The organism is Pristimantibacillus sp. Z349TD_6 (assembly GCF_056173205.1).
Window position 1 is genome coordinate 2,999,116 of record NZ_CM149662.1, and the last position, 461,373, is coordinate 3,460,488.

At 43.8% G+C, this 461,373-nt stretch carries 420 protein-coding genes, 7 tRNA genes, 3 pseudogenes, 1 riboswitch and 1 other annotated feature (1 of these 432 only partly in view); of the genes and pseudogenes, 331 read left to right on the forward strand and 99 right to left on the reverse strand.

Annotation, left to right across the window (positions count from 1 at the left end):
• The first annotated feature begins 7 nt into the window (after window positions 1-7).
• The 14 genes from mle (at window position 8) to AC0VYE_RS12705 (ending at window position 9,942) form a co-directional block, all read left to right on the forward strand.
• Window positions 8-850, forward strand: coding sequence for an alpha/beta fold macrolide esterase (gene mle, locus AC0VYE_RS12640; protein ID WP_475448350.1), 843 nt, complete (start codon window positions 8-10; stop codon window positions 848-850).
• Between the two features lie 265 nt (window positions 851-1,115).
• Window positions 1,116-1,385 (forward strand): CD3324 family protein, encoded by a 270-nt coding sequence (locus tag AC0VYE_RS12645; protein ID WP_076270608.1) that lies wholly within the window; start codon window positions 1,116-1,118, stop codon window positions 1,383-1,385.
• Window positions 1,386-1,635: 250 nt separating this feature from the next.
• A complete protein-coding gene (locus tag AC0VYE_RS12650) occupies window positions 1,636-2,607 on the forward strand; it encodes an alpha/beta hydrolase fold domain-containing protein (RefSeq protein ID WP_475448353.1) in 972 nt (323 codons plus the stop codon).
• Window positions 2,608-3,158: 551 nt separating this feature from the next.
• Window positions 3,159-3,401, forward strand: a complete 243-nt coding sequence (locus AC0VYE_RS12655; protein ID WP_475448355.1) for a hypothetical protein — start codon at window positions 3,159-3,161, stop codon at window positions 3,399-3,401.
• Between the two features lie 201 nt (window positions 3,402-3,602).
• Window positions 3,603-3,989: a MerR family transcriptional regulator gene (locus tag AC0VYE_RS12660; protein WP_475448357.1), complete on the forward strand. Its 387-nt coding sequence runs from the start codon at window positions 3,603-3,605 to the stop codon at window positions 3,987-3,989.
• Between the two features lie 12 nt (window positions 3,990-4,001).
• A complete protein-coding gene (locus AC0VYE_RS12665; RefSeq protein ID WP_475448359.1) occupies window positions 4,002-4,358 on the forward strand; it encodes an SDR family oxidoreductase in 357 nt (118 codons plus the stop codon).
• 27 nt (window positions 4,359-4,385) lie between these two features.
• Entirely contained in the window at window positions 4,386-4,829 is a 444-nt protein-coding gene (locus AC0VYE_RS12670; protein ID WP_475448361.1) for a Rossmann-fold NAD(P)-binding domain-containing protein, read from the forward strand.
• Window positions 4,830-5,026: 197 nt separating this feature from the next.
• The gene (locus AC0VYE_RS12675; RefSeq protein ID WP_475448363.1) at window positions 5,027-5,248 is read left to right on the forward strand and encodes a DUF7660 family protein; all 222 of its coding nucleotides are present in this window, start codon (window positions 5,027-5,029) and stop codon (window positions 5,246-5,248) included.
• A 104-nt stretch (window positions 5,249-5,352) separates the two neighbouring features.
• Window positions 5,353-5,874, forward strand: a complete 522-nt coding sequence (locus AC0VYE_RS12680; RefSeq protein ID WP_475448365.1) for a hypothetical protein — start codon at window positions 5,353-5,355, stop codon at window positions 5,872-5,874.
• Between the two features lie 483 nt (window positions 5,875-6,357).
• Window positions 6,358-6,816 carry a hypothetical protein gene (locus AC0VYE_RS12685; RefSeq protein WP_475448367.1) on the forward strand — a complete coding sequence of 153 codons (459 nt, stop codon included), beginning with the start codon at window positions 6,358-6,360 and terminating at the stop codon, window positions 6,814-6,816.
• Between the two features lie 132 nt (window positions 6,817-6,948).
• A complete protein-coding gene (locus AC0VYE_RS12690; RefSeq protein WP_475448369.1) occupies window positions 6,949-7,746 on the forward strand; it encodes a GNAT family N-acetyltransferase in 798 nt (265 codons plus the stop codon).
• A gap of 192 nt (window positions 7,747-7,938) precedes the next feature.
• The gene (locus AC0VYE_RS12695) at window positions 7,939-8,238 is read left to right on the forward strand and encodes a hypothetical protein (protein WP_076270599.1); all 300 of its coding nucleotides are present in this window, start codon (window positions 7,939-7,941) and stop codon (window positions 8,236-8,238) included.
• A gap of 192 nt (window positions 8,239-8,430) precedes the next feature.
• Window positions 8,431-9,018: a GNAT family N-acetyltransferase gene (locus AC0VYE_RS12700; protein WP_076270598.1), complete on the forward strand. Its 588-nt coding sequence runs from the start codon at window positions 8,431-8,433 to the stop codon at window positions 9,016-9,018.
• A gap of 30 nt (window positions 9,019-9,048) precedes the next feature.
• Window positions 9,049-9,942, forward strand: coding sequence for an aminoglycoside phosphotransferase family protein (locus tag AC0VYE_RS12705; protein WP_076270597.1), 894 nt, complete (start codon window positions 9,049-9,051; stop codon window positions 9,940-9,942).
• Window positions 9,943-10,126: 184 nt separating this feature from the next.
• On the opposite strand, the gene AC0VYE_RS12710 is transcribed toward AC0VYE_RS12705, so the two are convergent.
• Window positions 10,127-11,335 (reverse strand): sugar efflux transporter, encoded by a 1,209-nt coding sequence (locus tag AC0VYE_RS12710; protein WP_076270596.1) that lies wholly within the window; start codon window positions 11,333-11,335, stop codon window positions 10,127-10,129.
• Window positions 11,336-11,368: 33 nt separating this feature from the next.
• A complete protein-coding gene (locus AC0VYE_RS12715) occupies window positions 11,369-12,220 on the reverse strand; it encodes an aldo/keto reductase (protein ID WP_076270595.1) in 852 nt (283 codons plus the stop codon).
• A 231-nt stretch (window positions 12,221-12,451) separates the two neighbouring features.
• On the opposite strand from AC0VYE_RS12715, the gene AC0VYE_RS12720 reads away from it, so the two are divergent.
• From AC0VYE_RS12720 to AC0VYE_RS12780, 13 genes are all read left to right on the forward strand, one after another.
• Window positions 12,452-13,345 carry an AraC family transcriptional regulator gene (locus tag AC0VYE_RS12720; protein ID WP_475448371.1) on the forward strand — a complete coding sequence of 298 codons (894 nt, stop codon included), beginning with the start codon at window positions 12,452-12,454 and terminating at the stop codon, window positions 13,343-13,345.
• 240 nt (window positions 13,346-13,585) lie between these two features.
• Window positions 13,586-14,191: a CatB-related O-acetyltransferase gene (locus AC0VYE_RS12725; protein ID WP_475449554.1), complete on the forward strand. Its 606-nt coding sequence runs from the start codon at window positions 13,586-13,588 to the stop codon at window positions 14,189-14,191.
• A gap of 178 nt (window positions 14,192-14,369) precedes the next feature.
• On the forward strand, window positions 14,370-15,500 hold the full coding sequence (locus AC0VYE_RS12730; protein WP_475448373.1) for a hypothetical protein: 1,131 nt from the start codon (window positions 14,370-14,372) through the stop codon (window positions 15,498-15,500).
• Window positions 15,501-15,528: 28 nt separating this feature from the next.
• The gene (locus tag AC0VYE_RS12735; RefSeq protein WP_475448375.1) at window positions 15,529-16,119 is read left to right on the forward strand and encodes a DUF3885 domain-containing protein; all 591 of its coding nucleotides are present in this window, start codon (window positions 15,529-15,531) and stop codon (window positions 16,117-16,119) included.
• Between the two features lie 21 nt (window positions 16,120-16,140).
• The gene (locus AC0VYE_RS12740; protein WP_475448377.1) at window positions 16,141-16,617 is read left to right on the forward strand and encodes a hypothetical protein; all 477 of its coding nucleotides are present in this window, start codon (window positions 16,141-16,143) and stop codon (window positions 16,615-16,617) included.
• 96 nt (window positions 16,618-16,713) lie between these two features.
• Window positions 16,714-17,289, forward strand: a complete 576-nt coding sequence (locus tag AC0VYE_RS12745) for a LysE family translocator (RefSeq protein ID WP_076270587.1) — start codon at window positions 16,714-16,716, stop codon at window positions 17,287-17,289.
• A 24-nt stretch (window positions 17,290-17,313) separates the two neighbouring features.
• The gene (locus tag AC0VYE_RS12750) at window positions 17,314-18,090 is read left to right on the forward strand and encodes an AraC family transcriptional regulator (protein ID WP_475448379.1); all 777 of its coding nucleotides are present in this window, start codon (window positions 17,314-17,316) and stop codon (window positions 18,088-18,090) included.
• Between the two features lie 661 nt (window positions 18,091-18,751).
• Entirely contained in the window at window positions 18,752-19,153 is a 402-nt protein-coding gene (locus AC0VYE_RS12755; protein WP_475448381.1) for a hypothetical protein, read from the forward strand.
• Window positions 19,154-19,257: 104 nt separating this feature from the next.
• Window positions 19,258-19,611: a hypothetical protein gene (locus AC0VYE_RS12760; RefSeq protein ID WP_430061956.1), complete on the forward strand. Its 354-nt coding sequence runs from the start codon at window positions 19,258-19,260 to the stop codon at window positions 19,609-19,611.
• Window positions 19,612-20,114: 503 nt separating this feature from the next.
• Window positions 20,115-20,708 carry a YdeI/OmpD-associated family protein gene (locus tag AC0VYE_RS12765; RefSeq protein WP_475448383.1) on the forward strand — a complete coding sequence of 198 codons (594 nt, stop codon included), beginning with the start codon at window positions 20,115-20,117 and terminating at the stop codon, window positions 20,706-20,708.
• A gap of 123 nt (window positions 20,709-20,831) precedes the next feature.
• Window positions 20,832-21,170: a hypothetical protein gene (locus AC0VYE_RS12770; protein WP_475448385.1), complete on the forward strand. Its 339-nt coding sequence runs from the start codon at window positions 20,832-20,834 to the stop codon at window positions 21,168-21,170.
• 209 nt (window positions 21,171-21,379) lie between these two features.
• Window positions 21,380-21,718 carry an ArsR/SmtB family transcription factor gene (locus AC0VYE_RS12775; protein WP_076270581.1) on the forward strand — a complete coding sequence of 113 codons (339 nt, stop codon included), beginning with the start codon at window positions 21,380-21,382 and terminating at the stop codon, window positions 21,716-21,718.
• Window positions 21,719-21,782: 64 nt separating this feature from the next.
• A complete protein-coding gene (locus AC0VYE_RS12780) occupies window positions 21,783-22,784 on the forward strand; it encodes an NADP-dependent oxidoreductase (protein ID WP_475448387.1) in 1,002 nt (333 codons plus the stop codon).
• A 104-nt stretch (window positions 22,785-22,888) separates the two neighbouring features.
• Here AC0VYE_RS12780 and AC0VYE_RS12785 read toward each other — a convergent pair whose 3' ends face one another.
• The 6 genes from AC0VYE_RS12785 to AC0VYE_RS12810 all read right to left on the reverse strand — a co-directional run bounded on the left by AC0VYE_RS12785 (window position 22,889) and on the right by AC0VYE_RS12810 (window position 30,554).
• Window positions 22,889-24,409: an ABC transporter substrate-binding protein gene (locus AC0VYE_RS12785; RefSeq protein ID WP_076270579.1), complete on the reverse strand. Its 1,521-nt coding sequence runs from the start codon at window positions 24,407-24,409 to the stop codon at window positions 22,889-22,891.
• A gap of 29 nt (window positions 24,410-24,438) precedes the next feature.
• Window positions 24,439-25,200, reverse strand: a complete 762-nt coding sequence (locus AC0VYE_RS12790) for a response regulator transcription factor (protein WP_076270578.1) — start codon at window positions 25,198-25,200, stop codon at window positions 24,439-24,441.
• Entirely contained in the window at window positions 25,175-26,938 is a 1,764-nt protein-coding gene (locus tag AC0VYE_RS12795) for a sensor histidine kinase (protein WP_475448390.1), read from the reverse strand. The genes AC0VYE_RS12790 and AC0VYE_RS12795 overlap by 26 nt, the downstream gene beginning before the upstream one ends.
• 136 nt (window positions 26,939-27,074) lie before the next feature.
• Window positions 27,075-28,568: an ABC transporter substrate-binding protein gene (locus tag AC0VYE_RS12800; RefSeq protein ID WP_475448392.1), complete on the reverse strand. Its 1,494-nt coding sequence runs from the start codon at window positions 28,566-28,568 to the stop codon at window positions 27,075-27,077.
• Between the two features lie 87 nt (window positions 28,569-28,655).
• On the reverse strand, window positions 28,656-29,585 hold the full coding sequence (locus AC0VYE_RS12805; protein ID WP_076270576.1) for a carbohydrate ABC transporter permease: 930 nt from the start codon (window positions 29,583-29,585) through the stop codon (window positions 28,656-28,658).
• Between the two features lie 12 nt (window positions 29,586-29,597).
• Window positions 29,598-30,554, reverse strand: a complete 957-nt coding sequence (locus tag AC0VYE_RS12810; protein WP_076270575.1) for an ABC transporter permease — start codon at window positions 30,552-30,554, stop codon at window positions 29,598-29,600.
• A 187-nt stretch (window positions 30,555-30,741) separates the two neighbouring features.
• Here AC0VYE_RS12810 and AC0VYE_RS12815 point away from each other — a divergent pair, with 187 nt between their 5' ends.
• Together AC0VYE_RS12815 and AC0VYE_RS12820 are read left to right on the forward strand one after the other, a co-directional pair.
• Complete coding sequence (locus AC0VYE_RS12815; protein WP_475448395.1) at window positions 30,742-30,990, forward strand: hypothetical protein; 249 nt, start codon at window positions 30,742-30,744, stop codon at window positions 30,988-30,990.
• A 37-nt stretch (window positions 30,991-31,027) separates the two neighbouring features.
• Window positions 31,028-31,267, forward strand: coding sequence for a hypothetical protein (locus tag AC0VYE_RS12820; protein ID WP_475448397.1), 240 nt, complete (start codon window positions 31,028-31,030; stop codon window positions 31,265-31,267).
• A gap of 5 nt (window positions 31,268-31,272) precedes the next feature.
• Here the strand turns inward: AC0VYE_RS12820 and AC0VYE_RS12825 are convergent, their stop codons facing one another.
• A complete protein-coding gene (locus AC0VYE_RS12825; protein WP_475448399.1) occupies window positions 31,273-32,148 on the reverse strand; it encodes an AraC family transcriptional regulator in 876 nt (291 codons plus the stop codon).
• Window positions 32,149-32,291: 143 nt separating this feature from the next.
• Here AC0VYE_RS12825 and AC0VYE_RS12830 point away from each other — a divergent pair, with 143 nt between their 5' ends.
• From AC0VYE_RS12830 to AC0VYE_RS12845, 4 genes are all read left to right on the forward strand, one after another.
• Entirely contained in the window at window positions 32,292-34,886 is a 2,595-nt protein-coding gene (locus AC0VYE_RS12830; protein ID WP_475448401.1) for a GH116 family glycosyl-hydrolase, read from the forward strand.
• A 473-nt stretch (window positions 34,887-35,359) separates the two neighbouring features.
• Entirely contained in the window at window positions 35,360-37,489 is a 2,130-nt protein-coding gene (locus AC0VYE_RS12835) for a GMC family oxidoreductase (protein WP_475448403.1), read from the forward strand.
• A gap of 121 nt (window positions 37,490-37,610) precedes the next feature.
• A complete protein-coding gene (locus AC0VYE_RS12840) occupies window positions 37,611-38,072 on the forward strand; it encodes a GNAT family N-acetyltransferase (protein ID WP_475448405.1) in 462 nt (153 codons plus the stop codon).
• Window positions 38,073-38,239: 167 nt separating this feature from the next.
• On the forward strand, window positions 38,240-39,385 hold the full coding sequence (locus tag AC0VYE_RS12845; RefSeq protein WP_475448407.1) for a low temperature requirement protein A: 1,146 nt from the start codon (window positions 38,240-38,242) through the stop codon (window positions 39,383-39,385).
• A gap of 52 nt (window positions 39,386-39,437) precedes the next feature.
• Here the strand turns inward: AC0VYE_RS12845 and AC0VYE_RS12850 are convergent, their stop codons facing one another.
• Both AC0VYE_RS12850 and pdxR read right to left on the reverse strand, forming a co-directional pair.
• Window positions 39,438-40,784, reverse strand: coding sequence for a vWA domain-containing protein (locus AC0VYE_RS12850; RefSeq protein WP_475448409.1), 1,347 nt, complete (start codon window positions 40,782-40,784; stop codon window positions 39,438-39,440).
• A 193-nt stretch (window positions 40,785-40,977) separates the two neighbouring features.
• On the reverse strand, window positions 40,978-42,483 hold the full coding sequence (gene pdxR, locus AC0VYE_RS12855) for a MocR-like pyridoxine biosynthesis transcription factor PdxR (RefSeq protein ID WP_475448411.1): 1,506 nt from the start codon (window positions 42,481-42,483) through the stop codon (window positions 40,978-40,980).
• 176 nt (window positions 42,484-42,659) lie between these two features.
• On the opposite strand from pdxR, the gene AC0VYE_RS12860 reads away from it, so the two are divergent.
• From AC0VYE_RS12860 to def, 6 genes are all read left to right on the forward strand, one after another.
• Entirely contained in the window at window positions 42,660-43,244 is a 585-nt protein-coding gene (locus AC0VYE_RS12860; RefSeq protein ID WP_475448413.1) for a GNAT family N-acetyltransferase, read from the forward strand.
• A gap of 127 nt (window positions 43,245-43,371) precedes the next feature.
• Window positions 43,372-43,734, forward strand: coding sequence for a hypothetical protein (locus AC0VYE_RS12865; RefSeq protein WP_083682507.1), 363 nt, complete (start codon window positions 43,372-43,374; stop codon window positions 43,732-43,734).
• A complete protein-coding gene (locus tag AC0VYE_RS12870; protein WP_076270564.1) occupies window positions 43,721-44,206 on the forward strand; it encodes a nitroreductase family protein in 486 nt (161 codons plus the stop codon). Before AC0VYE_RS12865 ends, AC0VYE_RS12870 begins: the two co-directional genes overlap by 14 nt.
• A gap of 172 nt (window positions 44,207-44,378) precedes the next feature.
• Window positions 44,379-45,035: a GNAT family N-acetyltransferase gene (locus AC0VYE_RS12875; RefSeq protein WP_475448415.1), complete on the forward strand. Its 657-nt coding sequence runs from the start codon at window positions 44,379-44,381 to the stop codon at window positions 45,033-45,035.
• A gap of 226 nt (window positions 45,036-45,261) precedes the next feature.
• Complete coding sequence (locus AC0VYE_RS12880; RefSeq protein ID WP_076270562.1) at window positions 45,262-45,504, forward strand: helix-turn-helix domain-containing protein; 243 nt, start codon at window positions 45,262-45,264, stop codon at window positions 45,502-45,504.
• Window positions 45,505-45,507: 3 nt separating this feature from the next.
• Entirely contained in the window at window positions 45,508-46,026 is a 519-nt protein-coding gene (def, locus tag AC0VYE_RS12885) for a peptide deformylase (RefSeq protein WP_475448417.1), read from the forward strand.
• A gap of 127 nt (window positions 46,027-46,153) precedes the next feature.
• Here def and AC0VYE_RS12890 read toward each other — a convergent pair whose 3' ends face one another.
• A complete protein-coding gene (locus AC0VYE_RS12890; protein WP_475448419.1) occupies window positions 46,154-46,633 on the reverse strand; it encodes a GAF domain-containing protein in 480 nt (159 codons plus the stop codon).
• Window positions 46,634-46,811: 178 nt separating this feature from the next.
• On the opposite strand from AC0VYE_RS12890, the gene AC0VYE_RS12895 reads away from it, so the two are divergent.
• Window positions 46,812-46,964, forward strand: coding sequence for a hypothetical protein (locus tag AC0VYE_RS12895; RefSeq protein ID WP_179089903.1), 153 nt, complete (start codon window positions 46,812-46,814; stop codon window positions 46,962-46,964).
• Window positions 46,965-47,106: 142 nt separating this feature from the next.
• The gene (locus tag AC0VYE_RS12900; RefSeq protein WP_475448421.1) at window positions 47,107-47,403 is read left to right on the forward strand and encodes a hypothetical protein; all 297 of its coding nucleotides are present in this window, start codon (window positions 47,107-47,109) and stop codon (window positions 47,401-47,403) included.
• A 1-nt stretch (window position 47,404) separates the two neighbouring features.
• Here AC0VYE_RS12900 and AC0VYE_RS12905 read toward each other — a convergent pair whose 3' ends face one another.
• Both AC0VYE_RS12905 and AC0VYE_RS12910 read right to left on the reverse strand, forming a co-directional pair.
• Window positions 47,405-47,824, reverse strand: a complete 420-nt coding sequence (locus AC0VYE_RS12905; protein WP_475448423.1) for a VOC family protein — start codon at window positions 47,822-47,824, stop codon at window positions 47,405-47,407.
• Window positions 47,825-47,917: 93 nt separating this feature from the next.
• Window positions 47,918-48,496 (reverse strand): SGNH/GDSL hydrolase family protein, encoded by a 579-nt coding sequence (locus tag AC0VYE_RS12910; RefSeq protein WP_475448425.1) that lies wholly within the window; start codon window positions 48,494-48,496, stop codon window positions 47,918-47,920.
• A gap of 273 nt (window positions 48,497-48,769) precedes the next feature.
• Here AC0VYE_RS12910 and AC0VYE_RS12915 point away from each other — a divergent pair, with 273 nt between their 5' ends.
• The 6 genes from AC0VYE_RS12915 (at window position 48,770) to AC0VYE_RS12940 (ending at window position 57,972) form a co-directional block, all read left to right on the forward strand.
• Complete coding sequence (locus tag AC0VYE_RS12915) at window positions 48,770-50,566, forward strand: sensor histidine kinase (RefSeq protein ID WP_475448427.1); 1,797 nt, start codon at window positions 48,770-48,772, stop codon at window positions 50,564-50,566.
• Window positions 50,559-52,175 (forward strand): response regulator transcription factor, encoded by a 1,617-nt coding sequence (locus tag AC0VYE_RS12920; protein ID WP_475448429.1) that lies wholly within the window; start codon window positions 50,559-50,561, stop codon window positions 52,173-52,175. The genes AC0VYE_RS12915 and AC0VYE_RS12920 overlap by 8 nt, the downstream gene beginning before the upstream one ends.
• A gap of 146 nt (window positions 52,176-52,321) precedes the next feature.
• Complete coding sequence (locus AC0VYE_RS12925) at window positions 52,322-54,046, forward strand: extracellular solute-binding protein (protein WP_475448431.1); 1,725 nt, start codon at window positions 52,322-52,324, stop codon at window positions 54,044-54,046.
• Between the two features lie 73 nt (window positions 54,047-54,119).
• Entirely contained in the window at window positions 54,120-55,040 is a 921-nt protein-coding gene (locus AC0VYE_RS12930) for an ABC transporter permease (RefSeq protein WP_139991467.1), read from the forward strand.
• A 17-nt stretch (window positions 55,041-55,057) separates the two neighbouring features.
• The gene (locus AC0VYE_RS12935; RefSeq protein WP_339208431.1) at window positions 55,058-55,954 is read left to right on the forward strand and encodes a carbohydrate ABC transporter permease; all 897 of its coding nucleotides are present in this window, start codon (window positions 55,058-55,060) and stop codon (window positions 55,952-55,954) included.
• 44 nt (window positions 55,955-55,998) lie between these two features.
• Entirely contained in the window at window positions 55,999-57,972 is a 1,974-nt protein-coding gene (locus AC0VYE_RS12940) for a glycosyl hydrolase family 28 protein (RefSeq protein WP_475449556.1), read from the forward strand.
• Window positions 57,973-58,036: 64 nt separating this feature from the next.
• Here the strand turns inward: AC0VYE_RS12940 and AC0VYE_RS12945 are convergent, their stop codons facing one another.
• The gene (locus AC0VYE_RS12945; protein WP_475448434.1) at window positions 58,037-58,927 is read right to left on the reverse strand and encodes an AraC family transcriptional regulator; all 891 of its coding nucleotides are present in this window, start codon (window positions 58,925-58,927) and stop codon (window positions 58,037-58,039) included.
• A 222-nt stretch (window positions 58,928-59,149) separates the two neighbouring features.
• On the opposite strand from AC0VYE_RS12945, the gene AC0VYE_RS12950 reads away from it, so the two are divergent.
• The 5 genes from AC0VYE_RS12950 to AC0VYE_RS12970 all read left to right on the forward strand — a co-directional run bounded on the left by AC0VYE_RS12950 (window position 59,150) and on the right by AC0VYE_RS12970 (window position 65,001).
• A complete protein-coding gene (locus tag AC0VYE_RS12950) occupies window positions 59,150-60,757 on the forward strand; it encodes an ADP-ribosylglycohydrolase family protein (RefSeq protein ID WP_475448436.1) in 1,608 nt (535 codons plus the stop codon).
• A gap of 44 nt (window positions 60,758-60,801) precedes the next feature.
• Window positions 60,802-61,620 (forward strand): alpha/beta hydrolase, encoded by an 819-nt coding sequence (locus AC0VYE_RS12955; RefSeq protein WP_475448438.1) that lies wholly within the window; start codon window positions 60,802-60,804, stop codon window positions 61,618-61,620.
• A 235-nt stretch (window positions 61,621-61,855) separates the two neighbouring features.
• Window positions 61,856-62,575, forward strand: a complete 720-nt coding sequence (locus AC0VYE_RS12960) for an SDR family NAD(P)-dependent oxidoreductase (RefSeq protein ID WP_475448440.1) — start codon at window positions 61,856-61,858, stop codon at window positions 62,573-62,575.
• A gap of 48 nt (window positions 62,576-62,623) precedes the next feature.
• Window positions 62,624-63,433, forward strand: coding sequence for a type II pantothenate kinase (gene coaW, locus AC0VYE_RS12965; protein WP_475448442.1), 810 nt, complete (start codon window positions 62,624-62,626; stop codon window positions 63,431-63,433).
• A 125-nt stretch (window positions 63,434-63,558) separates the two neighbouring features.
• Window positions 63,559-65,001: a serine hydrolase domain-containing protein gene (locus AC0VYE_RS12970; RefSeq protein WP_475448444.1), complete on the forward strand. Its 1,443-nt coding sequence runs from the start codon at window positions 63,559-63,561 to the stop codon at window positions 64,999-65,001.
• Window positions 65,002-65,087: 86 nt separating this feature from the next.
• Here the strand turns inward: AC0VYE_RS12970 and AC0VYE_RS12975 are convergent, their stop codons facing one another.
• Window positions 65,088-65,870: a phytanoyl-CoA dioxygenase family protein gene (locus AC0VYE_RS12975; protein WP_475448446.1), complete on the reverse strand. Its 783-nt coding sequence runs from the start codon at window positions 65,868-65,870 to the stop codon at window positions 65,088-65,090.
• A gap of 116 nt (window positions 65,871-65,986) precedes the next feature.
• Between AC0VYE_RS12975 and AC0VYE_RS12980 the strand changes: the two genes are divergently transcribed.
• A complete protein-coding gene (locus tag AC0VYE_RS12980) occupies window positions 65,987-66,865 on the forward strand; it encodes a helix-turn-helix domain-containing protein (protein WP_475448448.1) in 879 nt (292 codons plus the stop codon).
• A 106-nt stretch (window positions 66,866-66,971) separates the two neighbouring features.
• Window positions 66,972-67,280: a hypothetical protein gene (locus tag AC0VYE_RS12985; RefSeq protein WP_076270544.1), complete on the forward strand. Its 309-nt coding sequence runs from the start codon at window positions 66,972-66,974 to the stop codon at window positions 67,278-67,280.
• A gap of 84 nt (window positions 67,281-67,364) precedes the next feature.
• Here the strand turns inward: AC0VYE_RS12985 and AC0VYE_RS12990 are convergent, their stop codons facing one another.
• Entirely contained in the window at window positions 67,365-70,403 is a 3,039-nt protein-coding gene (locus AC0VYE_RS12990) for a family 43 glycosylhydrolase (RefSeq protein WP_475448450.1), read from the reverse strand.
• A 231-nt stretch (window positions 70,404-70,634) separates the two neighbouring features.
• Between AC0VYE_RS12990 and AC0VYE_RS12995 the strand changes: the two genes are divergently transcribed.
• Both AC0VYE_RS12995 and AC0VYE_RS13000 read left to right on the forward strand, forming a co-directional pair.
• Complete coding sequence (locus AC0VYE_RS12995; protein WP_475448452.1) at window positions 70,635-71,003, forward strand: DUF4180 domain-containing protein; 369 nt, start codon at window positions 70,635-70,637, stop codon at window positions 71,001-71,003.
• 420 nt (window positions 71,004-71,423) lie between these two features.
• A pseudogene (locus tag AC0VYE_RS13000) lies at window positions 71,424-71,596 on the forward strand (transposase); the annotation flags it as partial.
• Window positions 71,597-71,712: 116 nt separating this feature from the next.
• Here AC0VYE_RS13000 and AC0VYE_RS13005 read toward each other — a convergent pair.
• Window positions 71,713-72,591, reverse strand: coding sequence for a DMT family transporter (locus AC0VYE_RS13005; protein WP_475448454.1), 879 nt, complete (start codon window positions 72,589-72,591; stop codon window positions 71,713-71,715).
• A gap of 148 nt (window positions 72,592-72,739) precedes the next feature.
• Between AC0VYE_RS13005 and AC0VYE_RS13010 the strand changes: the two genes are divergently transcribed.
• The 4 genes from AC0VYE_RS13010 to AC0VYE_RS13025 all read left to right on the forward strand — a co-directional run bounded on the left by AC0VYE_RS13010 (window position 72,740) and on the right by AC0VYE_RS13025 (window position 75,417).
• On the forward strand, window positions 72,740-73,618 hold the full coding sequence (locus AC0VYE_RS13010) for a LysR family transcriptional regulator (protein WP_339208447.1): 879 nt from the start codon (window positions 72,740-72,742) through the stop codon (window positions 73,616-73,618).
• A 101-nt stretch (window positions 73,619-73,719) separates the two neighbouring features.
• Window positions 73,720-74,247, forward strand: a complete 528-nt coding sequence (locus AC0VYE_RS13015; protein WP_076270157.1) for a GNAT family N-acetyltransferase — start codon at window positions 73,720-73,722, stop codon at window positions 74,245-74,247.
• Between the two features lie 35 nt (window positions 74,248-74,282).
• Window positions 74,283-74,666, forward strand: a complete 384-nt coding sequence (locus AC0VYE_RS13020; RefSeq protein ID WP_076270156.1) for a nuclear transport factor 2 family protein — start codon at window positions 74,283-74,285, stop codon at window positions 74,664-74,666.
• 43 nt (window positions 74,667-74,709) lie between these two features.
• Window positions 74,710-75,417, forward strand: coding sequence for an aspartate/glutamate racemase family protein (locus AC0VYE_RS13025; RefSeq protein WP_475448458.1), 708 nt, complete (start codon window positions 74,710-74,712; stop codon window positions 75,415-75,417).
• 125 nt (window positions 75,418-75,542) lie between these two features.
• Here AC0VYE_RS13025 and AC0VYE_RS13030 read toward each other — a convergent pair whose 3' ends face one another.
• On the reverse strand, window positions 75,543-77,468 hold the full coding sequence (locus AC0VYE_RS13030; protein ID WP_475448460.1) for a glutaminase domain-containing protein: 1,926 nt from the start codon (window positions 77,466-77,468) through the stop codon (window positions 75,543-75,545).
• Window positions 77,469-77,609: 141 nt separating this feature from the next.
• Here AC0VYE_RS13030 and AC0VYE_RS13035 point away from each other — a divergent pair, with 141 nt between their 5' ends.
• From AC0VYE_RS13035 to AC0VYE_RS13045, 3 genes are read left to right on the forward strand one after another with little or no spacing between them, the layout of a single operon-like run.
• On the forward strand, window positions 77,610-78,446 hold the full coding sequence (locus AC0VYE_RS13035; protein ID WP_475448462.1) for an AraC family transcriptional regulator: 837 nt from the start codon (window positions 77,610-77,612) through the stop codon (window positions 78,444-78,446).
• Window positions 78,443-78,982 carry a histidine phosphatase family protein gene (locus tag AC0VYE_RS13040; RefSeq protein WP_475448464.1) on the forward strand — a complete coding sequence of 180 codons (540 nt, stop codon included), beginning with the start codon at window positions 78,443-78,445 and terminating at the stop codon, window positions 78,980-78,982. Before AC0VYE_RS13035 ends, AC0VYE_RS13040 begins: the two co-directional genes overlap by 4 nt.
• A 34-nt stretch (window positions 78,983-79,016) precedes the next feature.
• Entirely contained in the window at window positions 79,017-79,217 is a 201-nt protein-coding gene (locus AC0VYE_RS13045; RefSeq protein ID WP_475448466.1) for a DUF4177 domain-containing protein, read from the forward strand.
• Between the two features lie 50 nt (window positions 79,218-79,267).
• Here the strand turns inward: AC0VYE_RS13045 and msrA are convergent, their stop codons facing one another.
• The gene (gene msrA / locus AC0VYE_RS13050) at window positions 79,268-79,783 is read right to left on the reverse strand and encodes a peptide-methionine (S)-S-oxide reductase MsrA (protein ID WP_475449558.1); all 516 of its coding nucleotides are present in this window, start codon (window positions 79,781-79,783) and stop codon (window positions 79,268-79,270) included.
• A gap of 213 nt (window positions 79,784-79,996) precedes the next feature.
• Here msrA and AC0VYE_RS13055 point away from each other — a divergent pair, with 213 nt between their 5' ends.
• Window positions 79,997-80,770, forward strand: a complete 774-nt coding sequence (locus tag AC0VYE_RS13055; RefSeq protein ID WP_475448468.1) for an HAD-IIB family hydrolase — start codon at window positions 79,997-79,999, stop codon at window positions 80,768-80,770.
• A 60-nt stretch (window positions 80,771-80,830) separates the two neighbouring features.
• Complete coding sequence (locus AC0VYE_RS13060; protein ID WP_076270149.1) at window positions 80,831-81,376, forward strand: GrpB family protein; 546 nt, start codon at window positions 80,831-80,833, stop codon at window positions 81,374-81,376.
• An 81-nt stretch (window positions 81,377-81,457) separates the two neighbouring features.
• On the opposite strand, the gene AC0VYE_RS13065 is transcribed toward AC0VYE_RS13060, so the two are convergent.
• Window positions 81,458-82,660 (reverse strand): serine hydrolase domain-containing protein, encoded by a 1,203-nt coding sequence (locus AC0VYE_RS13065; RefSeq protein WP_475448472.1) that lies wholly within the window; start codon window positions 82,658-82,660, stop codon window positions 81,458-81,460.
• Between the two features lie 235 nt (window positions 82,661-82,895).
• On the opposite strand from AC0VYE_RS13065, the gene AC0VYE_RS13070 reads away from it, so the two are divergent.
• The 6 genes from AC0VYE_RS13070 to AC0VYE_RS13095 all read left to right on the forward strand — a co-directional run bounded on the left by AC0VYE_RS13070 (window position 82,896) and on the right by AC0VYE_RS13095 (window position 88,259).
• Window positions 82,896-83,237, forward strand: a complete 342-nt coding sequence (locus AC0VYE_RS13070; RefSeq protein ID WP_475448474.1) for a cupin domain-containing protein — start codon at window positions 82,896-82,898, stop codon at window positions 83,235-83,237.
• Between the two features lie 79 nt (window positions 83,238-83,316).
• Complete coding sequence (locus AC0VYE_RS13075) at window positions 83,317-83,904, forward strand: histidine phosphatase family protein (RefSeq protein ID WP_475448476.1); 588 nt, start codon at window positions 83,317-83,319, stop codon at window positions 83,902-83,904.
• Between the two features lie 259 nt (window positions 83,905-84,163).
• On the forward strand, window positions 84,164-85,261 hold the full coding sequence (locus AC0VYE_RS13080; RefSeq protein ID WP_076270145.1) for a GerAB/ArcD/ProY family transporter: 1,098 nt from the start codon (window positions 84,164-84,166) through the stop codon (window positions 85,259-85,261).
• Window positions 85,258-86,730: a spore germination protein gene (locus tag AC0VYE_RS13085; RefSeq protein WP_076270144.1), complete on the forward strand. Its 1,473-nt coding sequence runs from the start codon at window positions 85,258-85,260 to the stop codon at window positions 86,728-86,730. Before AC0VYE_RS13080 ends, AC0VYE_RS13085 begins: the two co-directional genes overlap by 4 nt.
• Window positions 86,731-86,732: 2 nt before the next feature.
• Window positions 86,733-87,878: a Ger(x)C family spore germination protein gene (locus AC0VYE_RS13090; protein WP_475448478.1), complete on the forward strand. Its 1,146-nt coding sequence runs from the start codon at window positions 86,733-86,735 to the stop codon at window positions 87,876-87,878.
• Between the two features lie 120 nt (window positions 87,879-87,998).
• Window positions 87,999-88,259, forward strand: a complete 261-nt coding sequence (locus AC0VYE_RS13095; RefSeq protein WP_475449560.1) for a hypothetical protein — start codon at window positions 87,999-88,001, stop codon at window positions 88,257-88,259.
• Between the two features lie 82 nt (window positions 88,260-88,341).
• Here AC0VYE_RS13095 and AC0VYE_RS13100 read toward each other — a convergent pair whose 3' ends face one another.
• Window positions 88,342-89,259 (reverse strand): aldo/keto reductase, encoded by a 918-nt coding sequence (locus tag AC0VYE_RS13100; RefSeq protein ID WP_475448480.1) that lies wholly within the window; start codon window positions 89,257-89,259, stop codon window positions 88,342-88,344.
• 320 nt (window positions 89,260-89,579) lie between these two features.
• Here AC0VYE_RS13100 and csaA point away from each other — a divergent pair, with 320 nt between their 5' ends.
• The gene (csaA, locus tag AC0VYE_RS13105) at window positions 89,580-89,909 is read left to right on the forward strand and encodes a chaperone CsaA (protein WP_475448482.1); all 330 of its coding nucleotides are present in this window, start codon (window positions 89,580-89,582) and stop codon (window positions 89,907-89,909) included.
• A gap of 48 nt (window positions 89,910-89,957) precedes the next feature.
• Here csaA and AC0VYE_RS13110 read toward each other — a convergent pair whose 3' ends face one another.
• Together AC0VYE_RS13110 and AC0VYE_RS13115 are read right to left on the reverse strand one after the other, a co-directional pair.
• A complete protein-coding gene (locus AC0VYE_RS13110) occupies window positions 89,958-90,752 on the reverse strand; it encodes a polysaccharide deacetylase family protein (protein ID WP_475448484.1) in 795 nt (264 codons plus the stop codon).
• Between the two features lie 367 nt (window positions 90,753-91,119).
• Window positions 91,120-91,368 (reverse strand): hypothetical protein, encoded by a 249-nt coding sequence (locus AC0VYE_RS13115; RefSeq protein ID WP_076270138.1) that lies wholly within the window; start codon window positions 91,366-91,368, stop codon window positions 91,120-91,122.
• A gap of 366 nt (window positions 91,369-91,734) precedes the next feature.
• On the opposite strand from AC0VYE_RS13115, the gene AC0VYE_RS13120 reads away from it, so the two are divergent.
• The 7 genes from AC0VYE_RS13120 (at window position 91,735) to AC0VYE_RS13150 (ending at window position 98,976) form a co-directional block, all read left to right on the forward strand.
• The gene (locus tag AC0VYE_RS13120) at window positions 91,735-92,640 is read left to right on the forward strand and encodes a cation diffusion facilitator family transporter (RefSeq protein WP_076270137.1); all 906 of its coding nucleotides are present in this window, start codon (window positions 91,735-91,737) and stop codon (window positions 92,638-92,640) included.
• A 537-nt stretch (window positions 92,641-93,177) separates the two neighbouring features.
• Window positions 93,178-93,633, forward strand: a complete 456-nt coding sequence (locus tag AC0VYE_RS13125) for a GNAT family N-acetyltransferase (protein WP_076270136.1) — start codon at window positions 93,178-93,180, stop codon at window positions 93,631-93,633.
• A gap of 198 nt (window positions 93,634-93,831) precedes the next feature.
• Window positions 93,832-94,530: an NAD-dependent epimerase/dehydratase family protein gene (locus AC0VYE_RS13130; protein WP_475448487.1), complete on the forward strand. Its 699-nt coding sequence runs from the start codon at window positions 93,832-93,834 to the stop codon at window positions 94,528-94,530.
• A 213-nt stretch (window positions 94,531-94,743) separates the two neighbouring features.
• On the forward strand, window positions 94,744-96,414 hold the full coding sequence (locus AC0VYE_RS13135; RefSeq protein WP_475448489.1) for a spore germination protein: 1,671 nt from the start codon (window positions 94,744-94,746) through the stop codon (window positions 96,412-96,414).
• 2 nt (window positions 96,415-96,416) lie between these two features.
• Window positions 96,417-97,505 carry a GerAB/ArcD/ProY family transporter gene (locus tag AC0VYE_RS13140; protein WP_475449562.1) on the forward strand — a complete coding sequence of 363 codons (1,089 nt, stop codon included), beginning with the start codon at window positions 96,417-96,419 and terminating at the stop codon, window positions 97,503-97,505.
• Window positions 97,502-98,794, forward strand: a complete 1,293-nt coding sequence (locus AC0VYE_RS13145; protein ID WP_475448491.1) for a Ger(x)C family spore germination protein — start codon at window positions 97,502-97,504, stop codon at window positions 98,792-98,794. Before AC0VYE_RS13140 ends, AC0VYE_RS13145 begins: the two co-directional genes overlap by 4 nt.
• Entirely contained in the window at window positions 98,791-98,976 is a 186-nt protein-coding gene (locus AC0VYE_RS13150) for a hypothetical protein (protein WP_076270132.1), read from the forward strand. The genes AC0VYE_RS13145 and AC0VYE_RS13150 overlap by 4 nt, the downstream gene beginning before the upstream one ends.
• Window positions 98,977-99,045: 69 nt before the next feature.
• On the opposite strand, the gene AC0VYE_RS13155 is transcribed toward AC0VYE_RS13150, so the two are convergent.
• Both AC0VYE_RS13155 and AC0VYE_RS13160 read right to left on the reverse strand, forming a co-directional pair.
• Window positions 99,046-99,234: a hypothetical protein gene (locus AC0VYE_RS13155; protein WP_076270131.1), complete on the reverse strand. Its 189-nt coding sequence runs from the start codon at window positions 99,232-99,234 to the stop codon at window positions 99,046-99,048.
• A 104-nt stretch (window positions 99,235-99,338) separates the two neighbouring features.
• Window positions 99,339-100,484 (reverse strand): MFS transporter, encoded by a 1,146-nt coding sequence (locus AC0VYE_RS13160; RefSeq protein WP_475448493.1) that lies wholly within the window; start codon window positions 100,482-100,484, stop codon window positions 99,339-99,341.
• Window positions 100,485-100,602: 118 nt separating this feature from the next.
• Here AC0VYE_RS13160 and AC0VYE_RS13165 point away from each other — a divergent pair, with 118 nt between their 5' ends.
• Window positions 100,603-101,472, forward strand: a complete 870-nt coding sequence (locus AC0VYE_RS13165) for a LysR substrate-binding domain-containing protein (protein WP_475448495.1) — start codon at window positions 100,603-100,605, stop codon at window positions 101,470-101,472.
• A gap of 81 nt (window positions 101,473-101,553) precedes the next feature.
• The gene (locus tag AC0VYE_RS13170) at window positions 101,554-102,072 is read left to right on the forward strand and encodes a GyrI-like domain-containing protein (protein WP_475448497.1); all 519 of its coding nucleotides are present in this window, start codon (window positions 101,554-101,556) and stop codon (window positions 102,070-102,072) included.
• Between the two features lie 11 nt (window positions 102,073-102,083).
• Here the strand turns inward: AC0VYE_RS13170 and AC0VYE_RS13175 are convergent, their stop codons facing one another.
• The 4 genes from AC0VYE_RS13175 to AC0VYE_RS13190 are packed head-to-tail and all read right to left on the reverse strand — an operon-like array spanning window position 102,084 to window position 105,814.
• Window positions 102,084-103,136, reverse strand: coding sequence for a Ger(x)C family spore germination protein (locus tag AC0VYE_RS13175; protein ID WP_475448499.1), 1,053 nt, complete (start codon window positions 103,134-103,136; stop codon window positions 102,084-102,086).
• The gene (locus tag AC0VYE_RS13180; protein WP_475448501.1) at window positions 103,133-104,203 is read right to left on the reverse strand and encodes a GerAB/ArcD/ProY family transporter; all 1,071 of its coding nucleotides are present in this window, start codon (window positions 104,201-104,203) and stop codon (window positions 103,133-103,135) included. The genes AC0VYE_RS13175 and AC0VYE_RS13180 overlap by 4 nt, the downstream gene beginning before the upstream one ends.
• Window positions 104,196-105,542: a spore germination protein gene (locus AC0VYE_RS13185; protein ID WP_475448503.1), complete on the reverse strand. Its 1,347-nt coding sequence runs from the start codon at window positions 105,540-105,542 to the stop codon at window positions 104,196-104,198. The genes AC0VYE_RS13180 and AC0VYE_RS13185 overlap by 8 nt, the downstream gene beginning before the upstream one ends.
• A 56-nt stretch (window positions 105,543-105,598) precedes the next feature.
• Window positions 105,599-105,814: an alpha/beta-type small acid-soluble spore protein gene (locus AC0VYE_RS13190; protein WP_076270125.1), complete on the reverse strand. Its 216-nt coding sequence runs from the start codon at window positions 105,812-105,814 to the stop codon at window positions 105,599-105,601.
• A 181-nt stretch (window positions 105,815-105,995) separates the two neighbouring features.
• Here AC0VYE_RS13190 and AC0VYE_RS13195 point away from each other — a divergent pair, with 181 nt between their 5' ends.
• The 12 genes and pseudogenes from AC0VYE_RS13195 to AC0VYE_RS13250 all read left to right on the forward strand — a co-directional run bounded on the left by AC0VYE_RS13195 (window position 105,996) and on the right by AC0VYE_RS13250 (window position 114,041).
• Window positions 105,996-106,544 (forward strand): GNAT family N-acetyltransferase, encoded by a 549-nt coding sequence (locus AC0VYE_RS13195; protein ID WP_475448505.1) that lies wholly within the window; start codon window positions 105,996-105,998, stop codon window positions 106,542-106,544.
• A gap of 156 nt (window positions 106,545-106,700) precedes the next feature.
• Window positions 106,701-107,420 (forward strand): MORN repeat-containing protein, encoded by a 720-nt coding sequence (locus AC0VYE_RS13200; RefSeq protein ID WP_076270123.1) that lies wholly within the window; start codon window positions 106,701-106,703, stop codon window positions 107,418-107,420.
• Between the two features lie 180 nt (window positions 107,421-107,600).
• On the forward strand, window positions 107,601-107,867 hold the full coding sequence (locus tag AC0VYE_RS13205) for a hypothetical protein (RefSeq protein ID WP_441882046.1): 267 nt from the start codon (window positions 107,601-107,603) through the stop codon (window positions 107,865-107,867).
• A 185-nt stretch (window positions 107,868-108,052) separates the two neighbouring features.
• Window positions 108,053-108,670: a cyclase family protein gene (locus AC0VYE_RS13210; RefSeq protein WP_475448507.1), complete on the forward strand. Its 618-nt coding sequence runs from the start codon at window positions 108,053-108,055 to the stop codon at window positions 108,668-108,670.
• A 63-nt stretch (window positions 108,671-108,733) separates the two neighbouring features.
• On the forward strand, window positions 108,734-109,423 hold the full coding sequence (locus AC0VYE_RS13215) for a metal-dependent hydrolase (RefSeq protein ID WP_475448509.1): 690 nt from the start codon (window positions 108,734-108,736) through the stop codon (window positions 109,421-109,423).
• Between the two features lie 44 nt (window positions 109,424-109,467).
• Window positions 109,468-109,674, forward strand: a complete 207-nt coding sequence (locus AC0VYE_RS13220; protein WP_475448511.1) for a hypothetical protein — start codon at window positions 109,468-109,470, stop codon at window positions 109,672-109,674.
• A 221-nt stretch (window positions 109,675-109,895) separates the two neighbouring features.
• Window positions 109,896-110,774 carry a TolB family protein gene (locus AC0VYE_RS13225; RefSeq protein ID WP_475448513.1) on the forward strand — a complete coding sequence of 293 codons (879 nt, stop codon included), beginning with the start codon at window positions 109,896-109,898 and terminating at the stop codon, window positions 110,772-110,774.
• 27 nt (window positions 110,775-110,801) lie between these two features.
• Window positions 110,802-111,554: an SDR family NAD(P)-dependent oxidoreductase gene (locus AC0VYE_RS13230; protein ID WP_475448515.1), complete on the forward strand. Its 753-nt coding sequence runs from the start codon at window positions 110,802-110,804 to the stop codon at window positions 111,552-111,554.
• Between the two features lie 173 nt (window positions 111,555-111,727).
• Window positions 111,728-111,988, forward strand: a complete 261-nt coding sequence (locus tag AC0VYE_RS13235; RefSeq protein ID WP_076270117.1) for a hypothetical protein — start codon at window positions 111,728-111,730, stop codon at window positions 111,986-111,988.
• Window positions 111,989-112,122: 134 nt separating this feature from the next.
• Window positions 112,123-112,323 carry a hypothetical protein gene (locus AC0VYE_RS13240; protein WP_475448517.1) on the forward strand — a complete coding sequence of 67 codons (201 nt, stop codon included), beginning with the start codon at window positions 112,123-112,125 and terminating at the stop codon, window positions 112,321-112,323.
• Window positions 112,324-112,758: 435 nt separating this feature from the next.
• Window positions 112,759-112,949, forward strand: a pseudogene (locus tag AC0VYE_RS13245) (transposase); the annotation flags it as partial.
• Window positions 112,950-113,621: 672 nt separating this feature from the next.
• Window positions 113,622-114,041: a GreA/GreB family elongation factor gene (locus AC0VYE_RS13250; protein ID WP_076270114.1), complete on the forward strand. Its 420-nt coding sequence runs from the start codon at window positions 113,622-113,624 to the stop codon at window positions 114,039-114,041.
• Window positions 114,042-114,115: 74 nt separating this feature from the next.
• Here AC0VYE_RS13250 and arfA read toward each other — a convergent pair whose 3' ends face one another.
• Window positions 114,116-115,627: an arabinosylfuranosidase ArfA gene (arfA, locus tag AC0VYE_RS13255; protein ID WP_475448518.1), complete on the reverse strand. Its 1,512-nt coding sequence runs from the start codon at window positions 115,625-115,627 to the stop codon at window positions 114,116-114,118.
• 159 nt (window positions 115,628-115,786) lie between these two features.
• Between arfA and AC0VYE_RS13260 the strand changes: the two genes are divergently transcribed.
• The 7 genes from AC0VYE_RS13260 to lacZ all read left to right on the forward strand — a co-directional run bounded on the left by AC0VYE_RS13260 (window position 115,787) and on the right by lacZ (window position 126,526).
• On the forward strand, window positions 115,787-116,689 hold the full coding sequence (locus AC0VYE_RS13260) for an ArsR/SmtB family transcription factor (protein WP_475448520.1): 903 nt from the start codon (window positions 115,787-115,789) through the stop codon (window positions 116,687-116,689).
• Between the two features lie 51 nt (window positions 116,690-116,740).
• On the forward strand, window positions 116,741-118,315 hold the full coding sequence (locus AC0VYE_RS13265) for a response regulator transcription factor (protein ID WP_475448523.1): 1,575 nt from the start codon (window positions 116,741-116,743) through the stop codon (window positions 118,313-118,315).
• 3 nt (window positions 118,316-118,318) lie between these two features.
• Window positions 118,319-120,094, forward strand: a complete 1,776-nt coding sequence (locus tag AC0VYE_RS13270; protein WP_475448525.1) for a sensor histidine kinase — start codon at window positions 118,319-118,321, stop codon at window positions 120,092-120,094.
• Between the two features lie 174 nt (window positions 120,095-120,268).
• Window positions 120,269-121,570 carry an ABC transporter substrate-binding protein gene (locus tag AC0VYE_RS13275; RefSeq protein WP_076270109.1) on the forward strand — a complete coding sequence of 434 codons (1,302 nt, stop codon included), beginning with the start codon at window positions 120,269-120,271 and terminating at the stop codon, window positions 121,568-121,570.
• Window positions 121,571-121,759: 189 nt separating this feature from the next.
• Entirely contained in the window at window positions 121,760-122,599 is an 840-nt protein-coding gene (locus AC0VYE_RS13280) for a carbohydrate ABC transporter permease (protein WP_372239025.1), read from the forward strand.
• Complete coding sequence (locus AC0VYE_RS13285; RefSeq protein ID WP_076270107.1) at window positions 122,592-123,416, forward strand: carbohydrate ABC transporter permease; 825 nt, start codon at window positions 122,592-122,594, stop codon at window positions 123,414-123,416. Before AC0VYE_RS13280 ends, AC0VYE_RS13285 begins: the two co-directional genes overlap by 8 nt.
• 77 nt (window positions 123,417-123,493) lie before the next feature.
• On the forward strand, window positions 123,494-126,526 hold the full coding sequence (gene lacZ, locus AC0VYE_RS13290; RefSeq protein WP_475448528.1) for a beta-galactosidase, LacZ type: 3,033 nt from the start codon (window positions 123,494-123,496) through the stop codon (window positions 126,524-126,526).
• 82 nt (window positions 126,527-126,608) lie between these two features.
• Here lacZ and AC0VYE_RS13295 read toward each other — a convergent pair whose 3' ends face one another.
• Entirely contained in the window at window positions 126,609-127,478 is an 870-nt protein-coding gene (locus AC0VYE_RS13295) for a helix-turn-helix transcriptional regulator (RefSeq protein WP_475448530.1), read from the reverse strand.
• A gap of 120 nt (window positions 127,479-127,598) precedes the next feature.
• Between AC0VYE_RS13295 and AC0VYE_RS13300 the strand changes: the two genes are divergently transcribed.
• The 8 genes from AC0VYE_RS13300 (at window position 127,599) to AC0VYE_RS13335 (ending at window position 134,833) form a co-directional block, all read left to right on the forward strand.
• A complete protein-coding gene (locus tag AC0VYE_RS13300) occupies window positions 127,599-128,702 on the forward strand; it encodes a glycoside hydrolase family 172 protein (RefSeq protein ID WP_475448532.1) in 1,104 nt (367 codons plus the stop codon).
• A 99-nt stretch (window positions 128,703-128,801) separates the two neighbouring features.
• Complete coding sequence (locus AC0VYE_RS13305; protein WP_083682390.1) at window positions 128,802-129,119, forward strand: Dabb family protein; 318 nt, start codon at window positions 128,802-128,804, stop codon at window positions 129,117-129,119.
• A gap of 31 nt (window positions 129,120-129,150) precedes the next feature.
• Window positions 129,151-129,600, forward strand: a complete 450-nt coding sequence (gene nikR, locus AC0VYE_RS13310) for a nickel-responsive transcriptional regulator NikR (RefSeq protein ID WP_475448534.1) — start codon at window positions 129,151-129,153, stop codon at window positions 129,598-129,600.
• 205 nt (window positions 129,601-129,805) lie between these two features.
• Window positions 129,806-131,395: an ABC transporter substrate-binding protein gene (locus AC0VYE_RS13315; RefSeq protein ID WP_475448536.1), complete on the forward strand. Its 1,590-nt coding sequence runs from the start codon at window positions 129,806-129,808 to the stop codon at window positions 131,393-131,395.
• A 21-nt stretch (window positions 131,396-131,416) separates the two neighbouring features.
• A complete protein-coding gene (locus AC0VYE_RS13320) occupies window positions 131,417-132,412 on the forward strand; it encodes an ABC transporter permease (protein WP_430061784.1) in 996 nt (331 codons plus the stop codon).
• On the forward strand, window positions 132,409-133,269 hold the full coding sequence (locus tag AC0VYE_RS13325; protein WP_475448538.1) for an ABC transporter permease: 861 nt from the start codon (window positions 132,409-132,411) through the stop codon (window positions 133,267-133,269). Before AC0VYE_RS13320 ends, AC0VYE_RS13325 begins: the two co-directional genes overlap by 4 nt.
• Before the next feature lie 45 nt (window positions 133,270-133,314).
• Window positions 133,315-134,238 carry an oligopeptide/dipeptide ABC transporter ATP-binding protein gene (locus tag AC0VYE_RS13330; protein WP_475448540.1) on the forward strand — a complete coding sequence of 308 codons (924 nt, stop codon included), beginning with the start codon at window positions 133,315-133,317 and terminating at the stop codon, window positions 134,236-134,238.
• Window positions 134,228-134,833, forward strand: a complete 606-nt coding sequence (locus tag AC0VYE_RS13335) for an ABC transporter ATP-binding protein (protein ID WP_475448542.1) — start codon at window positions 134,228-134,230, stop codon at window positions 134,831-134,833. Before AC0VYE_RS13330 ends, AC0VYE_RS13335 begins: the two co-directional genes overlap by 11 nt.
• Here the strand turns inward: AC0VYE_RS13335 and AC0VYE_RS13340 are convergent.
• Window positions 134,830-135,672, reverse strand: a complete 843-nt coding sequence (locus AC0VYE_RS13340) for a helix-turn-helix transcriptional regulator (RefSeq protein ID WP_076270174.1) — start codon at window positions 135,670-135,672, stop codon at window positions 134,830-134,832. The genes AC0VYE_RS13335 and AC0VYE_RS13340 overlap by 4 nt on opposite strands.
• A 127-nt stretch (window positions 135,673-135,799) precedes the next feature.
• Between AC0VYE_RS13340 and fabF the strand changes: the two genes are divergently transcribed.
• The 3 genes from fabF (at window position 135,800) to AC0VYE_RS13355 (ending at window position 139,276) form a co-directional block, all read left to right on the forward strand.
• Window positions 135,800-137,038, forward strand: a complete 1,239-nt coding sequence (fabF, locus tag AC0VYE_RS13345) for a beta-ketoacyl-ACP synthase II (RefSeq protein WP_475448543.1) — start codon at window positions 135,800-135,802, stop codon at window positions 137,036-137,038.
• A 231-nt stretch (window positions 137,039-137,269) separates the two neighbouring features.
• Entirely contained in the window at window positions 137,270-138,349 is a 1,080-nt protein-coding gene (locus tag AC0VYE_RS13350; RefSeq protein ID WP_076270096.1) for an AI-2E family transporter, read from the forward strand.
• Between the two features lie 96 nt (window positions 138,350-138,445).
• On the forward strand, window positions 138,446-139,276 hold the full coding sequence (locus tag AC0VYE_RS13355; protein ID WP_475448546.1) for a uroporphyrinogen-III synthase: 831 nt from the start codon (window positions 138,446-138,448) through the stop codon (window positions 139,274-139,276).
• A gap of 54 nt (window positions 139,277-139,330) precedes the next feature.
• On the opposite strand, the gene AC0VYE_RS13360 is transcribed toward AC0VYE_RS13355, so the two are convergent.
• Entirely contained in the window at window positions 139,331-140,221 is an 891-nt protein-coding gene (locus tag AC0VYE_RS13360; RefSeq protein ID WP_179089885.1) for a helix-turn-helix domain-containing protein, read from the reverse strand.
• A 162-nt stretch (window positions 140,222-140,383) separates the two neighbouring features.
• On the opposite strand from AC0VYE_RS13360, the gene AC0VYE_RS13365 reads away from it, so the two are divergent.
• Together AC0VYE_RS13365 and AC0VYE_RS13370 are read left to right on the forward strand one after the other, a co-directional pair.
• Window positions 140,384-141,415, forward strand: a complete 1,032-nt coding sequence (locus AC0VYE_RS13365; RefSeq protein ID WP_475448548.1) for an alcohol dehydrogenase catalytic domain-containing protein — start codon at window positions 140,384-140,386, stop codon at window positions 141,413-141,415.
• On the forward strand, window positions 141,412-142,395 hold the full coding sequence (locus tag AC0VYE_RS13370; protein ID WP_475448550.1) for a Gfo/Idh/MocA family protein: 984 nt from the start codon (window positions 141,412-141,414) through the stop codon (window positions 142,393-142,395). The genes AC0VYE_RS13365 and AC0VYE_RS13370 overlap by 4 nt, the downstream gene beginning before the upstream one ends.
• A 101-nt stretch (window positions 142,396-142,496) precedes the next feature.
• Here the strand turns inward: AC0VYE_RS13370 and AC0VYE_RS13375 are convergent, their stop codons facing one another.
• A complete protein-coding gene (locus tag AC0VYE_RS13375; RefSeq protein WP_430061766.1) occupies window positions 142,497-143,192 on the reverse strand; it encodes a GntR family transcriptional regulator in 696 nt (231 codons plus the stop codon).
• A 171-nt stretch (window positions 143,193-143,363) separates the two neighbouring features.
• Between AC0VYE_RS13375 and AC0VYE_RS13380 the strand changes: the two genes are divergently transcribed.
• Complete coding sequence (locus AC0VYE_RS13380; protein WP_475448552.1) at window positions 143,364-144,593, forward strand: MFS transporter; 1,230 nt, start codon at window positions 143,364-143,366, stop codon at window positions 144,591-144,593.
• A 268-nt stretch (window positions 144,594-144,861) separates the two neighbouring features.
• Here AC0VYE_RS13380 and AC0VYE_RS13385 read toward each other — a convergent pair whose 3' ends face one another.
• The gene (locus AC0VYE_RS13385) at window positions 144,862-145,743 is read right to left on the reverse strand and encodes a helix-turn-helix domain-containing protein (protein ID WP_475448554.1); all 882 of its coding nucleotides are present in this window, start codon (window positions 145,741-145,743) and stop codon (window positions 144,862-144,864) included.
• 158 nt (window positions 145,744-145,901) lie between these two features.
• On the opposite strand from AC0VYE_RS13385, the gene AC0VYE_RS13390 reads away from it, so the two are divergent.
• The 27 genes and pseudogenes from AC0VYE_RS13390 to AC0VYE_RS13520 all read left to right on the forward strand — a co-directional run bounded on the left by AC0VYE_RS13390 (window position 145,902) and on the right by AC0VYE_RS13520 (window position 176,689).
• Window positions 145,902-146,981, forward strand: coding sequence for a Gfo/Idh/MocA family protein (locus AC0VYE_RS13390; protein ID WP_475448556.1), 1,080 nt, complete (start codon window positions 145,902-145,904; stop codon window positions 146,979-146,981).
• Between the two features lie 33 nt (window positions 146,982-147,014).
• Window positions 147,015-147,851 (forward strand): sugar phosphate isomerase/epimerase family protein, encoded by an 837-nt coding sequence (locus tag AC0VYE_RS13395; RefSeq protein WP_076270088.1) that lies wholly within the window; start codon window positions 147,015-147,017, stop codon window positions 147,849-147,851.
• Between the two features lie 228 nt (window positions 147,852-148,079).
• Window positions 148,080-150,464, forward strand: a complete 2,385-nt coding sequence (locus AC0VYE_RS13400; protein ID WP_475448558.1) for a glycoside hydrolase family 95 protein — start codon at window positions 148,080-148,082, stop codon at window positions 150,462-150,464.
• 5 nt (window positions 150,465-150,469) lie between these two features.
• Window positions 150,470-153,298, forward strand: a complete 2,829-nt coding sequence (locus AC0VYE_RS13405) for a glycoside hydrolase family 3 C-terminal domain-containing protein (protein ID WP_475448560.1) — start codon at window positions 150,470-150,472, stop codon at window positions 153,296-153,298.
• 142 nt (window positions 153,299-153,440) lie between these two features.
• Window positions 153,441-153,794, forward strand: a complete 354-nt coding sequence (locus AC0VYE_RS13410) for a hypothetical protein (RefSeq protein WP_076270085.1) — start codon at window positions 153,441-153,443, stop codon at window positions 153,792-153,794.
• A gap of 207 nt (window positions 153,795-154,001) precedes the next feature.
• A complete protein-coding gene (locus AC0VYE_RS13415; protein WP_475448563.1) occupies window positions 154,002-155,804 on the forward strand; it encodes a cache domain-containing sensor histidine kinase in 1,803 nt (600 codons plus the stop codon).
• 1 nt (window position 155,805) lies between these two features.
• Window positions 155,806-157,353 (forward strand): response regulator, encoded by a 1,548-nt coding sequence (locus AC0VYE_RS13420; RefSeq protein WP_475449565.1) that lies wholly within the window; start codon window positions 155,806-155,808, stop codon window positions 157,351-157,353.
• 285 nt (window positions 157,354-157,638) lie between these two features.
• On the forward strand, window positions 157,639-158,598 hold the full coding sequence (locus AC0VYE_RS13425; protein WP_076270082.1) for an ABC transporter permease: 960 nt from the start codon (window positions 157,639-157,641) through the stop codon (window positions 158,596-158,598).
• 12 nt (window positions 158,599-158,610) lie between these two features.
• A complete protein-coding gene (locus AC0VYE_RS13430; protein WP_076270081.1) occupies window positions 158,611-159,504 on the forward strand; it encodes a carbohydrate ABC transporter permease in 894 nt (297 codons plus the stop codon).
• Window positions 159,505-159,793: 289 nt separating this feature from the next.
• Window positions 159,794-160,738, forward strand: a pseudogene (locus AC0VYE_RS13435) (extracellular solute-binding protein); the annotation flags it as partial.
• 653 nt (window positions 160,739-161,391) lie between these two features.
• The gene (locus AC0VYE_RS13440; protein ID WP_475448566.1) at window positions 161,392-163,416 is read left to right on the forward strand and encodes a beta-galactosidase; all 2,025 of its coding nucleotides are present in this window, start codon (window positions 161,392-161,394) and stop codon (window positions 163,414-163,416) included.
• A gap of 67 nt (window positions 163,417-163,483) precedes the next feature.
• Complete coding sequence (locus AC0VYE_RS13445; RefSeq protein WP_076270078.1) at window positions 163,484-163,831, forward strand: hypothetical protein; 348 nt, start codon at window positions 163,484-163,486, stop codon at window positions 163,829-163,831.
• Window positions 163,832-163,876: 45 nt separating this feature from the next.
• Window positions 163,877-164,362 (forward strand): stage V sporulation protein AC, encoded by a 486-nt coding sequence (spoVAC, locus tag AC0VYE_RS13450; RefSeq protein WP_076270077.1) that lies wholly within the window; start codon window positions 163,877-163,879, stop codon window positions 164,360-164,362.
• Window position 164,363: 1 nt separating this feature from the next.
• Window positions 164,364-165,386 (forward strand): stage V sporulation protein AD, encoded by a 1,023-nt coding sequence (gene spoVAD / locus AC0VYE_RS13455; RefSeq protein WP_076270076.1) that lies wholly within the window; start codon window positions 164,364-164,366, stop codon window positions 165,384-165,386.
• Window positions 165,383-165,733, forward strand: a complete 351-nt coding sequence (gene spoVAE, locus AC0VYE_RS13460) for a stage V sporulation protein AE (RefSeq protein ID WP_076270075.1) — start codon at window positions 165,383-165,385, stop codon at window positions 165,731-165,733. Before spoVAD ends, spoVAE begins: the two co-directional genes overlap by 4 nt.
• Window positions 165,734-165,873: 140 nt before the next feature.
• On the forward strand, window positions 165,874-166,830 hold the full coding sequence (locus tag AC0VYE_RS13465; protein WP_076270074.1) for an AAA family ATPase: 957 nt from the start codon (window positions 165,874-165,876) through the stop codon (window positions 166,828-166,830).
• Between the two features lie 4 nt (window positions 166,831-166,834).
• On the forward strand, window positions 166,835-168,082 hold the full coding sequence (locus AC0VYE_RS13470; RefSeq protein WP_076270073.1) for a DUF58 domain-containing protein: 1,248 nt from the start codon (window positions 166,835-166,837) through the stop codon (window positions 168,080-168,082).
• A complete protein-coding gene (locus AC0VYE_RS13475) occupies window positions 168,079-170,334 on the forward strand; it encodes a DUF4129 domain-containing transglutaminase family protein (protein WP_475448570.1) in 2,256 nt (751 codons plus the stop codon). Before AC0VYE_RS13470 ends, AC0VYE_RS13475 begins: the two co-directional genes overlap by 4 nt.
• A gap of 116 nt (window positions 170,335-170,450) precedes the next feature.
• A complete protein-coding gene (locus AC0VYE_RS13480) occupies window positions 170,451-170,975 on the forward strand; it encodes a YqeG family HAD IIIA-type phosphatase (RefSeq protein ID WP_076270071.1) in 525 nt (174 codons plus the stop codon).
• Window positions 170,975-172,099, forward strand: a complete 1,125-nt coding sequence (yqeH, locus tag AC0VYE_RS13485) for a ribosome biogenesis GTPase YqeH (RefSeq protein WP_076270070.1) — start codon at window positions 170,975-170,977, stop codon at window positions 172,097-172,099. Before AC0VYE_RS13480 ends, yqeH begins: the two co-directional genes overlap by 1 nt.
• A gap of 38 nt (window positions 172,100-172,137) precedes the next feature.
• Complete coding sequence (gene aroE, locus AC0VYE_RS13490; protein WP_475449568.1) at window positions 172,138-172,998, forward strand: shikimate dehydrogenase; 861 nt, start codon at window positions 172,138-172,140, stop codon at window positions 172,996-172,998.
• Window positions 172,999-173,058: 60 nt separating this feature from the next.
• The gene (yhbY, locus tag AC0VYE_RS13495; RefSeq protein WP_076270069.1) at window positions 173,059-173,364 is read left to right on the forward strand and encodes a ribosome assembly RNA-binding protein YhbY; all 306 of its coding nucleotides are present in this window, start codon (window positions 173,059-173,061) and stop codon (window positions 173,362-173,364) included.
• A gap of 110 nt (window positions 173,365-173,474) precedes the next feature.
• Window positions 173,475-174,065, forward strand: a complete 591-nt coding sequence (nadD, locus tag AC0VYE_RS13500) for a nicotinate-nucleotide adenylyltransferase (protein ID WP_475448573.1) — start codon at window positions 173,475-173,477, stop codon at window positions 174,063-174,065.
• On the forward strand, window positions 174,055-174,609 hold the full coding sequence (gene yqeK, locus AC0VYE_RS13505; protein ID WP_475448575.1) for a bis(5'-nucleosyl)-tetraphosphatase (symmetrical) YqeK: 555 nt from the start codon (window positions 174,055-174,057) through the stop codon (window positions 174,607-174,609). Before nadD ends, yqeK begins: the two co-directional genes overlap by 11 nt.
• Before the next feature lie 21 nt (window positions 174,610-174,630).
• Window positions 174,631-174,978, forward strand: a complete 348-nt coding sequence (rsfS, locus tag AC0VYE_RS13510) for a ribosome silencing factor (RefSeq protein WP_054027809.1) — start codon at window positions 174,631-174,633, stop codon at window positions 174,976-174,978.
• Entirely contained in the window at window positions 174,975-175,925 is a 951-nt protein-coding gene (locus AC0VYE_RS13515; protein ID WP_076270066.1) for a CvfB family protein, read from the forward strand. The genes rsfS and AC0VYE_RS13515 overlap by 4 nt, the downstream gene beginning before the upstream one ends.
• Entirely contained in the window at window positions 175,922-176,689 is a 768-nt protein-coding gene (locus tag AC0VYE_RS13520; protein WP_076270065.1) for a class I SAM-dependent DNA methyltransferase, read from the forward strand. The genes AC0VYE_RS13515 and AC0VYE_RS13520 overlap by 4 nt, the downstream gene beginning before the upstream one ends.
• Before the next feature lie 930 nt (window positions 176,690-177,619).
• On the opposite strand, the gene AC0VYE_RS13525 is transcribed toward AC0VYE_RS13520, so the two are convergent.
• The gene (locus AC0VYE_RS13525; RefSeq protein ID WP_475448578.1) at window positions 177,620-177,805 is read right to left on the reverse strand and encodes a hypothetical protein; all 186 of its coding nucleotides are present in this window, start codon (window positions 177,803-177,805) and stop codon (window positions 177,620-177,622) included.
• A gap of 313 nt (window positions 177,806-178,118) precedes the next feature.
• On the opposite strand from AC0VYE_RS13525, the gene nrdI reads away from it, so the two are divergent.
• The 11 genes from nrdI to AC0VYE_RS13580 all read left to right on the forward strand — a co-directional run bounded on the left by nrdI (window position 178,119) and on the right by AC0VYE_RS13580 (window position 187,568).
• Window positions 178,119-178,478 (forward strand): class Ib ribonucleoside-diphosphate reductase assembly flavoprotein NrdI, encoded by a 360-nt coding sequence (nrdI, locus tag AC0VYE_RS13530; RefSeq protein WP_076270063.1) that lies wholly within the window; start codon window positions 178,119-178,121, stop codon window positions 178,476-178,478.
• Window positions 178,465-180,549, forward strand: a complete 2,085-nt coding sequence (nrdE, locus tag AC0VYE_RS13535; RefSeq protein ID WP_076270062.1) for a class 1b ribonucleoside-diphosphate reductase subunit alpha — start codon at window positions 178,465-178,467, stop codon at window positions 180,547-180,549. Before nrdI ends, nrdE begins: the two co-directional genes overlap by 14 nt.
• Before the next feature lie 142 nt (window positions 180,550-180,691).
• Complete coding sequence (nrdF, locus tag AC0VYE_RS13540) at window positions 180,692-181,648, forward strand: class 1b ribonucleoside-diphosphate reductase subunit beta (protein WP_076270061.1); 957 nt, start codon at window positions 180,692-180,694, stop codon at window positions 181,646-181,648.
• A 156-nt stretch (window positions 181,649-181,804) separates the two neighbouring features.
• Window positions 181,805-182,782 carry an ABC transporter ATP-binding protein gene (locus tag AC0VYE_RS13545; RefSeq protein WP_475448581.1) on the forward strand — a complete coding sequence of 326 codons (978 nt, stop codon included), beginning with the start codon at window positions 181,805-181,807 and terminating at the stop codon, window positions 182,780-182,782.
• Entirely contained in the window at window positions 182,782-183,585 is an 804-nt protein-coding gene (locus AC0VYE_RS13550; RefSeq protein WP_076270059.1) for an ABC transporter permease, read from the forward strand. The genes AC0VYE_RS13545 and AC0VYE_RS13550 overlap by 1 nt, the downstream gene beginning before the upstream one ends.
• Before the next feature lie 5 nt (window positions 183,586-183,590).
• Window positions 183,591-184,373 carry an ABC transporter permease gene (locus tag AC0VYE_RS13555; protein WP_076270058.1) on the forward strand — a complete coding sequence of 261 codons (783 nt, stop codon included), beginning with the start codon at window positions 183,591-183,593 and terminating at the stop codon, window positions 184,371-184,373.
• A gap of 42 nt (window positions 184,374-184,415) precedes the next feature.
• Window positions 184,416-185,324: an HPr(Ser) kinase/phosphatase gene (gene hprK / locus AC0VYE_RS13560; protein ID WP_475448583.1), complete on the forward strand. Its 909-nt coding sequence runs from the start codon at window positions 184,416-184,418 to the stop codon at window positions 185,322-185,324.
• 134 nt (window positions 185,325-185,458) lie between these two features.
• Window positions 185,459-185,911, forward strand: coding sequence for a GyrI-like domain-containing protein (locus tag AC0VYE_RS13565; RefSeq protein WP_076270056.1), 453 nt, complete (start codon window positions 185,459-185,461; stop codon window positions 185,909-185,911).
• Window positions 185,912-186,038: 127 nt separating this feature from the next.
• On the forward strand, window positions 186,039-186,521 hold the full coding sequence (locus AC0VYE_RS13570; protein ID WP_475448585.1) for a hypothetical protein: 483 nt from the start codon (window positions 186,039-186,041) through the stop codon (window positions 186,519-186,521).
• The gene (locus tag AC0VYE_RS13575; protein ID WP_475448587.1) at window positions 186,518-187,309 is read left to right on the forward strand and encodes a PhzF family phenazine biosynthesis protein; all 792 of its coding nucleotides are present in this window, start codon (window positions 186,518-186,520) and stop codon (window positions 187,307-187,309) included. Before AC0VYE_RS13570 ends, AC0VYE_RS13575 begins: the two co-directional genes overlap by 4 nt.
• 4 nt (window positions 187,310-187,313) lie before the next feature.
• Window positions 187,314-187,568 carry a DUF2164 domain-containing protein gene (locus AC0VYE_RS13580; RefSeq protein WP_076270054.1) on the forward strand — a complete coding sequence of 85 codons (255 nt, stop codon included), beginning with the start codon at window positions 187,314-187,316 and terminating at the stop codon, window positions 187,566-187,568.
• A 164-nt stretch (window positions 187,569-187,732) separates the two neighbouring features.
• Here AC0VYE_RS13580 and AC0VYE_RS13585 read toward each other — a convergent pair whose 3' ends face one another.
• Window positions 187,733-188,905, reverse strand: a complete 1,173-nt coding sequence (locus AC0VYE_RS13585) for a GGDEF domain-containing protein (RefSeq protein ID WP_475448589.1) — start codon at window positions 188,903-188,905, stop codon at window positions 187,733-187,735.
• A gap of 123 nt (window positions 188,906-189,028) precedes the next feature.
• Between AC0VYE_RS13585 and AC0VYE_RS13590 the strand changes: the two genes are divergently transcribed.
• Genes AC0VYE_RS13590 through AC0VYE_RS13600 form a run of 3 tightly spaced genes read left to right on the forward strand, consistent with a single transcriptional unit; the run spans window position 189,029 to window position 194,851 of the window.
• Window positions 189,029-190,156 carry a glycosyltransferase family 4 protein gene (locus tag AC0VYE_RS13590; protein ID WP_475448591.1) on the forward strand — a complete coding sequence of 376 codons (1,128 nt, stop codon included), beginning with the start codon at window positions 189,029-189,031 and terminating at the stop codon, window positions 190,154-190,156.
• A gap of 32 nt (window positions 190,157-190,188) precedes the next feature.
• Window positions 190,189-191,475 carry a metallophosphoesterase family protein gene (locus tag AC0VYE_RS13595; RefSeq protein ID WP_475448593.1) on the forward strand — a complete coding sequence of 429 codons (1,287 nt, stop codon included), beginning with the start codon at window positions 190,189-190,191 and terminating at the stop codon, window positions 191,473-191,475.
• A gap of 55 nt (window positions 191,476-191,530) precedes the next feature.
• A complete protein-coding gene (locus AC0VYE_RS13600; RefSeq protein ID WP_475448595.1) occupies window positions 191,531-194,851 on the forward strand; it encodes an AAA family ATPase in 3,321 nt (1,106 codons plus the stop codon).
• 24 nt (window positions 194,852-194,875) lie between these two features.
• Here AC0VYE_RS13600 and AC0VYE_RS13605 read toward each other — a convergent pair whose 3' ends face one another.
• Together AC0VYE_RS13605 and AC0VYE_RS13610 are read right to left on the reverse strand one after the other, a co-directional pair.
• Window positions 194,876-195,916, reverse strand: coding sequence for a YkvI family membrane protein (locus AC0VYE_RS13605; protein WP_076270049.1), 1,041 nt, complete (start codon window positions 195,914-195,916; stop codon window positions 194,876-194,878).
• Window positions 195,917-196,127: 211 nt separating this feature from the next.
• On the reverse strand, window positions 196,128-196,841 hold the full coding sequence (locus tag AC0VYE_RS13610) for a hypothetical protein (RefSeq protein WP_475448597.1): 714 nt from the start codon (window positions 196,839-196,841) through the stop codon (window positions 196,128-196,130).
• Window positions 196,842-197,107: 266 nt separating this feature from the next.
• Here AC0VYE_RS13610 and AC0VYE_RS13615 point away from each other — a divergent pair, with 266 nt between their 5' ends.
• The 3 genes from AC0VYE_RS13615 to AC0VYE_RS13625 all read left to right on the forward strand — a co-directional run bounded on the left by AC0VYE_RS13615 (window position 197,108) and on the right by AC0VYE_RS13625 (window position 198,441).
• Window positions 197,108-197,677: a xanthine phosphoribosyltransferase gene (locus tag AC0VYE_RS13615; RefSeq protein ID WP_076270047.1), complete on the forward strand. Its 570-nt coding sequence runs from the start codon at window positions 197,108-197,110 to the stop codon at window positions 197,675-197,677.
• A gap of 82 nt (window positions 197,678-197,759) precedes the next feature.
• Entirely contained in the window at window positions 197,760-198,080 is a 321-nt protein-coding gene (locus tag AC0VYE_RS13620; RefSeq protein WP_076270046.1) for a hypothetical protein, read from the forward strand.
• A gap of 136 nt (window positions 198,081-198,216) precedes the next feature.
• Window positions 198,217-198,441 carry a hypothetical protein gene (locus AC0VYE_RS13625; protein ID WP_076270045.1) on the forward strand — a complete coding sequence of 75 codons (225 nt, stop codon included), beginning with the start codon at window positions 198,217-198,219 and terminating at the stop codon, window positions 198,439-198,441.
• On the opposite strand, the gene AC0VYE_RS13630 is transcribed toward AC0VYE_RS13625, so the two are convergent.
• A complete protein-coding gene (locus AC0VYE_RS13630) occupies window positions 198,416-201,025 on the reverse strand; it encodes a transglutaminase-like domain-containing protein (RefSeq protein ID WP_475448599.1) in 2,610 nt (869 codons plus the stop codon). The two genes, AC0VYE_RS13625 and AC0VYE_RS13630, sit on opposite strands and share 26 nt — an antisense overlap.
• Before the next feature lie 123 nt (window positions 201,026-201,148).
• Here AC0VYE_RS13630 and AC0VYE_RS13635 point away from each other — a divergent pair, with 123 nt between their 5' ends.
• From AC0VYE_RS13635 to AC0VYE_RS13685, 11 genes are all read left to right on the forward strand, one after another.
• Complete coding sequence (locus tag AC0VYE_RS13635) at window positions 201,149-202,291, forward strand: GntR family transcriptional regulator (protein ID WP_475448601.1); 1,143 nt, start codon at window positions 201,149-201,151, stop codon at window positions 202,289-202,291.
• A gap of 407 nt (window positions 202,292-202,698) precedes the next feature.
• Complete coding sequence (locus AC0VYE_RS13640) at window positions 202,699-204,105, forward strand: ABC transporter substrate-binding protein (protein ID WP_076270042.1); 1,407 nt, start codon at window positions 202,699-202,701, stop codon at window positions 204,103-204,105.
• 68 nt (window positions 204,106-204,173) lie between these two features.
• Complete coding sequence (locus AC0VYE_RS13645) at window positions 204,174-207,125, forward strand: extracellular solute-binding protein (protein ID WP_475448603.1); 2,952 nt, start codon at window positions 204,174-204,176, stop codon at window positions 207,123-207,125.
• A gap of 111 nt (window positions 207,126-207,236) precedes the next feature.
• Window positions 207,237-208,121, forward strand: coding sequence for a carbohydrate ABC transporter permease (locus AC0VYE_RS13650; protein ID WP_256711010.1), 885 nt, complete (start codon window positions 207,237-207,239; stop codon window positions 208,119-208,121).
• A gap of 4 nt (window positions 208,122-208,125) precedes the next feature.
• Complete coding sequence (locus tag AC0VYE_RS13655) at window positions 208,126-208,998, forward strand: carbohydrate ABC transporter permease (protein WP_076270040.1); 873 nt, start codon at window positions 208,126-208,128, stop codon at window positions 208,996-208,998.
• A 17-nt stretch (window positions 208,999-209,015) separates the two neighbouring features.
• Entirely contained in the window at window positions 209,016-211,073 is a 2,058-nt protein-coding gene (locus tag AC0VYE_RS13660; RefSeq protein WP_475448605.1) for a YIP1 family protein, read from the forward strand.
• 22 nt (window positions 211,074-211,095) lie between these two features.
• Window positions 211,096-213,687 (forward strand): DUF5696 domain-containing protein, encoded by a 2,592-nt coding sequence (locus tag AC0VYE_RS13665; RefSeq protein WP_475448607.1) that lies wholly within the window; start codon window positions 211,096-211,098, stop codon window positions 213,685-213,687.
• On the forward strand, window positions 213,677-214,561 hold the full coding sequence (locus AC0VYE_RS13670) for a carbohydrate ABC transporter permease (RefSeq protein WP_076270038.1): 885 nt from the start codon (window positions 213,677-213,679) through the stop codon (window positions 214,559-214,561). Before AC0VYE_RS13665 ends, AC0VYE_RS13670 begins: the two co-directional genes overlap by 11 nt.
• 15 nt (window positions 214,562-214,576) lie before the next feature.
• Entirely contained in the window at window positions 214,577-215,530 is a 954-nt protein-coding gene (locus AC0VYE_RS13675; protein WP_475448609.1) for a carbohydrate ABC transporter permease, read from the forward strand.
• A gap of 90 nt (window positions 215,531-215,620) precedes the next feature.
• Window positions 215,621-218,386, forward strand: coding sequence for an alpha-mannosidase (locus AC0VYE_RS13680; RefSeq protein ID WP_475448611.1), 2,766 nt, complete (start codon window positions 215,621-215,623; stop codon window positions 218,384-218,386).
• Between the two features lie 150 nt (window positions 218,387-218,536).
• Entirely contained in the window at window positions 218,537-219,085 is a 549-nt protein-coding gene (locus tag AC0VYE_RS13685; RefSeq protein WP_475448613.1) for an SGNH/GDSL hydrolase family protein, read from the forward strand.
• A gap of 63 nt (window positions 219,086-219,148) precedes the next feature.
• Here the strand turns inward: AC0VYE_RS13685 and AC0VYE_RS13690 are convergent, their stop codons facing one another.
• The 3 genes from AC0VYE_RS13690 to AC0VYE_RS13700 all read right to left on the reverse strand — a co-directional run bounded on the left by AC0VYE_RS13690 (window position 219,149) and on the right by AC0VYE_RS13700 (window position 224,450).
• Window positions 219,149-219,964, reverse strand: a complete 816-nt coding sequence (locus tag AC0VYE_RS13690) for a creatininase family protein (protein ID WP_475448615.1) — start codon at window positions 219,962-219,964, stop codon at window positions 219,149-219,151.
• Window positions 219,965-219,987: 23 nt separating this feature from the next.
• Complete coding sequence (locus tag AC0VYE_RS13695; protein WP_475448617.1) at window positions 219,988-222,690, reverse strand: glycoside hydrolase family 10-like protein; 2,703 nt, start codon at window positions 222,688-222,690, stop codon at window positions 219,988-219,990.
• Window positions 222,691-222,869: 179 nt separating this feature from the next.
• On the reverse strand, window positions 222,870-224,450 hold the full coding sequence (locus AC0VYE_RS13700; protein WP_475448619.1) for an FAD-dependent oxidoreductase: 1,581 nt from the start codon (window positions 224,448-224,450) through the stop codon (window positions 222,870-222,872).
• A gap of 187 nt (window positions 224,451-224,637) precedes the next feature.
• Between AC0VYE_RS13700 and AC0VYE_RS13705 the strand changes: the two genes are divergently transcribed.
• From AC0VYE_RS13705 to AC0VYE_RS13720, 4 genes are all read left to right on the forward strand, one after another.
• Window positions 224,638-225,672 carry a phosphotransferase gene (locus AC0VYE_RS13705; protein WP_475448621.1) on the forward strand — a complete coding sequence of 345 codons (1,035 nt, stop codon included), beginning with the start codon at window positions 224,638-224,640 and terminating at the stop codon, window positions 225,670-225,672.
• Window positions 225,653-226,393, forward strand: a complete 741-nt coding sequence (locus AC0VYE_RS13710) for a glycerophosphodiester phosphodiesterase (protein ID WP_475448622.1) — start codon at window positions 225,653-225,655, stop codon at window positions 226,391-226,393. The genes AC0VYE_RS13705 and AC0VYE_RS13710 overlap by 20 nt, the downstream gene beginning before the upstream one ends.
• 102 nt (window positions 226,394-226,495) lie before the next feature.
• Window positions 226,496-227,362 carry a MurR/RpiR family transcriptional regulator gene (locus AC0VYE_RS13715; protein ID WP_076270167.1) on the forward strand — a complete coding sequence of 289 codons (867 nt, stop codon included), beginning with the start codon at window positions 226,496-226,498 and terminating at the stop codon, window positions 227,360-227,362.
• Between the two features lie 152 nt (window positions 227,363-227,514).
• Entirely contained in the window at window positions 227,515-228,843 is a 1,329-nt protein-coding gene (locus AC0VYE_RS13720; RefSeq protein ID WP_475442581.1) for an IS3 family transposase, read from the forward strand.
• 87 nt (window positions 228,844-228,930) lie between these two features.
• Here the strand turns inward: AC0VYE_RS13720 and tlp are convergent, their stop codons facing one another.
• The gene (tlp, locus tag AC0VYE_RS13725; protein WP_076270030.1) at window positions 228,931-229,146 is read right to left on the reverse strand and encodes a small acid-soluble spore protein Tlp; all 216 of its coding nucleotides are present in this window, start codon (window positions 229,144-229,146) and stop codon (window positions 228,931-228,933) included.
• A gap of 552 nt (window positions 229,147-229,698) precedes the next feature.
• Between tlp and AC0VYE_RS13730 the strand changes: the two genes are divergently transcribed.
• The 11 genes from AC0VYE_RS13730 to AC0VYE_RS13780 all read left to right on the forward strand — a co-directional run bounded on the left by AC0VYE_RS13730 (window position 229,699) and on the right by AC0VYE_RS13780 (window position 245,407).
• Window positions 229,699-231,090 (forward strand): ABC transporter substrate-binding protein, encoded by a 1,392-nt coding sequence (locus AC0VYE_RS13730; protein WP_475448624.1) that lies wholly within the window; start codon window positions 229,699-229,701, stop codon window positions 231,088-231,090.
• A gap of 101 nt (window positions 231,091-231,191) precedes the next feature.
• Window positions 231,192-234,086 carry an extracellular solute-binding protein gene (locus AC0VYE_RS13735; RefSeq protein WP_475448626.1) on the forward strand — a complete coding sequence of 965 codons (2,895 nt, stop codon included), beginning with the start codon at window positions 231,192-231,194 and terminating at the stop codon, window positions 234,084-234,086.
• Between the two features lie 15 nt (window positions 234,087-234,101).
• Window positions 234,102-235,055 (forward strand): carbohydrate ABC transporter permease, encoded by a 954-nt coding sequence (locus AC0VYE_RS13740; RefSeq protein WP_144376841.1) that lies wholly within the window; start codon window positions 234,102-234,104, stop codon window positions 235,053-235,055.
• A 2-nt stretch (window positions 235,056-235,057) separates the two neighbouring features.
• Entirely contained in the window at window positions 235,058-235,930 is an 873-nt protein-coding gene (locus tag AC0VYE_RS13745; RefSeq protein ID WP_076270027.1) for a carbohydrate ABC transporter permease, read from the forward strand.
• Window positions 235,931-235,950: 20 nt separating this feature from the next.
• Complete coding sequence (locus AC0VYE_RS13750; RefSeq protein ID WP_475448629.1) at window positions 235,951-238,014, forward strand: YIP1 family protein; 2,064 nt, start codon at window positions 235,951-235,953, stop codon at window positions 238,012-238,014.
• 4 nt (window positions 238,015-238,018) lie between these two features.
• Window positions 238,019-240,574, forward strand: a complete 2,556-nt coding sequence (locus AC0VYE_RS13755; RefSeq protein ID WP_475448631.1) for a DUF5696 domain-containing protein — start codon at window positions 238,019-238,021, stop codon at window positions 240,572-240,574.
• A 2-nt stretch (window positions 240,575-240,576) separates the two neighbouring features.
• Entirely contained in the window at window positions 240,577-241,479 is a 903-nt protein-coding gene (locus tag AC0VYE_RS13760) for a carbohydrate ABC transporter permease (protein WP_076270024.1), read from the forward strand.
• A 15-nt stretch (window positions 241,480-241,494) separates the two neighbouring features.
• Window positions 241,495-242,490 carry a carbohydrate ABC transporter permease gene (locus tag AC0VYE_RS13765; protein ID WP_475448633.1) on the forward strand — a complete coding sequence of 332 codons (996 nt, stop codon included), beginning with the start codon at window positions 241,495-241,497 and terminating at the stop codon, window positions 242,488-242,490.
• A gap of 98 nt (window positions 242,491-242,588) precedes the next feature.
• Window positions 242,589-243,272, forward strand: a complete 684-nt coding sequence (locus AC0VYE_RS13770) for an N-acetylmannosamine-6-phosphate 2-epimerase (RefSeq protein WP_475448635.1) — start codon at window positions 242,589-242,591, stop codon at window positions 243,270-243,272.
• Window positions 243,273-243,290: 18 nt separating this feature from the next.
• Window positions 243,291-244,349, forward strand: coding sequence for a DUF4855 domain-containing protein (locus AC0VYE_RS13775; protein ID WP_475448637.1), 1,059 nt, complete (start codon window positions 243,291-243,293; stop codon window positions 244,347-244,349).
• The gene (locus AC0VYE_RS13780; RefSeq protein WP_076270021.1) at window positions 244,346-245,407 is read left to right on the forward strand and encodes a Gfo/Idh/MocA family protein; all 1,062 of its coding nucleotides are present in this window, start codon (window positions 244,346-244,348) and stop codon (window positions 245,405-245,407) included. Before AC0VYE_RS13775 ends, AC0VYE_RS13780 begins: the two co-directional genes overlap by 4 nt.
• Before the next feature lie 90 nt (window positions 245,408-245,497).
• Here the strand turns inward: AC0VYE_RS13780 and AC0VYE_RS13785 are convergent, their stop codons facing one another.
• Window positions 245,498-247,036 (reverse strand): DUF4127 family protein, encoded by a 1,539-nt coding sequence (locus AC0VYE_RS13785; protein ID WP_475448639.1) that lies wholly within the window; start codon window positions 247,034-247,036, stop codon window positions 245,498-245,500.
• A gap of 312 nt (window positions 247,037-247,348) precedes the next feature.
• Between AC0VYE_RS13785 and AC0VYE_RS13790 the strand changes: the two genes are divergently transcribed.
• The 7 genes from AC0VYE_RS13790 (at window position 247,349) to AC0VYE_RS13820 (ending at window position 254,252) form a co-directional block, all read left to right on the forward strand.
• Window positions 247,349-248,716 (forward strand): N-acyl-D-glucosamine 2-epimerase, encoded by a 1,368-nt coding sequence (locus tag AC0VYE_RS13790; RefSeq protein WP_475448641.1) that lies wholly within the window; start codon window positions 247,349-247,351, stop codon window positions 248,714-248,716.
• Between the two features lie 45 nt (window positions 248,717-248,761).
• Window positions 248,762-249,721, forward strand: a complete 960-nt coding sequence (locus AC0VYE_RS13795) for a Gfo/Idh/MocA family protein (protein WP_076270163.1) — start codon at window positions 248,762-248,764, stop codon at window positions 249,719-249,721.
• Between the two features lie 37 nt (window positions 249,722-249,758).
• Complete coding sequence (locus tag AC0VYE_RS13800) at window positions 249,759-250,601, forward strand: sugar phosphate isomerase/epimerase family protein (RefSeq protein WP_475448644.1); 843 nt, start codon at window positions 249,759-249,761, stop codon at window positions 250,599-250,601.
• A gap of 82 nt (window positions 250,602-250,683) precedes the next feature.
• A complete protein-coding gene (locus tag AC0VYE_RS13805) occupies window positions 250,684-251,496 on the forward strand; it encodes an MBL fold metallo-hydrolase (protein ID WP_475448646.1) in 813 nt (270 codons plus the stop codon).
• 30 nt (window positions 251,497-251,526) lie between these two features.
• Window positions 251,527-252,906 (forward strand): ADP-ribosylglycohydrolase family protein, encoded by a 1,380-nt coding sequence (locus tag AC0VYE_RS13810; RefSeq protein WP_475448648.1) that lies wholly within the window; start codon window positions 251,527-251,529, stop codon window positions 252,904-252,906.
• Window positions 252,907-253,039: 133 nt separating this feature from the next.
• Window positions 253,040-253,246, forward strand: a complete 207-nt coding sequence (locus AC0VYE_RS13815) for a hypothetical protein (protein WP_144376840.1) — start codon at window positions 253,040-253,042, stop codon at window positions 253,244-253,246.
• Window positions 253,247-253,367: 121 nt separating this feature from the next.
• Window positions 253,368-254,252, forward strand: a complete 885-nt coding sequence (locus AC0VYE_RS13820) for a GNAT family N-acetyltransferase (RefSeq protein ID WP_475448651.1) — start codon at window positions 253,368-253,370, stop codon at window positions 254,250-254,252.
• A gap of 39 nt (window positions 254,253-254,291) precedes the next feature.
• Here AC0VYE_RS13820 and AC0VYE_RS13825 read toward each other — a convergent pair whose 3' ends face one another.
• Entirely contained in the window at window positions 254,292-254,900 is a 609-nt protein-coding gene (locus tag AC0VYE_RS13825; protein WP_475448653.1) for a transglutaminase-like domain-containing protein, read from the reverse strand.
• Between the two features lie 263 nt (window positions 254,901-255,163).
• On the opposite strand from AC0VYE_RS13825, the gene AC0VYE_RS13830 reads away from it, so the two are divergent.
• Window positions 255,164-255,658: a DUF2199 domain-containing protein gene (locus tag AC0VYE_RS13830; RefSeq protein WP_076270013.1), complete on the forward strand. Its 495-nt coding sequence runs from the start codon at window positions 255,164-255,166 to the stop codon at window positions 255,656-255,658.
• Between the two features lie 411 nt (window positions 255,659-256,069).
• Here AC0VYE_RS13830 and AC0VYE_RS13835 read toward each other — a convergent pair whose 3' ends face one another.
• A complete protein-coding gene (locus AC0VYE_RS13835; RefSeq protein WP_475448655.1) occupies window positions 256,070-257,278 on the reverse strand; it encodes a tyrosine-type recombinase/integrase in 1,209 nt (402 codons plus the stop codon).
• Between the two features lie 86 nt (window positions 257,279-257,364).
• Window positions 257,365-258,465 carry a LexA family protein gene (locus AC0VYE_RS13840; protein ID WP_475448657.1) on the reverse strand — a complete coding sequence of 367 codons (1,101 nt, stop codon included), beginning with the start codon at window positions 258,463-258,465 and terminating at the stop codon, window positions 257,365-257,367.
• 185 nt (window positions 258,466-258,650) lie between these two features.
• Between AC0VYE_RS13840 and AC0VYE_RS13845 the strand changes: the two genes are divergently transcribed.
• The 13 genes from AC0VYE_RS13845 (at window position 258,651) to AC0VYE_RS13905 (ending at window position 267,110) form a co-directional block, all read left to right on the forward strand.
• Complete coding sequence (locus AC0VYE_RS13845) at window positions 258,651-258,917, forward strand: XRE family transcriptional regulator (RefSeq protein ID WP_475448659.1); 267 nt, start codon at window positions 258,651-258,653, stop codon at window positions 258,915-258,917.
• Between the two features lie 18 nt (window positions 258,918-258,935).
• A complete protein-coding gene (locus AC0VYE_RS13850; RefSeq protein WP_475448661.1) occupies window positions 258,936-259,277 on the forward strand; it encodes a helix-turn-helix domain-containing protein in 342 nt (113 codons plus the stop codon).
• Window positions 259,274-260,005, forward strand: a complete 732-nt coding sequence (locus AC0VYE_RS13855; RefSeq protein WP_475448663.1) for a phage antirepressor KilAC domain-containing protein — start codon at window positions 259,274-259,276, stop codon at window positions 260,003-260,005. Before AC0VYE_RS13850 ends, AC0VYE_RS13855 begins: the two co-directional genes overlap by 4 nt.
• Before the next feature lie 102 nt (window positions 260,006-260,107).
• On the forward strand, window positions 260,108-260,341 hold the full coding sequence (locus tag AC0VYE_RS13860; RefSeq protein ID WP_475448665.1) for a hypothetical protein: 234 nt from the start codon (window positions 260,108-260,110) through the stop codon (window positions 260,339-260,341).
• Between the two features lie 104 nt (window positions 260,342-260,445).
• Window positions 260,446-260,823 carry a hypothetical protein gene (locus AC0VYE_RS13865; protein WP_475448667.1) on the forward strand — a complete coding sequence of 126 codons (378 nt, stop codon included), beginning with the start codon at window positions 260,446-260,448 and terminating at the stop codon, window positions 260,821-260,823.
• A gap of 20 nt (window positions 260,824-260,843) precedes the next feature.
• A complete protein-coding gene (locus AC0VYE_RS13870) occupies window positions 260,844-261,686 on the forward strand; it encodes a conserved phage C-terminal domain-containing protein (RefSeq protein WP_475448669.1) in 843 nt (280 codons plus the stop codon).
• Window positions 261,676-262,068 (forward strand): hypothetical protein, encoded by a 393-nt coding sequence (locus tag AC0VYE_RS13875; RefSeq protein ID WP_475448671.1) that lies wholly within the window; start codon window positions 261,676-261,678, stop codon window positions 262,066-262,068. The genes AC0VYE_RS13870 and AC0VYE_RS13875 overlap by 11 nt, the downstream gene beginning before the upstream one ends.
• Entirely contained in the window at window positions 262,034-263,431 is a 1,398-nt protein-coding gene (gene dnaB, locus AC0VYE_RS13880; protein WP_475448673.1) for a replicative DNA helicase, read from the forward strand. The genes AC0VYE_RS13875 and dnaB overlap by 35 nt, the downstream gene beginning before the upstream one ends.
• Before the next feature lie 22 nt (window positions 263,432-263,453).
• Window positions 263,454-263,810 carry a hypothetical protein gene (locus AC0VYE_RS13885; protein WP_475448675.1) on the forward strand — a complete coding sequence of 119 codons (357 nt, stop codon included), beginning with the start codon at window positions 263,454-263,456 and terminating at the stop codon, window positions 263,808-263,810.
• A gap of 25 nt (window positions 263,811-263,835) precedes the next feature.
• Complete coding sequence (locus AC0VYE_RS13890; RefSeq protein WP_475448677.1) at window positions 263,836-264,195, forward strand: hypothetical protein; 360 nt, start codon at window positions 263,836-263,838, stop codon at window positions 264,193-264,195.
• A 78-nt stretch (window positions 264,196-264,273) separates the two neighbouring features.
• Entirely contained in the window at window positions 264,274-264,834 is a 561-nt protein-coding gene (locus tag AC0VYE_RS13895; protein ID WP_475448679.1) for a tyrosine-type recombinase/integrase, read from the forward strand.
• A 545-nt stretch (window positions 264,835-265,379) separates the two neighbouring features.
• A complete protein-coding gene (locus tag AC0VYE_RS13900) occupies window positions 265,380-265,736 on the forward strand; it encodes a hypothetical protein (protein WP_475448681.1) in 357 nt (118 codons plus the stop codon).
• 69 nt (window positions 265,737-265,805) lie between these two features.
• On the forward strand, window positions 265,806-267,110 hold the full coding sequence (locus AC0VYE_RS13905) for a phage major capsid protein (protein ID WP_475448683.1): 1,305 nt from the start codon (window positions 265,806-265,808) through the stop codon (window positions 267,108-267,110).
• A gap of 65 nt (window positions 267,111-267,175) precedes the next feature.
• Here AC0VYE_RS13905 and AC0VYE_RS13910 read toward each other — a convergent pair whose 3' ends face one another.
• Entirely contained in the window at window positions 267,176-267,817 is a 642-nt protein-coding gene (locus AC0VYE_RS13910; RefSeq protein WP_475448685.1) for a hypothetical protein, read from the reverse strand.
• Window positions 267,818-268,638: 821 nt separating this feature from the next.
• Window positions 268,639-268,722: transfer RNA gene (locus AC0VYE_RS13915), tRNA-Leu, on the reverse strand.
• An 82-nt stretch (window positions 268,723-268,804) separates the two neighbouring features.
• Between AC0VYE_RS13915 and AC0VYE_RS13920 the strand changes: the two genes are divergently transcribed.
• Window positions 268,805-269,395: a xanthine phosphoribosyltransferase gene (locus AC0VYE_RS13920; RefSeq protein WP_475448687.1), complete on the forward strand. Its 591-nt coding sequence runs from the start codon at window positions 268,805-268,807 to the stop codon at window positions 269,393-269,395.
• A 207-nt stretch (window positions 269,396-269,602) separates the two neighbouring features.
• A complete protein-coding gene (locus tag AC0VYE_RS13925; protein ID WP_475448689.1) occupies window positions 269,603-270,508 on the forward strand; it encodes a divergent polysaccharide deacetylase family protein in 906 nt (301 codons plus the stop codon).
• Here the strand turns inward: AC0VYE_RS13925 and AC0VYE_RS13930 are convergent.
• Entirely contained in the window at window positions 270,473-271,174 is a 702-nt protein-coding gene (locus tag AC0VYE_RS13930; RefSeq protein WP_076270011.1) for an N-acetylmuramoyl-L-alanine amidase family protein, read from the reverse strand. The genes AC0VYE_RS13925 and AC0VYE_RS13930 overlap by 36 nt on opposite strands.
• Before the next feature lie 136 nt (window positions 271,175-271,310).
• Here AC0VYE_RS13930 and AC0VYE_RS13935 point away from each other — a divergent pair, with 136 nt between their 5' ends.
• The gene (locus tag AC0VYE_RS13935; protein WP_076270010.1) at window positions 271,311-271,505 is read left to right on the forward strand and encodes a YqzE family protein; all 195 of its coding nucleotides are present in this window, start codon (window positions 271,311-271,313) and stop codon (window positions 271,503-271,505) included.
• Here AC0VYE_RS13935 and AC0VYE_RS13940 read toward each other — a convergent pair.
• From AC0VYE_RS13940 to AC0VYE_RS13950, 3 genes are all read right to left on the reverse strand, one after another.
• Complete coding sequence (locus AC0VYE_RS13940; protein WP_475448691.1) at window positions 271,496-272,389, reverse strand: hypothetical protein; 894 nt, start codon at window positions 272,387-272,389, stop codon at window positions 271,496-271,498. The genes AC0VYE_RS13935 and AC0VYE_RS13940 overlap by 10 nt on opposite strands.
• Window positions 272,390-272,513: 124 nt before the next feature.
• Entirely contained in the window at window positions 272,514-273,473 is a 960-nt protein-coding gene (locus AC0VYE_RS13945; protein ID WP_076270008.1) for a YqhG family protein, read from the reverse strand.
• Complete coding sequence (locus AC0VYE_RS13950; protein ID WP_076270007.1) at window positions 273,470-275,293, reverse strand: DEAD/DEAH box helicase; 1,824 nt, start codon at window positions 275,291-275,293, stop codon at window positions 273,470-273,472. Before AC0VYE_RS13950 ends, AC0VYE_RS13945 begins: the two co-directional genes overlap by 4 nt.
• Window positions 275,294-275,570: 277 nt before the next feature.
• On the opposite strand from AC0VYE_RS13950, the gene AC0VYE_RS13955 reads away from it, so the two are divergent.
• Window positions 275,571-278,120, forward strand: a complete 2,550-nt coding sequence (locus AC0VYE_RS13955; RefSeq protein ID WP_475448694.1) for an adenosylcobalamin-dependent ribonucleoside-diphosphate reductase — start codon at window positions 275,571-275,573, stop codon at window positions 278,118-278,120.
• 74 nt (window positions 278,121-278,194) lie between these two features.
• Here AC0VYE_RS13955 and AC0VYE_RS13960 read toward each other — a convergent pair whose 3' ends face one another.
• Window positions 278,195-278,755: a TetR/AcrR family transcriptional regulator gene (locus AC0VYE_RS13960; protein WP_475448696.1), complete on the reverse strand. Its 561-nt coding sequence runs from the start codon at window positions 278,753-278,755 to the stop codon at window positions 278,195-278,197.
• 203 nt (window positions 278,756-278,958) lie between these two features.
• Between AC0VYE_RS13960 and AC0VYE_RS13965 the strand changes: the two genes are divergently transcribed.
• Complete coding sequence (locus AC0VYE_RS13965; protein WP_475448698.1) at window positions 278,959-279,903, forward strand: ketopantoate reductase family protein; 945 nt, start codon at window positions 278,959-278,961, stop codon at window positions 279,901-279,903.
• Between the two features lie 66 nt (window positions 279,904-279,969).
• Here AC0VYE_RS13965 and uppS read toward each other — a convergent pair whose 3' ends face one another.
• Both uppS and AC0VYE_RS13975 read right to left on the reverse strand, forming a co-directional pair.
• Window positions 279,970-280,686 carry a polyprenyl diphosphate synthase gene (gene uppS, locus AC0VYE_RS13970; RefSeq protein ID WP_475448700.1) on the reverse strand — a complete coding sequence of 239 codons (717 nt, stop codon included), beginning with the start codon at window positions 280,684-280,686 and terminating at the stop codon, window positions 279,970-279,972.
• Between the two features lie 34 nt (window positions 280,687-280,720).
• Window positions 280,721-281,515, reverse strand: a complete 795-nt coding sequence (locus AC0VYE_RS13975; protein WP_076270002.1) for a lipid II flippase Amj family protein — start codon at window positions 281,513-281,515, stop codon at window positions 280,721-280,723.
• A 274-nt stretch (window positions 281,516-281,789) separates the two neighbouring features.
• Between AC0VYE_RS13975 and AC0VYE_RS13980 the strand changes: the two genes are divergently transcribed.
• The 5 genes from AC0VYE_RS13980 (at window position 281,790) to AC0VYE_RS14000 (ending at window position 286,884) form a co-directional block, all read left to right on the forward strand.
• Window positions 281,790-282,470: a FadR/GntR family transcriptional regulator gene (locus AC0VYE_RS13980; RefSeq protein ID WP_076270001.1), complete on the forward strand. Its 681-nt coding sequence runs from the start codon at window positions 281,790-281,792 to the stop codon at window positions 282,468-282,470.
• A 95-nt stretch (window positions 282,471-282,565) separates the two neighbouring features.
• A complete protein-coding gene (locus AC0VYE_RS13985; protein WP_475448703.1) occupies window positions 282,566-283,894 on the forward strand; it encodes an ABC transporter substrate-binding protein in 1,329 nt (442 codons plus the stop codon).
• Window positions 283,895-283,954: 60 nt separating this feature from the next.
• Window positions 283,955-284,845, forward strand: a complete 891-nt coding sequence (locus AC0VYE_RS13990; RefSeq protein ID WP_372239023.1) for a carbohydrate ABC transporter permease — start codon at window positions 283,955-283,957, stop codon at window positions 284,843-284,845.
• Between the two features lies 1 nt (window position 284,846).
• On the forward strand, window positions 284,847-285,674 hold the full coding sequence (locus AC0VYE_RS13995) for a carbohydrate ABC transporter permease (RefSeq protein WP_076269999.1): 828 nt from the start codon (window positions 284,847-284,849) through the stop codon (window positions 285,672-285,674).
• A gap of 7 nt (window positions 285,675-285,681) precedes the next feature.
• Window positions 285,682-286,884, forward strand: coding sequence for a trans-sulfuration enzyme family protein (locus AC0VYE_RS14000; protein WP_475448706.1), 1,203 nt, complete (start codon window positions 285,682-285,684; stop codon window positions 286,882-286,884).
• A gap of 1,690 nt (window positions 286,885-288,574) precedes the next feature.
• Here the strand turns inward: AC0VYE_RS14000 and AC0VYE_RS14005 are convergent.
• Entirely contained in the window at window positions 288,575-289,471 is an 897-nt protein-coding gene (locus AC0VYE_RS14005; protein ID WP_475448708.1) for a diacylglycerol/lipid kinase family protein, read from the reverse strand.
• A gap of 364 nt (window positions 289,472-289,835) precedes the next feature.
• Between AC0VYE_RS14005 and AC0VYE_RS14010 the strand changes: the two genes are divergently transcribed.
• From AC0VYE_RS14010 to AC0VYE_RS14045, 8 genes are all read left to right on the forward strand, one after another.
• Window positions 289,836-290,213 (forward strand): BlaI/MecI/CopY family transcriptional regulator, encoded by a 378-nt coding sequence (locus tag AC0VYE_RS14010; RefSeq protein WP_475448709.1) that lies wholly within the window; start codon window positions 289,836-289,838, stop codon window positions 290,211-290,213.
• A gap of 13 nt (window positions 290,214-290,226) precedes the next feature.
• Window positions 290,227-291,732, forward strand: a complete 1,506-nt coding sequence (locus AC0VYE_RS14015) for a M56 family metallopeptidase (RefSeq protein WP_475449571.1) — start codon at window positions 290,227-290,229, stop codon at window positions 291,730-291,732.
• 166 nt (window positions 291,733-291,898) lie between these two features.
• A complete protein-coding gene (locus AC0VYE_RS14020) occupies window positions 291,899-293,857 on the forward strand; it encodes a serine hydrolase domain-containing protein (protein WP_475448711.1) in 1,959 nt (652 codons plus the stop codon).
• A gap of 56 nt (window positions 293,858-293,913) precedes the next feature.
• Window positions 293,914-294,588 carry a response regulator transcription factor gene (locus AC0VYE_RS14025; RefSeq protein WP_441909758.1) on the forward strand — a complete coding sequence of 225 codons (675 nt, stop codon included), beginning with the start codon at window positions 293,914-293,916 and terminating at the stop codon, window positions 294,586-294,588.
• The gene (locus AC0VYE_RS14030) at window positions 294,585-295,937 is read left to right on the forward strand and encodes a HAMP domain-containing sensor histidine kinase (RefSeq protein ID WP_475448713.1); all 1,353 of its coding nucleotides are present in this window, start codon (window positions 294,585-294,587) and stop codon (window positions 295,935-295,937) included. Before AC0VYE_RS14025 ends, AC0VYE_RS14030 begins: the two co-directional genes overlap by 4 nt.
• Window positions 295,938-296,100: 163 nt before the next feature.
• A complete protein-coding gene (locus AC0VYE_RS14035) occupies window positions 296,101-296,586 on the forward strand; it encodes an RNA polymerase sigma factor (RefSeq protein WP_475448715.1) in 486 nt (161 codons plus the stop codon).
• Window position 296,587: 1 nt separating this feature from the next.
• Window positions 296,588-297,559 carry a hypothetical protein gene (locus AC0VYE_RS14040; protein WP_475448717.1) on the forward strand — a complete coding sequence of 324 codons (972 nt, stop codon included), beginning with the start codon at window positions 296,588-296,590 and terminating at the stop codon, window positions 297,557-297,559.
• A gap of 241 nt (window positions 297,560-297,800) precedes the next feature.
• Window positions 297,801-299,162, forward strand: coding sequence for a sodium-dependent transporter (locus tag AC0VYE_RS14045; protein ID WP_076268090.1), 1,362 nt, complete (start codon window positions 297,801-297,803; stop codon window positions 299,160-299,162).
• A 57-nt stretch (window positions 299,163-299,219) separates the two neighbouring features.
• Here the strand turns inward: AC0VYE_RS14045 and AC0VYE_RS14050 are convergent, their stop codons facing one another.
• Window positions 299,220-299,969 carry a class I SAM-dependent methyltransferase gene (locus tag AC0VYE_RS14050; RefSeq protein ID WP_475448719.1) on the reverse strand — a complete coding sequence of 250 codons (750 nt, stop codon included), beginning with the start codon at window positions 299,967-299,969 and terminating at the stop codon, window positions 299,220-299,222.
• 333 nt (window positions 299,970-300,302) lie between these two features.
• Between AC0VYE_RS14050 and AC0VYE_RS14055 the strand changes: the two genes are divergently transcribed.
• Together AC0VYE_RS14055 and AC0VYE_RS14060 are read left to right on the forward strand one after the other, a co-directional pair.
• Window positions 300,303-301,397: a glycosyltransferase family 2 protein gene (locus tag AC0VYE_RS14055; RefSeq protein WP_475448720.1), complete on the forward strand. Its 1,095-nt coding sequence runs from the start codon at window positions 300,303-300,305 to the stop codon at window positions 301,395-301,397.
• Window positions 301,394-302,008, forward strand: coding sequence for a glycerol-3-phosphate acyltransferase (locus AC0VYE_RS14060; protein WP_475448722.1), 615 nt, complete (start codon window positions 301,394-301,396; stop codon window positions 302,006-302,008). The genes AC0VYE_RS14055 and AC0VYE_RS14060 overlap by 4 nt, the downstream gene beginning before the upstream one ends.
• Before the next feature lie 97 nt (window positions 302,009-302,105).
• Here the strand turns inward: AC0VYE_RS14060 and AC0VYE_RS14065 are convergent, their stop codons facing one another.
• Window positions 302,106-302,567 carry a VOC family protein gene (locus AC0VYE_RS14065; protein ID WP_475448724.1) on the reverse strand — a complete coding sequence of 154 codons (462 nt, stop codon included), beginning with the start codon at window positions 302,565-302,567 and terminating at the stop codon, window positions 302,106-302,108.
• Window positions 302,568-302,772: 205 nt separating this feature from the next.
• On the opposite strand from AC0VYE_RS14065, the gene AC0VYE_RS14070 reads away from it, so the two are divergent.
• Window positions 302,773-303,621: a methyltransferase domain-containing protein gene (locus AC0VYE_RS14070; protein ID WP_076268095.1), complete on the forward strand. Its 849-nt coding sequence runs from the start codon at window positions 302,773-302,775 to the stop codon at window positions 303,619-303,621.
• A gap of 169 nt (window positions 303,622-303,790) precedes the next feature.
• Window positions 303,791-304,048 carry a hypothetical protein gene (locus tag AC0VYE_RS14075; RefSeq protein WP_475448726.1) on the forward strand — a complete coding sequence of 86 codons (258 nt, stop codon included), beginning with the start codon at window positions 303,791-303,793 and terminating at the stop codon, window positions 304,046-304,048.
• Between the two features lie 148 nt (window positions 304,049-304,196).
• Here the strand turns inward: AC0VYE_RS14075 and AC0VYE_RS14080 are convergent, their stop codons facing one another.
• Window positions 304,197-305,054, reverse strand: coding sequence for an SDR family oxidoreductase (locus AC0VYE_RS14080; protein ID WP_475448728.1), 858 nt, complete (start codon window positions 305,052-305,054; stop codon window positions 304,197-304,199).
• Window positions 305,055-305,148: 94 nt separating this feature from the next.
• Window positions 305,149-306,168, reverse strand: a complete 1,020-nt coding sequence (locus tag AC0VYE_RS14085; RefSeq protein WP_475448730.1) for an alpha/beta hydrolase — start codon at window positions 306,166-306,168, stop codon at window positions 305,149-305,151.
• A 305-nt stretch (window positions 306,169-306,473) separates the two neighbouring features.
• Between AC0VYE_RS14085 and AC0VYE_RS14090 the strand changes: the two genes are divergently transcribed.
• On the forward strand, window positions 306,474-307,925 hold the full coding sequence (locus AC0VYE_RS14090) for an amidase family protein (RefSeq protein ID WP_475448732.1): 1,452 nt from the start codon (window positions 306,474-306,476) through the stop codon (window positions 307,923-307,925).
• A 224-nt stretch (window positions 307,926-308,149) separates the two neighbouring features.
• On the opposite strand, the gene AC0VYE_RS14095 is transcribed toward AC0VYE_RS14090, so the two are convergent.
• The 5 genes from AC0VYE_RS14095 to AC0VYE_RS14115 all read right to left on the reverse strand — a co-directional run bounded on the left by AC0VYE_RS14095 (window position 308,150) and on the right by AC0VYE_RS14115 (window position 313,771).
• The gene (locus tag AC0VYE_RS14095; RefSeq protein WP_076268099.1) at window positions 308,150-308,359 is read right to left on the reverse strand and encodes a YrzA family protein; all 210 of its coding nucleotides are present in this window, start codon (window positions 308,357-308,359) and stop codon (window positions 308,150-308,152) included.
• A 52-nt stretch (window positions 308,360-308,411) separates the two neighbouring features.
• Complete coding sequence (locus AC0VYE_RS14100) at window positions 308,412-309,785, reverse strand: sugar porter family MFS transporter (RefSeq protein ID WP_475448734.1); 1,374 nt, start codon at window positions 309,783-309,785, stop codon at window positions 308,412-308,414.
• A 233-nt stretch (window positions 309,786-310,018) separates the two neighbouring features.
• Window positions 310,019-311,353 (reverse strand): AraC family transcriptional regulator, encoded by a 1,335-nt coding sequence (locus AC0VYE_RS14105; protein ID WP_475448735.1) that lies wholly within the window; start codon window positions 311,351-311,353, stop codon window positions 310,019-310,021.
• Complete coding sequence (locus AC0VYE_RS14110) at window positions 311,328-312,779, reverse strand: sensor histidine kinase (RefSeq protein WP_475448737.1); 1,452 nt, start codon at window positions 312,777-312,779, stop codon at window positions 311,328-311,330. Before AC0VYE_RS14110 ends, AC0VYE_RS14105 begins: the two co-directional genes overlap by 26 nt.
• Entirely contained in the window at window positions 312,776-313,771 is a 996-nt protein-coding gene (locus AC0VYE_RS14115; RefSeq protein WP_475448739.1) for a sugar-binding protein, read from the reverse strand. Before AC0VYE_RS14115 ends, AC0VYE_RS14110 begins: the two co-directional genes overlap by 4 nt.
• Window positions 313,772-313,929: 158 nt before the next feature.
• Between AC0VYE_RS14115 and AC0VYE_RS14120 the strand changes: the two genes are divergently transcribed.
• The 6 genes from AC0VYE_RS14120 (at window position 313,930) to AC0VYE_RS14145 (ending at window position 324,873) form a co-directional block, all read left to right on the forward strand.
• A complete protein-coding gene (locus AC0VYE_RS14120) occupies window positions 313,930-315,666 on the forward strand; it encodes a hypothetical protein (protein ID WP_475448741.1) in 1,737 nt (578 codons plus the stop codon).
• Window positions 315,667-315,921: 255 nt separating this feature from the next.
• On the forward strand, window positions 315,922-318,678 hold the full coding sequence (locus tag AC0VYE_RS14125) for a glycoside hydrolase family 2 protein (protein WP_475448743.1): 2,757 nt from the start codon (window positions 315,922-315,924) through the stop codon (window positions 318,676-318,678).
• Window positions 318,679-319,230: 552 nt separating this feature from the next.
• Entirely contained in the window at window positions 319,231-319,539 is a 309-nt protein-coding gene (locus AC0VYE_RS14130) for an ArsR/SmtB family transcription factor (protein WP_372238995.1), read from the forward strand.
• Window positions 319,536-319,952 (forward strand): SRPBCC family protein, encoded by a 417-nt coding sequence (locus AC0VYE_RS14135; RefSeq protein WP_475448745.1) that lies wholly within the window; start codon window positions 319,536-319,538, stop codon window positions 319,950-319,952. The genes AC0VYE_RS14130 and AC0VYE_RS14135 overlap by 4 nt, the downstream gene beginning before the upstream one ends.
• A gap of 234 nt (window positions 319,953-320,186) precedes the next feature.
• Complete coding sequence (locus tag AC0VYE_RS14140; RefSeq protein ID WP_475448747.1) at window positions 320,187-323,354, forward strand: ATP-binding cassette domain-containing protein; 3,168 nt, start codon at window positions 320,187-320,189, stop codon at window positions 323,352-323,354.
• A 133-nt stretch (window positions 323,355-323,487) separates the two neighbouring features.
• On the forward strand, window positions 323,488-324,873 hold the full coding sequence (locus AC0VYE_RS14145; RefSeq protein ID WP_475448749.1) for a M48 family metallopeptidase: 1,386 nt from the start codon (window positions 323,488-323,490) through the stop codon (window positions 324,871-324,873).
• Between the two features lie 65 nt (window positions 324,874-324,938).
• On the opposite strand, the gene AC0VYE_RS14150 is transcribed toward AC0VYE_RS14145, so the two are convergent.
• Both AC0VYE_RS14150 and AC0VYE_RS14155 read right to left on the reverse strand, forming a co-directional pair.
• A tRNA-Pro gene (locus AC0VYE_RS14150) sits at window positions 324,939-325,015 on the reverse strand.
• A gap of 8 nt (window positions 325,016-325,023) precedes the next feature.
• Window positions 325,024-325,099 (reverse strand) — tRNA-Thr (locus AC0VYE_RS14155).
• 94 nt (window positions 325,100-325,193) lie between these two features.
• Between AC0VYE_RS14155 and AC0VYE_RS14160 the strand changes: the two genes are divergently transcribed.
• Window positions 325,194-326,315 carry a glycerate kinase gene (locus tag AC0VYE_RS14160; RefSeq protein WP_475448751.1) on the forward strand — a complete coding sequence of 374 codons (1,122 nt, stop codon included), beginning with the start codon at window positions 325,194-325,196 and terminating at the stop codon, window positions 326,313-326,315.
• A 68-nt stretch (window positions 326,316-326,383) separates the two neighbouring features.
• Here AC0VYE_RS14160 and AC0VYE_RS14165 read toward each other — a convergent pair whose 3' ends face one another.
• Entirely contained in the window at window positions 326,384-327,703 is a 1,320-nt protein-coding gene (locus AC0VYE_RS14165; RefSeq protein WP_076268110.1) for a hemolysin family protein, read from the reverse strand.
• A 256-nt stretch (window positions 327,704-327,959) separates the two neighbouring features.
• Here AC0VYE_RS14165 and AC0VYE_RS14170 point away from each other — a divergent pair, with 256 nt between their 5' ends.
• From AC0VYE_RS14170 to thiI, 14 genes are all read left to right on the forward strand, one after another.
• On the forward strand, window positions 327,960-328,730 hold the full coding sequence (locus AC0VYE_RS14170) for a DUF1836 domain-containing protein (protein ID WP_076268111.1): 771 nt from the start codon (window positions 327,960-327,962) through the stop codon (window positions 328,728-328,730).
• Between the two features lie 72 nt (window positions 328,731-328,802).
• A riboswitch (cyclic di-GMP riboswitch) is annotated at window positions 328,803-328,887 on the forward strand.
• 85 nt (window positions 328,888-328,972) lie between these two features.
• Complete coding sequence (locus AC0VYE_RS14175) at window positions 328,973-330,730, forward strand: methyl-accepting chemotaxis protein (protein WP_475448754.1); 1,758 nt, start codon at window positions 328,973-328,975, stop codon at window positions 330,728-330,730.
• Between the two features lie 161 nt (window positions 330,731-330,891).
• Window positions 330,892-332,664 carry an HSP90 family protein gene (locus tag AC0VYE_RS14180; RefSeq protein ID WP_475448756.1) on the forward strand — a complete coding sequence of 591 codons (1,773 nt, stop codon included), beginning with the start codon at window positions 330,892-330,894 and terminating at the stop codon, window positions 332,662-332,664.
• Complete coding sequence (locus tag AC0VYE_RS14185; protein WP_475448758.1) at window positions 332,661-333,704, forward strand: hypothetical protein; 1,044 nt, start codon at window positions 332,661-332,663, stop codon at window positions 333,702-333,704. Before AC0VYE_RS14180 ends, AC0VYE_RS14185 begins: the two co-directional genes overlap by 4 nt.
• 73 nt (window positions 333,705-333,777) lie before the next feature.
• Window positions 333,778-334,689: a prenyltransferase gene (locus tag AC0VYE_RS14190; protein ID WP_076268115.1), complete on the forward strand. Its 912-nt coding sequence runs from the start codon at window positions 333,778-333,780 to the stop codon at window positions 334,687-334,689.
• Window positions 334,690-334,718: 29 nt separating this feature from the next.
• The gene (locus AC0VYE_RS14195) at window positions 334,719-335,447 is read left to right on the forward strand and encodes a DUF6081 family protein (protein ID WP_076268116.1); all 729 of its coding nucleotides are present in this window, start codon (window positions 334,719-334,721) and stop codon (window positions 335,445-335,447) included.
• A gap of 23 nt (window positions 335,448-335,470) precedes the next feature.
• Window positions 335,471-336,874 carry a sensor histidine kinase gene (locus tag AC0VYE_RS14200; RefSeq protein WP_475448759.1) on the forward strand — a complete coding sequence of 468 codons (1,404 nt, stop codon included), beginning with the start codon at window positions 335,471-335,473 and terminating at the stop codon, window positions 336,872-336,874.
• Complete coding sequence (locus AC0VYE_RS14205) at window positions 336,867-337,565, forward strand: LuxR C-terminal-related transcriptional regulator (RefSeq protein WP_475448761.1); 699 nt, start codon at window positions 336,867-336,869, stop codon at window positions 337,563-337,565. Before AC0VYE_RS14200 ends, AC0VYE_RS14205 begins: the two co-directional genes overlap by 8 nt.
• Window positions 337,566-337,648: 83 nt before the next feature.
• Complete coding sequence (locus tag AC0VYE_RS14210; protein WP_475448763.1) at window positions 337,649-338,356, forward strand: YwaF family protein; 708 nt, start codon at window positions 337,649-337,651, stop codon at window positions 338,354-338,356.
• 54 nt (window positions 338,357-338,410) lie between these two features.
• Complete coding sequence (locus tag AC0VYE_RS14215; protein ID WP_475449574.1) at window positions 338,411-340,015, forward strand: DUF2339 domain-containing protein; 1,605 nt, start codon at window positions 338,411-338,413, stop codon at window positions 340,013-340,015.
• 171 nt (window positions 340,016-340,186) lie between these two features.
• Window positions 340,187-340,789 (forward strand): nitroreductase family protein, encoded by a 603-nt coding sequence (locus AC0VYE_RS14220; protein ID WP_475448765.1) that lies wholly within the window; start codon window positions 340,187-340,189, stop codon window positions 340,787-340,789.
• Window positions 340,790-341,077: 288 nt separating this feature from the next.
• Window positions 341,078-341,755: a lytic transglycosylase domain-containing protein gene (locus AC0VYE_RS14225; RefSeq protein WP_475448767.1), complete on the forward strand. Its 678-nt coding sequence runs from the start codon at window positions 341,078-341,080 to the stop codon at window positions 341,753-341,755.
• A gap of 92 nt (window positions 341,756-341,847) precedes the next feature.
• Window positions 341,848-342,996 (forward strand): cysteine desulfurase family protein, encoded by a 1,149-nt coding sequence (locus AC0VYE_RS14230; protein WP_076268124.1) that lies wholly within the window; start codon window positions 341,848-341,850, stop codon window positions 342,994-342,996.
• 2 nt (window positions 342,997-342,998) lie between these two features.
• Window positions 342,999-344,219 (forward strand): tRNA uracil 4-sulfurtransferase ThiI, encoded by a 1,221-nt coding sequence (thiI, locus tag AC0VYE_RS14235; RefSeq protein ID WP_076268125.1) that lies wholly within the window; start codon window positions 342,999-343,001, stop codon window positions 344,217-344,219.
• Window positions 344,220-344,283: 64 nt separating this feature from the next.
• On the opposite strand, the gene AC0VYE_RS14240 is transcribed toward thiI, so the two are convergent.
• The 5 genes from AC0VYE_RS14240 to AC0VYE_RS14260 form a co-directional block, all read right to left on the reverse strand.
• Entirely contained in the window at window positions 344,284-345,843 is a 1,560-nt protein-coding gene (locus AC0VYE_RS14240; protein ID WP_475448769.1) for an ABC transporter substrate-binding protein, read from the reverse strand.
• Window positions 345,844-345,892: 49 nt separating this feature from the next.
• Window positions 345,893-346,783 carry a carbohydrate ABC transporter permease gene (locus tag AC0VYE_RS14245; protein WP_475448772.1) on the reverse strand — a complete coding sequence of 297 codons (891 nt, stop codon included), beginning with the start codon at window positions 346,781-346,783 and terminating at the stop codon, window positions 345,893-345,895.
• 17 nt (window positions 346,784-346,800) lie between these two features.
• Window positions 346,801-347,778: an ABC transporter permease gene (locus AC0VYE_RS14250; RefSeq protein WP_256710890.1), complete on the reverse strand. Its 978-nt coding sequence runs from the start codon at window positions 347,776-347,778 to the stop codon at window positions 346,801-346,803.
• Between the two features lie 211 nt (window positions 347,779-347,989).
• Window positions 347,990-350,326: a helix-turn-helix domain-containing protein gene (locus AC0VYE_RS14255; RefSeq protein ID WP_475448774.1), complete on the reverse strand. Its 2,337-nt coding sequence runs from the start codon at window positions 350,324-350,326 to the stop codon at window positions 347,990-347,992.
• 30 nt (window positions 350,327-350,356) lie between these two features.
• Window positions 350,357-352,429, reverse strand: a complete 2,073-nt coding sequence (locus AC0VYE_RS14260) for a right-handed parallel beta-helix repeat-containing protein (protein ID WP_475448776.1) — start codon at window positions 352,427-352,429, stop codon at window positions 350,357-350,359.
• Between the two features lie 203 nt (window positions 352,430-352,632).
• Between AC0VYE_RS14260 and galA the strand changes: the two genes are divergently transcribed.
• The 4 genes from galA (at window position 352,633) to AC0VYE_RS14280 (ending at window position 360,996) form a co-directional block, all read left to right on the forward strand.
• Entirely contained in the window at window positions 352,633-354,996 is a 2,364-nt protein-coding gene (gene galA / locus AC0VYE_RS14265; RefSeq protein ID WP_475448778.1) for a beta-galactosidase GalA, read from the forward strand.
• Window positions 354,997-355,049: 53 nt separating this feature from the next.
• Window positions 355,050-356,036: a hypothetical protein gene (locus tag AC0VYE_RS14270; RefSeq protein WP_475448780.1), complete on the forward strand. Its 987-nt coding sequence runs from the start codon at window positions 355,050-355,052 to the stop codon at window positions 356,034-356,036.
• Window positions 356,037-356,051: 15 nt separating this feature from the next.
• Window positions 356,052-357,311, forward strand: coding sequence for a glycoside hydrolase family protein (locus AC0VYE_RS14275; protein ID WP_475448782.1), 1,260 nt, complete (start codon window positions 356,052-356,054; stop codon window positions 357,309-357,311).
• 298 nt (window positions 357,312-357,609) lie between these two features.
• Complete coding sequence (locus tag AC0VYE_RS14280; protein WP_475448784.1) at window positions 357,610-360,996, forward strand: NPCBM/NEW2 domain-containing protein; 3,387 nt, start codon at window positions 357,610-357,612, stop codon at window positions 360,994-360,996.
• Window positions 360,997-361,065: 69 nt separating this feature from the next.
• Here the strand turns inward: AC0VYE_RS14280 and AC0VYE_RS14285 are convergent, their stop codons facing one another.
• On the reverse strand, window positions 361,066-361,773 hold the full coding sequence (locus AC0VYE_RS14285) for a TerC family protein (RefSeq protein ID WP_475448785.1): 708 nt from the start codon (window positions 361,771-361,773) through the stop codon (window positions 361,066-361,068).
• A 139-nt stretch (window positions 361,774-361,912) separates the two neighbouring features.
• Between AC0VYE_RS14285 and AC0VYE_RS14290 the strand changes: the two genes are divergently transcribed.
• The 7 genes from AC0VYE_RS14290 (at window position 361,913) to AC0VYE_RS14320 (ending at window position 367,258) form a co-directional block, all read left to right on the forward strand.
• A complete protein-coding gene (locus AC0VYE_RS14290; RefSeq protein ID WP_076268134.1) occupies window positions 361,913-362,575 on the forward strand; it encodes a TerC family protein in 663 nt (220 codons plus the stop codon).
• Window positions 362,576-362,743: 168 nt separating this feature from the next.
• Window positions 362,744-363,226 (forward strand): hypothetical protein, encoded by a 483-nt coding sequence (locus tag AC0VYE_RS14295; protein ID WP_054027942.1) that lies wholly within the window; start codon window positions 362,744-362,746, stop codon window positions 363,224-363,226.
• Between the two features lie 39 nt (window positions 363,227-363,265).
• The gene (typA, locus tag AC0VYE_RS14300) at window positions 363,266-365,107 is read left to right on the forward strand and encodes a translational GTPase TypA (protein ID WP_076268135.1); all 1,842 of its coding nucleotides are present in this window, start codon (window positions 363,266-363,268) and stop codon (window positions 365,105-365,107) included.
• Between the two features lie 179 nt (window positions 365,108-365,286).
• Window positions 365,287-365,598 carry a YlaH-like family protein gene (locus AC0VYE_RS14305; RefSeq protein ID WP_076268136.1) on the forward strand — a complete coding sequence of 104 codons (312 nt, stop codon included), beginning with the start codon at window positions 365,287-365,289 and terminating at the stop codon, window positions 365,596-365,598.
• Window positions 365,595-365,867 carry a hypothetical protein gene (locus tag AC0VYE_RS14310; RefSeq protein ID WP_339208701.1) on the forward strand — a complete coding sequence of 91 codons (273 nt, stop codon included), beginning with the start codon at window positions 365,595-365,597 and terminating at the stop codon, window positions 365,865-365,867. The genes AC0VYE_RS14305 and AC0VYE_RS14310 overlap by 4 nt, the downstream gene beginning before the upstream one ends.
• A gap of 17 nt (window positions 365,868-365,884) precedes the next feature.
• Complete coding sequence (locus AC0VYE_RS14315; protein ID WP_475448788.1) at window positions 365,885-366,934, forward strand: LCP family protein; 1,050 nt, start codon at window positions 365,885-365,887, stop codon at window positions 366,932-366,934.
• Between the two features lie 81 nt (window positions 366,935-367,015).
• Window positions 367,016-367,258, forward strand: coding sequence for a hypothetical protein (locus AC0VYE_RS14320; protein WP_475448790.1), 243 nt, complete (start codon window positions 367,016-367,018; stop codon window positions 367,256-367,258).
• A 39-nt stretch (window positions 367,259-367,297) separates the two neighbouring features.
• Here the strand turns inward: AC0VYE_RS14320 and AC0VYE_RS14325 are convergent, their stop codons facing one another.
• Window positions 367,298-367,834: a YhcN/YlaJ family sporulation lipoprotein gene (locus tag AC0VYE_RS14325; protein WP_076268140.1), complete on the reverse strand. Its 537-nt coding sequence runs from the start codon at window positions 367,832-367,834 to the stop codon at window positions 367,298-367,300.
• Between the two features lie 119 nt (window positions 367,835-367,953).
• Here AC0VYE_RS14325 and AC0VYE_RS14330 point away from each other — a divergent pair, with 119 nt between their 5' ends.
• Together AC0VYE_RS14330 and AC0VYE_RS14335 are read left to right on the forward strand one after the other, a co-directional pair.
• The gene (locus AC0VYE_RS14330) at window positions 367,954-369,285 is read left to right on the forward strand and encodes a PhoH family protein (protein ID WP_076268141.1); all 1,332 of its coding nucleotides are present in this window, start codon (window positions 367,954-367,956) and stop codon (window positions 369,283-369,285) included.
• A 122-nt stretch (window positions 369,286-369,407) separates the two neighbouring features.
• The gene (locus AC0VYE_RS14335) at window positions 369,408-370,697 is read left to right on the forward strand and encodes an extracellular solute-binding protein (RefSeq protein WP_475448792.1); all 1,290 of its coding nucleotides are present in this window, start codon (window positions 369,408-369,410) and stop codon (window positions 370,695-370,697) included.
• Between the two features lie 74 nt (window positions 370,698-370,771).
• Here AC0VYE_RS14335 and AC0VYE_RS14340 read toward each other — a convergent pair whose 3' ends face one another.
• Window positions 370,772-371,878 (reverse strand): coiled-coil domain-containing protein, encoded by a 1,107-nt coding sequence (locus AC0VYE_RS14340; RefSeq protein WP_475448794.1) that lies wholly within the window; start codon window positions 371,876-371,878, stop codon window positions 370,772-370,774.
• A 73-nt stretch (window positions 371,879-371,951) separates the two neighbouring features.
• Here AC0VYE_RS14340 and AC0VYE_RS14345 point away from each other — a divergent pair, with 73 nt between their 5' ends.
• Complete coding sequence (locus AC0VYE_RS14345) at window positions 371,952-373,106, forward strand: class I SAM-dependent methyltransferase (protein WP_475448796.1); 1,155 nt, start codon at window positions 371,952-371,954, stop codon at window positions 373,104-373,106.
• 185 nt (window positions 373,107-373,291) lie between these two features.
• Here AC0VYE_RS14345 and AC0VYE_RS14350 read toward each other — a convergent pair whose 3' ends face one another.
• Window positions 373,292-373,528: a DUF2626 domain-containing protein gene (locus AC0VYE_RS14350; RefSeq protein ID WP_053375484.1), complete on the reverse strand. Its 237-nt coding sequence runs from the start codon at window positions 373,526-373,528 to the stop codon at window positions 373,292-373,294.
• A gap of 276 nt (window positions 373,529-373,804) precedes the next feature.
• On the opposite strand from AC0VYE_RS14350, the gene AC0VYE_RS14355 reads away from it, so the two are divergent.
• The 21 genes from AC0VYE_RS14355 (at window position 373,805) to ftsZ (ending at window position 399,651) form a co-directional block, all read left to right on the forward strand.
• Window positions 373,805-374,455, forward strand: a complete 651-nt coding sequence (locus AC0VYE_RS14355; RefSeq protein ID WP_076268145.1) for an RsfA family transcriptional regulator — start codon at window positions 373,805-373,807, stop codon at window positions 374,453-374,455.
• Between the two features lie 179 nt (window positions 374,456-374,634).
• On the forward strand, window positions 374,635-375,636 hold the full coding sequence (locus AC0VYE_RS14360) for a ketopantoate reductase family protein (protein WP_076268146.1): 1,002 nt from the start codon (window positions 374,635-374,637) through the stop codon (window positions 375,634-375,636).
• Between the two features lie 6 nt (window positions 375,637-375,642).
• On the forward strand, window positions 375,643-376,038 hold the full coding sequence (locus AC0VYE_RS14365) for a DUF3397 domain-containing protein (RefSeq protein ID WP_339208710.1): 396 nt from the start codon (window positions 375,643-375,645) through the stop codon (window positions 376,036-376,038).
• Window positions 376,039-376,186: 148 nt separating this feature from the next.
• Complete coding sequence (bshC, locus tag AC0VYE_RS14370) at window positions 376,187-377,827, forward strand: bacillithiol biosynthesis cysteine-adding enzyme BshC (protein WP_475448799.1); 1,641 nt, start codon at window positions 376,187-376,189, stop codon at window positions 377,825-377,827.
• Window positions 377,828-377,847: 20 nt separating this feature from the next.
• Window positions 377,848-379,113 (forward strand): adenosylhomocysteinase, encoded by a 1,266-nt coding sequence (locus tag AC0VYE_RS14375; RefSeq protein WP_475448801.1) that lies wholly within the window; start codon window positions 377,848-377,850, stop codon window positions 379,111-379,113.
• A gap of 177 nt (window positions 379,114-379,290) precedes the next feature.
• Window positions 379,291-380,298 carry a DUF4349 domain-containing protein gene (locus tag AC0VYE_RS14380; protein ID WP_475448802.1) on the forward strand — a complete coding sequence of 336 codons (1,008 nt, stop codon included), beginning with the start codon at window positions 379,291-379,293 and terminating at the stop codon, window positions 380,296-380,298.
• Between the two features lie 145 nt (window positions 380,299-380,443).
• A complete protein-coding gene (gene mraZ, locus AC0VYE_RS14385; RefSeq protein WP_076268151.1) occupies window positions 380,444-380,881 on the forward strand; it encodes a division/cell wall cluster transcriptional repressor MraZ in 438 nt (145 codons plus the stop codon).
• Window positions 380,882-380,910: 29 nt separating this feature from the next.
• On the forward strand, window positions 380,911-381,861 hold the full coding sequence (gene rsmH, locus AC0VYE_RS14390; RefSeq protein ID WP_179089802.1) for a 16S rRNA (cytosine(1402)-N(4))-methyltransferase RsmH: 951 nt from the start codon (window positions 380,911-380,913) through the stop codon (window positions 381,859-381,861).
• A 23-nt stretch (window positions 381,862-381,884) separates the two neighbouring features.
• Entirely contained in the window at window positions 381,885-382,277 is a 393-nt protein-coding gene (gene ftsL / locus AC0VYE_RS14395; RefSeq protein ID WP_256710903.1) for a cell division protein FtsL, read from the forward strand.
• 56 nt (window positions 382,278-382,333) lie between these two features.
• Entirely contained in the window at window positions 382,334-384,625 is a 2,292-nt protein-coding gene (locus AC0VYE_RS14400; protein ID WP_475448805.1) for a penicillin-binding transpeptidase domain-containing protein, read from the forward strand.
• A gap of 136 nt (window positions 384,626-384,761) precedes the next feature.
• Window positions 384,762-386,702, forward strand: a complete 1,941-nt coding sequence (locus AC0VYE_RS14405) for a stage V sporulation protein D (RefSeq protein ID WP_076268155.1) — start codon at window positions 384,762-384,764, stop codon at window positions 386,700-386,702.
• Between the two features lie 75 nt (window positions 386,703-386,777).
• Window positions 386,778-388,265, forward strand: coding sequence for a UDP-N-acetylmuramoyl-L-alanyl-D-glutamate--2,6-diaminopimelate ligase (locus AC0VYE_RS14410; RefSeq protein WP_475448807.1), 1,488 nt, complete (start codon window positions 386,778-386,780; stop codon window positions 388,263-388,265).
• Entirely contained in the window at window positions 388,262-389,677 is a 1,416-nt protein-coding gene (locus AC0VYE_RS14415) for a UDP-N-acetylmuramoyl-tripeptide--D-alanyl-D-alanine ligase (RefSeq protein WP_475448809.1), read from the forward strand. The genes AC0VYE_RS14410 and AC0VYE_RS14415 overlap by 4 nt, the downstream gene beginning before the upstream one ends.
• A 4-nt stretch (window positions 389,678-389,681) precedes the next feature.
• Entirely contained in the window at window positions 389,682-390,641 is a 960-nt protein-coding gene (mraY, locus tag AC0VYE_RS14420; RefSeq protein WP_076268158.1) for a phospho-N-acetylmuramoyl-pentapeptide-transferase, read from the forward strand.
• A 75-nt stretch (window positions 390,642-390,716) separates the two neighbouring features.
• Window positions 390,717-392,156 (forward strand): UDP-N-acetylmuramoyl-L-alanine--D-glutamate ligase, encoded by a 1,440-nt coding sequence (gene murD / locus AC0VYE_RS14425; protein WP_475448811.1) that lies wholly within the window; start codon window positions 390,717-390,719, stop codon window positions 392,154-392,156.
• 46 nt (window positions 392,157-392,202) lie between these two features.
• The gene (gene spoVE / locus AC0VYE_RS14430) at window positions 392,203-393,300 is read left to right on the forward strand and encodes a stage V sporulation protein E (protein WP_076268160.1); all 1,098 of its coding nucleotides are present in this window, start codon (window positions 392,203-392,205) and stop codon (window positions 393,298-393,300) included.
• Window positions 393,301-393,884: 584 nt separating this feature from the next.
• Complete coding sequence (murB, locus tag AC0VYE_RS14435; RefSeq protein WP_475448813.1) at window positions 393,885-394,790, forward strand: UDP-N-acetylmuramate dehydrogenase; 906 nt, start codon at window positions 393,885-393,887, stop codon at window positions 394,788-394,790.
• A gap of 15 nt (window positions 394,791-394,805) precedes the next feature.
• Entirely contained in the window at window positions 394,806-396,074 is a 1,269-nt protein-coding gene (gene murA, locus AC0VYE_RS14440; protein ID WP_076268162.1) for a UDP-N-acetylglucosamine 1-carboxyvinyltransferase, read from the forward strand.
• Between the two features lie 111 nt (window positions 396,075-396,185).
• A complete protein-coding gene (locus AC0VYE_RS14445; protein ID WP_076268163.1) occupies window positions 396,186-396,938 on the forward strand; it encodes a cell division protein FtsQ/DivIB in 753 nt (250 codons plus the stop codon).
• Window positions 396,939-397,174: 236 nt separating this feature from the next.
• Window positions 397,175-398,416, forward strand: coding sequence for a cell division protein FtsA (ftsA, locus tag AC0VYE_RS14450; protein WP_076268164.1), 1,242 nt, complete (start codon window positions 397,175-397,177; stop codon window positions 398,414-398,416).
• 119 nt (window positions 398,417-398,535) lie between these two features.
• Entirely contained in the window at window positions 398,536-399,651 is a 1,116-nt protein-coding gene (ftsZ, locus tag AC0VYE_RS14455) for a cell division protein FtsZ (protein WP_076268165.1), read from the forward strand.
• Between the two features lie 680 nt (window positions 399,652-400,331).
• Here the strand turns inward: ftsZ and AC0VYE_RS14460 are convergent.
• Complete coding sequence (locus AC0VYE_RS14460) at window positions 400,332-401,015, reverse strand: DNA-binding response regulator (protein ID WP_475448816.1); 684 nt, start codon at window positions 401,013-401,015, stop codon at window positions 400,332-400,334.
• A 440-nt stretch (window positions 401,016-401,455) separates the two neighbouring features.
• Between AC0VYE_RS14460 and spoIIGA the strand changes: the two genes are divergently transcribed.
• The 3 genes from spoIIGA (at window position 401,456) to sigG (ending at window position 404,087) form a co-directional block, all read left to right on the forward strand.
• Window positions 401,456-402,439 carry a sigma-E processing peptidase SpoIIGA gene (spoIIGA, locus tag AC0VYE_RS14465; protein ID WP_475448818.1) on the forward strand — a complete coding sequence of 328 codons (984 nt, stop codon included), beginning with the start codon at window positions 401,456-401,458 and terminating at the stop codon, window positions 402,437-402,439.
• Between the two features lie 38 nt (window positions 402,440-402,477).
• Window positions 402,478-403,200 carry an RNA polymerase sporulation sigma factor SigE gene (sigE, locus tag AC0VYE_RS14470; protein WP_054027973.1) on the forward strand — a complete coding sequence of 241 codons (723 nt, stop codon included), beginning with the start codon at window positions 402,478-402,480 and terminating at the stop codon, window positions 403,198-403,200.
• Window positions 403,201-403,304: 104 nt separating this feature from the next.
• Window positions 403,305-404,087, forward strand: coding sequence for an RNA polymerase sporulation sigma factor SigG (gene sigG / locus AC0VYE_RS14475; RefSeq protein WP_054027974.1), 783 nt, complete (start codon window positions 403,305-403,307; stop codon window positions 404,085-404,087).
• Window positions 404,088-404,141: 54 nt separating this feature from the next.
• On the opposite strand, the gene AC0VYE_RS14480 is transcribed toward sigG, so the two are convergent.
• Together AC0VYE_RS14480 and AC0VYE_RS14485 are read right to left on the reverse strand one after the other, a co-directional pair.
• Window positions 404,142-404,570, reverse strand: coding sequence for a DUF3995 domain-containing protein (locus AC0VYE_RS14480; RefSeq protein ID WP_475448821.1), 429 nt, complete (start codon window positions 404,568-404,570; stop codon window positions 404,142-404,144).
• A gap of 16 nt (window positions 404,571-404,586) precedes the next feature.
• Window positions 404,587-405,153 carry a TetR/AcrR family transcriptional regulator gene (locus tag AC0VYE_RS14485; protein ID WP_475448823.1) on the reverse strand — a complete coding sequence of 189 codons (567 nt, stop codon included), beginning with the start codon at window positions 405,151-405,153 and terminating at the stop codon, window positions 404,587-404,589.
• Between the two features lie 178 nt (window positions 405,154-405,331).
• On the opposite strand from AC0VYE_RS14485, the gene AC0VYE_RS14490 reads away from it, so the two are divergent.
• The 9 genes from AC0VYE_RS14490 (at window position 405,332) to AC0VYE_RS14530 (ending at window position 413,500) form a co-directional block, all read left to right on the forward strand.
• Window positions 405,332-405,613 (forward strand): YlmC/YmxH family sporulation protein, encoded by a 282-nt coding sequence (locus tag AC0VYE_RS14490; protein WP_076268170.1) that lies wholly within the window; start codon window positions 405,332-405,334, stop codon window positions 405,611-405,613.
• 178 nt (window positions 405,614-405,791) lie between these two features.
• Window positions 405,792-406,643, forward strand: coding sequence for a peptidoglycan editing factor PgeF (gene pgeF / locus AC0VYE_RS14495; RefSeq protein ID WP_475448825.1), 852 nt, complete (start codon window positions 405,792-405,794; stop codon window positions 406,641-406,643).
• Window positions 406,644-406,646: 3 nt separating this feature from the next.
• Entirely contained in the window at window positions 406,647-407,366 is a 720-nt protein-coding gene (locus AC0VYE_RS14500) for a YggS family pyridoxal phosphate-dependent enzyme (protein ID WP_430060840.1), read from the forward strand.
• Window positions 407,367-407,368: 2 nt separating this feature from the next.
• Window positions 407,369-407,818 carry a cell division protein SepF gene (locus AC0VYE_RS14505; RefSeq protein WP_076268173.1) on the forward strand — a complete coding sequence of 150 codons (450 nt, stop codon included), beginning with the start codon at window positions 407,369-407,371 and terminating at the stop codon, window positions 407,816-407,818.
• 10 nt (window positions 407,819-407,828) lie between these two features.
• The gene (locus AC0VYE_RS14510; protein WP_054027981.1) at window positions 407,829-408,095 is read left to right on the forward strand and encodes a YggT family protein; all 267 of its coding nucleotides are present in this window, start codon (window positions 407,829-407,831) and stop codon (window positions 408,093-408,095) included.
• Between the two features lie 18 nt (window positions 408,096-408,113).
• Complete coding sequence (locus AC0VYE_RS14515; protein ID WP_076268174.1) at window positions 408,114-408,896, forward strand: YlmH family RNA-binding protein; 783 nt, start codon at window positions 408,114-408,116, stop codon at window positions 408,894-408,896.
• Window positions 408,897-408,992: 96 nt separating this feature from the next.
• Window positions 408,993-409,490, forward strand: coding sequence for a DivIVA domain-containing protein (locus AC0VYE_RS14520; protein WP_076268175.1), 498 nt, complete (start codon window positions 408,993-408,995; stop codon window positions 409,488-409,490).
• A 79-nt stretch (window positions 409,491-409,569) separates the two neighbouring features.
• Window positions 409,570-409,871, forward strand: a binding site (T-box leader).
• A 46-nt stretch (window positions 409,872-409,917) separates the two neighbouring features.
• Window positions 409,918-413,016, forward strand: a complete 3,099-nt coding sequence (gene ileS, locus AC0VYE_RS14525; RefSeq protein ID WP_475448829.1) for an isoleucine--tRNA ligase — start codon at window positions 409,918-409,920, stop codon at window positions 413,014-413,016.
• Between the two features lie 145 nt (window positions 413,017-413,161).
• On the forward strand, window positions 413,162-413,500 hold the full coding sequence (locus AC0VYE_RS14530) for a DUF5665 domain-containing protein (protein ID WP_256710892.1): 339 nt from the start codon (window positions 413,162-413,164) through the stop codon (window positions 413,498-413,500).
• Here the strand turns inward: AC0VYE_RS14530 and AC0VYE_RS14535 are convergent, their stop codons facing one another.
• Window positions 413,501-414,232, reverse strand: coding sequence for a TraR/DksA C4-type zinc finger protein (locus AC0VYE_RS14535; protein ID WP_076268178.1), 732 nt, complete (start codon window positions 414,230-414,232; stop codon window positions 413,501-413,503).
• Between the two features lie 228 nt (window positions 414,233-414,460).
• Between AC0VYE_RS14535 and lspA the strand changes: the two genes are divergently transcribed.
• The 16 genes from lspA to AC0VYE_RS14615 all read left to right on the forward strand — a co-directional run bounded on the left by lspA (window position 414,461) and on the right by AC0VYE_RS14615 (window position 435,512).
• Entirely contained in the window at window positions 414,461-414,982 is a 522-nt protein-coding gene (gene lspA / locus AC0VYE_RS14540) for a signal peptidase II (RefSeq protein ID WP_076268179.1), read from the forward strand.
• On the forward strand, window positions 414,963-415,901 hold the full coding sequence (locus AC0VYE_RS14545) for an RluA family pseudouridine synthase (RefSeq protein WP_083681965.1): 939 nt from the start codon (window positions 414,963-414,965) through the stop codon (window positions 415,899-415,901). The genes lspA and AC0VYE_RS14545 overlap by 20 nt, the downstream gene beginning before the upstream one ends.
• Before the next feature lie 112 nt (window positions 415,902-416,013).
• Window positions 416,014-417,249 (forward strand): LL-diaminopimelate aminotransferase, encoded by a 1,236-nt coding sequence (locus AC0VYE_RS14550; protein ID WP_475448832.1) that lies wholly within the window; start codon window positions 416,014-416,016, stop codon window positions 417,247-417,249.
• A gap of 339 nt (window positions 417,250-417,588) precedes the next feature.
• Window positions 417,589-418,164: a bifunctional pyr operon transcriptional regulator/uracil phosphoribosyltransferase PyrR gene (gene pyrR, locus AC0VYE_RS14555; RefSeq protein ID WP_076268182.1), complete on the forward strand. Its 576-nt coding sequence runs from the start codon at window positions 417,589-417,591 to the stop codon at window positions 418,162-418,164.
• A complete protein-coding gene (locus AC0VYE_RS14560; RefSeq protein ID WP_475448833.1) occupies window positions 418,161-419,060 on the forward strand; it encodes an aspartate carbamoyltransferase catalytic subunit in 900 nt (299 codons plus the stop codon). Before pyrR ends, AC0VYE_RS14560 begins: the two co-directional genes overlap by 4 nt.
• Window positions 419,061-419,100: 40 nt before the next feature.
• Window positions 419,101-420,387, forward strand: a complete 1,287-nt coding sequence (locus tag AC0VYE_RS14565; protein WP_475448835.1) for a dihydroorotase — start codon at window positions 419,101-419,103, stop codon at window positions 420,385-420,387.
• A gap of 60 nt (window positions 420,388-420,447) precedes the next feature.
• Window positions 420,448-421,593: a glutamine-hydrolyzing carbamoyl-phosphate synthase small subunit gene (gene carA / locus AC0VYE_RS14570; protein WP_339208742.1), complete on the forward strand. Its 1,146-nt coding sequence runs from the start codon at window positions 420,448-420,450 to the stop codon at window positions 421,591-421,593.
• A complete protein-coding gene (gene carB, locus AC0VYE_RS14575; RefSeq protein ID WP_475448837.1) occupies window positions 421,580-424,804 on the forward strand; it encodes a carbamoyl-phosphate synthase large subunit in 3,225 nt (1,074 codons plus the stop codon). The genes carA and carB overlap by 14 nt, the downstream gene beginning before the upstream one ends.
• Window positions 424,805-424,941: 137 nt before the next feature.
• Complete coding sequence (gene pyrF, locus AC0VYE_RS14580) at window positions 424,942-425,679, forward strand: orotidine-5'-phosphate decarboxylase (RefSeq protein ID WP_475448839.1); 738 nt, start codon at window positions 424,942-424,944, stop codon at window positions 425,677-425,679.
• A complete protein-coding gene (gene pyrE, locus AC0VYE_RS14585; RefSeq protein ID WP_076268188.1) occupies window positions 425,672-426,319 on the forward strand; it encodes an orotate phosphoribosyltransferase in 648 nt (215 codons plus the stop codon). The genes pyrF and pyrE overlap by 8 nt, the downstream gene beginning before the upstream one ends.
• Before the next feature lie 175 nt (window positions 426,320-426,494).
• Complete coding sequence (locus AC0VYE_RS14590; protein WP_475448841.1) at window positions 426,495-428,222, forward strand: methyl-accepting chemotaxis protein; 1,728 nt, start codon at window positions 426,495-426,497, stop codon at window positions 428,220-428,222.
• Between the two features lie 177 nt (window positions 428,223-428,399).
• Complete coding sequence (locus AC0VYE_RS14595; protein WP_076268190.1) at window positions 428,400-429,131, forward strand: ABC transporter ATP-binding protein; 732 nt, start codon at window positions 428,400-428,402, stop codon at window positions 429,129-429,131.
• Window positions 429,103-430,167: an efflux RND transporter periplasmic adaptor subunit gene (locus tag AC0VYE_RS14600; protein WP_339209586.1), complete on the forward strand. Its 1,065-nt coding sequence runs from the start codon at window positions 429,103-429,105 to the stop codon at window positions 430,165-430,167. Before AC0VYE_RS14595 ends, AC0VYE_RS14600 begins: the two co-directional genes overlap by 29 nt.
• 3 nt (window positions 430,168-430,170) lie before the next feature.
• Window positions 430,171-433,101 carry an ABC transporter permease gene (locus AC0VYE_RS14605; protein ID WP_076268192.1) on the forward strand — a complete coding sequence of 977 codons (2,931 nt, stop codon included), beginning with the start codon at window positions 430,171-430,173 and terminating at the stop codon, window positions 433,099-433,101.
• A gap of 8 nt (window positions 433,102-433,109) precedes the next feature.
• Window positions 433,110-434,000: an ABC transporter ATP-binding protein gene (locus AC0VYE_RS14610; protein ID WP_076268354.1), complete on the forward strand. Its 891-nt coding sequence runs from the start codon at window positions 433,110-433,112 to the stop codon at window positions 433,998-434,000.
• A 6-nt stretch (window positions 434,001-434,006) separates the two neighbouring features.
• Window positions 434,007-435,512 (forward strand): ABC transporter substrate-binding protein, encoded by a 1,506-nt coding sequence (locus AC0VYE_RS14615; protein WP_076268193.1) that lies wholly within the window; start codon window positions 434,007-434,009, stop codon window positions 435,510-435,512.
• A 67-nt stretch (window positions 435,513-435,579) separates the two neighbouring features.
• Here AC0VYE_RS14615 and AC0VYE_RS14620 read toward each other — a convergent pair whose 3' ends face one another.
• Complete coding sequence (locus tag AC0VYE_RS14620) at window positions 435,580-436,092, reverse strand: 2'-5' RNA ligase family protein (RefSeq protein WP_076268194.1); 513 nt, start codon at window positions 436,090-436,092, stop codon at window positions 435,580-435,582.
• 415 nt (window positions 436,093-436,507) lie between these two features.
• Here AC0VYE_RS14620 and AC0VYE_RS14625 point away from each other — a divergent pair.
• The 3 genes from AC0VYE_RS14625 to AC0VYE_RS14635 all read left to right on the forward strand — a co-directional run bounded on the left by AC0VYE_RS14625 (window position 436,508) and on the right by AC0VYE_RS14635 (window position 436,805).
• Window positions 436,508-436,584: transfer RNA gene (locus AC0VYE_RS14625), tRNA-Met, on the forward strand.
• Window positions 436,585-436,621: 37 nt separating this feature from the next.
• A tRNA-Ile gene (locus AC0VYE_RS14630) sits at window positions 436,622-436,698 on the forward strand.
• 21 nt (window positions 436,699-436,719) lie between these two features.
• Window positions 436,720-436,805, forward strand: a tRNA-Leu gene (locus tag AC0VYE_RS14635).
• A gap of 199 nt (window positions 436,806-437,004) precedes the next feature.
• On the opposite strand, the gene AC0VYE_RS14640 is transcribed toward AC0VYE_RS14635, so the two are convergent.
• Window positions 437,005-437,520: an RNase H family protein gene (locus tag AC0VYE_RS14640; protein ID WP_475448845.1), complete on the reverse strand. Its 516-nt coding sequence runs from the start codon at window positions 437,518-437,520 to the stop codon at window positions 437,005-437,007.
• A 220-nt stretch (window positions 437,521-437,740) separates the two neighbouring features.
• Between AC0VYE_RS14640 and AC0VYE_RS14645 the strand changes: the two genes are divergently transcribed.
• The 3 genes from AC0VYE_RS14645 (at window position 437,741) to AC0VYE_RS14655 (ending at window position 439,535) form a co-directional block, all read left to right on the forward strand.
• Entirely contained in the window at window positions 437,741-438,136 is a 396-nt protein-coding gene (locus tag AC0VYE_RS14645; protein WP_339208756.1) for an RDD family protein, read from the forward strand.
• A gap of 169 nt (window positions 438,137-438,305) precedes the next feature.
• A complete protein-coding gene (locus tag AC0VYE_RS14650; RefSeq protein WP_475448847.1) occupies window positions 438,306-438,791 on the forward strand; it encodes a hypothetical protein in 486 nt (161 codons plus the stop codon).
• A gap of 51 nt (window positions 438,792-438,842) precedes the next feature.
• Window positions 438,843-439,535 (forward strand): uracil-DNA glycosylase, encoded by a 693-nt coding sequence (locus AC0VYE_RS14655; protein ID WP_475448849.1) that lies wholly within the window; start codon window positions 438,843-438,845, stop codon window positions 439,533-439,535.
• Window positions 439,536-439,593: 58 nt separating this feature from the next.
• Here the strand turns inward: AC0VYE_RS14655 and AC0VYE_RS14660 are convergent, their stop codons facing one another.
• Window positions 439,594-440,556 carry an S-layer homology domain-containing protein gene (locus tag AC0VYE_RS14660; protein WP_475448851.1) on the reverse strand — a complete coding sequence of 321 codons (963 nt, stop codon included), beginning with the start codon at window positions 440,554-440,556 and terminating at the stop codon, window positions 439,594-439,596.
• A 200-nt stretch (window positions 440,557-440,756) separates the two neighbouring features.
• On the opposite strand from AC0VYE_RS14660, the gene AC0VYE_RS14665 reads away from it, so the two are divergent.
• The 3 genes from AC0VYE_RS14665 to AC0VYE_RS14675 all read left to right on the forward strand — a co-directional run bounded on the left by AC0VYE_RS14665 (window position 440,757) and on the right by AC0VYE_RS14675 (window position 442,067).
• Window positions 440,757-440,829, forward strand: a tRNA-Val gene (locus AC0VYE_RS14665).
• A 214-nt stretch (window positions 440,830-441,043) separates the two neighbouring features.
• Window positions 441,044-441,295 carry a hypothetical protein gene (locus AC0VYE_RS14670; protein ID WP_475448853.1) on the forward strand — a complete coding sequence of 84 codons (252 nt, stop codon included), beginning with the start codon at window positions 441,044-441,046 and terminating at the stop codon, window positions 441,293-441,295.
• Window positions 441,296-441,524: 229 nt separating this feature from the next.
• Window positions 441,525-442,067, forward strand: coding sequence for an NAD(P)H-dependent oxidoreductase (locus AC0VYE_RS14675; protein ID WP_475448855.1), 543 nt, complete (start codon window positions 441,525-441,527; stop codon window positions 442,065-442,067).
• Between the two features lie 62 nt (window positions 442,068-442,129).
• On the opposite strand, the gene AC0VYE_RS14680 is transcribed toward AC0VYE_RS14675, so the two are convergent.
• A complete protein-coding gene (locus AC0VYE_RS14680) occupies window positions 442,130-442,504 on the reverse strand; it encodes a winged helix-turn-helix transcriptional regulator (RefSeq protein ID WP_076268200.1) in 375 nt (124 codons plus the stop codon).
• A gap of 375 nt (window positions 442,505-442,879) precedes the next feature.
• Between AC0VYE_RS14680 and AC0VYE_RS14685 the strand changes: the two genes are divergently transcribed.
• Window positions 442,880-443,479, forward strand: a complete 600-nt coding sequence (locus AC0VYE_RS14685; protein WP_475448857.1) for a DUF4352 domain-containing protein — start codon at window positions 442,880-442,882, stop codon at window positions 443,477-443,479.
• 362 nt (window positions 443,480-443,841) lie between these two features.
• Here AC0VYE_RS14685 and AC0VYE_RS14690 read toward each other — a convergent pair whose 3' ends face one another.
• Both AC0VYE_RS14690 and AC0VYE_RS14695 read right to left on the reverse strand, forming a co-directional pair.
• Window positions 443,842-444,012 (reverse strand): aspartyl-phosphate phosphatase Spo0E family protein, encoded by a 171-nt coding sequence (locus AC0VYE_RS14690; protein ID WP_083681967.1) that lies wholly within the window; start codon window positions 444,010-444,012, stop codon window positions 443,842-443,844.
• A 213-nt stretch (window positions 444,013-444,225) separates the two neighbouring features.
• A complete protein-coding gene (locus tag AC0VYE_RS14695; protein ID WP_076268202.1) occupies window positions 444,226-444,399 on the reverse strand; it encodes a YjfB family protein in 174 nt (57 codons plus the stop codon).
• Between the two features lie 190 nt (window positions 444,400-444,589).
• Here AC0VYE_RS14695 and AC0VYE_RS14700 point away from each other — a divergent pair, with 190 nt between their 5' ends.
• Both AC0VYE_RS14700 and AC0VYE_RS14705 read left to right on the forward strand, forming a co-directional pair.
• Window positions 444,590-444,757: a hypothetical protein gene (locus tag AC0VYE_RS14700; protein ID WP_179089803.1), complete on the forward strand. Its 168-nt coding sequence runs from the start codon at window positions 444,590-444,592 to the stop codon at window positions 444,755-444,757.
• A gap of 137 nt (window positions 444,758-444,894) precedes the next feature.
• Window positions 444,895-445,146 carry a DUF3892 domain-containing protein gene (locus AC0VYE_RS14705; RefSeq protein WP_076268203.1) on the forward strand — a complete coding sequence of 84 codons (252 nt, stop codon included), beginning with the start codon at window positions 444,895-444,897 and terminating at the stop codon, window positions 445,144-445,146.
• A gap of 65 nt (window positions 445,147-445,211) precedes the next feature.
• On the opposite strand, the gene AC0VYE_RS14710 is transcribed toward AC0VYE_RS14705, so the two are convergent.
• On the reverse strand, window positions 445,212-445,940 hold the full coding sequence (locus tag AC0VYE_RS14710) for an MBL fold metallo-hydrolase (protein WP_475448860.1): 729 nt from the start codon (window positions 445,938-445,940) through the stop codon (window positions 445,212-445,214).
• Between the two features lie 132 nt (window positions 445,941-446,072).
• On the opposite strand from AC0VYE_RS14710, the gene AC0VYE_RS14715 reads away from it, so the two are divergent.
• From AC0VYE_RS14715 to AC0VYE_RS14725, 3 genes are all read left to right on the forward strand, one after another.
• Complete coding sequence (locus tag AC0VYE_RS14715) at window positions 446,073-446,276, forward strand: hypothetical protein (RefSeq protein ID WP_076268205.1); 204 nt, start codon at window positions 446,073-446,075, stop codon at window positions 446,274-446,276.
• Between the two features lie 169 nt (window positions 446,277-446,445).
• On the forward strand, window positions 446,446-447,009 hold the full coding sequence (locus tag AC0VYE_RS14720) for a stalk domain-containing protein (RefSeq protein WP_076268206.1): 564 nt from the start codon (window positions 446,446-446,448) through the stop codon (window positions 447,007-447,009).
• 120 nt (window positions 447,010-447,129) lie between these two features.
• On the forward strand, window positions 447,130-447,438 hold the full coding sequence (locus AC0VYE_RS14725; protein ID WP_076268207.1) for a DUF1292 domain-containing protein: 309 nt from the start codon (window positions 447,130-447,132) through the stop codon (window positions 447,436-447,438).
• A 77-nt stretch (window positions 447,439-447,515) separates the two neighbouring features.
• Here AC0VYE_RS14725 and AC0VYE_RS14730 read toward each other — a convergent pair whose 3' ends face one another.
• Together AC0VYE_RS14730 and AC0VYE_RS14735 are read right to left on the reverse strand one after the other, a co-directional pair.
• A complete protein-coding gene (locus AC0VYE_RS14730) occupies window positions 447,516-447,932 on the reverse strand; it encodes a DUF1885 family protein (protein WP_475448862.1) in 417 nt (138 codons plus the stop codon).
• Window positions 447,933-448,064: 132 nt separating this feature from the next.
• Entirely contained in the window at window positions 448,065-449,534 is a 1,470-nt protein-coding gene (locus AC0VYE_RS14735) for an aminotransferase class I/II-fold pyridoxal phosphate-dependent enzyme (RefSeq protein ID WP_076268209.1), read from the reverse strand.
• A gap of 175 nt (window positions 449,535-449,709) precedes the next feature.
• Here AC0VYE_RS14735 and AC0VYE_RS14740 point away from each other — a divergent pair, with 175 nt between their 5' ends.
• Complete coding sequence (locus AC0VYE_RS14740) at window positions 449,710-450,903, forward strand: MFS transporter (protein ID WP_475448864.1); 1,194 nt, start codon at window positions 449,710-449,712, stop codon at window positions 450,901-450,903.
• A gap of 60 nt (window positions 450,904-450,963) precedes the next feature.
• Here AC0VYE_RS14740 and AC0VYE_RS14745 read toward each other — a convergent pair whose 3' ends face one another.
• The 3 genes from AC0VYE_RS14745 to AC0VYE_RS14755 are packed head-to-tail and all read right to left on the reverse strand — an operon-like array spanning window position 450,964 to window position 453,463.
• Entirely contained in the window at window positions 450,964-451,626 is a 663-nt protein-coding gene (locus AC0VYE_RS14745) for a TetR/AcrR family transcriptional regulator (protein ID WP_475448866.1), read from the reverse strand.
• 56 nt (window positions 451,627-451,682) lie between these two features.
• Window positions 451,683-452,702: an ABC transporter permease gene (locus AC0VYE_RS14750; protein ID WP_475448868.1), complete on the reverse strand. Its 1,020-nt coding sequence runs from the start codon at window positions 452,700-452,702 to the stop codon at window positions 451,683-451,685.
• Complete coding sequence (locus tag AC0VYE_RS14755; protein ID WP_475448871.1) at window positions 452,699-453,463, reverse strand: ABC transporter ATP-binding protein; 765 nt, start codon at window positions 453,461-453,463, stop codon at window positions 452,699-452,701. The genes AC0VYE_RS14750 and AC0VYE_RS14755 overlap by 4 nt, the downstream gene beginning before the upstream one ends.
• Before the next feature lie 252 nt (window positions 453,464-453,715).
• Here AC0VYE_RS14755 and AC0VYE_RS14760 point away from each other — a divergent pair, with 252 nt between their 5' ends.
• The gene (locus AC0VYE_RS14760; protein ID WP_475448872.1) at window positions 453,716-456,745 is read left to right on the forward strand and encodes an efflux RND transporter permease subunit; all 3,030 of its coding nucleotides are present in this window, start codon (window positions 453,716-453,718) and stop codon (window positions 456,743-456,745) included.
• 80 nt (window positions 456,746-456,825) lie between these two features.
• Here AC0VYE_RS14760 and AC0VYE_RS14765 read toward each other — a convergent pair whose 3' ends face one another.
• From AC0VYE_RS14765 to AC0VYE_RS14775, 3 genes are read right to left on the reverse strand one after another with little or no spacing between them, the layout of a single operon-like run.
• Window positions 456,826-457,473 carry a DUF1054 domain-containing protein gene (locus tag AC0VYE_RS14765; protein WP_475448874.1) on the reverse strand — a complete coding sequence of 216 codons (648 nt, stop codon included), beginning with the start codon at window positions 457,471-457,473 and terminating at the stop codon, window positions 456,826-456,828.
• A 26-nt stretch (window positions 457,474-457,499) separates the two neighbouring features.
• Window positions 457,500-458,141, reverse strand: a complete 642-nt coding sequence (locus AC0VYE_RS14770) for a response regulator transcription factor (protein ID WP_475448876.1) — start codon at window positions 458,139-458,141, stop codon at window positions 457,500-457,502.
• A 41-nt stretch (window positions 458,142-458,182) separates the two neighbouring features.
• Window positions 458,183-459,313: a sensor histidine kinase gene (locus AC0VYE_RS14775; protein ID WP_475448878.1), complete on the reverse strand. Its 1,131-nt coding sequence runs from the start codon at window positions 459,311-459,313 to the stop codon at window positions 458,183-458,185.
• Between the two features lie 220 nt (window positions 459,314-459,533).
• Here AC0VYE_RS14775 and AC0VYE_RS14780 point away from each other — a divergent pair, with 220 nt between their 5' ends.
• Together AC0VYE_RS14780 and AC0VYE_RS14785 are read left to right on the forward strand one after the other, a co-directional pair.
• Entirely contained in the window at window positions 459,534-460,478 is a 945-nt protein-coding gene (locus AC0VYE_RS14780; protein WP_475448880.1) for an ABC transporter ATP-binding protein, read from the forward strand.
• A 12-nt stretch (window positions 460,479-460,490) separates the two neighbouring features.
• Window positions 460,491-461,373, forward strand: the 5' portion of a protein-coding gene (locus AC0VYE_RS14785) for an ABC transporter permease (protein WP_475448882.1). Its footprint extends 281 nt past the window's final position; only the first 883 of its 1,164 coding nucleotides appear in the window; its start codon is at window positions 460,491-460,493; its stop codon lies off the right edge, out of view.

Sequence of the window (461,373 nt, forward strand, 5' to 3'; positions counted from 1 at the left end):
GTTCCATATGAACGAACAACTAATAAAAGTAGATGGGATTAATATATGTGCAGACAGTTTCGGAAAGCCAGATCATCCGGCCATCTTGCTAATTATGGGTGCTCAATCCTCACTGATTTGGTGGGAAGAAGAATTTTGTCAGCGTTTGGCAGATGCAGGACGTTTTATCATGCGTTATGATAACCGAGATGTTGGACGTTCAACAACTTACGAGCCTGGTCAACCGGGTTATACTTTTGAAGATATGGCAGATGATGCAATAAGAGTGTTGGATGATTATAAGATTGAGCAAGCTCATATCTTAGGCATGTCCATGGGTGGTATGTTGACTCAAATGATTGCTCTGCGGCATCCGGAGAGGGTTAAAACCATTACCCTCGTTTCAACGTCCAATTTTGCTCCGCATCTTCCTCCGATGGAGGAAAGAATTATGGAGTTTTTCTCGAATATGGGGGCTGTAGATTGGACGAACAAACAGTCGGTAGTTGAATTTGCCATTAATAGATCAAAGATTCTGGTCGGTTCAAAGCATGTTTTTGATGAGAAGAGAATTGGCGCATTGGCGGAAAAAGAATTTGATAGAAGCAACAATATCGCAAGCATGGGGAATCACGCCTTACTGACAGGTGGGGAATCTTATCTGGTTAGGACGAATGAAATCATTGCTCCCACTCTGATTGTTCACGGTACTGAAGATCCCATTATTCCTTATAAACATGGAGAAAATCTTGCTAATGAAATTCCGGATGCTGTTTTACTGACATTGGAGGGTACTGGACATGAACTTCATTATGATGACTGGGATATAATAATTACTTCTATTTCCAAGCACACATCAAAATCAAATTAGTACATGCCGATTTAAAGGCTTAGTTCACGTTTTCTCTATGCGGGTCTTCTCCATTTGAAGTTATGTTATACTTGTTAGGAAAAGGGGGTGCTTACTGATGGAGAATCTCTTAAGATTATCTGGTACTTCTTCCACTCATGCAAAGCCTGTTATTGGAAAAGCGTTACTTTGCGTGGGGCGAAACATTTTATAGCGCTGAATAAGCTTTTCTAATATTTTGGCTTTGCACCTTATTTTTAATTGTCAAAATAAGGAGCGGGCGAAGTTGAAATATATTAATGCAACAAAGATATTGCCTGAAGAACTAATTATGGAAATTCAAAAGTATGTTCAAGGAGAGGCTCTTTACATTCCTAAGCAAGAAAAGGAATATAAAAACTGGGGAAGCTTGAGCGGTGGTAGACAGTTACTGGATCAGCGAAATGCCGCTATTAGAAACGCTTTTATGAGTAAGAGCAGTATCGAGCAGCTTTCCAAGGAATATTTCCTCTCCATTGATACGATTAAGAGAATTGTGTATTCACATAATGAATAAAGAATAAAGGGCACTGGTGAGAATTTCTCATTAGTGCCTTTTTTGTGTTAACAATGAATCTAAGCCATTGTTGACATATGAATAGCTGTCTACATTATTTAAAATAGGTTTAGCATGTGAGAGTGTACATGATAGTTGGAAATTAGCAGACGAAAGAAAGTTAGAAAGGGCTCGAATTACTGCATAAAACGAAGAGCAGCACATCATAATGAATGATGTGTATAGATAGAAAGCGAGGAAATTAAAAACCATGAGTGAGCAAAAAAACAGAAGTAGACATTTAGTTGATCAAGAAATTATTAGTGTAGTTGATTTATTTCCAACAACGGATCTTTCTGAATCAATGTTAATGGAATCACGTAACAATCAAGCAAAAATGCTGCCGCAAATAGATGTTACGCAGTTGTTCCCAGTTACTTTTGAAGAAAAAACAGTACCAAGTTATTTTGGAGGTCCAGATATTCGCATAGAGATCATTAAACCAATCCAGCCAAAGTACAAGAAGTTGCCTTTATTTTATTCTATTCACGGCGGCGGTATGGTTATGGGAAGTCCGGTTGGTGATCGTACAGCTAATGCTTCGCTTGCATCCCAGCACGGTTTTTGCTGTGTATCTGTGTATTATCGCTTGGCACCAGAGCATGCTCAGCCTAGTCAGCTACAGGATTGTTATTCGGGCCTAAAATGGTGTATTGAGCATGCAGAGGAATTAGCGATCGATTCTCAAAAAGTGGCCATATCCGGCAGCAGTGCCGGTGCAGGATTAGCAGCGGGTCTTGCCATTTACATTCGTGACCAAAAGGAATTTGATATCCATCATCTAAGGCTGCGTAATCCAATGCTTGATGACCGTACAAGTATTGCGCCAGAACATCCCTATGCGGGTGAGTTTGTTTGGACAAAAGGAAGTAACTATTTCGGCTGGAAATCTGTTTTAGGGCATGAACCCGGTCATGAAACGGTTAGTGAGTATTATGTGCCTGCGCGTGCAAAATCACTAGCTGGTTTGCCGCCCACTTATATAAGTATAGGCAGCATTGATTTATTCATCGATGAAGCCTTATTATTTGCAAAACAACTGGTCTTTGATGGTGTGTTAGTGGAATTACATGTATACCCTGGGTACCATCATTTGTCCCCGATGTTTCCAGATGCTCATTTTTCAATAGAAGGATTCAAATCCAGTGAATGGGCTTTGCTGAAGGCGCTGAATGTACTTTAAAGCGGAACGAATTTTTGGCGTAGCCAATAGGGAACCAAAAAAGTCAAAAGTCTGATCCATTCAAATTGAAAATAAACCTCTCTGCAGGATGCTGCGGGGAGGTTTATTTGCTCATTCTTGTTATTAGGCTAACGAGCAGGATAGTTCAGTATATCTAACGAATTTTAAAATTACTAGTTATTATCGAGATTTTTTAGATGGGAAGATGGCACTTCAACCCTCATATATAAGAACGTGAACGATTGTTTGAATATGCAATTGCAAATGGGTGGGAATATTTTTTAGATAAGAAGCCGCTGAAAATCGAACAAGGTCATGGCAAACAAGAACGCATTAGAATACAACAATAGGGCTGGCATAGTATAAATTAGAATAGGGATGTTTAATTAAATGATTTCTAGTATAAAACACATTGAATTTCCTCGTGCAATTAACAGGGTGCTTATCTCAAAATTAGTATTTATCCGCTGCGTAATGCCATTCTTATTCCGCCTAAGGGTGAAGTTTTCGTCGCCAAGTATGTTCCAGGTTTCGAACGTAATCTCCTCATCATGAGCGATAAGTCAGAATACGGGAAGAAATGGATAATTAATAAGGATTTGAAACCGATTATAAAAGCCGAAGCCAAGCTTGCAACAAACTCCACCAACTCAAAATTCTTTTCGCAATACCGTAAAGCGCTTCAGGCGTTCATCGAAAAGCACCGCGATGGGCCCGATCCAGCCCTAATTCGTCAGTATGAGCAAAAACTCGAAGTACTTGAGGCGATGGGACGTGAGCGACAATCTGAATAGTATTGAAGGGTTCTAATTATTTTTATAACGAGGCTGGCTAAGGGTATATTGGTTGTTGAGATAACGGGACACAATAGTTGAATTATAAAAAATGTGAGCAGACGCTATGGTGGGCTGCTCATTTTCTTAAAAAGGACTTGACTATAACACTAGTGTCATGCTTTATGATGAACTAAGAATACAAAGAAAGGAAGTTGAGCTATGAAAATGAAAATAAGCCAAATAGCGAAACAGACCGGCACTAGTATTCGGTCCTTAAGACACTATGAGAAAAAAGGGCTGATAACCGCTTCTCGTCTTGACAATAATTATCGCGAATTTGATGATTCTATTGTCGAAGTCATTCATACGATTCAACTCTATCTTAATTTAGGACTCACAACGGATCAGATAAAAGATATTATGTATTGCCAATATCCGGGTAACGACGAATTCGGCGAAAAAGACGAGTATTGTGATGAATTACTTCAAATCTATGAAACAAAACTGGATGAAGTTATTCGACAACAGAAAGCTTTAGCAGATGCGGAATTAAGCTTGAAAAAGCAAATCATTTTAATGAAAAACCACCAAGATAAAAGAAATTAAGGAGGCTGAGCCATGACGATTTTAGTAACAGGAGCAACCGGAAATGTGGGTCGATATATCGTTGAAGAACTCGTCCGAACAGGTCATAATGTGCGTGCGTTGACGCGTAACCCGGCAAAAGCAAATTTCCCCATAGAGGTTGAGGTTGTATATGGCGATCTTGCTTCTCCAGAGACTCTTTTACCCGCGTTGAAGGGCGTTACAAGCATGCACTTAATTACGTTTAACAGTGAAGGTTTTGGCCCGCTGCAGACTGGACCCGAAATTGTTGAACTGGCCAAGAAAGCTGGAGTAGAGCGAGTCACAGTATTGTGGAGCGGTGTGAACGGACCCGTGGAGCAGGCCGTGGAAGCGAGCAGCCTGGAGTGAACCTTTCTCCAGCCGCCTCCAGAGTTTATGTCCAATACACTTATCTGGGCAGAGTCCATTCGCTCGGAAGGCATTGTGAAGGAGCCATTTGCTGATTCTTTGGATGCGATGATTCACCCGGCCGACATCGGTAGTGTCGCTGCAACCGCACTGACCAACACCGGTCATGCAGGTAAAATCTATACGTTGACCGGACCTGAAGTGCTAACCATACCAGAGAAGGTTCGCACGATCAGTGCTGCAATCGGGAAGGATATCCAATTCGTCGAGCTCACCGAAGAGCAAGCACGCGAACGCATGCGGAATAAGGGAGCCCAAGAGGATGTTATTAATTTTGTAGTAGGCTGGCATGCAAACCCTCCTAAATCTGCATATACAGTGGTTCCTACCGTTGAACAGGTCACTGGCCGACCAGCACGCACCTTTGCCCAGTGGGTGTCAGAGCATGTGCAATATTTTAAAAATCAATGAATTGAGATATTACACAAAGCAGCAACTATAGCGGAATGAAAAGATATTTTATTAGAGAGAACTTCTCTGCAGGGTACTGCGGGGAAGTTTTTTTGCTTATTTGTTATTAAGCTAACGCCCAGGATAGTTCCAATATGTGTTAAAATTGAGTACGAAAACAGTTAAACTAAGAACTTTTTCTGAGGTGATTCAGTACAATGAGCTTAAACCCTTATGAGGCAAAAACAAAAGAGGATATGCTTCAATTTGTAGCTTCTTTAATGAGCGATTTGAATACAAATAAAAATGATTGGGAAAATCCGAAGTTGGAATCATTTTTAGATGGGATGAAGGCGTGGCTTGAAGATACAAGGACTAATCTTGAGCCAGATTGGCGTACCTTCGCAATTATTCTCTCTGCCGGAAAATCCTACGAGTGATTTTTTTTATTAGTCCAATTTTAATAGATTAATTTACTATGAGAATACCTTAGTAGAATGATCACAAACTTTTTAAATAAGACGTTATAATGGAAGGAAATTTAATGAAAACATCATATCTTAAACGGTATATTCGATTTCGCACGAATTTAGAGGGTCGATATTTTATATGGTCGATAATAATCGAGCTAATATCAAGATTTCCAATCAGTCTTAAAGAAGCGATTGATTTAATAAATCAAAATTGGAGACACATTGAATTAACTAATCATGATAATATGGCTTATCATGAGTCACCCGAGTTTTGGGCTAAAGACTTTTATTGGGGACATAATTCGATTTGGTGGAAAAAAGGGGGAAATCGTATTCAAATGGGGCTAGAACCACTTAAGCCTGAAAGAAAAAATAAATTTGAGAATTATTATGTTTGTACCATAAACACAGGTGAGATTATTAATAATTATAGTGTTTTATTATCCTACTCTAATGTGAAAGCTCTGAAATTAATAGGATTGATAGATAAAGACAAGGGACTTATATATTCGTTTAGTACTAAAAATTATAATGAAGCATTAATGAAACATTATAGAAAATCAGGCTGGGGTACGTACAGAGAAGAAGGTTAACGATATGTCACCTCATGAAAGCAATAACTGTACGTATCATTATACTCCCACATCGGCAGCTAGTTCCTTGATCCATATGATGTATCAGTCTGTTATGCATGAGTAAAAACATATATTGTAAAATAAGGTAAAGATATATTTGGAGGAAAACAATATGACTCTTGAATTGGTTATGATTATTGTTTTATTTCTTTTAAATATTCCAATATATAAATTTCTGTTTCGTATTTTCTTTGTGAATGAAAGTGATTATAACGAATCTATTAAGCATACATTTACTCCTAACATAATTTCGTTTTTTAGAGGGGAATATTGGAAGGATAGAATTAACACAGCAAGACTTCAGTTTTTTATACTTATTTGCATAGGAATAGTTGTGTTGGAATACATCGCTTTGAATAAGCTAATCGATGTTTTTCTTTAGCTTGATTGAACGATCAACAATTGTAAATTGTTCACTTTCCATATTTGGAGGCGATTACTGTGGCTATCGGAGATTATCAGTTTATTCTATTTCCATTTGGAAATGAACCAATCGTTACTGAAGATGGGATGGAGTTTATTGGGCAGAACAATTTCGACTTTGTCCAAACAGTAGAATTACTCAAAAACTCAACTTATATAAAAAATGAACCAACTTTGAAATCTTGGAATTCATTTAATGATGCGTGTTATTTTCTCTATGATGATGGAATATACAAAGTTGAGATCGAACTAAATACGGGCACCGAATCAGAAAAGGCTGAAGAGATATCTGTCAGAACTAATGTTTATAAAGAAGAGGGTAGTGTAACTGAAGCATTACGAATATGTAAGTTGTTATGCGTTTCCTTGAATTTAAATTGCTGGAGCATGAAACTTCGTAAGCTAGTTGATTTTAATAATGAAGATGATGTGAAATCTACAATAAATCATTTTAATAAGCTTAGAAATAAGGATTAATGCCCTAAAATTTGTTAACTCAGGCATTTCAATGGCCTGCTCATTTTATTAAGCTAATGGGTAGATCAGAATATTAATGATAACTGAATCTATGATCGAATAATAATGAAAGCATATTTAATGAGGTGGGTTATGTTCGAGTTGAGTAGGAACGAATTTACTAAAGTATTACCAATGTTTTCAAAAATCCAAAACAAAGCAGTCTTTGCCTTTTCTGTTATTGAGCATGTGCAAAATGGAAGGATATTTGTAAACAGTAGATTAGATCCGTCTGCTGCTTTTCTTACAAGTTGCGGTGGATTTTATTGTTTAGTTGGTAATGCCTCAGACTGCACATTTAATGACGAGGTAGCGAACTTTCTAAATCAGAAAGATAACCACATTGGGTTCTATGCACTGGCGATGTTCACAGACGAATGGGAAAGAGCTTTCCAGAAATATCAACTAGTACATGCAAATAAAATAAAACGTATTTATTTCCGATTTAATGAGCAAAAGTTTATTGAAAATAGTAAAGACATACATATAAACATTGATGAAGGACTGCAATATGAAGCGCTAAACGAAGATATCTCAAATAGATATCGCGAGGATTTCTATACATACTATAAGCTAGTGTGGGATTCCAACGAGTATTTTAATGAGTGCGGCATCGGACATTTTATTACAAAAGAGAATAAAATCATAAGCGTTTGTTCATCTCCTTACGTTGGTGGAGGTTTTGCTGAGATTGATATTATTACAATTGAGGAACATAAATGTAGAGGACTCGCGACAAAAGTTGGTATCGAGTTTATCAATGAATGCCGTAGTAAAAGACTACTACCAAACTGGAGTTGTCATTCAGATAATCAAGCATCGATATCTCTTGCAAATAAACTTGGATTTGATCTAATCGCAGAGCATCCGATGTATTGGTATAACATGTAGCGTGGCGAGGCCCATTGACGTAGGGAGCGCTTTGAAGGCGAGGACATCTCAGATATTTAAAGGTTGGCAGCTTGTTTAATATAGGGAAAAGAAATTGTAGAATATTTTGAGATTAGTCTCCATAATATAGAAGTGAAATTTTCTATTTTACAAATTGGCTTCGTTAAACTTGTTATTGGATGGTGATGAGATATGAAAAAAAGGTATTTATTAATAATGGTACTAATGACTTTTACTGTTCTTTCATTAACGGGCTGTGTACCTGGAGATGGAGTAAATAATGCTCAAAATCCTGCAGGCTTTTTCTGGGGAATATGGCATGGCTGGGTTGCTCCTATTTCCGTTATTATTGGCATTTTCAATCACGATATTAGAGTATATGAAATCTACAACTCTGGCTGGTGGTATGATATAGGTTTTTACATTGCAGTCATCAGTGGCTTTGGAGGGATATCACTCTCTCGACGAAAAAAAGTGAAACGAGAAGAATAGTTGTTTGTATAATTAGCACGTTAAACTAACAGATATGGTGATTAAATAGCATAAAAAAATGAGCAGGCGCTGCGGTGGCCTGCTTTTTTTATTAAGCTAACGGGCAAAATAGTTATAACCGAAAATTACTAACCACGCATTGAATTTACTAGTTATAATTATAACAATTATTCATTGAGTGGAGGTGTTTCTATGCAAGAAATAGACTACAGCACTTACTTTTGGCAAGACGAAGCTATACGATTGCGTGGAATTTCACTAGAAGATTGGGAAAGCTGTTTTGTAAGTGGATATGACACTCCTGCGCGTCGATTGTTAGAATGTACAATAGAATTGCCGCCTACAATTTCTGAAGCAAAAAGATTTGTTGAGGAAAATACGGACTTTTCATCAACGAACAGTAGAATTATGTTTACCATTGAAGACTTGGATGGTGTAAGTGTAGGCGGTATTAATTTAAATAGCATTGACGAGAGGAACGGAACATTTAGCATAGGCATCGTGATTGATAAACCCTACCGAGGTAAAGGATATGGAACCAGGGCAGTACACATGCTCCTAAGATATGCTTTCTTCGAGCGTAGACTAAATAAATTCAATGATTATGTTCTTGAAGGAAATGAGCCATCGGCTAGTATGCTTAGAAAAGTAGGGTGTGTTCAAGAAGGAATCAGGCGTCAAGTGTTCTACATAAACGGAAAATATCATGATTCCATCTTGTTTGGTTTAACGAAGGATGAGTATGTGAATTTTCTTCACAAGGACCATCATATTATTTAGACGCAATTTGGGTGATTGGAGAGGTAATTAATGAAAAATATAAATGTTGATGTTGTTGTAAGATTAATAAATGAACAATTCCCAGAATGGTCTGAGCTAGATATCAGACCTGTAAAATTTAGTGGGAATGATAATAGAACATTTCATTTAGGTGAACATATGAGTGTAAGATTGCCAAGTGCAGCATCCTACGCTCCTCAAGTGGAGAAAGAACAAAAATGGCTGCCAATGTTATCCGCAAAACTTTCTTTACCCATTTCCATGCCACTAGCTAAGGGGAATCCTAATGAAGAATATCCATGGCCATGGTCAATCAACAAATGGTTGGAAGGAGAGACATTGTCTCTGGAAAAATTAAATGATCTTAACCAATTTGCAATAGACTTGGGTTCTTTTTTAATTGAATTACAATCTATTGATGCTAGTGAAGGTCCTTTAGCCGGGGAGCATAATTTCTATAGAGGCGGATCTATAGCTGTATACGATGAAGAGTCAAGATATGCAATTGAGAATAATAAAGATGTTTTTAATGAACAGGTCTTAAAAGAAATTTGGGAATCAGCCCTTGATTCTAAATGGGAAATGGAGCCGGTTTGGGTCCATGGTGATATAGCACCAGGAAATATACTCATTCAAGACGGAAAACTCTATGCAGTCATTGATTTCGGTATTTTGGGAGTTGGTGATCCTGCTTGTGATGCTGCAATGGCATGGACGTTTTTTGATGAAGAGAGTAGAAAGATATTCAAAAGTGTATTAAATATGGATGAAGGAACTTGGAACAGAGCAAGAGGATGGGCGTTATGGAAGGCTTTAATAACCTACAATGGTAATAAGTATACTAACAAAGCAATTGCAGACGAATCATATAAAATTATTAATATAATCGTAGACGACTACGAATCAGAGAAAATTGAAAAATAACTTTAGCTTCCGTTTAACAGAGACTTTGGTTTTCGCAGTGGAGTTTATTTTATATGAGTAAGAATTAAAATGAGCAGGCGCTGCGGTGGCCCGCTCATTTTCTTAAGATAACGGACAAGCTAGTTCATTTGTTCAGCGTTATGAGTTATAAGGACAGACGTCAAAACAGTGCAAGCTGTAGGTCTCAAATGGATAACTGAACTTCTTCTCCTACTTCTGATTTTGTTCGCCATAACAAGACTAATGATAAAATCACAATAACCAGACATATCCAATATACCGATCGAAATCCTGTAAACTGGGCAATGATTCCACTTCCGAGCGTTCCTGCCAGCCTACCTATGGTGGAGGCGTTGGTATAGAGCGTTGTAGCTACCCCCGGTGAATCCGGCATCATATTCGTGAAATAGCTAAGTCCATTGCCCATCACGATTGCCACAAACGTTGCCTGCATAAGCTGCGCTATAATCAGTTGAATCGGATCGTTCGAAACACCTAAGGTGACGAAATAGAAAATAGCAATAATGCTGCCAATCATTAAAAGAGTATGATTTGATATCTTTCTACCATACGCACCTAAGATCAGCATAATGGGAATTTCAAGGCCGGCACAAATACCGACCACTAACCCGACATCCGTATGCGTGCCTTGAAGCACGTTCACAATAAAGAGCGGCGTGTTGATTAAATTCATCGCGTTAACCGTGAACAGAAGAATAAAAGCGATAAACGGCAGCCTGATCTGCCTGCTAATGAGCAAAGAGGTACCGACTGTGTTGCTCAACCCAGGTTTTTGTGGATTTGCTTTCCGGCTTGAAAGAAACAGGAATATAAGAGATGCTGTCGTAAGATAGATGGCGGATGTCACCAGAAAGAGACCGCTGTACCCAATCGCCGCCAAAAGAAGAGTCCCTGCCAATGGTCCGATTAGAAAACCTAGAGAGATCAGAGAACGTAATGCAGACATCGCTAACGTTTTGTCAACGAATTTGCTTTCATTGGCAGATTCCTGTGCATAAGCATAAATTTGAGGTATGGAGGCAGCCCCAAATCCACTCAATATACTGACCACAATCAGCAGCATAATGAAATTATCGAATGTCAAATACGCAGCATACACCAAAGCAGACGAAAGCATTGCTGCAATCAATATCCATTTCCGGTCTAGACCGCTATCCGAACGTTTGGCAATGAGCGTGTTCACCAAAATACCGCTTAACGAACTTACTGCCATGAACACGCCGAACGCCCCAGTGCTCATTCCTAAATCTTCTGTGAAATAGAGAGCTAGATAAGGCGTTGTAATCGATATTCCGATCCCGATCATCAGCATGCAGATGACGAATAAACGATACCCTTTAATTTCGAACAATTTTTTAAATCGTGCGAGCAAAATCTGATCCTCCTTCTTCCCTCCCGAAGATAGTTAGATATCGAGTTTCCGGGTACCGATCCATTTCACCATTTCCGGGTCCCGATGTGAGAAGAACTGGCTCTGTTTCGTATCTAATGCAGCAATTGACTCCATGTCCTTATGGTCTAATTCGAAATCAAAGATATTGAAGTTTTCGATAATTCTTTCTTTACGAGCCGACTTTGGAATGACAACGACTTCTCTTTGTGTTAGCCAACGCAAAACAACCTGGGCAACGGATTTATTATGCTTTTCGGCTATAGCTACCAATAATTCATTTTGAAACAAGTTATTTTTCCCTTCAGCAAATGGCGCCCAAGACTCGATCTGAACATTGTTCTCTTTCATGAAGGCTGCATTTTCGATTTGCTGGTTGAAAGGGTGTGTTTCCACTTGGTTTACGGCAGGAACAACTTCATTATGAATAATCAAATCTATTAGCCGATCCTCGTGAAAGTTACTTACGCCAATTGCACGGACCTTTCCTTCACGATATAGCTCCTCCATAGCGCGCCAAGAGCCATGCACATCGCCAAAGGGCTGATGAATTAAATATAAATCCAGATAATCAAGCTGCAATCTTGTTAGTGATCGTTCAAATGCCCTCTTTGTGCGCTCATAACCAGTATCCTGTACCCAAAGCTTTGTAGTGATAAATAACTCTTCTCTCGCTCTGCCACTCCGTTTTATTGCTCTGCCAACCGCTTCCTCATTTAAATAAGAGGCAGCTGTATCAATCAGGCGATAGCCTGCTTTAATAGCTTCATGAACGCTTTCTTCACATTCATTTGCATCTGGAATCTGAAAAACACCAAAACCGAGAGTAGGCATTTCAACACCATTGTTTAGAATTACTTTTTGCACGGTAAGACCTCCATTATTTTAGTGTGTAAGTGCAGGGAGCTAAAAATTAGTAAATTCCTTATCAAATGATTCATTGTATATTTACCGATTACAACCTTATTATGCACTGGATTAAATAGATACAGTTATCCCATTCGTATCAAATGTTTGCCTAATTCTCTCACTACCGCTTATGTAACAAATGCATATGGTCTATAATTGAGCTATAAAATAACGTCGTTGGAGGGGCCAATGTCTGAAATAATCATGAAACAGCAGAATGAACTCGCCGAAATTATTAAGCGTTATTCTGGAAAAGACGGTGTATACCCTACCGCTATTCCATCTTTATTTTTCATCCATATCTCAAATGTTAATGTACCCAGGCATGGAGTTTACAAACCTTCCTTATGTATAGTTGTCCAAGGTGCGAAGGAAGTATGGCTAGCGGATGAGCGCTATAGATACAGTCCTGCTGAGTATCTTGTTGCAACTGTTCACTTGCCGGTCACAGCCCAAGTTACTGAAGCGTCTCCCGACACGCCTTATCTGGGTTTTAAACTTGAATTTACACCAAGCCAAATCTTAGAGGTTCTACAAGAGTCTGAAAATCAAGTGAAATCGAAAATAGATCCGAATCGGGCAATGTTTGTCAGCCAGATGGAATCGACTTTGTTGGATGCGGTCCTCAGGTTAGCTCGTATGTTAGATAATCCCAAAGATATTCCGGTTCTTGCTCCATTAATTACGAAGGAGATTCTGTATAGGGTGCTGGAAGGTGAGAATGGAAGTGTTTTAAAACAAATTGTAATGGAGGGCAGCTCAATCCACCAAATTAGAGAGGTTATTGAGCAGATCGTGAATCATTATGATCGTACTTTCCGTATTGAAGAGCTTGCCGAAATAGCGAATATGAGTGTCTCCTCGTTTCATAGGCATTTTAAAGAAGTAACGGCTATGAGTCCAATTCAGTTCCAAAAACAGCTGAGACTGCAGGAAGCTCGTCGCCTGCTTTTAAACGAGTCAACAGATGCCACTGATGTCGCATTTCGAGTAGGCTATGAAAGCCCCTCGCAATTCAGCCGTGAGTATTCCCGAATGTTTGGCTTTCCTCCGAGACAGGATATAAAACGGCAGAAAGCATAAAAGGCTAAAAACAAATTCGAAACCAGATAGGTAGGGAAATACTTAGAAAGTAGACATAATCCTAACATTTTTCTTTTTTTGGGATTTTATTGATTAGTAAGCGCTGCGGTTATTAAACTAACTGAAGGAGTAATAAAAAATAAATGTTAATATAAAAGAGAATATTGTTGTTGAAGTTAAAAAAATATATTTTAGGAGTGTCGCTAATTGATAGGTCCAGATATAAAAAGTGTTTTCCCAATGAAGAATATCAGAAGCTTATGTTTTCTTAAAAATATAGTGGTTAATCCAAATATTGAAGTTGGAGATTACACCTATTATGACGATAATAATGATCCGTTAGGCTTTGAGAAAAACGTTCTTTATCATTTTGACTTTATCGGAGATAAGCTGAAAATCGGAAAATTTTGCGCTATAGCATCAAGCGTCAAGTTTATTATGAATGGTGGGAATCATAATACAAACTCGTTTACAACTTTTCCTTTTGGGGCATTTGGAGGAGAGTGGGAAGCCGGCTTAAAGAATCTAAGTGGTGGTTTCAAAGGGGATACAGTTATAGGAAACGATGTTTGGATAGGCTATAATGCTACAATTATGCCGGGGATTCAAATTGGTGATGGTGCGATAATCGCAACAAACGCAGTTGTAACTAAAGATGTTCCGTCTTATTCCATTGTTGGAGGTAACCCAGCAAAATTAATCCGTTATAGATTTGACGAGGAGACTATTGATATTCTCAATAATTTGAAGTGGTGGAACTGGGATGTTGAAAAAATAACTGAATATATTCCTATTTTGACAAGCAATAATACGGATGATTTAAAAGAACTGCTGAAGTCATTATAAAAACGGTATTACGCTAACAAGGTACGATAGTTGGACAAATAAGGAGCAGTTTGCTATAGCGACTGCTTCCTTTTTTCATTAAGTTAGCCGGATGTTAATGCAATTGTCAGGAAGGAATCGTGGACCGTTTCACGTATTTTAAATGTATATATTTTGAAGAAACAGAGGTCTATTCATAATGACAACCGCAAAAACGGAAAAAGATATTAAAATTGACCCTGATTACTTACAGTCACTATTACGGCGAGTTGTATATTCTCAAAATTTACAGTTATTATCGTGGAATTGTAGCCCTCTTGGAGAAAATAAGGAAGAAAGTTCGGTTTATAGGGTATCTTGTATAGCTCTGGACAGCGATAGAAAACAAAATTATACAATGATACTCAAGATATTAAAACCTGATCCTATGCGTAATCAAATCAATCACTACTACTACTGGAAACGCGAAGCTCTGGTTTATCGTTCAGGGATTCTAAATCAATTGCCACTTGGTATAAGGGCTCCCTTATGCTATACAGTAGAAGAGCATCCGGATGAAAATGTCTCGATCTGGCTCGAGGATATAGCTATTGAAAATGTCCAAAGTGAATGGTCATTCAAGCACATGTGTAAAATATCCTATTTACTTGGCAAATACAATGGCGCATACATAACAGGGACAACTCTCCCAACTGAATCTTTTTTATGCCATAATTGGATGCGTTCTTGGGTGGAGGTGTGTGCTGCTTATGCTAAACCTATTGAGGAGCAAAAAGTTATTTGGGATTCTTGCTTAATTGATTTTAATGGTAAGAGCTCAATGTGGGAGCTTTATCGTATCAATAGAGACCGAGTAAACAGCTTGCTGCAGACATTAGAATTACTGCCTCGTGTATTTGCCCATCAAGACGTACACTGGGATAACATTTTTATTGAGCAATTGAATGGAAATGATTCATTAATAGCGATTGATTGGCAGTTTGCAAGTATATCAGGTGTAGGGGAAGAGCTTGGTCGAATGTTTGGATATGCGTTATTAAAAAAGAAAGTTCCCGTTAACATGGTAGCAGAGTATAAGAAAGAGTTATTTCTAAATTATATGCAAGGACTCAGAGATGAGGGATGGGACGGGAATTTCAAGCTTGCCCGTTTCGGTTTTACTGCGAGCGCATCGCTTAGGTTTATCATGGTTATTGATAAGATGCTTAGTAATTTAGAAGTAGACGATAAAATAAACCAAAAAGAAAAATCAAGTCATCCGTTGTTAGTAGCTCAGATACTGCTTGATTTGGCAGAAGAGTCTTGGAACCTAAGAAGTCAAATACTATAGTACTTTTCGGGGAAAGGGTGGGAAATGAGTGTCAGCATCACTTGATCGTTTTCTCAATGACAAGTTTCTAGGACTCAAATTGGAATCCCCTCTATTTTATAACGCGGATGTAGGCATTCGATTTGAAATCGGTGACCCGAATCCTTTGGTTTCTGATGAAAAATACAGAGAACAAGTGCTCTTTCGTACTAATCAACTATTTAAAGAAACGCACAGTGAAAGCGATGAAATATTTATTGTTTTATTTCTTAGTTTTAGAAGGAAGAGTAAGCCTCACAAGATAAAATTTTTTAAAAAAGGCGTTAAAAGCAAGGAAACTTTAAAAAAACTCAACTGTAACAGCATTACGATATCTGATGAAGAGGATGATGAATGGGTATCGTTCCGTTATGTGCTGAGTTGCAAAACTTCAGATATTAAGCCTGCAATGTTTCTCTTCGCGTATCATAGAATATTTTTCGTGAATACAACTCGTAATACGATTTTTTATTTATATGACGACAGAGGTTTAGATATTGCTTCTAACACAACGGCACCTCTCCAGGAACTTTATATAAATTATAATCACTGGATATTAGATTACGATAGAGAGAGTATCGACTCCATCTTCAAATCGTAAGTCATGTTAGGAGGATAATAGATGTTTGAACCTATAACAGATTATGACTTTAGGATATATTCTGACGACAAAAAATCATACATTAATTTTACACTTGTGGAGTACATACATAACCGTCTTCCTAGTTTAGCTTGTACGATTGATGTGATTGATTACAAATTTTCAGGTTGTAATGCAGAAGTATGGTTTTCAATAGACGAGCTGATGCAATTTATTAATCAAGTTGAGAGTGGGAGAGTTTCAAAAAAATGCAGTTTACAATCAATGTCTCCGAATGAATTTAAAATGACAATTGAGCAAATCAATTACAAAGGAGACTTATTGGTTACATATTCATTTTCAACTTCAAGATACGATTCCAATGGGCATATAAATTCGACTCTAGCTGGAGAGTTTCATTTTAACCAAGAATTTATCGATTTAACTATTCAGGATCTAAAACGGTTTTCTTCAGTGACGAAGCTTCAAGCTGATACCGATTTCAGATTTGCCACATAGAACCATAGCGAAATAATCGTTAGTTCTGCAATAATATACTATAGGAATTTCATTTTAAGATGTAGGCTATGAGAAGAGCTTGAAAGGAGTATTCTCATGGATTTTACATCTTTTTTGATTTACTGTACGATTGCTACGTTTACACCTGGACCTACCAATATCGTCATATTATCCACGGTGCATAATTTCGGTGTAAAAAAGGCAATGAAATATTCGTTTGGAGCAACAATTGGTTTTGCCTCATTACTTGTAATTTCTGCTTTGCTGAACACGATTCTCATAACGATTATACCGAAAATAATCATTGTGATGCAGATCATTGGAAGTGGTTATATGTTTTATCTTGTTTATCAAATTTACAAAATGGATGCATCAAACGGAGCTTTAAGCCAAACGGCTACTTTCTTTTCAGGATTTCTTATGCAGTTTTTAAATCCAAAGGTAGTATTATTTACATTGACTGTGATTCCAACCTTCATTATGCCTAGCTATAGCACAAGTTCTGCAGTCACATTAAGTATTCTAGCTATCACGTTAATTGGTTTTTTGGCATTTATGACATGGGTTCTCTTTGGTTCGATCTTCAAAGCGTTTTTACAAAAGTATAATAAGACATTTAATGTAGTGATGGCGTTATCTCTCGCTTACGCTGCAATCATGATCTGGATGTAAGCAAGTGATGACGAGGTGAATGGAATGAACAAATTTATTTATCAAAAATCAGCGGGTATTACGGTGCTCTCAGCGAATATGACTGATTTTACGTATAAAAAGCACGCTCACCAAGAATATGCAATGGGTGTAACTATACGTGGAATCCAAAAATATAATTTGGATGGCACTTTACAATTATCCCACCAGAATGGTGTTATGTTTTTTAATCCGGAACAGGCTCATGATGGAATGGCGCAGGATAAGACAGGACTGGATTATGTTATGATCTATATTGATCCGCAATTGTTTTTGGAGGTTATTGAGAAAAAGGATATCGTACGTTTTCCTAAACCTGTTGTGTATGATGATCGACTAAAACAAGGGATATTAAACCTTTCCTATGCAATATTGAGCGGAAAAGACGAGGCCGTTTGCAGTGAATTATTCGTATCCCTCACCGATAGCCTCGTCCAAACGAAGTTCTCGACGGACAACAAGAAGGATACCGCACTAATTCACAAGGCAAAGGATATGCTTCATGCCAATCTGGAACAGGTATTGAAACTTGATGAGATTTGTAACGAACTTCATTTATCAAAGTTTAAGTTTATTCGATTTTTCAAGGAGAATACTGGAATTTCACCGTATCAATACTTTCTTAACTGCAAAATCGAACTTGCTAAACAGTTGATCGAAAAAAATAGAGATATATACTCTGCAGTTGCTGCATGCGGTTTTGTGGATTTGACTCATTTAAATAAACATTTCAAAAGTGTATATGGCACAACTGCTTTCGAATATATGTCATATTTGAATTAGAGGGGCGATAGGTGCCTATGACAGTAGGTGAGATAATCTATAACCACTGGGATTAGGCCTGTTATTCTCAATCAAATATAACTTAATAAACATTATACGAGGCTGCCGACTTAGATTGGCAGCCTCGTTGCGTTTACGAGCAGCTTAGTTGAGATGAAAATGTTTATTTTGGATGATATACCATAAATTAAAACATTTTTGGATATCTAACGTCTATACAGTTATGGTTTTCAAAATTAAAGAAAGGAGTTTTTATTAAATTATGGAGGTGTTTAATTGAAAACTCTATATCTAATACTAGGTGGAATCATTAATTCATTTTTAGCGCAGATGTTTCCATACATTATAAAAATCAGTGCATCATGTATATATGTAATAGGTTATTTTTTCGGATTACATAACGGTTCTGATATGAGAGGAGAAGAAGATGTAATAATCGTACTCCTACCCATAACTCTTTTATTATTAACTTCATTTCTAGCTATTTTAATATTTAGCAATCGAACAATTTTCAGAAAAATAAAGATAAGAAAATCACGGTTCGTTTTGTTCAGTTTTGTATTCTTTATACTTTTTTTTAGTTTAAGCATGATGATTTTTGACCCTCCTAATCTTACATAATGACTTGAGATAAAATCGATAACTTTGGAGGTTTAAACGTATGGATGAAATAGTAGGAGAATGGTCTGCAAATGCTTTATTTGATCCGGGACCTAGTGATGAGATCATTTATTTTCTAGAACACGGAGATGGGTGGATAGAATACCTAAATTGGTCACTCTCCGCAATCGAAACATTTAGATGGTGGCGTAATGAGGAAGGGAGAATTAATATTAAGGGAGAAGCCATCCATTCAAACTCTGAACCTCTGAGAAAATCAAACAAAGTACATTCAAATTTATTAATAAGTATTCAACAAGGAATTACCACATTAGATAAACCCATAACTATCCTTACAGTAGAAAACGATAAGCTATATGAAACAAATAAGTATGGTCTAGTGAATAAAACAATAGAAAAGGATTATTTGGCTAAAAGACTGCTACTTTTAAATAAAAGATAGTTTAATTGTGAACGACTGTTTGAGTTAATGGGTAAAATAGTTTTAAAAAAACAATGAGCCGTTTGTTGTGATACTGCTTACTTGTTGAGATGTCGGGGGAAAATATGAACGCTGTTGAATTGGAGAAGTTCGCTAAGCAATACAATTCTTTTGAAAAAGCACATGAGGGATTCTGGGTATATGTAAACTCTTGGCTTAGTGATGAACCTGAAGAATTTGTTGAGGCATTTAACAGTAATGATATCTCAACTTCGACAAAGCTTTCAAATGAGAGAATAGCCTTAGTTATAAATTATCGATGGGACGATCCAATATATTTTGTTCAAACCACATTAAATGTTGAGATAAATGAGAGAGAAATTGCTCAGTATCATTTATTACAGACCCTTGATGGCGAAGATATGGATGATGGCCTCAGTTTTTCTAACGTATGTTTCGTACCAAGAAATATAGATTGAATACATTCCTCAAGTTATACGAGTAGGGCAGGTTAAACGCTATAACTTCTAGAACTGATTGTTCTACGTTCCGGAGGCCTTTTATTCTGTTCGTTTAATGTGCCAAACTGTAAAAACCAACTGATTTCATAAACAATGAGTACCATAGTACAATAATCACAAGTATGAGGCGAACAGCAGGAAACAAAAGCCCTCATGAGTCAACTAGCATGGTAATATCTTGTGAGGGTATATCTATAAATTTGGTTGTATACAATGAATTTGATAAGATAAAAATGTAATTTGTAATAGAGTTTGTATGCAAACTGCACAATCCATAAAAATGCAGTACAATGGAACCTATGTGAAACTGATGAAAAAGTGATGACACGGTATTAGTCGGTGTCCATCAGCTTGGAGCGGGCACAAAAGGGACAAGCTTAGAAAGCAATCCTATAGATTTATTAATGATCTGCTTATTATTAAAAACATAATAGTAATTTGATGAAGAGGGGTATTCCTTGATGACAAATAGTGGACTAAATCTTAAGGTTGATGGATTTAAAGGCAAATCTAAAAAGTGGAAAGAAGAATATAAGAAGTTGAGAAATATCGTACTTGACTGTGAACTGACCGAAGAATATAAGTGGATGCATCCTTGTTACACATTTCAAAATAAAAACATAGTTTTAATCCACGGATTTAAAGAATATTGCGCGCTTCTGTTTCACAAAGGTGCCTTGTTAAAAGATCCTAATGGCATCCTAATCCAACAAACAGAAAATGTACAGGCGGCGCGCCAAATTCGGTTCACCAGCGTTCAAGAAATAGTTGAAATGGAAGCTATCTTGAAATCCTATATTAATGAAGCCATTGAAGTTGAAAAAGCCGGTTTGGAAGTGGTTTTTAAAAAGAATACAGAATACACAATTCCTGATGAATTTCAAAATAAATTAGATGAAATGCCTGCCTTGAAAACTGCATTTGAAGCATTGACGCCGGGACGGCAAAGAGCGTACATTTTTTATTTTTCTGAACCCAAACAATCCAAAACTCGCGAGTCAAGGGTTGAAAAATATAAGCAGCAAATTCTGGATGGAAAGGGTTTAAACGATTAGGATGTATATTTGTTTTCCTGTTCAAAAGAAATAGAAGAACCCAGTCGCTAAATACCATTTAGTTAATGGGACTTATAATGAAGTCTATTGGCTTTTTAAACTAAACGGTAAAAGAGTGGTTTTATGTTCATTGTTACTGTGGAGATGACTCAGGAGCGAAAAAATCAGCTGCTTAACTGGGTTGACTCACACCAGAAGGCTACATTGGAAAATGATAAGGGAATCCTGGCAGGGCTGCAATGGATGGTTGATAAGTTGGATTTAACTGATCATCTCTACTCAGAGATGGCTGTAACAACTCCTATTATTATTAACCAAACTATTATTGATGAATGTAAGAAGAAGTTTGAAGAAAATTGGATTCATGCGTTATGGAACAGCGGGTTTGCTTTGGCAGTTTTCGCGGTTATGGATCTATTTAACATTCAAATTGTGGAATTTCCAACTGCAAAAAGAAACTAAGAATCCTTGAAAGACATAGATAAGAATTGCGAATTGGAAAATGAATTAAGGATAGCGCTTAATATAATATAGCCAATTCTGATTTTGCGGATAAGAACGGAAACCAGTGCTGCTCCGCCAGCATAGGTATAGATTAAAATATTTGATCTTGTCAAAAAGTTGGTTATAATAGGTTTATATAATTAAACGAATGAACGGAAGTGGAGTGTATGAGCCAAAATACTGAACAGATCGTACAGCAATTTAAAGATTCCATACCCTTGCTGGATGTTCTTACAGATGAAAAACGTCAAGCCATAATTTTGCTGCTTGCACAGCATAAAGCTGGACTTAATGTTAATACTATAGCGGATCAAATTGACTTGTCCCGGCCTGCCGTCTCCCATCATTTGAAGGTGTTAAGACAGTCTGGTTATGTTAGTTACGAGAAAAAGAGTGTGGAAAATTACTATGTCCTGACTCTCCGCAAACCTTTAGAGCAAATTAAATCTTTAATTGAGGCTATAGAAGCTCAGTGTAATGGATCATTGCAATCTTCAACGGAATAAGCTGAATTTTTTCGCTATATACGTTTATATGTTTAAACGAATAATCATAATAGGGGTGATAATAATGAAGGCTATGACGATTGAGAAATATGGGAAAAATGTACCCTTAATCATGACGGAACGACCAATGCCTACAATGGGAGAACATGATGTATTAGTAGAGATTTATGCGGCGAGCTTAAATCCTATCGATTTCAAAATAAAAGAAGGAAAAGTAAAATTACTGCTAAAGTATGACTTTCCTTTGGTTCTCGGAAATGATTTTTCTGGGGTAGTAACGAAGGTTGGTAAACGCGTCAGCGCTTTTAAACCCGGTGATGAGGTTTATGGAAGACCACGCAAAGACAGGATCGGAACGTTAGCTGAATATATTGCCATTCATGAAGATGATATTTCTCTAAAACCACGAAACCTGAATTTTGAAGAAGCGGCATCGATCCCACTGGTCGGACTTACGACATACCAAGCCTTTTTCGATATTTTGAACCTTCAAAAAGGACAAAAGATTTTGATTCATGCAGGATCTGGAGGGGTAGGCACCTTCGCTATCCAACTGGCCAAATTGATGGGCGCTTATGTCGCTACAACAGCAAGTGATAAAGGCTATGATTTGGTCAACTCACTGGGCGCCGATCAAATCATTAATTATAAAACAGAGAATTTTGAAGAAATGCTTAAGGGATATGACGCGGTGTACGATACATTAGGGGGAACAGCTTTAGAAAAATCATTCCAGATACTGAAACCAAACGGAAAAATAGTATCGGTCTCCGGCCTGCCCAACTCGAGATTTGGCAAAGAAACAAAATTAGGCTGGTTGAAGACGGCCATTCTATCCGTTGTAAGCCGTAAAATTACAGCACTTGAGAAGAAAAGCGGTACAAGATATCATTTCCTCTTTATGAAACCAAGCGGAGCGCAATTAAAGATCATTAAGAAGTTTATAGAAGAGGGTCATATTATTCCGGTAATTGATAAAGTGTTTGATTTTAAAGATACAGGACAAGCCTTTCAATACCTTGAGAGCGGAAGGGCTAAAGGAAAGGTAGTCGTTAAAATTAAATAAGAGTTACCAAGTGAAAATAGTAGAATGACAAAAGGCAGCCGATATCGGCTGCCTTTTCGCTTAAGAACATATTCAATAATAGGCTGTGGGAGGCATTATAGCACTTACCTCTTTGAGCTTCGCTTCTCATCCAACTGCTTCTGTATTTCTTTCCGTACCTCATCGATACCTGCTAGTTTTAGCTCCTCGTTAAATTTTGGGAGGATTGTGTCAACATCGACCGTACCGGTCATAAGACTTGGATAGTATTTTTTCCAAATCATCTCGATGTTATCGGTTTGGGCGGTCAGCTTAGATAGATCGGGCGTGAAGCCAAGAATGGTGGACTTGATTGCTTCAGCGTTGTATTTGCGGAATTGATCCCACTTATCGAGCGGTTCCGGGTTATCGCCGCCTATAGTTTTCAAGATAAACCAGTTACCCTGTGTATATTGTACTCCTGCATAGCTCGCTGGTGCATCCGGGATCGGGTTGCCTTGGCTGTCTTTGCCGGGAATGGGGATCGCTTGCCCATGTTCACCTAGCGTGTAATGCAATCCTTCAATTCCATAGTTAAATAGGTTTCGTATTTCAGGGTCTGTATTAAGCAGGTTCAGAAACTTAATAGACTCAACAGGATGCTTGGTGTTGGCATTAATAGCCATGATTCCTCCACGGACGGATTCCGTAGTGACGACACTATGGGTTACGGGATTCGATACAACCTTGTAGCCGCGGTCCTTACTCCAATTCGTATCCGAGAGTGGGCCGCCGCCTGAGGATTTCCAGAATACTTGATCCCCACGCTTAAGACCGCCAGGCTCCCGCAGTGCAGCATCCTTATTAATGAAGCCCTCTTTATAATAACGCCGCAATGTGTCTAATATCTGCCGGGCTTCCTTTGTTTCAAAAATATTCACGACCTTAGAGTTAGGGTCCAGTGATTTCACCATTAACGGAACTTTATGATTCAAAATATACTCGTAGCCATAGAGAGCGAAAAAATTTTGTGAATCCCGATCTAATTCCATTGGTATATAGGTTGGTTCATTCTGCTGAATCATCCGGAGCAATGGTTCTAGCGATTCCAGCGTATTGTATTTGGTAATGTCAATATTGTACTTCTTTATGATCGAAGCAGGGTACATCCAATGATCACGTACAGCCAGCTCTTTATTGGTCGGTACACCATAAATGCCTCCATCATTCATTCGAACCCCTTGCCAGAAGGTGGGGTCAATCGTGTCGTACAAATCCTTTCCTAGACTCAAAAGATAGTCATCAAGCTTTAGCCATGCGCCGCGCATAGCGGTAGTTGCATAGTTGGGGGCAAAAGCAATGTCGAACGGGCTTCCTGCGGATATGAGCGTGTTCAGCCGATCCTCATACTCCTGCCAACCCACCTTAATATAGGTGATGGTCACGCCAATTTTACGCGCCATAATTTCATTAATTTTATCATTTACGAGCTTCAGATCTTTGTCAGGCTCTCCAATTGTGTAATAGATCAGATTTACCGTGTCTCCATGATATTTATCATTGTTGTTTTTGCTAGCTTGCCGGGAGCAACCGGTTGTATACGCTGTGAGCAGCAGTATAACACTGAATGTAATGAAGATATATCTGTATCTAGAGCGCTTTTGCATCGATATCCGCCTTTCTGCCGAGTTCGTTGTTAACCTTTTCCCCGCAGATCAGAGGGAGATTTTCCGAAAAAGCTTTGAAAATGTGTATAGAAATAATTGAGATTGTTGTAGCCGACAGAAAGCGCGATAGAAGAAATCTTCTCATCTGTCGATTGAATTCGTTCTTGCGCGAGCAGCATACGGTAAGCCATTAGATATTCTGAAAATTTCATTTCGGATTCTTTAAGAAATAATTGTCCAAGATAGGTACTGTTCATCTGGAAACGTTCTGCCACTGATTTTAAAGTAATATTCTGAGCATACTCCGTCTTGATCATGAGCAAAATGCGGTTGACCAGCTTGGATAAGCTGTCATAACTTACACCGAGTACCGGGTCCTTGTTCAGGCTCTCGCAGCTAGCATTACCTATCGTACCATGGAGATCTTCAACAATAATTTTCTCAATCACTTGCTGCAGCTTTGTACGATCTAATGGCTTGAGCAGATAGTCTTTAACACCACAGCGAATGGCTTCTTGGGCATACTTGAATTCACTATAGCCGCTCATAATCACATATTTGGTAGGGATTTGGAGCTCATTAAGTCTATGAATCGTTTCATAACCAAGATCCTTGCCAACACAGACATCAAAAATAGCGACATCAGGCAGCAGGTCTACAACCTTGGACATGGCGGCTTCCGTAGATTCGCACGTATCTATTCGACTGAAACCGTATTGTTTCCAGTCGAGGATTCGCTTCATCCCCTCCAAAATCTGTGGTTCGTCATCCATTATCAGCAGTTTGTACATGTTCAATCACCTCTTTTGGAATCCGTACAGAAATCTTAACTCCAGCTTCCTCATTATTTCCAATCTCTATATAAAAGCTTTTCCCGTAAAAGAAGTGCAGCCGTGTATAGACGTTGCGTAAACCGATACTCTCGGAAGAAGTATCATCCTGGTTGGACAGTGTGCTTCGCACTGCATTTAAACGCTCCGCCCCAATACCACGTCCATTATCCACAAATTCCAATACATAATAATCTTCAGCTTCCCAGCCATTAACGATATACAGGTTAAACTCATTGCTAGCGCTAAAGCCATGGATGAAAAAGTTTTCAGCCAAAGGCTGCATCCAGAATTTCACGGTAGGGATCGAGAGTAGCGCAGGATCTACATTGACTTGATAAAAAAAACGTTCTGGATATTTAAACTCCATAATTTCCAAGTACTTTTGCAGCAATTCCAGCTCACTTGCAATCGAAATAATATTTTCCTTCTTGACGATTTCGCGATAGAGCGCCCCTAAGGTAGCAATGGCATCAGCGGTATCTCTGTCCTGATTAACCAAAGCAGTGGAGCGGATGACCTCTAACGTATTATAAAGGAAATGAGGATTGATTTGATTTTGAAGCGCTTTCATCTCAGTTTCTTGCTGCTTTAGTTTAAGTAAATATTCATTGCGGATATGCTTATCTAACTTCTCAATCATATCATCTAGTTCCCTTGCAATCATGCCGTATTCATTTCGACGATAACGGGCAGGGCGATTAGGTGTAAAATTAGCTGATTTCACGCGCCCAATCGATTGAATAATGCGGTGCAGGAAGCGGAAATCATCCCGCATATTATACACAATAAGCAGTAGTACACTTATCATGGTCGTTAATACGATTAGAAAGATGGTAATCAGCATCCTAGCATGTTGTTTAATCAGCATGGATAAATCAACGATGCTAACGAACTTGAAATTGAACTTGGTGGATGGAAAGGTAATATAAAATATATGCTTGAACAAGCCCTGTGAAATAACGCCATGACTGCGTCCATTCGCCGCCGCGAGACGCGATAATTCTTCTAAGTTCTGATCCTGCCCGCTGCCGATAAGGTAGACCTCACCAGAGGTACTGACTGCAGCAGCTTTTCCCAAACGATAATTTTGTATCGATTTAAAGACTTGATCGCTGCTGACCAAGAAGCGCAGCTCCCCTAATTCCTTAGAGCCCAGTGATGTATCCGATAGTTTCTTGCGATATACGAAGCCTTTTTGAATCGTATCGTGAAAAGCTTCGTCTGTATTTGGAAGACCGAATATGAAGCTTGCAATTCCGTTTTCGTTAAAGCGTACAACATTGCTATACTGATTGGTATGCAGACTAACCTGCGTAATTTCACCCTGCGCCCAGCTGTACAGGTAGGTTTTAATATCCTCTGGGAAGGATACCAACGGCTGTGAGAATTGGCTGTTTTGCAGGCTATTGGTTAAATAGCCTTCAACGCTGCTGTTCAAAAAGCTGCGAGCATCTTCCATTAGACTATGATTGGAGTATATACGCTGCATGTAAGCCTCAATTCGGTCAGCATCGTACTGCAGCTCATTCTCTACACCTGCGAACGCATTTGCAGCCTCTAAACGAGCATCACCAACCCACTGATTCAGCAGCATGACACAGGTCAGAATGCCAAGGGCGAGTCCGATAGTTACGACAAAGACGACATAGGCAATAAACTTGTAACGATAAATTTTGATTTGTAAAAAAGAGCTCATATGGCACCTCAATTGCAGCAGCTCGCCTAAAAGCAAGTGGTTTCCATACCACTTTATCATGATTAAGCGAAGCTTCATAGATAGCAAGAAATAAGCATCCCATAAAGAGTGTCTCAATATGGGATGCTTATTCAACTTACTTGAAGTAGTTATTGATTTGCTCTTGAGCCGCTTTCATAATTGTGTCCATGCCAGCGGACTTTAATTCAGTAGTAATTTTCGGAATCATTTTCTCCGGATCGGATGCGCCTGTAATGAGTTCATATTTGTATTTGTCCCATACGGATTGGCAATTTGCCACTTCGGTCTGAAGATTGCTGATGTCCAATGCGAAACCTAGTACAGTGGAGGAGGTCGCTGCGTCATTCAGCTTTTTAACTTGATCCCATTGATCCTCAGGAGCACCTTTGGTAACTGCTAGATTAAAGAATGTACCTTGGGAGTAAGCAGCCAGCGGCCAAGTATCAGAAGTACGCTCGATAACCTTTTCGCCATCCACATTTTTGTAATCTACGTCTAGCTCGCCGAATGCAAGCATATTGCGTAGTTTTGGATCAGTGTTGACTAATTCGAGGTACTTTAGTGCTTCTTTCTTATATTTCGAATTCGCAGAAATCGCATTCAAGGAGCCTTGGATCGTGCTTGTTGTATAAATAGGGCCAAAGTGTTGAACCATATCATATTTTTCAACAGCATCATTGATTTGCCAGCTTACTTCTGCACCCGGAAATGCCTGAGCTGCAAAGAATGGTCTGCCTTTTTCATTCTCTGTTTTAGTCGGAGCATCTGGGTTGATGATGCCATCTTGGTACCATTTATGCAGGAGCTTCAGATCGGCCATAACATCAGGCTGCTCAAGAACAGAGACAACCGTACGTGATGCATCGTCAGCTTTTACACCAACTGGAGTGAAGCCTAGTGTTAAATCATCATAATTGTTAAAGAAACCATTCAAGCCTTCACCTTGCGTCATCGGCAATGGGTAGAAGCTTTTGCCTTCGCCGGACTTGATGTTGTGAAGCGGTTGATCAAGGTCCTGTAGGGTTTTGATGTTGTTGATATCAATATTGTACTTTTGCACGTATTTATCATCGTACACCCAATATTGCGTTAGTGCAGAATCCTTATAAGTAGGAACGGAATAATATTTGCCGCCAATTTTCGTGCCATCCCAAACCTTTTCAGGAATCAATTTGTATAAGTCAGGCGCATCACTTTGAACTAAATCAGTGATATCGGCAAAAGCTCCCATAGCCACTTGCTTGCTGTATTTACCGCTGTTTGTGAACATAATGTCGAAGGGTTCGCCAGTATTCACAATTGTGTTGATTTTGGTATCCCATTCACCCCAGCTGGCTACTTTGATGTCAATTTTTACACCAATTTTCTCCGCTGTATATTCATTCATAGCATCGATCGCTTTGCCGAAGTTATTAGGTACTTGGCCGCCGATCGTCCACCAGATGAGCGTCGGAATATCCTTGCTTGGTGTTTCGCCGTCCTTTGGCGCATCTGTCTTTGACGGAGCATTTGTTGCAGCAGGTGAGTTCGAGCCGGAGCAGGCTGCTAAGCCACTCACCAGTAGTGTGAGAATACAAAGCGTAGAGATGAACTTCCAAGATTTCTTCATTTCATTTCCCCCTTATTGAAGTTGTGTCACCGTAAGCGTTGTACAGTGATCTATCATAAACCAAGCAGGCTTGGTTTATTTCGTTGATTATCCTTTAACTGCGCCAATCGTTAACCCGGAAATGAAATATTTCTGGAAGAACGGATAGGCGAAGGCTACAGGCAGAACAATGATAATCGCTACAGCCATGCGGGCAGATTCCTTCGGCATCGTTGCGACGAGCACGGCATAGCTAACGCCCATACTTGCAGCGTTTTTGGCAAGCGCATCGACATTGCTCATCAAGCTGTTAAGCAGTGCCTGCAAAGAATATAGGTTCTGGTTGTTGATGTATAACATCGATTGAAACCAGTCATTCCAATAAGAGAAGCAGAGAAATAGTCCAATGGTTGCAATGACAGGCAAGGAAATCGGCAGAATGATGGAGAAAAAGATTCGCAGCTGGCTCGCACCATCAATTTCAGCAGATTCAATCAGCCCGTCAGGAATCGTGCTTTTAAAGAAGGTTTTACAAATGATAACGTTAAATGAAGAGACGGCAAGCGGCAGAATGAGTGCCCAGACGCTGTCTTTTAGTCCTAATAGGTTAGTATTAATGAAGTAGCTGGAAACCAGACCGCCATTAAATATCATAGGAATGAAAACGACCCAAGTTAGAAAGCCCTTCAGTTTGTAGTTTGGGCGAGAAAGAACATAACCCATGGAGGTGGTAAGAAATATACCGAGCACAGTACCAACCACCGTAACAAGAGCGGATACGCCGAGCGCTCGCAAAATCATCGTTCCTTGCTTGATCACATAAGCGTATGCTTCGCCTGATAATGCAACCGGCAATATATGATATCCTGTCTCACGTATGGAGTCCTCACTAGAAAGTGAAATGGATAGCACTACAATTACGGGTATGACGCAGATCAGCGCCAATACGATAAAGATCAGGTTGAAAAATAGGTTTACAACGTTGCTTGTACGGTTGAATTTCTCAAGGCCTGTTTCGTAAGTCCTTCTCGTTGACATGGTCTTACCTCCTTACATCATCGCGCTATCAGGATCGATTTTGCGAACAATCCAATTAGCGATTAGAATAGTTGCACAACCCAGAACGGACTGTACGAATGCGGCAGCAGCTGCCATCCCTAAGGTGGCGGATTTCAGTTGTTTATACACCATGACATCGATGGTGGTAGACACGTTAAACAATGAATTGGAATCTCGCGTGACCTGAAAGAACAAGCCAAAATCGGTGTAGAATATACGTCCAACTGATAGAATGAACAGCATGACGATAACGAGTTTGAGCATTGGCAATGTAATAAAACGTGTTTGCTGCCAAATGGAAGCGCCATCAATTACAGCTGCCTCATAGTAAGTGCTGTCAAGGCTTGTGATGGTTGCCAAATAAATGACCATGCCATAACCTAAGCCTTTCCATACATTTAAGAGAATTAGAATGTACGGCCAGTAAGCCGGCTCCATGTACCAGTTAACAGGATCGCCGCCCATGTTGACGAGCAATTGATTAAGAATCCCTTTATCAAAGCTTAGGAACGCCCAGCCTACAGCAGATACGACAACCCAAGATAGGAAATAAGGGAGGAACATCATCGTCTGATAGACTTTACTTGCTTTGCGGCTGTGGAGCAGTCCGATCATAATAGCGAAGAGTACGGGCAACACAATACCTAGAACGATAAAAATAATGTTGTATCCAATGGTGTTTCGAATAATGATCCAAGCGTCATTTGACTTGAATAAGAACTCAAAGTTTTTGAAGCCTACCCAAGGACTATTAAATACATTGCTCAAAAACCCGCCGCTAATTTTGAAGTTTTTGAAGGCAATTATGATCCCGAACATAGGTAAGAAGCAAAACAGGATGTACCATATCGTTGTAGGCAATGCCAAGAGGGTGAGTTCCGTATCCTGCTTGTGCCAACGAATTCGTAAGCGCTTTCTTTTATCTTGAAGTTCAACTGTCGATTTCATGCCTTTTACTCCTTTCGGTGTCTTCTCGGATGTGTTGCACTTGTTAAGCTCATTGTATAATAGGAGGATTTGATGCTTCTAGATAACAAACTTGATACTATAGTCAACAAACGTTAGATTCGATCATTCTGTTTTACAGAACTTTAAGAATGGACTCAAGGCTTAATTCCAATATGTGTTAAAATAAATGGATAATTACGTGAATGGGCTGCCTTCAAAATGGGCTGAGTTTTGTTCGCCCGGTGTGAACCCTGCCGAACTAAAGGCGATTTGGGAGAAAGAAAGGATCTTTGCTGAAGACGCGCTGGCGCTGGCGGCAGAGCTGCTGGATATTCCAGCTGAAGCGGCAATTCGGGGTTATGAGACGGATTCAGATTTTATCCAACATACGAAGGTACTTCATTTGCGCAACGCAAATGAAGGGATACCGCTATGAATATCCAGAAATATCCTTTCCTGATGGCTATATACAGATGATGAATCCAAAGACAGCTGCCAAGCTAGGCCTCATGCGTAAGTGGATGGACAGTTTTAATCAAAATGGCTATTCGTTTCAGCTTTCGTATACAGGAAAAAGGGTGGGCAAATCCGATCTATTCATTGCATTTTTTCCGAGAGAGATTGGGGAAGGCCAACTGGTTAAAAGCTTGCCAGTATTAATTGGTGTAAAACCGGATAAAGAATCGATTTTTATAAATAAGACGGGCGGCTAATGCAGTTAGTGATTTCGTTCCTGATCATAATTCCTTTTGAAATAACCGGGATTGACTCCAGTTATGGACTTGAAAGTTTTGGATAAATGATGAACGTCAGTGAAACCGCAATATTCACTTGTCTGCTGAAGGGACATGCCTTCCTTCAACAACTCCTGAGCATGCTGGATACGCAAATTCAGTAAGTATTGATAAGGTGTCATATTGAATTGTTTCTTGAATAGTACTGTGAATCGAGAGGGAGAAAGATCTGCTCTTTTGGCCATATCGCTAACATTGATAGGTTCTGAGATGCGAAACGCTAAATAGGACGTAATCCAGTTCAAGAAAGGACGACGAGATGACGAGGCAGCTTGTGGCTTCATATAACTTTTGAAAATCACGGTCAGAAATTCATAAGCCAGCTGATTGGCTTCCATGATGCCTAGATAGGTTTGTGACTGCCAGCATTCGATGATCTTGAAGACGAGGTCACGCAGCTTAACGGAGTGCGGAGTTTCAAGTTTAAATGGAATGAGTAAGGATTCGCATTCATGCAATCTAGGTTGTGAGTAAGTGGAGTAGGGGGACATGTCCAATTGTCCTGGTCGTGTGATAAAGCTCTTATCCTTCTCTGAATTATAAAAGAAATCCAGATGCACGTAAGGATTGATCGTATCGGTAATGCCTTTGATTGTATGTACGTCCCCGGGCTGAAGCAAACAGAGATCTCCTGTATTCAGGAGATGAACGTTACCGTTGACCTCGATTTCGAACGAACCCTCTTGCACGTAAAAAATGATATAATCCAGCAAATTGCGCTCGCCAAGGAAAAAGGGCGGACGGATCGCATAATCTGATTCGCGAACATAGGGAGCGATGACGTAGTCCTCTAATTTCATCGTAATCTGCCTCTTTCATTATAAAATAATCGTTTTATACATAAAAAATAGATCTTATATATACAGGAATATTGCTTATATTCCATTAAGATGAAGGTAGATTGTTGTTCAAGTATACCATGATCTTAAGGGAGGTAATAAGCATGAAAAAGGCGTATAAGGGTATTAAAATGAGGGAAATAAGTTTTCCGCTTGGAGGAATCGGCAGCGGAAGCATCGGTCTTGCAGGCAATGGCCGGTTGGTGGACTGGGAAATATTCAACCGTCCGAACAAGAAGAGTTTCAACGGTTTTAGCCACTTCGCAATAAAGGCGGAGCGGGAGGGTAAAGTGCTGGATGCGCGGGTGTTGAACGGCGATTTACAAGCGCCTTACGTCGGCGAGCATCTTCGCGGCGCTCCGCTGCATAGCGGATATGGATTCGGACCTGAAAGTCAGACGATGGCGGGTATGCCACATTTTCGGGAGGTGGAATTCAGGGGCGAATTCCCGTTGGCAGGCATGTCATTCGCAGAAATCGATTTCCCCGGGCGAGTCGAATTAGTGGCCTTTAATCCGTTCATACCGCTCCAAGAGGATGACTCTAGCCTTCCCGCGGCTTTTTTTGAGTGGGAAGTTGAAAATACAAATCATGAAACGATGGCGTACACGTTATGCCTCTCGGCTGGCAACCCCATTCCGACGGAAAAGGTAAATCACCGATACAGCATGATTGAAGGCAACGAAGGCGAATGCATACACATGATTAAGCTAAGCTCTGACCATCATGACGATACGCACGCTCAGTTCGGCGATATCACTCTGTCAACTGATTCACCAGATGTCAGCTACCAAGAATTCTGGTATCGCGGCGGCTGGTGCGACAATCTCGAGATGTTCTGGCATGATTTCACACAGCAAGGACGTTTGCAAAATCGGCAGTATCCCGTGACTGAGCCGCCTTTGGTACGCAAAGACACGGCGTCACTTGCCGCTCATATTGAACTGAAGCCCGGAGAGAAGAAAAAGATTCGATTCACGATCAGCTGGAACTTTCCAAACGTGGAGAACTATTGGAATCCCAATCCGCTAGGCTCTAACAGCTGGAAAAATTATTATGCGACGCTGTTTGAGGATTCCAGCGCATGCGCGAAGTATGCTTTTGACCATTGGGATCGTCTTTACAGCGAGACCGTTAAGTTTAAAGATGCATTGTTCTCATCGACGGTGCCAGATGTCGTCAAGGATGCGGTGTCCGCAAATTTATCCGTGGTCAAAACGGCAACATCACTACGTCTAACCGACGGTTCCTTCTATGGATTCGAAGGCAGCATCGAAGATACTGGCTGTTGCGAAGGTTCCTGTACGCATGTATGGAATTATGCTTATGCACTGCCCTTCCTGTTCCCACGATTAGAGCGCAGCATGCGGGATTTAGATTTTAAATACAACAAACGCGACGACGGCAGAATGTCATTCCGGTTAATGCTCCCGCTCGGACGCGAGCGTATGGATTCCCGTGCTTGCGCGGATGGCCAATTCGGCGGCGTTATTAAAGCTTATCGAGATTGGAAAATATCGGGCAATACAGAGTGGCTTACGTCCGTCTGGCCAGAAATTAAGCAAAGCATTACGTACGCTTGGGCCGATACTAACGAGGACAAATGGGACCCAGATAAAACGGGCGTATTGTCGGGCAGGCAGCATCACACTCTTGACATGGAGCTATACGGACCGAATTCTTGGCTGAACGGATTTTACTTAGCGGCTCTTAAAGCGGGAGCGGAGATGGCGGCATTCTTGGGTGAGAGTGAAACTGCGGACGAATTTGACAGCCTGTTTCGATCGGGAAAGCGATGGATCGATGAGCATCTGTTCAATGGCGAGTACTACGTGCAACAAATCGATTTATCGGATAAATCGCTGCTCGATAAATTCGACACAGAAACGGTCAGCACGTATTGGAACCATGAACGAGGGGAGATCAAATACCAGATTGGGGAAGGCTGCGTCCTTGACCAAGTCATTGCACAATGGCACGCTAATTTATGCGGTTTGGGCGAAATTTTCGATAAGGAGCAGATGCGTACAGCTTTGAAGTCATTGTATCGGTATAATTTCAAAACCAGCATGAGGCGGGAAGCGAATACTTGGCGCTTGTACTCTCTTAACGACGAGGGCGGACTCGTGATCTGCACTTGGCCAGAGGGCCGACATAAGCCGGCGATTCCGCTCACTTATAACTCGGAGACGATGACCGGCTTCGAATACCAAGCGGCTGCGCACATGATTCAAGAGGGTTTCATCGATGAGGGGGTTTCCATTGTTCAAGCGATCCGGGAGCGTTACGACGGCGAGAAACGCAATCCGTGGAACGAGATCGAATGCGGCAGCAACTACGCGAGATCTCTGGCAAGTTACTCCTTGCTGCAAGCCTTCAGCGGCTTCGAATACGACATGGTCGAAGGCATGATTGGATTCAAACCTGTTCAGTCGGATGTGGATAAGTTTCGTACGTTATGGTCGCTTGACATGGGCTGGGGCGTCTACGAGCAAAGCGAGACACAGACTCAGTTACAATTACTGGGCGGCAAACTGGTCTTAAAATCGATTGGACTACCCGAAGATAGAATCGAAACGATTAAACAAATCGAATTAGGCGATGCTAGTTTGGCTTATATCATCGTAGAAGATAGGATTCATTTTGAACAGCCGATTATCATTGATGAGGGAAACATGCTTGTGATAAAGCATGCTTAGAGGCAAGAGGTTAGCTTTTTCCAGTCTGACAGAACGTATCCTACCTCATTAAGTTAACAATTTCGGCCAAAGCGGCATTTGTACGTATGCTTCATGTGCGTTTTATCATCTAGAAAAGCTCAAATATAAGGGCATTTGCGAACTTAAGCCTAAAACCACTGTTTCCAAAACGGTGGTTTTTTGTTTGATATGAAATCTGATCATTAGGAATAATAGTTTACTATTTTGGAATGAACAAAGAATGAAAAACACTTGAACAACTCAGTGAAAAGTATAAGATGGAAATGAAGCTATATTTAAATAGATGTATTCGTGTGATTTTAAAAGGTTAAAAAGTAAGGTTAGTGGTGCATGAAGAACTTGGGGACTGCGTGAAGCAAGCTGTTAAGGTATCGTTGTGCAAATTAGGGAGGAGCGTGCATGAGGATGAGTCAAGACGCTGCTGTAAAAAGCCAATGGGAGGTGGAGGTTCGTTGAGGATTGACGATCAAGAGTATATTTCGAGCGAGCTTCTTTTGATTTTGGAAGCGGTTGCAGATCAACTGATTCCAGGAGATGCATGGCCGTCGGCGACCGATGGAGGAGTTATAGCATACCTGAAACGTATTGCTGCTCAGGATACCGCTGCCTGGACGGATCTAATAGAACCAGGACTTCGTGCATTGGAAGCAGAGGCATTAGCTCTCCATAACCAACCTTTTTCGGAACTGTTGCCTCATGAGAAGGATCGATTGTTGCGCGACGTCGAGCATGATTCTTTTGACGGCTGGCCTGTTTCATCCAAACGTTTCTTTGACACTTTATTGTGTCTGGTCGTTGAAGGATACTATGGAAGCCCGGAGCTTGGCGGGAATAGCGAAGGCAGATCATGGGAAATGATCGGGTTTCGTCCGGGGACTGTCCCCGAAAGCATTGACGCGGCCCCAGAAATAGATTTACCGCAAAAAAACCTCGACCAGCTTAGCGACCAATATGATGTGGTCATCATAGGTGCTGGAGCTGGCGGTTCTGTAGCAGCGGCTGTATTAGCTGAATCAGGGCTTCAAGTTCTCGTCATTGAGCGTGGAAGCTGGCTTCGATACAATCAGGTAGGCAGTGATCATTTGCGCAACCATCGCTTTAGCAAGTATGGACATAACACAGGACCAGAATTGGAAGGCAGCCCTCGTACGATTCTATTGGCGGGCGGAGATGAGCGAATTACATCGCCTATTGATGGGGATTATCACAATAATGCAATGACGTTGGGTGGAGGGACACGAGTTTACGGGGCGCAGGCATGGCGATTTCATCCAGATGACTTCCGCATGGCGAGTCGCTATGGAATACCAGATGGGAGCTCGCTGAGCGATTGGCCGATTAGCTATGAAGAACTTGAACCGTATTACATGCGGGCCGAGTGGGAAGTTGGCGTCTCTGGTGATGGGAATGCCCATTCTGGACGCGGGAAACGACGACAGGATTATCCAATGCCAGCGCTCTCACGTACGCTGGAGGCAGAACGACTTGCTAGAGCAGCAGAAAAGCTGGGATGGGAAGCAGGTCCGGTGCCGCTGCTCATCAACTCCGTTGATAGGGACGGTCGACCAGCTTGCGGCCGGTGCGGACAGTGTGTTGGATTTGCCTGCCCGACCAATAGCAAGAATGGCGGGCATAATACGATGTTAGTGAGGGCTCTCGCAACAGGTAACTGCGACCTGATCTGTGATACCACGGTGGAGCGCATTGACACCGAGGGTGGAAAACATGCTACTGGGGTTCGTCTCGTGCAGCAATTGGAGGGCTCAATCCAGCGACGGATCATACGTGCGGGGCATGTTGTAGTTGCCGCCGGAGCTATCGAAAGCGCACGCCTTCTTCTCAACTCGGCAACGGAATCAGAACCGGATGGAATCGGCAATCGGAGCGGACAAGTAGGAAGAAACCTTCAAGGCCATGTCTACTCTGGTGCATACGGCCTCTTTGATGAACCGATTCAAGACGGTCTTGGTCCGGGAGTGAGCATTGCCACTTTCCGCTTTGACCATAGTAACGAGGGCATTATCGGGGGAGGGCTGCTTGCCAACGAGTTCACTCGGTTGCCGCTTATTCACTGGTATCGAGCGCTGGCCCCGAATGCGGCGCGATGGGGGAGCGCAGGCAAGGAAACCATGCGGCAGAGCTTCTTGCGCACCAGCCAAATTCAGGGGCCGATCCAAGAGATACCGAGCGCGGAGTCCCGAGTTCGGCTATCGAATGCGGTAAAGGATCGCTTTGGCATACCTGTTGCTCAGCTCTCGGGAAGCGTCCATCCTGAGTCGCTGCGAGCATCAGCCATGCTGGGAGAGCAAGCAGAGAAGTGGCTCTGGGCTGCTGGGGCAAGTGAAGTTTGGCAAACTCGGGCAGGTGGCGGGCTTAGCGCCGGACAACATCAGGCAGGTACACTTCGCATGGGCAATGACCCTTCTACTTCCGTCACTGATCCCTTAGGTCGTGTACATGGATACGATAATCTCTGGGTGAGCGACGGATCTGTGCACGTGACCAATGGCGGTGTTAACCCGGTGTTGACGATCATGGCTTTAGCTTTCCGTACTGCAGAAAACCTCGTGAAACAAGGGTAGCGAAAAATTAGAGAAACATAGTAACAAAAAAATAAATCATAAAAGACTCGCTAAAACCTCGGATGGTCATCTTGCTATCAGAGAAGCGTAGTGGAGGAACTATGAAAAAAGGGAGGTAATCATGTCCATTATACGCCTTGCTACCCTGGAAGATATCGATGAGCTTGTTCGAATGCGCTGGGAGTTCTCGGAAGAGGAGAACAGCGATAGTACACTAAACTACGAGGAGTTCCATCAGACTTGTTATGAATTCTTAGTTAAAGCAATGAAAAGCGGAGACTGGTATATTTGGGTAGCAGAAGATTCAGGAAACATAGTGTCACATATGTATCTTCAACTTATTCATAAAGTGCCTAGACCTGGTAAATCCCCGGACCCTTATTATGGATACGTGACCAACGTATATACGCGACCAGCATTTAGAAATCAAGGAATCGGTAGCGACATTCAATTGGCCATGGAGCTTTGGTCAAAAGAAAATAAAGTCGAGTTCCTATTGGTTTGGCCGAGCAGCAATAGTGTGCAGTTTTACTCCAAAAATGGTTTCTTTCGCTGCGATGGAGCGATGGAAAAGCATTTTTAATTTTATAATAAGAGCAGGAGCTGCGATAGCCTGCTCTTCTTTTTTTGCTCTCTCAAAAAATAGTGAAATTTCTCTATTCGTATTCGTCCACATCCGCTAAGATGGGTTAGTACTCAAAAAGATGGATAGCGGGGGTTCAGCACCTCAATAGAAAAGGAGCACTAACCATGATTAAGCAAGTATTAGGATTACAACAGAAAGAAGGATCTGCTGAAAAGAAGGTTACCTGGCTGGAATTGTTTTATGATTTGCTTTTTGTAGCGGCAGTTTCAAAAGCAGCTCATGTGCTGCTGCATGTCGAGAATGGCTCCATTCCAGTAGAATACTTAGGGAAATTCGTTCTAATTTTTGTTCCGATCTGGTGGGCTTGGGTGGGGCAGTCGCTTTTTGTAAATCGCTTCGGACAAGATGTCTTATCTCACAGAATATTTCTGATTTTACAATTATTTTTTGTATTAATCATGACCGCCAGCTTATCGGTTGATTTTGATCAATATTATGTTTCATTTTTAATAGGCTATATTGGTTTAAGAGCTATGACGGCTATTCAATATTTAGCGGTACATAAGAAAGAAGAAGCACATAAAAAAATCACTGCTCAGTATTTAGGGAGTCGCTTTTGGATAGGTTTGGTCATATCTGCATCATCATTATTTTTTGACTCGTGGATACGTTATGCCGTTTTGTATGCAGGAATAGCTGTAGACATATTGCTGCCTTTAATCGGTCGAAAATATTTAGTGAAAAGCCCGGTAAATACTCATCATTTATTAGAACGCTTCTCTTTGTTTACCCTTATTCTGCTTGGCGAATCCGTAATCAGCATACTAGCCGTATTGCAGTCCAGCAACTGGACGTGGGAATCTATCTTATTTGCGTTAATTACTTTTGTGTTAATCATCGCTATGTGGTGGCAATATTTTGATAACGTCGAGAAGAAAGTAAACAAATCAATAGAGACTGCAGGACAAACGATCATTTATGGGCATTTATTCATTTATTTATCAATGTGTATGATCGCAGCTTCGATCCAGTTGTTATTTTTGAAACAATTAGATTATTTATTTATGTTAGGTTATATGTTTGGATCTGTATTGCTCTACTTTTTTTCAACCTCATTAGTTTTCCATAAGTATAGACATGAACATCAAAGATTGGGTATATCGCATTTAGCGCTTTTCTTAGGGCTGCTGATCGCTTTTTTTACATTGGATTTGTTTCTTGTACTTCCGAATTACATAATCATCGGAGAAGTGATGGTGTTTTTTGTTGTATATGCAAAATTAACAACGAAAAACGTGAAAAAGCCATGAACACGGATCATTGCTGAACGGTGCTCATGACTATCGACTTGTCTGCTGCTTGCTATGGGCTGATGATACCTTTGGCCCGTGCGTCTTTCAGCCACTGCGGGTATTCATTGAATAGTCGATCATACAGATCTTCGTCACTTACTTGATCCAAATCATCCAGCGCAAAAAAATCGGCGTTATCGAGTACTCGCCCTCTCAAATCATCGAGCTTGCGCAGCACGCCGAAGTCGGCATTACCGAGGCCGACAAATTGCCAAAATATATTTTGACCGGAGCTATCAATTAGCAACTTCGAAATTTTCTTCGTTTCATAGATGCCTCCATCACTGAAGAAGACTATATAGGTTGGCATTTTTGAAGGCTCTTCTTGCGTATACTTCTTGATTATATCGGCCATAACGAGAGGTTCATTATTACCAGCGCCGAGGCCACCAAATAGGCGAGGGGCTGGATATGTATTTTTAACGTAATTTTCGTATTCATTTTCGTTTACGCTCTTCATTCGTTGACTTTTCGAGGCAAAGAACCAGACATCCATCATGCCATCGTCATCCATACTGGCGGCAACTGCAAGTACCCGCTCAAATGCTCGCTGCACGACGCCTTTTTCGTAGAGAGCATACATGGAGCCGGAGGCGTCGAATATAACAGCTACGCGCGCTTTTTGCTGATCGATATTTTTTTTGCGAAGCGATATGGCCACTTTTTGTTTCAACAAATCAATTTTGTTCAAATTAATTTTAGATGGCGCAGTACTTGCCGAGGAACTCGCTGCGCCTGAGCGTGCAGCTTTGATTTCGGATACAGCTTTTGAGCGTGCCTGATCGGCTTGAATCGTCGGAGCTGCTGGGGATGGGGGACTGCTTGTATCTGCTTCCTCAGCAACGTTTACGCCATGAGCTTCCGCGAGCGGTTTCAAACCACCGTGGAAACCTTTTCCAACCGCGCGAAGCTTAAAGCCGCTTGAATGCAGGTACAGCTCGGCGAGCACTAGCGAGGTTTCAGCATTTCCTTCTGTTATTTCATATACAATTTTATTCACCGAGGTTTCGGCAGTGATTTGGCATCCCTTTACATCTGCGAACGTTCCCGGTCCATCAAGGGTGATCGCAAATACGCATTTTTGAACCTTCGATGATTGGAGGGCAGTAAGATTAATGATAAATTCACTATTCCATTTGTCTTGTGGAGTGAATTGCACGATGCGCCCGGGATCGGCAGGCTGGTTATAAAATACGAAATAATCATCGGATGAAACTTTACCGTCAGAGCCTACCATAAAGCAGCTGACATCGAGCTCTGCTGGCGAATGCTTGCAGGAAATGGCAACCTTCACCGAGGTCGCGTCGCCAAGTGGAGCATTGGCGCCTGTTATTAATTTAATCGTAGAAGTACTCATACGTTCACTCTCCTTGTCTCGTACTGAGAATGTGAGGGATAACCTGCATATTATGGAAACCTTACACTGTAATGGTTGAATTATATCATAGGATTGAATAGAGAACTATTTTAATAGATGGGTGTAATTTAATAAATTATCCTTGCTTTTGAATCAATCTGCTTAGCAGTGGAATGGGTTTGGCTGTTGGAATTTAAGATGTTGATTCTACGAGCTTCCAAGCTTTGCTCATTCTTTCTATCCCGACTGTCAAATCATCGTCTGTGAGATGCGAAAAGCCGAGGCTTATGCCAATCCGATTAAGGTTCGTTCGATCTTTCGCCCACTCGACGCCTGCTTCCCGGCAAGCCTTCTCAAAAGCATCATAATCCTCCTGCGCTCCTGTCCACCAACCGAAAATATGCAAACCTGCATCTCCCTCAACCCAGCGAATTGGAATGGTCAATCGTTTCAAAGCGTCGCGCAAAAGAGTGAATTTGTGGCTGTATATTCGCTTCATTCGTCTCAAATGCCGTTCATACAGCCCGCTGTTCATGAACGAGGCGAGCGCCCGCTGCTCAAGAATCGCGCTTGGATGCGGCTCATATAAAGCCTTTGCTCTAGCGAAGGGCACGACCAAAACTCTCGGCAGGACAACAAAACCAAGCCTTATATCCGTCATCATCGTTTTGGAAAATGTACCTGTGTATATGACGAGATCAGCTGAAGTATCCAAACTTTTGAGCGTCTCAATTGGTTTGCCTCGGTGGCGGAATTCACTGTCATATTCATCCTCAACGATAAATGCATTTTGATCAGCGGCCCATTGGAGTAGCTGCTGCCTTCGCTCCATGTTCAACACAGCCCCCGTTGGGTATTGGCGATTCGGTGTAACAAAAAGCAGCTGGGCATTCCAAGGTTGCGGAACTAGTCCCTGATCGTCAACTTCACCTTCAATTAACACTGCTCCTGAAGCAAGCACAGCTTTCCGAATCCCGTAATAACCTGGGCTTTCGGCTACAACGGCATCCCCAGAGCCTGCTAAAAGCTGTGTCAGCAAGGCAATTGCCTGCATTGATCCGTTTACGATCGCAATTTGCGCCGAATCAGCAACAATACCCCGATAGCGCTGAAGATGCTTAGCGATGGCTTCGCGCAAAGTTTCCACACCAAGCGGCTTGTGTGCATCGATATTAGCTTTTTCTGTCATTTTCCTTGTTTCATCATACAGGCACCGATTCCAGTCTTCCTTCGAAAACGAGCTCATGTCGGTTATTCCTAGTTGAAAGGATATTTTCTCGGAACATTTTGAATGCTCTGAACCATCATTTACTAATGTCTGATGGCTATCCGCCCCATGAATGTGGGTATCTGTTTCCCTGATAGGAACTGCCATGCCTGCAATCCGCTCACCCCATTCAGACAATTGTATTTCTCTCTTGGCAAAAGGGAGCAACGAAAGGTTCGTTGTCTGATAACTAACGTATGTTCCGCTGCCGGCCAAGGGAGCCACATACCCTTCAGCTGCGAGTGCCTCAAGTACATTCGAAACTGTACCGCGTGAAAATCCATACATCCTCGCTAGTTCTCGGCTAGAAGGAAGCTTATCCCCATGGACAAGCTTGCCTTCCATCAAAGCATCCCGCAGCGCATGGTACAACATCTCATATTTGGTGGTGTAACGTTCCTTATACGGCTCTAAAGCTAAATAAATAGTCATGTTTGCTTACCTGCCGTTTCTGAAGTGGTCTAATGAAATTGATCGAAAATGGATCTATTACTAATCCGATATGCATCATATAATGACAACAGTCTCACATTTCCAGTAAACAAGCAATACGGAATCCATACCTTAGCAGAGATACTATTCTTATATAAAATCGGAGGTCACGGGTAATGAATACAGAAAAAAACACATTGCAAGGAACGCGCGCAAAGCTGACCTTGTTGGAGGAGCATCATGCTGGCATGCTGCTGGAAGCGGCAAAGGACACACCGATTTGGGGAGTGACTTTGAAAGGGATTTCTTCGTTAGCTGACGCCGAGCAGTATATTGGGCAAGCCAAAAAAGAAGAGGCGGCAGGAACCTGCATTCCTTTTGTTATATGGGATCAGGTACAGAAAAAAATCGTTGGGAGTACCCGATTTTTCGATATTTCAGCAGAACATCGCGGTTTGGAAATCGGCTATACCTGGATGAACCCCAGTGTTTGGCGGACAAGGGTGAATACCGAATGCAAATATTTGCTGCTGCGCGAAGCATTCGAGAATCACAACATGATCAGAGTACAGCTTAAAGCGGATCTTCGTAATACGAGGTCACAGGCAGCGATTGAGCGCATCGGCGGTATTCGAGAAGGGGTGCTGCGCAACCATCGTGTGTTAAGTGACGGATATATTCGCGATACAGTAATGTACAGCATTACGAATCAGGAATGGCCGTCGGTTAAGGCAAGGCTGGAGTCTTATCTTTCTGAATAGGAATGGGGTTAGACCTTTTCATTCGTAGATAAACAAATAATTTCTTGACAGCTCACCTTGAGTCGGTATACATTTGTATACATAAATCACTTGTATACAATTGTATACACCTTGAGGGGGAGTAACGATGCGCGAGGGAAGACACGGACATATAGGGCAACACGGACACATAGGGCATCATGAGCACAGAGGACACAGAGATCGGGGACATGAACACGACGGTAGAAAACATGAGCGTTCTTCAAGCGCTCAAACCTTTCGCCGAGGAAGAGCGATTGCGTTCCTTGAGAGACTTCAAACGAAGCGCTCAACTTTACTGCATCAACTCAATCAGCCAGAATACGACGCCATCAAACTAGTTATAAGTGGTGAATTAAAAGCAACGGATGCGATTATTCAGGAGTTTATCCAGTCGTTTGAGCTTCGCGAAGCAGCTCCTGAAAGCGACAATAACAGGATTGGAGAAGATGAGAAAAATGACAGTAACTGAAGCAATAAGAACCCGTAGAAGTATTAAATCATTCAGTTCTCAGCCCATTTTCGAAAGTGATTTGATTTCTTGGCTAGAGACTGCCAGCTATGCGCCTAACCATCGCTTTAATGAACCTTGGGAGCTCCTGTTTATTGGACCAGAAACAAGAATCAAATTAAGTCATAAAACGGACTTTGGCAAAGCGCCTGTCGTTATTGGAGTATTGTCTAAACCAGGTTCGACTTCATTTGAACGCGACGAGAATGTTATGGCTGTCTCATGTTTTGTACAGAACTTCTTATTAGCTGCTCATGAAGCAGGTGTTGGTGTGTATTGGGCATCTCTGGGGGCTTTGGCTCATAACCGTACCATTCTGGATGTGCCGGAAGATTACGATGTTATTGGTGTATTTGGAATTGGTTATCCAGCAGAACTTCCAAATGCTAAGCCAAGAACATCAATTGCTTCCAAAATTACGTATCTCTCTTAAAAATGAACCTCTCTACAGATTGATTGGCTGTGGGGAGTTTTTTTGTCATTAGTGAATGATCTAAAGCAAGAATCATTCACTTTGACTAACCAATTCGTAACGTTATATTTAAAGCAATTCCTCAAATTGAATCTCAAACAACAAATAATTAATATATAAAGGTTGTGATTCCATGCTAACGCCAGTCACCCTTCGAGGGGATCTAGTCCATCTCGAACCAATGACGATGGACCACGTCGATGCTCTCTGCTCCGCCGCCTCGGAAGATCGGTCACTTTATACGTATACGAATGTGCCAATTGGGCGGGTGGATACCGAACGATACATAGAGGGGGCATTAATGTCCTACGAGAAAGGCCGTGCAGTGCCATTTGTGGTCCGTCATATTAAAACAGGGCGTATTGTTGGAACCACAAGATTTCTGGATTTAGAGGTTTTCTCATGGCCGCCTCCATGGCCTCCAGGGGTTGCGAGTGGACCATCGCCTTCGGATGAGAAACCGCCAACCGTGGCCGAAATCGGCAGCACTTGGTATGCAGCCTCAGTTATTCGTTCAGGAGTTAATACAGAGTCTAAGCTTCTTCTGCTTACCCATGCGTTTGAAACGTGGAAGGCGACTAGAGTTTCGCTCAAAACAGATGCTCGCAATTTACGTTCTCGTTCAGCGATATTACGGCTTGGTGCTGCTTTTGAAGGTATTCGAAGGGCACATGTTCCTGCAAGCGATGGGGGTATTAGAGATACAGCTTATTATTCGATACTTGCCGAGGAATGGCCAGCGGTGCGAGCCAATCTTCAAGAACGTCTTCAAAGAGGCACAAATCGTTAGGGGCCAGTTCCAATGATCTTCAATTGAAAAGTGATTTTTTAAAATATAACCTCTCTAGCGTGAAGATACACGGTGTAGAGGTTTTTTGTGTTTTATGTAGTCAAGAGCGTTGAACAAAAAGAGTGAGTTCATTTGTTGAGAAAATTTACATTTAATGATACTCTAAATTTAGGCAGTGCCTAATTATTTTAGTTGCTGCCTAATGTGGTGTCGAGGGGTGTTTAACTTGCTTGAATGGATGCTCAGAAAAATGATGGCTGATCGAGGAATATGGACAGGTGCAGCACTGGCTCGCCTGCTGGAGGATAAGGCTAACTATAACCTTTCTGCTCCTTCAATCAGTGCTCTAATATCAGGTAAACCGAAGCAAATGAAGGCTGAAACGTTAGATGCACTTTGTACGGCATTAGAATGTAAACCTAATGATCTATGGGTACATACCCCAACTTTACAAGTAAAGGAGGCTTAGTTTGTGGCTATAAAAGCAATTCTGCCCTTTGGTGATCCTGTTCTTCGAAAGAAAGCTAAGCCAATTGAAAGCATTACTCCGAAAATTATAAAGCTTTTGGATGATTTGGCTGAAACACTCTATAATTCGAATGATGGGGCTGGTCTAGCTGCTCCTCAAATAGGCATTCTAAGAAGATTGATTGTCATGGATTGTGGCGATGGGCTAATTGAACTGATTAACCCGGAGATCGTATATCAAAGCGGTGAACAAGTTGGCTCTGAAGGGTGTTTATCTCTTCCTGGATATTATGGCATAGTTAAAAGGTCACAACATGTGAAAGTGAAAACGTTAACTAGATCAGGTGAAGAGCTTGTTATTGAAGCAGAGGGTTTTCTGGCGAGATGCATACAACATGAGGTAGACCACTTAAATGGTACGCTTTATATTGATCTTATTCAAGAGAATTCTTTTTTTGTAGAAGGGACGAATGAACGGGCAGATCTTATCGAGGCATGCAAGTTATCCTATACAAATTTGTAATAGAGGATTGTTAAAATTCAATATTATCTTAACCTAAAACGAGCCACTAGAAGCGATTCTAGGGCTCGTTATTTTTTTGGATATGACCTTCAAGTTGCGAGTTATCGTTAAGACAGGCTATTTGGTATTACAAGTGCTGAATCAGTTGCTTAACGAGCTTTTCCAAGTAAAGCTGGTCAACCTCGTCAAAACGATCAAGCTCAGGGCTATCTATGTCGAGAACGCCGAACAACTCGTCGTTTATAATGATTGGAATAACAATTTCGGATTGGGATGCGGCATCACATGCGATATGTCCCGGGAACTCATGCACATTTCCAACTCTGACAGTTACTCTTTGGCTGGCAGCTTTCCCGCAAACGCCTCGATGCAGAGGAATGCGGACGCAAGCGGGTAATCCTTGAAAAGGTCCTAGGACTAGTTCTTCGCCCCGATACACGTAAAATCCAACCCAATTAATACGATCTAAAAATTGATTAAGCAAGGCCGATGCATTGGACAGGTTGGCAATTACATCAGATTCACCCTCCAGCAAAGCTTGAAGCTGCCGGATGGCCAAATCGTATTTTTGCTCCTTTGATCCTTCGTATTGTTCTGGATGAAACATCGTTCGACTCCTTTATCTTAAACGGGATTAGTTTATTATTTTTTGTTGTACATCACATTTTAGCATACTCCCTAATAAGATTTAAACATTTCGAGATAACCAGGATATGAAGCAGCGGAAATCAAATGGATTAATTTTCAATGGGAGAACGCATACTAACAAAAAAGGAGTGATGGTTATGGAAAATAATAAAGACAATTCGAAAAAAGACTACAAGCCAGACATTACGAATTACGATTATGTTTGGGGCAGTGACCAAGATGAATATGTGAAAAACGACCAACCAGCTGACGAAGCAACAAAGCAAGAAATTGAACTTTCGGAAAAATGATTTAATAGCACGTATATTTAAATCAGGAAGAAAAAAAGTCCCTATCTTTAGGGACTTTTTTTGCTATTTACACCGATGGTAATTAGCCGTAAAATAAGACGCGAAATGGGAAAGAAGTGATATTTTCTATGGGGGAATGATAATGGGTTCGTTCATTAATTGGTTGAATCGTAAACGAATTATTCCTTGTGATTTATGTGGAAAAGAGCTTAACATTTATGCATATCAATCAGACGACTCATTAATCTTACTATGTCCATTATGTAAGCAATACTATTTTAAATCGGATGCGACTTCACCAATTGTTAAATATGAGCTGCCTGAAGGTCTTAGAAAAATATTTGAAATGGACCCGGATAACAAATATTATATTGGAGGTCCAATTAGCGAAGCGTATGAACCACGTTGGATTAAGGTTTTACGCAAATTATTACATTAATTTAACTATCGTTCTGCGTTAGCGTTGAAACCAGTTCAACCTTTATTCTGTCGGGGTCTTCAAAAAATACTGCATAATTATGCTCCCCTCCAGCATACGGATGTTTGTCTTCGTACAATATCTTCATACCACGTGCTCGCAACTTTTTGGTGAAGTTATCGACTTGCTGACGGGATTCTGCTTGGAATGCCAAATGGTTCAGCCCTACACGACACCTATGATAAGTGGTATCTAGGTACTTTTCCTCTGTTTGAACGAATACGATATATGTTTCTTCATGCTTCCAACTTATCCCTTGACTCCATTTCTGAAACTCCTCATAACCAAGTTCACTTAGAAACCATCCCCAAAATTCTGAAGAATGCTCTAAATTTGAGACGTAGATTTCAATATGATGAATGAGACCTGCTTTTTTGCTCATAGAATTTCCTCCATTTAAACAATCATAAACAATTAAATCCTGTATATTTATTGTTCTCTCTTGCTCATAGCAAGAAATAGCCGTTTGTTTCATTCAAATTGAGCAACGATTAAATATAATTTCACTAATTTTTCTGTATCCTATGGAGTTGGGGTGAATCAAATCCTTAGACCAAAAGGTATTGTCTTCAGCTATTGGATGATTCCAGAAATCGATAGGCATTAATTTGTACACGCTGCTAAGTGAACGAACGACTTCATTTGCTTGCAGCAGCTGTTCTTTTATTACTCGTTTTTTTTCATCAGGCAAAGGCAATCTAGCTGTAAAGTCGGGAAGATTTCCGATTATAACAGCAGCACCTGACTTGCTTAACGCATCTACCATGAGCTCCATTTCCGACTTATACTCATTGAAGTTCCAGCGGCCTTTTAAAATATCATTTGCGCCTGCAATTAGGCTGACTAAGTCGGGCTCTAGTGCTAGAGCCTCTTCCAGCTGCTTTAAGCGAATTTCTTTGGTTATCAATCCACGTTTAGCCAAATTGGTGTATTTTAATGCGGGCTCATGCAGCTCGGCGAAGTGATGGACCCAGCTCTTTAATGGGGTCTCCTCAACTTCATCACCAATACCTTCCGTAAAGCTATCACCTATAGCTACAAAGTGTTTCCACATATCGGGCACCTCTTTCTATTTTATGTATACCTATAGTATAAGACACCTATGTAATAGAGTCGAAGACTAGATGAATCAAGCTATTGATTTATCTAGTCTTTTTTCTGTCCAAATGTTAAAAACGTCAATGTTGAAAGCACATGAAATCGCTTAACATTAAACTAGTGTTTGTATTGCTTTTGAGCACAATCTTTTAAATAATGAAAAAGTGTATACGGTGAAGCCGTATCATTTGCAAGTGGAAACAAAAAAACGAATCTAAGCTGCTGCGTCATGGCAATCTTAGCAAAAATGGAGGCGGTACTTATCCGTACAGGGTTTAGCAGAATAAAGAGCTCACTGTTGCTTCGCTTCGCGTTATTGCTGGCTTTGTTGCTGATACCGATTATCTTGATCGGGAACAACTTTTATTCTGGAGGCAGGGAGCTGCTGCGAAGAGAAATATCCAACTCGATGGAGTCGAGGGTTGATGCGAATATACGTGCGATGGAGAAGGAAGTCGAACGGATTCAACTGCTGCAGTATGAATTAATTAACGACGAATCGCTGAACAAGCTGGCTGTTATTCCAGACTACATGAATCAATATGACAAAAGCCAAGCCATATTAATGGTACAGGACAGGCTGTTTGCACTAAAAAACAGCAGCGTCTATATATCGGATGTGTCCGTACATATTCCCTCCCTTAACCGTACGATATCCGCTATGCAGGGAACGGGCGCGATGATGCATAAACAATTTAATGCTACTAGTGAGCTGGCTAGAAAGAGTCCGGGAAAAGCGATTTATTTCCTCAATCATATTCCATATATTGTACTTGTTCACGAGGTGCGTGGTTTGTACGAAGCGGAAAATGCGATGTATTCCATTATTGTGGAGCTCTCACCACATGAACTAAGCAAATCACTTTCCTCTTTAGAGAGCAGCGAGAATAGCGGCTCCGTTCTAAGCGATCCGAATGGCGATTTTATTATTCGCACTCATCATTATGAGAATCCCTATTTGGATCAGTACATCGATCAATATAAATCGGGCGCACCGAATGAATACGAGAATATTAGGAGTGTCGGCGAGGGAGATGATAGAGTGCTCGTATCCTCTCGGTTCTCTGAGCTTCTCGGGTTCTCGCTCATTCATTTTGTTCCTGAGAAACATTTGTTCAATAACTTACATCGATACCAGCAGCTGTTCTGGGTGTTAATTGCCGTATTCCTCTTCTTTATTATTGTTTTGTGTCTTTCCTTGTACCGTATGATCCATCGGCCGCTGCTGGCGCTTCTGCGTGCATTTAGGAAGATGGAGAAGGGCGAATTGGACGTAACGATTACCGAGAACAGCCGCAGCGAGTTCGGATATTTACTCCAAGGCTTTAATAAAATGTCCCGTTATATGCGGGATTTGATTGAACAAGTATATACGCACAAAATATTAGTTCAACGAGCTGAGCTAAAGCATCTACAATCACAAATTAATCCGCATTTTCTATATAACAGCTATTTCACGCTCTATAACATGATTGCGGTGGAAGATCATGACAGTGCCAAGCAGTTCGCTTCACAGATGGGCAGCTATTTACAGTACATTACCCGCAATTCCTCAGATGAAGTACCGCTTTTCGAGGAGGCCAAGCATGCTACAATTTATGCTGAAATTCAGGGCAGGCGCTTTCGTCTGCGGATGAAGGCCAAGTGCGGCGAAGTTCCAACCGCTTACCTTGAGGTTAAGGTACCGCGCCTTATTCTTCAGCCCTTAATCGAAAACGCTTTCGAGCATGTATTTGATCATGTGGAGGAAGGCGGACTTCTGTCAATCACTTTCGAAGAAGCAGAGGATTGTTTGTTGATTCGTGTGGAAGACAATGGCCTATTATTGGATCAGGAACGGCTGGAGACGCTAGAGAAGCTGCTGAGGACGGATGAAAGTACGATTGAAACGACTGGCCTGCTAAACATACACCGAAGGTTGCGGATGAAATACGGGGAGCGAGGCGGAATCGTTGTCGAGCGCAGCCGTCTTGGAGGATTAGAAGTTCGTTTGACCATATGGAAGGAGGACAAGGCGTATGCTTAGATTGTTAATTGTTGATGACGAGCCCGATATTGCGGACGGCCTCTATACACTTCTGCAGGAACGTTTTCCGATCGAGTTCGAACTGTATAAGGCTTATTCTGGAAAGAGCGCTCTCGAATGGTTAAGGAGGGGAAGATTTGACATCGTAATGACCGATATTCGGATGCCTGTTCTAAGCGGTCTGGAGCTTCACAAGCATATTCGCAGGTTATGGCCTAGATGCAAAGTTGTTTTTTTGACCGGGCATAGCGAATTCGATTATGTATACGAGGCTATCCATTATGACAATACCAGCTATCTTCTTAAGACAGAGGGCCATGAGAAAATTTTGGATACGATTGGCAAGCTGGCAGAGGATATCGCCGGAGAACAGCAGATTGAAGGTCTTATGGGCAAAGCGATGCAGCAGATGGAGCAAACGCTGCCGCTGCTTCAAAACGAGCTGTTAAGCGAACTGCTCTATGATGAATCATTTGATAGGCACAGCAAGTCCAATCAATTCAAGGAGCTGGGTATTCCTCACGATCCGAAGCGTCCAGTCCTCCTAATGATGGCTAAACTGATCGGATTGGATTCTGGATCGCGGCAGTCTGGAAAAGCGCGGCTGCACGCAGGGATGAAGGTAATCGAGGAGCAGTATGGTTATTCCCACCTGCATATGAAGTATATATTTGTGGACAAGGAAACAATGGCCTGGTTCATCCAACCGGCATCCAGTCATCTAAGCGAGCCGATTGAACAATCTGCTTTGTGGAGCGACACTCGTCTAGCGGTTCGGGAATATGCGGAGAATGCAGAGGCTGCCTTTCAGCTCTCTTTCCATATTTCACTATTTTTTCTGCTGGACAGGTCTCCTTGCGAGTGGGATGACATTGCCGACCGATGGGCGATGCTGGAGCATGAGTATCATCGTCAATCCGGTGATCGAAACGGTGTTGTTCAAGTTGAATTCGGCGAGACCGAGCTTTACCTTGCGAAGATGCTGCGCAAAACGGATTTGTTTGGCGAATATTTAGCAAGCGGCCAAGCCGAAGCATTCGATTCGGCCTGGGCTCGCTTCAAAGCTGAGCCTATGAGAATGGAATCGGTTTACTCTGCGCTATCGCTTGTTTTCCTGCGCCATATTCATCGATTTAATTTGCAGGAGCGCCTATCGGTACGCATTGATTTGTCGGTATTAATGCAGCCGGCAGCTGATCAAGTTAATCTGTCATCATATATGGATTATTATTATCGACTTGCCATGACGATTTTTGAGATGCAGCAGCAGGACCAGGCTGAACGCCGCGACCGGACCATTGATCTTGTGAAGAGCTATATTCACGATCACCTAGGAGAGGATCTCTCTTTGGTGCGTTTATCTGAGATTGTACAATGGAATCCGTCTTATTTATCCAGAGCATTCAAAAAGGTGACGGGTACAAACGTGCTCACTTATATCCATGAGGCTAAGCTGAAAGAAGCGATGCGGATGCTGCTTCAACCAGATCTGAAAATTCATGAAATAAGTGCCGCGCTTGGCTTTATTTCACCGCCCCATTTTACACGATTCTTCAAGAAAGCAAGCGGTTATACCCCACAGGATTATCGATCGCTTGAAGAACGATGATGGATGGGCTTGCTCGGCAAATTTTTGCACATAGGTAAAAAATAGATAAGCAGAAGTAAAGAAATGGCCTGTTACGTAAGTCGATGTAGCGGGCTTATACTTTATTCATGCAAGTGACAGCGTTTACAACAAAAGGGGGATTGAACATGCAACACAAAAGCTTTAAGCGATATTTAATTCTCGCTACAGCAGTCATGCTTCTCTTAACATCAGCATGCAGCACTACGAATAATGGAGCGAGTGGAAACAAGGGTAAGCAAGAAAACACTGCAAACACAGGCGACAGCAAGGGCGCAGCGAATTCGACAGACAAACCAGCCGATGGTGTTCCGCTGGGCAAATATGAGCCTGCAATTGAGGTGACAACCGTAAGATCGCTGCCGCCGTCGATCAAGTTCGAGAAGGGCGACAGCATAGACAACAATATTTGGTATCGCAGTTATGAAGAGGAGCTGGGTATTAAGCTGATCAATAAGTGGAGCGTTCCACAGACACAGTGGCAGCAAAAAATGAATGTGACCATCGCATCTGGTGATATTCCTGATATTTTGACGGTGTCAGCTAATGAGCTGAAGCGCCTTGTCGATGCCGATATGGTCGAGGACATGACGGAAGTATTCGAGAAATATGCTTCGGAGAAAACCAAGCAAGTCATAAGTAATGATGGAGGCAACGGAATGAAGGCCTCCACCTTCGAAGGCAAATTGCTTGCGCTGCCTGGTGTTACCTTCACAGGTACCGGTGCGCAGATGTTATGGATTAGACAAGATTGGCTGAAGAAGCTTAATTTGCCTGAGCCCAAATCGATGGAGGACGTATATCGCATCGCCGAGGCGTTTGCGAGTCAAGATCCTGATGGCAACAACCAGAAGGACACGATAGGGCTGGGTGGAATCAATAAGGATTTGAATTCCTTAATGGGCTTCTTCGAGAGCTTCCATGCCTATCCAGGCCGCTGGGTCAAAGATGATTCTGGACAGCTCGTCTACGGAGATATACAACCAGGGCTCAAGCCTGCGCTGCAGAAGCTGCAGGATCTGTTCAAAGCAGGTCTGATCGATCCAGAATTTGCGGTCAAGGATCAGGCTAAAGCATACGAATTAATTGCCGGTAACAAAACGGGCATGTTCTACTCAGGCGAGGGTGCCGTGTGGTGGCCTTTGACGGATCATTATAAGAAGGAAAAGTCGGATTGGAAGCCGTATCCACTCATTTCCTTTGACGACCAGCCAGCAAGTACCTCAGGCGGCATTCCGGTTGGGAATTATTATGTCGTTCGCAAAGGGTTCGAGCATCCGGAAGCGCTCGTAAAGCTGCTTAATTTTGCAGTAGAGAAGCAATATGGTCCGGAAGGACGTCTGGACGCCTATTGGTACGGGGGAGAAAACAAGGAAATTAATGTTGCGGCATTTGCAGCTGTTATCATAAGTGATCCACTGGAGCTGATAAATATTCACCGAGGTGTTCAGGAATCGGTTGATGCAGGGAAGTATGTAGATAATCCGATTGCCGATGTAAAGCATCATTATGACCTCTACCAGTTGTGGTTATCGGGGAAATTTATAGACAGCAACGAGGAAGGGCAGGCCTGGTCTTCCTATAAATGGGCTGGACCAGGAGGCGGTATGAATGTAGTCAGCGACTATGTGAAGGATAACAAGTATCTGGTTGATGAATATTCGGGACCAAGCACGCCAACGATGACAGCCAAGAAAAGCACACTGGATAAGATGAAGCTGGAAGTGTTCACGAAAATTATTATGGGGCAATCGGATGTAAGCGAGTTCGATAAGTTTGTAGCGGATTGGAAGAAATTTGGCGGAGATGCAATTACGGCTGAAGTAAACGAATGGTATAAGGCTAAACAATAACCTGAGAATGGAGAGGAAGCAGCTCGAATGGCTTGCTTCCTTTCTTACTCTATCAGCTTAGAAAGGAATGATCATGTTGCAAGCGGCGACCGTCAAAAGAAGACGATCTTGGAAGAAGCATCTACCTCTGCATCTTATGCTGGTGCCCGGAATTCTATTGTTAATCATGTTTCATTATATCCCTATGGCAGGAATCGTCATTGCCTTCCAGAATTTCATTCCTGCTAAAGGCTTCTTCGATTCCAAATGGGTGGGTTGGAACAATTTCGAGTTTATGCTCCAAATGCCTGGGATTGGCCAAGTGTTATGGAACACCATTTTTATTGCTTTTCTGAAAATCATCTTCGGTCAAATTGCCCCTATTGTGACGGCATTGCTGCTTAATGAAGTGCGGAAATCATCGATCAAGAGATCGGTGCAGACACTTATTTATTTGCCGCATTTCCTATCGTGGGTCATTCTTGGCGGTATTCTGATCGATATTCTCTCACCATCACAGGGACTACTGAATGAAGTGATTAGCTGGTTTGGAATGGAACCGCTATTTTTTCTTGGCAATGATAAGCTGTTTCCTTATGTGCTCGTTGTCACGGATGTATGGAAGGAATTTGGATTTGGCACGATTGTTTATCTCGCTGCGCTTACAAGCATTAATCCTACATTATACGAAGCCGCCATTATGGATGGGGCAGGCAGATGGAAACAAACGATTCATGTGACATTGCCAGGCATGCTTCCCATCATCGTGCTGCTCGCGACACTCGGGCTTGGGGGCGTACTGAATGCAGGCTTCGACCAAGTATTCAATTTGTATAACCCGCTTGTCTATCGTACGGGAGATATTCTAGACACTTTTGTTTATCGACTAGGTCTTATCGATGCTCAATATGCGGTTGCGACAGCTGTCGGCTTATTCAAATCTGTGGTCTCTTTGATTTTTGTAGGAGCATCGTACTGGCTGGCTTATCGTATAGCTGGTTACCGGATTTTTTAAGGAAAGGAGAGACCGTTATGGACATCAATGATTCACTGGGACGGAAAGTTTTTCTTATCTGCAATAATGTTTTCCTTATTACGTTAGCTGTTGTTTGTTTGCTTCCTCTAATTAATATATTAGCTCTGTCGTTTAGCTCAAGCTCGGCGGCTACGGCTGGGGCAGTCAAGCTGTGGCCAGTTGATTTTACGCTGAGCTCCTATAAGTACGCACTGTCCAAACCGGAATTTTTACAGTCGCTTTTTGTTTCGATTGTGCGGGTTGTTCTCGGTACGATTATCAGTTTATTGGTGGTTGTTATTTCCGCTTATCCGTTGTCGAAGGAACGGACGGACTTTCCGATGCGAACCTTCTATGTTTGGTTTTTCTTTGTAACCATTTTGTTTAGCGGGGGATTAATCCCAACCTACATGGTCATTCGAAATTACCATATGCTTGATACGATCTGGGCACTTGTACTTCCAGGCGCTGTGGCGGTGTTCAACATCGTGCTGCTGCTGAATTTCTTTCGCGGTACACCAAAAGAAATTCAGGAAGCTGCACTTGTTGATGGATGTACAGAGTGGCAACTGCTCTGGAAAATGATGGTTCCCATCTCGATTCCTGCACTGGCGACAATTTTGTTGTTTACATGCGTAGGCCAGTGGAATGCCTGGTTTGATGGACTGATCTATATGAACTCTCCTACGAATTATCCGTTGCAGACGTATCTGCAGACACTTGTTGTAAGCACGGAGTTGTTTACCGCAGGGGGAAACCTGACAGCGGAAGATATGAAGGCGTTAGCTGAGGTATCCGACCGTACAACCAAAGCTTCTCAAATTTTTCTAGCAGCACTGCCTGTGCTTGTTCTGTATCCGTTTTTGCAAAAGTATTTCATGAAGGGCATCGTGCTGGGCAGCGTGAAAGGATAGATTCAAGAATTATTATGACTTCATATCGGGAGGAATGGTTTGTGATGAAGATGAAGCTATTGCTTGTGCTCTTTTTGATGGCAACCTTTTTGAATGTTGGGGAGGCGCATGCTGTGAGTCAGGAAAATAAGCAGATCTCTTCCAAAATCGTTACTTGGGAAACGCCTGATTGGCAGCAAAAAAACAAGAGCTTTTCGGTTTGGATAAGAGAGAATGGCAAGAAAACGTGGAAGGAGCTTTATGTTTATAACGTAAAGAACGGTGAGCAGAAGGAGCAAGATGTACCTACGGATGCAGCTATGGTTAACGTAGACTTTACAGGTACAGTTGAGTTTAAGGTAACTTATAACACGGATAAAATCAAAGATTATGAAATACGCCCTTCGGCTTATGGAATAAATGCTAAAAAAACAGAAGGAAATACATTAATCTTTTCGCTCACGCAAAATAATAAAGCTCCATTAAAGCCCACCATTATGGTGAATGGCAGCTGGAGTGAGGGCAATTTGCACATCCTTTCAAACACGCCTGAGAATGATGCGCCTTCACAGAATGCCGCAAACGTTTATGTCATAAATCCTGGCGACCCGATCCCGCTTTATTTGCCAACGGGAAAAGATACGTATTATTTTAAGCCAGGCGAGCACGAGCTGCCCAAAGGGATGTGGGTTGAGCTTGATCTCGAGGAAACGGTTCAACTGGAAAAATTTGATTTGGTGCAGCAGCTAACCGACTCCCAGTGGTTTGCAAAAGGACCCCAACGATTTGTGATTGAGGCCAAGGAGAGAAAAGACGACCCGTATGTAAAAGTATACGATGGGTATGAGAATAATAAGGAAGGAACAGTCACCGATTTATTGAGCAGCGTGAACGCGAGATATGTAAAGCTTGTCCTACTAGGTAATACCGGATCAAGTCATTATGTAATGACATCATTGGCAAGCGAATTTAAGCTTTATAAAAAGGGAGACGATTCTACAAATATTGCAAAGGGCAAAGCGGTAAATGGGGCATTCCCCAGTTACTCCAACATGACTGACGGCAATGATTCTACTCATTATATGTCGTCTACCGGTTATGGCAATTGGCATGCTGGAGAAGCGTTTTATATCAGTCAGAGCGATACGACTGTTTATTTGGCACCAGGCTCGCTTGTCAAAGGGTCAATTTCTGCAGATGATCTGAGCAACATTACAATTAAAGGCCGAGGTATCATGTACGGTGGTGATCTTTTGCGGCCTAGAAATTACGCTGAGGGACGAAGCGGGGCGATATGGATTACGAGAAGCACTAATTCAAAGGTAGAAGGCATTACACTGATCGATTATCCGATGTGGTCAGTCGTTATGAACTTTACGGATCAAACGTCGATCAAAAACATAAATTTTTTCGGTTCGATGGTTAATGCTGATGGCATTCACCTCTCAGGCAGCAAAAATGCGCAGGTTTCAGGCGTCTTCATAAGAACGACGGACGATAATTTTGTCATTTATCATTATGGTGAGAGTTCAAATATAACGGTGAAAGATTCTATATTCTGGGCAGATAATGCTCGTCCTATTTTGCTAGGCTTGGGAGATACGCCAAATGCGACGATCGATAAGGTTAACTTTGAGAATATCTATATTTTGAATCAACGAGGCGTATGGGATCTGAATAAATATAATGGTGCGATTCAAATTTGGGCAACAGGAGGGAACAAGATAAGCAATATTGCCTTTAAAAATATTCATATCGATGAGTTCGAAGCTCCGGGGGACTCTATGCTTTTTCAAATCAAGACAGATGAGATGGCTGCTGGAATTGCGCCTGGTTCTGTGAGCAACGTCTCCTTTAACAACATTATCTACCGCGGCAAGCTTCCGCGAAAATCTCTTATAAGCGGCGTTGACGACAGCCATAATGTCAGCGGGATCGTATTTAACCGTTTTAAAATAAACAATACGTTATTGTCTTCTACTAACATGAAACAGTTTATCGAATTTAAGGGGAAGTATTCGGATATAAAATTTAAATAGCATCAAAAAACGGAAAATAAGCTGCTGACCTGCCTGTTATGGGCAGGTTTTTTTGTGTTTGCTATCAGGAAGGATGCATGCGTCCACGGAAAGCGGTAGGGCTGATTTTCTCATATTGTTTAAATAATTTACTGAAATAAAAGGTGTCTGAGATTCCGACATCTTGAGAGATTTCTTGTACCGATCGATTTGTACTTTTTAATAAAAACTTTGCTTTTTGAATTTTTAACATGTTCGTATATTTGATGATGTTTGTACCTGAATATTTCTTAAAGATTTGACACAAATATTCATACGTACGATCCATGCTGCGTTCTATTTCTTCTTTTGACAGGTTGTCGGTGTATGCTTCATCTAATAGACGAACCAATTTCCGATAAATAACAAATGATTCGGGAATGTAACGCTGATTTTTGGATTCGACTAAAATGGACAAAGCAATGGATTCCAAAATTTGCGCAAATTGCAGCGTTGAGCGAAAACGAAAGTATACTTCTGGTTTTGAGAAGGTCTCCAGCAGCTTTTCGAATTGGGAAAGAAGTTCATAAGGACGAGGGAATTGAAAATGCCTAGGCAGGATCAATTCATCGACATGCTCATATTCAAAGGTACGTAGATCCTGGTGCTCCAGCAGCGAATAATCGATGCCAGATGCCAAGTCTCCGACTTCCTTCAGAGAAGGCGTGCAGGAAAATTGAACCCAGAAGAAATTGGCTTTGGGGTTCGTTTTTTTCCAGCTGTAATGCCGCTCCCACGGTTTTAAAATGAAGATATCTCCGGAGTTCAGCTCCAGCTGTTCGGATTCCACTTGCAGATAAATGGGTCCTTCGGCAACGACCATCAGTTCAAAAAAAGGATTGGAATGCTCCATCATATAGAGGTTATCATTGCCCTGTTGTATGCCAGCCCATCTCACATCAAGGCTCGCGAGCCTCGACATCGTAAAAAAAGACATGAAATCCCTCCCGTACCTATTCAATATGATCAATTAATTATAGGAGATTATGGTACCTCTGACAACACTGCGAACATACGAATATGAACCGATAGAATCGATGAAATGGAACGGTTTTTTTTAACATTATTTATTTTTAAACCTTAACAATGTCGATGTTTCTCGTACTGTTTCGTTGATAAACTCATTGATGTAACCACTATGAGAATAAGAGGTGCAACGATGAAAATTTCATTAGACCAGTATAAGAACAAAGTGCGCGGATGTTGGATCGGGAAAAACGTCGGAGGGACGCTCGGAGCGCCATTTGAATGCAAACGCGGGGTGCTTGATGTTACTTATTACACCCATGATCTGACGCAAGGAGTCCTTCCTAACGATGATTTGGATTTGCAATTGGTGTGGTTAAATGCAGCAGAGAAACACGGGAAAATGATTAATTCACGAATATTGGGCGAATATTGGCTGTCTTATATCGTTCCTAACTGGGCCGAATACGGTGCAGGGAAAAACAATATGCGGATGGGAATCGTGCCGCCGTTATCCGGTTATGTAAACAATAAATTCCGTGACAGCAATGGGGCTTTTATTCGCTCGGAGATATGGGCATGTCTCGCACCCGGCCATCCGGATATCGCTGTGAAATATGCTTTTGAAGATGCGGTTGTCGATCACAGTCACGAGGGTGTCTATGCGGAAGTGTTCTTCGCAGCCATCCAAAGCGCCGCTTTCGTAGAGAGCGATACGTATAAGTTAATCGACATCGGACTTTCATACCTTCCAGATGATTGCGGATCTGCAAAAGCGGTTCGGACAGTTATAGAATGTTATCGTTCGGGTATGAGCTGGCAGGAAGCTCGAATTCGTGTGCTGACTGAGCTTCCTGGCAGCTTCGGTATTATCGGGATGACTCCGGAACTGTTGACGGATGAAGTTCCTGTCGGGGAAATGGGCTGGGATGCGCCAAGCAACGTTGGAATTACTATCATCGGCTGGCTTTACGGAGAAGGCGACTTTGGCAAAAGCATTTGTATCGCGAATAATTGCGGTGAAGATACCGATTGTACAGCGGCAACACTTGGCGCCATTCTGGGGATTATTGGCGAGCCTGAGCGTGTGCCGTCGGAATGGCTGGAGCCTATTGGGGACGAGATCAAAACCTTATGCATCAATCTGGGAGATCAAGGCTTAAAGATCCCGAAGACGGTGACGGAACTTACGGATCGCATCTTAAAGCTGACACCGATTTTTCTTGGAAGCGAGTATTGTGACTATGTAAATGCGGAACGCGGATATACAATCGAGACTAAAGAGGATAAGGATTTATACAATCATCCGAAAAGAGTAAACTGCTGGGTTTATCGTGAAACCTCCGATTTGTTCAAGCAAAGCCCATTTATGGTCCACTATGACTTTCAAATCTTTTCGGTCTATTTGGATTATCGGAATGAACCCTTTGTATCGGAGGCTCAGCCAAAACGGTTCCGCCTTGTCTTGGATAATCAGCTGTTTATACAGCAGTGGTTAAACGTCAAATGGCATTTGCCGGAGGGTTGGACCGTGTCTCCTGGACCGAATATTAGCGTACCGCTTGAGCAGTATCACTGCAATGTTGGCTATAATGAGCTTTTCTTCGAGTTGACGCCTCATGCATTAAAGGAGCCGCGGTATGATCTGATCGTCGAGATCACATCGGCTGGTCGGCCTACGAAGGGGCTAATTCCAATCGTTTTGTTGAATGTGCCCCAAACTGCCGAAGAAGAAACTGTATCTCTTGTGGAGGATCGTTCAAAGGCTCCTGCCGCCCACATGATCCGATCAGTTATTTAATCTAGCTGCTAAAACATAACCAAAACAGCTTGGAGGCTAAACAAATGACAACTCCGACAGTGATTTGGCCAAAAGGTGCACCTCATATTATTAGTGGAGAACCGCAAGGAGACCCAACATTAACTCCTTATTTGGTTGAAAGTGCTGTTCCTACAGCAGCTATTATTGTATGTCCAGGCGGTGCCTATGGCATGCTGGCAGATCATGAAGGTGAGCCGATCGCGCACTGGTTTAACAGTATAGGCATTTCTGCTTTCGTGCTGAAGTATCGGTTCGCGCCCTATAAATATCCTGTTCCAATGCTTGACGCTCAACGTGCCATTCGATATGTGCGTCATCATGCAAAAGACTGGAATATTGATGCGGAACGAGTAGGTGTGATAGGTTTTTCCGCAGGAGGTCATCTTGTGTCCACAGTTGGAACACATTACGACAGAGGGCGTATGGTGGATCTTGATCCAATTGAGAGGGAAAGCAGTCGCCCCGACTTGCTAATCTTATGTTATCCCGTTATCAGTTTTGGTGAGTTCCGTCATCATCATTCCATGGTCAATTTACTTGGGGAATTTTCTTCTGAGGAGCAAAGACGTGACTTATCCAATGAGCTGCAAGTCACCGCGGATACTCCGCCTGCCTTTTTGTGGCATACGGCAGACGATGAGGCCGTTTCGGTGGAGAACAGCCTTCTCTTCGCACAAGCATTAAACAGGCATCATGTTCCGTCTGAACTGCATATGTTCGAGAGTGGTCCGCATGGTATGGGATTAGCCGAGAACGATGCAAGTGTCGGAACGTGGACATTGCTGTGCAGGGAATGGTTGAAAAAACGAGGCTGGAGAGTCGTAGAGGGAAAAGCTCCATAAATAATATTTTTGCAACGTTAAAAACAAGCAACAGCTCCTATCGAATGATGATAAGGAGCTGTTGCTTGTTTTTAGTTGATTTCAAATAGAGGGTGGCCGAGCTTGAAAAGGATCATGGTGTTGTAGAACGCACCGCCCACTTTTTTAGACTTGATTTTCTCATTAATTAAACATTGTTATATATAAAGTATATGAATATAATAGTGATAATGAAATAAAACCATGGGAGGATCATATGAAAAACTTTATTATTTTTGGAGCGAGTAAAGGACTCGGTGAAGCATTCGTTAAAGGATTACCGGAAGCGGGAGATAACGTATGGATAGTTTCTAGAAGCTGTCCGAATCGTATGGAACTTAACGATGGTGTTCATCGCTATTGGATTGAAGCTGATCTGGCATTAGCAGAAGCAAGCGATAAAATTGCGAGTAGATTACGTGATGTCGTCATAGACGTATTCATATATAATGTTGGGATATGGGAAAGCAAAGGATTTATGGATGACTACGATTTTGAGAAGGATGATCCTAACGAAATTGTTAAAATTATAAATGTAAATGTGACCTCTGCAATCACTTGTGTCCAGAAGCTGCTGCCGAATTTAAAAAAATCAAACAACGCAAAAATTTTCTTCATCGGATCTACATCAGGTCTCGAAAATAATGACAGTACACAAATTTCATTTGTTGCCTCGAAATTCGGATTGCGTGGAATAAGCAATTCCTTGCGGGAGCATGTGAAGAAGTACGGAATAGGTGTTACGTGTATAAACCCAGGCGAAATTGCAACTCAGATCCCATATGAAGATGGAATAGAGAAGGTTTTATCGGCTTATAATGGGACACAGATCCCCCTTCAGGATATTGTATCTTTGGTCAAATGTGTGATGAATCTCTCAAGGGCTTCCTGTGTGAAAGAAATAAATATTCCAGCCATGCTCAGCACGAGTGTATGATTGTACGGACAAAGCATGGTAATGGGAGAAAAGAGATGACAAATCAAGATGAATATTGGAATTGATGCTGGCGGGACACTTATCAAAGTCGCCTATATGAAAAATGATCTGCTCGAATTTGAAAAGTTTCCTATTGCTGATTTGGAGCAAGTGGCTTCTTGGATAAACGGATTAGATAACATTAAAATCTGTACGACAGGCGGTAAAGCTACTTTTTTGAAATCGTTATTAAGTCAAAAAGCGGAACAAATCGTTGAATTTGAAGCAACATCGAGTGGTGTGCGATATCTTCTTGCAACGTGTGGAATAACGGAGGAGTCATACATATTAACGAATGTTGGTACCGGAACTTCAATTCACCATATAAACAAAAGCGAGCAGCAGCGCGTCGGCGGTACCGGGGTCGGCGGCGGCACCATGATGGGGCTATCACAGCTGCTTACAGGAATAACTGACTATGACAGCATTGTACCTTTAGCAGCTAAAGGTATACGAGAGCGTATAGATTTGAAGGTAAGTCAAATTTATAAGGGGACAGTGCCCCCTATACCAGGAGATTTAACAGCCAGCAACTTCGGGAATGTTGACCCCATGGTATCGAAAGCAGATTTGGAACAAGAAGAACTGCTAGCTTCTGTCATTGGAATGGTAGGGGAAACGGTGGCGACCGTTAGTGTTCTTGCGGCTGGACAATACGGCGTATCCTCTGTCGTATTCATCGGCTCGTCGTTTATTCGAAATGAATTTCTTAAAGAAGTGGTACAAAGCTATACGAGGCTTAGAGGGGCAAATCCTATATTTCTCGAAAATGGGGAGTATTCAGGTGCCATCGGCGCTTTGCTGAATGTGAGTAAATAAACTCAGCTAGCAAGTAGAGTATTCAAGGAAATGATAGTTCAACGAGACATCTATGATAGCGCTAACAAAAATGCTTGCCAGTCCTCTGAAGTTGCAGTAAGTTAGTAGTATAAAGGAGGAATGAAATGATGGAACGGACTACTCTTCATTTACCCAGAAGTCAGCCGGAAGCACAAGGAATACCCTCCGCTGCTGTAATTGCCTTTTTAAATACTGTAAAAGAAAAAAAGCTGGAACTGCATAGCCTTATGCTGCTTAGACATGGACAGGTAGTAGCAGAGGGATGGTGGAAGCCTTATGCATCTGATATTCCTCATATGCTGTTCTCGCTTAGCAAGAGCTTTACCTCAACTGCCATGGGTCTCGCTGCTGCAGAAGGGAAATTGTCGTTAAACGATGCGGTTGTATCGTTCTTTCCGGAGGATGTTCCAGCCGAGATAAATTCTAATTTAGCTGCGATGGAAATCCGTCATTTGCTGATGATGGGAACAGGCCATGATCAGGATACAACAAGTAAGCTGCAGCAGTGTGAAGATGGAAATTGGGTCAAGGCGTTTCTTGATGCTCCTGTTGAGCATGCACCGGGTACACATTTTGTCTATAACAGCGGAGCTACATATATGCTGGCAGCCATACTGCAGAAGGTGACTGGTCAAACGCTGCTTGCATATTTGCAGCCGCGGTTGTTTGAACCGCTTGGCATTGAAGCTGCGACATGGGAATCATGTCCTCGGGGAATTAATGTTGGCGGCTGGGGACTAAACATCACCACGGAGGATATCGCTAAGTTTGGCCAGCTATATTTGCAGAAAGGCGTGTGGAATGAACAGCGGCTGCTGCAGGAGGATTGGGTTGATGAAGCAACGTCAGCACAAATATCCAACGGAGACGGTGGAGTGAGCGACTGGGCGCAAGGTTATGGCTACCAGTTCTGGCGATGTCGGCACGGAGTGTACCGCGGTGACGGTGCATTCGGTCAATTTTGTATCGTAATGCCGGAGCAAAATGCGGTGCTGGCAATGACAAGCGGTACAAATGATTTGCAAGGTGTCCTGGATGCGGTATGGGATCACTTGCTCCCAGCAATGGAATCTTCGTCACTTCCTGCAAATCAGGATGCACATTCGAAGCTTGCGGATGAATTGCAGCAGCTAGCGCTACCACTGCCGCAGCTGCCGCCGGATTCACCGTTGGAAGCCATCATTGACGGAATTGAATATACGCTCGAACAAAACGAACCGCTTTGGAAAAGCATTTCTATATCCTTCGAGGCTAATACAGCCGTTGTCCTTCTGAGCAAGGAGGATATTGAATATACGATTAAGCTTGGTCGAGGTGCCTGGGTAGAGGGAACGACGCCTCTGTTTCAGGGAGAATATCAACGCTTCGTTGGCAGCTTTGCTTGGGAGCAGGAAAACAAGCTTCAGTTGACCTTGAGGTTAATCGAAACGCCTTTCTCTATTCATGTCCACATTTTATTTGATGGTGACAACGTTGTATTAAGTCAAAACTCAAATGTATTAGCTGAAAAGTCTGAAATTCGTGGACGGAAAACGGAAGTGAAATAGTTAAAAGCCGCATGGAATGCGGCTTTTTTTTTTGAGATAACTGTGATTAACGTAACATTATTGATAAGTTGTTTGAAATTTATCTTTTATGCTAGTTTCGGGAACAATCCGCCTTGTATGCGGTCCCCAGCTGCTAGACCCAAACCTTCCGTACAGCTGTGCGGCTTTCCGCTAAATATGGTGCCATCCGGCATGAAAATAATAGCAAGCGCGCGCCGCGGTTTATCGGTATGATTGGCATTCGCATAATGGAACGTCAACCCGTCATGAAAGGTACAGCTTCCGGCTTTCATACGCACGACCACCGCAGTGTTTCTATCCACGTCTTGAGCTCCTGCATCGGCAAATATATCACTTGGAGCAACTAAGTCGATGCTTTTTAAATTTTTTATTTTTTGCGATTTCGGAACAAACATCATACAGCCGTTATTCTCATCCACATCATCCAGCGCGATCCAAATAGAGAATGCTCCGCTTTCCTGCATCGGCCAATATGGCCAATCTTGATGCCAAGGCGTTGGCTTGGAATCATTCGGCATCTTCAAGAGGGCATGATCATGAAATAAACGGATTCCTTCGAATCCAGTAAGCTGCTTGCCCATATCTGCAAAACGATTGCCTAACACGAACCGGGCCATCCCGCCATGATCTCTCCATGTGTTTACACGCTGATTCAGCACTTTGAAGTAAGAGCCGCCAGCTTGGTCCGTCTGAATGGAACGCCCTGTAGTATCACGCATTGCTTCTTCCAAATACGTCCTCAGTTCTTGCAGCTCGTCCTCGGAAAGTACATTATCCACTTGAACAAAACCGTTTTCCCGATAAAAAATGATTTGCTTTTCAGTCAAAACCCTCTTATCATTCAACATAACCATTCTCCCTTTTATATAAAGTTCTTAGGTTTACTTTACGACAGGGAGCTGTTCGAATTCTTGGATGATCTACAAAAAAAGTAGGACGATCTGCTAAGGAGGATGGACTTGAAATGTCTATTCTAAATGGAAATGCTTTTTTCGAGGACAGAGAGTTTCCTTTTTTTATACAGCGCTATCAAATAAAAAAAGGTGAGGTCATTCCTGCGCATACACATGATTTTGTTGAGCTTGTGTATGTGGTTAAGGGCGGAGCGCTGCATGAAATGGCCGATCAACGATATCCGCTTGCAACCGGTGATGTATTCGTCATCGAGCCGCAAACCTATCATGGCTACTTTAACACCGATGGGGAAGAAACGATCGTATACAATCTCCTATTTGAGAAACAACTGCTTCAGAAGGAATTAGGCGTCCTGCTGCAAATACCCGCCTTCATTAATTTCTTCTATCTCGCTCCTTTTCTAAGGAAAAACGCCTCTTTTGTACCGTATATTTCATTGAACGAGCATCAGCGGGGGCAATTGGAATTTCTTCTCCAAAAAATTTACAAGGAGTTTTATGAAAAGCCGGTAGGTTATCAGCTCGTCATAAAAACAAATTGGATCGAGTGTTTGGTATTGTTAAGTCGTTATCAGGATAACAACGAGAACAATAATAATAGTCCGCTGCCGAAAGAGGAATGGATGAGTTCTATTTTGCATTTCGTAGAACAAAATTATCGACAGCCGTTATCGTTGAATCAGCTATCCCAAACCTGCGGCATGAGCGTATCATCCTTCACGGCAAAATTTAAGAAAGCGACAGGCATGAGCCTCATGGACTACAAGCATTCCCTTCAAATCAGGCATGCGTGCGAATTGTTGAAGGATCATCGCAACAAGGTTGTACATGTCGCATATAGTTCCGGATTTCAAGATGTCAGCTTCTTCAATCGGATTTTTCGCAAACACATGAGTATGACGCCAAGACAGTTCCGCAATGGATTGTAGCGTTATTTATGGCAGGATTGGTTGAATATCTGGAAGCAAGAGTGTAAGGTTAAGGATGCTGGACTAACTGGCTGATCAGCATAAGAACAATAGTGGAGGTAACTTTATGAGTCAACGCTATAGAATTACAAGGACAATGCAAGAGCAGAACCATTCGGAGCAAAACATATCTTTGGAAGAGTGCAAAAGTTATTTTGCTGCCAAACCTGATTTTTCGTATACATCCGTTTTCACTGTAAAAGGGGAAACCACGATGTCTATTGATGGTGATTTTTTTATGTGGAGCTATGGCGATATCACGATTCCATTCAGGCATTATCAGGGAGATATATATGTGTCCGGAACGAATGAAGCCGTGATCCCTAAGATGATTGAGGTTGCGAGCGAATTGGGTGCGGACGTGGTGGAAGGGTAAGAAGCAATATGAAAAAAAGCCTCCGATCAGTAAAGTAATTTTACTGGCAGGAGGCTTTTTGAATTGATGATTGATTTGATAACTTTATTGTACAATCGTTTTTGCAATAAAGGCTAGATCAACAATATCGATAATGCCATCATGGTTGATATCCGCTTTTTTGACCGCATTCCAATCAGGGCTAGATGAATTTTTGCCATAGCTGGCTGCTGCAATGCCGAGATCACCAACGGTCACTTTTCCATCTGAATTCGTGTCTCCTGATGTTGGGACATGGACTGCGTTTTTAAATGCTTGCAGTGCTTGATTCAAGGCGGTAACCGCTTGATCAATTTCCGCTTGGTTTACTGCTTTATCGGCTGCTGCTTTGGCTGCATTAATCGCTGCTTGCAAAGCGGCTTTGGAACCAACAGGGTATTGTCCTGGCGAACTGCCTTCCACGGCTGCTTGAACGGCTGCCTCTGATTGTGCAATTAAGGCGTTCAAAGCTTCTTTGTTCAGCTCATTCGTGCTCGTGATTTTAAGATTATGCGTGACAGGAGCAAGTGTCGTCTCCAAGCCTGCTGAATTGGCAAGCTTCGCTTGCGAGAGTGTAATACTCGTATTAGGTGACTCTTTAATCGCTTTCCAGTTTAATTTAAGCAATTCTCCATCGGCGATGACAGCATGGTCTGCACCTTGACTAGCAAGCAAAATCCGAATCTGTCCGGGGACGTCCGTTTTAGAATCAATAACGATAAGACCATTCTTTATGGACTCCGCCGAAACAAATGCGAGCTTGTCGGCATCATAATCAAATGTGAGATCCTGAGCATAAATGGCATCTTCCGATTTAGTTGAAACATACGTTAACCCGTAATTTACTTCGAAGCTTTTACCTAATGATATTTGAGAAGCACCTGCAAGTGTCCCTGTTAATTCGTCTTCAGCAGGGGGATTGAGGTTAGGAACATCGGCCTTATACATCGTCAAATAGTCCAAATTCACATTGCCAATCGAACCATTATCAATACGATAGCTGATCACATTTTTGCCAGCCTTTAAGCGTAAACGCTCAGAAGCGGTAAACCATTCATCCCAGCTGATCGCCGTTTTATCTGGGCCAATCGTTTTTACTTGTATGCCATTTACATATACATTGATGTTTGCTCTTGCCGGCAACTGTGTCGTAGGATTATTTGTGGATTCACCATCGACTTGCACACCATAAGCGTATCTAACACCCACGATGTAATCACCATCTTCAGCCGCATTCACTACAAAACTAGCTTCTGCACCAGCTTTTTTTGGCAGGTTAATATAACCCGTTCCTTGATAATTTGCATGGCTGTTGTCTTTCGTAATATCACCATAAAGAATAGCATCTTCTGCTTGATACATTTCTCCGAGTCCTAAATCACCAGAAGGCAAGTCCTGCCATTCATATGGCGATACAGGTATGCCGAAATGAGGTGTTCCATCTGCATTCCAATCAAATTTTTGAATATTGACCTGCCGCCACCAGTTGCGCCCAGTATCTTGATATACGCGCGAATGATAAATCATCCAATCTTCCTTGCCATCTGCCGATTTGACAAAACCTGCTCTGGCAGGGCCGGATACATCATCTGTAGCAACGAAAACATCATTTGTGCGCGTCCAAGAATCCGGGTTCAAAAAATCGCCATCGGTATTCATAAAATAAGATAAACGATAGCCATTTGATGCATAATCACCTTCGGACATAGTAATAAACACTTTCCCATCCTTTTGCAATACACGAGGGCCTTCACCTCCGCCGCCTGGCAGGAAGGAGCGGTCTGCAGTAATTGTATAGGGGTTATCCATTGGCGCAATTGCCGGGCCAATGGGTTCGCCGGAGCCTAAAGTGCCCCAAACTGCATACAGTTGTCCTTTGTAGTCGAAGACCGTGAAATCATTGGCTTGTTTATAAACGCCGTTTTCACCTGCATATATGGCGCCTTTATCTACGTACGCTCCTTGCGGGTCGTCAGTCACAGATTCCAAAACCGTTGCCATATGCTTGTAATCAAACTCTTTTAAGTCAGCGCAATAATAGATATACCATTTGCCATCAAAGAAGAAGAGCTCAGGTGCAAAAATCCGAGTTTGTGTTCCTTGGGAATCGAATACCATAATTTTTTCGCCTTGGTCTAACAGGGTACGAGACTTGGATACATAAACTTTATTGTTGGAGTCTAAATTGCTTGAAGAAACAAAGTAATAAAAACCATCTTTGTACGTTACAAAGGGGTCCTGTCCTTGATACAGCGGGTTGTTAAATTTATCAGATACGGAGGAGCTAGTAACTCCCATTTCTTTCATAAAGTCAGAACGGGCAATCGATACGCTCTTAATGGCATCATCGAGCAAACCAACCTTATCTAAATCACTAATTTCTTTGTCATCAATAGTGGCAAGAAGCTCTGTCGCAGTTATTTTAGCAGCGTTTAAGTTGTTTACTACGCTTTCTGCTACTTTGTCTGCAAAGTTTTCTGTTAAGTAATCTACCTTTTGAATTTCTGCGGTCAAATCAGCTTTCTTAGTCGTGAGTACACGATCTGTAGGCATATAAAGTGCTGATTCTGGCACGACCTCTCTGCTTTGGCTAGCGCTTTCCCATTCCATCTTAAGCCAAGTGCCTCCCCAGCCTTGCAAGTATTCAACTTTAATATCGTAATGCTTGCCTGCTTCCAATGAAATGGAGGTGCTAACTTGTGGTTTTTCCCATGCTTGCTGCCAGAAGTCAATGATCAATGCTCCATTAACCCATAGTCTGAAACCATCATCACCAACCATATGGAAGGTGTAGTCTTCTGAATATTTTGGAACGATTGTACCTGTAAAACGTGCTGTATTAAAATCGGGGGTTCCTGAGAGCTGATTGAAAATGCTTGCAAAAGAATCGCCGTTTAGATTGGAGACCGCTCTTTCTCCTCGAAAATCATTAAAATTAAAAATAGTAATATCTTCACGATTGTTAGGGTTCTTTTCACATTTAAAAAACTCGCCCAGCAATCCATGACCGTCCACTGCTGCATCAGCAGCACGAGCATTTGCGGGTATAACAATCGTGCCTGCAAAAACAAACATGGCCAAAAGTATTCCTAGTACTCTTTTCATCGTTAAGCCTCCTGATTTCTCATTCTTATCATGCAAAGTAGGGAAGTATTACTCCATAGCTGCTTCTCAAATTACCTCCTTTTCTCGTCCTATTGATTGCTTCAAACTTACCATTTTTTATCGATTATAGATTTGTAAAATACGGGCTTTTTTTGCGTTTTTCTGTCCTTTTATTTATCAGATGGAGGGTTTGTGTTAAAGTATGGAATATTAGCGAAAGGTGGAGTAATAATGGAAATAGAGATTGATCAGAAGGGAAATTCCAAAGTTGCGATTATAGAGAGCACAGAAATTGTAATAAGCGACGTGCAAGGGGCACTGGACTTGATGGCAACTGTGAATTATACAGATGGCTGCCATAAACTATTGATCCATAAAGCGAATATAACAGAGGAATTTTTTGATTTAAAAACAAAGCTTGCCGGGGAGATTTTGCAGAAGTACACGAATTATCAAGTCAAAATCGCAATCGTTGGAGATTTTGATGGTTATGAAAGCAAAAGCTTGAAGGATTTTATTTATGAATGCAATAAAGGCAAGCAGGTTTTCTTTCTAAAAGATAAACAAGCTGCACTCGACGCACTGCACAATGTCAATTAATGCTATAAAGAAAAAGGGGCTGTCTCAAAAGTCATTTTGCGATTTTTTGAGCACTACTTAGAAATTATTTTCATCGAGAAAAAGGACCTCAAGCTCCACTATACAGTGGAATTTGAAGTCCTTTCATTTGAAAACGGGGATGTTTCCCTGATGCAAAGATTTTTGCTGCAGCGCCTGCAGCATCTTCATCTAAGTGCCGAAATGCACTTATTTAACCAAATTTTCTTCAAATCTGATCAATTAGAGGTATTAGTACACCTATTTGCAACATTCCAATCTTGTTTGTTAAAAACAGGTGCACTTTTACACTTATTTACTCTCCACTATCGGTTCGCGCACATTACAATCATACGACGATCATCGCTGATGCTGGATATGGTCAGTCTGAGTTATTATGCGCTACAAACAGCAAGCAAGGGAAATAGCGAGGAAGGATATTCGCTGTCGGTAAGACGAATGATCGAACCCGAAAGTATTTTAGGGCAGATAAAGAATAACCAAGGATTCCGGCGTTTCCGCTTCGCAGCTTACCTAAGGTAAGTCTGGAGGTCGGGTGGCTTTCGCTTGCCCATAATCCTATGAAGCAAGCATAGACCAGAATAGAAAAATAGCAGTACAGGAATAGCTCTCCTGTACTGCTACCAATACTCCCTTTTCAAAGCGTGCTATTCCTCAGCGAGCTTGATGCTTATGGGACAGCCCCTTTTTCTCATGAAACAGCTAATTGCTTCTGTTTCTTATTGCTACCGTGCCATCCGGATACGAGAACACCGAGTAATACAAGCGCTGCGCCGATATAACCTTTGAATGGCAATATTTCATTGATGAACACAAACCCGAACAAAGCAGCAAACAGCGGTTCGAGCGAAAAAATAAGCCCGGTACGGATAGGAGTCGTATATTTCTGAGCTAAAGGCTGAACCACATAGCCAAATGCACTGCACACGATACTTAATACGAGTACGGCTATCCATCCTTCTGATGTATTAGGAAGTTTGGGCGTTTCGAATAGGAAAGAGAAGAACAAGCCATAAGCACCTGCGAATCCCAATTGTAAAATGCCTAAGTTCAACGTATTCGTTGTTTTCGCCGCAGAATCGGTAATTAGAATATGTATGGCATACAATAGGGCCCCCATAATACATAAGAAATCTCCCGGATATATTCGTAGCTCGCTGTTTAATGTAAGAAATCCAATACCTATAATAGCAAGGCAAACCCCAATGACGAGGCTAAGCTTAAGTTTTTTCTTGAACACGGTGACATAAATTAAAGGGACAAATATAACGGTTAAGCTAATTAAAAATCCGGCGTTAGAAGTTGTGGTCGTTTTTAGACCAAACATAATGCCTGTAAATACACCAAATAATAATAATCCAAGCAAAGCTGCATATTTTAACGTCTTCAGGTCGGTATGACGCAAGCTTTTGTGGAAGAGGGCGGCCGATAAAAGGAACGCAAACCCGCAGCGAAGAGCAATCAAATTAAATTCTTCAATCGAATTCAGTCCCAGCTTCATAAAAATGTAGGATGAACCCCAACATAACGTAATCATTAAAATAAGAAAATCGGCTTTCAGCGGCTTCAATCTGTACCATCCTTTGTTTAGCAAGTGTTAGTAATCGAACCGGGTGGATACCAAGTACTAACACAGTATACTAAGGAAGGATTAACAAGTATATTGAATGTTTGTTATGATATGCATTAGTAAATCTCATGTTAAAGGCGGGCTATCGATGAGTATAAATAAATACGAAGTTTTCATGAAAGTAGTTGAACAAGGGAGTCTGACAAAAGCTGCTGATCTGTTAGGATTCACGCAATCGGGCGTAAGCCATATGATCAAAAGCCTGGAAATAGAATTGGGTTTTGCCCTCCTGCTCCGAGGACGGTCAGGGATAAAATTAACGGCAAATGGAGAGCAGATGCTAAAGCCAATTCGTGAAATATTAAACTGGAACGAACAATTGAAGCAGGTCGTGTCATCGATCCATGGTTTGGAGGCAGGTACAATCCGTATAGGCACCTTCACCAGCGTATCGGTTCATTGGCTTCCTGGCATGATTAAGCAGTTTCAGAAAGAGTATCCGACTATTGAAATTAAGCTGATGGAGGGCGACTATCAGGAAATAGAAAGCTGGATTGAAGAAGGTCAAATTGACTGTGGCTTCATATCTATTCCAACTCGCGGCACATTTGAGGTTATTCCTCTAAAGAAGGACCGAATGCTGGCTATTTTACCGCTGGATCATCCTTTAAGTGAGCTGTCCTATTTGCCATTAGCCAAACTCGAAAATGAACCATTCATCATTTCGAGCGAAGGTTCTGATTATGATGTCAGACGGGTTCTAGATCACGCGTCGATTAAACCCAATATTAAGTTTTCGTTAGGGGATGATTTTGCGATTATAGCCATGGTGGAGAATGGGCTTGGCGTCAGTATCCTGCCTGAGCTTGTTCTTCAAGGGCGCGACCATAAGGTCTGCGTGATGGAACTCGAGGAGCGCAGCTACCGTTCACTCGGAATTGCCGTCCAATCCATGAAAAATGCATCGCCTTCCGCAAGGCGATTCGTGAATTATGTCCAGCAATGGTTGGAGAATTGGGAGCAATAAGAATCAGGCTGATCGAACGAAAGAATAGGAAGATAGTAGAGTTTAAAGGAATTTCATAGTAAAATATACTAAAAATTAAATAACCAAGGGGGTTGCTGATTGTGATCATTGAGACGGAACGGTTAATTTTAAGAGATTTTGTAACCAATGATTTCGAAGATATACATGTGTATGCATCGAATCCGGTCGTAGTGAAGTACATGTTATGGGGACCAAACTCGAAAGAGGATACACAAAATTATATGAATATGATAGCTGATATGCAAAAGCAACAGCCTCGACTTGGTTATGAACTCGCAGTGGTCATGAAAGAGAACAATCAGTTGATCGGTGGTTGTGGAATTCACATCATCAAACCTTCACAAGGAGAGCTTGGTTATTGCTTTAATCATAACTATTGGGGAAGCGGCTACGCATCAGAGGCTGCGGCTGCCTTGCTTGAATTTGGATTCCATGAGCTCAAACTTCATCGCATTTTTGCTACTTGTCGCCCAGATAATATTGGATCGGCTAAAGTGCTGCAAAAAATAGGGATGAAATATGAAGGACATATTAGGGAGCATATGCGCCATAACGAGAAATGGCATGATTCCTATCAATATTCCATTTTAGAAAATGAATATGTTTAGAAGAGTCACTTTCAAAAGGTGAGGTGACAGTGATTATGGTTCGTGAAGAGGATAAAGCAATCATTAATCATTATGTTGCTGCTTATAATTCGTTAGATGTAGCGGGAATGGTTAAGTTTTTGCATAACGATATTATATTCAGGAATGTTTCCAATGGCGAAATTAACACTGAAACTAGAGGTATACAAGAGTTTATACAATTGGCGGAAAAATCCTCAAAGATGTTCTCTAGCCGCTGTCAGACTATTATGAGCGTTCATGCTATAGAGGACAAAGTAGAAGTGCAGATTGATTATGAAGGAACACTTGCTGTTGATTTGCCTAACGGATTAAGCGCGGGAGACAAAATACAGTTAAAAGGGAAATCAATATTTGGGCTGGTAGACGGAAAAATTTTTATGATAGAAGATTATAGTTAACAATAACGGCTAACAGAATTACATTCTTTGGAGGTGCTTCACCGTGAAGACAATTGGTCTGATAGGCGGCATGAGCTGGGAGTCATCTGTGCTCTATTACCAAACCATTAATCAAAAGGTAAAAGAAAAGTTAGGGAAACTTCATTCTGCAAAAAGTATCATGTATTCAGTGGATTTCGAAGAAATCAAGACGCTCCAGGAACAGGGGAAGTGGGACGAAGCAACTGAGATCATGATTGATTGTGCACAAAAACTAGAATTAGCCGGAGCAGAGCTGATTATAATATGTACGAATACGATGCACAAAATGGCCAAAGAAGTAGAGGATGCTGTATCCATCCCACTGCTTCATATCGCAGATGCAACAGCAAATGAAATAATTAAAGATGGAATAAAAAAGGTTGCTTTGCTTGGTACGGCTTTTACAATGGAACAGCAATTTTATAAGGGAAGACTAAGTGAAAAGTTTGGGCTTGATGTCATTATTCCTAATGAGTCAGAGCGAAAGATTATACATGACATCGTCTATGATGAGCTTTGCCTTGGAATTATAAACGAACAATCCAGAGAATCTTATTTAAAGATCATAAATCGACTTAGTGAGCAGGGAGCAGAAGCTATTATTCTTGGGTGTACAGAAATAACACTGCTCGTATCGCAAGAAAATTGCACTGTCCCATTATATGATACAGCAAGAATTCATGCGGAGTGTGCAGTTGACTTTGCTTTAAGTGAGGAAATTTTTCGCTAACGTTCAGAGTTGATATCAACAACTTATGGCATTGGAATGGCTTATTCGCGACTATCTAGTGCATATGGAACATCATATAAAATTAATAAAAGGCGGCCGCTAACGGTCGCCTTTTATCATACGATTTACTTGATTTTACAAATCTCTTTATCCATAAGCATTTTAATAAATAATCCGCCTTGAACGGTACGGTTTTGGAAGCCTACCATCTTGGCAGTGCTTGTTGAATACCAATCGCTCATTGGAACGCGGCTCTCGGTTTTATCATATGCATGCCAGAGGCGGTCTACAATGGAATTGAAATCTTCCTTATTGTCGCAGAGCGTCGCACTCCAAACGATCCAATCCGATTTGGTGTAAGTGTCACGATTATCAAGCATGAGGCCAAACTCACCTGAATGTTTCTCCAAATAGGCTTTAGTCTCAGCTTTAAATGTATCTTTAGGGAACAATTCTAGACCGAATAATTGATCCCATACCGCATTGTATTTCATGCTGAAGGAATCAGGACGATCAAATGCTAAACGATAGGTTCCGTCTTCATTAGCAGCCATGATGAGCCAGTTATCTATCATTCCTTTTGCAACATTCATTAATTCCTCTGACTTATTCTCGTCTCCAGCCATACGGTTTAGAATCGCAAAGCTTGCGATACCCATAATAGCCTTAATCGATAAGTTACAGTTATGCGCGAGATGCCCTGCAAAATCATCCGTACACAGCTGGTTGTCAGGATCTACACCATTGTTAATTAAATAATTGCACCATTTCTCAAGATGGTCCCAGTTCTCTTTGGCAAAAGATACATCATTCTCCGTGACCGCAACAGCAGCTGTGCAAATCAGCATATTGCCGCATTCTTCAACGGGCATTTGCCAAGTAGGGCATGTGCCGTGACTATAGACTTGGCCGTTAACGAGTGGATAGGTTCCCGCATCGTGTGGTGCAAAATCATAATACCAAATATCAGTAGCAGCGTATTTAAAAATAGGGCGCAGCATCCCTTTAACGAGCTCTGGGTTGTAAATTAAAAATTGCGGTATGGATGGATACGTAACGTCTACCGTAGCTGCACAGCCATTGCTGAAATTTTCTTTGGATATAAAGAGAACGTTTCCATCCGTATCCGCACAAACCTTATGACCTGCAATAGCTTGTCTGTAGGCTAATGATACTAGTTCCGCGTACTTCTCGTTGCCTGATTCTGCAGCTTCTGCAAATAGAGTGGATGAGAATTGTTCACACTTTTTAAATAGGTTGTCGTACTCAGATAAAGCCTGCTTCAAGGCATCTTCGATGGTTTCACCGTCTTTTTTCCAATAAGCATTAAGCGGCTCATTGAAATATTCAATCGCTTTGATGTCATCATATGCAACAGCAAAAAGCGCATTTGCGTTTTCACCTGTATTTACAGGGATAGACAGCTCAATGTTATGGCTTACCGTACCGTATTCATGTGTATTGGCTACATCGATGACAGAAGCCTTTTCATGCTTAGAAGCGAGGTATAAATAACCCCAGTTAATTCTAAGATCATCACCAGCTTTATTTAAAACATTTTGAAATTTGCTTCCAATCTTGCCGCACGTGAAACCTGGCTCGCTAATATCTTTGTAATCGACGGGGAATTCATATTTAAAGTTCTGACATAACTCATCATCGACATTTATTTTTATAGTCACATCATGTGCTTCGCCATTGTTAGATTCGGCTTGTACATGAATATAAGACACGGGTCTAGACATAAGCTTTAAATCATCCATTAGAAGTGGGGTAGTAAACGTAACTACCAAATTGATTTCATCAGAAGTAAAACGATATTTGCTGGATAATGCATTAATATCTACACTTGTTTGTTTCATTTTTATACCATTATCGTTGCCGCCCATAAAACAATATTCTTTTCCGTTAACCTCAGCGGTACCGACTAATTTATGAGGTTGGCCCGTCCAATGTTTGGTGTCAGCTTCGTTCAGTTCGTTCGCCATAGACCAAACAGAAAAATAAGGATCTACAGTTATAAGTGGGACAGCTGGAGCTCGCATAATCATAGTAATTCCTCCTAAGTTAGATGAAAATGAATGAAATGCAAAACGATTGAATAATGTTATCTGTTGCTGTAATATACAATTTATCATACAAATTACGGTCTGATAATAGAGGTTATCACAATAGATGTGAGGAATATCACAATGAAAGAAACTGTTTATAGCTTTTGGCATCTGCTAGATCCTAAACTTCCATTGAATATCGTAATGGCAGGAATTTCTTATTGCGACAAGAATTATATCATCGAGAGAAAAGGTGAAAATTTATTTTCATTCGAATATATTATGGATGGAAGCGGTGTGCTCGAGATAGAATCCCAAACGCTGTATCCTCAAAAAAATGACGTATATCTCTTAACTAAAAATAGTTATCATAAGTATTATTCCAGCGAGGAAAATCCGTGGGTTAAAATATGGGTCGTTTTTAATGGGGATTTTGCAGAAAGTTTATTTAAGCATTACTTGCCAGCAGACACCTATATTGTGAAGGATTGCAACATTCTTTCTTATATGAATGAAATTATTAATATTGCATCTGCCAAGCAAAAAAACTACTCTGATATTACAGATGAGATTTCAGTTATTGTGTTAAAAATCATATTGCATTTAAAAAACCATTTGGAAAATAAAGTGCTCTCTATTCCTGAACGCATTAAACAATGTTTGGATTTAAACATCGAGAATGCTATCGATATTAACGATGTTTCATTGCAGCTTGGTTATTCGAAAAACTACATTATTAAATTATTCCGAGAATGTTATGGTATAACGCCTTATACTTATTTTCGCAATCGCAAAATAGAGCTCGCCAAGCAATATTTGCTTAACACGAATCTAAATATCAACGAGATATCAACAAAGCTGAATTTTGCCGACCAGCATTATTTCTCTTCATCATTTAAAGCGATTGCAGGCATTGCTCCTTCGGAATATAGAAAAAATAGAACTAACCAATTTATAGATGCGGAGGGGTACTCTTGAACATCTACGTAGTCAGACACTGCAAGGCAGAAGGGCAATCGCCAAGTGCTAATCTTACGGAAGAAGGTTATCTGCAAGCGGAGCGGGTAGCTGAATTTCTACATGGCAAACCTATCGAACATATCATTTCGAGTCCGTTCCTAAGGGCCATTCAATCTATTTCTCCATTAGCTGAAAAAATTCAGGTAAACTGTCATTTGGATGACCGCTTGTCAGAACGAGTTTTATGTGGCGAAAACAATGTTAACTGGCTTGAAATGCTTCGTCATACTTTTACAGATCTGGAGATATGTTATGAAGGCGGCGAATCCAGTACTTCTGCGATGAATCGTGCCTTAGCGGTAATAACCGATGTGAGAAATAGCGGGTTTAGCAATGTGGTTATCGTTACCCACGGAAACTTGATGTCCTTGCTGCTCAAGCATTATGATACTAAATTTGGTTTTGAGGAATGGGCATCCTTGTCTAATCCTGATGTCTATCATTTGCAGTTTGAAGGTGAAGTTCCAATTATACAGCGAATTTGGAATGGCTGAGCTAGATTATTAATAATACAAGGAGGCGATAGGTTTGTACGAATATATGTATGTTGAAACATCATTGGGCGGGTTTTTCTCAGAGGCAAAACATCGGGAAACGATCGATGAATATGCAAAAGAAGGATGGAGATTAGTACAGGTTTTACCGACACATTATAATGGTCACGGAAAACCAACGGCGTACGAAATTATTTTCGAACGTTTAATATCTAATAGGGACACAAACACGTAAAAGTGTTGCGTCCCTTTTTTAATCAGTCATTCATAAATCAATGCTATGTTTTACTTCCAGTATTTCTCGATAATAGCATCTCGGCCAGAATATACTCGTGATTCCTTATAAAACTTTGGATTTTTACGATGATAGTTCTGGTGATACTCTTCCGCTGGATAGAATACTTCCGCTTCTTGAATCTCTGTTGCAATCGGCTTGTCAAAACGGCCGCTCTTTCCAAGCTCTTCCTTGGATAGTTGAGCAAGCTGGCGCTGTTCTTCTGTATGATAAAAGATGGCAGCACGGTATTGGCTCTTGCGATCATTGCCTTGTCCTACAGCATCTGTAGGGTCAATTTGCGGCCAATAAAGCTCAAGCAGTTTTTCATATGGGAAGATGTCCGAATCATAAGTGATTTGTACGACTTCCAAATGACCGGTTTCACCAGTCAATACTTGCTCATAAGTAGGGTTCTCTAGCGTTCCGCCCATATAGCCGGACAGAATGCCATGTATGCCGGGCTGTTCTTCAAAAGGACTTACCATACACCAGAAGCAGCCCCCGGCAAACGTTGCTTTTTGTATCATTTGCTCTCCCCATTTCCTTAACTAATTAATAAAGCATTCGTATGAACACTTATTATAAGCTTGATCATTTCATCAGTCTATTGCTTTGGTGGCTTCATAAGAGACATTGTCTAGAAATTCCAAAGCTTTTGCAGTAAACTAATTGAATCTAATTATATCTACTTATAATCAATTAGTACATGACATTCATTTGGAAGTAGGGGATTACTTATGATTTTTGTTTTTGATTTAGATGGAACCATTTGCTTTAGAGGACAGCCTGTTTCAGAAAAGATTTTAAGTTGTTTGGAGGAATTAACTCAAGCAGGGCATGAAGTTATTTTTGCTTCCGCTCGTCCCATTCGAGATATGCTTCCTGTTATTCATCAACGTTTTCACAGCATTTCTCTTATAGGAGGAAATGGTTCTCTTATTTCTAAGGATGGCAGTATGATCGCTATAGAAACTTTTAATGAAGATTTGCGCCTTAACATGCTGAAGCTTATTGAAGAGCATCAAGCGACATATTTGATTGATAGCCATTGGGATTACGCCTACACCGGTTCTTTAGAGCATCCGATATTAAAAAATGTTGATGCCTCCAAGCTTGCTAAGCTTGTTGCAGTAGAGTCGCTGGAGACCATCGTCAAAATACTAATTCTTACCGCGAATGATATGGAAGTTTTGGAGCAAAAGCTCGCATGCCTAGAAGTTGTTATTCACAGGCATCGTAATGAAGGTGTCATTGATATTAGTCCAACTCATATTCATAAATGGAGTGCCCTGCAAAAATTAGGGGTGGAAGCCAAACAATTTATTGCATTTGGGAACGACGCCAACGACATTTCGATGTTTCAAAATGCGAAGCATGCAGTTATGATTGGCCATCACGATGAGCTCGCTCCTTACGCATCGGAAGTGATTCCGCTCGCGGGCAATTGCGAAGAACAAATCGTAGAAAAACTGAGGGAGCTTGCTGGCAAGCATATTCCATTGAATTCTTAAATGCTGCATGAAATTAAGTCATAAATTTTTAATAGAGAACAGCAACATAAGGAGCTCATTATGGAGGAACAATGGATAATTGCAAAATATGATCCAGAATGGAAAAATCGATTTTATGATATCGCTCTAAAAATAAGAAATGCTTTGGGGGACTTGGTCGTTCGTATTGACCATGTTGGCTCAACTTCGATTGTTGGTTTAGACGCGAAGCCCATCATTGATATTCAATTATCCGTTATTGATTTTGAAACGATCATAAACCATAAGAGTGAGATGGAGAAACTAGGCTTCGTATATCGAGAAGAAAACGCAGATAAAACGAAAAAGTATTTCCGAGAAATACCGGGCAGTCGAAGAACGCATATTCATGTACGGCAAGCAGGTAGTTTTTCAGAACAATTAACTTTATTGTTTAGAGATTATTTGCGCGCGCACCCTGGGGACTGTTTAAGATACGCTCGGGAGAAACATCGATTGTTTGAGCTTTATAAGGATGAACGCTCCAAGTATGTAGAAGGCAAAGGGCCTATCGTTTGGGATATCATTCAGAAAGCACATATTTGGTCGCAAGAAGCGGGTTGGAAACCAGCGGTTTCAGATATGTGAAGGAGTAACTTCTTATTAAGATGGAAGGAGCAGCATGCATAGGCAGCTGCTCCTCTTTTGCGTATATAGGATTTAAAGATGTTACATGCCCGATTCCTTAACCAGGCGTTTGACCATGGAATGAAGATTCAGCGATTTTAAACTTAAGCTCAGCTCTTGGTTAAAAAAGAGGATCAAACCAGACTTGTTATCTGGATTAAACACCGTAATCGTGAGTACTCCGGGATCTGATCCGTTGTGTCCGATCACCTTGCCCTTACTGACGCCCTTCAAGTAAAGACTATCCAGCGCTGAATAGCTCCATCCGAGTGCCTGGTTGCCATTATCCGACTGCGGTTTGAACATCTCATCAAGTGTGGCCTGGGACAGGATGGTTCCGTTCTCGGCCTGCCCGCCGTTCATGATGGCAAGATAGAACTTAGCAAATTCGGTAGTCGTCGTCTTTAGCGTACCGTCGGGATAGGTCGGGAAAGAATAGGGCACTAGCGGTTTATGTTTTGCATCATATTGTACGGCAAGTACGTCATTGCTTAATAAATCTTTATGCAGCCATTTGGTATGCTTCATGCCTACCGTGTCAAAGATATGCTGCTGCGTATATTCCGGAAAAGGTGTTTTGGTCATCTCTTCGACAAGATAGCCTAGTAAACCATATCCGACATTGCTGTAGCTGAACGCCGAACCAGGCTTATTTTTCGTAAAGTTTTTTTCTTCGTCGTACCATTTTCCTCCGGGAACGAGGAAATCCTTCATAAACTGCGCGAGTGTAACCGTTGAGTCGCCACCACCGCTGTTCGTAGTGTAGAGGCTGTCATACAGCTTCCAATTGTTATCAATTCCTGAAGTATGGTTTAACAGCATGCGGAATGTAATGGGAGTGTCTGGAAATTTAGGGTGAACAATACTTATCGGCAAAAACGTATTTATGTCATCATCCAGCTGAATGATTCCTTTCTCAACAAGCTGTATGACGGCCGTGGCAGTCACTGTTTTGGAAACGGAGGCAATCTGAAATACCGTGTCATTTGTGATCGGTATATCTTTTTCCCTGTCGGCGTCGCCGTAATTAATAATGCGATTGATTTGATTGTCTTTGATTATTGCGATGGATACGCCTGTCATGCCTGATTTCTTCATTTTGACCTGGACGAATTTCTCAAGATCCTTAGGGTTAGAGAAATCAACTTGAATGAAAGTAATCGTTGCGAAAGCAATTATGAGTGCTCCCAAAATAAGTCCAATGATTTTCCAAACCCGACCCTTCTTCCTTTTCTTCTCCATCATGACGCCACCTTCCGCCGTTTCTCAGGCCGACTATTTATAACATTTCTTAACTTTACCAGATATAGTAAAAATTCAATTCGCACCGCAGTCGAGTTTGTTGCCTCGACTTTAGACTAGATCGTGCTAGAGATTTGAATTATTATTCTTTTGTTTGTATAATAATTCAACCGGAAATGCTGGACACTTTTCATACCACATTTTTCAACAAAAACATTAGTGGTTAGGAGCAGTTGCTATGAAAATAAGTAAACAATCTGCTGAACATTATATTTGGGGAGACAACTGTGATGGTTGGCATTTAGTGAAGAATCAGGAATTAAGCGTCATTCATGAAAAAATGCCAGCAAATACCGCGGAAGTAAAGCATTATCATCAAGATGCTAAACAATTTTTCTTTGTCTTATCAGGGACAGCAGTTATGGAAATTGGTGATCAAGAGGTTATTTTAAATCAACATGAAGGAATCGAGGTTCCACCTCAGATCCCTCATCAAATGTTTAATAAATCCAACGAAGAAATTGAATTTTTGGTTATATCTCAACCGAATAGCAGAGGGGACAGGTACGTAATAGAATAATAGGATTAGCCAGTGGATAACATTGATGGGTTTGTTAGTTAGTTGTAAGATAATTAATAAACAATTCAAGGAGGATTATATGAAAACCATCGTCTATATGGTTAGGCATGCTGAATCCCCATACGATGAAGGAACTGAAAGAACAAGAGGACTCACCACAAAGGGTAAGGGCGATGTTGAAAAGGTAACAGAAATTCTTAAAGAAGAAGGAATAGATATTATTATATCTAGCCCATATAACCGAGCCATCTTGAGTATTGAGGGATTGGCACAAAACTTAGGATTGGATATCGAAACATTTGAAGATCTCAGGGAAAGGCATTTTGCTGAAGAAATTATTGAAAATTTAATGTCCGTTATTAGAGAGAAATTTTATGATTTTGATTATTTTTTACCGGGTGGGGAGTCTAATTCTGATTGCCAGAATAGATCGATATCAGTGATAAAAAAAATATTGAAAGAACACTCTGGGAAAAAAATAGCTATTGGAACACATGGTCTTGTAATGACTTTGATGATCAATTATTTTGATTCAAGTTATGGTTTGGATTTTTTAAATCAATTAAAGAAACCAGATATTTATAAATTAAGTTTTGAAAATTTAGAACTAAAAGAGGTAATAAGACTATGGAATGAGGATTTAGTAACGGATACGTTAGCTAAATAAACTAACTAACTATGTTTACTTAACCATGAGTTAGCTGTTATGAATTAACGAGAAAATGTTTTTCATTTCCTATCCTTACATATGAATGGCAGCCTATGACGTGTTTTTTCGTCCAAGGCTGCCATTTTTTTATTAGGCTGATCCAAGACATGATTTGAATTGAATCTGTGCAACTTGCTTCTTTTGGAATATTAAATTGAAATTAGTACCAAAATAGAGTGAGGATTTACGGATTGTATAGATATGGATGTGATTTCATTTGAGCGGTTCGGGTAATAAAATCAGCTTTGTGCAAATATTTATGATGTTTTCATTAATGAATGGCCTTGCCAGCCACGTTATCGTAAATCCGATGATTTTGTCTGCTTCCAAACGTGATTCGTGGATTACTGTACTGATGACAGGTGTATTTTTTCTTATTTGGATTTTGCTATTGGTCTGGATAATGAACCGATCAGGTCAGCAAGAGTGGAAAAAGTGGCTATCCCGTAGGAGTTCCCCTTTTGTTTCATGGCTCCTAATCCTTCCCGTTTGCATTCAGATGTATCTCATTGGCGGGATGACCGTCATCCATACGGCTACATGGCATGTAACAAATTATTTGCCCTCTACTCCTAAGATGCTGCTCGTTGTCTCATTGGTATTATTTTGTACAGCCATGTCTATGTGGGGATTAAAGGTCATTGCGATCGTTGCAGGCGTGTTGCTTCCGCTTGTTGCTTTGTTAGGCATTTTTGTCGGTTCATTCAATTCTCCAATGAAAGATTTTTCGTTATTAAAGCCTGTACTAGAGCATGGATGGAGTCCGGTTTGGAACGGAATGGTTTATTCCGGCGCAGGTTTTGTGGAGTTGATGGCGCTTATCGTGCTGCAGCATCATTTGAAGACGAAAGTTCGAGCTTGGCAGCTGCTTTTATATGGCGTATTTTCCATCGTCATTTCACTGGGACCTATCGTTGGTGCGATTACAGAGTTTGGTCCCATAGAAGCATCCCATCAAATGACTTCGCCTTACGAGCAGTGGAGGCTCGTGAAAATTGGGCAATTTGTTGAGCATCTAGACTTTTTATCCATCTTTCAATGGCTGTCTGGCGCGATTGTTCGCATAAGCTTATCTGTGTATTTATTCGTTGAATTGCTTTCTCTTCGTCAAGCACGCAGTCGACACTGGGCAATAGCTATCATTATGGTGAGTTATATCCTTCTGTCACTGTTTCGAGTAAACGAATATACCTTTTATTTATGGATGGATCGTTATTACATGCCAATCTCGCTGGCGGTATTGTTGTCCTTTTCATTCTTATGGATGATTGCCGCCCTGTTCTTAGGATCTGCCTCAAAGGAGGGAAAAACATGAATGGACAAGCGCAGTCAAAGTCAGAGATCTGGAATGAGGAAAGCTTAAGGGCTCTCTTTGAGGGTTCATCAGATGTCAAAATCCAAGCCTGCCACTTTGGAGAACAAGAGAGTGTTGAAGTCGTGATTGCTTTTGCAGAAGGACTGAGCCATTCAGCCGATATTGGTAAGTTTATTTTGCCAGAGCTTAATCGACTCTTTAAAGAACAGGGCTCATTCAAGGATCCGATTGTGCGGTTGTCCAATGTACTCTCGATTACGGAATTTACAGAAGTGACCGAGGACGCGCTATCGGAGGCTATATTTCAAGGGGATCTGCTGCTCATATTCACCGAAGAAAATAAAGTGGCTTTTGTAAGCATAGCCGATAAGCCAACAAGACAACCATACGAATCCAGTACAGAAATTTCGGTTAAGGGACCAAGGGATGGGTTCGTTGAAGATATTACTGTAAATATTGCCTTAATCCGTAAACGGCTTCGAAGCCCTTCTCTCCATGTAGATAATTTGACAATAGGACGAAGAACAAAGACGCGGATTGGGGTTCTTTACTTTTATGACATCATTAATCCCAAGATATTGGAGGACTTACATGCGCGATTGGAAAAAATTGATATTGACGGTTTAATCAGCATTAGTCAGCTTGAGGAATTGTTGTCTGATTTTAAATTTAAGCTATTGCCGATTATGGATTTTACCGGAAGACCTGATTATGCCGTCCAAAGCTTGCTTTCGGGCCGTGTAGTACTCGTTATCGATGGATTGCCGATGGTGTTAATTGCGCCAGCTGGCTTGTCCCTTATTTTAAAGTCTCCAGAGGATGCCCATTTCAACTATGCGTATGTTTCATTCTCAAGAATAATAAGAGGGATTAGCTTATTCCTGTCTATCTTTTTACCAGCCATATGGGTTGCGTTAGTGTCGTTTCATCAAGACCAAATTCCATTTCAAATGATGGCTACTATTTCCGTGACAAGACTGGGGCTGCCGCTTTCTTCGCATATGGAAATGTTTTTGCTGCTCATGCTGCTAGAAATATTTAGGGAAGCGGGAGTAAGGCTACCTAACGCAATTGGTCAGACACTGACGTCAATTGGGGGGTTGATCATTGGAGATGCAGCCATTCGAGCGGGTTTGGTTTCGCCGTCAGTTGTTGTAGTTGGTGCAATTACCGCCGTTTCGGGAGTAACTCTAGTGAATCAGACGTTAAGCACGCAGGTTAGTATTTTGAGGCTGTTCTTTTTTACACTATCCGCAATTCTCGGCATGTATGGCGTGATCTTAGGTATGGTACTGCTCATTGGTTACATGGGTACTATAAAATCATTTGGCGTAAGCTATTTGGCGCCTTTATCTCCGCTATCCGTTAGGGAGCTGCTTATTTCTTTCCTGAGATTGCCGTGGGATAAAATCAACAAGCGACCTACCGCGCTGCAAACGAAAGATCCCGATAAGAAGAAGGAGGATTAGACATGTATATTTTCCGGGCAATAAGCGTGCTTCTGTGCAGTATTATGCTTCTAAGCGGTTGCACGAGTATGCCGGAAATTCAAAACATGGCATATGCGACGGCTATTGGTGTCGACTTTAAGGACGGAAAATGGATTGCCTACACACAAATACTCAATTTTTCAAACATCTCGCATAGTGAACAAGTTAGTCTTGGTAAAGCTGTCCCCGTATGGGTAGGCAAAGGGGAAGGGAAAACGATGGCATTAGCATTAACTGATATTAGCAGAACATCCCAGCTGCAAGTGTTTTGGGGTCATGTTAAAGCTGTTGTTATGACAGAAGCGGTGCTCAAGAAGGGTGTCACCGATGTGTATAGCGCGATTAATCGTTACAGGGAAGTAAGATACAATATTCTGATCTATGGAACAAAGAGGAGCCTGCCAGAAATATTTATTCAGAAATCGATTCTGAATTTATCCCCACTGGAAACGATCATGTTTACGGCTAGTCAAATGCATTCAGTCGTTTCAGTAATTCTTCCAGTTACTGGAAATCGCGTTATTGCGGATTTAAATGAACCTGGAGAGCCGGCAATGATTCCATCACTTGACCTTGATTCTAAAGATTGGTCGGAAGACGAACAACCAAAGCCGATGTTCAGCCTATCAGGTGGTTATTTTTTCAAGAAAAACAAGATGATAGGATGGATGTCAGGACGGGATCTGCAAGGGATTAGATGGGCGGAAGAGGGACTGAAACGTATACCGCTTCAAGTTACTGCCCACGGCTCACCGGCTGCCGTTATTGAATTTTCATCTCCGAGAATGAAAATTAGACCCGTAACGGAAAAGGGAGAAACTCGCTTTAATCTTGAAGTTGAGGCAAAGGGCATCGTCATTGAGCTAATGCAAGACGTAACCATAAACCATTTGAAGGAATGTACCGCTGATGCCATCCGCAAGGAAATTACGAGCACCTATAGTAAAGCGTTAAAGGTCCAAATCGATCCGTTTCATCTCAGACAAACCCTTTATCAGTCATCACCCTCTGAGTTTCGGCGCTTGTCCAGCTCCGATGATTTTTTCTTGAAAAATGATTCTATCAAGAATATTCAAGTAAACGTAAATCTAATGAATACAGGGAAATATAAGGGGACCAAAAATTAATTGAAGCAGACATTGGGACTCAAAGCAAGATTCCTCGTAACTCTTGTAACAAGAGCACAATCATGAAGCCTCTACTAATCATAGATTAAAAGGAGCATGATAGTGGGAGGTGAGCTTTATATGGAGGAAATGTATCGTTTCGGCAGAAATAATATGAACTGTAGAGTCCGTGTTCGGACTCGGGATGGCCGTTGCCACGAAGGCGTTATCGTAAATGTTGATAGAAACAATCTATATTTACGGACATCGGATGGGGTAAGAACGTCAGCATATTATGGTAATGGATACGGTAATGGATATGGAAATGGGTATGGTTTTGGTTTTGGGGCAGGTTTACTGACTTTGTCATTGTTTTCGCTTCTTGCTATTGCTTTGATCTAAATAAAGAAACCTCAAGTCCACAGCGGCTTGAGGTTTCCTTGTTTTATAGCAGCAAGATGGAATATCTCACCTTATGTTTCGGTTAAGGAAGAATGTTTCCTGCAGCACGATAAATGGCATACCATTCTTCGCGTGTCAAATGAACTTCGCTCGCATTGCAGCAATCGTTCAGGCGGTCAAGATTCATTGTACCGATAACCGGTTGCATTTGCGCAGGGTGGCGCAAAAGCCATGCAATAGCAATTGTCGTATTGCTCACATTATATTTTTCAGCAATTTCATCGATTTGTTTATTCAATTCCGGGAACTTGTCGTTTCCAAGGAATACGCCTTCAAAAAATCCATATTGGAATGGAGACCAAGGCTGAATCGTAATATCGTTCAGTCTGCAATAATCGAGGATACTGCCATCACGGTGCACAGCAGCATCATTTTCCATATTTACGTTAAATCCGCTCGAAATCATAGTCGCGTTTGTAATGCTTAGTTGCAACTGGTTAGCGACTAGAGGCTGCTTCACCGATTTCTTCAAAAGTTGAATTTGCATTGGTGTTTGATTGGATACGCCGAAATGACGTACTTTGCCTGAGCTTTCAAGGCGATCAAAAGCTTCAGCTACTTCTTCCGGCTCGACCAATGTATCTGGACGGTGCAAAAGCAGAATGTCCAAGTAATCCGTTCTCAATCGCTTCAAAATCGCATCTACCGATTCTAAAATATGTTCTTTGGAGAAATCGAACATGCCAGGACGAATCCCGCATTTTGATTGTAAAATAATCTTCTCGCGAACTTCATCGTTCATATGAATAGCATCTGCGAATATTTCCTCACAAGTTCCACCGCCATAAATATCAGCATGGTCAAAGAAATTCGCACCTTTATCTAGCGCCGTCTGAACAAAACGTTCGGCACCGGCCTTGTCCAGCGAATTAATACGCATGCAACCGACTGCAATCACCGGCACCTCTAGTGTACTGCTTCCAAGCTTCATCGTCCTCATGATTTAAGTCCTCCTTCGAGATTGGTTAACTTTGTTTGATGGATTCATCGCAAATAGAAGAGTGTTCTATTTGTTGCTGCACAAACTATGTAAACGCCTTCCTAAAACAATTGTGCCTTATGATTGTCTCACAAAAGGCCGCCGTATTTCAATGTTTACAAAAAGGATAAAATGATATATGTGTCCGCTGGTCGTTGGCACGGCATCTCTATCCACGTGCTCTGGTATTTACATACAAACGTGAATTCGGTATTCTGGAAAAATAGTTTCAACTTGGAAGGCATTTAATTACGACTTTTTATTAAATGGAGGCAGCAAATATGGCGACAATTGAGGATTTCATGAAATTAGATATTCGTATTGGTACGGTTATTCATGCAGAACCTTTTCCAGAAGCACGAAAACCCGCAATAAAATTAGAAATCGACTTTGGTGATTTTGGTGTCAAACATTCCTCGGCACAGATCACAGAACGGTATGAACCAGAACAGCTTATTGGCCGTCAAGTTGCCGCAGTTATGAATTTTCCTGTTAGACGTATTGCGGGCTTTAAATCCGAGGTGCTTGTCATTGGTGGAGTCCCATCGGAAGGTGATGTAGTTCTTTTAAAGCCAGATCACCCCGTTCCGAATGGGACGTCAATTGCGTGAGGAAGTTTATCAAAAAAAAACAGGTTGCCGATATAATCGGCAACCTGTTTAGCTTTCCACGTTCACACGTCGACAGCGATCGTAGCAATTAAAGTTATAGGGCTCCATGTCAGCTTCGATTTTTTTTGGTACATAACCATCGTTTGTTAAGCTGGTAAGAAGTTTAGTTAAATGCTTTGCCGTTTCTGGTAGATCATGCATGAGCACGATAGGGGTCACATCATATTTCTCTAATTTTTGTATTTGAGAAATTGTCGTTTTAATATAATCTTTGCTTGAAATAGACCAGTCGCTGCTGTCCACGTTCCAATCCCACAATTTATACCCGTTGTCACTTAAAACCTTCCTGAATGAATCCGTTAAATAAGGTACACTGCCGTAAGGCGTACGAATGAGAACCGATGAGATGCCTGTAATTTTCTCAAGTGTTTTTTGAGCTTGATTCATTTCATCCAGCGCAGATTGTTCCGAACGGTAAAATCGATTTTTATTGTGTGTGACACCATGCAAGGCTACGGCATGTCCTTCTTCTACAATTCGTTTAACGATTTCTGGAGACTGTCGCATTTTTGGCTCCAACATAAAAAATGTAGCTTTTACATGAAACAGCTTCAACGTATCCAATATTTCATTGGTAGCTGAAGAGGGGCCATCATCAAAGGTTAAATATATCGTTTTATTATTTTTGTCATCATCGATTTCGGAAGGCTGCTTTACAGTAATTAAATTTGTTTCAAGTTGTTCATCTGTGTCATTTACAGTTGCTTGGATAGGATTTGGACTGCTGCATGCAGATAATTGAGTAACAATGATTAAAATAATACAAATGGCAAGTTTTCGCATGATCTAATTCCTCGTTTTGTGTAAGATGTTTTGATTACGACGGTTCTTTTGTCCTTTCTTTTTGTACTGTGGCATATATCTTTGGGATGTCTGTTTAGTCAGTATAAAAAACAAAAGTGTCAGCACTATGGCTAACTTGTTTCTATGTTGTAAAATCTCGCAAAAATCGACATCAGCTACTGATTATTGATTTGTTAATTGGAAACACTGTGTAAGAAGAATAATGGACAGGCTATGGCCATCAGAATGAAGCAGATGAATTTTTAAGGGGACAGCGGCAATCTGAGACTATTTAATATAAGTCTCATTATCCGTTGTCCCCTTTATTGATTGACCTGCTTTGATAACCAAATGGCTGTTATTAAATCTATTTACGTTTCTTTTTTAGAAATTTTCTAGTTAAATTAACTGATATTGATCTTAAATCAGAGGAATCGGTTGAATTTTGACCAGAATCGCTATTATCGCTGCCGCTGTCACTGTCGCTGCTACTAGAATCACTGCTGCTTCCTTTTCCGGCTATATTGGTTATGTTGATGTTTATTCTGCCAACATTCCCAAAAATAATCGTGCCTTCGTTTCTTTCAATGATGACACGTCCCAATTCGCATCCCATAATAGCTCAGCATCCCTTTCTTTCATCACTATTTAAAGCAGCTTGACTGTAGATGGTTCTTACTGACTATTCTATGAATGAACGAGTAGATAGGTATTGGCTATTTGTAGAGTTACAGGAGCCTTTTTTTAGTCTAAAATCTGTTTTTATTATGCGATGTGGTATAAAAGCTCTCATTCTATTGGATTTTTCTGGTTTTGCGCATGAGCAACAAAATTAGTTTATTCAAACTCTATTGGTGTCTGGGAAGATTTCTTACACGGGGCAAGACTGTTTCTCTAGACCCACATGAATTTCGTTTTGTATAATGACACGGTACCTTTAAGGCTATAGAAGATAGGAAGTGCTCAAGGATTGACTACTCAAATGGATGCAACAAACAAGCAATCAACTTTCGCGATTTGGACCAGCTTAATTAGCAACATTGTATTGACCGTCATGAAACTTACAGTTGGTTTGCTGTTTGGCAGCCAAGTGCTTATTGCAGATGGCGTTCATAACGCAGGAGATGTATTTGCAACTGCAGCAGCATTAGTCTCAATGATGATATCAAAGCGACCGCCGGACGAGGATCATCCTTATGGACACGGAAAAGCTGAGGTTATCGGAGCAGGAATTGTAGCTGTTGTACTTGTCCTTGCTGCGATCTACATGGGCTATCACTCCGTAATGGCAATGATGGAACCGCCACATAAAGCAACACTGCTTGTCCTCATTGCAGCAGCCATTTCACTCGTATGGAAACAATGGCTTTATGTTTACACGATGCGAATTGGCAAAAACACGAATAGCAGCGGCTTAATCGCCACTGCATATGACCATTTAGCAGATGTATACGCATCACTGGCAGCAGTAATTGGTATTGCTCTAGCCATGTTAGGTGAACATTATAATATTCATTTTCTAAAATATGGAGATCCCTTCGCTGGAATCATTGTTGCTTATTTTGTCCTAAAGCTGGCCATTCAAATGGGAAAAACCTCTGTTGACGTATTAATGGAGAAAAATATTGATGAAGTGAGCATGGAGCAAATTTCAGAGCTCGTTAAGTCGATACCTGAAGTTAAGCGAATTGACCGAATACGGGGGAGAGAGCACGGGCATTACATTATTGTAGATGTAAGGGTAGGCATTCCGGCTGAGTTAAGCGTACAAGAAGGCCATGATATTAGCAGAGAAATCAAACGAGTGATTCAAGCGCAAAATCCGATGGTGGAAGAGGTTCTTGTTCATTTAAATCCATGGTATATGGAGAACACTCAAAACGAGTAAAGGTAGTTAAGCCGATACGAATGCGGAAAAACGGGTGCTGAGGCATCCGTTTTTTGTTTGTTTTTCAACTGGGTAAGAATGAATGGTTCCACTAAACTGTATACCTAAACGCAACAAAGGCTTGCGATTAGTCGTCTATCTCGTAATTGGAATATTTAGTATACGGAGGGTATAGATGATGAAACAATTAAAAGGCAAAGCTGTCGTAATCGTTATATTAATTGCTTGTTGCATTCCCTTACTTTTATGTTGGGGGTTGTATATCATCCTAAGTTCTCCGGCGATGCACTGAATGATTCGAGATCTGTTATGATAAATAAATGATATTTATGAGTTCAGTAAACTTCAGTTATAGGCGTTCTTTATTACCCAAGCTGCGAATAAGTCGTTTATGATGTGTATTGTAGGCTATCATTATAAAAGGAGTGATGCGTTATGAGAAATGACCTGATTCAAATGATCGATTTGTTCGAGAGGTCTATCACTTAGGGAAATCCGATAGATGGTTTTTCCTGAAATACAGGGAGGAATCCAGGAATGATTACATTAAAGGCATTAGACATAAGTAATTGGGAACAATGTGCACAGCTTAAACCAAAACCAGAGCAAGAAAAATATATCGCTCCTAATATTTATTCGATCGCTGAAGTGCAATTTTTAAAAGGATTTGTAACGAGGGCGATTTACAATGATGAAGTTATGATTGGTTTTACGATGTTTGGGCTTGATCCAGACGATGGGAATTACTGGATATATCGATTTATGATTGATGGAGCATTTCAAGGACAAGGTCATGCTTCTAAAGCAATGCAGCTGGTTATTGATGAAATAGGAAATGCAAGTGACCGAACGGATTTTATTGTACTTGGATATAAACCGGAAAATGAGCGAGCGAGGAAGCTATACTCAAAAGCAGGCTTTAAAGAAGAAGGTTCTGCTCCATGGGGAGAAATACTTGCGAAGTATAGCTTCAAGCATGCTGTTCATAAATAACGAGAATAAAAATTCACATAGCAAAGGCTGCCGACCTAAACGAGAAGGCAGCCTTTGCTGAGTTCATATAAAAGAATGTTTAGGAATGATGATACCTAAATCATAATATCGATATGATTATTGCGGATGGATCGTTTAATATAAGCATAGGAGTGTCGAAGCTGTAACCAGCTCTCATTTTCAAGAGGAGGAATTGTGATGTCCATGCCGACTAGCGATACATTGGCGAGAAAGAAAGTTAGAGCCATTATTACGGGTTCTACTGGAATGGTGGGAGAGGGGGTGCTCCATGAATGCCTTAATCACTCTGAAGTGGAGCAGGTATTAGTCATAAATCGCAAGCCATGTGGCGTAACCCATCCAAAGCTAAATGAAATTATATTGCCGGACCTCTTTGATTTATCTAGTATTGAATCTAGGTTAAGCGGCTACAATGCCTGTTTCTTTTGTCTAGGCGTATCGTCTGTAGGTATGAAAGAGGCTGAATACAGCAGAATTACATATGATTTAACCTTATATATAGCTAATCTGCTCTCCAAATTAAACACGGATATGATCTTTTGTTATGTAACCGGGGAAGGAACAGACAACACGGAACAGGGCAAAAGCATGTGGGCACGAGTGAAAGGGAAAACGGAAAATGATCTGCTGAAGCTGCCCTTCAAGGGAGCTTATATGTTTCGACCAGGCTATATACACCCGATAAAGGGATTAAAAAACGTCCATCGCTTTTATGGGTTGTTAACTTGGCTATACCCTGTTTTGCGGCCTATTTTTCCGAAGCATGTTATTACGTTAAGAGAACTGGGCACAGCGATGATTAATATCGTTAACGAGGGGTACGTAACTTCCATATTAGAGAGTAAAGATATGGCGAAGGCGGCGAAATTGAAATAAAGCTTTATGGATATACAAACGAGAACGTAGCTGAATACATATTGGAAAACTTCCCTTCTGGCAGCATAGAGGGAAGTTTTTTTGAGTTTCTCTCCCAAGAGGAGCTGAGGTCAGAGCGGAATAACAACATCTGTAATTGTACATACTACGCTCATCTTAGACTGGGAAACTTAGGGTACCCGCCTAAAGTCTTCCGTAAGGGAGTGGAATGAAATGAAAGCCAAAGGGAAACTAGGGAAATTTATAATGGCTGATTTGTCTTCTGTCCAAAATGATTTTTCACTGGGAAACTGGGGTGGGAAAGCGGATCAAAACCCTGAGACCACGGAAGGCGCCACAATGCCTCAGATAAGTGACTATACTCAAGATTATGGACGTCTATCCCGAAGTCTCGCTGAAAATTTAGAATGGTTTAAGACTCATTTCACATATCCCCGCAATCGAGGTCTAATTGTTCGTGAAGTAACAGTAGGACAGCATGGGCGAAAGGGTGCAGTCCTATTCATGGATGGACAAGTGGACTGGAAGCATCTGGACCGCTGTGTCATGGTGCCTTTAATGAATATAGAGATGAAGCATGTTGAAGAGCCGGATATCGATTTGTTGATGGCGGATACGTTCAAAGATGGAAAAGTCACCTCAAAGGTGGAGCTTGGAAGAATTACAGATAGTATATTGGCAGGCTCCGCTGCCATTTTATTTGATGACGTAGCTGAAGCGATACTCGTTGTGGTAAAAGGGTGGGAAAAGAGAGCCATCGATACCCCTAGAACAGAGGTTGTCGTGCGCGGTGCAAATGAAGGGTTTACGGAGGAGCTAGAAACAAATTTATCGATGATTAGACGAAGACTTCGTACGCCAGACCTAATCGTGGAGACTGGTTTTGTAGGCACGCTCTCGCGGACAGAAATAGCCATTGTGTATATTAAAACGATTGCAAACGAAGAGCTTGTAGCCGAGGTTAGAAAACGTATCGCAAGCATTCGATATGATTACATCGGGGATAGCGGCACGATTGAACAATTAATTGAGGAGCATTCGAATTCGATTTACCCCAATATACTCAGCACAGAACGACCAGACTGGACCGCAGCACATCTAGCCAATGGTTATGTAAGTATTATGGTGAACAATTCACCATTCTCTCTTATCGTCCCAGCTCATTTTCCACTTTTCCTGCAAACGGTAGAGGATACTTATCTTCGCTGGCCCTATAGCAGCTTTATCCGTACGATTCGCGTAATCGGTTTTTTTGTTGCACTCTATTTGCCGAGTATCTATGTGGCAGTCGCTAATTTCCATCAAGAAATGATACCGACGACACTTATGCTTGCTATTGCCGGTTCACGCGAGGTTGTGCCGATTCCGCTGGCTGCAGAAATATTTATGCTGGAATTGATGTTTGAAATCATTCGTGAAGCAGGCGTCCGGATACCGAGCGTTATCGGTCCGACGATTGGTATCGTTGGGGCATTGATATTGGGGCAAGCCGCCGTACAAGCCAATATTGTAAGCCCGATCGTTGTCATTATTACGGCAACAACAGCGCTAGCTTCTTATACGATTCCGAACTATAACATGCAGTTCGCCACACGTATGCTTCGTTTCATTTATTTGCTTGCAGCGTCTTATCTCGGCTTGGTTGGCGTTGTTTTGCTGTCATTATTGCTTTGGACTACGCGAGCAGCGGAAAATTCGTTCGGCGTTCCTGTACTCGCTCCTTTGACTCCTCATAGACCCAGCAGCGATTCATTTTTGAGAAAAGCAATCGATAAGCAAATTTATCGTCCGTTTTCGATCCGTCCCAAAGATGCGAATAAAATTCCGAGCAGTATAGCGGTAGAAAGCGATGAGACGAACGAACAAGGGGATGCGCAGAAGTGAGAATGCATCACATTGGTTTACGAGAGGCGTCTGCAATCGGCATTATTTTTATCATCACAAAAATATTTTTGCCTTTCCAAAGGTCTTTGGCAGAAGAAGGGGGCACCGCAGCTTGGATTATTCTTGTTATTGCGATGCTGTTCTGTCCGCTTACTTGGTGGGCGATTAGAGGGGTGATAAACAACGGTCCAGAAAATAGTACATTAATTACGGCTACGGAAGACATATTAGGCCCGATTTTGGGAAGTGCAGTTAATCTAATGTACTGCACTTTTTTCTATATGATTACATTCATCGTGCTTCGTGAATTTTCAGAGATCATATCCTCTGAAATTTTGCCTAGAACACCTCTTATGGCTATTCTACTTGCGCTTTTATTACCGATTGCCTTTATCGCACATACAGGAATCGAAGCCATTGGCCGAATCAGCTCCATAACTGTATTCCTCATTGTAGGAAGCGTTTATCTATTGCTAATTGGTGGTTTAATGACTCATATGGAGCCTAAAGCTTTATCACCCTTATGGGGAACTGGTCGTTCTCATGTCCTTTTTTTGGGTGTAATTAAAAGCTCTTTATTCTCCGAGCTGCTTGTACTCGGATTTCTTCTGCCAAGAATGCGACATCAGAAGGACTGGGGAAAAGTAGCTTGGTGGTGTATTATCGTTTCGTCTGTCCTGCTGCTCAGCACAACGATCTGTTATTTATTTATCTTTCCCTATCCAACAGCTTCGAGAATTAACGTACCATTGATGGAAATTAGCAAGCTGATTGTATATGGACGATGGCTGCAGCGCTTGGAAAGTTTGTTCCTCATTGTTTGGTTAATTAGCACAGTCGTTAAATTAGCAGTGGGCTTATATTGTACAGCTTCAGCGTTGTCTCAAATTTTTCACTTGCCAAGACATCGGCCGCTCGTTTTTCCACTGACGATAACGATATTCAGCTTTGCGATGCTGCCAGACAGTGAGATGACGGCCATCGCTTGGGATCGGGACATTCTTCGAACCTATGGTTCAATCATTTCGATTGGTTTGCCTATGCTGACATGGCTGGTAGGCATCATCCGTAAAGGGAGGAGACCAGCGTGAGACGCTCATTTCGGATTGTAAACACCATTGTGGTTACAGTAACGAGCCTGATTTTTTTATCGGGCTGTTGGGATCGGCTGGACCCGGAAAATATGGCTTTTGTCATCGCAATCGGTGTGGATGAAGGCCCACAAAATGATTTCTTATTTAGTTTTGCTATTGCTGTACCAAAGCTCAGTGATATGGGGCAAAGCTCAGGCGGAGGGGGAAATAAAGTTGTCATTGTACATACCGTTGAAGGCTCCAATATGGCTTCTGCACTCGCTCTTAGCCAAAGCTTTATTGCTCGCAGATTAACGCTAATTCACTCTAAAGCGCTCATTATAGGCGAAGGGCTGGCCAGAAAGGGCGTCATGCCGCTATTAAGCGAAGCGGTACGTAATCGGGAATTTCGGCGTACCGTTAATATGATTACAGCAAAAGGAAAAGCAAAGGACTACCTGCAATTTGTTCAACCAACAACTGAACAGGACGTAAGCTTCTGGTTTGAACTTGAATTAGATCCAAAAAATCAAGGCGGCACTATACCGAAGCAAGCGCGTTTTCATGAATTTATTATGGATGTTGAAAGCAAAGGCACAGGTGCAATATCTATATTATCAGCACCTAGGCCTGATGTTAAAAAGGGCAAAGCAAACATTTCTTCTGATGAGAAAGATCTGAATCCAGATGCCAAACAGCCTATTGTGAGTGATCAATATGCCGGGAAAATAAAACGTACAGGTGATGTCCCTGTAGAATTTTTCGGCAGCGCCATATACAAAAGCAGCTCTTTGGTTGGTTATCTGAATGGATCAGAGACACGAATACTAAATATGCTTCGCGGGGAATTGGAAGAAACGGTTTGGGATTTCAATGACCCTTCTGATAAAAAGCTTAATTTAAGCATGACGATGAATGCTGATAGACAAGCAAAGCTGAAAATAAAAAGAAAAGGTGATCAAGTTACCGCAATTTTCGATGTTAAATTGGAAGGAGAACTGATCAGCGTGCAAACCAAAGTGAATTACATTCAGGCGAATAATCGAGAAAAGTTGGAGAAGTCCATTCAAAAGCAATTGCATGAGGACGCCCTTAAATTGTTGAACAAGACCATTCATCAATGGAATGTCGATTGTTATCGTATTAACAATCGAGTGGTATCCACTTTTTCATCGGTGCAAGAGTGGGATGCTTTTAATTGGAGCAGCCATTTGAAGGAAATGAAGTATGAAGTTAATATTACATTTGTCATGCGGCGATATGGTGGTCAAGTAGGGCCTGCGATCGAAGGTGATCAGGTTTCATGAGCAAGCATGCTGTGATGTTTACTATTTTAGGTTTATTCTCCATCTGGGGCTGCGTATATGTGGGTAGCCTTGCTCCTTCGCTTTGGAAGCAGAAAAATTTTAGAGGGGCCATTGGTGTAAGTATATTAGCGGGCATCACGTTAGTTGTTCCTGTTTTAGTCAGAATAATCGGAGAGGAATAAAAAATAAGGCCTTTGCTAAATGCAGAGGCCTTATTTATATGGTTGCTGCTATATAAGCAAGCGGTCTCTTTATCCAGTTACAGCATCTACTCGTGCTTGATCAGCATTTATGCAGCGTTTGCATACCGTGATCGAGGAGCCGTTTTTTGTCGCTCGCGGATATAACAATTTGATTCTAGTACGATTGCAAGTAGGGCAGGTCCCTCTGCCGCGTGAGGGAAGGTTCCAAAGCGTCCGTCCTCTTTTTGATTTTGCCATCGATTATTCCTCCTTTCTGTTCAATGACTTGTCAAACAATTTGTTTCAATAACTGTATTTTAATTCCTTTTCAGGTCGGTTTGAAAGATAATAAATAACTATAATTAAACTGTTTCTTTTTTGTCGCCTATTTTCAAACTAGCAGCGAGCAAAATGAAGATGATGATCATTAGCATGGCTAGCGCCGGAGCAAAGTTATCAAATAGATCGGATGTGAAACCGATAAATAGAGGGCCAATGGATCCTAATAAGTAACCGCCAAATTGCATGACAGCTGATAATGATGTGGCTTCTTCCGCATTTTTAGCCTCTTGAATCGGAATAAGGATTGCTAGTGGAAACAGACCGCCAGCACCAATACCTAGAAAAACAGCAGCAAACCATGGAGAAAAATGCAAAAGCAAAAAAACAATTCCGATCAGTTCCGAAAGACCGCATACGAGCAGCCAAGTTTTTCTACGGCCTGTTTTACTTACAAGTATTGGAATGAAGAAGCTAATAGGAATTTGAATAACAGTAAATAATGTAAGGACAAGACCGGATTGCGAATGGCTTAAACCTAACGATTGAGCAATAGGAGCGAGCCAAGCAGTTATCGAATAAAAAATAGCGGCCATACAACCAAAAAACAAGGTAAACAACTGTACACGTTTATTTTTGACGAACAAGGATGAGATCGGAATAACGGTACTATTTGTTCCATTTTTCTTTAAAAGCGGGAGAAGCAATAGAGAAGCGGGCAGTGCTAGAATGCTCCAGAAGCTTAAAGAGTTCTGCCACGATTCATTTAGTTTATGGAATAAAGGCACAGAGAAGCTGGACGCAATCGCAGCCCCAATGACCATAGCTACAGAATATACGCCTGTTATACCCGGCTTATTTGGAAAGTGTTTTTTTATAAAGCCTGAAATTAATGGTCCTGCAATTCCAATTCCAATACCCGTGAATAGCGATGTAGTAATTAAGAAAAGACTGCCATTTGCGAATACACGAAGGGAAGTGGCTGTCAGGATCAAGAGCATAGCCGCAAGCAATGACTTTTCTATTCCTAAATGGGAATTCAGTTTTATCGCCAAAACAGCAAATATCCCCATACAAAGAACGGGCAGTGTCGTCATCAAACTTACGGTGACCCCGCTCATTCCTAAATTGGATTGAATAATATCAAATAATGGACCGACCGAAGTAATCGATGGTCTTAAATTCAAGGATACAAGAAATATAACTAAAATCAGATACATATAACGCATAGGAAACATCCCCTTCTTGGTTGTTGCACTCATTATAGTTTTGTATTTATAATAGTTCAATACTATATATTCTATAGAAACGATAGCATTAAACTATCATCGAAGAAGGGTTGTTACTATGGAGATTAGACAATTACAATACTTTCTTATGTTGTGCAATGAATTGCATTTCTCTGAAGCGGCATACAAATTAGGGATTTCACAACCGACGTTAAGTCAACAAATACGGGTGATGGAAGATGAGTTAGGCGTTCCTTTATTCGATCGGATTGGTAAAAAAACAGTTAAAACCGAGGCGGGAGAGCTTCTTGAAAGCTATGCTTTGAACATTGTTCAACAATTAGAAAACGCCAAAAAGGCGGTATCCGATCTTACCAATCTGGATGCTGGTCAATTGCGAGTAGCCGTGCTGCCATCGGATCTCGATTATCGTTTAACTTCCTTGCTCGTTGATTTCCACAGGGAACTGCCAAATACAAAAGTTCAAGTTATACCATCGATTGATATTTCAAATAAAGTGCTGAACAATGAGGTTGATCTTGGTGTTGGTCTAGCGATTCAGTCAGATCCAAGGTTGACTCGCATTCCTTTCTATACCGAATCGTACAGCCTATACGTAAATAAAGAACATCATTTAGCAGCGCAGGATATTATTTTGCCAGAACAATTAATAGAGATCCCTTTTGTAATGTTCCCCAAAGGTTTTTATGGACGTGATTTAATTGACACATGGTGCAAAGAGCAAGAAATATCTATCCGAACCATTATGGAGACAGGGTCTGTTACTTCTTTGTTTCAGCTCGTAATAGAAGGAATTGGAGCTACCATACAACCAAGCCAACTGATTGAAAGCTTCCACTCGATGAACATTTGTGCGATTCCGATTAAACGTTCACCGACGCGAGAGTTGGAAATTTTTTATCGCAATGATCGATATTTGAGTCGAGCGGCTAAAGTTTTTATGAAGAGGTTGGAACTGTTTTTTTGAGGATGTAGTTGCAATACCGTTTACTTTTATGTAAAAATCTAGATGGAAATATTGATTGATAGGCTGAGGGGAGAGGATCATTTGAAAGAGGAAACTGTAATAGAGCTGGTCGAAGTAGCGCCATTTAAGGCGCTGGCAGTGCGGACTGGCATGACGCCAGACAAGAGTGGTACAAGGCTGGCTTGGAGCAAGCTGACTGAACATGTGCCGCTGGGCGATGAACGGCTGACTTCAGTACAATCAGCGTATGTATTCATTCCGCAGCAGCAATGGGACAAGGAAGTGGATACACTTTGGGTCGGTCTTAAGGTTAGCGAGTTCGGCATCGTGCCCGAAGGCGTTGAAACGCTAGAAGTTAGCGGCGGACTGTGTGCTAGCGCTCGCGTATATGGCGATGAGACGAGCATGTGGGGTGTATACGAGAAGATGTTCTCCTGGCTAGAGCAGTCACCGGACTACGAGCTTGATAAACGTGCTGGTGTGCTTGGTATGGAGACGGTTCCACTCAAGCCAATCAATGCTTTGACCATTCCTTATTCCGACATCAAGACCTTTGATTTCACGATGCTCTATCCGGTTCAGAAGAAGCTGATCAAGTAACAGCTATTGCTTTATTTGATATCACCGCTGTCTCTAATAATTACATTAACGGTAAACTCTTGTTTTAACTTCGGAAACCATACTGTTTTCCAGTTTTCGCTTTGTTTCTCAGTCATCTTATTACGGTAATATTGACCCAGCCCCAAAATATCTGATTTATGAGCTTGAAGTCTGCTGAGTAGATTAGAGTATCTCTTAAGCATTAAAGCTTCCAGCTCTTTTTCAACCTCTGCATTGGTAGGGTTTCCCCTCTCCTCTTCAATAACGCCTATTAGTTTCATATGGCTCTTGATGTTTGGGATGGAACCAGACCAACTCGCTTCATTGTGAACACGAGCGCTATCGATCATAACGGTTGCATTATTCATGAGTTCAACCGTTCCTCCTGAATATTGACCTTGGTAAAGGTTGTAAATAAGAGTCTCTTCAATTGACATTTTCCCGACCATACGATCCCGGTTCATTATGGCCGAACCAAGGGACATAAAGGGCGTAGTAGCCCCTTTCGCAATAAGAGGGATTGCAGTATCCTCTGTTTGTACATACATTCCGCGGTAGGCTTCCCAAATGTGAATAATGGAAATATTCGGTGTCCAACCTGACTCCTTGCCAAAAAAATCATAAGCGGATAAACCGATATTCACCTTTTTATTATCGTGCATTAGCTGTGAGAAATCTCCAGATACAATAGCGACTAATGCTTTCGGTGAAATTTCTCTTGAACGGATAACAAATTCGATGGCGTCTTTAATGCTTTTTCTCGCCGTGTTTTCGCTAATAAGTAGCAGCTTTAAGTGTAATAAATCAACACTTTCCTCTGCATGGGTTCGGAGCATGTCAACAGCCTTGTCGATCGATTTGGCTTCTGCTTGCAGCGTTCTTGTTGAGTTGTTTTGTTGGTTCGGGATACGTAAAAAAACTTGAACATTGCCTTCTTTGCCTTCCGTTATTCCCATAATGACAGGCAGCATACGTTTATTAATGTCTTTATTATTCCAGCAGCCTCCTAATATGGCGAAGCTGCAGCATAATAATATGAACGCAATAAGAGGTTTATATCTCATGCCAGCTTCCTCCTTTTTACCATACCCATAATGAAAATAGCTAAAGGTAGCGCGAAAATACAGTAAAAGCGGAACCACGTATCCATATTGATGAGAACTTGAACAGAATTCCAAGTGGGAAGAAACCCTGCAAGCGCAACGACTGAAATAGCAAGAATGATCACGATGACGGGTAGAGAGGAAATTAAATAAAGCTTTTGAATTAGTTGGATCATCATCCAAAGTAAAAGAGCAGCATAAACAAAAACTGAAATGAGCGTACAGGTAATAAAAAATAAAGTCAGTCTATCAAACATAATCCAACTGATATCAATGGAATCCATGGATATGATGGTTGGGAATTGAAAGCGAGACGAGGTTTCGCGGCCGAATATAAAAAGCGGAATATAAACGAGAGCAATATAAAAAAATAGCAAACTCACATAAGTTAAAAAAATGGATTTGCTTTTTTTTAATATTGGATATTTATAGAGAGGGATAAAACCTAAGAACAAAAAACCAGAATGTGCAATAAAACTCGAGTAGAAATCAGCGCTGGCCATGAATGAGAAGGTTTTATCTAACAGCGGATAACCATTCTTTAAATCAAAATTGCCAAATGAAGTGAAAAACGAAAAAAGTGTCACAGGCATACAAATGATAAAAAGAATGAGAGTTGCTCTTATAATAGTCTGAATTCCTTTCCAAGCCGCATATAGAGGCACGAGTACCAATAATGCAAGTGACCATAGCGGGTATTCTGGAAGGAAGGTCACGGTCAGCATTTCGGAGTGAACCCGGAGAATGACACAAACATCGATAAAGAAGAACAGGAGCAACGGGGCAAGAATGATGCGTGCAGCCCATTTTCCTGTTATTTCATTAAAAATATCGGCAAGATCCATTTTTGGAAAACCAGCAAGACCTTTTAGATACAGCCACATTAAGATCCATTCCAACATATATCCGATTAAAATAGGCTCCCAATGACCGCTTTTTGTAGACGCGATCGTTTTTTCAGGGAAAATTAAAAGAATGGTAGCAAGATGAACTAAAAAAAATGTAGTTAATGGTGCGAATTTACTCATTAGAACCTCCAGATTTTATACTCGAGTTCACATACGGGTAGTGGAAAGTAGTCATACTTGATAAGTAAAAACATATCCAGACGACCCCGACGAGCGTGCCTAGCAGGCCATAAACCGCGCTGATTAACAAAACAACGTATTTTAGGATTCGAATCATATACGCATTTTGGTAGCTGACTAACGTGAAATTGGCTATTGTTGTCGCAGCTAAAATAATGATTAACAAGTTACTGACCAATTTTGCCTGAACAACAGCTTGGCCAAGTATAATTCCCCCTACCATCGTAGTGGTGGGTCCTATACTCTTTGGAAGCCTTATGCTCGCTTCGATAACCATCTCCAAAATACCAAGCATGAACAAAGCTTCGATGAGTGCGGGATAAGGTACACCTTCTCTGCTTAGTGCCACAGATAAAGCCAGCTGAATACGAAGAACCTCTGGATTGACCGCGACCAAGGCAACATAAAGACCTGGTGCTAGAAGGCTTACGAACAATCCGAGAATCCGTACCATGCGTATGGTAATCATATAAACGAATGGATAGTTGCGATCCCCTTGCATACTCCAAAGATCGGTCACAAAACCAGGCATAGCCATTGCAAAGGGGTGATGATCCAAAAAAATGATGATGCGGCCTTCCATTAAATGCCGAACGGACTCTGAAGGAAGCTCAGTTGAAAGGAATGGAGGGACAAGGCTGTACTTTGGCAGTCCTAGTATTTTTGATAAATCTTGAATGCTTTCAATTTCAGTGTCTTTATGTTTCTCCAAAAGAGAGTTGATATGGTTTACAAATTTTTTTTGAGACCTGCTTTTTATGTAAAACATGCTGATTTGGCGAGGATTAAACGAGCCTACTGAATAAGAACTGACAATTAAATGATTAGCTGTTATCTTGGATCGCAGCATCCCGATATTCGTATTGATATCTTCCGTAAACGCATCGAATGATGATAATAGTACACTTTCAGTTTGGGGGGGGCTGATCGCTCGGGAGATTTGCGGATGTAATAAATTAAGCATTAAAATGGTGGAACCGTCTTCAGAAAAGAGGCCAATTCTCCCTCGTAATAATGATTGTGCGATCTCATCTAGAGATTTCACATAAGCCCCTCCAAAAGTAGAAAAAATCTGATCGAAAACATCGATCGATTCATTGGAATAGGGCTCGAGCAGAAGTAAAGAATTTCTAGACTCATTAATGTTTACTAGAGATTCAAAATAGCAAAGTTGAATTTTTTTGTTATGAATGAGAAATTCCTCTTTGACGAAGTCTGAGCTCTCTTCGAAATATTGGTTTACTTGATCATATAAGTTCATGGATAATGGTTGATTCATGGTTTACCACCCCGTAGTTAAGGCCCTCCACAAAGCGGAGGGCCTTTGGCTGTTGTTTAGAAGTTGCGTTGACCTAATTGTTGTTCAGCAATTTGGACGAGCTTCTTCGTAATATATCCACCGATTGAGCCTGCATCACGAGTCGATAAGTTACCGTTATAACCATCTTGCGAGAATTGTACACCTAATTGCTGTGCTGCCTCTGTTTTCAATTGTGAAATGGCTTGTCTTGCTTGCGGTACGACTAAAGTATTCGAACTTCTTCTGCTCATGTTTTATCACTCCTTCATGGGATGTAAGGTTATTATGGTTTGTAAATTGTAAATGTATGCAAGTTTAAAAACAGATTTTTCGAAAAAATTACAATGCTCACAAAGATGAGTATAATGAGTATTGCATTGATGCGGAAAATGGCATTTCATACGCAAATAAAAAGCTTAGGAGTGATGGTTTGTGAAAGGTGAGAAAATATATCTGTCTCCATTAGAAATAAAGGATACCGAAGAGCTGCTTGCAATTAGACGAAGGAATTTTCTTTTTTTTCAGCCATTTGAGCCTATAAGGCCAGAGCATTATTTTACGATCGAAGAACAGAAAAAAATGATTGAATCAAGCCTGCAAGCTGCGGCTAATGATCAAGGTTTTGTGTTTGGCGTGTTTCTTAACGAGTCGAATAGGCTTGTAGGGAGAATCGAATTATCAGGCATAGCGCGAGGCCCTTTTCAAAATGCGTATCTGGGTTACTTCCTTGATCAAGAGCATAACGGCAAAGGTTATGCGACTGAAGCCGTATCATTATGTGTCAAATTTGCGTTTGATCAGATCGGCTTGCATCGTATTCAAGCAGGAGTGATGCCAAGAAACTTGCCATCGGTCCGAGTGCTTACGAAAGCTGGCTTTAGATACGAAGGACTTTCCACCAAATATTTGAAAATTAATGGCGTTTGGGAAGACCATGCGATCTATGCGATTATTACTGAGGATAGGGAAGCTGCTCAGTAGAAATTGATGCAGAAATTCAATTAATTCCAGAATATAAAGATAAAATGATCCGCTAAGCTGAACCTCATTTTTGGGAAATGTTTCAAATTCGCATAGGGTGTGTATTAGCCTAATAGAATGAATTTAAACAAACAAAGAATGGGGTAGTGATGTTCAATGAAAAAAATGTGTTCACTTATGCTAAGTTTGTTTCTGGTAGTCGTTGTTTTTGCAGGAACAAGTGGAGGAACCACCGCAGAAGCCGCAGTCAAAAAAGAGTATCTTGAAATTTCAAAAAACGTCGTCTATTACGGACAATTGAAAAACGGCAAACCGCATGGAAAGGGAACAATGTCCTGGTACCAAACAAAAACGTATTCAGGTGATTGGGTGGACGGCAAACGAAGCGGGCTTGGTAAATTTGTGAGCAGATCTACAAGCGAAGGCACAGAAATTACATACGATGGCGCTTGGAAAAACGATATTAAATCAGGCAATGGTTCATTGAATACGAAGACTATCCGCTCGGATGGCAGTGTACAATCTCATAAGATTCAATTCGGTCAGTTTACGAATGACAAATTCACAGCAGGATATTCCGTATTGCATGTGAAAGATGAGCCAGCATATAGCTTTAACTACAAAGATGCAACGATGAATCTTCAAGTGATCGGTACGAATGTGAAGATGAAGGAAGCATGGAAAAATGGTACTTTCTCAACCATTCAGTTTATGAAGGGTAAAGTGATGAAGCATTATGCTGTCGCATTTAACGAAAACCCTTCTTTGGTAAAACAGAACAAAGCGACACTTAAATATTTACAAGGCATTCAATCGCAAGTAAACACGCATTTGATTAAGTTTGAAAGCTTAGCTAAGCGGGTGCCTTTGGCTTAATGCATAATAGATTTTAAGCGGATGGCTCCTTATGTGAAGGGGCCATCCTTTTTTTAATCTTCCTTCACGTTTGTCAAGTACTACAGAAACATGGTACTAGGTGGATGGTGAGGTGTTGTGTATAGTTAATTTATCCATACAACGCGTGGAATAGGTACTTCAGGAGGGTGAATAGTTGCTGTGAATACAACATTAATAAGAAATGGTGAGCTGCAGTGGAAAGCATCCATCCTGAAGCAGCATGAAACATATGCCTATCAAGCGGCTTATTATTTGCTTGAAGATGAGTTCCTTGCAGCCAAAGCAGCGATGGATACACTTGCAGCATTGATTCGTGATGAAGCTTTTTTTGTTAAGGAAGCCGTGCTCCAGCAGAAGCAATTGAAACAATTGGTTATGAAAATATCGCTGGGCATTAAAGCTTCACACCTGCAAACTTCAATTTAACAAAATAACAATAAACCTCAAACTTATGCTTCACTCTCCTCGTTGCTTGTCCTAAATCAATTTTACTCCTAGTCCAATTTGGATTTTTTCTCATCCTGCCGCAAAGCCCATTTTCGTAAACAACACTGATATGATATAGTTTTTTATGTAAGATAAAGACAATTCATGCAGGAGGATGTGGCAGTATGATCATAGACTTGACGCATATGATTCATGACGGAATGCCGGTATTTCCGGGGCACACAGAGACGACTCTGGTGCAAAGCAGTCATTTTCAAAGTGATGGGTACAATAACCACCAATTATCGATTAATATGCATGCAGGTACTCATATCGACGGCCCGATGCACTTATTGGACATTCAGAAATATATGACAGAAACCTCAGTTGAGCAATTTGTTGGAGATGGCGTACTGCTGGATGTAACTGGGGCTGCAGTAGTCGATTACGAAGAAGAGTACGAAACACGTATTCATGAGGGACAGATCGTTATTTTACATACTGGGCACGGCGATTTTTATGGGAAACCTTATTATTTCAGCGATTATCCGGTGTTGACCGCCGATTTTGTTGATTTGCTTATTCGAAAAAAGGTGAAAATGATCGGTTTAGATACCCCTTCGCCTGATCGCTATCCGTTTTCCATTCATAAAAGCTTGTTTGGCAGCAATATTTTTATTATAGAAAATTTAGCGAATGTAAAGCGGCTGATTGGAATTCAAGCCTTTGAAGTTATAGCGCTGCCGCTCCTTATTCAAGCAGACTCATCCATTGCACGAGTGATCGCACGCGTAAAAGAATAACGATATAATGAGTCGTATAGCCAGCCCATGCTTTCAACTAAAACGAAGGAGGATGATGTTTTTATGGATATTATTTATCATGGACACTCTTGTATTCAATTGATCGCGGGGGACAAATCGCTTATTATCGATCCCTTTCTGAGAGGCAATCCGCTTGCCACTACGAAAGCGGAGGAGATAAAGACGGATGCCGTACTCCTCACTCATGCTCATATGGACCATATTTTAGATGCGGATCAGATTGCATTAAGCAATGATGCTCCTGTTGTGGCGAACCCGGAGCTCGCGGCTTATATGTCATGGAAAGGTGTAAAAACGATCGGCATGAACATTGGCGGAACGTTAGATTTGGGATTTGCCAAAGCTAAAATGGTACAAGCGTTCCATTCCTCAGGGATCGTTGTCGAAGAGGATAAAATCATTTTGTACGGCGGCATGCCTGCCGGTTACATTGTAAATATGGAACAACTAAATGTTCTTCATGCAGGCGATACCGCATTATTTGGCGATATGAAAATGATTGGTGACCGTCATCCGATCGATATCGCTTTTATTCCGATTGGCGATCATTATACGATGGGGATAGATGATGCGCTGCAAGCGGCAATATGGTATAACGCGAAGCTGGTTGTGCCTGTTCATTACAATACTTTTCCTGCCATTCGCCAAGAGGCTGAAAGCTTCGTTCAGCAGCTGCAAGAAAGAGGGATTAAAGGAAAAGTACTCAAACCAGGCGAGAAAATAACGGTATGACTAGGCATGTAATTTACATTGTCACATGTGTTTTTATAATCGTAATGTCAGTGTGTTTACTTTGGTACGCGCTATGGGATGCGAGTCAGCCCAAAACTGGACCTGTTGGCAACGGCGTTCATATGCCTACTTTCCGAGACTTATGGCCGATATACAGTATGATGGCAATGGGTGTTTTGAATTTGCCTGTGGCCATTATGCGTTATCTGGAATATAAGAAGACACAAGTAAAAGATGATGTAATGAAATAAGGTGTTTGAGAGTAAAAAGGATTGACAGCGATTTCACGTTTTGTGTATGATGTACCTGTTAACGCGTGTTCATAATGATCAAAACAACATAGAAATAAGTCCTATTTAAGAAATAGGATTTATTTTTCAGCATACATAAACGCGCGTTCACAAAAGAGGTGCCGTGATACATGTGAATGCAGATTTTTGAATTTATACTTATATAAGGCGGTAGATATGAGATGGAAGCTGCACAAGAATCCAAAAATAATGAAAAGCGCACATTAGTCAGCATGCTTGAAAAGATCGATGTGAAAACTGGCGAACGCAAGGTTTTGGCTGAATTTAATCATTTAATTGAAGCGCCAAACTGGACCAAAGATGGCAACCATCTTATTTATAACAGCGGTGGTCTGCTCTACACCTTTGAGCTAGCAACTGGGGAAAGCAAGCTGATCGAGTCGGGGTATGCCAATCATTGCAACAATGATCATGTTTTGTCACCTGACAATACACAGTTAGCGGTAAGCCATCACACGCAGGAGGATGGAAAATCACGAATTTATATATTCTCATTATCTGAAGGTTTGCCTACCCTAATTACACCGTTAGCGCCAAGCTATTTGCACGGCTGGTCTCCTGACGGCGCCTCGCTCGCTTACTGTGCAGAAAGGAATGGTCAGTACAACATTTATACGATACCGGCACACGGCGGGATTGAAGCACAGCTGACCGCTACGCCAGGTCTGGATGATGGACCGGAATTTTCGCCGGACGGCCTACATATTTGGTTCAATTCGACTAGAACTGGCTTGATGCAAGTATGGCGCATGAACGTTGATGGAAGCGAGCAGACTCAAATGACATTTGATGAGTGCAATAATTGGTTTCCACATGTTTCTCCAGATGGAGAATCCGTTGCTTATATTACTTACCGTAAGGGTGATGTTGAGCCGAACGATCATCCTGCCAATAAAGATGTTGAAATTCGTCTAATGCCAAGCAAAGGCGGACCACATGCAGTCATTTCTGAATTATTTGGCGGTCAGGGCACAATCAATGTGAACTCTTGGTCGCCGGATAGCCGGGAGCTCGCTTTTGTTAGCTATAAATTTATATAATTATTTTTGTTTGAAGGAGAGTTATTCATGGTTAACGTAAATGGGAAATGGGCGCTAATTACTGGCGCGAGCAGAGGTGTAGGTTACCAGACGGCAATTTTTATGGCCAAACAAGGCTGTAATTTGATTTTGCATAGTCGAAATATTGAACATACAAAAGTGGTGGAACAAGAGGTAAAGGCACTTGGTGTAGAAGCGTATTGCGTCCAAGCGGAGCTGGCTAATCATGAAGAAGTAGTTGCTATGCTTAATGAAATCGAAGCTAAGGATACTCCTGTAGATATCGTTTTTAACAATGCTGCAGTTCAAATCGCCTACCGTACCAATTACTGGGAAACACCCATTGAAGATTTTGAGATGAGCTTCCGTATTAACTTCATTTCAATAGCAACGATCTGTCACCGCTTAATTCCCAAGATGATTGAACGTGGATTTGGACGTGTCATTAATACGACAAGCGGTATTAAAAATGAGCCGGAGCAGGCAGGTTATGCTGCAAGTAAAGCCGCTCTTGATAAATTTACGAAGGATTTGGCTTCCAGACTGGAAGGAACCAACGTCATGATTAATATAACAGATCCAGGCTGGTGCAGAACGGACCTGGGAGGCCCTCATGCACCTAGCTCAGTAGACACTGTTATTCCTGGTATTGCAGTTGGTGCCTTTGTAGATGATAAGAAAAGTGGTAGATTCTTTCATGCGCAAAATTTTGTAGGAATGACATTAGAAGATGCAGTTGCAAAAGCTGAACAAATGGCAGCGAAACCATACATCATTTAGAACGAATATATGCTAATAGTAGCATGACAATATTCCTGCTCTTCTCACTAACCGTGAAGGAGCGGGATTTTTGTTGTGAAATATTTTTTTTCGACTTCTTACTTCGACAACGTTTTATTATGCATGAAGCTATACTAAACAGGTGCTATTTTATTGACAGCGGAGGGTTGCTCATGACTAATTCGAATTTCAGAAAGCGGATAGTTTGGTTCATTAACAGTGAGAGCGAACGAGTGTTAAGTAATTTGAAGAGCGGGGCAGTTAATAAAGAGAATGCTTTAGGAAGCTTTAACACGCTGTATCAGATCGCTTCATCAACAAGAGATACGGATACGATGGTAAGCTTGTGCGAAATGATCGACAAGGTAAGAGAATCGAATCATCGATCTGGATTATTTCATTTTACTGAGATGCGCAAAGGATCTTTTTATTGACTCTATATCGTTTTCATAGGCGATTTCAAAGAAAAGAGACCGATTCCGGTCTTTTTTTGTTGATTCAATTATTTCCTGCGGGGTAAGTATTGTTTAAGAATAATCTTACAACGAAGCTGAAGGGAGCACTGAGCATGAATAAACCTACAAAAAAGCTTAATAAATTGCTTTTGATAACGATGATGAGTATCGTTGTTATTTTCACCGCTTCCGCTTGCAATAATGATAAGGATGTTAATAACAATGGCAACAGCAACGTGATTGAAGACGGCGCCAATAACACCCCTGATTCGACGGATGATGCCATAACAAACGATGATGTTACAACACCTTAAATGCGCCATTTCTATGTAAAAATGAACAAAGGGGCTGTCTCAAAAGTCATTTTGCGATTTTTTGAGCACTACTTAGAACTTATTTTCATCGAGAAAAAGGACCTCAAGATCCACTATACAGTGGAATTTGAAGTCCTTTCATTTGAAAACGGGAATGTTTTCCTGATGCAAAGACTTTTGCGGCAGCGCCTGCAGCATCTTCATCTAAGTGCAGAAATGCACTTATTTAACCAAATTTTCTTCAAATCTGATCAATTAGAGGTATTAGTACACCTAGTTGCAACATTCCAATCTTGTTTGTTAAAAACAGGTGCACTTTTACACTTATTTACTCTCCACTATCGGTTCGCGCACATTACAATCATATGACGATCATCGCTGATGCTGGATATGGTCAGTCTGAGTTATTATGCGCTACAATCAGCAAGCAAGGGAAATAGCGAGGAAGGAAATTCGCTGTCGGTAAGACGAATGATTGAAACCGAAAGTATTTTAGGGCAGATAAAGAATAACCAAGGATTCCAGCGTTTCTGCTTCGCAGCTTACCTAAGGTAAGTCTGGAGGTCGGGTGGCTTTCGCTTGCCCATAACCCTATGAAGCAAACATATACCAGAATAGAAAAATAGCAGTACAGGAATAGCTCTCCTGTACTGCTACCAATACCCCCGTTCAAAGCGAGCTATTCCTCAGCGAGCTTGATGCTTATGGGACAGCCCCTTTGCTTTTCAACTATTTTTTTGAATTTTTCTTTTTTGCTCTCGAAATATAGGATCTCTCGCTTTTATTGCGTTTATGCGAACGGTTTGATCTGTTTTCTTGTTCGCCACCTACTTGATTTTCATCAACATAGCAGTATTGATAAAGGTGTTTTTCACAAGGAACACAGTGATGACGTGTAACAACATTTACTTGATGAACTACCTCTACGATTTGTGGATGGAAAACATCTCTGGTAACCGTTACTGGAGGATCATATACCCGGACTGTCGGACAAAATGGTCTGCAAGACAATATTGTCAGCTCCTTTCCTAGTAGTCTTCTATACAATATGAAACTCCCTTATACAATGCTTGTGCTGCTGCCTTGCGAGACAAATGAGGATTGAGAAGCGCTAGGTTAATGCAATGGTTCAATCAATTATAACTAGAGATTGGACTTCTGATTGAAGTCTGATAATATGGGAGCAAGGCCTCTACTCTTAGAGGCCTATATTTTTATAAGGAGGAAGCAGCAAATGATGCGAATCATCGTCGAAACCTTGCCGCTGCGCAATACGTCTTTAGGGGGTGAAGTATACTATGAACCATAGTCTTCCCTTAGATACCCTTAGAGATCAGCTAAGGCTTCAGCTCGTAGTTTTGGGTGAAGAGAAACAAGCTTTTCTTGATGCACACGCGCCTAAACAGGAGTCAGAGCGAAAGCAAATCTATCAATTTATTACCGAATATGTACAGTTTGTTGAGAAAGAGCTGAAATCATCGGATGAGCGTTTGCCATCAACCGTATTTATAGGCTGCGAGGTTACCATTTCTTATTTGGATGATGCTACCTCAGATACGTTCAAAATTGTTTATCCGCATGATGCAGATCCGGAGCAGAACAACATTTCGTTCCTCTCTCCTGTCGGAAGACAGCTGCTGATGAGCCGCATAGAAGATATTATATCGGTTGAGACGCCAGCTGGAGCTATGCGAATGCGAATGCTTCATATTCAATAGAACCAGAAAAAAACCGCTGAAGCTATAGCTTCGGCGGTTTTTTAGTATGTTTTCTATCATTCTGAGAGGCAAAATTAACCTCTGTTAGTTTGAAGTCTGATCACGTTCCAAGATGCTTTGCCGAGCATCGCTTTAACGTTTCCATTATCAGCTCTGGCAGTGCCGCGGTTATGAGGTACGACGTTGCTTGGGTTCGTTTTCGTATTATTGGCTTTCAAATCATCATGCTCCAAAACGATATGCTCGATAATGCTCACATCGCCGAAGCTGCGCACATCTACATCAAGCTCAAGCCCTTCAGACAAATGACGATTGACGGCGAAAATAGTAATTTCGCCTAGCTCCTCATTAAAAACGCTGATTGCTTCTAAATAAGGAACGTCAGTGAAATCCTTGGAATCGTATTTCGGTGATGAAATAATCGGATGAAGCACGGTTCCTCTTCCATAAACGGAAGCGTGAAGATAAGGATAATAGGTCGTTTGCAGCCATAATGGCCCGCCGGTCTCTGTCATAATTGGGGCGATGACATTAATCAGTTGAGCGATACATGCCATTTTTACGCGGTCCGCATGTTTGAGCAGTGTGATTAGGAAGCATCCTACAGCCAGTGCATCCTCTAGTGTATACACATCCTCGAATTCAGGTGGAGCAACTTGCCAAAGCTCTTCTGCTCGGCTTGAGCCGATCGAGTTCCATACATTCCACTCATCAAGCGAGAGCATCAGCTTTTTCTTGCTCCGTTTCTTTGCCATCATATAGTCGCAAATGGCTGTTACGCTGTAAATGAACTGATCCATATCAAGCGATTTTGCCAAGAAGTTGGAGGAATCGTTTTCGTTATTGTTGTAATACGTATGAAGCGATAGGAAGTCCACTTGATCATAGGTAAGGTCAAGCACGGTTGCTTCCCACTCCGCGAAAGTGCTCATGCCGCTGGAAGAGCTGCCACAAGCAACAAGCTCGATAGATGGATCGACCCAGCGCATTGCTTTGGCCGTTTCATTCGCAAGTCTTCCATATTCCACAGCAGTTTTTGCTCCGATTTGCCAAGGTCCGTCCATCTCATTCCCTAAGCACCATGTTTTAAATTTATGAGGCTCTTTATAGCCATGCGAAATGCGAAGATCGCTGTAGTAAGACCCTGATGGATGGTTACAATATTCAACAAGGTTTCTAGCCGCATCAATGCCGCGTGTTCCAAGATTTACAGCCATCATCACTTCTGAGCCGACAAGCTTCGCCCAATCTGCAAATTCGTTTGTTCCTACTTCATTCGTTTCTGTTGTCCACCATGCAAGATCAAGAAGACGTTTGCGCTCGGATTTAGGCCCGACGCCATCCTCCCAATTATAGCCGGATACAAAATTTCCTCCTGGATAACGTATAATCGGCACATTTAAAGAGCGAATGGCCTCCAACGCGTCGCTGCGGAAGCCGTTTTCATCTGCGGTAGGGTGGCCGGGCTCGTAAATTCCGCCATATACCGCTCTGCCTAAGTGCTCAATGAATGATCCATAGAGCCGTGGGTCGACTGCGGAAAGTGTGAAGTTTTTATCAATATGCATGGTAGATTTCATAGACATAATTAATTTTCCTCCTAATTGAATTAATATATTAACTAATTCATATTTGTTGATTTAATATTTAATATTTATCATAATAAATAAATACATTCAATACGATTGTTGCGAAATGCTTTAGGATTAACTAAATTACTAATTGTAAAAGCGGGTGAGTTTCAGATGTATTTATCAACCGATGCAGCGTCGCTGCGAGTATACGAAGCGCTTGCGAGCGAAGTGCGCTTGCAAATTATTGATTTGCTGAACAACAAAGAGATGCATATAAAGGAGCTTGCTGCAGAGCTGTATTTGAGCAGCGCAATTGTAAGCACCCATGTCAACAAGCTGCAAAATGCCGGCCTCGTTAGTTATAGAATGCGCAGAATAAATGGAGGCACTTATAAATATTGCTCCTTGTCGACGGAGTATCTCCAAGTTAAACTGTCTAAATATGCAGAGAGTTCTAGAAAATATAAGGAAGTGTCCATGCCGGTTGGACATTATACAGATATTGAAGCTGCTCCGACCTGCGGCATAGTATCCAAGGAGAAGATGATTGGGCATTATGACATGCCCACTTATTTTATGGATCCTGAGCGTGTTCAAGCAGGGATTTTATGGTTCACTAGAGGTTTTGTTGAATACAAAATTCCTAATTATTTATTTAAGGATCAGGTCGTACAGGAAATTGAAATATCATTTGAAATTGGATCAGAGGCACCCTATGTCAATGAGAATTGGCCGTCAGATATTCAATTTGCTCTGAATGAGCAAAAGCTTGGCATGTGGACGAGTCCTGGCGACTTCGGCCGGATGAGAGGCCGTTATTCACCAGATTGGTGGCATTCTGACGTTAATCAGTATGGCCTATTAAAGGTGCTTCGAATAAATAAAAAAGGTTCCTTTATCGATGGTCAGCAAATTTCTGATATGACAATTGATGATGTATCATGGAATCGTTCACAGTGGACATTCCGCATAAGTGCGGATGATACATCGCAGGGCCGCGGCGGTCTCACCCTTTATGGAAAAGGATTCGGGAATTATGACCAAGATATTGTTATTCGCAGCTATTATGAATGATTGCCTTCTTATTTGACAGAAAAAAATGACGGGGATGGCGGAGGTTTACGAATGGAAATTTCATGTCGTGTTGTTATTGTAGATGACGAACTATTAGTCAGGCAGGGAATTAAGCATCTGTTGAATTGGGAGCAGGAGGGCTTCCAGATTGTAGGAGAGGCATCCAATGGAAAAGAGGCGCTTGAGCTGATCGAGCGTGTCGAGCCTCATATTGTGATCACTGATATCGTTATGCCTGTAATGGGCGGAGAAGAGTTAACTCGTGCAATAAAGGCAAGATATCCAGAGATTGAAGTCATCATATTGAGCAGTTATGGCGAGTTTGATTATGTGAGATCGACCTTTCAAAGCGGCGTAGTCGATTATATTTTAAAACCTAAGCTTGAAGCTATTCAGCTATTAGACACGGTGAAACGAACGGCGCAAAAAATTCCGTCTCTGAAGCTAGTGGAATCAACTAACGAGGCTTTATCCGTTAAACATATTGTAGAGAAGCTAATATCCGGTTACGAAATCGATGTGGATGACCACGTCCTTGCAGAAGCATTTCCGCATAACAGCTATCGGCTGATTGGGGCAGATTTGAAGTCTCTAAACAGCATGAGCAGGGAAAGATATGATGATTCCTATTGGCTCGACAAAATGAAAGCGGTGCTCAGCAGCGAATGTCCGCAGGCGGTTTATTTTGCACTGCCGGTAGAACCTAATTTGGCAGCACTACTCGTCAATATGGATCAAAGCGAGCAGCATAGCTTGGTAAGAGCAGGCAGAGAGCTTGCTGCTTGGACGGGAGAGCGGCTGAAAGAGATTGGTTGGACGATCGGTGAGACATTTGATGATTTGAGACAGCTTGGTTCGAACTACAAGAACAGTTTTCTGAAATTAAACTCTTACCGTTACTTTCTTCCGTCCACCAATCGTTTGATCGTACATGGCGAACTTCCAAAAACCTCGGATGAAATTGATGTTTTCAACATGAATCAATTTACTGAGCTTTTGAACAGACGGCAGTTCGATGAAGCGTTTGGCGAACTGCTCCATTATGTGAATAGCCGTTCAAGCCAATATAAAACCGATGTTTTCGAGTTTAAATCCTTCTTAGGAAATGTCATTTTTAATATAACGATTTTATTGGGCCGCCTTGACCCAGCGATGAAAAAACTAGATGAAACGAAGTACGCCTATTTCAAATCCATTGGTGAATCTTCTCATGTTAACGAGGCAGCTGCGCTCTTACAAGCATTTATTAACGAAGTGAATGACGTGGTTCAGGTGAGAGGCGCAGCAAGCAGCAATCCGAATATGACGCTGCTGCTGCAATTTATTCGGGAGAACTACACTGAGCCGCTTAGTCTGACGGAGATCGCCAAGCATTTTCATTTTAATCCATCGTATTTGTCTAGTTATTTCACAGCGCATAACAAAGAAGGTTTTAGTGAATATTTGAATAAAATCAGAGTGGAGAAAGCGGCTGAGCTGCTGCAGCAAGACGCAGCGTCCATTTCTGAGATTAGCGGCATGGTTGGTTATTCAGATCACAGTTATTTCACGAAAGTATTTAAGAAGCTGACGGGTCTGTCGCCTAGTCATTATAGAAAACAATACATGGGCAAGAAGAGGGATTAGGTTATGAGAGTTTTTTTGGACAAATTTAAATATCACGGCCTATTTATAAAAATGTTTACGGTTACGCTTGTCAGCATCATTGCCGTGTCGCTGCTTACCTCTACCGTCATGATACAAATGTCAGAGAAGCTGTTCATGAATACCTTCAGCATTACAAACTCCAAAATCATCAGTCAAATTAAAGCGAATTTTGAATCCTTCAACTATTCGATCGTCACCGCCTCCAATAATGTGCTGCAAAATGGTTCGATAAAAGGTTTCCTCACAAAGCCGGACAAAAACGCAATTTCGTCGGTTAGCAGTTATTATGAGGCCAGTATGCAAATGAAACGGATTCAGTCCAATGTCGCTGCGTACCCCGTTACCATTACGATCACAGGGATTAATGGCAAAAGCCATTCGACAGACAGCTATTATTGGCCAAGTTCCTTGGAGAAGCTTAGAAATAGCCGCTTAACCGAGAATACGCTAGTCGCGCCAAAGCGGTTAATCTATCAGTTGGATATTGAGAACATGGCTGATACGTCAGCAGAAGATCCGATCATTGTTGCATCAAGGGCACTTATGGAAAAAACGAGCGCAAAAAAATACGGCATTGTTTATTTTGCAATAAAGGAAAGTGAATTTAAACGGTTTTATTCAAGCTTCACAAGCAGAGGCAACGATGTTGTTATTTTGGATCGATCTGGTTTGGTCGTTTCAAGCAATCGTCATGAGCTTATAGGAAAACAAGAAGATGCTCTGCTCGGTTACGCCAAAGAAATTGACGAGCAAAAATTAGATTTTAAAGATGTAAGCGTGTTGGGGAAAAGCAACTTGGTGCTGTCTCAATATCTCCCTGTTTATGATTTTTACCTCGTTAATTTAATCGACAAGCAAGCAGTGCTCAGCGAGATGGTTGATTTTAAGACTGTCGCGCTTATTTGCATTGCCATTGTTTTCAGTGCACTTATTATCGTATTTCTTATTTCTAGAAGATTGACGAAATCGTTGACGATGCTGGCTAGACAAATGTCGGTTATTACTGCCAATCACTTCGATAATTATATTAACGTCACAGGCAGCTATGAGATTAAGCAGCTCGGAAATGCTTACAACTATATGTTGGATGAACTAAATGATTATATTAAGCAGCTGATTCAAACGCAGAAGGATCAGCGCAATGCAGAGCTTTCAGCGCTGCAAATGCAAATTAATCCTCATTTTCTTTATAACACGTTAGCATCCGTCAAAATATTAGTGCAGCAGGGCAACAAGGAAAAAGCAGCAGCCACGATCAATTCACTTATTTCATTATTGCAAAATACAGTAAGCAACATCAGCGAGACAATCAGCGTAGCGCAAGAGCTCGTTAATTTAAAACATTACGTTTTCATTAACCATGTTCGTTACGGCGAGCAAATTGTCGTTAATTATTTTGTTTCGAATGATTGTTATGGGTATCATTTGCCGAAGCTCATCATCCAGCCATTTATTGAAAATGCCTTTTTTCACGCCTTCCAAGAGCGAAATGACGGTCATATTTATGTGCTTTTCTCGCGCGAGGATAATGCATTAGTGATTGAAGTCGTCGACAATGGGGTTGGCATGAAGGATTATGACCATGAAAATCAGGACAACAGCTCGAGCAGCGGCAGCCATTTTTTCTCTGGAATTGGCATTCGAAACGTTCAAGATCGGATCGTATTGCTCTACGGAGAGGAATTTGGCGTTGAAATTGTGAGTGATATCGGTGAGGGAACACGAGTGAAAATTAGGCTTCCGCTAAAATCCTCCTAAAAAAAATACCAATAAACAAAATAAATCACAATTACATAATAACGATTGGAAAGGTAACAATAGAATGACAAAAGCACACAAATATATTGCTAACGGGTCAATTTATCGAGTTGATATAATTAAAATCGTTAGCCGGCAAACGCTTTCAAATAAGTATTCAAGGGGTTGAATGAATTGAAAAAACTACTTGCAATTATGTTGGCCAGCTTCGTACTGCTGACCGCATGTTCTAGTAAAGAAAACAATGTTCCTAACAATGGCGGTACACCTGCTGAGGGGACGAAGGAAATTACAGTATGGGCGTGGGATAAAGCTTTTAACATCGGTGCTATGGAGCGCGCAAGCGAAGCCTACAAAGCAAAAAATCCGGATTCCACTTTAAAAGTCAACATCGTTGAAAATGCGCAAGCGGATATTATTCAAAAATTGAATGCTGGTTTGAACGCAGGTACAACAAAAAGCTTGCCAACCATCGTGTTGATTGAAGATTATCGTGCACAAAGCTTCTTGCAAGCTTACCCAGAAGCATTTTTCGAATTAACAGATTTCATTAAGCCAGGCGACTTTGCCGATTACAAAATCGGGCCAACTAGCCTAGATGGCAAGCAATACGGCGTACCATTTGATACGGGCGCTGCAGGCTTGTACGTAAGAAAAGATTACTTAGAAGAAGCCGGCTATAAGCTAGCTGACCTTCAAGATATTGACTGGAAGAAGTTTATCGAGATCGGTAAAGCTGTGAAAGCCAAAACAGGCAAAGCACTTCTTACACAAGATCCGAATGACCTTGGACTCATTCGCATGATGATCCAATCTGCTGGCTCATGGTACTTGAAGGAAGACGGCACTACACCTAATTTAGCAGGCAACGAAGCGCTTAAAGAAGCTTTTGAAACATACAAAGAAATTATGAACGCTGACATTGTGAAGGTTATTTCTGACTGGAGCCAATTTGTTGGTGGATTCAATAGCGGTGATGTAGCAACGATCCCTACCGGCAACTGGATTACAGCTTCCGTTAAGGCTGAAGCATCACAGTCCGGCAAATGGGCAGTCGTGCCATTCCCTAAACTAACGAACAACCCGAATTCCGTAAATGCTTCTAACCTTGGCGGCAGCTCATGGTATGTCATGAACGTTGACGGCAAAGAAGCAGCGGCAGAATTCTTGAAACAAACTTTTGGTTCGGATGTAGATCTTTATCAGAAGCTTGTAACAGAGATTGGCGCAATCGGTACTCTTAAAGCAGCAGCTGCTGGCGATGCGTACAAGCAAGCGGATGAATTTTTCGGCGGACAAAAGGTCATTGAAGATTTCGCTAAATGGACAGAAAAAATTCCAAAAGTGAACTACGGCATGCACACGTACGCGATTGAAGACATTCTCGTTGTAGAAATGCAAAATTTCTTAGGCGGCAAAACAATCGATAAAGTACTAAGCGATGCTCAAGCACAAGCAGAAACGCAAGTTAAATAAATCAGAGCATACGGCAAGTGAATAAAACCTGGGGCTTCTCCTACTCCTGATTCGCATGTTCGGCTTCCGGCAGCAGGAGCTGGAGGAGTCTAAAGGTTTTATTTTTTCCGTAAAGAAAGGGGTTAGGCTAACGTGAAAGCAGCGAGGCCTGGCGTGAGTATTCGCACGAGAGCCAACTTAACTGGATGGATGTTCGTTATACTAGCCGTCATTATGATTGCGGCGTTCTATTTCTATCCGATGATTCAAGCGCTCATTTTATCGTTTAAATCCGGAAAAGGTATGAATCTATCATTTACAGGTTTTGATAACTACGTTCGGCTATTCAGCGATAAAACGTTTTTGACTGCCGTTAAAAACACATTTATTTATTTGATTATTCAAGTACCCGTTATGATTGTTTTGGCTATGTTTATTTCTGTATTGCTAAATGACAGCAAGCTGAAATTTAAAGGTTTTTTCCGTACGGCAATATTTTTACCGGCCGTTACCTCACTCGTTGCTTATTCCGTTATTTTTAAATACTTGTTTGCTACAGACGGATTGGTCAATAAAATGCTGACTAATCTCCATTTGGTCTCGACACCGATTCAATGGATCACGGACCCTTTCTGGGCGAAAATAACAGTTATCATTGCAATCACATGGCGCTGGACTGGCTACAATATGATTTTCTACTTGTCCGCGCTTCAAAATATTGATCACTCGATTTATGAGGCAGCAAAAATTGATGGCGCCTCCTCTACGAGACAGTTTTTTGGCATTACGGTGCCATTGCTTAAACCGATCATATTGTTTACATCCATTACTTCAACGATCGGAACCTTGCAGCTGTTTGATGAAGTTGTCAATATTACGAAGGGTGGACCAGGTAATGCGTCGATGTCCATTTCGCAATATATTTACAATTTGTCATTCAAGTATTCGTCCGATTTCGGCTATGCTGCAACCGTGTCGTATTCCATCGTCATCATGATCATCATATTGGCATTTGTACAGTTTAAAGCGGCAGGTGATAAAAATGGATAAATTAAAACGCATCTTTGTTTATATTTTTCTAAGTGTCGCTGCGTTCGTGTCCATCTTTCCATTTCTTTGGATGATTATCAGCGCTACGAATAAGTCGGCTGACGTAACGAAGGGAAGATTGCTTCCCGGCAGCCAGCTGTTTGAAAATTTAAGTCAGTTATTTGAGACGGTAGATATTGTTCCAGCATTGTTGAACTCGGCAAAAATATCGGTCACAACAACCATATTGGCCATGGTTATTGCCTCACTCGCTGGTTATGGCTTTGAGATTTATAAGAGCAAAGCAAAGGATGTTGTATTTAACATCCTGCTGTTATCCATGATGATTCCTTTTGCGGCTATCATGGTGCCGTTGTATCAAATGTTTGCAGGCATATCGCAAGCTGTACCCTTTCTCGGCATAGACACGTTGTCTGGTGTAGTTCTTCCGACCTTTACCACAGCGTTTCTTATTTTCTTCTTCCGTCAGAACACGAAGATGTTTCCGCGGGAGCTGCTGGAGGCGGGTCGAATTGATGGGCTTAACGAAATCAGTCTTTTCTTCCGTATCTTCATGCCTACAATGAAAACGACCTATGCAGCGGCAGGAATTATTACGTTCATGTCGAGCTGGAACAACTACTTATGGCCGCTCATTGTATTGCAATCGCCGGAGAAGAAAACAATTCCGATGCTTATATCCAATCTAGGATCGAGCTATTCACCGGATTACGGCATTATTATGACAGCGATCGTTATATCCACGATTCCAACTGCGCTAGTGTTTTTCCTAATGCAGAAGCATTTCGTAGCAGGGATGACGGGTTCAGTAAAATAAGCATAATCAGAGTCAGGCGGGCTGCTTGTTTCACCGCAGCCCGCCTGACTTTTAAATCCATTTAAGGGGAAAATAAAATGAATGAAATGAAACCGACGATAAATTGGCTTACCGATTTAAGCGTATTTGCTGTGAACCGGCTGCCAGCACATTCTGATCATCGCTATTACGAATCAATAGAGGAAGCAGCCGCTGATGACCAAATGGCACTTCGCTATGATCTAAACGGAAGCTGGAAATTCAGCTATGCCGTGAAACCGGAGGATCGTCCAGAGCGATTCTACCAATTGGATTATGTTTGCGATAGCTGGGGAGATATTAACGTGCCGGGACATATCCAAATGCAGGGTTACGGCAAACCGCAATATGTAAACACGATGTATCCTTGGGACGGTCATCATGATATTCGTCCGCCAGCTATTCCGGAGGATCATAACCCTGTCGGCAGCTACGTTAAATATTTTCAGGTACCAGCTAATATGCAGCAAAAACCAGTCTACATTTCGTTTCAAGGTGTGGAGTCAGCGTTTTATGTATGGTTGAATGGTAAATTTGTTGGATACAGCGAGGACAGCTTTACGCCAGCGGAGTTTGATTTATCGCCTTATTTGGTAGATGGCGAAAACAAGCTTGCGGTTGAAGTTTATCAGCGCAGTACAGGCAGCTGGCTGGAAGATCAGGACTTCTGGCGTTTCTCAGGCATTTTCCGTGATGTTTATTTGTATTCCGTTCCAAGTATCCACGTCCGTGACCTATTTGTACATGCAGATTTAAATGATGACTATACTACTGGCAGTATTCAAGCCGATATGAAACTCGAAGGGCAGCAGCCATCGAGAATAAGGATGGAACTAAAGGATGCAGACGGTTTATCTGTTGCGACGGTTTCCTCTGATTCGGTCGAAGGTTCATCCTTAACCCTTTCATTGGATGCAGGTGTAGTGATCCCTTGGAGTGCAGAAAAACCTTATTTGTATATGCTTTATATTACGGCTTATGATCAAGCAGGTCATCTCATTGAAGCGATTCCTCAAAGGGTTGGCTTCCGCAAATTTGAAATGATCAATAAAATCATGCATCTAAACGGCAAGCGTATCGTATTTAAGGGCGTTAACCGCCATGAATTCAATAGCCGCAAAGGAAGAGCGATTTCGAAGGATGATATGCTTTGGGATATTGCTACGCTTAAGCGCAACAATCTGAATGCGGTGAGAACCTCTCATTATCCGAATCAATCGTTATGGTATGAGCTATGTGATATTTATGGCGTATATGTCATCGATGAGATGAATTTGGAGACGCATGGCTCGTGGCAGAAAATGGGCGCAGTTGAGCCTTCGTGGAACATCCCGGAAAACAAGCCGGAATGGCAGCCAATCGTTATGGACCGTGCGATTTCCATGGTTGAACGCGATAAGAACCATCCGTCTATTCTCATTTGGTCAGTGGGCAATGAAGCTTATGCTGGTGAGGTGCTCTTGAACGTATCGAATTACTTCCGCGAGACGGACCCTAGCCGTTTAGTTCATTATGAAGGTGTATTCCATAACCGCAAATATAACGACACAAGCGACATGGAGAGCCGGATGTATGCTAAGCCCGCTGATATCGAAGAGTATTTGAACGATGACCCGCAAAAGCCATATATTAGCTGTGAATATATGCATGCTATGGGCAACTCAGTAGGCGGCATGCATAAATACACGGAGCTTGAACAAAAGTATCCGATGTATCAAGGCGGCTTCATTTGGGACTATATTGACCAGGTAATCGTGAAGAAGGACCGCTATGGTAAAGAGTTTCTTGCTTACGGCGGAGACTTCGATGATCGCGCGACGGATTATAACTTCTGTACGAATGGTATTGTTTATGCGGATCGTAAGGAATCGCCGAAGATGCAGGAAGTAAAATTTCTTTATCAGAACTTGAAGCTTATTCCTGATCGCCATGGCGTGACGATTAAGAATGAGAATCTGTTCGAGGGTACGGATGCATATGATTTAGTTGTTTGCCTCCATCTTGACGGGAAAGAAATATTCCGCAGTACATTATCCGTTGATGTGGCTGCACAAAGCGAATCATATGTGAAGCTTGAGCTTCCTGAGGCAGCGGAGCAAGGGGAATATGTACTGCATGCTGCGCTCACATTGAAAGAAGATCATTTATGGGCACAAGCTGGCTATGAGATTTCCTTCGGACAATTTGTGTTTTTAGTGGAAAATCGTGCGGAAGCCGTGCATCCGGAAGGTTCGCTTCGAGTTGTCGAAGGTGATGTTAACATTGGCATGCATGGCCGCGATTTCAGCATCATGTTCTCGAAGCAGGCAGGCACGCTCACATCGGTCAATTATGCGGGCAAAGAGATGATTGCTATCCCGCCGGCGCCATTATTCTGGCGTGCAACAACGGATAACGATAAAGGTTTCTCGCTCGGCTTCGATTCCGGCGTATGGTTTGCGGCAAGCCTGACACGCAAATGTACTCAAGTTGAACTTACCGAGCAGTCTGGAAGTGCAACTGTTACCTTCCAGTACAAGCTGAGCATTAGCTCGGAAGTGCTTGTCACCGTAGCGTATACCGTGTTCGCAGACGGCAGCTTGAACGTCAAATCCCGCTACAATGGAGCGGAAGGGCTGCCGAAGCTGCCAATATTCGCATTATCATTCAAGGTTCCCGCAGATTATAGCCATTTGGATTGGTACGCCATGGGGCCGGAAGAGAACTACATTGACCGGGCATTTGGCGCTAAGCTTTGTGAGTTCAGCAACAATGCCGCAGACAATGTATCCGGCTATGTCGTGCCGCAAGAATCAGGTAATCGCACGGGCGTTCGCCGTGTAAATATTACGAATGATTATGGTCGCGGCATTCGAATTTCAGCGCCTGCATCGCAGCCGGTAGAATGCAATATTTCGCCTTATACAGCATTTGAGCTTGAAAGTGCCAGCCATCACTACGAGCTGCCGAACGTGCATTATACGGTAGTTACCGTAGCCGGCAGACAAATGGGTGTTGGCGGTGACGACAGCTGGGGTGCGCCAGTCCATGACGAATATCTCATTCCAGCAAATCAAGAGATGGCGTTTGAATTCAATATTCACCGCGTATAAGTTATGTTTATGAACAAGATTATGTAAAATGAAGTGAGGCTGTCCCCAATGTAGATTGTTCTACTTCAGGGGCAGCCTCTATTTATTTTTCCTGCCGGTACTTGGAAGGACTGCAGCCTTCACTCCCTTTGAATGCGCGGCTGAAAGCATGAATGTTCGAATAGCCGAGCTGCTCAGCGATATCCTGCATCGGCAAATAAGTAAACTGAATCATCATTTTAGCTTTTTCTATACGGATCTGCTGATGATATTGAATCGGTGTTTTCTGAAACATGTTTTTGAACAAATGAATCAAATGGAATTTGCTTATATGGAATCGCTCAGACAGCTCATCCAGCTTGATGCAGCGGTGCACATTATGCTCAATGTATGAACGAATATCCGTAAGCAGACCCAGCTGTCCATCACTTTTTGTTTTGCTGCCCCAATATTGCTCTCTCATGATGAGGGACAAAATCGCCAGCAAACAGCCTTTGATACGGATCTCATAAAAGGGAGGTTTCGTTTCGAATTCGCGAATCAATTCGAAGAGCGATTGTTCCAAAGGAAAGGGATCTCCAAGGCGAAAATGAGCAGGCATAAGAAACGGTGATGCGGATAGCTCATTATTACGAAACCAGCCCTTCTCCTTCGTATTCATCTGATGGAGCGGTTTAAAGGAAACGCCAACATCTTGGCTGTCAGGCTGAACATACAGATCAAAATGAACATGGGGCTGGCGAACTCTCGTTCCGCCAATATTTTGAATAGCGTGTCTTTGCCCGGGCTTAAAGAAGAAGCAGTCTCCAGCCTTTCCGTGATAGACAACATCCTCCACGGTTACGAGCATTTGACCCTCCATGAGGTATAGCAGCTCATAATCCCAAATAACCCGCTCATCCATCTTCCACGTAGGCTCCAGCACACTGTCCATAGCCACCCGAATATAGGGGGACAGTTTATCGACCTGCATATCGATCACCTCAGCAATTTATGATAAACAACTTAACAATAAAAGGTAAGGGATAATCATATCTATCATTATATAATAGGCTCGATAATAAACAATAATTGATACATGAGGTGATGGACTATGCTGCAGCAGCACGGACTAGGATTTGGCTTATCCTCCGCTCCGCTCGTCACGAATGCGCGTACCCGATCCATTTCAGCAGAAAATGTGAATGGTGAGAAGGGGCAGGGCGGTAAAGAAGCGAGCAACTTGGGCATTGGAAGAAAAGGCAGGCCTGCCATAACACTAGGTCAAGGTGAAGAAGTGACGCTTGCCCATATTCAAGGGACGGGAGTAATTCAACATTTCTGGATTACTGTCGCGGACAAAACGGGCAGAGGGCATGCGGCACAATACGTGCTTCGTGATCTTATTCTGCGCATGTACTGGGATGATGAGACGAGCCCATCGGTGGACGTTCCGCTCGGTGATTTTTTCTGCAATGGCTTCGGTATGCGAGCAAGCGTTCATTCACTTCCGATTGCTGTCGTCCCGACGGGCGGCATGAACTGTTATATTCCAATGCCGTTCCGGAAATCGGCGAAAATCACGATTGTAAATCAGCATGCCGCTAACATTGATGGTTTTTTCTATACGTTTAATTATTCGCTCGTCGATGAGCTGCCAGAGAATGCAGCGTACTTTCACGCGCAGTGGCGCCGTGAGAAGGTCACAGAAATAGGCAAAGACTATACGATTCTGGATAATGTCAAAGGTGCAGGACAATATATCGGCACATACCTAGCTTGGGCAGCACTTGAGCGGAACTGGTGGGGAGAAGGCGAGATCAAATTTTATATGGATGGCGATCAAGATTGGCCAACGATTTGTGGAACGGGCACGGAGGACTATGTGGGAGGCGCATGGTGTTTCAGCAATACGCGGACAAACGAACCCGAATCGTATTCCACGGCGTATTTGGGCTATAAGTTTTACAAAGAAACGACGGAGGTCGACCCGTGGTATGGTCATAATGTACCCATGCACGGCATGTACCGTTGGCATCTGCCCGATCCGATTCGATTTGAAAACGATCTGCGTGTGACGATTCAGCAAATCGGTCACGACCATACGAAGCTGTTCGAACGCTCCGACGACATCTCATCCGTAGCCTATTGGTATCAGATGGAGCCGCATGCCCCATTTCCTCAGATGCCCCCGGCTAATGAGCGATGGCCGAGGTAAGCAAAAGGCAGTGAATACATTCGTGATAACAATAGAATAGAAGTCCATGATATGATAGGGAGAACGTCGTATTTTACAAAAGAAAGGAGTTATTCGAATATGTACGAGCATCTCGTATCATTTAAGTTTAAAGAGAAGCTTTCTAGCACCAAAGAACAGGAGCTGCTGAGCGCTCTTTATTCCTTGCAAACAGAAGTTCCAGGCATCATTGAATTGACTGCAGGCTGTAATGCAACGACAGAAACGGATAATATTCAAGGTTACACACTGGGCTTGCGAGTTACCTTTAAGGATCAGCAGTCTTTGCTCGACTACGGTCCGCATCCTGCACATCAGCATTTTGTAGGTTTGCTGGACGGGCTGCTTGATAACGTAATCGTTGTTGATTATCCAATCTTGAATAAACCGATCAACTAGATGTCGAATCTGAAGCAGGCAGGGTGAACATATGGCTGAAAAGGAAGAGCTGGTTCGGTTTGGCGTGTCCTTTCCGGCACCGCTGATTGATCAATTTGATCGATATACAGACGAACTTGGCTATCATAATCGATCGGAGGCCATTCGTGATTTGGTTAGGCGAGCCTTGCTTGAGCCAACCCGAATGAACGGTCAGGAGCATGTTGCAGGTACGATTGTTCTCGTATATGATCACCATGTCAGTGATTTACCCATTGTTCTGATGGAGGTGCAGCATCGCTTTCATCACGATATTATTTCCAACATGCATGTCCACTTAAACCATGATCAATGCTTGGAGGTCATCGTCGTGAGAGGACAGCTGTCGCGCCTGCGGTCGCTGCATCAGCAGATTCAAGCACAGAAGGGCGTCATTTATGCCGAGCTCTCCGTTACTTATGCGGACAAACATGATTCTGCCAAAGAGCATACTCATACTTGAGATCGGAAGCTGTTATATTTGAATTTTTCAATAGGATTGTACAATTAAGAGGATTTCTAACATATCGACGCTGTCGATGTTAGGTCCTCTTTTTTTCTGGCGTTTTTTGAGCGAATTTTGAAGAAAAAGAATGAAACTCTATCAAAGTCGTGTTACAATATCACATAATCGTGTTACTTAATGTAACGCAACAGGAGGGATTGGGTTGAAAACTATCGTTTCAGCTATCACTTATGCAATCATTGTTATATTCATCATCACAGGATGCAGCAGTGTGAAGCCGGCAGACACCGCTGCCAAAACAGATGAGCTAATTGTTGCAGTAGGATCAGAGCCGGACACCGGTTTTGATCCGATTAAGGGCTGGGGACGATACGGCTCTCCGCTATTCCAGAGTACACTGCTTAAACGAGATGATGATCTGAATATTGTGAAGGATTTGGCTGCTGACTATCACGTAAGCGAGGATGGCAAGTCGTGGACGGTCAAGCTGCGGGAGGATGTCGTATTCTCCGACGGAAAGCCGTTAACTTCTGAGGATGTGAAGTTTACATTCGATACAGCTGCCAGCAATGGAGCTGCGATTGATCTAACTAATTTAGCAAACGTAGAAGCAGGAAATAACGAAGTTGTGTTTCATTTAAAGAAACCGCAATCGACATTTGTTTATTATCTTATAACGACAGGTATTGTACCTAAACATGCTTATTCGAGCAGTTATGCGGAAAACCCGATCGGCTCAGGTCCGTTTATATTCGTACAATGGGATCGCGGACAGCAGCTAATCGTAAAGGCAAACGCGAACTATTACGGAGACAAGCCGTATTTTCAGAAGCTGACTTTCTTATTTTTAAATGAAGACGGCGCATTCGCGGCAGCAAAGGCTGGAAGCGTTGATCTTGCTTATATACCGTCCACGTTTAGCAAACAAAAGGTTGCTGGCATGCGGATTGAAGCAGTAAAAACAGTAGATAACCGCGGAATAGCATTCCCCTATGTCAAAGCTGGCGGCAAAACGGAAGAAGGTTATCCCATTGGAAATGATGTAACCGCTGATAAAACAATACGCCTGGCAATCAATACGGTAATCGATCGTCAGCAGCTGGTCGATGGCATTTTGGACGGACATGGCTCACCTGCCTTTACAGCGAATGATGGTCTTCCATGGTGGAATGACGAGACGAAGATCAAGGATAATGATGCTGCTGCAGCTGCAAAAATATTAGTGGATGGAGGCTGGGTGGACAGCGATGGTGATGGTATCGTCGAAAAAGGGGAGTTAAAAGCACAGTTTACACTTCTGTATCCTTCAGGTGACGTTACACGGCAATCGTTAGCGCTGGCTGCGGCGGAAATGGTGAAAGCTGCCGGCATTCACATTTTGGTTGAAGGTAAAAGCTGGGACGAGCTTGAGAAGTTGATGCATTCGAATGCTATGCTGCTAGGCTGGGGAAGTCATGACCCGCTCGAAATGTACAATCTATACAGCAGCACATTCAGTGGCGTTGACTATTACAATACGGGTTATTACAGCAACCAGACCGTGGATCAACTGTTTGAACAAGCGTTGGACGCACGCACGGAGGAAGAAGCACTGGCCTATTGGAAAAAAGCGCAATGGGATGGACAAACGGGACTGAGTGCAAAAGGCGATGCTCCATGGGCATGGCTCGTAAATATTGATCATTTGTTTCTCGTGAAGGACAAGCTTAATATCGGAAAGCAGCGTATTCAGCCGCATGGTCACGGATGGCCTGTAACGGACAATATTGAGAGCTGGCGCTGGGAAGAGTAACGGGCGGGAGAGGTTGTCGGCATGCTACAGGGAGTTGCAGTATTTGTAGGGAAAAAGTTTATCCGATTAATTGCGCTGCTTGCATCGGTCAGCATCATTACTTTTGCGCTCGTTGCTTTATCGCCAATTGATCCCGTGCAATCGTATATCGGAGCAGATGTCATGCGTGTCGGCGCAGAGCAAAGGGAGCAGATTGCTGCTTATTGGGGACTTGACCGACCATTCGCTGAACGATTTATAAAATGGGCGTCTGCTCTGCTGCAAGGTGATATGGGCACCTCAATGATATACAGAGAGGCTGTAACGAAGGTGATTGCGGATCGTTTCTTGCACTCGGTACTGCTCATGGCGTTCGCATGGACGCTGTCAGGCATTATTGGATTTGCCGCTGGCGTGGCCGCAGCGATAAAGAAGGATTCGTGGTTGGATCGGTTGATCAAAAGCTATTGTTATACACTGGCTTCGACGCCTGCCTTTTGGATCGGCCTGCTGCTTATGATGGTATTTGCCGTATGGCTCGGCTGGCTGCCAGTAGGGCTCGGTGTTCCTGCTGGGGTATTGGCAGGGAGCGTAACGGCTGCCGATTATATTCGTCATATGATTTTGCCAGGTATTACTCTGAGTGTCGTGGGCATCGCACCGATTGCACTCCATACACGCCAGAAGCTGATTGATGTGATGGAAAGCGATTATTATTTGTTTGCCAGAGCTCGAGGTGAATATGGTGTGAGTTTGTTTCTTAGACATGGTCTTCGCAACATTGCATTGCCTGCGATTACGCTGCAGTTTGCTTCATTTGGAGAATTATTCGGTGGAGCCGTTCTTGCAGAGCAGGTGTTTTCTTATCCGGGACTCGGTCAAGCGACGGTAGAAGCGGGTCTTCGCGGTGATGTGCCGCTGCTTATGGGGCTTGTCTTATGCAGTACAATTTTTGTATTCACAGGCAATGCAATAGCTGATTATTTTTACCGTATGGTTGATCCAAGGCTGAGGTACGGGAAGGAGGCGCAAGGATGAATCAGCTGACAATTCTTCAGAAACCAGCTGCTCGGAAGCGTTCAAACGAACGGCGACGAATGCTTATATCGGCAATAGGCGCAGCGCTTCTGCTTGCAAGCATCGGCATAGGCAGCTGGCTTCTTGATTCATCGGGACTTTCAGTTCAGCTGAATAATCGGAACTTGCCTCCGTCGCTAGCTCATTTGTTCGGAACCGATTGGCTGGGGAGGGATATGCTTTCCCGCACTGTGAAGGGACTGGCACTTAGCATTCAAGTTGGGCTGCTCGGTTCGATTTCCAGCGTACTTATTGCAGCGATGATGGGATTGATGGCGGCAACGCTTGGGAAGACGACTGATCGCATTATTTCCTGGCTTATTGATATTTTTCTAAGCGTACCTCATCTCGTGTTGCTTATATTGATTGCTTTTGTTTGCGGGGGCGGCCTTAAAGGGGTAGCCATCGGCATCATGCTGACGCATTGGCCAAGCCTTGCTCGAGTGATTCGTGCGGAGGCGATGCAGCTCATGTCAGCGGAATATGTGCTAGTTGCGAGGAAGCTCGGAAGATCACGTTTGTCCGTTGCTGCAAGGCACTTAGCACCGCATTTATTTCCGCAATTGTTGGTTGGTTTTCTGCTGTTGTTCCCACATGCTGTGCTGCATGAAGCGGCGATAACCTTCCTAGGCCTTGGCATGTCACCGCATCAGCCCGCAATAGGAATTATACTTTCTGAATCCATGCGTTACTTATCGACAGGAATGTGGTGGCTTGCGGTATTTCCGGGACTCGGATTGCTGCTGACTGTACGCGCGTTTGATAAGCTGGGCAACCATTTGCGGCTGCTCATTGACCCGCGAAATGCTCAGTTATGACGCTAATGGAAGGCGATATTGCTCAATATGAAGGGAGGTGCCCATATGCCACTGCTGGAGGTGAATAAACTATCCATTTCCTTTATGCACTATGTGAAAGGCAGCTCGCAGGAACAGGTTTCGATTATCGATGAGCTGGATTTCGCGATAAATGAAGGTGAAATCGTAGCCGTCGTTGGAGCGAGCGGATCGGGAAAAAGCTTGCTCGCTCATGCGATTATGGGCATTTTGCCTAAAAATGTTGTGATGTCCGGAAGCATCTCATACGGCGGAGAAGTGCTGAATGAAGCTAAGCTTAAGCGTTACCGCGGTAAGGAAATTGCCTTAGTACCGCAATCGGTAAGCTTCCTTAATCCGTTAATGCGAGTAGGCAATCAGCTGCGCACGCGCGAAGATGGCGCTGAGCAGCTTCAGGAACGGAGAGGGTTATTTGCGCGGCTTCAGCTTGGAGCACATGTGGAGAGGCTGTTTCCATTTCAGCTCTCAGGAGGCATGGCTCGTAAAGTGCTTGTCTCTACGGCAGCGCTGGAAAGAACAAGGCTGATCATCGCAGATGAGCCTACGCCAGGCATGCATCCGGATGATGTTGCAGAGGCGCTCGGTCACTTCAAGCAGCTCGCTGAAGGCGGCTGTGCCGTGTTGTTTATTACACATGACATTGAAGCAGCTCTACGAATTGCAGATAAGGTCGCTATATTTTATGCGGGAACCGCTGTTGAGGTCGCTTCGGCCAAAGATTTCCACGGAAATGGTGAGCAGCTTAGGCATCCATACAGCCGCGCCTTGTGGCGTGCGCTTCCTCAAAATGGTTTCGAACCGCTGGCCGGGACGCAGCCTGCAAGGAGTTCTACGATTTCAGGCTGTCTCTTTGCTGAACGCTGCAGCTTGGCTACAGAACGATGTGTTGACAGCAGGCCGGCGGCTCGCAGCCTTCGGAGTGGAATGGTGAGGTGTATTCATGCGACTTGATGGAAGGAATCTCGGCTGGCGTTATGCGGACGGTCCTTGGTTGTTTGAAGATTTTAACATTTCGATACAGTCAGGAGAGGTCGTCGGCCTTATTGGACCTAGCGGCAGCGGAAAAACGTCGTTAGGCCGGTTATTGGCTGGTTATTTGAACCCTATTGCAGGAGAGGTGTCGGTTGATGGACGGAGCAAAAGTAATATAGGCTCTGATCCTGTCCAAATGATTTTTCAGCATCCAGAGCGCGCGGTTAATCCAAGATGGCGGATGGCAAAAACAATGAATGAAGGTTGGTCCCCGGATGCTGCGCTGCTTGAAGCGTTAGGCATTAAGGAGCAGTGGCTGCGTCGTTATCCAAATGAGCTGTCAGGCGGAGAGCTCCAGCGCTGCTGTATTGCGAGAGCTCTCGGACCAGATACCAAATTTCTCATCGCAGATGAAATGACGACTATGCTAGATGCAATTACGCAGGCGCAAATATGGCATAAGATGCTTGAAATTGTCTGTGCTCGTCAAATGGGCTTGCTTATCATTAGTCATGATCATGCGCTTGTAAACAAAATTTGCAATCGAACCATTTCATTTCCAAGCGAATGCTAATCTTGTCCGCCCATTAGTCTGCGCAGTTTAGCTTCGGTTGATGTTTCAGGTGCGGGCGTATAGACGCTGCACCGAAGATCGGTATTTCCCTTTACTTGAAATGAGGTCAGATGATACAACATCTTTCCGACTCGTGCATGTCGAAATTCCAGCAATACATCTGGAGCAGAGCTGACCTGGCTTTGCTCCCAAAGATATTGAAACTCCGGATGGCTTCGCTTCATTTCATCAATAAACCGCTCATACCAATCATCCTGCACATATTGACCGTAATAGGCACGAAAGATAGCTAGAAATCCTCCTACAAAATGCTCCCAATTTCCCGCTAGCCTGCGGAATTCTTTCCTTGTGAACAATAACTCAATCATATTTCGCTGTTCAGCTGGAATTTGGTCAAAGTCCATAAACACATGCGAGGCGGCCTCGTTCCAACCGACGATTTGGCAGCGCCGATCCGATATAATAGTTGGACAGAAGCGCAGCTCCTTTAAAATTCTTTTTAAAGAGGGTGTAATTTCTGTCTGCTCCTCATTAATAGGCAGCGCGCTATAACCGGAACCGAGGGCGAGGGCGTACAAGTATTCCCGTTCATCGTCATTTAACTGCAGAGCCGCCGCAACACAATCCAGAACAGACGCCGATACTTGAATATCTCTGCCTTGTTCTAGCCAGGTATACCAAGTTGTGCTGACGCCAGCAAGCTGAGCGACCTCCTCACGTCGTAAACCAGGTGTTCTCCGCCGTGTTCCGATAGGGAAACCAACGTCCTCCGGCATGATTTTGGCACGCTTTGATTTTAGAAAGGATGATAATGCTTGTAATCTCGTCTCTCGATTAATCATGGTTTCCATCTCCGTACTCTCTTTATAGTAGTACTCATTATACTATAATAAACAACAACTTGTAATAGGATAAAGAGTATGACAAACTACTATCCATAAAGGATTTTGCGAAGGAGGAAATAAGATGGAACGTGTCGTCATTACGGGGATGGGTGTCATCTCGCCGCTAGGGAACAGCGTGGAGCGTTTTTGGGATGGATTGGTGCATGGGCAATCTGGTATTTCCACGATTGATACATTTGATGTAAGCAAACATAAATCGAAAATTGCAGGTGTCGTAAGAGATTTTGATGGAGAAGCTTTATTTGGGAAAAAAGAAGTTCGTCGAATGGATCGGTTTAGCCAGTTTGCGATAGCAGCTGCTGAACAAGCGCTGGAGGATGCAGCGCTTAAGGTTGAAGAGACAGATCGGGAACGTGTTGGCGTTTATGTAGGTTCTGGCATCGGCGGCATACAGACGCTGCTTGACCAAGCTGAAGTGCTGCATGATCGAGGGCCAGATCGTGTTAGTCCAACGCTTGTTCCGATGATGATTGCGAATATGGCAGCGGCGATGATCAGTATTCGGTTCGGCACGCAGGGGCCGTCGATGGCGCCAGTTACCGCATGCTCGATCGGGAATACGGCAATTGGTGAGGCTTGGCGGCTTATTCGATCAGGCAGCGCAGATGTCGTTATTGCAGGAGGAACGGAAGCGGCAGTTACGGATATTTCACTCGCGAGCTTCGGCAATGCAACATCGGTATCAACGCGGAACGAAGCGCCAGCTTCGGCAAGCAGACCCTTTGATGCAGGGCGCGACGGCTTTGTTATGGCCGAAGGAGCTGGCATTCTCATACTCGAATCACTGTCACATGCACAGCAAAGAGGAGCCCGCATTCATGCGGAGGTTATCGGCTATGGCGCCAGCTCGGATGCGTATCATATGGTCGCAACTCATCCCGAGGGAATCGGTGCATATCAGGCGATGAAGCATGCGCTGCGAGAAGCTGGCTTGGAGCCTAATCAAATTGATTTAATAAGCGCACATGCCACCAGTACGGAAATCGGCGACCGTTCCGAAACGGCAGCCATTAAGAAGCTGTTTGGTGACCTCGCGTATCAAATTCCGGTGACAGCTAACAAATCGATGACAGGTCATATGCTTGGTGCAGCTGGCGGAGTAGAGGCTATCGCACTCGTGAAGAGCATGCAGGAGGGGATAATCCCGCCAACGATCAATCAAGAACAACCAGATCCAATTTGTGATCTCGATTATGTGCCGAACATTGCGCGCGAAGCTGAGATTAATATAGCGATGTCCAATTCCTTTGGCTTCGGCGGTCATAATGCCGTAATTATTTTGAAGAAATTTCAGGCTTGAACATGATGTAATAACGTGAATTTTCTTATTTCCAAAAATAAAGCAAGAAGCTGGGTCGGCGGATTACTGCCGTTGACCCAGCTTTTTTTATTTTGTTATAAATCCGAGCATTATTGCGGGCAGAAGGGAGAAATGACCAGTACTCCAAACGATTCAATTCATGAGAGGAAGGGTAAAGGTTATGTAACCTATGGATGACAAGATCAGTTAAAAAGAGAAGAAGGTGCAGGTATGGCCAGACATAATCGATTTTTTAGATGGTGTTTCACGATTATTTTGATATTAATTATTATTTATTTGGGGTCGCGCGTTTCATTTATATTTAAACCTGTGCTTTCCTTATTCAGTATGATTATCGTTCCGCTTATGCTGGCAGGCTTTTTCTATTACTTGCTGCGCCCGCTCGTCAATGTGATGGAGCGGCATAAGGTTAATCGTACGCTCGCAATTTTGCTTATTTATTTGATTTTCGCCATTATGATGGTTGGCTTCAGCATCTTGGTATGGCCTTCCTTGCGTACGCAGCTCAATAATTTGGTCGAAAATGCCCCCGCTTTGTTTACTACTTTAAGCGAGCAAGTTGCAGAGCTTGAGCATAATGGGTTTTTATCGTCCTTTTTGCCGCAGGATTCGAATCTGTTATCTAAGCTTACGGAGTATTTGAACAAAGGCTTTACGGTATTTACAGAATATTTGACCGGGCTTTTTTCTTTTTTCTCAAATTTCGCGATTGTGCTCATAACGTTCCCGATTCTCCTGTTCTATATGCTGAAGGAAGGCGGGAAGTTTGGTGAACAAATTGTAAGCTTTATACCCAAAAGGTTCCGTATCCACGGTAAAGAGGTCATGGACGATATCGATCATATGCTCAGCAGCTTTATCGTTGGCAGAGTTATCGTTAATGTAGCACTAGGCGTTCTCATGTATGTAGGTTTTCTAATTATTGATTTGCCTTATGCGATGCTGCTGACCGTAGTGGCCGTCATCTTGAACTTTATTCCGTTTATCGGATCTTTTTTATCTTCTATCCCGATTGTCATCATTGGCTTCATTGAAGCGCCGTCAATCGCGATCTGGTCTATTGTCATTATTACAGTAGCGCAGCAAATTCAGGATAATCTTATTTCGCCTTATGTTTTTGGAAAGCAGCTTGATATTCATCCGATGACGACGATCATTTTGGTGCTCATGGGCGGAGATATTGCAGGAATTTTAGGCATACTACTTATTATTCCGGTGTATATGATTTTGAAAATTGTTTATAGCAAAGTTTATGAGCTGTTCTTCAAGCAGAAATGGGAAAATGCTTAACTGAGATTGTCACATAATGGGTGCGTATTATGGCATCATCTGTTATAATGACGTCGGCTAAGGCAAATTTACCGAAAGTACGGTGGCTTGATAACGATGGGGATAAACGCATTGCAAGGGAAACAAATCGTAATTGCTGGATCTCGGAAAACGGATGAGATGTGCATGGTTATTGAAAAACAGGGCGGCGTTCCAATTGTTCGTTCGCTTCAAGGCTTGACGATGTTTGATGAGGCGCTGTTGGAAGAGCCATTGCGAAACTTCGCTGAGCAGGGCGCGGATTGGGTTATTTTGACCACTGGCATGGGATCGGATCAGATCGTCAACACAGCCGACAGCATCGGCATTAAACAAGCGGTGCTTGGTAGACTGGCAGAGGCGAAAATCGCGACAAGAGGCTACAAAACGTCTGCATTTCTTAAACGTTCAGACCTGAAAGCGATCGTTAGCACGGATGATGGGACGATGGATGGACTCATAGAAAACCTTGAAGCCTTTGATTTTGAAGGGCAAAGGGTGTGGATACAGCTTCATGGTGAGCCAGCTCCAAAACTAGTACGTTTTCTCGAAAATAAGGGTGCCTCGCAAGTAGAAGCGGTGCTGCCCTATAAGCATGTTCCGCCGGATGCTGCTACAGTCGAGCTGCTGCTTAGTGAGCTTTCTGCCGGCACAGTCGATACGGTCTGCTTCACGACTGCGGTGCAGGTGCACTATTTGTTCAAGCATGCAATCGAATCGGGCCGCAAGGAGCTTTTGTTGAACATCTTTAATCAGCACATCGTGGCTGCCGCAGTCGGTAAAGTAACGGCTGCAGCTTTGAAGGAGTACGGCGTGGAAAGAATCATCGTTCCAGAGCTAGAGCGAATGGGCGCATTAGTCATTGAAATTGGACGTTATTATGAGCGTACTGAAGGCAAGGAAGTATAAATATTATGAAGAGGCAGTCTTAGACACGTAATCGTGTTTTAGACTGCCTTTATTTTATGAAAAGGGTTTTTCTTGCGCATTTCTGAAATGTCTTGGTGATAGGCCATAACTTTTCTTGAACGCTTTCGAGAAATGCGAGGCGTTGGCGAATCCGCAATACTCTGCAATTAAATCGAGCTTAAGTCCGGTTGTGGCTAACAGCTCGCTTGCTTTCTCCAAACGTAAATGAACGAGAAACTGATGGGGCGTTGCTCCAAAATAGTGATGAAAAATAACGTTGAAATGGGATTCGGAATAACCCGCATGTTTCGCCATCGACTCTACCGTGATTGTTCCAGATAGATGAAAGGAAATAAAGGCTTTCATCTTCGTTACGAACTGCTGATCCTCGAATGCCAAAGAGCCTGTCGTCTCAAAGTCGCCGATTAATAGAAGGAGGAGCTCCATTGCCAGCTTTTGAGCATGAAGCACGTTTTGTATGTCGTTATGGCTAAAATGCTCAATCATTTGGTTCAGCAGCTTTTTGAACGATTCCGGATGTCGCGGCTTCAGCTTGACGGGCAGCTGCAGGTTTGGAAATTCGTTTAACTGCGGCTGCTTCAAATCCGAATACGGCTCCAAGTTCGTCTGACCAGGCGTCGTTACAAAGCTTCTTTCTCGGTTCGGATTATAAAAGAAATCAAGATGAGTGTTTGGTACTACGCAGCTCCCATATCCTCTTGTTGTGAAGAGCGTTCCAGGCTGAATAAGTGCAAAGTCGCCAGGTAGCAGCTCATATTCAACCCCCTCAACCGTAAGCAAATAACGGCCTTCTTCCATATATAAAAACAAATAATCGAGCAGACGCCGTTCACCTTGAAAAAATGAGGTTTCTTTAAAGCGATAGCAAAGCCGTATAAACGGCAGGACGGGATGGTCATTCCAGTTATGCAGCTGCGCATTCAATCCTAATTGCCTCCATTTCATATGATTAGTGCGATCATTATCATTGTTTTTGACAAGTTATTTCAATGTTTTTTACATGATTACCTTTATTATTAGCTTTATTATAGAGGTAAGCAATAGAAACTATCGAGGATAATGACATGAAAATGGAGGGGTATACGAATGAGCTTAATGATACCTGACGTGATGACTGCACCAAGATTTTTGGGAAATGGGAAAATTGACTATATCGAGAAACCGGTGCCTATCCCTGGACCAGGCCAGCTGCTGCTCCAGGTCAAAGCAAACGCTTTATGCGGATCAGAGCGTGGACAGTTCTACAACGGTTCCGAAGCAACGCCTGGTCATGAGGCGGCAGGCATCGTTGTCGCAGCAGGCACAAATACAAAAACGGATGTAGGTACACATGGCGTTGTGTTTTTAATGGATTTTTGCGGGCAATGCCGCAGCTGCAAGCGAGGGTACACGAACCAATGCTTAAGCAAGCGTGCAGATTATGGCTTCTCACATGATGGCGGTTACGGACCTTATATGGTCGTGAACGAAAATGTGTTTTTTGCTGTGGATGCTGCCCTTCCGCTCACAGAAGCAACGATATTGCTTGATATCATGGGGACAGGCGGTCATGCGATTCGCAGAGCGCAGCTTGTGCATGGCGACATCGAATCCATCCTTATTGCCGGTGCAGGTCCGATTGGTCTAGCGGTGCTGGCGATGGCGAAGCTGCTGCTGGGCAAAGAGCTGCCTGTATTCATTATGGATTTTACACCTTACCGTTTAGAACTGGCACAGAAAATGGGTGCTATTCCGATCCATTTGGGGGAAACAACACTTGAAGCAGGATTGGCAGCCGCAGGCTTGGACCGTATAGATGCAGCATTCGATACGAGCGGTAGAACAACAGCTCGCGAAGCAGCTTTGCATGCACTGAATCATCGCGGTGTACTCGTATGCATTGGTCATGGCGAGCAGCTAAATTTGCAAGTATCCTCCGATTTGATAGCAACAGAGAGAGCCGTGCTTGGCAGTGAGTATTTTCCGTTTAGCGAGCTAGAGGCTAATCATCGTTTGATGGGTGAACACCTCCCATACTTAAGTCAAATCATCACGCACCGTTTTGGACCACAATCGATGCAAGAAGCATTTGAGTTGTTTTTCAAAGGGGATACGGGAAAGGTGGTCATTGAGCAATGAGCAGTGAGGGGCGAGTGAAGGTTGCCTTAATCGGGGCTGGCGGCTGGGGATACCACCATGCTCGTATTTTTAATGCGCGTAAGGATGTTGATTTTTGTGCCGTTGTTGGACGAGATGCTGACCGAACAAGGGCAAGAGCAGATGAGTTTGGGACAAATGCTTATACGAGCATCGCGGAGATGCTGGAGACGGAACGGCCTGACCTCGTCAGCTTATGCTTGCCGAATCAAGGGCATTTTGATGCGACCTTGCAGGTTATTCAAGCAGGTGTTCCATTATTGGTGGAAAAGCCGCTCGTATTTGATCTAGGGGAAGCTGATTTATTGCTTGCGGAAGCAGCGAAGCGGGAGCTGTTTTTTGCGATTAATTTTAATCACCGCTATGCGACAGCTGTTCAGAAGGCTAAAGATGCGATGGATACGGGACGGTTGGGAGAGCTTATATTCGCTTCTTGGCGATTTGGCGGTGAAGGAACAAGTGATCATCCGCACGGCAACTTAATAGAAACCCAGTGCCACGGATTTGATATGCTTGAGCATTTATGCGGCCCGATTGCATCGGTGATGGCACAAATGACAGATAAAACCGGAAACGGTTTCTCTACCATGGCATTAGCTCTGCAATTTAAATCCGGCGCAGTAGGAACACTGCTCGGATCTTATGACTCCTCGTATGCATACGCACAGACTCATGCGATGGAGCTTAATGGCTTAAAGGGCAGAGTGACCATTGAAGATACAGTGAAGAAATTTACGTTTCAACGCTCGGGCAGCGAAACAGCCGAAGTGTGGCAGGCGGGTTACTTCAATGATAAGGAGCGAGAATTCCACCTTACATTCGACAAACATTTTGACCATTTGCTCGGTGCATTTCGTGCGGGTGAAGCACCGCCTATTCACGCTGCGGCGGGGCGCAGAGCGCTTCAGCTAGCCCATGCAGCGATTGAATCATTCCAGACGGGGCAACGGATTCAGACGTAGAGCACGCTATGGAAGGATCGGTTTAACTAAAAAAGTGATTAAGCGACTTACTGGTCAGCTTAATCACTTTTTTGGTTATAATCAGATGTGGTACGGATCGCTCAAAGAATTTTGTCCAGATGCTCAAGAGGCCTATTTAAATTAAGCTTCATCAAACGTGAGGCTTCTTCACCATTACGTGCTTCAAGCGCTTGGATGATGTACTCATGATCCGCTGCAGCAGTATGGGTCTCCCAGCTCGGCCGTTTGAAGAAAATATATTTGTATCTTCTTATATGTAATTGAAGCGAGGAGCAGAAGGTGAGTATATGCTGATTATTGGCAATTTGCAGTATCGTTTCATGGAACTCTTCATCATATTCCATCGCTTCATAGAGCTGCTCTTCACTAACTTTTTCATTAAAGCTGGCATTAATAGCACGCAGCTGTTCAATATGCTCTGGTTGAATATTGTCGGCAGCAAGCTCAGCTGCTAATGCTTGAAGGGCTGTAAGGGGTGCATACAGCTTAAGGATATCTTCCTTGGCTAGCGTCGTGACTCGCGTCTCTTTGCCAGGAAACATTTGAATGAGTCCTTGAACCTCAAGCAACTGAAAGGCTTCCCTAATCGGTGTGCGGCTGACGCCAAGTGCCTCGGCAAGCTCTGAATCGTTAAGCTTCTCTCCGGGCTGAAGCGTGCCGTCGATAATCCATTTTTGCAGCTGGCTTAAGGTACGCTCCTTGGCGGATAGTCTGACGGGTGTTGAATAATCAGTTGGAATAGGCAGAGGGGATCCTCCTTTATTTTTTGGTTTCATTATGAAAGTGATAGGATAACAGTTTCGACAATATATAATATATCGCAGGTTCATTCATTGAAGCAAATGCCAAAAATTTTAAAAAGGAATTTATTGCTTTTATTTGCTTAAGGAAATATAATATGCGATATATTACATATTACATTCTATTTGGAGTAAGGAGAAAACTGTATGTCTAGTACTCAAGCTTCAATCGCAACATCACCGTCCGCTTTAAAAACGATATACCCATTGTTGTTTGCCATTAGCTTCGTGCATTTGATTAATGACACGATTCAATCGGTCGTACCGGCATTATTTCCTATTTTGAAAGACTCGCTTTCACTGAGCTTTGCTCAAATTGGATTGATCTCTTTGATGATTAATTTAACTGCAGCGCTGCTTCAGCCTGTTGTCGGCATTTTATCTGATTCACATCCGAAGCCGATGCTGCTGCCTATTGGCATGCTGTTCACAATGGGGGGCGTTGCTGCTCTTTCGTATGCTTCGCATTTTTGGATGGTTATGGTCGCAGTTATGTTAATTGGAATTGGCTCAGCCGTTTTCCATCCTGCTTCTGCGCGGGTTTCCTATTTGGCTGCTGGGACGAAAAAAGGGACAGGGCAGTCGATCTTTCAATTTGGCGGAAATATTGGACAATCGCTTGCACCAATTATGACAGCTGTTCTATTCGTGCACACAGGCCAGCGCGGTGTGATCTGGTTTGCTCTGGTCGTAACTATCGGGATTGTCATTCAATTTAATGTAGCGAAATGGTACGGCAAGCAGCTCGCACTTGAGCCAAGCAAGAGCACGAAGCAAGCGGCAAAGCCGGTCTCCAAACTTAATGTTTCCACCGGTAAAGTTGTATTTGCTATCACGATTTTAATGATTCTTGTGTTTTCCAAAAACGTCTATATTTCTGCGATCAGCAGCTATTACTCGTTTTATGCCATCGAGCATTTTGGACTATCCGTCAGTCATGCTCAAATCGTATTGTTTGTCTTTCTTGCAGCGAATGTTATCGGCTTGCTGCTCGGCGGGGTACTTGCAGATAAATTCAGCCGTCGCAGCTTGATTTGGTTCTCGATCCTAGGAACTGCACCATTTGCGCTGCTGCTTCCTTATGCTAATTTAACATTTTCCGTTATTTTAATCTTTTTTGCCGGTTTAATTTTGGCTTCGGCGTTTTCCGTTATTTTAGTTTATGCGAACGAATTGCTGCCTGGGCGGGTTGGCCTCGTATCAGGTGTATTTTTCGGAATGGCGTTTGGTCTCGGGGGCATTGGTTCGGCGGTACTCGGCAATTTGGCAGATTCCATGGGTATTGAGTTTGTCATTCGCTGTACTTCCTATTTGCCTTTGCTCGGCATGCTGACGATTTTGCTGCCATCGGATCGCAAAGCAAAAGCAGCCGTTTAATCCGAGTGGACGTTGTTTTTCTCATTAGGACAATTTCCGCGTATTCCCCGCCCACATACAATGTTGGTGTATAGCCTAAATGGTGCTGGGAGGGGAGTAACGCTGTGAATAAGCGGACTCTAATGATTGTTTCGCTTGTCATTTATGTATTGCTAGCTATCTTATTCCTCGTTTTGTCTATTTTTCACTAAACACATAACAGTTCAAGGGCTGTCCTAGAAGTAGATTGATCTACTCTAGGCAGCCCTTGTTTGTTTATTAGCTTCGGCTACTTGCCTGGCTGCTCCTGATTAAGCTTCATTTTACGGTAATCCTTCGGAACGACGCCCTTGGTTTCACGGAAAATACGAGAGAAGGTTTTGTATGAGCCATAACCAACCTCCAGCGCAATTTCAGCGACGCTCATATCGGTAGAAACAAGCAGGCTGCAGGCATGCCGCAAGCGCAAATCATGCAGGAAATGTACGAACGTTTGCCCAGTCGTTTGTTTAATTACTTCACTTATCCGAGACATGCTCAGTGAAAAGCGGCTTGCAAGGTCAGACAGCGCAAGCTCGTCTTGATAATGTTGATGGATATAATGAATGATCGGCCATACCGAGGCACTCGATTTTGTAGCGAGCCTTGAGGCTGGAGCAGACGGCGCAATATTGCGGCGATAACGATCAAAGAAAGCTAATATTTCCTTCAATCTCACTTGCAGCATCGTTCGGCGCCAAGGCTCCTGCCCCGCATACTCCCGGAACATATCTTCTATTAAATGCTTCATTCGTTCATTATCAGCACCGCTAAGCTGAACGGATGGCGGCAGTGTATTCTGATCGATGAGGTCCATAAGACCTTCCTCTTGTCCAGGCTCCATCAGCAAGTCCATGCTAAACATACAATTATAAAGAACAAGCGTACTGCCGGGCTCAGTAAATAGTTCATGCACCTGATAAGGAAGCACAAACGTAAAGGTGCCGGGCAGCATTTGATGTTTTGCATCGTTGATCGATTCAGAGCCTCTTCCGTCAATAACATAAGAGAACTCCAAAAAATCATGGCGATGCGGCCTAAAGCCATGGTAAAGACGGTTTAGGCTAATATGGAGGGGAGAAGAGGTATTCATATTTGGATACGTTTTCAAATAGTCAGGTATGTAGGTCATGAATGAATGCATTCCTCCGAAAATCTGAGACTTTTATCGAAAAACAAGCACGATTTCTCATCCCGTTTATTCTAACATAAATGAAGAGATCAAGCGTTACGAAAAACGAGTGCTTATTGCTGAGCAAGGGTTCATTCAAAATTATAGGAGGAATTTCATTGACTACAGAAAATAAGATTAGAATAGGTATTATCGGTGCAGGAAATATTGGCAACGTCCATGCAGGAGAATTTTCTAAGCTTGGCGAAGAGTGTATCATTACGGCGATTACTGATCTGGATTTGAAGCGAGCAGAGAAAGCAGCCAAGCAATATGGGATTGAGCATGTTGCGGCTTCCAATGAAGAGTTGATTCAGCGAGCTGACATCGATGCGGTCATCATCGGTGTACCTAACCAATTCCATGCTCCGCTTGCCGTTCAAGCTCTTGAAGCGGGCAAGCATGTATTGATAGAGAAGCCGATGGGCATTAACAGCGATGCTGCTCGTCAAATATGGAGAGCAAGCGAAGCAGCAGACCGTGTCGTCATGGTCGCTCATCAAATGCGCTGGGAATCTGTTGCGATGCAAATTAAAGAGCAAATCGACCGTGGTGAGCTTGGCAAAATTTATACAGCCAAAACAGGCTGGTTTCGCCGCAAGGGCATTCCGGGCTGGGGCACATGGTTTACACAAATGGATCAATCAGGCGGCGGCCCGCTTATCGATATCGGCGTTCACATGCTTGACCTTGCGCTGTATTTGATGGGCAATCCAAAGCCGGTTTCCGTATATGGATCAACCTATGCAGAGTTTGGCCCAAACCGTAAAGGGATTGGCACATGGGGTACACCGGATTGGGACGGAACGTATGATGTTGAGGACTTGGCTACGGCGCTAATCAAAATGGAAGACGGCAGCACACTCTCGCTTGAAGTGAGCTGGGCTGTTCATATGGATACGGACAATTCACCGTTTATCCATGTAATGGGCTCAGAAGGTGGCGCTAGCTACCGCGGTGCTGAAGGCAAGCTGCTTACAGAAAAATTTGATCGCCCGATTGAAAGCGTTTTGAGCAAAGCCGACAATGATGAAGGTGAGCGCGCTCGTCTTAGCCGTCACTTCCTTGCATGTATTCGTGAAGGTAAACAGCCGATTACTTCCGTATTGACTGGTTTGACGAACAATCTTGTGCTTGATGCAATTTATGAATCATCGCGCACAGGCAATGAAGTGAAGCTGGACTGGAGTCTAAATTAATCATAGTTGATTGTAGAATGAGGAGGAATTTGTATGTTGAGAGGTTTAACTGGAGCGGGTCTTGGTCGAATCGAAAGTGATGAGCATCTAATTAAGCTCGCTGGTGCGTACGGATTTCAAGCTGTAGATTTGGATGCGGCGTCGCTAATTAATCGTTATGGTGTAGAGCAAGCGCGTGAGCTTCTTGCAAGCAATGGCGTAGTAATTGGCTCTATTGGTCTTCCAGTAGAATGGAGAACAACGGAAGAAGCTTTTCTTGAAGGATTGGAGAAGCTAGCTTCCTCAGCAGCTGCGGCTGCGGCTCTAGGCTGTACAAGCTGCTGCACCTATATTTTGCCTTCAACAGATTTGAAAGCAGCTCGCTTCATGGCACTTGCAACTCGCAGATTGCGTACTTGCGCTCAAATTTTAGGCGCTTATGGCATTCGCCTTGGCCTAGAATTTGTTGGTCCGCATCATTTGCGGACGCGTTGGGAGAATCCATTTATTTGGACGCTCGAGGAAACATTGGAGTGGATCGACGCAATTGGTGAGAGCAATGTTGGATTGTTGTTTGATGCCTATCACTGGTATACGAACAGCCTGACTGTTGCTGATATTGAAGCGCTTCGTCCAGAGCAAATCGTCCATGTTCATATCAATGACGCGCCGGATGTTCCGGTTGAGGAAGCACTCGACAACGGACGCGTATATCCAGGTGAGGGTGTAATTGATTTAGTAGGATTCCTGCAAGCCCTTAATCGTATTGGCTATAAAGGTGCAGTGTCACAGGAAATCTTATCTTCAGAAGCGGAATCGCAATCGCCGGAAGAGCTGGCGCAGCGCTCCAAAGCAGGCTTTGATAAAGTATTTGGCGCAGCTGGTCTGTAAGCAATACTTCTTCAAATATAATATGGCTGTGAATTACATCGCTGCAAGCACATATCATCGTGCTTGCAGCGATTTTTTATTATTTAGCGAGAATTTGAAAAAACGCTAATTTTGACATGATTTTTCATGAAATGTATTGGGTACTGTTGAGCAGGGCTATTCCGGTATGATGAATAATAACTGTTTTTTAAAACGCTGTGAACAGAGCGATAATAGGAGACCAAAAACATGGGATATAAAGCAGAGCAGCTTCATCCGTTAAACCTTTGGTATAAGCAGGCGGCTTCACGATGGGAGGAAGCATTGCCCATTGGGAATGGCCGATTAGGCGGTATGGTATTTGGCGGCGTGGAACAAGAACGCATTCAATTAAATGAAGATACATTGTGGTCGGGCTTTCCGCGGGATACGAACAATTACGAAGCGCTGCGCTATTTAAAGCGAGCCCGAGACTTCATTACAGATAAAAAATTTGTTGAGGCGGAACAGTTAATCGAGGCGAAGATGCTCGGAACGAACACAGAGTCCTATCAACCGATGGGCGACTTGTTTATAGAGCAGCGTTTTGAACATGCGCATGATCAGGCTGCAGATTACATTCGCAAGCTTGATATTGATGCAGGCATCGCTGCTGCAAGGTTCCAAGTGGGTAAAACGGTTTACTCGCGCGAGATGTTTGTTAGCGCGGTGGATCAAGTATTATGCGTTAGATACGAATCAGAAGGAGAAGAACTGCTAGAGCTTACAGCAGTGATGACTTCCTCCGTACAGTATGGAATCGAGGCAGCAGGCAGCGACGCTATCATACTTCACGGTCGTTGTCCAAGTCATGTAGCGGACAATTATTTGGGCGATCATCCACAGGCTGTACAGTATGAGAATGATCGCGGCATTACGTTTCAAGGAAAACTGGCGGTCAAGATAGAAGGCGGCAAACTTTCGATAAACAGCAATAAGCAAATAAATATTCAAGGGGCAAGGTCGGCTACATTTCTATTAAGCGCAGCAACAAGCTTTGTGAATTTTGATGTTCAGCCAGACAAAACTGCTGCTGCCCTGACCGAGCAAAACGATCGCGTATTGGAGAAAGCATTAGCATTCAGCTATGAACAGCTGCGAGAGCGCCATGTAGAGGATCATCGAAGCTTGTTTCAACGCGTGCAGCTCGATTTGGGGCGGACGGCACAAGCTCAATTGCCGACAGATGAGCGGCTGGAAAACTATAAGCAAGGCAAACAAGATCCAGCATTGGAAGCGCTATATTTCCAATATGGCCGATATTTGCTTATGGCAAGTTCGCGGCCAGGCACGCAGCCGGCTAATCTGCAAGGCATATGGAATGACCGGGTTCAGCCGCCTTGGAACAGCGACTATACGACGAATATTAATACGCAAATGAATTATTGGCCGGCGGAAATAGGAAATTTGAGCGAATGCCATGAGCCTTTGTTTTGCTTGATTGAGGAACTCAGCATCACGGGCGCCCGTACCGCGGCTATTCATTACAACAGTGCAGGCTGGGTAGCGCATCATAATGTGGATTTATGGCGGACATCAACGCCGACAGCGGGTCATCCAAGCTGGGCTTTCTGGCCGCTTGGCGGCGTTTGGCTGACGCAGCATTTATGGGAGCATTATTTATATCATCCGAGTGAAGCCTTTTTGAGAGAAAAAGCTTATCCCTTAATGAAGGGCGCAGCTTTATTTTGTTTGGACTTACTGCAAGAGAACGACAAAGGGCAGCTGATGACTTCGCCATCCACGTCGCCAGAGAATAAATTTCTGACGGCACAAGGCGAGGTTAGCAGTGTTGCTGAGTCATCTGCTATGGACATTACTTTAATTGGCGAGCTGTTTGATCATTGCGCAGCAGCTGCGAGCTTGCTCGGAATCGATGCATCTTTCAAGCAGCAGCTAGAAGCAGCGAGGAGCAAGCTTCCTCCGCTGCAAATTGCCCCTAATGGACAATTGCAGGAATGGCATGATTATTTTGAAGAGCACGAGCCCGGGCATCGTCATGTCTCCCATCTATATGGCTTATATCCGGGTACTTCAATCAATCAAGAAACATCTCCGGAGCTTGTAGAAGCGGGCCTCCTTTCACTTGAGAGCCGCATAAACAACGGAGGCGGTCATACAGGCTGGAGCTGTGCGTGGTTAATTAACTTATTTGCGAGGCTGAAGGATTCGAAGTCTTCTTATCACTTTATCCATACTTTGCTTGCACGCTCTACGCATCCGAATTTGTTCGATGATCATCCACCGTTTCAAATCGATGGAAACTTTGGCGGTACGGCGGGCATAGCAGAGCTACTGCTGCAAAGTCATTTGGGTTATATCGAGCTTCTGCCAGCGCTTCCGGGTGCATGGCCTGCAGGTTGCGTGAAAGGTCTTAAAGCGCGTGGAGGATTTGTTGTCGATATGGAATGGACAGATGGCAAGCTGACGGCTGGCCGCATGCAATCCACTCACGGATCCATCTGCAACTTGCGATCGAAGGAATCCATTACCGTTGTCGGTTCTGACGGTACAGCTATCGATGCGTCAAAGCCATTTCCAACAAACAAGAATGAATGGTATAGCATTTTAACATCCACGATAGAGGGGGAGTAAGCATTATGACGACCAGTATACGTTTTCCATTTGAAAATATAGAGCTTCCGCTTGAAGAACGGGTAACTGACCTTGTTTCACGTTTTACGCTTGATGAGAAAATTGAATCGATGGTTCAATACCAGCCTGAAATAAAGCGATTAGGCATAAAGTCGTACAAACATGGGACGGAAGCAGCTCACGGAATGGCGTGGTTAGGCGAAGCGACCACGTTCCCTCAGCCCATCGGGCTTGGCTGCACTTGGAATCCCGTGCTGCTGAAGGAAGTAGGCTCTGCAATCGGTGACGAAGCACGCGTTTACTTTCAGCGAAACCCGGCCATCAATGGCTTGACGCTGTGGGCGCCAACGGTGGATATGGAGCGAGATCCGCGCTGGGGCAGGACAGAAGAGGCTTATGGAGAAGATCCTAAGCTGACAGGTGAGCTAACAGCCTCGCTGGTACAGGGCATTCAAGGCGATCACCCGCTTTACTTTAAAGCGGTAGCGACCTTGAAGCATTTTATCGGCAATAACAATGAAATCAATCGCGGCAGCTGCTCGGCAAGCATCGATCCGCGCAACATGAAGGAATATTATCAAGCTGCGTTCAAGCCTGCTTTCGTCAAGGGCGGCGCTCATTCGATGATGACCTCGTACAACTCGGTTAATGGCACGCCTATTATTTTGCACGAGGATGTAAACAAAGTAGTGAAAGAGGAATGGGGCATGAACGGCTTCATCGTCAGCGATGCAGGAGATTTGCTTGGTATCGTCAATGATCATCACTATTATGATTCCTATAAAGAGGCAGTCGCACATTCCATCAAAGCAGGCATCGACAGCATAACGGATGATAAAGAAAAATCATGCGCGGCTATTCGCGAAGCTTTGTCAGAAGGGCTGTTGTCTGAGCAGGATTTGGATAAAGCACTCATTAACACCTTTCGTGTACGTTTCCGTTTGGGAGAGTTCGATCCCGCTGAGCGGAATCCTTACGCGGATATGCCGGAATCGAAACTATGTGCGCCGGAGCATGGACAATTGTCGCTGCGGGCTGCAAAAGAGTCGATTGTTTTGCTCAAAAATGAGAACAAAACGTTGCCGTTGAATAAAGAAAAGCTAAGCCGTGTAGCAGTTATCGGGCCGCTTGCCGACGTTGTATACCGAGACTGGTACTCTGGTTCATTGCCATACAAAGTAACACCACTCGAAGGCATCAAGAGCAAGCTTGCCGGCAAAGAAGTAACATTCAGCAGCGGCAATGATCGCGTTCGATTGAAATCAGCTGCGAATGGAAAAGCATTGCGCGCATCCACAGACCATGCAAACCGATTGCAAGCGACTGATTTGGATGGGGAAGGCGATACATTTGAGGCGACGGATTGGGGCTGGGGCAGTTATACGCTAGAGAGCATGGATTCCGGCAAGCTGCTTACAAGCGCAGATGATGTCAATATTGCAGCTGCTGCAAGCGAAGCTTTTGGCTGGTATGTGAAGGAAGTGTTCAAGTTTGATGAGCAATCTGATGAGAAATTTACCATACGAACTTGGAACGGCAAGCTGGTCACTGCCCCTAATGGCGGCGCAGATTCCCTTAAAGTTACGGAATCAGCCGAAATTGGAGCAAACGAGCTGTTCACTAAAGATGTCATCACGAACGGAATTGCAGAAGCGGCAGCTGCTGCTAAAGTTGCGGAAACGGCAATCGTTTTCGTAGGCAATAATCCGCTTATTAACGGTAAGGAAGAAATCGATCGTCCAAGTCTTGACCTTGCCGCTTCGCAAAATGAATTAATTAGCGCGGTATTCGCTGCTAATCCAAACACGGTCGTCGTAGTTATTGGAAGTTACCCATTTGCACTTAATAAGGTAAATGAGCAAGTTCCTGCGATTGTTTATTTATCACATGCGGGTCAAGAGCTGGGCAATGCCATTGCTGACGTTCTATTCGGTGATTATTCCCCGGCTGGACGACTGAATATGACTTGGTACAAATCAGAAGAGCAGTTAACCGATCTAATGGATTATGATATTTTGAAAGGGAAACGAACGTATCTTTATTTCGATGGCGAACCGTTGTATCCATTTGGTTATGGTCTCAGCTACGGTTCATTCCGATACGGTCCGCTTGATATTACGAATAACGCTGCGTGTATGAACGGCAGTGTAACGGTGGAGCTGCAGGTTACGAATGAGAGCGACATCGCAGCGGATGAGGTTATCCAATTGTATGTTCGAGTGGAGGGCTCAAGGGTACAGCGTCCGCTTAAGAAGCTGGTTGGCTTCACGCGGATTTCATTCGAGCCTGGAGAGACGAAGCAAGTAGAGCTTGTAGTTCCAGCAGAAGAGCTTGCTATTTGGGATGTAACACGGGACCGTTTCTGCCTTGAATCGGCGGTTTATACGTTTGCAGCTGGTGCCTCCTCTGCACATCTCCTTGCCGAGGGTACAATAACAATCGCAGGCGAGACCATTCCACCACGTCAGTTATCCTTGCAGACGCGCGCGGAAAACTATGATGATTATGCGCATGTTTATTTGGATGAGAGCAAGGAAGGCGGAACGGCAGTCCGTTTATCCCAAGCAGAGGGCTGGATCAAATTTAATGATGTTGATTGGTCAAACGGCCCAAGTGTATTTGAAGCTCGCGTTTGCGGCGGCGCTCAAGGCGGAGAGTTGTCTATTCAGATGATCAGCCCGGCCGCTGTTTTTAGAGGCTCATACTCGGTTGAGACAAGCGATGAGCAAGAATGGCAAACGATTCGTATTGATCTGCCAAGCTGCAAGCTGAGAGGCGATCTGATAATTGGTTTGACGGAAAGTGTGAAGCTGAGCTTCTTCCGCTTTCAATAATAAGAGCAACTTCATACGGAGCTGTCTTCAGGTGCTGAATAGCGTTTGTTGCAGCTCCGTTTTTGCGGTTATGGTTGCTTTTTATGTAATGCAGCTTTATTCTTTAAATGAACAATGAGCATCGACAGAGGAGCTAGTCCATATGGCAAACGACATTGAAATCAACTTGTATAAAGATTGGATAAATACAGTGAAAGAAATCTTCCGGGGGTCAGGACATCCTTTGCCTGAATCCATTAGCGATCGGGAGGCAGCATTGGCTTACTTCTCGCAGACTGCACAATCGGAAGAGGAAGCAGCGCAGCAGGCGGATGCGAATGAAGAACGCCTTGCCTCGCTGCAGCAGACGATCATCGATCATTTTGAAACGGTTATTGTGCCGGATATTCGCAGCAGAACAAATTATGCAGGCGATCGTTTTGCTTTCAAATGGTTGTACAACAAAGGCGAGCATATCGTTGAAGAGCACTCATCCTACCGAATTCCGCTCTCTTAAGAGCGGGATTTTTGCATCGTATAGGCAGCGCTTCCATTTTGTCTAATTTTCATATGATAAAATATTGAATTAGTGATGTAGGCACGGCAGATTACCAGCATTATAATGTAGATGCCTTAAAATTTTACGCGAAAAAGTAAACGCTTACCTCAGCCGATACTAACGAATGAAGTTTGCTGCGCAAAGCTTTAAGGAGGAGCCGTTTGTATGAAAAAGAGCATTCGAACTATGGGGCAAAGAATGAACAATATTCGAATCAAAAAGAAACTTATTATTTCTTTTATTCTCGTTGTTTTTGTACCGGTGCTTATCGTAGGCATTTTTCTTACCGTCGCTTTTAGGCAAAATGTACTTGATCAAGCGACCCAGCAAATTACGAATAACGTCGAGCGAATTAAGAAGCAGACCTTGGATATTATACGCATGCCAATCGAAATTTCCGACAAGCTGCTGGTCGATAGCAGGTTAACGAACGTCGTCAACACGCAATACAGCTCCACGTTTGATGTCGTTAAGGCGTTTTGGGATTACCGTGATTTTAAAGATTACATTCAACTATACAGTGAGATCTACAACATACGCTTTTATACGACGAATATGACGATACTCGACAATTGGGAGTTTCTGAAAGTTACGGATCCCATTGCGGAAACAGACTGGTATAAGTCAGCAATGGAGCGCGACGGCATTCACTGGGAATACATTAAGGATGAAACCAAAAATAACCGCCGTTATTTGAGTCTGATTCGAAAGATCACGTTCCCAACGTACCGGACAAGCGGTGTACTAGTGATAGGCGTGAATCAGGATGAGCTTAATGCGATGATTAGCCAAGAGCCGTTTGACACGATGATTATTGATGACAATGGTTATATGATTGCAGCGAAAAACCCCGAATGGGTAGGTAAAAATATTTCTGAATTAGACTTTGCCAGTAAACTGACGAATAAAGCAGCAGGCACCTATGAATTCAAATACGATGGAAAACCGTCAAAAATTGTTATCGAGGATCTTCAGCCCGAATCAAGCTTTAATCGGTTGAAAATCGTATCGGTATTTACAATTGATAGTATTGTAAGTGGAGCTAATCGGATAAGCTTGCTTGGGCTAGGCATTATTTTGCTAAGCTTAGTTATAGCCTTCGTTATGATTTATATTTTTTCTGCGATTATATCGAAGCGGATGCTGGTCCTGAATAAAGATTTGAACAAAGTAGCGATGGGAGATTTGAACGTTATTTCGCATGTGACAGGCAATGACGAGATTGGCATCCTGTCCAAGCAATTCAACAACATGGTCGTTAGTATTCGCGGCTTAATGGATGAGGTAGCGGAATCGCATAAACAGCAGGCACAGCTGCAGCTTAGACAGAAGGAAATTAAACTGAAAATGATGGCCAGCCAAATTAATCCTCATTTTTTGTTTAACGCGCTTGAATCGATTCGAATGAAAGCTCATATCAAAGGCGAGACAGAGATTTCTTCAATCGTTCGTATGCTTGGTAAAATGATTCGTCGAAATTTAGAAATAGGCGCGCGCAAAATTGCATTAAAGGATGAACTCGAAATGGTACGCTGCTATTTGGAAATTCAAAAATTCAGATACGGCAACGATCGATTGACGTTTCGCCTCGATATTGATGCTAAAGGTCAGGAGATCGAAATTCCGCCGCTTATTATTCAGCCTCTCATCGAGAATGCTGTTGTGCATGGTCTTGAAAATGTTGCTGAGGGCGGATTCGTATGGTTAAAGACAGAGGTCAGTGATCATATGCTCCGGGTCGAGGTATCCGACAATGGCGTAGGAATCAGCGATGCAAAGATTAATGAAATCAATGAATCGCTGCATGATATGGAAGAAGAGGAAGAATACCGAATCGGGCTGCGCAATGTCCATCAGCGGCTGGTCATGATCTATGGGGACGGATATGGCTTGACGCTGACGAGCGAGCTTGGAGCGGGTACACGCATTACTTTTGAAATTCCAATAGGGGGTCATTCGCTTGCATAAAGTGCTCATTGTAGACGATGAACCGATGATTCGAGAAGGACTGCAAACATTAGTTGATTGGCGCAAATACGGCTTTGCCGTCGCAGGGACAGCAGCTAATGGACGCGAGGCAGTCGAGAAGCACGGCGTGCTGAGTCCTGATTTGATTCTGATTGATATCCGCATGCCTGGCATGGATGGACTACAAGCGATTGAGGAAATAAGGAAAACAGACAATAGCTGTCATTTTTTAATTTTGAGCGGCTATGCGGAGTTCAATTATGCTAAGCAAGCGATCGCGCATAATGTGGATGGATATATTTTAAAGCCGATCGATGAAGATGAGCTGGAGAGCTATGTCGAACGTGTCTCTGCACAGCTCCAAAGTCAGTCGGAGCAGCGTCAAAATACAGAGCAATCGACTGCTTTACTGCGTGAGGAGATGCTGTATCAGCTCTCAAGCGGGAAGCTGGATGCAACTACGGCTAACAGCCACGAGCTGAAAACTTTATTGGGTGAGCCGGCGAAATATTACCAGCTGATGTTGATCGAGCTCTATAGCAGGGAGCATTCCCTTACGCTGAATGCAACGCTTAAGAAGAAGCTGACCGACATTGTTGAAGAGAAGCAAATCGGCTGGGTTTTTTCTGCCGAGCCTTATATTGGGGTATTGCTTAAAGATTATATGCTTCAAAATGGCTCGCGCGAGCAAATGAAGCTGTGGATCGAGGAATGCTGCGGAACGAAGGTGAGATTTGCAGCTGCGGCAAGCGAACCCGTTCGCGAACCCACGGAGCTGCAAAAATGGTCCATGCCCATTCACGACTTATTGAAGCAGCGGTTCATGCTGCAAGGACAGTTCATCCATATGGCGTCTTTAGCCGAGGAGAGACAGCAGGCGGAGGCTGAGCCTAGCAATCAATTATCAATTGATAGCCTTGCTCAAAAGCTTTATTATATGCTGGATATCGGGAGCAAAGAGGGAATGGAAAAAGCCCTGCAGGAGGCGTCAAAGCAAATTATCGCTTTTGATTCTTCCGAGCCGTTCGTCAAATCGAGCTGGGCGCAGCTTCTCACGATTGTACTTAATAAAGCGGCCTTGTCTAATCCGCAGCTATCGCTTCATGAGGATCTGTCGATGATTACCGCCTTGTACCTTGCCCATCATTATGAGGAAATGATTGCGCAGCTGCAAACCCGTCTGTCGGAGCTGGCGATGAAAACCTCGAAATCAGACAGCTTGTCGGTCATGAAACAAATGACTGATTTTATTGAACGTCATTATAGTGAAAATATTAAGCTGGAAACGCTGGCTGATCTATTTAATTACAATAGCGGCTATTTAGGCAAAATGTTCAAAAACTATACGGGTGAGCATTTCAACACGTATTTGGATCAAGTGCGAATACAGCATGCCATTGAGCTGCTGCAGGAGGGGCTCAAGGTTCATCAGGTGTCGGAACGTGTCGGATATGCGAATGTTGATTATTTCCATAGTAAATTTAAAAAGTATAAAGGAGTATCTCCCTCATCCTTTAAAAGTATTTCTGGTAGAACGGCTTTGGAATAGGAAGCTGTTGTTCCTATAATCTTTTTATACTTACAAACATCTATTTCACAGGACTGATAGAGTCGCTGGCGAGCTAGATGTTTTTTTTATTTTTATGTAACCAATGGTTATGAAAGCGCTTGAAAGAACGTATTTTCATATGATTTTAGGTCTAATTATATGGGTGCCGGAGGATAGGTTCTATCGTTTATGATAAGTACAGATAAGAGAGGGTAAGCTACTCACCACATAAGGTAGCTTGCGAAGACGTTTTTGCACGAAGCAGAAACAGTAGGAGGAGCAGCTATGAAACCGCTAACAGATAGTCCTAAGCAGTTAAGGGCGACAAACAAAAGGAATCGATTTTGGTTCAAAGCCATTCAGCAGCGTTACTTGTACATGATGTCGCTGCCGTTCGTCATCTGGATCTTCCTATTCAGCTATGTGCCGGTATGGGGCTGGTTGACCGCATTTCAGAATTATAAGCCAAAAAACGGGATATTGAATCAAAAATGGGTAGGTCTTGATAATTTCATAGAGCTGTTTCAAGACGAAAGATTTTATATCGTTTTGCGAAACACGCTGGCCATGAGTACGATGGGGCTTATCGTAGGGTTTACGATTCCAGTTATTTTTGCGCTATTGCTTAATGAAATAAGAGGGCAGTTCTTTAAGCGCTCTGTACAAACAATTTCATATTTGCCGCACTTTGTATCTTGGGTTGTTGTTGCGGGGCTTGTAACGAAGATGCTGTCAACAGACGGCGGTGCGATTAATCAATTATTGATGTTTCTTAACATCATTGATACGCCGATTCAGTTTATGGCCAAGGGCGAATGGTTCTGGAGTGTCGTGACCTTATCGGATTTGTGGAAGGAAATGGGCTGGAATTCCATCATCTTTTTAGCTGCGATGGCGGGAATAGATCCTGAGCTTTATGAAGCATCGACTGTCGATGGGGCAGGAAGATTCCGCAAAATGTGGCATATTACATTACCGGGAATTAGAACAACCTTTATGGTGCTATTCATTTTATCGATCGGGCATTTAATCAGCATTGGCTTTGAGAAACAGTTTTTGTTAGGAAATCCTCTTGTATCCGATTTTTCAGAAGTGCTCGATCTGTATGCGCTGAAGTACGGTATTCAAATGAGCCGATATTCGTATGGTACGGCAATCGGTATCTTTAACTCCGTCGTCAGCATCCTATTAGTGTTTATCGCGAACGGAATTTACAAACGAGTCACCAAAGAATCAATCATATAGGAGGTGCGGTACATGCAAGGAGCTATGAGAAGAAGTACAAGCGATAAAGTTTTTGACACATGCATTTATGTATTCATGATCATCGTTGCTATCGTAACGTTGTATCCGTTCCTGAATGTACTAGCGATATCATTTAATGATTCGGTAGATACAGTAAGAGGCGGTTTAACTATATACCCTCGCGAATTTACACTCAAAAATTACGAGACGATTTTCGGCTTTGAGGGACTGCTTGTAGGCTTCAAAAACTCGGTTATTCGTACCGTTTTGGGAACGCTCATTGGGGTGTTGTCGGCATCCATGATGGCTTACACTTTAAGTCGTCCAGACTTCCAAGCAAGAAGATGGATGTCCGTTGTATTCGCACTCACGATGTATTTCTCAGGCGGTCTCATTCCAGGGTTTCTGCTTATGAAAAACTTAGGTTTGATTGGTACGTTTTCGGTTTACATCATTCCTGCTATTTTGAGCGTTTGGAACGTGTTCATCGTCCGCTCTTATATTGACGGGCTTCCGTATGCACTCCAAGAATCAGCCAAAATTGATGGGGCAAATGATTGGACTATATTTTGGAAGGTTATCCTTCCGCTTTGTCAGCCTGTACTCGCTACAATTGCTTTGTATATTGCTGTTGGACACTGGAACGCTTGGTTTGATACTTACTTGTTCAATAATAGGAGTCCAGAGAATACGACACTGCAGTATGAGCTGATGAAGGTGCTGCTATCCACGCAAACGGGCAGTAATTACCGTGATCCTAATGCGCAGCAAACGCTGGCGTCGGTTTCACCGGAATCTATCAAGATGGCGATTACGATCGTCGTTACGGTACCGATTTTGCTAGTGTATCCTTTCCTTCAGAAGTATTTTGTCAAAGGCATGACGCTTGGCGCAGTAAAAAGTTAATATTGGTAATAGCAGGTTTCCTGTTATATACACGAGCATGATGAACGAGAAAAAGGGAGGCTTTCAAGCAATGAAAAGAAAAATGCAAATGGCTTTAAGCTTGGTATTGGCACTAGTATTCGTATTTGTCACGGCATGCGGCAATTCGAATAATGAAGGCGGCAAAAATAAAGAAACGAACGCGCCGGGCAATTCCGCGAATTCACCAACAAATGCAGCAGAGCCGGAGAAGGGTGATCCGATTACGATTCGTATCGCTTCTGGCGACGCGAACCCGAGTTGGGATGATATGAAGTCGGATATAGGGCAATTTATTGTAGATAAAACAGGCATTACGATTAAGCAAGAGTTCCCTGTCGGCGGCAGTGACACAGATATGTTTGCCCTTATGGTAGCAAGCGACGAGTTTCCCGATATGGTTATGCCAAAAGGCAGCGCAGGCAAATTGGTTGATGCTGGCGCACTGATCGATCTTCGACCTTTGATTGAGGAGCACGCACCAAACTTGAAAAAGATTTACGGCGAATACTTTAACCGTCTTCGTTGGAGTAAAGATGACGACGCGATTTATGTGCTTCCCCAAGACGGCGTAGGGCAAACCTACTTCGAAGCTGGCGGCGGTTTCCAATTGCAGCACCAAGTGCTTGAAGCTGCAGGTTATCCGGAAATCAAAACGGTACAAGACTATGAAGCTGCAATTAAAGCTTATATTGAGAAGAACCCTAAAACAGCTGATGGCCAGCCGACAATCGGCATGTCGCTTAACGGCGGTGAATGGCAAATTCTAATTTCAGTTACAAACCCGGCTTTCTATGCAACAGGCGCTCCAGATGATGGCGAGTTTTTCGTTAATCAAGACACACATGAAGCGATCATGCATTACCAGCGTCCTGAGGAAAGAGAGTATTTCCGTTGGTTGAACCATATGAACGATATCGGTTTGCTTGATAAAGAAAGCTTCGTTCAAAAATACGATCAATATAAATCAAAAATTGCTTCCGGCCGTGTGCTTGGACTTATTGACCAAAACTGGGATTATGGCGAAGCAGAAAACGCTTTGAAAGCAGCTGGCAATTTTAAATCAACTTACGCTCGTTTTCCTGTAACGCTGAATGATACATTCCAAGATCACTCTTTCCAAGGCACAGGATATCTATCTGGTTATGGAATTGGAATTACAAAGGATGCCAAAGATCCAGTACGCTTAATCAAATTCCTTGATTACCTTGCATCTGATGAAGGTCAAGTATTAGTTAACTGGGGTATTGAAGGCAAGCATTACAATGTAGAAGGCGGAAAACGTGTTATTCCTGCAGATGTTCAAGCTCAAAAATCAAATGACGGCAATACATTTAAGAAAACAACAGGTATTGGCAACTACTTGATTTCTGCTCGCTACGGCGATGGCGTGAAGGATCCTTCTGGAAACTACTATACGACGACATTCCCAGAGCAAATTCAAACGGCTTATTCTGAAGAAGACAAGAAGACGCTAGCGAAATACAATGCGAAAACCTACAGAGACCTATGGCCTGCTGACGATGCATTCCCAGTTCGCAAATACGGCGCAGCTTGGACACTTCCGTTCGAGACGGGCTCGCAAGCAAACGTTATTTTCCAAAAAACACAAGATATTATGAAAAAACGTATCCCTGAAGCGATTCTTGCTAAACCAGCAGACTTCGATAAAATCTATGATGCATTTCTAAAAGATCTTGATGATGCAGGTGTAGCAAAATTGAATGCTGAATTTACAAAAATGGTGCAGGATCGTGTGGAACTTTGGTCGAAATAAGACTCAAAGTGAATTGGCAGGGAGAGGGCTCATCTAATGAGCTCTCTCCCTTGCTGTTAATTAACATAAACTGAAGGGAGAATGAAATAGAAATGATAAACGAGAAACTTCCGAAAATATGGTACGGCGGAGATTATAATCCGGAGCAGTGGGATGATGAGACGATGACAGAGGATCTTCGCATGTTTAAGCTCGCGAACATTGATGTCGCAACGGTTAACGTTTTTTCTTGGGCGCGGATTCAACCAAGTGAAGAAACCTATGATTTCACTGAGCTGGATAACATAATAAACAGACTTCATGGCGACCAAATCGCTGTTTGCCTTGCTACAAGTACGGGGGCTCATCCGGCATGGATGGCGAAGAGATACCCGGATGTCACTCGTGTCGATTATGAGGGCCGCAAACGTAAATTTGGAGGACGCCACAACTCCTGTCCGAGCAGCCAAACCTACCGGCAGCATTCGGGACGCATAGCTGGGAAGCTGGCAGAGCGTTATAAGGATCACCCTGCGATTGTCGCTTGGCATATTTCGAATGAATATGGCGGCTACTGTTATTGCGATAACTGCGCCGACGCTTTCCGAATATGGCTGAAAAAGCGTTATCACACGATTGAACAATTGAATAAGGTTTGGTATACAAATTTCTGGGGCCATACTTTTTATGACTGGGATGAAATTGAACCGCCTAATGCGCTTAGCGAGGAATGGGGCGGCAATCGAACCAACTTCCAAAGCATATCGCTTGATTACCGCAGATTTCAATCGGATGCTCTGCTTGATTGTTATTTAATTGAACACGAAGAAATTCGCAAGCATTCGCCTAACATTCAAATTACGACAAATATGATGGGAACTTATCCTGAGCTTGATTATTTCAAGTGGGCAAAACATTTGGATGTCATCTCGTGGGACAATTACCCGTCGATCGACACTCCCGTAAGCTATACAGCAATGACGCACTCGCTTATGCGCGGTTTGAAAAGTGGACAGCCCTTTATGCTGATGGAGCAAACGCCGAGCCAGCAGAACTGGCAAGCCTACAACGCTTTGAAGCGCCCTGGCGTCATGCGGCTATGGAGCTATCAGGCAGTAGCCCATGGCGCGGATACCGTCATGTTCTTCCAGCTCCGCCGCTCGATCGGAGCATGCGAGAAATATCATGGCGCTGTCATTGAGCATGTGGGCCATGAGCATACGCGCGTGTTTCGTGAGTGCGCGGAGCTTGGCCATGAACTGACGAAGCTTTCAGATAAGCTGCTTGATTCGCGAATTGATGCAAAGGCAGCCATCGTATTTGACTGGGAAAACCGCTGGGCAGTAGAGCTATCCAGCGGTCCAAGCGTAGCTTTAAAATATGTGGACGAGGTTCATAAGTATTACGATGCCTTGTTTGAATTGAATGTACAAACCGATATGATCAGCATTGAAGAAAATTTCGAGCAGTATGATCTCGTCATTGCACCGGTTATGTATATGATTAAACCGGGTTTTGCGGAGAAGGTTGAAGCGTTCGTGGAACGCGGAGGCACCTTCATTACGACTTTTTTCAGCGGCATCGTGAACGAGAACGATCTCGTAACTACGGGCGGCTATCCAGGCAAGCTGCGCAAGGTTCTCGGCATTTGGGCGGAGGAGATCGACGCGCTGCTGCCAGGACAACACAACCAAATGGTGATGAAAAAAGTTGACGGGGCTCTCAGCGGCACTTATACATGCAGTCTGCTATGTGATTTGATCCATTCTGAAGGCGCTGAGGTTGTTGCTGAGTACGGCTCAGATTTCTACAAAGGCATGCCAGCGGTTACCGTCAATAAATATGGCAGCGGGGAAGCATGGTATATAGCTTCCAGTCCTGATAAAGAGTTTCTGCAGTCGCTGCTCACGAACTTGTGCAAGGACAAAGGGATTGAGCCTATCTTGTCCGTACCTACAGGGGTCGAGGTGACACGCAGAAATAAAGATGGGAAATCCTTTACTTTTATTTTGAACCATAACTCCGAGCCTTCTGAGCTTCAGCTTGGCGCTCAGCAGCGAACAGAGCTTCTCACGGGTGAGATTGTCAGCGGCACTTACAGCTTATCTGCTAAAGGCGTTATGATTATTGAACAATAAAACATTTGCCTATTGAAATCGTTATTGAAATGACCCTGGATAAGCTCCGCAGCTGGGTGTTTGGCATATGCTGTTGTTAAAAGCCCGGTGTGAGGGGAGCTGCACTTTTGTCTACGAAGCGGCAACGTCATTTAGTGAGCTTGCTCGTGCTCATCTTGTATGTTTTACTCGTTCTTTTGTTATTAGCCATATTTCTTTAAATAAAGGGTTGCCAGCGACGAAATCATTAGTCGGGGGCAATCCTTTTTTTAATGTAAGAAAGGATATTATTTGCTCCAGATTATCTTATATATCTCCGTCAAAGCTGATGCAGCATCCAGAGGACATTGATGGCGTTTTTGTTTGTGTTGGAATATTGCAACCTGCTATTACAAATAATGAACCAGAAGAAAGCAAAGCGGTTACGGAACTTTAGCTTCAGGCATAGAGAAAAACCGTAGCGGAAAAGGAGGATGGTTTTGTGGCGACCAAAAGCAAAAGTCATTACAAAAAAATGTCCATGTCACCAAAAGAATATCAATCGTTCGCAAAAACGATGGAGCCGCCTCGATCTGTACTTGGAAATTGTTTGAAAGCATTCGTTTTCGGCGGAGCAGTATGTGTATTTGGACAGGTTATACAGGAGCTTTATGTCCATTTGATGGGAATGAGTGAAGAAGCGGCAAGCAATCCAACCGTTGCAACGCTTATTTTGATATCCGTTATTTTAACGAGCCTAGGCGTGTACGATAAAATTGCGCAATGGGCTGGTGCTGGCTCAGCAGTGCCTGTAACCGGATTTGCTAATTCCATGTGTTCGGCCGCTTTGGAGCATCGGAGCGAAGGCCTAGTGCTTGGTGTTGGCGGCAATATGTTTAAACTGGCTGGTTCAGTTATTGTTTTCGGTACAGTGGCAGCTTTCTTCGTAGGTATCGCTCATCTTATTCTCGGAACTGGGGGTCAGTAATATGCTGCGAGGGAAACAATCATGGTGGTTTGAGAAACGCCCGGTAATAATCGGCGAAGCGACCGTGGTCGGTCCTGATGAGGGAGATGGTCCGCTTGCAGCCGATTTTGATCTCGTCCATCCTGAGCTAGACATGCAGCAAAAAAGCTGGGAGAAGGCAGAGCGGCTGCTGCTGGAGCAAGCCTCGGAGTTTGCAATTCAAAATGCCGGCATCGAACGCGACCAGCTTCAGTTTTTTGTCGGCGGAGATCTCATGAATCAAATTATTAGCAATAGCTTTGCTGCTCGATCACTCGGAGTACCATACATTGGCGTATTTGGTGCATGCTCCACCTCGATGGAGTCATTGGCGCTTGCATCGCTCTTCGTGAACTCTGGCTCAGCCACTCATGTGCTGGCAGGCACTTGCAGTCACAATTGCACAGCTGAGAAGCAATTTCGTTATCCAACGGAATATGGCTCACAGAAGCCGCCTACCGCACAATTTACGGTTACGGGATCTGGCGCAGCAGTTGTCGCGGCAGAAGGTGACGGCCCAGTCGTGGAATGTGCAACCATCGGGAAAGTCATAGATCTTGGCATCACAGATCCATTTAATATGGGAGCAGCAATGGCGCCCGCGGCTGTAGATACGATACAAGCCCATTTTAACGATACAGGCCGATCTCCTCGTGATTATGATTTAATTGTAACGGGTGATTTGGCTGGAGTAGGGCATCCCATTGCCAAGGAATTGCTTATGAAAAATGGCGTTCCGATGAACGAAACAGTGTTTGGCGATTGCGGCCTTATGGTATATGACGTTCAGAAGCAGAAGGTACAGGCAGGCGGCAGCGGATGTGGTTGTTCAGCCGTCGTTACTTACGGGCATCTGCTCAAACGAATCAAGAAAGGCGAATTAAACCGAATTTTAGTCGTGGCCACGGGCGCATTATTATCGCCGCTCTCGTTCCAGCAAGGCGAGAGTATTCCATGTATAGCACATGCTGTTGCCATTAGCGCAGGAGGGAGCAAGCATATATGATCTTTTTGTGGGCTTTTTTAGTTGGTGGAGGAATTTGTGTGATCGGTCAGCTGATGTTTGATGTTCTTAAGCTGACTCCTGCTCATACGATGTCGACCTTAGTGGTCATAGGCGCTATCGTTGATGGTTTTGACTTATATGAACCGCTCGTCAAGTTTGCTGGAGCGGGAGCTACGGTTCCGATAACAAGCTTTGGTAATGCTCTCGTACACGGTGCATTAACCGAATTGCATACGCAAGGCTGGATTGGCGTTATATCGGGTATCTTTAAAGTAACTAGTGCCGGCATTTCGGCAGCGATTATATTTTCCTTCTTGGCAGCACTTGTCGTTAGGCCAAAAGGATAACCATTTATGCACTTAAGTTGGAGGGTCCTGTGGGATCTTCCAATTTTTTTTGTAGCGAAAAAATTTGTGTACTGTAAAGGAAGTACTGTAAAATAGTAGTATTGAATACTAACTCATGCGTTATTTCGGGAGGTTATGATATGGATATTCGTCCTGCAGACATGCAATTATGTTCTACTATTCTCCGAAACTTAGAATCTTGTATCCTCGGCAAACAGGAAGAGATCCAAAGATTGTTAATTGCCGTCGTTGCAGGTGGACATGTTCTGCTTGAAGACGTGCCAGGCACGGGCAAAACACAATTAGTGAAAGCGTTGGCAAAGTCAATAGGCGGCCAGTTCCGCCGGATACAATGCAATCCCGACTTGCTGCCAACTGACATAACAGGCGTTTCCATTTACCATCCCAAACAAGAAACCTTTTTATTTCGTCCAGGTCCAATTATGGCTAATATATTGCTAGCTGATGAAATCAATCGCGCGACAACGAAGACACAATCTGCTTTGCTTGAGGCGATGGAAGAAGGACATGTAACGGTTGATGGGGATACATATGAGCTGCCTCGTCCGTTCGTTTTGCTTGCTACCCAAAATCCAATTGAATTTGAAGGCACGTATACGCTCCCAGAGGCGCAGCTGGACCGGTTCATGATGAAGCTGTCGCTCGGTTATCCTAGTGAAACAGATGAGCAGCAAATGGTGCTCTCTAATGAAGGAATACATCCATCTGATCGCATTCAGCAAATGATTAATATATCCGATATGATCCAAATTCAGGACCAAGCGCTTAAAGTGCATATTGATGACGCCGTAGGCAAATATTTAGTTTCATTAATAAGAGGAACAAGAGAAAACGCGAATGTAATGCTCGGTGCAAGTCCTCGTGCAGCGCTAGCGCTGGCAAGAGCGGCTAAAGCGAGTGCTTATATTCAGCAGAGACAGTTTGTAACGCCTGATGATGTGAAGGAACTTGCTCCTTACGTGCTTTCGCACAGGCTTCTTCTCAGAATGGAAGCTAGAATGAACGGTCTTAAAGCGGAGGATATCATCGAGCAGGTGATTCAGTCCACGAAAGTACCGGTTCGGCTAGAGCGTTAGTCGTATGACAGCGGCCAAATCTTCGAAGCTGCGGATGCAGCTTGTCGCAGTCATTTATTTGACCAGTCTGTTCTACTTTTTATTTCAAGGCGGCAAAACCGCGATGATGCTCTTCATGATTTTGAATTTATTAATTATTTATTTAGTGCTTGGCAGGTGGAGCGGAATTAACAAGGTGACGGGCAGCAGAGTGTATGCGATGCCTGGAGCAACAACAATCGATCAATCTTTATCAGCAGGCAGCACGCTAGAAGTAAGCCTTTCCATGAAAATTCCTGGCTATTATCCGCTTCCATACGTCATTGTTAGAGATCAGCTGCATCGTCATAATGGACAAAGGCTGGCATTCGAGACTTCCTTTGTGCCGAATTGGAAGCGTGCGGGCCATGTCGTTTATCAAACGCCTCCGCTGCAGCGCGGCGAGTACCGATTTACTCATACAGAGTGCTTGTCTTATGATGTATTCGGTTTGTTCGAGCATTCAGGTAAATTTGGATCAGAGACAGTGCTTAATGTGCTGCCTCAGACAGTTCCGCTTAGGCAGTGGAATGGCATTCAGCGCGGGATTCGCGGTCCTTACTCTCATGCCATCGCGTCACGCTCAGCGAAGGAAACGACACAGATTAACGGCGTTCGTGAATATTTATACGGAGACCGTTTATCACGTGTCCATTGGAATGCGACGGCGAAGACGGGCGAGTGGAAATCGAAAGCTTTCGAGCGTGAGTCATTGCCGCGTACGCTAGTCATCCTTGATCGACATTCAAGCAGCTACAAAGGTGAACTCGCGACTCGCTTCGAATTAGCTGTATCTGTTGCTGCTTCATTGCTCGAGAACGGTCTCAAAAGTGATACGGCAATGGGGCTGCTCTCCATTGGAGACGCCATGACATTCGTTACACCCAAATCAGGCATTGATCAACGAAATATGGTGATGAGGCATTTAACCTTTGTAGATGCAAATGCAGCGCGGCCATTGTATCCGTCGCTTCAGCAAGCTGATTCTACGATTGAAGCCGGAAGTTTTGCAGTCCTTATTACTCCCGAGACTGGCGCGGATGTCATTCGAAGCATGGAGTGGCTCTCACGAAAAGGAATTACCCCTTGCTTGATTCATATCTCCTCGTCGGTTGATTTATTAAGCCATAATACTTCTTGGAAACGTGTCTTGCGCGAACGCGGCTGGCCGGTATTTGAAGTTCGTCAGCTGCAAGAGCTCCCAACAGTTTTAGAAGGGAGTGGAATTGCATGAAACAGCTGATACGATTAATTGGTGTGTATTTAACAACGGACTGGTTTGAGAAGCTTAGATTCATATTTATTGCAATTATTCTAGCGAATGTAATTACTATATTTGAAGGTTATTGGTGGGACGAAACGTACGCCATTGCCTATTACACTTTATTTGCGGCAGCGGCAATTGATCTATTGCTTCCTATGCGCAGGAAATATTTGAAGCTTCTTCTTCAAGTGATAGCAGCTATTTTCATTACATCGCAATGGGCCAGAATGGAATGGATCGTTGCAAGTCCGCAGCGCTGGCAAGAGTGGCTGTGGTGGCTGCAAGTACATCTCGTTCAGCTTAATCCATTTATATGGATAAGTGGAGCTATGCTTCTGCTCTACGTGCTGTTTGGAATGTGGACGATTACTAGAGTTCGAATGTTCGGATTTGTAGGCGTAAGCATTTTGGTTTTAACTATCGCAGATTCCTTTACGCCGATCTGGCTGTGGGATGAAGTGGGGATGGTCGTCTTTATTGGGCTGCTCTGGCTCGTCGCTGGCCATTTGTCGAGGCTAAAGCGAGAGCATCCGAACAGCTGGAAAGAGCTAATCGAGTATCCACTGCGATTAATGGTGCCGATTGCACTCGTATTATCGATTCTCATGATTGTAGGATTGAATATGCCTTCAATTGCTCCTATTCTTCAGGATCCTTATACGATCTGGAAGGAAGCTAAAGGGGAGAGGGTTCAGGTGTTTTTAGGCGATAAAGGCACAGATGTTATATCGCCGAACCGATCAGGCAATGCGAGCTCCGGATACAGTAGAGACGACGATAAGCTTGGCGGTGGATTTGAATTTGATTATTCACCGATGATGACCGTCACGACTTCGCATCGCAGCTACTGGCGCGGGGAGTCCAAAGCTTTTTACACGGGTGACGGATGGATAGATGTAAGTCCCAGGCTTGCTGGCGAAGAAAATATTTCGGTTGTAAAGGGAGAAGTATTCCCTTCATTAGATGATCCGCCAAAAGCTGGGGTTAAGCAAGTCAATCAGATTGTTACGATGATTCGAAAGGATGTTTATCCGGTTCTTTTTGCTGCTGCACCACTTTCGAAGATCAATTGGATTGAAAATGAAGAGGCAGCTATTCCAACCAGCTTGAGATGGGAGCCTAGCTCAGGCGAGCTGCGGCTGCTGAACTGGTCCATGCAAAACCGTAAATATCCGCAAACGTATTCGGTCACGTCGTCTGTACCTGTTCTAGATGAAGCGCTGCTGCGGTCATCCAAAGCAGGCTGGTCAGATAAAGAAGAGGCTTCACGCAATGCGTTTTACTTGCAATTGCCTGAATCATTGCCTGATCGAGTCAGACAGCTTGCAGAGCAGGTCACCGCAGGGGCAGCTAATGATTATGATAAGGCTAGATTGTTGGAGTCGTATTTAAGGCTCAATTACAACTACAATAATTTGCCTGATGAATCGAAGCTCACAGGAGCTACCAGCGATTTCGTTGATCAATTTCTGTTCGAGCTGAAAGAAGGCTATTGCGATTATTTTTCAACCTCAATGGCGGTTATGGCGCGCAGCTTAGGCCTTCCGACGAGATGGGTTAAAGGATTTGCTCCAGGTGCGCTTCCTGCTAGCGACTTCGGTCCTCCAGGCGGTTACAGGGAGGAAGAAGTAAATCCAAGCGGTGCAGGCACGTACACCGTTCGAAATTCAGATGCTCATTCTTGGGTAGAAATTTATTTTGAAGGTACAGGCTGGATTCCGTTCGAAGCAACAGCGGGTTTCTCATTCCCATATACGCTGCCTGAAGAAGAGGTTGCTGCTTTGCCGGATCTAGAAATCGGCGATAACGATACTGCAGCAGCTGGAGATGCAGAAGGCTCATCAACTTCGCAGGTTTGGCTATGGAGCTCCATATCGCTACTCATCGTTGCTGCAATTGCATGGCTCATTATTCGTCGTGACAAGCTTATCTTTTCTTGGAGAAAGCTCCGCCATGGATCGTACACAACAAATGATCGAATCGTACTTGAGACGCAAAAACTGCTGCGCATTTGCAAAAAGCGTGGAATGGAGCGCGAAGACCATGAGACGCTGCGTGAGGCAGTGTTGCGCTGGTCGCAAAATCAGAAGCGGCTGCGCGAAGATTTTAAGATTGTGCTGAATGGGTTTGAACAAGCGAAATACAGCCCCGTTATGGCGTCATCCGAAGAAGCAGATCGTTTCGTCGTTAAAGTACGCTCACTCATTGATCAATTAAGATAACATACGAACAAATACCGCTCGCCAGAGAAATTGGTAGCGGTATTTTTTTGCAACAAAATTAGTTTGTATGGTATAGTTTCGTAAGATAGCAAGCAGAAAGCAGAGGGATATCCATTATGTTTGAACGGCTGTTGCCGCATATGCGCGTCAATACAGTATATGAAATTAACTTAGATGAGCTGCATGCAAGAGGCGTTCGCGGCATCATTACGGATTTGGATAATACGCTTGTCGGTGCCAAGGAGGCGTTAGCTACGCCTGAGCTTGTGCAGTGGCTTGATTACGTACGTTCTCGGGGCTTTCAGGTTGTTATCGTATCCAATAACAACGAGACACGCGTCGGGAAGTTTGCTGCGCCGTTGAATATTCCATATATTCATGCTGCTCGCAAGCCAGCTGGCAAATCGTTCAAGAGAGCGCTTAGTGTACTCCGCCTTGCACCTGAGGAAACCGTCGTAATCGGAGATCAGATGCTGACGGATGTGCTTGGGGGTAACCGTATGGGGTTATACACCATCCTTGTCACGCCAATCGCTCCTGCTGATGAAGGTATAATGACACGAGTGAATCGTCGTATTGAACGAATAGCGTTAGTGCGTTTAAGGAAAAAAGGGTTATGGTATGAGGGGGAAACAAAGTGATGGAACAACAACTTAGTCAGGCATATGGATCATGTGCGGGCTGTGGAGTGGCGCTTCAGATTAAAAGTTCTGATTTGCCAGGTTATTTGCCGGAGGCGGCTGTCGGTCGCGAACCGGTTATTTGCCAGCGATGCTTCCGAATTCGCAATTATAATGAAGCTTCATCCGTAGCGGTTGATCAGGATGACTTCTTAAAGCTGCTTGGCAGCATCGGAAATACGGATAGCCTCGTTGTGCATATTGTTGATTTGTACGATTTTGAAGGAAGCTTGATTTCGGGCTTGCAGCGTTTTGTCGGTAACAATCCAGTGCTGCTTGTCGTGAACAAAATCGATTTGCTGCCGAAAGCGATGAACGTCAATCGACTTCGGAATTGGGTTCAGAAGCAAGCAAAGGAAGAGGGACTGCGCACAGTCGATGTGGTCCTATGCAGCGCGAAGCGGAATATGGGCTTCGAGCGGGTTATTGAAGCGCTTGAGCAGTACCGGAATGGCCGAGATGTCTATGTGGTTGGCGCGACGAATGTCGGTAAGTCAACCTTGATTAATCGTCTAATTCGAGATTACAGTGACATGGAACGTGAACTGACTACTTCTCGTTATCCGGGAACAACGCTTGATGCCGTTCATATTCCGCTTGAGGATGGGAAAGCGATTATTGATACCCCAGGTATCGTCTATACGACACGTATGACAGAGGTTGTACCGCGGAGCTTCCTTGGCTCGCTATTGCCGGACAAGCCAATTAAACCGCTCGTCTATCAATTGAACTCGGGTCAATCGCTGTTTATTGGCAGCCTTGTTCGATTCGATTTTGTCGAGGGTGATCGCCAATCCTTTACGTTTTATGTTTCAAACGCGCTCAACATGCATCGTACGAAGCTGGAGCGGGCAGATGAGTTGTATGCAGATCACCGTGGGCAATTGCTCGGAGGACCATCGCTTGAAGAACTAGAAACGATTCCTGCTTGGACTAGGCATTCACTGCGCGTTAAGCGCGGCTTGAATAAGGACGTATTTATATCCGGTCTTGGCTGGATTCAAGTGAACGGTACTGGTGGAGCTGTTATTGACATTTATGCGCCGAAGGGCGTTAAGGTCATGCTTCGCGACTCGATGATCTAAACACATGTCACTTGGAAGGGGAATTCACTGTGACGAATATGAGCGCAGGAAACCAGATTGACAGCAATACTCTTTTGTTCGGCGTCATCGGCGATCCGATAAGGCATTCGAAATCACCTATTATGATGAACCGTGCCTTTCGGGAAACGGGAATTAACGGTGTATACACTGCTTTTCATGTTACGAGTGATCGAATCGGAGATTTTGCCGCTGGTGTTCGTGCAATGGGCATTCGAGGTGTCAATGTTACGATCCCCCATAAGCTGGACATTATGTCCGTGCTTGATGAGATCGATGCAAGCGCGCAGGCGATAGGCGCGGTTAATACGATTGTCAACGACGCTGGCCGTCTAATCGGATACAACACCGATGGCATTGGTTATGTGCGTTCGTTGAAGGAAGAAGCGGAGCGTGAGCTTGCCGGGAAACGAATCGTCGTTATCGGCGCAGGCGGCGCAGCCCGCGGCATCATTTATGCTCTAGCAAGCGAGAATCCTGCGCGAATTACGGTGGCCAACCGTTCCGTAGACCGGGCAAAAGAGCTTGCAGATTCATTGCAAAATAAAGTAGATATTGAAGCGATTTCGAATGATGAGCTGCAAACCGCATGCGAACAAGCCGATATCGTGATTAACACGACATCAGTAGGCATGTTCCCTCATACGGAGGAGACGCCAATTGATGCAAGCTGGCTGAAGCTGGGCGCGGTTGCAAGTGATTTAATATACAATCCTTTGAAAACGAAATTTTTGCAGCAAGCAGAGCTGCGCGGCTGCCGCATTCATGGCGGGCTTGGCATGTTTATTTATCAGGGCGCATATGCCTTTGAATATTGGACAGGCCAGCCAGCACCCGTCACAGCGATGCGCGAAACAGTACTTGCATCATTGCAAGGCTAAACGTATTTATTGAAGCAATCAAACAGACGAATTATTGAGATGAAAGAAGGAACACTTATTATGCTTACAGGCAAACAAAAACGATATTTAAGAGCGCTAGCTCATCATTTGACACCGATTTTCCAAGTCGGAAAGGGCGGCACTAACGATCACCTCGTTCGTCATATCGAGGAGGCGATTGAGTCGCGCGAGCTTATCAAAGTTTCTGTTCTTAACAACTGTCTAGACGATCCTAAGGAAATCGGCGTTGAAGTTGCTAAATCAGCGGGCGCGGAGCTTGTACAAGTGATCGGCAAAACGATCGTTCTATACAAAGAATCGAAGGACAACAAACAAATCGAGCTTCCTACAGCTGCTCGCAAATAATATGGACCGAGACTTGCGCGGCGAATGCAGCTTTTTGTCATAAAGGGCATACTAGAAGACACGATAGCTGTTAACGCTTCGACTTTGCTTGATAGGGAGGCGTTCAACAAGTGAGTAAGATAGGAATTATGGGCGGCACCTTCGATCCCATCCATATCGGTCATTTGATTGCTGCAGAAACTGCACGAGAGCAGAGCGGCTTGGACGAGGTGTGGTTCATCCCGTCATACGGACCACCGCTCAAAGCGAATGAGCCAGGCGTTAGCGGAGAGCGGCGCTACGAAATGGTATGCGATGCTATCGAGAGCAACAAGGCCTTTCGAGCGCTTGATATTGAATTGCAGCGTGGTGGCGTGAGCTATTCCTACGATACGATTGTAGAGCTGCAGGGACGTTATCCGAACCATTATTTTTCCTATATTATCGGTTCAGATCGTATCAACGACCTGCCGAAGTGGCATGAAATCGAGCAGCTAGCTGCTCGAATATCATTTATTGGATTAGAGCGTCCAGGCAATCCGGTCGATATTTCTGCACTGCCGGTTTTTTTGCAGGAGCGGGTCAGCTTGGTTCACATGCCTGCCATTGCGATTTCTTCAACAGCGATTAGGAGCAAGGTGAAAGCTGGGCAGTCTGTTCAATACTTAGTGCCTGATTCGGTGAATCGCTACATGAGGAGGTACAACCTGTATGAATCGTGAGCAAATGATCGAAAAAGTAAGAGCGGAAATGCCTGAGCGAAGATGGCTGCATACACAGGGAGTTATGGAAACTGCGGTCATACTAGCTAATAGGTTTGGCGAAGATGCTATACGAGCTGAGCTTGCTGCCATTTTGCATGATGTTTCTAAGTACTGGAATGTCGATCGAATGCAGAAGGTCATTCGCGATCAAGCATTGCCAGCAGAGCTTTTGCTTTATGATAAAGAATTATGGCATGCCCCTGTTGGGGCGTGGGTAGCCGAACATGAATTTGGTGTGGCGGACACCGAAGTGCTTGACGCTATTCGCTACCATACATCAGGTCGCCGCGGCATGTCGAAACTTGAGAAAATTGTTTGCCTTGCCGATTATATGGAACCAGGGCGAGAGTTTCCAGGAGTAGACAACATTCGCGAGCTTAGCGAGCATTCATTGGAGCAAGCATTGCTTGCTGGCTTTAACTCTACAATTTCCTTCTTATTAGAAAAAGGAAAACGAATATTTCCGCTAACAATAGAAGCAAGAAATAGTTTATTAGAATAATATTTAACAGGAGGCTGAGCTATGGCGTTACATTCGGATCAATTGCTTCAAATCACAGTCGCAGCAGCAGAAGACAAAAAAGCGGTGCGCGTTGTTGCTTTGAACTTAAAAGAAATTTCCTTGGTGGCGGATTACTTCGTCATTTGCAGCGGTAACTCGGATACACAAGTACAAGCTATCGCAACCGAAATTCGGAAACAAGCTGAGAAAAATGGCAATCGCGTGCGCGGAATCGAAGGTATGGATTCGGCAAGATGGGTGCTGATTGACCTCGGCGACGTTATCGTTCACGTATTCCATCGCGATGAGCGTGAATATTACAACATTGAGCGGCTATGGTCCGATGCGAAGGTTGTGGAGTTTGCATGAGTTTTGTAGCCGGAACAACTTTGACTTTAAGGGTGGCACGCGAGGTGTCGCCCTACGGCTATTTTTTGAGCGATGAAGAATCGGATGTGCTCATGCATTATACCGAGCTTGTAGGCTCTAAGCCGAAAATCGGCGATGCAGTGGAAGTATTCATTTTTTACGATTCAGAGGATCGATTGGCTGCTACGATGAAGAAGCCGCTTCTCCAGTTAGGTGAGCTTGCTCGCCTGAAAGTAGCGGACGTTCATCCAAGGCTTGGCTGCTTCCTAGAAATGGGGCTTGGCAGACAACTGCTGCTTCCGCTATCGGAGCTGCCGGAGAGTATTGAATACAGGCCTCTTCCTGGCGATGAAGTATTTGTTGTGATGAAGCATGACAAAATAGGAAGACTTGTAGCGAAAATTGCTTTTGAAGAGGAACTCTCGGAGCTTGTCTTCCATGCACCTGAGAGCTGGAATAATCAATGGGTTGAAGGCTGGGTAACAAAAACGCTGCAGCTCGGCTCGTTCGTCATGATTGATGGCGGCGTTGTAGGGTTTGGCGTTTATGGGCTTATTCCAAGCGCTGAACGAATCCGTCCGCTTAGACTTGGTGAGCGTGTAAGCGCTCGTGTAACCTTCATTCGTGAAGATGGCAGAGCTAACCTCTCCATGGCGCAGCGTAAGGAAGTAGGACGATTGGAGGATGCTGATCGACTGCTTGCCTTCATTAAAGAAAGACCAGGCGGCGGAATGCCTTACTCTGATCAGACAGATGCCGACATTATTAAACAAAAATTCGGGATTAGCAAAGGTGCCTTCAAACGCGCTTTAGGCAAGCTGATGAGAGAAAGGCTTGTCACTCAGAAAGGCAGCTGGACATATTTGGCTGAACCGTCTGACGAGACGACGGAGCAAGCAGGAGAGCAAGCGAAGGGCTCCTCAGCTGAAGGAGCTGACGGGCAATGACACGCTCTTATGGACAGTTCGCGACTGTCTATGATCAGCTGATGGAGGATATGCCCTATGCAGAGTGGCTGGGCTTCGCAAGGGCCGGCTGGTCGCGCTATGGCATGCCTGCTACTGTCGTAGATCTTGGTTGCGGTACAGGGAGCATTTCGATTCCGTTAGCACGCTCGGGTTTCCATGTGTATGGAATCGATTTGTCATCGGACATGCTTACCGTCGCACGCAGCAAGTGGGATGAGACGCCTCAGGCTGTTACGAGACCGCGCTCCGGTTCGATTCGGTGGCTGCAACAGGACATGCGTGAATGGGAGCTGCAAGAGCCCGTTGATGCGGTCATTTCGTTTTGTGATTGCTTGAACTATTTGACGGAGGAAGAGGATATTGAGGCGGCTTTCCGCGCTACCTATGCGGGCCTTCGCAGCGGCGGTTCCTTTTTATTCGATATGCATCCGCCAAAGCAGCTCATTCGTTATGCGGAAGAACAGCCCTTTGTGCTTGATGAGCGTGATGTAGCCTATATATGGACATGCGACTTTGAAGAGGAGCGCTGCGAGATTGAGCATAACCTAACGATATTCTCGCGTGACCGCGATTCAAAGTTTTATCGGTTTGAAGAATCACATGTGCAGCGCGCTTACGATCCAGACTGGATCGAGTCAGCTCTGTACCGTGCGGGCTTTAAAACGGTTGACCGTTACGCAGATTTTGAGCTGAAGCCAGCTGACAGCGAATCAGAGCGTTTGTTCTTCGCAGCAATCAAATAATATGATCCACTAGAGATGGGTGTCTCATAGAGTCTAACTAGACTTTATGGGAAACCCTTTTTTGATCTGTCCGGCTATTCGCAGAAAACGTCGCTTTATAAGAGACGACAATAGGTGACTGTGGTGCGTTAGTACCTATACGTGCTTACAGAGTGGAATCGTCGTGAGATCACGCTCGAAAGTTCGCTGTAAGAACACATATGCGCTTATAGGGGAAAAGTAACTCTGGTTTGTGGTCTGTAAGCACACATATGTGCTTAATGAGTGGAATCGTCGTGAGATCACGCTCGAAAGTTCGCTGTAAGAACAAATATGCGCTTATAGGGGAAAAGTAACTCTGGTTTGTGGTCTGTAAGCACACATATGTGCTTAATGAGTGGAATCCTCGTGAGATCACGCTCGAAAGTTCGCTGTAATAACACATATGCGCTTATAAAGGAAAAGCAACCCTGGTTTGTGGTGGTTAAGCACAGATATGTGCTTAATAAGTGGAATCGTCGTGAGATCACGCTCGATAGTTCGCTGTAAGAACAAATATGCGCTTATAGGGGGCAAGTAACTCTGGTTTGTGGTCTGTAAGAACACATACGTGCTTACAGAGTGGGATCGTGGTGAGAGTATGCTCGAAAGTTCGCTGTAAGAACAAATATGCGCTTATAGAGGAAAAGTAACTCTGGTTTGTGGTGGCTAAGCACACATATGTGCTTAATGAGTAGGATCGAAGTATGAGTTGGTCTGTATAGATGTCGATTGCAATGTCGAAGCAGAAACATTGCAATCGACATCTATATCTAGTGTGAGTGTCGAAGTTTGACGAAAAGTATTCTGATTGTAAAATTTTATCAACAGCGTTTTGGTGAACGAGAAGTGCTATCGATTTCTTGAATTATTCGCTTGTATATATCTAGATCTTGTGACCCGTATATCCGATTATTCCCGAAGCGCATCTTTTAATCGGCTGTTCATGCCTGTGGAAGCAGATGCTTTTCGTATCGATTCAAGCTTCATTTTCTTGATTGTTTCGGCCATTAGATCTTGATCTTTTTCAAGTTTTTCGATGTATTCAAGCAGCTCCGGCACTGTATATCCAGCATCTTTAAACAGTTTTTCTAGCAATGCTCTTATTTGTTCTGCAGTTGTGTTTACGATTTTCAGGACCCCCAAAATAGCAATAAAATGTCACTATCACATCATATCCTCATCTGTTAAAATAGTCGAGTGCGCCAAAAAAATAGATTAATATTTTCTCCATAATTTTCATTGACTACTCCTATATATTGATGTAGAATCAAAAACATCAACTACATATTGATGTGGATTGGTGCCTTCAACGATTACCAGCGGTATATCTTGAACAAGCGCAGCTGACGGAATTGCTAGTCAGAAGCGCTTTTTAATTGCTTGATTACAGTAAGGGAGCGAACGTGTTATGCTAGTCGTCTATGATTCCAAAACAGGCAACGTCAAGCGTTTCATTAAAAAATTGAATATGCGGGCGGTGCCGATTGATGAGAGGGAAGAAGTTGACGAGCCGTTCGTGCTAGTAACATACACAACAGGGTTCGGCCAAGTTCCAGAGAAGGTAACTTCGTTTCTAGAAAGCAACTCTGGCATGCTCCGCGGCGTTTCGGCGAGCGGCAACCGCAACTGGGGAACCGGGTTCGCTAAAAGCGCGGATACGATCTCACAAATGTACGATGTTCCAGTGATTTTGAAGTTTGAATTGTCAGGTACGAATCAAGATACGCAACATTTTGTCGAAAGGGTGCGAACCATTGAAGCATATTGAATTGAATAACGAATTGATGCAGCGCGGTGCAGACGGATTTTACCAGCTTGATAAAGATAAAGAGGCTGTCGCTGCATTTATGGAAGAAGTGGCCGAGAAGAGCGTGAAGTTCGACTCCCTCAAACATAAGCTAGAATACTTAATCGAAAACGATTATTACGATAATGTATACGAAAAGTATACATATGAGCAGGTTGAAGCTGTATTTACACTAACGGCAAACAGCGGCTTTGAATTCCAATCCTACATGGCAGCATCGAAGTTCTATAAGGACTACGCGATGAAGACCAACAACAAATCGCAATACTTGGAGCAATATTCCGATCGTGTAGCTATCGTTGCCTTGCATTTGGGCGAAGGCGATGCAGCTAGAGCACTTCGAATAGCGGAAGCGATGATTGACCAACGTTTGCAGCCAGCTACCCCTACCTTCCTCAACGCAGGCAAGAGCCGCCGCGGAGAAATGGTTTCCTGCTTCCTGCTAGAAATGGACGACTCTCTTAACTCCATCAACTATGTACTCGGCACATGTATGCAGCTCTCCAAAATCGGTGGTGGCGTAGCCGTCAACCTATCGAAGCTTCGTGGACGCGGTGAGCCTATTAAAGGCGTAGAAGGCGCAGCAAAAGGCATTATGCCGGTGCTGAAGCTTATGGAGGATGCTTTCTCCTACGCAGACCAAATGGGACAACGCAAAGGTTCTGGTGCAGGCTACTACAATATTTTCGGCTGGGATATTATTGAATTCCTAGATTGCAAAAAAATTAACGCAGACGAAAAAGCACGCATTAAAACTCTTTCGATCGGCCTAATTATTCCGAATAAATTTTATGAGCTAGCTGCTCAAAACAAACCGCTATTCGTGTTCGGTCCACATTCCGTTCAGAAAGCATACGGAAAGCATCTCGACGATATGGATATGGACGAGATGTACGAAGAGCTGCTGGCTAATGAACTTGTAACGAAGAAAAAAGTAATGAACGCACGCGACATGTTGACAAAAATCGCTTCGATTCAACTAGAATCTGGCTACCCATATATTATGAACAAATCGAATGCTAACAGCGTTCACGCTTTGAAGGATATCGGCTCTATCAAAATGTCCAACCTGTGCACAGAAATATTCCAGCTTCAGGAGACATCTGAAATTAAGGATTACGGCTACGAGGATGTCATTAACCGTGATATTAGCTGCAACCTTGCTTCTCTTAATATTGTTAACGTAATGGAGCACAAAAAGGTGAAGGAATCGGTACATGTTGGTATCGAAGCTTTGACGACGGTTAGTGATTTGTCTAATATCGACAATGCACCAGGCGTTCGCAAAGCGAATGAGGAGCTTCACTCTGTAGGACTTGGCGCGATGAATCTAAATGGATACCTTGCGAAAAACAAAATCGCTTACGAAAGTGAAGAAGCGAAAGATTTTGCCGGCGTATTCTTTATGATGATGAACTACTACTCCATTGAGCAAAGCATGGAGATCGCCAAAGAGCGCGGGATTACTTTCAAAGACTTCGACCGTTCGGAGTATGCGAAGGGCACATACTTCACTCGTTATGTGGAAAATGATTACCGTCCAAAAACAGACCGCGTGAAGGAATTGTTCGACGGTATGGAAATTCCATCACCTGAGGACTGGGCTGCACTTAAAGTAAAAGTCCAAGAACACGGCTTGTACCATGCTTATCGTTTGGCGATTGCGCCTACACAAAGCATTTCGTATATCCAAAATGCAACTTCAAGCGTAATGCCGATTGTTGAGCATATCGAGACACGTACGTATGCAAACTCAACAACTTATTATCCAATGCCTTATTTGGCGCAGGAAAATTACTTCTACTACAAATCGGCTTACAACATTGATCAGTTCAAGCTGATTGATCTTATTGCAGAGATCGGACAGCATATTGACCAAGGTATTTCGACTGTACTGCATGTTAACAGCAATGTGACGACTCGTGAGCTGGCGCGCTTCTATGTTTATGCTGCTCAAAAAGGTCTTAAATCGCTTTATTATACAAGAACGAAGCGGCTTTCCGTTGAGGAATGCACGAGCTGCGCAGTTTAAAATATAAGAAAGTATATGTTTTTCATATACTTTTCTTATATTTCTCCGCGAAACGAAAGCTATGCCTCTAAAAGACGGCATAGCCGTTTACGCTTGAGTACTATTTAAATGACGCTTACGTAGCAAAGAAGGAGCTCACCAAATGAAAGCAGTAAACTGGAACCGCCCAGATGACGATTTCACGTTAACATTCTGGCAGCAAAATGTAATGCAATTTTGGACGGATGAAGAAATTCCGTTATCAGATGATAAAATGGACTGGATGGAAATGACGGACGCGGAGCGCACGTTGTACAAAAACGTGCTCGGCGGTCTGACTTTGCTTGATACGATTCAAGGCGGCGTCGGCATGCCGAAGATTTTGGAGCATGTGGATGGCTTGCAGCGCAAAGCAGTATTGTCATTTATGTCGATGATGGAGCAAATCCATGCCAAATCGTACAGCAGCATCTTCACTACACTTGCTTCTGGCGAAGAGATCGACGAAATTTTCCTGTGGGTCGAGCAGAACGAACAGCTTCAGAAGAAAGCAAACCTGATTTCTTCTTGGTATTCGAACATCACTGGCCCGAAAGAGCTTTACAAAGCGATGGCTGCTTCTGTATTCCTGGAGAGCTACTTGTTCTATAGCGGATTCTTCTATCCGCTTTACTTGGCTGGACAAGGTAAAATGACGAGCAGCGGCGAAATTATCGATTTGATTTTGCGTGACGAGAGCATCCATGGCTTGTACGTTGGCGTTCTAGCACAAGAGCTGTTCCAAACGTTTAGTCCTGAGGAGCAAGCACAGCTGGAAATCGAAATTTATGCATTGCTTAACGAGCTATACGAGAATGAGATTGTGTATACAGAGCATCTTTATGCACCGCTTGGCCTTGCTGAGGAAGTAAATGTTTACGTCCGCTACAATGCGAACAAAGCGCTTATGAATCTCGGTATGGAGCCGCATTTCCCTGAGGAAGCGGTAAATCCAATCGTGTTCAATGGTATCAGTACGCATACGAAGCAGCATGATTTCTTCTCCAAAAAAGGTAATGGCTACGTACGTACAATTCACGTTGAGCCGCTTAATGATGACGATTTTGTTTTCAACTTCTAATAAAACCTAATGTAAATGCAACATACGAGTCGCTCTTTATTCAGCCTTCTAGGCAGAAAAAGAGCGATTTTTGATTTTTTTGTTGAGGAAACAATTGACACATTATTCTTTCGATGTTAGTATTTCCCTCTCAAAACTTGCGCGGAGGTAAAAATAGTGATTACAGTTCATGGGATAAGTAAATCGTATCAGGTTGCTAAACGCTCTTCAGGCGTTAAGCAAGCAGTAAAGGCATTATTCAAAAGGGAATACAAAGTTGTGGAAGCGCTTAACGATATTTCTTTCACGATTGAGCCGGGTGAGATTGTGGGGTACATCGGACCTAACGGGGCGGGCAAGTCAACGACCATTAAAGTGATGAGCGGTATTCTTGTGCCAGACAGCGGTACATGTACGGTCATGGGTTTTACGCCGTGGAAGGATCGGGTCGCGTATGTGAAGCATATCGGTGTAGTTTTCGGTCAGCGTTCTCAGCTGTGGTGGGACGTGCCAGTCATCGATTCCTTTGATCTGCTGCGGGATATTTATAAGGTGCCAGAGCAGGAGTATCAAAGCACATTAGCATTGCTTACAGAAACGCTTGAGCTGCAGGAAATCATTCAAATGCCAGTAAGACAGCTTAGTCTGGGACAAAGGATGCGCTGCGAAATTGCGGCTTCCCTGCTGCACAGCCCAAGTGTACTATTTCTGGATGAGCCCACAATTGGCCTCGATGCCGTATCCAAAATCGCTGTGCGCCGCTTCATTAAGACGATAAATGAAGAGAAAGGCGTTACGATCATTTTGACCACACATGACATGAATGATATTGAAGCGCTTGCGAACCGGATTATTCTCATTGGCAAAGGAAAGCTGCTTTATGATGGCAGCCTTAGTGCGATACGCAGCCAGTTCGGAACACAAAAAACGATTACAGTCGTATACAGCCACCGCGCTGAGCCGCTTGAGATTGCTGGTGCTGTCGTTGAAGAATGGTCGCCTGAGCGTGCAGTGCTAAGCGTCGATACAGCTCAGGTTGTCATAAGCGATGTGCTCATCCGTCTGTCCGAGCAGGTGGAGCTTCTCGATGTCACGATTGATACCTTGCCTATTGAAGATATGATCGTTCAGCTGTATAAGGAGCATCAAATATAATGAAAGCGTATATTTCGGTATTTAAGCTGCGTCTCACATACGGATTGCAATACCGTACCGCAGCGCTGGCGGGAGTTGCGACTCAATTTTTTTGGGGTTTCATTATCATTATGGTGTTTGAAGCGTTTTATAGCGGCACAACAACTCCGCCTCCGATTTCATTGAAGCAGCTTATCACATATGTATGGCTGCAGCAGGCTTTTCTTTCGTTCGTTATGTTGTGGTTCCGTGACAATGAGCTATTCGGACTTATAACGACAGGCAATATTGCTTACGAGCTTTGCAGACCTAGCGGCATTTACGGATTATGGTATGCCAAGCTTATTGCACAGCGGCTCGCGAGCGCCATTCTAAAAAGTATCCCTGTTTTAATCGTAGCTTTTTTTCTGCCAGAGCCTTACCGGATGCCGCTGCCGGAAGATCCAGCAGCCTTTGTTTTGTTTATCGTTGCATTATTGCTTGGACTGCTTATGATTGTTGCCCTTTCTATGTTGATGTACATATCCGTGTTCGTTACGCTTTCGCCGGCTGGCTCGCTTCTCATGTTTGGTGTAATCGGCGAATTTCTGGCAGGCATGGTTATACCCGTGCCGCTTATGCCCTCATGGCTGCAAAACATTGTATATGTGCTGCCGTTTCGATGGACGGCGGATTTCCCATTTCGGGTTTACTCGGGACATATTGCTAAGGAAGAAGCGCTCATCGGTATCGGTGTTCAACTGGTTTGGTTTGTTGTACTAGTGGGCTTAGGCAGGCTGGCAATGGCAAAAGCATTACGTAGAGTCGTTGTGAATGGAGGGTAACCCTTATGAGATTGTTCGGTAAATATATTTTGATCATGTTTAAGTCGCAAACGCAGTACCTAACCTCATTTTGGCTGCTCTCCTTAGGTCAATTTTTTGTCCCATTTTCTGTTTTTGCAGGATTGTATTTTATGTTTGAGCGTTTTGGTCAAATTGAGGGTTGGAATTTTCAAGAAGTAGCGTTATGCTTTTCTATTATTCATATGTCATTTGCGATTAGTGAATGTTTTGCACGCGGTTTCGATTCGTTCTCTACGTTGGTCGTTAATGGAGATTTTGACCGTCTGCTGGTTAGGCCGCGCAGTACCGTGCTTCAGGTGCTCGGCTCGAAATTCGAATTTTCACGTGTGGGACGGCTGCTGCAAAGCGTAATCATCTTGACGTGGGCTTTAAGTGAGCTTACGATCGAGTGGACATTGCTTAAAACAATAACTCTTATTTTTATGATTTTGAGCGGTGTCTTTGTTTTCTCTGGTATCTTTATACTGGCTGCAACGATGTGTTTTTGGACGGTTCAAGGTCTTGAGATTGCAAATATATTTACGGACGGAGGGCGGGAGATGGCCCAGTATCCGTTAAGCATTTATAAGAAATGGGTGACTCGTTTTTTTACGTTCGTCATCCCTTTTGGAAGTGTCAATTATTTGCCATTGCTCTACTTGTTAGACAGAACCTCTGGGAATGAACTGCTCTATATGATTTCGCCAATAGCCGGCATCCTCTTTATTTTGCCTTGTCTGCTTGTATGGAACATCGGTGTTCGTCATTATCGCTCGACAGGCTCTTAATATGAACAGCACTTTATGATAACAGCAAAGGAGCGTAATGTTATGAAATCAATAGCGGTACGGGAATTAGCAGCGCAATTATCATTAGAAATATTAGCAGGAGCCGATAAGCTCGATCGACAGATTGTTAAAGCAAGAGCTTATCGACCAGGACTTGAATTTGTTGGATACTACGATTTTTTCCCACAGGAGCATGTTCAAATTTTGGGCAGGAAGGAAATTACATACCTGCACTCCTTAAGTGAAGAAGAACGCAATCACCATATTGGCAATATTGTTAAATATCATCCGCCTTGCTTTGTAGTCTCTGCGGGTCAGGAAGGTCTAAAATATTTGACCAAATATTGCGATCAAGAAGGCATTCCTTTGCTGCGAACGAAGCTTCCAACGGTGCAATTGCTTGGCATGCTGGATGCTTATCTGCTCAAAACGCTTGCTCCGGAAATATCGATTCATGGGATTTGCTTAAATGTGCTTGGCATTGGCGTGCTGCTGCGCGGCAAGTCAGGCATTGGCAAAAGCGAAACAGCCCATACGCTCATCAAACGGGGCTCTAGGTTAGTTGCTGATGATATCGTTGTACTAAAAAAGCTGAGCTCCCAAACGCTGCTTGGCACGCATAATGAGAAAACAAAGGAGTTTCTAGCTCTGCGCAGCATTGGTCTTATTAATGTTGTGAGATTGTATGGCAGACAGGCGTTTCAAGATGAGACGAGAATTGTACTCGATATTGAATTAACGAAGTGGCGTGATAATGAACTCAATAATGATTTAGAGCTGGAAACCAAATTTACAGATTATATGGGCGTGAAAATTCCTCATATTGAAATCCAAGTGCAGCCGGGCAGAGACGTTGCAGGTTTAATTGAGGCAGCCGCGAATAATTGGTACTTAAAGCAGCAAGGCTATAGTGCGGTAGAAGAATTTATGAAGCGGCTGGAGCAAGGCTAGCGGCTTTGTCAATAATCCGGATAAAGGATTAACATGCAAACGACTATCCAAATACTTGCAAATCATGTTACACTATGGGCAGAGAAAGCTCATCCTAGCGCACAAGTCCTGACAGATTCGAAGGAGGAAATCGCGTGGAAAACTGCTCAATCGTAACAAAACCTGCGCTTCATTTGGCGGGTATCAGCTACTGCGGTCCATATTCATCCTTTCCGGATGAAGCCATTCGGCTGCAAACCGAGTTTTTGACACGCAAGCACGAGTTGAATGATGCAACAAAATCGACCGTATTGTACAGTCCGTACTTCGGCAATGAAGTGTTTGCTACCTACTGGGCTTGTTATGAAGTCCAGCATCTGGAGGAATTGCCTCCTGGCATGGTACAATTCACGATTCCTGAACATCGTTATGCGATGGTCGCTTGCTCCAATAAAAGAATCGGCGAAGGGTACGAGCAACTTCATGCTTGGATAAATGAGCTGCGGCTAGAGAAGCAAGAAAACGCCGTATCGCTGGAGTTGTTTTATATTGACGAGCATCATTTGGAGGAAGAGCCGGTAGAGCTGCTTATTCCGCTCAAAGGATAACCTATATGAAGTGCTTGCACGCAAACGAATCGGAGTATGGAATGGATAACATTCGAGCCGGATCATTTTGTGACAGCAAGCACTTTTTTGTTTGTGGTTGAAACAGATTTAGAGAAGAGGATTTCAAATGTCAGCTATGAGAGATTGGAATAAGCGCTCGTATCGGCAGTATGCCAGCAAGCTAGTAATTGCTGGTATTGCGGCTGGTGCTGTGAGTGGAATCGTGTTAGGCTTTACGATGAAGCTGCTTGAGCACCTTACCGGATCAGCGGTATATGTATTGCTTCTTAATATTGATTTCATAGAATGGCTGCCTTATAAACGAACGGAGACGCTTGAATTTATCCTTCATATGGTTGTTGCACTTCCACTCGGTATTATTTATTTATCCCTGTTGTCGCTTTGGAGAGCTCCGATAGGACTAAGCCTTGGCATGAGTATAGCAGTCGCATGCTGTACGTGGATTCCACTTACACAGCTCTCAGAGCGTACTCCAGCGACTAGCGATGTACAAGCACTGATTTGGTGGTTGCTTGGTCATCTCTTATATGGCGCTATACTATCGTTGTTTGGCGTGACATGGAGTAAGAAAGGAATGTTGGAAAAATGAATTATGCGTTATATATTGTAGATGCATTTACGAATGAAAAATTCAAAGGCAATCCTGCCGCCGTTTGCATTGTAGACGAGCCTAAGTCTGAGCGCTGGATGCAGCAGGTGGCAGCGGAAATGAATCTCTCAGAGACGGCATTTATAGAGCAGGGAGCAGAGCATTATGAGTTAAGATGGTTCACACCGATTGCTGAGATTGATTTATGTGGACATGCTACGCTTGCGACAGCACATATATTATGGGAAACAGGAAGACTGCCACAGCACGAAACGGCGCGATTTATGACGAAAAGCGGGTTATTGACCGCTGTGCATAAAGGGGACTGGATGGAGATGAATTTCCCTTCCGAGCCGCCGGAAGCAGCTGTTGCACCTGAGGAGCTCATTCAGGGTCTGGGTCTCATTCCGAGATATGTTGGCCGCAATCGAATGGACTACTTTGTTGAGCTAGACAGTGAGGATACACTGCGTACGCTGCGGCCTGACTTTGGGATGCTTGCCCGTCTGAGCGCCCGCGGAATTATCGTTACAAGCCGTTCAACAGATGCTGCGTATGACTTTGTATCTCGGGCATTTTTTCCTGGCACAGGGATCGATGAAGACCCCGTAACGGGTTCGGCCCACTGCGCGCTCGCGCCATATTGGGCGAAGAGGCTCCGCAAGCAGGAGTTAACTGGCTATCAGGCATCGGAGCGCGGAGGGATTGTGAAGGTAAGACCGGAAGGCGAGCGAGTGTATTTGCAAGGACAAGCAGTGACCATTCTAAAAGGACAATTGGAGGGTTAATAAAATGTTAATGTTGAAGCTGCCAAAAGAGCAGAAGGAGCAGTTGATTGCTAGCATTCAGCAGTATTTCGAGCTGGAGCGTTCGGAGACGCTTGGATCGATTGCGGCGGAGCAGCTGCTCGATTTTATGATACAAGCGGTTGGGCCGCATGTTTATAATCATGCGATTAAAGATGCACGCCAAACGGTGCTTGAGCGGATGCAAACGCTGGAAGACGAGCTTTATTCACTAGAGAAGCCAACTGCGGCAAAGCGATAACGATTGGGCTTGGCAGCTGTTAGGTACAGCGAGAAGGCAGGACAGCTATTGAAATTGGTAAGCATATGACTAATATTGAGTACTTACGCTTTTCCCAGAAGCAAACAATGAAAAGGCACTGATCATCAAGGCTATAAGCCTCATGATCAGTGCCTTTTCATTGTTTATGCTTTTGATTTTTTGGAAGCAGCTGATGATCTGAACGGGGTTACTTTATTTTTGCCCGTCGTTTTGGAATAGTACATCGCTTCGTCAGCCTGCTTAATCATTTCTTGAACAACCTTGCTTTCTTTGGAGGTGCTGAAGCCGATGCTTATCGTAACCATCGTTTCCTGCTCGACTCTGCGCCGAATGGATTCAGCTACAATTTCAGGTTTTACGCGCTCCGTGCTAATGCAGCTTAGCAGCTCTTCTCCGCCATAACGGCCCGCTGATCCGATGCCGCTCGATTCTTCCTTAATAATCTCGGAAACCTGCTTCAGTACGCCATCGGCTTTATGGTGGCCATGGGTATCATTCAATTTCTTAAAGTTGTCGATATCGCAAAAAATAATAGCCATCGGCTTGTTGCTCTGAAGCAGCTGCTCCGCCTTTGAAGAGAAATGGCGCCGATTATACAATCCAGTCAAACCATCCATAATTGACGATTGATAGGTAAACATCAACCTCTCGATTACCCACTCGAACAAGAGAATAAACAACAGGGTATAATATACAATTGGCAGCAGCTGGCTAATCGTCAGTAACCAAGTCAATGAGCCATGAAATACATAGGCATTCGACAGCCTAGCAAGCTCGCTTGCAAAAAACACGATTAAGCTCGCATAATATTTGGAGCTCATGTGGGCGCTTCTTGTATCAAGCATAATCATGAAAATAACGATTAAACCATAGAAATCGAGTGCCGGGTATGTAAAAGCTTGCGCATGAACGACCGTGTCCATCGAATTGGGCATAATCGCAAATTGTATGCCTGCAATAACGAATGTCATCATACTCATAATGATAAAGGGAATGACTTTAAGCTGTGCCGTTCGATGAGTATATAATTTCATGAAAACAAAGTTTATAATAATAAAAGATAGGATTTGAAGTATGGTAAAGGCTAAATGTAGAAATGGTGATAATGACCAGCCTGGATAAGCGAGCACGACGAGCAGGCATTGCTTAATAATAATGATTGGGATGGCTGTAATGAGCAAGCGATAAATTCGTTTGTTGCGGTAGCTTACATAAAGCCGAACCGACATGAAGAGCATTAAGATCAGAATGACGATGACCGCCGATGAAGAGAGCAGTTGTCCATTTGGTCCTGAAAGCCATTGTGTAAGAGTCATGAGTTACCCACCGTTATCTAGTATTAGTTTCAATAGCTTTACAGAAACATATGTTCTAATATATCATGTTTTACGGTGAACGAATAGTTGAATTACATGTTTTACGTTGAAAGGATGGGACACATGAATATTTTACAAGCGTTATTTTTTCCACCGGAGCAGCCGGGCGGAGTTTCTTCCATGATCCCGTATATTCAAGATAGATTCATTAAGTTTGGTTGGCAAATGGAATTGTTCTCTCTGCCTAAGCGGGTTAGAAGCAAAGGACAGGAAGAAGTGACATTTGAAACCTTTGATCACACGATCTACAGCGGAAATGTAATGGTCGATAAATATATTCAAACGTATAAAGATTACGTATGGTGGACAAAGATGCGCATCAAAAAGCCATACGATATTATACACGCGCATCATCCCATAGCTGGACTTGTCATGAAGCAGCTATTTCCAGATACTCCGCTTGCGATGACGATCCATTCCAGCTATGAACGGGAGCTTATTCTAAACGGCAAGATTAAAGAGGGCGGGCCTGAACATCGATTCCTTATGAGTCTTTATGGCGAGCTGGAAGCGAAGGCAGATCAATTGCTGACCGTTTCCGAGTCCTTCCGTACCTATATCGCTCCTCATATCAAGCATCCAGAGAAAATAAAGGTTATTCCAAATGGTTTTGACGAGAAACGATTTAAACCAATATCCCATGAGAATGCGGTAACGCAGCTCATTACGGTGTGCAGGCTCGTCCCTGCCAAAGGGCTCGATGTACTGCTGCGCGCATGCGCAGAGCTTAAGCAAAAGGGTCATCCGTTTGTTCTTCATATCATTGGCGATGGACCGATTCGCGAGGAGCTTGAAGCATTAGCAGTTGAGCTTGATTTGTATGACGATATTATCTTTTACGGCTATATGCTGCATCCGGAAGAGTTTATGCCGTTTTTTGATGTATTTGTATTGCCTTCTCGCGCTGAGGCCTTCGGCTCCGTGTTCGCAGAAGCTGCTTTATGCTCGCTTGCACTTGTCGGCACGAATGTAGGAGGCATCGCCGAGCAAATCGAAGATGGCGTTAACGGATTGTTAGTACCGCCGGAAGATGCGACAGCTCTTGCTGATGCGCTGGAGAAGGTCGTAACCGATCCCACTTATCGTTATCATCTGGCAAGGTCTGGTTCGGATAAAGCCAAAAAGGTATATTCACTTCAACGAGTGATTGCACAGCTGAAAAAAGTTTATATTCAAATGAAGCCGGAATAACGGCTCATTATATCGGAATAGGCGGTTATAAAATGTCGGTACCTTTTCGATTTATCCATGCAGCAGATTTGCATTTAGACAGCCCTTTCCGAGGGCTTGCGAAGGCTCCGGATCAAGTGCGAGAGGTGCTCAGCGAGTCCACCTTTGCAGCGCTGCGTCAGCTAACGCAGACCGCCATACGCGAGCAGGTGGATTTTATCGTGCTGGCTGGCGATTTGTTCGATGAAGCAGATCGCTCGCTTAGAGCACAGCTTATGCTCGTACGAGAGTGGCAAAAGCTGCAGGAGCACGGAATATCCGTATATGTGATCCATGGAAATCACGACCCGTTAAATGGCGAGCGAGCAGACTTAGAACTGCCGGCAAACGTGCATATATTTGGAGCGGATCAAATGGAATATCGGCCGGCTTACCGTACTAACGGTGAGCTGGCTGCATTTGTTTACGGCAGGTCATACGGAAAACGCGTCGTCTCGGAAAATATAGCTGCGGCTTATCAAATACAGCAGGAAGCGCCCTTTCATATCGCGCTGCTGCACGGAAATGTTGATGGCGATGGAACGCATGACCCGTATGCTCCATGCTCGCTGGGCGAGCTTATCGGGGGCAAGGGCTTTGATTATTGGGCGCTAGGCCATATCCATAAACGAAGGGTGCTGCATGAATACCCTCACGTCGTATACGCAGGCAACACACAAGGAAGAAATCCGCGTGAAGTAGGAGCAAAGGGCTGTTACTTGGTGGAGGTAACCGCTGCAAGAGCGGTAGAGCTGACCTTTATGCCGCTGGATGAAGTCAGGTGGCACGAGTATGACTTCTCCATCTTTGAGCTGAGTACAGAACAGGAGCTTTTGCAGCAATTGGAAGGTCTGATTGACAGAATATTAGCTGAAGCGGAAGGCCGCTCGGTTATGCTTCGACTTTGCTTGACAGGTCGCGGGCTGCTGCATCAGAAGCTATCGGAGCCAGCGGTTGTTCGAACGCTGCTTGAGCAATTGCAGGAGGGCAGGGCGATATCGTCAACTGAACCATGGATCTTCGTGCATGGGCTAGAGGTGAATACAGGGGCTGCGATCAACTGGGAGGAGCTGGCGGTGGAAGACAGCTTTACCGGAGAGCTCGTTCGATTTAGCGCAGCATTAACGGAGGATGAGAAGTTATGGCAGGATTTTGCCAAAAATGCTGTGAGCCCGGCAGCAGGGCATGCGAAGCTTGGCAGGCTTATGTTTAACCATTGGGACGAGCCTCCCGAGCGCTGGCTAGAGCAAGCGCGCGAGCTGACGCTTGGTTTGCTTCATGATCATGAACGTGGCGGATGATGATAGGGCGAGTGCAGCTTGTATCTGCAAAAGCCTATAGGAGATGACAGGTAGCATGAAGCTTTTGAAGGCTGAAATTGACGGTTTCGGACAGCTATATAGGAAGCAAATACCGCTCGATGCGGCGGTCATTATCGTATATGGTCCAAATGAAGCGGGAAAAAGCACGGTATTCGGCTTTATCCGATCGATGCTTTTTGGTTTTGCCAAACGCGGACAGTCGAATGAGCGGCAAGAACCGGTGAATGGCGGCAAGCATGGCGGTCGGATGTTTTTTCAAAGTGCAGAAGATGGAGCATACGTTGTTGAGCGGTATGCGGCTGATGGATTAGGCAAGCTTAAGCTTCGCGCTCTAAGCCATGCAGCTGGCAATGACGAATTGTTAAATGAACCATTCATTAGCGTTATTGCTGCAGCAGATAAAGCTCTCGAAGAAGCAGCACTCACACAAACGGAATGGGAACGGCAGTTTTTAGGAGGCATTAGCGAAAAATTGTATCGACAGTTATTCGCCATTACGCTGACTGAACTGCAAGCAATCGGCGCATTGTCGGGAGAAGAGCTTGGACAATATTTGTATCAAGCAGGGTGGGACAACGGAAAATCGATAGCAGCAGCTGAGAAGCGTTTAGCACAGGAGATGGACCTTCTCTTTAAGCCTCGCGGAGCTAATCAACAAATTAATCAGCATTTGAAAACGCTTGAGCAAATAGATGTGCAGCTTCGGAAGCGCGCAGATGCCATTGTGTCCTACAATCAGTTGACGCAGCAGACGGGCCAGCTGGATGCATTCTTGCAGCAGCTGGAATTGGAGCTGCCAGCAAAGGAAGCAAGGCAAATGCTGCTTCATAAAGCTTGCACGACTAGGCCTTTGTGGATTCGCAAGCAGCAGCTGATGATTGAGCGCGAGCAAGTCGCTTACGCTGCAGAGCTGTCGCCGCATGCGGAGAAGGAATGGGACGAGCTGCAAAGGCAAAGAGCTGAGCTGCGCGAAGAAGCTGAGAAGCAAAGGCAGAAAGCGCTGCTGATGGAGCTGCATCTTGAAGCGATAAGTTATGATGAGCAGCTTCTTCGTATTGGAGATGAGACGGAAGCACTGCTTCAGGCAGCTGAGAGCATGCGCCAGCTGAAGCAGGACAGCATGGAGCTGGAATCAGAGCTGCGCGAGCATGATGAGATGATTGCGAGGCTCGTTACCAGCATCGCGCCGGAATGGACAGAGCGTCAGTTGAGGGAGCTTCACGTTACGATAGCCGATCGTGACCTTGTGCGCAGCGCTAAGCAGCAGGAGCTGGAGCATGCGCGAGGAGAGGAGCGATTCGCGGCTGAGCTTGAGACGCTTAAGCAGCAGGAGCAGGAAGCGTCTATCGCTTTGGAGGAGGCGAGGTCAGCCGCCGCACGGGAGAAGGAGCGCAGCGAGCAGGAGGGCAGCACCGGATTTGAGGTGCTGCCGCGCACGCGAGATGCGCTGAAGGGGGCGTGGAACGCCCTCGATAGCGCGCTGCGCGAGTGGGAGCTCGAGCGGGCGCGCTCTGCCGGAGCCGCTGCAGCCGCAAGCGATAGCGAGTCGGCTGGCCGCGGCGCGGCAGCTTCGGGCCGAGGCGGAGCCGGCCCTTGGTGGGCTGCGGCGGCAGGAGCGGGCGGAGCCGCGCTGGCGCTTGGAGCTGCCGCGCTTGGCGGAGCAGGGCGCGGTGCAGGTATTGCTGCGCTGGCGCTGGCGGGAGCGGCGCTTGCGTTTGTTGTTGTGGCGCTGCTGCGGAGTCGCGGCGCTGGGAGTGCAGCAGCAGGCGAGAGCGGCGATCAGCTGCGTGGACGCGGGCGTTCGCGAGGGCGCGGCGGAGCAGCTGCGCTTACTGGCACGGAACTTAATGAACGAGAAAAACGAGTGCATCAAGCTTTAGAGATGATTGTACATAATCCGCAAGAGGCAGCTGCTGCCCTGCTTGCGGCAAAGCATTACAGCTCGCCAGAGCATCTGCTCGCTGCGGAACAAGCGCGCACACAGCTGCGCGCCGCAGTCGAAGCCCGTCTCGAGGCGCTGCAGCGCAGCGAGCGCCTCATCGACCATAGCAGCGAGCTCGCCCGCCGCCTAGAGCGGCTGCGCGCGCACGCTGCAGGACGCAGCGAGGCTGCCGCTGCTGCTGCACAAGCAAGGCAAGCCATCGCCCATCAGTGGGCTGACTGGCTTGCAGCTCGCTCGCTGCCGGCGGGAATGTCGCCGGCCGCTGCGCTCGAAGCATTCGAGCTTGCCGAGCAAGCTTTGCAGCGGCTGCAGCATTACGACCGGCTGTCGGCGAAACAAGCCGCCGCAGGCAAACAGCTGGCTGCTTTCGCTGCGCAAGCAGCGAAGCTGTGCGGGCATTTCAAGGAAGCGGCCGCAGCGGCGGCTGCTGACCCAGCCCTCGCGCTGCGCCTGCTGCATGCCGAAATTCGCCGCCATGCTGCAGCCAAACAAGAAGCGCGCGCTATTATTGCGCGCTGCGATGAGCTGCGCATGGCGCAGCAGGCTGCTGAATCCCGGCAGCTTGAGCTAGAGAGCCAAGTGTTGATTGCAGTGGAAGCGGCTGGTCTATCAAGTGAAGCTCAATATGAGCTGGCCATTTCGCATCATAGCATATGGACTGCGCTTGAGCTTGAGTTGTCGAAGCTTGCGTTGGAAATAACGGCTGGCATGTCAGCGGAGAGAATTTCCGAGCTCGAGCATTTGTTTGGCAGCTATGATGAAGAGCAGCTGCAGCAGCTGCATTTGGAGTCGCAGACGGAGCTGAAAGAGCTGGAGCGGCAAAAGCAGGATCAGCTTGAAAAGCGGGGGAGAGTGCGGCAGTCGCTAGACCATCTTTTGCAGGAAGAGGAGCATCAAAGGCTGCTTTCTGATAAAGCGATGACGGTTGCCCAGATCGAGAAGGATGCAGAGCGGTATGCGGTCCTTTCTATTAGTGCAGCATTAATTAGCCGAACAAAACGTGTTTATGAAGAAGAGCGTCAGCCTGTCGTGCTTCGCAATGCGTCGCGCTATATGATGGAGCTGACAGGTGGCAAATATATTCGGGTACTTACAACGCCAGGCGAACAGGGAATCAGGCTGGAAACAGCGGAGCACCGTCTCATCGACAGCGGAATGTTAAGCAGAGGAACAGCGGAGCAGGTTTATTTGGCGATGCGCCTTGCTTTGGCGGAGGAAGCAACAAGTGGAGCGAAGCTTCCTCTTATGCTGGATGATGTGTTTGTTAATTTCGACAAAGGCAGGCTGCATGCAGTAACCAAGCTGCTCGCATCCTTATCGAGTGAAAGGCAAATGATAGTTATGACATGTCATGAGCATGTTCGAGACGCAATGCTTGAGCATTGCGAGGGTGCGTTACTCGTACAAATATGATGATCTATAGCAGCCAGCTGCTCTCTAATGAGTAATAACACGTTTGCGGATAATTAAGATGAGCCAGCCCAAGCTGACCAAGCCGAATAACGGATAAAGAGTTGATAGCAGCGGACCAAATCCGATCTGGCTGGCTACATAACAAATCGCGAGGATAAGAAGTACAATCAAGCTCCGAGCCCATTTCAAACGCTCATGAAGCTGAAGGGTGAGGCCGTAAATGTCTGCAATGAGTGTCGTGAAGATTTCAGCGAAAATAATGAAAACGTAAATAAACTGTACGCTAGGCCCTAGCTGCCTAGCAATCCCACCCATCGGTATTGCGAATTGTTGAATGCCTGGCATATGAACGGAAAGCGCGATGTGACCAGCCAGCAGCATGAACCCGATACCGATTCCTCCGACCCATGAGCCAGCAATAATGACTTTGCGGTCACGAATTTCTGCTCCCAGCGGTACAAGCACAGCTTGCGACATTGAGAGGTTGAAGGCGGTATATAAAAAAGGTGAAGCCCAAGCGGCCCAGATGGAATGGTCGCTTGATAAAGTAATGAACTTGTCTGCGCCTGGCGTTTGAAATGTATTGATTATGATGAGTACAGTGAACAGCAGCATAACAGGAACGACGATCGCATTGACCGTTAGAATAGCATTCATTCCTTTGCGCAGCAAAAAATAACAAGCGGCAATCGTAATAAGAAGACCTGATTGATATGAAATATTCCAATGCTCATAAAAGATGGTGCCGGCACCTGCGAGCATAACAGCGGTTACGCCAAGGAGTACGACTAACATGAAGTGGCTGATAAGTCGTCCATATTTGTCGCCGAACAAGGCTTTATTTAAGTCTTCGTACGACTTTGCTCTAATTTCACTTGCAATGAGCATCATCTTGGTGCCTAGCCAAATGAACAAAATGGTAGATATAACAATCGTGACCGTACCCCAGTAACCGAAGCGGGTAAAAAACTGAAGTATTTCTTGGCCGGTGGCAAAACCGGCCCCCACGATTGTCCCCATGTAAGTTGAAGCGATTTGCAATACTTTCCCAGTACGTTTCCACATCGTCTACCGTCCTCCGTTCGAAAACCCTCTATAATTAGAAGGTATGTCCAAACGGGGACAGGCATGACTTTTTTCAAAATATTACGATTTTCTACGGGATATTTAGAAGCAGAGAGGGCCTTAATTTAGTAGCGGCGGTAGTGCTGTGGTGTATTTTCTTCAATGGAGCCTTGGTTTGCTCTTTATATTAGTTACGCATGCTAAATTCTGTCTAGCTGGTAGCGAGAAGCTTAATGGAAATGATTTCGTTATGCTCGGGATCAAGATCCAGCTTAAGCAGCGCTTTGTTTGCTTTGTAAGTGAGCAAATAGGCGGTTTGCTTCTCAGGCTTGCCAAGTGCAAGCAGTGCAGCTTCCGGATTGTCCCCAATTTGCAGGCCGCTTAGGCCGGCTTGAATGTTTTTTTCAAAAAGCTCTATAAATTGTGTTTTTTTCTTAGCATTGATTCCAACTGCAAATCCGTCATATTCAAGCACGGTAACAGGATCCGTATCTTCTTCAAGCTTGTAGCTGTCTTGCGGATTGCCAAACTGCTTAACAACAGAAGCATGGGTATCGCCAATTGCTACGCCATGGAGAAGAGGCGCGTCTGCTTGCCACAATGCATCCTCACTTTCGGTTTTTACCGGCGCTTTGGGATTCTCTGGCTTGCTGACTGCTGAGGTTTCAGCGTTTGTATTGCTGCTCGTATCCACTTTGTTCATATGAGGCTCGTCCATTTGAATCTCATTTTCCGTTAGCTCAGAGTAAGAGTTCTGAGGGCTGTTAGGCTTGCTCGTCTGCTTGGTCAGAAGAGGAGCTGTGTCATCCGTGTAAGTATCGGGCGTGATCGTCGATGCGCTCTGGCAGCTGGCAAGCAATAAGGCAAGCGTTGAAGTTGCCGCGAGCATAGCCGCTTTTTTCGTAAATAATCGATTGGTTTTCAAGGTTTACACTCCTTTCCCTATAGGAAATATCATCGGTATAATGAACAATATTTATAAATGTGCAGCTAAATTCGTTCAAAAGTTAGGTTATTAAATTAGACGTGTAAAATGTGGTAAAAGTTTCTCTATTTTACTGTAGATATGAAATTTCCCGCTCGAATTCGCTAGATTTTTTTGGGATTAAAAACGATCCCTTCAATAGGGTTGCACTTTTTGCCTGACCTATGGTACGGTATCAAAAAGGATTTTGGTGGAGGTAATGAAAGATGGAAAGTTTAAAACAACGTATTTTAGCAGAATCATCCGTATTGTCTAGCAATGTACTGCGGATGGATGCTTTGATCAACCACCAGGTCGACCCAGCATTGACAATGGAAATGGGACAAGAGTTTGCAAGGCGCTTCGCGGAGGAGCAAATTACGAAGGTGATAACGGTGGAGTCGTCGGGAATACCCGCTGCCTTTGCAACCGCATATACTCTAGGAGTGCCGCTCGTTTTCGCTCGCCGCAAGAAGACATTAATTGCTGATCCGGATGCATATGTAGAACGTGTTCCTTCCTTTACAAAGGGAATGGTGACTGATATTATGGTGTCCAAACAGTTTCTAACGGCTGAAGATCGGGTACTCTTTATTGATGACATTATTGCCAACGGCGATGCAGCGCGTGGATTGATAAAAATTATTCAGCGCTCGGGAGCAGCTTTAGTTGGACTTGGCGTCGTTGTCGAGAAGTCATTTCAAGCTGGAGGAAGAACATTGCGGGAACAAGGAATTCGTGTGGAGCCGCTCGTTCGCATTTCATCGCTTGATAACGGTGAAATTAAATTTGAGTAATAAGTTCCAGTACAAATGTTCTTTTCGCATCCGGCATTATCGCTTATAATGGTACAGAAGTGATCGAGGGGAGGCACATACTATGGGGGAAATGTCTGCAGAGTTTATGTATACAAAGCTAAGCGATGCTAAAGTCCACTTTGAGCGTGCACTAGATTGTAAACATACGGAATTTGATGATTTATATCCTTATATGATTGAGCATCCGCAATTTTTCTGGTACAAACGTTATGTCGCATGGTCAGAGCTGCTCACCATCGTGAAGCTTTGCGACGAATTGTCTATTGAATGGCGGGAGCAATTCACTGACCGTCAAGGCGAATATATCGGCAAACGAGTGATGTCATCGCGCGTGCTGGATGAGTGGTATGAAACGAATGACGCGAAAGAGCATGCAGGTTAACTTAAAGATTGATATAACTATAAGTTAAACCTTATTATTATTTTATATTTTGAAGTAAACCTCAATGTGATGCGTAAGCATCCATTGAGGTTTTTCAATAATCATATAGGTTAGAATAGAAGCAGGAGGAATTGCAATGATAAGTGAAGAGCAATTGGATCAATATCGCGTAAGCGGTGAGACGATAAGAGTTGTAAGAGATGCAATCGAAGCAAATGACGTTAAAGGTATCGTTGTAGCATGGGACGAGTCCTCTGTCGTTATTCGCAGACCAAATCGCCGGGTAGTGAAGCTAAGCCGTACATATAGTTATACACCAGCATCAGAGGATCGGCTTAATCTATTTCCTGATGAGAATTAGCAATCGCATGAATGGCATCAAGCGCTTCTTTGCCGATTCCAAGCTTGTATCCCTCTGACATGTAACGGATTCGTCCTACATTATCCAAAACAAACAGGATGGGAAACTGTTCCATCCTCTTCGGCACGACCAAGGGCTGAAAGAGGTTAAGGCCAGCGTATGACTGATCAAGGTGGAAAGAAGCGTTTCGTGGCAAGGCAGCATCTTGTTCTAATGAGAAGGATGCGGTCAGCTTATCTTCACCCGCTGTCAATATAACTAGGCCATTCCATGCCTCAAATGCAGGAGCCAGCTCTCGAAGCTCTCTCAGCAGATGTTTTGAAGGCTCACGGTCTGGCTCGATCCAAGCGATGACTGCGCCTCGTGGCTGAACGGCTGCCTTCATGCTAATCTGTGGAAAGAATAACTCCTTATCCATGGCATCAGCGGAGAGTGAGGCAAGAATTGGAATTTCCATATCCTTGCTGCGGAAGCTCAATGTCAATTTTGTTGTAGCTGATGGAGAAATGTCGAAATAAGCAAGCCGGACCTTTACAGTACCATTTGGAAGTCTTGTTCCGGTTATTAGCCGATATTGTCCGCACACCAATTCGATTGGCGCGTCGAATACGTCCTTTTTGCCAAAAGGGAGCATCTGTGTGTGATACATGCCTTTCGTCCAGCGTGCAATCGTAAAGTTATGGAAATAGGCTGCTTCTTCTACATCTGCTGCTATGTCTTTGATGAAATGAACGTAACCTAGAGCTGGCGCTGAGGTGCCCTCCGAACAAAAGTCAGTCCAATGGCTTAGCATAAAATATTGCGGCCTTAAATCAGTTGGTTCAAGGCGAGATGGTATTCCTAAGCTTCTTGCTGTTGCGATTAGAAGAATGTGGAAGCAAAGCCGATCGCCTTTTTGTAATTCAAAGCTGCCTAGCGGCGTGGCAGAGCCGTTATAATGATTCATGCCTTCGATAATTTCAAATTCACCCGCAAGCCGCTCGTACATGGCCTCAGGTTGACCGCGATACAGTTCCTTTTCTGCTTCCGAGTAACGCTCTTGGAAACGATGCTTGTAGGGTGCAATCATCTCAAAATGTATACGCGGACAAAGAACATACTTGCTGGTAAAAGATTTATCTAAATCGGTATCCTGACTTCCAATCAGAGGCAAAAAACCAAGTAGATGATCATTTAACGAAATTTGAAACGTATCTGTCAAATCCTTATCATGAAGTGATTCCAGCAGCAAAAGCGGCCATTCTCCATATAAAGGCGATTGATTTTGTAAAAAAGCATAAATCTCATGGCTGTTGCCTCTAGCTTTTTGGAGGACGTTCCATACCCGATCTCCACTTAGGGAGAGCTGATCAGCTAGCTGAGAAGACTGCTCCAAGCTAACAAATGTTGTTTCATATGCAGCACGAATTTGGGAACCCTCTTGAATTCGCTCACTATTTTTCTGCTTCTCCTGCTCAGTGGCGGCTGAAGTCAGCTTGCTGTCCACAGATGGCGGGGGGATCATATCAATATCTGAAATGCCGCCTCGAACTTCCTCTTTGCTCATAACCATTGTAAATTCGTTTGCGTCTCCCGTATGGATAAGTATAGAGCCCCAGCCTTCTTCGCTAACAGCATGTATATATAAGCTGCCAAGTCCAGTTGTAAGGGTAACTTGCCCGGCTTGATCTGTCGTCTTTGTCACAATCGTAGAAAACTCGGCGTAATTATACAGCTGGAAGTGTACCTTAGCACTACATGGGGAACCAGCTTGATTAAGTACTTTGATCGTAATAGTCTTGTTTACGGCATAGTTGTCTAGTAAATTAATTTCAGTATACCAAGGATGCTGCAGCGTAATTTCCTCGGGACCTGCATAGTTGGAGGGAACTCTCGTATTAACGAGCATAGCCCTTTTTGCAGGGGCGCTAAACCAGCCTTGGTCTAACTTTGCTTCTGGCTCGCAAGCACCGAGAAAATGCCATCGACCGTCAGCCCAAGCTTCAACCCAAGCATGATTGGAATCACAATGGGCCCAGCGTGGTGTATAGCACTGCCTTGCAGGAATTCCGATGCTGCGGAGTGCAGCAACTGCAAGTGTGGACTGCTCTCCGCAGCGTCCGAGAGTGGTACGGATAATGGTTAAAGGAGATACGGTGCGCTGGTCGTTTCCTATGTAGGTAGCTTTTTCATGGCACCAGTAGTTAGTCTCCAAAATGGCATCTTCCATGGACAGTCCTCGGACGCGATCGAACAATTCATTAAACAACAAGTTTCGAATATCTTCGATGTTCTCGTTATTGACCCGGTAGGGGAGGACAAAGTGGTAAAATAAATGATCGGACACCGTGCTGCCCCATGGCACTTTATTTCGAATAGCAAGAGAAGCCCGTACATGGCTAAGAAAAAGTTCACCGTTATAATCAGCTAAGTCATTAAGAGGCATGTAGGCATATAAAAATTGCAGCGCAAACTGCTCATCCGCGCTTAAGGGCTGCTGAAAAACGCTAAATAGCTGCTCTTCACGCAAGCTGGCTAGGCTCCTTTTGTAGGCGAATTTTTCTAGAACCTGTGTTGTCCAGTCTGAATTCATAATTATGATCATTCCTCTCCTAAATACTGCAGGTATACTCGAATGAAGTTGGTATATTTAATTTGCATTATAAAGAATTGATTTGGTATAATCAATACAAGAAATGCATTACGGATAGACTGGAAGTGAATGAACATGCAGTCCGATAACAAACCTTTGTATATGGTCATTCTTGAGGATCTCAAGGAAAAGATAAAATCGGGAGAATATTTGCCTGATCAACAACTTCCAACAGAAGTGGAATTGGCGGAGAAGTCAGGGGTTAGCCGCATTACATCGAAGCGCGCATTAATCGAGCTGGAACGGGAAGGCCTAATATACAGGAAACGCGGAAGCGGGAGCTTCGTCAAAAAACAAGAGATTTATATTGAATCCGATACAGGCACCTCAAATGCCAATCGGATTATTTCAATGATTCTTCCTTATATGGCGACACATGAATCGGACTATATAACCGGAGCATCGGACTATTTGGACGATAAAGGTTATTATTTAAGCATTCATAACAGCAATTGGAGCAGAGACAAAGAGAAGGAACTCCTCGTTCGAATTCCTAAGAACGGTTCAAGCGGCATCATATTGTATCCGATCAGCACCATTAGCAATATCGATTTGATCAATGCTATTTATTGGAACGACTATCCGATTGTAACGATTGATCAGTACTTTGAAGGCATTCCGATTACGAGCGTTACTTCAAATAACTTTGAAGGCGGTTATGAGATCGCGAAGCAGCTGCTTGAGTTTGGCCATGAGCGAATTGCTTTTGTTTCCAGCATCAGCATCGAATTTCGCAGTTCGGTGCGCGATCGGTATCAAGGCTACTGCAATGCGCTGAAGGATTACAAAATTCCGATTGATCCTGACTTAATCGTTTCGGATTTCTATAGACAAGTAGATGAAACAAATAGCAAAACCTTCTATAAATCAATGATTGCTTCGCTGATTCAGGCTGGAGTAACAGCGATTCAAGTTGAGCATGATCACCTTGCCGTCGAACTTCTTAAAAATGCGATTGAAATGGGATTGCAAGTTCCAGGACAGCTTTCAATTGCCGGCTTCGACGATCATATCATTGCGCAGCATGTAGAGGTTCCGCTTACGACCGTAGCCCAAGATTATAACGAAATAGGCCGTAAAGCGGCTGAATTAATCGTTAATCGAATTGAACGAGCTGATTTTTCACCGCAAAAATTACAGGTTCCCGTTCGTGTGGTAGAGAGAGAGTCCATTGGCGTGCAGACGGTAGATGATCAAGCCTCGGTCAAATCGATATAGACAATCTATTTTTCTGCGTCATTCATTTTAATGTAAAAAGCTGGCCCTAATGGCCAGCTTTTTTATTTGGTATAATCAATAATGTATTTTACTATATTAAGTATATTCATTGTTTACAAAAAATAGTATTGCGATTATAATAACTTTTGTAAGCAGGCTAAAAGGTATATCTAATTACATAGCCAAGTCGGTTTGTAATTGAAGTGATGCACCTTGAGAACGAACCGATTGTACAACAATGGATATATCGGTTATTTTTGCTTGCGAAGAATGTAAGCGCTTTATAACTGGTTTTATTATGCCGTTAAGGAGGGCTGTTCGGTATTTCTGTCTAGAGCTTGGTTAAAGCGTTTCGTAATCATGTCTTTTTAAAATTTCAATCCAATATGAATGATGGGGGATTTTAAATGAAAAAGCTAAAATTACGCTCGTTTGCAGTTATTGCTTTAATACTCATGGTTTCGATTGTAGGATGCTCCGGAAAAAATGGTGCTAACAGCAATCAAGGGAAAGAAACGAATGCAGTTTCTCCGACAAATGCTGAACCAACAACAGAAGCGACTGTGGCGCCGGAAGAGAACAAATACGACTTAAAAGGTCAGACGATTAAAATCGGCGTATGGTACGACGGAGCTGATCCAAGATTAGTAGAAGAAAAAGGTCCCGCAGAAGAAGCGCAAATCAAATTGATTGAAGATGCGGAGAAAAAATATAACGGCAAAATTGAATTTGTAAAGTTCGGCGACTATGGAAAGTATATTGAAAATTTCACGACGACCTCTCTCTCAGGCACACCGTTTGCGGATATCGTTCGGATCGAGCTTTTCTGGGCGTTTCCACAGCTTGTGAACAAACAGTTCATTCAGCCAGTTGATGAGTTTTTGGATTTGAACGATCCGAAATATATTAGCTGGATGAAGGTTGGAGGAAGTTATGACGGCAAGCAATACGGGATGACGGATTCAGCTCCTTCTCCGTACGGCATGTTTTATAACAAAACGCTCGTTCAGAAGCTTGGCCTAGAGGATCCATACGAGCTTCAACAAAAAGGCGAATGGACATGGGATAAATTCCGTGAATTTGCAAAAACCGCAACAAAGGATACAGACGGCGATGGAAAAACAGATGTATTTGGCGTAACCGGCGCTTACGGTAAAGTTAAAGCATTTGCAGAGCAGATGGTCTACACGAACAACGGGGCTCTGGACAAGGATGCCAGTGGAGAATACAAATTCGCTATGAACAGTGAAAATGCGATTGAGTCCTTGCAGTTCATATCTGATCTCTACAACACAGATAAATCGATCATGCAGCCGGTTCCTGAGGATGCAGCGAAAGAGTTCATCGCTGGCAAAGGCGTTATCTATGCAGGATTCAGCTGGGAGCTTGGCACGTTTGTCGATAGCATGAAGGATCAACAACTTGGTTATGTTTTCTTCCCGAAAGGCCCTAAGGCTGATCGCTACGTTTCCTACACACCGTTTGGCAATATGTTCATGGTAGCTAAATATTCGAAAAACGCTGAGGTTGCTGTGAAAATTCTTGATGAGATTAGTCTTCATGAAGAGGGCAGAAAGCTAGCCAATGAGTCATGGGAAACTTCTTACCCAAGCAAAGAGTCGCTCGATACTCGGAAACAGATGGCCGACAACATTGAGTATATCTCCTACTATGGCATTCCAGATGGCGAGAAGCTGTTTGAAGGTGTCGTCAAAGAAATTACAGAAGGCAAAGTATCGCCGTCCACTGCAGTTGACAAAATCAAACCGCAGTTTGAAGCGAACATGAACAAATTGCTTCAAGACAACAAATAAAATTTTGTCAAAAACTCTCAGCAGGCTCCTATTTTAATAGAGAGCCTGCTAGGGAGGAGGGGGAAACGATGCGGCGACCAAGCGTTAAAGTCATTTCGTTATTGCTTCTGTCACTAGCTGTTTGCGTCTCCTTGTTTTTTCAAGAGTCCGCACTAAACGGCACGGTTACTGCTGAAGGAACATCGGCAAGCAATCGGAATACCCATCCGACGGCTTTAGATACGCCATATGAAAAGGGTGGTTATGACGAATACTTGTCTAAATATGATCCTATTCAACTGGCGGCTAGCGATACGATTGTAATCGAAGGAGAGAGCTACAGCGAAGTTAAGGGAATGGAAGTTTCTATCGTTGAGAATAGAGTGGGCAATCAGGGGCAAGCGGTTCTCACGGAAGATTCAGGTGCGATTTCCTGGGCATTCGAGGTTAAGCAAGAAGGACTATACAATCTCGGTATACATTTTTATAGCGAGCCGGGCAAGGATTCAGATATTGAACGGGAGCTGTTAGTGGATGGGCAATCGCCATTTAATGAAGCTAGAAGCATAACCTTCAATCGAATATGGAAAAACGAGAAGCAAAGCTTCGATCGCGATGCAAGGGGAAATGATCTGCTGCCTAACCAAATCGAAGAGTATATGTGGCAGGAAAGCTTAATTAAAGATAACACGGGCTTTTATGAAGAGCCTTTTTTATTTTATTTCTCGAGAGGCCAGCATACACTGACGCTGACTTCGGTTAAAGAGCCGCTCGTCATCGATTGGTTGAAGCTGTCTGCACCGGAAATTGCTCCTACATATGCAGAGGTTGCCAGCAAGTATAAAGAAGATGGGCTAAAGCCGGCTGCAGACGTTTCGATCAAGCTTCAAGCAGAGCAAGCTTTATACAAATCTACGCCAAGCTTGCTGCCTTATAATGATCGTTCTTCTCCCGCGGTCGAACCTTACCATGTATCAAAGCTTCGCAATAATGCAATGGGTGGATGGGCATGGAGAATGCCGGGACAATGGATGGAATGGGAAATTGAAGTAGAGCAAGAAGGGCTCTATCAAATCGCTTTGAAAAACCGTCAAAACTATTTGAATGGCATGTCTGCGCTGCGCTCCATTTATATAGATGGGAAGCTGCCCTTTAAGGAATTGAAAGAGGTTCAGTTTCCATATAACCATTCTTGGCAAATGAATGTTTTGGGAACGAGCAAAGATGAGCCTTATTTATTCCATCTTACTAAAGGCAAGCATCGGTTGCGGATGGAAGTGACGTTGGGCGAGCTGGCGCCAATTTTGCGATCGGTGGAAACGAGCATTCTTGAGTTAAATGCCTTGTATCGCCAAATCATCAGCTATACAGGTACCGTTCCGGATACCTTCCGTGATTACAATCTGGAACAGCGCATCCCTGAAATGATTGAAGTGTTTGAGAAACAAAGCGAGCTGCTCTATAGCATTGCGAGCAGTATGGAAGGACCATCCGAGAGTGGAAATGACCGTACAGCGATTATTAATAGACTAGCGTATCAGCTTAAGGACATGGCGGGCCGCCCGGAATCCGTGCCATCACGGATCGAAGCATTTAAGACGAATGTTGGCGCGCTTGGCTCATGGATGCTTACGATTAATGAACAGCCGCTTGCTTTGGATTATGTGATCGTTAGCTCGCCAGAAGCAAAGCTGCCAAAGCCCGAAGCAACCAGATGGGCAAAGATGTTAACAGGGATTAAATCGTTCGCAGCATCCTTTAGTGAAAACTACGATGATTTCTCGGATGAAGAAGAGACGAAGCAAAGCGTGACTGTATGGGTAACATCGGCGCGTGACCAAGCACAAGTCATCAAACGATTGATAGATGATCGTTTTACGAGTACGACGGGTATACATGTGAATTTAAAACTCGTAAGCGCGGATGTGCTTCTACCGTCAACCGTCTCGGGGAAAGGGCCGGATGTTGCTTTGCAGGTTGGCAACGACTTGCCGATGAATTACGCGAGCCGCAGCGCTCTTCAGGATTTATCTGCGTTTCCAGATTATCCGGAAGTACAGGAGCAGTTTCTAGCCAGCGCCATGGTGCCTTATGAATATAAAGGAAGCTACTACGCATTGCCTGAGCAGCAAACGTTTCCGATGATGTTTTTCCGAAAAGATATATTGGAGGATGAGCTGCATTTGGAAGTGCCGGAAACTTGGCAGGATGTCTATGATATGCTGCCTACGCTCCAGAAGCATAACTTGCAGTTTGGTTTACCGCAAAAACCGCTTGATTCCATTGGCAATGAGCTTGCAACGACGAATATTATGACGCTTCCGCCCAATCCTGCATTTGCGATGTTTCTGCTTCAGCAAGGCGGCCAGTTTTATAAGGACGGTGGTAAATCGAGCGATTTGGATTCAGAGACATCGATTTCGGAGTTCAAGAAGTGGACCGATTTTTATGTCAATTATAAGATTCCAATCGCAGCTGATTTCGCAAACCGCTTCCGAACAGGCGAAATGCCAATCGGTATCGTCGATTATACGATGTATAACAAGCTGACTGTTTTTGCACCTGAGATCAAAGGGCTGTGGTCATTTGCACCCGTTCCAGGCGTTGCTGCTGCCGATGGTTCCTTCCACCGCGAGGTAGGCAGCGGAGGCTCGGCATCGATTATGTTCAAGCAAGCGAAAAACAAAGAAGAGGCGTGGACCTTCTTGAAATGGTGGACAGGCAAAGATACGCAGGTTGCTTTTGGCAGACAAATGGAAATTCGAATGGGTGCTGCTGCTAGATACCCAACGGCAAATATGGAAGCGTTAGCTTCACTTCCTTGGCCAACGAAGGATTTTCAAATGCTGCAGGAGCAAATGAAATGGGTTAAGGGCATTCCAGAGGTTCCGGGTGGATATTTGACAGGCAGAAACATCGATAATGCATTCCGCCGTGTTGTCGTTCAAGGAGAAGATCCGCGTGAAACGATGGACAAATATGTAAGGGCGATGAATGAGGAAATTACATTAAAGCGCAAGGAATTTAATCTTCCTTATTAGAAACGAGGGGCTTAAATGAAACAGCAGGTAGCAGCCCGCCCCGTAACAAGGGGGAAAGGCGATTCACGTATTCTAGCTCACGGGAAAGAGCTGAAGCCAAAATTAACGCGCATGTTTGTTGAAATGAAAAAAAGTAAACACGCTTATGTGCTGCTGGCACCATACTTTATTATTTTCTGCACATTTACTGTACTCCCTGTGCTATTATCGCTGCTGCTCAGCTTTACGAATTTTAATTTTCTTGAGAAGCCTAGGTGGATTGGCTGGCAAAACTATTCAAGACTACTCGTTCAAGACGATATTTTTCTAATTGCGGTAAAAAATACGTTTTTGTTCGCGGCCATTACGGGGCCGATTAGTTACTTGGCATGCTTCTTGTTTGCATGGCTTATTAACGAGCTAAGGCCGAAGATAAGAGCTTTTCTAACGCTCGTCTTGTATGCGCCATCGATTGCGGGCAATACCTATTTGATTTGGCAGCTATTGTTCGCAAGCGACTCTTATGGTTATGCGAATTCTTTTCTAATGAAGTGGGGCTTCATTATGGAGCCGATTCAGTGGCTGCAAGATACAAGGTATGTGCTGGGCATTCTCATTCTCGTTCAACTATGGCTAAGCCTCGGCACATCCTTTCTAGCCTTTATCGCAGGGCTGCAAAATGTAGATCGCACCCTGTACGAAGCGGGAAGCATTGACGGCATTCGCAACCGCTGGCAGGAATTGTGGTTCATAACACTGCCTGCTATGCGTCCACAGCTGATGTTTGGTGCGGTTATCCAAATTACGTTGGCGTTCTCCATCGCAGAGATCTCCATCTATATGATCGGTTTCCCAAGTGTGGATTACGCAGCACACACCATTGTTACCCATTTGGTTGATTACGGCTCCATTCGGTATGAGATGGGCTATGCGTCGGCGATTGCCACGGTATTGTTCAGTATCATGCTCCTTACAAATCTCTTAACGCAGAAGCTGCTGGGAAAAGTGGGTGAGTAGAGGGATGAAACGATCTTTTAAAGTGTCAAAGAGGCTGAATCGTTCCTTGTCAGTCGATATACTGCTGTTTCTGCTGCTTGGCGGCGTCGCTTGTTTTATGGCATTGCCGCTTGTGTTCACAATCAGCAATGCATTTAAGCCGTTGGATGAAATTTTCTCCTTTCCTCCAAAGCTGTTCGTTCGAAATCCTACTTTCAAAAATTTCAGAGATTTGCTTGGTATATTCAGTGATTCGTGGGTGCCCTTCTCAAGATACGTATTCAATACTTTTTTCATTGCTATCGTGGGCACCGTGGGGCATGTCATTTTTGCTTCGGCAGCGGCTTACCCTCTTGCCAAGCTTAAATTTCCGGGGAAACGAGTGTTGTTCTCGCTCGTTGTACTCTCCCTGATGTTTACCGCCTATGTTACACAAGTGCCGAACTACATGATCATATCGTGGCTTGGTCTGATTAATACGTATTGGGCGATCTTGCTGCCTGCTTTCGGCATGACTCTAGGATTGTATCTCATGAAGCAATTCATGGAGCAAATCCCGGATGCTCTATTAGAAGCAGCCAAAATTGACGGAGCGAGTGAATACCGAATTTATTGGCAAATTATTATGCCGATCGTTAAGCCAGCTTGGCTGACGTTAATCATTTTCTCCTTGCAAAGCTTATGGACAAATGGTTCAGTAACGAGCCACAAATATATTTACAGCGAGCAATTAAAAACAGTTGATTATGTCTTTGGCCAAATCGCAAGCGGAGGACTTGTTAGAACAGGACCGGTAGCTGCGGTTACACTGCTGATGATGCTTGTGCCGATCACCGTATTTATCGTAACGCAGAGCAATATTATTCAAACCATGTCTACATCAGGCTTGAAGGAATAACAGGAGGGAAGCAACGGATGAAGAGAATCATCGCCGCGTTATTTATCGCATCGCTCATAATCGGTGCGGCCGCTCCTGTTGCAGAAGCCGCAATAGATACCTATCAGTATTCCTATTGGGGAGATGCTGTGCCCTCGCCGAATGCATACAAAATGGAGCAAGTCATTTACGGTGACAATTGGAGCAGTGGGCGTCTTGCTTCGCCAATGGATATGTTCGTTGGCAAGGATGAGCGAATATACATTGCGGATACGGGCAATAACCGAATCATTATATTAAACAAGGAATTTCAAGAAGAACTGGTCATTTCCAAATTTGATAATGAAGGAAAAGAAGATGCGCTGAATAAGCCGGAGGGGGTATTTGGCACAAATGATGGTCTCATCTATGTGGCAGATACACTCAACCGAAGACTTGTCGTATTTGATACTGCGGGTAAGTTCATACGAGCAATAGGCGAGCCTAAATCAACGCTGCTGCGGCCAGGGTTTCAGTACGCGCCAATCAAGGTAGCCGTTGATAAAGCGAAGCGAATATTAGTCGTTAGCCGCGGGTCTTACGAAGGAATGATGGAGTTTGACGATGAAGGGCAGTTTATCGGCTTTATTGGAACGAACCGCGTAAAGTTCAGCCCAATTGATCTGTTCTGGAAACGGATATCGACCAAAGCACAAAGACAGCAAATGGAGCAGTTCATACCGCTTGAATTTAACAATCTCGATCTTGACGAGGACGGGTTCATCTACACCTCAACCTCAGAAGAAGATTCGAACCGGCCGATCAAACGGCTGAATCCATCGGGAGCCGATATTTTGCGGAGCAAGGGTTATTTTCCGCCCAAGGGTGATATTGGCACTCTGAAGACGGGGACCAATCCGGGCAGCTCCATATTCATCGATGTGGCTGCGGATCAAGCTGGCATGTATTCCGCACTTGATTCTAAGCGGGGACGGATATTTACCTACGACAAGGATGGAAATCTGCTGTATGTGTTTGGAGGGCTAGGAAGCAAGCAGGAGAATTTCCGTACCCCCTCTGCCATTGAAATTATGGATGATCATATACTTGTGCTGGATAAAGATAACGGACGGCTGACGGCATTCGAGCCAACCCGCTATGGCAGCTTGATTAGGGAAGCCGTTATTTCGCTTTATCATGGCAAAACAGAGCAATCCACAGCCGCTTGGGAGAAGGTGCTTCAGCTAAACGGAAATGTGGAGGTGGCCTATTTAGGCATCGGCAAATCATTGCTCAAAAAAGGCGAATATCATGAGGCGATGTCTTATTTCAAGCTTGGGAACAACAGGGAGTATTACTCCGAAGCATTTAAGGGTTATCGAAAAAGCATCGTGCTCGCGCATTTCGGCACTATTGTTCTCGTTGTTGCTCTAGCTGTTGTACTTGGTTTTGCCCTCATGAAGTGGAATCGGAGAAAGGTGAATGGCCAGCACTTTCAGGAGTTCGGCATTATCAAAAACCCTTTCTACACGATGATGCATCCCTTTAATGGCTTTTGGGAAATGAAATACGAGCAGAAGGGCAGGCTCAAGCTCGCTTTCGGCATTGTGTTTCTGCTTGTCATCTTCACCATTATTAAGCGGCAATACAGCGGCTTCGTCGTCAATTTCAACAACCCAAGCCAATTGAACAGCTTGAACGAATTAACTTTTATCGTATTGCCTTTTGTTCTCTGGTGTGTTGCCAACTGGTCCTTAACGACCTTGATGAATGGTGAAGGTAAATTCAAAGAAATTGTGATGGCGACAGCTTATGCGATGATGCCATTAGTTATCATTTATTTGCCTCAAACGCTGTACAGCAATTTAATTACAGGCAGCGAAAGCTCGTTCTATTATTTGCTTGATGGGGTTGCCCTGATTTGGTCAGCATGGCTGCTGTTCACAGGTACGATGACAGTGCATCAATATTCAGCTGGGAAAACGGTTGTGACGATGCTGCTTACACTCGTTGTCATCGGAATTATTGTTTTTATCGGGGTATTATTATTCAGCATGCTTCAGCAGATGATCAGCTTCGCCATTTCTGTCTATAAGGAATTATCGTTCAGATTGTAGCGTGCGGGAAGGAGAGATGGTCGTGACAGGTAAGAGGAAGATGTCCAGCATCCTGTTCGCGGCACTGCTTGCGAGCGTTGTTGCTGCAAGTGCGGCAGGCTGCAGCAAGAAGGAAGAAGCTGGAGCGCAGATAAACCTCGGTACAAATGAAGCCGAGGCCGTCTCTGCTCAGCAGGAAGAGCGGGTGATTGGGGCAGGACGTAAATCAACTGCGGTCAACACGGATAAAGAGCTGCAAGCGTTGTCAGCGATGGAGTTAGTGAAAGAAAATGACGCGCTTCAGCTCTATATCAACCGTGAAACGGCAGAAATTGCCTTAAAGGACAAACGCGACAGCTACGTCTGGTTTTCAAACCCGGTAGAGAGAAGCGAGGATCAGAAAGCTTCGCCTTTGTACCATTCAGAGCTATCCTCACAGGTGCTGCTTACTTACTACAATGAAAAAGGGCAGGTCAATGCTTTCAACAGCTATGATGATAGCGTCGCAAAGCAGCAATTCGAAATAACGGACGAAGAGAACGGGATCAAAGTCGTTTATCGAATAGGCAATATTGCCAAAGGTTTTGCTAATATTCCAAAGGTAATCAGCAAAAAAAGATTTCAAGAGCAAATCTTGGATCAGATTGCCGATGAAGAGCTGAGGAAAAGTGTTGAATACAAATTCAGCTTCGATGAGGCAAAACAAATTTATGTCGTCCGCAAGCTGCAGGATTACGTAGCGGAGGAAATCTCAGCGGCACTCGAAGCTGCGGGCTACACAGCGGAAGATGCGCAGCAGGATAACGAAGAGAATGGCGCAGCCGACGCTGCATCAGCCGCAAGGGCAGAATTTACGATTCCAATTCAGTATACGCTGGATAATGAGCAGCTTGTCGTAACGATTCCAGGCAAGGAGCTGCAATTCAATGCGGAATATCCAATTGCCAGCGTACAGGTGCTTAAACATTTTGGCGCTGCTGGTGTGAAGGAAGCGGGATACTTGTTCGTGCCTGACGGCGCAGGCGCTCTAATTGAGCTGAACAGCGGAAAGCACCAAGCGGAACCCTATAATTTGCCTGTGTACGGCAATGACGGTACGTACAATGTGAAAGAGAAAATACAGACGAATGAGATGACAAGGCTGCCGGTATTTGGGCTTAAGCGATCCGACCATGCTTTGTTTGGGATCATTGAAAATGGAGATGCGATGGCAAGCATCACAGCAGATGTAAGCGGACGAAACGACTCCTATAATACCGTTGGCAGCAAGTTTCAAATTTCATCAATGGACTTTTACACGCTTACGTCGGGGACAAAAACGAGCTCTGTGCCGATGTTCCAAAAGAAAAGGTACGAAGGCGACTTATCCATAAGATATTCCTTTCTTAGCGGTGAAACATCCGATTATGTAGGAATGGCTGCTGAATATCGCAATTACTTAATCCAAAAATTCAATATACAAAAGCTGGATAAAGTCGAGGATTCGCCGTTTGTGATGGAGCTGGTAGGAGCATTCCGGGTAGATAAATCATTCCTCGGAATACCGTATGAAGCAACACAATCGCTAACCAGCTTTGCTGAAGCAAAAAACTTGCTGCAAGAGTTGATGGATACGGATATTCACCATATCGATTTGCGTTATGTCGGGTGGTTTAATAATGGTATTCGGCACAGCTCGCCAGCAAGTATCAAAGTGGTGAATAAGCTGGGAGGCAAAGAAGGGCTTCGTGAGCTAGCTGATTTTGCACAGAAAAACGGGATCGGCTTCTACCCGGATACAGCCTTTTTGGAAAAATACAAAGGTTCCAGTGGATCGGCTACATGGCTTGATCGCGGCGAAGCAAAGGTTTATCAATATAATCCGGTTATGTACGATCAGGATACTTCGAAATTTTCCCACTATATCTTATCGCCTGCTGCGCTGCCGAAGCAAATAAACGGTTTTTTGGCGGATTATAAAGCGCTCGGACTGCAGGGATTATCGCTAAGAGATATGGGAAATCAGGTCAATTCCGATTACAATCCGGATAAAACGATAACCCGTCAGGAAGCGCTGGAAATGATCAAGACACAGACGAATAAGCTGAGCCTTCAGGCGCAATCGATCATGGTGAATGGCGGCAACGCATACAGCTTGCCTTATGCAGATGTAATCGTTAACGCACCGACCAAGAGCAGTCTGATGAATATTACAGATCAGGATATTCCGTTTTATCAAATTGCATTGCATGGCTATTATGATTTGGCTGGCTCACCTTACAACATGGATGATAAACAAAATCCTCGTCTATCGATGCTGAAGGCGCTGGAAACGGGCTCGAGCTTATATTATCAATGGTACGCCAGTGACTCAACAAAAGTGAAGGACACCGACTACGATAATCTTTATGCTTTGAACTACAAAGATTGGCTTGATGAAGCGGTGCAGCTCTATAAGGAAGCGAATGGCGTATTGTCGAAGGTTCGGAATCAGGTCATTGTGAAGCATCGACAAATCGTGCCGGGCGTCGTGGAAACGACATTTCAGAACGGTTATGTCATTACGATCAACTACAATAATAAGGCGATAGCAGTAGAGGGCATGCAGCTTGCAGCTCAAAGTTATCAGGTAGGCGGTGAGGCAGATGTTCAATAAGCCATTGACCTTGGCGCAGAAAAAAGCTTGGTGCGGCGTGCTGTTCGCCACGCCATTAATGCTGGGATTAGTCATGCTGTTTATCATGCCGCTCATTCAATCCTTACGATTTAGCTTAAGCTCAATAAGTTTGGTTGAAGGCGGCTTCGCAGTAAAGTATGAGGGTTTCGCAAACTTTCGTCATTTATTTCTGACCAATGCGGATTTTCCGCGGAGGCTGACTGAATCGGTTACAGATATGATCGTTAATGTGCCAATCATCATCGTATTCAGTCTCTTTGCAGCGGTGCTGCTGAATCAGAAGTTCAGAGGAAGAGCGATGGCAAGGGCGGTCTTTTTTCTACCCGTCATTCTAGCATCTGCGGCTATAGCCAATATGGACATTAGCAGCTTTGTTGGAAGCTCTTCTTCATCTAGCGGAAGCGGAAACCTTATGCAGAGCTTCGAGCTGAAAAAGATGATGATGGAGTCCGGCTTGGCGCCTGTATTCGTAAATTATATTTCGGATGCGGTTGACCGAATCTATGAAATTATTAGCTCCTCCGGCGTCCAAATTCTTATCTTTCTTGCGGGCTTGCAATCCATTTCACCCTCACTGTACGAGTCTGCGAGAATTGAGGGGGCGACGGGCTATGAGATTTTCTGGAAAGTTACATTCCCGATGATGACGCCGCTTATTCTGACGAATTTAATTTATTCCATTATTGATTCATTCAATAACAATTCGGTTAACGCACTCATTTCGGAAACCGCATTCAAAACGTTTGAGTTCGGGCAGAGCGCAGCGATGTCTTGGGTGTATTTTATCGTTGTCGCTATAGTACTCAGCCTATCGGCGGGCATCATTTCGAGAAAAGTGTTTTACTACGATTGAGAAGGAGGAGAGGCCATGAAGCTGCCGGCCATTCATGCGGAAAGGTTTCACCGCCACTATAATCCGGTCGAGAGATCGAAGCGATTGTTATGGACGTTGCTAAGGTCAGTACTCGTTTCTGGTTTTTGTTTTATTATATTATTTCCACTATTTCTTCGTTTCTCGGTCGCATTCCGCAACAAAATTGATATCTATGATCCGACGGTGCTGTGGATTCCTAGAAACTTTACGTTGGACAATTTTAAAATTTCGATGGAAGCGACCCACTATTGGGCTACTCTATTGAATACGTTTTTGATATCGGCGGGAACGACTGCCATTCAACTCGCATCCTGTGCGCTAGCGGCATACGCTTTTGCAAAATTGAAATTTAAAGGCAGCGGCATCCTCTTTGGATTCGTTATATTCACCATTGTTGTACCGCCGCAGACGATTATGATTCCGCTATATTTAACGTACAGGTACTTTGATATGTTCGGTTTAGTAGGTTTGTTTTCGAAGAGGGACAGCTTTAATCTAATTGATACCTTTTGGCCTTTCCTAATTTCATCCGCAACGGGAATGGGGCTCAAAAACGGTCTTTACATTTATATTTTTCGGCAATTTTTCCGAGGCATTCCGAAGGAGATTGAAGAAGCAGCCGTTGTTGACGGCTCAGGTGTTTTTAAAACCTTCTATAAAATCATGCTGCCGAATGCCGTTCCTGCTATCGTTACGGTTGTGCTGTTCTCTTTCGTATGGCAGTGGAATGACAGCTATTATGTTTCGTTGTTTCTCAGCAAAGTAAAAGTATTGTCAACTCAGTTAGCAGACATGGGCTCTGTGCTTGGCAAAGAACCCGATCTTGTGTATCAATCCATGCTGCTGAATACAGGCGTTCTCCTGCTTATGCTCCCGCTTATTATTATGTACTTGTTCGTACAGCGCTATTTCGTCGAAAGTGTAGAGCGTACAGGCATCGTAGGCTAATGCAAGCAAAGTGAGCATTAATCGGCATTAGGCAAGCACGTGGAGCGGCGTCTTTGCTTTCATCCCAAACAGAGAATGGAGAAGGATACTTTGATATCATCTACTACTGTTCATATCATTTCACACACCCATTGGGACAGGGAATGGTACTTGCCATATGAGAAGCACCATGTTAGATTAATTGCGCTTATTGACCGTTTGCTTGAGACGCTAGAGCGAGATTCGGATTTCAAAAGCTTCCATTTTGATGGCCAGACGATTATATTAGAAGACTATTTGCAAATTCGTCCGGAAAAAAGAGCGCTGCTTGAGCAGTATGTTCGCGAAGGACGCATTCATATTGGACCGTGGTATATTTTGCAGGATGAATTTTTGACGAGCGGTGAAGCAAATGTACGCAATCTCGTTTATGGACACCAAGATGCTATGCAGTTCGGCAAAGTTGCCAAGGTGGGGTATTTCCCGGATTCGTTCGGAAACATTGGTCAAGCACCACAGCTGATGCTGCAAGCAGGGATCGAGAATGCTGTGTTCGGACGCGGTGTGAAGCCAACTGGCTTTAATAATGAGGTTTCTCAAACGAAAGCCTACGAATCTCCGTTCTCCGAGATGATTTGGGAGGCTCCAGACGGCTCAAGAGTGATCGGCATTCTGTTCGCCAATTGGTACAGCAACGGCAATGAAATTCCAACTGAGCCAGAAGCAGCCGGTGCTTATTGGCAGCGTAAATTAATGGACGTCGCCGAGTATGCTTCAACGCCTCACTGGCTCATGATGAATGGCTGCGATCATCAGCCGGTGCAGACGGATGTAGCACAAGCTATTGCGACTGCGCAGCAGCTATTTCCGGAATATCAATTTGTCCATTCGAATTTTGAAGATTATATTGAGGCGGTAACCGCATCGCTCCCTGAGAAATTGTCCATCGTCAAAGGTGAACTGAGAAGCCAGCATACCGATGGCTGGTCGACACTTGTTAATACTGCATCTTCGCGAATCTATCTTAAGCAAATGAACCAAACAGGTCAGACGCTGTTGGAGAAAGTGGCCGAACCGATAGCAGCCTTTGCTTATTTGACAGGCCATGCTTATCCTCATCATCTATTCACATATGCTTGGAAAACATTGATGCAAAACCATCCGCATGACAGCATTTGCGGATGCAGTGTCGATGAGGTCCATGCAGAGATGGTGACCCGTTTTGCCAAAAGCAAGCATATCGCCGAAAGCATTATCGAAGACAGTTTATCCGCAGTCGCTTCGAAGGTAGATACAAGGGAATTTGCTTCCTTTGGAGAAGTTGCTTCTACACTCGTTGTTGTTAATACAACGGGCTGGCTGCGTTCTGGTGTTGTTTCCACTGATGTTGAAATCGAACGCATCTATTTCAACAGTGGAATAGATTTTTACACGATGAAGCAGCGACTGAAGGAAATTGATTTAGCAGGTCTATACCTCGTAGAGTCAGAGGGCAGCAAGGTATCCAGCGGCATAGAAGATCTAGGCGTACAATTCGGATACGATTTGCCCGAGGATCAATTCCGTCAGCCTTATTTTGCTAGAAAAGTACGTATTCAATTTGAGGCGCACGGTGTACCAGCACTTGGCTACAAAACCTATGCGCTGATTAGAAATGATCATTCTAAACAGCTTCAAGCTGAAGAAGGCTCTCTAATTAGAAATGAACGAGAGATGGGCAATGATTATTTGACTGTAACGATCGCTGATGACGGTTCCTTGACTATTGTTGATCATCGTTCGAATGAAGTGCTGCGCAATCAGTGTGTATATGAAGATACAGGAGACATTGGTAATGAGTATATGTACCGCCAGCCAAACGGTGACGTCCCGCTGACAACGAGAGGCCTTCGAGCCGAAATACGCATAACGGAAGATACACCTTTTCAAGCCAGCTTTGAAATTACGCACCAGATGTTAATCCCAAAGTCGGCAGAAGAGCTGTTGCAGCAGGAGAGAGAAGAGCTGATTTGGTTTACTGGACGAAAATCAGGCAGGTCGGATAAGCGTATTCCTTTTACGATTAAGACGAAGGTATCACTTAACAAAAACGGGCAAGCACTGCAAATAGAAACCACCTTTAACAACGAGGCTCTTGACCATCGTTTGCGTATGTTGTTCCCGGTAGACTTTCAATCGAAGACACATTTGGCAGATTCAATCTTTGAAGTGGTGGAGCGGGATAATACCCCATCGGAGGAATGGAGAAACCCAAGCAATTGTCAGCATCAGCAAGCTTTTGTGACGTTGATTGGCGTGAAGCAGGGAGTTACGATCGCCAACCTTGGTTTAAATGAATATGAAGTTTTGCGAGAAGAAGATGAAAACAATACCATTGCGGTTACTTTGCTGCGTGCGGTGGGAGAGCTAGGTGATTGGGGATACTTCCCGACCCCTGAGGCGCAGTGTCTCGGCGAGCATACGGTTAAGCTTGAAATTATACCGTTTCCGGTAGAGAATCAGCATGCAAAGTCGGAGTTCATTGGGCATGGAGCTATGTCATCGATGAAGGAAGCTTATCAATATCAAGTTCCATGGATAGTGAAGCAGACGGGTACACATGAGGGTGAGCTTCCAAGTAGTTTTTCCTTTATGCAATGGGAGGGTGACAAACTATGTTTGTCTGCTCTTAAGGTATCGGAGAACACGGGGGATTTGATCGCGCGCTGGTATAATCTATCACGAGATGAGCAAACGTTAAGCGTATACCCTACGCTAGGTGTGAACGCAGCACATCGCAGCAGCGTAATGGAGCAGAGGCTGGAGGAGTCAGAGCTTGGCCGAATGGTGGTTCGTCCCGCTGAAATCATTACGCTTAGTTTAGATGTTTCTTTGTAAATTAGCATACGGAGTATAACACACCCCTAACTGTCTTTGAGAAACGGTTGGGGGTGTGCTATATTTCAAGAGGGATGAGGTTGACATGGACGTAAGCATCAAGTTTGCGGCATGGGCAAATATTATGAAAACAAGGGGAAGGTGTTACGGATGAAAAGAGTACTGCTGCTCGGAGATTCGATCCGAATGGGCTATGAACCGCTTGTGCGCGAGGCTTTGAATGAAACGGCAGAGGTTGTCGCACCTGAGGAGAACGGCAGATTTGCGAAACATACGTTATGGGGAGTTAATTTGTGGATTAGAGATCTGGGCAAACCAGATATCGTTCATTGGAACAACGGATTATGGGATTTGCATCATGAAGCGCCAATGGTCGAGGCACTTACTTCATTAGAAGAATATTTGGAAACGCTTAAACGAACGGCGAATGAGCTGCAAAGAACGGGTGCAAACATCATATTTGCAACAACGACGCCTGTTCCAGCCGATGCGATTGGGCGCAGCAATGCAGAGATCGATTTATACAATGCGGCAGCTGTAAAGCTGATGGAAAGCCTAGGCATACAAATAAATGATCTGAATGCTGCCATAAAAGAAGATCTAGCATTACATATTTGCGAGGACCGTTTGCACTTATCTGAACGAGGAAATCGTAGATGCGCGGAGAAAGTCATCGAGCACATACATAAATTTTTGTAATCTAAGGAGTAAGAGAAATGGCAGTCCAAAGCCTGTAGCTAGGCCGGACTGCCATTTTTTGTTTTAACGGATAAGGTTCACATCGTCGCATCGATCAAAAAAAGCGTTTTGCTGCTGCAAAGAGGTTTCATCATTTTTGACAGCGTGTATCGCTTTGGCGAAGTTGCTTGCGCACATTGAAATATACTCCTTACCATACGCTGCCGTCGACAATGAAGGATCACCCGCAATCTGATTAGGAAATTCCATATACCAATGGATGCCAGCGGACAGCCTATGCTCCGTTAGCGTTCGTCCAAGACCTTTGGACTCCCACTCGCCTGGATTCAAACGGTCCATATGGACAAGAGACGGATTAATATGAAGAATTTGCGATGTTTCCATATGATCGGCATGCCCATAGTCATCTGGCGTTTGATAGGATTGATCAAGATGAGCAAGCTGCTCGGCATTTAATTCCCATAGATTATAGGCGTACACAACATAATCCTTGCGTTCATCGAGCATCGTTTGGACGAAATAGCTCAGCAGATTGTTATTGCCGCCGTGCCCATTGGCCAAAATAATTTTGTTGAAGCCGTTGCGCCTAATTTCCTTGCACACTTCCTGCAAGAGGCGCAGCTGCAGCTCGCTGCCAAGAGCAACTGTGCCAGCGTAATGCTTCACCTCGGATACTTGGCCGAAAATATAATAAGGAAAGATAACACATGACTCTAATTGAGCTGAATTCTCTACGATTTCTCTAGCGATCATCATATCCGTTCCGAGGGGAAGATGATCGCCATGCTTTTCAAGACAGCCGATCGGCAGGACACAGACTCGGTTCGTTGACTTCACGGCCGCCTCAAATTCCTTGACGGTTAAGTTTTCCCATAACATACAGTTGGTCCTCTCTGTGTTGTTTAGTGGGCTGCCTTGGATACGTAAACGAGAATAATGGTTTCCAAATAATTAAGATCCGCAGCCATTCGTTTTTTAACCTCTATGTTCAAAGCACGATCCGATTCGATACGCTCCAGAAGCTTCTCTATTTTCTTAAGTGCTTCTTTGGCGTCCTTGCCGACTGATTTTTTATCCTTCCAGCTTTTTTCAAGCTGCTCCAGCTCTTTTACATATTTCTTATCGTTATCCATCCCATTAAGCGGGACATAAATCTGTTTGATTTTGCGCTGCATTTCGGAAATGATCGTTTTGAAGGATGTTAAAACATCTTTGTCTGGCACGATAGCGGGTTTGCTGTAGAGCCCTGCTAAAAGCGCTTTGTCATATTCATTTCCAAACAACGATTCAAATTCGAACAAAGCTGAGCCGGAGACGCCTACTGCGACGGAGTCGTTTATTTGTTTAAGCAGCATCTCCTTCGTTAAGCCGAGATTCGTTCCGACACCAATGACGATCAGCGCTTTGTTGTTTGCGAGTGCAACGGAGTTTAAGGAATCCGTGGCAACAGATGAAGCGTCTGGATGATAGGACATCGGAAAGAGCTGGTCGATATAGTTTTTGGCAATCCAATCCTTTGGCTCCTGGTGCATGAACTCTGGCCCATTCACGTAGTTCGGCCATACGGCGGCGGAGACTCGGATATCCGGCTTCAATTTTTTGGCTTCACTGGAGATCCGATATACGAACTCATTAATCGTATTTTTTCTAAAATCAACCCACGCTTGCCAAAGGTTGTCGCCGGGATGGAGGTCGATCGGATCTGCGCCATGCTTCTGCTTGAACAGATTGCGCGTATAAGAGTCATAACCAAAGTCGTTCGTGTAATCACCTGCATCGGGATAACGAATATAGTCCAAATGCAAGCCGTCTACTTTATATTTCTGAAGCAGCTCCTTATAAATTTCAGAAACAAAGTCCCGTACTTCAGGCCTTACAGGGTTTAGGAAGTAGTACTGGGTGTTGTAAAGCGGAACGTCTTGATAATCGTGGCCTTGTCTACTGATCATGGACCATTCCGGCTTAAGGCTTCTGACGGGACCTGCCATACTGCCGACGCCTACCAAAAAGTTTTCGACCCATGCATGAACCTCGATGCCTGCTTTTTTGGCTTCAGTTATATAGGCGTTCAATACGTCAAAACCGCCATAAATCGGATTTTGAGCAGCTAGCGGATGGCTCGTTGGGTAAATCGTAAAGCCATTCCACCACGTCTCTAAGTAAATGGAGTTGATATTTAAAGCGTGAAGCTTCGCAATATGCTGCTGAACCTGCCCCAGATTCGTTTCCTTCGGACGAATCCAAATGGATCGATGATCTACAGCGCGGGATTCATAGCCCATGAAGCTGGCTTTCTCCACCCGTGCGTTCAGCTCTGCGAACTGGACGGTGAAGGAAGCGAAATCACCTTGTGCAATCTGGCTTTTCAAATCGACCAATGCTGCTTGTGCAGATGTAATTTGCTGTTCCATACCGTTGTAGTTAATGTCTAGAAACTGCTGCTTGGAGAGAATAAGCTTTTGCTTCGCAGCATCTATTCCTATTTGCGCTTTATCCAGATAGGATTCTGGCGTGAACAGAAATAACGCTTGTTTCTTATTCGTGAGCAGCTTGAAGCTGCTGCCTATGGATACATGCTCGCTTAGCCAGCTTGCTTTGACGCCATGCCCGGATATGACATATCCGCCAGCTGGAATGGTAGAATTATTGCCGCTCACCTGCGTGACCTTGCCTTCCGAGTTTACGACAACCTCGTATCCCCAAGGATTTGTTCCCGTTGCTGCGCCATAGCTGTTGTCGTAAATAATGAGCTGATCCGTTCCGCGGTGTCCGGGGTATGGTTCATTGCTGCCGTCATCCCAGCCTCCGGGATTATCTTCTCTCGTTCGCGGATTTAAGGCGTCGTATCCTACTTTGGAGGCTTCAACTAACACTTCATTGTTCATATTCAATTCAACGGCATCTCCAATCCGCACAGTTCCATTTAATTTGGCAAAAAACGGACTTTCAGCTTGAATTGAGAGAACGTATCCACTCGCAGGAATGGATGAGTTGTTATCGAGCCAATTGCCGCTAGTATCCTGCGTCATCGTTGCTATTCGCGTAACGGAACCTCCGTCAACCGTGATCTCCATGCCCCATGGATTTGTTTTTGTTGCAGGGCCGTATTCTGGCAAATACAGAACGATATCCGCGGCTCCGCGCCCTGCATTAACCTGAGTAATTGGAACGATCTCTTCATTAACGGTGAAATATTGGGCTGGATAAACCGATATAGGAAAGCTCGTAGTAATGGAATCTCCAATCTTGAAGCCGCTGATCAATGGAGCTTTGTTTCCCGTTCCAGATATGACGTATCCGTTAGCAGGAATATAAGTGCCGTTAGTGCTGTTTGTGTATATGGCTGTAACGATATCGTTTGTAATGATGGCTTCTGTTGTCGGAACGAGCGGAGGTTTTGTTGTGGTTCCGTAGCTGCGGGTAAATATCATGAGTTTGTTGTCTTGACTCTCTTGATTAATGAGGTCAACGATGTGGTTTGTGCCGTCCTCAAGTGTAATGGATGGCTGGTCAGGAGAAGCGGGCTCTGAGAAGGCGGTTGAAAAAATGCTGATCAGAAGAAGGGCAACACAAAGGACGAGATTAAACAATCGTTTGGTCATCATGGCATACACCTCGAATCTTCTCATTTGTACGCATAAAACAGAACCTTACACTTCACCGCCTTTCGGATAAAGTAGCTGTTCATGTTCATGATGGATTGTTTATCTAGCAGTAGTGTACCAGTAAGTGGATCGTTTTTCCATAAATTTTATAAAAAGAGGATAATATTTTTATTTTCTATCTATTGCTTTAAATTTTCTGGCCAATGCGTCTCAATGCCTTGATTTTGAATAAGCGTTAAGAAAGCTTCCAGATGCTGCTTATTTTCTCGTACTTCATGCGGGGTGACTTGATTTATAATGGAGTAAGCGGCTAAATAACCTGCAGATTCACCGATGTTCCATTCGGTTGGATGCAGCCGGTAGCAGCCGTTTGTAATTTGAGTAGTGCCAATATTTTTACACGCAGGGAGCAAATTTTTCATCCGAACGGGGAGGAGGGCTCCGAGCGGAATTTCGTATGGCAAGCTGGGAATGTAGAAGCCGCGATTGGATTTTGTTGTTGTGTGGAGATCTAGATGATAACTTCCGACGCCTACACTGTCCTCATATCGTTTGATCCCTTGATCCCCCCTGATTTCGAGGCTGACATCATGCTCCGTAATCGTATACTGCGCCTTTATTCTGCGAGATTCCCGTATATAAGGATGTTTGGCAATACCATCTTCTGTTCCAACAATGTCACCGCGAAGTCGAAGGCCGGGATAACCAATGCCTCCATCTGGACGCGGTGCTTCCGTTTGCAGCCAATAAACGAGCGATAGACTTTGCTGACGCGCACTCTTCAAATGTTTTTGTTTTTCTTCTTCAGTTACCTCATAAATAGGTCCTAAATAATAATCGTTTTGTGCCCAGTTAATTAAAGTGATATCGCTTTCAAAAGAGCCTTCTTTAAACAAAGAACGGTCAATAATGCGCCTGTAAGTCCAGAAGGGCATGGGTTCTTTCCCATCGGGCATGAAGATAATTTCTTTGTCCTGGCACGGATCATGAATGTCTCCCATTTTCCAGCCGAACAGCGGGAAACGTGAATGCGCAGGAATGAAGCTTCGCCAAAAGTCATACTGCTCTGGTTTCTCAATCGTATAATCCGCGTTCTCCATGTGATCCAAAGCAAATACATACGTAAAGGATTGCATATCAAGGGAATCGGCCTGCTCAAGCGCATGCGGTTCTCCCGTTTCAGCTTTTGCTTCAGCTCCTGATACATACTCTGCACCGGCAAGAGGAAGAAGGTCGCCACATTCTGTCGCGTCCAAATAGTAGAAGCCATGCAGCTTCTTCATTTCACCTGAGGTGATGTGTTTGATAAGGACAGATTCAATCAGGTCTTCGTTTGTTTCAACCGACTCTAATTGACAGCCGAGTAGAATAGTTATTTTTCCACTGCTGATATGAGGGGCAAGCATGGTCTCAAGCACATGAAGCGCGGCTTTTGGTTCATGGCAAAGTCGGCTGACCCAGCCGTTTCCTGGGTTTAGGCGATCATTGTTTTTGGCGTCTTCTACTAAGGGATAATTATCCTTGTAATAGCGGCGAATACGGCCCCGAAACTCACGATATGTGCGGGTGCAGCCGAAGCTTTCAATCCAAGGATGCTCGTCGGGAGGAACGGCTTGACTAGTCAACTGCCCGCCAATCCAATCCGTTTCTTCCGTAACGATCACCTTCATGCCTAACTTAGCTGAGGATAGTGCAGCCATGCATCCGCCAAGCCCTCCGCCAAGTATAATAATGTCAGCCGTTATCGATTGTTGTTCCATTCGAGTCCCGCCCTTCTAGAATTGAATGAAAATTTGCTATATCGTAACACGAGATAGAGATTATATCCACCAATTATGATATTATTAAAAAAAATATCTTTTTCAAAATTCTGGCAGGCCATGGAGCCTATATCCGAACATTATTTTAATTTGTGAAAGTCAATTGAAGGAAAGAGGAGGGATTCAATTGCCTCAAGAGATCAATATGCAATGGGTTACGAGTCTTTGTATTCATTACGAGATTGGAGAGCCGCTCATTCAGCCAAGTCCGGTCACTGGCGGTTTGCTTCATCACATGTGGAAGCTCAGCACAACAGAAGGGCAATTCGCCTTGAAAATATTAAACCCTGAAATTATGTCAAGAGCAGGTGTCTTGTCCAACTATTTGCTCTCGGAGCGTATTGCAGCAGCCGCAGCAAGTGCAGGTATACCTGTCGTCTTAGCAAAGACGGTTAATAATGACATCATTACTCAGGTTTCTGGTGTGGATGTTATGCTATTTGATTGGATTGATGGAGCTGTCATTACTCCTGCTGATTGCCGCAGGGAACACGCAAGTATAATTGGAGCTTTGCTTCATAAGATTCACAATTTGAAATTCGAGGAGCAGCATAGTCCACTATGGACCTCCTTCGGGCAGGACTACTTCAGGAATTTGATAGATGATGGACTCAGGTCAGCGACGCCATGGGCGCAGCAGATGGATGCTGGATTCAATGACTTGTTAGAATGGAATCATCAGTATCAGCAAGCCAGCCAGATGTTGAACGATAGCCAGTGCTTCAGCCATCGCGATTTGAATCCGAAAAACGTCGTTTGGAAGGACGGTCTTCATCCGCATATTATTGACTGGGAAGCAGCTGGTTCAACAAATCCAACAATGGAGCTGCTTGATGCTGCCTTAAGCTGGAGCGGGATTGATACGGGACACGTCAATAAAGAGACTTTTATGACGATGCTAGGCTCATATCAAAAGGCCGGCGGGACAGAGCTAACGCATGTGAAGGAAGCTTTCTACGGCAGAATGGGCAGTATGCTCGAATGGCTGGAGTACAATATGAGACGTTCGCTGCACACAGATATTTTCGGTGAGTCGGAGCAGCAGCTTGGCAATGAGCAGGTGCTGTTGACCTTCTCGTCCTTAAAGGAAATGTCAGCAAATATTGATGAGTGGATGGAATGGATAGAGGAGAGGGATCAGAATGAAACCAGCAATAAATAAAAAAATTATCGTCATTGCCCACCGAGGTGCGGCCGGGTATGCACCCGAGAATACGATGGCGTCGTTTCAGCTTGCGATCGAGATGAAGGCTGATTTCTTGGAACTGGATATTCAGCTTACGAAGGATGGGCAGCTTGTTGTTATTCATGATACAGAGGTTGATCGTACGAGTAATGGCAGAGGCAAAGTGCTGGACTTTACGATGGCTCAGCTGAGTGAACTGGACGCAGGAAGCTGGTTTAATGCGAAATTTGAAGGTGAACGAATGCCAACACTATCAGAGGTATTCGACTTATGCAAAGGGAAAATCGGTATCTTAATCGAGATTAAGGCGCCTTGGCTGTATCCGGGGATAGAGCAGAAGTTAGCCGAAGAGCTGCGTGCTCACGGCATGCTGGATGAAGATCCTGCTTCTATTATTGTTCAATCTTTTGATCAGAGCTCTGTGAAGCGATTTAGTGCTATTATGCCCCAGGTTCTAGTTGGTTTGCTTGTTTATCAGTCTGAAGATGTAACGGCAGAGAAGCTTCAAGAAACAGCCGTGTATGCAGATTATGTGAATCCGAGCTTGAATCTCGTTACAAAAAAATTCGTAGATACCATTCATGCATTAGGCAAAAAAACGACGCCTTGGACGGTTCGCTCGGCAGCGGAAGTGCCGCCATTGCTCGATCTTAACGTTGATGGCATTATTACCGATTATCCTGATTATGTGAAGTGATAGGGATTGATCAGGATGTTTTGAGGGTATTACATTTATTGTAAGCCATGAGTAGATCATCTAAACTATTTAGATAAGTACACTATGAAGCGAGCTGATACGATGAAGATGGCAGGTCAAAAAATTAACCAATCCAATACGCTTTTGTTGATTTCGAGTATATATACTTCCTTGACCAAAGCGGAGAAAAAAGTAGCCGACTATGTAAAATCAAATCCCGAGGAAGCGGTTATGGCGACGGTAACCGATTTATCTGAGCAGGCGGGGGTAGGCGAAACGTCCGTTATTCGGTTTTGCCGCAAGTTAGGCTTCCGGGGCTACCAAGAGTTTAAGCTGTCTATTGCGCAGGATTTGGTCAACCGTCCGTCGTACTCGACCGTTGAAATAGAAGAAGAAGACAGCACGCTGACGAAGGCAAGAAAGATTACGCTTCGCAACGAGATGATGCTAAAAAATACGCTTGATCTAATCAATCCGGCGGATTTGGACAAAGCAGTCCATCGGATGCTCGCAGCGGACAAAATTTATATTTTTGGAGTAGGATCATCCGGTATTACAGCGCTTGATCTTCATTATAGGCTGATGCGAATTGGAATGAATGTGGAGGCGCATAGAGATTCCCATATTATCGCGATGTCTGCATCGCTCGTGAAGAAAGGGGAAGTGGTGTTTGGCATATCAACCTCGGGAAGCACGAGGGATCTGGTAGATCCGCTGCGCCAAGCGAGAGCTAATGGAGCTGAGGTCATTTGTTTGACAAGCCATATGCGTTCTCCGATTACAGCACATGCCGACACCATTTTATTGGTGCCCTCACGTGAGATGCCTACCGAAGGCGGATCTTGGTCAACAAAGATTACTCAGGTACATTTATTGGATATTTTGTGCAATTTGTTGTCTCATAAGAAAAATAATGCCACAGAAGCTTTGGAGAAGACGGCTCGCTCCGTCGTAGACAAGCTGTATTAATCGATAGGCAATCTTTCGATCATATCGCAAAGCCCATCAAAAAAGGAGACCCTCATTTTAAACTGGTACCCATACACTGGACACTTTGAAAAAAGGGTTTAGTGTATGGGTACCTTTTTTTGTATACTAGAGTGAATAGTGGGGGCGGTCATATGAGTAAAAAACACTTTAATCAATATGAACAAGAACAGTTAGCTAACAACCCGTATGTCTTACGAGTCAGCGAAAAATCAATTACGTATGCTGATGAATTCAAACGTGTGTTCATTGACCAATATGTATCGGGACGAACTCCGAGGGAGATTTTTGAAACCAGTGGATTTCAAGTGGAGATCCTCGGGTTGAAGCGGATCGAACAATGTGCAGATCGTTGGAAGAAAGCCTACGAAAAAGATGGGATTACGGGACTTGCGGACTCGAGAAAAGAAGCGGTTCTACGTCCATCAAAACGAGATTTATCTCCTGAAGAGATTATTGCCAGGCAGGATGCAAAGATTAGACTTTTGGAGGCTCAACTGGCATACGTAAAAAAGTTAGACAGGAACGAAAGGAGGCTAACAGCAAACGGAAAGATCCTAAATCCGAGTGATTGTTTTAACCTTATTCAGGAAGCTGTTCAACAAGGTTTGGGGCGAATGACACGTTACCTTTGTCAACTGCTTGACGTGTCACGCTCTGGCTTTTATAACTACCTTCACTCTGCTGACAAGCGTCAGAAGCGTACGTTAGCGGATGAGCAAGCAGGTGCACTTATCAAGAAAGCCTTTCATCGAAGAGGTTATAAAAAAGGCTCCCGATCCATTAAGATGACGCTCCAGAGCGAATATGACACCTGTTACAATCTAAAGCGAATTCAAAGGCTAATGAAAAAATTTGACCTCGTTTGTCCTCATCGAAAACCTAACCCGTATCGACTTATGACCAAAGCTACACTCGAACACCGCACGCTCCCAAATAAGCTGCAGAGGGACTTTAAGAAGGGAATCCCAGGCCTTGTTTTACTCACGGATATCACCTATCTTCCGTATGGAAAATCACAGACGGCTTATTTGTCGACCATTTTGGACGCCTCTACAGGGGAGCTTCTAGCCCGAAATCTCTCCGTATCCCTCCAACTGCCTTTAGTCACAAATACCATTGAATCGTTAATGAAGCAGAAGCGCGTAAAACTTCATAAGAAGGTCTTTATCCATTCCGATCAAGGGAGCCATTACACGAGCCCTACCTACCAGAAATTATTGAAGAGTAAGGGCCTTGGACAATCGATGTCACGTCGTGGAAACTGTTGGGATAATGCACCTCAGGAGTCCTTCTTCGGTCATATGAAAGATCATGTGAAGAGTCAAGACTGTACAACCTTGGCTGAATTAGAACGAGAAATTAATCGCTATATTCGTTATTACAATCATCATAGATATCAGTGGAAACAAAAAAGGATGACTCCTGTTCAGTACAGGAATCATCTCTTAAGTGTGGCTTAGTGCTCTTTTTTTCAAAGTGTCCTTGACTAAGGGGTCAGTTTATTTGGGTCTCCTTTTTTGATGGGTCTTTATAAAGATAAAGAGCGTTTATTGCCCTGCTTCGTCCTGCTTCTCCGCTGCGAAAGATTGGATGCTTTCTTTGCGGCGCTCGTTTTTAGCTTCGATCGATTGCTGCTGATCCGAAGATAATTCATCTGCAAATTCATTTAAGTACTGTTCAGCTTCTTGCAAATTTTCTTTTGTGTTGTTAATATGCTGCTGCAAATGAGCGGCATTATCTTCTCTGTTGTCTGGTTTAGCCATTTGTAAACCTCCTCTCTGTACAATAGTCCTAATTAAGATGTCCGACAAGCACCGAAATTATGCCAATAGAGAGCGTTGACAGCTAATGTTTAAATTTTCTGACAATATAGAATAAAGGCATATTTTTTTAATATATAAATTAATAGTGGAGAAAAAATCCGTTGTGTGATAGCTTAAAAAAGGATTCACCCGATAAAGGACGAACCTTTTAAAATACGACTTTTCCAAATAGATTTTTAGAAGAATTTCAAATAAAAGAATTTTCTTTCAGAAAAAATAAAATTATTGAAAAATTCCTCCAGTGATGATATGTTGTAAACAGGAAAGATCATCACTTTCTGGAAGGATTTATAGCATCTCATTATTGGTGGACTACCATGACAATCACATAAAAAGTAAGCCGAAACCTTCCAAGTAAGTGGGGCATGAAGGCATCGATGCGGGGTTGGAACTTGAACTGATAACAGGGAGGGATGACCAAACAGCAGTTGATCGCAGCAAATGTAGAGTAAGCATGAGCTCTTGCATTTCATCCATTGGAGGGGTAAAGCTATGCGGAAAGTAAAATGGTTTGCAATGGTTTTATTGACGGTTACGCTCGTTTTTGTATCGGCATGCAGCAAGGGCACCAATAACGGAAGTGAGAAAGCGACGAACAAGCCTACGAATGATACGACTGTCGAAACGGCAGCTCCGACAGAAGCTCCGCCTGTAGAGCCGGTTATCGACATGAACGGCGAGACGTTAAAAATTATTCACTGGGTCGACGGACCGTCAGAGGATACGCCGGAAGGTGCAGCGACACTCGAGAAGTGGCGGGCTGCCGAGAAGAAATATAATGTGAAGATCGTATGGGAGAAGGTACCTTGGGGCGAGAACATAAAAATGGTTACAAACGCCGCGCTCTCTGGTGAGTCGGCAGCCGATATCGTACCTTTGGATTACTATTTTGCAGTGCCGGCCATCAATCAAGGATTGTTTATGCCGGTGGATGATTTCTTCAATTTTGATGATCCCAAATGGCCTGCAGGCTTGAAGCAGCACGGTGCGGTCAATGGCAAAATGTACGGCTTTACCTCCAATATCAACAACGCCTCTGGTCTCTACTACAATAAAACATTATTTGAGCGCGAAGGTCTTCCAGATCCGCATGATTTGATCGCTCAAGACAAATGGACATGGGACGCTTTCCTAGACATCGCCAAAAAAGCGACAAAAGATACGAACGGCGACGGTGTAATCGACCAATGGGGCGTCACCAATATCGTCGGAAATCTATCACGCATCTTGATTCACTCCAACAACTCCTCCTTTATTACACTCAAAGACGGCAAAAACGTCTTCAACTATGACGATCCAAACCTATTAGAAGCACTTCGATTTTTTAGTGATCTATTTAATGTGCATAAAGTCGTCGCTCCTAACAAAAACGAGAATTTCGAGGATTACAATGAGTCGCAAACGTTATTCAACTCCGGTAAAGCCGCGATGGTGACTGGTGAAGTGTGGGAAGGCGCAACAAGAACAACAATGACCGATGAGCAAGGTTTTGTTTATTTCCCTAAAGGTCCAAAAGCAACAACATGGCAAGGCAGCATTGAAAACTACGTGCAGTTCTATATCCCTGCCATCGTTAAGAGAGCAAAAGAGAAAGCTTATATTTGGGAACAAATTCAAATGTGGGATCGCGTAGAGCCGATTAACCGCGAGGAAGCGGAGAAGCAGCTGCTTGCTGATGAAAGCGATATTGAAGTGATGCTCGATTCTCTCAAATATGCACAGCCTATTTTTCTACCGCTAGGCGGAGCTTTAAGCGATATTTCCTATTCGATTGCCAATCGCGGCGAGTCGCCAGAGACGGTGCTTGAGCGAAATAAACAAATTGCGCAGGATGCGATTGACAAGGATTTGAATACACAAACAACAACAAAGGCAGCACAATAAAGGATGAGACTAGATTGATGAAACAGCATCGCAGGGAATCCCCATAAGGGATTCCCATCCTTTTATATGGACGACCATTTAAAGAGGAATGAGGGGTTCGCATGCTGAAGGTAACCAGGAAAACAAAGAGAGTGGTTGGCGCACTGCTGGCTCTGGTCCTATGCCTGACAATCGTCTCCATTTATCCTGCGAGCCGCTCCTCAGGCAGCGATCATATACTTGAGTCTACTCATGCGGCATCAGCCTTATTGGAGAAGAAATTAGCAAACCTCCCTTCAGCAGGAAATCGCTATGAAGAGTATGCAGCTGAGTATGCAAATGAGCCGCATCCATCGATCACACAAACAATTGAAGCCGAATCCTTTGCTGCGATTGAGGGTATGAATGCTGAAAAATTGGAAGTTTACGACGGTGCCGAGACGCCAGTCGTTGAAACGGAAGATTCAGGTGTGATTCATTGGGATGTTGATGTGCCAGAAGACGGATTATATCATATGTCTTTGCGGTATTTTCCGGTGGAAGGCAACACCTCACCCATTGAGAGAGAGCTGCGTATCGACGGTGAAGTTCCTTTTGAAGAAGCATCCAGACTTGTTTTCTCACGGGTATGGCGCAATGAGCTGGCCGAGCTGGAGCAGGATGCCAAGCAAAATGATTTACGGCCGAGACAAGTTGAAAGCCCGCAGTGGCAGGAGAGAGTATTGCGTGATGCGGAAGGTTATTATCGTGAGCCGTTCTCCTTTTATCTATCCAAAGGCCAACATCGAATTTCACTCGTTTCTCTAAGAGAACCGATGATTATAGACTATTTGAAGCTTTATCAGCAAGAAGAAATTCCTCCCTATGAGAAAGTAGCGCAAGGGTATCAAGAGCAAGGCTATAGTGCGACGAACGGCTTGTTTATTAAGCTTCAAGGCGAGGACGCCGCGTTCAAATCAAATCCCTCATTGTATCCGCTGAATGATCGCTCCAGTCCTGGCACGGAACCCTATCATGTATCAAAAATTAGAATGAATACAATCGGAGGCGTCAACTGGAAAATTCCCGGACAGTGGATTTCGTGGAACCTTGATATTCCAGAAGACGGGCTTTATGAATTTGGCCTAAGATACAAGCAAAATACGGTCAGAGGCGTCAACGTGGTTAGAGAGCTTTCCATCGACGGGGAAATTCCGTTCAAGGAGGCGGAAGCTATCCCTTTCCGTTATGACGGCGCATGGCAGATTGGAATGCCTGGCGAGGATGGCAAGCCGTACTTATTTTATTTGACCAAGGGGAAGCATGAAATCAAGCTGGAGCTGACGATGGGCGACCTCGCTGAAATTATTCGAATGGTGCGTTCCAGCATCCAGCAGCTCAACGCATTGTATCTCAAAATCATCATGATCACTTCAGCTTCGCCAGACCCTCTTCGCGATTATGAGCTGGAGAAAAAAATTCCTGAGCTGCAAAAGGTGTTTAAGGAGCAGAGCGAGTTTCTTACCGCCGCAGCAGATCGGATGGATGAGCTGGTTGGCGGCACGAGCGCCAGCACGACAATCTTAAGAACAACCTCCTATCAATTGAAGGATATTGGAAGCCGTACCGAGACATTGACCTCACGGCTCAAAGGCTTCAAGGATAATGTGACTGCCCTCGGCACTTGGCTGCTTACCGTAAATCAACAGCCGCTTGAAATCGATTATTTGTTTTTCAAATCGCAAGACGTACCTGTGCCGAAGGTCAGTACTGGAATTATCGGGAAGTCTGTACATGAAGTGATGTCCTTTGCCAGATCGTTTTCCGAAGACTATAGCCACATCAGCAACGTCAAGCAAGGAGACAAAGAAGTAACCGTGTGGATTGCAGCAGGAAGAGATCAGGCTCAGCTGCTTCGGTCTATGATTGACAACACCTTTACGCCGCAAACCGGCATTTCAGTTAATTTACAGCTCGTGAATCCAGCCGTCGTTCTGCCGGCAACGCTAGCGGGGAAAGGCCCCGATATCGCGCTGACTCAAGGCGATGTAATCAACTTTGCGATGCGGAACGCGCTTCAGGATTTATCCAGCTTTCCGGAGTTTGAACAGGTTAAGGACCGGTTTATGGATAGCGCTTTCGCAAGCTTTAAGTATCAGAACGGCGTGTTTGCTCTACCAGAAACACAATCGTTCCCAATGCTATTCTACCGCAAAGATATTTTGGAAGAGCTGCATTTGGACGTGCCGCAAACATGGGAGGATATGTACCGTATCATTCCCGAGCTCCAGAAGCACAACATGGATTTGGCGCTGCCGCAAAATATCGTGTTTGAATCAATGCTTTATCAAAATGGCGGCCAATATTACCAGAAAGACGGTATTGCAACGGATCTTGATTCAGCCATTGGCATAGAATCGTTCCAAAAGTGGACGGAGCTGTATACCAACTATAAGCTGCCAATTGAATTTGATTTCATTAACCGTTTCCGCACAGGTGAGATGCCAATTGGTATTGCGGATTATACCACGTTCAATTTCTTGACGATTTTTGCCCCGGAAATTAGAGGCCAGTGGAGTTTTGTCGCGGTTCCGGGCACGAAGAGCGAGGCGGGGACCGTTCGCCACGACACACTTAGCTCAGCTACAGGCACAGTGATGTTCAAAGACGCCAAAAATAAAGAGGCGGGTTGGGCGTTTATGAAATGGTGGACGGACACGGAGGCACAGGTCACGTTTGGGCGTGAGATGGAAGCGATATTAGGGGAATCGGCGCGATATGCAGCTGCGAATTTAGAAGCTTTGCAGCGTCTTCCATGGTCAGCAAAGGAAATGAATCAGCTGGTTGAAGAGCTGAACTGGGTCGTCGGCAGACCTGCTGTCCCAGGCGGCTATTCACTCGATCGGCACATCTATAATGCCTTTTACGAGGTGTACACCGATGGCAGCGAACCGCGGGAAACGCTGGAAAACTATGTCCGAACGATCAATCAGGAAATTACGATCAAGCGCGAAGAATTTGATTTGCCGACAAAGTAGAAGGGAGGGGTCCATATGATTCAGCTTGTTAAAAAAAGCAAGTTAAAATTGGACAGCAAAACGCTGCGGCCGCGGTTGAATCTGAAGTGGAAGGAAGTTTCGAAGAACAAGGTTTTATATGCCATGATTGCACCGTTCTTTCTGATCTTCTTCACCTTTACCGTCCTTCCCGTCTGCTTATCGCTGCTGGTCAGCTTCACTAACTTTAATATGCTGGAGTTTCCGAAGTGGGTAGGCTGGCGCAATTACGCTCAATTGTTCGTTAGGGACGATGTGTTTCTAATCGCTTTAAAAAACACGCTGATCTTCGCCGCAATCACAGGACCTGTCAGTTATATCGCTTGTTTTGTGCTCGCGTGGATTATTAATGAGTTTCCGCCGAAGATTAGAGCTTTTGCGACGCTGGTTTTTTATGCGCCTGCCTTGTCAGGGAGCGCCTTTATCGTGTGGACGCTCTTGTTCAGCAGCGATTCCTATGGATATATCAATGCTTTCCTGCTCAAGTGGCATTTGATATTGGAGCCCATCCTTTGGCTCAAGACACCAAAATATATTCTTCCGATCATCATTATCGTACAGCTTTGGCTCAGCCTTGGAACGAGTTTTCTTGCCTTTATCGCAGGGCTGCAAGGACTTGATAAAACGTTATTCGAGGCGGGTGCGATCGATGGCATACGCAACCGCTGGCAGGAGCTTTGGTTCATTACGCTGCCTTCAATGAGGCCGATGCTGATGTTTGGCGCGGTCATCCAAATTACAGCTTCCTTCGGCGTTGCGGAGGTAGCGACTGCGCTTGCTGGGTTCCCAAGCGTGAAGTATGCGGGCCATACGATCGTTACGCATTTAATGGATTACGGCTCCATTCGCTTTGAGATGGGATACGCCTCAGCTATTGCGACCGTGCTGTTCGCAATGATGCTCGGCTCGAATCTCATTGTGCGTAGGCTGCTTGCGAAGGTCGGTGAGTAGCGATGATCACAATTCGTCTAAGAAAAAAAAGAATAAGCCGCTCATGGATGGGCGATGTCTTTCTGTTCTTGCTGCTTGCAGCAGTAGGCTATTTTATGGCAATGCCGCTCGTATTTGTGATCAGCAATGCATTCAAGCCGATTAACGAAATTTTGAAGTTTCCGCCTGATTTTTTGGTCAAAAACCCAACATTCACTAACTTTACGGACTTATATCATCTGCTTTCCGGTTCATGGGTGCCTTTTACTCGTTACATTTATAACACTTTTTTTATTGCGATTGTAGGTACGGTCGGTCATGTGCTCATTGCTTCCCTCGCAGCTTATCCACTGGCGAAGCGGAAATTTCCAGGAAAGGGATTCCTTTTTACCATTGTAGTCCTATCGCTAATGTTCTCAGCTACGGTTACTCAGATTACGAATTACATGACGATGTCATGGCTCGGTTTTCTGGATACCCACTGGGCGGTTATTATTCCGGCAATTGGCTCCTCGCTTGGGCTGTATCTTATGAAACAGTTTATGGAGCAAATACCGGATGCGCTGCTCGAAGCTGCACAGATTGATGGTTGCAGTGAAGTTCGCATTTTCTGGAGTGTCGTTATGCCTGTTGTCAAACCTGCATGGCTTACGCTAGTTATTTTCTCTTTCCAAGGTTTATGGGGGGCAGGCGGAGCAGCGGGCTCGATGTACATTTACAGTGAGCAGCTCAAAACAATTGATTACGCATTAAGTCAGATTCTGGCGGGAGGCATCGCACGAACGGGTCCTTCGATGGCAGCAACATTGCTGCTGCTCACCGTTCCGATTCTCATCTTTGTGCTATCGCAGAGCAGCGTTATTCAAACGATGTCAACCTCCGGCATGAAAGAATGATGGGAAAGGGGAGGCTTACGTTGAATCGATTATGTAAATTGCTGCTGCTCTTCCCACTAATGCTGATCCTGGTTGGCATTTCGGTTCCGGTCTATGCTGCGCCATACGATGGCTACAATTATTCGTGGTGGGGAGATCCTGAGCCAGCGCCTGTGCCGTACTTGCCAGTGAAGCAAATCGGCGGGGAGCAGTTAAGCTCCGGACCATTCAAATCGCCAGAGGATTTGTTCATCACCGCTGACAATGAGATCTATGTCGCGGATACAGGGAATAACCGCATCGTAGTGCTTGATGAGCAAGCAAGCGTAATTCAGACGATTGATACTTTTGTGAATGGCAATAAAGAGGATAGCTTCTCAGCTCCGCAAGGGATCTTCGTACATTCAAATGGACATTTGTTCATTGCCGATACAGGAAACAAACGCATTGTTGAACTAACGAAGGAAGGCGAGCTGGTACGCGTCATTGGCGCTCCGGAGAGCGATGTGCTGGGCGGGAACTTTGTCTATGAGCCGATCAAGCTGGTCGGAGATTCAGCGGGTCGTTTATATGTTGTCGGAAAAGGCGTGTTCAATGGCATTATGCAGTTTGATTCCGGCGGCAAGTTCTCAGGGTTTATGGGGGTCAATAAAGTACGCTACAGTGCCGCGGATTTGTTCTGGAAGCGCGTCATGACGAAGGAGCAGCGTTCCAAAATGGTGCTCTTTATCCCTGTCGAATTCAACAACGTCGATATTGACAGTGAGGGCTTTGTTTATGCTACGACAAGCGAGGCATTCTCGGACACACCGGTTAAGCGTCTGAATCCATCTGGAACGGACGTGCTGAAGAGAACGGGCTACCAGCCCCCAAAAGGTGATATTCGATTCCGAACAGGAGGCACACGGCCCGGAACATCAGCTATTCAAAGCGTCGCGCTTGATCGAAATGGGATTTACAGCATTTTGGACAGCACGCGCGGGAGAATCTTTACGTACGACAGAGAAGGCAAGCTGATGTATATTTACGGACTGCTTGGTGAGCAGGTAGGGACGTTTAAGACGCCAACCGACATTGACATGTTAGGCGATAAGATGATTGTGCTAGATAAAGGCTTGAATCAGCTGGTCATGTTTGAGCCAACGCGCTATGGAAAGGTGATTCGAGAAGCCGTTATTAGTAATGATATTGGCGAGGAAGAAAAGTCGGTCGAGAAATGGCGCGAGGCTTTGCGATTAAACAACAATCTCGAAATCGCTTATTTGGGAATCGGGAAAGCGGAGCTCAGACAAGGACATAATTACGAAGCGATGAAGCATTTTGAGCTGGGCATGCACACGCAATATTATTCACGGGCTTTTGAACGTTACCGCAAGGATTTCATGTGGGAGCATTTCGGGAAAATTGCGGCAGTAGCGATAACAGCAGTCGTTCTGCTCATCGCTGCGAGAGTGCTTATCAAGCGTAGAACAGCTGAGCCTGGCGTAGTGGGAATGGGCTGGTATACGATCTTCCATCCGTTTAATGGATTCTGGGAGCTGAAGTTCGAGCGAAAAGGGAAGATCTGGTTTGCTTTGCTGCTGCTGCTTATTCTCTCACTTCTCTACGTACTCAAAAGGCAGTTTACCGGCTTTATCTTTAATCCAACGGTCAATGCAGAGAATGTAAACGTGCTTGATGAGATTAAATTTATTGTGCTCCCGTTTTTTCTATGGTGCATCGCCAACTGGTCGATGACGACGCTGATGGATGGCGAGGGGAAATTCAAAGAAATTGTAATGGCTACTGCCTATGCGCTTATTCCAGTTGTACTGATGCAAATTCCGCTCATTTTATTATCCAATGTCATTACGATTCAGGAAGGCTCGTTCTATCGATTGCTGGAGTCAATCGGCTTCTTGTGGTTTTTTGGATTGTTATTTGTCGGTATGCTTACCGTTCATCAGTATACGGTGGGGAAAACGGTCATTACGATGCTGCTAACGATGCTTGTGATGGGCATCATCATCTTCTTAGGCTTGCTTTTCTTCAGCTTAGCGCAGCAGATGCTTTCCTTCGCAGCTACGGTGTACAAAGAAGCGATGTTTAGACTAGGGGAGGGATAATGCCATGTCAAAGCACAATACACGGAAATGGGTGGCATTGTCCCTGCTTCTCGCGATGCTGTCGCTGCCCGCTTGCACATCGGGAACGGTTAATAGCACCCTCACTTCCGGGACGCCGAGTAAAGATGCCGCGGCAGCGGATGCTTCGCTTCGTGCACTGGACGCATCCGCTCAAGTGGAGCCTCGAATAGAAGGTCTTGATCCGGTGCTGGAGAACGATGCGCTTCGGCTTTATATTAGCAAAGCTACTGCTGAAATCGCGGTCGTGGATAAAAAAAGCGGGAATATTTGGCGCTCGAATCCTGACAGTACGGAGGATAAACTTGCTTCACCTTATTTAAAGGGGAAATTATCCTCCCAAATCTCTTTCGTTTACCTCACGAAGAGCGGTCAGAACAAGGATTATGACAGCTATAACAACAGCGTGAAATTTAATCAGTTTGAAATCAAGCAAGCGGATAATGGGGTGACGGTTACCTATCAGTTCGGTGATCCGCAGAAAGGGCTCGAGTCCATACCGCAGAAGATAAGCAAGGAGCGGTTCGAAGAAAGATTGCTGAAGCGATTGGAAGATCCAGCGGATCAAGAACAGCTGAAGGTTAGATACAAGCTAAATGAGGAGCAGGGTATTTACGAACGCCGAGAAATACCAAAAGCTGTCGTGAAAAAGCTATTGGCAATCTTTGAGAAGGCGGAATATACGGAAGAGGATTTTGCTATCGATAATGGTGAGGGAGATGGCGGTGGAGCAGCTGAAGAATCGGTTAAACCGAAATTTTCAGCAGCGATTGAATACACGTTGGATGGCAGAGATCTAATCGCTTCAGTGGATACATCGACCATCACTGAAGATACTCCGCCTTATCGGATTCATTCGATCAGTCTTCTAGAAAATTTCGGAGCTGCGGGCCAGAAGGATGATGGCTACCTCTTTCTTCCTGACGGGTCGGGAACGCTTATTAGGTTCAACACTGGAAATATTCAAGCGCAGCCTATCCTGATCCCGATATACGGTGAAGACAGCTCGATCTATGTTAATGAAAAGTTTAATACGCTTGAGCCAAACCGGTTGCCGGTATTCGGAATGAAAAAGAACGATGCTGCTTTTCTTGCCATTATTGAGCAGGGGGAAGCGCTCGCCAAGCTTTCCGCGGATATAAGCGGGCGATTGCATGAGTTTAATACGATTGCTGCCCAGTTCATTATTTTGCCGAAGGACGAGGTACGTTTAAGCAATAATGAGATCATGCACAAAACGCCAAAGGAGACGTATAAGGGGAATTTGAAAATTCGTTATTCCTTATTAAGCGGCGATGAGGCTGATTACTCGGGCATGGCAGCAAGCTATCGCACTTATCTGGAGAAGGCGGATGGGCTAACAAAGCTGAAAGCAGAAGGAGACGCGCCATTTTATATGGAGCTTGTTGGCAGCATCCCGAAAAAGAAAAACCTGTTAGGTTTTCCCTATGAGGCTCTTGTGCCTTTAACGAATTTGAAGGAAGCTGAGCAGCTCGTTGATCAGCTTCACGGCAAGCAAATACAAAATATACGGCTGAGTTACAAGGGCTGGTTTAATGAAGGCCTAAATCATACGATAGCTTCAAATATCGACATGGATAACGTGATAGGTAGCAAAGGTGATTGGAAACGATTAGTAGAAAAGCTCCAGAAGACCGGAGGCGGGTTTTATCCGGATGCAGCCTTCCAGCATATCTATGAGAATTCCGGGAAATTTAGCCCGAGCAAAGACTCTGCCCAGTACATTTCTCGGCGCTACGCGAAAATTTATGAGTTCGATCGCGCAGCGTATTTTCGGCATAACGAGCTGTTGTCACACTATTTGTTGACTCCAAGAAAACTAAATTCAACGGTCAGCGGCTTCCTGTCTGATTTCAAGAAGCTGAATCCTGGAGCTATTTCCTTAAGGGATCTGGGCTCTGAGCTTTATTCGGATTTCCGAAGAAATGCAGAGGTGACAAGAGAGGACGCAAAACGAATCGTTACAGATCAGCTCGAAGCCATTTCGGAGATGTCTCCAAGCATAATGGTCAATGGCGGCAATGCTTATGTGCTTCCGTATGTATCGCATATTCTAAACATGCCGCAAAAAAGCAATGAATACCAGCTAGCCGGTGAGTCGATACCGTTTAACCAAATGGTGCTGCATGGTTATATCGAATATGCGGGAAAAGCATACAACATGGCTGATGAGCAAGACATTAGGGAAAGTGTACTGCGCTCGCTTGAAACGGGTTCAAATGTCTACTTTAGCTGGTTCTATGCGGAGCCGTCCGTCCTTAAGGACACTCGATTCAGTTATCTTTATTCGAATGATTATGAGCAATGGTTTGATGAGGCTGTCGACGCTTATGGCGAAGTGAATGCAGTGCTGCGGCAGGTCCGCGGTCAGAGCATGATCAAGCACGAAAAGCTGGCGGAACGCACTTACAAAACCGTATATGAGAGTGGCTTGACGGTATACGTAAATTACAGCGATGCCGTTGTGCATACGGATGGTGTGACCATTGAAGCCCATGATTACATCGTTAAGGGGGGATAAGGATGTCGAAGAGACGAACACTGAGCTTGGAGCGCAAAAAGGAAATTTACGGCGTGTTGTTCGTAACCCCTTGGCTGCTTGGATTCGTACTGCTGATGGTTATCCCATTCGTCCAGTCGCTTCAATTCAGCTTCCATAAGCTGACGCTTAATTCGGAAGGCTACTCGCTTCAATACGTCGGCCTTGAAAATTATCGCAACATCTTTTTCGTTGATGCGTGGTACGTTCGTTCCTTAACGGAAGCCGTTACGGTGATGGCATTAAACGTACCGCTCATTATTTTTTTCAGTTTATTTACAGCCACATTATTGGTGCAGAAATTCAGAGGGAGAATGCTTGCGAGAGCGATCATATTCCTGCCAGTCGTGTTAGCCTCAGGGGTTATAGCTAAGCTTGATAACGGCAATTTTCTTGCTCAAATGATCGGCTCCGCTTCAACCGACATGGAGGGCAACTATTCTGGACTGCGAAGCATTGAGCTTAGGCCGCTGTTATTCCAAGCCGGTCTTAGCCGGGACATTGTGGAGTATTTGACGAGTGCGGTTGATCGAATCTACCAGATCATCAGCTCGTCTGGCGTCCAGATACTCATTTTTTTAGCGGGGCTGCAGTCGATTTCACCTTCTCTTTATGAAGCGGCGAAGATGGAAGGGGCCACAGGATATGAAGCCTTCTGGAAAATAACTTTTCCCATGATTTCGCCGCTCATTCTGACGAATGTGGTGTATACCATCATCGATTCCTTCTATGACAATAAAATGACGCAAATGATTCAGGACGCCGCTTTTGGTCGATTGGACTTTGGCGTTAGCTCGGCGATGTCGTGGATTTACTTTCTAGTCATCTCGATCATTCTAGTCGTATCGACGTATCTGATTTCGAAGCGTGTATTCTATTATGACTAACAAGGAGGAAGAGATATGGAAGCTGAGACGAAGGTGAAGAGCCGCATCTCGGACTCTGCCTTAGTGCGGGCCGCAACGAGCTGGTACGATCGCCATAGCCCAGTTGAAAAAGCGAAGCATTGGCTTTGGATATTCATCCGTTCCGTACTCATCGTCGGGATTTGTTTTATCATTTTGTATCCGATCATTACGAAGCTGTCCATCGCGTTGCGCGACAAGCAGGATATGTTCGATGCAACCGTCGTATGGCTGCCGCGGCATTTTACACTGGATAATATCAAAATCGTCATGGGATATTTAAAATATTCGGAATCCGTCACTAACACGCTGCTGCTTAGCCTTGGGACGTCGCTGCTTCAACTCGCTTCCTGCGCACTGGCTGGTTATGGCTTTGCAAGGCTCAAGTTCCGGGGCAGCGCCATTTTGTTCGGAGTCGTCATCTTCACCATCGTTGTGCCGCCGCAAACGATTATGGTTCCTACGTATTTGCATTATCGCTTTTTTGATGTGTTTGGGCTCTATCATCTGTTCACAGGAAATGATGGCGTGAATCTGCTGGAGAGCTTCTGGCCTTTCTTTATTTCTTCGGGGCTTGCGATGGGCTTGAAAAACGGTCTGTATATTTATATTTTCCGTCAATTTTTCCGCTCGCTGCCGAAGGATTTGGAGGAGGCCACCTATGTGGACGGAGCGGGCATTCCGGGTACCTTTGCAAGAGTCATGCTGCCTAATGCTGTACCTGCGATAGCTACGGTCATGCTGTTCTCGTTCATCTGGCAATGGAATGACAGCTACTTTGTAAATCTCTTTGCGCCAAATTATACCCTTCTAGCAAGAATGCTCGATTTGCTGCCTGGCGCTGTTCGACCCGAATATGTTGGAGGTATTTCTCATACATCTTTATATTTGAACACTGGTACACTGCTCGGCATTTTGCCGATCTTCATTCTTTATTTATTCGCGCAAAGATACTTTGTAGAAAGCGTAGAGCGCACAGGATTGGTAGGCTAGCGCTTATTCGGGCAACCGTACTTACGATTGGAGGGTTCTGCAATGAACGATGCCATAGGAGTAGATAGCGAGGGGCTCTTGGATAAGCAGGTGACCCTATGATCCCACCATTAATTGCCGGACTAAAAAAAGGATTTATCGTATCCTGTCAGGCGCTTGAGCATGAGCCATTGTACGGCTCCGATATTATGGCTGCGATGGCAGCGGCAGCGGAATCTGGAGGGGCATCAGCTATTCGTGCCAATACGCCGCAGGATATTGCCGCTATCAAACGCAAATGCAAGATTCCGGTTATCGGACTATATAAAAAACATTATCCCGATAGCGATGTCTACATTACTCCAACCTTGCTAGAGGCAGGAGAAGTGATCCGAGCGGGTGCTGATATCGTGGCTATAGACTGCACTTCCATGCCGAGGCCAAGAAACGAGAAGCTGGATCATGTCATTGCTGCTATTCGCAAAAATTTCCCAAATACGCTGATCATGGCGGATATTTCTACTTTTGATGAAGGCGTTTCTGCTATGAAGCTTGGCGTAGATGTCGTCTCTACGACGATGTCGGGTTATACGCCACAAAGTCCGAAGCAGCAAACCCCTGATTTTGAGTTGATCGGGAAATTAGCTGCGCTTGGTCAGACACCCGTTTTTGCGGAAGGAAGAATATGGTCGATCGAGGATTGCTTGCGCTGCTTTGACGCTGGCGCGCACGCTGTTGTAATCGGAACTGCTATTACAAGGCCGCAAGAGGTTGTGAGACGTTTTGTAACGAGCATCAAGTAATGAGTAGGAGGCAGCGATATGGAGCGATCGGATAGTGGCGCTTTTCTTCGTTCAGGGGAACAAACGGCAGGAATAAACAATCTGATGTTGTTTTACAACGGTCATTATAAAAACGATGCGGGCGTATGGAGGAAAGAGCAATTTATACCTTATATCAGCTACATCGATGCTGAAGGCAAGCCGCTCGAATGGCTGTTTGACGGAGCGTTATTTCTAGCCAAGTGGTCTCATTCATCAAATGGATTTGAAGAATCAGAGGAGCATCCAAACGATCAAAAAGACTGGCAATGGTACTTGGATAAGACCTTTGCAGAATCAGGTGAACTGTCGGCTTTAAATGAAGCGATGGAGGAGGTTGCTCTAAAATTAGCAGACCCAGAGCATAAAATGAAGGTTGTGCTCATGATTCCCTATCCGGCTCCGAATCAACAAAACTTTGGAGCAATAAGCGATGACAACAACTCGCTTTGCTTCGATCATATGATTGTTTCTGCAGTGGAAGCGACTCGAAATAAACAAAAAGCGCTTGAGTGGTATATTGGTCAACTGCTAGAGCGCTGGGAGAGTGCTAACTTGCCCTTTCTCGAGCTGAAGGCGCTCTATTGGATGAATGAAGCAGTGAATACAAGCGTTCCCTACGAGGAAGGGCTGATTGGCTGGACGGGAGATATGGTTCGCGCGAAGGGGCTGAAATTTTTCTGGATTCCTTATTACAGGGCCAGCTTGTATTGGAAATGGAAGGAGCTAGGCTTTGACGCAGCAGCAATGCAGCCTAATCACTTTTTTACTAAGACAGGCGAATCGAGAGTCGGGATCGCAGCCAACATGGCCAAACAAGCCGGCATGGGCGTAGAGATCGAGGTCGATTCTCGGGTTTTTGAAAGCAATGGCGATTTTCGCGCAAAATATGAAAATTATTTGGCAGGCGGCGCGAGATATGGTTATAGCGGGGATGTATTTAAAGGTTTTTATCAAGACGTCAAGCTGCTCTTTGATGCAGCATATGCGGCTGAACCGGAGAAAAGAGACATTTATGATTTGACCTATCAATTTATAAAGGGGCGCTACAAACGATGACAAAAGTGAATATTGGCGTGATCGGGGCAGGCTCTATTTCGGAGGTTCATCTGAATGCGTATGCAGGCAATCCAGAAGTTAACCTCTATGCCATATGTGATTTAAATGAAGAACGTGCCCAAAACAAAGCGACTAGATTTGGCGCGCAGAAGGTGTTCACGGACTACCGCGAGCTGCTTGCTGATCCAGCAATCGATGCAGTAAGCATTTGCACATGGAACAACACGCATGCTGAAATTAGCATTGCTGCCGTAGAAGCCGGCAAGCATGTGCTCGTGGAGAAGCCGCTTTGCAAAACCGTTGCAGAAGCGGAGCGGGTAGAGCAAGCGGTGAAAAATAGCGGCAAGGTTTTGCAGGTTGGTTTTGTGAGGCGCTACGGGTCGAATACGGACGTTTTGCAGCGTTTCATCAGTGCAGGTGAGCTCGGCAGCATTTATTATGCAAAGGCGACTTGTTTGCGAAGGTTAGGGAATCCAGGTGGTTGGTTCTCTGACAAGGAGCGTTCGGGCGGCGGGCCTTTAATCGATCTTGGCGTACACATCATTGATTTATGCTGGTACTTAATGGGCAAGCCGAAAGTAAAGTCGATCAGCGGCAATACCTATCGTCAGCTTGGGAATCGGGCAAATGTTCAAAATCTATCGTTTTACAAAGCATCCGACTATGATTCCAGCAAAAACACCGTTGAGGATCTGGCAAACGCGCTTATCCGTTTCGACAACGGGGCATCACTTTTGGTTGATGTAAGCTTTACGCTGCATGCCAAAAAGGATGAGATTACCGTCAAAATTTTTGGTGACAAAGGCGGCGCCGAAATCGAGCCGGAGTTGTTCATCGTTGCGGAGAAACATGATACGATTCTGAACATTACGCCGCAGGTTGACCAGCTAGGCTTTGATTTCGCCAGCGGATTCCAAAACGAAATCAACCATTTCATCGACAGCTGCCTCGGACGAAAAGAGACATTAAGTCCAGTACAAGATGGTCTTGAGGTGATGAAAATGCTATGCGGCATATACGAATCAGCAGAGAAAGGTGAAGAAATTCAGTTCAGCTGAGCTTTAAAGGATTAATAAAAATGCTGTTCCATCGGGCAAGCCTAGGAACAGCATTTTTATATCTGATGTTGATCGCTTGCGAGCGCTGTGCTATAAGGATAAATCGACTTCAAACATGCGATTCCAAGGGAGATCGGCTTTTAATTCGTCGATCCTGCCCTCAGCGAGTTCAGCTAAATAATCATTGCAGAAGCGCTGCAGCTTTTGGGTGATGAGCTGAGATACATGCTCTTTAACTTGGCTCACATCGAAGTAGTTGGCTCCGAGCTCTGGCAAGTGATGAGCGACTTCCTGTCTTACGATCGTTTGATAGCCCCAATCTTCAATCAAACGATAAAGCATGAAATGTTCGCTCATCTGTGTACTTGATTCTTGGTTATTGCTTTGTTGGCGATAGTAGGAAGCTACGATGGCATGCGCTATCACTGTTCCGAGTGTATTGCCGGACGTATTCCAGCCGGCGTAAGCGGAGAGGCGGGAAATTAGGTTTTTCTTGGATAACAGCTTTAAGAGGCTATTATCGGCGCCATTGCATGAAGCGACATCCGCCAGTGCGACCATGCAGCCTTTATTAGTTATCGCTTCAATCGCCGTAACGAATTCAGCTATATGTACCTCAGAGAAGTAGGAACGGTGACGATCCCGGTATAAATTTGGTGATTCAGCTGCATCATGCGAAGACACTGGAGGAGAATGTACCATGAGTACAAAATCGGCTGTCATCGAGGAATCACCCATGAAGGCGCCTCCTGAAGTTAAGTGAGATTTTATGCTTTCATTCAGACTGCGATCCTCGTATTTCGGAATGATCGTTGGCCCAAGTGTCGAGGAGTAACGAACAAAAACCTCAGGTTGATATTTTTTGATCGTGCAAAACACCTTGGCGAATAAGATGCTTCCTATTTCGTCAGCACCAGGGTAAATAAGCACATGATCCATGAGATTGTACTGCTCTACCGAGATAAGAAGCTTGCGCTGCTCCATCGGACTGAAGCCGTATTTCGAATTATCGTCCAGAGGAATAACAAGATGATCAATGATGCCAGATTGTACGAGCGTGATAATATGCTCATTCACTTGTGAGTTCGTTTCTCTGCGCTGTAGAAAGTCATTTAGAATGGCGCTTGGTATAGAACTATGAAGCTGAAGCCATTCGTTTTGTTCATCATCGTTCAGCAGCTCGGAGGTCTGCTTGTCTTTTAACCAGCCATAGCGATAAATCGAGTGTCCATAATGCGCGTAATAATCAGGTTCCTCGTCACTGCTGTTGTAAGCTGGGGCTCTCATAATTAAATTGAACGCATAAATGCGAAGTGCGGGATTGCGCTGCTTCAGCTGCTCAAGCAGTTGGAGACGTTCCATGCATGCTTGAAGCGATAATTGATGCAGACGGGAAGGAACAATGCCGCCGTAAACGAGCATATCAACGGAAAGTATCAAATAGTCTGCATTAGCAGCTTGCTGCAACAGCCAGTCATGTACCCCTTCATAGCGGGCAGGCTGTTTCTTTCTTCCGAGCAATTCTAGTGGCGGAGCGACGAGCGAGAGATCGCTGATTGCAGCTATCATTTGTGGGAATTTTGCATTGCAAGGACGTTCGTCTAGCGGAAGGTAAACGACTTTACTCATACAATGACCTCCATTTATGGATAAATGATGAATTACACCTATTATACATCAAGCTGAGTAAATGGAATATTTTTTTATAAAAATAATTTAAAAAGGATTTTTTCTCTAAATGGGTCATAAAAATTGGATTATGAGATCTCATATCAGGTGTTGAATGATCAATTTTGAGGCGTGTTCTCGTTTTACTAGAAAGTCGTAATTGTGATGATTGGAGGATTTATTCTAAAAAATAAGAGTAAATAAAAAAATATCCCGTTATTAATAAATAGGTGGTAAACTACAAGTGAAATTGGAAAAAGGAGGTATAAATGGTTGTCTACGTTGTTTAAGGACTCATTTCGCAACCAAGCCGTTTCTGGTCCTAGCATCCAGATTGATCCCTCATTTCCTTATTATCAGCAAAGGTCGCCAGAGAGTATTGTTGAAGAAATTATGCTTGCAGGGTATCAAAGCGTCCATTATTTTGTTGTAAATGAACATGTCATTCAGAAGGACTTGCTGCACGCTTTCCGTCAAAATGGAATTCCGGTGTGGGCGATGGTGATTGGAAACGGTACCTTCTCTACCGATAGGTTCCCAGAAGAATGGCCTTCTTGGCAGATGAAGCTGCTTAAGGAGCCGAATGACGGCTTCTGGCGATTGTCGCCCTTTAGTGAAGGCTACGTGCAGTGGAAAAAATCAGCGATGGCTAAGCTTGTGACGGAGTATCCTTTCGACGGGATAGAAATTGCCGAACCGTATTTCCCAGAGTGGGGCGGGATTGAGAGAGGGGTATACGGTGATGTTGGGCCGCTTGCTCAGTCGGCGTTCCGAGCACACTACGGCGTGGATATGCCCGATTTTACAAATGCTGCTGCTCCTAACTATTACCTTCGGGATGTTCAAACCTACAACAAGTGGATCGAGTTCCGTGTAGAAGCAGTTAATGGCTTTATAAATGAAATGGTAAATGGAGAAGGAGGCGTTCGCGAGGTTAGGCCAGATATCGTTGTTGCCACTTGGTCGCTTGCGATAAATGCAGGACAGGATAGCGTTGAACGACTCCGTGAAGACCAAGGCCTTAATGCTCCATCGATGATTGAAAAGGTTAAGCCGGATATCCATTTCTTGCAAACGCATTGGCCCGATTGGCTGCGTGGAGATCTGCCAGCTGATTACGTTAAAGGCTACCAGCCTTTTGTCGATCAGATCAAGGAGCGATTTCCCGAGCTGCCATTAGCCGTTCAGGCGGATATCGGTTCTGCACAACCAATGATTAAAAGCGGGGAATGGCTGGAGACATTCAGTCAGACGGCTTTTGCACTCGGATATGCATCTTGGACAGCTTATGAGTATCATACAGGCGGATATATGTATGATCAAAAGCCGTTTCCCATGCTTACTGAACGGAGAAGCAGAAACGAAATTGTGATTTCTTTCAATAAACGGATTGACGAACACTCGGCTATGAATGATTCCTGCTACAAGCTTTGGGATAACGGCGCTTCTATTTCTCTGGTATGGGATAGTATAGCGGTTGATGGAAATAGAGTTATTCTTCGTTCGGAACAGCTGCCGGCAGCTTCATTTGTGCTAGAGCTAAGTGATATTCGTGATACGCCGGAGAGATGGTTGTTTAAGGATAGGCCTGCAAATGTGATTCCAAATGGTACGAGATTGTCCATTCTAGGAGTTTATTGAGCAAGAACGCAGCAATCATTACTCATGGGGAGTGAAGATGATTATATGCAAAATATTCATATTGGTTTTATAGGTACTGGCGGTATCGCGCAGCTTCATGCTGGTCAGATGCAAGCGCTGGAAGGCGTGGAAATCGTTGCAGTGGCAGACCCAAATGAACAGTCTGCTCTGCAGTTTCTATCAACATTCCATTTGTCCAATACCCGTCGATACGCAGGCCATAAAGAAATGCTCGAAGAAGGCGGCTTGGATGCCGTTATTATATGCTCACCGCATACTTTGCATTATGCCCAAGCGCTTGATGTATTGAACGCAGGCTGCCATGTCTTGATTGAGAAGCCGATGACCTGCACCTCCCAAGAAGCTGAACAATTAATAAATGCTGCAGAGGCAAATTCGAGGCTGCTTCAGGTTTCCTACCAAAGACATTTCCAACCGGAGTTTATCTTTATTCGCCAAGCGATAGCTGATGGCGTAATTGGCAAGCTAAGCTCGATTAACGCAACGCTCTATCAGGATTGGAAACGCAGCCAAACAGGCACATGGCGACAAAATGCTGCGCTTTCTGGTGGCGGTATGCTAATGGATTCAGGCAGCCATATTATTGACGTTCTGTTATGGACAACAGGCCTTACGCCGCTTGAGGTGAAGTCGACGCTAAGCAGCCACGGTGCACCGGTGGAAATCGATTCTTTTACGAGCATCACCTTTGAAGAGGGTGCGATTGCTGCGCTGAACATTATTGGTTATGTACCGGGCTATAAGGAGTTTTATTCCTTCTGCGGCGATTTAGGTGTGATCTATCTCGAGAATGGCAGAATTGAAATTTCAACCTATAAGGATGGCGTTCTGCCAGTTCAGCTGCCAGCTCAAAGCACCAATCAGGATAAAAGCTTCATTGATGCGATCAGAGGAGAACATGAAATATTGGTGTCGGGAGAATATGCTAGGAAGGTTATCCAATTGACTGAAGCAATATATCGTTCAGCAGACTATCAAGTTTGATTTGGCACTTCTATTATCTATGAGGAGCGTGATTGGTTTGAACGTTAGCTTGAGTATGTGGAGCGTGCATAAATATTGGTATGAGGGAAAATGGGATACCGTTGATTTTCTAGCATTTGCCTCCGAGACAGGGGTTAAGGGAGTGGAGCTGCTCAGTTGTTTTTGGAAGGAAAAGGAGAAGGATATCCCACTAATCGATGAAGCGCTTCGTAAATATGGTTTGCAGGTTGCGTGCTTCAGCGCGTGCAACAACTTTGTGGTAGCAGATGATTCACAAAGGCAAGCACAATTAAAGGAAGTAACGGATGCTGTCGACGCGGCTGTTCATTTTGGAGCCAAGGTCGTTCGTGTATTTTCAGGGGATTTACCCAATGACTCCATATCGTTTGAGCAGGGAATGCAATTCGTAATTGATGGACTTCGTGCAGCGGCTGATTATGCCGAACAGAAAGGTGTAACACTTTGCCTAGAAAATCACGGGTTATTTGCAGGACGCAGCGACCAGGTTATGGCTATTATCCAACAAGTTAATTCTCATGCGCTGCGAAGCACATTTGATACCGGAAATTTTCTGCTCGTTGGTCAAAGCTCTAGCGATGCGATTGATGAGCTGAATGGATATGTTGGTCATGTGCATGTTAAGGACTTTTTACCAGTGCCGGAAGGTACGGCTGGCGGCGTCACTCGGGCTTTAACGGGGGAGCTGTTTCTAGGGAAAATTGCTGGAGAAGGCGCTGTCGATTTGAAGTATATTTTCGGCGAGCTGAAAAAATCAGGTTTTGACGGATGGTTTACCGTAGAGTTCGAAGGCGAAGAAGAGCCTAAGCTTGGCTCTACTGAAGCAGTTAATCATGTAACACGAATAGTGGCAGGCCTTTAAGAAAGCATTAAATGATAAAGGATAGTTAGTTGATTCTGTGTCTACGACCAAAACTTAAGAACGATTTGGAAGGAGATATATCGTGAAGGTGCATTTTCTTGGCACTGCTGCTGCGGAAGGTTTTCCTGCGATGTTTTGTCGTTGTGTGCACTGCTTGAAGGCAAGAGAGCTTGGCGGGAAAAATGTGAGAACACGGAGCTCTGTCCTTATTGATGGCGTGTTAAAGGTTGATTTTCCGCCAGATACGCTTCATCATGTTTTGACGGGCGGCATCGATCTCGGTCTTGTGAAGGATTTGTTCATCACGCACACGCATCTGGATCATCTTCGTGCAGAGGATTTGGAGATGCGGATGCCTGTTTATGCCCATGGATTGGATGCGCCGTTGCATGTTTACGGCCACGATGCAGTCATTCGCAAATGCCGCGATGCTGTTGGCAGACCAGATGCGGAGCGGTTGGTGCTGCGAAAAATAGATCTGTTCGAAACCGTCGATACCGGAAATGCCAAGGTGACGGCGCTGCCGGCAAATCATGATCCCGATGAAACCTGTTTGCTCTTTCTAATCGAAAAGGATGGAAAGCGCATCTTTTATGGACACGATACCGGGCTTCTTCCTGAAGAAACATGGCGATGGCTGGAACAGACGAAATTGGACCTCGCTATATTGGATTGTACGAATGGCCATCTGCCGTTTACAGGAGGACATCTCAACATCGAAGCCGTTCTTGATATTAGGAATCGGTTACGCAGCAAGGGGATATTCAGCCGGGAAAGCAGGGTTGTGGTCACACATTTCTCTCACAATATAGGATTGCTGCACGATGATCTTACGCAGTTTTTTGATCAAGAGGATATCATAGTAGCTTTTGACGGTATGATTTTGCAGCTTTAATACGGTTCCTGAAAGGAGTGAATGCCGTTCATGAAAGCCTCCGAGCAGTATTACTTGCAATACAGCCATCATGTTGAAATTGAAAGGCAGCAGGCAATGGACGAGGGGAAACAGATCAGCGCAGAATTGGCTGCTACGTATGAGAAGCTGGCTTCCATGCCGTGGAATGACCCGCAACGTGAACAAATGGCTGCGGCTTATATCGACGAAATAGGGAAGCTGCCTTTAAGAGCTGACTTCCCGTTTGTTGAGCCTTCTAACCTGCCGGAAATAGTAGCTGAAAGACCAGTTGCCGAATTCCCGGTGAATCAACCTGCTCTATTTGAAGATTTAGCGGATAAAATGTATGGTGCATGGCTCGGTCGATCCGCAGGCTGCTTATTGGGGCAGCCGATCGAAGGGTGGAGAAAGGAACGAATTACAGGCTTGTTGAAGGAAACAAACAATTTTCCAGTTCATTATTATATTTCATCCGAAATGGATCCTGAAATTGCGGAAAAGTACGGCGTCATCAACGAGGGCGGGTCGTACGGAAACGAGCTCGTAAGCTGGATTAATAATGTGAAGCATATGGTCGAGGACGACGATATGAACTATACGATCATCAGCCTTGCTGTATTAGAAAAATTCGGCTATGACTTCTCTCCTGACGATGTAGCAGAAACATGGCTTAACCTATTGCCTTTGCTGCGCACCTGTACTGCAGAACGCATTGCTTACCGGAATCTCGTTAATCGCTTAGATCCACCACTCTCAGCTACATATCGCAATGTCTATAGAGAGTGGATTGGCGCTCAAATTCGAGTTGATTTGTATGGCTACATTAATCCTGGATATCCAGCGAAAGCAGCTGAAATGGCTTGGAGAGACGCTTCGATCTCGCATGTGAAAAATGGCATCTACGGTGCTATGTGGACTGCAGCTATGCTGGCCATGGCTGCCGTGACGGACAACAGGCAGGATGTGATCAGAGCAGGTCTCGGTCAAATTCCTGCCAATTGCCGGCTTGCTGACGATATTCGGACGGTGTTACGCTGGTACGAGGAGCAGGTGACCTTTGATTCAGTAGTAGAGCGTATCCACCATAAATATGATGAAAGCAACGCACATCATTGGTGCCATACGATCTCAAATGCGATGATTGTGGCCGCGTCTCTGCTGTATGGTGAAGGTGATCTGGAAGCAACAATAGGTTTAGCAATCATTTCGGGCTTTGACACAGATTGCAATGCGGCTACCGCAGGTTCTATTGTAGGTATGCAAAAAGGAGCGAGCCAACTACCCGAGAAATGGGTGAAGCCGTTAAACGATAAAATTCGTTCAGGCGTAGATGGCTTCGGCATCGTGCCTCTTTCTCATTTGGCAGAGCGAACGGTGAAATTGATTGCAAATAATCCTTATTTGAAGTAATGGAGTTGCTACAATTTGAAAGCGATACAAATACAATAAACCCAATACCGCCAAGGTGTTGGGTTTATTGTATACTGGGAGAAAAGGGTAATCATTTCATCTTATAATAAGAGCTTTATTTGGAGGAGATCATTTGATGCGTTATGAAGTTAGACTGAATGCGATAGAACAGAAATGGGACATTGTAGCTGGCCGAAAAGAGATCATAAAAGGAATGACGGATAAAATTTTTGCTGAGAAAATTGCTGAAGAATTAAATAAAGCCTACGACCAAGGCAGTGCTGATAGAGAGAATGTAGACAAGAAAATCAATGACAGTATAAATAAATTATTTTTTTAAGAGTTAATAGCGTTTGTTGAAGTATTGAAGAGTTAATTGGATATTTAATTAAGAATGAGGAATTCAAAAGAGTTTTTGACAAGTGTATGGATTGAACTAAAACAGAATCGAGGTGTAAGAGTTGAACCAAATTATTATACAAAAATATGATCCTCAAAGAGATAAAGCTCAAATCGAACGCATGCTGCTTAACTACAATCATCTATTGAATATATTTTATAATGATGAAAAAGGAAACAAAGATAATATTTTGGTTGCACTCAATAATACTACTACCATTGGGTTTCTTTCATTTAATGGTTTCGGCAGAAAACCTCAGGCCATATTATATGTGAACAAAGAGTATGAAGCAGCGGATGTCGGCTCAATGCTAATACAAGAATATGAAAAAATGCTTATTCCAAATGAAAAAGTAGAGCATACCCTATTTACGTGTTCTCATCGTGACACTGATTTAATAAGTCTTTTGGACAATAATGGATACAGATTATATTTATCCTCTTACATTATGGAGCGAACGGGTGAATCATTCCCTTCAGATAACATCATAGTTAGAAATTATGAAGAGAATGATTATTTTGAATGGGATAGAATTTGCGAATTAGCTTTCTATCATATGCGACAGCGTATAGGATTGTATCCTTCGTTTTTTTATAAACCTGTGGAATGGGAACGCGAACAGTTTGCCCAAAATAAAAATAATATGTTTGTAATGATATTTGATAATACTATAGTAGCAATAGGAAAAATTGAAGGGAATAAAATATGTACCGTTGCTATTTCTATAGAACATCAATCACGCGGTTATGGAAGAGTTTTTGTGAAATACCTGGTTAATGAAATCATCAGCAGGGGTGAAGAAAAGGTAATCCTTGACGTTGCAAAAGGTAATTTTGCGAAAACATTATATGAAAGCCTTGGGTTTGAAGAAACGGCGCTTTACGACCACTATATTAAATATTTTAGATCGGATACAAGACTAAGTGCTCCACCCGACGATTATTAAACAATACTTATGGATGCTGAAAAGTGCCTCGAAATGAATCTAAAGCTCAGAAGGCAATCCATTCAAATACATATGAATAGCGTTTGTATTTTGTTTAAGTACTTGAATCGTTTTAGAGTTAGGCTGTTTATATATTTCTAAATAGTCTATCTCGTTATATTGTTGCCTTATAGGAAAAGCTAATTTTTCTTCAGTTAAAGAAAACTCTGCAGCAATGCCGGCTTTATTTCCTCGAGCATCAAAGCGTACCCATCTTCCAATGCTGTTGATATAAGCGGCATTAAGAGCATGAATGCAGTATCCTGTGTCGGGTGTATCCCCGATTGTGAGTCGTTGATAACAAAATCCTGTTGGAATCCCTTTGCTTCTTAACAGTGCAGATAATAAATTTGATTTGGCGTAGCAAATACCTTCTTTATAAAATAGAACTTCTGAAGCGCTGCATGTTATCCGTTTGCTTTGAATGTCCCAAGAGTGCGCTATTTGATCTCGAACAAATTCGTAAGCATTTTTTATAAAATCGACTTCGTTAGAAGATCTAGAAAATAATCCATCTGATAAATTGGTGATTGTCGGTTGACTGAAATCGATGACTTCTGTCTCCTCCAAATAATCTTCTATGTTATCCGATTCACACGATATGTTCATAGCATAATGCCTCCAGTTATTAGTTTACCCTTAGGAAGTATTATGCAGTTAAATGAATTAATATACAACATGTAATTTCGTTCAACCATTGTTAACCTAGTAGTTTTTTACGACTGAATAATGAAATGTAATATGGTACAATAGAACGGATTATTATTGAGAAAATGCAATTATATACGGTAAAATTTAGAGGTAAAGCACTTTAGGAATTAACATAATTTAGTGGTTTTAAAAATATTAGAAAACAGGCAGGAGTAAAAACGATGAAATGCCCTCATTGCAACAACGAATTAATAGAAGTCCCTTTATGTTACGGAATTGAAGCGCCAGACTATTTTTACAAGGTGCCAGAAGAGCAAAGAACTGAGTTAATTAGAGATTTTTGCGTAATTGATGAACAGTTTTTTTATATTAGGGGACACATAGAAATACCAATTATTAATAGTAATGAAAAATTTATATGGAGTGTTTGGGTTTCACTTAGCGGTGAAAATTTTTTGAAATCCAATGAATTATTGAATGTACAAGGAAGAGAAAATGAACAACCATATTTTGGATGGTTGTCGACGGAACTTTCAATATATCCAATATCTACACTGTCGTTGAAAACAATGGTACATACACAAGAAGTTGGCGCCGTTCCATTAATAGAACTAGAACAGACGGATCATCCACTTGCAGTTGAACAAAGAGAAGGAATTACAATGGAGAGAGTAATAGAGATTGCTCATTTAACCAATCACCACATGAACGATTGAATAGCCAATGAAAACTGACTTTTATGAACTTCTATTTTCAATAAGAATGAGTGAATTGCAAATTTATGCAACAAAAAAACCACTCCCTGTCATGAATTAAGTCTCATGATAAGGAAGTGGTTTAAATTTACAAAACGGGGTCTGATATTGACCACTAGATTAAACATCGTCTAAAATAGTCTATAAACCCAATTAGGATGCGGCCGAGAGGACTCGAACCTCCACGGCTGTTACACCACTAGAACCTGAATCTAGCGAAAGTGTTCGCCTTATTCGTTATTAAATTGATTTTTTGCTTGGCATTACTAGGTTTTCGGTGTTCGTATCTTTTCTTACATTGTCTTATCTTTTCTGAATAAATACACAATCCGTCCCCAATCCGTCCCCAGTTCTGCCCCCTTGATAAATCTGTTAGTTGCTATTTGTTTGTTGTATGCCAGGATTAAATTGATCGAATTTATCAGCTAAATCTCGGCTAACTTTTTTAGATACATGAGCATATATATCCGCTGTTGTCTGGTGTTGCTTGTGCCCTAACCGCTCCTGTATCGCTTTTAAAGAAGCACCTTTCTCGATCAAAACACTTGCTGAGGTGTGCCTCAGTTTATGGAGGCTTATATACTTTAGATCATGCCTCTTTATAAAATCTTTCCACCAAGCAGATGGTGTAGTATGATAAAATGGCTTTCCAGATCCATTATGGAACAGATACTGAGTTTCCTCTCCTAACCATTCGGTTTTCCTCCAACGTTTGTTTTTATTCCATTGTGTATTATACTTTTTTAGCTCCTCCATGTACCAATGAGGCATTTCAACGGTTCGTTCCTCTTCATTTTTCGTGCCTTTCTCGTAAGCGTGGCCTTTCTCAACAAGTGATATGCTTTTACGGATATGAATTGCGTTTTCATCAAATAGGACATCCATCCATTCAAGAGCAATTAGTTCGCCACGCCTGAAACCTCCAAGGATAGCAGCTAGACAAAACATTCTCCATTTCAATGGTTCATTATTCAGTGCGTTAATAACTTTTTGCGTTTCTTCAACATCGTAATATTCAGCTTTCTTTTTTTCGACCTTCGGTTTTTTTACACCTTGAAGTGGACTTTCTTTAATAAGTCTCCAGCCTACAGCTTGAGTAAAGACATTTCTCATTACATCATAAATATATTGAACTGTTCGATCGGAGAGAATTTCTCCACGGCCGTCCTTTCGCGCTCCTGCCTTTTTGAGGTCACTTAAGAGCGTAACTAGATGCATTGGTTTTATTTCATCAAGTCTTCGATGTCCAACGGCTGGGAGGATATGGTTAGTAATGTGGTGTTTATATGTTTTTAGAGTTAATGGAGAGAGTTCTTTAGCAGCATATTTAGTTTCCCATTCCCCAACGAAATCAGAAAGTTTCATTTTATCCGCAGATATATATTCCCCTGCTTCTACCTCGATTTTGAATTTTACCAATTCCTCATTAAGGTACTCTTTCATTTTTTTTGGAGATTTAAGGATTACATCCGTTTCAATTTTAATCGTTTTTCTTTCTCTTTTACGTTCATTTTTTGGTCCACTACCGATTTCAACTGTCAGTCGCCAAGTGTTGTTTCCTCGTTTTTCAATACTTGCCATAAAATCATCTCCCTATAAGAATGTATGTTCGGTATTTAATCCGAAGAAACCACCTTACGATGGAATCCTAAGTTTCATGATATTATTTACTTAGGCCAAAAATTCACTTCGACAACCTTACCAAGTATTTTCACTTCAGAAGAATGAACAACTTTTGTTTCGAAATTTGGATTTGATGGAAACAGAATATACATGTCGCCGTTAGACTGAATTCGCCTTAAAATAGCGTTTTCGTCGCCAATGGCTACTAAAGCAATATCTTGAGATTTTATATCTTTTTGTTTCGCGATTATTGCAACATCACCTTCTAGAATACGATCTCCTGACATACTATCATCACTTACTTTAAGTGCAAATCCTTCTTGACCATTCAAGACTGATTGATCAACGAATGCAAAACCAGCAACTTCAGAGTTTGGATAACTCAATTTCTCCAAACTTGCTCCTATTGAATCATAAATAATTAAGTGTTTAAGGAGATCAAATTTATCATCCTCAGACTTAGAGTTGGAAGACGTATGTTGTTCATTCGAGTTATATTTTTTGTGTCCTGAACGTAGGTTGTTTACTCGTTCTTCTTCGGCTTTAAAGGCTCTCTCTAGTAACTCTGGATATGGATTTCCGTTTCTAATTGCATTTCCAGATTGATCAACATATCGTGTAAAATCAATAAATATTTTCTCATAATTTAGGCTATCTACATCCGGATAAAAGAAATACTTTAGTTGTTTAATTAATTCTGCTGCATATTCTGGATCATCATATATGGGATCAATGTTTACGTGATGCTTTAGTTTGAATAGTAGTGAAGATAAGGTTCCTATTGATTGAATTTTATACCAGTCAATAGAACCAGTTTGACGGAATGTTTCGAGAAAATTAACTAAGGAACTGAGTAGTAATACAACTGTCATTTCTTTAGAACTCTCCAGTGTTTCTTTTATTCCCTTAGGTGCTTTTTCTAAATATGCAGCTAGAATTAGCTCTTCAGGATCTCCGTTAGTTACTTCAGCTAAAGCTCTATTTATTTCCTCTGATGCAGGGTATTTGGGAAAGTTTCTGAGTTTGGAAATGTATGATCGGTCAACCTTAATTCCCTTCTCCTCATTCATTCTTCGTGCTATTTCTGCAAGACTTAATCCACTTTTTGAAATATATATATCGACCAATTCCGAATAGTAATGCATATTAATTCATCCTCCGTTCATTCAATTTATATTTTACCAAACGTTGATTATTTATTCAACAGTATTTTTGTAATGTGACTATTACGTCATTGACAAACATTGTCGTCTTTTGTAATATCGAAATCAATTGGTGACGAAAAATTCACTAATGTGATTATATAGTCATGAAGTGGGGGTGAATCCAAATGGATTATTCAAAAATGTTAAAAATAGCAATCTCTAAAAGTGGCTACTCTCTAACACAAATATGCTTCAAACTAGCAAAAAGAGAGATTTGGCTGGACAAGGGCGTGATTAGTAAAATGCAAAATGGTAAGTTTCCACCTGCTAAAGATGAAATCAATATCATTTTAGCTGAGATTCTTAATATTGATTCAGCGAGCTTTAGAGTTGCAGCTGTGAAAGAAATTATTCCAGAATCGTTGTTTGATCTTATTAGGAAAACGGGATAAAGGAGGAACGGAATTATAATGAATAATTCTTCATCGAATCTTCTCGATATTATTGTCGATCATGTTGAAACAAAATTAATGCCGAAAATTCTCGAACAATTAATTAACAAAATTGACGTGATTCAAGATCGAACATTGGATGTAATTGAAGCATCTGAACACATTGGGATATCCAAGGAGTTGCTCTATAGGATGTGTGCAGCAAAACAGATACCACATGTTCGAATCGGTGTTGAAGGTACGCGAAAACCAAAATTATTATTTAGTACTCGCACTTTAACTATCTGGAAGCGAGAACAGGAGCAACTAAATTACTTATTGCCTAGTAAAAAACATTCTCAGGAAGGTGAGTCGGAATGAGTAATATCGTATTTATTGAAAACGGAAGAGTAATAACTGATAGTCTGTTCGTCGCCGAGACGTTTGGCAAAAACCACAAAGACGTGCTTCGAGATGTACGCGAACTTGAATGTAGTGTTGAATTTAGACAGCGCAATTTTGCTCTCTCCTCTTATAAGTCAGAGCAGAATAAGGAATTGCCAAAGATGGACATCACTCAAGACGGCTTCTCATTCTTGGTCATGGGCTACACAGGCAAAGAAGCAGCACGTTTCAAGGAAATGTACATTGGAGAGTTCAATCGGATGAGAGAACAGCTATCCAGCTCTCGAATTCCGCAGTCACTACCAGAAGCTCTACGGCTTGCTGCCACGCTTGCAGAAGAGAGGGAGGCCATGAAACTTCAATTGGAGAAGGACAAGCCAAAGGTATTGTTTGCAGACGCTGTAGCCGCAAGCAAATCCTGTATCTTGGTGGGTGAGTTGGCTAAAATTCTAAAGCAAAACGGCTTCGACATTGGACAAAACCGTTTCTTTGAGTGGTTGCGTGAAAATGGTTATCTGATTTGTCGTAAAGGTACTGACTACAACATGCCGACACAGCGTGCTATGGACTTGGAATTGTTTGAAATCAAGGAAACCACGATCAATCATTCTGATGGTCATATCACAGTAAATAAGACACCGAAAGTTACTGGAAAAGGGCAGATGTACTTCGTTAATAGATTTGAGAAATTAAGTTTTGAATAATATGTCATTAGAGGTAATGGCACGCCTTTGGTTTGATCGAAGCCCTTCGCAGCATGCAATCATTGTTAAGAATCTCATTCGAATAACGAGAGGTGGAAAAAGATGAGGAAGTTCAGAAAATTTAGCAAAGAAGAACTTCAAGAGCTAATGAAAACTGATCCTAAATTAATTGATCGCTTCAAGAATATGGGCGTAAATGATCTTGAAATTATTCTGAATATTTTAGTTGATATTCTTCAACTCTTCGATTCGGAAGAAGAATTTAAAAATGCGCTAGACTTTTATGCAAATAAAAAAATCACAACCACTGCCCCGACCAAGGAATTGTGTTTGTGATTAATGATTAGACCGCAAAGGCCTTTTTATGCCCTCATTCTACATAATATCAGTCATGAAAGCAAGAGGGTTCTTTGCGGATCACCGAAAGGATGGTCGAGTATATGCTTGTGAGAATCGATATGGAATGCCAAAACATTCTCGCTAGATGCTATAGGGATTTAGTTTTTAAGTCACTAGGAAAGCCCGATAAGCTAGCTAGATATTTTTGGATCGTAACTAATGCGATAGAAAAAACCTTGGAGATGGATGGAGATTCTTTCCATAAAGATGATGTTCTACAAATAGCACTTGCTGCTTTCATAAGTGCTTGTGAAGAATATTTTATTTCTATAGGTCAAGTTCCAAACATCCTCATAGGGATGGATCAGAGAACGGGACTGATGAAATTATCATTCAAATTTAATAACGAAAATATATGTGATTTCGATCTATGCGAAGGCGTTGAAACCGACTGGTGCCATCCATATGAATCTCAGTAACGAATTGTAGGTGAAATCAATTGTCAGAACCTTTAATACCTGGCGGCTGTATCTTGCTGGCAAGGAAAATCATCGAGAGTGAAATATGGGAGAAGCCGCCTTTGTACATAAAGGTCTGGTTATATCTTCTCACAGCTGCCCAGCATTCTAATTACAAGGGTTTGAAGCGAGGACAGGTTCTCACCTCTATTCCTGAGATCATTGAAGGGGTGAAATGGAGAGTAGGAGCAAGGGTTGAAAGGCCTACAAAAGATCAAGTTTTTCAGATTTTAGAGTTTTTACGCGGTAAAGCGATGAAATCGAAACGAAGCCCCAACGAAGACGCTTCGAAGGCAACAATGATCACAACGACGAAAGCAACGCATTCATTACTCGTAACCATTGATAACTACGGCGTTTATCAGGATTTAAAGAGTTACGAAAGCAACGACGAAGGCAACGACGAAAAGGATGCGAAAGCAACGCGAAAGCAACGACAACCCTCTAATATAAACAAGAATGTAAAGAATGAGGAGAATGTAAAGAAAGATATAAATAAAGATATTGTCGAGAAACTCGACGGCATTCCTTTTCAACAAATCATTGAACACCTAAACCAAACGTGCGGTACGAGCTTTAAGTATACGACAGCGGAAACCCAGCGGCTTATACGAGCAAGGTTCAAAGCTGGGTTCACGTTAACGGACTTCATCCGAGTAATCGAAACGAAAAACGATGAATGGGCGACAGACAATAAGATGCGGATGTATCTACGCCCTCAGACGTTGTTTGGAACGAAGTTTGAAAGCTACTTAAATCAGCCAGCAGCCACAAGCGGTCATTCGCAATGGGACGAGCTGGAGGAGGAATTGCGTGATGACTGAACAGGAGACGCTCAAATTAATTCGCTCGATAGCGGATAACTACCAGGCTAAATTCAAGGTAGAAGATAAAAAGGCTATGGTCAAATCATGGTACAAGGCATTGCAGCATTTTGAATACAGCGTTGCAACAGAACGGCTTGATTACCTCATTGCTCATTCTCCATATCCACCAGCTCTATCCGATTTAGTGCGGATGATGGTAGATGATTCGAAAGGCGTTCCTAACGTCGAACAGACAAGGGCGATGCTGGAAGAGTTGGTGATTATCAAAAAGCCACCGAGTGAAGAGGAAATCTCAAATCATTTAGCAGCCATACGAGCGAAGTTAACAGGAGAGGGCGGAGGCGATGGAAATCACCATTCAAGAAGAAAAGCTGATTAATTCAGCAGCCGAACAAGCCTTTCTAGGAGCAGTCCTGCTAGACAATAGTACTCTTGATAGCTGCCGCCTTAAGCCTGAACATTTCGGAGTCGAGATCCATCATAATTTGTTCTTTGTAATGCGAAAGTTGGAGAGCGAAGGCAAACCCATCAATCCCGTTTCAATTTTGGAAGTTGTCAAGAAGGAGAAAATTGAGAAGGTCGGCGGCGTCTCTTATGTCGGTCAATTGATTGATGCGGCAGCCATCCCTTCCAGCATCACTTATTATCAAGAAGTGATTGAGGATTACTTTCAGCGTAGGCGTGTTGCTGAGGTAGCAACGGATTTATTGTATCGGCTTGAATCGCAAAGTGGTGCTGAATCGCTCCAAGATGCCATTACAGAATTCACAAATATGGAAGACGTCGGCGGCAGCGAGGATGACGGACATATACGAGAAGCACTCATAGAAGCATACGAGTCCTTTGAAGTTGATCAAGGGGATATTACAGGAATTCCATCGGGGTATCCAGATTTAGATGCTCTTCTATCAGGATTTCAAGCTGGGGATTACATCGTTATTGGAGCGAGACCGTCTGTAGGTAAGACGGCTCTAGCTCTCAATATCGCAAATAACGCTGCTGCAGCTGGAGACGTTGTTGCTATATTCTCCTTGGAAATGAACAAGAAACTCTTAATCAAGCGGTTCATATCCAGCGGCGGCAATATTGATGGTATGAAAATGAGAAACCCAAGAAGAACGTTTGAATCACAGGATTGGGAGAATACAACGATGGTCATTGGTGATTTATCGGACAAGCCCATTCACTTATTCGATGATTCAAGTGTAACGATTGGGGAGATCAGAAGGAAATGCCGAAAACTACGCCGCATGTACAAAGGACGAAGGATTTTAATTATCATCGACTATCTCCAGCTGATACAAGGAGATGCGAAGCATAAAGGCAATCGTCAAGCTGAAATATCGGAAATTTCCCGAATGTTAAAAGTGATTGCAAGAGATTTTGACATGTCTGTTGCAGCTCTCTCGCAATTATCTAGAGGAGTGGAGCAGCGGCAGGACAAACGACCAATGCTTTCAGACTTGCGTGAGTCTGGGCAGATAGAGCAAGATGCGGACGTGATCGCGTTCTTGTATCGGGATGATTATTACAATGTCGAGTCTGAGAAGAAAAACATTATCGAAATTATTATAGCTAAGCAGCGTAACGGGCCATTAGGTTCAGTGGAGCTAGTCTTCCTGAAAAAATATAACAAGTTTGTATCGCAAGATCGGTCGCATCAGCAAATTGACGGAGAGCCGGTTGAACTGCCAACGCAACTACCAGCGAAGAAGATTCCTGATATGTACCGCCAGCGATAGAGCGAGGAGATGAGGGTAGAAAATGAAACCGTTTCTTTCTACTGCTACAAAAAATGAAATCATAACGGCAAAGTCATTACTTTCTCAATACCCAAGAATGAAAGCAATCATTAAGGATTATGAATCGAATCCCGCTAAAACTGCCAAGCAAGTTGAAACACTGGAAAATGCGATTCAATGCACTAGCAACATTGAACGAGCGGTTAATCAAATTGTTGATCCAAACGTTAAAGCGTTAATTGAATATCGTTATATCAAAGGGCATAAACGAGCGGCTACCATTCTTAGATTCTCAGGTTGGGATTATTGCGACAAAACAATTGATCGGAAAATCAATGAAGGGATAGAATCGGTTGCTAATTCGCTCTTATATCTCTAAAAATTCATCGAGAGGGGAATGAAGAATGATATTTCTTCCTGTTACAACGAAAGAAGAGGTCAACAATACGAAATTGCTGCTAGAGAGCTATGAAGAAATGAAAATGATGATTGCAGGATTCTCTAACATTGACCTTAATGATGCTCAATCATCGCTATACAATCAATTTGTTACACAGATTCAAATGATCGATTTAGCTGTAGATTGCATCGGGGACGATGAGCTAAAAGAAATAATTCAACATCGTTATTTAATGGGGAACCGCTTTACTGAAACACTTAATAAATTTGCTAAAAACATGGATGAAAGAACGGTTAATCGCAGAATAAATAAAGGCATTGAAGCAATTGCTCGTAGATTGAAATTCATAAATAGCAGTCAATAACGCAAAAGATAGAATCCTAAAATCCCAATCGCTTGGGAATTTGATTAATGGCAGCTGGCTAGAAGGGAGGTGTCAGCATTGAAATTTGTTCAGCCTATCCGAGATGAAAGAAAAATTAAATTGATTAAGGATTACTTGAAAGAGAACAACGAACGGGATTACTTACTTTTTGTTCTTGGCATTAACACTGGCTTGCGTATATCGGATATCCTTCCAATCAAAGTGGGAATGGTAAGAGGTAGTCATATCGCCATTGTTGAGAAGAAGACTAAGAAACCAAAGTCTATCAAGATTAACCGCACACTTAGAAAGGTACTCGATGAGTATATTCAGGATAAGATGGATGATGAGTATCTATTCAAGAGCAGGAGCAAGAAACTGATAACGGGAGCAATCAACGAGCCGATTGATAGCAGCATGGCTTATAAGATTCTGAGTGATGCAGCTCAGCGTTTCGGAGTGAAGGAGATCGGGACACACTCGTTACGCAAGACGTTCGGCTATCACTTTTACAAGCGAGAGAAGGACATAGTGTTACTAATGGAGCTGTTCAATCACGTCGAACAGTCGATAACTTTGCGGTACATTGGTATCAAACAGGACACGTTAGACGATGCTTTCAGTCGCTTTGAGCTATAGCAGCTCTCTATAACTAGGGTTAGTCAGAGGACGTTTAGAAGGGAAACGGGAAGTTCTAGACGGGACAACGGACTAACCCTTTTTTCTGAACTATGGAGAATATATCTTATAAGGAATTCAAACGGTCATTCTCATATGATTCTCAGTTGTTCATGGGGATAGAGGCTATCATCGATTTCAGTTAATTGGAAACAAATGTAATAAAATGAGAAAACGAACTCAATTCATCGCTCCGAACAACTCAAACGTTTTGAAAAAATATTTTTTTGTTTTCTCAAAATGAAAAATTTATTTGGGAAATATTTTAATCCCCCCACCCAAAAAGCTGGAAAAATTGTCTCAGGGACCGTAGGGGGGACACAAATTTCACATGAACCAAAAAATTTGAAAATCTTCGAAAAGAAAAATGAATTTGAGAAAATAGCCAATAAAGCTCAAGGGTCGGTGTTCATTGAATGTCGGTAAGATGTCAGTAACCTGCCAGTATCTATTTGTGTTCGGTGTGATACATTCATAACAAATAACAATGAAGGTGGTAAACAAACATGAAAGATTATCAATTGAGAGCAAGAATCCCCCACGAACTAGCCGACAAAGTAAAGGACATTATCGAGGATCTTAACGAAAACGTCCAAGGAGCAGAAGCAACCTTTTCAACGGTTTCGCGTTATGCGATCCAAGACTATGCAAGAAAGTACTATCCACACGTTAACGGTGAAACGTTATTCCTTGAAGTTCCAGTAAATGGTTTGAGCAAGGATGAGCTTCAAGCATTATCAAACGCATTGAAATCATTCCCGTTATCAATCTCAGAAAGTGTTAAGCAAGCAGAAGCAAAAATTGAAAGTAGAATTGATACTTTAGAAATGCGCGAAATGATTGCTGCAAGTAAAGCGCAGTAAACCAGCGATAAACAACGCAACGATTCATTCAGAGATTTATTAAACGAAGGTGAAAGGTGGAAATTCAAAATGAGTATCCAGGCGCAAATTAAAGAATTGAGGAAACAAAAAATCGCTGTTGCCAATAAAGCACAGGCTTCAAAAAATGTTGAGGAACTAAGGAGCCTTAATTTTCAACTAGACGGTCTAAACGAAGAAATTATACTTCTGCAAGAACAACTGGAGCAGGAAGAACGGGGAATCGCTGGCGGCAACGATCAAAACCAACGTAGCGGTAGCCCAATTAGCGGCGGTCAAATTATAGGTATGTATAGAGGGCAGGAAATGAGATCCATTGGCAGCTTTCAAATGGGACAAGGGCAAGGAGAACAAAATGGCTTCGCGCCTTCTACGGAGCAATTAAACGAGCGAGGAAGCAAACTGAAAAATCGTCAAGCTGTTGAATTTGGTATTCAGGAATTGCCAGAGCTTCGAGCGGTTACAATCGGCAGCAGTAACCTGGTCGTTCCAACGCATACATCCAATTCACTAAACCCAGCTTTTAACGAAGTTAGCTCCATTATCGATGTAGTCAATTCTGTTCCACTAGTGGGTGGCGAAGCATATAAGAAAGGATTTGTCGTTGAAAGCGGAGAAGGAGACTATACAGCAGAAACGGCAGATTATGATGATGCTGAGCCGATCACGGACTTTGTTAACATTGGAAAAGCAAAAATCACCGCTTATTGCGAGCTTTCTGATGAGTCAGCGAAATTGCCGGATGTTATGTATCAAACCATGGTACGTGATAGCATGCAAATCGCTCTACGGAAGAAAATTGCAAAACAAATCATCGTCGGTCTTGGAGGGGCGAATCAAATTACTGGTATTTTCAAAGCTCCAGTGAATGTAATCCCTGTAGAGTCTGATATTGGAATTTCAGAGATCGACGAAACTACGCTGGATAAGATTGTTTTCGGATACGGTGGAAGTGAGAATGTCGAGGGTGGTGCTTATCTAACTCTCAACAAAATAGATTTAGCTGCGTTCGCTGCTATTCGCGCGACAGATGGTAAAAAACTCTATAAGATCACATTAGACGAAAACGGAAACACGGGCACTATATCGAGCGATGACAGCTATGCGGTTCGCTACATCATTAACAGTGCTTGTGCACCGCTATCCAGCACTGGAACAGCAGTGAATGCGTATAGTATGGCTTACGGAAAGCCAGCTGCATACGAGATGCCATTATTCTCACCAGTTACCGTAGAAGAATCACGGGACTTCAAATTCAAGTCGGGTCAAATTTGCTACAGAGGCAGTGTGTGGGTAGGCGGTAACGTGGCAGCCTACAAAGGGTTTGTACGTATCAAGAAAGTACCGAAAACCTAACCGACACAAACAAAGAATGCCAGCACTCACAAGGGTGCTGGCATTCTCTATTGTATAATTTGTAACTAGGTGTTATGTAGCTTCCAATCACTAAAACTTAAAAAGACTGTCTGATTATCATATTTCTTCCGATGATAATTAATTTGAGATTTCGTAGGTTTATCAACAAAGTCATGAACTCGGTCCCCTTGTTTATTCATTACATAATAAAAGCCTTCACGTTCGCTAATAAATTTTAAGGATTCATCAAACGTTAGATACACGTTATAATAACGACTTTTAGGGGATACTCCTCTAAAACAACCATTCCATTGTGGCCCGTACGCCAATTCATATGCAAATTCAATTTTTGAAAAGCCGTGCGTGTCAATTAAGTTCCTTACTCCCATTACGCTTTCTTGTGTAGGAATTGAACCGTATAGACGCTCGATAAGATATATTGCTAACTGAAGTTCATCTTCTGAAAATATATCGGGATAAGATTCCTTTATAATAAGTATAGCACCGTACTTTGCAAACAGTGTGGCCATCATACTATTTTTATCTGATTCTGAAACTTGGGATGCCGCTATTACATTTCCTTCCTGATCTAGCGTTTCAAGAGTTATGCGTTTTCTAAAAAAGGATTCTGGGAGGTGATTTTCATTTACATTAAACCAGCCTCCAAGCTCCTTTGATATAAAAGCTATACTGTAGTCTGTATGCATGTTTTAACCTACCTTTAGAATTTATTGGTAATCGCAACTATATGTAAAGATGGTATTAAACCGTTGCATCATTGTCAATGAATAAACAAAGTATGCCAACACGTACATATAGGTGCTGTCACTTTGTTATATACAGGGATGATTCAATTGAATTGTTTCCTCGATGGCTTACAAGGCAACGTAGGCGGTTAAATTACACCTCATAAATCCACTACCGTAATTGAAATTTATTCAATATTGTCCAGCTTAGCTGAAATATCGTCCTAAAATAGTGAACGCCAGCACCCTCAAGAGTGCTGGCGTTCTTTGTTTGAAGCAGTGATATACTATTCCTCTTTTGTGTCAAAACATTCCTGACAGATACCAGAATCAATTAAAAATTCAACTCGTTTACCGCACGAACCGCATTGAACCTCTTTTTTATCCAATCGCAAAACCTCCTTGATATCAATGTTTGTACTTTATTTAATATCTCCTTATGGAAATAAAAAGTCAATAAGATGTTTACAGATCATGAAGCAGTCTTAATTGAGAGCGGCTGAACGCTGCCAAACAGTTAGAGGAGTACCTTTACAAGAGGAATTTTATAAGATAATATGTCCGTACACACGAACAAGTTAGAAGGTGTAATAGGAAAAATTGTTTAGATTAGCTTTGTGTGAAAAATGAAATCTTTGAATCTTAACTATTTCAATCCGTCCCCAATCCGTCCCCAAGTAAGAAGTTAGGAGAAAGTGAATTCTTGATTGTGTTCAACAATTTATTAGTCTTAAAAAGAAAAAACCCTTGAATATCAAGGGTTTTAAGGGATTTGAGATAGATGCGGTCGAGAGGACTCGAACCTCCACGGCTGTTACACCACTAGAACCTGAATCTAGCGCGTCTGCCAATTCCGCCACGACCGCAAAACATGTTTTAACAAAAAATATCGTATCATGAGTAAGCTGGAATAGTCAACAATATTTTATAAAAATGGGGGAAAATGCTGTGGAGCAATTAGAGCAAAAAATCATGCAAGAAGGAATCGTCCTTAATGACAATGTATTGAAGGTGGATTCATTCTTAAACCATCAAGTAGATCCCCAGCTTATGCTCGCCATAGGTAAAACGTTCACTTCCCTATTCGAAGCGCAAGGAATTACGAAGGTGCTTACACTGGAGTCTTCAGGCATTGCACCTGCGGTTATGGCTGCTCTGCAAATGAACGTGCCGTTAATATTTGCGCGTAAACGCAAGTCGCTGACACTTAAAGATGATCTCTATACCGAGAAAATCTATTCCTTTACGAAGCAAGAGGAAAGTGAAGTTACTGTTTCTCGCAAGTTTTTGTCAGCTGAAGATCGTGTCCTCATTATAGATGACTTCCTAGCGAACGGCGATGCAGCGCTTGGTTTGGCTCGAATCGTTGAGCAAGCGGGTGCATCGGTAGCTGGTATTGGCATCGTGATCGAGAAGGCGTTCCAGCCAGGACGTGAAAAGCTGATCGAGCATGGTTATCTTGTACATTCATTGGCAAGAGTGGCATCATTAACAGGCGGAAAAGTAACATTCGCTCCTCATCCAGTCGCTCACGCTTAAACAATCAGTTGTATGTGATGAAATTGCTTACAGAAATTTAAGTTCGAATAAATTATAAATAGAAACCAATGACAAGAGAGGCCTAAATCAGGTCTCTTTTTTTTATATTTATAAGTTAGGTTTATGCTTCTGATATTATGCTGCATTCGCATATTTTCCAGCATTTTCACAAACAATAACAGCAAACGGTGAAAGGTGCGTGCAGCAATGAGCAGACAGCATAATGTAATTGAGGAAAGAGAAATACAGAAATTTCGTAAAATGAGATGGTCATCGGTTGCTAAGACAACTGCGGCAGTCTTGCTGCTGAGTGCATTTTCAGCTGCTACGAGCCCGCTGAGTTATGGTCATGTTTCTGCTCAAAGTTCAGCTAAAGGGATAAGTGCGGCAGCGCAGGTGGATGAACGGAAGCCAGTGGCAATCGTAATTGACGATTTTGGCAATAACATGAGCGGAACAGAGGAAATGATGAAGCTTCCAGTCAAAATTACAGCGGCGATTATGCCTTTTATGCCAACGACTAAGAAGGATGCAGAGGAAGCATATAGGCTTGGCCACGATGTCATTGTTCATATGCCGATGGAGCCAAATAAAGGGCTAAAAAGCTGGTTAGGCCCTGGAGCGCTCACGACTGATTTAAGCGACGCAGAGGTGCGTAAACGGGTCGAGAATGCCATTGACGATGTGCCTCATGCCATTGGGATGAATAATCATATGGGCTCAAAGGTGACAGCAGATGAGCGAATGATGCGAATTGTGCTAAGCGTATGCAAGGAGCGGGGACTCTTTTTTCTAGATAGCCGGACCACCTTCAAAACGGTTGTTCCCAAATTAGCCAAAGAGCTGGGCGTGCCGACAGTCTCCAATGATGTATTTCTCGATGACGTTTATACCGTTCAGCATATTTCCAAGCAAATCGGCGTGCTTCGCAAGCATTTGGAGACACATGACAGCTGCATCACAATCGGACATGTTGGAGCACCTGGGAAATATACCTCCTCGGTTCTTCATCAGTCCATACCTGCGATGCAGCCTACCGTAAGATTCGTGAAGTTGACTGCGCTTATTGGCGGAGAATCAATGAACGATCCACTTGTATTGCCTAATCCCTGAGGCGATGGCCTCAGCAACTTCTTGCTGACGCTGCGGATCTGTCAGCATCGTACGATCATGCTCGCTGCTAATAAAGCCCATTTCTACGATTACAGCAGGGTCTTGCACCCTTCTAAGTAGATAAAACGGTTTTCCTTCCCTTGGGAGGAAAGCCGTATTTTGTTGTCGATTAAGCGCATCTTGTATGCAAAATGCAAGCAATGAGCTTTCACCGCTGCTCTGATGCAGCACTAAAGGGCCTTTCTGCATACTTTTCTTAGACCAATTGACATGCAAGCTAATGAGCAGTTCACTTTCAATTTCATCGGTTAATTGCCGGCGCTGCGATAAATCTTTACGATGTCTCGAGCGTGTATTATGCCAACGATTATCGTCACTGAGTGCATAGTCGCCGGTTCGATTGAGTACAGCCGGTATGTTTTGGCTTCGCAAAATGAAATACAGCTTACGCGCAACAGCTAAATTAATATCCTTTTCTAAAATATCAGCTGATGAGGCTCCCCCGTCAATCCCGCCATGCCCAGCATCAATGATGACGACAGTTGACGGAAGCGCCCAATCCTGATTGTTGCCTACCGGCAAAAGAGGCCATGCAAAAGCGCTGGATGAGCTGCTGGAAGCAGCCAGCCATATTACAACAAAGGTTAGTGCCATTTTACGAAACATGCTGATTGTTCCTCCAGATTTCTTTGACATACGGTTAGCGTGGCTGTTTGGAGGGAAACTCATGCATGTTTAGATTGGATGGTTAAGGGGCAAACTTAAATTATTAATTCATACGGTACTGAAAGGACTGATTAGCATGGCAAAAGGCGATGAATACGTAAAATTTATGACCGAAAAATTTATAAATTATATAGAGACACCAAGGGAAGAACGGAAACAAACCAACGTATTAGCCAAATCTCGGAGAGAGCCTTGGCTGACGCGTTGGTTCGGATGGGGGCCAGTGAGTGTTATGTTATGGTGGCGTGGACGCGCTGAACGTCATCGGTAAAAGTGCCCAAGCTCGATTAAAAGCTGAAGGGGAATATAGCGGCGATCAGAGCCGTCCTCGCTTGCTTCAAGCGCGACATAGATTTGTCCGTTGTCCCATTTGTTATATCCGACGACTGACCAGACATATAACATCTGGCCATCAAACAGCTCAGCGGTAAAGCGGAGCTGTTCTTTGTTGTTTATTTTGGCAAAGAGAGGTGTGTAGGAATTGGAGCTGAATGTGATGGGTTTATTCGTTAGCCAGGGAAGCTTATCGAATGGATTAAATGACGGCAGCGAGACTTGTTTAATAAGGACTGCTTTCTGAGAGTTAAGTAATGGAGCCGCTTTATCAAGCTTAGCTGCGGCAGCATTTGTCCAATCTTCCTTCTTGGCAGGGAGCGATTCACCGCTGACGGCATCTGCATAATACGTTTCTTTCTCTGTCGTTATTTTCCATGCGGCGAGGAGAGGATGAACATATATTCGATCAATTTGGGTTGCAGGCTTTAGAAGCTCGAGCTGCTTAATCGCTCGTGTAAGTGTGTTTTCATCGAATAATGGATGACTGTTTGTTCCGTATTCACCTAGCTGATATCCACCTGACTCCACCGCATTAATGACAAGATAACCGACAGTATTCTTATTTTGCATGACAAGCACAAGCCAGCTATGCGTTCCAGGGCCAATAGGAGAAACAATAAGCGTCGACTTCTTCCATGCGGCAAAAGAAGGCTGTACAGCCAGTTCTTCGACCCAGCGCTGCGCTTGCTGTTGAACAGGCTCATAAACGGTTGTAGGATTAGAAACGGCTGCAGCAGCTTGTGGCTGCAATCCGCCTGCATACAATACAATAGCGGTCAAAACACATGCCGCTGTAAGCTTAATGAATTTTTTTGGCATAATTAATCACCTCCATATCATTGTATAGGACAAGCTTTAAGAAGGCTGTTGCAACCTGTCGCGTAAGGGCGGCCTTGTGACCGCCTTTTTTTGACGTATTGCTGCGGATAACGTCAGATCCATGTCAATCGATACCCTCGAGATGAAAGATGCCGCAGTTAATGGCGGACGCAGTCACCCTAGGCTCATATTGCCATCTGATTTCGGATTGACGCTGAGCGAATTGCTCCTCAATTGCTGGTTTGTTTTCTTCGATAGCATTCTTAACAAGCGGCTCGTAGTAGCCGTTAATTCGGTCAAGCTCTTCCTTCAACCTTGCTGATGCACTCTCAGCCCAGCTGTAATCATAGCTGCGAAGCTTGCGCTCCAACGTTTGCTCTACAATGCTAAGCGCTTTATTAAAGGAGAGCCCATTTTTGGTGATGTGAATATTTGCCGGCAGGCGAGGCGTAAGCTTATGCGTAAGCAAGCGATCGTAGAAATGCTCTACACATTGTCCAGTTGCGAGCGAGACACCGTAGCTATGAATTTCTTCGCGCTTGCGATCACAAGCGAACTCTACCCGCATATTGACAGACAGCCATGCCGTGTAAGGGGTCGAGGTAAAGGGATTGTTCGAGCGTTTGTCTGGCTCCTGAAACAAGTGGACGAAGCTGCCCTTAGCTTTTGCCGCATCAAATATTTGCTCAAGCTTGCGTGCGCCAAAAAACAAGTCTTCGCGCGGAATGCGAACGGGTGCTGCCAAGCTGCCGTGAATAAAGCCTAGCGAACGCCCAAGAGCGGCATTCGCTGCAGTATCTTGCGCGTTTAGCGCAGCATCCTGTTCGGTGTTCACGACTTCAATTTTTTTGAGCTCCTCGGCAGCGTCATATTTGTTCTTGTCCGTTACAAACAAGAATGTCATCGTCTCAGGTTCTGCGTCGACGCGATCGACGAAGCTCCAGTAGTAGGGACGATTCGTAAGCTCACGGTCGGCGTGAGGAGAGAGCTTCACCGTGAAATGGCTTGGTGACTTTTCTAAAATTGAGCATTCGGTAGCTTCTAAATAGCGGTTTACAAATTTGTGCACCTGTTTTTCGTTCAAGGCTGCACCTCCACGGTTTGTCCAAGCGTATCCAAATTCACTAGCAGGTCAGGACTTGTCGGCAGCGGGTTTTCGCCTGTCAGCACCTCTTCACGAATGCGGCTGAGGGAGGAGCCCAAATGATTGATTTTTTGTTTTAAATCCGTATCGTTGCCCGATTCTAGCAGCATTCGAGCAAGCCGCTGCTCCAGCGAGCCATCCCCTTTTTCAAAGCGCTCCAAAATATGATCCAGCTCGCCAATAACAAGCTCGAACAGGTTAATTTTTTCATGCAATAGGTTGACGATATGCTCTTCAATGGTGCCGATTGTGCACAGATTGTAGATTTTTACGTCTTCCGTTTGCCCAAGGCGATGCACCCGCCCAATTCGTTGTTCGACTCTCATTGGATTCCAAGGCAGGTCGAAATTAATCATGTGGTGGCAAAATTGCAGGTTTATCCCTTCGCCGCCAGCTTCCGTTGCGATGAGGATTTGCGCGCGCCCGCGAAATAAATCCATCATCCAATCCTTTTTGCCGCGGTTCATACCGCCGCGATAAGGGACGGCAATCATATTTTGAGCACGGAAAAACTGCAGCAAATATTCCTGAGTAGCCCGGTATTCAGTGAAAATGATGACCTTGTCATCCATTTCTTTGACAAGCTCCATCGCTTTTTCTGCTTTGGTATTGGCTTTGATATTACGAATTTTCTCTACGAGCTCCCATATTTTTGGACGCATAGGGGAGTCCTCGGACGTTTTCTTAAATAGATTAACAAGCGTTAGAAACACCGCATCGCGGCTGCTGCAAACTTCACGCTGAAGGGTAACGAGTGAGAGCATGCTTGATAAATCGCCGCCGCTTTCTTCATACCGTTCCTTGACGAAGCCCGTCACCGCGTCGTACAGCGCTTTCTCTTCTTCTGAGAGAGTAAGCGGTATATTTTTGACAAAACGTTTCGTGAAATGAATGCCGCCGTCCCCGCGCCGATTCCGAATCATGACACCGGAGAGTGCTTCCTGCAGCTGATCTTCATTTTTCGGAAGCCGCTTGTCGACAACAAAGTTTGCTGCAAATTCACTTTGACCGCCGAGCTGACCAGGCTTGAGCAGCGTAATGAGATTGAACAGCTCGTCCATATCGTTTTGGATTGGGGTAGCCGTAAGGAGCAAGCAATATTTTTTGCGTAAAAGATTAGCAAACTGATAGTTCGTCGTTTTCTTGTTTTTCAGCTTATGTGCTTCATCGATGATGATGATGTCATAATCTGTTCCAAGCACAATCTCGCGATGCGGATCACGCTTTGCGGTATCGATAGAAGCGACAACTACATCATATCCCCATGTATGCTCCTTCTTCTGGGCTACGGCAGAGATGCCGAATTTCTGATTAAGCTCACGCACCCATTGAAGTACAAGGGAAGCGGGGACAAGAATGAGAATACGCTTAGCTAAACCGCGCACAATATATTCTTTGAGCACGAGTCCTGCTTCGATCGTTTTGCCAAGGCCAACCTCATCGGCCAAAATCGCACGGCCGCCCATCTCATGCACCACTTTGCGCGCTGTGCTGATTTGATGTGCCATTGGCTCGAAGGCTGGAAGAGATCGCAAGCATAACAATTCTTCGAAGCTTTCAATTCGTTTCGCTTGCTCGGCTTCCATAGCGAGCTGATATAACGTCCAATCATCCCATGGGCCGCCTTTTGTTAAACGGTTTTGCAGTTCTTCAAACCAAGAGCGGTCATGCTGCAGCTCAACTAAAGGATGAAGCTTGCGTGAAGTAAAGGCCGTGCCTGCTTCTCCTGAGGCAGCCTGCGGCGTCGTCTGAAATGTCATCTAGTACAGCTCCTTCCGCAGTAAAAGGGATAAGTTGTTATTAGTATTGCCTTTTCATCTAATATTAATAAGATGCTGCTTAAAAAAGAGGATGGACTAGCAATATAACGAGAGTGGGCATGTAAGCGGACAGGTTTGCTAAATTTCGCCACAAAAGAGCATGAAAATCAATATGTAGTATAGTATAATGGTTTTATGACACAATATATTGTGCTAAAAGCATATCTGATCTAACCTATGCCTTCAGCACGTTAGTATGAGGGAGGAAGCAGCTGCGATGGAGATGTCTGGTGGAAATCGACTTGAGGGACTTAGTGAGAAAATCTTTTTGGATCGATATGCGTGGAAAAATGCAGATACGAGTAAAACGGCGATCGGAGATATCGTGCTTGTTCTAACGAAGGATGATCCGAAATTTCCTGTCAAGGAAGTCGGAGAAGTTATCGCCCGTGATGGTAGCAAGGTCACCGTAAAGCTTAGAAACGGCGAGCATGTGGAGTCTACAATAGAGAAACTTACGCTTACGATTGAGAAAACGCCTGAGGAAATGTGGGATCGTCTTGCAGATGCGATGGCATCTGTTGAAGATGGATCAGAGAAGCAAAAGGAATGGCGGGACAAATTCAGATATTTATTAGATGATTGGAAGCTGGTTCCGGGCGGGAGAATTGCAGCGGGGGCTGGAGCTAGTGAAGAGCTGACGCTATTTAATTGTTATGTCATCCCCTCACCGAAGGATAGCCGCGGCGGCATCATGACAACGCTCACGGAGATGACTGAAATTATGGCGCGCGGTGGCGGCGTTGGGATGAATTTATCTTCGCTGCGACCTCGAAGAGCGATTGTTGCAGGCGTGAACGGTTCATCGAGCGGTGCTGTATCATGGGGTGGGCTGTTCAGCTATGCAACGGGACTCATTGAGCAGGGCGGCAGCCGCCGAGGCGCCTTGATGCTTATGATCAATGATTGGCACCCGGACGTATTAGAGTTTATAACGGTCAAACAAACGATGGGGCAAGTGACAAATGCCAATCTGTCGGTATGTATTAGCAACGCTTTTATGCGGGCTGTAAAGGAAGATTTGGAATGGGAGCTCGTATTTCCAGATACCAAAGATATAGAGTATAACGAGCTATGGACCGGCGATCTGGATGCATGGCGCAAGCTTGGCAAAAAGGTTATCCCATACAAAACGGTGCGCGCTCGTGAAATATGGCAAGCGATTATTGAATCCGCTTGGAAGTCAGCTGAGCCCGGCGTTGTCTTTATGGAGTATTATAATCAAATGTCGAACAGCTGGTATTTCAATCCCATTATTAGTACGAACCCTTGCGGTGAACAAGGCTTGCCGGGCTGGGGCGTCTGCAACTTGTCAGCTGTAAACCTATCGAAGTTTTATGATGAAGAGAAGCATGACGTTGCTTGGGATGAACTTGCCAAAGTTACGCGCTGGTCTGTAAGGTTCCTTGATAATGTCATCGACAAAACACCCTATCATTTTGAAGAAAATGAGCGCAATCAGAAGCTTGAGCGGCGTATCGGGCTCGGAACGATGGGACTAGCTGAGCTTATGATTAAGCTGCGTATCCGATATGGCAGCGCAGAGTCATTGGTTTTTCTAGATAAGCTGTATGGATTTATGGCTAGGGAGTCTTATTTGGCGTCTTCGGAAATCGCTGCTGAGAAAGGTTCGTTCCAAGCGTTTGAAGCTGATAAATATGTTCAGAGCGGATTTATGAAGCAATTGATAGCCGAATTTCCGGAGATTGGCGACAGTGTGGCCTTGAACGGCATGCGAAATGTGACGGTCATTACACAAGCGCCGACTGGCAGCACGGGAACAATGGTCGGAACGTCTACGGGAATTGAGCCTTATTTTGCCTTCGAATACTATCGTCAGAGTCGACTTGGTTTTGACAAACAAGATGTTCCGATTGCAGCGTCTTGGAAGGCGTCTCATCCGGGGGAGGAGCTACCAGATTATTTTGTAACCTCGATGAGCTTGTCGGCTGAGGATCATATTCGAGTACAAGCGGCGATACAGCGCTGGGTGGACAGCTCTATTTCCAAAACAGCGAATTGCCCGGCAGATTTCACTGTGGAAGAAACGGGCAGATTGTATGAGCTTGCTTTTGAGCTCGGCTGCAAGGGTGTGACAATTTACCGAGATGGCAGTCGTGATGTTCAAGTTCTCTCAACGTCGTCTAAAGAAGAGAAAACAGAAGAACCATTTGACGCGGATTTGGTGGAAGCCGTTGTCCCAGCAGTGGTGCAACACGAGCAGGAGCTGGATAAGCAATATAAACGCAGACCGCAGGTACTGCGGGGTGCGACCTATAAGGTGAACACACCATTTGGCATGGCTTATATTACGATCAATGATCTCAATGGATCACCGGCAGAAATTTTCTTGAACGTAGGCAAGGCAGGTTCGGATGTGTTTGCGATGGCTGAAGCATTAGGGCGTGTGTGTTCGTTATTTCTGCGTTATGGCGATCATGGAAACAAGGTGAAGCTGCTCGTCAAACATTTGAAAGGAATCGGCGGATCGGGAGCAATAGGATTCGGAGTTAACCGAGTGGAGTCCATTGCGGATGCCGTTGCAAAATCGCTTGAGATTCATATGGAGAATGGGACGGAGCAGGAGACGGCAGCGAAAATAGCACAAAGAGAAGAAGCAGCGGCGTCTGCGGATTATCCGGCGATCTCCAAATCTTCTGTTGACACTTCTTCCGTAGATTTGTGCCCCTCTTGCGGTTCGGCAGCGCTTATTAATATAGAAGGCTGCAAGCAGTGTACGCAGTGCGGCTTTAGCAAGTGTAATTGATAGGGCAAGCAAAAAAAGAGAACCTCATGGTTCTCTTTTTTATTTTGTGTAGTCTTTCCAATAATGCAAAAGAGTTAGGCTGGCTCTGGAAAGATATGATGACGCTCCAGCAGCGTCCACAATTGTTCGACGATATCTTCAGCAGGATAGGGCATGGAGCGAATGATCCACCATTCCAGCAGTCCAATTGCCGCTGAAGTCAGAAATTGCACCATAATCTCCTTGTTCATATCCTGATTGATGCCGCTCATATCAATATGATCCTCAATACCTTGCTGCATACCTTCCATCAATCGGTTTCGAAATGTAGGAACACCTTTGCTCGTTAACAGCGTCGTATAGATGAAGGCATGCTGTTCCAAATACTTGAATGTTCGAAGTATCAATGTTTTGGCAGAAGGCTGGGCTGTGTCTTCAGCAGGCATGCAGCTCTCAAACAATTGTGTTAAATAAACCTCTATACATTGATCCAGCAGATCAAGCTTGTCTACATAATGCAAATAAACGGTACCTCGGTTTACGTTGGCACGTTCTGCAATTTCGTTAATGGTTACTTGCTCAAAATTTTTCTCTGCAATTAGCTCGACAAAAGCCTTCATGATGGCTTCTTTTGTTTTGAGTACTCGTCTATCCAAAGTGTGACTCCTTTTGAGCAGTTTTAGACATTTGCTCTCGATCTGTTGATTAATCAACACTTTCGCCGATTTTACCGATTGAAGAGCAGCATCTGCGCTGATAAGATCATTATATTGAACAGATGTTGTTTAATCAACGAATGTTCAAAAAAATAGAGCGATGTTCATTTCACTTGAAATATATAATAGGGCGGAGATGCTTTGTGAAAATATTAGTTTATGGCGCAGGGGTGTTAGGCAGCTATCTTGCACATGTGTTAGCGCGTGGAGGCAATGACGTTACCGTACTTGCCAGAGGAAAAAGATATGAAGAGCTGACGAAAGACGGCATCGTTATTCGTCATTATTTTCAGCGTAAGACGACGGTGGACAAAGTGAGAGTTATTCATCATTTGTCATCAGAAGAAATGTATGATCTCATTTTTGTGGTTATGAAATACAATGATTTTCCATCAGTACTACCAATTCTGGCGCAAAATCAAAGCAGTCATATTGTGCTTGTAGGCAATAATGCAGACGCTCATGAAATGCAAAATGACTTGCAGAAAAATAGTGCCGTGAAAAAAAATATAGCATTCGGATTCCAGCTTAGCGGCGGTCGTCGAGAAGCTGATCGAATGATCTGTATACGTGGAGGCGGACATATGGTGCTTGGCAGTTTAGAAGGGGAGCTGTCATTTAAACCATTACTAGAAAAAGCCTTTGAAAAAGTAAAATACAAATTAGATTATCAAGAAGATATGGATGCTTGGCTTAAAAGTCATATCGTCACCATACTGGCGATGAACGCAATTAGCATAACAAGCGATAACCAATTCAAAAAAATAGCGAAGAACAAAAAGCTGCTCATGCAAATGATTACAGCAATAGATGAAGGCTTTAAAGTGTTGGAATCATTAGGTTATACAATCATACCAGCAAACCAAGTTAAGTTTATTCGCAATTATAGAGGGATGGTATACAGCTTTCTGAAAATATACCATATGTCGCCGATTACCAAACTGATCGATGGGTCCCCCTATGAAATCGCAGCGTTAATGAATAAGTTTGCTATTTTAAAACAAAAATCTAATGTTTTGACTCCACATTTGGATGAGATTGCTCAGCAATTCAATGCCAAGTTTGTAGAAATAGCGAAACAAAACTAGCATGATTTTCAAACAAAAAAGACCATTCTCTTCATATATGTGAAGGGTTTGGTCTTTGCAGGTTCATTATTCCCGTTCTTTTCTTTTTGAATAATTTTGTATCGCATCGTTCAATAGGGCATAGTTAAAATCCGGCCAGCTTTTATCTGTAAACCACAATTCAGCATACGCTGCCTGCCATAGTAGAAAGTTGCTCAACCTCTTTTCACCGCTTGTCCGAATGATTAAATCAACTGGCGGATAATCGGAGGTAGCGATCGTTTTCTCAAATTGTTCATCGAAAGTGAGCGGATCTGCTCCGCTTGCGATGAGCTTTTTTGCAGCTTGCAGAATTTCAGTTCTCCCCCCGTAATTAAGAGCCATATTTAGAAGCATGCCAGTATTGTTTTTCGTTATTTCACAGGTTCGCTGAATGACATCCACCGTATGAGCAGGAAACGAGCTAATATCGCCGATATAAGTTACTTTTACATTTTTTTTGTTTAGTTCTTCGATCGTTTGATTATGAAAATATTTGATAGGCAGCTCCAAAAGATAATCAACCTCGGCTTTGGGCCTTCTCCAGTTCTCCGTTGAAAATGCATATAAGGTCAAGCAGCTAAGCTTTAGCGAAATCGATCTTTTTATGATTTTCTGCATCGTTTTCATCCCGTAAAAGTGTCCAACGTTTCGTGGCAGCCCTTTGCGAGTTGCCCATCTCCCGTTGCCGTCCATAATGATCGCGATATGTTTTGGAAAATATTTATAACGTTCCTGCTTGAAAAACAAATGTGACCACAGCATGACTTTCCTCCTCAAGCAAGTTAACATTCTTTTTTTATCTAGATACGACCCACAATATTAAGGTTGCTGCCGGTACGAGCAGTAATTGTGCCAGCACGGTGCCCATCACACGGGACAACATAAGCAGACCGAATACTTTAGTTAACGCAGCGCTTTTTTTCTCTCCCTTTAGCACTTTATCCGTCAATAAGCCGATTTCAGGATCAATAAGAAGTGCTAGCAAAATCGTTGCTACCCCATTAATTAGCCCTGATGATTGAGAAGCGGAAATCGCATGCTCGGTCGTCATAGAAGAAGCGAGTAAAGCGGCCAGCACGCCAATCGTATAGACCGCGGTTACGATAATGTTGAGTAAAAACAATCGTTTCGGTATGCCGCCAATTCTTAATCGCGCCAGCATTCCCAGCTTTGGCAGACGGATGTGTGAACGCGAGTTTTTAAGTTTCTCAATGGATACCGTTGTTCTCAGCAAGCCTGGGATAGAGCCTGCTACCTCCAAATGGGCAATGACTCGTCTAGCCAGCATGACCGCGGTTGGAAATGCTAGCATCGCAGCAATTGTTCCTAGAGATGCGCTTAAAATTATGATTCGAAATTGCTCAATCAGTGAATACTCCATGGAAGTTTTGGCAGAATCGATGAGCTTTCCCATAAGCGGTGCTTGCACCATGTTGGCTGTTCGCGATACGAGCAGGATAATGCCGGTTAACGATATAGCGACTGCTATTTTTCCCATACGTACGCCAGCTAATCGAAGAGAGTATGTAATCGTTTCTGCAAAATGAATAATAAACGTAAAGCTGCTAACTAGAATAATCTGCTCAAGCATGGCAGCACCTCTTTCCCTTATGGAGGTAAGATTCTACTATCATTAAATAGGAAATACCGAAATTAAAAAATAGAAAGTAAATAAGCAAGTTTTTCTTATTTTATGTTCGAAGGAGCATTCTCATCTCTCATCTAGCAAAATATTAGTTGTGAAAATGGTAAACTCAGACTCTATCGGCTTGTAAGTAATGCTTGCAAAAAGAGAGCGCTTTATTGACAAAATACATATAATCGAATAAGATTCACCTATCTGAAAGGTAAAAAGGATGATAGAAATGATTCAGAAGGTTAAGAAGCAAAATGTCCATGAGTTGGTCTCAGAAGAGATTCAAAAATACATCGAGGTTAAAGGCTTGCAGGAGGGAGACAAGCTTCCATCAGCTGAAGAACTGACAAAATTATTAGGTGTAGGACGTTCCTCTTTGCGCGAAGCACTGAGGTATCTTGAAGCTATCGATATTGTTAAAGTGGTGAATGGAAAAGGTATATTTGTTAATGATTCTGAGTCCTATCGCTATAGCGGAAAGGTGAAAATTGAGAATGAGAAGAAGTTTCTTCTTCATATTCTTGACGTGCGCAGAGCTTTGGAAGGAAAGGCTGTAGAGCTTGCTGCTATACGGATTAGCAACGAAAAAATCGAGAAGATGAGACTGTGTTTAGAAGAGTATGATGTGTGCAAGAACAGAGGTCTGGATACCTCGGCAATTGACTATAAGTTTCACCAGCATATTTATGATGCTGCCGCTAATCCGCTGCTTCACAGCGTCTATGAATCTATCTCTGAATTAATTAAACGTTTCTTTGCTGGTCCGTTCGGCGTTAAGGAATTATTTGATAACACGTATCCGTTCCATCGTACGTTATTTGATGGTATTGCCAAACATGATGTACAGCATGCATTAGCTGAATTTAATAAAATGATGGATATTATCGAGGAAACGATACGTCATTATTAATTTAAATTTGTTATTGACAAGATGAAAGTGCTTACATTATATTTAACCTATCATACAGGTAGATAGTATGACACTATGTCTCTAGGGGGATTCATATGTTTGGTAAACCAATGAAAACATGGATGTTATCCGCTTTGACGGCTGTAATGGTTTTTACTCTCACTACAGCTTGCAGTTCTTCAAATGATGGGAAAAAGCCTGACAGCGGAAGTAAAGAGAAAGTAATTACGCTTCGCATGATTGAAAGCTTGACCAGCCCGAGTCGTACAGCATTGATTAAAGCAAGCATCGACAAATTCATGGCCCAGAACACGAACATCAAGGTTGAATTGATTTCTCCACCGTTTGATCAGGCTGATAACAAAATCAGAACGATGTTGGCCGCCAAACAACCGCTAGACGTTTTGGAAGTACGCGATCTTAACGTTGCGGAATTCGTAAATAACAACTACGTAGAGCCATTGAACGATTATACAGGCTCATGGAGCGACTTTGGCACTGTAACGGCTGTTGCTAAATCCGTTGCTTCCGTCAAGGATAAGCTCTACTTCATACCAAACGGATTGTATCAGCGCCAATTGTTTTATCGTGCAGATTGGTTGAAGGAAGCGGGAATCAATGCTCCGGTTACCTACGAAGAGTTAGTTAATGCATCGGTTAAGCTGACGGACGCTGCGAAGAACCGTTATGGCTTCTCATTCCGTGGAGGTCCTGGTGCCAACGGTGTTCCAGATACATTGATTCAAGCGTATGACGCAGACAAGATCAATGTTGATGATGCGATGTTCCTGAAAGATGGCGGAACAATCTACTCTTCTCCAGAAGCCAAAACGGCATTAGATCTATATGTGAAGCTGTACAAAGATGGATCACCTCCGGATTCCATTAACTGGGGCTTCCAAGAGCAGGTACAGGCATTTACTTCTGGTGTAACAGCATTCCTTTTGCAAGATCCGGACGTTATTCAAGTATTGAGCGAGAACATGCAAGAAGGTACTTGGGCAACAGCTCCAATGCCTACTGGCCCATCAGGCAAAGCGATGATTTCTGCAGGTGGAGCAGGCTGGGGTATCACTTCCCACTCGACAAACAAAGAAGCTGCTTGGAAATTAATTACGTTTCTTTCCTCGCCTGAGGAGAATACACAGCTATCCAAAAGCCATGGTACTGTACCGATCCACTCTTCTGCTACAGAGGATGAGTTTTTCCAAAAAGGACCTTACAAAACTTTGCTTGATATGACGAACAAACCGGATACGTTCATCAATTTCAAACCGCCGTTCGAATATCCTGCTAATGGACAATGGGGTACCGTCGCTATGGAAAGTGGTCAGGCGATGCTGCTAGGTCAAACTTCAGTTGAGGATACGTTAACGAAGTGGAATGAATATTGGGCGAAAGCGAAAGCGGACATGAACAAATAATCTGAAAAATAGTGATGGGTGGCTCAGCAGCCGCCCATCGCATTTTCTAAGTCAAGGGCGGTGATTGCATTGAGAAAGCAGCGAACGTATATTTTGCTCAGCTTGCTACCAGCTTTGGTGTTGCTGCTCATATTTACGTTTTATCCATTCCTGCAAGGGGTAGTCATGGCGTTTCAGAACTACGTTCTGTTCGATCTGACGAACGTTCGATTCATCGGATTCCAGAACTTTGTAACCGCATTCCAAGATGCTAAGTTTCTGAAAGCAATGACGAATAGCGCATACTGGGTGTTTTTCTCCTTAACGTTTCAATTTTTGATTGGCCTCTCACTTGCACTGATTTTGCGTAAACCGTTTAAAGGCAGAGGGGTATATCAAGGGTTTATCTTTTACTCTTGGGCTTTATCTGGTTTCTTAATCGGCTTGATTTGGAAATGGATGTTCAACTCCCAAATGGGCGTTATTAATGATCTTTTAATGCGCCTCGGTCTTATTGATACTAGAATCGGTTTTCTCTCTGATCCAGATTGGGCGATGTCATCGGTCATTATCGCTAATGTATGGTACGGGATCGCGTTTTTTGCAATCATGCTGCTTGCGGCACTTCAATCGGTGCCAGCTGATTTGTATGAGGCAGCGGATATGGATGGAGCGGGGAGCATTCGCAAGTTTGTTAATGTCACCTTTCCTTTTATTCTTCCTACGATTATCGCAACGACGTTGCTCAGAGCGATATGGATATTCAATGACCCAACGATTATTTACGGTTTGACTAACGGCGGTCCTGCGGGAACAACTCATATTTTATCCTCATTAATGCTGGATAAAATTATTTACGGCGGGGACTACGGGATGGCATCGGCAATTGGTGTTACGATGATCGGCATTCTAATCTTGTACACGATTTTCTATTTGTTTGTGACCAAGTCGGAAAAGGTGGGTGATTTTTAAGATGAAGCCACGCATACTGACAGGTCTGAAGGTGCTGTATCTAGCGTTGCATTTTGTAATCATGGTATTTCCTTTATACTGGATCGTCATTACTTCACTTAAGCCTCAAAAGGATATATTCTCTTTCCCGCTTCAATATTGGCCAAAGCAATTCACGCTGGATAACTACATCCAGATTTTTAAAATATCGAAATTCCATATTTACATTTTCAACAGCTTATTAGTGGCCGTCCTTGCTGCTGCTATCGTTATTTTTATAGCGACTCTAAGCGCATATGTCATGGCCCGCTTTCAGTTTAGAGGGCATAAACAGATTATGATGGCGTTTTTCGTTACGCAAATGCTTCCGGGATTTATTGCACTAGCTCCATTGTACTTATTGATGGCGGACTTGGATTTGATTAATTCAAGGATGTCATTAATTATCTGCTACACGGTCATGCTCATTCCATTCTCAACCATTATGCTTCGAGGCTTTTTCCAACGCGTTCCGAGCAGCTTAGAGGAGGCAGCCATGATTGATGGTTGTTCGCGTCTGACGGCGTTGCTAAGAGTGATCATTCCGGTCATGTTGCCGGGTATTGCTTCAACCTTCATCTTTGCATTTGTACAAAACTGGAATGAGCTGTTTATGGCTGTCATGTTTATCGATGACGAGGCATTGAAGACGCTGCCGGTAGCTATGAATTCGTTCGTTATGAAATTTGATGTCGATTGGGGTGCGATGTCGGCTGGAACGGTATTATCCGTCATTCCTACCGTCGTATTGTTCGCTTTTGCCCAGCGGTTCATCGTAGAAGGCTTAACACAGGGAGCAGAAAAAGGATAATAAATTCATGGAATGGATAGAGGGAAACGACATGATGGAGAGAAAAGAAATGGATAATCGACTGCATACAAAAGTCTCTCACGATCAGGTAGATAAACAACATTACGGTGCGGTAACCATACCGATCTATCAAAATAGCTTATTTACTTTCGAGAATCATGAAACCTTCGATCATGCGATGCAGGATGTATTAGCTGCCAACGTATATTCCCGAGGCAACAATCCAACGGTAAAATATTTGGAAAGCAAAATCGCCGAATTGGAGGGCGGTGAGCAGTCGCGCTGCTTCGCATCGGGCATGGCTGCAATTGCAGGAACGCTGCATGCGCTGCTTCGTTCAGGCGATCATGTCATCTGTGTTGATCAGGCTTACGGGCCAACAAGAGAGTTTCTGAACGAAATGTCAGAGAGGTATCAGGTTGAAGTCACTTATGTAGATGGCAGTTTGCTCTCCGATTTCGAGGATGCAGTACAGCCAAATACAAAAATTATATACGTGGAAAGCCCTACTTCAGGCCTTTTCCAGCTGCAGGATCTTGAAGGAATAGCTGAGCTGGCGAAAAAAACAGGGATCATCACAATGATAGATGGCAGCTGGGCAACCCCTTGCTTCCAAAGGCCTTTGACTATGGGCATCGATCTCGTGCTGCATTCGATGACTAAGTTTTTTTCAGGACATAGTGATTGTCTGGGCGGAGTTGTAACTGGAAGTGCTGCGCTAATTAGTAAAATTGAGAATAAAGGGTATATGCTGCTAGGAGGAATCATGACGGCTCATACAGCGTCGTTGATGATTCGTGGTTTACGTACGCTTCCGCTTCGTATGGAGCGCCATCAGAAGAGCGGCATGATCATCGCGGAGTATTTGGAGAAACACCCTATGGTCAATCGTGTAAACCATCCAGGTCTTCGTTCACACCCTCAGCATGAGTTGGCACAAAAACAACTGGACGGATACAGCAGCTTGTTTTCATTCGAATCCAAGCTTCCCGTTACTGTCATGAAGCAGTGGGCTGATGCGCTGCAATATTTCCGGATTGCAGTCAGCTGGGGCGGTTATGAGAGTCTCGTTACGGTCAATACAACGCCTGAGCGTAGAAACACGGACGGAACAAACCCTTCAGTAGCCAGATTGTACATCGGAATGGAAGATCCGTATACGCTGATCGATGATATGGAGAGAGCGTGGAAGCTAGTAAACTCTTACTAGGGCAAATAGTGACTCGGCGGGAGTGATAGCTGCTATTTCACCGTAGTTGCTATAGCGAGCAGCAGTATTATTTTATTGGAACGAAGGTTGGCGGGGACATCCTTTGAAAATTATGCGAATATCTTGCGAACATCTTCAAGGCCACTTCTTCTGAAGTGGCTTTTTTGAATTAGCAGAGCGTAGCAAGTGGGGAGCAGTCTCGAGTTTTTGAGGTTTTGAGCAGTGATAACGGACATCAGTTCCGCTAAAATACGGTTAAAGGGGGTTTGTGAGTATGTAACGGACATGAGATCCGTTATTTGCGATAAAACCCCCGATATTACACAGATTTATAGCAAATAGCGGAACCTATGTCCGTAAAACTCTCAAAATGGGCTAATATTCACAAATAGCGGAACCTATGTCTGTTAGACGAGCAAAATGAGGCAAAGTGTTCAAAGAGTAGAAATTGTGTCTGTAAAACAAGCAAAGTAGTTGAAGTGTTCAAAGAGTGGGATCTATATCCGAAAGACGAGTAAAATGAGTTGAAGTGTTCAAAGAGCGGAATCTATATCCGAAAGTTGAGCAAATGAGCTGAAGTGTTCAAAGAGCGGGATCTATATCCGAAAGACGAGTAAAATGAGTTGAAGTGTTCAAAGAGCGGAATCTATATCCGAAAGTTGAGCAATATGAGCTGAAGTGTTCAAAGAGCGGGATCTATATCCGAAAGACGAGTAAAATGAGTTGAAGTGTTAAGAGAGCGGAATCCATATCCAAAAGTTGAGCAATATGAGCTGAAGTGTTCAAAGAGCGGGATCTATAACCGAAAGTTGAGCAAATGAGCTGAAGTGTTCAAAGAGCGGGATCTATATCCGAAAGACGAGTAAAATGAGTTGAAGTGTTCAAAGAGCGGAATCTATATCCGAAAGTTGAGCAATATGAACTGAAGTGTTCAAAGAGCGGGATCTATATTCGAAAGACGAGTAAAATGAGTTGAAGTGTTAAGAGAGCGGAAGAGTTCGAAGAGTGGATATGTGTCTGAAAGACAAGTAACATACAGTGAAGTGTTGATAGAGTGGGATTTTGCATCGGAAGAACTTGAATAGAAGCGGCAATTTCGAGGTTGCAAGGTTTTGAGCAGTGCTAACGGACATTAGTTCCGCTAAATAATGATTTAAGGCGGTTTTGAGAATGTAACGGACATGAGATCCCTTATTTACGATAAAATCTCCAATATTACACAGATTTATAGCAAATAGCGGAACCTATGTCCGTAGAACTCTCAAAATGGGCTAATATTCACAAATAACGGAACCTATGTCCGTAAAGTAAGCAAAATGAGGTTAAATGTTCGAAGATTGGGATCAATGTCCATACGACGAGCATAATGAGCTAATATGCACAAATAGTGGAACCTATGTCCGTAAAATAAGCAAAATGAGCAGATGCTAGCCACTATGTCTTACATTCATCTGTCCAATCTTGTTAGGCAACCTTGCTCTAAGGCTAGTATTTGTCCTCGTAAACAACGACGAATGGACCTAACGTTGTAAAATCCGAAAAGGCTTGTAATACTCCATTGACAAGGACACCTATCACGCCGACCCTACTGACCCCACCAATTTCATCGTTACTATTGGACTCCATCGATCCCATCCGTTCCACTAGCCGATTAAATTGATTTTGATCTACAAATAACTACGGACTAGGACTACACTGTAGCCTCTTCCGGTACAATCACCTGAATATGACGCGGCATACTGTTTATATGGATGGGCAAGGAGGGACCTTCTTCACCATCAACGTTGGTTCTGACTGATTCAGACGAGCTTATACTTACATTTTTGGCTGTAAAATAAACCACGTCTTTATGATTTTTGAAATTGCCGAACAGCAATGACAGGCTGGCTGTGATCGTATTGAATATAGTCAAATCCTTGATAATAAAACAGTGAAGCAGACCATCGTCAACAGCCGCGTCGGGTGCCAACCTCTCAAATCCGCCTACTGAATTGGTTAACGCAGCGAGAAAGAGTGGAGATTCTCCTTCCCATGTTTCTCCATCATATTGAATGTGAAGAGGATGAGTCGGCTGGTTCATAAGCTCTTTGATCCCTTCTTTTACGTAGGCTAAAGCGCCGAGCCGAGATTTATCGTCTGACGTAACGGAAGAGAGTGATTCAGCAAATGAGCCTACAGCAACGGTGTTGACGAACAATTGGTCATTTAATTGGCCCAAATCTACTATTTTTATTCGGGAAGAAGAGAGGGTCTGAATGGCTTTGTCGGGAAGAAGCGGGATTTGTAATGCGCGAGCAAAATCATTAACTGTTCCAAGAGGGACTACTCCAAGCTTTGGAAGATGTTCTTGATTGATAAGTCCATTAATCGTTTCGTGAAGCGTGCCATCCCCTCCGATTGAAACGACCAAATCATAACTGTCCTCACACGCAGATATACAAAACAGGGTTGCGTCCTGTTCTTTTGCCGTCTCCCTTATCGTAACGTCGTATCTTTGATCAGCCAAAAGGTCTTCCACGTTTCTGACATAGTTTAGTGCCTCTTCTTTACCAGAAGTGGGATTAATAATGATCATCGCTTTTTTCATAAATAGTATCCTCTCTATGGACATTTCTATCAAATTCGTTCGTTAACACTTACTATTACCCCTCAAGGTTCGTCGTTAATCTGAAAGACTTGGAGAAAACGATATGAAACATATTGAATTCTAGGGATGTAGTGAGATATAGGGGATGTAGGATTGAATTGATACAGAGTTTAAGTCATGAAGTCATGAAGTCTTGAAGTCTTGAAGTCTTGAAGTCTTGAAGTCTTGAAGTCTTGAAGTCTTGAATCCTTCAACAATTAACCTCCACCAACAGCTGTCAGTTAGCTACAGGAATGATTTGACAGTTGGAGGTTACTGTTGTAAACTCAAAGCAGAGTCTACATACGTAACCTTGAGGAGTGGGATGATGAGCAGCTTAGTTTCAAAAATAACGGATTCAGAGCTTGAAGTTATGCGTGTATTATGGGAAGCCGGGATCGAGCTGCCTATATCTGAAATTAGGAAATGTCTTGAAAAATCAAGCAGCTGGGAAAGCTCTACAATAAAAACCTTGCTTCGGAGATTGTGTGAGAAGGGTGTAGTCATTGCAACCAAGAAGGAAGTGTTCTATTACAAGCCACAAGTGAGCGAGCAAGAATATAACGAGCATGCGACACAAACATTAATTGATCGTTTATATTCCGGAAGTGCAAAAAGTCTAGTGGCAACGCTATTAGGAGGCAATAAGCTAAATGATGCTGACATTAAGGAGCTGCGTACCTTATTTAAGGTAGGTGACTGAATTGAATGACATCATGAAGCTTATATTGTCGCTTTCGATATCAGGCAGCATCCTCTTCTTTTTATTGTTTTTAATGAAGCCAATAATTAAGCATAAATTCTCGAAGTCGCTTCAGTATTACATCTGGATCGTGGTTCTCCTAAGATTGACGATTCCGTTTTCGTTTGATGGGAGTATTATGAATGATGTTTTTAACAAAAATCCATTTCTAACAAGCCTCAGCTCACAAGGTGAAGAGGCAGCCAAATCTGAAATGGTGATAGACCAGACTCATGCAATCACCCCACCTCAAGCAAATAATGCTCAAGCAGTAGAAAGTATCAGAGCTGATAATTCAGAAATTTTTGTGATTACAATAATTAAGCAATATGCCTTTTACGTTTGGTTATTTGGGACAATACTATCACTCTTTATAAAATTAAGAGGCTACACTCGATTTTCAAAGTATATGAAAACAACAAGCAAGCCTGCATATGATTGGGAAAATAGGATGCTTGGCATGATGTTAAATGGACGGTATAAAGCGAAGCTTGTACGCAACTCCTACATCACCACTCCTATGCTTATAGGAGTTATAAAGCCAATAATCATCTTACCGGATACCCACTTCAATGAAGTTCAGCTCAAAAATATTTTGATTCACGAAATCACACATCTCAAACGGTTTGATATTGTTGTAAAATGGTTTTCCATGCTCGTTACTTCTCTGCATTGGTTTAACCCCGTAGTTTATTTTGTAGAAAAAGAGATCAACCGTCTTTGTGAGCTGTCTTGCGATGAAATGGTTATTCGTAAATTCACCTCTTCAGAGAAGCAGGAATACGGTGAAACCTTAATTGCGGTAGCCTCTAATGAACAATATCCCGTAGGAGGATTACAGGCTACTTTTAGCGATGAGAAGACGATTTTAAGAGAAAGGCTGGTGGCTATTATGCGACCTAGCAAAAGATCGACATTCATAATATTATCCTCATTCGTATTAGCTGCAGTCGTCATTATTAGTGCTATTGCACTTGGTGCTAGTGTGGGAGCTAGCAATTCCAATATAAGCAGCAGCATCAGTCCTGTTGAAGCACCCGCAATTATCATCTCACATGAGAGAAATCCTGATCCCATCGAAAATTATACAATTCTAAAATCAAGTTGGAATGGGGTTAAATATGATCGAATGTCCTTTTACCAAGCAGCTTGGCATAGTGAGCCTACCCTTCTAACAGGTCTGCGTCGTTTAAAGCCAGGCGAGAAATTGAAAGTCGATTTTGGAGAAAATACACCAGATAAAGTTACAGTGAAAATGGCTTTTTTGACTGAAAGCTTTGAGCAATCGTTATTGCCGATTGAAGAAGTTGCCGTAAACCATGTTAATGGCAAGTATGAATTCATTAATCCACCAACAGCTGTGAGCGACATTCCGACAACTGGCCGAGTTTATAGCATCACAGCCACTTGGGGGCAAAATAGCTGCGAATATGTTTTTGCTTCGGATGGAAAGTTTGATTACGAGCAGTTTCCCGAATAAAAAGATGGTTTATTACGATTAAGTGTCGCCCAAGCAGCATGCGGGCGGCTCTTTTTTTTGTGAAAACTAGCGAGGTTCACTCTGCGTTCACAAGCTTATGATATGCTCTCACAAGCAAGTCGAGAGTAGGTTGTCAAAAAAATACGCAGAATGTTGGAGGCTTATCATGTTATCGATTATGAAGAAAATAGGTTTCAAAATGATGTTAGTCACTTTACTGGTTGTTGTTGCGGGAGTGAGCTTATTCGGAGCACAGGCGCCGGTATCGGCAGCGCAGTCCACACCCGTAAAGTCTGAGGGAGAAGCCAATTCTCTAAACGATGTCGCTGGGCTAACGGCGTTCATTGATGGTATTATGAAAGTGCATATGGACAATTTCAAGTTTCCAGGTGCGGTTATTTCAATCGTCAAGGATGGGGAAATCCTGCTCGCTAAGGGGTATGGTTACTCTAACCTCGAGAAGAACCAGCTGGCAAACCCAGAGACAGATCTATTTCGAATCGCTTCAACAACGAAGCTGTTTACTTGGACCGCTGTGATGCAGCTTGTTGAGCAAGGCAAGATCGATCTGGACACAGACATCAATAACTATTTGAAAACGGTGAAAATACCGAAAACCTATTCAGAGCCGATTACGATGCGTCATCTAATGACCCATACCGCTGGGTTTGAAGAAGGCGGAGTCGGCTATCAAATTACTACTGATCCTAAAAAGCTGCCGGTATCGATTTCGGAAACGCTTGCCAAGCATATGCCGGCACGAGTAAGACCTCCGGGCGAGATGTCGTCTTATTCCAACTATGGCGCCGCGCTAGCAGGATTAATCGTCGAGGAAGTTAGCGGGACAGCGTACAATGATTATATTCAGAAATATATTTTTGATCCGCTCGATATGAAATACGCTACTATTCAAGAGCCTATTCCTGCTGCATTAGAAGCTTTTTCTGTACCGGGATATGCTAAGGAAAACGGTGCATATGCAGCTCAGCCGCCAACGTTTGAGGGTGGATTTCGGCCTGCGGGATCAGTTGCAGTATCCGCGATGGATATGGCTCATTTCATGATTGCTCATCTTCAGAATGGACGTTATGGAGAAAAGCAAATTTTGAAGCCAGAAACAGCCTTATTGATGCATGCACCGGCTTTCCAGTTCCATAAGGATTTACCGGCAATAGATCTTGGTTTCTATGAACTGAACATGAACGGCCGGAAAGTTATATCCCATGGCGGAGCAGATTTGCAGTTTAATACAGAGCTATATCTCGTTCCAGATAAGCAGATTGGCATTTTTGTTTCCTACAATGGAGGGGACGGCTCATTAGCAGCGGATGGGCTCGCAAAAGCCTTTTTAGACCGCTATTTCCCAGCCGAGGAAGTCAGCCTGCCGCCAGTATCCGCTGAACTTAATGATGCTGTACAGAAATATGCGGGTTCCTATCAATTTACTCGTCGCAATCATACCGATATTGATAAGTTTTATAGTTTTATGTCCAAGATCAGTGTAGCAGCTGCAGGTAATCGTTTACTCATTGGGAGTGGTGCTGAACAACAAGTATTTGAACCTATTGGACCTGATGTATTTCAACAAGTAGGCGGAGAGGGACGGATTGGATTCCGCACCGACGAATCAGGAAAAGTCACTCATTTGCTTCTTGATTTCTTACCTACAATGCCGCTTGAGCGCGCGTCGCTGCTGGATCAAACATCGTTCTGGTTTCCATTGCTTGGCATCTCAGTCTTTCTATTTATTACGGTAATATTAGGCTTCCTAAATCGCAGACGTGAAATCAGCGCGATGCCGAAAGAGCAGAAGTGGGCATCTCGACTGTCTGCAGCCACCGCCGTCTGGGCACTTACAACCATTGTGGCGACGCTTGTTGTCGTGATGAATATGGATATGCTCACTCGACTTAGCCGCATTACACAGTCGTTGAATCTTTATCTGTTTATGCCTATTCTACTCGTTGGATTTACTTTGGCGATGATCGTTATGAGTGTGCTTGCTTGGAAAAACAGCTATTGGACAGTCCTAAGACGCGTGCATTACTCTCTTATTATGCTAGCGGCAGTAGCACTCAGTTTGTTTTTCTATCATTGGAACTTGCTTGGATGGCATTTTGGTTGAAACAGCAATCCGCCCATATGGGAGGCGCATGTTAAAGAGGGGAGACGTACATCTTAATGGCCAAAATTCTGATCGCGGATGACGATGCACATATTCGCGAATTGATGTCTTTATTTTTGAAAAACGAAGGTTTCCAAATTTTAGAGGCAAAAGACGGTGCGGAGGCGCAAGAAATTTGGGAAAACAATCAAATTGATATGGTTATCCTCGATATTATGATGCCTCAAGTAGACGGATGGGAATTGTGCAGGGAGATCAGGCGCATCGATTCCAATATCCCTCTTCTGATGGTCACAGCTAAGGGAGAGTCGGGGCAGAAAGTGAAGGGGTTTCAGCTTGGCACGGACGATTATTTAACGAAGCCGTTTGATCCGATGGAGCTTGTGATGAGAGTAAAAGCGCTGCTGAAGCGTTACATGATTGTCTCATCACAAACGGTACAGCTTGGCGGAGTTACCCTCAATCGCCGCAACTATCAAGTGATTCGAGGAGAAGAAACGCTAAATCTGCCGTTGAAGGAATTTGAGCTGCTGTTTAAAATGGCGAACCATCCCGGACAAATTTTTACGAGGGAACAGCTGATCACTCAGATCTGGGGCAAAAATTATGAAGGTGACGACCGAACCGTCGATGTTCACATTAAACGGCTAAGGGAAAGATTTGCTGGCGATGCACAACATTTTCAGATTGAAACCGCCCGTAGTCTGGGGTATCGGCTTGTCATTACATGATCAATACGTTATATGTCCGCATCATTTGCACGTTTCTGGCCGTCATCATATTCAGCTTGTTGTCTTCATTTTTTATAGGCTTTTTTATATTCAAGAAAGAAATAAACCATGTCGGTCAGAACGACATGCTTGCAGCAGGAGAGGAAATAATTACTCTCTATGAACAAACAAGGCCGGATGATCTGAGTATTTTCCTAACAAGAATGGTAAAGGTGTCCGCTTATCCAATCCACATATATGATGCATCCGGAAATGTTACGATCTATGCTTTAAACAATACGAGTAATGTGAAAATTGCGCCGGAAGCTGTTCAGCAGGTGCTTCGAGGGCAACATTATCGCTCACCTGGTAAGGAAGGTCAAACATTCGTTGGTATTCCTTTTCCCATCGATGGGAAGACACAGGCCATGTTTATGCAGTTTTCAGCGCAAAATGAAGATATTATAAATCGAATGCTGCTGCTCATACTGCTTCTTGGCTTATTTATTGGGAGCCTATGCATCCTCATTGCGGCTCGTTATTTGGTGAAACCGATTCAAGCGATGACACAAGCGACCAAGAGGCTTGCCAAGGGAGATTTCGATGTGGAAATCAAACTGAAAAGCGCGGATGAAATAGGAGTCTTAAGCCATAGCTTTAATGAAATGGCGAGTGAACTGAAACAGCTGGAGCAGATGCGGCAGGATTTTGTATCGAATGTATCACACGAAATTCAAACTCCGCTAACGTCTATATCGGGTTTTGCAATGGCGATGAAGAACAACAGCTTGGTAGCAGAAAATAATCGTAATTATTATTTGGATATTATTATTATGGAGAGCGGGCGGCTATCGAGGCTTAGCGATAATTTGCTGAGGCTTGCCTCGCTTGATTCCGATCAGCATCCATTCGAGCCGATGACGTATAATCTCGACGAGCAAATTAGGCAAATCGTCGTTACTTGCGAGCCTCAATGGTCGGCCAAAGAGATTCGCATCGAATTAGAATGGGCGAACACGATCAAGATTACAGCAGATCCGGATCAATTGAACCAAGTATGGATGAATTTACTCGGCAACAGCATCAAGTTCACGCCTGAAGGCGGATTTATCGAAATTTCTATAACTCAATCCGGTACCGAAGTAATATTCACAATAACCGATTCAGGTATTGGCATTGCGGCGGATAAGCTTGAACATGTGTTTGAGCGGTTTTATAAGTCGGACCAATCGCGCAACCGCAATATTAGCGGCAATGGTTTAGGGCTTGCGATCGCCAAAAAAATTGTTACGCTTCATCATGGAACGATTGAAATAAAAAGTAGGCTAGGCGAAGGTACGACAGTAATGGTATGTTTGCCCATTCAATAATAATAAATGGAGTGATCGGTCAAATGACCGATCATTTCTTTTTTTTAACATACTGTAGAACCCAATTTGAAACTAAAAAACGATTTTTCAAAAATAAGTAAAAACAATATGTGACCAATCTACGTTCTTAATTGTGTTAAGGGGTAAAGGAGGTCATATTACAATGCCAAGCAGTTCGCTCCGGCCGGACGTGGATTTTGGGGAAACCTATCTTTTATACGGCAAAATGCTTTACCGAATTGCAATGATTCACCTCGGAAACAAAGAGGACGCAGAAGAAGCCATGCAGGAAACATTTGCGAAATTGTTGTATAAATCACCTGAATTCAATGATCAGAATCATAAAAAGGCATGGCTCATAAGAGTCATCACGAACCAGTGTAAAAATATGTTAGGCAGCTTATGGCGAAGACGTGTAGTGAAGATGGAAGAAATGAATGATTTTTTTGAATCGGAAACGGACCGTACCGTTATGGATCATGTCATGGCATTGCCGTTTAAATTCAAAGCGGTGATTCATCTTTATTATTATGAGGATTACTCAGTCAACCAAATTTCAGACATTTTGCAAATTAGTGAGTCTGCAGTAAAGATGCGTTTGCAACGGGGAAGGCAGCGGTTAAAGCTGGAATTGGAAGGAGAACGATAATATGGATCACAAGGCGTACAAGCATGTTATGGATCAAATAGAGCCGGAGGCTGATTTACAGAATAGAATCGCTCAACAGCTGCTTCGTCAGAAACCAGCGAGTCCATTTCGAATCAAACGATTTCAATATATTGTGGGTAGTTTACTGTTGGTCGTTATCCTTGGATGGATAATTTCAGATAGGTGGATGAGTGATAATAAACTACTTATTGATATAACGGAGCCCATTGAACAAAGAGACCCGGTTGAACCTATAAACGACCCGAATGCGATTACGATTCCGAAAATAAAGCTTCCAGATCAATCAAATGCCATGGCTGATATGATCGGTCTAATCGTTTATAAAGGCAATATTTATACACAAACGCACACTCGCATCTCTGCGGAAAATGCGAAGGAGCTACGCGGCGACAAGCTTGGACGTACAAAAGCTGGTATTGACGAGTGGAGCAAGCAAACAGATTATGTTGAACTAGCTTCAACGATTGGTGTTGCTGACATTTATTCCGTTAACGGATATGATAGTGATTTTAGAATTATGTCCTACCAAGAACATGACGGACAAATTTATGCTGAATTGTACGAACATCTAAATGGCATTACGATTGCGAATGGCGAAGATTTAATAGGAAAAACGAAAGTAAAGGAACATATGGAATCAGTAAGATGGCAGGATTATAATAGCTGGAATTATAGTAAGCCGCATTTTAATAAATTCCCAATCGATCAAACGCTTCATGCGTTCATGACAGCATTGTATGATGCTAAACCTATTGATGAGGATAAGCTGTACAAGGAAGGCATATACAACGAAGGTGCGCAAAATCAGAAGGTTTTGTTCTTTAAGCTGAAGGATCAGACGGAAGTGCAAATGTGGTTGTTTAAAGGAAACTATGTGAAATATTCAAATGCACCTGTCTTTTTTCAGTTAGAGCCGGCAGCTTTCTCAGCGCTGTGGGATCGTTTGCAATAAGGCAGCAAGTTTTTTGGTAATAAAATATCGACAATAAAGGTTGACCTTTCGTTGTTGCCGTACTATAATTCCGTAGACTATTAATAGCGAAAGAGCGATAAGCAGGAAACAAAATTTGTTTTCAATTAGGGTGGTACCGTGTGAATAGCCTCGTCCCTATCGTTAAAGATAGAGATGTGGCTTTTTTTGTCTTTCACATTTTTTAAAAAAGACATAATAAAAATAGACTGGATTGATTTGTATGCAAACATCAGCGCAATGGACATCGAAGATTGGTTTTATTTTATCCGCGGCAGGCTCTGCTATTGGAGTAGGCGCAATATGGAAGCTCCCCTATGTTACGGGAATAAGCGGGGGAGGGGCATTTTTTCTTCTATTTATTTTATTCACTTTTTTTATGGGTTTCCCATTATTATTAGCAGAGTTTGTAATCGGGAGAAGCACACAAAAAGAAGCCATAAGTGCTTATCGCAGCTTAGCTCCTCATAGCAATTGGCATTGGATCGGAAAGCTCGGGGTATTTACCTGCTTTCTTTTATTATCTTTTTATAGCGTTATTGGCGGTTGGATTGTTATTTATTTTGCAAAAGGTATGTTTGGCGGAATTATTAGTGAAGGTGCAAATTATGGAGCGGTTTTTAACGATACTATTGCTAATCCTATTTTAGTTATTGCGGCACAATTTGTATTTTTGGCTTTGACAGTTGTTGTCGTGGCAAAAGGGATTCAAAATGGGATTGAAAAGGTGAGCAAAATTTTGATGCCAGCTTTATTTGTACTCTTTATCGTACTCATCATTCGCTCACTTACACTGGATAACGCGATGGAAGGTGTGAAGTTTTTTCTAGCACCTGATTTCTCAAGGATCACATCCCAAAGTGTATTGTTTGCGATGGGTCAAGCTTTTTTCTCCTTAAGTGTCGGAGTATCTGTCATGGTTACATACAGCTCTTATTTGTCAAAAAAGGAAAGTTTGATTCAACCGGCTATTTCTATCGTAACCATGAATTTGTTGATTGCATTATTAGCGGGATTGGCCATCTTTCCGGCTGTATTTTCTCTAGGTTTAGAACCAGCGGAAGGACCTGGCTTGTTGTTTGTTGTCTTGCCCGCGGTATTTGATCAAATTATTTTTGGGGAAGTTTTTTTATTAGGCTTTTTAGCGTTATTTTTATTTGCAACATTAACGTCGGCCTTCTCGATGCTAGAAATCATTGTAGCTTCTATGGTTAAAGGCAAAGAGGAGAAGAGAACAAAATATGCCTATATGCTTGGTGCATTCATATTTGCGGTAGGCATTCCGTCTGCGTTATCCTATAGTGCTTTTGCCGACATTTTAATCTTTTCGAAAAATCTATTTGATTCAGCAGATTATTTAGTTAGTAATATTTTGATGCCGCTTGGCGTGTTTTTGATTTCGATTTTTGTACCGCTTAAAATGAAGAAAAGCACACTGCGAGAGGAGCTATTGCAGCATTCTCGTTTTGGCGCCACTGCCTTTACGATTTGGTTTTTTATTATCAGGTTTATTATTCCTCTAGTCATTATCATCGTATTTCTTGATATTACTGGTGTGCTTGATAAGATAACTTCATTATTGTAGCATCCAACATTATGAGCAAAAAAAAGGGATACCCATAACCGGGTATCCCTTTCTATTTTATTTCCTTGCTGTAATCATAAATCGTTCTGAATTTGTTCTGATTCCTTTTTCTGTTTGGTTGTTTTTAATAAATTGTTGAAGGATTTGAAAATCTGTCTCGGATTGTCCGAAGTTCGGAATAATTGGCGTGTGTTTCAATAGAAAAATGAAGTCTTCAGCCGTCTCAAAATAATCGGTTGCGTTGTATTCAAATGACTGAATGTCTGTGAAGCCTGCATCAGCTAACTCCGCAATATATTGATTTTTCAAGACACCTTTTTTTGTACCAAATGACTGTCCTCTTCCGAATGCCTCTTTAAGGTTGAGCTTATCGTGCTCACTAACCTGTTGGGTGAAAAATACACCATCGTTCACCAATACTTTTGCGATTTCTTTGGCAGAAAATGCGGAATGTCTGCAAGAGACTACATTGAAAAAGTGGTCAGGAAAATCGAGCTTCTCCGCATCCATTTGTAAAAAGCGTATATTTGATTTATTTGATTGTTTTAAGTTATTTAATGCGGTCTCAATCATGCCTGTGGAAAGATCAATGCCAATTAAAAGCAAAGCTGAATCCGCTAATGATAATAATGCTTCCCCGCCGCCAGTGCCGATATCAAGCAAAAGATCAGACTTCTTGCACGACTGGATGACTTCATCATAAAAATCCCATGCGACTCCTTCTGAGACAGATTTCACTTTGCTGAAATCCCAACCGTTGATTTTCCCGACTTGATCATAAAATTGTTTGTATTCTACTGCATTCATATTTCTTCCACCTTCCAATGAGGATAATAAAAAACGAATGGATTGCTGCCGATATACGTTCAAAATTTAGATTCATGTGGTCAGAAGGACAGACGATCCCCTCTGCAGCTGGCACGCGTTTTATCCAGCCCGGAAACTAATTACTTCGAACCATTCGGAAAGACATTCCATTCACCTCGCTTGAAAGATTGTTCTCATTATATGGCGAAGTGAGCTTATCAATCAAGCCATCGTGCAAAAAGTACCGTTCCCATATGGATGGAGGAATCAATGAAACTAAAATAATACAGACGGCCCCTTCATATACATAAATACATGAGGGGGGATTAGAAAATGTGGATGCTCATTCTAATGCTAGTCGGATGTCTCTCTGGTTTTTTTCTGTTCAGAAAAAACACTCTGACCGTCACGAATCAGACAGATCAGAGCGTGCGGAAACTGTCCATTATTATTCCAGCTAGAAATGAAGAATGTAATTTACCACATTTGCTTGAATCCCTTAAGTCGCAAACGGTTCAACCCTTTGAAATTATTGTGGTAGATGATTATTCCGATGATCGAACCAAAGAAATAGCTGAAGGCTATGGGGTCAAAGTGATTTCAAACAGCAGCCTCCCTAAAGGCTGGACAGGTAAGAACTGGGCGGTATGGAATGGATATTTGCAGGCCTCTGGTGATATGTTTGTATTTTTAGATGCGGATATAAGACTGGCGCCTAACGCCTTGGCTTCATTAATAAAGGCTAGGGAGCGATCGAAAGGTGTAATTTCTGTTGTTCCTTTTCATCACACCGAGAAGCTATATGAGAAGCTTGCTTTGATTATGAATGTGCTTGGGATATTTGCGTTTACATCGGTCTTTGAAAAGAAAAACCCAATGAAAGGGCTCTATGGCTCCTGCATTGTCGCTTTAAGGGAGGATTACGAAAAAATCAATGGCCACGAAAGCGTAAAATCTGAAGTGCTGGACGATTTGTTTCTAGGCTCGAAATTTATGGCAGCGGGGGTTCCAGTCACTAATTTTATCGGATATGGCTTGGTTTCATTCCGCATGTATCCGCAAGGCATTCAAAGCGAAATTGAAGGATTTAGCAAAGGGGCGGTGTTAAGCACTTCGACGCTTAGTCCGTGGACGATTATTCCGATAGCTATTTGGGTGGTAGGATTGCTTCTATCGGAAACGGTGTTTATATTTGCGAATACCTCATGGGCTTTGCCTCTCTTAATCGGTTATTTCGTCTATTTGATTCAATTATTTTACTTCACGAAGTATGTAGGTGCTTTTGGGCTCGTTATTCCGCTGCTCCATGTTTTTGCTTCGTTATTTTTTATCATTGTTATGCTTTATTCCATGTATCAGGTGGTTATTCTAGGGCATGTAAGCTGGAAAGGCAGGCACATCCGGGTAGGGGGCAAGAGGGACCTATGATCATATTATGGATTGCGGGTTCATTTCTATCGGGTTCTCTTATGTTTTCGTACTGGCTTGGTCTACTTCGCAAAAAAAACATAAAAGCGGTTGGCGACGGCAACCCTGGTGCTTTGAATCTTTGGAAGTCATCTGGATATAAATTCGGTGTGGTCGGTATTTTATTGGATTTTTTGAAAGGGTACTTGCCAGTGCTTTTTATAATGGGAAGCAGCTATAATCATAGTTATCTAATCGTTCCGCTTGCCATCGCGCCTGTCGCAGGGCATGCCTTTTCTCCTTTCCTGAAAGGGAAGGGCGGCAAAGCTATTGCTGTCACATTTGGTATATGGAGTGCGCTCACGGGGTTCGAGGTTTCTTTGGTTTATGCCGTAATTCTAGCGCTGATGGCCGGTGTGAGCCGTATGATATATAAAAATAAGCCTAAATCCACTGAGGCGGATGGCTTGCAGGTTGTGGTTGGCATGCTGCTTCTTTCCGTTTATTTGTATATAAGGATGTTCTCGGCTGCCATACTCCTCGTATGGCTTGGAAATTTTGCAATTCTTGTTTATAAGCACAGAGTTGAAATAGGGAAGTCGTGGAAAAAAGTATATGACAAAGGTGTCTAAAATGAATAAGAGATTGTCTCTTAAGGTGATGCCTTCCGAGACAATCTCTTTAATTATCTTCCCCCCAAACGAGTCTTCATCTGGTGTTGTATTTATACTACGAACGGTGGTTTTCTCGCATAGCGCCCAATACGATGTGATAACCATCAGGGTCTTTGATATAAGCGTTTTTAAATTCGTGATTGCCGTGAGCATCAGTAAACGGTTCGACAGCAATATGTCCGCCAAGCCTACGCACTTCCTCAATAAGTGAGTCCAAGTCATCCCAGCTCACATGAATAAATGTGTCCCATCCATAGTCGGGGCCTTCCCATTCCGTTGGGTAGTCTGGACGTTTTTGTGAGCGTGCATTAGGTCGTACATCTTCTGGGGAAACCGCCTGTTGTAGAATCACGGTCATTCCGTCTCGTTCCGCATGTCCCCAGTTATCGATATGGCAGCCGAGCATATCACGGTAGTATTCCTGGGATTTCTTTAAGTCCGAGACCAGCCGCACTTGGATGGTGTGACCGAATTTTGCTTTTTGACCTGTAAGTGTCTTTGCAGCTTGCTCGCTCATTTTATTTCTCCTTCGTCACCAGAAATTTTTCTAAGCATGCCTGACTATATTCGTTTATTCACCAAAGTTTTCCTGCAAGATGGTTTGAAAAAGGGATCGGAGTTGTGATTGATCCTGATGGAAACCGAATAGAAAATAAATAGGCGTTATAACATGGTAAAATGAAAAATAGAGATTCGAATTCAAGCGGTTGGAAAGGGGATTTATGGACAACGACGAAACGATTCAAACCATTGTGAACTGTATGGCTGTTATTGGTGAGGATACTTCGATACAAAAAATACAGACGGAGCATCGACTGAAATTAGCACAATTTTGGGGCATAACAAAAGGCAGTAGAGTGCTCGAAATAGGCTGCGGGCAAGGGGATACAACAGCAGTTCTTGCTTTTTTGACTGGAGAAAGCGGCTATGTTCAAGGGATTGATATTGCTTCCCCTGATTATGGAGCTCCGATCACATTAGGTGAAGCTTATGAGCATTTGAAAAGATCTGAGTTAGGAAATCGACTAGAAATGAGCTTTGAGGTTGATATTTTATCCAATAAGATAAATTATCCTGATCAATCCTTCGATTTTATTGTATTGTCTCATTGCTCATGGTATTTAGAATCGTTTGAACAATTAACGAGCATTATGGAAAAAGTGAAGAAATGGGGGAAACAGCTTTGTTTTGCTGAATGGGATTTAAGAGTTCAATATCCGGAGCAAACTCCTCATTTCTTAGCGGCTTTAATCCAAGCACAATGTGAATGTTTTAAGGAAAACAGCTCGTCTAATATACGCACGCTATTTTCTCAAAGTGATATTCGAAGTATTATAGTGAATGCTGGCTGGGATATAATTGATGAAATATCGATATATTCCTCGGAGTTACAAGATGGCAAATGGGAAATTAATATGACATTAGAAGATTATCCACATGAGTTGAAAGCTCTTACCAAAATACCAAGCAAGCTAAAAACGCTCATTAACTCGGAGATTGGTTTACTTCAAGAAGCGGTGAAGCAAGATCATACAAAACCGTTGTCGACTTTTGCATTGGTTGCACGATAATGTGAATGCTGGAAATGAATATTTATACGTTTGTAACGCTAGCTTGAATATAGATAAAAGTCCAAATCTATAAAACAATCAAATGTCTGGTTACAAAAGATAGAGTTGGTTCATATGTTGTAAGTATCTTCTAGAGGAGGTATTACAAATATGCCAAAAGAAAAGAAAAATGCAAAAAACAGCTCAACAGGCAATCGTAGCGAAGGAAACCGTACAGGCGGTAACCGTACCGGTGGAAATCGCACGGGAGGCAATCGTACAGGTGGAAATCGCACGGGAGGAAACCGTACAGGCGGTAATCGCACGGGAGGAAACCGTACTGGTGGAAACCGTACTGGAGGAAACCGTACAGGCGGCAATCGCACGGGAGGAAACCGTACTGGTGGAAATCGTACCGGAGGAAACCGCTCAGGCGGCTATCCTTTAGGTGACACAGCCCCAGGCAACGAAGTTTAATTGATGCAGATCAAGCTATAGTTTTGTAGAAGCTATGCTTGAACAAGATGGCAGCTCATGACTCTTAGAGAAATGAGCTGCTTTTCTTTTCAAAGATTCATAGGATGCGGCTGAGCGACTCAACCTTTACCCTTGCGCGTCATTTCAGCCAGCTCATCCCATTGCTTATCGGACACCTCTGCTAAGCTGTTGAATTGCCCTGCACCTTGCAGCCACTCGCCGCCATCAATCGTTACAACTTCACCATTCAAATAATGTGCGAAATCCGAAACTAAATAGGCGGCTAAATTAGCTAGTTCTTCTTTATCGCCAACACGTTTTAAGGGGATGCGGCTTATCATCTTCTCCTCAAGCTCAGGAGTGGGAGAAAGGCGAGACCAGGCGCCTTCTGTCGGAAAGGGACCTGGTGCAATCGCAACTTGGCGAATGCCGTAAGGTGCCCATTCAACGGCGAGCGATCTTGTAAGCGCAAGAACGCCAGCTTTTGCAGCAGCGGAAGGTACAACATATCCCGAGCCGGTAGAAGCATAGGTGGTGACGATGTTCAACATCGTACCGCCTCTTCCTTGTTCAATCCACCGCTTGCCCATCTCCAGAGTCGTATAAAAGGTGCCGTGTAAAACAATATGTAAGATCGTATCTACTGCTCTTGGAGAGAGCCTCTCGGTAGGACTGATGAAATTTCCTGCAGCGTTGTTGACGAGGATATCGATATGTCCAAAATGGTTCTCGACGGCTTCAATCAGCTCATGAACTTGTGATGGATCGCGAACGTCACAGCTTTTGTAGTAAACGGTGCTGGTGGGCAAGCTCATTTCTTCAGCCGCTTGCTTCAATACTGCCTCACGGCGGCTGGCGATTGCGAGTTTAGCGCCTAACGCAACAAATTTCTCACCCATGGCGCGTCCAAGTCCGGTCGCTCCTCCCGTTATGAGAACGACCTTACTTTGCAATAAATCGTTTGCAAATGGTCCCAAATGCACACCCTCCTCTGAATCAGAATGATTCTGTCTGTATATTCATATCAGGGAGTGGTATAGGTTATGTGCAAAATAAAGAATCATTTAGACACTATCCATTCATAACATATCGACTGAGAAATGCCGCCACTTTTTGTTCATAGGCTGTTGTATCCGTACCATAGGACATGCCGTGACCAGCACCCTCGGCGATATAAATATCTTTGTCAGCTTTACAAGCTTCATAAAGCCTCCACACCATTTCTGTAGGTACAAAAGTATCGGCGGAACCATGAATAAAGAACATGGGCAGCTTATTTTTATCCAGCTGCTTGATTGCAGATGCCTCCTCGAAGCTATAACCTGCTTTAAGGCGGGTTAATAAGCTAGTTGCAGGTAAAATCGGAAAAGCAGGCAGCTTGTACATCCGCTTTAGTTGATAAGAGAGCTGATCGGTAACGGACGTATAGCCGCAGTCCTCCACAATGACCTTGACTTGTTTTGGAACGTTTTCACCGCTTACCATCATCACAGTCGCTCCACCCATCGAAATGCCGTGCAGCACGATTTGCACCGATTCACCAAGTTTCTGTACGACCTCGTCTATCCAAAGGAGATAATCCTTCCGATCTGGCCAGCCGAAGCCGATGTAATCGCCTTCACTATCGCCATGACCTCGATCATCAGGCATGAGCACGTTATACCCAAGCCTGTCATAATAAAATTTAGCGAAGCTGCCCATATCTTTCCCTTGCGAGGAATAGCCGTGTGCAAGAATGACGGTTTTGGACGTCAAAGTTTTGGCTTCAAGGTAATAGCCGACCAAGGAGAGACCGTCACTTGAAGTAAGGTGCCAAATTTCATATGCTTGTTTTTCTATCCATTCTACCCCTATAGCCTCAACCGGTGTTGGTCCAGTTTCGTCTGCTAGCGCAATGGCAGCTTGATCATCCGTTTCCTTTTCTCCGTGAATTTGCGCTAAATCCTGATTATTGCTTAAAAATGCTTTGGAGTTTCGTTTGATTGCCACGTAATAGAAATAATAACTAATCACGGTAAGTAAACCGATAAAAAGGACCGCCAAACCTCCTATTCCAAGTACAATTCTGCTCATCAGCATCGTCATAGTCATTCATTCCTCCAAGTAGGCGGTTATGTGTGAATTTGTTCTATGTCTCTATCATACTGAAGAAAGCTGCTAAAAGGGAGCGGATTGTTGAATTAATGGTTTGAGTGTGGAGAATATAAAGGTATTGCCAGCTTCTTTATGGAATCAATCGTTATTATTGTTTCTTTTCTAATGAAAATCATTCCTTGTCTGAAATATTTCTTGTCTAAGCTCATTAGCTTGCTTTTATCAATGATGTTCATTACCAAAAAATAGTATATACTAGGCTCATATCGTACATATTCGGGTTGATGAGGGGTATAAGAGGCATGGAAATCGTAGAGGCAACCATTTCGTCCATTCAAGCCGCTTTGGAATCTGGCGAGATCACATCTCGCGAACTTGTACTATTTTATTTTGACCGAATTGCAACGCATGATAAAGATGGACTCACGATAAATTCGGTGCTTGAGCTTAACCCCGATGCTTTATTTATAGCTTCTGCATTAGACAGCGAACGAGCTGTCCAAGGCCCAAGAGGTCCGCTTCACGGCATCCCCATCATGCTCAAGGATAATATTAATACAGGGGATAACATGCATACGAGCGCTGGCTCGCTTGCGCTTGCCAATTCCTATGCGGGAGTAGATGCTTTTATTGTAAAAAGGCTGCGCGAAGCGGGGGCCATTATATTAGGGAAAGTGAATATGACGGAGTTTGCTAACTTTATGACAGATGGAATGCCGTCTGGCTATAGCTCACGGGGCGGCCAAGTTCTTAATCCTTACAACATATCTACGCCGACAGGCGGATCAAGCGCTGGTTCAGGCGTCGCGGTGGCTTGTAATTTTTGTATGGCTTCGATTGGCACGGAAACCTCAGGATCGATCTTAAATCCAGGCAATTTAAGCTCAACCGTGGGCATTAAGCCGACCGTTGGACTGGTGAGCCGATCAGGCATATTACCACTCTCAAACTCACAGGATACTGCGGGTCCAATGGCAAGAACCGTAACGGATGCAGTGATCTTATTAAACGTTATAACGGAGCATGATGACAGGGATGCTGCAATGGGTGCGGGGTACTTTAAAAAACATAAGGATTATCGTGTTTTCCTTGATCCGAAAGGTCTTGAGGGTGCACGAATTGGCATTCCTAGAGATTATTTTTTTGAGGAATTAACGGACGAGCAGCTAGCCATATTTAACGACGCAGTAGAGGTGATGAGAAAACAAGGCGCGGTCATCATTGACCCGGCTGATGTAAGAACTGCTAGGCAAATCGTTTATTCATCGGTAGTGCTGAATGAATTCAAATCCTCGATAAACGCATATTTGTCCAAGCTGCCTCCAAACGGCAAAATTCGCTCGCTCAAGGACATAATTGCTTTTAATAACGAGCATCCGGTTGAAACCTTGAAGTATGGACAGTCTACTCTGCTGTTAGCAGAAACGACGACTTCAGGTACGCAGACTGAGCTTCCTTATCTTCGAGATCGGCTTGCAGATCTCCGTTTATGCAAGGAAGAGGGAATAGATGCGACGATGAAGGAGCATCAGCTTGACGCGCTGCTTTTTCCTGCTGACTTTGGTGCAAGGATTACATCGCGTGCAGGTTATCCATCAATTGTCGTGCCAGCTGGCTATACTTCAAAAGGAGTGCCATTTGGTGTGACATTCGCTGCGAGGGCTTTTGAGGAGCCGATGCTCATTAAACTCGCCTATGCATACGAGCAGCACAGCAGGATGAGGCGTCCGCCTTCATTAAAGAGCTTTATTTAATGGGATAGGACGAGATGCCGCATCTCGACTATTATACGTTTGACGGAGATTTGACTCAGAGATTTTTAAGCACGTAACAAGCAAAAACGCCTTAGGCGTTCTTTAGACGCTGTGTAGCTTAGATGGTGAAATATAAGATAAGTATGAGAAAATGATATCCTTTCCTATATTTTAAAAAATCCTCTCGACTGTTGGAGTCGGGAGGATTTGTATGCCTTATAGCGCTATTTCTTCGCTTTAAAGTGAACAACCGCACTATAAAGCATCTTTTCGATTTTAGGATTAAAAACAGCATGATGGCTGACGTGGAACACCTCTAGCAGCAAACCTTTATTATTTTCAATTTGCTGATCGATTTTTAACTCTAGCGTCTTCAAGTCATAGGCTTCAAAAAATTCGATCTTATTTTCAATTAAATCTAGTCGGAAGTCCATTTGTTTATCTCCTATAAATAGATTTATAACCTAAACCCATTATACAGAGATATTACTTCGCCCACAAAGCTTCAATTTCTTCAAGTGATTTTCCTTTGGTTTCCGGTACAACACGCCATGTAAACAAGAAGGCGAGCAAGGCCATGCCGCCATAAATCCAGAACGTAGCGGCTGGTCCAGCAGAGCTAAGCATAGGCGGAAACGACTGTGAAACGAGATAATCCGCTGCCCAGAGCGCCATTGCAGCAATAGCCGTCGCTTTTCCGCGAATACGGTTAGGGAAGATCTCAGACATGATGACCCATACGACCGGTCCAAGCGAAATAGCAAATGAAGCCACATACAATAAAATAAAAATAAGCACGAGTGGACCTGCTGCATGTCCCGTTTGAAAAGCGATGCCTATAACAATCAAACAAATTGTCATAGAAGCCGAACCAACGAGCAGAAGCGCTTTGCGTCCTACTTTATCAATGAGCCATAGAGCAACGAGGGTGAACAATAAGTTGATAAAGCCGACCAAAATCGTTTGGATCAATGAAGCGTTTGTTCCTGCGCCTGTTGCTTTGAAAATTTCTGGCGCATAATACATGACGGCGTTGATGCCTGTCACCTGTTGGAGCACAGCAAGTCCAACTCCTACAATTAATGCAATTCGAAGCCCAGGAGAGAATAGCTGCCGAATCGAACCGCTCTCTTGCTCGAACGAATGCTTAATATCGATCACTTCTTTTTTGGCGAGCTCTTCGCCGTGAATACGTAATAAGATCGGAAGAGCTGCCGCTGCGCGCCCTTGCTTGATCAGCCATCTTGGGCTCTCGGGCACAAAAAATAGCAAAATCAAAAACAACAAACCAGGTATAGCGCCAACCCCGAACATCCAGCGCCAAGCGGAGGCGATGCCCCATGCTTCGTCACCTGAGCCGGAAATCCATAGGTTTACGAAATAAGTAAGAAAGATGCCTGTAACGATGGCGAGTTGGTTAAGTGCAACAAGTCTGCCGCGATATTTTGCAGGTGCAATTTCGGCATTGTAAAGCGGGCATAACGTAGAGGTAATTCCGATTCCGATTCCACCAATAATCCGAGCTATAATAAACGCGGAAAAGGTATCCGGAACAGCTGAGCCAATCGAGCTGATAATAAATAGAGTCGCGGCAGCAATAAGTACCTTTTTACGTCCGAAGCGGTCTCCCAAAATACCAGACATCGCCGCGCCGACAATACAGCCAATAATTAAGCTCGATACAGCCCATCCCACTTGAAGCTTAGATAAGTCGAATCGATCCTCCATAAAACCGACAGCACCTGATACGACTGCTGTATCGAATCCGAATAATAATCCGCCAAGAGCGGAAACAATGGAAACAAGCGTCACAAATTTCATGCTTACTTGTTCATTTTTGTTAGTAATCGGCATTTCCATATCCGTTTCTCCTCTCTGTCAAAAACCTTTCCTGCGTGAAAACGAACTTTATTATAGCATGCAAAAAGAGCGAATCCGCTCGTAAAAACCTGCATTAATGAGTGTTGTTCCCGCATTTATTTTAGACATTGCAAGCACAGGGAAACGAATAAAGAGAACTAGCATTTTGTTGTCATCCCAGCACAAAAAAGTCCATGTCGTTGCAGCATGGACTTTACTTTTTTGCTCATTTTTTATCCCCGGTAGTCGGAGGGGGGGACGCCGGTCACTTTTTTAAAGACACGGCTGAAATAGTTTGGATCATTATAACCGACCTCAAAGCAAACTTCCTTTAAACTCAGTTTTCCAGTTGCCATTAACGCTTTCGCCTTTTCGATACGAAGGGTAGTGACATATTCGATAAAGGTTGTGCCTACTTGCTGCTTAAATATTTTACTGAAATAGTGTGGGTTTAGATGAACGGATTCGGCTACCTCTTCGAGTGAGAGGTCCTTCGTATAGTTGTCTTGAATAAAACGTTGTGCGCGGTCTAGCACGGATTGGGTTTGCTGCTCCCGCTGCTCTCGAATACGCTGCATTGCTGAGATAACATACGCTTCAGGTATAGCTTCCACATGTTCATGCTGCTTGTTATTACGATTCAGTGAAGGGACTGCACCATGTATCAATTCATCAAAGTGGCATATCTTGCCACATTGCTCATAATAATTGGAAGCAAATACAGCCTCGAAATAGGATTTGCGCAAACCCTCAACACCCGAGCGCGTTTTTCCGATGCCGACTAAGATGTCAACCTCAAGCTGACGTGCTGCGATCGTGCATAGTTCTTCACCTAAAGCGGTTCCGGCTGCCTTCCAATCTGCGTCCACAACAGATTTATCATGATTGATGAAGATGGCCATATGACGATCAATTAAGGAGCTTACAATACTATTCGTTAAAGATGATTTGATAAAGCTTCTAATCGTATCGTAAACTTTTTGCTTGGGATTAGCTTTGACATGCTCGGGAAATGCGATCACGATCGCACAGCCTTGTCCTAGTGGAAAGCTGAGCCATTCTGATAATTGCTCGATATCGGTATTTGTAACATGATCAACCATAAACATCATAGCGAGTTCATTTTCTGCTAAAGGCATTAATTGAGAAACTTTATGCCGCAGCTCTAGTTCGTCTGAGCGTTTCCTCTTCTCCAGCTCGAGTTCCTGTATGAGCTGCTGAAGCGTATGTATGATTTGCTCGCGTTTGGCAGGCTTGACTAAATACTCTTTCACTCCGAGAGAAAGAGCTTCTTTGGCATATGCAAAATAATCATAAGCGGTCACCATGACGAATTTCACATCAGGCAAGGTATGCTTGATTTCGCGTATCGCTTCTAAACCTTGAATGCCGGGCATATTGACATCCATAAGTGCGATATGGGGGCGATATTCCTCTGCTTTTTCTATCGCGACACGTCCATTCTCGGCATGGATTATTTGAAAGGTATTCGGGAGCATTCGTTCAATGATCAATTCCAAGCCTTCCCGCTCAAGTGCTTCATCATCCGCGATTAATAGTCGGTACATGTATGTTTTCACCGTCCTCTCTGACAGGTATTCGGATTGTGACTGTCGTTCCGATGCCCCGTTCGCTTTCAATATCGACTAATCCATGTAGACCATAAAATAGTTGGAGGCGCTTAAACACATTTTTTGTGCCAAGGCCTGTTGATTGTTCGGTGAATGCGCCAGCTTCCATTCGGAGCAGCGAATCTCGAATCTCTTCCGTCATACCGCTGCCATTGTCGGAAATGGAGATACATACATGATGCTGATCACGCTTTATTTCAAGTCGGATCTTCGCTCCATTCTCCATACGTTCAATGCCATGAACAAAGGCGTTTTCTACGATGGGTTGAAGCGTGAGCGCAGGAATGTGATATGACAATGCAGATGGGTCGATATCCTTCACCAGCTGAATGCGGTCGCGAAAGCGTGCTTGTTGAATAGTGAAGTACTCCTCTACATGTGTTACCTCATCTCTGAGCGTGACCGCATGCTCCAGATTGCGCAAGTTATATCTCAGTAAATTGGACATCGAAATAATGAGATCACTTGTTTTCTCGGCTCCTTCAATGAGCGCTAGCTTGGATAACACATTAAGCGTATTAAAGAGAAAATGCGGATTAATTTGGCTTTGCAGCGCTTGCAGCTCTAATTCCTTTACGAGTCGATCCTTCTCCAGGCTTGCTTTATCCCGCTCCATCAATTCGAGGAGGTCGCTCGACATTTGCTCGAATGCGCCTGATAATACGCCAAGCTCATCCTTGGCTTGCAGCTCGTTTGAGCTTTGCTTTAGATGTCCCTTGGAGATCTGCTTCGCACGTGAGACAAGACTGCTTACAGGTCCAGTAATGCTGCGTGAAATCCATATGGCAAGTAAAATGCTCAGCAGAGTGTTCGTTATGAAGACGGCGGCACCGAGCCAATACATGCGTTTATTTTCTGCTTGAATCTGCTCATATACAGGTTCATAAATGTTTAACTCCAATTCAACCAGCTGCTGGCTGTCCTCTTGTATGAAGCTTGCTGTCCTTTCCGCATTCTCGTATTGAGTGAGCGACACCTTCGACCTTTCGGCAGAAGCTGCAATGAAAGCGTCTTGCTGCTGCTCCAAAAAAGTATCTAACAGATGAACGTAGCTAGTAATAGTGGAGGAAGATATGGAAACATTCGACTTTTCTTGGAGCAGCAAGCGCAGATCCTGAAGTCCCACTCGACTATGATCATATCGCTTTTTATTGCTGTCGTCTGGATTAAGCAAATAGCTATGCAGCGTACTTAAGTTGTTCTCTACAACCTTGGAGGACTGGTTGTACAAAAGGATACGATCGATCATTTGATTATAGCTTTGCTGAACCATCTTTCCACTTTGAAATAAAAAGAACGTAACCAAATTAATGAGCAGAACGAGTAATGGGATGAAAATGAGCAGCTTAGTCCGAATAGTCATGGGCTGGTTTCTCCATTTTCTTGAACGAAGGGCTTCTGGCCTTGTACCGATATTTTCGTATAATGCTGCACAGGAAGCTCCTTGCCATGGAGGTAATCGTTTAACTGCGATACAGCTTCATTGCCCATGTCGTAAGGCTGCTGAACAATGGTTGAATGGATGATTCCACTGCGAATAAGCTCCAAAGTTTCATCGAGCGCATCAAATGCAAAAATTTGCAGGCCTTTTGGCCGAATGCGTTCAGCGGCCTCCACGATGCCGATCGCATCGAGTGCGCTTAATCCGACCATTACATTCAGATGTGGATAGTGCTGAAGCAGTTCCTCTGTTTCCCCTGATGCTTGGAGGCGTGAAATGTTTGAGGAGCGCACCTCGACAAGATTCAGCTCGGGGTAACGTGAAATAACCTCTCGAAATCCAGCAAGCCGCAGCTGCTGATTGGGGGCTTGCTCGTTTCCGATTAAAGCGGCGATTTGCCCATGATTTCCAGCCGCTTCGGCAACCAATTCACCCATAACTTTGCCGGCATCGAAATTGTTTGTGCCGACATAAGAGAGCCTGCGGCTGCTAGGAGCATCTGTATCAATCGTTAAGACAGGAATGCCATAGCTAATCGCTTTATTAATTAAATCGATATACTGCGGGTCGCTAAGCCCCTGTACGAGCAGCGCATCAGCTTTGGCTGCAATAGCTTTCTCCAGCAGCTTCATTTGCTCCGCGGGATTAATGCGAAACGGTCCTGTATATTCAAGCTCCATCCCAAATTCAAACGCTGCATCTTTTGCACCTCGTTCAATTGATCGCCAATATGGATTATCGATTTCTTGGGAGATGAGGACAATGTGATAAGGAGGTTTCTGGCTTACCTCGCTTGAGAGAATTGGCTGCAGCAGATCCTTTATCCGAAGCGTGGAGAGAAAGAAGCTTAGCAGAAGGCTGGAAAATACAATAAACAGAATGGCAATGCCTATGTTCCATTTATGATTAGACATTATACAACTCCCTTACTGCGTCCATTTATATCGGATTATTATACAAGAACAGCCGAATAATCAAAAGCTGCAGTGAAAATGAGTGATATTGAAGCTATACAACATACAACTAAATCATTATAATTTAGTAAAATTACGGAAAAAGAAAGGGGTTTATTATGGAGCATCATCCGCCTAATGCCCAAAGCAATCTACATAACCAATTACATGATCCAGACAGTCTTCCTCAGAGAATATGGAAGTTCAAGCTGCATTACTTGATCGTCATTCCCGCTCTTATGCTCATATTGATTTTTAAGCTGCTTCCATTTGCTAACGGTATAATTCTATCGGTTGTCGACTACAAAGTTTTTGTTGGCCTATTTGAGAGTTCGTGGGTAGGCTTTAATCATTTTGCCCAATTGTTTAACGATGAGAACTTCCTAAGGGTAATTGTAAATACATTTATTATCAAAACGGGTTATACACTGGCTAGCGGATGTATCGCATTCCTTTTGGCGCTTGCTCTGAGCAATATTCGTTACAAGTGGTTGAGAGGGCTGTTCTCGTCTTTATTTCTTATTCCTTTTTTCATTCCTTCTATTGTTTTTGTGTATATTTTCATTTATATACTGTCGATAAGCACATCTCCCTTTCTAACCTCGGGGACACTGATTTTGGGGGATGAGACATTATTTCGACCGATCATTGTATTCGTTGAAGTGTTAAAAACATGCGGTATTCCGATCATCATCGCGCTTGCAGCTATAGCCTCGAAGCATGCTTCAGTGAACCGGCAAGAAACGGGGCTTGCAGGCATCGGGAATAGCTACCTTGTAATGAATGTGATTCCAGCACTGAAAGCGGTAGCTGCTTTTATGGTGCTGCAGCTGTCTGCCATCATGTCCACGGACTATGAGCTCATTAGAAGCTTGCTGAATCCCTTGGTATCGAAGACAGGAGAGACGCTTGACGCTTATATTTTTCAATTAGGTTTTTTGATGATGAATGTAAGTCCTTCCGCTGCTGCGGGCATTTTTCAGTTTGCGGTTCAACTGCTCTTTACGATCATCGCTTTTTTCATTGTAAAAAGACTGTTTTTAAAGCAATTATTCCGTAATCACACTGGTGCAGCGGACATTAAAACAACGAATAATGGACGCAGCATAATTGGGATTGTGACAGCTTGCATATATTCAATCGTTGTCATTTTTTTACTGTATATGCTGTTCATCTATCCGTTTACTGGAACCGGAGAAGCAAGGCAATCGGTGTGGAGCTTCATATCGTTTTGGAACGTTTTTTCTTATTCAGTCGTTAACTTTGTTGCTGTAATTATATTTTTATTGATGACTGTCACACTCGCTTATCCGCTGACTGTCAAACATTTGCCAGGGCGCAGCCTGTATAAGTTGTTTCTTCTTATCGTCATTTCGATGGGAAGCGGGATGATTAATGAGTACCTATTCGTACGGAGCCTGGAAATGGTCAATACGATTATTCCGCAAATGATATTCGGCTTTTTTAATTTAGCGGCGGTTTTTGTTCTCAAAAGTATTTTCAACAGTAGATACGCCGACTTAAAGGCTGAGGCCGAGCTGTCGGGAAAAGGGGAACTGCATACGTTTTTCACTCTGTTTATCCCGAAAATATGGAAGCCATTGCTTGCGCTTGGTTTGCTCCATTTCGTCGTATTATGGAACTCATACTTACCAGCGTTAATTTATATTTCTAATATGGAGCTGCAAACACCGATAATGAAATTAGTACAGTTAGCAAGCTCAGGAGGAGAAATGGACAGTACATTAATGCTGCAGCTTGGAGCATTGACAAGCCTGCCGTCAGTTATGTTATTTCTTATATTCCGGAGATGGCTGACTTCCGAGATATTTATCGGTCAGATCAGAAAGCTTTAGCATTATATTTGGAGGAAGCTTGGCTAAGGCCAGCTTCCTTTTTTTGATATCAATGAGGATTCACCATATATTAGAGTAACTTAATAGTTAACTATATAATAGGTTTATCACGGGTTTTCAAAGTAATAGTTGACAAACAAGTTAATGAAGACGTATTCTTGTTACGAAATGGTTGTTATTTCAGTTTATAATTAACTTTTTAATTAATCTTATGAACGTCATCAAAATATCAATGGAGAGGCAGTGTGATTAATAATGTCTTTAAATACGGTACATGCTTCACAAGTGAACATCCCTCGAGCTGAGTTTCCTCGGCCAGATTGGCAGCGCTCGGAATGGTTGAATTTGAATGGAGCATGGTCCTTTGAATTTGATCATGAGAATCGCGGCATCGGTGCAGATTGGCAAAAATCGAAGGGTCAATCCTTAAAGTCGGAAATCACTGTTCCTTTCTCCTGGTCAAGCCCGTTGTCGGGAATCGGCAGCAATGATAATGGAATCGCTTGGTACGATAGGGAAGTGGATTGGGCACCAGAGCTAGCTGATGCGCGAGTAATCCTTCGCTTTGGAGCGGTCGATTTTAAGTCCGACGTATGGGTAAATGGGATCTCCATTGGTTCGCATGAAGGCGGATATGGCCATTTCGAATTTGATGTAACAGACGTATGGTCAATCGACAGCACAAACTCGATTACGGTTCGTGTTGAAGATTTTGATCATTCATTCCAAGGCCGTGGTAAGCAAGGTTATGGAGAAATCCGCGGCATTTGGCAGCCCGTATGGCTGGAGGCTCGTCCTCAAAACTATTTACAGGATTCGAAGTTTAATACAAAATTGGACGGTACTATACAAGTTACGACTAGAGTGATAGCAAGCCGCGCAGGTCATGCTCAGCTTTCCTTCTTGTTTGCAGAAGGTGCTGTATCACATCAATTCGAAGCAGAGCTGACAGAAGGAGCCAATACGATCAGCACTTCATTTGTAGTGGCAGATCCTAAGCTGTGGAGTCCAGAATCTCCTTTCTTATATGAAGGCGAAGTTTCCCTGTCCAGCAATGGCCAGTCGGATGTTATCAGCACTTATTTCGGTATTCGTGAAATTTCAACTGCACTTGTAGACGATCGAAATTATCGCTGGATTATGTTGAATGGCAAACCTGTTTATTTGAATGGAACGTTGGATCAATCCTTCCATCCAACCGGATTTTTCACGTATCCGTCCGATCAAGAAATGCATGATGAAATTTTCCTTATGAAACGTTTAGGCTTGAACTTTGTTCGAATTCACATTAAGCCGGAAGAGCCGCGCAAGCTATACTGGGCTGACAAACTTGGAATCCTCGTAATGGAGGATATGCCATGCTTCTGGGGGGACCCGGATGAGCAGGCACGGCTTGCTTACGAGAGTGAAGCGCGTGAAATTATTGATCGTGACTACAATCACCCGTCGATTTTCTCTTGGGTCATGTTTAATGAGACATGGGGCTTGAAAACGGAAAGTGAATCCGCGTCACTAACAACAGATGCATCACATCCGCAAAATTATTTGCCGCAAACGCAGGAGTGGGTTCGTTCCATCTATCGTTGGGCCAAACAGGTTGATCCAACCCGTATAGTTGAAGATAATTCACCATGTAACTATGATCATGTGGAATCTGATATTAACACTTGGCATTTCTACATTAATGGCTACAATGAGCTGCGAAACCATGTAACAGAGGTCGTTGATAAAACGTTCGTAGGTTCTACCTTTAACTATACTGCGGGCAATGTACAATCAGATGCACCATTAATGAACAGCGAATGCGGCAATGTGTGGGGGATCGAAGGCGGAGCAGGAGATAGCGACTTAGCTTGGCATTACCGATATATGATGAATGAATTCCGCCGTCATGATAAAATGTGCGGTTTCGTATTTACGGAGTTCCGCGATGTTGTAAATGAGTTTAATGGTTATTACCGTTTGGATGGTACCGACAAGCATTTTGGCTACGAGTGGTTCGTTCCTGGCATGACGATCGCAGATTTGCACTCGCCAGATTTTATCGTTATTGATGCACCTCCTTGTCAAACGCTGGATACAGGCGCACAGGTTACATTGGAGCTTTTGCGTTCCAGCTTCTCGGATCGTTATCATGGTCAAGCGCTTCAGCTGGCTTGGGAGCTGTCGTATGATCATTTTGGTGTACGTACTGTCGCACAATCAGGACAAGAAATCATTGACTGGAACGGATTCGGCGTAAGTGCATTGCAGCCGCTTTCCTTGAAAATGCCTCAGCAGGATGCGGTTGCGGTAATTGCAGTACGTCTCTTGTCTTCCGATGGCAAAACGATTACACGCAACTTCGTTACTTTCGACGTTCGCAGCGGTCAAACTAATGGGAAATATGAGGTTGACGGCCAAACAATAAGCGTGCCGGTTGCAAGTTTCACCGATAGCGAGTGGCCGCATAGCTGGAATTCGTTGCAGAATCAGAAAGTGAATGGCGGAATTGCAGGACAATTTACGTATGATGTACAGCTGCCATCCATTTCGGAGCAAACGATGATTTATGATATTGAACTGTTTTTTGAAGCGGGCTCCAAGCGTCTGCTAAAACGTGATCTTGAGGAAAGCATTCAGAAAAAGCTGGACATTTCCTTTATGCATGGTGCGCTGTCAGATCCTGAGTACAATATAAACTCTTATTTTATGACGGATTCGGATCGCCATGAAGCTAAGCTGAATGTTCTCATTGATGGACAGCTAGTTGATACGATTGTGTTGACAGATGATCCAGCGGATAGCCGTGGCGTTCTTTCTTGGCACTATCAAGCGGTTTCTAATAAGCTGGAGGATGCAGGATCATACGGTTATCTTTGCAAAGTTATTTTACCTAGTGCATTGACTGCTAAGCTGAACAAAAATCGCAGCTTTAAGCTCCAGCTCGAAGCCGAACAAGGTGGTTTGACGCTTTACGGACGCAATGCTGGTCGTTATCCGATTGATATTATCGTTCACCATAGAGGTTAATTCATGAAGTGTAATCCGTTATTTGCTACTCCGTCCATGATGATTTATGATTAGAAAAGTTACGAATTTGTTAACGGATCTGTTGAAAATAATCGAATGGGATCTTGTAAAATAGAGGGAGTAGACAAAGAGGGGGTACATATAGATGAACGTTCCTGCAGGTGTTTGGATTTTTTCGGGTATTATCGTTGTATTGCTCACATGGCTGACACTTTGGGTTACAAAAAAAGCCTATTCGAAAAAATGGGATGAATCGGATCATTAGTTGTAATGATAAACTAAACTTTAGATAAGATTAGATGGATAGAAAGACTCTTTAGCTACACGGCTGAAGAGTCTTTTTTATGTAAGCAGGGTACTCTGTTAAACTAACAAAGTAAGATTTAAAGGCCACATTATGGATGAATAAGAAACTTGACACGACACCTTTTGGTGTCCTATAATAAATATGACTCCAAAAGGTGTCTTAATAAGCTGTAATGTCGTTTAATTGGCAGCGTTACAGTAAATAATAATGAAAAGGTGGGGGTGGTTTTGAACGATAAAGGTCAGATGAGGGATGTTTACGACGCTGTTGCCGATCCAACAAGGCGAAAACTAATTCAATTGTTGGCAGAAGTTGAAGACTTGCCCCTACATGAGATAACGGTTCATTTTCAAATGGGTCGAACAGCGGTATCCAAGCATTTGGCAATCCTGAAAGATGCTGATCTTGTCATTGCTCAAAAGGTTGGCAGAGAAACGAGATATCGGTTGAATGCTAATCCGTTGAAAGAAATAAAAGATTGGGTATCATTTTACGAAGGATTCTGGAATGAAAGAATAGATAAATTAAAACTTATATTGGAGGAAAAAAAATGAAACCAGATGTATCATTAGATTATCAATTTACAAGCTCAATCGACCAAGTGTGGAATGCTTTAACGGATTCAGATACGCTTGCGAAATGGATTTGGAATAATGATTTTGAACCAGTCGTTGGACATAAATTTCAGTTCAAAACGGAGCCTTCCGAATGGTGGAACGGCATTGTAGATTGCGAAGTACTTATAGTAGACGAGCCTCATACATTATCATACACTTGGATAAGTGCCGGAGAAAATACGACAATTACATGGACTTTGAAAGAAGGTTCAGATGGAACGGTTCATCTACACCTCGATCAAACTGGATTTAGTGAAGAAACAAAATCCCGTCCGGGAGCAATTGAGGGAGCTACATCTGCTTGGACTTACAAGGGCAATCAGCTTGGAAAAGTGTTAGCCGAACTGTAATATGATTTTTCAACTTTCATGATGCCAGTTTTACAGCACAAAACTTAATTCATCAATACAAATAAATCATTTTTAAAAAATAGGGCGCAATTCCGCAGTAAGAATTGTGCTCTTTTTTTTTGATAAGATGCTTTTTGAAATTATTTTAAATGAGCAAACATAGCAGGTTGGCTGTAGAAGCTTGCTTTTATCATATACAGAGACAAATTTTTAGAGATTGGAGAGGAGATCACAATGAAAATAAAGCAATTAATTGCGAACAATATTAACAAATTAGATGAAGTACTGCCAGTAGATAAATCGTTAGGCATAGCGGGTTTATCTGGATCTGGAAAAACAACTTTTTCACAAACCATTGGTGAAGAATCGAAGAAACGTCTCGTTTCCTTATTGCCAAAGGCGGAGTATCAGTATCTCTTTCCTAATATTATGGAAACCAATTTCAGTGCCATTAAGATGGAGGAAATGCCGCTTGTCCTTTTTCTAGGTCGATCATCCATTTCTTCAAATCCTCGTTCAACTATTGGTACGCATACTGGCGTGTTTACTGAAATTCGAGTTGCTCTTGCTGAAAAGTATAATCTTTCTCCAGAAGTTTTTTCATTTAATAATGAATTAGGCTGGTGTCCAGACTGTAAAGGCCGCGGAACAACTAAAAATATCGAATGTAAAAAATGTATGGGAAAACGTTACAATCAAGAAGTTGAACAATATAAATTTGAGTTATTGGATCAAGCACAGAGTATATCGGACATCAACGACTTCAGTGTGGAAACCATTTATTCACTAGCAGAAGTTTTAAAGATTAGTGAAGGTAAACAAAATATTTTAAAAAATATAATCAATATGAATATTGGTTACTTAACGTTAAATCGGATTATGGGGACATTGTCAGGTGGAGAAGTAACGCGGCTCTACTTGGCTGAATTTATGGCTACAAGTGAGAATACGGTTATTATCATCGACGAAATTTCCGTAGGTCTTGATCATCAAACGTTATTGAAGATTTTAGCTGAGATTAAACAATTGGGAGTTAAAAATCAAATTTGGCTCATTGACCATTCTGACACGGTGCTGGACACAGCGGACAAGCATTTGTTTTTTGGCCCTGGCAGCGGTAAATACGGCGGAAAAATAGTGGAAGAATCACCTCGACCAAAGCCAATCCACGGGGAACGAAACGAGGCAGCACCAACAGAATATTATCAATTTGTTGATCTTCACTGCCGGAATATTCAAATCAGTGAAATTCAGATTCCTAAAAATAGACTGGTCACTTTTACAGGCGAGTCAGGCTGTGGCAAATCCACACTTGTTAATGAGTGCATGTCCAAAGATTTTGTGAAGCGCTATCCGAAAGATAAGCTGGTTATGGTTGGGCAGGATCGAAACCAATCAATCACTAGCCGGTCAACCGTAGCCACTTTTCTAGATATTAAAAAGAAGCTTACAAAATATAGTGATGATATTGATGATATTTTTCAGCGCTCGATTGAAGATATTATTGTTGAGCTGCCAAATGAAGACATCGCTCATAAACGCTTGAGCTTATTGATCAAGCTAGGACTTGGTTATTTGACGTTGGAGAGAAAAACACAATCCTTATCAACGGGTGAATTTCAATGTGTTCATTTAGTTTCTGAGTTGTTTGCGGGCTCCAGAAACCCGAATACGCTATTTATTTTTGACGAGCCATCAAAAGGGTTATCACAAAATATTTTGAATCAATTCATTGATAGTGTGAGGGTCATTCTACAGGATGAATCCGTCTCCATGATCATGATTGAGCATAATTCGTATATGCTGGAAAGCTCTGATTTTATCGTTGATTTTGGCAAAAGACAGCTTGCACCCGTGGAGCATCTTGATGTTATCAGTCATGATGATTATTACCGGGAACAAAACAATGAAGATAAAGCTGCTCCTTTGCATATTCCTTCAACACTTGATCAAAAAAATGGCGTTAATTATTTAAAAGAAAACCAGATTGCCTATTTTAAAAATGCAGAAAACGTTTATAAAGGCGGCATTTTAAAAAGTTTATCATCAATGGCTCGTCTCATTTATGGCGAATATGAATCGGATACCATTGCACCCGTTATCGCCATCGATTTGGAACGCCACTTGTACAGCCAATATACTTTTCTCTACGAAATTGGCGGCTTAATCAACCATATTGTGGCGGCACATCCAACCAATAAAGATACGAATAGCTTCGATTTCTATAATCAAGGCAATCATTGCCCATGCTGCTCGGGCCGCCGTGTAATTGAAAAATTTGATTTTGATATTGTGATTCAGGACAAAACCGCGTCATTCTGGGATGGCTTATTGTATCCAGATGTAATGGATATTTTGAAGTTTTATCAATTCCCAAAAATAAAATTTATTTTTGAAGAGATTAAAAATGAGCTCGGCCAGGATATAAGCAAAAGTTATGCAGAGATGACAGACGCAGAAAAGCATACTTTTTTGTACGGATATTGGGAAAAGTCATTCTATGATAAAGTAGGCAAGGCATCAAGGACTTGGGAAGGCTTTAATCACATCATTGGGATGTATATGGTGGTATCGAAATCGGAGATTAAAGAGCGTATAAAAGAATCCAAAAAGTTGATTACTTGCCCAATTTGTCAAGGAACGGTATTAAAGCATCATAAAAAGCTGAAGTTTGGCGAAACGGATATTCGTGAGATTATTCAGCAGCCTCTTGATCAAGTCATTAAAACCGTTGGAAATCTACAGGTTCTAGACAAAATGAAAGCGATTGTCGGGGGCGATATGGTTTTGACGGAAGAGGTTTCTCTATTGCCTAGGGAGACGCAAGCTGCGCTGAAAATGCTTGAACTAGAGGTCGCGAGCTTTTCCCACTACGAAATGGTCTTGCAAAATGTACTGCCGTTCTGGGGCCGTATTAGCAACAGTATCGAATCCATCAGTGTTAATAATCGGATCACCGTCTGTGATTTTGCCAATATCACTGAAACGAGAGAAACGATCATTGATAAGTATTTCACCAATGGCAAATACAAAAAACTGACCTATGTCTATGAAGCGTTTGGTTACAAAAAAATTGTTACCTTAATAAATAAAATTAAAGCAAGCGAGCCATGTCCATTTTGCAAAGGGAAAAGAGTAATTTCGGAAGATGGGCTCCATGATGGCGTGTTTAAATTATCTGTACCATGTGTTAGCTGTTATGCAAGTGGCATCAATGATGAAGGGCTTAAGGAAATTGTTGAAGGCATAGACGTGCAAACATGGCTGACCGGCAAAGTAAGTGATGTTGTTAAAGACAGCTCAAATATTGAGGCGGTGGCTGATATTCCAATTTTCAATCGCATTCGTGAGTTGAATAAACAAGAAATGATGGCAGTTTACCAATTTCTTGAGCAAAGCTAGATGTCATTCACTGAAAGAAGCTCATTTGCAATCCTAAATTGCAGATGAGTTTTTTTGTTATGCTGAAGGTTGTATAATAACTTTGGGAAATCGTGTATAATGTGGGTATTATTTTAGAAGGGGATGCCATTTATTGAATGCAATTGATTTAGAAACGTCGCTCATACATAAGAAAGAGAATCGTTACTTTGTTCTTGCGCTTATCTTTAGTGTTTTCATTTATTTATGTCTGTTTATTTCTATTATTTTCATTTTCATCCTACCGATTCTTATTCTCCTGCCCTTATTCGCTCAAGCGATTATGATGGCAAGCATTCGAACCAATGGCGTTCGGATCACACCGAGACAATTCCCAGAGGTGTTCGCAATTGCCCAGGCACAGTGTGAGCGGATGGGCTTTACTGTTGTACCGGATCTTTATGTCATGGAATCGAGCGGGATATTAAATGCGTTTGCTTCGCGTTTTTTTGGCCGCAATATGGTGGTGCTTTATTCCGATTTGTTCGAAATGATTCAGGCGGGTGGGGAAAAAGAGCTCACTTTTGTCATTTCACATGAGCTCGCCCACATCAAACGAAATCATTTGTCGAAGCAGCTGCTCATATTGCCGGCGTTATGGCTTCCATTTCTTGGTGAAGCATACTCGCGGGCTTGCGAATATACATGCGACCGTATGGCTGCTTATTACACCAACGATGCTGAAGCCGCAATGAATGGTTTAACGATATTAGCCATCGGAAAAACGCTCTACAAACGGGTAGACCGTGAGGAATATTTACTGCAAAGCAGCTATGAGAAAGGTTTATTTGTATGGCTGGCTGAGAAGCTATCGACTCACCCGCCTCTGCCGAAGCGTATCTACGCGATTCAGCAATATGCAGGCATCTCATCGAATATCATTTTTAAGACATCCTCTTCGCGAATAGCACTTATCATCGTTTTGGCTGTTATTCTTGTTCTCGGGGGATCTGTTACGATCGGGGTGACCTTCTCGAAATCGATTGATACCTTTATGTCTTCTCTTGATGGTCCGCCAACCGATGTTCAAATGCTTGGTGCAGCTTCAGAGGCTGATTTAGAGCTCGTTAAATCTCTGCTTGATGCTGGAGGGAATCCGAATGCAGCAGACGATGAAGGGTGGACAGCGCTAATGTGGGCAGCTCAGCTAAATGAAACAGCAATCGCTTCTTCATTGATAGACGCGGGAGCGCAATTGAATGTGATTGAGCAAAGTTATGAAGAAACGGCACTAACGATAGCGTTGTATAATGAAAGCATAGAGATGGTAGCCTTATTGCTGGAAGAAGGAGCTAATCCGAATTTACAGGATAGCACCGGATGGACACCGCTAATGACCGCAGCAAAAAATGGCGACATAGAAGGAGCGGAACTTTTGCTAAAAGCAGGGGCTGATCCGTTGAAAGTTGATGAAACAGGATATACAGCTGAGGATTATGCGCTGGATGCTGGGTTTGACGAGCTCGCCGAGCTGTTTCAAAATTTAGGAGATCAAATATAAAAGAAAAGAAGCTTGATTGCTCAAGCTTCTTTCTTATATGTATATTCAATTCTTTATGTTTAGGATGGTCGGGACGACACGATTTGAACATGCGACCCCCTGGTCCCAAACCAGGTGCTCTACCAAGCTGAGCTACGTCCCGGGAAAAGATGGTGCCGTCGAGAGGACTTGAACCCCCAACCTACTGATTACAAGTCAGTTGCTCTACCAGTTGAGCTACAACGGCAAGATGTATTCGCTAAACACAAGATGTATTATCGCATATAAACTGAAATAATTGCAAGTGTTTTTTTAATTTTTTTTCTGAAAGGATGATTAGGGTGAAAATCGTTATTGCACCGGATGCGTTTAAGGGGTCAAGAAGCGCATTTCAAATTGCTAGCACGATGGAAGCAGGCATTCGCACAGTTCATCCACATGCTGAAATCATACAGCTCCCAATGGCTGATGGCGGTGAAGGAACGATGGAGATATTGGTACAAGCTACAGGCGGGAGTTTTATCGAAGTTCCTGTTCACGACCCGTTGAACCGAAGCATTCATGCAAGATATGGCGTAATGGGGGATGGCCAAACCGCGGTCATTGAGCTTGCTGAAGCATCTGGTCTTGCTTTACTGAAGAGTGAAGAGAAAAATCCATTTATCGCTTCAACATTTGGCACCGGTGAATTGATTCGGCATGCACTCGGTTCTGGCTATCGTCAATTTATTATTTGCTTAGGAGGCAGCGCGACCAATGATGCCGGATCGGGCATGCTGCAGGCGCTCGGCATGAAGCTGTTAGATGAAAGTGGAGCTGAGCTGCAGCCTGGAGGCATTCATTTGTCGAAGCTTGCATCGATTGATGATGCTGGTTTCCATTCGAGCGTTCGCGAAAGCAGCTTCATTATTGCTGGCGATGTACGTAATCCATTATGCGGGGAGCATGGAGCCTCTTGGGTTTACGGTCCTCAGAAGGGAGCATCGTCAGAAGCAGTCAAGCAGCTTGACCTTGCATTAGCTCATTTTGCTGAAAGTATATACAAGCATACAGGGATTGATGTGGCGAATTTGCCAGGCAGCGGAGCGGCAGGAGGTACAGGTGCAGCACTTTTAGCTTTTTTTGACGCTACTATGCACGCTGGAGCAAAACTTGTTATGGATAGAATTGGATTTGAGGAGCATATTGATGGCGCTGATTGGATTTTGACAGGCGAAGGGAGATTAGACAGCCAAACGGGTTCAGGCAAGGTGATCAAGGCGATATGTGATGCCGCTTGGGGGCAGCGCATCCCTGTAATCGCCGTTTGCGGGTCAATTGATGCGAGTTCAGCATACACGTCGGAGCTTGGTCTTCGTGCAGGCTTCTCGCTCGTGCCGGGTCCTTGTTCGGTAGAAGAGGCGATGGACCATACGGATGAGTGGCTGCATGATCGAATCGTTCATATTTTTAGCTTGTTATAAAGTCATAATAAAAAAAAGAAGCAGCCGATGCAATGAGCAATGGCTGCTTCTTTCTTGTTAACCTATCGTTATGCGGTTTCGCCTTCAACGGCTTCTTGATTTTGCTCAATTAGCATTTCGACCTTGCGAATCCGGTTTTTGCTCGTCTCGCGAATGATAAATTTATAATTTTCGTAAAAGTGCTCTTTGCCTGGCTTTGGATCGGTCACTTGACTGTACAACCAGCCGCCGACCGTATCCACATCCTCTTCCTCGAAGTTCATGCCGGTTAGATCGCTCAGCTCGCTAAGTGATACTTTACCATCGAGAAGATAGCAGTTATCGGCTAGCTGTTCGATTTCCTTACGCTCGTCGGCGTCAAATTCATCACGAATTTCACCAACGATTTCTTCCAAAATATCTTCAATTGTAATTAGTCCGGAAGTACCGCCGTATTCATCAACGAGAATAGCGATGTGAACACGTTCTAATTGCATTCGCTTTAGAAGCATTTTGACTGGCGTAACCTCAGAAACGCTCAGTACAGGATGAACAAGCTTTTTGAAATCCAAATCACGATCAGATTCATATTCTAGGAAAAGCTGCTTCGTGTTAATCATGCCGACGATGTTATCCTTGCTCTCAAGTGCGACCGGGAAACGCGTATATTGTTCCTTGCGAATAATTTCCATGTTCTCAGCTAATGATTTGTTTGTATACAAACAAATCATATCGGTGCGAGGCACCATAATTTCTTTGGCCAGCAGTTCGTCAAAAGCGAAAATGCGGCTTACATATCCGTATTCTGTATTGTTAATCTTTCCGCTTTGGTAGCTCTCGTTAAGAATAATTTGAATTTCTTCTTCCGAGTGTGCTTCTTCATGCTCTGTAGCTGGTTTCAATCCGAACAAGCGAACCAAAGCGTTAGCTGAGCCATTTAGCAACCAAATGAAAGGATATAAAATTTTGTGGAATAAAATAATCGGTTTTGCTGTTAAGAAGCTAATAAATTCAGCTTTCTGGATCGCCCACGTTTTTGGTGCAAGCTCCCCGACAACAACATGCAGGAATGTGACCGAAATAAATGCGATTAAAAAGGATAGAATATGACTGATGTCATCGTTAATAGCAAAACGTTCAAACAAGGGTAAAAGCATTTTTTCAACTGTCGGTTCTCCCAGCCAGCCCAGCCCGAGCGCTGTAATAGTAATACCTAATTGACAGGCTGACAAGTAGGCATCCAGATTACTCGTAACCCGTTGAACGGCAAGTGCGTTCTTCCGGCCCTCAAGCACTAACTGATCGATCCGACTGGAGCGAAGTCTGATGATGGCGAACTCCGTTGCGACGAAAAAAGCAGTTAATAAAATAAGAAGAGCAATCATGAATAAATTGAATCCTATACCCATTTTCGTTTTTCACTACCCTTTTATGTTTATATTTTTTTTATTCTTATGATCTACTATAACGAATGATTACATGATATGACAAATGCCATATCCAACGGTAACAGCCTTATACGCGCTTTAAAAGCGATTTAACGAGAATGAAAGGCTTATTCTCATTGATTTTCGAGCCTTTACAAGCGTCATTCTCCGGCATATGATGAGTTCATATGAACTTGTAATATAGGAATGCAAGACGAATGCGCGAGGAGGAAGCGATATGGAGTCCTTTACGCTTACTCGAAAAGAGATGGCTTGCTTGCTGCTGGCTCTGGACGGAAAGTATAATTTGAAGCCACTGCAAGTGCTGCAAGCCGCATGGACCAAAACGCATCAATGTGATTTGGAGAAAGGCACGGGACTGCCTGCATTTATGTCTACGCTGCTGCCTCCAATTATGGAAAAGCTTATTAAAGGAAATGAGATTAAAGGCTTTTCATTACATGAAATTGCTGCGTTGGGCCAACTAATCGAATATTCGAATCTGTCGATTACCTCCATGCAAAACTGGGTGAAGCGAGATTTCAAACCTTATTTCGATTGTCCGAAAGCTGGGAAAAAATATTCTCTGAACCAAGCTGCGTTATTATTCATTATTGATGATTTAAAGTCAAATCTCGATTTTGAATCAATACGCAAGCTTTTTGAGATCGTCTTCAAGAAACCAGAGGATGAAGCAGACGATTTAGTTGGGCCAATTGAATTATATGCATCTTATACTAGTATGTTTGAGGAGCTCGATGCGAATAACGATCAACTGCTCGACATTTCCGGTCATTTGAAGGAAAATCCGCATCAAGATTTATTGACAGAGCATGTCATTCGCTCTTCAGCGAATCAATTTGCAAGCAGATTGCCGAATTTAACGGAAAAACAATGGGAAGCAGTGCGAAATATTTTGCTCGTTGCGGTTATTTCCATCCAAACCTCCTATTTTCATTCGTTAGCAAGGCGTTATTGCAATGCAACCTTATTTTTAGCCACAGAATAAATATGGTTCAGGGGATGACAATTTCACTAAATAGTCCTATACTGGTTTAAGTTGTAAACTACAAAATAGACAAACTGAAAAAGGCAAACTTGTTGAAAAACAAGGACGCAAAGTTATGGGCCTAAGGTGTACGCACTATGGCTGCCAGACCGCCGGAAGGATAATAAGCTAACTGAGCTGTCCGCCTCCTGTGGCTGGATAGCTTTTTTTGTTTTCAGGAGACAGAGGAGAGAGCAAGCAGGATGGTTTTTAAGGATAGGATAGAGAGAGCAAAAATACTGTTTAAGAAATTGAGTTTGAAGAAAATAACGAGCAAATTATTGCTTGTTACCGCAATCATCACACTTTTTAATGTAGGCTCGGGCGTTTTGATTTATTTTCAAAATCATTCAGTAGCAACCTCGGTCGAAGGCTCAGAGGAATTGCAGCGTGCTGAACGCAATTACCAGGGTATTTCGAATAGGCTGCTGAAAGTGATGCTTCTAATGGTAGATGCCATTGAAAATGGCAAAAGCGATGCAACGCTGATCATGAAGGATTTGGAAACGATGCCTGCCAACATCGATGAGTTAGAGAAACAGCTTATCGACATGGATAAGAAATATCCGCCTGCAACGGAAGATGGTCCTTATTATGCGAATCAGGTTAACGTTCTTAAGCTTGCTTTAGATAACTTGAAAGTGACGAATACAGACGTGAGTGGATTATCATCAGATGAGAAATCGCTTCGCATAAGCAATTTAATAAGCGTCTATACCGTCATTCTAAGTTATTCCAATGATACGATGCACGAGCGTTTGACCGCAGACGCTAATGCGACGCAGAGGCTTCTCGATAGAGACATATCCAGTGCGAACCTTATTGTGCTTATTAATGTCATTTTGCTCGCTATTCTTCCTGCTATAATGATTTTTGTCATCTCACAATCGATTAGAACAGGACTAGTAGGCATTACAAAAAGAATTAAGCAGTATGGCAATAATGATTTTACAAGTCAAGAAAAACTCGTTCGCTCTGACGAATTTGGCGATCTTGACCATGCATTGGCTAATATGGGCGATCAATTGCGAGAAACGATTAAAGCTACGCTTGAAGTGAGTGAGTCCGTGCTCCACATCTCAAATAATATGGATAATATGATTGGAATTAATCGTAAAGCTTCAGAGGATGTAAATGGCCAAGTGGAGCTGGGCAGAAAAGTGTTGCTGTCGCAGTATGACGATGCTTCATCCATTTCGGCAGTTACCGAAGAAATCTCAGCAAGCTCTCAGCAAATTGCTGCGTCGAGTGAGTACATAAACAATGATATGCAAAATATGAAGCAATCATCTCATAACGGCACGCAGCAGATGGCTGGCGTGGTCTCGATGGTAAATGAAACAGTAGACCAGTTTTCAAAGCTAACTGAAGCTTTCGAAACGATGAATGAACGATATAACAATGTAGCTAAGTTTTTGAACGGCATTCAGGATTTGAACACACAGACGAATTTGTTGTCACTGAACGCATCCATTGAATCGGCAAGAGCGGGTGAGCATGGCAGAGGGTTCGCAGTTGTCGCTGATGAGATCCGCAAGCTGTCCAGCCAGACCGATATGATCTCGAAGCAGATCACGAAGGAGCTGACACTCATACAAAGCGATGTGGCAGCAAGCAGCCGCACGATCGGCAGCTTCGCGAATGTTATTAACACGACGCGTCAAGCATCCGAAACCGCAAGCAGCACATTCCAAGCATTGGAATCGCAAAGCAGCATGCTGTCAGATCAAGTGAGCGAGATTTCTACGGCAATTAGTGAAATTACAACAGGCATGTCTCATATCGTGTCTGCAGTAGACAAGCTATTGACTACGTCTTCAGAAGTAAATGGGAAAATGGAACATATGAGCGAGCTTTCAGTTAAGCAAAATGATATTTCCGATGATTTGCGCACGCTTGCGGAGAAGCTTTCACTTTCCTCGCAGGATTTGAAGGAGAAAGCATCTGTTTTCAAAGTGTAAGCAACAAAATGATAATCGAGTGAGGCAGGCAGCATCCATAGGTTTGGGGTGCTGCCTGCCTCTTTGTGCAAATAAAGAAGGATAAGCGAGTATAATGCCGAATCAATGAATGGAATAGACCAATACAAAACAGATCCACTATGGGAGACAGGATGAGCGAAATGAACTTTCAAGTTAATTTACAAGGGATGATCGAGCTTCTCTCAAAGCATTTATATTCGAGCCCGGGCGTGTTCATTAGGGAATTACTGCAAAATGGCGTTGATGCGATTACAGCACGCAAACGGCTTGGACATCGCTTTGATGCACGCGTAACAGTTGAAATTTACGGTTCTCGAACGATTGCCGTTCACGATAATGGGATAGGCTTGTCCGAATCCGAAATCCAGCTTTTTTTGGCTCAAATCGGAAGTACCTCCAAGCGTGACGAAATGGATTCAGCAGATGACTATATTGGACAATTTGGCGTGGGCTTGCTGTCCTGCTTCGTAGTGAGCGGCGAGATCGTTGTTATTACCCGCTCCGCTCTAGAAGGCGATACTTTAGAATGGCGCGGGCGGCCAGACGGCACGTACACGATTCGCAAGCTTGAGAAGGATGCTCCAATCGGTACCACCGTGTTTTTGACATGCAAGGAGGGTTACGAGGACTACTATGAGTGGGATCGTGTGATGGAGTTAATGAGTCACTATGGTCAGTTCCTGCCTGTTCCGATTCATTTGTCCGAAGGGAAATCAGATATTAGGATTAACGAGGAAAATCCTCCGTGGTCCATGAACTCCAGTGATGCGCTCACCTATGGCGAAGATCACTTGTATCAAACCTTCTTGGATGCTATACCTTTAAAATCAGTAATTGGTGAGCTTGAGGGTGTCGCTTATATTCTTCCTTATGCTGTAAGCTTGCAAGCCGAGAAAAAACATAAGGTGTATATGAAACGCATGCTGCTCTCCGATCAAGTTAACAATATGCTCCCGGATTGGGCTTTTTTTGTTACGTGTATCATGAATACGAATGGACTTCGACCAACGGCTTCTCGGGAGTCATTTATGGAAAATGAGCTTTTTCATACCGTAAAGGATGAAATTGGCGAAAACATTAAACAGCATATGATTCAGCTCTCAGAATCAAACCCTGAACTATTCGGGAAAATTATTGTTATTCATTCTGCTTCCATTAAAGCGATGGCTGCCGAAGATGATGAGCTTTATCGATTGTTTATCCGTTTCTTGTCGTTTGAGACTTCATTTGGCATGATGAAGATGAGCGATATATTGGAACAGAACAAACGTATCGTTGTATCTTCCACGCTTGATGAATTCCGCCAAGTGGCTCGTGTTGCCAAGGCGCAAAATGTGATGGTTATTAACGGCGGTTATGTCCATGATTTTGAACTTGTGCGCAAGCTACCTGAGCTGGAAGAGGATATTGAGGCGTTAGTTCTAGATCCGATTAATTTCTCGAACGTCTTCCAATCGATAACTCCCGCGGAGCATAAAAGCATTCTTTCCTTTCTGGAGCTCTCGGATCAGCTGCTAGCTCCATTTCAGTGCAGAAGCGTGGTAAAGCGATTTGAGCCAGTAGATTTGGCCGCTTTATACAATACAAATGATGAAGTGAATTTTCTGAGAATGGCAGAGCAAACGAAAGATGAAGCTAATGATTTGTTCGCAAATATTGTGGATGTCGTCATCCATGAGCTATATGAGGTGCCATATGCGACGATTTGCTACAACTTTAATAATCCGCTTATGCAGCGTGTTATGACTTGTCAGAATGCGGATATGCAGAAGCTAAGTATTGAGACCGTTTATACGCAGGCCTTGCTGCTTGGTCAATATCCTCTTGGCCCTGAGGAGCTGAAGTTAATGAACAAATCGTTTATGCAGGTGCTGGAAATCGGTCTTAGTCAGGCTGGTGAGCGAGAGCTATGAAGCAGCGATATGATCAATTGCGAAGCGAGGCATGGAGCTTGCCGCAGGGAAAACAGAAGCTTGCGGTGCTTGAGGAGGCTATTCGGATAGCCGATTTGCATATGACGAAGGAAGATTCCTATTACGCTCGCATGTCTTATTCCGAGGCAGCGCTTGATTCGGGCTATGAAGAGCGATTTCTTGTTTCATTTACCTGGTGCTTAACTCAGTTTGAAAAAGATCCGGCTGCTTATTCGAGCTTCACCCTCATTTGGCACTATAAATGGTTTGTTAATCAAATTTGGCGGTTTCCGCAATTTGGTACGGATCAAATCACTTCGATTTTTAATGATTTTAAGGCAAAATGCTTACAATACGGTCACAGCCTGCGCCCATATTATCAATGTCTTCATCGATACGCGCTATCTCAAGGCGATCATGAGTCGGCTCAAGCAAACTATGAGCTTTGGCGCAAGACGGCTAGAGATGGAATGTCTGATTGCAGCGCCTGTGAGCAAAATGGCTTTGGCTACTATCATTTTACAGTTGGCAGATATCGGCGAGGACTGCAAGCTATGAAGCCTATTATGGATGGTCGAATGACCTGCAAATCCATTCCGCAAAATACATACAGCCATCTGCTTCTCCCGCTCCTTGAGACGGAGCAAGCAGATGAAGCTGTAAAGATGGCAAAAAAAGGCGCGCGTTTGTTAAAGGGCCCTGGTTACTTAAGTGAATATGGGAGCTTCCTTGCTTATTACACAGCAACCGACATTCATAAAGCCGCCAAATGGTTTGAACAAACCGTACAATATGCGCTGGATACGAAAGTAGGCTGGGATCGGTTGTTGTATATGATTTCAGCTAGAGCATTTCTACAATTGTGGCATGCGAAAAACCGTCGGAGAAAGCTGAATGTCAGCAGCGATATTACGTTTGAGATGATTGTAAAGGATACCGAACAATTAGCTGCTGCTTTTGATCAGAGAAACCAAAATCGTTATTGCACCGAGCTGCTCAAACAGAAGCTTAAACAAGTTCAAAAACTAAGCCATTTTTAATCCATGTGTTGACGTATAGCAAATGGAAGTGGTTCAATTGAACGATCGACAACAGAGAGGGCAGTGGCAGCTTATGTTTAAACAATTTATGAAAGCATCCAGGCTGAGCGTTCTTCCTGTTATGCTTATTCCCGTGGCGTTAGGTGCGCTGGGGGCTTTTGTGTGGAACGGCATTTTCAATCCTTTATTATTTATCATCACCATAGTTGGGGCAGGAACAGCCCATTTATTTTCTAATATGATTAATGATTTATGGGATTATTACAACGGTACGGATACGGCCGCTCAATCGACGGAAGGGGTAATTGCAACCAACTCTGGCTATTTGACAAAAGGGACGTGGAGCATACGCACCTTTGCGACCGTAACATGGACATTATTTGGCATTGCAGCAATTTGCGGCATTATACTTAGTATAACAAGCGGCTGGCCGGTGCTCGTATTTGGCGGGCTTGGGGCGTTAATTGCTTATTTCTATGTAGCTCCGCCGATCCAGTTCGGATACCGCGGCAAAGGCTACAGTGAAGTCGCGATCTTGATCTCCTTCGGCATACTGCCTGTCGTAGGCGCTTATTTTGTACAAACCTCAGAATTAGATTCTCGGGCATTTTGGCTATCGCTGCCAATAGGACTTTTGACTACCCTAATATTGTTTAATCACCATTTCCTGCACTGGCAGGCTGATCGTCAAGCAGGGAAAAGAACATTAGTCGTCGTTTGGGGAGAAAAGAGAGCACTCGTTTTCTCGCGCGTTTTGCTTTTTCTCGCCTATATTTCGCTTATCCTATGCGTGGTCGTGGAAGCATTGCCTATTTACGGGCTGCTGGCGCTGCCAACAGCAATACCTTTATATTTGGTATACGGCAGGTTATCATCAAATAATGTATCGACTGCATACGTACCGCTTATGGGTGCCTCGTTGAAAGCTACGATGCGATGCGGTGTGATCTTAATCGTTGCCTTAATTATTCAAGGTCTTATTTAAAACATACAACTTAGAAAGAGGTCATGGACATGGAGAAGCAATGGACTTTAGGAGATTTTCATACGATTCTAAATGAAGGAGAAGTTTGGAAAATCGGCGGTTTTCCGCTGCAAGACGGAACCTTCTGGCAGTACCGTGAGCCTAATGCGGTTGTCATTGTTCGCAATGGACTGCTGTATGTAAGAGCACCGCTTAGCCGCTCGAACGATCAAATTCAAATACTGGATAATGCTAAGCATATGTATTATTCTGCTGAACCTGTTCTTGTACCTGAATCCGGTGAGATTAGCTTTGAGCTGCAAATTCGCGCACGTTCGCAAAATACAGCGCCTGATGATCTTTATGATGGTTTCGTCTCGTTGAATCTGCTCGATTTCACGACGGGCGGTGCGCTCGACTTTTTTGCCGGAAATGACAAATATGCAAGTGTATATGCCGTTCTTCCTTTTCCGGGAGTAAAGGTGCCGGAGACGGATAAAACGAGATATTTCTGTGTGTTTAAGGAAGACACAAACTTTGCGGCGCGCGAATTTAATACGTACAAAATTACGTACAATCGCACCAATGATGAAGTCGTATTTTTTGTGAATGGCCAAGAAGTGCGAAGAGAACGTGATGTTCCGGTTAAATTTAACCAATTTATCGTTGCGCTAGGCATTATGACGGAAAAGGATTTGTCGCCGGAGGGCAGCGTGTCGGTGCACGGACAGACTGTTATTGGAGAATGGTCTCCCATTACAATAGAAATCAAAGAGTAAAGTTGTTATGAAGGAGCTGCGTTATGCTATTCGTTCTTATTGCTTTGTGGGCTATTGCAGCCATTATATGGATCTCCGATCGGCGAGCATCCGTTAATCATTGGTTAGGCGCTGTGGCGTTTAGCGGAGGAGCTGGTGCGCTTGCTGCCGTGCTTGACCTGCAATGGCTGCCAGCAGCAGCGGAAGCTGGAATGAATCAAGTAGCGCAGCAGCTTCTTTATCGCTTGCAAGCGTTCTCCTCGTTGACCTCCTACTACGGATTGCCGTATTCCTTTGCGTTGTTTGCTATAGCGTACAAACCAGTACGGCTTCCAAAACGGCTGCAGCAGCTTATGCCCTTTTTACTGTTAATTCCGATTGTTTTATGTGTTTTGTTTACGCCATTTTATAATACGATGTATCCCATCTCGTTCAAGATTGTCGTATGGTGGGCGGTTCCTTATATTATGTACGGGGCGATTCAGGTACTGCTCAAGCGGCAGCTGCATGCCTCTTTTTCTCGCACACACTGGATAATATGTTCAACCGTGCTGCCGCCGGTTATGTTCTGTATGGTCATGAATTACGTATTTCCGAGCTTCGGCATGCTGCGGATGTGGGTTTATAATACATGGATCATTGGATTAGCCGTAACTGTATTTGTTATTGCATTATTCACCTATGGTTTCATGGGTGTGCGGGTGAAGATCGATCGCCGCAGATACGATTCTACGTTAAGAGCAGTCACCTCAGGAACTGCCATTCTTAATCATGCGATCAAAAACGATGCAGGAAAAATGCGGCTTTTCTCGGAGAAGATGAAAGCTTATGCCATCGAAACCGATCAACAAGAGCTGCTGGCGGATGTTGAAACGGTGCTGAACGCTTCTCGCCATATGCAGGAGATGCTGCAACGGGTTCATCGTCGAACAGAGGATTTGGTGCTCCGTGTTGAAGTGACCGATATTGCAGCGCTTATCGAGAAGACGATGAAAGGATACGCCCAAAGCCTTGGCAACATCAAGCTGCAAAGCGTGTTAAACGAAGGCTGGAGCTGCCGCATCGACCCCGCGCAGGTAAGCGAGGCTTTAGGCAATATAATAGCCAACGCTTTGGAGGCTATGCAAGACAAAGGCGTGCTGTCTATTCTGTTAAGCGAAACCAAAAGAGAGCTTATTATTGAGGTTAGAGACACGGGCATTGGCATGGATAAGAGTGAGATAACGAAGGTAATGGAGCCGTTCTATACGACCAAAAGCGGCAGTGACACTAATTTTGGGCTCGGACTGCCCTATGCGTATCATGTGATGCGCAAGCATAAAGGAATGCTTGGCTTGCGAAGCGTGCCGGGCGTTGGAACCTCTGTCTACATGACTTTTCCGAAACGGAATGTTCAAGCTACAAAAATAGATGTACATATTACGCAGAGGAGGGAAGCAAATGGATAAAATCAAGGTATGGATCGTCGAGGATGATCGTGATTGGCTGCGCGGCCTTGTCGCTTATTTAAACAAGGAGCAAGATATTGAAGTAGTTTGGACTGCTAGCAGGGCTGACGATGTTAGACAAGCGCTTATGGAAGGGATGCAGCAGTCTGTGCCTGCTGATGTTGTGCTGATGGATATCATGCTTGACGGAAGGCCCGAAGGCGTTCTGCTCGCTGAGGAGGCGGCAATAGCTACCGGAGCAAGGGTCATCATGCTTACGTCAATGGAGGAGAAGGAGCTTATCTTTCGATCGTTCCAAGCGGGAGCTATCGATTACCAAATCAAATCTGATTTTGAAAGCTTGCCTGAAGCTGTACGCTCGGCAAACCGGAGCCAATCCCCCATTAATGCGGCTGTAGCAGAACGGATGCGCGAGGAATTCCGCCGACTGAAGCAGATGGAGCGCGAGTTCGAGGCGAAGAAGCTCGGTGATCTCATTACGCCGTCTGAGCTTCAGCTGCTTGATTTAATTGATCAAGGATATACCCAGCCGCAGATTGCCGACAAGCTGGTTGTATCAATTCGTACCGTCAAAAACCATGTTAATCATATATTAAAAAAGCTGAATTTAAGCGGGTCGCGCGAAGCAGCAAATAAAGCCAAAGAGATGGGCTTATTTCATAAGAAAAAGGACGAGGATAGTACCATGTAAAGTTGGTACTATTTTTTTTATGTCATTTTTTACAAAATAGATAGTAGAAGAACGCTTACATCAACAGATTGGAGGCATAACCGATGGATTTTGAAATGTTCTCGGCTGCTCATTTTGGGGCATTGGCCATTCTCATTGCAGCCATTATCTGTATTATCGTTTTCCGGAAGCGAATGAGAGTGCCGCGAATAAACAAGATGGTACGAATCGGGCTGGCTATTTTGCTAATATGCTGCGAGGTCTCGCTTCAGCTATCTTATATTCGCAATGATAATTGGGGAGTAGGCTCGCTGCCATTTCAGCTTTGCAGCTTAATGCTTTTGGTTAGCGCGGTTGTATTGCTTTGGAATCCAAAAGGTCTGTATGATGCTTTATTTTTTCTTGGAAGCATGGGGGCGCTGCAGGCGCTGTTAACCCCTAATTTAGACGAAGCGTTTCCGCATTTTCGTTATTTTCAATTTTTCATTGCACATATAGGGATCGTTAGCGCAGCGCTATTTATCGTCGTAGTAGAACGCTATCGACCGACTTTCTCTTCCGTAGTGAAGGCTCAACTTTGGCTGCATGTATTCGCTATTCCGGCTGCGATTACGAACGTGGCATCGGGTAAAACAAACTTTATGTTTTTAGCTGAAAAACCGGGTACAGCCTCATTGCTTGATATGCTGGGGCCATGGCCATGGTATTTGCTGCAGCTGGAGCTTATTGCATTTGTTATATTTTTGCTGCTATATGCCGCTGTAAGGCTGCTCGATCGCCTAATATTCGTTAAACCAAGCAGCTCTGCTTAGTAACATCATGAATGAATTTATTATTAACAGAGAGAAGGTGGGAAAGTGAAAGAGATGCAGGAAATGGTGAATAGACACTGGACTTCACTGCTTGGGGTATTGTTCGTAATGGCTGCTTTTATTACGTTGTTCAAATATTCGATAGTTCAAGGCTGGATTACAGAGTCGATGAAAATTGGCTTTGGTATGCTATGCGGAGCGGGTGTAGGCGCAGCCGGCTTGAAGCTAGCAAGCCGGCTGCCGCGCAATCCGATTGGTGAAATCTTGATTGGCATGGCGGCTTGCATTTTGTATGCGACGTTTTCTTTTGCGGGAATTTTTTACCGGCTGTGGGACCCAATGACCGTCTTGCTTGGAATGAGTGCAGTAACCATTGGAATATCCGTTTATGCGTATAAGTTTATGTCTCGGCTGCTAATGAATATAGCGATGCTGGGTGGTTTATTATCTCCGCTGCTTATGAGGCCGGAAACAGATCAAGTATTTGCTTTATTTCTTTATCTGCTCGTATTAAATGTTGCATTCCTATTTCTCAGCATCTCGCGCAATTGGCATGAGCTTCGGTTTATCAGCTTCATCGGGTCATGGCTGATGTATATCGTATATTTCATTCATTATAATCCATCGACTGAAGGCTTTTGGAGTATGCCGTTTCGATATGCGCTCGCAGCTTTTCTCTTTTATACAATCGGACTGATGGTCTCTTCTTGGAGCAATAAGTTATCCTTTGAGGGCATCGATTTGTATATGAACGCGATAAATGGCATTTTATTTGGATTTTGGGCACTATTTATTTTGAACGGTGAAGTGGCTTATGGGTACATACTCTCTTTTATCGGAATCGTTTATTTAATCGGTGGTTTCGTTATTTATTTGCTAACAAACAAGATTACGCTATCCTCAGGAGTGTTCTTTCTTGGCGGTTTGCTATTGATTCTCGTGTCGGTAAGCAGCATTGGCGGCGGGTATGAGTCAAAGCCTTTAATTACGGTGCTGCTATGGGGCTGCATAGCTGCGATAGCAGCAGCAATCGGCTATAGTAAGCGCTGGAACCTGCTGAGCATCGCCTCGCTCGCTATCTGGTTTGTGGTCGGATGTTACTGGTACGTAGTCACTTGGGACACTCCTCGCGGCGAATGGTTTGGGAGGTACATCCCGTTTCTGAATTGGGGGGCCATTGCATGGATGGTGCTGGCTGCTCTGGGTTTCTTCTTTTCTAGAAAGCTTGTCATTCCCCAGCTCACTGATCAAGCGAATCGGATGCTTGCTCGTGTGTATGCGCTGTTATCCCATCTCATCGTTGGCGGATTGCTGACAAGGCAAATTGAAAATATTTTCACAGAATATATGTATGATTCCGCTTCAAGTTATTTAGGTTTGGCTTTGTCTGTTTCTTGGGGCTGCTATGCATTGCTGCTAATTTTGTGGGGGGCTTATTATCGCGAGCTGCTGTTTCGTGCATTCGGTTCTGCGGTTCTTGTTATCGTTGCGATTAAGGCGATACTTATGGATTTAAGCGGGCAAGAGGCACTTTACAAGGTAGGTGTACTGTTAATATTAGGAGCCATTTCGTTTTTTATTACGTGGATAAATAGCAAATGGCGTGTAAAGAATGGAGAAATTAATGGCAAAGGTGAAGAGGCTGTCACTGAATCATAATTAAGAACGCAGGGGGAATAATGAACCTGTTGGTCTTGACAAGTGCACTCCAATACAATAAAGTTACTTACGTAAAGTAATTAAATTTATTTGGATTTGTAACTGGCTTTTAAGGCGGATACTTAGTTCACAGATGGAAGACACACAACATGTGAGAGGCAGGAGAAAAAAATGACATCACAAGCTTTTTTGGACGCAGTAAGTAAAAGACGCTCGATCTACGGTATTAGCAAGGAGGCCGTTATCTCCGATGACAAAATTGTTGAATTGGTACATGAAGCGGTTAAACATACTCCATCATCATTTAATTCACAAAGCACTCGTGTAGTTGTATTGCTTGGTGAAAATCATGATAAATTGTGGGATATTACGACGAATACGCTTCGCAATATGATTGCAGCTGATCAATTCGAGGCAACTGAGCAAAAAATGGGCGCTTTCAAAAGCGGATACGGTACCGTATTGTTTTTTGAAGATAAACAAGTCGTTGACGGCTTGATGGCCAACTTCCCAGCATATGCTCACAACTTCCCGATCTGGTCGCAGCATACTTCCGGCATGCATCAATTTGTAATATGGACGGCGCTTGAGAATGAAGGTTTCGGCGCTTCGCTTCAGCACTACAATCCACTTATTGATGAAGAAGTAAAAACGACATGGTCATTGCCGGATTCTTGGCAGCTGGTTGCTCAAATGCCATTTGGCAAACCAACAGCAGCTCCAGGCGAAAAATCGTTTCAACCGATCGATGAGCGTGTGAAAGTATTTAAATAAGCACTATTTTATATATTAGCTTTGAGCCAAAGATCGTTCCTATTTATAGGGACGATCTTTTTTTATGCCGTATGGACGCCTATTTGGCAGAATCCGAGAAAGCAGCTGCCGCTTGCAGAGGATGGGCATGTGAAATATTTGGAGTGTCAAACGATAAAACAGGCAATGCCGCTCATTGAAAGGATTCATGAGGGGGAACTGGCTGTTTGCTCTAAAAACATGTACAATTAAAACCGATATACTTAAAGTACACGTAACAAACTTACATAATGATTCAGCTAGGAGGATATGATGAGTATTGACCCTCGGATAATCAAAACATTATTGCAGCTTCAGCTTTCACCAAATGTAAATTTACAAGCAGCTACTAATCCGTTGCAAGCGACAACAGGCGATGGCTCGGCATCCTTATTTGATACTCTTTTATCCCAATATATGACCGATACTTCTTCTGAAAATAATGCATTGGCGCAAGTCATGCCAGCAGATGCGCTCGCGCAGCTGAGTTCACTTAGCGGCATGCCTAATCTGTCGTTTAGCAGTCAAGGCGTGTCTAACAGCGCTCCATCTGCTTATGACGAGCTTATTCAACAGGCATCAGCCAAATATGGCGTAGATTCTTCATTAATTCAAGCGGTAATCAAAACCGAATCCGGCTTTAACGCAGATGCACAGTCAGGTTCAGGCGCTAAGGGCCTGATGCAGCTAATGGACGGAACAGCAAGAGGTCTAGGCGTTAGCAACTCCTTTGATCCCGCGCAAAACATTGATGGCGGAACTAAATATTTATCGATGCTGCTAAACAAGTATAATGGACATGAGCAGGTTGCGCTGGCTGCTTACAATGCAGGACCGGGCCGAGTGGACCGTGCAGGAATAAAAACGAACGAGCAGCTAATAGAAAATCTTGAAGCGTTGCCGGAAGAGACGCAGCGCTATGTTGCCAAGGTGCTTCAGGCCAAGTAGAACGACAGCAATAAGATCACGATTTAGCGATCCGTCATGCAGGCGGGAGCAATCGATGATCTTTTTCTTTTTGAAAAGGAGATAAATCGAAAATGTTATATTTTGATCATTGTGCTTCATCACCGCCTTATGAAGAAGTGGTGCAGACCATGATGGAAGTGATGAAGTCGCAGTATGCGAACCCTTCCTCGCTGCATCGTGCAGGTACTGACGCTGACAAGTTAATTGAACGCTCGCGTGCTGTTCTAGCCGAGCAGATGCAAACCTCTAAGGGGAAATGGGTATTTACTTCCGGCGGTACAGAGTCAAATAATATAGCGATAAAGGGTGCTGCTCGTCAGTACGCTGGACGAGGCAAACATTTGATAACGACACAAATTGAGCATGCCTCCGTATACGAATCTTTTGCGCAGCTGGAGCAAGAAGGCTTCAATGTCACCTATTTGCAAGTAGGCAGGTCGGGTCATGTAGAGCTTGAGCAATTGGAAGCGGCAATAACTGAGGAAACGATTCTCGTTAGCGTGATGCATATTAACAACGAGATCGGTTCCATTCAGCCAATCGAGAACATTGCAAAGTTGCTTAAACGATATCCGAAGGTCATTTTGCATGTCGATGCCGTTCAGAGTATTGGGAAGCTGCCGATTCATTTGGAAAAGTGGGGCATTGATTTGCTTAGCGGTTCGGCGCATAAGCTTCGTGGTCCCAAAGGCGTAGGTTATTTGTACGTGCGTGATGGCATTACGCTGTCCCCTTTGTTTAGTGGCGGCTCCCAGGAGTATGGGCATCGCGCTGGAACACAAAACGTACCTGCTATCGTTGCGTCAGCGAAGGCGCTGCGCATGTCGCTTGCTTCGATGGAGCAAAGAGAAAAGCGATTGAAAGTGCTCAAACAGCAGCTATTAACGCATATTGAGCAAATTCCAGAGCTTAAGCTGAACGGGGCAGAACCGTCTGCTTCCCATATTATACATTTCTCCTATCCGGGCATGAAGCCAGAGGTTGTCATCCATATGTTAGAGCAACGTGGTATAATGGCTTCAACGAAATCGGCATGTTCTTCTAAGGATGACAAGCCGAGCCGCGTGCTTCTTGCCATCGGTGCAAGTCATGAGCAAGCGAGCAGCGGCATTCGGATTAGTCTCGGAGACGAGCATGAAGAGCAGGATATTGCAGCCTTAGGAGCTGCACTGCGTCACGTTGTCGCACAACTTAAGCCGCTTGAGAGGAGATTGACTTAATTTTGCTTTATGATCAGATCGTGCTCCGTTATGGAGATTTAATGGTAAAAGGAAGAAATCGGAACAAATTCGAGAAACGAATGCTTGATCAAGTAAAGCAAGCATTAATTTCTTACGATAATATTACTTATTTCAAATCGTTTGGTCGTCTTTATGTCAAGCTGAATGGACATCCCTATGAGCCTATAGCAGATCGCTTGAAGGATTTGTTTGGCATTGTTTCTTTAAGTCCAGTTGTCAGCACAGAGGCTGATCTTGAGAAAATAAGAGCAGCTGCGCTAGCTCTTATGCAAGCTTTGCCAGAGCAGCCCAAAACGTTCAAGGTGAGCGCAAAACGTGCTTGGAAAGAGTTTCCTCATAATTCGCAGGAAATGAATCATTTGGTTGGCGGGCATGTTCTACGTGCAATGCCAGGACTTAAAGTTAACGTGAGCAAGCCGGAAATTGAGCTGCGGGTGGATATTCAAGCGGAAGCTACTTACGTGTTCTACGATGTCATCCCTGGCGCTGGCGGATTTCCGTTTGCATCAAATGGCAAAGCTATGTTATTGCTATCCGGGGGCATAGATAGTCCTGTTGCAGGCTGGCTGGCACTGCGTAAAGGTCTTGAAGTGGAGGCTGTGCATTTCCATAGCTACCCATTCACCAGCGAGCAGGCGAAAGATAAGGTAATCGAGCTTGCTAAGCGATTATCCTATTTCAGCGGGGAGCCGATTAAGCTTCATCTTGTGCCGTTTACCGAAATACAAACTACGCTAGTACAAGCGAAGAGCGATAATCTTATTATTACGTTAATGAGAAGGGCGATGCTTCGGATCACAGAGCAGCTGGCAGAACGCAATGGGGCAAACGGTATCGTTACTGGCGAGAGCTTAGGGCAGGTTGCGAGCCAGACGCTGCCGAGCATGAATGTCATTGGTCGAGCAACAGATCTGCCGCAGCTTAAGCCGTTAATTATGATGGATAAGCATGAAATTATTCGGATGGCGGAGAGAATCGGGACGTTCGAAACGTCGATTTTGCCATATGAGGATTGCTGTACGTTATTTTTGCCGAAATCGCCAAGTACGAATCCGAATCTTCGTATCGTCGAGAAGATTGAGGCTCTAATTCCTAATTATAATCAATTGCTCACTGCCGCTGTTGACGGTACGGAGGAAGTTTTATTGTCACCGCAGCTTCAAACGGCTGCCCAAACCGCTGGCGAGGATAGCTGGTTTTAATTTAAGGCGAATGAAGAAGCTTTGCAGGCGTATCGTTCCTGCAAAGCTTCTTTTTGTATCGCTATTATTTTATTAGCCCTTTTTCTTGCTTGAATTTATCCCATTGTGCTGCGATTTCCGTTTGAATCTTTTCTTGACCGGAGGCAATGAGCTTATCTTTGTATTTTGGCAGCTCCTTAGCAGGGTCCACCGATCCGGATTCGAGAGCGGCCTGATATTCATTGTTAACTGCCGTTACGTTAGCTATTTCAGCTTTGATGTTCTCTTCGTTCACGCCGAAGCCGTTAGTCGCAGGCACAAGGGCGCTGTCGTTAAGCGCGATCGTCCGCTCCCATGTATCAGCGGCCTGACCTGGTTTAAGGAAGGCGTTGAACTGATTGCCGAATACCCAGTCGCCGTTTGGCGCATAACCTGAATCTTTAATCGGTTCGATATTTTTATCATCTACTCTATTATAGTGTTTGCCTTCGATCCCATTGCAAATTAAGTTGTAGAGGTAGGAGTCTGTATTAAGAAGATTAATAAGCATCAATGTGCGTTCAGGGTTTTTGGAGCTTTTATTAATGACATGCATCGCTCCTGCAATTCCTGTAAAATAGCTGTCGGCGATTGGAGCATACACCACTTCGTTGCCGCCGTTTATAGCCATCTCGCCAACTTCACCGCCTGGTTTGGACGTAAACTCCAGCGAGACCGCAACATTGCCTTTGCCCTTCAAGTCATTGATGTTCTGTATAATTGGCGCATCTTCGTTAATGTAGCCTGCTTGGTACCATCTTCGCATATCATCGTAGTATCCTTTTTTCTCATCAAGCGTTTGCAATGTACCAATATAACCAAGCGATGCATCGTCTTTCGCATAGCTTAGAACAAGCCCGTCACCTACTTTTGTGCGATCGCTGTACAAGCCCCAAGAATTTTGTGCAAGTCCGAGAGGAATAATGCCGGGTTCATTTTCTTTTAATGTTTTTAGGAAAGGCTCGATATCCTTGTACGATTGAATCGTGCTTACATCAAGATTGTATTTATCGATGAAGCGTTTTTGGATAATTAAGCTTTTTGTTTTTGCCGCTACCTGATAGATTGGGAAACCATACACCTTGCCATCAACGGCAAGCATATCCGGCCAAAATTTATCAGGGATGTTAGCGCGCGCTTCTGGTGCATATTTGCTAATCATTTCATCTGTAATTTCTAGATACGCCCCTCTATCAATATAAGGCTGATAGTTGCCAAGCCAGCCCTTCGAGCTCCACGCAAGGTCAAATTCTTCTCCAGCTGCGAGCATGGCATTGAGCTTAGGCTCGTATTCATCGAACGTCAGCGGCTTGAGCACAACGGTCGCATTGATTTTCTCTTTTAAATATTTATTGATCTCATCGTTGACCAGCTTTTGATCCGGACCAGGATTTGCGGATACCGGATAAATGAAGGTCAGCTTAGCCTCAGGAAGGGATGGTTCTGCGGAAGCAGTCGCATCCGGCGTATTCTCTGCCGTTTTGCTTGGCTCATTGGTGCTTGGGTTTGCAGGGGTATTGCCATTGTTCGAGCATGCTGCGATCATCGCCAAGCAAAGCACTAGAGCGAAGCATTTGAGTAGTAACGCTGCTTTTGTTGTTTTCACATTAAACCCTCCATTTATATAATTTTATATATGGCACAGTAGTCATTCCTTATCCTTTCAAGGAACCTACCGTAATACCCTTTACGAAATACTTCTGAAAAAAAGGAAAAATAATTAGCATCGGCCCGCCTGCAAGAATTGCCATTGCCATGCGAACGGATAAAGTCGGGAAATTGGCATAAGCCAGCTTGTCGGCTACCTGAGCGAGCGGAGAATTAGCCAAAAACTCTATTTGAGACAGAATGCGAACAAGCAGCAATTGAAGCGGGATATATTTATCATTGTCTATGAACAGCAGGGCATAAAACCATTCATTCCAGTAGCCAAAAGAGATGAATAAACCTAGCGTTGCTAAAGCAGGTGTCGACAAGGGTAAAATAATTCGGAAGAAGATTCGGAATTCTTTGGCGCCGTCTACCTTTGCTGATTCAATGATTTCTTTGCCGATCTTATCTAGAAAACCTTTCATAATCATAATGTTGAAAGGGCTGAGCAGCGTTGGAAGGATCAAAGCCAGCAAAGAGTTTTTTAGATGCAGATATTGCGTCATCATGATGTAGAATGGAATGAGCCCGCCATTAAACAGCATCGTAAAGAAAATGTAGAAGGTAATCGGACGGTTGTAACGGAAGTCCATTCGGGAAATAGGGTACGCTGTCATCGCAGTCAGCAGGAGTGATAAGACCGTACCGACAATAGTGATGAGGATGGTGACCAGATATCCTTTAAGCAGCGGGTCGGGTTTTTGAAAGACGATACGATAGGCTTCCATACTCCATTCCTTGGGAAAAAATTGATAGCCATTCTGTACAAGGCTGTTCTCAGAGGTTAATGAAATGATGATAACGAGAACGAATGGAAGGGCAATCATAATACAAAGAATGGTTAGAAAGATGTTAATGAACCCATTCATAAAATTAAAGCCTTTAGTATTAGGCATAAAAGATTCCTCCAATCTTAAAACAATGCATTATCCTTATCCGCTTTACGCACCAAATAATTTGCAGATACTACGGTAATTAATCCAACGACGGATTGCAGGAAGCCGACAGCAGCTGCTGAATTAATGTCTCCCAGCTTAGTTAAAGCGCGGTATACATAGGTATCGATAATATCCGTTGTAGGAAAATTCGGTCCTACGTTATTAGGGACAAAATAATGCAAGCCGAAGTCACCGCGGAATATGTTGCCAAGACCCAATATAAATAGGATAATGACAAGCGGTTTAAGCAGCGGCAATGTAATTCGCCACATCATCTGGATGCGAGAAGCGCCGTCTAGCCTAGCTGCTTCGTAATAATCGGTGCTGATACCGGTAATTCCTGCGTAATAGACCAAAGTGGAGAAACCAATTCCTTTCCATAAAGCAACGAGCGGCAGGATAAAGATCCATGGCGTTGTTTCCAAATACCACTTGTGAGGCTCGAATCCGAACCAACCGATTATGGTGTTGAGGAAACCTCCCTTATGATCCAGAAAAGCGTTCGTAATGTAGCCGACTAGCACAAAAGAAATAAAGTATGGGAGAAACATGGTGGTTTGGTAGAGCTTGATAAGCTTCCCGCTAAGCTCATTAAGAAGAAGGGCGAGCAGAAGCGCGGCAACGGTTCCTAGAACGATGTAAGAAATGTTGTAGAGCAGCGTGTTGCGGATAATGCGAATGGCATCCTGGGCTTTGAATAGAAATTCGAAGTTATCGAATCCGATCCATTTGCTGCCGAAAATTCCTTGATCATACCTGAAATACTTAAAGGCAAGGATGAGTCCAATCATAGGAATGTAGGCGATTACAAATTTAAATAATATACCGGGCATAGCGAGCAGCAGCAGCTCCCGGTTTTTTTTCAAATGCTTCCATTCCTTGCTTAGCCACCCGACCTTGTTCTTCGAGCCCCTTGTCGTTAGCTCAGGAGCTCCGAGCTCTGTTTTGGCCACTTGCGATCTCCTCCATCTAAAGCGTTCCTGTTCTGATGCCCATCATGCCACGTAGAAACGACGGCGGGTAGAATAGGTTTTGCGAATTACTGTATTTCGTGAGTGTAAAATATTCGATTTTGTGAATATTCATCGATATCGCAGTAAATAGAAAGGTCCCTCGCTCACTGAAAGCAGTGAACGAAGGACCTTTTTAGCTGATTATAAAGATTTATGAGATTGATTTCTTCATCCGATATTCCTTTGGCGTGCTGCCGACCTTTCCTTTAAACAAGCGGAAGAAATAGCTTTGATTAGCGTATCCGCATTTATCCATAATTTCTGTAATCGTATAGTTGTTTTGCTCCAAGAGGGATTGGGCATGACCTAGTCGTACCTCATTAATATATTCCGTAATCGACATATTATAATTCTCTTTGAAGAGCTTGCCGATGTATGCGGAAGATAGCTTTACACTCATGGCAATGGATTGCTGGCTAAGATTAATGTCTGGAAATTTTTGTTCAATCAGCTCTTTGACCGTCTCCAGCATCATTTCATTTCGTTCCATATTTGCTGGGCGCTGGTTTTCGCAGATTTTGGCACAAAGCGAGAGCAAAGAGAGGTACATTTCCTCAAGCGTCTCTTTCTCTTGCGAAATCTGATGAATGTAATCCAGATCAACAGAGAAAGGAACGATCCGATTATCGTTTATTTCGCTTGATGCATTTTTAATGACCCATCCTAGATTAGATACCGCCCGAATCATATCGTCATACTGAAAGGTGGAAATGAGGGAGAATGCCTTCTCAAGCTCATTTCCGGCATTTGTTAGCTGACCTTTCTTGAGCGCTTCAGTTAGCTTCTTCTCGATCGAATCGGGCAGCGACATTTGCTTGCTTCCCAGGTTTTCTTGAATGTCATCCGACGTAATAATCGCTTTGAAACCTTTTACAATCATATATTGGCTAAACCGCAGAGCCTGCGTATAAGCCGTTGATAGGTAACTATACTGTGAGATGATGTCGCTGATTCCGCAGGAAAGTGAAATGTGATAATAATGTTCAATCATTTGTTGAATCTCGCGCAGCTGTCGTACAACTTGTTGAAAAGACAATGTCGTACCCTTATCGCTGCAGGATAAAATGAGTACGACATGATCGCCTCGAATTTCGACAGCTTCGCAAAGATAATGTTCACGAATAATTTCTTGAGCAATATTAATAATGGCGAAATTATACAGCTTTTTCGAAGCGCCAGTGATGCTGTTGTCATAGGCAGCAAAGTGGTCGATCTTCAACACGCAGACAAGCAGCTCATCTTTGATAGAAATGTTTAAATCGTGTTTTTCGATGAGATGCTGCATATCATGATCGGAGAAAAGCTGACTGTCCGATAAAAATCGGCGGATATAATATTTGCTCACGATTTGCTCGGAGCTAATTTCACTCAGCTTCTCTGACAGCCTCATATAATTATCGCTCATCAGGAGCAGCTCATCGCTTACGCCGGAAGCACTTTGTTTCTCACCTTGAAGATGAGGACGAATTCGCTTCAGCATATTTTCAATCGGATTATACAGCTTGTAAGATAGCCCTACCGACAATCCGATCGCGAGCAGCAGGAACAGTGCTGACAAAAGCAGCGATTGATTCCGTGTCTGATTCACCTCGCCCATCAGCTTGTCATAGGACTGGATATAGAGGATGGTCCAAGCGCCGAGACCGTCTTCCATGTAGGTGACCATTTCCTTTTTTCCTGAAAGCTTGCCGATAAAGAACCCTGCGGAATGGCTTTCATTTGTTTTGTGAGCAAGGACAAGCTCATTCACCTTCGCTTGATCTTGTGAAGCAGTGAATGGTGCACTCGGATCGGAGGATAAAAGCTTTCCATTTTGCGTTTGAATATATATCAATCCCTGATCACGATCACTAGCCACATTCATTTTTTGCAGGCTGTCGAATACCCAATCTGATTTAATAAACAATATGATAGCTGAATTGTTTTTTGTAAACGGTTTCAAGGAATCGGTGACTATAAACGCAAAAGTATCGATTAGACCATCATTCTGCTCAAGGCTCATCGGAATTAATCGATTGGTTGGCTGCGGCTGTTTCGGGTCCAGCAGCATACTCCTGATACGCTGATCCGTAATGCCGCCATCAAGCAGCAGGCTGCTGCTTGTGCCGTACAGCTTGGATTGTGATTTGTTATAAATGACCATGGAGTGCAGAAAGGAGGAGCTTTCCATGATATTGGACATCTGTCTATGGCCGCGAATCAGGTCCATTTTTGGCAAATCATCGTTGAACATAAGAGGAATTAGAAAGTGATCGCGGTATACAAAGTTCGATAGCCTCGTAATAATATCGTTCATGTAGGAAAGATTGTACTGAATTTGCGAGAGCACCTTTAAATTGGATTGTTCTTGAATGTTTTTAACCGATTTTTCAAGAATGTACGTGTTGGTTATCGATGATGAAACAAGCACAATGACCATCGTAGCCATAATGGAGAACATGACTCGCTGCAAATATTTTTTGGATTTGTAAAATCCGAATACTTTCATCCGATCCAGGCCTCCCTATTATGATCCTGATTATTTGGGTCCAATTTTCTCGAACTCGATATCGCTCCACCCTAGCTGATAAGCAGGCGAGCTTGGATGCAGGCGGTAGTCGCCATCCTCAGCACACTGGAACAAGGGCTCCCCGTGAATGGTATGTTTATCGTATTTGCCATGAGCGAGCATACGCCACTGCTCCCAGCTGTACTCCTGTCTTCCAAGGGAATCTTCTCCGCTTGCGAGGAGTGGGAGACTACCTGCTATTATGCATGGTTTATTGTTCATCCAATAAAGATTGCGGTCGGAGGAGCTGAACCGTTCATCGCTATAATTAACAAAATAATATAAATATCCTGAATTGTATATGATATTGCTGCATATTTCGATATGTTTGTTTTCTTCATCAGCCATTTCCTGAGAGCCGATTGCCGAGATCGCATCAGGGTTAGCAACAAGCAGATTGTTTGTTATGCGATTGCCGATTCCTTTCGAGAAAATAAGCATCCACAGCTTGCCTTCGCCAGTGTTGTAAAGAGAGGTGATTATGTTGTTCGTAACTGTAAAATCATCGGCTGCATCATCCAAATAGATTCCAAACCCAAAAGAAAAATGGATACCGCTGTCATGGAGATAGTTGCTATGAATGACATTTCCTCTCCCTACACCCCATGCTTCAATCAAACCTCCATCTTGACTGTCTGTCATCACGTTAGAAATATCATTATAAGCAATAAAGTTGCTTCTGCTGTGAAGGAAATCCCAATGGTTTTCCCAAGTGACGGGAATTCCGTAAAGCTCAGAGGGCATCGTTTTATGGCGAAGACCCTTCAAGGAAATGCCGTATCTTGGCATGTTGGCAATCAAATTGTTCGTAATCTCATTGTTTCCGCTCTGGTAGAGCAGGATGCCACAGCCATGTCCAACGAGCTCGCCGCCATGCTCGATCCGATTGTTCTTAATCTTGTGATAACTATTTGTATAAGAGGCTAAAGGGCTCGTGAATGGACCAGTTCCAGGTGCAAACCCATTCAAACTAATGCCAATGTAGCCAAAATGTCGGATGTCATTTCTATTTATCGTTATGTCATATGTGTAGTGGTCCAAATAAATGCCGCAGCTTCCGGACTGTTCCAGCTTACAGGAGGTAACTTGGATATGCCTCGCATGGTTGATATAGATTAAGCCCTCGCGGTGTTCCGCTTGCTCGACATTATCATCCATCATGCGATATTCGCGAAAAAAATCGGTGCACGCAAACGTCAGTCCTGTAAAGCTAATATTTTGCACGGGTTCCAGCGGGCTTACCCCGTTAATATCAAGCAGACGTTTAATTGTTGGCGCAATGACAGTCTGTTTGTTAGGATCTGACACGTCATCTGAAACATAGTAGTAAAGCGTGCCAGAGGCCTTATCAAGATGAAATTGACCAGGCGCTTGGAGGAAGTCGAGCGAACCTTGGATATAGTACCTCGAACCTGCTCCAATGGGCCATGTGGCGTCACTTTCGAATACCAATTGCTGGCGCTCTACACTATTGGAGGCGACTGGCTTAGTTTCCGTGAACCAATTCCATTCTCCTTCACCTGGCCAGACGTAAAGCTGAGTCCCTGTCAAATCATAATGAGAGGGCAAGTCTTCGCTGCGATAGTGAATGCCTTGTTTATTATTTTGTACATCATCATGAACAGAGGGCTTGTCGGTCACAAAATAACCAGTGGCTGGAAGCCGAGCCTGATGAATTCGTTGGCCATCTGCATAAAGGGTATGAAAGTGCATAGCACTCTCCAGCTTAGCGATCCAAACCTTTCCTTTATAAGGCGTCCAACCTGTAATTTGTTTGCCGCCAGCAATTGTCGCTCTCTCACCCGGATAGCTGGTGTACTGAACATGGCAGCGGTCTCTGCCGGAATCTCTATTATCGAAACGAAGCGTGGCATCTAGTTCATAGAGGCCGCCTCGCAAAAAAACCGAAATGTCATGACTCATTCCGTTTTTGATTTGTTCACGTACTTCTTCCTGCGCTCTCTGTATCGTCAGGAATGGATCATCCAAGCTTCCGTGTGCGTTATCGTTACCATTTGGTGCTACATAATAATTGGTAATCATTTTTTAAAGACCCCCTTGTAGGAACTGTACATTATAGTTATAAAACCGAAGTCCTATTTGTTGCAAGGGCTTTCAAATAAAGTACACTTAATCGTTTTTTTCACAGTAGACTGCTGTCAAATCCCGTGTTAACTTAACCTTCGATTGATCGCAAAAGAGGATCATGGCCATAGCAGTGAAGCTTTGGAATGGAGGAGAAGGCGATGACATTAATAGCAAGAAGCAGAGAAAGCTTTGATGAAAACTGGTTTTTTCACAAAGGCGATATTCACATTCCTTATGCGGTTAAAGGCGGAATGACAGGCGGCCTAACGGATTGCGCCAAGCGGGAGGAGGGGGAATGGCTGGATATTGCCTATGTAGATAAGGAGGCGCAGCAGGCTCAAGAGGGCTGGGAAGCAGTTCGCTTACCGCATGATTGGTGCCCAGATGGATCTTTTATAAATGACCCTACAATGGGCTCGCGAGCAGGCAGTCACGGCTACTTGCATGCGGGCGTTGGTTTTTATCGCAAATGGTTTACTATTCCAGCTGATCAGCTGGGCAGAAAAATATCCTTATGCTTCGATGGCGTTACAGGCAGGAGCACCGTATGGGTAAACGGGCATTTGATCGGTGAACGCTTTGGCGGATATACGAGCTTTGCTTACGATATTACCGATGTACTTCGGTATGGCTCAGAAGGAGACAATATCGTACTCGTGAAGGTAGATGCAACTGATTATGAGGGCTGGTGGTATGAAGGCAGCGGCATTTACCGCCATGTATGGCTGCAATCGACGGATTCGCTCCATATTGCTCAGTGGGGGACGTTCATTACCGCAACAGAAGTTTCCGAAAGTCATGCAGCAGTCAAAATAGAAACGAAAATGATGAATGAATCTGCTTCAAATCGAGCTTTTGATCTGATTACCATTGTTAGAGAGCGAGCTGGCGGGCGCAAGGTTGCCGAGCAAGCTGATCGATCAAGTGTAGACGGCTTGGATGAAACAACGGTTGAGCAGAAGCTTACGATAACAGAACCTGAACTTTGGTCTCCAGAGCATCCTTACCTCTATGAAGCTGTTACGGAGCTATATGAAAATGGGGTGTTGATTGACCAATTCGATACCAGCTTCGGGATTCGCACGATACAATTTGATGTTGACCGAGGATTTTTGCTAAATGGAAATGTTTATCCGATCAAAGGCACTTGTAATCATCAAGACTTCGCTGGTGTCGGCGTTGCCATGCCGAGAGCGCTGATTGCGTATAAGCTGAGCCTACTAAAGGAAATGGGCTGCAATGCATATCGAAGCGCCCATCATCCCCCATCGCCTGAACTGCTGGAACTTTGTGATGAGCTTGGCTTGCTCGTCATGGACGAGAATCGGAAGCTCGACAGCAGCTCACGAGGCATGGACGAATTGAAAAGCGTGATTTTGCGTGACCGCAACCATCCATCGGTTATTTTATGGAGCTTGGAGAATGAAGAGGTTCTGGAAGGAACCGTTATGGGCGCGCGCATCTTGAAATCAATGACAGAGCTTGCGCATAAGCTCGATCCGACCAGACCGACGATGGCTGCGATGAATCATGGCTGGAGCAGCGGCGGATATGCGGACGCTGTCGACATTGTTGGCTATAATTACGGCCATAGAGGTGCAGATGTAGATGGACGCAGAAAATATCCGAACCGCCTTATAATCGGGAGCGAATCTTCAAGCTATACGACGACGAGAGGCATCTACGCAGATGATCCGAACAAGGGGTACTGCTCATCTCATGGTACGAACATTCCATCATGGGGCTGCAGTCCTGAGAAATCGTGGTCCGATGTGATGGAACAACCTTATTTGACTGGCATATTCGTCTGGACGGGCTTTGATTACAGAGGTGAGCCTACGCCGTATGAGTGGCCTTGCATTAGCTCACATTTTGGCATGATGGATACCTGCGGGTTTCCGAAGGATGTTTATTATCTCATGAAAGCATTATGGACCGAAGAGCCGCTCGTTCATTTGCTTCCGCATTGGAATTGGCCGGAGCTAATAGGACAGACGATTCGAGTGACGGCATATACCAACTGCGATTCGATTGAGCTATTTTTAAACGGCCGCTCACTTGGTGAACGGATAGTTAAGCCGCACAGAAGTATGGACTTTGATATCGCCTATGAACCCGGTGAGCTTCAGGCAGTCGGTAAAATAGGCGGGGTTATAGCAGCAGAGGGGAAGCGAGTTACAACAGGTAAACCACACGCGATTCGGCTAGAGCCTAATCGAACAGTCATACGAGCTGATGGTCTGGATGTTGCTGCTGTCCGGGTAAGCATAGTGGATGAGAAAGGAAATGTAGTGCCTTACGCTGACTCTCACGTGGATTTTTATGTGGAAGGATCAGGCGCGCTGATCGGTGTAGGTAATGGCAATCCTAGCAGCCATGAATCAGATAAAGCAAGCAGCAGAAGAGCATTTAACGGCCTCGCCCTCGCGCTATTGCAAGCAGGAGCGAATGCGGGCAGCATAACGCTGAAGGCTGTTTCCGCCGGGTTGCAGTCTGCAGATGCAATCATTGAGGTCGGCTAGTCACTGAACTAGTCAGATCTTGATTCATAGAGCGAGAGAAGGAGGGAAGCCGGATGTTAAATATGGAATTACCGCTGGAATTGGATGACGTACAGCTTACAGGCCATATCACAAGGTACAGCAATGCAGAGCCGCTTGAAGATTGCGATGTTGTATGGAATGGTGGGAAAGGAAGAGCTGCAACTGCAGCTGGTGCGGAATGGCTCGTGAAGCTCGAAACGAAAGGGTTTATTGACCATTCAGCAGGGTTGGAGCTGAATGCTGAGTTCCAATCGGTCGGGTATTCAGAGCAGTCGGCTGTGTCACTAGCGTTTCACTATAGCAAATGGTCGGAGAAAAACTATGTACTTGTACCTGGCGCTGTATATGCCGGCAATCGATTTGGCGTGCGTGAGCTTCCTTACGCCCCATGCTGGAGTAAGCTTAGCGACCAAGGTCCTGGAGTACCAACGCTGATTACGGATGTACCGCGATTATCGATAGACACAGGCAAACATTCAGCCTTTCATTTGCTGACGGGCGACGCAGCTGTGCCTGCTGTTGGCATTGCAGATGAAAGATCGGGCATAGGCTGGTTGTTTATAACTGATCAAGCGACTGCACTTGGGAATACTTCGATGCATGTCGAGGAGAGTGAAGATCGTAGGACTGCTAAGATCTCATTTCAAGCGCCCGGCGTTAGACCTAAGCTGAAATATGAAATGGCTACAACGAAAGTGCCGAGCACAGATAAAGGGTATGATTTCAAGTCGGGAGATAAAGTGACGCTGAAAATTCGAGTATATCGTTTCCCATGCACACGGATTAACGATTTATTTAATTATTTCGCCATTGTAAGGCAGAGTGGTCAGCCTAAGACAACTCTAGCTGCTAGCTTGCCTTTCTCCGCTGCTTGGGAAATGCAAGAACAGAAATACAATGCGATGAATTGGAATGATCAGCTGGGTTATTATGCGGTTGGAACGATCGATATGAAGCATCAGGATTGGCAAATCGGCTGGGTTGGCGGCGGTATGTCAAGCTATGCGCTGCTGCTTTAAGGCAATGAGCTTTCGGTGCAGCGTGCGCTGAGCACGCTTTCGTTTATGTTCAGCAGTCAGACCGAGGCAGGCTTCTTTCATGGCGTATGCTACAAGGGGCAATGGTACGGCGATGAGTTCAACGACGATCCGAATCGGAACGCTCCCGAGCAGTGGCATATTTTACGCAAGAGTGCGGATGCTTTGTATTTTATGATGAAGCATTTCATCGCTTTGAAGCATATTCGTCCTGAATTCGTTATACCTAGGCCGTGGATTGAAGGTGCAAAGCGGCTTGCCGATGCGTTTGTTAGACTGTGGAATAATTATGGCCAATTCGGCCAATGGGTCCATACCGGCACCGGAGATATTCTAGTTGGCGGTTCAGCGGGTGCAGGCATTACCCCAGCTGGACTCGCTCTATGCGGTGCTTATTTTGGAGAGGAAGCTTATATTGAAGCAGCTAAACAATCGGCGGACTATTTCTATAACGAGTTTACCTTAAAGGGGGTTACAACAGGCGGACCAGGCGAAATATTGCAATGTCCGGACAGCGAATCTGCTTTTGCTCTGCTCGAGTCCTATATCGTACTTTTTGAAGAGAGCGGCGACCGCATATGGCTCTCGCGCGCGGAGGAAGCTGCTTTGCAGTGCATGACCTGGTGCGTTTCCTATGACTATCAGTTTCCGGCAGGATCAACCTTTGAGAAGCTTGGTATACGAACGACGGGTTCGGTTATTGCTAATGTTCAGAACAAGCATAGCGCCCCAGGAATATGTACTTTATCCGGCGATTCATTGCTCAAGCTCTACCGTGCTACGGGAAATGAACAGTATATAGAGCTGCTAAGAGAGATTGCCGGAAACTTGCCGCAATACTTATCGCGAGAGGAACGGCCGGTTAAAGGCTGGGATGGATTGAACATGCCGCCTGGTTATATGAGTGAGCGAGTAAATATGAGCGATTGGGAGGGAGCAGCTTGCGTCGGCGAGGTTATTCCTTATTCCTGTTGGTGCGAGGTAGCTTTGATGTTATCCTATACAGAGCTTCCGGGCATTTATGTAAATAAGAAGACTGAACAGGTTATCGTAATCGATCAGGTAGATTGCCGCCTTCAGAGAAGTGTGGATGGCCGTTTAATGCTTACCATAATCAATAATACAAACTGCCCCGCGCGGGTAAAGCTATTCGTTGAGGAAGAGGATGCTAGTTTCAAGCCTTTAGGACAATGCGCTTCCATCTCGTGGCCGCGAATCAAGTTAAATGCAGGCGAAACGATTCAAATGCCGCTGTAAAAATAGAAATAGATCCCATCCCTATAGACAGGGGTGGGATTTTTTCGAAAAGAGCTTTTATGATCTACTCCTCTCATTCCTAGTTAATCCAGTAAACCGTAAATAATATAGTCATCTTTTGCAAGGATTATGTTATTGTACAGTTTTTTTCGTGAAGCAGATTTGACATGATTGAAGTAGAGAGAGGCAGGAGTGATACCTTGCTGTTCAATAGACAAAGGAAGGGAGGATCGTTAATGATATGAGGTCGATGGTAAGGAAGCCGCTTCACATTTGATTAAAGAGAGGATGTAAGAAGATGACCTTAAAATCAATGAAAGCTAAGCTGCTAGGTGTTTCCTTGTCTATTGCGTTGATGCTGCCGTTTGTTCCAGTGCCAGATGCATTTGCTGCAAACCTAAATGTAACCGCTTACGGAGCGAATGGAGCGGATGGCGCAGACGATAAAACGGCGTTCCAGAATGCGATTAACGCCGCAGTCTCTGGTGACACCGTTTATATTCCAGCAGGGACTTATTATTTGAGCGGAACAGTTACCGGAAAATCAGGTGTTCATATTAAGGGTGAAAGCCGAGAAACGACAATAATTAAGTCAACCTCGACAGGGCAAGAACGAATGTTCAGCTTTTATAATCTATCCAATGTACAAATATCTAACCTGACACTCGATGGCAACAGCAATAATACGATTTTGTCAGCGGTTGTTTCAGAGGGCGGCAGCAACAATAAAATGAGTCAATTGCGCGTAAAGGATTTTACAGCCTCTGCGGGATTTGGACCGTTTGCGCTGTATGCAATCGGCTCTCCAAATATTGAGATTAGCGACAATATCATTACAAATATTGGCGTTAACTCCGCATGGGGCGGAGCGGTAAGAGCAGGCTGGGGCTCGAACGGCGCTCAAATTTTGAATAATACGATTCATGATACGGGGCGAGGAGGCATTTTTGCTAATGACGGCTGTCAATACGTAGTCGTACGCGGCAACAATATTACAGGAACGGGCCACCATACGGAGGGATTAGGCATCGAGCTTCACACCGATTGTGATTATTCCTTAATTGAAAACAATCAGGTTGACCACTGGATCAGCGCTGTCCGCTCCAAGTATATCGCAGTCCGCAATAATGTCGTTAAGGCTACAGACGGCTCTGTGGGGAATATGGGCCTTGAGGTGATGGTCGAGCATGGCGTAACGACAGGCAATCTTGTTGATGGAGGCCAGCAGGTCGGAATGCAGCAGTCGCCTGGCACGGGGTATCAATATTGGGGCTACAATACAATTCAAAATATAGTCATGTGGGGAATGCAGCTGCAAGGAGAGGGAACCGGCCAAACGGAGCAATATCAATATTTTTACAAAAATACATTTAAGGACGGTCCGCGGGACAACCCGCAAGCTGCTTATTCGGGTTATGGAGGCAATGCCGTTCGTATCCATGGCAATTCACAGAATCTGACGTTCGACAGCAATCAGATTATCAACAACGGTCGCAAGGGGATCGAGATTACAACCGCATCTGGCGTCGACCGTTTGAGCTTCATCAATAATGTAATTACAGGCAATACAGGTGAATCCATTGATCAGTATCCTGCTAGTGCAGCGAATTTGGAGTGGAGCGGCAACACCGTTAGCGGCAATGGCACGAATACGCAGCTGACAAGCCGCGGATTTTCGAATCCGAAGCCGGTGGCAAACTTTACTTCACCGGCTGCTGTTCAATTAGGCACACCAATTACGTTTACAAACAGCTCAACAGACAACGGCTCCATTTCTGAACATTTATGGGATTTCGGAGAAGGTGTACCAAGCACAACGGTAAGCCCTACCTATACGTATCAGAAAGCAGGTACCTACCGCGTTACACTCGTAGTTTGGGACAATGAAGGAAGAGCGAGCTTGAAGGAGCAAACAGTTATTGTAAATGCCGGACCGCCAGATACACAGGCGCCTAGCGCTCCAACAAACCTTGCGTCGCCTTCTAAGACAGAAGTATCCGTGAACCTCACATGGTCACCATCCACGGATAATGTTGGTGTAAGCGGCTATGAGATTTATCGAGGCGGTACACTCGCAGGAACAACAACTGGCGCTGGAAGTACAGCATTTTCTGCCACAGGTCTTTCACCAAGCACAGCCTATAGCTTCACGGTCAAAGCGAAGGATGCAGCAAACAATTTGTCGGCGGCAAGCAACACGCTGAACGTGACAACGAATGCTCCTGATACGACTGCGCCTACAGTGCCAGCCAATTTGGCTTCTCCGTCTCATACGGATGTCAGCGTCAGCTTGACCTGGTCACCATCAAGTGACAATGTGGCTGTTACAGGATACGAAGTTTACCGCGGCAGCGTATTGGCAGGAACAACTGCTGGTGTCAGTTCGACAAGTTTGACGGTAACAGGGTTGACGCCTAGCACTGCATACAGCTTTACCGTTAAAGCGAAGGACGGAGCGGGCAACCGATCTGCGTCGAGCAATGCGGTCAACGTTACGACTAACGCTCCGGCAGTCAATACGTATATTAGCGACCTGACGTGGGCATCAGCTACAACGGGCTGGGGCAATGTGCAGAAGGATAAAAGCAATGAACAGCGCACGATTACTTTAAATGGCACGACATATGCCAAAGGAATCGGTACTCATGCAATCTCTGAAATTACTTATAACTTAAATGGCGGCTACTATCGGTTCCTATCCGATGTCGGAGTAGATGACGAGGTACAGGCTGTGAACAACGGCACGGTTACTTTTGAGGTATGGACGGATGGGGTTAAGGCTTATGACAGCGGGGTTATGAATGCCAATACAGCGACAAAAAGTATTGATCTTGATGTTACGGGTGTAAATGTGCTCAAGCTTGTTGTCGGTGATGCTGGTGACGGTATAGGCTATGATCACGCAGATTGGGCCAATGCACGACTTGCTTCAGCATCTGGCGGCCAAAATCCAAATCCAGGGGATACCGTATCACCTAGCGCACCAGCTAATTTAGCATCGCCAAGCAAAACTGATACAAGCGTTAATCTAACTTGGAGCGCATCGACAGATAATGTGGGTGTAACAGGCTACAATATCTATAATGGAAGCAATCTGTCAGGTACGACAACAGGATCAAATGCGACTTCATTTACAGTAACAGGTTTAACGGCGAGCACAGCATACAGCTTCACGGTGAAAGCCAAAGATGCTGCAAACAATATTTCCGCCGCAAGCAATACCCTTAATGTTACGACAAATGCAGCACCTGGCGGAGGAACCGGCACAGGAAATGGTTTGCTCGGGCAATATTTTGCTGGCGATTTTGGCAGTCTTGAGCTTGAGCGGGTAGATGCTGTAATTGACTTCGATTGGGGCGGCGATCGACCTACCGTAAATGTGCCGGGAGAGTGGTTCACGGCACGGTGGACCGGCAAAGTTCAGCCTCAATACACCGAATCCTATACCTTTTATACCCATACTGACGATGGGGTTCGCTTATGGGTAAATGGCCAGCAGTTGATTAACCAGTGGCAGTCGATGAACGGTGAGCTCAGCGCGACTATATCATTAACAGCGGGAGTTAAATACGATATTAAGATGGAATATTTAGAAAATGGCGGGAATGCGCATGCCCGGTTGTCTTGGTCAAGCCCATCGCAAGCGAAGCAAATTGTTCCTAATGCACGGTTATTTTTAAACTGAGCAAAATGATTTCTAAAGCATGAGGAAAAGCCGTTGTATCGTTGCTGGATGCAACAACACAACGGCTTTTCAATGTTCTCCCTTAGTGGAATCGCTATTTAATTGTTCTGCCTTTTGTTTTTTGCCTTTATTGGTCAATAATCCAGCTGCGATTGTAAGAATAATGACTACGATAACAAAGGACCAGAAAAGGAGTTGATTCTCGAAAAATGCTTTAAACGATTTTTCATGTGTGATCATCTTCGCAGCGGTGTATGCAAGAACCGCTGACCCTAGATAAACGATCCAATTATAACGATTGATTAGTTTGATGAATATCGTACTGCCCCATACAACGACTGGTACGCTGATGAGAAGCCCAAGAATAACGAGCAAAGTGTTCCCGTGGGCGGCGCCTGCAACTGCGATTACGTTGTCAAGTCCCATTGCCGCATCGGCAATGATGATTGTACGTATCGACTGCCAAAGGGTATTGCCTGATTTGATGCCATCATGTGCATCATCCTGTACGAGAAGCTTGTATGCGATCCATACGAGGAGAAGTCCTCCAACAAGATTAAGCCAAGGAACATTCAAAAGCTGAACAACAAGCAAGGTGGCAATGATTCGTATGCTAATCGCTCCAACAGTTCCCCATATAACGGCTTTCTTTTGCTGTTCCTTAGGCAGGTTTCGTGCTGCCATCCCAATAACAATGGCGTTGTCACCGGCCAAAATAAGGTCGATAAAAACGATGGTCAGCAGGGCGGAGAAAAACTCGACAGAGAATAGGTCCATAAGTCATTTCCACCTTCCATAAAAAGGAATATCTTGAAGTCTACAATAAATACGCTGCGCAGTGAAGAGGGATTCAAAAATTTTTATGGACATATTCCTCACAGCTTGTTCATACAGCTGATTAGAGGGGGTATGTAACTTGGACAGCCTTATTATATTTATCGAAATCGTCTTGATTAATGTATTGCTTAGCGGAGATAACGCCATTGTGATTGCAATGGCTAGCGGCCAACTGCCGCCAGAGCAGCGTAAACGGGCTGTATGGTGGGGTGCAATGGCTGCTGTAGGCTTAAGATGCGTGTTGACCGTCGTTGCGATTAAACTGCTTCAGGTGCCTTTTTTACAAGCCGTAGGAGCTTTGCTATTGTTCTACATAGCGGTTAAGCTGCTTGCAGAGGCAGGCGGCAATCAGGATATGCATACGGTGAAAAAAGCAAAAACGATTGGTCAAGCGATATGGACAATTGTCGTAGCGGATTTCATCATGAGTCTTGATAATGTTCTTGCTATTGCAGCGGTAGCAGATGGAGATATTGTACTTATTTTGCTCGGAATTGCGCTCAGCATACCTATGATTATTTGGGGAAGCCAAATGCTGGGAACGCTCCTTCAGAAATTTCCTGCTCTTTCCTATATTGGGGCAGCTTTACTCGCTTATGCGGCAGGTGGAATGCTAATGCATGACCCTGGCATGAATGATTTGCTGTTTCATGGGTCAAAAACGCTTGCTGAAGCCATTCCTTTGCTGTGTGTTCCGCTTGTCATTGTACTCGCAATTGTCAAAAAAAAGGCTGTTTTATAAGGATTATGACTCGCTCCGTTCACGCAAAATAATGCGGGACGGTTTTTTTTTTGTTAAGACCCTCGCAACGTACTGGTATTTTTGCCTCAGTTCCTATAAACTAATATAGATAAAAACTGTCGTCTTTCGTCAACATATGCGAAAGGCGCTGTAAGGAGCGGAACGCGAATGCCTAATAACAAATATTCCGCTGGAATCATTTTGCTGTTAGCCGGGGTCGTTATTTTGTTGGGCAAGTTAGGTGTATTCAGCTTTCTGGGCGCAATCTTCTGGCCGCTGCTCGTCTTAATTCCCGGCGTGCTTCTGCATGTTCTCTACTTCGGCAGATTAGTTCCGGCGGTCGTGCTCGTCCCAGGCGGAATGCTCGTCGTATATGCCCTGCTGTTTGTCGTTTGCAACCTTTTTGGATGGGATAGTATGAAATATTTGTGGCCGCTGTTTATCTTTGGAGTGGCAGCTGGTCTTTACGAATATTATTTGTTCGGTTCATCCAGACCGCGTGTTGTACTCACGGCATCGATTGCGCTTGCTGCCGCATCGGCTGTGTTTGTCATTCTTGTGCTTTTGTGGAGCTGGGGGATTTATGCGATTGCTGTTGCGTTAATTGCAGCAGGTGTTTGGATGATGCTAAGCAAACGCAAGCGTTGGTAAAAGATTTAAATAAAAAACAATTGGAGTGGATTACAAGTTATGCAAGCAAGAGAGAAATTACGGAATATCGCAATTATTGCCCACGTTGACCATGGTAAAACGACATTGGTTGACAAACTGCTACAACAATCAGGCACGTTCCGCGACCATGAAGCAGTGCAAGAGCGCGCAATGGACTCAAATGACATTGAGCGTGAACGCGGTATTACGATTTTGGCAAAAAACACAGCAATCAATTACAAAGACTACTTGATCAACATTGTTGATACGCCTGGACATGCTGACTTCGGCGGCGAAGTTGAGCGTATCATGAAAATGGTTGACGGCGTTCTTTTGGTTGTTGATGCATTTGAAGGCTGTATGCCGCAAACGAAATTCGTTTTGCGCAAAGCGCTTGAGTCAAACCAAACGCCAATCGTTGTCGTTAACAAAATTGACCGTCCAAATGCAAGACCTCAAGAGGTTGTAGACGAGGTTCTTGACCTGTTTATTGAACTAGGTGCAAATGACGCTCAACTTGAGTTCCCAGTTGTTTATGCATCTGCATTGATGGGTACTTCAAGCCTTGACCCAGAAAAACAAGATGAGAACATGGAAGCACTTTACGAAACAATCGTAAGCAACATCCCGTCCCCAACTGAAGATACAGAACAGCCATTGCAATTCCTTGTAACTTTGCTTGATTACAACGAATACCTTGGCCGTATTGCAATCGGTCGCGTTAACCGCGGCATGATTAAACAAGGACAATCCGTTGCTGTAATGACTCGTGAAGGCGGAGTTAAGCAAGCAAGAATCGAGAAACTGTTTGGTTTCGTTGGTTTGAAACGTGTTGAGATCGAAGAAGCAGGAGCGGGCGATATCGTTGCAATTGCTGGTATTCGTGAAATCAACATCGGAGAAACCATTGCAGATCCACAAAACCCAGAAGCGTTGCCGGTTCTAAAAATCGATGAGCCAACACTTCAAATGACTTTCCTCGTTAATAACAGCCCGTTTGCAGGCCGTGAAGGGAAATGGGTAACTTCCCGTAAACTTCGTGAGCGTCTATTCAAAGAGCTTGAGACAGACGTAGCACTTCGCGTTGACGAAACAGACAGCCCGGATGCTTTTGTCGTTTCAGGTCGCGGTGAGCTTCACCTTGGTATTCTTATCGAGAACATGCGTCGTGAAGGTTTCGAGCTTCAAGTATCCAAACCTGAAGTTATCATTAAGGAAATCGATGGTTCGAAAGTAGAGCCTTACGAGCGTCTTCTTATTGATTTGCCTGAAGAGAGCATGGGCGCAGTAATGGAGAGCCTAGGAACTCGTAAAGCGGAAATGATCAACATGATCAACAACGGCAACGGCCAGGTGCGTCTAGAGTTCAAAATCCCTGCTCGCGGCTTGATTGGCTACCGTACACAATTTTTGACGTTGACACGCGGCTACGGCATTATGAACAACGCTTTTGACAGCTATGGACCTCTAGCTGGCGCTGGTGTAGGCGGCCGTCGTCAAGGCGTTCTTGTTGCAAGTGAAAATGGTGTATCGACATTCTACGGCATGATGGGCGTAGAGGATCGCGGTATTCAGTTCTTGGAGCCAGGTACAGAAATTTATGAAGGTATGATCGTTGGCGAGCACACTCGCGAGAACGACATTATCGTAAACATCTGTAAAGTAAAACAACTGAACAACATTCGTTCAGCAGGTAAAGACGATACCGTAACATTGAAGAGCCCGCGTCTATTCTCACTTGAGCAAGCGCTTGAGTACTTGAATGATGATGAGTTCTGTGAAATTACACCGAAGACGATTCGTCTTCGTAAGAAAATTTTGAACAAAAGCGAGCGCGAACGTGCGGACAAAAACCGTAAAAATGCGCAAGCAAGCGTGTAAGATTAGCTTTCTAAATGAACGTAAGGTTTTGCTCTGCAAAGCCTTACGTTTTCTTTAAAATATAAGTGGGATTATAAGTTGCTTAACTTATAATCCCACTTATATTTCACAGTGTTATGCGTACTGTGCAACTAAAGCACGGCGAAAGCCGTTTACAATGAATGAAGGAGGAATACGATATGCAAGCATGGTTAAGCGATCATAAGCTAGTCTCTTATTTAATCATTCTGGGTTTTACGATATACATATTCAATAAAGTATTTCGTGCACAGCAGAAGCTTCCGTTATTTAAAGAAATTTTAGTGTATGCATTGATTGCCTTCGGCTCTTTCGTTCTAATGATTTTGCAGGTGGACAAGCTGCCAATCATTCAATGTATGGGAGTAGCCGTTCTTATGATGCTTATGCTCCGTGGTCGTCAATTGTACGACAAATGGAAAGGCAACAAACCAAATGACAGTCAATCTCCAAATGCGGAATCCGGCAAATGAAGTTCGAGGACGCACTATTCAACTGGCTTCAAATCAAGCTGGTTGCTGATGCTCGTCCCGATGACAATGCAGCATTTGAGACACTATCGTTTTTTGAGCAAATATTGACGGAGGATCATGGGTTGACGGAATTTGTAATTACGAAGACCGATGATACGATGGTTCATGTGAAATACGAGAAGGATGGCCGTACCAAACTTCAGCTTTATCCTCGTGAGCTGGGTGAACAGCTCTTGACGGATATTGAATCCAATCCCAAATACAACTGAACTTGAAGGTGGATCATATGAGTAAAGGATCAACAGCATTACCACCAAGAACGGGCTCTCGTCCACCAGCAAAACCAAAAAAGCAGAAGCCGCGAAAAAAACGTTCGGCAATGAAAATCTTTTTCACATTGCTATTTTCAATACTTCTGATCGTAGCTGCGGGTTTAACTTATTTGGTCTTGCAAGCGGATAAAGCCATTGATGAAATTTCATCGCCAGTTGATGAAGAGGTTGTTATACCGCCTGGAGAAGCTGTAAATGAGAAGGCAGTTGCCATGCTTCTGATGGGGATCGATGCTCGTGCTCATGGAGGAGGTTTAAATACGGACGTTATGATGGTAGCTGTATTTAACCCGAATTCGAAGAGCGCTACTATCGTTACCATTCCTCGGGATACTAACATTGATATCGAAGGATATCGAGCTCGCAAAGCCAATAGCTTTTATGCTGATTTCTATATGAATGCGCTCAATAAGAAGAAATTAAGCAAAGAAGCAGCTTATGCGGATGCGAAGCAAGAAGTGCGCAACGTCATGAGTAAGCTGTTCGACATCGACATTAAATACTCTGCGGTCATTAACTTTCAAGGTTTCGCTGATGTGGTTGATGCGCTTGGCGGTGTGACAGTGGATGTTGATAAGCGTATGAAATACAAGGACTCCGCTGATGGTACAAATATTGATTTGGAAGCAGGCGTTCAAACGCTAAGCGGTGAGAAAGCATTAGACTTTGTTCGTTACCGGAAATCAAATAATGGGAAAAACATGTCAAGCGACTTTGAGCGCAACGCAAGACAAAGCCAAGTTATTGGAGCACTAACGGACAAGATGAAATCATTTGACGGCGTTACGAAGATCGGGTCCGTCATGCAAGCCGTCGGCAAAAACTTGACGCTGGATATGCCTTCCAAAGAAATTAAAAATATGATGACTACTTATTTGGGTTTAAGCCGCAATGATATTACATTCATCCCTCTTGAAGGAACTTGGAGAAGTCCTTATGTTTATATGGACGAAGAGAAGCTGAAGGAAGCTCGGGCTGCACTCCAAGCAAAAATGGCTGAATAACCGTAGACTATAGCTAATATTATAGCTATAATAAATCTACAGAGGCCATTTTTGAAATCTGTTCAGAAGGAGGTCATGCGAATGACCAATACCGTATCCTTAGTATCCGAGCTACCGATCGAAGTTTTGCATAAGCAATCTATCGTTCTAATGCACAAGATTGATGCGGTTTCTGACGGACTGGCCTTGAACTTTTCTAGTGGGCTGAGTGCGAACGACGACGTCGCAAGCTTGTCCACTACCCTTGCGTGCGAGGAACCGAATACGAATATTGCTGCGAACACCTTTGTTGTACAGGTTCTTGCAGCTGTGAAGAAAGCCTAGTGATAGCTCACTAGGCTTTTTGTGTCTTCAGGGATGCCTTTACAATTTCTTATTCATTTTGTGAGCTTGTTTTTCGAGTTCCTGAGGGATGACATCACGCGGCATTTGCGGAATTACCCTGCCGATAATATCGGCCATCTCCTCGGCAAAGCCTGATATCGGTTTGCCTCGTCTTATATCGGCGCCGATTTCATTGATTCGCTGGGACATATCGATATCCGCAGTCACTAGTGCATCTATACCATACGGATCTTTGCGGAATGCTTCGGCTACGGCATATTTGATTGTACCGACTCTAGAACGTTCCATCTTGGCGTCTACATCGATGCCAACAATTGCAGTATTCCCGAACACGACACAGTGCGCGTTCGTTACTCCGTCAATTCCTTTGGCCAACTGCTCCAGATGTACCGCAACCTGTTCCGAGTTTTTGATTTCTTTTTTTCTTGGCTCGGTTTGCTGCGTATGGACACGGCCATTATTTCGTGGAGAGGGTGATGTTTCATTTCGTGCGACGGTGCTGCAACCTGTCGCTACAATCGCAACAATGATCGCTGAAGCAAGCCATTTGTACATGTTTGACACCTCTTTTTTCTCGATGAAAAGCTGATAGTCACCTGTCCGCCATAGTTTACCCGCAGCAGCGATATGCTATGTATGGCCTCTAATGAATATCCAACACCGGGAGGGTTCTCATGAAAAAAATATTCGTGCTCGATACAAATGTGCTGCTTCATGATCCGCAAGCGATTTTTGCTTTCGATGATAATGAAGTCATAATTCCCGCGGTTGTGTTGGAAGAAATTGATTCAAAGAAGAGGTTGGCTGATGAATTAGGACGAAATGCACGTTCGATCTCGCGTCTGCTCGATAAGATGAGAGAAATAGGCCACTTGCATGAAGGGATTGAACTGCCTAGCGGCGGCTTGCTCAAGGTAGAATTAAATCACCGCAGCTTCATGCGAGTACAAGAAATGTTTGGGGAAATGTCCAACGATAATCGGATTTTGGCGGTTGCGCTGAATTACCATATAGAACAGGAAAATGAGCCGGAGAAACAAAGTATCGTATTAGTTAGCAAGGATGTACTCGTTCGTATCAAAGCTGATGTTCTAGGCTTGCAGGCTCAAGATTATTTATCAGATCGGGTTGTTGTTTCGTCGGAGTTTTATTCTGGCTATATGACGCTTTATGTTCATCCTGCAGTTATCGACGAGTTTTACACTTATCGCTTCCTTACAGTTAACAACATGCACCTCAATATTCGATTAAATCCGAATGAATTTGTGATTTTGCGCGATGAAATGGGAACCTCGAAGTCAGCTCTGCTTAAGGTTAGCCAAGACGGGGCAAGGCTTGAGCCTTTATTTTTAAGCAATGATCCGGTTTGGGGAATAACCGCTCGCAATGCTCAGCAGCGCATGGCGCTTGAGCTGCTTCTAAATGACGACGTGCCGCTCGTGACACTTACCGGCAAGGCTGGTACGGGTAAGACGCTTCTCGCGCTGGCAGCGGGTCTTCTGAAGACGGAGGATGAGCATAAATACAAGAAGCTGCTAATCGCAAGGCCTGTCGTACCTATGGGGAAAGATATCGGATATTTGCCAGGCGAGAAGGAAGAGAAGCTGCGGCCATGGATGCAGCCGATTTATGATAATTTGGAATATTTGTTCGATACGAAGAAATCAGGCGATATTGATAAAATATTGATGGGAATGGGCAGCATTCAGGTCGAGGCTTTAACTTATATTCGCGGCCGATCTATTCCCGGGCAATTCATTATTATTGATGAAGCACAGAACCTTACGAAACATGAGGTGAAAACGATTGTTTCGAGGGTTGGTGAAGGAAGTAAAATCGTTCTTATGGGAGATCCCGAGCAAATAGATCACCCTTATCTGGATTCGATCAGCAATGGTTTGACCCATATTGTAGAGCGCTTCAAAGCAGAAGGCATCAGCGGCCATATGACGCTTGAGAAAGGCGAACGCTCCAAGCTAGCCCAATTGGCAGCGGATTTACTATAACGATCGTGCCCCTCTCTGGAGAGGGGCTTTTTTTATTTGCAAAAATAGAAGGTTTTTTGGACAAAAAAACAAATTATTGTTATCCTATTTTTAGTAGATTTAAGGATGAAAGGAAGAAGGCTGTGACTCCCAGAAAATACGTGCTGGTTTTATTCGGCACATTACTGTTAGCAGCATTATTACTTATCCCATTCTCACGAAATGCAAACCCTGCAAGCACTGGAAAACCTGACGGGAAAACAAATGTTCAACCCGCTCCCGGTACTCTAGTTGTTGATCAGCTGTCTGACATTACTGTAAGCGTTTCCTTGCCGAACATGCAATATCAACAGCTTCAGGAATTAAACCGGAATTTTATGATGAAATACCCTCATATTCAAGTTGAGCTTTCAAATGAGCCGAATAAGGAAAGAGCATACGATCTGTGGACGCTTCAGAGCCAGCAGAGAGAAGCCGCAGATATTATGCTGTTAGATAATGGATGGGTTAGATCATTTGCTGTACGAGGGTTTCTAAAGCCTGCTGACAGCATGATGACAGGTGATACACTCACCGATCAAATGACAGGATTGCTCGATTCGCTCAGATGGAACGGTTATTTATGGGGCGTACCAAAAGACTTAAACCCGTATATCATCGTTTGGAACTCTGCACTGCTTAAGGAGACAGGTCTGAAGGAGCCGCCTTCTGACTTTGCTTCCTTTCAAGCCGCCGCTTCAAAAATGATCGAGCTTCATCCGCATGCGAGTATTGTAAACTGGAGTGCAGGCGATTTGCAGCAGCAGCTAACTTGGTTAGCCGCGTTTCAAACGAAACCAGCCAACTTGTTGAAAATACTTCCGCTGAGTGAGCAGCAGACTCAGCAGCTGGAATGGTTTCAACAAATGGAAGTGAATTTGAGCAGAATCGATGTGGATGCAATCAATCAATTAGCAGAGGAGTTTCAAAATAATAATCTGTTTGCAGCTGTAATTCCGTGGAATCAATACGAGCGTTTCAATGAGGATTTGCGAATGAAGTTAACGATTGATCGTGAGCAAGTCCATTATCCATGGTTGAATGGACGAAGCTACGCGATTTCCTCCAACAGCGAAGAAGAAGAGGAAGCGATGCTTTGGATTGGGGAAATGACCGAATTAATGAATCAACAGATGACCTATGACCGATTTGGCTTTTTACCTGCAAGATCTTCATTATATTCGTTTAACAGCACCCTTCAAAGCGATCAAATTCATATCCCGCCTGCTTGGTGGAAGAATGCGCTGAACACTAAGCTCGCAGATGAAAATCTCCCGATTTCAGATCCCATTTGGCCTGAGAAATGGCGTCAAAGGGAGAAGTTATGGGGAATGTTTTCCGATGGCAATTTTCAATTGGCTGATTATATGAAGTCGCTTGCCGCTTTAGAGTAAAATGAAAACAGCCGGCCTCATTTTGCAATGATGGCCGGCTGTTTTTTTGCTTAATAGATGAATGATGACAGCAGCTATAACTTCAGGCTGAGCTTGATGGTCAGTTCTCCGTCTTTCATTTCAACAGCATTCGCTTTAAGAAACGAAACGATTAAATCAGGATAAAAGCCGAGATCGAATTCCTTCTCGAGCGCACTGCGTGTCGTGTCAGGAAGGGAGAAGCCATTAAATATGAGTTCATCGACATGAAATAGGATGGCGTTTTTGGGATCATTTTCGATCGTATAATGACCGCTGATTTTTATTTCCATGTTGTCACGTTTTCCTTGAGCAATGACCTTGTCATCAATGAATTCAAAAGAGAAATAATTGAAGATATCATTTTGCTCACGAAGGAATGTATTTAAATCATCTTCGGGCACTCGAATGGTGTATTGAAAACCTTTTATTTCGAGCAGCTGCTTATTTTCTTGTACCCAGCTTGGCAGCTTCTGCATAGCCTTCGAGAGTGCTCGGAAATATTGTTTCACTTCAGCTATTCCTGCTGTTTCCCAGTAAGAAGTAAGCTCCTTCATCAAAATGCGTATGCGATCGGCATCTGATCTGCCAGCTAGCTGCTCGTCAAGCTGCTTCTCAAGCGCAACTACGCGCTCTCTCTGCGTTTTGAGCTGTTGTTCAATCGTACTCAGCTCATTCTGCCTAGCTTCAAGCTTCTCATAACCCACTTTAACTTTCTTGTATTGCTCGACATATGTATTCAAGGTATGCTTGTCATGAGTAAGTATAATTTCGGCATAATCCAGCATTTGAAACAACTCCGATAATGAATCGAACGATAAAAGAGCGCTAAGCAAAAAATCTCGTTCTCCCATATAGTAAGCGCGCAGCACATTTCCTGCTTCTTCTTGCTTGTCCGCTATTTGCTGTTCTTGTATGAGCAGTTGCTTCTCCGTGTCCGTCATCGTCAGCATGAGCTGCTGTTTCTGTTCTTGTATGCGGATGATTTCTTTATCGATTTCCACGACAGACAAGCTTTTCTCAAGCAGTGCATGCATATCCGCCTCATCAGCCGGCAGAGGCTCAGCCCAAGCGGGAAGCCGAAACAGGAACAAAAAGATGAGTAGCATCGAAGTGGCTGCGATAGACAATCGATTGCGCCTGGCTGGCAATGTCAACGGCATCGTCCCTCCTCAGCATTCATTTTATGCGGCAATCCATTCTATTATATCTTACAATTGGAAAAGGATGAACCTTATGATAATTGAAAACGAGCTTGCAGCCTCAATTGCGGAAAAAATAGCAGATGCAAAAACATATGGCAAGCTTGTAGATGAAGATGGAGGCTGGAGTTCAGTCAAATGCATCTCTTTTTTTCAATATATGCAGGCATGTCTATATGATCCGCAATATGGTTATTACCGTTCAGGGCCAATTCGAGTGGGCAAGGAGGGTGATTTTTATACGAGCTCAGGCATTGGGCAGGTGCTTGCTGAAGTTCTAGCGAAATATGCGCTGGACTATGCGGCATTAGTGGATAAACCGCTTAAACTGATGGAGTGGGGAGCAGGAACGGGGCGATTGTCTGCTCAAATTGCTGCTGCAGGTTGTGGACGAGACTTGGATTGGAAAAGAAAAATGCATCCCATTCTAATTGAGGATCATCCTGCGCATGCTGAAGCAGCGCGGCATGCCTTTGCAAATATAAGCTTATCGGGTGCAGAACCGCTGCTTGCATCATCAAATGAGGCTTGGGGGGAAACCTGGCTTAAGCACCCATCGATCGTGCTCGCAAACGAGCTGTTTGATGCTTTTCCTGTACACCGCGTGCAGCTCGTGAATGGGGAGCTGATGGAGTTAGGCGTTGCATATCATGATGAGCGTGGCTTCGTTGAGGTTCAAATGCCGCTTACGGATACTCGGATTGCAAATTGGCTTAATCGGGATCATATTCAATTGCTTGAAGGGCAGCAAACGGAGGTGCATGCTGGAGCAGTCGATTTCCTTAATAAGCTTGGTGCCGTGATGACTAGGGGACGTGTCGTCATTATTGATTATGGGCATAAAGCGGAGGAATATGCGGCGGAGCACCGGATGCTTGGGACACTTATGTGCTATTCGCGTCATCAGACGAACACCAATCCGTATAGTCGAATCGGGGAGCAGGATATCACTTCACATGTCCCCTTTACCTTTATACATCATTCCGCTGAAGAAAGCGGATTTCAAGTAGCAAGCTATATGACACAAAAACAATTTTTAATTGAGCACGGCGTAATGGATATGCTTCAAAATCACAACAGCACTGACCCTTTCAGCAAAGAGGCGCGAAGGAATAGAGCGATTAGGCAGCTGCTGCTGAGCGATCAGATGAGTGAGACGTTTAAGGTGATGGTTTTGGAAAAAGGATGAATGATATACAAAAAAAGTGTCAGCCCTAAAGGGGCTGACACTTTTTTGTTTAAGGAAAAGAACTCATATGTACTCTTGTTTGTTCTTACCTTAAGCGCATAACGAACCATTATCATTTAGAATAATGGCTGTTCTTTCATGGCTTTGATTAAAGCTTGCCTTAGCGTATTTCGCTGACGCCTTTGTTAGAACGGCAAGTCCATCTTGAAGACCGACCAATACGTGAAACCCACGAATGAAATGATCATATATCCCCAGAACATTACAATGTAAGTTCTTTCGGAGAAATTCAAGTAGCCTAGAAATACGAAAGCAACGGCTTGTGCAAAAAACAATAGCGCAAATTCCGTCATATGGCCTGCGAAAGCCATAAGTCCGATTACCAGGGTCCAAAAGCCAAGTACCCGATACATACGTGCCATGATAACATCCCCCTTTCGCTGCGACCCGATTTTCTAATGATCATTATAACGTTTGGTGTAATAAGTGTAAACCAAAATACGTGAAGAAATCGCAAATTTTTTGTTTGCATCTAATTAACTCCCGCTTACTTAGATATAGTTTGCTCAAATATAAGAGCTAACATGTATGAGTAATTGAAAATTTGGTTATACAAATTAGTATCCAATAGATTCTATGAACTCTACCAAGGGCATAGAGATAAAGTAAGCGCCTTTACGTTAGGAGGTTTTTGTTGCATGACAGCAGTTAGACAAGATGCGTGGAGTCCGGACGATGATTTAATTCTCGCCGAGGTTACACTACGCCATATTCGCGAAGGTAGTACTCAGCTTGCAGCATTTGAAGAAGTGGGCGAACGAATTGGGCGTACATCCGCAGCATGCGGATTCCGCTGGAACAGTTGCGTTCGCAAAAGGTATGAGGATGCAATACAAATCGCTAAGCAGCAGCGCCAGAAGCGTAATTATTTAAAAAAACAAACGATTATCGCAACGCCGCATGTTTCATCGATTGCCGTTTTTGAAACGGAAGAACGTGGATTCAAGCAAGAGAGTGGTGCAATCGAGGAAAGTTTATCGGTAGATGCTGTTATTCGTTTTCTCCGTGGATGGAAGACGACCTATCAGGATTTAACCCGCCAACTCAAATGGTATGAGAAGGAACTGAAAGACAAAGAGGAAGAGCTATACCGTTTGCGTGATCAGAATGAGAGATTGTCCAAAGAGGTTAACAATGTTCAAACGGATTACCGTGCTGTGAACGACGATTACAAGACACTTATTCAAATTATGGATCGTGCAAGAAGGCTTACTGTTTTGACGAATGACGATGAAGCTAAGCCGAGATTCAAGATGGATGCTAATGGAAATTTGGAACGGATTGAATAGGTTATAATGCGTAAATAAGAGGAGCTGGCCATTATTTGGCTGGCTTCTTTTTCTTTTGCGCTTTTTTTTATAGAAGAGTCTAGTCGGCTAAACTTGTATCAGTTGCAATATTTTCGGAAAATTTGATACGATGTTTGCTAATATATTGATGAGCCGCAGCTGGTCGGAAGGAGTATAAGGTGCATATAGATGTAGTAGGTGGGGGCTCGTTAGGACTGCTCTATGGAGCGAAGCTAGCAGAAACAGGGGCGGATGTTACGATTTGGACGCGCAGTGAGGAACAGGCTGATGTGCTCGCTAATCAAGGCATTAGGCTTAAGGAGCTAGATGGAGCAAATGAGAAATCGATTCGTATCAAAAGTTTATGGAGCGGGTCTGCTTCTGAACATAGAGAACGTTATGACGTCACAAAACAGGATGCCGACTATCGCTGGGTGCTGCTGAGCGTTAAACAATCGGATTTGGATGAAGCTTTTCTAAATATGCTTGCTTCGCTTCTTGCCAGCTATGATGGAGAGCGTGTGGCAGTCGTATGTATGCAAAATGGAATTGGACATTTAGAGCGAATTAAAAGCAAACTTCCTACCTATCCGCTATTTGCAGCGGTGACGACAGAGGGGGCGAAACGTCTCGATGTTCGTTCGGTTGAGCATACGGGGAAGGGGCAGCTTTGGCTGGGTGAATGGGGAGAAAATGAGCGCAATCAAGATGATTCTCTCGATAACTCGCAAAAAATGTTGATTTCTTTGCTGGAAACGGCAGGATTTACCTCTTTTCTGTCGAAAGACTTGGAGAATCGAATTTTTAATAAGCTGCTTATTAACGCAGTCATTAATCCATTGACGGCAATATTGGATGTGGAGAATGGACAGCTGCCGCTCCATCCTGTCGGCGTCAAGCTTATGCAAGCGCTGTATGAGGAAACCGAGTTGGTGTTAATACAGGCTGGAATGAGCTTGCCGGAGAATGGGTGGGAGCTCATTATAAAGGTTTGCAGGCAAACCAGCAGCAATATTTCTTCCATGCTTAGTGACGTAAGAGCTGGCAGAGCGACAGAAATCGATGCCATTAATGGCGGGGTCGTACAGCTGGCTGAGAAGAATGGGCTGCAAGCGCCGTTAAACCAAGCAATAGTTACGATGATTAAAGCACTAAATCTTAAGTCGACTATGAAGGAGTGAAGGCCGATGGAAATGATTTGGGAAAGCATCAAACATGCATACGCTTATTTGGCTGTAATTCCAATCATACCCTTCACCATCATTTTGTTTGGATATGGAGCATATATTCAGGATCGAAAGAAAGCGTTCCGATTGGCAATGGATGTTACGACAGCCTTATTAATTGGCTGCGTTGCTGTATTGTTTGATGAGTTGTTTAACAGCAGATTCGGGATTTACGGCATATTGCTATTCATGCTGCTGGGCGGAGGATTGCTTGGAAACGCCCAATTTCGCAAGCGCGGCGCAGTGGATGCCAAAAAGATATTTCGGACGATATGGCGGCTAAGTTTTTTTACGATGAGCGTGCTGTACATAGTTTTTATGTGCATCGGCATCGGCAAAATGTTTCTGACTGCTTAACTCAAATAATAAATTGCTAAACGCCTCTCCCGAGCAGAGGTGTTTTTGTTTTGACGGACGGCTTCACCATTGTGTACAATTAAAATGTTCAGTTTCACAATATGAAGTCGTACTAACGACTATTAAGCGGGAGGTTACGGGCTGCGCTATGAGAACAGATACTTATGCATTGCCTATTGCACAGCCTTTGACAGAGGCTTATATACATCAAAACGATGACCGCATTGAAGCTTTATATGGCTATCATGCGGGAATTGATCAAGATTGGGTAAAACGCTTTAATCGTTTGGAGCAAAGCGGAGAGGTTAGAGCTGATGCAGCTCAAGTAGCTCGAGCGCTTCGTGCTTACAATGAAGCGATTAACGCTGATCCAGAAGTTTTTGCTTCCATTTCTGCGATGGCAGAGGGGGCTCCGGTCGTGGTTGGAGGTCAGCAAGCTGGTTTATGGACAGGTCCGCTGCTTGTTATACATAAAGCGGTATCGATCATAGGTGCTGCCAGAGCTGCAAGTGAGCAGCTAGGGCGGACGGTTGTTCCTGTATTTTGGGTAGCCGGTGAAGATCATGACTGGGATGAGGCGAACCATGCCTACGTTATTACAACGGAGCAGGAGCTTCGCAAGTTGTCAGTTGCGCGTCCTGAAGGTGCGCGTACAGCTGTAAGCCGCACGATGATTACAGCAGAAACATGGGAAGTGCTGCTTGCTGAGCTTGAACAATCGCTTCCGCATTCAGAGTTTAAACCTGTGATGCTAGAGGAATTGCGTCAAATGTCGAAGCAGGCCAAATCATTATCAGATTTTTTTGCAATGATTTTGAGTCATTTATTCGGGAAACACGGCTTAGTATTAATGGATGGCGATCATGAGGATATTCGTCGGATAGAAGCGCCTATGTTCAGGAAGCTGATTGAGAAGAACGATGAATTAGAGAATGCTTATGCTGCTGCGGCAGATAAAGTGAGAGAGCTTGGTTACAGTCTTCAGGCGGATGTAACGGCTGGCAGCTCGAATCTTTTTCTATTCAACTCGGATAACGGCGAAGAAAGAACGCTTCTTCACAAGAAGGATGGAAAATTCCAAGACCGTAAAGAGCAAGTGTCGCTAACGGAGGAACAGCTCCTTCGGATCGCTGACGAGCAGCCTCAGCAGCTTAGCAATAACGTTCTGACGCGGCCGCTTATGCAGGATTATTTATTCCCTGTTCTTGCGACTGTGCTTGGTCCTGGGGAAATTGCCTATTGGGCTTTAACTGGAGAAGCATTCCGCACGCTGAATATGGAAATGCCTATTATCGTGCCGCGTATGTCTTATACTTTAATTGAAGGAACAGTTGCCAAGCACATGGATAAGTATGAGCTTTCCTTTGAGGATGTTATGGAACATTTCGAAGAGAGCAAAGGGAAATGGCTGAAGGCACAGGATGGCTTGTCCATTGAACAGCAGTTTGCCGAAGCAAGAGATACGTTTGAGCAGCTATATAAACCGCTTCTTGAGCTTGCAACTTCCGTTCAACCATCGCTCTCTAAGCTTGGGGATACAAATCTTCAAAAAATAGTAGAGCAAATCAACTACATGGGCTCAAAAACGGTAGATGCCTTCAACAAACAATTTGAAGCATCCACACGTCAGCTTGATCGTATCCACCTGTCGATTAACCCGCAGAACAAGCCGCAAGAGCGAGTGCTTAATATGGCAGCCTATTGGAATCGTTACAGCCTGATTTGGCTTGATAAGCTGCTTGAAGCGCCATATAGCCGTACTGGTGGACATGAAATCGTTTATCTATGAAATATGAGGAGGCAAATGGAATGAGTACAGCAAATAAAAGCATCGTAGCCGATCTATCATTGGCGCCTGAAGGCCGTTTGAAAATTGATTGGGTAGCTGCGCATATGCCGGTATTGAATACGATTCGCGAACAATTTGAGAAGGAACAGCCTTTTAAAGGACTAAAAGTTACAATCGCTCTTCATTTGGAAGCGAAAACCGCTTATTTGGCTAAGGTTGTTAAAGCGGGCGGTGCTGATGTTACTATAACAGGCAGCAACCCGTTATCAACACAAGATGATGTTTGTGCCGCTCTCGTTGAGGATGGCATTACTGTATTTGCCAAATATAATCCAAGTGCTGAGGAATTTAAGGCACTTAATATTAAAGCGCTGGAGTGGAAGCCTGATCTTATTATTGATGATGGCGGCGATCTTGCAACGATTCTAAATTCGGAGCATCCGGAGTTTGGCGAGAATCTGCGCGGCGGCGCGGAAGAAACAACGACTGGCATTATTCGATTGAAAGCGATGGAGAAAGACGGTTCACTGAAATTCCCTATGGTCGCTGTTAACGATGCATATTGCAAGCATCTTTTTGATAACCGCTACGGTACAGGGCAATCCGTTTGGGACGGTATTAATCGCACAACGAATTTGATGGTTGCGGGCAAGACTGTCGTTGTTGTCGGTTATGGCTGGTGTGGAAAAGGTGTAGCCATGCGTGCGAAAGGTCTTGGCGCAAATGTTGTCGTTACTGAGATTGATGCGATTAAAGCGGTCGAAGCTTATATGGACGGTTTCGCGGTAATGCCGATGATTGAAGCGGCTAAGGTTGGCGAGTTTTTCGTAACGGTTACCGGGAATCGCGATGTTATTCGCGGAGAGCATTACAAGGTGATGAAGGACGGGGCGATCATTTCCAACGCAGGCCACTTTGACGTCGAAGCGAACAAACCAGAGCTTGCAGCATTATCTTCAAGTGTACGGACCGTTCGCCGCAACATTGAAGAATATAAGCTGGAGGATGGACGCAGCATTTACTTGCTGGCCGAAGGCCGCCTTGTTAATTTGGCTGCTGGCGATGGTCATCCTGCAGAAATTATGGATATGACGTTTTCACTGCAAGCTGTTGCACTAAAATATGTAAATGAGCAGTACAAAGCGATTGGCAGCAAAGTAGTCAATGTTCCTTATGAGCTCGATGAGCAGGTAGCGAGACTGAAGCTGCAATCTCTAGGCTTTGGCATTGATCAGCTGACTGCGGAGCAATCGGCATATTTGGACAGCTGGAAAGAAACAGAATAAAGCATTGAAGAAGCCGCGAGCAATCGCGGCTTTTTTTTTATGTAGAAATAAAAGAAGTAATTGATACGTTTGCATCAATGATTAGATCGGGCGGATGTTCGGGTTTTGATGGACAAAGCTGTAACCTTTTATTCCCAGATTGCGTCTAAAGGTAAATAAAAGCAAGGGGGTATTTTCTTGTATAGACATAAAAAAGGGATATTTGCATTTATTTCAATTGTTTCTCTGGTTGTTCTGCTTGTTGGATGCGCTTCCTCAGATGGGGATACGAGCAGCTCTAAAAACTCGGCTTCTGAACAGATGTTATCATCAACAGCTTCTGGAAATGTAGAAACTGAGATGAGCTATACCTTGAATGACAATGCTGCTAAAGCGGAAGAAGCGACTGCTGAGGGATCGGGCGAGAGCAAAGCATCAGGCGGGGGAATAGATGCTCAGCTGGCGATCGGCTCGGATGGATTCAACCAGAAAATTATTTATACAGCGAATCTAAGTATGCAGGTGGATGATCTAGCTTCTGCAGCAACCTCGCTGCGCAATGCCATTCATCAAAGCGGTGGTTATCTTTTGCAATTTCAAGATACGAAGCACGAGGGAGAAATTGGATCAAGCTATACGATTAAAGTTCCCGCTGCAGGGTTTATGTCGTTCATTGATCGGATTGAGCAAATTAAACATAATGAATTTGAACGCAATATCGGCGGCAAGGACGTATCTGAGGAATATGTCGATCTTGAATCCAGGCTGAAAGCGAAGCAGCTTGTTGAAGCTAGACTGCTTACCATGATGGATAAAGCGACAAAGGCTGATGATCTGTTAAAGTTTTCACAGCAGCTCTCAGGTGTGCAGGAGGAAATTGAACGAATCAAAGGAAGAGTTCGCTATTTGGATAATAATGTAGCTTTCTCGACGGTGGAGCTGCGCATGTACCAAACGAATCAAACACTAAAAAATAAAAGTATCGAAAAACCACATTTAGGCGGCAGGATGTCGGACTCGCTAGTTAACAGCACGAAAGTAGTTTGGGACGCCATTAATCTATTGTTAGTTATTTTAGCAGGTGCATTGCCTGTATTAGCTATATTGGCTGTTATTTTAGTCCCAATCATTTGGTTTTCTCGAAGAAGGAAAGAGACGGCGCCGAAGCCATCCAAGCCTGAAGAAGAGCAGCCGCCAACGCTGTAATGATTAATAATCTTTAATAGTGTGAAATATTTTAGAAAATCCTGCTCACTGAGCAGGATTTTTATTTTAGGTGGCGAACTACTGTTACTAGGTGGGGAAAAGTGGGGCAAAGTGGTGGAAATAGGGGAAGGGGTGGTTCAAAGTCATGTTTATGGGTGAATATCAACATAGCATTGATGAGAAAGGCCGAATCATCATACCTTCGAAATTCCGCGAATCGCTTGGAGCCTCGTTTATTGCAACCCGTGGATTAGATAATTGCTTATTCGTATATCCCATGAGTGAGTGGACCGTTTTGGAGCAAAAGCTGAAAACATTGCCTCTTATGAAATCAGATGCGCGTGCATTTACCCGGTTTTTCTTTTCCGGAGCAACCGAATGTGAGCTGGATAAACAGGGAAGGGTAAATATACCTAGCCATCTTCGCGAATATGCGAAGCTGGACAAGGATTGCATGGTGCTCGGCGTTTCTAGTCGCGTGGAAATTTGGAGCAAGCAGACTTGGGACGGTTATTACGAACAATCCGAACAAACCTTTAACGAAATCGCCGAAAAGCTCGTTGATTTCGATTTCAACTTCTAGAATAGACAACAAGAATGGAGGGCTTAGGCGTGTTTCAGCATATTACAGTACTTTTAGAAGAAGCGGTTGACGGTTTGGCTATTAAGCCAGATGGCATCTACGTCGATTGTACGCTTGGGGGTGCAGGTCACAGCGAATTAATAGCCTCCCGGTTAGGCGAAGGAGGACGGTTAATCGCTTTCGATCAAGATGACTGGGCGCTGGAAAATGCTCGTGTTAGGCTTGCTCCTTATTTAGATAAGGTTACACTCGTAAGAAGCAACTTCCGCGATTTGGAGCAGGAGCTCAGAAATTGCAACGTTCCTATGCTGGATGGCGTTCCGCAAGTCGATGGCATATTGTTCGACCTTGGCGTATCCAGTCCGCAGTTAGACGAAGCTGAGCGCGGCTTCAGCTATAACCATGATGCCCCGCTCGACATGCGCATGGATCGCGAGGGTGATCTAACCGCTCATGAAATCGTCAATACTTGGGACGAACGTGATATATCCCGCATTTTGGATCGTTATGGTGAAGAGAAATTCGCTCGGTCCATCGCTAGAAATATTGTGAAGGCACGAGAAAAGGCGCCCATTGAGAAGACTGGTGAATTAGCTGAATTGATAAAAATATCGATTCCTGCTGCAACTAGGCGCACAGGCGGACATCCCGCCAAACGCTCCTTCCAAGCGCTTCGTATCGCAGTAAACGATGAGCTGGGAGCAGAAGAAGAAGCTTTGGAACAAACGATTCGCTGTTTAGCCCCTGGCGGCAGAGCATCGGTGATCACTTTTCATTCGCTTGAAGATCGTATATGCAAGCAATTGTTTGCAAAGTTTGTGGAGAAATGTACATGCCCGCCCGATTTTCCGTTATGTGTATGCGGCAATGCTGGGAAAGTGAAATTAGTCAATCGTAAGCCGATCGTACCTTCAGAGAGAGAGCTAGAGCTCAACCCGCGTGCAAGGTCGGCAAAGCTTAGAGTTGCAGAAAAATTGTAAGAGGGGGATTTGAATTGGCGTATGTGAATGGCAATTTAGCGCTGCAGCCTAAGCGAAAGCAGGATCAGCAACCGGTTATCAAGGAAACGAAGCGGCTTGTTAAAACTCGTAAATCCTTACCGGTTCAGGAGAAGTTGTTGTATATGTTTACTGTATTAATGTGCGTTGTAGTTGCTGGTGTCATTATTTTACGCTACGCGCAAATCTATGACATGAGCCTCGAAATTAAAAAGTTGAATAGCGAATACCAGACGATGAATGTAGAGATGGAAGACTTGAAGAAACAAGTAGAGATGCTCAGTGATTCAGAACGTATACGCAAGCTTGCAGAGACCCAAGGGATGGTTAGCTCTATTGAGAGTGGAATTACCGTAAATACAGGTGACGACGCGATAAAATCAGCAATGAGTGAATAGGGTGAGCGATGATGAAAAAAAGAATTAGATTGCGGACACTATTGTTTGGAGGGGTAATGACCCTCCTTTTTCTTGTTTTAATAAGCCGAATTTATATTGTGCAAGTAGTAGAAGGCGCCAAATGGTATGGACTTGCAAAGGAAAGATGGTCAACAGAAGAAAAGATGCTGGCCAAGCGTGGCACGATCGCCGATCGTAACGGGAGTGTTCTGGCAATGGATACGATCGCTTATAATGTGACATTAAATCCGAAGTTGATTGACGATCAGGAACTTGCAGAAGAAATTATTAATGGCTTGCATGACATCCTTGGCACTTCTAAGGAAGAGCTCCGAAAAAATGTAACTGCCAAAAAAGAGGACGGGAATTTCTATGTATATCGGGAGGTGCGAAGCGGAGGCTGGCAAATTGACAAAGCACATGCCGATAAAATTAAACAGTTCCGTGAAGATTTAGCCAAAGAAAAGGAGGTATATAGCGTCGGCATCGATTTGCAAGAAAATTTAAAACGGTATTATCCTAAAAATTCTCTAGCTGCACAGCTTGTCGGTTATTTGGATAAAGAGGGAGTCGCCATGACTGGCGTTGAAGCTTCGTTCAATGAGCAGCTCTCTGGCGAGGACGGCTATATCAAGTATGAGAAGGACGGAAAACGCGTTCAGCTCACGGAGGGTGAAGTAGACTACAAACCAGCCAAAGATGGACAATATGTACAGCTGACGATCGATAACGAAATTCAGCATTATGTGGAGGAAGCGCTGCAGGAAATTATGAAAACCTATTCTCCTAAGAGTGCTACAGCAATTGCGGCTGATCCAAATACGATGGAAATATTGGCCATGGCAAACATGCCGCAATATAATCCGAATGAATATTGGAAAAACAACTCGAACTCTTACAATCATGCGATTAAGTCTTTATATGAGCCCGGCTCAACCTTCAAAATTGTAACGCTGGCTTCAGCGGTTGAAGAAGGTTTGTTTAATCCAGATGAATTATACAAATCAGGTCAAATTAAACTGAAAGGTGTACCTAATCCAATCCGTGATATTAAGCGAGAGGGATGGGGAACCATTTCATTTTTGGATGGCTTGAAATATTCAAGTAACGTTGCCTTCGTCAAGCTTGGTTATGAGAGACTAGGGGAACAGAAGCTGAGAGAATATTACACGAATTTTGGATTTGGACAAAAAACAGGCATTAAGCTTGGGAATGAACTAAGCGGTACGATTAACTTTAAGTACCCGAGTGAGATTGCGAATGCTACCTTTGGACAAGGGGTAGTTACGGTTACGCCTATACAACAGGTTGCAGCTGTCGCGGCAGTAGCTAACGGCGGAAAGCTGTTTCAACCACAAATCGTAAAAAGCATGACAGATCCGTCGACCAAAACGACGACGACTTTCGAACCGAAGATGGTTCGTCAAGTGATATCAGAGGAAACCTCTAAAAAAGTCGGTGAGTATTTGGAGCAGGTTGTATCGGATCAGGATAAAGGCTCCGGTAAAAACGCTTATATCGAGGGTTACCGTGTAGCAGGTAAAACTGGAACCGCTCAAAAGGTTACTACGGTTAATGGAAAAAGCGGCTATTCCGATTCCAAATATGTTGTTTCGTTTATTGGCTATGCGCCGGTTGATAATCCGAAAATCGTCGTTTATGTCGTCGTAGATGAGCCGAATACTACTTTTGCATCAGGAGGAAAGATCGCTGCTCCAGCTTTTAAACAAATCGTTCTCAAAAGCTTGCGAAAAATGGGAGTAGCGCCTAACTATCCGGCTGGTTCTGCAAACTCGAAGAAGGAAGCGACAATAACGGTTCCAGATTTAACAGAGCTTAAAGTGCAACAAGCGAAAGCAGAATTAACAGCGAAGGCCATGACATTTGATTTAATCGGAAATGGTAAAACGGTGCTGCAGCAAATACCTGCTCCAGGTTCAGCCGTACACCCGACGCAGCGAATATATTTAATAACAGAGCAGCGTGAAAAGCTGGCTATCCCTGATCTGACTGGGGTTTCGCTGCGGGATGCTCTTGAATTAACCTCTCTTATCGGCATTCGGCTCATTCCGGAGGGGCAAGGGTTTGTTGTATCTCAGAAGGAAGAGACATTGAATAAAGTAAGAGTGCTCAAAGTTGTACTTGCTCCTCCGACAGGCAAAGAAGGCCAATCCGGCAATGCGGAAACAAACCCTGATGCGAAAGAAGGCGGCGATAAGGGTAGTGAGACCGGTAAAGAAGGTGAAGCTGGCACGAGCGGTGGAACTACCGATAGTCAGACAACTTCAAATGGGGATCAGGCTGCTAATTCCAATACAAGCAGTAATGGGAACGCTGCTCCTGAGTGATCCATATACCGAATTTTCAAGGAACTAATACGATGTTGCTTAAAGCTTGTTCTATCGTCCGCTTGTCCCGAATAATCTGGGAATGAGCGCAATTGAGCGCTCCTTTCGAAACAGTCAAGCGGAGGGGGAACAAGCGGTGAAGGTATCTAATGTAACGGTTAGGCGACGTTTATTTATCGTGCTCATACTTGCCGGGGTGTCATTCCTAGCATTATGTGTGAGACTTAGCTTTGTACAACTATGGCAAGGTGAGCAGCTGGCGGATAAAGCAGAGGATTCATGGAGACGCAACATCCCATACGTAGCCAAGCGAGGTGAAATCGTTGATCGCAACGGTATTCAGCTCGCCTACAACGTAAGCTCACCTACCGTGTATGCGATTCCTGTCCAAATCAAGGATCAACAGGCTGCAGCAGCAGCGCTTGCCCCTTTGCTCGACATGTCGCAAGAAACGCTCTATAAAAAAATTAAAACACGAGCGTTGATCGTTAAGCTTGGCCCAGGCGGGCGAAAAATTACGATTGATAAAGCTGAACAAATACGAGAGCTGGGTCTTGATGGCATCGTTGTAGCTGAAGACAACAAACGATTTTATCCCTTCGGCAGTTTAGCGGCGCATGTGCTAGGTTTTACGGGGATCGACAATCAAGGCTTAACCGGTGTAGAAGCAAAATATAATACAGAGTTAAGCGGTATCGGAGGCAGCGTATCCTTCTTGTCAGATGCAGCGGGCAGACAAATGCCTAATTCTTCGGACACCTACGTGGAACCTAAGGACGGGCTTACGATGCAGCTTACGATCGATAAGCAAATTCAGACGGTTATGGAACGTGAGCTTGATCAAGCGATGACGAATTTACAGCCTAATGGTATAATCGCGATTGCGATGGATCCGAATAACGGTGAAATTTTAGGCATGGCGAGCAGACCTACTTACGAGCCAGACAAGTATCGAGAGGTTCCAACTGAGGTTTATAATCGAAATCTTCCTATTTGGATGACATACGAGCCAGGCTCTACCTTTAAAATAATTACGCTTGCTGCAGCCCTTGAAGAAAAAAAGGTTGATTTGAAAAACGAACGTTTTTTTGATCCAGGTGCTATTGAGGTGGGCGGTGCTAGACTTCGCTGCTGGAAAAAAGGCGGACATGGCAGTCAGACTTTCCTTGAGGTTGTTGAAAACTCCTGTAACCCCGGCTTTGTAACGCTTGGTCAGAGGCTGGGCAAGGACAAACTGTTTGATTACATTAAGAATTTTGGCTTCGGGACGAAAACGGGCATCGATATTGGCGGCGAAGAAAATGGGATCTTATTCAAGCTTAGTCAGGTCGGTCCGGTGGAACTTGCCACTACGGCTTTTGGTCAAGGGGTCTCCGTTACACCAATTCAGCAAATAACAGCTGTTTCCGCAGCAATTAACGGCGGAACGCTGTATAAACCCCATGTAGCAAAAGCATGGATAAACCCGGAGACGGGAGCGACCGTAGAAACGGTAGAATCGGTTGCGGTTAGAAAGGTTATTTCGGAGGAAACGTCCAAGCAGGTGCGTGAAGCGCTTGAGAGCGTCGTAGCCAAAGGAACAGGCCGCAATGCCTTTATTGATGGGTATCGCGTAGGCGGCAAGACGGGTACTGCTCAAAAGGTTATTAACGGACGTTATTCCCCTAATGAGCATATTGTATCTTTTGTTGGCTTTGCTCCGGCAGATGATCCGAAGATCGTCATTTATGTAGCGGTTGATAATCCGCAAGGAATTCAGTTCGGCGGAGTCGTTGCAGCGCCGATCGTTCGCAATATGCTGGAGGACGCGCTCGCCATTCTGGAAGTTCCGGCTCGTGAGAAGCAGATCGACCGTATTTATAAGTATGGAGAAACACCTATTGTTACAGTTCCGAACTTGATTGGCAAAACAGTGTCGGATTTGTATGAGGATATGAATATGAATTTTAATCTGACTTCCGCAGGTTCTGGGAAAACGGTCATACGCCAAGCTCCAGCTGCTGGAACCCGTGTAGATCGCGGATCAACGATTCGGATCTATTTGGGAGAAGAAGATAATATATCCCACTCGCATTGACTATAATGGTAGTTAACGAGGGTGCAGCAGGCGGGGGGAGTTTGTCCGTCGGCGCTTAAGGGAGGAGCTGGGCAGATGCGATTAAAGGATGTTGCGGAATTGCTTATAGCCTCACGGCTGATAGGCGATGGGGAAACGGAACTGACTGGCATTGAGACGGATTCACGAAGCGTAATTGAAGGGCAATTGTTTATTTGCTTGAGAGGCCACACCGTTGATGGTCACGCGTTTGCTTCAGAGGCGGTTGCCGCCGGAGCAGCAGCACTAATAGCGGAACGAAAGCTAGACCTGTTGGTGCCGCAAATTATTGTAAGAGATTGCCGCCTTGCCATGGCTGTAATTGCTAATTATTATTATAGACAGCCTAGTCAAACCCTGAAGCTTATCGGTGTAACGGGGACGAATGGGAAGACGACAACAACTTATTTGATAGAGCAAATTCTAAATGACCAGAGTAAGCCTACCGGCGTGATCGGTACGATTGAACGTCGATATGCGGGAAAATCGTTCCCTATGACCAGTACGACGCCTCAAACACTGCAGCTTCAAAGCTATCTCGGGGAGATGCGTGATGCGGGCACGCAATATTGTGCAATTGAAGTGTCCTCCCATGCTCTCGAGCAAGGCCGGGTGAAGGGCAGCAGATTCCGAACGGCAGTATTTACTAATTTGACGCAGGACCACTTGGATTATCATGAAACGATGAGTCGATACGCCGCGGTAAAGGGATTGTTCTTCTCGCGACTTGGCAATGTGTATGCATCTGCGGAAAACGAAAGATCTTATGCGGTTCTTAATGCAGACGATGCTTTATCCGCAGAGTATGCCGAGCTCACAGCAGCAGAGGTTATCACCTATGCTATTGATAAAGAGGCAGACGTTCAGGCAACGAATATTCGAATAACTGCACAGGGTACGACCTTTCATGTTGTCACATTCAGAGGCGAGCAAGACATCACACTGCAAATGGCTGGGAAGTTCAACGTATACAACGCGCTTGCCGCCATAAGCGCTGTACTACTTGAAGGCGTGGAGCTAGAGGCGATTGCACACAGTCTAAGCAAAATTCCCGGCGTACCCGGACGGGTTGAAGCGGTTAATGCGGGACAGGATTTTGCGGTAATTGTAGATTATGCCCACACACCTGATGGGCTTGAAAATGTACTCAGAGCGATTCAACAATTTGCAGAAAATCGGATTATATGTGTATTTGGCTGCGGCGGTGACCGTGATCGCTCCAAGCGGCCGCTAATGGGGAATATTGCAGTGAAATACGCGGATTACGCTATCATAACATCGGATAACCCACGTTCGGAGCCGCCTGAGTCCATATTAAAGGATATTGAAGCTGGATTAATAAGCAGCAGGATTGATCCTTCATTTTATACATTAATCGTTGATCGCAAGGAAGCAATTGAAAAAGCGGTTGAAATGGCAAGCCTCGGCGATGTAGTATTGATTGCGGGGAAAGGTCATGAAACCTACCAAGATATTAACGGAGTCAAATATCCATTTGACGATCGAAAAGTAGCGAAAGCAGCGATAAGGGGAATCATACAGTGATTAAACGTACTATTAAACAAATTGCCGAAATGAGCGGCGCTAGATGGAATGGAAATCATGCAGAGCTTAACATAACAGGAGTAACAACTGACTCGCGGCAAGCTGCTGCGGGCCAGTTGTTCGTTCCGATCGTAGGCGAGCATTTTGACGGGCATGCCTATTTGGAGCAAGCTATTGCAAATGGAGCGGTTGCTGCGCTTTGGCAGAAAGGCCGCGAGGTTCCAGCATCTCTAGAGGGAGTGCCGCTTCTTATTGTTGGGGATACGCTGGTTGCATTACAGCGCCTAGCAACAGCTTATCGGAGTGAACTTGTCACTCGTGTTGTTGGCATTACAGGCAGCAATGGCAAAACAACGACAAAGGATATGGCAGCTGCTATTCTCGGCACTTCTTATAAAGTGCTTAAGACTGAAGGGAATTTGAACAATCATATCGGCTTGCCTCTGACGGTGCTGAGGCTTGAAGAGGACACGGAAGTAGCTGTGCTCGAGATGGGAATGAGCGGCTTCGGCGAGATCGAGCTGCTGACCAAGATCGCACAGCCTGATGCCGCTATTATTACAAATATCGGTGACGCGCATATGCTCCAGCTCGGCTCAAGAGCCGGTATTGCGAAGGCAAAGCTTGAAATAGCACTCGGGCTCAGCGAGGATGGTTTACTGCTATACAATGGCGATGAACCACTTCTTGAAGCAGAGCTTGAGCGTTCAATACTTCCAGCAGGCATTGTTCGCCGTACATTTGGGTTATCGAAGCAGAATGAATGGTCAGCATCTGACATCAGCATTGAATCGGAAGCGACGACCTTCACTGCTATTTATAATGGAACTGCCAGTGGTCTCGGAACTGTTCGAATTCCTGTTCCAGGGCAGCATAATGTCAGCAATGCGCTCGCTGCAATAGCGATTGGCCGCTTCTTTGGAGTTCCAGCTGCAAAAATTGTTGAAGGTCTAAGCCATCTTAAGCTGACAGGCATGCGCATTCAGCCTGTTCGCGCGTTTAATGGCACTATGTTATTAAACGATGCTTATAATGCTAATCCGACTGCCGTTCGCGCGGCGATAGATCTGGTAGAGCAACTGGACGGCTATAGCCGCAAATGGATCGTGCTTGGCGATATGCTAGAGCTCGGGCCAGAGGAGCAGACGCTTCATTTTGAAGTAGGTGCATATATAACGCCAAGCAAGGCGGATGCGGTTCTTACCTTCGGACCTTTGGCAAAACATATTGCTGAGGGCGTGAAGTCGCAATTTCCTAACGCAGGCGCGAATGATGTGATTAAACATTTCGAAGATAAAAACGAGCTGACGCTGTGGCTGAGGGAGCAAATGCAGCCAACGGACATCGTGCTCATAAAAGGTTCACGCGGCATGCAGATGGAACAGATTGTCCAAGCATTGGAAGTGGGGTGAGGAAATGGATATGATGGTCATTTTATTTTCGATTGGCGCTTCATTCCTGCTAGCGGTTCTACTCGGACCATTGTTCATTCCAGTGCTCCGCCGCTTAAAGTTTGGGCAGCAGATTCGTATGGAAGGTCCGCAAAGCCATTTGAAAAAAAGCGGTACGCCAACGATGGGCGGCATTATCATTATGGTCGCCCTAATGATCGCGTTCCTGAAGTTTTCTGATAAAACGGCTGAATTTTGGGTGCTGCTGACCGCATCGCTTGGATTTGGTCTTGTCGGCTTTTTGGATGATTACATCAAAATTGTATTTAAACGTTCTTTGGGACTAACGGCAAGACAAAAGCTTTTTGGTCAACTTCTATTTTCTATAATCGTGTGTGCAATGCTCTATAATATGGGGCACAGCACCGAAATATCAGTGCCTGGTACAGGCTGGGGAATTGATTTGGGCTGGTTTTATTATCCGCTTGTCGTCATCATTCTTTTTGCAGCAAGCAATTCAGTTAATTTCACCGATGGTCTTGACGGTCTGCTGGCTGGGACGAGTGCCATCGCATTTGGTGCCTTTACTGTAGTTGCTCTACAAACGTCAGCTCATGAATCAGCAGTATTCTCGGCAGCTATGGTAGGCGCTGTTTTAGGTTTTCTAGTATTCAACGCACATCCAGCAAAAGTGTTTATGGGAGATATGGGCTCGCTAGGCATAGGAGGCGGTATTGCAGCCGTCGCAATTTTGACCAAAACGGAGCTGCTCCTTATCGTAATCGGTGGTGTTTTTGTACTTGAGATGCTTTCTGTTATATTACAAGTAGGCTCCTTCAAGCTTAGAGGGAAGCGTATTTTCAAAATGAGTCCCATTCACCATCATTTCGAGCTCGTTGGTTGGTCCGAATGGAAGGTTGTTACTGTGTTTTGGTTTGTAGGCATCGTGTTTGCAGCAATTGGTTTACTATTTGTTATACTATAGAGATAAAGCTTACGAAAAAGCGGCTTTTATTTGATTAAGAGCCGCTTTATGCATACATAGAAGGGACTGTCAGTTATGAATCATCCGGCATCTTATGAAGGCCGCCGAGTTGTCGTCTTAGGCTTGGCTAGAAGCGGGGTAAGCGTCGCAAAAGTATTTCATCAATTAGGCGCAGAAGTTGTAGTGAACGACATGAAGGAACGTGAATTATGCCCCGAAGCGGACGAATTGACTGCTTTGGGCATTTCTGTGCTATGCGGTTATCATCCAGATGACCTAATTACAGAAGAAACAGCGCTCCTTATCAAAAACCCTGGTATCCCATATACGTCTACTCCAGTGCAGAGGGCGGAGGAGCTTGGCGTTGAGGTCATTACGGAGGTAGAAGCTGCGTATTGGCTTTCTCCTGCACCCATAATAGGCATTACAGGCTCAAACGGCAAAACAACAACGACGACTTGGATCGGCGAAATATTAAGCGCAGCTGGCTTGAATCCCATCGTGGCAGGCAATATCGGTCGTCCTCTATGTGAAGCAGCCTTGGAAGCGACGCCTGATCAATTGATCGTTGCTGAGCTAAGCAGCTTTCAATTGAAAGGAACAAGCGAGTTCCGTCCGCATATTGCGCTCTTGCTTAACATTGCAGAGACGCATTTGGATTATCACGGCGATATGGATGACTACGTCAATTCAAAAGCAAAACTTTTTGATAACCAAACGGAAGATGATGTTGCTGTCGTCAACTGGGATGACCCGGAATGCCGCGCGCTTTCGGAGTTTCTTATCGCACAGCTGCTGCCTTTCTCTATATATGAGCGACTGGATGCGGGCATTTACATTGATCCTCCATATGAGCGGGACAATGGTGACGCACAAAACGATGAAGCCGCTGTGGATAGACAAATTGTATTCCGCCAGTCTGAGGACTCGGAAATTAACATTTTACCCGTTTCAGAGCTAGGCATACCAGGCCGCCACAACGCCGCTAACGCGCTTGCTGCTATTGCGGCTTGTTTGGCTGCTGGAGTTGCACCAGAGCGTCTTGTAGAACCGCTGCAGTTGTTTAGAGGCGTGGAGCACCGCCTGGAGTTCGTCCGTGAAGCAAATGGTGTCAAATATTATAATGATTCGAAAGCGACAAACCCGGTTGCAACGATGATGTCCGTTCGCTCGTTATCCGCACCGATCGTTCTAGTAGCTGGAGGACTTGACCGCGGCTCTGACTATATGGAGCTTGTTCCTTTATTCCGCGATCGCTTAAAAGGTCTTGTTGCTTTAGGAGAAACGAGAGAAAAGCTCTCCCGTGTAGCAGAGCTGGCAGGTTTAGCTAAGGTGGAAATCGTCGAACCTAGTGAGGACGCCGAGTCCGTCCTTCAGCAAGCGGTGAAACAAGCTGCAGCTATCGCAGAGCCAGGTGATATCGTTTTATTGTCGCCGGCATGTGCAAGCTGGGATATGTTTACATCGTATGAGCAAAGAGGGCGCATTTTTAAAGATTCGGCGCATACCTTGTAAGTAGGGGGCATGTCCCTACTTTCCCATGCTAAGAGGTGTGTTCGCTATGGCCAAAGCGCGTTCTGCCCCGGATATTTGGATGCTGACTGCAATTGGGCTCATTCTCGCTATCGGGTTGATTATGGTGTACAGCGCTAGCGCAGTGCTTGCTTTTCATGAATTCGGTGATCGTTTTTACTATGTAAAGCGTCAGGTGCTATTTGCTGGACTCGGTATAGGCGCGTTGTTGTTTACAATGAATACGCATTATACGGTTTGGAAAAAGTGGGCGCCAATGGCTTTATTGGTTTGCTTCGGCCTTCTACTGCTCGTGCTGATCCCTGGTGTCGGCGTCGTTCGCGGCGGCGCACGCAGCTGGCTTGGCATTAGCTCCTTCGGTATTCAGCCTTCTGAATTTATGAAGCTGGCGATGATATTATTTTTAGCAAAATGGCTCTCTGAGAAGCAGCAAACGATTACGCAGTTCACAAAAGGGCTTATGCCGCCGCTAGGGCTTGTTGGACTAGCCTTCGGACTCATTATGCTGCAGCCTGATCTAGGTACAGGAGCGGTGATGGTTGGCGCCTCTTTAATTTTAATTTTTACTGCTGGCGCTAGATTATCTCATTTAGGCGGCTTGGCGCTCATCGGTGTCGCAGGTTTTGTTGGCCTTATTATCGCTGCGCCATACCGATTAAAGCGAATAACGAATTTTCTTGATCCATGGGCAGACCCGCTCGGAGGCGGCTATCAAATTATTCAATCCTTATATGCGATCGGACCAGGTGGACTTGTTGGGCTCGGTCTAGGTATGAGCCGACAGAAGTTCAGTTATTTGCCTGAGCCGCAAACCGATTTTATATTCTCGATTTTAGCGGAAGAGCTTGGCTTCATCGGCGGAGTTACTCTTATACTATTATTTCTAGTTGTCATCTGGCGGGGGATACGCGCTGCTATTGCAGCTACGGATACATTCGGAAGCTTGCTGGCAGTCGGCATTACAGGCATTATCGGTGTACAAGTATTGATTAATATTGGTGTCGTCATTGGCATGATGCCCGTTACGGGAATTACGCTGCCGCTTGTTAGCTATGGGGGTTCATCCCTGACGCTTCTCTTAACTGCACTGGGGATTTTGTTGAACATATCTCGTTATTCGAGGTGAGGCTTCATGCCTAGGGCAATAACCAGCAGAGGCTTAGTCGAAAAAAACAATAAACGTCCGGCTTGGATAGCTGCAGGTTGCATAACAGCAGCTGCAACTATCCAAGCCGGATATTGTTGTTTACAGGAAAATTTGCTCATTTAATATGAAGAGATATTGAATACACTTTTTTTTGAAAGAAACAGTTAATTCGCTAAAACGGCAACCAGCTTTGAGGACTGCTCTGCAGCACAGACCAATTAGTGAGCCAGTTGGCTCGATATAGGCCATTGTCACACAAGAGCCTATATGGGCATAAGATACACTATATTCGTGACCGTCACCCGAAAGGAGCGGTGATTACAACAGAAAAACCGGCAGCAGCGATTCAGGCTGCTGAAGGGGAATTTCTTTTTCTTCTTACACGCCAGGCATGTGCTTAAGGAGTAGGTTTTGCTGCGCAAAACCTTAGCATTTGCTTACGAAGTAGGTTTTGCTGCGCAAAACCGAAGCGATTGCTTACGAAGTAGGTTTTGCTGCGCAAAACCGAAGCGATTGCTTACGAAGTAGGTTTTGCTGCGCAAAACCTTTGGGAGGTTCAACAAATGGAAGCTTTTAAAGCGGAATTGGAACAAGCTAATCTTGGCGAAGTTTTGTACAACGAACCGCTATCGAACTATACAACCTGGAAAATCGGCGGTCTCGCTGATATTTTAATCCTCCCTAGTAGCAAAGACGAATTGGTATCCGCGGTACGTTTGGTGCAAAAACATCAAATACCCTGGACTAATTTAGGCAGAGGCTCGAACATGCTGGTAAGTGATAAAGGGATTCGCGGCGTTGTAATAAAACCGCACAGAGGGCTCGATTACTTGCGTTTTGAAGGATCGACAGCAATAGCCGGTGCTTCATATTCTTTAATTAAGCTATCAGTCATGGCTGGGAAACAAGGTCTGACCGGACTTGAATTCGCGGGGGGAATCCCAGGTACGGTAGGCGGAGCCGTTTATATGAATGCTGGCGCGCATGGATCAGATGTGTCACGTATTTTTAAGTCAGCTGATATTGTACTGGAAACAGGAGAATTGGTTCGCTACGATCGTGAAGCTATGAACTTCGCTTACCGCCATTCCCTACTTCACGAGCAAAAGGGCATTGTCATTGAAGCCGCCTTTGAGCTGGCAGAAGGGGATAGGCAGGAAGTACTCGCTAGGATGGCCTCCTACAAAGAGAGAAGATTGAGAACGCAGCCTTTGCAGCTTGCCTGTGCAGGCAGCGTATTTCGCAATCCGCCTAATGATTATGCCGCTAGACTCATTCAAGAGGCTGGATTAAAGGGTGAAAGCCTCGGAGGAGCGCAAGTATCGAAGCAGCACGCCAATTTTATTGTGAATACCGGGAAAGCAACAGCTGAAGACGTTCTCGCCCTCATGACTCATATAAAAAGCACTGTTCAGGACCGCTATGGCATCCTGTTAGTGCCGGAAGTATTGGTGGTGGGTGAGCGGTAATTCGGAGGTGATACATTGGACAAATTGGTGATTGAAGGTGGGAAACCTCTCTCAGGAACCATAGTTATCCAAGGAGCGAAAAATGCCGCTTTGCCGATTCTGGCTGCCAGTCTATTGGCCGAAGGCACAACAACGATAGATCATGTGCCTGATTTGCTGGATATCGATGTCATGCTGAACATTTTGCGCGAATTAGGATGCCGCGCCGAGCATACGGGAGGAACTGTGGTGCTGGACACTGAGACTGCACATACATCCCACGTGCCGGAATCGTTAATGAGACAGATGCGATCTTCTATTTTTTTAATGGGGCCTTTGCTTGCTAGATTTGGGGAAACTCAGGTTTATCAACCAGGTGGATGTGCAATCGGTGAGCGGAAAATTGATCTTCATTTAGAAGGTCTTCAGGCTCTGGGTGCAGAAATAGAAGAATTGGGTAACCGGATCATATGCCGTGCCGAGAAACTAAGGGGAGCGGATATTCACTTAAGCTTTCCAAGTGTCGGCGCAACAGAGAATATTATGATGGCTGCTGCTTTGGCAGAAGGCCGAACCACAATTAGCAATGCTGCAAGGGAACCGGAAATTCAAGACTTGCAAGGCTTTTTAAATGCGATGGGCGCTAAAATAATGGGAGCCGGAACCGACACGATAACGATAGATGGGGTACAGTCGCTAACACCTTGTCGTTATAAAGTGATTCCGGATCGTATTGTAGCAGGGACCATCATGGTAGCCGCCGCTGCAACACGCGGTCAAGTCACGCTCCAAAATACGCAGCCAGCCCATTTATCTTCCTTGATTCATGTTCTGCGCCGGGCAGGTGTTCAAATTGTTGTCGACGATGATATAATTAAAGTTGGCAGTGCAACAAGGCCTAGAGCGGTTGAAAGAATCGTAACCTCTCCATACCCGGCTTTTCCTACCGATTTGCAGTCTCAGGTTATGGTGCTGCTTACGCTTGCAGATGGTGTGAGCGTATTGAAAGAAACGATTTTTGAAGGCAGATTAAAGCATGTGGATGAACTGTCACGTATGGGTGCAGACATTCGCGTAGACATGAATGCGGCATTCATTCGCGGCGTGCCAAGGCTTTATGGAGCGACGGTGGAAGCAACGGATTTGAGAGCAGGCGCCGCCCTTGTCATAGCTGGTTTAGCAGCGCAAGGAAGGACGGTCGTTGAGCAAATTCATCACATCGATCGAGGCTACGAAAAAATCGAAACGATGCTGTCTAGGCTGGGTGCGCGGATTTCGCGTTATTCGCCAGTGCCTAATAACTAATACTATGCGCATGAGCTGCAAGATAGAAACAGCCGGTACCCTTTTGATGCTAAGCGAAGGCTGACGCGGAGAGGTTAACCGGATGTTTTTTGGGGAAAGAAGGGACAAGTTATGAGTGCACAGATGCCAGTACTTAAGGAACCACCGAAAAAAAGAATGGGCAGTCGGAAGCTGTTGACCATACTTATATTATTGTTTGTGGCGCTTTTGGCTGTATTATTTTTTAATTCCTCTATTAGCAAAATATCAGAAATCCAAATTGATGGAACTAGATTCGTAACGAGAGAAGAAATAGGCAAGGCAGCTGCTATTTTGGTTGGCGATGCTTTTTTTCGAACTTCGTCTTCTACTATAGAAGATAGAATTGTCACATTGCCACAAATTAAAGGGGCTAAGGTTACGAAGGTATTTCCAGGTGTGGTGAAGATTCATGTAGAGGAGTTTCCTGTTGTTGCATTCGAGCTCTCCAAGCAAGGGGAAATGACAGCGTTATTGACAAATGGAACGACAGTTGAGGCTGACAGCGATGAAATGCAGCTTGTGGACAAGCCTGTATTGTCAGGCTGGACAGATGGAGATCCCGTAAAGGCACAGCTCACGAAGCAGCTTGCAAAAATATCGACGAAGCAGCTCTCCGACCTATCTGAGATTTTACCATTTCCGTCAACCGCTTATCCCGATCGGATTCTGATGTACACTCGCACAAAATTTGAAGTGGTAACAGCGGTATCGGTTCTTCCAGAGAAGATTGAAGCGTTGAATGCAGTAATCGAGACCCAAGAGCCAGGTAAGATCACGATGCTTCTGGCGGATACATATGTGCCTTTCGTAAGTGAGAGTCCAGAAAATATAGATTCTGAGTAAAATTATACTACTCAATAGTCTGAAAGAATGGTAGAATTTTATTTATGCATTAATACTCGATGAAGCTGGATAATCATAGGAAATATAGAGAATCGCAAGGGGCGGTGCTCGACACAAAGCGAGAAATAACTAAAAATTTGTTGAAAAAAGAGGGAAAATAATAAAAGCGTTGAATATGTAGGAAGACCTTAACATGTGGTAAAATAATTAATTATTTGAAACGGAGGTGCCGCAAGATGAGCAGCAACGACATCATCGTCAGTTTGGACATCGGTACATCCAAAGTTCGTGCTATTATTGGTGAAGTGAATAATGGAGCCATTAATATTATTGGAGTTGGATCTGCCGACTCAGAGGGTATTCGCAAAGGAGCAATAGTAGATATTGACCAGACTGTGCAATCGATCCGTAATGCCGTAGAGCATGCGGAGCGCATGGTAGGCATTCAAATATCAGACGTATATGTTGGTATTCAAGGCAATCATATTGCTTTGCAAACCAATAGAGGCGTCGTTGCAGTATCCAATGAGGACCGTGAAATTGGTGAAGAAGATATTGAACGAGTATTACAAGCTGCTAAAGTAGTGGCGCTCCCTCCAGAGCGTGAAATCATTAACTTGGTTCCAAAGCAGTATCTAGTAGACGGCTTGGAAGGTATTTCCGATCCGCGCGGTATGATTGGCGTTCGCCTTGAGGTTGAGGCGACGATCGTCACGGGGACGAAGACTGCTATACATAACCTTATGCGTTGTGTAGAGAAAGCAGGCCTTCGTATTTCTGGTGTCATTTTGTTATCACTCGCTTCAGGCGTGGTTTCGCTCACCAAAGATGAGAAATCGATAGGGACTGTTCTTACTGACATAGGAGCAGGATCATGTACGATTGCCATTTATGACCAAGGCGGCTTAGCTGCTACGTCAACGCTTCCAATTGGTGGCGAATATGTAACAAATGATATAGCTTATGGCTTGCGCACGCAAAGTGAGCAAGCTGAGAAAATCAAACTTAAATATGGCTGTTCAAATGTAATGGATGCAGCTGAAGATGTGAAGTTTAAAGTAGCACGAATGGGCAGCAATGTGGAAAAAGAGTTTTCACAGGTTGATCTTGCTAGTATTATTGAGCCTCGCATGCAAGAGATTTTCCATTTAGTTCGTCAAGAGGTACGTCGACTTGGTTATGGTGACAAGGTTAACGGTTATGTGTTGACCGGTGGCACTGTATCGATGCCAGGAACACTCGCTTTGGCCCAGGCAGAGCTTGAGTCTTCCGTCCGAATTGCACTCCCTGATTATATTGGTGTAAGAGACCCGGCGTATAGCAGCGGCGTTGGCATGATTCAATATGTGTCAAAATATATGGGAGCTCGCGGAACTGGAGCAGTGAAGAAAACGGCAAGCCGCAAAGCAAGTCCAACACCTTCTACTAAACCCGGTATGTTCGAGCGGATTAAAAGTATGTTTAATGAATTTATTTGAGGATTTAAGATAATATAAGTTTCACCTTTTATACGATACTTATATTTTACTGCGAAACGTTGCTGTGCCGTCTCATAGATGTTATCAGCAGTTTACGCTTGACTGGGGGAAAATGAAAGATGTTGGAATTCGACTTTGAGCTTGAGCAGCTTGCTCAAATAAAAGTAATAGGTGTTGGCGGTGGCGGTAGCAATGCCGTTAACCGAATGATAGAAAATGGTGTTAAAGGTGTGGAGTTTATTACGGTAAACACCGACGCTCAGGCGCTGCATTTGGCTAAATCCGAGCATAAGCTGCAAATCGGCGATAAGCTGACGCGTGGACTTGGTGCGGGTGCCAATCCTGATGTAGGCAGCAAGGCTGCAGAGGAATCTCGCGAAATTATTATGAACCAGCTTAAAGGCTCGGACATGGTATTCGTGACAGCAGGAATGGGCGGCGGTACGGGAACGGGAGCAGCTCCGGTTATTGCCGAAATCGCTCGCGAATGCGGTGCACTCACTGTAGGGGTTGTTACTCGGCCTTTTACCTTTGAAGGACGCAAGCGTGCTGGACAAGCTGAGCTTGGGATTGAAGCGCTCAAAGAAAAAGTAGATACGCTTATCGTCATTCCTAATGACCGTTTGCTTGAGATTGTAGACAAAAAGACACCAATGCTGGAAGCTTTCCGTGAAGCGGATAACGTGCTCCGTCAAGCCGTTCAAGGCATATCAGACCTTATTCAAGTACCAGGCCTAATCAACCTTGACTTTGCAGACGTAAAAACGATTATGACAGAACGCGGCTCCGCTTTGATGGGTATCGGTATTGCTACTGGCGAGAATCGTGCTGCTGAAGCAGCGAGAAAAGCGATTATGAGCCCGCTGCTTGAAACGTCAATTGACGGTGCTCGCGGCGTTATTATGAACATTACTGGCGGCAGCAACCTTTCACTCTATGAAGTGAATGAAGCAGCTGAAATCGTCATTTCAGCATCTGATCCAGATGTGAACATGATCTTTGGTGCGATCATCGATGAAGATCTGAAGGACGAAATTAAAGTAACCGTTATAGCAACGGGCTTCGAGCACAAGTCACCAGCTGCACGTCGTGTTCCACAACAGCAGCCAGAAGCGGTTGATACAAGGCAACAGGGCAGCTCCAATGCAGTTAAGCCTTTTGGAGCTAGCAACACTTCAAGCGACCAGCTTGAAATTCCAGCATTTTTGCGCAATCGCCCTCGCAACGATCGTTAAAACTTTTTGTACTAAGCCTCGCCATTATGGTGAGGCTTTTTTTATTTGTTTGATTGTAAATTGATTGAGAAAAGGGGAGAAGCAGCTGTAAGCACGTATATCACTTACAGCATGAAGAAAAATTCATTTTGCTGCAAATGAGCACCTATATGTTCTTTTTGCCTACGATTAGCGAATGGGCAAGTTAGAGAAGCCTCTGTAAACGCGTATAAGTTCTTACAGCATGAAAGAAACCATGATTAGCAGCCAATAAGCACCTATATATTCTTACAGCCAATGCTTGGTGAATGAGTAAGCTAGATATGCCTCTGTAAGCACGTATAGGTTCTTACAGCATGAAAGAAACCATAGTTAGCTGCCAATAAGCGCCTATATGTTCTTACAACCATTGCTTGGCGAATGAGCAAGGTAGAAAAGCTGCTGTAAGAACACATAGGTTCTTACAACATGAAAGAAACCATGGTTAGCAGCCAATAAGCACCTATATGTTCTTACAGCCTACTATTTGCGAATGAGCAAGCTAGAGAAGCCTCTGTAAGCACGTATAGGTTCTTACAACATGAAAGAAACTTTAGTTAGCTGCCAATAAGCACCTATATGTTCTTACAACCAATGATTGGTGAATGAGCAAGGTTGAGAAGGGGCATTTCGTAAGTGCTAACAACCCTCTAATGTACCTGTTAAAGTGAGGTGAATAATAGAGTATGCAGCTGCTCTTTGTTTACTTTGTAGCATCGAATTCTCTGGGTGCCATTTCCTGCGGGCAACAAGGCTTGATTGAGAACCATACGGTGAAGCAGTTTTTGAGCTTCGCGTTTTTTGATTTTTAGAAGATCTATGACGTCAGTGGGCCGGATAGGATGCTGTAGTTGAGAAGCATAACGTAATACTTCCAACTGCAAGAATGCATCAGCGCTTGTAACTTGTTTATTGCCAATTAAGCTCCTACCCATAAATTGTTGGAGAAGCTGCTTACACATTCGCGGTTTTTCTTTTAGGTCATCATAGGAAAAACGTAATATTTTCCAACCGTCGAGCACAAGGTGGTTTTGACGCATTAATGAATCTGAAAACTGCCAGCGAGTGATTTCTGAGGAATGAGTGCGAAATCCATCAATTTCGATCGCTAGCCGCAAGCCTGATTTTAAATATACAAAGTCTAAAAAACGAGTGCCGTCTCGAAAATCAGCAATCTCAAACTCTGGAATAAGTCCCTCAAGTTGATGGAAGGCAGGATACCATACCTTTTCTAAAAATAATTTTTCAGCATGTCCATGTCCTTGCTCCAGCCTCCGTCTATTTTCTCCACTACTCTTTTTTAGATGAAGTTCCAGCCAACATTCATATACCGATTGAAACGACAAATTTATCATCCTCCTCCGGAAAATAAAAAAAACCGCATACTGCGGGAGAGATCTCCCGAGTAAGCGGTGTGCTTCACTGCTTCTATCTATTTAGAATGATAATCTAATTGCCAAAGTGGAACAAGTATCCACTCCAAATTTTTTTGTATTTTTAAAAATACGGCCTGCTTAATTAGTCGAAAATTATTTTAGCAATGACAAGTGATGGCGGGAACCTCAAAAAGAAACAAAAAGGTAGATTCAGCCTGACATAGGAGTGATCCCTCACAGGAGCAGCCCTAGGTTAATGAACGGTTAGCAAAATAGGACGAGCTAAAGATATAAGCCTCTGCAAAATTAAACGTAAAAGACTTGCCGTTTTTTATACTCCTACTCGACAAAAAAAGATATGTCATGCCGTCATGAATAGACAGACTTTGAAATAGGATTTTAATATACTAGTGTCAATCGTTCTCCCGGGTGCCGGCTGCAGGCCGTTTACCGCCAGTTGCAGGAAGGTGACCGAAGTGGCTGTTTATGTTGATGTTATGTTTTTGCGAGAGCTGCTCGTTGACGGTGCTATTCTATTAACTACTGCTTGGGCACGTCATCTTAAACCGAAGCCTTGGCGAGTATTATTGGCTTCTGCTGTCGGAGCTTGTTATGTCGTTTTAATGCTTTTTCCACAATTATCTTTTTTATTCACATTTGCAGTTAAGGTTGCTACGTCGTTATTGATTTTATGGATTGCATTTGGCTTTGCCTCGATTCAGCACTATATGAGGAATGTTGCAGCGTTTTATGCTGTTAACTTTGTGGCTGCTGGAGCTGTGCTTGGACTTTATTATTTGTTCATGCAGGGGTCCCGTGAGGTTTGGAAAACGATGATGTTCGTAAACGGAAACATGCGTGTGGAGCTTAAGATGGGATTGTTTTATTTGATTGCTGCGTTATGTATCGGATTGTATATATACCGTGCCGTATTGACGCAAAAAAGAGAAAGGGAGCTGGTGCAAACTCATTTGGCAGAAGTGAAAATTATGATTGGAGAACGTATAAAAACCTGCATAGGCCTGATCGACACCGGCAATCAGCTGTATGATCCACTTACACGGACACCGGTCATGGTGATGGAGGCATCCTTGTGGCAAGATGATTTACCTGAATCGTGGTTGAATAGCATACGAGATGCACAAGTGGATCGTCTTGTAGCGGGAATGGATGAGCACACCTTTGTTTGGCAAGATCGACTTCGTCTTGTACCATTCAGAGGTGTTAATCGAGGGTCACAGTTCATGCTAGCGATAAAGCCGGATGCGGTTGAAATTACTAGGGAAGGACAAGTTTTTGAAACGCGGAAGGTGCTTATCGGGCTTGACGGCGGTAAGTTAACGTCTGATGGGGCATATCGAGCCATTATCCATCCGTCTATGGTACAACAGTAACGAACGTATGCTCATACAAACGAGGAGGGATGGGCCAGATGCTCGTCAAGTACAAACTGATCCTTCAGTTATATTATTATCGTGTGATGTTTTTATTCGGATTAAAAAGTGAAGAAATTTATTACATTGGTGGCAGTGAGGCATTACCGCCTCCCCTAACACGTGAAGAGGAAGAATATTTGCTGGAAAAACTGCCTACCGGCGATACGGCTATTCGCGCAATGCTAATCGAACGTAATTTAAGGCTAGTCGTATACATCGCTCGTAAGTTTGAGAATACCGGCATTCATATCGAAGATCTCGTATCAATCGGCGCGATAGGTCTAATTAAGGCGGTTAACACCTTTGATCCTGAGAAAAAGATTAAGCTGGCCACCTACGCCTCGCGTTGTATTGAAAATGAAATATTGATGTACCTGCGCCGCAATAGCAAGACGCGTACCGAAGTGTCCTTTGATGAACCGCTTAACATCGACTGGGATGGAAATGAACTGCTTCTATCGGATGTGCTCGGAACGGAGAATGACACGATTTACCGTAACATTGAAGAGCAGGTAGATCGCAAGCTGCTTCACAAAGCGCTTGATAAATTGTCAGAGCGTGAACGAATTATTATGGAGCTTCGCTTCGGTCTTGCCGACGGTGAGGAAAAAACACAAAAGGATGTTGCTGATCTACTTGGCATTTCACAGTCCTATATTTCACGCCTTGAGAAGCGAATTATTAAAAGGCTTCGTAAAGAATTTAACAAAATGGTTTAGATCCCGCATCCTGCTTACAGTTGTCGAACGATGTCGCAATAGGAATAAAAAGGACTCCTGAGGAGATAATGTACATTAATGTTTCTCCTTGGGAGGTAATCACGTTGACCCGAAATAAAGTCGAGATCTGTGGAGTGGATACCGCGAAACTGCCTGTCCTTAATAATGTCGAAATGAGAGAATTGTTTACGGCATTGCAAACCCGTAATGAGTGGGCAGCAAGAGAGAAATTAGTTAACGGTAATCTGCGGCTAGTGCTTAGCGTTATACAACGGTTTAACAATAGGGGAGAGTTTGTAGACGACTTATTCCAGGTCGGATGCATTGGACTTATGAAGGCGATAGATAATTTCGACCTTAGCCAAAATGTCAAATTTTCCACCTATGCCGTACCGATGATTATCGGGGAAATACGCCGTTACTTGCGTGACAACAACCCTATACGCGTATCACGCAGCTTGAGAGACATTGCCTACAAGGCGCTTCAAGTTAGGGATAGCTTGACGAACAAAAATTCACGCGAACCGACGATTTTTGAAATATCGGAAGCATTAAACGTTCCGAAGGAAGATGTCGTATTCGCACTGGACGCCATTCAAGATCCTGTTTCATTGTTTGAACCGATCTACCATGACGGCGGCGATCCTATTTATGTTATGGACCAAATTAGTGACGAACGAAACAAAGACGTATCGTGGATCGAGGAAATCGCGCTTCGGGAAGCTATGCATAAGCTGAACGACCGTGAAAAAATGATTTTGTCGATGCGCTTTTTCGAAGGCAAGACGCAAATGGAGGTAGCCGATGAAATCGGCATCTCACAGGCACAGGTTTCTCGTTTGGAAAAATCGGCTATTCAGCAAATGCAAAAGCATGTAAAAACATAAAAAAACGGTGCCTCTCGGCACCGTTTTTTTGTTTATGTGATTTATTGAAGGGGACTAACCAATAATCATCAACCAAAAAGATAAGAAACTGATGATCAGACAAAGCGGAGAGTAAACATACGTATCCATTCGTGCAAAATGCGTATTTCGAATCGTTTTGAACAACCCGACAGCACGAAATTCACCAACTGCTCTAGCCAAAAAAACAATAGCAAGTGCCCAGGCTGCAATGGAGGGCAGCGATGCTGGTCCGATGACAGGGATAATATCAGCAAACATGAGAATGAATGCAGCGCCCGCAAAGAAAAGTACTGCAACAGCTGCCGTTCCAACAGGACGAGGTTTAAAAAGAGGCTGAGATGTGTAATTCTTTGTCGGGACAGCAATGGAGATTCCATGCCGACCGCCTAACACCCAATATATATGTATTACGCCGATGACGAACAACATCGCACTAATGAGCGCTGCTAATAACGATTGCATCACATATCCCTCCGTGTCATGAATGATTTTTTTCAATAAACGGCATAAGCAGGTCAATCTGCTTCTTGGTTTCTTCTGGATTGAGAGTACGATGTTTATTTCGTTCGTACCATCCTAAGTAATAACTGTATAAGAGTTCAGATGTATTCTTTGCCTCATCTTCTAATAATTCGCACGCAATGAGCAAGCCGCTCATATAATCCAAGCGCTGCTGCTCAATTTGCTGAAGCAGATCGGCATACGCAGGCGATGTCGATCCTAATTTTCGGAAATGATAAATAAAATCTTTTCCTTCTATCGTGCTGAACATGACGCTGAGCAGCTGGTGTACCTTTTGCTTCGGTTCTAATGAGTCATGCTGCTGAATATGAGCGATGATTGATGTGGTTGTTTGTTCATGCCAGTAATGAATAATACGATCCACATACAAAATACGATTTTTAAAATACCAATAGAAGCTGGTTTTACTGCTGTTTAACTGCTTAGCGAGCTGTTCGATAACGAGAGCTTCGATACCCCCTTCAGCAAATTTTTGCAGTCCAAGATTGATCCAATCGAGTTCCGTTGCGACGATTTTTGGCATGATATGCTCCTTATTCGATCCTTTGATATTCTTTTATTGTACGCTATCGTACATAAAAATCAAATTTTGAAATAAGAGGCTCCTTTTCTTGATAAGAAGGACATTTTGGGCGATTTCCACATATAGTTATAGGAGAGACAAACGGGTGATCACTCTACTTGAAAAGTGGTGAGCGGAAATGAAAATATCTGATTTTCAAACAAAGGACGTTATTAATATTGTGGACGGAAAAAAGCTGGGTCAAATAACGGATTTGGAGCTTGATCTGCGGCAAGGTCGGATCGATTCTATTGTGGTGCCGCAGTATACTAAGTTTTTGGGGATGTTTGGCGGTGGCGGCACGGAAGTCGTTATTCCATGGCGCAATATTGTGAAAATTGGGGCAGACGTTGTGCTCGTTCGAATGGATGACACGAAACAGCTTCGTTCCGAGGAAGAAGATTTGCACGCTCGCTCATAAAACGCTAAACTGTGACTATACCAGCAAAGCTGATTTGCTCTGCAAACCCAAGCTCATGCTTACGAAGTAGGTTTACTCTGCAAACCTAAGCTTATGCTTACGAAGTAGGTTTGCTTCGCAAACCTAAGCTTATGCTTACGAAGTAGGTTTGCTTCGCAAACCTTTAAGAGGTGAACAAATGGAATCTTTTAAACATAATCAATCAGCGAAGGGACCTTCGCTTTTTTTATTGTCTGAATGGGAATCACGTTATGATCGTTTGAACGCGGGGTTTACAGGACGTCAAGGCGGGGTTAGCGAAGGCCACTTTTCATCGTTAAACATGGGCTTGCACGTCAAGGATCAAGATGCTGCGGTTATATCGAATAGGCGATTGTTGACCGATGCTATCGGCTGGCCATTTGAAGCATGGACATGTGCTGAACAGGTGCATGGGAACCGGGTATGGCAAGTGACTGAAGCAGATAAAGGCAAGGGTAGAAATAGTCTGGACGATGTGCTCAGGGATTGTGATGCTATCATGACAAATGTCCCTGGGGTGCTGCTGACTTCTTTTTACGCAGATTGTGTCCCATTGTATTTCTATGATCCAGAGCATGATGCGGTGGCGCTTGCCCATGCCGGTTGGAAGGGAACCGTCCAGCAGATTGCTGTAAAAACGGTACAAGCAATGGAGCAAGCATATGGAACCGACCCTAAAGCGCTTGTGGCAGCGATAGGGCCTTCTATAGGAGGCTGCTGCTATGAGGTGGATGGTCCGGTCATAGAGCAAGTACAGGCGCTTTTGACTGATCTGAGCTTGTCGCAAGAAGAAGCGGATTCCATGCTTAAGCTGAGCGAGAATGGCAAAGCGAACTTAGACTTGAAAGAAATAAACCGACAGATTATGATAAAAGCAGGAATTTTGCCGATACGTATCGAATTAACAGAGTGGTGCACTGGATGCAGACGGGATTTATTTTTTTCTCATCGCAAAGAAGGTGGCTTAACCGGCCGAATGGCCAGTTGGATCGGCATTCGGGAGAGGTGAAACATGTCATTCACATTAGAGAATAGAATTGAGCTTGTGGAAGAGCGAATTAAGAAAGCTTGCGAGCGTGCCGGGCGCAGCAGAGATGAAGTTCAAATTATTGCTGTTACGAAATATGTTTCTTTAGATACCACGAAGGCTGCCCTAGGGCAAGGCTTGCTTCATTTGGGTGAAAATCGTTGGCAGGACGCACAGGCGAAGTGGGAAGCGATAAGCGGCAGTGATGATCTAGCAGCAGAGGATCAGCCTATCTGGCATTTTATCGGTTCATTGCAAACGAATAAGGTGAAGGACGTCATTGGGAAGTTTACATACATGCATTCGTTGGACAGGCTATCGCTTGCTGAAGCCATAAATAAGCGTGCTTCCCAGCTAGGGATTATCGTTCCTTGCTTTATTCAAGTAAATGTATCTGGGGAAGATTCCAAGCAAGGCATTAATCCAGACGAGCTCTTTCCCTTTGTGGAGCAGCTTGCTAAGTTTAATTCGATCAAGCCAATTGGTTTGATGACGATGGCTCCTTATGAAGCCGAACCAGAGCAAACGAGACCCGTCTTTAGAGCATTGCGAGAGCTGAGGGATGAATTAGAGCGGCGCTCGGAACATCCAAACACCATCACCCAGTTATCAATGGGCATGTCGAATGATTTTGAGGTTGCCATCGAAGAAGGAGCGACATGGATTCGCCTTGGTACGATATTAGTAGGGAAAGAGGAGGAATAGGGATGAGCGTCATGAACCGCTTTATGAGTTTTCTTGGCTTGCAAGATGAAGAAGAAGTTGTAGAGAGAGAACGTGTTGTACAGCAGGAAGAACAAGAAGCTGAAACTTCTCCCTTCGAGGCACGTAAAAACACGAAGAGCAATAATGTCGTCAGCATTCATTCACAGAAGAATGTCCGGGTAGTACTTAGCGAGCCAAGGTCTTATGATGAAGCGCAAGAAATTGCTGATCATTTGCGTTCACGCCGTGCAGTAATCGTGAATCTTCAACGTGTTCGCAGCGATCTTGCTGTTCGAATTGTTGATTTTCTAAGCGGTACCGTGTACGCTTTAGGCGGAAGCATCTCTAAGCTAGGACCCAATATTTTTCTTTGTACGCCGGATTCAGTCGAAATTCAAGGTGCTATAACGGAAATGCTGGCGGAGGAGAACGACTACAACAAAATGAGGTGACCTTGAGTTAATGGATGAAGTTTATAGTATTGTGATGCTGGTACAAAAAATTTACACGTTTATGATCATTGGTTATGTGCTGCTATCTTGGTTGCCTAACGCTCGTGAAAGCTTTATCGGCGTATTTCTAGGTAAGCTGGTTGAGCCATACTTAGGTATTTTCAGAAAGTTTATTCCGCCAATCGGAGGCATGCTGGATCTATCGCCAATCCTTGCCGTGTTCGCATTGCAATTTGTAGCGTATGGCCTGATTGCAGTAATCGGATTTTTTATTTGATTAAAGGAATGAGTTTAAATGAAACAAGGAATATACGATCATTTCCATCCCGACGAGAAACCTTTCGTAGATCGGGCGGAGGAATGGATAGAGCGGTCCGCACAGCAGCATGAGCTGAAGCGGACCGATTTTTTAGACCCAAGACAAGCACAAATATTGACTATTTTGGCAAATCGCAACCCTGATGTTAATGTCCGGTTTGACGGCGGTTATGATCAAGCTGAGCGTAGACGAGCCATTATAGGTCCAGATTATCGGAATTTGGATGACGAAAATGCTGGCATATCTGTTCTTGTAGTTAATGGACCGGGACAAGCCCAAATGGAATTAGATCATGGTGATTTTTTAGGAGCACTGCTTGGACTTGGTATAAAACGTGACCGAATTGGTGACATACATGTGCATGAGCATTTTTGTCATATCATTGTTATGGATGAAATTGCGGATTACTTGAATATCCATCTAAGACAGGTTCATCGGATTAATGTGCTGACAGACGTACTTCCACTATCTGAGCTTCAGACGGCTTTGGTTAAGCTGGAGGAAATGAGTTTGTCAGTTGCTTCTATGCGATTGGACGGGATTGCGAGCGATGTTTATCGCATAAGCAGATCCAAAATCGTTGATCCGATTCGGGCAGGAAGATGCAGGGTGAATTGGAAATCGGAAGAAGACCCATCCGAGCAGCTTCGAGCGGGTGACGTTGTGTCATTCAAAGGACTTGGCCGATTTAAAGTACTAGAGGTGGATGGCGTGACAAAAAAAGGCAGAATTCGAGTAAAGATCGGCAAATTTATTTGAATGATTGCAGGAATTTTCCTGTAGTTGTCGAATTATTCTCATCAAATCGTGTATTTTCGGTTACGAATGTTCCAAATACCATAAGGAGGTGCCCCAATGCCGTTATCGCCATTGGACATACATAACAAAGAGTTTGGTCGGAGATTGCGTGGCTACGATGAGGATGAAGTTAATGAATTTCTAGATCAGGTCATCAAAGACTATGAATCGCTCATTCGTGAAAATAAAGAAATGCAAAACCAAGTATTAGGCTTGCAGGAGAGATTGAATCATTTTACGAATATCGAAGAAACGCTTAGCAAAACGATTATAGTTGCACAAGAAGCAGCCGATGAAGTAAGAAACAACGCGAAGAAGGAAGCACAGTTGATCATTAAGGAATCAGAGAAAAATGCTGATCGAATTATCAATGATTCACTTGCCAAGTCTCGCAAGGTTTCTCTTGAGGTAGAAGAGCTTAAAAAACAAGCTTCCGTATACCGTGCTCGTTTCCGTACACTTGTAGAAGCTCAGCTTGAACTGCTTTCCGTAGATGGTTGGGATACGCTGGAGCCGCATGTAAGACAAACCGAGCATGAATTGACTCGCGGCTAGTTTTTTTATAAACAGGCGAAATGCCATTTGACATTTGGCCTGTTGTTACGCTATAACTAATAGTAATTAATTGATGATCTAAACTTCGTTGATGAGAACAAGTACGTTTTGAGTTCACTCCTCAGAGAGCCGGCGGCAGCTGAAAGCCCGGTGTGTGAGCTATTGCGGAATATCCTCTCTGAGAAGCGGTGCTGAACCTGCGTAAGCAGCAGTAAGTGCTGACGGCTGTCCCCCGTTACAGGGAACGCGAATATTATGTTCGCGACTAAGGTGCCGCATGAAGCACAGCTGAACGTAGCTGTCTGCTCTCATTAACTTGTTGCTGGATTTCAGCAGCAGTGCGGAACAAGGGTGGTAACGCGACTAAGCCTCGTCCCTTCTCATAGGGATGAGGCTTTATTTTTGTTTAAATTAGGAGGCTGAAGCGATGCAACGCGTAGACGTTAAGGAACGTGCCCGCACCCGTGAGCTGCGAGTGCTGGAGCAATGGAAAACAGATGAAACGTTTAAAAAATCAATAGCAAACCGGGAAGGCAAGCCGAATTTTGTATTTTATGAAGGGCCGCCTACCGCTAATGGAGCACCACATATCGGTCATGTACTTGGCCGCGTAATTAAGGATTTTATTTGTCGCTACAAAACAATGGCAGGATACCGTGTTATCCGTAAAGCAGGATGGGATACGCATGGACTGCCGGTTGAGCTTGGAGTTGAGAAGCAGCTAGGCATCTCCGGCAAGCAGGAAATCGAAGAATACGGTGTAGAGAAGTTTGTGAAAAAATGCAAAGACAGCGTATTTGAATATGAGAAGCAGTGGCGTGAGCTAACAGAAGGCATCGCGTATTGGACGGATTTAGACAATCCATATATCACGCTTAAAAACGAGTACATCGAGAGTGTATGGCATATTTTATCGTCAATCCACGGAAAAGGTCTGCTGTACCGCGGTCATCGCGTAAGTCCTTATTGCCCGGATTGTCAAACGACGCTTAGCTCACACGAGGTTGCACAAGGTTATGAGGATGTTAAGGATCTAAGCGCAACAGCGAAGTTTAAGCTAGTGGAATCGGGAGAATTCGTTCTTGCTTGGACAACTACGCCGTGGACGCTTCCTGCAAATGTGGCGTTAGCCGTAAATCCAGAGCTTGATTATATCCGTGCTTCCAAAAACGGTGAAGTTTATATCGTTGCTCAAAATCTAGCGGAGAGCGTTCTTAAAGAAGATTATGAAGTTCTATCCGTATTGAAAGGCGCTGAGCTTGTTGGTCTTAGCTACGAGCCGCCATTCCAATACGTTGCCCTAGAAAAAGGCCACATCGTTATTGCAGGCGATTTCGTTAGCGACACTAGCGGTACGGGTATCGTTCATATCGCACCAGCACATGGTGAGGATGACTACCGAGTTTCACGCGACAACGGAATCAGCATGCTGAGTGTTGTTGATTTGGCTGGTCGCTATACGTCAGAGGTTACTGACTTTGCAGGACGTTTCGTGAAAGACGCTGAGCTTGATATTGACATCGTCAAAAACCTTAGTGAACGCGGTCTTCTTTACTCGAAGGAGCGCTACGAGCATAGCTATCCATTCTGCTGGCGCTGCAAAACGCCGCTCATCTACTATGCGATGGAAAGCTGGTTTATTAAAACAACAGCGGTTAAGGATCAGTTGATCGCCAATAACAACAGCGTAGATTGGTATCCTGGCCATATCCGTGAAGGTCGCTTTGGTAAGTTTTTGGAGGATTTGGTTGATTGGAACATCAGCCGCAACCGTTACTGGGGTACGCCGCTTAACGTTTGGGTCTGCGATGTAACAGGCAAGGAGTATTCACCAAGCAGTATTGCTGATCTGCGTGCGATGGCGATTGGCGATGTGCCTGAAGACATTGAGCTTCATAAACCGTATGTGGATGATATTAAGCTAAAATCACCTTTCGCTGAGGGTGCTGAAATGACGCGTACACCTGAAGTTATCGATGTATGGTTCGACAGCGGTTCGATGCCGTTCGCTCAGCATCATCATCCGTTTGAGAACGAGCAGCAATTCGCTGAGCAATATCCAGCAGACATTATCTGTGAGGGTATTGACCAAACGCGCGGCTGGTTCTACAGCTTGCTTGCAGTTTCTACTCTGTATAATGGTAAAGCGCCATATAAAGCGGTTATCTCGACTGGCCATATTTTGGATGAGAACGGGCAAAAGATGTCCAAATCTAAGGGCAATGTAATCGACCCTTGGGAAATCATCAACGAATATGGAACGGACGCGTTCCGCTGGGCATTGCTTGCAGACAGCGCGCCATGGAACAGCAAACGCTTCTCACGCGGCATTGTTGGCGAAGCGAAATCGAAAGTCATTGATACGATTGTAAATACACATGCGTTTTTCGCGTTATATGCTTCAATCGATGGCTTTGACTACACAGCGCATGAAGAGATCAAATCAGACAACAAGCTGGATCGCTGGATCATTTCACGTCTGAACAGCTTGATTAATACAGTGAACAAGGGTCTTGAAGTAAATGATTTCCTTAATCCAGCTAAATCGATTGAGGTTTTCGTTGACGAGCTGAGCAACTGGTATATCCGCCGTTCACGTGATCGTTTCTGGGGAAGCGGGCTTACAAATGATAAATTAGCCGCTTATCAAACTTTGCGCAGCGTATTGCTTACCCTCTCGCGTCTGATCGCTCCCTATGCACCTTTGCTTGCAGAGGATGTATTCGGAAACCTTGGCGGAGCAGGCAGCGTTCATTTGGCTGATTATCCGAAAGCGGATGAAACGCTTATTGATGAGACGTTGGAGCGCGATATGGAAAGTGCAAAACAAATCGTTGAGCTTGCTCGCAACGTTCGGAACGAAACAGGAATCAAAACGCGCCAGCCTTTGTCGGAGCTAATCGTATCGCTTGATCGTGATTTCAACGTAGCAGACTACGAGGATATCGTGAAGGATGAAATAAATGTAAAAGCTATTACCGTACAAAATTCAGACAGTGGATTTGTTGACTTTACCCTTAAGCTGAATCTTAAAGTTGCCGGTAAAAAATACGGTAAAAACGTTGGGCCTATTCAAGGTCAGCTAAAAGGACTATCAGCAGAACAGACTCGAAGCATCGTAAATGGCGGAAGCTTCGACTTCACAAGTGCAGAAGGCGAACAGCTGTCAATCACTGTTGATGAGCTGTTGGTTGAGAAGCAAGCGAAATCAGGTTTCGCTTCTGCATCTGGCAACGGTGTAACTGTAGCGCTGAATACGGATATTACAGCTGAGCTTGAGCAAGAAGGCTGGGTTCGTGAAGTGATTCGCGCCGTTCAGGATACACGCAAAAAGCTCGATCTGCCAATTGAGAAGCGCATCGATCTTGTACTTGATGTAGACGCAGAGCTCAAAGCGGCGCTGGATGCGTTCGCACAAGTGCTTCAAGACAACGTGCTTGTTCAAACCGTCACTTATGGTGATGAGCCGGGGATGGAGAAAGTTGTGCTTGGCGAAAAAGAAATAGGGATTTTCATCCGCGGATAGGGTTATAGTATAAAGGAAATTAACAAGCGAAAAAAACGAGGCCGTCGCCTTCCGACAGCTGCAGCAAACGACTGAATGGTCGCGGTGCTTGCAATGTCCGGCAGGTCAGGCCTCGTTTTATTGTTTGACAAAGGGGATGCCTCGTATGAATACAAATAACCCGGAACAGCCGAAAAATTTGAACGAGTTACAAACTTCGTTAAGCAAGCTTGATAAACGACTGCAAACTATTGCTACCGAAATGGAACATACCCAAATAGCGGATTACATTGATCTGTTAAACAGACCATGGACAATGATTTGGAAAAACCTGCTGGCTGGTACAGCCAGAGGTGTAGGAATCGCGATTGGCTTTACCTTTTTTGCTGCGACCATTCTTTATGTTCTGCGTATATTAGGAGCGTTAAACTTACCGATAATCGGCGACTATATTGCAGACATTGTCCGAATTGTCCAAATCCAGCTTGAAGGAAAAGTTTATTGATTATAAGTGTTGATCTTCAAGATCAGCTTCTAATCCATGATCGCCTTCGTCTGACTCCAAGTAATTTTTGTACTCTCGGTTGCGAATGACGGACACATGGCGCCCTGTAATGTCAGTTGCAAGAAAGCTTTCAATGGATTCAACGAAGCCGTCATTCTCGAAAGCTTCAATACCTACATGCTCATAATCGGCGACATCTCGGTTCTCAGATGTGGCAGGTGAATCCGCATTGCCCCATTGCTCAACAATTTGCCAAGCATCCTCGCCATCAAAGCCGTTGTAGGAATCATGCTCATCCATGCTGGTTCGACCAAATGGCGGATCGAGAAATAATTCTTCAACTGGCCTGCGCAGGGATAAATGTTGCCTTGGCGCATGTTCAATGCAGTAAAGCGTATCGGGCACGGCATCCAAACGTTCAAGCGGAATAGGTTCATTGCATGTTTTACAAATGCCGTATGTTCCATCAGCAATCGCGGTTAGCGCTGCCTCAATGCGATTTAGATGCAATTCTTCTTGTTCATGAAGGGCTACATCTTTCTCGCGTTCATAAAGCTCAGTAGCGACATCACCTGGATGATTATCGATTGTGGATAGTTCTCCGGTAGTGTCACGCAACGAATTCGCTAAGCCATAATGATCGTTTTCTGAGAAACGTTTTTCAATTTCGCGCTGCTCGTCCAATAATCTGGCTTGCAGCAGCTGAATATGAGCAGTGTTTGGCTTTGTCATTTTGAGCACCCTCCTTAGCAGGGAACATAATTGCAGTATTAGCTTTTGCTGAAATACGGTTTTTCAGTATGGTCTTCAATGGAAGAACAGCAGGCGGGTGCTGGCTCTTATTTAGCTCCGTATGCTACAATTGATTAGCAAACTTTCAGAAATGCACTGGCTATTCACATTTGGTCTGAAGTGTTTTTGAATGGAAACGCTGCTTTACAAAAAATTAGGAGTGATTCGATGCGTTTTTATTATTACTGGGTAGCGGTATTAGTGTTAGTCCTTGATTTTGTAACAAAGAAATTAATTGAAACAAAATTAGAGATCGGGGATCAAATTAGCGTTATCGGTAATTTTTTTCTCATCACTTCGCATCGAAATCGCGGTGCTGCATTTGGCATCTTGCAAGAGCAAAGACTGTTTTTTATCATTATTACCGTTATCATTGTTTTGGGTATCATTTGGTACATACAGGCATCGAGAAAATCAGCTAAGCCTTGGCTGCTAGTAGGACTCGGACTAGTTCTTGGCGGCGCAATTGGCAACTTTCTCGATCGTGCGCGTTATGGTGAGGTTGTCGACTTTCTGCAGTTTAACTTCGGCAGCTATGGCTTCCCGATTTTTAACGTGGCGGATTCAGCGATTGTCTGTGGTGTAGCATTAATTCTTATTGACACCTTGTTATCGGCTAGAGATGACAAGAAACGTTTGCAAAATGGAGAGGACAAGGATCAAAACAATCATGAGCAGCAACCTGTATAATGAAGAACCGTTGGAATGGATCGTAGAGGCGGAGCAATCCGGCGAACGAGTAGATAAGTTTGTAACAGACAGTATTGACGATCAAGGCGTATCCCGAACACAGGTTCAGGAATGGATCAAAGCAGGGGCCGTACAGGTCGATGACAAAGTGGCAAAAGCGAATCTGAAGGTAGCAGAGGGCAATCGTGTCGTTCTGATTATCCCAGAGCCTGAAGAGACGGCCATTGTTCCTGAGAACATCCCGCTTGAAGTTATCTATGAGGATTCAGACTTGATTGTTATTAATAAAAAGCGCGGTATGGTCGTTCATCCTGCACCTGGTCATTCTTCAGGCACGCTTGTTAATGCGCTGATGTATCACTGCAAGGACTTGTCCGGTATTAACGGCATGATCCGTCCAGGCATTGTTCACCGCATAGATAAGGACACAACAGGTTTGTTGATGGCTGCCAAAAACGATCTGGCGCATGTCTCGCTTGCTGAGCAGCTTAAGGAGCATACAGTAACGCGAAAATATATCGCACTTGTGCACGGCAATTTGCCGCATGACCAAGGTACGATTGATGCGCCTATCGGACGTGACCTGAATGACAGGAAGCTGTTTACAGTAACTGAGCACAACAGCAGACACGCTGTAACCCATTTTCACGTATTGGAGCGTTTAGGAGATTACACGATTGTTGAGCTTCAGCTAGAAACGGGACGTACCCATCAAATTCGTGTACACATGAAATATATTGGTCACCCGCTTGCGGGAGATCCGGTTTATGGACGCAATAAGACAGTAGCGTTAAAAGGACAAGCTTTGCATGCAACGCTGCTTGGCTTTACACATCCGCGCAGCGGCGAGCGGCTGGAGTTCGAAATGCCTTTGCCGGCAGACTTCGAAAATGTATTAAGCAGCTTGCGTTCAAGGTAATAGTGCAATAGTGCAAACTTTTCACCACATTATTCATTATTTCAAGCACATAAGTACGTTATTCTAATCAATAACAACTGAAGTAAATGAATATAAGGATAGGTGACGTGAAATGACTTCCATTAACCAAAATTACTTGGAGCTGCAAGGCAGCTACTTGTTTTCTGAAATTGCAAAACGCCGTACTAAATTCATTCAAGAAAATCCAAATGCTGAAATTATCAGCTTAGGAATTGGTGATGTTACGCGCGGTTTGCCGGATGCGGTTCTGAATGCTATGCACAGTGCAGTGGACGAGCTTGCAGCTCCAGGTTCATTCCGTGGATACGGACCTGAGCAAGGCTACGATTTTCTAATAAATGCAATTATCGAAAATGACTATAAAGCACGCGGCATTGACATTGCAACAAATGAAGTGTTTGTAAGTGATGGTTCCAAATGCGATGTCGGCAATATACAAGAAATTTTCAGCGAGAACAGTATCGTTGCGGTACAAGATCCGGTTTATCCAGTCTACGTCGATACGAACGTCATGGCTGGCCGCTCAGGCAAATACAATCAAGATACAAAGCGCTACGAGAACATTGCGTATTTGGAGTGTACAGCTGAAAATGATTTCAAGCCTAGCCTTCCTGATCGTAAAGTAGACATTATTTACTTGTGCTATCCGAACAATCCAACTGGCATGACGCTTACGAAAGAAGAGCTTAAAGTATGGGTTGACTATGCGAAAGCAAACAACTGCATCATTCTTTATGACTCCGCATACGAAGCATTTATTCAGGAAGAAGATGTTCCGCACAGCATTTACGAAATCGAAGGCGCGCGTGAAGTAGCCATCGAATTCCGCAGCTTCTCCAAAACAGCAGGTTTTACTGGTGTTCGCTGTGCCTACACAGTTGTGCCGCGCGAGCTGAAAGGTCTTGATGCTTCAGGCAATGAAGTGTTGATCAATGATTTGTGGAATCGCCGCCATACGACGAAGTTTAACGGCGTATCATACGTTACACAGCGTGGAGCAGCTGCGATCTATTCTGAAGAGGGCAAAGCGCAAATCAAATCTTTGGTTGACTACTACATGAAAAATGCAGCAATTATCCGTGACGGCCTTGCGTCCATCGGTCTTGAAGTATTTGGCGGAGTAAACGCTCCTTATATTTGGCTGAAAACACCGAACGGCATGGATTCATGGTCGTTCTTCGATAAGCTTCTTACAGAAGCAAACATCGTTGGAACGCCAGGTGTAGGCTTCGGTCAAAGCGGTCAAGGCTATTTCCGCCTTACAGCATTCGGAAGCCTTGAGAATACTCAAAAAGCAGTTGAAAGAATTCGTAAATTAAGCCTGTAGCAAATAATCGCTATCCTTGCATAGTTTATCAGGATTGGTCCACACTAAGTTGAAGCGGAAATAATCGTTTTTACTTGACATCTTTTGTCGAACGTGGGATAATTCCTATGATATACATCAGTACCTTTAACTCAGTCCCGAGAGGCTGGCAAGGTAGCGTGAATAACAGGTCTATATAAGAGAAGAATAGGACAGCTTTATGCACTGCTTTCTGTGACGAGAGCTCTGCTTGCTTGCACCTATCTCTTTAAGCCTTATCACAAGCTCCTTGCGAAATTCGCAAGGAGCTTTTTGTCGCAACCTGGCAGTTTTGGACGGTTATGGAAGGAGTCAGCGGAAATGACGGAAGAAGAGCATTTAGTCATCATGGATGAAACGGCGATTCGCCGCGCATTAACGCGAATTGCTCATGAAATTGTGGAGAAGAACAAGGGAATCGACAACTGTGTGATTGTAGGCATTCGCACAAGAGGGATCTACCTTGCTCGGCGTATTGCAGAGCGTATCGGTGAAATTGAAGGAAAGCCTGTTCCTGTGAGCGAGCTTGATATTACTCAATATCGTGATGATCGCAAAGCAATCATATCTGCAGACATGGAAATAGCAGCAGCAATTGGCGATACCGACGGCGTACCCTTTACGGTTCAAGACAAACGCATTATTTTGTTCGATGACGTATTGTACACGGGCCGCACGATTCGCGCTGCAATGGACGCGCTTATGGACTGCGGACGGCCGCAAAGCATTCAGCTCGCCGTCCTTGTAGACAGAGGACATCGCGAACTGCCGATTCGACCAGATTTTGTAGGCAAGAACGTCCCAAGCTCTAAACAAGAGCAAATCGATGTGGCTCTTACCGAAATCGATCAAATCGACCAAGTGACCATTATTAATCAGAGGGGGCAAGCCGGATGACCATCACACAGCTTAAACAACGGAGTTTGCTCGGATTAAAAGATTTAAGCCAAGAAGAGATTGAATCGATACTAGATCGTGCTGCTTATTGGGAGAATCATTCAAACAAAGTGCACACGACGATGCAAGGCAGATTTGCAGCCAATATGTTTTTCGAGAACAGCACGCGTACTCGCTTTTCATTCGAAGTAGCAGAGAAACGACTAGGTACAGAAGTACTGAATTTCTCTGCTGCGGTTTCAAGTGTACAAAAAGGCGAGTCAATCTACGATACAGTACGCACACTTGAGTCAATGGGAATTGACGTTGGCATCATTCGCTTAAAGCCGATCGGCGTTCTTGCAGAACTGGCAACAAAGATCAAGGTGCCGCTCATTAATGCCGGCGATGGCAATAACGAGCACCCGACACAAGCGCTGCTGGATATGTACACGATGCGCAAGCATTTTGGACAACTCAAAGGCTTAACGGTCTCGATCGTTGGAGATGTGCTGCATAGCCGCGTTGCAAGATCGAATCTATGGGCTTTGCAAAAATTCGGAGTTAATGTGAACTTTTGCTCACCGCCAAATATGCTAGCCTCTGAGCTTGACGTCTCTTATGTCTCTATAGATGAAGCATTAAAATCAGATGTTGTTATGATGCTGCGCGTCCAGCTGGAACGCCATGAAAGCGGAATGCTGAATTCTGCTGAAAGTTACCGCGAGCATTACGGCTTGACGGTAGAGAGAGCCAGCAAGCTCGCTAATCACGCGATCATTATGCATCCTGCTCCAATCAACCGCAACGTAGAAATAGACGATGAACTGGTTGAGCATCCACAATCTCGCATTTTCCCGCAAATGGAAAACGGGGTTCCTATCCGCATGGCGGTAGTAGAGCGTGCGCTCAGCTAACTTTAGCAACATAGATCTAAATCCGGAGGGTGAAACGACAATGTCATTATGGATTATAAACGGTAACGTATGGAATGAAACTTCGGGCAGCTTAGAAAGTAAGCATATTCGGATCGAAAATAACAAGATCGAAGCTATTATAGACGGTTCCGATTCAGTAGATACAGGAAGCGCAGAAGTCATTGATGCAAAGGGCAAGCTGGTATCGCCAGGCTTTATCGATATGCACGTTCATTTGCGCGATCCGGGCTTTGAATATAAAGAAGATATCGCAACAGGCACACGCTCAGCTGCAAAAGGCGGTTTCACAACGATTGCATGTATGCCTAACACTCGTCCTGTAACGGATACTGCTGAAACGGTACGCTACATTACGAACAAGGCGGCTCAAGTCGGCGTTGTCAAAGTATTGCCATACGCATCGATCACTAAAAACGAGCTTGGCCGCGAGTTGACGGATTTTGCTTCATTAAAAGAAGCGGGTGCAATTGGCTTTACGGATGACGGTGTAGGTGTCCAGAACGCGCAAATGATGAAAAACGCGATGGCGCTTGCTCATTCCATGGATATGCCGATCATCGCTCACTGCGAAGATGATTCATTGGTTGAAGGCGCTTGGGCATCGGAAGGCGAGTTTTCCCGCAAGCACGGCTTGAAAGCTATCCCAAATGAATCCGAAGCGATTCATGTAGGCAGAGACGTACTATTAGCAGAAGCGACGGGCGTTCATTATCATGTATGCCACGTTAGTACTGAGCAATCGGTACGGTTAATTCGCCTAGCTAAGCAAATCGGAGTTCGCGTTACTGCTGAGGTTTGCCCGCATCACTTGCTGCTGTCTGATGAGGATATTCCGGGCCTTGATGATGCAAATTGGAAAATGAACCCTCCGCTTCGTACGCCGCGTGACGTTCAAGCGGTTATCGAAGCGATTGAAGACGGAACGATCGATATGGTCGTTACGGACCATGCACCGCATAGCGCGGAAGAGAAAGCTCGCGGCGTTCAACTTGCACCTTTTGGCATCGTTGGCTTCGAGACAGCTTTCCCGCTCTTGTACACAAAATTTGTTCAAACCGGCAAGTGGACGCTTGGCTTCCTGCTGCAGCGCATGACTGCAGATCCGGCACGTGTTTTCCGGCTTCCAACGGGGCGCTTAGAGCAAGGTGCTCCTGCTGATATTACAATCGTTGATTTGGACAACGAGCGTTCGGTTGATCCGAGCACATTCGCATCCAAAAGCAACAACACGCCATTCGGCGGCTGGAAGCTTAGCGGCTGGCCTGTAACAACGATCGTTGACGGCGCAGTTGTTTGGTCAGAATAAATAACTTTTACTAACTAAAGCCAATATATGGGGACAATCAACACCTGAGGAGTGATACGGATGCAAGCAAGATTATTATTGGAAGACGGTACATTGTTCACAGGACTTTCGTTCGGTGCAGAAGCACAAATGATGGGCGAGGTTGTATTTAATACTGGAATTACTGGTTATCAAGAAGTTTTATCCGATCCGTCCTACTGCGGACAAATCGTAACGATGACTTATCCGCTAATCGGCAACTACGGCATTACACGTGATGATTTTGAGTCGATGCGCCCATTTATTCACGGCTTTGTCGTTCGTCGTCATGAAGAAGTGCCAAGCAACTGGCGCGCTCAATATTCACTAGGACAACTTCTTAAAGAATACGGCATCCCGGGCATCAGCGATATTGATACACGTATGCTTACTCGCAAGCTTCGTAACTACGGTACAATGAAGGGCCTAATCACAACAGGCAACGAGCGCGTAGAAGAACTTGCTGAACGTCTGAACATCTCGAAGCTAATGACGGATCAAGTCGCACGCACTTCTACATCTCATGTATTCTCAAGCCCGGGTCAAGGCGAGCGTATCGTACTTGTTGACTTCGGTGCAAAAAGCGGTATTTTGCGCGAGCTTACTAAGCGCGGCTGCGATGTAGTTGTTGTTCCTCACGATACAACAGCAGACCAAATTCGTCGCCTAGCTCCAGATGGCATTCAATTGTCCAATGGCCCTGGGGACCCGCAGGATGCACCTTATGCTGTGAAAATGATTTCTGAGCTGCTCGGCGAATACCCGATCTTCGGAATTTGCTTAGGCCACCAGCTGTTCGCATTAGCTTGCGGAGCAGAAACAACAAAGCTTAAATTCGGACATCGCGGCGGAAACCACCCGGTTAAAGAATTGGCAACTAACCGTTGCTACATTACTTCACAAAACCATGGCTACACGGTGCTTGAAGAATCAGTAGCAAACACGCCGCTTGTAGTAACACATATCAATAACAATGACCGCACGATCGAAGGACTTAAACACAATACATTCCCAGCTTTCTCGGTTCAATATCACCCAGAAGCTGCGCCTGGACCGTATGATTCCAGCTATTTGTTTGATGAGTTCCTAGAAATGATCCGTACGCACAAGAAAAATAACCCACAAAAACCTCGTCAAGCTGTGTTGTCGGAGACGTTGAAAGGAGAGCTTCAGTATGCCCAAAAATAATGAACTCAAAAAAATTCTCGTGATCGGTTCCGGTCCAATTGTCATCGGACAAGCGGCGGAATTCGACTATGCCGGTACTCAAGCCTGTCAAGCGCTCAAAGAAGAGGGCTATGAGGTTGTTCTTATAAACAGTAACCCAGCAACAATCATGACAGACACGAACATGGCTGACAAAGTATATATCGAGCCTATTACTTTAGATTTTGTATCACAAATCATTCGTCAAGAACGTCCAGATGGACTTCTTCCGACGCTTGGCGGCCAGACAGGCCTTAATATGGCGGTTGAGCTTGCACGCGCAGGCGTTCTTGAACGCGAGAATGTAAAATTGCTTGGAACACAGCTGACAGCTATTGAGAAAGCGGAGGATCGCGACTTATTCCGTGACCTTATGCGTGAGTTGGAACAGCCAGTACCAGACAGTGATATCGTGACTACAGTAGAAGATGCAGTTAACTTCGCTAACACGATTGGTTACCCAATCATCGTCCGTCCTGCTTATACACTGGGCGGAACAGGCGGCGGTATTTGTGCGAATGAAGAAGAACTGCGCGAAACGGTTGCTTCTGGAATCCGTTATAGCCCGATTAGCCAGTGCTTGATCGAGAAATCGATCGCAGGCATGAAGGAAGTCGAATATGAGGTTATGCGTGATGCGAACGATAACTGTATCGTTGTCTGCAACATGGAAAACTTTGACCCGGTTGGCGTACATACAGGCGATAGCATCGTCGTAGCGCCAAGCCAAACCTTGTCTGATCGCGAGTATCAAATGCTTCGTTCAGCTTCCCTAAAAATCATTCGTGCGCTGAACATCGAGGGCGGCTGTAACGTACAGTTCGCACTTGATCCACAAAGCTATCAATATTATGTCATTGAAGTAAATCCGCGCGTAAGCCGTTCATCGGCACTAGCGTCGAAAGCAACAGGATACCCAATTGCCAAAATGGCAGCAAAAATCGCTGTCGGCTACACACTCGATGAGCTTGTAAACCCTGTTACAGGACAAACGTATGCTTGCTTCGAGCCAACACTTGATTATATCGTATCAAAAATTCCACGCTGGCCGTTTGATAAATTCGTTAACGCGAACCGTAAACTTGGTACGCAAATGAAAGCAACTGGCGAAGTTATGGCTATCGGCCGTACGTTTGAGGAATCCATTCATAAAGCGGTTCGTTCACTGGAAATTGGCGCTCACCGCATTCACTTGAAAGAAGCTTCATCTTTGGAAGATGCAGTGCTTCGCGCACGTCTAGAGAAGCCGGATGATGAGCGTATGTTCCTCGTAGCAGAAGCGTTCCGCCGGGGCTATCAGCTTCAAGAAATTCAAGACATTACCAACATCGACTGGTGGTTCCTTGATAAAATTCAGTCCATCGTAGCATTCGAGGATCGTATGCGCAGCGAATCAACGTTGAATCAACAAACGTTGTATGAAGCTAAACGCAAAGGTTTCTCAGATCGCTCTATTGCTGAAATTCGTCAAGAAGGTTTCCCGAATGGCAGTCACACAACGGAAGCTGACGTGCGGGCACTTCGCGAACAGCTTAACTTGAAGCCAGTATACAAAATGGTTGATACATGCGCAGCTGAATTCGAAGCTTCGACACCATATTACTACTCCACTTATGAAGTAGAGAATGAAGTAACTGTTACAGACAAACAGAAAGTTCTAGTCCTTGGATCTGGACCAATTCGTATCGGTCAAGGCATCGAGTTCGATTACTCGACGGTTCATGCAGTATGGGCGATTCAAAATGCAGGTTATGAAGCGGTTATTATCAACAATAACCCAGAAACGGTTTCAACGGACTTCAGCACATCGGACAGACTTTACTTTGAGCCATTGTTCTTTGAAGATGTATTGAATGTTATTGAGCAAGAAAATCCGATTGGCGTAATCGTACAATTCGGCGGTCAAACGGCAATCAACCTTGCAGCTCCGCTTTCCAAAGCTGGCGTACGCATTCTAGGCTCCAGCCTTGAGAGCATTGATGCTGCAGAGGATCGCAAGAAATTCGAAGCATTGCTTCGCAGCCTGAATATCGCACAGCCTGACGGCAAAACCGTTATCTCTGTTGATGAAGCGGTAGTTACGGCACAAGGACTTGGTTATCCGGTACTTGTTCGTCCTTCCTATGTACTTGGCGGACGCGCAATGGAAATTGTGTACTCGGATGAAGAACTGCTTAACTATATGGAAGTTGCAGTGAAAATCAACCCTGAGCATCCGGTTCTAATCGACCGTTATATGCTTGGTAAAGAAGCTGAAGTAGACGCGATTTGTGATGGTGAGACCGTTGTTATTCCAGGGATTATGGAGCATGTTGAGCGCGCAGGCGTTCACTCAGGCGATTCCATTGCGGTATATCCACCACAATCACTTTCAGAAGAAATTAAACAGCAAATCGTTGACATCACGATTAGCATTACTAAAGCTCTTAACGTAATTGGACTTGTTAACATCCAGTTCGTCATTCACCAAGAAAAAGTATATGTGATAGAAGTTAATCCGCGTTCATCGCGTACCGTACCTTTCCTAAGCAAAGTTACGAATATTCCGATGGCAAACTTAGCTACTAAAGCAATTCTCGGTACGAAGCTTGCTGATCTTGGTTATGTTGAAGGTTTATGGCCTGAGGATGAATATGTTTCGGTAAAAGTTCCTGTCTTCTCCTTCGCGAAGCTGCGCCGGGTTGACCCAACGCTAACGCCGGAAATGAAATCAACAGGTGAAGTAATGGGCCGCGACGTTCAATATGCGAAAGCTCTTTATAAAGGTCTCATTGGCGCAGGTATGAAAATTCCAACATCAGGCGCAATCATAGCTACAGTTGCGGATAAAGATAAAGAGGAAGCAACTGAGTTGCTTCGCGGATTCTTTAACCTAGGCTACAAAATTATTGCTACAGGCGGAACGGCGAAAGCACTCGAAGAAGCCGGCCTTATCGTTACGACTGTTAATAAGCTTAGCGAAGGCTCGCCGAATATTCTTGATCTAGTACGTGAAGGGCAAGCGCAATTTGTAGTCAATACGTTGACTAAAGGCAAAGCTCCTGAACGTGATGGATTCAGAATTCGTCGTGAAGCGGTTGAGAATGGCGTCGTTTGTATGACATCGCTTGATACAGTTCGTGCATTGCTTGTCATGCTCGAAACGTTGAACTTCTCCTCCCGTTCAATGCCAGTAGCGCTACAAAACAAATAAGCTCTCTGAGCTTAAAAGTACGGCCAGCGTTTATTGCTTCGTTATCTACCTTAAGACGTTAGTCTCAAGGTAGATAGCTAGGAGCAAACGTATGGCCGTTTATTTTGCAAATGAACAGAGAAATGGAGCGATTTCGGATGAAATTGACTAAAGAGCAAGCAGCAGGACGGATTATGGTAGCCCTTGATTATCCAGATGCAGCAGCGGCTGAACGTTTAATTGCCGAACTGCAAGGCATTCCCTGTTATATGAAGGTGGGTATGCAGTTGTTTTATGCTGCCGGTCCTTCCTTCGTGCAAAGCTTGAAAGAGCGTGGTTACTACGTTTTTCTTGATGTGAAAATGCATGATATTCCGAACACAGTCAAAGGCGGCTCTAATAGCGTAACGAAATTGGGAGTTGACATGTTTAACGTCCATGCAGCAGGGGGCAGTGATATGATGGAGGCTGCGCTTGAGGGCGTAGATATTGCATTAACAGGCAGCAGCCTTCGTAAGCCAACGGTAATCGCGGTAACTCATTTGACAAGTACGAGCCAGTCCATGCTCAATGAGCAGATCGGTATTAGCGGAACCGTAGAAGCGGCAGTGCTTCGTTATGCAGAGCTTACCAAAAAAGCGGGTTTGGACGGTGTTGTCGCATCACCTTCCGAGGTTGAGGCTATTAAGTCGCTATGCGGCAGCTCTTTCAAAACCGTAACGCCAGGCATTCGTCCCATTGGAGCGGATGTTAATGATCAATCACGCATCATGACGCCAAGTGAGGCGCTGCGCAAAGGAACTGATTATATGGTTATCGGTCGCCCGATTACAGCGGCACCAAATCCGCGAGCAGCATTAGAATCTATTATTGAGGAGCTGATTTCCTATGAGTAAAATTACTTTATCTGAATTGCCAAATCAAATTGCTAAAAGCCTGCTAGAAATCGAAGCCGTAGCACTTCGCCCTAATGAGCCATTCACATGGACATCAGGCATTAAATCACCAATCTATTGTGATAACCGCCTTACGATGACATACCCAGCGATTCGCGATCTTGTTGCAGAAGGTTTCGCAACGATCATTCGTGAGCGGTATCCTGATGCTGAGGTTATTGCGGGCACTTCAACTGCCGGTATTCCACATGCAGCTTGGGTAGCACAGAAGCTTAATCTGCCGATGGCTTATATTCGCGATAAAGCGAAAGGTCATGGCAAGCAGAATCAAATCGAGGGCCGTGTTCTACCTGGTCAAAAGGTCGTTGTGATCGAGGATTTGATATCGACAGGCGGCAGTTCGCTTAAAGCTGGTCTTGCAGTTAGAGAAGCAGGCGCAGAAGTATTGGCGGTGCTTGCTATATTCACTTACGAATTTGATTCAGCGATTCAAGCCTTTGCATCAGAGCAAATGCCTCTTGTTACATTGTCTAGCTATAGCGCACTTATTCAAACAGCTGTAGAGCTTGGAAAAGTTGCTCCTGAAGATGTAGCTGCTTTGCAAGCTTGGAGACAAGATCCTCAATCGTTTGGAAAATAATTACTGAAATAAAAAAAGCGTGCTCTTTTCCATGAGAGCTCGCTTTTTTTGTGACAAAATTGTTCATAATTCGACACTAAAAATTAATTTTTTTTGAAAGGGACTCTTCTAAATAGCTATTTGTCTCCGATAAATAAATATAGAGTATAGTCATGAATTGAGGGGCGGGGTTTTAATGAAATTGTCTTTACGTGTTAGGTTAGTCTTTTTGTCTTTGGTTCCACTTATGTTTTATGCATTTACTGGGCTTTATTTGCTCAATGAGCAGTGGCGCGTGTTGAATGACATGACAGATCGTATTTATGAAACTTCTAATCAGGTAGACACATTAGTATTAAACGCGGATAGGGATATGTATCAGGCCTATCAAGCTTACTTGAGAGTGGAATCCGGTACTTTGGATCAAGTAAATGCAGACGCTGCTCGAGCGGAGTTAGCCGAAAATATAAAACAAGTTGAAGACCGGGTAGGAGAAGCTCAAGCCATTTTATATGAGAAAGGACTTCAGAATTTAGCAGAAGGGGAATCTGAGCGCAGCATAAACCAAATTTTAATTGAGTTTAAGGCTAATTTTAATTTCTGGTCAGCTGCAGCGGTGAAGGCAGCAGCGGATGGAAAGAACAATTTTCAAAATAAACAGATCGATAATAGCTTCTTAACAAGCCGTACAGGGATTGATGAAATCGGTCAAAATATTAAAATTTATGCACAATCCACGATTACTGATATTACAAATGAGCTTAGAAAAACGCAGCTTACTCTCTTAATCTGCATCATTGTGGTTACATTAGTTATTTTAATTGCTATGTACTTTACAGTGCGTCATATCATGAAGACAATCAAGAGTGTTGTATTTAAGACACAGCGAGTAGCAGAAGGGGATTTAACGGTTCTTCCGGATCAGAAATACAGCAAGGATGAGCTTGGCCGTATTTCGCAATCGGTGGATCATATGATTGAAGCTACTAAGCAGCTGATTAGCGGTATTGCTGGCAATGCAGTTGAAGTGACAAAATCAACTGATCAGTTAACGACTGCATCCAAGGAATCTGCAGATGCAGCAGAGCATGTCGCTCAAAATATTCAGGAAGTAGCGAATGGCTCAGAAGTACAAGCAAGAGGTGCGGAAGAAACATCTAGAGCGATCGAAGAGATGACGATAGGCATTCAACGAATCGCAGAAAACACAGCCTCAATTGCCGATAAATCATCTTCAACCTCTAAGCAGGCTGAACTTGGTCATGAAGCGCTGCTCCGGTTAATTGATCAAATGAGCGAGGTAACCTCAGTAACTGGCAAACTATCGAATACAATTGAAACGCTTGAGCATCGTTCCAAAGAGATAGGTGCAATTGCCGAGAATATAACGAGTTTTTCAAACCAAACGAATATTTTGTCGCTGAACGCATCAATTGAAGCAGCCCGTGCAGGCGAACACGGCAGAGGTTTTGCGGTCGTTGCAGGAGAGATTCGGAAGCTGGCAGCGGGATCCCTTGCATCTGCTGACGGGATACATCAACTCGTGGACATTACCCGAAGTGAAATCGCAGGAGCCTCGGCTTACATGTCGCAAACGGTTCTGGAAATGGAGCGAGGCAGCGCGCGGGTAGGCGAGGTTCGTCAGAACTTGGATGTTATCGTTGCTTCTATTGCACAGATTAGTGAGCAGATTCATGAAAATTCTGCAATTACTCAGCAAATGTCAGCCAGCTCGGAGCAGGTAAGCGCCTCAATGCAGCAAACGGCTGCTACAGCTGCCGTTAATCTGGAGAAGACAGAAAATGTTGCTGCCGCAACGGAAGAGCAGCTCGCTTTGATGGATAACATTTCTTCAGCAGCTGTTCATTTAGAGGAAATTGTACGCGATTTGGACCTTGCTATTTCTCATTTCAAGGTGAAGTAAGATAATGTAAAAGCTGTTTTTTATGCGGAGTTTAAGCCTTCGCTAAAAGCAGCTTTTTTTGTTCGAAAAAGGTTTTAAAAAGTTGTTTAAATTTGACGTAACTTTTTGAGCATGTCCTACGTCTATCATGTAAGATGAGAATTATGAAAGTTGGTTGAGGAGGGATCGGAAGCGCTAATGGCCATTCCGCAGGAAGAAGAACAGAAGGTAGAAGAGCAGGTTGAAACGACTGAGGAAAGACGCGATCTGCTTAAAGTTATTGATGTAGAGCGAACGTTCCAAGTTGGAGGAACTCCGCTGCCTGTACTGAAGGGCATCAATATGGAGCTTAAGGAGCGTCAATTAGTCATGCTCAGAGGCAGATCAGGCTCTGGCAAGACGACGCTGCTGAATTGCTTGGGCGGTCTCGATACGCCAAGCAAAGGAGAGATTTTGTTTAACGGTTTGAAGTTTCACAGCATGAGCGATGACCAACGCACTTTAGTTAGGCGAAAGCACATGGGCTTTATATTTCAAGCCTTCGCACTTATGCCGCTATTGTCCGCGCGTGAGAATGTGGAGCTGTCTCTTCGGATGGCTGGTGTACCGCGAGCGGAATGGAAGGATAGAGTTACGCAATGTCTTGAACTGGTTGGTTTGGAGCGCCGAATGAATCATCGTCCCTTCGAGCTTTCCGGCGGTGAGCAGCAACGGGTTGCAATTGCTAAGGCGATCGCCCATAAGCCAATGCTGCTGCTTGCTGATGAACCGACGGCAGAGCTTGATACTGGCATGTCAGCTCAAATTATGGCGGTTTTCCAAAATATTATTCGCACTGAACAAGTTTCTATTTGTATGACTACACATGATCCTACGATTTTGGAGGTTGCTGACATTGTCTATGAAATGGTGGACGGAAAATTTATTTAAGCGTTCAATGGTTGTTGTATTAAGTGCTTCTTTGGTGCTTTCAAGCGGGTGCTCCTTGCTTCCCGCAGAAGATGAAGAAGAGGTTATACCTGAGATTGCCCCTGCACAAATATCCAAGAAGCCCGAGTATGAGGTAACGACGACGACATTAGAAACGTCGATACCGCTGATCGGCAAGCTTATCTCTTTGGAAGAAGAGACAATGTTTTTCACATTGGACGGCAAGAATTTGAAAGAGCTGAATGTGAAAGTAGGAACAACTGTAAAAGCCGGTCAAGTAATTGGTCAGCTGGACGTTGATGTACTGGTCAAAAGCTTGCGGCAAGAACGGCTTTCATTTAGGAAAATCGAAAATGAGATGAAAGACACGCTTCGCCAGCGTGATGAAATGGATCCGATTGAATTTGAAGGTAAGCTGATTGCTTTTGAAGAACAGAAGCAGAAGCTAGTCGATATGGAAGAGGAAATCGGGAAAGCGACATTAAAGGCTCCATTTGCCGGAACGATTGTTTCTCTTAACGTGCAGAAGGGCGATTTGATTAAAGCCTATGCTCCAATTGCCATTGTAGCTGATACGAGCAAGATTACAGCTGCAGCCAAAATTTCTAAGTCAGAGCTAGAAAAACTAGGCGTTGGCATGGAAGTAACAGCTGATATTACGAGCGTTGGTAAATTTAAAGGCAAGATCAAGCAGCTCCCTTACAAAACGGAGGAACAGAACAACGGCGGCGGCGGTGGTGGTTCTGGAGTAGAGAAACCGGAAAAACCCGAAGACTTCTTAATCGTTGATCTTAAGGATTTGCCTAAAAACTTGAACCGCGGAATGCCGCTTTCGATTAAAGTCATTACGAAGCGCACTGAAAATGCTATTGTTATTCCTCCTTCTACGCTTCGTTCTATTGGATCTCGTACGTACGTGCAGGTCATTGAAGGCGAAGTTAAGCGCGAAGTTGACGTAGAGGTCGGCCAACAAACCTCGACGAATATCGAGATCCTCAAAGGGTTGAAACCGGGGCAGAAAGTTGTAGGTCGATAGCCAATGGGAATTCCGCTGTTTCGTTTTTTGTTCCGCAAAATGTGGAACACGCGCTGGCTAACCTTAAGCACGCTGGCTGGGCTAACTCTGGCGGTTGCATTTGCAACGAGTATCCCTATGTATGCAGATGGTGCACTCAAGAGAGTAGTAGCCGAATCACTGCAGCAGAAGAGTACCGGATTACCTGCGGGCTCGCTTCTCATGAGATATCAATCACCTGCTGGCGGGAAAACGGATTTAGCAGCGCTGTCGGAGCTTGAAAAGTATATTAAAGATGGAATACCGAAAGAAATTGGATTTCCATTTGGTACGTATGTAAACAGCTATTCGATTCGCGGTGCAGAGGTCGTTCCTGAGGATTCTAGCAAAGTAGACGCAGGACGCAACCGGCAACTGACGATTATGAATCTGTCAGAACTTGAAAAAAATACAGAGCTGACCCAAGGTAAATGGTTTTCAAATACCGAAGGGGATGGAGACATACTCGAAGCAGTCATGTTCGAGGAAGCAATGTATAGAAATGATGTACATATCGGCGATGTTTTTGAATATCCGATATACGGTGGACTGGATCTGACATTGCGAGTGAAAATTGTCGGAGCAGTCAAACCGCTTACTGATACGAGTTCATACTGGTATCAAGGGATGGAAAGCTTGCTGAACACGTTCCAAATAAGCAAAGCAGCATTCGAAAAGACGCTGTTAGCGAATAAAAAAATACCGCTGCATAATGCAAGCTGGTACTACGCATTTGATTTATCAGAAGTAAAAACGAGTCAATTAACACCGTTAAGCAAGACGCTTGAACGCTTGAATATTGAGCTGTATCAGCGCCTTAAGGACACAAGAGTAGAAATTTCTTTTGCATCCACGCTTACCGAATTTAAGAAACAAAGCCTGCAGCTGCAAACATTGCTATTTACGCTAGCTGCTCCTATGCTTGCGATGGTGTTTTTCTTCATTGCCATGAATGCAAGGCAGTCACTGGATAAGCAGCGAAGCGACATTGCAGTGCTTCGAAGCAGGGGGGCCGGCACACGGCAAATCATTTGGATTTATTTGCTCGAAGGACTACTGCTTGGTGGTATCGCGCTTGGAAGCGGTCCGTTTATCGGTTGGTTCATGGCGAAGAGTATCGGATCAGCCAATGGCTTCCTCTCTTTCGTTAATCGGAAGTCCATACCGGTAGGCTTCTCTACGGAGGCCATTATTGCGGGTGGAGCTGCAGTCTTTCTAGCGCTTATGGCGACCATTATTCCAGCTGTTATTTATGCAAGATCTTCAATCGTAAGTTATAAGCAGGATCTGGCGCGTTCTGATCGCAAGCCAGTTTGGCAGCGTTGGTATCTTGATGTCTTGTTAATTGCCACTGCTGGTTATGGCTGGTATATGTTCAATGAGCGCCAAATGTTGACGTTCAAAACAGGCATGACAACGGATCAATTAAACGTACAGCCATTTTTATTTTTTGTTCCTGCCTTATCAATCTTTGCATTTGGGTTGTTTTTCTTAAGATTATTCCCATGGCTATTGAAGGTGTTTACATGGCTAGGACGCAAATTTTTACCGGTTCCGCTTTATTTGACGCTGACTCAGCTTTCACGTTCATCCAAGGGATATTACCCATTGATGATTCTATTGGTGCTGACGCTGGGGCTTGGTGTTTATAACGCATCGGCAGCTAGAACGATTGATTTGAACTCCACGGAACGTACGCTGTATAAATACGGAGCAGACGTAACCATTCAAACGGTTTGGGAAGGGTCTCCGGAAATTACTACAACGCCTGGCAACAACGGCGGAAATGGTGGTAATGGCGGCAGTGGAGGCAATGGCGGCGGTTCTGGTGGCGGTGGAAACGGCGGAAATGGTGGAGGAGGCAACGGCGGTGGTTCAGGCGGCGGAGGCGGTGGCGGTCAAACCATACCTTCAAAGATGTTGTTCAGTGAACCTCCATTTGAGCTTTTCCGTTCCCTTGATGGCGTAGAAGCGGCTGCTCGTGTACTACAGACGAAGGGCAGCGTGGTCATTTCAGGCAAATCGATTGGTCAAGGAACCGTAATGGGTATTGATAATGTCGACTTTGCTAAGGTCGGCTGGTTCCGCAATGATTTGTATCCTGTTCATCCGAATTATTATTTAAATAACTTGGGTAAATATGAGCATGCGGCGCTTATTCCTTCGAAAGTAGCAGAGAAATATCAATTAAAAATCGGAGATCCAGTGTCAGTTGGATTCGCCGAAGGTAAAGTGGATTTTATGGTCGTTGGCATTTTGCCTTATTGGCCTAGCCAATATCCAGATAAATCACCGTTTATTATCACGAATTTAGATTATATTTATGACCAGCTTCCGCTCATTCCTTATGAGGTTTGGCTGAAGATGAAGCCTGATGCTAAAGTAGCTCCGATCGTTGAAGCACTGCAAAAGGCTGGAGTGGAAATAGCAGCTATTAAAGATGTAAGAAGCGAGCTAATCATTCAATCGAAGCTTCCAACTAGGGGCGGCGTATTCGGAATATTGAGCTTAGGTTTCCTTGTTTCGGTCATCATCACATTAGCTGGCTACGTCCTATTCTGGTTCTTCAATCTCTCAGGGCGTGTTGTCCAATTCGGGGTATTGCGGGCAATGGGATTATCGCGAAGACAGCTTACGGGGATGCTGCTTCTGGAGCAGTTATTTACAGCAGGACTTGCGATTGGACTTGGCGTGTTAATTGGTAAAGGTGTGAGCTTGCTCTTTCTGCCATTCTTGCAAACGACAGAAAACGTTGCAGAAACAGTACCGCCTTTCCGAGTCATATTCGAGTCTAGCGATACGAACCAATTGTTCATAGTTGTCGGATTTATGATGCTGACCGGCGCATTGCTGCTCTTCCTGCACATACGCAGGCTCAGAGTGCATCAAGCGGTCAAGATGGGAGAAGAACGATGACAACAGCGATGATCGATTGCGAAGGTCTAGTGAAAATTTACAAGACAGACGATCTAGAGGTCGTTGCCCTACAAGGCTTGAACCTAAAAGTAAACGAAGGCGAGCTAATGGCTATCATCGGCAACAGCGGCAGCGGGAAATCGACGCTTCTGAATACGTTGGGCGGTCTTGACCGCCCTTCAGCCGGCCAGGTGCATGTAGGTCCTTGGGATCTTCTGAAGATTTCCGAAGAGGATCTAGTGAAATACAAGAGGGAGACGGTAGGATTTATTTGGCAAAATAATGCCAGAAACCTGCTGCCTTATCTTACTGCCCTCGAAAATGTAGAAATGCCGATGATGCTCTCGGGGAAGGTTGATCGCGCATATGCGAAGCAGCTGCTTGAATGGGTTGGCTTGAAGGAGCGAATGCATAACAAGCTCCATCAATTGTCAGGCGGTGAGCAGCAAAGGGTTGCCATTGCCATATCACTGTCGAATCGCCCGAAGCTTCTGCTTGCGGATGAGCCGACTGGTTCGGTTGATACGGCTACCTCCGATTTGATAATGGGTATTTTCCGCAGGTTGAATCGCGAAATCGGTATTACCATCGTCATTGTAACGCATGACTTGACGCTTGCAGGCAAGGTAGACCGAGTGGTTGCCATTCGCGATGGCTTGACGAGCACCGAGTTTATTAAACGCAATCCGAATATTAATCTTGATGGAGGTGAGGCAGAGCTTCCAGCTGTTAGCAGCGGACTGCAGTCTGTGCATGAAGCCTATGTCGTGGTAGATCGCGTTGGACGTTTACAAGTGCCTAAGGAATATTTATCTGCTCTTAATATTAAAGACAAAGCAACGATGGAATTTGACGGCGAGCGGATTATTATTACTCCGCCTAAATCACTAGGGGGTTAAAACCAAATGAATAATAAAAGATTGTCAGGCAAGCGAATTCGCAAATTTACTTTAGTATCGTTAACACTTACCTTGCTTATTGGCCTGCTTGCAGCGTGCAGCAGCGGCTCAGACAGCTCAACAGAAAAACGGGTTTTACGTATTGGCGTGCTTTATGGCGGTGCGGATAATGAGCCGTATTTCCGTCAGCAATACACGGATATGTATGAAATGTCTCATCCTAACATTGAGTTCCAAATCGTAGGCGCAATCAACTATGATGATCAACGCTTTGAACAGCAAGATCCTGCAAAGCCAACAAAGCAGCCAGATCCGTATGAAAAAATGAAAGAAATGCTTACTGGATCAAATCCAGTCGATGTTGTTGTTCTGGATTACAATATGCTTCGTCGGATGACACAAGACAACTTGTTGCAACCGCTGGATCCATTAGTAGCACAAGATAAATTCGACTTGTCGGATTATGTTCCAACTGTTGTTGAAGGCATAAAAGCTGCTGGTGACGGCGGATTGTATGCATTGACGCCAACCTTCAACTCTTCTGCACTTTACTACAACAAAAAAATGTTTACTGATGCTGGTGTAACTCCTCCGACAAACAAAATGGAGTGGACTGAAGTTCTTAACTTGGCACGTCAAGTGGCAAAAGGTGAAGGCGTGGACCGTAAATTTGGATTCTCCTTCAATCGCTGGTCCAATGACGGCTTTAGCAATGCGCAGTCTTATAGCCAAGCATTGCAGCTGAAAATGTGGGATGACAAAGGCGAGAAAATGCTCGTCAATAGCGATCAGTGGGAAAATGTATGGAGCACTGTTGCATCACTGTATCAAGAAGAAGTGATTCCTACACAAGAATTTATGAATAAAATGTATGAGAAGCAAAACGCTGAAGGCGGCAATGACCCATTCTATGGTGATTTGTTCATCAAAGGCAAAATTGCGATGACGATCGGTGATTATGGTTATATTAATGAGCTTAAGAGAGCTTCGGACAACGCTTCGAAAATTAAAGATTTTGAAGCTGTTGATTGGGACGTTGTGACAGTTCCCGTTTCTCCAAGCGATCCAGAAGTGGGCAGCAGTATTTCATTGAGCCAGTTGATGGGTATTAACAACAAAGCTCAAAACGATAAAGACGCTTGGGATTTCATCAAGTTCTCCAACAGCAAGGAATGGGCTAAGCTGAAATCGAGAAGTCTATATGAAATGGTTGCACGTAAGGAATTTTTGACGCCAATCGGCGGTTTGCAATACAATATTGACGCATTTACTTCACTTAAACCAATGCCAGCTGTAGATAATGACAAAATCTTCCGTGAGAAACCAGGCGTATGGGAAGCTCAACAACCTGGCTATGAATTGTTCCAGGCCGTAATCGAGAAGAAAAAATCTGCTCGTGAAGCGCTAGCTGAGTGGGAAACACGCGGAAATGCGGTTTTGGAAAAAATTAAAAACAATCCAACTGGAGAAGGCAACGGCGGCGGAGTCGAAATTATGCCGATGCCAAGATAATTTGAAATAAGAAAGAAGCCCGTAATCGACCTCTGCGTCGTTTGCGGGCTTTTTCCTTAATATTTGTCTAACCTCGTAATAGAAAGGACTGGTAAGCGGTCCAAGAGCCGTTCTCGGTCTGATACATCAGATGTATGCGATCAATTCTCGAAGTAAGATCAATGGACTGCATGCGCAGATTTCCGAATAAATCATGCAGCTCATCAGCTGAGATTTCTTGCCCTATCGTGACATGTGGCGTGTAAACATATTTGGGCTCGACAATGGCCAGCGGACCGCTGCATACGCTCTCCTGGAGCTTCTGCATGGAAACGGTGTCTTCAAGCGCTAAATAGAGCACATGACTTACAGGAAAAAAAGTAGATACACGGTTCAAATGGATAGAGAAAGCAGGCAGCTTAGATGTTGTTTGCTCTAAATGAGCGACTGCAAGCTGCAATTCATCGTCTGACCAATCTTCTGCGTATCGTACTGTCAAATGAGCAGGTACAGCTGTGTAATGCGGATCATGGCGTCTTCGCCAGCTATTAGCGAAGTCCTGTACATGCTTTTCGGGGAAAACAACAATTCCATATAACATGGTCTTCAGCTCCTTCGAAATGACCTATTTTGAGTATACCCCATTTGCATGTATGATCCCAATTTTGGGGTATTCTAATGTATACAGCCTTTATTGGAGTGATAAGCATCAGCTACTCCAATAAGATAGCGGAGGGATGACATGAGATGGGTATATTGGGTTCGCCTATATGAAACCAAATTTCAAGCGGGTTGTTTGGTTAGGAGAATGGAGAATGACGGTTGGATGTACGGCTATGAAACTCCGCATGAGGTAGAGGTATTTCGATCCCGAAAAGGGCGATACGGCGTGAGGTTTATACCATAAAAAATAAAAAGAAAATAAATTAGAATATTTTGCTTGACTTAAAACACACCTATATAGTATATTATTTTATGTCGCCAATTCAACTGGCTTTGCTCAAATGGATATACGTCGCGGGGTGGAGCAGCCCGGTAGCTCGTCGGGCTCATAACCCGAAGGCCGCAGGTTCAAATCCTGCCCCCGCAACCAACCTTTCGATGAATACGTTGAAATATACGTTTTTCGAGGGCCCTTAGCTCAGTTGGTTAGAGCGGTCGGCTCATAACCGATTGGTCGGGGGTTCGAGTCCCTCAGGGCCCACCATAAGCAAAACCTTTACAACATGCCGGGGTGGCGGAACTGGCAGACGCACAGGACTTAAAATCCTGCGATGGGTGACCATCGTACGGGTTCGATTCCCGTCCTCGGCATACCTCGAAGACATTGACGAGTCAATGATTTTCACGAAGTACATAAGATGTACGCACGATAAAAGAACCTCTTTTCTAGAATCTGACTTGTCAGTTCTGAGGAAAGGAGGTTTTTTTATTGTTAGGTACTTAATATCTAGCAATTTAATTTAATATGTTAATTTCTAAAGCTGTTAAGTAAATTATAGGCTGGCAGTAATTAATTTATAGCAGCTTGTCTCGCAGCATTATGGGCTAACCTATGGAGTGTATTGTTTTTCTTGTGCTTGCTTATGTATTTTATTTGTATGTGAACGTTGGGATACATATTATTTAAATGATGTAGAACTGCCAATATTTCATCTCTAGCTTCTTTATAATGTGAATGAGAAAAATAATCTTTTGATAAAATGTTTGCGATTTGACTGCAATCAGTATAGATAATAGCGAACTTCGGCTCATACTCCGTCAGCGCACTTGCAAGTATTTCAAGACTGTAACGAACAGCAAGCAGTTCACCGTAATTGGAACCATCAATATGTTCCATCAGAATTTTTTTGGCAGTAATGCGTATCGTTCTATTGAAGACAAAGCAACAAGCTGCTCCATGATTATTTTGCGCAACGAAACCGGAGTAATCACAATACAAACAAATCATACTCTTGTTCACAATGTTTTGTCTTAAACGGGGATTGGCATATGCTCTTTTTATTAGCAATTCTGTTGTAGTATCCACAAAATCGATCCTCCAGATTGTATTCCTTCTTTCATTATTTTAATCATCGTCAAAAAAGAGATGGGTTAGTCTTCAAATGGGATAGCTTCGAAATATTTTTTACTTTAAGGATAGGCGAATGGATTAAGGTATACATCGGAGCTGATAAGCGTAAGTTTTAATAGGAATGTGTCTGAATAAGGGAGTAACATTAATGATGTAATACTGGAGGGGACTCGGCATGAATGCAGGTTTTTGGATTCGATTAGGAGCTTCGTTGCTGGATGGCATTATTATTGGCATTCCATTAGCCATTATTTCATTATTATTTACAGGAGGAAATGAAGGTAGAGATTATTTTACAGATGTGGTCTCATTCCTTTACTCGTTACTTGTACCGGTATTTTGGAGCGGCTATACCATTGGGAAAAGGATATGCGGCGTACAGATTAGAAAACTGGATGGCTCACCTCCAGGAATAGGCACCATGTTATTGCGTAATGTTGTCGGTGGACTCGTTTATGGATTAACATTAGGTATTGCTGTGATCGTCAGCGCCTTTATGGTCGGTTTGCGCGAGGACAAAAGAGCGATTCATGATTTTATAGCAGGAACAGAAGTGGTGCATTCTGATTAGACTGTCTTATGAGCTCGTTGCGATATTATGCAGCGAGCTTTTTTATTATACTTTTGGCATTTGCCACGATATTTAATGAGGGAACATTTTTGCTTTCTCTATTTTGAATGAAGTAAACTAAGAGTTGTATTGAAATACATGAGCGATAAGGGAAGTAGGTGGATGATTGATGCAGCACAAGAACGAGGAGACTTCACTTAAGCTAAGCGCGCGTCGACTCTATGCGGAGATATTCTCTTTAAAGGACACGCTTTACAATGATCTTCTACATCGGTTTAAGGATGATGTATCACTCACAGAAAAAGCGGAGCAGTGGAAAACCGGCATAATGGCAGCCGCGATCTCTACAGCGCTCTACAGCTCTTCTCTGGGAGGAAACAAGGAGTTTCCTTATGTCTATTCCTATTTGAAAATAAAGCTTAAAACGTATCATTCTGAAGGGGAAGCAGCGATAGAGGACTGTATGTCTGTCATTTCAGGCCTATTAAATGAAGCTGATTACGAGCCTGATTCATATTCCGAAGGAATCGCTTTATGGCTTTATTTTAGTATTCAAGGAAAAGAGTCGTTTGTAGAAGAAGAGACGGTTCCATATTTGCTTACTGGACAATATATTAATCAAGTTTTTTATAATTGGTTCGATAAGCAGAGCTAATAAAGGCTGCTTATTCAAAAACGATTGCGTTTGAAGGGGATATTAATGTTTATGAATACGTTAGCAAATGATTGGGCGCAGAAATTGCAGAGTGAGCTTGAAGCGCCTTATATGCAAGAGCTTTTTGTCATATTGGCAGAAAAATATAAAACGACCACGGTTTATCCGGAAGCAGAAAATATATACAATGCACTTCATCATACATCCTATGAGCAGACGAAAGTGGTCATTTTAGGACAAGACCCCTATCATGGACCAAAGCAGGCGCATGGGCTTAGCTTCTCCGTGCAGCCAGGATTAAAGGTACCTCCTTCGCTAAAAAACATTTACAAAGAGCTGGAGTCGGATGTAGGGGCCACTGTGCCTGACCATGGAAGCTTGCTTTCATGGGCTAAGCAAGGAGTGCTGCTTCTAAATACAGTGCTTACGGTGGAGGATGGCAATCCTAATTCTCATCAAGGGATAGGGTGGGAGCAATTTACCGATCAAATTATTGCCGCTCTAAACGATAGGGAGAAGCCAGTGGTATTTATACTTTGGGGCAAGAATGCAGAAGCGAAAGCGAAGCATATTAATGGGGACAAGCATCATTTAATTATTTCACCGCATCCAAGCCCATTTGCAGCGCGCAAAGGTTTTTTTGGAAGCAAACCATTCTCCAGGACAAATCGTTTCCTAGAATCGATTGGAAGCGAGCCGATTGACTGGTCGATTCCGATGCTGAATGAGCTTGAAAGCAAATAAAAAAAAGACTTCTCAACTGTCTGATGGTTATAAGACAGGTAGAGAAGTCTTTCTTGTTTTAATTGATGATGATCGCTTTGCCTGTTGACGATTCACTCGATCCCATAGATTGCGAGGATTGGGTGAGTACTGGCTTTAGCTTAGCATCAATATAAGTGGAGGCGGATACATCTGTAATAACTTGAGGATACATTTTATCAGGATCAGGCATGACCAATTCTACATTGATGAAAGCTTGATCACCTTCGAAAGCAATAGAGGTAATACGGAAACCATAACCGGGATGTCCTACTTGTGTGCTTACGGTTACTTTATTGATTTGCGGGTTTACCGCCTCAATGGAAAGCTTCAGGTCGAGGCTCGGTTGCTCAGGCTTAGTTGGAATCGGAACCGTCTCCTTTACAAATGTAATGGCGTCATATAGCCAGCCTGCTGCTTCACCGCGGAAAATAGCTTTTTTAGGATAAAACTTGTTCGCACTATCCAATGTGACGATTTTGCTTATGAGAAGCTTTTGAATGCTGTCCATGTAGGTTTTGTTCACATCAGCCGCATCTTCCAACTGCATGAAAATTTCAATAAAGGCGTAATCGCCTTTCGTCATCATAGCTTTAAACAAATGATGAGCAAATTGCTCGCGGGTCATGATGTCGTTAGCTTTGACCGATTTTGGAATTTCTAGACCATTAATACTCGCGATGATAAAAGCTTGCGAATACCAAGCGTTATCTTTTATGTTTGTAAAATAGTCGCTTGCTTTAGGTTCTTTAATGAAGCGGATATGGTTGATATTAATATCTAGCCCTTTAACGATCAAAGAAACGCCTTCGGCATAAGTGAGCTTGCCTTTAGGATTAAACTTGTCATGTTTATCTCCGCTTATTATGCCCATCTTCTTAAGCTCGTTAATTTTATGCTCGTTTACGTCATTTTTAACGTCCTTGAATGCCCATACGGATTGTCCAAGAGTGAAGAGCATCATTGCAACCAGTGTCATTGTCAGTATCAATCGTCTTTTCATACGGTCACCTCTTCTTTTATTTGCTGCAGCACTTACTTGACGTCGTTAAAAGACAAATTGTTGCAATTATTATACAATCATTATGACCGATTCCACTTTTGTGGAGACATCTTGATAAGAGTGGAGAGTCAGAAAAATCTGTAAAGAAATATGTTGACTTGGCGTCTTGCAGCTGATATATTATTAATTGTCGCTAACATGATCTGGTAGCTCAGCTGGGAGAGCACTATCTTGACAGGGTAGGGGTCACAGGTTCGAACCCTGTTCAGATCATACAAACAAAAAACCCGCAAACCCTTATAATATATGGGATTGCGGGTTTTTCCTTTCTCGAATAACTCAATCATCATCACGTGGTTTTGACTGTGATACGAATTTGATACGTAAGAATTCCAAATAAAAGGCTGACCGACACGAATATCAAACTTTGGATTTCTGCTTATTCTTGTTAAGCTGCATCAGGTTCCTTTGATGAGAGGTGATTCCAATGAATCAACAAAATCCAATTTATTTTCTCATACAAGTTATACTCCCGTTGGCTTTGGTCTTTCTATCCATCTACATCTATACGAATAGGATGACCAAAACGACACATTTTGTTTGTCCGTTGTGTCGCAGTCGTTTTAAATTATCAAAAGTAGGCTTTGCATCGGCACTAAAGACGGGAGTATTTAATGAGCGAATCGTAACTTGTCCTGTTTGCGGCTATAAAGGCAGGATGCCCATTTTAAAGGATTAGGAGTTTTAACTTGGAATAAGAACAGGGTAGGGGTCACAGGTTCGAACCCATGTAGATCTACATAACTTAAACTTCGGAAGCCTTGATAATCAAGGCTTTTTTTGTTTAATGATCGCTACAGTACTTACGTTGTGGTAAGTAGGTGAACGAAAAGTGCATACTTCCGCAATGCGGCGATGCGATCTATACTCTAGTTCAGAAACAAATACCGCTCAAGGAGGGCAATACATTGAAAACACTCGTTATTATTACACATCCAAACATGGAAGCATCCATCGTCAATAAACGCTGGGCGGAGGAGCTTCGTAAATATCCCGACAAATATACGGTTCACGATCTGCACAGAGCCTATCCCGACGGAAAAATCGACGTGGAAAAGGAACAACAGTTGATTGAAGCGCATAGCCATTTAGTTTTGCAGTTCCCTGTTTACTGGTTCAGTTCTCCACCGCTGCTTAAACAATGGCTTGATGAGGTGCTGACTTACGGGTGGGCATACGGGTCAAAGGGCGATAAATTAAGAAATCGAAAAACCGCTCTAGCTGTAACCGCCGGTGGAAGGGAAAAAGACTTTACCGAGGAAGGGAAACTCCGTTACGGACTTGACCAACTCCTATCTCCCTTTGACACGACATTTTTATATTGCGGCGCCGATTATCGTTCCTTCTATGCCTTCTATGGCGCAGAATACGAGACCGAAGGAGATCCAGATTACTTAAGGAAATTAGATATTAGCGCGCAGTGTTATGTTGATTTTATTGATCGTCTTTAATTAGTGGTGAAAAGAAAAGCAGCATTTCCATCCATGGAAATGCTGCTTTTCTTCTTGAGTGTTTATATCGAAAGCGGAATTGTTGCCGCCTGCGCGGCTGGTATGCCGTTTTTTTCTCCCCATTGGCACATGATATCCAGTACCGGAATTATCGTTTGCCCCAACTCGGTCAAGGAATACTCAACTTTGGGAGGGATTTGTGGGAATTCCTCGCGGCTGACAATGCCGTCTGTCTCCAACTCTTTTAACATCACGCTTAATGTTTTAAAGGATATAGTGCCGATTCTCCGTTGCAGCTCATTGAACCGCATGACCTTGTTTTCGGAGAGCCAGTACAATATGGTCATTTTATATTTGCCGCCAATAACAGACAATGTGTAGCCGAAGCCAGTGTCTTTGGGTTGAATGCCAGATGGTATACAGTTTTCAACCTGCATGGGCTGTTATCCTCCTTTTGAAATATTCGACGAAAAAGGCAGGTGCTGCCGTGTCTCTATGCTAAGAATTCGCTTTCTCTGTAATTGACAATTCACTGAAAAATCAACCTGGGAGCTATAGACTTACTATACCATTTCGAAATGATTAGTTCAAAACACTCAGGCAGTAAAAAGGTGCTTGATATAGCAAATGAGAAACTTCATGTACTACCATCTCATAGATATTAAATAGAGCTAATATTAAAAGTATTTTTTAGCAATCTATTATAAGTATCAATTATTTGAAAAAGAATTGACGTTGTATGACAAATTTTTCTAAGACAACCCTTAGAATCTGTGGTAATATGTAGAAAATTGTTGAAAGGGGAAAAATTGATGAAAAAAGTTCAAATCTTTACATTACTCGCACTCCTATTGCTAGTTTTATCAGCATGCGGGGGATCAGAAACCAATAATGCAGCCAAATCATCGAATAACAATCAAGCAAGCACGGTGGATGGCAAGGAGACTGAGGCTACTGAAACACCCAAAGAAACGGAAACTCCGCCTACGGAGGAACCGAAAGAAGCATCCTTCAAGCCAGGTGATAAATTCAAATTAGGCACTTGGGAAATTACCCTTGAATCATTTGAGTTTAATCAAAAAGTGAGTAGTGATATGTTTTCCTCAAGCGCTGATGAAGGCAATAAATTTATTGTATTAAATTATAATGTTACCAATAATGGCAAAGAGGCAAATGATTTTACTGCAATGATAAATGGTATTCGAATGAAAGCTATCTTTAAAGGCGAGTATGAATATGATTACACTGTAACTATGATCGATGGAGACTTGAGTCAAAATAGTATTAAACCATTAGCGAGCAAAAAAGGTTTTGTTGTAATCGAAGTTCCAGACTCGGTTGCTAGTTCCAATGAAAGTCTTGTAATTAAGCTTGAAGATGATGGGGAAAAAGCTCAAATCGTTTTAAAATAGTAGAAACAAGCACCCATTATTATGGGTGTTTTTTTTATCCCGAAAAAACTAACTTTAATCGCGGCAGTTGATTGTTCCATTCTTTTAAGAGAGAGCTGCGCCGAACATGGCAAGGTAAAGTAGTTAATTAGAGGAAGCAGGCGGGAAAATCAAAACAGGGAGGTCGAATAGCGTCGTGGCAGTTAGGATCGTGAGCCTTATGAGGTGAAGAGGAGAATGCTGCAAAATCTTGATAAGGTAGGTGCACGTTCAGAACCCTTGCATAGCAAGGGTCCCTTTTATTTTATCTCCACAATCAAACCTCCAAAACGTAATTTCATATTCGTTCATGCCATATAAGAAAACCTCTTCATACGAAAGGGCTAATTTGAATGATTGGCTAAACATCCGGAATATTGATTTAAGAGATAATCCAGTTCTTGGCTAATTTTGAGAACAGCTTGATCTGTAAAATTATTGCACGCGCCAAATATCTCGACCATTTCAGCTCGTAATTCTTCAATTCTTTGTTGATAAAAGCAGATGTTCATCATAATCCCTCCAACTTTTCATTTGTTAAATTAAGGATAAACGAAGGTTGTTAGAATTTTTTAACAATGAGATTAGGATAATGTTAGTTTTCTGAACAATCTCAAAGAAGTAGGCCTTCGTATTAGATTAACTAAACATATCCGTTTCATTTGAAACAGTTTCAAGATGGAAAACCCCCAGTAGCGATTCATGCCTTTGGGGGTTCAGGGTTCAGTTTAAACTTGTATATCGATGCTTTGGCCTAAATGAGGTTGTGCTTGTTTCATCATTTGAACCATATCCTGCGCTTGCTGCGTAGCTTGTTCCTTAGCTAAAGACATGACTCGGATGCTCGCTGCAAGTGCTAAGCTGTTCTGATTCATCGCAATTGATGCTGCTGCTATATCCATAATACACCTCCTTATACCATTATCGGCAAAAACGATCAACTTCTTTACAATAAATCGTTGCTCGCTGGAACTGCTCTGATATGCTGCTTAAAGCTATTTCATGCGACCTAATTGTGGATTTAATTTAAACAATACTAAAGGCACGATTAACAGCATACGATGATAGAAAGCGCGCAGGAGGCGGTTGCTGTTGGCAGCAGAGTATGCCTATTTAGCCATTTGGCTATTGGGGATGTTTGGAATTATCGGCATTGTTATTGGTTCTGTAGCAAATTTCGCAATACATGATTCCTTGTCGCATGACGAGCAGTTTGTTTGGAGAAGGAAACTTCCAGCTGACGCGATCAAAAGAAAATAAAAACAAAAATCCAGCGTTCGCTCCTCATGCGATAGCGCTGGATTTTTTTTGTAAGGTGATGGTGCATAATTATTGCACACGCAAGGCATGATATAAATTGGCTGTACATTCTTATAAGTTGAGAGGGGCTAACAAAGATGAGTCACGAGGTTGGCGGACAAGATACTAGGGAGCAAATTGTTGCCGTACAAAAAGATGGAGACGGTGATCTTACCGCATTCAAAACGAATAGCGGCCGAGTGCTTGACTATGCAACGGCACTTCAAGAGGTACAAGCAGGGCATATTGCAGGGGTAAATGCCTTTAAGGGAAAAGATGGCGACATCTATATCCGAGGCGACGCAGATGGTGATCCAACAAACAATTTGGATCAGCTGCCAATGTTCTAAATGAAATGTTAACAACATTAATAAAAAGGCGCCGCATTTCTTAGATGTCGGCGCCTTTTTTGTATTTAGTTGATCTCATAGCTTTCATGCTGCCTAACGATTCGCATATGGCCGGTTAGACCTTCATATTGCTCTATGGTGTCCCCGTAATGCATAAGCCATATTTTACTTTGAATAGATTCAGGAAGGCTTAGAAGCTCCTCCAGGCTTGCGTGAACAACAGCTGGCGCTTCAAGCTGGCAATCATGGTAAATAGTCGTTACGCCATCATCAACTAATTGCTGAAGCAGCTCTGGATCAAATCGCATGTCGGCAGAGTAGAAGAAGCTGTTGTTGAAAATAAAGGAATAGCTTGGCTTATTAGGAATATGCTTCGTTTGCAGCAATTTAACAGTCAAACCAGGATGAATCTCAAATTCGTTATTTGGCTGAATCGGATGGACCTCGAAAAAATCCTCAAGCTTGGTTAAAGGATCCTGCGTTAAACCTCCGCGAAGCGTTTGCTCCCAGAGCGGTTCAACTAACGACTCTGCTATGTATAGGACAGGCTTTCGATTATATTTAAACATCATTTGAAAAGCGTATTCTTCTAATCCACCTACATGGTCTCCATGAATGTGGCTTATGAGAACAGCATCCAGGTCAGAGAAGGCAAGTCCTTGTTGATGTAAAGCCTTCGGTAAAGTGATTCCGCAGTCTACGAGCAATCGGAAGCCATTCACTTCAATAATAGCGTTATTATTATCGTATTTTTTGGCAAAGGCACTGCCTGTCCCAATCATTTTTATTTTCATGAATCACACCTCCTCAGCTTTCTATATTGTTTAATGTACCAAATTTAAAATATATCTGACAAATAAAGATGCACATTCGCCCCTGTCTACATACAATGCTAAAGCGATACGTACAGTGGAGGCGAACAAGTGATGAGCAAAGGAAAAGGCAAAGTTGTAAAGAAGAAACAGCCGGCAAGCGATCGGAAACAGTATAATTATAAACTTGTACTTTCGGATACCTGTGCAGTATGTAAAACACCGTGTACAAGAGGGATGGCATACCTCGCAAGAATGAAAAACCCTGGCACAGTAGGCAAAGGTGTTCCTTGCATTTTAACAAGAACGTATGGGTAATTATTATTTCCACTTTTATATTTCCCAGGCAAGCGCAGGTTTCAACAGCATTTGACAATAATGGTTAAGTTGTAGTATGGGATTAAAAATGTTTCATAAATCGCGCAACTTTGCTCGGGTTGACGAGTATAACCTTTCATCCAGGCTATCGGATGGAGGGCTTACAACTATGAAAATCAGAAAAATCGTTATTCTGCTTCTGCTGCTATCTCTTTGGGGTGGATCGATGATGTTCGCAGACTCGGCTATACAGAAGGTTCGCGTTCTCATTAACGGAGATGATCAGGATGACGGTGGAATAATGACCGATGGCAAAACTTATTTGCCGCTTCGTCAATTAGCCACATCTATGCAGGCCATTGTGGAATGGGACAATCAAACGAAAAAAGCGACCGTTTATAAGCCTAACGTGCATATGTTTCTGTTCCAAAATAATGCGGTATTCGGAAACGTAGCAAAAGGCTATCAAGCGAAGTTTAAAGTGTTTGCCCAAATCGATAATTTGATGACGGACATTGTAGCCGTCAAGGTTTCTATTTTCGATCCGAATGGTAAAGAGAAAGTGATTCAAACGGAAAGTGTCAAAACATCAAAAGATAATTTCTGGTTCGCTACAGAAGATATCTCATATAAATTCGAATCTAGCGGGAAATATCCGATTCGTTTTTACCTTAAGCTTAAGGGCTCAGATGAGTGGACTGTTGTTTCAGAAAAACTAATTTCTTCTTTGTAGTAATCAAATGGTCTACCTAAGGCGCTCCTTTTCTTCATAGGGGCGTCTTCGTTTGACCGTTGATAGAGTGTCATGTTAATATACGATAGTCTGTAAACATTATTGAAATGGGGTAATAACATGAGCGAACATCAGCATGGCGATGATTGCGGCTGTGGTGAAGACCACGAGCATGAAGAGCATGTCTTTATCGTGACTGACGACGAGGGCCAGGAACGTGAAATGGTCATGGTTTATACGTTTGAATCCGAAAGCCAAGTTTACGCTGTATTGCTGGATCGCAACGATCCAGAAGCGGACGGCGTTATCTTCCGTATTGAAGAAGAAAACGATGAGTCCTTCCTAGTAGGCATCGAAGATGATGCGGAATGGGATCGCGTAACAGCGATTTACGAAGAAATTGCTCGTACGGAAAGTGAAGAGAACTAGTTCTCTTAAGCTTTAACGAGCTAGTACTAAAAAAACGATCTGCGAGTTTCGCTTGCGGATCGTTTTTTTTTATTAACTTATTTGCGTGGATTAAAATAAATCGTTCTTCCATTAAACATGGTCAGCTCTGCCTTCAACTGCTTAGCTACATATTTGCATAGTTCATTTGCTTTCGATTTGTCTCCGTGCGTAGCTTCCTCTGGTAACACGACTTGAACGCAAGGGACGTTTTGGCCTGCTGCGCTTGCCGTTTCGCCGGGTCCAAAGATGATATGCTTATAAAGGTGGTTAATACCCTTTAAATAAAACCAACGATCATCATCCTTCGATTCGATCGTATAAGGAAATGCGGCTTCGGCATAGTCCCAATCCAATTGCGAGCCGGTAAGACTTGTTTGTTCCCGGTAACCTATAAGTTCGTTCTTAATTTCTTGCAGCGTCAGTTTCTCCACGGATGATCCTTGCACAAATTTGATATAAGCGCTTTGACTCATCGCATCTCACCTCTGCCAACATCATAGCATGCTCGAAATAGGTTGACAATAAGTGGTATTCTGTAAAAATAATTAGAAAAAAACCGACCTCAGGATTTCTATAAGATTCCTGTAGATCGGTTTTATTTTTTATTATGAAATGGCTGTTTCTTCAACGATTACTTTAACGAATTCGATGCTGCGATCTTCCGGCCCTTTGACAGGCAATCCGACTTGGACATGATCTACGATATAATCGATATTTTTTTGGGTAATGACTTCGCCAGGCAGCAGAATCGGGATGCCTGGCGGGTATACATAAATGAATTCAGCGATGATTCGGCCAGCTGACTCTTTGAACGGAAGAACTTCTGTCTCACCGTAGAAAGCATCACGAGGCGTTAAGGACAGCTGTGGAATATCCGGAATTTTGACGACTAATTCACGTGCTTCAGCGCCTTCATGGAAATGTTCAGACAATCCGCGCAGGGCAGTTAACAATTTAGACACGGAATCAGAGGTATCACCAGGCGTAACTAAGCAAAGAATGTTATACATATCGCTCATTTCAATTTCCACATTATAGTTGTCGCGAAGCCAGTTCTCCGTTTCATATCCAGTGATGCCAAGGTGGCGAACATGAACGGAAACTTTAGTTGGATCGAAATCATAAGTAGCCTCATCGCCGAGAATTTCTTCTCCGAAGCAATATAGACCTGGGATTTCATTGATTTGTTTGCGTGCGGTTTGAGCAAGCTCAATCGCGCGCTCAGCGATAGCATGTCCGTTCAATGCAAGGTTGCGTCTAGACGTATCAAGCGAGCCTAACAAAATATACGAAGTCGACGTTGTGGTAAGCATGCTGATAACGGTTTGAATACGATGCGGGTTAACTCTTCCTTTGCGCACATTAAGAACCGAGCTTTGCGTCATAGAACCGCCGAGCTTATGAACACTTGTCGCAGCCATATCCGCGCCTGCTTGCATCGCTGACATTGGCAGCTTCTCATGGAAATGAATGAGTACGCCATGTGCTTCATCCACGAGAACAGGGATATCAAAGCTATGAACGAGATCAACGATCTCCTTAAGATTGGCACAAATACCGAAATAGGTAGGGTTGATGACAAGCACGGCCTTTGCATCCGGATGACGCTCAAGCGCTTTACGGACGGAGCGGGTCGTTATGCCATGATCAATACCTAGCGTATTGTCACGGGCTGGCGAGATGAATACTGGTCTGGCACCTGCAAAAATAATAGCGGCCATAATGGATTTGTGAACATTACGAGGCACGATAATTTTGTCCCCCGGGGCACATACGGTCAAAATCATCGTCATAATTGCGCCGCTTGTTCCTTGTACAGAGAAATAAGTATAGTCTGCTCCGAAAGCGTCAGCAGCTAGCTTCTGCGCTTCCTCAATAACGCCGGTTGGCTGATGCAGGTCATCAAGCGGTGCTATATTGATTAAATCGATCGACAACGCGTTATCGCCGATAAATTCGCGAAATTCGGAATCGCTGCCTAATCCCTTTTTATGTCCGGGAATATGAAACTGAACGGGATCCTGCTCCGCATGCTTACGAAGCGCGGTGAAGAGCGGGGTTAAATTGTGATCCATCGCTTTCATCCCTGCCTTTCTTTAAAGTTTACAAACAAAGTTGAGTATAGCAAATACAGGGGGGAATGCAAGCTTCATTTTTGAGATAGGTGCATCATTTTCAATTTGTTCTTCAATTGTTCATACATGTGTGATAAATGGATATGGTAACATAGGTTGGTGGAGGGGTTGTATTATGAAAGATAAACGAATGCTAATTGTAATGGCTACTTTAATGACAACATTTATAGGGTTCGGCATTATCATCCCGGTTATGCCAGAAATTATTCAAGCCGCAGATCCGAGCAAAGCGGAACTCCATACAGGTTGGATGCTTGCTGTTTATTCTGCTGTTTCCTTTTTCTTATCACCATTTTGGGGAAGCTTGTCCGACCGTATCGGCAGACGGCCAATTATTTTAATAGGGATTCTTGGTTTTGCCGCAAGTTTTTTGTTATTTGGTTTATCGTCAGGAAACTTAACGCTCATGTACCTCTCAAGGGTGCTGGGTGGCTTGTTCTCGGGGGCAGTCGCTTCCGTTATTGTAGCGTATGTCGCTGATATTACATCGCCTGAGGAAAGAACGAAGGGGATGGGACTCGTTGGGATGTCCATCGGTCTAGGCTTTACGATCGGACCTGGCGTTGGAGGTTTGTTAAGCGTGATCTCACTGGAAACGCCATTTTATGCAGCATCAGCGCTAGCACTGTTAACGTTCATCTTGGCTGCATCAAAGCTTAAGGAATCACTAACGCCTGAGCAGCGGAGCAGCCAATCAGAGAAGCGTGTATCACGCTGGGCTGCATTTACAGGACCGCTTAAATATTTGTATGTGTTAGCCTTTTTTGTAACATTTACTCTCGCTGGAATGGAAGCGACCCTGCAGTTTTTTGGCATGCGGCGTTTTGATGTGACTCCATTTCAGGTCGGAATATTATTTTTTGTTTGCGGCTTTGTGGGAGCACTCGTTCAAGGCGGAGTTGTGCGACGGAGAATTAAGACAGGCGAGGAGCCGAAATATATTGCGATCGGACTTGTCATCTCAGCACTTGGGTTTTTTATGCTTCTAGGCGCACATTCCCTTTGGTGGGCTACGTTGTCACTTGCTGTATTCGGAATCGGCAATGCCTTAATTAGGCCATGTGTCACCTCGCTCATCACTCAGAAAACGACTGTTGGCAAAGGGGTAGCATCCGGTCTAAGCTCTTCGATGGACAGTTTGGGGCGAATTGCCGGCCCGCTGCTCGGTTCATTTTTCTTCACGATAGAAATGGGACTGCCATACTTGCTCGGCGGCATACTATGTCTAGCTGCACTGCTGCTATTGTTTCGTTTCCGTCAAATGGATAAAAATGGAATTGGAGAAAAAGAAGTTAATGCTGCAAAATAAACAAAAAACAAGCCGGTTCCTCATCTTGCGATGGGCGACCGGCTTGTTTTCTTTTGGAGCTTAAGGGGCAAGCCCTTTTATAATAAAAGTAATAGTCGCCTCTTTTTCTAAGTCATCATCCCAGTCATTCATCTCTGTTTTTCCGATGAACGTACGGCTTAGTACATAACCTATTAAGGACGAGGCGATTAATCGAATGACAGTAAGGGGTGCCCAATTAACGATTACGCCTTGCTGCTGAAATTGCGTAATACTAATACTGAATTTTTGTACCACTTTTGAGAGGATGAGTTTCTGGAATTGATCGAGCAGTTCGGGATGAAAGGGAATTTCTTGAACAAAAATTTTCAACACCTGAATATGACGCTCAACAAATGTAATGCGATTTTCTATAATTGCGCGCAGCATAAGGTCAAATGTATCAAAACGGCTCTCGAGAACCTTATAGAAATCGCGAAGTACAAATGGAGCGATTAACTTTGCCATAACAGGCGCTACAATAGAGAAAAGCAAATCTTTTTTGGTTTTATAATGACGAAAAATCGTTCCTTCTGCCACTCCGGCTCGCTGGGCGATTTCACTTGTAGAAGAGGCGGCAAAGCCCTTCTCAGCAAATATTTCGGAGGCAGCCTGCACGATTTTCAATTGTTTTTCCGTCATTTTTTCTTCTTCATTATCTAGTTGCAATAGCTTCTGCAGCCATTGATCCACCGGTTCTGACATGCAAGACACTCCTTCGCGTTAACCCATTCCTTTGATTATACCAGTTGTTCTATTGTCTACATACGGCGGTGCTTCTTCAGAGCCAGTACATTCAATACTGCAAACAATAAGGAAAATCCCACCAACACATATACATTTACCTGAAAATCACCCCAGCTCTCTCCGCGTATCATTATTCCCTGCATAGCATCTGCGCCATAGTAAAGAGGCATTAGGTAGCTTAGCTTTTGCAGCCAGGGGTTCATGGCATCAAGGTTAAACAACCCGGAGAAGAAGGCTTGCGGAACGATGACAATAGGAATGAACTGTATGATCTGAAATTCACTGCTTGCAAAAGAAGACAACAGTGTTCCTAGTGTTAACGCTGTTAATGATAATAACAAATTTATGACCAGCATATACAAAATGCTGCCCTCCATGTACATCCCAAGAACTTGAACGGAATACCAGGCGATCAAGCAGGCTTGAATTAGGGTGAAAATACCGAAACCAGCTAAATAACCGACTACGATTTCGCTTCGTCTAATTGGCGTAGCTAATAAGCGTTCCAAAGTACCGCTCGTTCGCTCTCGCAGGAAGGAGACGCCTGCAAGTAAGAAAACAAAGAAAAACGAGAAGAAGCCTATTAAGACAGGCCCAAAGGAGTCGAATGGAGCCATGTCAGGACCGCCGTGCAAGTAAGAAATAGCTGGGGCGGCTTTATCTAAGCCTTGTTGCATCACGCTTTGAATAAGCAATACTACTGCACGATTGATGGAGGGATCGCTGCCCTCAAGCGTTAGTTTAGGCATGCCGCCGCTCGCTTCCAATATCGCGTCGAGCTTGCCGTCCTGTAAAGCAGCTTGAGCAGCAGCACTTTCATCATAAAGTGTGATTTCAGTATCAAGCTGCTCAAACTTTTCTGTTAAAGCTGCAGGCACATTAACCATTCCGATTGCTGGAGAGACAGCTTGCCCATCAAAAACTAATTTCATTAAAGTTAAGATGAGCAGGGGAGCGAGAAATAACAAGGCAAGCGTTCGTTTATCACGCAAAAATTGATTAATAATTCGTATGGCGAGCGCACGTATTCTCATTGTTCAGCTCCTTTGCTTTGACCAAGCGCAATGAACGCCTCTTCGAGTGTGGCGCAGCCTGCTTGCTGCTTAAGTGCTTCAGGCGTATCGATGGCTGTAAGTTTACCGCTTCGTATGAGCCCTAACCGATCACATTTCTCTGCCTCGTCCATGACATGGGTCGTTATAATAATGGTCACGCCTTGTTTGCTCAGAGCGGATAGCTCTTTCCAGATCGATTGGCGTAAAACAGGATCAATGCCAACGGTTGGTTCATCGAGTACGAGAAGCTCAGGCTCATGCAATAGCGCAATAGCAAGCGAAAGCCGGCGTTTCATACCGCCAGAATAAGCAGCCGTTTGCTTCTGAAGATGATCGGTTAGCGCAACAAGCTTGGAGACCGTTTGAATCCTTTCTTGCAGAATTGCTCCCTTTAATCCAAACATGGCCCCAAAAAACGCTAAGTTTTGCTTGCCAGTCAATTCACTATACAAAGCGTCTGATTGAGCCATATATCCAAAGGCTTGCAGCATTTTCAACTGCGGCATGGGCTCGCCAAGCATGCGGACCGTTCCGGCATCTGCCCTGTCTATTCCAGTCATGACCTTGATCAACGTTGTTTTTCCCGAGCCTGAAGGACCTAATAAACCAAATAGTTCACCTCGCGGAATAGAAAGTGTAATGCCATCAAGAACGGAACGATCCCCAAATGAACGGTTAATGTCTTGCAGTTCTACGGCGAAGGTTGTTTCAGCTAATATTGCTGGACTGTTAGTCATCATCGATCACACTCCACTTTCTCAAATGAGTAATCACTCCCCCAATTATATACAGAGAATGCCTAAAATAAAAGTGAGTACTTACTCATTTTTCTTCCAGACTGTCCACATCCTCAGTCTCTGGTCGTAGATGAATCAAGACTAAAGCCGAGAACCAATTACCTTCTCTGGACGTTTTTGGTAATCATTCTTTCCCTCTATGATTAGAAAAGACAAAAAAAAGAAATCCGTAATCGGAGAAGGAGTCGGAAACAAATGAGTAAATTGACGGAATGGTCGTTCCGAAATAAGGCGGCTATTATACTGATCGTCATTATGGCTTTAGTGATGGGGGTAATCAGCTATTTGAGGCTTCCGATGGAGTTTCTGCCTGCTGCAGATAATCCACAGGTCATGGTCACGGCAATAGGGCCGGGGAATGACGCGAAGACGATGGAGCAGATGGTCACAAATCCATTGGAAGAAGCTGTAACGCTCGTTAAAGGAAAAACAGATATGTTCTCTACATCAGGTGATGGTTATGCTCAAATCAGCTTGAATTTCAATTCGAAGACGAATATGAAGGAAGCGAAGACCGAAATCGAGCAATTGGTCGCTCAGGTACAGCTTCCGGCAAATGTAATGAAGCCTTTCGTCTTGCAATTGAATACTTCAATGATTCCAATCTCATGGGTGACGTTGACCTTTGATGAAGGATTATCTGAGCAGCAAAAAGACGCAAAGCTGAAAGAAGTAACGGCGGAACTTAAAAAGACCGAGGGTGCGGGCGAGGTTAGCATTAGCGGCAAATCGTCGCCATCGGTTCATGTCGTACCCAATACGGAGAAGCTTGCACAGGCAGGAATTCCAGTACAAGCGTTAATGGGCGTGCTTCAAGGCAGGGGAGCGTCGGTTTCACTCGGTGAACGCACGCTCGATGGCGCAGATGGCAATATTAACGTGTACGATCAAGTATCTGATGTGGAAACACTGCGCAAGCTTCCTGTTGCAGCAGGTGTGAAGCTTGGGGATGTTGCAGCGGTTGAGCTCGCCAAAGACCAAGAAAGCATAAGCCGTATGAACGGCAAAGATGCGATTATGTTCACAATATCTAAATCAGCAGATGCGAATGCTGTGAATGTAGGCAAAGCAATTAAAGAAACGATTGATCGTTTAAATGCAGATGTGGAAGGAATCGATGCTTCTATCATTTTGAGCACATCTGATTCGGTCGTATCTTCTGTTAATAGTATGCTGAGAGAGGTTTTGCTTGGCGCATTGTTCGCAACCATTGTCATTTTATTGTTCATGCGCAACTTTAAAGCAACGCTCGTGACGATTGTTTCGATTCCGTTATCGCTCGGCATAACGCTGTATCTGCTCCAGCTCTCTGGTGTATCACTTAACATTATTACACTTGGAGGCGTAGCCGTCGCGGTTGGAAGGCTGGTCGATGATAGTATCGTCGTTATTGAAAATATTTATAGAAGGCTGCAGAAGGAGTCCTTCTCTATTAAGCTAATTACGGATGCAACGAAGGAAGTGGCTTCGGCCATTACCTCTTCAACGCTCGTTACAGTTGCAGTATTTTTGCCAATGGGCCTTCTGCGTGGTTCATTGCAAGCATTTCTTCTGCCATTCGCGCTGACAGTCGCTTACTCATTGCTCGCTTCTCTACTTGTAGCGCTGACAGTTGTACCTCTTTTAAGTGCAATATTGCTTCGCGGCACAAAGGAGAAGGAGCATGCGGTTTCTCCAAAATTCGCTTCCTTCATTCGTTGGAATCTTGCTCACAAATTAGTGCCGTTAATCATTGCGGTATTGCTGTTTGCAGGATCGATCGGCGCTTATATGTTCATGCCAAAAGGAGCGCTTGATTCCTCGAGTGCGGGGAATTTAAATGTGGCACTGCAATATCCGAGCGATACGCCGGCGGATCAAGTACTCGAAGCAGGGAAGAAATTCGAATCCTATCTAACTGCAAATCCAGATATTGAATGGGTCATGATGATGCTTGGCAATAGTGCAGATGCGGCTAAGTATGGCTCGGTGACTTCACCAACGCTCATTACTTATATGGTAGATTTGAAGGAAGGCGTTGACGCAGAGCTCTTGATGGATAATATTAAGACTCAGAAGGATAATTATAAGGACGCAACCTTGACGGTTGATGCGGCCGATCTAATTATGGGCGGCGGATCATCGCAAATTTACATCGATGTCTCTGGTGAGAACTTGGAGCAGCTCTCTACAACCGCAGACCAGTTGATCGCAGCGATTAAACCTATCGACGGTGTGCTCAAGGTCGAGAGCAATCAAGAGGAGAAAAAGTCGGTTTATTCCTTCCATGTTGATCCTACCCTAGCCAAAGGCCAAGAGGTAGCCATGCAGCTGCAAAGCATGCTTAATCCATTGCCGATAGGATCGATCCAGCAAGAAGGCAGTGAAATTCCGGTTATTATGCTGCCTGTTTTAAACCCAGATTCAAAGGCAGAACTAGAAAAATTAACTGTAATGACAGAGTCTGGTCCAACAGCGATGTCGAAGGTAGCGGAGTTGGTTCGGACCGAGGAGCCATCCTTGTACTACCATAAAGAAGGCAAAACGTATATCCGTGTCACAGCGAGCGCCGAACCAAAAGAACTATCGGTCGTCGGCGATGAAATATCAAAAGCAACAAAGGATCTCAAGCTTCCTGATGGCGTCAGCCTTGCAGTAGGCGGAGCGTCGGCTGACCAATCGAGCGACTTTGCAGATTTGGGCTTAACAGCGATTATCTCCATCGGTATTGTGTATCTGATCATGGTGTTAACGTTCAAGACGCTTCGTGCTCCGCTGGCGATTATGATCTCCTTGCCGCTTGCAGCAATCGGCGCAGTAACAGGCTTGCTCGTATCAGGCGTAACGCCGGATTTCACAGCCATGTTCGGAGCGCTGATGCTTATCGGAATTGTCGTCACGAATGCTATCGTATTAATTGATCGTGTGAAGCAAAACGAGCTGACGATGCCGATTCGTGAAGCGTTGATTGAAGCGGCTACGACACGGATGCGTCCAATCGTAATGACTGCGGTGGCGACGGTGTCCGCGATGCTGCCACTCGTATTCGGTTCGCATGAATCGGGCAGCATCGTCTCCCAAAGCTTAGCGATCGTCGTAATTGGTGGGCTAGTTGCGGCTACGCTGCTCACGCTAATTATCGTTCCTTGTGTCTATGAGCTGCTATTTTTCCGTACTTCACGCAAGCAGCGTCGCAATATGGCTTCCTCCGCACATGCGGAAGCCGCTGCATCACAGCAAGTGTAACTAAACGATAAAAGGCAGTACTTTTAGGTCAGAATGGACCTAAAGGTACTGCCTTTTTTGAATAGATATTAAATCCATTCTTATACATTAGCCATATGGTATAACGGCATAAGCGTTTTATAAGTGGAGGAAGTAAGCTCAAGCAGCGCATCGCCGTCTTTGAGAATCGGATCGTTCGCTTGCACATGACGGCCGATAAGCAGTTCCGCTTTCTGAACATCACGGAAACGAACGAGCGCATTTTTCCAGTCTTGTTTTGTCATCGTACTGACAGCGGTGGACTCTTTTTTCATATGATCAAGTGAAAGTACATAATCCTTAGGTACATTTGCAATGACTTCATCAATTTGGTTCAGGAAGGCGGTTGCGATATTGGATTTATGCGGAACCTCGTAAATGAGTGCAAACCACATAAATAGATGATCATCAAACAATCCAAGCTGAAAATGCGGATGTGCCTTGTAGCCGCGTTTGCTAGCGCAAATGGCGAGCCAAGTATCCTTTGGCGGATTCACTTTACGACGAGCATGCCTTGCAACATGCAAGTACATTTCATTGCCGGCGTGAACAGCTGCATCGACGCTGAGCTGCTCACCGATCGCTCGGAATTTCGGCTGAATCTGATTTTGAATAGCAGCCATACGCTCCTCAAGTCCTTGAAGCGCAAAAACATCGAAGTCGGCTTGTGTAAAGCCAACAAGCGGGGTAGAAGTAGTCTGTGTTGTCATTAGATTAATCTCCTTCAATCAAACAATTATTGGTGCAATAATTTCAAATAAAAGATGGCGATTTGCGTTCGGTCTCGAAGCTCGAGTTTATTAAGTATTTCAGTAATATAATTTTTAATTGTACCTTCGCTTAAGAAAAGGGTAGCGGCAATTTCCTTATTGGATTGACCGTCCGCAATCAGACGGACAATTTGCACCTCAGCTTGCGTAAGACCGGAAATCATTACTGATTTGGCTGAGTCGGCTCGCGGCGTCTCCAGCATCCCAGCCAATTTACGGGCGATGTCGGGATGGATCAGCACGGAACCCTCATGAACAGTCTTTATGCCGCTTATAATACGGCTTGGCGGTACATTTTTGAGCAAATAGCCATTGGCCCCGTTTCGGATGGCTTGCGCTATGTATTCGTCATCATCAAAGGTCGTCAAAATAAGCACGGCAGGTGGGGGATCAAGTGCGCGAAGCAGCTTCGTTCCTTCCACACCATCGCAGAGCGGCATCCGAATATCCATTAGCACGACATCGACGGGATGTTGACGGACAAATTGTTCGGCCTCCAGACCGTTTGCACAAACGCCAGCGACATGCAATTCGTTATCCAATCCTAAAATAACGTTCATGCTCTCTCGTATAAAAGGATCATCATCCACTATCAGCACCTGAATCATTTACTCAAATCTCTCCATTTCTAAAAAGAGCAGAATCGTCGTTAACCGCCAAGCAGCGGAAGTGTTGTCGTTATTGAGAACTGATCGGCCTTCTGCCAGTCCATTTGGCCCCCAATTAAGGCAATCCGCTCTCGCATCCCCTTCATGCCAAGACCAGCTTCGATAGGCTCGTCGGGCAAGCTGCCGTTATTGGATACGGTTAGCGATACGTACGCAGTTAAGAAATCTAAAGTAACCGCAACCGATGTCGCTTTTCCATGCCGAACAGCATTCGTGATCGCTTCTTGGGCATTTTTAAATAAAATGAGCTCGATGCTCGGGTAAAGTGGTCTGGGATGACCCGTTACACGAAAGCTTACGGATATGCCTAATGCCGAAGCGGATTCTTCAACCAGACGGTCGAGGGCATATTGCCTAACGTCCTTTTCCGCATCCGATGCAAGTCTTCGTACCGTTCTGCGCATCAGCTCCATGCTGTCTTGCAGCTGATCACGCATTTGCTCAACCGTGCTGCGAGCTCTTGCGGTATCCGCATCGAATAAATGCAAAGCCGCTTCGGACATCATTTTGACGCGAATGAGGCGGTGGCCCAAATCATCATGAATATCCTTGGCGATGCGGTTTCGCTCTTCGATCTGCGCTTGATACTCAACCTGCAAGGCGTAATCCTGCATTCTGCGTTTGGCTGAGTCAAGCTCTGCGTGGCTGGCAGCCAGTGCTCCGTATAAATCCTCAATTTGATGATGTTTGTCCTCAAATTCGTTGGAAGCATAGAGGACGGCTGCTGTAGTAATCCATAGTACCGCTACGGCAAATATGATTTCGGGTTCTCTGCCATACATACCTGTCAATAAAGCAGCTAAGCCAGCGATTGTCCAAGCTGTGCTGACCATGCGTGTCGGCCTTTGTTGAAATGAGGCAATAAGGGTGGAGAAAAGCAATAGAAACAGAACTCCGCCATACGTATAGGAAAACCAAGAAAAAGCGATTAACTCCAGCATCAGCAATAAAATTCGATATTTAGGATACATAGAGCCAGCTTTCGTTAGGAGCAGTGCAAGGAGTACAGAAGCGGTGTAATGAGCATATAAACCTGCTTCTACATGCACGATACTAATAATAGAAGGAATCGCTACTAACAAGGAACGAATTTGGTGCAGTTGTTTCTTCATATCCGAGCAGCTCCTGCAGCTGAATTTGTTTTATTATAGCACATTGTTTATTGGACGAACGAGACTGAAACCGCTTTTCATCCAACCTTCATGCGGATAGATGCCATTATTCAAAGAGATGACTTTAGTCACCCTCATAAGATGACTTTATAGACCTGTTTCATTTCCTTTCATGACGTACAATTGGTTTATCAGAAACGAACTGAAAGGATGAATAGACATGAATCTAGTTACATTTCTCGAGGTTGTCAAAAAATACGACACAACGATAACGGTTAATCATCTTAGCTTCAATATTGATCAGGGTGAAATTTTTGGTTTACTTGGTCCAAATGGAGCGGGAAAAAGTACAACGATTCATATGTTGGCTGGTTTGCTGAAGCCAAGCGGCGGAGATATTTTGGTCGAAGGTTTTTCAATTCGCAAGCATCCGCTTGAAGTAAAGAAACGGATTGGTTTAGTGCCGCAGGAGCTGGCTATCTATGAGACGTTGACCGCTCGCGAAAATGTTACTTTTTTTGCAAAGCTTTACGGGCTCAGAGGTTCGCTGCTTCGCGATCGTGTTGATGAGGCGCTGCAATTCGTTGGGTTGCTGGACAAAGCGAAGGATAAACCTAGCACATTCTCAGGCGGAATGAAGCGCAGGCTCAACATCGCATGCGCCATTATGCACCGACCTAAGCTGATCATTATGGATGAACCAACGGTTGGAATCGACCCTCAGTCACGCAACCATATCTTGGAGTCCGTAAGGGAATTAAATAAGTTAGGCTCTACGGTCATTTACACCAGCCATTACATGGAAGAGGTAGAAGCGATTTGCACAAGAATCGGCATTCTGGATAAAGGCAAGCTTATTGCATGCGGGACGAAGGATGAATTAAAACGACAAGTTGGCCAAGAAGAGAAGCTGATTTTTGAAATTGATAAAAAATCGGCGCCGGCAATGACAGAGATGGTTGAGCATCCAGGCGTGCTTCAGCTTGCAGAACGAGATAATAGCTTGACGCTTGAAGTGACGGTGAAGGAATCGCTGTCTATATTACAGGATTTATTGTTTATCCTTCAGAAGCATGGCATTAATATTCGCAAGCTGACGCGGGAAGAGCCGAATCTTGAATCGCTATTCCTGCAAATGACCGGACGCACATTACGTGACGAATAGGAGATGATGATGATGCCAGCATGGTGGACAGCTGCTTATTATGAGCTTATAAAATATGCACGGATGCGTTCCGTTCTCATTATTTTGATCGGTTTGCCTTTATTATTGATTTTGCTGCTTGGCAGTGCATTTGATACAGAAATTAAGCCGGCTAAAATTGCCCTATATAATGCGGATCAGGGGGGAATGCGAGCTAGCATCGATGCTTTCTGGAGCAATGAAGTAGTAAAACCATATGTGAAGGTTCTAGATGCAAACTCAGAGAAGGAGGTAAAGGACTGGATACGCGAGGGTATTGCTGATTATGGCGTATCGATTCCGAATAACTTCTCCAGTGAGCTGAGCGCAGGGGAAACGGCGAAATGGTCAACGTTTGAAGGGCGCTATGAAGAAAAAAATATTGCTGCGGCTGCTTTTATCAATAAATATATGGCTGCGGTAAATTTGCAAGCCGCAGCACTGCAAATCCTTGGACCTGAGCTAAATGCAGGTGCTGCACAAAGTCAAGCGCCAGCGGGACAATCACATATTGAGGCGAAAAATTTGAGCTCAGGAGATAATCAAGCCTTTGGCAAAGAATCAGCGATGCAATACTATTCTGTGGCCTACCTAATTATGTTTTTGCTCTATGGCGGCATGACGGCGACGATCGCGCTGCTCAATCAGAGGGAAGCGGGAACTTTGCAGCGAATGTATGCAATTCCAGGTTCATTTAGAGCCATGGTGTTTGGCATTATTTTAGGAGGAGTCATGCTTGCAGCACTGCAGGCGGCAGTGATTATCGCATTTACATCATTTGTATATGGCGTTGATTGGGGAAATAACTTTGGAGCTATTACGCTGACTTGTCTGCTTACGACTGCTGCTGGGGCTGCACTTGCTATTACGATCTCAT

Excerpts from the sequence above, each read along its gene's own strand:
- AC0VYE_RS13645 (WP_475448603.1), top strand. The coding sequence starts at position 204,174 with ATGCGGCGACCAAGCGTTAAAGTCATTTCGTTATTGCTTCTGTCACTA.
- AC0VYE_RS14115 (WP_475448739.1), bottom strand. The coding sequence starts at position 313,771 with ATGTCTAATCATAAATGGAACATAGGCATTGCCATTCTGTTTATTGTA.
- AC0VYE_RS13735 (WP_475448626.1), top strand. The coding sequence starts at position 231,192 with ATGCTGAAGGTAACCAGGAAAACAAAGAGAGTGGTTGGCGCACTGCTG.
- AC0VYE_RS14175 (WP_475448754.1), top strand. The coding sequence starts at position 328,973 with ATGGTTTTTAAGGATAGGATAGAGAGAGCAAAAATACTGTTTAAGAAA.
- AC0VYE_RS13840 (WP_475448657.1), bottom strand. The coding sequence starts at position 258,465 with ATGCATTACTATTCGGAATTGGTCGATATATATATTTCAAAAAGTGGA.
- AC0VYE_RS12670 (WP_475448361.1), top strand. The coding sequence starts at position 4,386 with ATGTCCAATACACTTATCTGGGCAGAGTCCATTCGCTCGGAAGGCATT.
- AC0VYE_RS13240 (WP_475448517.1), top strand. The coding sequence starts at position 112,123 with ATGAATAAACCTACAAAAAAGCTTAATAAATTGCTTTTGATAACGATG.
- AC0VYE_RS12680 (WP_475448365.1), top strand. The coding sequence starts at position 5,353 with ATGAAAACATCATATCTTAAACGGTATATTCGATTTCGCACGAATTTA.
- AC0VYE_RS14520 (WP_076268175.1), top strand. The coding sequence starts at position 408,993 with ATGCCGTTATCGCCATTGGACATACATAACAAAGAGTTTGGTCGGAGA.
- AC0VYE_RS13230 (WP_475448515.1), top strand. The coding sequence starts at position 110,802 with ATGGTTAACGTAAATGGGAAATGGGCGCTAATTACTGGCGCGAGCAGA.
- AC0VYE_RS13130 (WP_475448487.1), top strand. The coding sequence starts at position 93,832 with ATGTCCATGCCGACTAGCGATACATTGGCGAGAAAGAAAGTTAGAGCC.
- AC0VYE_RS13950 (WP_076270007.1), bottom strand. The coding sequence starts at position 275,293 with ATGACATTTCAGACGACGCCGCAGGCTGCCTCAGGAGAAGCAGGCACG.
- AC0VYE_RS14760 (WP_475448872.1), top strand. The coding sequence starts at position 453,716 with ATGAGTAAATTGACGGAATGGTCGTTCCGAAATAAGGCGGCTATTATA.
- AC0VYE_RS12740 (WP_475448377.1), top strand. The coding sequence starts at position 16,141 with ATGTTTGAACCTATAACAGATTATGACTTTAGGATATATTCTGACGAC.
- AC0VYE_RS12760 (WP_430061956.1), top strand. The coding sequence starts at position 19,258 with ATGAACGCTGTTGAATTGGAGAAGTTCGCTAAGCAATACAATTCTTTT.
- AC0VYE_RS13860 (WP_475448665.1), top strand. The coding sequence starts at position 260,108 with ATGAGGAAGTTCAGAAAATTTAGCAAAGAAGAACTTCAAGAGCTAATG.
- AC0VYE_RS12780 (WP_475448387.1), top strand. The coding sequence starts at position 21,783 with ATGAAGGCTATGACGATTGAGAAATATGGGAAAAATGTACCCTTAATC.
- AC0VYE_RS14755 (WP_475448871.1), bottom strand. The coding sequence starts at position 453,463 with ATGATGACTAACAGTCCAGCAATATTAGCTGAAACAACCTTCGCCGTA.
- uppS (WP_475448700.1), bottom strand. The coding sequence starts at position 280,686 with ATGCTGTGGTCACATTTGTTTTTCAAGCAGGAACGTTATAAATATTTT.
- AC0VYE_RS14260 (WP_475448776.1), bottom strand. The coding sequence starts at position 352,429 with ATGATTACCAATTATTATGTAGCACCAAATGGTAACGATAACGCACAC.
- AC0VYE_RS12765 (WP_475448383.1), top strand. The coding sequence starts at position 20,115 with ATGACAAATAGTGGACTAAATCTTAAGGTTGATGGATTTAAAGGCAAA.
- AC0VYE_RS12660 (WP_475448357.1), top strand. The coding sequence starts at position 3,603 with ATGAAAATGAAAATAAGCCAAATAGCGAAACAGACCGGCACTAGTATT.
- AC0VYE_RS14015 (WP_475449571.1), top strand. The coding sequence starts at position 290,227 with ATGAAGCTTATATTGTCGCTTTCGATATCAGGCAGCATCCTCTTCTTT.
- AC0VYE_RS13190 (WP_076270125.1), bottom strand. The coding sequence starts at position 105,814 with ATGAGCAGAAGAAGTTCGAATACTTTAGTCGTACCGCAAGCAAGACAA.
- AC0VYE_RS13770 (WP_475448635.1), top strand. The coding sequence starts at position 242,589 with ATGATCCCACCATTAATTGCCGGACTAAAAAAAGGATTTATCGTATCC.
- AC0VYE_RS13550 (WP_076270059.1), top strand. The coding sequence starts at position 182,782 with ATGAAAGCGTATATTTCGGTATTTAAGCTGCGTCTCACATACGGATTG.
- AC0VYE_RS13755 (WP_475448631.1), top strand. The coding sequence starts at position 238,019 with ATGTCAAAGCACAATACACGGAAATGGGTGGCATTGTCCCTGCTTCTC.
- AC0VYE_RS14210 (WP_475448763.1), top strand. The coding sequence starts at position 337,649 with ATGGATTTTGAAATGTTCTCGGCTGCTCATTTTGGGGCATTGGCCATT.
- AC0VYE_RS13850 (WP_475448661.1), top strand. The coding sequence starts at position 258,936 with ATGAATAATTCTTCATCGAATCTTCTCGATATTATTGTCGATCATGTT.
- AC0VYE_RS13320 (WP_430061784.1), top strand. The coding sequence starts at position 131,417 with ATGCTACAGGGAGTTGCAGTATTTGTAGGGAAAAAGTTTATCCGATTA.
- AC0VYE_RS13465 (WP_076270074.1), top strand. The coding sequence starts at position 165,874 with ATGGATATTCGTCCTGCAGACATGCAATTATGTTCTACTATTCTCCGA.
- AC0VYE_RS13330 (WP_475448540.1), top strand. The coding sequence starts at position 133,315 with ATGCCACTGCTGGAGGTGAATAAACTATCCATTTCCTTTATGCACTAT.
- lspA (WP_076268179.1), top strand. The coding sequence starts at position 414,461 with ATGCGTTTTTATTATTACTGGGTAGCGGTATTAGTGTTAGTCCTTGAT.
- nrdI (WP_076270063.1), top strand. The coding sequence starts at position 178,119 with ATGCTAGTCGTCTATGATTCCAAAACAGGCAACGTCAAGCGTTTCATT.
- galA (WP_475448778.1), top strand. The coding sequence starts at position 352,633 with ATGACATTAATAGCAAGAAGCAGAGAAAGCTTTGATGAAAACTGGTTT.
- AC0VYE_RS14530 (WP_256710892.1), top strand. The coding sequence starts at position 413,162 with ATGAATACAAATAACCCGGAACAGCCGAAAAATTTGAACGAGTTACAA.
- AC0VYE_RS14565 (WP_475448835.1), top strand. The coding sequence starts at position 419,101 with ATGTCATTATGGATTATAAACGGTAACGTATGGAATGAAACTTCGGGC.
- AC0VYE_RS12785 (WP_076270579.1), bottom strand. The coding sequence starts at position 24,409 with ATGCAAAAGCGCTCTAGATACAGATATATCTTCATTACATTCAGTGTT.
- AC0VYE_RS13740 (WP_144376841.1), top strand. The coding sequence starts at position 234,102 with ATGATTCAGCTTGTTAAAAAAAGCAAGTTAAAATTGGACAGCAAAACG.
- AC0VYE_RS13655 (WP_076270040.1), top strand. The coding sequence starts at position 208,126 with ATGAAACGATCTTTTAAAGTGTCAAAGAGGCTGAATCGTTCCTTGTCA.
- AC0VYE_RS13760 (WP_076270024.1), top strand. The coding sequence starts at position 240,577 with ATGTCGAAGAGACGAACACTGAGCTTGGAGCGCAAAAAGGAAATTTAC.
- AC0VYE_RS13580 (WP_076270054.1), top strand. The coding sequence starts at position 187,314 with ATGTTAATGTTGAAGCTGCCAAAAGAGCAGAAGGAGCAGTTGATTGCT.
- AC0VYE_RS12690 (WP_475448369.1), top strand. The coding sequence starts at position 6,949 with ATGTTCGAGTTGAGTAGGAACGAATTTACTAAAGTATTACCAATGTTT.
- AC0VYE_RS14690 (WP_083681967.1), bottom strand. The coding sequence starts at position 444,012 with ATGATGAACATCTGCTTTTATCAACAAAGAATTGAAGAATTACGAGCT.
- AC0VYE_RS14245 (WP_475448772.1), bottom strand. The coding sequence starts at position 346,783 with ATGCCTAATACTAAAGGCTTTAATTTTATGAATGGGTTCATTAACATC.
- AC0VYE_RS14605 (WP_076268192.1), top strand. The coding sequence starts at position 430,171 with ATGGGAATTCCGCTGTTTCGTTTTTTGTTCCGCAAAATGTGGAACACG.
- AC0VYE_RS14270 (WP_475448780.1), top strand. The coding sequence starts at position 355,050 with ATGTTAAATATGGAATTACCGCTGGAATTGGATGACGTACAGCTTACA.
- AC0VYE_RS13100 (WP_475448480.1), bottom strand. The coding sequence starts at position 89,259 with ATGAGGACGATGAAGCTTGGAAGCAGTACACTAGAGGTGCCGGTGATT.
- AC0VYE_RS13935 (WP_076270010.1), top strand. The coding sequence starts at position 271,311 with ATGGCAAAAGGCGATGAATACGTAAAATTTATGACCGAAAAATTTATA.
- AC0VYE_RS14320 (WP_475448790.1), top strand. The coding sequence starts at position 367,016 with ATGACCAATACCGTATCCTTAGTATCCGAGCTACCGATCGAAGTTTTG.
- yhbY (WP_076270069.1), top strand. The coding sequence starts at position 173,059 with ATGCTTACAGGCAAACAAAAACGATATTTAAGAGCGCTAGCTCATCAT.
- AC0VYE_RS12960 (WP_475448440.1), top strand. The coding sequence starts at position 61,856 with ATGAAAAACTTTATTATTTTTGGAGCGAGTAAAGGACTCGGTGAAGCA.
- AC0VYE_RS14775 (WP_475448878.1), bottom strand. The coding sequence starts at position 459,313 with ATGAAGAAACAACTGCACCAAATTCGTTCCTTGTTAGTAGCGATTCCT.
- spoVAE (WP_076270075.1), top strand. The coding sequence starts at position 165,383 with ATGATCTTTTTGTGGGCTTTTTTAGTTGGTGGAGGAATTTGTGTGATC.
- AC0VYE_RS13160 (WP_475448493.1), bottom strand. The coding sequence starts at position 100,484 with ATGCGTTATATGTATCTGATTTTAGTTATATTTCTTGTATCCTTGAAT.
- AC0VYE_RS13660 (WP_475448605.1), top strand. The coding sequence starts at position 209,016 with ATGAAGAGAATCATCGCCGCGTTATTTATCGCATCGCTCATAATCGGT.
- AC0VYE_RS13710 (WP_475448622.1), top strand. The coding sequence starts at position 225,653 with ATGAAACCAGCAATAAATAAAAAAATTATCGTCATTGCCCACCGAGGT.
- AC0VYE_RS13225 (WP_475448513.1), top strand. The coding sequence starts at position 109,896 with ATGGAAGCTGCACAAGAATCCAAAAATAATGAAAAGCGCACATTAGTC.
- AC0VYE_RS13600 (WP_475448595.1), top strand. The coding sequence starts at position 191,531 with ATGAAGCTTTTGAAGGCTGAAATTGACGGTTTCGGACAGCTATATAGG.
- AC0VYE_RS13980 (WP_076270001.1), top strand. The coding sequence starts at position 281,790 with ATGATTCAGAAGGTTAAGAAGCAAAATGTCCATGAGTTGGTCTCAGAA.
- AC0VYE_RS12790 (WP_076270578.1), bottom strand. The coding sequence starts at position 25,200 with ATGTACAAACTGCTGATAATGGATGACGAACCACAGATTTTGGAGGGG.
- AC0VYE_RS14650 (WP_475448847.1), top strand. The coding sequence starts at position 438,306 with ATGCAGCACAAGAACGAGGAGACTTCACTTAAGCTAAGCGCGCGTCGA.
- AC0VYE_RS12900 (WP_475448421.1), top strand. The coding sequence starts at position 47,107 with ATGGGTTCGTTCATTAATTGGTTGAATCGTAAACGAATTATTCCTTGT.
- AC0VYE_RS12820 (WP_475448397.1), top strand. The coding sequence starts at position 31,028 with ATGATGAATCCAAAGACAGCTGCCAAGCTAGGCCTCATGCGTAAGTGG.
- AC0VYE_RS13955 (WP_475448694.1), top strand. The coding sequence starts at position 275,571 with ATGGAGATGTCTGGTGGAAATCGACTTGAGGGACTTAGTGAGAAAATC.
- AC0VYE_RS14255 (WP_475448774.1), bottom strand. The coding sequence starts at position 350,326 with ATGAAAGTATTCGGATTTTACAAATCCAAAAAATATTTGCAGCGAGTC.
- AC0VYE_RS14055 (WP_475448720.1), top strand. The coding sequence starts at position 300,303 with ATGTGGATGCTCATTCTAATGCTAGTCGGATGTCTCTCTGGTTTTTTT.
- AC0VYE_RS13555 (WP_076270058.1), top strand. The coding sequence starts at position 183,591 with ATGAGATTGTTCGGTAAATATATTTTGATCATGTTTAAGTCGCAAACG.
- AC0VYE_RS14280 (WP_475448784.1), top strand. The coding sequence starts at position 357,610 with ATGACCTTAAAATCAATGAAAGCTAAGCTGCTAGGTGTTTCCTTGTCT.
- AC0VYE_RS13625 (WP_076270045.1), top strand. The coding sequence starts at position 198,217 with ATGATAAGTGAAGAGCAATTGGATCAATATCGCGTAAGCGGTGAGACG.
- AC0VYE_RS14750 (WP_475448868.1), bottom strand. The coding sequence starts at position 452,702 with ATGAGAATACGTGCGCTCGCCATACGAATTATTAATCAATTTTTGCGT.
- AC0VYE_RS13910 (WP_475448685.1), bottom strand. The coding sequence starts at position 267,817 with ATGCATACAGACTACAGTATAGCTTTTATATCAAAGGAGCTTGGAGGC.
- AC0VYE_RS14505 (WP_076268173.1), top strand. The coding sequence starts at position 407,369 with ATGAGCGTCATGAACCGCTTTATGAGTTTTCTTGGCTTGCAAGATGAA.
- AC0VYE_RS14365 (WP_339208710.1), top strand. The coding sequence starts at position 375,643 with ATGGAAATGATTTGGGAAAGCATCAAACATGCATACGCTTATTTGGCT.
- yqeH (WP_076270070.1), top strand. The coding sequence starts at position 170,975 with ATGGAACAACAACTTAGTCAGGCATATGGATCATGTGCGGGCTGTGGA.
- AC0VYE_RS14185 (WP_475448758.1), top strand. The coding sequence starts at position 332,661 with ATGAAGCAGCGATATGATCAATTGCGAAGCGAGGCATGGAGCTTGCCG.
- AC0VYE_RS14230 (WP_076268124.1), top strand. The coding sequence starts at position 341,848 with ATGTTATATTTTGATCATTGTGCTTCATCACCGCCTTATGAAGAAGTG.
- AC0VYE_RS13405 (WP_475448560.1), top strand. The coding sequence starts at position 150,470 with ATGACGACCAGTATACGTTTTCCATTTGAAAATATAGAGCTTCCGCTT.
- AC0VYE_RS14680 (WP_076268200.1), bottom strand. The coding sequence starts at position 442,504 with ATGCAGGTTGAAAACTGTATACCATCTGGCATTCAACCCAAAGACACT.
- AC0VYE_RS13925 (WP_475448689.1), top strand. The coding sequence starts at position 269,603 with ATGAGCAGACAGCATAATGTAATTGAGGAAAGAGAAATACAGAAATTT.
- AC0VYE_RS13055 (WP_475448468.1), top strand. The coding sequence starts at position 79,997 with ATGATTTTTGTTTTTGATTTAGATGGAACCATTTGCTTTAGAGGACAG.
- typA (WP_076268135.1), top strand. The coding sequence starts at position 363,266 with ATGCAAGCAAGAGAGAAATTACGGAATATCGCAATTATTGCCCACGTT.
- AC0VYE_RS14765 (WP_475448874.1), bottom strand. The coding sequence starts at position 457,473 with ATGACAACACAGACTACTTCTACCCCGCTTGTTGGCTTTACACAAGCC.
- AC0VYE_RS14095 (WP_076268099.1), bottom strand. The coding sequence starts at position 308,359 with ATGGACTTCCGACTAGATTTAATTGAAAATAAGATCGAATTTTTTGAA.
- AC0VYE_RS12955 (WP_475448438.1), top strand. The coding sequence starts at position 60,802 with ATGACAACTCCGACAGTGATTTGGCCAAAAGGTGCACCTCATATTATT.
- AC0VYE_RS14315 (WP_475448788.1), top strand. The coding sequence starts at position 365,885 with ATGAGTAAAGGATCAACAGCATTACCACCAAGAACGGGCTCTCGTCCA.
- AC0VYE_RS13210 (WP_475448507.1), top strand. The coding sequence starts at position 108,053 with ATGATCATAGACTTGACGCATATGATTCATGACGGAATGCCGGTATTT.
- AC0VYE_RS13985 (WP_475448703.1), top strand. The coding sequence starts at position 282,566 with ATGTTTGGTAAACCAATGAAAACATGGATGTTATCCGCTTTGACGGCT.
- lacZ (WP_475448528.1), top strand. The coding sequence starts at position 123,494 with ATGAATGAAATGAAACCGACGATAAATTGGCTTACCGATTTAAGCGTA.
- AC0VYE_RS13395 (WP_076270088.1), top strand. The coding sequence starts at position 147,015 with ATGTTGAGAGGTTTAACTGGAGCGGGTCTTGGTCGAATCGAAAGTGAT.
- AC0VYE_RS13410 (WP_076270085.1), top strand. The coding sequence starts at position 153,441 with ATGGCAAACGACATTGAAATCAACTTGTATAAAGATTGGATAAATACA.
- AC0VYE_RS12725 (WP_475449554.1), top strand. The coding sequence starts at position 13,586 with ATGAAGAATATCAGAAGCTTATGTTTTCTTAAAAATATAGTGGTTAAT.
- AC0VYE_RS14515 (WP_076268174.1), top strand. The coding sequence starts at position 408,114 with ATGAAACAAGGAATATACGATCATTTCCATCCCGACGAGAAACCTTTC.
- AC0VYE_RS13065 (WP_475448472.1), bottom strand. The coding sequence starts at position 82,660 with ATGATGGAGAAGAAAAGGAAGAAGGGTCGGGTTTGGAAAATCATTGGA.
- AC0VYE_RS14180 (WP_475448756.1), top strand. The coding sequence starts at position 330,892 with ATGAACTTTCAAGTTAATTTACAAGGGATGATCGAGCTTCTCTCAAAG.
- AC0VYE_RS12705 (WP_076270597.1), top strand. The coding sequence starts at position 9,049 with ATGAAAAATATAAATGTTGATGTTGTTGTAAGATTAATAAATGAACAA.
- AC0VYE_RS14720 (WP_076268206.1), top strand. The coding sequence starts at position 446,446 with ATGAAAATCAGAAAAATCGTTATTCTGCTTCTGCTGCTATCTCTTTGG.
- AC0VYE_RS14035 (WP_475448715.1), top strand. The coding sequence starts at position 296,101 with ATGCCAAGCAGTTCGCTCCGGCCGGACGTGGATTTTGGGGAAACCTAT.
- AC0VYE_RS13155 (WP_076270131.1), bottom strand. The coding sequence starts at position 99,234 with ATGGCAAAATCAAAAAGAGGACGGACGCTTTGGAACCTTCCCTCACGC.
- AC0VYE_RS14685 (WP_475448857.1), top strand. The coding sequence starts at position 442,880 with ATGAAAAAAGTTCAAATCTTTACATTACTCGCACTCCTATTGCTAGTT.
- AC0VYE_RS13995 (WP_076269999.1), top strand. The coding sequence starts at position 284,847 with ATGAAGCCACGCATACTGACAGGTCTGAAGGTGCTGTATCTAGCGTTG.
- AC0VYE_RS14325 (WP_076268140.1), bottom strand. The coding sequence starts at position 367,834 with ATGTACAAATGGCTTGCTTCAGCGATCATTGTTGCGATTGTAGCGACA.
- AC0VYE_RS12980 (WP_475448448.1), top strand. The coding sequence starts at position 65,987 with ATGTCTATTCTAAATGGAAATGCTTTTTTCGAGGACAGAGAGTTTCCT.
- AC0VYE_RS14620 (WP_076268194.1), bottom strand. The coding sequence starts at position 436,092 with ATGTTATATGGAATTGTTGTTTTCCCCGAAAAGCATGTACAGGACTTC.
- AC0VYE_RS13575 (WP_475448587.1), top strand. The coding sequence starts at position 186,518 with ATGAATTATGCGTTATATATTGTAGATGCATTTACGAATGAAAAATTC.
- AC0VYE_RS12895 (WP_179089903.1), top strand. The coding sequence starts at position 46,812 with ATGGAAAATAATAAAGACAATTCGAAAAAAGACTACAAGCCAGACATT.
- AC0VYE_RS14045 (WP_076268090.1), top strand. The coding sequence starts at position 297,801 with ATGCAAACATCAGCGCAATGGACATCGAAGATTGGTTTTATTTTATCC.
- ftsA (WP_076268164.1), top strand. The coding sequence starts at position 397,175 with ATGAGCAGCAACGACATCATCGTCAGTTTGGACATCGGTACATCCAAA.
- AC0VYE_RS14000 (WP_475448706.1), top strand. The coding sequence starts at position 285,682 with ATGGAATGGATAGAGGGAAACGACATGATGGAGAGAAAAGAAATGGAT.
- hprK (WP_475448583.1), top strand. The coding sequence starts at position 184,416 with ATGAAATCAATAGCGGTACGGGAATTAGCAGCGCAATTATCATTAGAA.
- AC0VYE_RS13845 (WP_475448659.1), top strand. The coding sequence starts at position 258,651 with ATGGATTATTCAAAAATGTTAAAAATAGCAATCTCTAAAAGTGGCTAC.
- AC0VYE_RS13765 (WP_475448633.1), top strand. The coding sequence starts at position 241,495 with ATGGAAGCTGAGACGAAGGTGAAGAGCCGCATCTCGGACTCTGCCTTA.
- AC0VYE_RS13780 (WP_076270021.1), top strand. The coding sequence starts at position 244,346 with ATGACAAAAGTGAATATTGGCGTGATCGGGGCAGGCTCTATTTCGGAG.
- AC0VYE_RS12850 (WP_475448409.1), bottom strand. The coding sequence starts at position 40,784 with ATGAGTACTTCTACGATTAAATTAATAACAGGCGCCAATGCTCCACTT.
- AC0VYE_RS12655 (WP_475448355.1), top strand. The coding sequence starts at position 3,159 with ATGAGCGATAAGTCAGAATACGGGAAGAAATGGATAATTAATAAGGAT.
- AC0VYE_RS13300 (WP_475448532.1), top strand. The coding sequence starts at position 127,599 with ATGCTGCAGCAGCACGGACTAGGATTTGGCTTATCCTCCGCTCCGCTC.
- AC0VYE_RS13185 (WP_475448503.1), bottom strand. The coding sequence starts at position 105,542 with ATGAATCAACCATTATCCATGAACTTATATGATCAAGTAAACCAATAT.
- AC0VYE_RS13325 (WP_475448538.1), top strand. The coding sequence starts at position 132,409 with ATGAATCAGCTGACAATTCTTCAGAAACCAGCTGCTCGGAAGCGTTCA.
- AC0VYE_RS13650 (WP_256711010.1), top strand. The coding sequence starts at position 207,237 with ATGTTTGTTGAAATGAAAAAAAGTAAACACGCTTATGTGCTGCTGGCA.
- AC0VYE_RS13115 (WP_076270138.1), bottom strand. The coding sequence starts at position 91,368 with ATGGGATGCGAATTGGGACGTGTCATCATTGAAAGAAACGAAGGCACG.
- aroE (WP_475449568.1), top strand. The coding sequence starts at position 172,138 with ATGAGCGCAGGAAACCAGATTGACAGCAATACTCTTTTGTTCGGCGTC.
- AC0VYE_RS13095 (WP_475449560.1), top strand. The coding sequence starts at position 87,999 with ATGGAGGAAATGTATCGTTTCGGCAGAAATAATATGAACTGTAGAGTC.
- AC0VYE_RS12890 (WP_475448419.1), bottom strand. The coding sequence starts at position 46,633 with ATGTTTCATCCAGAACAATACGAAGGATCAAAGGAGCAAAAATACGAT.
- bshC (WP_475448799.1), top strand. The coding sequence starts at position 376,187 with ATGAGAACAGATACTTATGCATTGCCTATTGCACAGCCTTTGACAGAG.
- AC0VYE_RS14105 (WP_475448735.1), bottom strand. The coding sequence starts at position 311,353 with ATGTACCGACTATTAATCGCGGATGATGAAGCACTTGAGCGGGAAGGC.
- AC0VYE_RS12845 (WP_475448407.1), top strand. The coding sequence starts at position 38,240 with ATGATTAAGCAAGTATTAGGATTACAACAGAAAGAAGGATCTGCTGAA.
- AC0VYE_RS12840 (WP_475448405.1), top strand. The coding sequence starts at position 37,611 with ATGTCCATTATACGCCTTGCTACCCTGGAAGATATCGATGAGCTTGTT.
- AC0VYE_RS13475 (WP_475448570.1), top strand. The coding sequence starts at position 168,079 with ATGAAACAGCTGATACGATTAATTGGTGTGTATTTAACAACGGACTGG.
- AC0VYE_RS13265 (WP_475448523.1), top strand. The coding sequence starts at position 116,741 with ATGGAAATTTCATGTCGTGTTGTTATTGTAGATGACGAACTATTAGTC.
- AC0VYE_RS14670 (WP_475448853.1), top strand. The coding sequence starts at position 441,044 with ATGAATCAACAAAATCCAATTTATTTTCTCATACAAGTTATACTCCCG.
- AC0VYE_RS14340 (WP_475448794.1), bottom strand. The coding sequence starts at position 371,878 with ATGCCGTTGACATTGCCAGCCAGGCGCAATCGATTGTCTATCGCAGCC.
- AC0VYE_RS14595 (WP_076268190.1), top strand. The coding sequence starts at position 428,400 with ATGGCCATTCCGCAGGAAGAAGAACAGAAGGTAGAAGAGCAGGTTGAA.
- dnaB (WP_475448673.1), top strand. The coding sequence starts at position 262,034 with ATGGAAATCACCATTCAAGAAGAAAAGCTGATTAATTCAGCAGCCGAA.
- AC0VYE_RS13135 (WP_475448489.1), top strand. The coding sequence starts at position 94,744 with ATGAAAGCCAAAGGGAAACTAGGGAAATTTATAATGGCTGATTTGTCT.
- AC0VYE_RS12930 (WP_139991467.1), top strand. The coding sequence starts at position 54,120 with ATGTTGCAAGCGGCGACCGTCAAAAGAAGACGATCTTGGAAGAAGCAT.
- AC0VYE_RS14590 (WP_475448841.1), top strand. The coding sequence starts at position 426,495 with ATGAAATTGTCTTTACGTGTTAGGTTAGTCTTTTTGTCTTTGGTTCCA.
- AC0VYE_RS13615 (WP_076270047.1), top strand. The coding sequence starts at position 197,108 with ATGGAAAGTTTAAAACAACGTATTTTAGCAGAATCATCCGTATTGTCT.
- AC0VYE_RS14170 (WP_076268111.1), top strand. The coding sequence starts at position 327,960 with ATGGAGTCCTTTACGCTTACTCGAAAAGAGATGGCTTGCTTGCTGCTG.
- AC0VYE_RS13440 (WP_475448566.1), top strand. The coding sequence starts at position 161,392 with ATGATAAACGAGAAACTTCCGAAAATATGGTACGGCGGAGATTATAAT.
- AC0VYE_RS13165 (WP_475448495.1), top strand. The coding sequence starts at position 100,603 with ATGGAGATTAGACAATTACAATACTTTCTTATGTTGTGCAATGAATTG.
- AC0VYE_RS13070 (WP_475448474.1), top strand. The coding sequence starts at position 82,896 with ATGAAAATAAGTAAACAATCTGCTGAACATTATATTTGGGGAGACAAC.
- AC0VYE_RS14535 (WP_076268178.1), bottom strand. The coding sequence starts at position 414,232 with ATGACAAAGCCAAACACTGCTCATATTCAGCTGCTGCAAGCCAGATTA.
- AC0VYE_RS14310 (WP_339208701.1), top strand. The coding sequence starts at position 365,595 with ATGAAGTTCGAGGACGCACTATTCAACTGGCTTCAAATCAAGCTGGTT.
- pyrE (WP_076268188.1), top strand. The coding sequence starts at position 425,672 with ATGAGTAAAATTACTTTATCTGAATTGCCAAATCAAATTGCTAAAAGC.
- nikR (WP_475448534.1), top strand. The coding sequence starts at position 129,151 with ATGGCTGAAAAGGAAGAGCTGGTTCGGTTTGGCGTGTCCTTTCCGGCA.
- AC0VYE_RS14215 (WP_475449574.1), top strand. The coding sequence starts at position 338,411 with ATGCAGGAAATGGTGAATAGACACTGGACTTCACTGCTTGGGGTATTG.
- AC0VYE_RS14285 (WP_475448785.1), bottom strand. The coding sequence starts at position 361,773 with ATGGACCTATTCTCTGTCGAGTTTTTCTCCGCCCTGCTGACCATCGTT.
- AC0VYE_RS14030 (WP_475448713.1), top strand. The coding sequence starts at position 294,585 with ATGATCAATACGTTATATGTCCGCATCATTTGCACGTTTCTGGCCGTC.
- AC0VYE_RS13365 (WP_475448548.1), top strand. The coding sequence starts at position 140,384 with ATGAGCTTAATGATACCTGACGTGATGACTGCACCAAGATTTTTGGGA.
- AC0VYE_RS14205 (WP_475448761.1), top strand. The coding sequence starts at position 336,867 with ATGGATAAAATCAAGGTATGGATCGTCGAGGATGATCGTGATTGGCTG.
- AC0VYE_RS13480 (WP_076270071.1), top strand. The coding sequence starts at position 170,451 with ATGTTTGAACGGCTGTTGCCGCATATGCGCGTCAATACAGTATATGAA.
- AC0VYE_RS14165 (WP_076268110.1), bottom strand. The coding sequence starts at position 327,703 with ATGGGTATAGGATTCAATTTATTCATGATTGCTCTTCTTATTTTATTA.
- AC0VYE_RS13270 (WP_475448525.1), top strand. The coding sequence starts at position 118,319 with ATGAGAGTTTTTTTGGACAAATTTAAATATCACGGCCTATTTATAAAA.
- carB (WP_475448837.1), top strand. The coding sequence starts at position 421,580 with ATGCCCAAAAATAATGAACTCAAAAAAATTCTCGTGATCGGTTCCGGT.
- AC0VYE_RS13060 (WP_076270149.1), top strand. The coding sequence starts at position 80,831 with ATGGAGGAACAATGGATAATTGCAAAATATGATCCAGAATGGAAAAAT.
- AC0VYE_RS13620 (WP_076270046.1), top strand. The coding sequence starts at position 197,760 with ATGGGGGAAATGTCTGCAGAGTTTATGTATACAAAGCTAAGCGATGCT.
- AC0VYE_RS12700 (WP_076270598.1), top strand. The coding sequence starts at position 8,431 with ATGCAAGAAATAGACTACAGCACTTACTTTTGGCAAGACGAAGCTATA.
- AC0VYE_RS14710 (WP_475448860.1), bottom strand. The coding sequence starts at position 445,940 with ATGAAAATAAAAATGATTGGGACAGGCAGTGCCTTTGCCAAAAAATAC.
- AC0VYE_RS13520 (WP_076270065.1), top strand. The coding sequence starts at position 175,922 with ATGACACGCTCTTATGGACAGTTCGCGACTGTCTATGATCAGCTGATG.
- AC0VYE_RS12770 (WP_475448385.1), top strand. The coding sequence starts at position 20,832 with ATGTTCATTGTTACTGTGGAGATGACTCAGGAGCGAAAAAATCAGCTG.
- AC0VYE_RS13470 (WP_076270073.1), top strand. The coding sequence starts at position 166,835 with ATGACAGCGGCCAAATCTTCGAAGCTGCGGATGCAGCTTGTCGCAGTC.
- AC0VYE_RS12950 (WP_475448436.1), top strand. The coding sequence starts at position 59,150 with ATGAAAATTTCATTAGACCAGTATAAGAACAAAGTGCGCGGATGTTGG.
- AC0VYE_RS13180 (WP_475448501.1), bottom strand. The coding sequence starts at position 104,203 with ATGAGTAAATTCGCACCATTAACTACATTTTTTTTAGTTCATCTTGCT.
- AC0VYE_RS13425 (WP_076270082.1), top strand. The coding sequence starts at position 157,639 with ATGAAACCGCTAACAGATAGTCCTAAGCAGTTAAGGGCGACAAACAAA.
- AC0VYE_RS13685 (WP_475448613.1), top strand. The coding sequence starts at position 218,537 with ATGAAAAGAGTACTGCTGCTCGGAGATTCGATCCGAATGGGCTATGAA.
- AC0VYE_RS13730 (WP_475448624.1), top strand. The coding sequence starts at position 229,699 with ATGCGGAAAGTAAAATGGTTTGCAATGGTTTTATTGACGGTTACGCTC.
- AC0VYE_RS13305 (WP_083682390.1), top strand. The coding sequence starts at position 128,802 with ATGTACGAGCATCTCGTATCATTTAAGTTTAAAGAGAAGCTTTCTAGC.
- AC0VYE_RS14025 (WP_441909758.1), top strand. The coding sequence starts at position 293,914 with ATGGCCAAAATTCTGATCGCGGATGACGATGCACATATTCGCGAATTG.
- AC0VYE_RS12870 (WP_076270564.1), top strand. The coding sequence starts at position 43,721 with ATGACAGTAACTGAAGCAATAAGAACCCGTAGAAGTATTAAATCATTC.
- AC0VYE_RS14195 (WP_076268116.1), top strand. The coding sequence starts at position 334,719 with ATGGAGAAGCAATGGACTTTAGGAGATTTTCATACGATTCTAAATGAA.
- arfA (WP_475448518.1), bottom strand. The coding sequence starts at position 115,627 with ATGTCTATGAAATCTACCATGCATATTGATAAAAACTTCACACTTTCC.
- AC0VYE_RS13890 (WP_475448677.1), top strand. The coding sequence starts at position 263,836 with ATGATATTTCTTCCTGTTACAACGAAAGAAGAGGTCAACAATACGAAA.
- AC0VYE_RS13200 (WP_076270123.1), top strand. The coding sequence starts at position 106,701 with ATGAAAAAAATGTGTTCACTTATGCTAAGTTTGTTTCTGGTAGTCGTT.
- AC0VYE_RS13150 (WP_076270132.1), top strand. The coding sequence starts at position 98,791 with ATGAGCAAGCATGCTGTGATGTTTACTATTTTAGGTTTATTCTCCATC.
- AC0VYE_RS14220 (WP_475448765.1), top strand. The coding sequence starts at position 340,187 with ATGACATCACAAGCTTTTTTGGACGCAGTAAGTAAAAGACGCTCGATC.
- AC0VYE_RS12745 (WP_076270587.1), top strand. The coding sequence starts at position 16,714 with ATGGATTTTACATCTTTTTTGATTTACTGTACGATTGCTACGTTTACA.
- AC0VYE_RS13515 (WP_076270066.1), top strand. The coding sequence starts at position 174,975 with ATGAGTTTTGTAGCCGGAACAACTTTGACTTTAAGGGTGGCACGCGAG.
- AC0VYE_RS14445 (WP_076268163.1), top strand. The coding sequence starts at position 396,186 with ATGAGTGCACAGATGCCAGTACTTAAGGAACCACCGAAAAAAAGAATG.
- AC0VYE_RS14545 (WP_083681965.1), top strand. The coding sequence starts at position 414,963 with ATGAGCAGCAACCTGTATAATGAAGAACCGTTGGAATGGATCGTAGAG.
- yqeK (WP_475448575.1), top strand. The coding sequence starts at position 174,055 with ATGAATCGTGAGCAAATGATCGAAAAAGTAAGAGCGGAAATGCCTGAG.
- AC0VYE_RS13035 (WP_475448462.1), top strand. The coding sequence starts at position 77,610 with ATGAAAGAAACTGTTTATAGCTTTTGGCATCTGCTAGATCCTAAACTT.
- AC0VYE_RS14065 (WP_475448724.1), bottom strand. The coding sequence starts at position 302,567 with ATGAGCGAGCAAGCTGCAAAGACACTTACAGGTCAAAAAGCAAAATTC.
- AC0VYE_RS12865 (WP_083682507.1), top strand. The coding sequence starts at position 43,372 with ATGCGCGAGGGAAGACACGGACATATAGGGCAACACGGACACATAGGG.
- AC0VYE_RS14695 (WP_076268202.1), bottom strand. The coding sequence starts at position 444,399 with ATGGATATAGCAGCAGCATCAATTGCGATGAATCAGAACAGCTTAGCA.
- AC0VYE_RS14660 (WP_475448851.1), bottom strand. The coding sequence starts at position 440,556 with ATGAAAAGACGATTGATACTGACAATGACACTGGTTGCAATGATGCTC.
- AC0VYE_RS12810 (WP_076270575.1), bottom strand. The coding sequence starts at position 30,554 with ATGAAATCGACAGTTGAACTTCAAGATAAAAGAAAGCGCTTACGAATT.
- AC0VYE_RS14600 (WP_339209586.1), top strand. The coding sequence starts at position 429,103 with ATGAAATGGTGGACGGAAAATTTATTTAAGCGTTCAATGGTTGTTGTA.
- AC0VYE_RS12650 (WP_475448353.1), top strand. The coding sequence starts at position 1,636 with ATGAGTGAGCAAAAAAACAGAAGTAGACATTTAGTTGATCAAGAAATT.
- AC0VYE_RS13250 (WP_076270114.1), top strand. The coding sequence starts at position 113,622 with ATGAACCATAGTCTTCCCTTAGATACCCTTAGAGATCAGCTAAGGCTT.
- AC0VYE_RS12925 (WP_475448431.1), top strand. The coding sequence starts at position 52,322 with ATGCAACACAAAAGCTTTAAGCGATATTTAATTCTCGCTACAGCAGTC.
- AC0VYE_RS14020 (WP_475448711.1), top strand. The coding sequence starts at position 291,899 with ATGTTATCGATTATGAAGAAAATAGGTTTCAAAATGATGTTAGTCACT.
- AC0VYE_RS14770 (WP_475448876.1), bottom strand. The coding sequence starts at position 458,141 with ATGATTCAGGTGCTGATAGTGGATGATGATCCTTTTATACGAGAGAGC.
- AC0VYE_RS14705 (WP_076268203.1), top strand. The coding sequence starts at position 444,895 with ATGAGTCACGAGGTTGGCGGACAAGATACTAGGGAGCAAATTGTTGCC.
- AC0VYE_RS13810 (WP_475448648.1), top strand. The coding sequence starts at position 251,527 with ATGAAAGCCTCCGAGCAGTATTACTTGCAATACAGCCATCATGTTGAA.
- AC0VYE_RS14190 (WP_076268115.1), top strand. The coding sequence starts at position 333,778 with ATGTTTAAACAATTTATGAAAGCATCCAGGCTGAGCGTTCTTCCTGTT.
- AC0VYE_RS14400 (WP_475448805.1), top strand. The coding sequence starts at position 382,334 with ATGACCCTCCTTTTTCTTGTTTTAATAAGCCGAATTTATATTGTGCAA.
- ileS (WP_475448829.1), top strand. The coding sequence starts at position 409,918 with ATGCAACGCGTAGACGTTAAGGAACGTGCCCGCACCCGTGAGCTGCGA.
- AC0VYE_RS14200 (WP_475448759.1), top strand. The coding sequence starts at position 335,471 with ATGCTATTCGTTCTTATTGCTTTGTGGGCTATTGCAGCCATTATATGG.
- AC0VYE_RS12940 (WP_475449556.1), top strand. The coding sequence starts at position 55,999 with ATGAAGATGAAGCTATTGCTTGTGCTCTTTTTGATGGCAACCTTTTTG.
- AC0VYE_RS14510 (WP_054027981.1), top strand. The coding sequence starts at position 407,829 with ATGGATGAAGTTTATAGTATTGTGATGCTGGTACAAAAAATTTACACG.
- AC0VYE_RS13640 (WP_076270042.1), top strand. The coding sequence starts at position 202,699 with ATGAAAAAGCTAAAATTACGCTCGTTTGCAGTTATTGCTTTAATACTC.
- AC0VYE_RS12975 (WP_475448446.1), bottom strand. The coding sequence starts at position 65,870 with ATGTTGAATGATAAGAGGGTTTTGACTGAAAAGCAAATCATTTTTTAT.
- rsfS (WP_054027809.1), top strand. The coding sequence starts at position 174,631 with ATGGCGTTACATTCGGATCAATTGCTTCAAATCACAGTCGCAGCAGCA.
- AC0VYE_RS12720 (WP_475448371.1), top strand. The coding sequence starts at position 12,452 with ATGTCTGAAATAATCATGAAACAGCAGAATGAACTCGCCGAAATTATT.
- AC0VYE_RS13220 (WP_475448511.1), top strand. The coding sequence starts at position 109,468 with ATGTCAGTGTGTTTACTTTGGTACGCGCTATGGGATGCGAGTCAGCCC.
- AC0VYE_RS13885 (WP_475448675.1), top strand. The coding sequence starts at position 263,454 with ATGAAACCGTTTCTTTCTACTGCTACAAAAAATGAAATCATAACGGCA.
- AC0VYE_RS12800 (WP_475448392.1), bottom strand. The coding sequence starts at position 28,568 with ATGAAGAAATCTTGGAAGTTCATCTCTACGCTTTGTATTCTCACACTA.
- AC0VYE_RS12695 (WP_076270599.1), top strand. The coding sequence starts at position 7,939 with ATGAAAAAAAGGTATTTATTAATAATGGTACTAATGACTTTTACTGTT.
- AC0VYE_RS14610 (WP_076268354.1), top strand. The coding sequence starts at position 433,110 with ATGATCGATTGCGAAGGTCTAGTGAAAATTTACAAGACAGACGATCTA.
- AC0VYE_RS12875 (WP_475448415.1), top strand. The coding sequence starts at position 44,379 with ATGCTAACGCCAGTCACCCTTCGAGGGGATCTAGTCCATCTCGAACCA.
- AC0VYE_RS13975 (WP_076270002.1), bottom strand. The coding sequence starts at position 281,515 with ATGCTTGAGCAGATTATTCTAGTTAGCAGCTTTACGTTTATTATTCAT.
- AC0VYE_RS13830 (WP_076270013.1), top strand. The coding sequence starts at position 255,164 with ATGAAATGCCCTCATTGCAACAACGAATTAATAGAAGTCCCTTTATGT.
- AC0VYE_RS14740 (WP_475448864.1), top strand. The coding sequence starts at position 449,710 with ATGAAAGATAAACGAATGCTAATTGTAATGGCTACTTTAATGACAACA.
- AC0VYE_RS14780 (WP_475448880.1), top strand. The coding sequence starts at position 459,534 with ATGAATCTAGTTACATTTCTCGAGGTTGTCAAAAAATACGACACAACG.
- AC0VYE_RS14140 (WP_475448747.1), top strand. The coding sequence starts at position 320,187 with ATGAAAATAAAGCAATTAATTGCGAACAATATTAACAAATTAGATGAA.
- AC0VYE_RS13445 (WP_076270078.1), top strand. The coding sequence starts at position 163,484 with ATGCTGTTGTTAAAAGCCCGGTGTGAGGGGAGCTGCACTTTTGTCTAC.
- AC0VYE_RS14345 (WP_475448796.1), top strand. The coding sequence starts at position 371,952 with ATGATAATTGAAAACGAGCTTGCAGCCTCAATTGCGGAAAAAATAGCA.
- AC0VYE_RS13825 (WP_475448653.1), bottom strand. The coding sequence starts at position 254,900 with ATGAACATATCGTGTGAATCGGATAACATAGAAGATTATTTGGAGGAG.
- AC0VYE_RS14480 (WP_475448821.1), bottom strand. The coding sequence starts at position 404,570 with ATGCAATCGTTATTAGCAGCGCTCATTAGTGCGATGTTGTTCGTCATC.
- AC0VYE_RS12830 (WP_475448401.1), top strand. The coding sequence starts at position 32,292 with ATGAAAAAGGCGTATAAGGGTATTAAAATGAGGGAAATAAGTTTTCCG.
- AC0VYE_RS13785 (WP_475448639.1), bottom strand. The coding sequence starts at position 247,036 with ATGAGTAAAGTCGTTTACCTTCCGCTAGACGAACGTCCTTGCAATGCA.
- AC0VYE_RS14305 (WP_076268136.1), top strand. The coding sequence starts at position 365,287 with ATGCAAGCATGGTTAAGCGATCATAAGCTAGTCTCTTATTTAATCATT.
- AC0VYE_RS13570 (WP_475448585.1), top strand. The coding sequence starts at position 186,039 with ATGTCAGCTATGAGAGATTGGAATAAGCGCTCGTATCGGCAGTATGCC.
- AC0VYE_RS13125 (WP_076270136.1), top strand. The coding sequence starts at position 93,178 with ATGATTACATTAAAGGCATTAGACATAAGTAATTGGGAACAATGTGCA.
- AC0VYE_RS13400 (WP_475448558.1), top strand. The coding sequence starts at position 148,080 with ATGGGATATAAAGCAGAGCAGCTTCATCCGTTAAACCTTTGGTATAAG.
- AC0VYE_RS13720 (WP_475442581.1), top strand. The coding sequence starts at position 227,515 with ATGAGTAAAAAACACTTTAATCAATATGAACAAGAACAGTTAGCTAAC.
- AC0VYE_RS13380 (WP_475448552.1), top strand. The coding sequence starts at position 143,364 with ATGTCTAGTACTCAAGCTTCAATCGCAACATCACCGTCCGCTTTAAAA.
- AC0VYE_RS14070 (WP_076268095.1), top strand. The coding sequence starts at position 302,773 with ATGGACAACGACGAAACGATTCAAACCATTGTGAACTGTATGGCTGTT.
- AC0VYE_RS13795 (WP_076270163.1), top strand. The coding sequence starts at position 248,762 with ATGCAAAATATTCATATTGGTTTTATAGGTACTGGCGGTATCGCGCAG.
- AC0VYE_RS14110 (WP_475448737.1), bottom strand. The coding sequence starts at position 312,779 with ATGACTATTCGGACTAAGCTGCTCATTTTCATCCCATTACTCGTTCTG.
- AC0VYE_RS14350 (WP_053375484.1), bottom strand. The coding sequence starts at position 373,528 with ATGGCACGTATGTATCGGGTACTTGGCTTTTGGACCCTGGTAATCGGA.
- AC0VYE_RS13585 (WP_475448589.1), bottom strand. The coding sequence starts at position 188,905 with ATGACTCTTACACAATGGCTTTCAGGACCAAATGGACAACTGCTCTCT.
- AC0VYE_RS13590 (WP_475448591.1), top strand. The coding sequence starts at position 189,029 with ATGAATATTTTACAAGCGTTATTTTTTCCACCGGAGCAGCCGGGCGGA.
- AC0VYE_RS13690 (WP_475448615.1), bottom strand. The coding sequence starts at position 219,964 with ATGTTATGGGAAAACTTAACCGTCAAGGAATTTGAGGCGGCCGTGAAG.
- csaA (WP_475448482.1), top strand. The coding sequence starts at position 89,580 with ATGGCGACAATTGAGGATTTCATGAAATTAGATATTCGTATTGGTACG.
- AC0VYE_RS14745 (WP_475448866.1), bottom strand. The coding sequence starts at position 451,626 with ATGTCAGAACCGGTGGATCAATGGCTGCAGAAGCTATTGCAACTAGAT.
- AC0VYE_RS12775 (WP_076270581.1), top strand. The coding sequence starts at position 21,380 with ATGAGCCAAAATACTGAACAGATCGTACAGCAATTTAAAGATTCCATA.
- AC0VYE_RS13260 (WP_475448520.1), top strand. The coding sequence starts at position 115,787 with ATGTATTTATCAACCGATGCAGCGTCGCTGCGAGTATACGAAGCGCTT.
- AC0VYE_RS13295 (WP_475448530.1), bottom strand. The coding sequence starts at position 127,478 with ATGCAGGTCGATAAACTGTCCCCCTATATTCGGGTGGCTATGGACAGT.
- AC0VYE_RS12920 (WP_475448429.1), top strand. The coding sequence starts at position 50,559 with ATGCTTAGATTGTTAATTGTTGATGACGAGCCCGATATTGCGGACGGC.
- AC0VYE_RS13370 (WP_475448550.1), top strand. The coding sequence starts at position 141,412 with ATGAGCAGTGAGGGGCGAGTGAAGGTTGCCTTAATCGGGGCTGGCGGC.
- AC0VYE_RS12815 (WP_475448395.1), top strand. The coding sequence starts at position 30,742 with ATGGATAATTACGTGAATGGGCTGCCTTCAAAATGGGCTGAGTTTTGT.
- AC0VYE_RS13020 (WP_076270156.1), top strand. The coding sequence starts at position 74,283 with ATGGTTCGTGAAGAGGATAAAGCAATCATTAATCATTATGTTGCTGCT.
- AC0VYE_RS13280 (WP_372239025.1), top strand. The coding sequence starts at position 121,760 with ATGTTCGTTATACTAGCCGTCATTATGATTGCGGCGTTCTATTTCTAT.
- mraZ (WP_076268151.1), top strand. The coding sequence starts at position 380,444 with ATGTTTATGGGTGAATATCAACATAGCATTGATGAGAAAGGCCGAATC.
- AC0VYE_RS13930 (WP_076270011.1), bottom strand. The coding sequence starts at position 271,174 with ATGTTTCGTAAAATGGCACTAACCTTTGTTGTAATATGGCTGGCTGCT.
- AC0VYE_RS13700 (WP_475448619.1), bottom strand. The coding sequence starts at position 224,450 with ATGGAACAACAATCGATAACGGCTGACATTATTATACTTGGCGGAGGG.
- AC0VYE_RS14500 (WP_430060840.1), top strand. The coding sequence starts at position 406,647 with ATGTCATTCACATTAGAGAATAGAATTGAGCTTGTGGAAGAGCGAATT.
- AC0VYE_RS13285 (WP_076270107.1), top strand. The coding sequence starts at position 122,592 with ATGGATAAATTAAAACGCATCTTTGTTTATATTTTTCTAAGTGTCGCT.
- AC0VYE_RS12675 (WP_475448363.1), top strand. The coding sequence starts at position 5,027 with ATGAGCTTAAACCCTTATGAGGCAAAAACAAAAGAGGATATGCTTCAA.
- pgeF (WP_475448825.1), top strand. The coding sequence starts at position 405,792 with ATGGAATCTTTTAAACATAATCAATCAGCGAAGGGACCTTCGCTTTTT.
- AC0VYE_RS14225 (WP_475448767.1), top strand. The coding sequence starts at position 341,078 with ATGATGAGTATTGACCCTCGGATAATCAAAACATTATTGCAGCTTCAG.
- AC0VYE_RS13120 (WP_076270137.1), top strand. The coding sequence starts at position 91,735 with ATGGATGCAACAAACAAGCAATCAACTTTCGCGATTTGGACCAGCTTA.
- AC0VYE_RS14550 (WP_475448832.1), top strand. The coding sequence starts at position 416,014 with ATGACTTCCATTAACCAAAATTACTTGGAGCTGCAAGGCAGCTACTTG.
- AC0VYE_RS12750 (WP_475448379.1), top strand. The coding sequence starts at position 17,314 with ATGAACAAATTTATTTATCAAAAATCAGCGGGTATTACGGTGCTCTCA.
- AC0VYE_RS13715 (WP_076270167.1), top strand. The coding sequence starts at position 226,496 with ATGAAGATGGCAGGTCAAAAAATTAACCAATCCAATACGCTTTTGTTG.
- AC0VYE_RS13215 (WP_475448509.1), top strand. The coding sequence starts at position 108,734 with ATGGATATTATTTATCATGGACACTCTTGTATTCAATTGATCGCGGGG.
- AC0VYE_RS13375 (WP_430061766.1), bottom strand. The coding sequence starts at position 143,192 with ATGAAACCAAAAAATAAAGGAGGATCCCCTCTGCCTATTCCAACTGAT.
- AC0VYE_RS14295 (WP_054027942.1), top strand. The coding sequence starts at position 362,744 with ATGCCTAATAACAAATATTCCGCTGGAATCATTTTGCTGTTAGCCGGG.
- AC0VYE_RS12910 (WP_475448425.1), bottom strand. The coding sequence starts at position 48,496 with ATGTGGAAACACTTTGTAGCTATAGGTGATAGCTTTACGGAAGGTATT.
- AC0VYE_RS14645 (WP_339208756.1), top strand. The coding sequence starts at position 437,741 with ATGAATGCAGGTTTTTGGATTCGATTAGGAGCTTCGTTGCTGGATGGC.
- AC0VYE_RS13140 (WP_475449562.1), top strand. The coding sequence starts at position 96,417 with ATGCATCACATTGGTTTACGAGAGGCGTCTGCAATCGGCATTATTTTT.
- AC0VYE_RS12805 (WP_076270576.1), bottom strand. The coding sequence starts at position 29,585 with ATGTCAACGAGAAGGACTTACGAAACAGGCCTTGAGAAATTCAACCGT.
- AC0VYE_RS13835 (WP_475448655.1), bottom strand. The coding sequence starts at position 257,278 with ATGGCAAGTATTGAAAAACGAGGAAACAACACTTGGCGACTGACAGTT.
- AC0VYE_RS14560 (WP_475448833.1), top strand. The coding sequence starts at position 418,161 with ATGACCATCACACAGCTTAAACAACGGAGTTTGCTCGGATTAAAAGAT.
- AC0VYE_RS14085 (WP_475448730.1), bottom strand. The coding sequence starts at position 306,168 with ATGACTATGACGATGCTGATGAGCAGAATTGTACTTGGAATAGGAGGT.
- sigE (WP_054027973.1), top strand. The coding sequence starts at position 402,478 with ATGCTCGTCAAGTACAAACTGATCCTTCAGTTATATTATTATCGTGTG.
- AC0VYE_RS13605 (WP_076270049.1), bottom strand. The coding sequence starts at position 195,916 with ATGTGGAAACGTACTGGGAAAGTATTGCAAATCGCTTCAACTTACATG.
- AC0VYE_RS14090 (WP_475448732.1), top strand. The coding sequence starts at position 306,474 with ATGGAAATCGTAGAGGCAACCATTTCGTCCATTCAAGCCGCTTTGGAA.
- AC0VYE_RS14120 (WP_475448741.1), top strand. The coding sequence starts at position 313,930 with ATGGAGCATCATCCGCCTAATGCCCAAAGCAATCTACATAACCAATTA.
- AC0VYE_RS13695 (WP_475448617.1), bottom strand. The coding sequence starts at position 222,690 with ATGATGACCAAACGATTGTTTAATCTCGTCCTTTGTGTTGCCCTTCTT.
- AC0VYE_RS12825 (WP_475448399.1), bottom strand. The coding sequence starts at position 32,148 with ATGAAATTAGAGGACTACGTCATCGCTCCCTATGTTCGCGAATCAGAT.
- AC0VYE_RS14100 (WP_475448734.1), bottom strand. The coding sequence starts at position 309,785 with ATGGAAATGCCGATTACTAACAAAAATGAACAAGTAAGCATGAAATTT.
- fabF (WP_475448543.1), top strand. The coding sequence starts at position 135,800 with ATGGAACGTGTCGTCATTACGGGGATGGGTGTCATCTCGCCGCTAGGG.
- AC0VYE_RS14005 (WP_475448708.1), bottom strand. The coding sequence starts at position 289,471 with ATGAAAAAAGCGATGATCATTATTAATCCCACTTCTGGTAAAGAAGAG.
- mraY (WP_076268158.1), top strand. The coding sequence starts at position 389,682 with ATGGATATGATGGTCATTTTATTTTCGATTGGCGCTTCATTCCTGCTA.
- AC0VYE_RS12915 (WP_475448427.1), top strand. The coding sequence starts at position 48,770 with ATGGCAATCTTAGCAAAAATGGAGGCGGTACTTATCCGTACAGGGTTT.
- AC0VYE_RS13595 (WP_475448593.1), top strand. The coding sequence starts at position 190,189 with ATGTCGGTACCTTTTCGATTTATCCATGCAGCAGATTTGCATTTAGAC.
- AC0VYE_RS14655 (WP_475448849.1), top strand. The coding sequence starts at position 438,843 with ATGAATACGTTAGCAAATGATTGGGCGCAGAAATTGCAGAGTGAGCTT.
- AC0VYE_RS14715 (WP_076268205.1), top strand. The coding sequence starts at position 446,073 with ATGAGCAAAGGAAAAGGCAAAGTTGTAAAGAAGAAACAGCCGGCAAGC.
- AC0VYE_RS14135 (WP_475448745.1), top strand. The coding sequence starts at position 319,536 with ATGAAACCAGATGTATCATTAGATTATCAATTTACAAGCTCAATCGAC.
- AC0VYE_RS14355 (WP_076268145.1), top strand. The coding sequence starts at position 373,805 with ATGACAGCAGTTAGACAAGATGCGTGGAGTCCGGACGATGATTTAATT.
- spoVAD (WP_076270076.1), top strand. The coding sequence starts at position 164,364 with ATGCTGCGAGGGAAACAATCATGGTGGTTTGAGAAACGCCCGGTAATA.
- AC0VYE_RS13430 (WP_076270081.1), top strand. The coding sequence starts at position 158,611 with ATGCAAGGAGCTATGAGAAGAAGTACAAGCGATAAAGTTTTTGACACA.
- AC0VYE_RS14330 (WP_076268141.1), top strand. The coding sequence starts at position 367,954 with ATGAAAAAAATATTCGTGCTCGATACAAATGTGCTGCTTCATGATCCG.
- AC0VYE_RS14490 (WP_076268170.1), top strand. The coding sequence starts at position 405,332 with ATGAAAATATCTGATTTTCAAACAAAGGACGTTATTAATATTGTGGAC.
- AC0VYE_RS12795 (WP_475448390.1), bottom strand. The coding sequence starts at position 26,938 with ATGAGCTCTTTTTTACAAATCAAAATTTATCGTTACAAGTTTATTGCC.
- AC0VYE_RS13355 (WP_475448546.1), top strand. The coding sequence starts at position 138,446 with ATGGGGATAAACGCATTGCAAGGGAAACAAATCGTAATTGCTGGATCT.
- AC0VYE_RS13855 (WP_475448663.1), top strand. The coding sequence starts at position 259,274 with ATGAGTAATATCGTATTTATTGAAAACGGAAGAGTAATAACTGATAGT.
- AC0VYE_RS14130 (WP_372238995.1), top strand. The coding sequence starts at position 319,231 with ATGAGGGATGTTTACGACGCTGTTGCCGATCCAACAAGGCGAAAACTA.
- AC0VYE_RS12860 (WP_475448413.1), top strand. The coding sequence starts at position 42,660 with ATGAATACAGAAAAAAACACATTGCAAGGAACGCGCGCAAAGCTGACC.
- AC0VYE_RS13905 (WP_475448683.1), top strand. The coding sequence starts at position 265,806 with ATGAGTATCCAGGCGCAAATTAAAGAATTGAGGAAACAAAAAATCGCT.
- AC0VYE_RS13630 (WP_475448599.1), bottom strand. The coding sequence starts at position 201,025 with ATGATCATAATTATGAATTCAGACTGGACAACACAGGTTCTAGAAAAA.
- AC0VYE_RS13085 (WP_076270144.1), top strand. The coding sequence starts at position 85,258 with ATGAATGGACAAGCGCAGTCAAAGTCAGAGATCTGGAATGAGGAAAGC.
- AC0VYE_RS12665 (WP_475448359.1), top strand. The coding sequence starts at position 4,002 with ATGACGATTTTAGTAACAGGAGCAACCGGAAATGTGGGTCGATATATC.
- AC0VYE_RS14050 (WP_475448719.1), bottom strand. The coding sequence starts at position 299,969 with ATGAATGCAGTAGAATACAAACAATTTTATGATCAAGTCGGGAAAATC.
- AC0VYE_RS13110 (WP_475448484.1), bottom strand. The coding sequence starts at position 90,752 with ATGCGAAAACTTGCCATTTGTATTATTTTAATCATTGTTACTCAATTA.
- spoVE (WP_076268160.1), top strand. The coding sequence starts at position 392,203 with ATGGCCAAAGCGCGTTCTGCCCCGGATATTTGGATGCTGACTGCAATT.
- AC0VYE_RS13335 (WP_475448542.1), top strand. The coding sequence starts at position 134,228 with ATGCGACTTGATGGAAGGAATCTCGGCTGGCGTTATGCGGACGGTCCT.
- AC0VYE_RS12935 (WP_339208431.1), top strand. The coding sequence starts at position 55,058 with ATGGACATCAATGATTCACTGGGACGGAAAGTTTTTCTTATCTGCAAT.
- nrdF (WP_076270061.1), top strand. The coding sequence starts at position 180,692 with ATGAAAGCAGTAAACTGGAACCGCCCAGATGACGATTTCACGTTAACA.
- ftsZ (WP_076268165.1), top strand. The coding sequence starts at position 398,536 with ATGTTGGAATTCGACTTTGAGCTTGAGCAGCTTGCTCAAATAAAAGTA.
- AC0VYE_RS12905 (WP_475448423.1), bottom strand. The coding sequence starts at position 47,824 with ATGAGCAAAAAAGCAGGTCTCATTCATCATATTGAAATCTACGTCTCA.
- AC0VYE_RS14730 (WP_475448862.1), bottom strand. The coding sequence starts at position 447,932 with ATGAGTCAAAGCGCTTATATCAAATTTGTGCAAGGATCATCCGTGGAG.
- AC0VYE_RS13075 (WP_475448476.1), top strand. The coding sequence starts at position 83,317 with ATGAAAACCATCGTCTATATGGTTAGGCATGCTGAATCCCCATACGAT.
- AC0VYE_RS14060 (WP_475448722.1), top strand. The coding sequence starts at position 301,394 with ATGATCATATTATGGATTGCGGGTTCATTTCTATCGGGTTCTCTTATG.
- AC0VYE_RS14075 (WP_475448726.1), top strand. The coding sequence starts at position 303,791 with ATGCAAAAAACAGCTCAACAGGCAATCGTAGCGAAGGAAACCGTACAG.
- AC0VYE_RS13670 (WP_076270038.1), top strand. The coding sequence starts at position 213,677 with ATGTTCAATAAGCCATTGACCTTGGCGCAGAAAAAAGCTTGGTGCGGC.
- AC0VYE_RS14725 (WP_076268207.1), top strand. The coding sequence starts at position 447,130 with ATGAGCGAACATCAGCATGGCGATGATTGCGGCTGTGGTGAAGACCAC.
- AC0VYE_RS13900 (WP_475448681.1), top strand. The coding sequence starts at position 265,380 with ATGAAAGATTATCAATTGAGAGCAAGAATCCCCCACGAACTAGCCGAC.
- pdxR (WP_475448411.1), bottom strand. The coding sequence starts at position 42,483 with ATGACTATTTATTTAGCTTTAGAGCCGTATAAGGAACGTTACACCACC.
- AC0VYE_RS13635 (WP_475448601.1), top strand. The coding sequence starts at position 201,149 with ATGCAGTCCGATAACAAACCTTTGTATATGGTCATTCTTGAGGATCTC.
- AC0VYE_RS13030 (WP_475448460.1), bottom strand. The coding sequence starts at position 77,468 with ATGATTATGCGAGCTCCAGCTGTCCCACTTATAACTGTAGATCCTTAT.
- mle (WP_475448350.1), top strand. The coding sequence starts at position 8 with ATGAACGAACAACTAATAAAAGTAGATGGGATTAATATATGTGCAGAC.
- AC0VYE_RS12755 (WP_475448381.1), top strand. The coding sequence starts at position 18,752 with ATGGATGAAATAGTAGGAGAATGGTCTGCAAATGCTTTATTTGATCCG.
- AC0VYE_RS14125 (WP_475448743.1), top strand. The coding sequence starts at position 315,922 with ATGTCTTTAAATACGGTACATGCTTCACAAGTGAACATCCCTCGAGCT.
- AC0VYE_RS12985 (WP_076270544.1), top strand. The coding sequence starts at position 66,972 with ATGAGTCAACGCTATAGAATTACAAGGACAATGCAAGAGCAGAACCAT.
- AC0VYE_RS12970 (WP_475448444.1), top strand. The coding sequence starts at position 63,559 with ATGATGGAACGGACTACTCTTCATTTACCCAGAAGTCAGCCGGAAGCA.
- AC0VYE_RS14040 (WP_475448717.1), top strand. The coding sequence starts at position 296,588 with ATGGATCACAAGGCGTACAAGCATGTTATGGATCAAATAGAGCCGGAG.
- AC0VYE_RS14410 (WP_475448807.1), top strand. The coding sequence starts at position 386,778 with ATGCGATTAAAGGATGTTGCGGAATTGCTTATAGCCTCACGGCTGATA.
- AC0VYE_RS13235 (WP_076270117.1), top strand. The coding sequence starts at position 111,728 with ATGACTAATTCGAATTTCAGAAAGCGGATAGTTTGGTTCATTAACAGT.
- AC0VYE_RS13175 (WP_475448499.1), bottom strand. The coding sequence starts at position 103,136 with ATGAGATATAAACCTCTTATTGCGTTCATATTATTATGCTGCAGCTTC.
- murB (WP_475448813.1), top strand. The coding sequence starts at position 393,885 with ATGGAAGCTTTTAAAGCGGAATTGGAACAAGCTAATCTTGGCGAAGTT.
- AC0VYE_RS13385 (WP_475448554.1), bottom strand. The coding sequence starts at position 145,743 with ATGACCTACATACCTGACTATTTGAAAACGTATCCAAATATGAATACC.
- AC0VYE_RS12945 (WP_475448434.1), bottom strand. The coding sequence starts at position 58,927 with ATGTCTTTTTTTACGATGTCGAGGCTCGCGAGCCTTGATGTGAGATGG.
- AC0VYE_RS14485 (WP_475448823.1), bottom strand. The coding sequence starts at position 405,153 with ATGCCAAAAATCGTCGCAACGGAACTCGATTGGATCAATCTTGGACTG.
- coaW (WP_475448442.1), top strand. The coding sequence starts at position 62,624 with ATGAATATTGGAATTGATGCTGGCGGGACACTTATCAAAGTCGCCTAT.
- AC0VYE_RS12995 (WP_475448452.1), top strand. The coding sequence starts at position 70,635 with ATGGAAATAGAGATTGATCAGAAGGGAAATTCCAAAGTTGCGATTATA.
- AC0VYE_RS14010 (WP_475448709.1), top strand. The coding sequence starts at position 289,836 with ATGATGAGCAGCTTAGTTTCAAAAATAACGGATTCAGAGCTTGAAGTT.
- AC0VYE_RS13745 (WP_076270027.1), top strand. The coding sequence starts at position 235,058 with ATGATCACAATTCGTCTAAGAAAAAAAAGAATAAGCCGCTCATGGATG.
- AC0VYE_RS12990 (WP_475448450.1), bottom strand. The coding sequence starts at position 70,403 with ATGAAAAGAGTACTAGGAATACTTTTGGCCATGTTTGTTTTTGCAGGC.
- murD (WP_475448811.1), top strand. The coding sequence starts at position 390,717 with ATGAATCATCCGGCATCTTATGAAGGCCGCCGAGTTGTCGTCTTAGGC.
- AC0VYE_RS14375 (WP_475448801.1), top strand. The coding sequence starts at position 377,848 with ATGAGTACAGCAAATAAAAGCATCGTAGCCGATCTATCATTGGCGCCT.
- AC0VYE_RS13865 (WP_475448667.1), top strand. The coding sequence starts at position 260,446 with ATGCTTGTGAGAATCGATATGGAATGCCAAAACATTCTCGCTAGATGC.
- AC0VYE_RS14615 (WP_076268193.1), top strand. The coding sequence starts at position 434,007 with ATGAATAATAAAAGATTGTCAGGCAAGCGAATTCGCAAATTTACTTTA.
- AC0VYE_RS12730 (WP_475448373.1), top strand. The coding sequence starts at position 14,370 with ATGACAACCGCAAAAACGGAAAAAGATATTAAAATTGACCCTGATTAC.
- AC0VYE_RS13775 (WP_475448637.1), top strand. The coding sequence starts at position 243,291 with ATGGAGCGATCGGATAGTGGCGCTTTTCTTCGTTCAGGGGAACAAACG.
- AC0VYE_RS13350 (WP_076270096.1), top strand. The coding sequence starts at position 137,270 with ATGGCCAGACATAATCGATTTTTTAGATGGTGTTTCACGATTATTTTG.
- AC0VYE_RS14735 (WP_076268209.1), bottom strand. The coding sequence starts at position 449,534 with ATGGATCACAATTTAACCCCGCTCTTCACCGCGCTTCGTAAGCATGCG.
- AC0VYE_RS13415 (WP_475448563.1), top strand. The coding sequence starts at position 154,002 with ATGAAAAAGAGCATTCGAACTATGGGGCAAAGAATGAACAATATTCGA.
- carA (WP_339208742.1), top strand. The coding sequence starts at position 420,448 with ATGCAAGCAAGATTATTATTGGAAGACGGTACATTGTTCACAGGACTT.
- AC0VYE_RS13090 (WP_475448478.1), top strand. The coding sequence starts at position 86,733 with ATGTATATTTTCCGGGCAATAAGCGTGCTTCTGTGCAGTATTATGCTT.
- tlp (WP_076270030.1), bottom strand. The coding sequence starts at position 229,146 with ATGGCTAAACCAGACAACAGAGAAGATAATGCCGCTCATTTGCAGCAG.
- pyrR (WP_076268182.1), top strand. The coding sequence starts at position 417,589 with ATGACGGAAGAAGAGCATTTAGTCATCATGGATGAAACGGCGATTCGC.
- pyrF (WP_475448839.1), top strand. The coding sequence starts at position 424,942 with ATGAAATTGACTAAAGAGCAAGCAGCAGGACGGATTATGGTAGCCCTT.
- AC0VYE_RS13675 (WP_475448609.1), top strand. The coding sequence starts at position 214,577 with ATGAAGCTGCCGGCCATTCATGCGGAAAGGTTTCACCGCCACTATAAT.
- AC0VYE_RS13010 (WP_339208447.1), top strand. The coding sequence starts at position 72,740 with ATGAGTATAAATAAATACGAAGTTTTCATGAAAGTAGTTGAACAAGGG.
- AC0VYE_RS13940 (WP_475448691.1), bottom strand. The coding sequence starts at position 272,389 with ATGCCAAAAAAATTCATTAAGCTTACAGCGGCATGTGTTTTGACCGCT.